The organism is Erysipelothrix sp. HDW6B (genome assembly GCF_011301115.1).
GTDB lineage: Bacteria > Bacillota_I > Bacilli_A > Erysipelotrichales > Erysipelotrichaceae > Erysipelothrix > Erysipelothrix anatis.
Genome location: NZ_CP049860.1, coordinates 1,378,912 through 1,840,284, shown reverse-complemented (window position 1 = coordinate 1,840,284; position 461,373 = coordinate 1,378,912). Strand labels below are relative to the sequence as shown.

At 37.3% G+C, this 461,373-nt stretch carries 441 protein-coding genes, 7 tRNA genes, 3 rRNA genes, 2 other RNA genes, 3 pseudogenes, 3 riboswitches and 1 other annotated feature (2 of these 460 cut by a window edge); of the genes and pseudogenes, 342 read left to right on the top strand and 114 right to left on the bottom strand.

Annotated elements, in window-relative coordinates; translation table 11 throughout:
* Positions 1-905 carry the 3' portion of an LPXTG cell wall anchor domain-containing protein gene (locus tag G7061_RS09045; RefSeq protein ID WP_166120734.1) on the top strand. It extends 3,493 nt beyond the left edge of the window, so the window shows 905 of its 4,398 coding nt (coding positions 3,494-4,398); the start codon falls outside the window, past its left edge; its stop codon occupies positions 903-905.
* Between the two features lie 112 nt (positions 906-1,017).
* On the opposite strand, the gene G7061_RS09040 is transcribed toward G7061_RS09045, so the two are convergent.
* Together G7061_RS09040 and G7061_RS09035 are read right to left on the bottom strand one after the other, a co-directional pair.
* On the bottom strand, positions 1,018-1,434 hold the full coding sequence (locus tag G7061_RS09040) for a DUF2871 domain-containing protein (RefSeq protein WP_159633675.1): 417 nt from the start codon (positions 1,432-1,434) through the stop codon (positions 1,018-1,020).
* The gene (locus G7061_RS09035) at positions 1,431-2,348 is read right to left on the bottom strand and encodes a Gfo/Idh/MocA family protein (RefSeq protein WP_166082239.1); all 918 of its coding nucleotides are present in this window, start codon (positions 2,346-2,348) and stop codon (positions 1,431-1,433) included. Before G7061_RS09035 ends, G7061_RS09040 begins: the two co-directional genes overlap by 4 nt.
* A 106-nt stretch (positions 2,349-2,454) precedes the next feature.
* Here G7061_RS09035 and G7061_RS09030 point away from each other — a divergent pair.
* From G7061_RS09030 to G7061_RS09015, 4 genes are all read left to right on the top strand, one after another.
* Positions 2,455-2,530 (top strand) — tRNA-Arg (locus G7061_RS09030).
* Between the two features lie 170 nt (positions 2,531-2,700).
* Complete coding sequence (locus tag G7061_RS09025) at positions 2,701-3,765, top strand: MucBP domain-containing protein (RefSeq protein WP_166121343.1); 1,065 nt, start codon at positions 2,701-2,703, stop codon at positions 3,763-3,765.
* A 93-nt stretch (positions 3,766-3,858) separates the two neighbouring features.
* Entirely contained in the window at positions 3,859-4,389 is a 531-nt protein-coding gene (locus G7061_RS09020; RefSeq protein ID WP_166082238.1) for a hypothetical protein, read from the top strand.
* A 66-nt stretch (positions 4,390-4,455) separates the two neighbouring features.
* A complete protein-coding gene (locus G7061_RS09015) occupies positions 4,456-5,208 on the top strand; it encodes a helix-turn-helix domain-containing protein (RefSeq protein ID WP_166120731.1) in 753 nt (250 codons plus the stop codon).
* A 21-nt stretch (positions 5,209-5,229) separates the two neighbouring features.
* Here the strand turns inward: G7061_RS09015 and G7061_RS09010 are convergent, their stop codons facing one another.
* Genes G7061_RS09010 through G7061_RS09000 form a run of 3 tightly spaced genes read right to left on the bottom strand, consistent with a single transcriptional unit; the run spans position 5,230 to position 7,905 of the window.
* Positions 5,230-6,216: an ornithine cyclodeaminase family protein gene (locus tag G7061_RS09010; RefSeq protein WP_159639219.1), complete on the bottom strand. Its 987-nt coding sequence runs from the start codon at positions 6,214-6,216 to the stop codon at positions 5,230-5,232.
* A 3-nt stretch (positions 6,217-6,219) separates the two neighbouring features.
* Positions 6,220-7,089: a sulfite exporter TauE/SafE family protein gene (locus tag G7061_RS09005; RefSeq protein WP_159633657.1), complete on the bottom strand. Its 870-nt coding sequence runs from the start codon at positions 7,087-7,089 to the stop codon at positions 6,220-6,222.
* Between the two features lie 9 nt (positions 7,090-7,098).
* Positions 7,099-7,905 carry a TrmB family transcriptional regulator gene (locus G7061_RS09000; protein WP_166120728.1) on the bottom strand — a complete coding sequence of 269 codons (807 nt, stop codon included), beginning with the start codon at positions 7,903-7,905 and terminating at the stop codon, positions 7,099-7,101.
* A gap of 234 nt (positions 7,906-8,139) precedes the next feature.
* On the opposite strand from G7061_RS09000, the gene G7061_RS08995 reads away from it, so the two are divergent.
* The 3 genes from G7061_RS08995 (at position 8,140) to G7061_RS08985 (ending at position 11,470) form a co-directional block, all read left to right on the top strand.
* The gene (locus G7061_RS08995) at positions 8,140-8,601 is read left to right on the top strand and encodes an NUDIX domain-containing protein (RefSeq protein WP_166120725.1); all 462 of its coding nucleotides are present in this window, start codon (positions 8,140-8,142) and stop codon (positions 8,599-8,601) included.
* A 97-nt stretch (positions 8,602-8,698) separates the two neighbouring features.
* Positions 8,699-9,373, top strand: coding sequence for a diacylglycerol kinase family protein (locus tag G7061_RS08990; RefSeq protein WP_166120722.1), 675 nt, complete (start codon positions 8,699-8,701; stop codon positions 9,371-9,373).
* A 207-nt stretch (positions 9,374-9,580) separates the two neighbouring features.
* Positions 9,581-11,470: an LTA synthase family protein gene (locus G7061_RS08985; RefSeq protein ID WP_166120719.1), complete on the top strand. Its 1,890-nt coding sequence runs from the start codon at positions 9,581-9,583 to the stop codon at positions 11,468-11,470.
* 12 nt (positions 11,471-11,482) lie between these two features.
* Here the strand turns inward: G7061_RS08985 and G7061_RS08980 are convergent, their stop codons facing one another.
* Complete coding sequence (locus G7061_RS08980) at positions 11,483-12,460, bottom strand: hypothetical protein (RefSeq protein ID WP_166120716.1); 978 nt, start codon at positions 12,458-12,460, stop codon at positions 11,483-11,485.
* Positions 12,461-12,730: 270 nt separating this feature from the next.
* Between G7061_RS08980 and G7061_RS08975 the strand changes: the two genes are divergently transcribed.
* Complete coding sequence (locus G7061_RS08975; RefSeq protein ID WP_159644670.1) at positions 12,731-14,002, top strand: APC family permease; 1,272 nt, start codon at positions 12,731-12,733, stop codon at positions 14,000-14,002.
* 11 nt (positions 14,003-14,013) lie between these two features.
* Here G7061_RS08975 and G7061_RS08970 read toward each other — a convergent pair whose 3' ends face one another.
* Positions 14,014-14,739, bottom strand: coding sequence for a hypothetical protein (locus tag G7061_RS08970; protein WP_166120713.1), 726 nt, complete (start codon positions 14,737-14,739; stop codon positions 14,014-14,016).
* 182 nt (positions 14,740-14,921) lie between these two features.
* Between G7061_RS08970 and G7061_RS08965 the strand changes: the two genes are divergently transcribed.
* The 3 genes from G7061_RS08965 (at position 14,922) to G7061_RS08955 (ending at position 19,086) form a co-directional block, all read left to right on the top strand.
* Positions 14,922-15,776 carry a DegV family protein gene (locus G7061_RS08965; RefSeq protein WP_159633631.1) on the top strand — a complete coding sequence of 285 codons (855 nt, stop codon included), beginning with the start codon at positions 14,922-14,924 and terminating at the stop codon, positions 15,774-15,776.
* A gap of 109 nt (positions 15,777-15,885) precedes the next feature.
* Positions 15,886-17,442 (top strand): phosphoenolpyruvate carboxykinase (ATP), encoded by a 1,557-nt coding sequence (locus G7061_RS08960; protein ID WP_166120709.1) that lies wholly within the window; start codon positions 15,886-15,888, stop codon positions 17,440-17,442.
* Positions 17,443-17,685: 243 nt separating this feature from the next.
* Positions 17,686-19,086, top strand: a complete 1,401-nt coding sequence (locus G7061_RS08955; RefSeq protein ID WP_201288169.1) for a CitMHS family transporter — start codon at positions 17,686-17,688, stop codon at positions 19,084-19,086.
* Between the two features lie 44 nt (positions 19,087-19,130).
* On the opposite strand, the gene G7061_RS08950 is transcribed toward G7061_RS08955, so the two are convergent.
* From G7061_RS08950 to G7061_RS08945, 3 genes and pseudogenes are all read right to left on the bottom strand, one after another.
* On the bottom strand, positions 19,131-19,685 hold the full coding sequence (locus G7061_RS08950; protein WP_166120706.1) for a biotin transporter BioY: 555 nt from the start codon (positions 19,683-19,685) through the stop codon (positions 19,131-19,133).
* Positions 19,675-19,836: a hypothetical protein gene (locus G7061_RS10895; RefSeq protein WP_240914416.1), complete on the bottom strand. Its 162-nt coding sequence runs from the start codon at positions 19,834-19,836 to the stop codon at positions 19,675-19,677. Before G7061_RS10895 ends, G7061_RS08950 begins: the two co-directional genes overlap by 11 nt.
* 107 nt (positions 19,837-19,943) lie before the next feature.
* Positions 19,944-20,621 (bottom strand): annotated as a pseudogene (locus tag G7061_RS08945) (biotin--[acetyl-CoA-carboxylase] ligase); the annotation flags it as partial.
* Between the two features lie 212 nt (positions 20,622-20,833).
* On the opposite strand from G7061_RS08945, the gene G7061_RS08940 reads away from it, so the two are divergent.
* From G7061_RS08940 to G7061_RS08895, 10 genes are read left to right on the top strand one after another with little or no spacing between them, the layout of a single operon-like run.
* Positions 20,834-21,151: a hypothetical protein gene (locus G7061_RS08940; protein ID WP_159633619.1), complete on the top strand. Its 318-nt coding sequence runs from the start codon at positions 20,834-20,836 to the stop codon at positions 21,149-21,151.
* A gap of 3 nt (positions 21,152-21,154) precedes the next feature.
* Positions 21,155-21,562: a biotin/lipoyl-containing protein gene (locus tag G7061_RS08935; protein ID WP_166120702.1), complete on the top strand. Its 408-nt coding sequence runs from the start codon at positions 21,155-21,157 to the stop codon at positions 21,560-21,562.
* 18 nt (positions 21,563-21,580) lie between these two features.
* On the top strand, positions 21,581-22,693 hold the full coding sequence (locus G7061_RS08930; RefSeq protein ID WP_159633613.1) for a sodium ion-translocating decarboxylase subunit beta: 1,113 nt from the start codon (positions 21,581-21,583) through the stop codon (positions 22,691-22,693).
* 15 nt (positions 22,694-22,708) lie between these two features.
* On the top strand, positions 22,709-22,852 hold the full coding sequence (locus G7061_RS08925) for an OadG-related small transporter subunit (RefSeq protein ID WP_159633610.1): 144 nt from the start codon (positions 22,709-22,711) through the stop codon (positions 22,850-22,852).
* 18 nt (positions 22,853-22,870) lie between these two features.
* Positions 22,871-23,911, top strand: coding sequence for a [citrate (pro-3S)-lyase] ligase (gene citC / locus G7061_RS08920; protein ID WP_159644659.1), 1,041 nt, complete (start codon positions 22,871-22,873; stop codon positions 23,909-23,911).
* Positions 23,898-24,218: a citrate lyase acyl carrier protein gene (gene citD / locus G7061_RS08915; RefSeq protein WP_236261672.1), complete on the top strand. Its 321-nt coding sequence runs from the start codon at positions 23,898-23,900 to the stop codon at positions 24,216-24,218. Before citC ends, citD begins: the two co-directional genes overlap by 14 nt.
* The gene (locus G7061_RS08910) at positions 24,206-25,102 is read left to right on the top strand and encodes an aldolase/citrate lyase family protein (RefSeq protein WP_159633601.1); all 897 of its coding nucleotides are present in this window, start codon (positions 24,206-24,208) and stop codon (positions 25,100-25,102) included. Before citD ends, G7061_RS08910 begins: the two co-directional genes overlap by 13 nt.
* Before the next feature lies 1 nt (position 25,103).
* Positions 25,104-26,645: a citrate lyase subunit alpha gene (gene citF, locus G7061_RS08905; protein WP_159633598.1), complete on the top strand. Its 1,542-nt coding sequence runs from the start codon at positions 25,104-25,106 to the stop codon at positions 26,643-26,645.
* The gene (gene citX, locus G7061_RS08900; RefSeq protein ID WP_159639205.1) at positions 26,638-27,225 is read left to right on the top strand and encodes a citrate lyase holo-[acyl-carrier protein] synthase; all 588 of its coding nucleotides are present in this window, start codon (positions 26,638-26,640) and stop codon (positions 27,223-27,225) included. Before citF ends, citX begins: the two co-directional genes overlap by 8 nt.
* Positions 27,209-28,597 carry an oxaloacetate decarboxylase subunit alpha gene (locus tag G7061_RS08895; protein WP_159639204.1) on the top strand — a complete coding sequence of 463 codons (1,389 nt, stop codon included), beginning with the start codon at positions 27,209-27,211 and terminating at the stop codon, positions 28,595-28,597. Before citX ends, G7061_RS08895 begins: the two co-directional genes overlap by 17 nt.
* 126 nt (positions 28,598-28,723) lie before the next feature.
* Here the strand turns inward: G7061_RS08895 and G7061_RS08890 are convergent, their stop codons facing one another.
* Together G7061_RS08890 and G7061_RS08885 are read right to left on the bottom strand one after the other, a co-directional pair.
* Complete coding sequence (locus G7061_RS08890) at positions 28,724-29,035, bottom strand: DUF4387 domain-containing protein (RefSeq protein ID WP_159633589.1); 312 nt, start codon at positions 29,033-29,035, stop codon at positions 28,724-28,726.
* Positions 29,035-30,396 (bottom strand): acyclic terpene utilization AtuA family protein, encoded by a 1,362-nt coding sequence (locus G7061_RS08885; RefSeq protein ID WP_166120699.1) that lies wholly within the window; start codon positions 30,394-30,396, stop codon positions 29,035-29,037. Before G7061_RS08885 ends, G7061_RS08890 begins: the two co-directional genes overlap by 1 nt.
* A 101-nt stretch (positions 30,397-30,497) precedes the next feature.
* Here G7061_RS08885 and G7061_RS08880 point away from each other — a divergent pair, with 101 nt between their 5' ends.
* Entirely contained in the window at positions 30,498-31,412 is a 915-nt protein-coding gene (locus G7061_RS08880; RefSeq protein ID WP_159639202.1) for a LysR family transcriptional regulator, read from the top strand.
* 34 nt (positions 31,413-31,446) lie between these two features.
* Here G7061_RS08880 and G7061_RS08875 read toward each other — a convergent pair whose 3' ends face one another.
* Together G7061_RS08875 and G7061_RS08870 are read right to left on the bottom strand one after the other, a co-directional pair.
* The gene (locus G7061_RS08875) at positions 31,447-32,253 is read right to left on the bottom strand and encodes a triphosphoribosyl-dephospho-CoA synthase (RefSeq protein WP_159639201.1); all 807 of its coding nucleotides are present in this window, start codon (positions 32,251-32,253) and stop codon (positions 31,447-31,449) included.
* The gene (locus tag G7061_RS08870; protein WP_159633577.1) at positions 32,250-32,945 is read right to left on the bottom strand and encodes a GntR family transcriptional regulator; all 696 of its coding nucleotides are present in this window, start codon (positions 32,943-32,945) and stop codon (positions 32,250-32,252) included. Before G7061_RS08870 ends, G7061_RS08875 begins: the two co-directional genes overlap by 4 nt.
* 247 nt (positions 32,946-33,192) lie before the next feature.
* Between G7061_RS08870 and G7061_RS08865 the strand changes: the two genes are divergently transcribed.
* Positions 33,193-33,492 (top strand): hypothetical protein, encoded by a 300-nt coding sequence (locus G7061_RS08865; RefSeq protein WP_159639200.1) that lies wholly within the window; start codon positions 33,193-33,195, stop codon positions 33,490-33,492.
* Positions 33,493-33,526: 34 nt separating this feature from the next.
* Here G7061_RS08865 and G7061_RS08860 read toward each other — a convergent pair whose 3' ends face one another.
* Positions 33,527-34,285 carry a nucleoside phosphorylase gene (locus G7061_RS08860; protein ID WP_159639199.1) on the bottom strand — a complete coding sequence of 253 codons (759 nt, stop codon included), beginning with the start codon at positions 34,283-34,285 and terminating at the stop codon, positions 33,527-33,529.
* A gap of 4 nt (positions 34,286-34,289) precedes the next feature.
* Positions 34,290-35,501: an MFS transporter gene (locus tag G7061_RS08855; RefSeq protein WP_159639198.1), complete on the bottom strand. Its 1,212-nt coding sequence runs from the start codon at positions 35,499-35,501 to the stop codon at positions 34,290-34,292.
* Positions 35,502-35,670: 169 nt separating this feature from the next.
* On the opposite strand from G7061_RS08855, the gene G7061_RS08850 reads away from it, so the two are divergent.
* The 5 genes from G7061_RS08850 to G7061_RS08830 are packed head-to-tail and all read left to right on the top strand — an operon-like array spanning position 35,671 to position 40,137.
* Complete coding sequence (locus tag G7061_RS08850; RefSeq protein WP_159639197.1) at positions 35,671-36,852, top strand: PucR family transcriptional regulator; 1,182 nt, start codon at positions 35,671-35,673, stop codon at positions 36,850-36,852.
* A 12-nt stretch (positions 36,853-36,864) separates the two neighbouring features.
* Positions 36,865-37,629: an ABC transporter ATP-binding protein gene (locus G7061_RS08845; RefSeq protein WP_166120694.1), complete on the top strand. Its 765-nt coding sequence runs from the start codon at positions 36,865-36,867 to the stop codon at positions 37,627-37,629.
* The gene (locus G7061_RS08840; RefSeq protein WP_166120691.1) at positions 37,616-38,383 is read left to right on the top strand and encodes an ABC transporter permease; all 768 of its coding nucleotides are present in this window, start codon (positions 37,616-37,618) and stop codon (positions 38,381-38,383) included. Before G7061_RS08845 ends, G7061_RS08840 begins: the two co-directional genes overlap by 14 nt.
* A gap of 7 nt (positions 38,384-38,390) precedes the next feature.
* Positions 38,391-39,401, top strand: coding sequence for an ABC transporter substrate-binding protein (locus tag G7061_RS08835; protein WP_159639194.1), 1,011 nt, complete (start codon positions 38,391-38,393; stop codon positions 39,399-39,401).
* Positions 39,394-40,137, top strand: a complete 744-nt coding sequence (locus tag G7061_RS08830) for an ABC transporter permease (RefSeq protein WP_159644645.1) — start codon at positions 39,394-39,396, stop codon at positions 40,135-40,137. Before G7061_RS08835 ends, G7061_RS08830 begins: the two co-directional genes overlap by 8 nt.
* Before the next feature lie 41 nt (positions 40,138-40,178).
* Here G7061_RS08830 and G7061_RS08825 read toward each other — a convergent pair whose 3' ends face one another.
* From G7061_RS08825 to G7061_RS08815, 3 genes are read right to left on the bottom strand one after another with little or no spacing between them, the layout of a single operon-like run.
* The gene (locus G7061_RS08825; protein ID WP_166120688.1) at positions 40,179-40,976 is read right to left on the bottom strand and encodes a MetQ/NlpA family ABC transporter substrate-binding protein; all 798 of its coding nucleotides are present in this window, start codon (positions 40,974-40,976) and stop codon (positions 40,179-40,181) included.
* A 13-nt stretch (positions 40,977-40,989) separates the two neighbouring features.
* On the bottom strand, positions 40,990-41,652 hold the full coding sequence (locus G7061_RS08820; protein ID WP_159633547.1) for a methionine ABC transporter permease: 663 nt from the start codon (positions 41,650-41,652) through the stop codon (positions 40,990-40,992).
* Positions 41,649-42,368: a methionine ABC transporter ATP-binding protein gene (locus G7061_RS08815; protein WP_159644640.1), complete on the bottom strand. Its 720-nt coding sequence runs from the start codon at positions 42,366-42,368 to the stop codon at positions 41,649-41,651. Before G7061_RS08815 ends, G7061_RS08820 begins: the two co-directional genes overlap by 4 nt.
* A gap of 209 nt (positions 42,369-42,577) precedes the next feature.
* Here G7061_RS08815 and G7061_RS08810 point away from each other — a divergent pair, with 209 nt between their 5' ends.
* Positions 42,578-42,985: an OsmC family protein gene (locus G7061_RS08810; RefSeq protein WP_159633541.1), complete on the top strand. Its 408-nt coding sequence runs from the start codon at positions 42,578-42,580 to the stop codon at positions 42,983-42,985.
* A 49-nt stretch (positions 42,986-43,034) separates the two neighbouring features.
* Here G7061_RS08810 and G7061_RS08805 read toward each other — a convergent pair whose 3' ends face one another.
* Positions 43,035-43,799, bottom strand: coding sequence for a protein ligase (locus G7061_RS08805; RefSeq protein ID WP_166120684.1), 765 nt, complete (start codon positions 43,797-43,799; stop codon positions 43,035-43,037).
* A gap of 122 nt (positions 43,800-43,921) precedes the next feature.
* Between G7061_RS08805 and G7061_RS08800 the strand changes: the two genes are divergently transcribed.
* From G7061_RS08800 to G7061_RS08685, 24 genes are all read left to right on the top strand, one after another.
* On the top strand, positions 43,922-44,773 hold the full coding sequence (locus tag G7061_RS08800) for an aldose 1-epimerase family protein (RefSeq protein WP_159639189.1): 852 nt from the start codon (positions 43,922-43,924) through the stop codon (positions 44,771-44,773).
* Positions 44,770-45,165, top strand: coding sequence for an MJ0042-type zinc finger domain-containing protein (locus G7061_RS08795; protein WP_159644635.1), 396 nt, complete (start codon positions 44,770-44,772; stop codon positions 45,163-45,165). Before G7061_RS08800 ends, G7061_RS08795 begins: the two co-directional genes overlap by 4 nt.
* A 159-nt stretch (positions 45,166-45,324) precedes the next feature.
* Positions 45,325-47,934, top strand: coding sequence for a bifunctional acetaldehyde-CoA/alcohol dehydrogenase (gene adhE / locus G7061_RS08790; protein ID WP_159633529.1), 2,610 nt, complete (start codon positions 45,325-45,327; stop codon positions 47,932-47,934).
* Between the two features lie 141 nt (positions 47,935-48,075).
* Complete coding sequence (locus G7061_RS08785; protein ID WP_166120680.1) at positions 48,076-48,861, top strand: GNAT family N-acetyltransferase; 786 nt, start codon at positions 48,076-48,078, stop codon at positions 48,859-48,861.
* A gap of 60 nt (positions 48,862-48,921) precedes the next feature.
* The gene (gene deoD / locus G7061_RS08780) at positions 48,922-49,641 is read left to right on the top strand and encodes a purine-nucleoside phosphorylase (RefSeq protein WP_159639186.1); all 720 of its coding nucleotides are present in this window, start codon (positions 48,922-48,924) and stop codon (positions 49,639-49,641) included.
* Between the two features lie 87 nt (positions 49,642-49,728).
* Positions 49,729-50,013 (top strand): hypothetical protein, encoded by a 285-nt coding sequence (locus G7061_RS08775; protein WP_159639185.1) that lies wholly within the window; start codon positions 49,729-49,731, stop codon positions 50,011-50,013.
* Between the two features lie 178 nt (positions 50,014-50,191).
* The gene (locus tag G7061_RS08770; protein ID WP_166120676.1) at positions 50,192-51,505 is read left to right on the top strand and encodes a hypothetical protein; all 1,314 of its coding nucleotides are present in this window, start codon (positions 50,192-50,194) and stop codon (positions 51,503-51,505) included.
* The gene (locus G7061_RS08765; protein ID WP_166120673.1) at positions 51,480-52,154 is read left to right on the top strand and encodes an ATP-binding cassette domain-containing protein; all 675 of its coding nucleotides are present in this window, start codon (positions 51,480-51,482) and stop codon (positions 52,152-52,154) included. Before G7061_RS08770 ends, G7061_RS08765 begins: the two co-directional genes overlap by 26 nt.
* Positions 52,126-53,031: a hypothetical protein gene (locus G7061_RS08760; protein ID WP_166120670.1), complete on the top strand. Its 906-nt coding sequence runs from the start codon at positions 52,126-52,128 to the stop codon at positions 53,029-53,031. Before G7061_RS08765 ends, G7061_RS08760 begins: the two co-directional genes overlap by 29 nt.
* 130 nt (positions 53,032-53,161) lie before the next feature.
* Complete coding sequence (locus G7061_RS08755) at positions 53,162-53,452, top strand: hypothetical protein (protein WP_166120666.1); 291 nt, start codon at positions 53,162-53,164, stop codon at positions 53,450-53,452.
* A gap of 374 nt (positions 53,453-53,826) precedes the next feature.
* Positions 53,827-54,027: a heavy-metal-associated domain-containing protein gene (locus G7061_RS08750; protein ID WP_159644629.1), complete on the top strand. Its 201-nt coding sequence runs from the start codon at positions 53,827-53,829 to the stop codon at positions 54,025-54,027.
* Positions 54,028-54,050: 23 nt separating this feature from the next.
* Entirely contained in the window at positions 54,051-56,501 is a 2,451-nt protein-coding gene (locus G7061_RS08745; RefSeq protein WP_166120663.1) for a heavy metal translocating P-type ATPase, read from the top strand.
* Between the two features lie 69 nt (positions 56,502-56,570).
* Positions 56,571-56,762 (top strand): copper chaperone, encoded by a 192-nt coding sequence (locus G7061_RS08740; RefSeq protein WP_159633508.1) that lies wholly within the window; start codon positions 56,571-56,573, stop codon positions 56,760-56,762.
* A gap of 43 nt (positions 56,763-56,805) precedes the next feature.
* Positions 56,806-57,213, top strand: coding sequence for a hypothetical protein (locus tag G7061_RS08735; protein WP_159633505.1), 408 nt, complete (start codon positions 56,806-56,808; stop codon positions 57,211-57,213).
* Between the two features lie 157 nt (positions 57,214-57,370).
* Positions 57,371-58,570 carry a phosphoglycerate kinase gene (gene pgk, locus G7061_RS08730; RefSeq protein ID WP_159639178.1) on the top strand — a complete coding sequence of 400 codons (1,200 nt, stop codon included), beginning with the start codon at positions 57,371-57,373 and terminating at the stop codon, positions 58,568-58,570.
* 3 nt (positions 58,571-58,573) lie between these two features.
* Positions 58,574-59,317 (top strand): triose-phosphate isomerase, encoded by a 744-nt coding sequence (gene tpiA, locus G7061_RS08725; RefSeq protein ID WP_159633499.1) that lies wholly within the window; start codon positions 58,574-58,576, stop codon positions 59,315-59,317.
* A gap of 33 nt (positions 59,318-59,350) precedes the next feature.
* Positions 59,351-60,646 (top strand): phosphopyruvate hydratase, encoded by a 1,296-nt coding sequence (gene eno, locus G7061_RS08720; RefSeq protein WP_159633495.1) that lies wholly within the window; start codon positions 59,351-59,353, stop codon positions 60,644-60,646.
* 126 nt (positions 60,647-60,772) lie between these two features.
* On the top strand, positions 60,773-61,144 hold the full coding sequence (locus tag G7061_RS08715; protein ID WP_159639177.1) for a hypothetical protein: 372 nt from the start codon (positions 60,773-60,775) through the stop codon (positions 61,142-61,144).
* Positions 61,145-61,239: 95 nt separating this feature from the next.
* Positions 61,240-62,370: a hypothetical protein gene (locus G7061_RS08710; RefSeq protein WP_159644624.1), complete on the top strand. Its 1,131-nt coding sequence runs from the start codon at positions 61,240-61,242 to the stop codon at positions 62,368-62,370.
* Positions 62,371-62,645: 275 nt separating this feature from the next.
* On the top strand, positions 62,646-63,371 hold the full coding sequence (locus G7061_RS08705; protein WP_159639175.1) for a LytTR family DNA-binding domain-containing protein: 726 nt from the start codon (positions 62,646-62,648) through the stop codon (positions 63,369-63,371).
* The gene (locus tag G7061_RS08700; protein ID WP_166120659.1) at positions 63,368-64,687 is read left to right on the top strand and encodes a sensor histidine kinase; all 1,320 of its coding nucleotides are present in this window, start codon (positions 63,368-63,370) and stop codon (positions 64,685-64,687) included. The genes G7061_RS08705 and G7061_RS08700 overlap by 4 nt, the downstream gene beginning before the upstream one ends.
* A 59-nt stretch (positions 64,688-64,746) precedes the next feature.
* Positions 64,747-64,848: riboswitch (purine riboswitch) on the top strand.
* Positions 64,849-64,912: 64 nt separating this feature from the next.
* Positions 64,913-66,289, top strand: coding sequence for an NCS2 family permease (locus G7061_RS08695; RefSeq protein ID WP_166120655.1), 1,377 nt, complete (start codon positions 64,913-64,915; stop codon positions 66,287-66,289).
* Between the two features lie 13 nt (positions 66,290-66,302).
* Entirely contained in the window at positions 66,303-66,875 is a 573-nt protein-coding gene (locus G7061_RS08690; RefSeq protein WP_159639172.1) for a phosphoribosyltransferase family protein, read from the top strand.
* A 54-nt stretch (positions 66,876-66,929) separates the two neighbouring features.
* Complete coding sequence (locus G7061_RS08685) at positions 66,930-67,535, top strand: SIMPL domain-containing protein (RefSeq protein WP_159639171.1); 606 nt, start codon at positions 66,930-66,932, stop codon at positions 67,533-67,535.
* A gap of 39 nt (positions 67,536-67,574) precedes the next feature.
* On the opposite strand, the gene G7061_RS08680 is transcribed toward G7061_RS08685, so the two are convergent.
* Complete coding sequence (locus G7061_RS08680) at positions 67,575-69,389, bottom strand: ABC transporter ATP-binding protein (RefSeq protein WP_166120652.1); 1,815 nt, start codon at positions 69,387-69,389, stop codon at positions 67,575-67,577.
* A complete protein-coding gene (locus tag G7061_RS08675; protein ID WP_166120648.1) occupies positions 69,382-71,127 on the bottom strand; it encodes an ABC transporter ATP-binding protein in 1,746 nt (581 codons plus the stop codon). Before G7061_RS08675 ends, G7061_RS08680 begins: the two co-directional genes overlap by 8 nt.
* Positions 71,128-71,524: 397 nt before the next feature.
* Between G7061_RS08675 and sdaAB the strand changes: the two genes are divergently transcribed.
* The 5 genes from sdaAB to G7061_RS08650 all read left to right on the top strand — a co-directional run bounded on the left by sdaAB (position 71,525) and on the right by G7061_RS08650 (position 78,153).
* Positions 71,525-72,202, top strand: a complete 678-nt coding sequence (gene sdaAB, locus G7061_RS08670; RefSeq protein ID WP_166120645.1) for an L-serine ammonia-lyase, iron-sulfur-dependent subunit beta — start codon at positions 71,525-71,527, stop codon at positions 72,200-72,202.
* On the top strand, positions 72,202-73,083 hold the full coding sequence (sdaAA, locus tag G7061_RS08665; RefSeq protein ID WP_159639168.1) for an L-serine ammonia-lyase, iron-sulfur-dependent, subunit alpha: 882 nt from the start codon (positions 72,202-72,204) through the stop codon (positions 73,081-73,083). Before sdaAB ends, sdaAA begins: the two co-directional genes overlap by 1 nt.
* Positions 73,084-73,232: 149 nt before the next feature.
* Complete coding sequence (locus G7061_RS08660) at positions 73,233-73,952, top strand: LytTR family DNA-binding domain-containing protein (RefSeq protein ID WP_159633459.1); 720 nt, start codon at positions 73,233-73,235, stop codon at positions 73,950-73,952.
* Between the two features lie 9 nt (positions 73,953-73,961).
* On the top strand, positions 73,962-75,281 hold the full coding sequence (locus tag G7061_RS08655) for a sensor histidine kinase (RefSeq protein WP_166120642.1): 1,320 nt from the start codon (positions 73,962-73,964) through the stop codon (positions 75,279-75,281).
* A 145-nt stretch (positions 75,282-75,426) separates the two neighbouring features.
* Positions 75,427-78,153, top strand: a complete 2,727-nt coding sequence (locus G7061_RS08650) for an InlB B-repeat-containing protein (RefSeq protein ID WP_166120639.1) — start codon at positions 75,427-75,429, stop codon at positions 78,151-78,153.
* A gap of 50 nt (positions 78,154-78,203) precedes the next feature.
* Here G7061_RS08650 and G7061_RS08645 read toward each other — a convergent pair whose 3' ends face one another.
* Both G7061_RS08645 and G7061_RS08640 read right to left on the bottom strand, forming a co-directional pair.
* The gene (locus tag G7061_RS08645) at positions 78,204-79,805 is read right to left on the bottom strand and encodes a hypothetical protein (protein ID WP_166120636.1); all 1,602 of its coding nucleotides are present in this window, start codon (positions 79,803-79,805) and stop codon (positions 78,204-78,206) included.
* The gene (locus G7061_RS08640; RefSeq protein ID WP_159633447.1) at positions 79,798-80,493 is read right to left on the bottom strand and encodes an ABC transporter ATP-binding protein; all 696 of its coding nucleotides are present in this window, start codon (positions 80,491-80,493) and stop codon (positions 79,798-79,800) included. Before G7061_RS08640 ends, G7061_RS08645 begins: the two co-directional genes overlap by 8 nt.
* Before the next feature lie 101 nt (positions 80,494-80,594).
* On the opposite strand from G7061_RS08640, the gene G7061_RS08635 reads away from it, so the two are divergent.
* The 4 genes from G7061_RS08635 (at position 80,595) to G7061_RS08620 (ending at position 83,674) form a co-directional block, all read left to right on the top strand.
* The gene (locus G7061_RS08635; protein ID WP_166120634.1) at positions 80,595-81,392 is read left to right on the top strand and encodes an acyltransferase domain-containing protein; all 798 of its coding nucleotides are present in this window, start codon (positions 80,595-80,597) and stop codon (positions 81,390-81,392) included.
* 40 nt (positions 81,393-81,432) lie between these two features.
* Entirely contained in the window at positions 81,433-81,897 is a 465-nt protein-coding gene (locus G7061_RS08630; RefSeq protein ID WP_166120631.1) for a cupin domain-containing protein, read from the top strand.
* A gap of 141 nt (positions 81,898-82,038) precedes the next feature.
* The gene (locus G7061_RS08625; protein WP_159646870.1) at positions 82,039-82,308 is read left to right on the top strand and encodes an ACT domain-containing protein; all 270 of its coding nucleotides are present in this window, start codon (positions 82,039-82,041) and stop codon (positions 82,306-82,308) included.
* Between the two features lie 7 nt (positions 82,309-82,315).
* Positions 82,316-83,674, top strand: a complete 1,359-nt coding sequence (locus G7061_RS08620; RefSeq protein ID WP_166120628.1) for a PFL family protein — start codon at positions 82,316-82,318, stop codon at positions 83,672-83,674.
* 40 nt (positions 83,675-83,714) lie between these two features.
* Here the strand turns inward: G7061_RS08620 and G7061_RS08615 are convergent, their stop codons facing one another.
* Both G7061_RS08615 and G7061_RS08610 read right to left on the bottom strand, forming a co-directional pair.
* Positions 83,715-84,059 carry a potassium channel family protein gene (locus G7061_RS08615; protein ID WP_159633432.1) on the bottom strand — a complete coding sequence of 115 codons (345 nt, stop codon included), beginning with the start codon at positions 84,057-84,059 and terminating at the stop codon, positions 83,715-83,717.
* 65 nt (positions 84,060-84,124) lie between these two features.
* A tRNA-Lys gene (locus G7061_RS08610) sits at positions 84,125-84,200 on the bottom strand.
* A 208-nt stretch (positions 84,201-84,408) separates the two neighbouring features.
* Here G7061_RS08610 and G7061_RS08605 point away from each other — a divergent pair.
* Positions 84,409-85,248: an effector binding domain-containing protein gene (locus tag G7061_RS08605; RefSeq protein ID WP_159639161.1), complete on the top strand. Its 840-nt coding sequence runs from the start codon at positions 84,409-84,411 to the stop codon at positions 85,246-85,248.
* A gap of 18 nt (positions 85,249-85,266) precedes the next feature.
* Here the strand turns inward: G7061_RS08605 and G7061_RS08600 are convergent, their stop codons facing one another.
* Genes G7061_RS08600 through G7061_RS08575 form a run of 6 tightly spaced genes read right to left on the bottom strand, consistent with a single transcriptional unit; the run spans position 85,267 to position 91,028 of the window.
* Positions 85,267-85,953, bottom strand: a complete 687-nt coding sequence (locus G7061_RS08600; RefSeq protein ID WP_166120625.1) for an HAD family hydrolase — start codon at positions 85,951-85,953, stop codon at positions 85,267-85,269.
* A 43-nt stretch (positions 85,954-85,996) separates the two neighbouring features.
* Entirely contained in the window at positions 85,997-87,244 is a 1,248-nt protein-coding gene (locus G7061_RS08595) for a class II D-tagatose-bisphosphate aldolase non-catalytic subunit (RefSeq protein ID WP_159639159.1), read from the bottom strand.
* Positions 87,245-87,246: 2 nt separating this feature from the next.
* Complete coding sequence (locus G7061_RS08590) at positions 87,247-88,293, bottom strand: PTS fructose transporter subunit IIC (protein ID WP_159639158.1); 1,047 nt, start codon at positions 88,291-88,293, stop codon at positions 87,247-87,249.
* Between the two features lie 20 nt (positions 88,294-88,313).
* The gene (locus tag G7061_RS08585) at positions 88,314-88,643 is read right to left on the bottom strand and encodes a PTS fructose transporter subunit IIB (protein WP_159639157.1); all 330 of its coding nucleotides are present in this window, start codon (positions 88,641-88,643) and stop codon (positions 88,314-88,316) included.
* The gene (locus G7061_RS08580; RefSeq protein WP_159639156.1) at positions 88,643-89,089 is read right to left on the bottom strand and encodes a PTS sugar transporter subunit IIA; all 447 of its coding nucleotides are present in this window, start codon (positions 89,087-89,089) and stop codon (positions 88,643-88,645) included. Before G7061_RS08580 ends, G7061_RS08585 begins: the two co-directional genes overlap by 1 nt.
* Positions 89,082-91,028 carry a PTS sugar transporter subunit IIA gene (locus G7061_RS08575; RefSeq protein ID WP_166120618.1) on the bottom strand — a complete coding sequence of 649 codons (1,947 nt, stop codon included), beginning with the start codon at positions 91,026-91,028 and terminating at the stop codon, positions 89,082-89,084. The genes G7061_RS08580 and G7061_RS08575 overlap by 8 nt, the downstream gene beginning before the upstream one ends.
* 246 nt (positions 91,029-91,274) lie before the next feature.
* Here G7061_RS08575 and G7061_RS08570 point away from each other — a divergent pair, with 246 nt between their 5' ends.
* From G7061_RS08570 to G7061_RS08550, 5 genes are all read left to right on the top strand, one after another.
* Positions 91,275-92,153, top strand: coding sequence for an NAD(P)/FAD-dependent oxidoreductase (locus tag G7061_RS08570; RefSeq protein ID WP_159639154.1), 879 nt, complete (start codon positions 91,275-91,277; stop codon positions 92,151-92,153).
* Positions 92,150-92,911, top strand: a complete 762-nt coding sequence (locus G7061_RS08565; protein ID WP_159646858.1) for an HAD family hydrolase — start codon at positions 92,150-92,152, stop codon at positions 92,909-92,911. Before G7061_RS08570 ends, G7061_RS08565 begins: the two co-directional genes overlap by 4 nt.
* 59 nt (positions 92,912-92,970) lie before the next feature.
* Positions 92,971-93,306, top strand: a complete 336-nt coding sequence (locus G7061_RS08560) for a helix-turn-helix transcriptional regulator (protein ID WP_159639152.1) — start codon at positions 92,971-92,973, stop codon at positions 93,304-93,306.
* A gap of 122 nt (positions 93,307-93,428) precedes the next feature.
* The gene (locus G7061_RS08555; RefSeq protein WP_159633397.1) at positions 93,429-93,803 is read left to right on the top strand and encodes an Inorganic pyrophosphatase; all 375 of its coding nucleotides are present in this window, start codon (positions 93,429-93,431) and stop codon (positions 93,801-93,803) included.
* Between the two features lie 210 nt (positions 93,804-94,013).
* A complete protein-coding gene (locus tag G7061_RS08550; RefSeq protein WP_166120616.1) occupies positions 94,014-96,341 on the top strand; it encodes a MucBP domain-containing protein in 2,328 nt (775 codons plus the stop codon).
* A 119-nt stretch (positions 96,342-96,460) separates the two neighbouring features.
* Here the strand turns inward: G7061_RS08550 and mgtA are convergent, their stop codons facing one another.
* A complete protein-coding gene (gene mgtA, locus G7061_RS08545; RefSeq protein ID WP_166120613.1) occupies positions 96,461-99,142 on the bottom strand; it encodes a magnesium-translocating P-type ATPase in 2,682 nt (893 codons plus the stop codon).
* 200 nt (positions 99,143-99,342) lie between these two features.
* Positions 99,343-99,499, bottom strand: a riboswitch (M-box (ykoK) riboswitch).
* 341 nt (positions 99,500-99,840) lie between these two features.
* Between mgtA and G7061_RS08540 the strand changes: the two genes are divergently transcribed.
* The 5 genes from G7061_RS08540 to G7061_RS08520 all read left to right on the top strand — a co-directional run bounded on the left by G7061_RS08540 (position 99,841) and on the right by G7061_RS08520 (position 106,299).
* Positions 99,841-100,611 (top strand): permease prefix domain 1-containing protein, encoded by a 771-nt coding sequence (locus G7061_RS08540; protein WP_166120610.1) that lies wholly within the window; start codon positions 99,841-99,843, stop codon positions 100,609-100,611.
* A gap of 2 nt (positions 100,612-100,613) precedes the next feature.
* The gene (locus G7061_RS08535) at positions 100,614-101,630 is read left to right on the top strand and encodes a hypothetical protein (RefSeq protein ID WP_166120607.1); all 1,017 of its coding nucleotides are present in this window, start codon (positions 100,614-100,616) and stop codon (positions 101,628-101,630) included.
* A 314-nt stretch (positions 101,631-101,944) separates the two neighbouring features.
* Positions 101,945-102,670 carry a WxL domain-containing protein gene (locus G7061_RS08530; protein ID WP_159639147.1) on the top strand — a complete coding sequence of 242 codons (726 nt, stop codon included), beginning with the start codon at positions 101,945-101,947 and terminating at the stop codon, positions 102,668-102,670.
* A 6-nt stretch (positions 102,671-102,676) separates the two neighbouring features.
* On the top strand, positions 102,677-103,744 hold the full coding sequence (locus G7061_RS08525; RefSeq protein ID WP_166120603.1) for a DUF916 domain-containing protein: 1,068 nt from the start codon (positions 102,677-102,679) through the stop codon (positions 103,742-103,744).
* Entirely contained in the window at positions 103,744-106,299 is a 2,556-nt protein-coding gene (locus G7061_RS08520; protein ID WP_166120600.1) for a WxL domain-containing protein, read from the top strand. The genes G7061_RS08525 and G7061_RS08520 overlap by 1 nt, the downstream gene beginning before the upstream one ends.
* Positions 106,300-106,391: 92 nt before the next feature.
* Here G7061_RS08520 and G7061_RS08515 read toward each other — a convergent pair whose 3' ends face one another.
* Positions 106,392-107,198, bottom strand: coding sequence for an HAD family hydrolase (locus tag G7061_RS08515; RefSeq protein ID WP_166120597.1), 807 nt, complete (start codon positions 107,196-107,198; stop codon positions 106,392-106,394).
* Between the two features lie 81 nt (positions 107,199-107,279).
* Here G7061_RS08515 and G7061_RS08510 point away from each other — a divergent pair, with 81 nt between their 5' ends.
* On the top strand, positions 107,280-108,413 hold the full coding sequence (locus G7061_RS08510; RefSeq protein ID WP_166120594.1) for an IMP dehydrogenase: 1,134 nt from the start codon (positions 107,280-107,282) through the stop codon (positions 108,411-108,413).
* Positions 108,403-109,935 carry a glutamine-hydrolyzing GMP synthase gene (gene guaA / locus G7061_RS08505; protein ID WP_159633367.1) on the top strand — a complete coding sequence of 511 codons (1,533 nt, stop codon included), beginning with the start codon at positions 108,403-108,405 and terminating at the stop codon, positions 109,933-109,935. Before G7061_RS08510 ends, guaA begins: the two co-directional genes overlap by 11 nt.
* Positions 109,936-110,329: 394 nt before the next feature.
* On the opposite strand, the gene groL is transcribed toward guaA, so the two are convergent.
* The 6 genes from groL to G7061_RS08475 form a co-directional block, all read right to left on the bottom strand.
* Complete coding sequence (gene groL / locus G7061_RS08500; RefSeq protein WP_166120589.1) at positions 110,330-111,943, bottom strand: chaperonin GroEL; 1,614 nt, start codon at positions 111,941-111,943, stop codon at positions 110,330-110,332.
* Positions 111,943-112,221 carry a co-chaperone GroES gene (locus G7061_RS08495; RefSeq protein ID WP_166120586.1) on the bottom strand — a complete coding sequence of 93 codons (279 nt, stop codon included), beginning with the start codon at positions 112,219-112,221 and terminating at the stop codon, positions 111,943-111,945. Before G7061_RS08495 ends, groL begins: the two co-directional genes overlap by 1 nt.
* 116 nt (positions 112,222-112,337) lie before the next feature.
* Entirely contained in the window at positions 112,338-113,459 is a 1,122-nt protein-coding gene (locus tag G7061_RS08490; RefSeq protein WP_166120583.1) for a site-specific integrase, read from the bottom strand.
* Positions 113,446-113,640, bottom strand: a complete 195-nt coding sequence (locus tag G7061_RS08485; protein WP_205700093.1) for a helix-turn-helix domain-containing protein — start codon at positions 113,638-113,640, stop codon at positions 113,446-113,448. Before G7061_RS08485 ends, G7061_RS08490 begins: the two co-directional genes overlap by 14 nt.
* Positions 113,641-113,676: 36 nt before the next feature.
* Positions 113,677-113,940 (bottom strand): helix-turn-helix domain-containing protein, encoded by a 264-nt coding sequence (locus tag G7061_RS08480; RefSeq protein ID WP_166120577.1) that lies wholly within the window; start codon positions 113,938-113,940, stop codon positions 113,677-113,679.
* Between the two features lie 567 nt (positions 113,941-114,507).
* Complete coding sequence (locus G7061_RS08475; RefSeq protein WP_166120574.1) at positions 114,508-114,921, bottom strand: sigma-70 family RNA polymerase sigma factor; 414 nt, start codon at positions 114,919-114,921, stop codon at positions 114,508-114,510.
* 440 nt (positions 114,922-115,361) lie between these two features.
* Here G7061_RS08475 and G7061_RS08470 point away from each other — a divergent pair, with 440 nt between their 5' ends.
* Genes G7061_RS08470 through G7061_RS08460 form a run of 3 tightly spaced genes read left to right on the top strand, consistent with a single transcriptional unit; the run spans position 115,362 to position 117,566 of the window.
* Complete coding sequence (locus G7061_RS08470; RefSeq protein ID WP_166120571.1) at positions 115,362-116,288, top strand: LysR family transcriptional regulator; 927 nt, start codon at positions 115,362-115,364, stop codon at positions 116,286-116,288.
* Positions 116,269-116,931: a B3/4 domain-containing protein gene (locus tag G7061_RS08465; RefSeq protein ID WP_166120566.1), complete on the top strand. Its 663-nt coding sequence runs from the start codon at positions 116,269-116,271 to the stop codon at positions 116,929-116,931. Before G7061_RS08470 ends, G7061_RS08465 begins: the two co-directional genes overlap by 20 nt.
* Positions 116,932-116,945: 14 nt before the next feature.
* Positions 116,946-117,566: a flavin reductase family protein gene (locus G7061_RS08460; RefSeq protein ID WP_166120562.1), complete on the top strand. Its 621-nt coding sequence runs from the start codon at positions 116,946-116,948 to the stop codon at positions 117,564-117,566.
* Between the two features lie 99 nt (positions 117,567-117,665).
* On the opposite strand, the gene G7061_RS11025 is transcribed toward G7061_RS08460, so the two are convergent.
* From G7061_RS11025 to G7061_RS08430, 6 genes are read right to left on the bottom strand one after another with little or no spacing between them, the layout of a single operon-like run.
* The gene (locus G7061_RS11025) at positions 117,666-117,923 is read right to left on the bottom strand and encodes a helix-turn-helix domain-containing protein (protein WP_166120559.1); all 258 of its coding nucleotides are present in this window, start codon (positions 117,921-117,923) and stop codon (positions 117,666-117,668) included.
* Positions 117,916-119,619, bottom strand: coding sequence for a VirD4-like conjugal transfer protein, CD1115 family (locus G7061_RS08450; RefSeq protein ID WP_166120556.1), 1,704 nt, complete (start codon positions 119,617-119,619; stop codon positions 117,916-117,918). The genes G7061_RS11025 and G7061_RS08450 overlap by 8 nt, the downstream gene beginning before the upstream one ends.
* Complete coding sequence (locus tag G7061_RS08445; protein WP_166120553.1) at positions 119,619-119,867, bottom strand: hypothetical protein; 249 nt, start codon at positions 119,865-119,867, stop codon at positions 119,619-119,621. The genes G7061_RS08450 and G7061_RS08445 overlap by 1 nt, the downstream gene beginning before the upstream one ends.
* Entirely contained in the window at positions 119,857-121,227 is a 1,371-nt protein-coding gene (locus tag G7061_RS08440) for a DUF3991 and toprim domain-containing protein (RefSeq protein WP_166120549.1), read from the bottom strand. The genes G7061_RS08445 and G7061_RS08440 overlap by 11 nt, the downstream gene beginning before the upstream one ends.
* Before the next feature lie 51 nt (positions 121,228-121,278).
* Positions 121,279-122,751 (bottom strand): MobP3 family relaxase, encoded by a 1,473-nt coding sequence (mobP3, locus tag G7061_RS08435; RefSeq protein ID WP_166120545.1) that lies wholly within the window; start codon positions 122,749-122,751, stop codon positions 121,279-121,281.
* Positions 122,744-123,157 (bottom strand): hypothetical protein, encoded by a 414-nt coding sequence (locus G7061_RS08430; RefSeq protein ID WP_166120541.1) that lies wholly within the window; start codon positions 123,155-123,157, stop codon positions 122,744-122,746. The genes mobP3 and G7061_RS08430 overlap by 8 nt, the downstream gene beginning before the upstream one ends.
* A 125-nt stretch (positions 123,158-123,282) precedes the next feature.
* Between G7061_RS08430 and G7061_RS08425 the strand changes: the two genes are divergently transcribed.
* The 3 genes from G7061_RS08425 (at position 123,283) to G7061_RS08415 (ending at position 126,877) form a co-directional block, all read left to right on the top strand.
* Positions 123,283-123,828, top strand: a complete 546-nt coding sequence (locus tag G7061_RS08425) for a hypothetical protein (protein ID WP_166120537.1) — start codon at positions 123,283-123,285, stop codon at positions 123,826-123,828.
* Between the two features lie 268 nt (positions 123,829-124,096).
* Complete coding sequence (locus G7061_RS08420) at positions 124,097-125,155, top strand: SIR2 family protein (protein WP_166120534.1); 1,059 nt, start codon at positions 124,097-124,099, stop codon at positions 125,153-125,155.
* A gap of 15 nt (positions 125,156-125,170) precedes the next feature.
* Positions 125,171-126,877 (top strand): ATP-binding protein, encoded by a 1,707-nt coding sequence (locus G7061_RS08415; protein WP_166120531.1) that lies wholly within the window; start codon positions 125,171-125,173, stop codon positions 126,875-126,877.
* A gap of 352 nt (positions 126,878-127,229) precedes the next feature.
* Here G7061_RS08415 and G7061_RS08410 read toward each other — a convergent pair whose 3' ends face one another.
* The 16 genes from G7061_RS08410 to G7061_RS08335 all read right to left on the bottom strand — a co-directional run bounded on the left by G7061_RS08410 (position 127,230) and on the right by G7061_RS08335 (position 141,786).
* The gene (locus G7061_RS08410; RefSeq protein WP_166120528.1) at positions 127,230-127,475 is read right to left on the bottom strand and encodes a DUF6103 family protein; all 246 of its coding nucleotides are present in this window, start codon (positions 127,473-127,475) and stop codon (positions 127,230-127,232) included.
* Between the two features lie 9 nt (positions 127,476-127,484).
* Positions 127,485-128,411, bottom strand: a complete 927-nt coding sequence (locus G7061_RS08405) for a DUF4314 domain-containing protein (protein WP_166120525.1) — start codon at positions 128,409-128,411, stop codon at positions 127,485-127,487.
* A gap of 2 nt (positions 128,412-128,413) precedes the next feature.
* Positions 128,414-128,725 carry a hypothetical protein gene (locus G7061_RS08400; protein WP_166120522.1) on the bottom strand — a complete coding sequence of 104 codons (312 nt, stop codon included), beginning with the start codon at positions 128,723-128,725 and terminating at the stop codon, positions 128,414-128,416.
* Between the two features lie 12 nt (positions 128,726-128,737).
* Positions 128,738-129,796, bottom strand: a complete 1,059-nt coding sequence (locus G7061_RS08395) for a M23 family metallopeptidase (protein WP_166120519.1) — start codon at positions 129,794-129,796, stop codon at positions 128,738-128,740.
* Entirely contained in the window at positions 129,796-131,649 is a 1,854-nt protein-coding gene (locus G7061_RS08390; RefSeq protein ID WP_166120516.1) for a VirB4 family type IV secretion system protein, read from the bottom strand. The genes G7061_RS08395 and G7061_RS08390 overlap by 1 nt, the downstream gene beginning before the upstream one ends.
* Positions 131,646-132,203: a hypothetical protein gene (locus G7061_RS08385; RefSeq protein ID WP_166120513.1), complete on the bottom strand. Its 558-nt coding sequence runs from the start codon at positions 132,201-132,203 to the stop codon at positions 131,646-131,648. Before G7061_RS08385 ends, G7061_RS08390 begins: the two co-directional genes overlap by 4 nt.
* On the bottom strand, positions 132,200-132,523 hold the full coding sequence (locus G7061_RS08380; protein ID WP_166120510.1) for a hypothetical protein: 324 nt from the start codon (positions 132,521-132,523) through the stop codon (positions 132,200-132,202). Before G7061_RS08380 ends, G7061_RS08385 begins: the two co-directional genes overlap by 4 nt.
* Positions 132,510-132,794, bottom strand: coding sequence for a hypothetical protein (locus G7061_RS08375; RefSeq protein WP_166120507.1), 285 nt, complete (start codon positions 132,792-132,794; stop codon positions 132,510-132,512). Before G7061_RS08375 ends, G7061_RS08380 begins: the two co-directional genes overlap by 14 nt.
* A 10-nt stretch (positions 132,795-132,804) precedes the next feature.
* Positions 132,805-134,295 (bottom strand): ATP-binding protein, encoded by a 1,491-nt coding sequence (locus G7061_RS08370; protein WP_166120504.1) that lies wholly within the window; start codon positions 134,293-134,295, stop codon positions 132,805-132,807.
* A 110-nt stretch (positions 134,296-134,405) separates the two neighbouring features.
* Positions 134,406-135,260, bottom strand: a complete 855-nt coding sequence (locus G7061_RS08365) for a conjugal transfer protein TrbL family protein (RefSeq protein ID WP_166120501.1) — start codon at positions 135,258-135,260, stop codon at positions 134,406-134,408.
* On the bottom strand, positions 135,260-135,610 hold the full coding sequence (locus G7061_RS08360) for a DUF3852 domain-containing protein (protein WP_166083340.1): 351 nt from the start codon (positions 135,608-135,610) through the stop codon (positions 135,260-135,262). The genes G7061_RS08365 and G7061_RS08360 overlap by 1 nt, the downstream gene beginning before the upstream one ends.
* A complete protein-coding gene (locus G7061_RS08355; protein ID WP_166120498.1) occupies positions 135,603-135,893 on the bottom strand; it encodes an AbrB/MazE/SpoVT family DNA-binding domain-containing protein in 291 nt (96 codons plus the stop codon). The genes G7061_RS08360 and G7061_RS08355 overlap by 8 nt, the downstream gene beginning before the upstream one ends.
* Positions 135,883-136,803 carry a DNA adenine methylase gene (locus tag G7061_RS08350; protein WP_166120494.1) on the bottom strand — a complete coding sequence of 307 codons (921 nt, stop codon included), beginning with the start codon at positions 136,801-136,803 and terminating at the stop codon, positions 135,883-135,885. The genes G7061_RS08355 and G7061_RS08350 overlap by 11 nt, the downstream gene beginning before the upstream one ends.
* Positions 136,800-137,945 carry a hypothetical protein gene (locus tag G7061_RS08345; protein WP_166120491.1) on the bottom strand — a complete coding sequence of 382 codons (1,146 nt, stop codon included), beginning with the start codon at positions 137,943-137,945 and terminating at the stop codon, positions 136,800-136,802. Before G7061_RS08345 ends, G7061_RS08350 begins: the two co-directional genes overlap by 4 nt.
* A complete protein-coding gene (locus G7061_RS08340) occupies positions 137,926-138,294 on the bottom strand; it encodes an LPD28 domain-containing protein (protein WP_166120489.1) in 369 nt (122 codons plus the stop codon). The genes G7061_RS08345 and G7061_RS08340 overlap by 20 nt, the downstream gene beginning before the upstream one ends.
* A gap of 111 nt (positions 138,295-138,405) precedes the next feature.
* A complete protein-coding gene (locus tag G7061_RS08335) occupies positions 138,406-141,786 on the bottom strand; it encodes a SpaA isopeptide-forming pilin-related protein (protein ID WP_166120485.1) in 3,381 nt (1,126 codons plus the stop codon).
* A 386-nt stretch (positions 141,787-142,172) separates the two neighbouring features.
* Here G7061_RS08335 and G7061_RS08330 point away from each other — a divergent pair, with 386 nt between their 5' ends.
* The 8 genes from G7061_RS08330 (at position 142,173) to G7061_RS08295 (ending at position 157,342) form a co-directional block, all read left to right on the top strand.
* Positions 142,173-145,910, top strand: coding sequence for a hypothetical protein (locus tag G7061_RS08330; protein ID WP_166120482.1), 3,738 nt, complete (start codon positions 142,173-142,175; stop codon positions 145,908-145,910).
* A gap of 1,031 nt (positions 145,911-146,941) precedes the next feature.
* Positions 146,942-147,583 (top strand): hypothetical protein, encoded by a 642-nt coding sequence (locus tag G7061_RS08325; RefSeq protein WP_166120478.1) that lies wholly within the window; start codon positions 146,942-146,944, stop codon positions 147,581-147,583.
* 1,142 nt (positions 147,584-148,725) lie between these two features.
* Complete coding sequence (locus tag G7061_RS08320) at positions 148,726-150,426, top strand: AAA family ATPase (RefSeq protein ID WP_166120471.1); 1,701 nt, start codon at positions 148,726-148,728, stop codon at positions 150,424-150,426.
* Positions 150,423-151,475, top strand: a complete 1,053-nt coding sequence (locus G7061_RS08315) for a hypothetical protein (protein WP_166120468.1) — start codon at positions 150,423-150,425, stop codon at positions 151,473-151,475. Before G7061_RS08320 ends, G7061_RS08315 begins: the two co-directional genes overlap by 4 nt.
* Positions 151,472-153,673: an AIPR family protein gene (locus tag G7061_RS08310; protein WP_166120465.1), complete on the top strand. Its 2,202-nt coding sequence runs from the start codon at positions 151,472-151,474 to the stop codon at positions 153,671-153,673. The genes G7061_RS08315 and G7061_RS08310 overlap by 4 nt, the downstream gene beginning before the upstream one ends.
* 916 nt (positions 153,674-154,589) lie before the next feature.
* Positions 154,590-155,678: a Dam family site-specific DNA-(adenine-N6)-methyltransferase gene (locus tag G7061_RS08305; protein WP_166120463.1), complete on the top strand. Its 1,089-nt coding sequence runs from the start codon at positions 154,590-154,592 to the stop codon at positions 155,676-155,678.
* Positions 155,678-156,481 (top strand): site-specific DNA-methyltransferase, encoded by an 804-nt coding sequence (locus tag G7061_RS08300; RefSeq protein ID WP_166120460.1) that lies wholly within the window; start codon positions 155,678-155,680, stop codon positions 156,479-156,481. The genes G7061_RS08305 and G7061_RS08300 overlap by 1 nt, the downstream gene beginning before the upstream one ends.
* A complete protein-coding gene (locus G7061_RS08295; RefSeq protein WP_166120457.1) occupies positions 156,482-157,342 on the top strand; it encodes a type II restriction endonuclease in 861 nt (286 codons plus the stop codon).
* 9 nt (positions 157,343-157,351) lie between these two features.
* Here G7061_RS08295 and G7061_RS08290 read toward each other — a convergent pair whose 3' ends face one another.
* Positions 157,352-157,918: a hypothetical protein gene (locus tag G7061_RS08290; RefSeq protein WP_166120454.1), complete on the bottom strand. Its 567-nt coding sequence runs from the start codon at positions 157,916-157,918 to the stop codon at positions 157,352-157,354.
* A gap of 854 nt (positions 157,919-158,772) precedes the next feature.
* Between G7061_RS08290 and G7061_RS08285 the strand changes: the two genes are divergently transcribed.
* Both G7061_RS08285 and G7061_RS08280 read left to right on the top strand, forming a co-directional pair.
* Complete coding sequence (locus G7061_RS08285; protein WP_166120451.1) at positions 158,773-159,621, top strand: HNH endonuclease signature motif containing protein; 849 nt, start codon at positions 158,773-158,775, stop codon at positions 159,619-159,621.
* Positions 159,622-160,017 (top strand): (deoxy)nucleoside triphosphate pyrophosphohydrolase, encoded by a 396-nt coding sequence (locus G7061_RS08280; RefSeq protein WP_166120448.1) that lies wholly within the window; start codon positions 159,622-159,624, stop codon positions 160,015-160,017.
* A 165-nt stretch (positions 160,018-160,182) separates the two neighbouring features.
* Here the strand turns inward: G7061_RS08280 and G7061_RS08275 are convergent, their stop codons facing one another.
* The 3 genes from G7061_RS08275 to G7061_RS08265 all read right to left on the bottom strand — a co-directional run bounded on the left by G7061_RS08275 (position 160,183) and on the right by G7061_RS08265 (position 161,423).
* A complete protein-coding gene (locus tag G7061_RS08275) occupies positions 160,183-160,389 on the bottom strand; it encodes a hypothetical protein (protein ID WP_166120445.1) in 207 nt (68 codons plus the stop codon).
* A 130-nt stretch (positions 160,390-160,519) separates the two neighbouring features.
* Positions 160,520-160,981 (bottom strand): hypothetical protein, encoded by a 462-nt coding sequence (locus G7061_RS08270; protein ID WP_166120442.1) that lies wholly within the window; start codon positions 160,979-160,981, stop codon positions 160,520-160,522.
* Positions 160,962-161,423, bottom strand: coding sequence for a VanZ family protein (locus tag G7061_RS08265; protein WP_159633198.1), 462 nt, complete (start codon positions 161,421-161,423; stop codon positions 160,962-160,964). Before G7061_RS08265 ends, G7061_RS08270 begins: the two co-directional genes overlap by 20 nt.
* Before the next feature lie 785 nt (positions 161,424-162,208).
* Here G7061_RS08265 and glpK point away from each other — a divergent pair.
* Complete coding sequence (glpK, locus tag G7061_RS08260) at positions 162,209-163,702, top strand: glycerol kinase GlpK (RefSeq protein WP_166120437.1); 1,494 nt, start codon at positions 162,209-162,211, stop codon at positions 163,700-163,702.
* Between the two features lie 44 nt (positions 163,703-163,746).
* Here glpK and G7061_RS08255 read toward each other — a convergent pair whose 3' ends face one another.
* Entirely contained in the window at positions 163,747-164,151 is a 405-nt protein-coding gene (locus tag G7061_RS08255) for a GNAT family N-acetyltransferase (protein ID WP_166120434.1), read from the bottom strand.
* Positions 164,152-164,299: 148 nt separating this feature from the next.
* Between G7061_RS08255 and G7061_RS08250 the strand changes: the two genes are divergently transcribed.
* From G7061_RS08250 to G7061_RS08235, 4 genes are read left to right on the top strand one after another with little or no spacing between them, the layout of a single operon-like run.
* Entirely contained in the window at positions 164,300-165,154 is an 855-nt protein-coding gene (locus tag G7061_RS08250; RefSeq protein ID WP_166120429.1) for a hypothetical protein, read from the top strand.
* 13 nt (positions 165,155-165,167) lie between these two features.
* The gene (locus G7061_RS08245; protein ID WP_166120426.1) at positions 165,168-165,737 is read left to right on the top strand and encodes a DUF1697 domain-containing protein; all 570 of its coding nucleotides are present in this window, start codon (positions 165,168-165,170) and stop codon (positions 165,735-165,737) included.
* On the top strand, positions 165,737-167,086 hold the full coding sequence (locus G7061_RS08240) for an FGGY family carbohydrate kinase (protein WP_166120423.1): 1,350 nt from the start codon (positions 165,737-165,739) through the stop codon (positions 167,084-167,086). Before G7061_RS08245 ends, G7061_RS08240 begins: the two co-directional genes overlap by 1 nt.
* Positions 167,087-167,106: 20 nt before the next feature.
* Positions 167,107-168,510, top strand: coding sequence for an amidase family protein (locus G7061_RS08235; RefSeq protein ID WP_166120420.1), 1,404 nt, complete (start codon positions 167,107-167,109; stop codon positions 168,508-168,510).
* Between the two features lie 17 nt (positions 168,511-168,527).
* Here the strand turns inward: G7061_RS08235 and G7061_RS08230 are convergent, their stop codons facing one another.
* Positions 168,528-168,947 (bottom strand): Rrf2 family transcriptional regulator, encoded by a 420-nt coding sequence (locus G7061_RS08230; protein ID WP_166120415.1) that lies wholly within the window; start codon positions 168,945-168,947, stop codon positions 168,528-168,530.
* 153 nt (positions 168,948-169,100) lie between these two features.
* Here G7061_RS08230 and G7061_RS08225 point away from each other — a divergent pair, with 153 nt between their 5' ends.
* The 4 genes from G7061_RS08225 (at position 169,101) to G7061_RS08210 (ending at position 173,984) form a co-directional block, all read left to right on the top strand.
* On the top strand, positions 169,101-169,733 hold the full coding sequence (locus tag G7061_RS08225; protein ID WP_166120410.1) for an NAD(P)-dependent oxidoreductase: 633 nt from the start codon (positions 169,101-169,103) through the stop codon (positions 169,731-169,733).
* A 130-nt stretch (positions 169,734-169,863) separates the two neighbouring features.
* Positions 169,864-172,659: a cation-transporting P-type ATPase gene (locus tag G7061_RS08220; RefSeq protein ID WP_166120407.1), complete on the top strand. Its 2,796-nt coding sequence runs from the start codon at positions 169,864-169,866 to the stop codon at positions 172,657-172,659.
* Between the two features lie 3 nt (positions 172,660-172,662).
* Positions 172,663-173,310: a TrkA family potassium uptake protein gene (locus G7061_RS08215; protein WP_159641676.1), complete on the top strand. Its 648-nt coding sequence runs from the start codon at positions 172,663-172,665 to the stop codon at positions 173,308-173,310.
* Between the two features lie 11 nt (positions 173,311-173,321).
* Positions 173,322-173,984 carry a TrkA family potassium uptake protein gene (locus G7061_RS08210; RefSeq protein ID WP_166120404.1) on the top strand — a complete coding sequence of 221 codons (663 nt, stop codon included), beginning with the start codon at positions 173,322-173,324 and terminating at the stop codon, positions 173,982-173,984.
* Positions 173,985-174,008: 24 nt separating this feature from the next.
* Here the strand turns inward: G7061_RS08210 and G7061_RS08205 are convergent, their stop codons facing one another.
* Entirely contained in the window at positions 174,009-176,072 is a 2,064-nt protein-coding gene (locus tag G7061_RS08205; protein ID WP_166120401.1) for an InlB B-repeat-containing protein, read from the bottom strand.
* A gap of 423 nt (positions 176,073-176,495) precedes the next feature.
* Here G7061_RS08205 and G7061_RS10835 point away from each other — a divergent pair, with 423 nt between their 5' ends.
* The 3 genes from G7061_RS10835 to G7061_RS08190 all read left to right on the top strand — a co-directional run bounded on the left by G7061_RS10835 (position 176,496) and on the right by G7061_RS08190 (position 180,487).
* The gene (locus G7061_RS10835) at positions 176,496-179,264 is read left to right on the top strand and encodes a carbohydrate binding domain-containing protein (protein WP_205700092.1); all 2,769 of its coding nucleotides are present in this window, start codon (positions 176,496-176,498) and stop codon (positions 179,262-179,264) included.
* 101 nt (positions 179,265-179,365) lie between these two features.
* The gene (locus G7061_RS08195) at positions 179,366-179,818 is read left to right on the top strand and encodes a nucleoside deaminase (RefSeq protein ID WP_159641679.1); all 453 of its coding nucleotides are present in this window, start codon (positions 179,366-179,368) and stop codon (positions 179,816-179,818) included.
* Between the two features lie 18 nt (positions 179,819-179,836).
* Positions 179,837-180,487 (top strand): Type 1 glutamine amidotransferase-like domain-containing protein, encoded by a 651-nt coding sequence (locus tag G7061_RS08190; RefSeq protein ID WP_166120397.1) that lies wholly within the window; start codon positions 179,837-179,839, stop codon positions 180,485-180,487.
* A gap of 31 nt (positions 180,488-180,518) precedes the next feature.
* On the opposite strand, the gene G7061_RS08185 is transcribed toward G7061_RS08190, so the two are convergent.
* On the bottom strand, positions 180,519-181,238 hold the full coding sequence (locus tag G7061_RS08185) for an SIS domain-containing protein (protein WP_166120393.1): 720 nt from the start codon (positions 181,236-181,238) through the stop codon (positions 180,519-180,521).
* The gene (locus G7061_RS08180; protein WP_166120390.1) at positions 181,239-182,420 is read right to left on the bottom strand and encodes a hypothetical protein; all 1,182 of its coding nucleotides are present in this window, start codon (positions 182,418-182,420) and stop codon (positions 181,239-181,241) included.
* Positions 182,421-182,513: 93 nt separating this feature from the next.
* On the opposite strand from G7061_RS08180, the gene G7061_RS08175 reads away from it, so the two are divergent.
* From G7061_RS08175 to G7061_RS08120, 12 genes are all read left to right on the top strand, one after another.
* Complete coding sequence (locus G7061_RS08175; RefSeq protein WP_159641683.1) at positions 182,514-183,218, top strand: GntR family transcriptional regulator; 705 nt, start codon at positions 182,514-182,516, stop codon at positions 183,216-183,218.
* A gap of 166 nt (positions 183,219-183,384) precedes the next feature.
* On the top strand, positions 183,385-183,681 hold the full coding sequence (locus G7061_RS08170) for a hypothetical protein (protein ID WP_166120387.1): 297 nt from the start codon (positions 183,385-183,387) through the stop codon (positions 183,679-183,681).
* Positions 183,682-184,020: 339 nt separating this feature from the next.
* Positions 184,021-185,382: a hypothetical protein gene (locus G7061_RS08165; protein ID WP_166120384.1), complete on the top strand. Its 1,362-nt coding sequence runs from the start codon at positions 184,021-184,023 to the stop codon at positions 185,380-185,382.
* A 97-nt stretch (positions 185,383-185,479) separates the two neighbouring features.
* On the top strand, positions 185,480-186,223 hold the full coding sequence (locus tag G7061_RS08160) for a MurR/RpiR family transcriptional regulator (RefSeq protein WP_159633140.1): 744 nt from the start codon (positions 185,480-185,482) through the stop codon (positions 186,221-186,223).
* Positions 186,224-186,343: 120 nt separating this feature from the next.
* Positions 186,344-187,897, top strand: a complete 1,554-nt coding sequence (locus G7061_RS08155) for a PTS transporter subunit EIIC (RefSeq protein WP_159641687.1) — start codon at positions 186,344-186,346, stop codon at positions 187,895-187,897.
* A complete protein-coding gene (locus G7061_RS08150) occupies positions 187,897-189,234 on the top strand; it encodes a 6-phospho-alpha-glucosidase (protein WP_255466659.1) in 1,338 nt (445 codons plus the stop codon). Before G7061_RS08155 ends, G7061_RS08150 begins: the two co-directional genes overlap by 1 nt.
* Entirely contained in the window at positions 189,231-190,397 is a 1,167-nt protein-coding gene (locus G7061_RS08145) for an NADP-dependent malic enzyme (RefSeq protein ID WP_159641688.1), read from the top strand. The genes G7061_RS08150 and G7061_RS08145 overlap by 4 nt, the downstream gene beginning before the upstream one ends.
* Complete coding sequence (locus tag G7061_RS08140; protein ID WP_166120379.1) at positions 190,397-190,876, top strand: PTS glucose transporter subunit IIA; 480 nt, start codon at positions 190,397-190,399, stop codon at positions 190,874-190,876. The genes G7061_RS08145 and G7061_RS08140 overlap by 1 nt, the downstream gene beginning before the upstream one ends.
* Positions 190,877-191,112: 236 nt before the next feature.
* Entirely contained in the window at positions 191,113-191,502 is a 390-nt protein-coding gene (locus G7061_RS08135; RefSeq protein ID WP_159633128.1) for a RidA family protein, read from the top strand.
* Positions 191,503-191,779: 277 nt separating this feature from the next.
* Positions 191,780-192,085 (top strand): hypothetical protein, encoded by a 306-nt coding sequence (locus G7061_RS08130; protein ID WP_166120376.1) that lies wholly within the window; start codon positions 191,780-191,782, stop codon positions 192,083-192,085.
* Positions 192,086-192,343: 258 nt separating this feature from the next.
* On the top strand, positions 192,344-193,465 hold the full coding sequence (locus G7061_RS08125; RefSeq protein ID WP_166120372.1) for a hypothetical protein: 1,122 nt from the start codon (positions 192,344-192,346) through the stop codon (positions 193,463-193,465).
* 20 nt (positions 193,466-193,485) lie between these two features.
* Positions 193,486-194,157 (top strand): ABC transporter ATP-binding protein, encoded by a 672-nt coding sequence (locus G7061_RS08120; protein ID WP_166083292.1) that lies wholly within the window; start codon positions 193,486-193,488, stop codon positions 194,155-194,157.
* Positions 194,158-194,210: 53 nt separating this feature from the next.
* Here the strand turns inward: G7061_RS08120 and uvsE are convergent, their stop codons facing one another.
* Positions 194,211-195,485, bottom strand: a complete 1,275-nt coding sequence (uvsE, locus tag G7061_RS08115; RefSeq protein ID WP_166120369.1) for a UV DNA damage repair endonuclease UvsE — start codon at positions 195,483-195,485, stop codon at positions 194,211-194,213.
* Positions 195,486-195,693: 208 nt separating this feature from the next.
* Here uvsE and G7061_RS08110 point away from each other — a divergent pair, with 208 nt between their 5' ends.
* The 8 genes from G7061_RS08110 to G7061_RS08075 all read left to right on the top strand — a co-directional run bounded on the left by G7061_RS08110 (position 195,694) and on the right by G7061_RS08075 (position 206,074).
* Positions 195,694-196,416 carry a LytTR family DNA-binding domain-containing protein gene (locus G7061_RS08110; protein ID WP_159633113.1) on the top strand — a complete coding sequence of 241 codons (723 nt, stop codon included), beginning with the start codon at positions 195,694-195,696 and terminating at the stop codon, positions 196,414-196,416.
* The gene (locus G7061_RS08105) at positions 196,413-197,705 is read left to right on the top strand and encodes a GHKL domain-containing protein (protein WP_166120366.1); all 1,293 of its coding nucleotides are present in this window, start codon (positions 196,413-196,415) and stop codon (positions 197,703-197,705) included. Before G7061_RS08110 ends, G7061_RS08105 begins: the two co-directional genes overlap by 4 nt.
* A 100-nt stretch (positions 197,706-197,805) precedes the next feature.
* Positions 197,806-198,363, top strand: coding sequence for an accessory gene regulator B family protein (locus tag G7061_RS08100; protein ID WP_159641695.1), 558 nt, complete (start codon positions 197,806-197,808; stop codon positions 198,361-198,363).
* Positions 198,364-198,626: 263 nt separating this feature from the next.
* Positions 198,627-199,061 carry a VOC family protein gene (locus G7061_RS08095; protein ID WP_159641696.1) on the top strand — a complete coding sequence of 145 codons (435 nt, stop codon included), beginning with the start codon at positions 198,627-198,629 and terminating at the stop codon, positions 199,059-199,061.
* A gap of 268 nt (positions 199,062-199,329) precedes the next feature.
* Positions 199,330-200,868, top strand: a complete 1,539-nt coding sequence (gene abc-f, locus G7061_RS08090) for a ribosomal protection-like ABC-F family protein (protein ID WP_166120363.1) — start codon at positions 199,330-199,332, stop codon at positions 200,866-200,868.
* Positions 200,869-201,040: 172 nt separating this feature from the next.
* Positions 201,041-204,301, top strand: coding sequence for a glycoside hydrolase domain-containing protein (locus G7061_RS08085; RefSeq protein WP_166120360.1), 3,261 nt, complete (start codon positions 201,041-201,043; stop codon positions 204,299-204,301).
* Positions 204,302-204,407: 106 nt separating this feature from the next.
* Entirely contained in the window at positions 204,408-205,205 is a 798-nt protein-coding gene (locus G7061_RS08080) for a GNAT family N-acetyltransferase (protein ID WP_159646478.1), read from the top strand.
* 11 nt (positions 205,206-205,216) lie between these two features.
* Complete coding sequence (locus G7061_RS08075) at positions 205,217-206,074, top strand: hypothetical protein (RefSeq protein ID WP_166120357.1); 858 nt, start codon at positions 205,217-205,219, stop codon at positions 206,072-206,074.
* A gap of 34 nt (positions 206,075-206,108) precedes the next feature.
* Here G7061_RS08075 and G7061_RS08070 read toward each other — a convergent pair whose 3' ends face one another.
* Genes G7061_RS08070 through G7061_RS08060 form a run of 3 tightly spaced genes read right to left on the bottom strand, consistent with a single transcriptional unit; the run spans position 206,109 to position 209,596 of the window.
* Positions 206,109-207,287, bottom strand: a complete 1,179-nt coding sequence (locus tag G7061_RS08070) for a M20 family metallopeptidase (protein WP_166120354.1) — start codon at positions 207,285-207,287, stop codon at positions 206,109-206,111.
* Positions 207,287-208,033 (bottom strand): amino acid ABC transporter ATP-binding protein, encoded by a 747-nt coding sequence (locus G7061_RS08065; RefSeq protein WP_166120351.1) that lies wholly within the window; start codon positions 208,031-208,033, stop codon positions 207,287-207,289. The genes G7061_RS08070 and G7061_RS08065 overlap by 1 nt, the downstream gene beginning before the upstream one ends.
* A 15-nt stretch (positions 208,034-208,048) precedes the next feature.
* Entirely contained in the window at positions 208,049-209,596 is a 1,548-nt protein-coding gene (locus G7061_RS08060; protein ID WP_166120347.1) for an ABC transporter substrate-binding protein/permease, read from the bottom strand.
* Between the two features lie 68 nt (positions 209,597-209,664).
* Positions 209,665-209,831, bottom strand: a riboswitch (Lysine riboswitch).
* Positions 209,832-210,154: 323 nt separating this feature from the next.
* Here G7061_RS08060 and G7061_RS08055 point away from each other — a divergent pair.
* Positions 210,155-211,348: a coenzyme F420-0:L-glutamate ligase gene (locus G7061_RS08055; protein ID WP_159641703.1), complete on the top strand. Its 1,194-nt coding sequence runs from the start codon at positions 210,155-210,157 to the stop codon at positions 211,346-211,348.
* A 182-nt stretch (positions 211,349-211,530) separates the two neighbouring features.
* A complete protein-coding gene (locus G7061_RS08050) occupies positions 211,531-211,845 on the top strand; it encodes an antibiotic biosynthesis monooxygenase (protein WP_166120344.1) in 315 nt (104 codons plus the stop codon).
* Between the two features lie 46 nt (positions 211,846-211,891).
* Here G7061_RS08050 and G7061_RS08045 read toward each other — a convergent pair whose 3' ends face one another.
* Complete coding sequence (locus G7061_RS08045) at positions 211,892-212,095, bottom strand: cold-shock protein (protein ID WP_159633074.1); 204 nt, start codon at positions 212,093-212,095, stop codon at positions 211,892-211,894.
* 660 nt (positions 212,096-212,755) lie between these two features.
* Between G7061_RS08045 and G7061_RS08040 the strand changes: the two genes are divergently transcribed.
* Positions 212,756-213,283 carry a hypothetical protein gene (locus G7061_RS08040; protein WP_166120341.1) on the top strand — a complete coding sequence of 176 codons (528 nt, stop codon included), beginning with the start codon at positions 212,756-212,758 and terminating at the stop codon, positions 213,281-213,283.
* Positions 213,284-213,341: 58 nt separating this feature from the next.
* On the opposite strand, the gene G7061_RS08035 is transcribed toward G7061_RS08040, so the two are convergent.
* The 4 genes from G7061_RS08035 to G7061_RS08020 form a co-directional block, all read right to left on the bottom strand.
* Positions 213,342-213,425: transfer RNA gene (locus G7061_RS08035), tRNA-Leu, on the bottom strand.
* A 117-nt stretch (positions 213,426-213,542) separates the two neighbouring features.
* Positions 213,543-214,394 (bottom strand): hypothetical protein, encoded by an 852-nt coding sequence (locus G7061_RS08030; RefSeq protein ID WP_159641706.1) that lies wholly within the window; start codon positions 214,392-214,394, stop codon positions 213,543-213,545.
* Positions 214,394-214,834 carry a LytTR family DNA-binding domain-containing protein gene (locus G7061_RS08025; RefSeq protein ID WP_159633065.1) on the bottom strand — a complete coding sequence of 147 codons (441 nt, stop codon included), beginning with the start codon at positions 214,832-214,834 and terminating at the stop codon, positions 214,394-214,396. The genes G7061_RS08030 and G7061_RS08025 overlap by 1 nt, the downstream gene beginning before the upstream one ends.
* Before the next feature lie 88 nt (positions 214,835-214,922).
* Positions 214,923-215,756, bottom strand: a complete 834-nt coding sequence (locus tag G7061_RS08020) for a deoxyribonuclease IV (protein ID WP_159641707.1) — start codon at positions 215,754-215,756, stop codon at positions 214,923-214,925.
* A gap of 101 nt (positions 215,757-215,857) precedes the next feature.
* Here G7061_RS08020 and G7061_RS08015 point away from each other — a divergent pair, with 101 nt between their 5' ends.
* From G7061_RS08015 to G7061_RS08005, 3 genes are all read left to right on the top strand, one after another.
* Positions 215,858-216,382: a type 1 glutamine amidotransferase domain-containing protein gene (locus tag G7061_RS08015; protein ID WP_159633059.1), complete on the top strand. Its 525-nt coding sequence runs from the start codon at positions 215,858-215,860 to the stop codon at positions 216,380-216,382.
* Between the two features lie 84 nt (positions 216,383-216,466).
* Positions 216,467-217,300, top strand: coding sequence for a DUF368 domain-containing protein (locus G7061_RS08010; protein ID WP_166120338.1), 834 nt, complete (start codon positions 216,467-216,469; stop codon positions 217,298-217,300).
* A gap of 75 nt (positions 217,301-217,375) precedes the next feature.
* Complete coding sequence (locus G7061_RS08005) at positions 217,376-218,821, top strand: hypothetical protein (RefSeq protein WP_166120335.1); 1,446 nt, start codon at positions 217,376-217,378, stop codon at positions 218,819-218,821.
* A gap of 8 nt (positions 218,822-218,829) precedes the next feature.
* Here the strand turns inward: G7061_RS08005 and G7061_RS08000 are convergent, their stop codons facing one another.
* Together G7061_RS08000 and G7061_RS07995 are read right to left on the bottom strand one after the other, a co-directional pair.
* The gene (locus G7061_RS08000) at positions 218,830-219,723 is read right to left on the bottom strand and encodes an ROK family protein (protein WP_166120330.1); all 894 of its coding nucleotides are present in this window, start codon (positions 219,721-219,723) and stop codon (positions 218,830-218,832) included.
* Complete coding sequence (locus G7061_RS07995) at positions 219,723-220,694, bottom strand: lactonase family protein (RefSeq protein ID WP_205700091.1); 972 nt, start codon at positions 220,692-220,694, stop codon at positions 219,723-219,725. Before G7061_RS07995 ends, G7061_RS08000 begins: the two co-directional genes overlap by 1 nt.
* 183 nt (positions 220,695-220,877) lie before the next feature.
* Between G7061_RS07995 and G7061_RS07990 the strand changes: the two genes are divergently transcribed.
* Both G7061_RS07990 and G7061_RS07985 read left to right on the top strand, forming a co-directional pair.
* Complete coding sequence (locus tag G7061_RS07990; RefSeq protein WP_159633048.1) at positions 220,878-222,263, top strand: 6-phospho-beta-glucosidase; 1,386 nt, start codon at positions 220,878-220,880, stop codon at positions 222,261-222,263.
* Between the two features lie 62 nt (positions 222,264-222,325).
* Positions 222,326-223,117: a Cof-type HAD-IIB family hydrolase gene (locus G7061_RS07985; protein WP_166083275.1), complete on the top strand. Its 792-nt coding sequence runs from the start codon at positions 222,326-222,328 to the stop codon at positions 223,115-223,117.
* Between the two features lies 1 nt (position 223,118).
* Here the strand turns inward: G7061_RS07985 and G7061_RS07980 are convergent, their stop codons facing one another.
* Positions 223,119-223,955: a MurR/RpiR family transcriptional regulator gene (locus G7061_RS07980; RefSeq protein WP_159641713.1), complete on the bottom strand. Its 837-nt coding sequence runs from the start codon at positions 223,953-223,955 to the stop codon at positions 223,119-223,121.
* Between the two features lie 69 nt (positions 223,956-224,024).
* On the opposite strand from G7061_RS07980, the gene G7061_RS07975 reads away from it, so the two are divergent.
* Positions 224,025-224,112 (top strand) — tRNA-Ser (locus G7061_RS07975).
* Positions 224,113-224,187: 75 nt separating this feature from the next.
* Here the strand turns inward: G7061_RS07975 and G7061_RS07970 are convergent.
* The 5 genes and pseudogenes from G7061_RS07970 to G7061_RS07955 form a co-directional block, all read right to left on the bottom strand.
* A pseudogene (locus G7061_RS07970) lies at positions 224,188-224,373 on the bottom strand (tyrosine-type recombinase/integrase); the annotation flags it as partial.
* 52 nt (positions 224,374-224,425) lie between these two features.
* Positions 224,426-224,644 (bottom strand): integrase core domain-containing protein, encoded by a 219-nt coding sequence (locus G7061_RS11020; RefSeq protein WP_166120327.1) that lies wholly within the window; start codon positions 224,642-224,644, stop codon positions 224,426-224,428.
* A gap of 6 nt (positions 224,645-224,650) precedes the next feature.
* Positions 224,651-224,923, bottom strand: coding sequence for a DDE-type integrase/transposase/recombinase (locus G7061_RS11015; RefSeq protein ID WP_370456910.1), 273 nt, complete (start codon positions 224,921-224,923; stop codon positions 224,651-224,653).
* 12 nt (positions 224,924-224,935) lie between these two features.
* Entirely contained in the window at positions 224,936-225,139 is a 204-nt protein-coding gene (locus G7061_RS11010; protein WP_370456909.1) for an IS3 family transposase, read from the bottom strand.
* Between the two features lie 242 nt (positions 225,140-225,381).
* Positions 225,382-225,570, bottom strand: a complete 189-nt coding sequence (locus tag G7061_RS07955) for a transposase (protein ID WP_166117940.1) — start codon at positions 225,568-225,570, stop codon at positions 225,382-225,384.
* A gap of 125 nt (positions 225,571-225,695) precedes the next feature.
* Between G7061_RS07955 and G7061_RS07950 the strand changes: the two genes are divergently transcribed.
* The 12 genes and pseudogenes from G7061_RS07950 to G7061_RS07890 all read left to right on the top strand — a co-directional run bounded on the left by G7061_RS07950 (position 225,696) and on the right by G7061_RS07890 (position 234,853).
* Positions 225,696-226,001: a hypothetical protein gene (locus tag G7061_RS07950; protein ID WP_166120321.1), complete on the top strand. Its 306-nt coding sequence runs from the start codon at positions 225,696-225,698 to the stop codon at positions 225,999-226,001.
* 193 nt (positions 226,002-226,194) lie between these two features.
* A complete protein-coding gene (locus G7061_RS07945; RefSeq protein ID WP_166120317.1) occupies positions 226,195-226,947 on the top strand; it encodes a hypothetical protein in 753 nt (250 codons plus the stop codon).
* A 741-nt stretch (positions 226,948-227,688) separates the two neighbouring features.
* Complete coding sequence (locus tag G7061_RS07940) at positions 227,689-228,150, top strand: DUF1307 domain-containing protein (RefSeq protein ID WP_166120315.1); 462 nt, start codon at positions 227,689-227,691, stop codon at positions 228,148-228,150.
* Between the two features lie 1,220 nt (positions 228,151-229,370).
* Entirely contained in the window at positions 229,371-229,631 is a 261-nt protein-coding gene (locus G7061_RS07930) for a terminase large subunit domain-containing protein (RefSeq protein ID WP_166120312.1), read from the top strand.
* Positions 229,632-229,750: 119 nt separating this feature from the next.
* Positions 229,751-230,050, top strand: a pseudogene (locus G7061_RS07925) (hypothetical protein); the annotation flags it as partial.
* A 388-nt stretch (positions 230,051-230,438) separates the two neighbouring features.
* On the top strand, positions 230,439-230,771 hold the full coding sequence (locus G7061_RS07920) for a hypothetical protein (RefSeq protein WP_166120306.1): 333 nt from the start codon (positions 230,439-230,441) through the stop codon (positions 230,769-230,771).
* 609 nt (positions 230,772-231,380) lie between these two features.
* Positions 231,381-231,788: a DUF2185 domain-containing protein gene (locus G7061_RS07915; RefSeq protein WP_159641898.1), complete on the top strand. Its 408-nt coding sequence runs from the start codon at positions 231,381-231,383 to the stop codon at positions 231,786-231,788.
* A 182-nt stretch (positions 231,789-231,970) separates the two neighbouring features.
* Complete coding sequence (locus G7061_RS07910; RefSeq protein WP_166120302.1) at positions 231,971-232,678, top strand: YveK family protein; 708 nt, start codon at positions 231,971-231,973, stop codon at positions 232,676-232,678.
* 8 nt (positions 232,679-232,686) lie between these two features.
* Positions 232,687-233,409 carry a CpsD/CapB family tyrosine-protein kinase gene (locus tag G7061_RS07905; RefSeq protein WP_166120299.1) on the top strand — a complete coding sequence of 241 codons (723 nt, stop codon included), beginning with the start codon at positions 232,687-232,689 and terminating at the stop codon, positions 233,407-233,409.
* A gap of 2 nt (positions 233,410-233,411) precedes the next feature.
* The gene (locus G7061_RS07900) at positions 233,412-234,167 is read left to right on the top strand and encodes a tyrosine-protein phosphatase (protein ID WP_166083271.1); all 756 of its coding nucleotides are present in this window, start codon (positions 233,412-233,414) and stop codon (positions 234,165-234,167) included.
* A 63-nt stretch (positions 234,168-234,230) separates the two neighbouring features.
* Positions 234,231-234,551, top strand: a complete 321-nt coding sequence (locus tag G7061_RS07895) for a hypothetical protein (RefSeq protein WP_159632997.1) — start codon at positions 234,231-234,233, stop codon at positions 234,549-234,551.
* Between the two features lie 53 nt (positions 234,552-234,604).
* A complete protein-coding gene (locus G7061_RS07890) occupies positions 234,605-234,853 on the top strand; it encodes a hypothetical protein (protein ID WP_159632994.1) in 249 nt (82 codons plus the stop codon).
* Positions 234,854-234,877: 24 nt separating this feature from the next.
* On the opposite strand, the gene G7061_RS07885 is transcribed toward G7061_RS07890, so the two are convergent.
* Positions 234,878-236,626, bottom strand: coding sequence for a M3 family oligoendopeptidase (locus tag G7061_RS07885; RefSeq protein ID WP_166120295.1), 1,749 nt, complete (start codon positions 236,624-236,626; stop codon positions 234,878-234,880).
* Between the two features lie 299 nt (positions 236,627-236,925).
* On the opposite strand from G7061_RS07885, the gene G7061_RS07880 reads away from it, so the two are divergent.
* The 17 genes from G7061_RS07880 to G7061_RS07800 all read left to right on the top strand — a co-directional run bounded on the left by G7061_RS07880 (position 236,926) and on the right by G7061_RS07800 (position 256,198).
* Positions 236,926-237,888, top strand: coding sequence for an ABC transporter substrate-binding protein (locus tag G7061_RS07880; protein WP_159632988.1), 963 nt, complete (start codon positions 236,926-236,928; stop codon positions 237,886-237,888).
* A 200-nt stretch (positions 237,889-238,088) separates the two neighbouring features.
* Complete coding sequence (locus tag G7061_RS07875) at positions 238,089-239,009, top strand: ABC transporter substrate-binding protein (protein ID WP_166120292.1); 921 nt, start codon at positions 238,089-238,091, stop codon at positions 239,007-239,009.
* 309 nt (positions 239,010-239,318) lie between these two features.
* Positions 239,319-240,278, top strand: coding sequence for an ABC transporter substrate-binding protein (locus tag G7061_RS07870; protein ID WP_159632982.1), 960 nt, complete (start codon positions 239,319-239,321; stop codon positions 240,276-240,278).
* Positions 240,278-241,183 (top strand): ABC transporter permease, encoded by a 906-nt coding sequence (locus G7061_RS07865; protein ID WP_159641875.1) that lies wholly within the window; start codon positions 240,278-240,280, stop codon positions 241,181-241,183. Before G7061_RS07870 ends, G7061_RS07865 begins: the two co-directional genes overlap by 1 nt.
* Positions 241,176-241,955 carry an ABC transporter ATP-binding protein gene (locus G7061_RS07860; RefSeq protein WP_159641872.1) on the top strand — a complete coding sequence of 260 codons (780 nt, stop codon included), beginning with the start codon at positions 241,176-241,178 and terminating at the stop codon, positions 241,953-241,955. Before G7061_RS07865 ends, G7061_RS07860 begins: the two co-directional genes overlap by 8 nt.
* Positions 241,956-242,267: 312 nt before the next feature.
* Positions 242,268-243,804, top strand: a 16S ribosomal RNA gene (locus G7061_RS07855).
* A 290-nt stretch (positions 243,805-244,094) separates the two neighbouring features.
* Positions 244,095-247,002: ribosomal RNA gene (locus G7061_RS07850) — 23S ribosomal RNA — on the top strand.
* 65 nt (positions 247,003-247,067) lie between these two features.
* Positions 247,068-247,181 (top strand): 5S ribosomal RNA (gene rrf, locus G7061_RS07845).
* The 16S, 23S and 5S rRNA genes sit together here, the layout of an rRNA operon.
* Before the next feature lie 90 nt (positions 247,182-247,271).
* Positions 247,272-247,697: a tRNA (adenosine(37)-N6)-threonylcarbamoyltransferase complex ATPase subunit type 1 TsaE gene (gene tsaE, locus G7061_RS07840; protein WP_166120289.1), complete on the top strand. Its 426-nt coding sequence runs from the start codon at positions 247,272-247,274 to the stop codon at positions 247,695-247,697.
* A complete protein-coding gene (gene tsaB / locus G7061_RS07835) occupies positions 247,694-248,263 on the top strand; it encodes a tRNA (adenosine(37)-N6)-threonylcarbamoyltransferase complex dimerization subunit type 1 TsaB (protein WP_166120285.1) in 570 nt (189 codons plus the stop codon). The genes tsaE and tsaB overlap by 4 nt, the downstream gene beginning before the upstream one ends.
* A complete protein-coding gene (gene rimI, locus G7061_RS07830) occupies positions 248,260-248,685 on the top strand; it encodes a ribosomal protein S18-alanine N-acetyltransferase (protein ID WP_166120282.1) in 426 nt (141 codons plus the stop codon). The genes tsaB and rimI overlap by 4 nt, the downstream gene beginning before the upstream one ends.
* The gene (gene tsaD, locus G7061_RS07825) at positions 248,682-249,686 is read left to right on the top strand and encodes a tRNA (adenosine(37)-N6)-threonylcarbamoyltransferase complex transferase subunit TsaD (protein ID WP_159641459.1); all 1,005 of its coding nucleotides are present in this window, start codon (positions 248,682-248,684) and stop codon (positions 249,684-249,686) included. The genes rimI and tsaD overlap by 4 nt, the downstream gene beginning before the upstream one ends.
* A 57-nt stretch (positions 249,687-249,743) precedes the next feature.
* Positions 249,744-250,376, top strand: a complete 633-nt coding sequence (locus tag G7061_RS07820) for a redox-sensing transcriptional repressor Rex (RefSeq protein ID WP_159638018.1) — start codon at positions 249,744-249,746, stop codon at positions 250,374-250,376.
* Between the two features lie 13 nt (positions 250,377-250,389).
* A complete protein-coding gene (gene asnS / locus G7061_RS07815) occupies positions 250,390-251,772 on the top strand; it encodes an asparagine--tRNA ligase (RefSeq protein ID WP_159641460.1) in 1,383 nt (460 codons plus the stop codon).
* Positions 251,773-251,785: 13 nt separating this feature from the next.
* Entirely contained in the window at positions 251,786-253,060 is a 1,275-nt protein-coding gene (locus G7061_RS07810; protein WP_159641461.1) for an N-acetylmuramoyl-L-alanine amidase, read from the top strand.
* Between the two features lie 8 nt (positions 253,061-253,068).
* Positions 253,069-254,925: an ABC-F family ATP-binding cassette domain-containing protein gene (locus G7061_RS07805; protein ID WP_166120277.1), complete on the top strand. Its 1,857-nt coding sequence runs from the start codon at positions 253,069-253,071 to the stop codon at positions 254,923-254,925.
* A gap of 64 nt (positions 254,926-254,989) precedes the next feature.
* Entirely contained in the window at positions 254,990-256,198 is a 1,209-nt protein-coding gene (locus G7061_RS07800; RefSeq protein WP_159641463.1) for a diphosphate--fructose-6-phosphate 1-phosphotransferase, read from the top strand.
* Between the two features lie 324 nt (positions 256,199-256,522).
* Here G7061_RS07800 and G7061_RS07795 read toward each other — a convergent pair.
* Positions 256,523-256,612, bottom strand: a tRNA-Ser gene (locus tag G7061_RS07795).
* Positions 256,613-256,717: 105 nt separating this feature from the next.
* Between G7061_RS07795 and G7061_RS07790 the strand changes: the two genes are divergently transcribed.
* The 47 genes from G7061_RS07790 (at position 256,718) to G7061_RS07560 (ending at position 303,655) form a co-directional block, all read left to right on the top strand.
* Positions 256,718-257,038 (top strand): hypothetical protein, encoded by a 321-nt coding sequence (locus G7061_RS07790; RefSeq protein WP_159638007.1) that lies wholly within the window; start codon positions 256,718-256,720, stop codon positions 257,036-257,038.
* The gene (locus tag G7061_RS07785; protein ID WP_159641464.1) at positions 257,028-258,038 is read left to right on the top strand and encodes a V-type ATPase subunit; all 1,011 of its coding nucleotides are present in this window, start codon (positions 257,028-257,030) and stop codon (positions 258,036-258,038) included. Before G7061_RS07790 ends, G7061_RS07785 begins: the two co-directional genes overlap by 11 nt.
* An 11-nt stretch (positions 258,039-258,049) precedes the next feature.
* Positions 258,050-259,840, top strand: coding sequence for a V-type ATP synthase subunit I (locus G7061_RS07780; protein WP_166120272.1), 1,791 nt, complete (start codon positions 258,050-258,052; stop codon positions 259,838-259,840).
* 14 nt (positions 259,841-259,854) lie between these two features.
* Positions 259,855-260,286, top strand: coding sequence for an ATP synthase subunit C (locus G7061_RS07775; RefSeq protein WP_159638001.1), 432 nt, complete (start codon positions 259,855-259,857; stop codon positions 260,284-260,286).
* The gene (locus G7061_RS07770) at positions 260,283-260,591 is read left to right on the top strand and encodes a V-type ATP synthase subunit F (protein WP_159647267.1); all 309 of its coding nucleotides are present in this window, start codon (positions 260,283-260,285) and stop codon (positions 260,589-260,591) included. The genes G7061_RS07775 and G7061_RS07770 overlap by 4 nt, the downstream gene beginning before the upstream one ends.
* Positions 260,592-261,158 (top strand): hypothetical protein, encoded by a 567-nt coding sequence (locus G7061_RS07765; protein WP_159647269.1) that lies wholly within the window; start codon positions 260,592-260,594, stop codon positions 261,156-261,158.
* 11 nt (positions 261,159-261,169) lie between these two features.
* Entirely contained in the window at positions 261,170-262,894 is a 1,725-nt protein-coding gene (locus G7061_RS07760) for a V-type ATP synthase subunit A (protein ID WP_166120268.1), read from the top strand.
* Between the two features lie 10 nt (positions 262,895-262,904).
* Positions 262,905-264,350 carry a V-type ATP synthase subunit B gene (locus G7061_RS07755; protein ID WP_159637993.1) on the top strand — a complete coding sequence of 482 codons (1,446 nt, stop codon included), beginning with the start codon at positions 262,905-262,907 and terminating at the stop codon, positions 264,348-264,350.
* On the top strand, positions 264,350-264,940 hold the full coding sequence (locus G7061_RS07750) for a V-type ATP synthase subunit D (protein ID WP_159637991.1): 591 nt from the start codon (positions 264,350-264,352) through the stop codon (positions 264,938-264,940). The genes G7061_RS07755 and G7061_RS07750 overlap by 1 nt, the downstream gene beginning before the upstream one ends.
* 129 nt (positions 264,941-265,069) lie before the next feature.
* Positions 265,070-266,773, top strand: coding sequence for a phosphoenolpyruvate--protein phosphotransferase (gene ptsP / locus G7061_RS07745; RefSeq protein ID WP_166120265.1), 1,704 nt, complete (start codon positions 265,070-265,072; stop codon positions 266,771-266,773).
* Positions 266,763-267,413, top strand: a complete 651-nt coding sequence (locus G7061_RS07740; protein WP_166083542.1) for an HD domain-containing protein — start codon at positions 266,763-266,765, stop codon at positions 267,411-267,413. Before ptsP ends, G7061_RS07740 begins: the two co-directional genes overlap by 11 nt.
* Positions 267,414-267,415: 2 nt before the next feature.
* Positions 267,416-268,054 carry an alpha/beta fold hydrolase gene (locus G7061_RS07735; RefSeq protein ID WP_166120262.1) on the top strand — a complete coding sequence of 213 codons (639 nt, stop codon included), beginning with the start codon at positions 267,416-267,418 and terminating at the stop codon, positions 268,052-268,054.
* Between the two features lie 107 nt (positions 268,055-268,161).
* Positions 268,162-268,365: a hypothetical protein gene (locus tag G7061_RS07730; protein ID WP_159637983.1), complete on the top strand. Its 204-nt coding sequence runs from the start codon at positions 268,162-268,164 to the stop codon at positions 268,363-268,365.
* A 523-nt stretch (positions 268,366-268,888) separates the two neighbouring features.
* Entirely contained in the window at positions 268,889-269,560 is a 672-nt protein-coding gene (locus G7061_RS07725) for a response regulator transcription factor (protein WP_166120259.1), read from the top strand.
* Positions 269,560-270,930 (top strand): HAMP domain-containing sensor histidine kinase, encoded by a 1,371-nt coding sequence (locus G7061_RS07720; RefSeq protein WP_166120257.1) that lies wholly within the window; start codon positions 269,560-269,562, stop codon positions 270,928-270,930. The genes G7061_RS07725 and G7061_RS07720 overlap by 1 nt, the downstream gene beginning before the upstream one ends.
* Positions 270,931-271,031: 101 nt before the next feature.
* Positions 271,032-272,495, top strand: coding sequence for an ABC transporter permease (locus tag G7061_RS07715; protein WP_166120255.1), 1,464 nt, complete (start codon positions 271,032-271,034; stop codon positions 272,493-272,495).
* A gap of 9 nt (positions 272,496-272,504) precedes the next feature.
* On the top strand, positions 272,505-273,164 hold the full coding sequence (locus G7061_RS07710) for an ABC transporter ATP-binding protein (RefSeq protein WP_159641475.1): 660 nt from the start codon (positions 272,505-272,507) through the stop codon (positions 273,162-273,164).
* A gap of 703 nt (positions 273,165-273,867) precedes the next feature.
* A complete protein-coding gene (locus G7061_RS07705) occupies positions 273,868-274,557 on the top strand; it encodes a winged helix-turn-helix domain-containing protein (RefSeq protein ID WP_159637972.1) in 690 nt (229 codons plus the stop codon).
* A 157-nt stretch (positions 274,558-274,714) separates the two neighbouring features.
* Positions 274,715-275,227, top strand: coding sequence for a DUF177 domain-containing protein (locus G7061_RS07700; protein ID WP_159637970.1), 513 nt, complete (start codon positions 274,715-274,717; stop codon positions 275,225-275,227).
* Between the two features lie 14 nt (positions 275,228-275,241).
* Positions 275,242-275,388 carry a 50S ribosomal protein L32 gene (rpmF, locus tag G7061_RS07695; protein WP_159637968.1) on the top strand — a complete coding sequence of 49 codons (147 nt, stop codon included), beginning with the start codon at positions 275,242-275,244 and terminating at the stop codon, positions 275,386-275,388.
* 63 nt (positions 275,389-275,451) lie between these two features.
* Positions 275,452-276,840, top strand: coding sequence for an LCP family protein (locus G7061_RS07690; protein WP_159641477.1), 1,389 nt, complete (start codon positions 275,452-275,454; stop codon positions 276,838-276,840).
* Entirely contained in the window at positions 276,840-277,553 is a 714-nt protein-coding gene (locus G7061_RS07685) for a CBS domain-containing protein (protein WP_159641478.1), read from the top strand. Before G7061_RS07690 ends, G7061_RS07685 begins: the two co-directional genes overlap by 1 nt.
* A 58-nt stretch (positions 277,554-277,611) precedes the next feature.
* Positions 277,612-278,496 (top strand): UDP-N-acetylmuramate dehydrogenase, encoded by an 885-nt coding sequence (gene murB, locus G7061_RS07680; protein WP_159637962.1) that lies wholly within the window; start codon positions 277,612-277,614, stop codon positions 278,494-278,496.
* A 13-nt stretch (positions 278,497-278,509) separates the two neighbouring features.
* The gene (murJ, locus tag G7061_RS07675) at positions 278,510-280,042 is read left to right on the top strand and encodes a murein biosynthesis integral membrane protein MurJ (RefSeq protein WP_159641479.1); all 1,533 of its coding nucleotides are present in this window, start codon (positions 278,510-278,512) and stop codon (positions 280,040-280,042) included.
* Positions 280,043-280,116: 74 nt separating this feature from the next.
* Entirely contained in the window at positions 280,117-281,235 is a 1,119-nt protein-coding gene (locus tag G7061_RS07670) for a VanZ family protein (protein ID WP_166120252.1), read from the top strand.
* A gap of 138 nt (positions 281,236-281,373) precedes the next feature.
* Positions 281,374-281,805: a division/cell wall cluster transcriptional repressor MraZ gene (gene mraZ / locus G7061_RS07665; protein WP_159637956.1), complete on the top strand. Its 432-nt coding sequence runs from the start codon at positions 281,374-281,376 to the stop codon at positions 281,803-281,805.
* A complete protein-coding gene (gene rsmH, locus G7061_RS07660; RefSeq protein ID WP_159647289.1) occupies positions 281,802-282,713 on the top strand; it encodes a 16S rRNA (cytosine(1402)-N(4))-methyltransferase RsmH in 912 nt (303 codons plus the stop codon). Before mraZ ends, rsmH begins: the two co-directional genes overlap by 4 nt.
* A gap of 2 nt (positions 282,714-282,715) precedes the next feature.
* Positions 282,716-283,015 (top strand): cell division protein FtsL, encoded by a 300-nt coding sequence (locus G7061_RS07655; RefSeq protein WP_159637952.1) that lies wholly within the window; start codon positions 282,716-282,718, stop codon positions 283,013-283,015.
* 2 nt (positions 283,016-283,017) lie between these two features.
* Positions 283,018-285,177: a penicillin-binding protein gene (locus tag G7061_RS07650; protein ID WP_240914414.1), complete on the top strand. Its 2,160-nt coding sequence runs from the start codon at positions 283,018-283,020 to the stop codon at positions 285,175-285,177.
* Positions 285,178-285,214: 37 nt separating this feature from the next.
* Positions 285,215-286,177, top strand: coding sequence for a phospho-N-acetylmuramoyl-pentapeptide-transferase (mraY, locus tag G7061_RS07645; protein WP_159637950.1), 963 nt, complete (start codon positions 285,215-285,217; stop codon positions 286,175-286,177).
* Complete coding sequence (gene murD, locus G7061_RS07640) at positions 286,174-287,457, top strand: UDP-N-acetylmuramoyl-L-alanine--D-glutamate ligase (protein ID WP_159647291.1); 1,284 nt, start codon at positions 286,174-286,176, stop codon at positions 287,455-287,457. The genes mraY and murD overlap by 4 nt, the downstream gene beginning before the upstream one ends.
* Before the next feature lie 56 nt (positions 287,458-287,513).
* The gene (locus G7061_RS07635) at positions 287,514-287,795 is read left to right on the top strand and encodes a post-transcriptional regulator (protein WP_159637946.1); all 282 of its coding nucleotides are present in this window, start codon (positions 287,514-287,516) and stop codon (positions 287,793-287,795) included.
* Positions 287,795-289,492 carry a hypothetical protein gene (locus tag G7061_RS07630; protein WP_159641483.1) on the top strand — a complete coding sequence of 566 codons (1,698 nt, stop codon included), beginning with the start codon at positions 287,795-287,797 and terminating at the stop codon, positions 289,490-289,492. Before G7061_RS07635 ends, G7061_RS07630 begins: the two co-directional genes overlap by 1 nt.
* Positions 289,473-291,017 carry a DHH family phosphoesterase gene (locus tag G7061_RS07625; RefSeq protein ID WP_240914413.1) on the top strand — a complete coding sequence of 515 codons (1,545 nt, stop codon included), beginning with the start codon at positions 289,473-289,475 and terminating at the stop codon, positions 291,015-291,017. Before G7061_RS07630 ends, G7061_RS07625 begins: the two co-directional genes overlap by 20 nt.
* 33 nt (positions 291,018-291,050) lie before the next feature.
* Positions 291,051-292,667: an Ig-like domain-containing protein gene (locus G7061_RS07620; RefSeq protein ID WP_166120250.1), complete on the top strand. Its 1,617-nt coding sequence runs from the start codon at positions 291,051-291,053 to the stop codon at positions 292,665-292,667.
* Between the two features lie 30 nt (positions 292,668-292,697).
* Positions 292,698-293,210: an adenine phosphoribosyltransferase gene (locus tag G7061_RS07615; RefSeq protein WP_159637940.1), complete on the top strand. Its 513-nt coding sequence runs from the start codon at positions 292,698-292,700 to the stop codon at positions 293,208-293,210.
* 47 nt (positions 293,211-293,257) lie between these two features.
* Positions 293,258-295,453, top strand: a complete 2,196-nt coding sequence (locus tag G7061_RS07610; protein WP_159641485.1) for a bifunctional (p)ppGpp synthetase/guanosine-3',5'-bis(diphosphate) 3'-pyrophosphohydrolase — start codon at positions 293,258-293,260, stop codon at positions 295,451-295,453.
* A gap of 258 nt (positions 295,454-295,711) precedes the next feature.
* Positions 295,712-297,004, top strand: coding sequence for a histidine--tRNA ligase (gene hisS / locus G7061_RS07605; RefSeq protein WP_159647297.1), 1,293 nt, complete (start codon positions 295,712-295,714; stop codon positions 297,002-297,004).
* Between the two features lies 1 nt (position 297,005).
* Entirely contained in the window at positions 297,006-298,745 is a 1,740-nt protein-coding gene (gene aspS / locus G7061_RS07600; RefSeq protein WP_166120247.1) for an aspartate--tRNA ligase, read from the top strand.
* Between the two features lie 115 nt (positions 298,746-298,860).
* A complete protein-coding gene (locus G7061_RS07595) occupies positions 298,861-300,081 on the top strand; it encodes an MFS transporter (RefSeq protein WP_166120245.1) in 1,221 nt (406 codons plus the stop codon).
* Position 300,082: 1 nt separating this feature from the next.
* Complete coding sequence (locus G7061_RS07590) at positions 300,083-301,087, top strand: helix-turn-helix domain-containing protein (RefSeq protein WP_166120243.1); 1,005 nt, start codon at positions 300,083-300,085, stop codon at positions 301,085-301,087.
* Between the two features lie 9 nt (positions 301,088-301,096).
* Positions 301,097-301,585, top strand: coding sequence for a hypothetical protein (locus G7061_RS07585; protein ID WP_159647303.1), 489 nt, complete (start codon positions 301,097-301,099; stop codon positions 301,583-301,585).
* Positions 301,586-301,659: 74 nt separating this feature from the next.
* A complete protein-coding gene (locus G7061_RS07580) occupies positions 301,660-301,839 on the top strand; it encodes a hypothetical protein (protein WP_159641491.1) in 180 nt (59 codons plus the stop codon).
* Positions 301,840-301,924: 85 nt separating this feature from the next.
* Positions 301,925-302,040: a sequence feature (ribosomal protein L20 leader region), on the top strand.
* Positions 302,041-302,076: 36 nt separating this feature from the next.
* Positions 302,077-302,610 (top strand): translation initiation factor IF-3, encoded by a 534-nt coding sequence (gene infC / locus G7061_RS07575; RefSeq protein ID WP_201287539.1) that lies wholly within the window; start codon positions 302,077-302,079, stop codon positions 302,608-302,610.
* Positions 302,611-302,633: 23 nt separating this feature from the next.
* Entirely contained in the window at positions 302,634-302,831 is a 198-nt protein-coding gene (gene rpmI / locus G7061_RS07570) for a 50S ribosomal protein L35 (protein ID WP_159637922.1), read from the top strand.
* A 14-nt stretch (positions 302,832-302,845) separates the two neighbouring features.
* Positions 302,846-303,205, top strand: a complete 360-nt coding sequence (gene rplT, locus G7061_RS07565; protein ID WP_159637919.1) for a 50S ribosomal protein L20 — start codon at positions 302,846-302,848, stop codon at positions 303,203-303,205.
* A 9-nt stretch (positions 303,206-303,214) separates the two neighbouring features.
* Positions 303,215-303,655, top strand: coding sequence for a MarR family winged helix-turn-helix transcriptional regulator (locus G7061_RS07560; protein ID WP_159637917.1), 441 nt, complete (start codon positions 303,215-303,217; stop codon positions 303,653-303,655).
* Between the two features lie 16 nt (positions 303,656-303,671).
* On the opposite strand, the gene G7061_RS07555 is transcribed toward G7061_RS07560, so the two are convergent.
* Entirely contained in the window at positions 303,672-304,508 is an 837-nt protein-coding gene (locus G7061_RS07555; protein WP_166120240.1) for a choline kinase family protein, read from the bottom strand.
* 51 nt (positions 304,509-304,559) lie between these two features.
* On the opposite strand from G7061_RS07555, the gene rdgB reads away from it, so the two are divergent.
* The 7 genes from rdgB to G7061_RS07520 are packed head-to-tail and all read left to right on the top strand — an operon-like array spanning position 304,560 to position 308,367.
* Positions 304,560-305,138 (top strand): RdgB/HAM1 family non-canonical purine NTP pyrophosphatase, encoded by a 579-nt coding sequence (gene rdgB / locus G7061_RS07550; protein ID WP_159641493.1) that lies wholly within the window; start codon positions 304,560-304,562, stop codon positions 305,136-305,138.
* Positions 305,139-305,140: 2 nt separating this feature from the next.
* Positions 305,141-305,818 carry a TIGR01906 family membrane protein gene (locus tag G7061_RS07545; RefSeq protein ID WP_236262226.1) on the top strand — a complete coding sequence of 226 codons (678 nt, stop codon included), beginning with the start codon at positions 305,141-305,143 and terminating at the stop codon, positions 305,816-305,818.
* Entirely contained in the window at positions 305,815-306,327 is a 513-nt protein-coding gene (locus G7061_RS07540) for a tRNA (cytidine(34)-2'-O)-methyltransferase (RefSeq protein ID WP_159641494.1), read from the top strand. Before G7061_RS07545 ends, G7061_RS07540 begins: the two co-directional genes overlap by 4 nt.
* Complete coding sequence (locus G7061_RS07535) at positions 306,324-306,836, top strand: hypothetical protein (RefSeq protein ID WP_159641495.1); 513 nt, start codon at positions 306,324-306,326, stop codon at positions 306,834-306,836. Before G7061_RS07540 ends, G7061_RS07535 begins: the two co-directional genes overlap by 4 nt.
* A gap of 38 nt (positions 306,837-306,874) precedes the next feature.
* The gene (locus G7061_RS07530) at positions 306,875-307,015 is read left to right on the top strand and encodes a mechanosensitive ion channel protein MscL (RefSeq protein ID WP_159637907.1); all 141 of its coding nucleotides are present in this window, start codon (positions 306,875-306,877) and stop codon (positions 307,013-307,015) included.
* A gap of 11 nt (positions 307,016-307,026) precedes the next feature.
* Positions 307,027-307,470: a RidA family protein gene (locus tag G7061_RS07525; RefSeq protein ID WP_159641496.1), complete on the top strand. Its 444-nt coding sequence runs from the start codon at positions 307,027-307,029 to the stop codon at positions 307,468-307,470.
* Positions 307,471-307,506: 36 nt separating this feature from the next.
* On the top strand, positions 307,507-308,367 hold the full coding sequence (locus G7061_RS07520; protein ID WP_159641497.1) for a YitT family protein: 861 nt from the start codon (positions 307,507-307,509) through the stop codon (positions 308,365-308,367).
* A 22-nt stretch (positions 308,368-308,389) separates the two neighbouring features.
* On the opposite strand, the gene G7061_RS07515 is transcribed toward G7061_RS07520, so the two are convergent.
* Positions 308,390-309,007 (bottom strand): enhanced serine sensitivity protein SseB C-terminal domain-containing protein, encoded by a 618-nt coding sequence (locus G7061_RS07515; RefSeq protein ID WP_166120238.1) that lies wholly within the window; start codon positions 309,005-309,007, stop codon positions 308,390-308,392.
* A 383-nt stretch (positions 309,008-309,390) separates the two neighbouring features.
* On the opposite strand from G7061_RS07515, the gene metK reads away from it, so the two are divergent.
* A complete protein-coding gene (gene metK / locus G7061_RS07510; RefSeq protein ID WP_166120236.1) occupies positions 309,391-310,485 on the top strand; it encodes a methionine adenosyltransferase in 1,095 nt (364 codons plus the stop codon).
* Between the two features lie 71 nt (positions 310,486-310,556).
* Here metK and G7061_RS07505 read toward each other — a convergent pair whose 3' ends face one another.
* Positions 310,557-311,615 carry a nucleotidyltransferase family protein gene (locus G7061_RS07505; protein ID WP_166120233.1) on the bottom strand — a complete coding sequence of 353 codons (1,059 nt, stop codon included), beginning with the start codon at positions 311,613-311,615 and terminating at the stop codon, positions 310,557-310,559.
* Positions 311,616-311,710: 95 nt separating this feature from the next.
* Between G7061_RS07505 and trmB the strand changes: the two genes are divergently transcribed.
* The 9 genes from trmB to G7061_RS07460 all read left to right on the top strand — a co-directional run bounded on the left by trmB (position 311,711) and on the right by G7061_RS07460 (position 318,993).
* Positions 311,711-312,352, top strand: coding sequence for a tRNA (guanosine(46)-N7)-methyltransferase TrmB (gene trmB, locus G7061_RS07500; RefSeq protein WP_159637895.1), 642 nt, complete (start codon positions 311,711-311,713; stop codon positions 312,350-312,352).
* Entirely contained in the window at positions 312,342-313,409 is a 1,068-nt protein-coding gene (locus G7061_RS07495) for a M42 family metallopeptidase (protein WP_166120231.1), read from the top strand. Before trmB ends, G7061_RS07495 begins: the two co-directional genes overlap by 11 nt.
* Positions 313,402-314,094 carry a hypothetical protein gene (locus tag G7061_RS07490; protein ID WP_159637891.1) on the top strand — a complete coding sequence of 231 codons (693 nt, stop codon included), beginning with the start codon at positions 313,402-313,404 and terminating at the stop codon, positions 314,092-314,094. The genes G7061_RS07495 and G7061_RS07490 overlap by 8 nt, the downstream gene beginning before the upstream one ends.
* 15 nt (positions 314,095-314,109) lie before the next feature.
* A complete protein-coding gene (locus G7061_RS07485; protein ID WP_159647200.1) occupies positions 314,110-314,745 on the top strand; it encodes a hypothetical protein in 636 nt (211 codons plus the stop codon).
* Positions 314,732-316,057, top strand: coding sequence for a UDP-N-acetylmuramate--L-alanine ligase (gene murC, locus G7061_RS07480; RefSeq protein ID WP_166120229.1), 1,326 nt, complete (start codon positions 314,732-314,734; stop codon positions 316,055-316,057). The genes G7061_RS07485 and murC overlap by 14 nt, the downstream gene beginning before the upstream one ends.
* Positions 316,058-316,104: 47 nt before the next feature.
* Positions 316,105-316,548 (top strand): hypothetical protein, encoded by a 444-nt coding sequence (locus tag G7061_RS07475; RefSeq protein WP_159641504.1) that lies wholly within the window; start codon positions 316,105-316,107, stop codon positions 316,546-316,548.
* On the top strand, positions 316,541-317,227 hold the full coding sequence (locus G7061_RS07470) for a hypothetical protein (protein WP_159637883.1): 687 nt from the start codon (positions 316,541-316,543) through the stop codon (positions 317,225-317,227). Before G7061_RS07475 ends, G7061_RS07470 begins: the two co-directional genes overlap by 8 nt.
* A 1-nt stretch (position 317,228) precedes the next feature.
* Positions 317,229-318,224 (top strand): LacI family DNA-binding transcriptional regulator, encoded by a 996-nt coding sequence (locus G7061_RS07465; protein ID WP_159641505.1) that lies wholly within the window; start codon positions 317,229-317,231, stop codon positions 318,222-318,224.
* 262 nt (positions 318,225-318,486) lie between these two features.
* Complete coding sequence (locus G7061_RS07460) at positions 318,487-318,993, top strand: NUDIX domain-containing protein (RefSeq protein ID WP_159647202.1); 507 nt, start codon at positions 318,487-318,489, stop codon at positions 318,991-318,993.
* Here the strand turns inward: G7061_RS07460 and G7061_RS07455 are convergent.
* The 4 genes from G7061_RS07455 to def are packed head-to-tail and all read right to left on the bottom strand — an operon-like array spanning position 318,959 to position 322,839.
* Positions 318,959-319,531, bottom strand: coding sequence for a class I SAM-dependent methyltransferase (locus tag G7061_RS07455; protein WP_255466702.1), 573 nt, complete (start codon positions 319,529-319,531; stop codon positions 318,959-318,961). The two genes, G7061_RS07460 and G7061_RS07455, sit on opposite strands and share 35 nt — an antisense overlap.
* Entirely contained in the window at positions 319,513-320,313 is an 801-nt protein-coding gene (locus tag G7061_RS07450; RefSeq protein ID WP_159637873.1) for a metallophosphoesterase, read from the bottom strand. The genes G7061_RS07455 and G7061_RS07450 overlap by 19 nt, the downstream gene beginning before the upstream one ends.
* Positions 320,303-322,258, bottom strand: a complete 1,956-nt coding sequence (rnjA, locus tag G7061_RS07445) for a ribonuclease J1 (protein WP_166120226.1) — start codon at positions 322,256-322,258, stop codon at positions 320,303-320,305. Before rnjA ends, G7061_RS07450 begins: the two co-directional genes overlap by 11 nt.
* 8 nt (positions 322,259-322,266) lie before the next feature.
* On the bottom strand, positions 322,267-322,839 hold the full coding sequence (gene def, locus G7061_RS07440) for a peptide deformylase (RefSeq protein WP_159637869.1): 573 nt from the start codon (positions 322,837-322,839) through the stop codon (positions 322,267-322,269).
* Positions 322,840-322,976: 137 nt separating this feature from the next.
* Here def and G7061_RS07435 point away from each other — a divergent pair, with 137 nt between their 5' ends.
* The 7 genes from G7061_RS07435 to G7061_RS07405 all read left to right on the top strand — a co-directional run bounded on the left by G7061_RS07435 (position 322,977) and on the right by G7061_RS07405 (position 330,085).
* Entirely contained in the window at positions 322,977-324,209 is a 1,233-nt protein-coding gene (locus G7061_RS07435) for an FtsW/RodA/SpoVE family cell cycle protein (protein WP_159641509.1), read from the top strand.
* Positions 324,206-324,754 carry a 16S rRNA (guanine(966)-N(2))-methyltransferase RsmD gene (gene rsmD, locus G7061_RS07430; protein ID WP_166120224.1) on the top strand — a complete coding sequence of 183 codons (549 nt, stop codon included), beginning with the start codon at positions 324,206-324,208 and terminating at the stop codon, positions 324,752-324,754. The genes G7061_RS07435 and rsmD overlap by 4 nt, the downstream gene beginning before the upstream one ends.
* 193 nt (positions 324,755-324,947) lie before the next feature.
* Positions 324,948-325,757 (top strand): phosphorylcholine transferase LicD, encoded by an 810-nt coding sequence (locus G7061_RS07425; RefSeq protein WP_159637862.1) that lies wholly within the window; start codon positions 324,948-324,950, stop codon positions 325,755-325,757.
* 13 nt (positions 325,758-325,770) lie between these two features.
* Positions 325,771-328,089, top strand: a complete 2,319-nt coding sequence (locus tag G7061_RS07420) for an HAD-IC family P-type ATPase (RefSeq protein WP_159637860.1) — start codon at positions 325,771-325,773, stop codon at positions 328,087-328,089.
* An 87-nt stretch (positions 328,090-328,176) separates the two neighbouring features.
* A complete protein-coding gene (locus G7061_RS10960) occupies positions 328,177-328,359 on the top strand; it encodes a GDCCVxC domain-containing (seleno)protein (RefSeq protein WP_166120222.1) in 183 nt (60 codons plus the stop codon).
* 109 nt (positions 328,360-328,468) lie between these two features.
* A complete protein-coding gene (locus G7061_RS07410; RefSeq protein WP_159647214.1) occupies positions 328,469-328,708 on the top strand; it encodes a hypothetical protein in 240 nt (79 codons plus the stop codon).
* Positions 328,709-328,723: 15 nt separating this feature from the next.
* Positions 328,724-330,085, top strand: coding sequence for a DNA polymerase IV (locus G7061_RS07405; protein ID WP_166120219.1), 1,362 nt, complete (start codon positions 328,724-328,726; stop codon positions 330,083-330,085).
* A gap of 108 nt (positions 330,086-330,193) precedes the next feature.
* Here G7061_RS07405 and G7061_RS07400 read toward each other — a convergent pair whose 3' ends face one another.
* Entirely contained in the window at positions 330,194-330,352 is a 159-nt protein-coding gene (locus G7061_RS07400; protein ID WP_159641514.1) for a hypothetical protein, read from the bottom strand.
* Positions 330,353-330,583: 231 nt separating this feature from the next.
* Between G7061_RS07400 and G7061_RS07395 the strand changes: the two genes are divergently transcribed.
* Positions 330,584-331,162 (top strand): hypothetical protein, encoded by a 579-nt coding sequence (locus G7061_RS07395; protein ID WP_166120215.1) that lies wholly within the window; start codon positions 330,584-330,586, stop codon positions 331,160-331,162.
* 88 nt (positions 331,163-331,250) lie between these two features.
* A complete protein-coding gene (locus G7061_RS11005; protein ID WP_370456880.1) occupies positions 331,251-331,949 on the top strand; it encodes a VanZ family protein in 699 nt (232 codons plus the stop codon).
* A gap of 299 nt (positions 331,950-332,248) precedes the next feature.
* On the opposite strand, the gene G7061_RS07385 is transcribed toward G7061_RS11005, so the two are convergent.
* Positions 332,249-332,322: transfer RNA gene (locus tag G7061_RS07385), tRNA-Trp, on the bottom strand.
* Between the two features lie 79 nt (positions 332,323-332,401).
* On the opposite strand from G7061_RS07385, the gene pyrR reads away from it, so the two are divergent.
* From pyrR to G7061_RS07320, 13 genes are all read left to right on the top strand, one after another.
* Positions 332,402-332,908, top strand: a complete 507-nt coding sequence (pyrR, locus tag G7061_RS07380) for a bifunctional pyr operon transcriptional regulator/uracil phosphoribosyltransferase PyrR (RefSeq protein ID WP_159637848.1) — start codon at positions 332,402-332,404, stop codon at positions 332,906-332,908.
* 50 nt (positions 332,909-332,958) lie between these two features.
* Positions 332,959-334,941: a RecX family transcriptional regulator gene (locus G7061_RS07375; protein WP_159641517.1), complete on the top strand. Its 1,983-nt coding sequence runs from the start codon at positions 332,959-332,961 to the stop codon at positions 334,939-334,941.
* The gene (locus tag G7061_RS07370) at positions 334,928-335,869 is read left to right on the top strand and encodes a 3'-5' exoribonuclease YhaM family protein (protein WP_240914412.1); all 942 of its coding nucleotides are present in this window, start codon (positions 334,928-334,930) and stop codon (positions 335,867-335,869) included. The genes G7061_RS07375 and G7061_RS07370 overlap by 14 nt, the downstream gene beginning before the upstream one ends.
* 141 nt (positions 335,870-336,010) lie before the next feature.
* Positions 336,011-336,811, top strand: coding sequence for a DUF2785 domain-containing protein (locus G7061_RS07365; protein WP_166120207.1), 801 nt, complete (start codon positions 336,011-336,013; stop codon positions 336,809-336,811).
* Between the two features lie 75 nt (positions 336,812-336,886).
* Entirely contained in the window at positions 336,887-337,645 is a 759-nt protein-coding gene (locus tag G7061_RS07360) for a hypothetical protein (protein ID WP_166120204.1), read from the top strand.
* 283 nt (positions 337,646-337,928) lie between these two features.
* Complete coding sequence (gene rpsP / locus G7061_RS07355; protein ID WP_159637840.1) at positions 337,929-338,201, top strand: 30S ribosomal protein S16; 273 nt, start codon at positions 337,929-337,931, stop codon at positions 338,199-338,201.
* 2 nt (positions 338,202-338,203) lie between these two features.
* Entirely contained in the window at positions 338,204-338,452 is a 249-nt protein-coding gene (locus tag G7061_RS07350) for a KH domain-containing protein (RefSeq protein WP_159637838.1), read from the top strand.
* Positions 338,453-338,489: 37 nt separating this feature from the next.
* Positions 338,490-338,987: a ribosome maturation factor RimM gene (gene rimM, locus G7061_RS07345; protein ID WP_159637836.1), complete on the top strand. Its 498-nt coding sequence runs from the start codon at positions 338,490-338,492 to the stop codon at positions 338,985-338,987.
* Positions 338,987-339,715 (top strand): tRNA (guanosine(37)-N1)-methyltransferase TrmD, encoded by a 729-nt coding sequence (trmD, locus tag G7061_RS07340; RefSeq protein ID WP_159641522.1) that lies wholly within the window; start codon positions 338,987-338,989, stop codon positions 339,713-339,715. Before rimM ends, trmD begins: the two co-directional genes overlap by 1 nt.
* An 81-nt stretch (positions 339,716-339,796) precedes the next feature.
* Positions 339,797-340,486 carry a phosphopantothenoylcysteine decarboxylase gene (locus tag G7061_RS07335; RefSeq protein ID WP_166120201.1) on the top strand — a complete coding sequence of 230 codons (690 nt, stop codon included), beginning with the start codon at positions 339,797-339,799 and terminating at the stop codon, positions 340,484-340,486.
* The gene (locus tag G7061_RS07330) at positions 340,468-341,013 is read left to right on the top strand and encodes a flavoprotein (protein ID WP_166120198.1); all 546 of its coding nucleotides are present in this window, start codon (positions 340,468-340,470) and stop codon (positions 341,011-341,013) included. Before G7061_RS07335 ends, G7061_RS07330 begins: the two co-directional genes overlap by 19 nt.
* On the top strand, positions 341,010-341,750 hold the full coding sequence (locus G7061_RS07325; RefSeq protein WP_159641525.1) for a type III pantothenate kinase: 741 nt from the start codon (positions 341,010-341,012) through the stop codon (positions 341,748-341,750). The genes G7061_RS07330 and G7061_RS07325 overlap by 4 nt, the downstream gene beginning before the upstream one ends.
* The gene (locus G7061_RS07320; protein ID WP_166082840.1) at positions 341,737-342,318 is read left to right on the top strand and encodes an ECF transporter S component; all 582 of its coding nucleotides are present in this window, start codon (positions 341,737-341,739) and stop codon (positions 342,316-342,318) included. Before G7061_RS07325 ends, G7061_RS07320 begins: the two co-directional genes overlap by 14 nt.
* 58 nt (positions 342,319-342,376) lie before the next feature.
* On the opposite strand, the gene G7061_RS07315 is transcribed toward G7061_RS07320, so the two are convergent.
* Positions 342,377-343,729 (bottom strand): D-alanyl-D-alanine carboxypeptidase family protein, encoded by a 1,353-nt coding sequence (locus tag G7061_RS07315; protein WP_166120194.1) that lies wholly within the window; start codon positions 343,727-343,729, stop codon positions 342,377-342,379.
* Positions 343,730-343,863: 134 nt separating this feature from the next.
* Here G7061_RS07315 and G7061_RS07310 point away from each other — a divergent pair, with 134 nt between their 5' ends.
* The 11 genes from G7061_RS07310 to G7061_RS07260 all read left to right on the top strand — a co-directional run bounded on the left by G7061_RS07310 (position 343,864) and on the right by G7061_RS07260 (position 360,622).
* On the top strand, positions 343,864-344,250 hold the full coding sequence (locus tag G7061_RS07310) for a hypothetical protein (RefSeq protein WP_159641595.1): 387 nt from the start codon (positions 343,864-343,866) through the stop codon (positions 344,248-344,250).
* Positions 344,251-344,409: 159 nt separating this feature from the next.
* Positions 344,410-345,342 (top strand): 30S ribosomal protein S2, encoded by a 933-nt coding sequence (gene rpsB, locus G7061_RS07305; protein WP_159641596.1) that lies wholly within the window; start codon positions 344,410-344,412, stop codon positions 345,340-345,342.
* A 3-nt stretch (positions 345,343-345,345) separates the two neighbouring features.
* Positions 345,346-346,233, top strand: coding sequence for a translation elongation factor Ts (gene tsf / locus G7061_RS07300; protein WP_159637825.1), 888 nt, complete (start codon positions 345,346-345,348; stop codon positions 346,231-346,233).
* A gap of 46 nt (positions 346,234-346,279) precedes the next feature.
* Positions 346,280-346,990: a UMP kinase gene (pyrH, locus tag G7061_RS07295; RefSeq protein ID WP_159637824.1), complete on the top strand. Its 711-nt coding sequence runs from the start codon at positions 346,280-346,282 to the stop codon at positions 346,988-346,990.
* A 2-nt stretch (positions 346,991-346,992) separates the two neighbouring features.
* Entirely contained in the window at positions 346,993-347,538 is a 546-nt protein-coding gene (gene frr / locus G7061_RS07290; RefSeq protein WP_159637823.1) for a ribosome recycling factor, read from the top strand.
* A 2-nt stretch (positions 347,539-347,540) separates the two neighbouring features.
* A complete protein-coding gene (locus G7061_RS07285) occupies positions 347,541-348,221 on the top strand; it encodes an isoprenyl transferase (RefSeq protein WP_159637822.1) in 681 nt (226 codons plus the stop codon).
* A gap of 1 nt (position 348,222) precedes the next feature.
* Complete coding sequence (locus tag G7061_RS07280) at positions 348,223-348,990, top strand: phosphatidate cytidylyltransferase (RefSeq protein ID WP_166120189.1); 768 nt, start codon at positions 348,223-348,225, stop codon at positions 348,988-348,990.
* A gap of 12 nt (positions 348,991-349,002) precedes the next feature.
* Positions 349,003-350,073, top strand: a complete 1,071-nt coding sequence (locus G7061_RS07275) for an RIP metalloprotease (RefSeq protein ID WP_159641598.1) — start codon at positions 349,003-349,005, stop codon at positions 350,071-350,073.
* A 64-nt stretch (positions 350,074-350,137) separates the two neighbouring features.
* Entirely contained in the window at positions 350,138-350,587 is a 450-nt protein-coding gene (locus tag G7061_RS07270; protein ID WP_159637819.1) for a hypothetical protein, read from the top strand.
* 147 nt (positions 350,588-350,734) lie between these two features.
* Positions 350,735-352,168, top strand: a complete 1,434-nt coding sequence (locus G7061_RS07265) for a 6-phospho-beta-glucosidase (RefSeq protein ID WP_166120184.1) — start codon at positions 350,735-350,737, stop codon at positions 352,166-352,168.
* Positions 352,169-352,672: 504 nt separating this feature from the next.
* Complete coding sequence (locus tag G7061_RS07260) at positions 352,673-360,622, top strand: LPXTG cell wall anchor domain-containing protein (RefSeq protein ID WP_166120181.1); 7,950 nt, start codon at positions 352,673-352,675, stop codon at positions 360,620-360,622.
* Positions 360,623-360,706: 84 nt separating this feature from the next.
* Here G7061_RS07260 and G7061_RS07255 read toward each other — a convergent pair whose 3' ends face one another.
* Complete coding sequence (locus G7061_RS07255) at positions 360,707-361,375, bottom strand: hemolysin III family protein (protein ID WP_236262234.1); 669 nt, start codon at positions 361,373-361,375, stop codon at positions 360,707-360,709.
* 162 nt (positions 361,376-361,537) lie between these two features.
* Between G7061_RS07255 and G7061_RS07250 the strand changes: the two genes are divergently transcribed.
* The 8 genes from G7061_RS07250 to alr all read left to right on the top strand — a co-directional run bounded on the left by G7061_RS07250 (position 361,538) and on the right by alr (position 370,029).
* A complete protein-coding gene (locus tag G7061_RS07250; RefSeq protein ID WP_166120176.1) occupies positions 361,538-363,358 on the top strand; it encodes a dockerin type I domain-containing protein in 1,821 nt (606 codons plus the stop codon).
* A 12-nt stretch (positions 363,359-363,370) separates the two neighbouring features.
* The gene (locus G7061_RS07245) at positions 363,371-364,885 is read left to right on the top strand and encodes a hypothetical protein (protein WP_166117938.1); all 1,515 of its coding nucleotides are present in this window, start codon (positions 363,371-363,373) and stop codon (positions 364,883-364,885) included.
* Positions 364,886-364,988: 103 nt separating this feature from the next.
* Complete coding sequence (locus G7061_RS07240; protein WP_159641603.1) at positions 364,989-365,453, top strand: transporter; 465 nt, start codon at positions 364,989-364,991, stop codon at positions 365,451-365,453.
* 53 nt (positions 365,454-365,506) lie between these two features.
* On the top strand, positions 365,507-365,956 hold the full coding sequence (locus G7061_RS07235) for a DnaD domain-containing protein (protein ID WP_236261711.1): 450 nt from the start codon (positions 365,507-365,509) through the stop codon (positions 365,954-365,956).
* Positions 365,957-365,959: 3 nt separating this feature from the next.
* The gene (gene nth / locus G7061_RS07230; RefSeq protein ID WP_159641604.1) at positions 365,960-366,580 is read left to right on the top strand and encodes an endonuclease III; all 621 of its coding nucleotides are present in this window, start codon (positions 365,960-365,962) and stop codon (positions 366,578-366,580) included.
* Positions 366,577-367,893: a UDP-N-acetylmuramoyl-tripeptide--D-alanyl-D-alanine ligase gene (gene murF / locus G7061_RS07225; RefSeq protein ID WP_166120173.1), complete on the top strand. Its 1,317-nt coding sequence runs from the start codon at positions 366,577-366,579 to the stop codon at positions 367,891-367,893. Before nth ends, murF begins: the two co-directional genes overlap by 4 nt.
* A 1-nt stretch (position 367,894) precedes the next feature.
* Positions 367,895-368,908: a D-alanine--D-alanine ligase family protein gene (locus G7061_RS07220; RefSeq protein WP_166120170.1), complete on the top strand. Its 1,014-nt coding sequence runs from the start codon at positions 367,895-367,897 to the stop codon at positions 368,906-368,908.
* Positions 368,905-370,029, top strand: a complete 1,125-nt coding sequence (alr, locus tag G7061_RS07215; RefSeq protein WP_166120167.1) for an alanine racemase — start codon at positions 368,905-368,907, stop codon at positions 370,027-370,029. Before G7061_RS07220 ends, alr begins: the two co-directional genes overlap by 4 nt.
* A 77-nt stretch (positions 370,030-370,106) precedes the next feature.
* Here alr and G7061_RS07210 read toward each other — a convergent pair whose 3' ends face one another.
* Both G7061_RS07210 and recU read right to left on the bottom strand, forming a co-directional pair.
* Complete coding sequence (locus G7061_RS07210) at positions 370,107-373,181, bottom strand: transglycosylase domain-containing protein (RefSeq protein WP_159641608.1); 3,075 nt, start codon at positions 373,179-373,181, stop codon at positions 370,107-370,109.
* On the bottom strand, positions 373,174-373,761 hold the full coding sequence (recU, locus tag G7061_RS07205) for a Holliday junction resolvase RecU (protein ID WP_159639005.1): 588 nt from the start codon (positions 373,759-373,761) through the stop codon (positions 373,174-373,176). Before recU ends, G7061_RS07210 begins: the two co-directional genes overlap by 8 nt.
* Before the next feature lie 211 nt (positions 373,762-373,972).
* Here recU and G7061_RS07200 point away from each other — a divergent pair, with 211 nt between their 5' ends.
* The 10 genes from G7061_RS07200 to G7061_RS07155 all read left to right on the top strand — a co-directional run bounded on the left by G7061_RS07200 (position 373,973) and on the right by G7061_RS07155 (position 385,159).
* A complete protein-coding gene (locus G7061_RS07200; protein ID WP_159639007.1) occupies positions 373,973-374,293 on the top strand; it encodes a DivIVA domain-containing protein in 321 nt (106 codons plus the stop codon).
* Positions 374,294-374,310: 17 nt separating this feature from the next.
* Positions 374,311-374,647: RNase P RNA component class B (rnpB, locus tag G7061_RS07195), an RNA gene on the top strand.
* Between the two features lie 130 nt (positions 374,648-374,777).
* On the top strand, positions 374,778-375,695 hold the full coding sequence (locus G7061_RS07190) for a RodZ family helix-turn-helix domain-containing protein (protein ID WP_159641609.1): 918 nt from the start codon (positions 374,778-374,780) through the stop codon (positions 375,693-375,695).
* A complete protein-coding gene (pgsA, locus tag G7061_RS07185; protein ID WP_159639011.1) occupies positions 375,692-376,285 on the top strand; it encodes a CDP-diacylglycerol--glycerol-3-phosphate 3-phosphatidyltransferase in 594 nt (197 codons plus the stop codon). The genes G7061_RS07190 and pgsA overlap by 4 nt, the downstream gene beginning before the upstream one ends.
* 43 nt (positions 376,286-376,328) lie before the next feature.
* Positions 376,329-377,348: a recombinase RecA gene (gene recA / locus G7061_RS07180; RefSeq protein WP_159639013.1), complete on the top strand. Its 1,020-nt coding sequence runs from the start codon at positions 376,329-376,331 to the stop codon at positions 377,346-377,348.
* A 264-nt stretch (positions 377,349-377,612) separates the two neighbouring features.
* Positions 377,613-379,169: a ribonuclease Y gene (gene rny, locus G7061_RS07175; protein ID WP_159639015.1), complete on the top strand. Its 1,557-nt coding sequence runs from the start codon at positions 377,613-377,615 to the stop codon at positions 379,167-379,169.
* Positions 379,169-379,933 carry a TIGR00282 family metallophosphoesterase gene (locus G7061_RS07170; protein WP_159641610.1) on the top strand — a complete coding sequence of 255 codons (765 nt, stop codon included), beginning with the start codon at positions 379,169-379,171 and terminating at the stop codon, positions 379,931-379,933. Before rny ends, G7061_RS07170 begins: the two co-directional genes overlap by 1 nt.
* Before the next feature lie 72 nt (positions 379,934-380,005).
* On the top strand, positions 380,006-381,004 hold the full coding sequence (locus G7061_RS07165; RefSeq protein ID WP_166120164.1) for a S66 peptidase family protein: 999 nt from the start codon (positions 380,006-380,008) through the stop codon (positions 381,002-381,004).
* Between the two features lie 127 nt (positions 381,005-381,131).
* A complete protein-coding gene (locus G7061_RS07160; protein ID WP_159641612.1) occupies positions 381,132-382,790 on the top strand; it encodes a ribonuclease J in 1,659 nt (552 codons plus the stop codon).
* Between the two features lie 14 nt (positions 382,791-382,804).
* Positions 382,805-385,159: a DNA translocase FtsK gene (locus tag G7061_RS07155; protein ID WP_166120160.1), complete on the top strand. Its 2,355-nt coding sequence runs from the start codon at positions 382,805-382,807 to the stop codon at positions 385,157-385,159.
* A 62-nt stretch (positions 385,160-385,221) separates the two neighbouring features.
* On the opposite strand, the gene G7061_RS07150 is transcribed toward G7061_RS07155, so the two are convergent.
* Positions 385,222-386,910, bottom strand: a complete 1,689-nt coding sequence (locus G7061_RS07150; protein WP_159641614.1) for a proline--tRNA ligase — start codon at positions 386,908-386,910, stop codon at positions 385,222-385,224.
* A 182-nt stretch (positions 386,911-387,092) separates the two neighbouring features.
* Between G7061_RS07150 and ssrS the strand changes: the two genes are divergently transcribed.
* From ssrS to G7061_RS07110, 8 genes are all read left to right on the top strand, one after another.
* Positions 387,093-387,254: non-coding RNA, 6S RNA (gene ssrS / locus G7061_RS07145), on the top strand.
* Between the two features lie 88 nt (positions 387,255-387,342).
* Positions 387,343-387,573 carry a YneF family protein gene (locus G7061_RS07140; protein ID WP_159646894.1) on the top strand — a complete coding sequence of 77 codons (231 nt, stop codon included), beginning with the start codon at positions 387,343-387,345 and terminating at the stop codon, positions 387,571-387,573.
* Between the two features lie 31 nt (positions 387,574-387,604).
* The gene (locus G7061_RS07135; RefSeq protein ID WP_159641615.1) at positions 387,605-388,318 is read left to right on the top strand and encodes a biosynthetic peptidoglycan transglycosylase; all 714 of its coding nucleotides are present in this window, start codon (positions 387,605-387,607) and stop codon (positions 388,316-388,318) included.
* Between the two features lies 1 nt (position 388,319).
* Complete coding sequence (gene trpS / locus G7061_RS07130; protein ID WP_159641616.1) at positions 388,320-389,309, top strand: tryptophan--tRNA ligase; 990 nt, start codon at positions 388,320-388,322, stop codon at positions 389,307-389,309.
* An 88-nt stretch (positions 389,310-389,397) separates the two neighbouring features.
* Positions 389,398-389,796, top strand: a complete 399-nt coding sequence (gene spx / locus G7061_RS07125; protein ID WP_159639033.1) for a transcriptional regulator Spx — start codon at positions 389,398-389,400, stop codon at positions 389,794-389,796.
* 19 nt (positions 389,797-389,815) lie between these two features.
* Entirely contained in the window at positions 389,816-390,940 is a 1,125-nt protein-coding gene (mnmA, locus tag G7061_RS07120; RefSeq protein ID WP_159641617.1) for a tRNA 2-thiouridine(34) synthase MnmA, read from the top strand.
* Positions 390,921-391,655 (top strand): CPBP family intramembrane glutamic endopeptidase, encoded by a 735-nt coding sequence (locus G7061_RS07115; RefSeq protein ID WP_166120155.1) that lies wholly within the window; start codon positions 390,921-390,923, stop codon positions 391,653-391,655. The genes mnmA and G7061_RS07115 overlap by 20 nt, the downstream gene beginning before the upstream one ends.
* Before the next feature lie 8 nt (positions 391,656-391,663).
* The gene (locus G7061_RS07110; protein WP_166120152.1) at positions 391,664-393,790 is read left to right on the top strand and encodes an ATP-dependent RecD-like DNA helicase; all 2,127 of its coding nucleotides are present in this window, start codon (positions 391,664-391,666) and stop codon (positions 393,788-393,790) included.
* A gap of 32 nt (positions 393,791-393,822) precedes the next feature.
* Here G7061_RS07110 and mscL read toward each other — a convergent pair whose 3' ends face one another.
* Positions 393,823-394,230 carry a large-conductance mechanosensitive channel protein MscL gene (gene mscL, locus G7061_RS07105; protein WP_159641620.1) on the bottom strand — a complete coding sequence of 136 codons (408 nt, stop codon included), beginning with the start codon at positions 394,228-394,230 and terminating at the stop codon, positions 393,823-393,825.
* 155 nt (positions 394,231-394,385) lie between these two features.
* Between mscL and pepD the strand changes: the two genes are divergently transcribed.
* The 52 genes from pepD (at position 394,386) to G7061_RS06845 (ending at position 444,964) form a co-directional block, all read left to right on the top strand.
* Positions 394,386-395,810 carry a beta-Ala-His dipeptidase gene (gene pepD, locus G7061_RS07100; RefSeq protein ID WP_166120148.1) on the top strand — a complete coding sequence of 475 codons (1,425 nt, stop codon included), beginning with the start codon at positions 394,386-394,388 and terminating at the stop codon, positions 395,808-395,810.
* Between the two features lie 92 nt (positions 395,811-395,902).
* Positions 395,903-396,358 (top strand): PTS glucose transporter subunit IIA, encoded by a 456-nt coding sequence (locus tag G7061_RS07095; protein ID WP_159646904.1) that lies wholly within the window; start codon positions 395,903-395,905, stop codon positions 396,356-396,358.
* A 102-nt stretch (positions 396,359-396,460) separates the two neighbouring features.
* Positions 396,461-396,547 (top strand) — tRNA-Leu (locus G7061_RS07090).
* Between the two features lie 69 nt (positions 396,548-396,616).
* A complete protein-coding gene (locus G7061_RS07085; RefSeq protein ID WP_159637293.1) occupies positions 396,617-396,853 on the top strand; it encodes a helix-turn-helix domain-containing protein in 237 nt (78 codons plus the stop codon).
* Between the two features lie 415 nt (positions 396,854-397,268).
* Complete coding sequence (locus G7061_RS07080) at positions 397,269-398,534, top strand: hypothetical protein (RefSeq protein ID WP_166120144.1); 1,266 nt, start codon at positions 397,269-397,271, stop codon at positions 398,532-398,534.
* A 71-nt stretch (positions 398,535-398,605) separates the two neighbouring features.
* Positions 398,606-398,875: a hypothetical protein gene (locus G7061_RS07075; protein ID WP_166120141.1), complete on the top strand. Its 270-nt coding sequence runs from the start codon at positions 398,606-398,608 to the stop codon at positions 398,873-398,875.
* 1 nt (position 398,876) lies between these two features.
* Complete coding sequence (locus G7061_RS07070; RefSeq protein WP_166120136.1) at positions 398,877-399,266, top strand: hypothetical protein; 390 nt, start codon at positions 398,877-398,879, stop codon at positions 399,264-399,266.
* Positions 399,263-399,511 carry a hypothetical protein gene (locus tag G7061_RS07065; RefSeq protein WP_166120133.1) on the top strand — a complete coding sequence of 83 codons (249 nt, stop codon included), beginning with the start codon at positions 399,263-399,265 and terminating at the stop codon, positions 399,509-399,511. The genes G7061_RS07070 and G7061_RS07065 overlap by 4 nt, the downstream gene beginning before the upstream one ends.
* A gap of 2 nt (positions 399,512-399,513) precedes the next feature.
* The gene (locus G7061_RS07060; RefSeq protein WP_166120130.1) at positions 399,514-400,371 is read left to right on the top strand and encodes a ParA family protein; all 858 of its coding nucleotides are present in this window, start codon (positions 399,514-399,516) and stop codon (positions 400,369-400,371) included.
* A 1-nt stretch (position 400,372) separates the two neighbouring features.
* Complete coding sequence (locus G7061_RS07055) at positions 400,373-401,218, top strand: ParB N-terminal domain-containing protein (RefSeq protein WP_166120127.1); 846 nt, start codon at positions 400,373-400,375, stop codon at positions 401,216-401,218.
* Between the two features lie 289 nt (positions 401,219-401,507).
* Positions 401,508-401,783 (top strand): hypothetical protein, encoded by a 276-nt coding sequence (locus G7061_RS07050; RefSeq protein ID WP_166120124.1) that lies wholly within the window; start codon positions 401,508-401,510, stop codon positions 401,781-401,783.
* The gene (locus tag G7061_RS07045; RefSeq protein WP_159741120.1) at positions 401,773-402,072 is read left to right on the top strand and encodes a hypothetical protein; all 300 of its coding nucleotides are present in this window, start codon (positions 401,773-401,775) and stop codon (positions 402,070-402,072) included. The genes G7061_RS07050 and G7061_RS07045 overlap by 11 nt, the downstream gene beginning before the upstream one ends.
* Positions 402,053-402,679 carry a hypothetical protein gene (locus tag G7061_RS07040; protein WP_166120121.1) on the top strand — a complete coding sequence of 209 codons (627 nt, stop codon included), beginning with the start codon at positions 402,053-402,055 and terminating at the stop codon, positions 402,677-402,679. Before G7061_RS07045 ends, G7061_RS07040 begins: the two co-directional genes overlap by 20 nt.
* A 214-nt stretch (positions 402,680-402,893) precedes the next feature.
* On the top strand, positions 402,894-403,967 hold the full coding sequence (locus G7061_RS07035; RefSeq protein WP_166120118.1) for a DUF5011 domain-containing protein: 1,074 nt from the start codon (positions 402,894-402,896) through the stop codon (positions 403,965-403,967).
* A gap of 139 nt (positions 403,968-404,106) precedes the next feature.
* Positions 404,107-408,228 carry a SpaA isopeptide-forming pilin-related protein gene (locus G7061_RS07030; RefSeq protein WP_166120115.1) on the top strand — a complete coding sequence of 1,374 codons (4,122 nt, stop codon included), beginning with the start codon at positions 404,107-404,109 and terminating at the stop codon, positions 408,226-408,228.
* 90 nt (positions 408,229-408,318) lie between these two features.
* Positions 408,319-408,438, top strand: a complete 120-nt coding sequence (locus G7061_RS07025) for an LPXTG cell wall anchor domain-containing protein (RefSeq protein WP_159639450.1) — start codon at positions 408,319-408,321, stop codon at positions 408,436-408,438.
* A 5-nt stretch (positions 408,439-408,443) separates the two neighbouring features.
* The gene (locus G7061_RS07020) at positions 408,444-409,067 is read left to right on the top strand and encodes a hypothetical protein (RefSeq protein ID WP_166120112.1); all 624 of its coding nucleotides are present in this window, start codon (positions 408,444-408,446) and stop codon (positions 409,065-409,067) included.
* 1 nt (position 409,068) lies between these two features.
* Positions 409,069-409,452, top strand: coding sequence for a single-stranded DNA-binding protein (locus G7061_RS07015; protein ID WP_166120109.1), 384 nt, complete (start codon positions 409,069-409,071; stop codon positions 409,450-409,452).
* A 29-nt stretch (positions 409,453-409,481) separates the two neighbouring features.
* Positions 409,482-410,300 (top strand): DUF5011 domain-containing protein, encoded by an 819-nt coding sequence (locus G7061_RS07010; RefSeq protein ID WP_166120106.1) that lies wholly within the window; start codon positions 409,482-409,484, stop codon positions 410,298-410,300.
* A 13-nt stretch (positions 410,301-410,313) separates the two neighbouring features.
* Positions 410,314-410,664: a hypothetical protein gene (locus G7061_RS07005; protein WP_159639446.1), complete on the top strand. Its 351-nt coding sequence runs from the start codon at positions 410,314-410,316 to the stop codon at positions 410,662-410,664.
* Positions 410,665-410,701: 37 nt separating this feature from the next.
* Positions 410,702-412,414 (top strand): hypothetical protein, encoded by a 1,713-nt coding sequence (locus G7061_RS07000; protein WP_166120101.1) that lies wholly within the window; start codon positions 410,702-410,704, stop codon positions 412,412-412,414.
* Positions 412,414-412,764, top strand: a complete 351-nt coding sequence (locus G7061_RS06995) for a hypothetical protein (protein WP_166120098.1) — start codon at positions 412,414-412,416, stop codon at positions 412,762-412,764. The genes G7061_RS07000 and G7061_RS06995 overlap by 1 nt, the downstream gene beginning before the upstream one ends.
* Positions 412,765-412,799: 35 nt before the next feature.
* Complete coding sequence (locus G7061_RS06990) at positions 412,800-413,516, top strand: hypothetical protein (protein WP_166120094.1); 717 nt, start codon at positions 412,800-412,802, stop codon at positions 413,514-413,516.
* On the top strand, positions 413,491-415,335 hold the full coding sequence (locus G7061_RS06985; RefSeq protein ID WP_166120090.1) for a VirB4 family type IV secretion system protein: 1,845 nt from the start codon (positions 413,491-413,493) through the stop codon (positions 415,333-415,335). Before G7061_RS06990 ends, G7061_RS06985 begins: the two co-directional genes overlap by 26 nt.
* Positions 415,335-416,303 (top strand): M23 family metallopeptidase, encoded by a 969-nt coding sequence (locus G7061_RS06980; RefSeq protein ID WP_166120087.1) that lies wholly within the window; start codon positions 415,335-415,337, stop codon positions 416,301-416,303. Before G7061_RS06985 ends, G7061_RS06980 begins: the two co-directional genes overlap by 1 nt.
* A gap of 39 nt (positions 416,304-416,342) precedes the next feature.
* Positions 416,343-417,710, top strand: coding sequence for a hypothetical protein (locus G7061_RS06975; protein ID WP_166120082.1), 1,368 nt, complete (start codon positions 416,343-416,345; stop codon positions 417,708-417,710).
* Between the two features lie 224 nt (positions 417,711-417,934).
* Positions 417,935-418,639, top strand: a complete 705-nt coding sequence (locus tag G7061_RS06970) for a type III toxin-antitoxin system ToxN/AbiQ family toxin (RefSeq protein ID WP_166120079.1) — start codon at positions 417,935-417,937, stop codon at positions 418,637-418,639.
* Between the two features lie 8 nt (positions 418,640-418,647).
* Positions 418,648-418,785: a hypothetical protein gene (locus G7061_RS06965; protein ID WP_166120076.1), complete on the top strand. Its 138-nt coding sequence runs from the start codon at positions 418,648-418,650 to the stop codon at positions 418,783-418,785.
* A complete protein-coding gene (locus tag G7061_RS06960) occupies positions 418,772-420,739 on the top strand; it encodes a zincin-like metallopeptidase domain-containing protein (protein WP_166120073.1) in 1,968 nt (655 codons plus the stop codon). The genes G7061_RS06965 and G7061_RS06960 overlap by 14 nt, the downstream gene beginning before the upstream one ends.
* On the top strand, positions 420,736-420,987 hold the full coding sequence (locus tag G7061_RS06955; protein ID WP_166120068.1) for a hypothetical protein: 252 nt from the start codon (positions 420,736-420,738) through the stop codon (positions 420,985-420,987). The genes G7061_RS06960 and G7061_RS06955 overlap by 4 nt, the downstream gene beginning before the upstream one ends.
* Positions 420,988-421,082: 95 nt before the next feature.
* Complete coding sequence (locus tag G7061_RS06950; protein WP_159740912.1) at positions 421,083-421,280, top strand: hypothetical protein; 198 nt, start codon at positions 421,083-421,085, stop codon at positions 421,278-421,280.
* A gap of 183 nt (positions 421,281-421,463) precedes the next feature.
* On the top strand, positions 421,464-421,922 hold the full coding sequence (locus tag G7061_RS06945; protein ID WP_166120065.1) for a hypothetical protein: 459 nt from the start codon (positions 421,464-421,466) through the stop codon (positions 421,920-421,922).
* A 27-nt stretch (positions 421,923-421,949) separates the two neighbouring features.
* Entirely contained in the window at positions 421,950-424,826 is a 2,877-nt protein-coding gene (locus G7061_RS06940; RefSeq protein WP_166120062.1) for an SEL1-like repeat protein, read from the top strand.
* Positions 424,810-426,999 (top strand): type IV secretory system conjugative DNA transfer family protein, encoded by a 2,190-nt coding sequence (locus G7061_RS06935; protein ID WP_166120058.1) that lies wholly within the window; start codon positions 424,810-424,812, stop codon positions 426,997-426,999. The genes G7061_RS06940 and G7061_RS06935 overlap by 17 nt, the downstream gene beginning before the upstream one ends.
* A gap of 459 nt (positions 427,000-427,458) precedes the next feature.
* Entirely contained in the window at positions 427,459-427,734 is a 276-nt protein-coding gene (locus G7061_RS06930) for a hypothetical protein (RefSeq protein WP_166120055.1), read from the top strand.
* Between the two features lie 131 nt (positions 427,735-427,865).
* Positions 427,866-428,201 carry a hypothetical protein gene (locus tag G7061_RS06925; RefSeq protein ID WP_166120052.1) on the top strand — a complete coding sequence of 112 codons (336 nt, stop codon included), beginning with the start codon at positions 427,866-427,868 and terminating at the stop codon, positions 428,199-428,201.
* Complete coding sequence (locus G7061_RS06920; RefSeq protein ID WP_166120049.1) at positions 428,194-428,637, top strand: hypothetical protein; 444 nt, start codon at positions 428,194-428,196, stop codon at positions 428,635-428,637. The genes G7061_RS06925 and G7061_RS06920 overlap by 8 nt, the downstream gene beginning before the upstream one ends.
* Before the next feature lie 234 nt (positions 428,638-428,871).
* Positions 428,872-429,078, top strand: coding sequence for a DpnD/PcfM family protein (locus G7061_RS06915; RefSeq protein ID WP_166120046.1), 207 nt, complete (start codon positions 428,872-428,874; stop codon positions 429,076-429,078).
* Between the two features lie 496 nt (positions 429,079-429,574).
* A complete protein-coding gene (gene arsD, locus G7061_RS06910) occupies positions 429,575-429,871 on the top strand; it encodes an arsenite efflux transporter metallochaperone ArsD (protein WP_205700090.1) in 297 nt (98 codons plus the stop codon).
* A gap of 1 nt (position 429,872) precedes the next feature.
* A complete protein-coding gene (arsA, locus tag G7061_RS06905; RefSeq protein WP_205700089.1) occupies positions 429,873-431,609 on the top strand; it encodes an arsenical pump-driving ATPase in 1,737 nt (578 codons plus the stop codon).
* Between the two features lie 103 nt (positions 431,610-431,712).
* Positions 431,713-432,750, top strand: coding sequence for an ACR3 family arsenite efflux transporter (arsB, locus tag G7061_RS06900; protein WP_205700088.1), 1,038 nt, complete (start codon positions 431,713-431,715; stop codon positions 432,748-432,750).
* 77 nt (positions 432,751-432,827) lie between these two features.
* A complete protein-coding gene (locus G7061_RS06895; protein WP_166120043.1) occupies positions 432,828-433,235 on the top strand; it encodes an arsenate reductase ArsC in 408 nt (135 codons plus the stop codon).
* 79 nt (positions 433,236-433,314) lie between these two features.
* Positions 433,315-433,617, top strand: a complete 303-nt coding sequence (locus tag G7061_RS06890) for a helix-turn-helix transcriptional regulator (protein ID WP_166120040.1) — start codon at positions 433,315-433,317, stop codon at positions 433,615-433,617.
* A gap of 27 nt (positions 433,618-433,644) precedes the next feature.
* Complete coding sequence (locus tag G7061_RS06885; RefSeq protein ID WP_166120036.1) at positions 433,645-434,991, top strand: MATE family efflux transporter; 1,347 nt, start codon at positions 433,645-433,647, stop codon at positions 434,989-434,991.
* Positions 434,981-437,230: a bifunctional glutamate--cysteine ligase GshA/glutathione synthetase GshB gene (gene gshAB, locus G7061_RS06880; RefSeq protein ID WP_166120032.1), complete on the top strand. Its 2,250-nt coding sequence runs from the start codon at positions 434,981-434,983 to the stop codon at positions 437,228-437,230. The genes G7061_RS06885 and gshAB overlap by 11 nt, the downstream gene beginning before the upstream one ends.
* A 708-nt stretch (positions 437,231-437,938) precedes the next feature.
* Positions 437,939-438,289, top strand: a complete 351-nt coding sequence (locus G7061_RS06875; RefSeq protein ID WP_166120028.1) for a metalloregulator ArsR/SmtB family transcription factor — start codon at positions 437,939-437,941, stop codon at positions 438,287-438,289.
* On the top strand, positions 438,279-440,351 hold the full coding sequence (locus tag G7061_RS06870; RefSeq protein ID WP_166120025.1) for a heavy metal translocating P-type ATPase: 2,073 nt from the start codon (positions 438,279-438,281) through the stop codon (positions 440,349-440,351). The genes G7061_RS06875 and G7061_RS06870 overlap by 11 nt, the downstream gene beginning before the upstream one ends.
* A gap of 335 nt (positions 440,352-440,686) precedes the next feature.
* A complete protein-coding gene (locus G7061_RS06865) occupies positions 440,687-441,118 on the top strand; it encodes a hypothetical protein (RefSeq protein WP_166120020.1) in 432 nt (143 codons plus the stop codon).
* A gap of 59 nt (positions 441,119-441,177) precedes the next feature.
* Entirely contained in the window at positions 441,178-441,624 is a 447-nt protein-coding gene (locus tag G7061_RS06860; protein WP_166120017.1) for a hypothetical protein, read from the top strand.
* 272 nt (positions 441,625-441,896) lie between these two features.
* Entirely contained in the window at positions 441,897-442,448 is a 552-nt protein-coding gene (locus tag G7061_RS06855) for a P-loop NTPase fold protein (RefSeq protein WP_166120011.1), read from the top strand.
* Positions 442,381-443,313 carry a P-loop NTPase fold protein gene (locus G7061_RS06850; RefSeq protein ID WP_166120008.1) on the top strand — a complete coding sequence of 311 codons (933 nt, stop codon included), beginning with the start codon at positions 442,381-442,383 and terminating at the stop codon, positions 443,311-443,313. The genes G7061_RS06855 and G7061_RS06850 overlap by 68 nt, the downstream gene beginning before the upstream one ends.
* 355 nt (positions 443,314-443,668) lie before the next feature.
* Positions 443,669-444,964 (top strand): recombinase family protein, encoded by a 1,296-nt coding sequence (locus G7061_RS06845; RefSeq protein ID WP_159636996.1) that lies wholly within the window; start codon positions 443,669-443,671, stop codon positions 444,962-444,964.
* Between the two features lie 353 nt (positions 444,965-445,317).
* Here G7061_RS06845 and G7061_RS11000 read toward each other — a convergent pair whose 3' ends face one another.
* The 3 genes from G7061_RS11000 to G7061_RS06830 all read right to left on the bottom strand — a co-directional run bounded on the left by G7061_RS11000 (position 445,318) and on the right by G7061_RS06830 (position 447,617).
* A complete protein-coding gene (locus G7061_RS11000; RefSeq protein WP_370456908.1) occupies positions 445,318-445,668 on the bottom strand; it encodes a transposase in 351 nt (116 codons plus the stop codon).
* 551 nt (positions 445,669-446,219) lie between these two features.
* Positions 446,220-446,462, bottom strand: coding sequence for a transposase (locus tag G7061_RS06835; RefSeq protein ID WP_166120004.1), 243 nt, complete (start codon positions 446,460-446,462; stop codon positions 446,220-446,222).
* A gap of 501 nt (positions 446,463-446,963) precedes the next feature.
* Positions 446,964-447,617 (bottom strand): hypothetical protein, encoded by a 654-nt coding sequence (locus G7061_RS06830; RefSeq protein ID WP_159636971.1) that lies wholly within the window; start codon positions 447,615-447,617, stop codon positions 446,964-446,966.
* A 1,384-nt stretch (positions 447,618-449,001) separates the two neighbouring features.
* Here G7061_RS06830 and G7061_RS06825 point away from each other — a divergent pair.
* The gene (locus G7061_RS06825; protein ID WP_166120001.1) at positions 449,002-451,428 is read left to right on the top strand and encodes a MucBP domain-containing protein; all 2,427 of its coding nucleotides are present in this window, start codon (positions 449,002-449,004) and stop codon (positions 451,426-451,428) included.
* Positions 451,429-452,377: 949 nt separating this feature from the next.
* Here the strand turns inward: G7061_RS06825 and G7061_RS06815 are convergent.
* Positions 452,378-452,605, bottom strand: coding sequence for a CsbD family protein (locus G7061_RS06815; RefSeq protein ID WP_159636958.1), 228 nt, complete (start codon positions 452,603-452,605; stop codon positions 452,378-452,380).
* 424 nt (positions 452,606-453,029) lie between these two features.
* Here G7061_RS06815 and G7061_RS06810 point away from each other — a divergent pair, with 424 nt between their 5' ends.
* The 4 genes from G7061_RS06810 (at position 453,030) to G7061_RS06795 (ending at position 457,229) form a co-directional block, all read left to right on the top strand.
* Positions 453,030-454,139 carry an ABC transporter permease gene (locus G7061_RS06810; RefSeq protein ID WP_166119996.1) on the top strand — a complete coding sequence of 370 codons (1,110 nt, stop codon included), beginning with the start codon at positions 453,030-453,032 and terminating at the stop codon, positions 454,137-454,139.
* A gap of 9 nt (positions 454,140-454,148) precedes the next feature.
* On the top strand, positions 454,149-454,835 hold the full coding sequence (locus tag G7061_RS06805; protein ID WP_159636947.1) for an ABC transporter ATP-binding protein: 687 nt from the start codon (positions 454,149-454,151) through the stop codon (positions 454,833-454,835).
* A gap of 11 nt (positions 454,836-454,846) precedes the next feature.
* Positions 454,847-455,299, top strand: a complete 453-nt coding sequence (locus G7061_RS06800) for a hypothetical protein (protein WP_159636932.1) — start codon at positions 454,847-454,849, stop codon at positions 455,297-455,299.
* 637 nt (positions 455,300-455,936) lie between these two features.
* Positions 455,937-457,229, top strand: a complete 1,293-nt coding sequence (locus G7061_RS06795) for a recombinase family protein (protein ID WP_159636926.1) — start codon at positions 455,937-455,939, stop codon at positions 457,227-457,229.
* 253 nt (positions 457,230-457,482) lie between these two features.
* On the opposite strand, the gene G7061_RS10995 is transcribed toward G7061_RS06795, so the two are convergent.
* From G7061_RS10995 to G7061_RS06765, 5 genes are all read right to left on the bottom strand, one after another.
* Positions 457,483-457,680, bottom strand: a complete 198-nt coding sequence (locus tag G7061_RS10995) for a tyrosine-type recombinase/integrase (protein ID WP_370456907.1) — start codon at positions 457,678-457,680, stop codon at positions 457,483-457,485.
* Positions 457,681-458,471: 791 nt separating this feature from the next.
* Complete coding sequence (locus tag G7061_RS06785) at positions 458,472-458,786, bottom strand: hypothetical protein (RefSeq protein ID WP_166082818.1); 315 nt, start codon at positions 458,784-458,786, stop codon at positions 458,472-458,474.
* Positions 458,787-460,302: 1,516 nt separating this feature from the next.
* Positions 460,303-460,485, bottom strand: coding sequence for a hypothetical protein (locus G7061_RS06775; RefSeq protein ID WP_159640304.1), 183 nt, complete (start codon positions 460,483-460,485; stop codon positions 460,303-460,305).
* Positions 460,486-460,586: 101 nt separating this feature from the next.
* On the bottom strand, positions 460,587-460,751 hold the full coding sequence (locus tag G7061_RS06770) for a hypothetical protein (protein ID WP_159640307.1): 165 nt from the start codon (positions 460,749-460,751) through the stop codon (positions 460,587-460,589).
* A gap of 387 nt (positions 460,752-461,138) precedes the next feature.
* Positions 461,139-461,373, bottom strand: the 3' portion of a protein-coding gene (locus G7061_RS06765; protein ID WP_240914436.1) for an IS3 family transposase. The gene runs 614 nt beyond the window's last position; the window shows 235 of its 849 coding nt (coding positions 615-849); its start codon lies beyond the right edge, outside the window; the stop codon is at positions 461,139-461,141.

Sequence of the window (461,373 nt, the reverse complement as noted above, 5' to 3'; positions counted from 1 at the left end):
AACCAGAATTGATTGACAAAAAAGAAGTTGTTGCACTCCTTAACACTGTGGAAGCATTAGATAAAGAACAGTACAATGAAGCATCACAAGCACTTCTAGAGACATTGATTACCGATGCGAAAACAATCATTGCAGATGATGAAGCAACACAAGAAGCGGTTGATGGAATCATCGTACGTCTTCAAACGATTGAATCACAACTTGTTAAGAAAGTTGATAAGTCACTTTTAGTATCGTTAATTGCTTCAATTGGTGATGTTGATGCAACACAATATACAGAAGCTTCTTATGGAGTTTTCAGCACACAACTCGCAAATGCAAATGCCGTATTGGCGAATGAAACAGCAACCCAAGCGGAAATCAATCAAGCGTACGATGCACTTCACAAAGCCTTTACTGGACTTGTAGATGTGAAGACACCACAAGCAGATTCTATTGCACTTTTAAAACAAAAACTTGCAGATGCAAAAGCAATTGAAACTGACAAATATACTCAAGAGACTGTCTTGAATCTTGAAACAGCAATTGAATTTGGTGAGAATGTTGTTAATAACCTGCCTGCGGATGTTGCGGAAGATGCAACTATGTTCCGAGTAGCAGTTCGCACAACAAGTACCCAACAAGATGTCTTAGATGCCATCGAAATGTTAGATAAGGCAGTAGCTGGACTGAAGGAGAAAGACCCAATCGATCCTGTAGATCCGGTCGATCCAGTTGATCCGGTCGATCCAGTAGATCCAACAAATCCAGTCAAACCAACAACACCCGATAAGACAACGGATAAAGATAAACTACCAGCAACAGGTGTTGCAGACAATAATACAATGATGCTGTCATCATTAATTGTCGGTGCCGGACTTGTTACTGTGCTTGTATCAAAACGTAAACGCAAAGAAACAGAATAAAAATTTGAAATAACGTTTTATCCATATTCTAAAATAAAAAGGTTCTAAGCTATCGTAGCTAGAACCTTTTTTATGGGTAGATAATATTGTTAAGCAAACCTATGTGATGATGTTAGGCATCATGGGTGTTGTCACGAAGCATCATAAATAAGTAAACGAGTCCGATTGTTAAAATAATATGCCCAAGTCCTGCCATTCCGGAAATTGCTGCATTCATGCCTTTGGATAACTCGGTGCCAAGAACTTGTGTTGTACCACGCGTTAGCATCATCAAAATTGTTAGATGAAGACCACCATTGTAAAATCCCATAAATTTCTTGAAGTTCTTATGACGGTGAATTTTAAATGTCTTCGCAAGGACTAACACCATCAACATCATAAACATACCCAACATTAAGATGTGCGTATGTAAAATGGAAAGTTGTGTTGTACCTGTAAATGCCATATATTTCGTAAATTCGCGGTAGAATACACCCGCAATTAATCCTAAAGCAAGGTAAATTGTTGCTTGTCGTAAAATCTTTTTCATGCTTTCTCCTTTATTGTTTCATATATATCATGAACGAGTTGGTGGGTGATTAATGCATCATCCAAGGTAAATATGTCGGATTGCTTCCCAGTTTTGACACATTCAATGAAATGGTCAACAATTTGCACAAATCCCCGTTTTTCTAGCGTTGGGACCCAATCCCCAAATCGCTCTGTATGGTGCCCTTGATCTGAATGGATCAGTAACTCATTCATATCCACGCAGCGGTAAAACCCAGTGGGTGACATTACTTCCACAACTTCACTGCGACCACCAGAATGCATGTTAATGGTTGCCATGCCTGTGACATGGTCACCGTGTAATTCAAGGTGTGCGTGGCTTAGAATGCCTGCTTCAGTTACACCACGGATGTGATGGGACACGATGGGCGTGTCCATGAGATAAACCAACGTATCAACAACGTGAATCATCATATCGAAGAGCGCAAATTTTACATCTTGATCTGCATGTTCTCGATGCTTTTGCACAAGAATCATATTCTTTTGTGCGATATCTTTTTGTTGTTGATAGAGTGGTGACATCCGACGGTTGAAACCAGTCATTAGAACACATGATTGCGCTTGGGCAAGGGCGACAAGTTCTCTAACTTCAAGAATATTTTCGCTAATAGGTTTATCCACATAAACATGGATACCATGGTTAAGAAATTTGCGTATCAAATCCCCATGAGTTTGTGTCGGAGTGTGAATAAAAACTGCTTGAATACCGCTCGCTATCATGGCATCAATATCGGTATGTGTGTTACTAAAGTTATACTGACGGGATAAAGCATCAAGCTTTTCTTGGCTGCGTGAATAGAGATGCCATTCGACATCATGATTTCGTGCAGCATAGACAGGAATATAGGCTTTTTGCGCAATATTACCAATCCCGAGGACACCTACTTTTATCATAATATAATCTCCTTGTGAGCTAATCATAGCATATTCGCAAAAATAGGTTAAATTATGTAATTAAAACTTAAATAAATGTGTCAAGCGTGGTATGATAATCGTGCATACGCCCGTGGCGCAACGGATAGCGCGTTTGATTCCGGTTCAAAAGGCTGCAGGTTCGATCCCTGTCGGGCGTGCCAAATTAATGTAGAAGACCAGTGGTCTTTTTTTTTCGTTTTTGTGATCCAAACAAAGTTGTGTTTTCTGATGATTTAAGAAAGTCGTGAATTATTGAAACTTTGTTAATAAATTAGCATAGAATTTCAAAAGTGGTATACTATAGGTAAGCATCAGGAGGGGGAAATTTTTGATGAAAAGAAAAATAAGTACTTTAGTGTGTTCATTGATTCTGGTCTTATCTTTAGGAATAATACCAGTATCCGCAGAGAATGATCCGTTTGAGGGTGAAATCTATGTAATGGAAAATTTAGTAAATATCTATTACGAAGATGGACATGTTGCTGGAATTAGAGCGACACCGCCCTCAGTAGGAAACTGGTCGAATGTCTTATCAAGTGACAGTCCTACATGGGTTGCACATAGCGATGAGTCACTCATTAATGAAGTGACTGAAGGGAATCTATTCCGCATCACTGAGTATACTTACTATGGAAGCTCAATTTGGTATACGGATGGATCGAAAGAGTTGTCGTATGAAACGACGTTGACATATGATCAATTACACCAAAAAGAAATTGATACAGGCAAACGTATCGATCAAGTCCAAACATATTTTGGACCCAAATCAAAGTTAACACTCAACGTTTACCTTGTAGGAGCAGATGGCGCTGAGACACTTCTGACATCCGACGTGTCTTATGGAAAATTTGATACTGAATATATGCAAGAATTTAGCGTTGTTGGTGAAGCTTATGATATAAGCGATTTCATGTCGAAATTTATCCCAGTCACACCAAACGTCAGTTTACGATATGACTATTTAGAAGCAGATCAAGTTTTTGACATTCGTATCAAACTACCTCGTGTATTGGTCAAGTTTGTTGATGAAAATGGTAACAAGATTCGAGATGATGAGATGAAGCAACTAGTAGTGGATGAGATTTTTAAATTCACAGCACCAAACATTGATGGCTACACGCTTGTATCTTCGGAAAATATCGAAGAAGCTTACAGTCCTGTCGATAAAGAATTTACGATTGTTTATAAAAAAGATACTGTTAAACCCGTAGATCCGGTAAAACCCGTAGATCCTGTGACACCAACTGAAGTTGTAAAACCGGTTGAACCAACAACTACACCAGCAACGTTGCCGAACACTGGAATTGATAATAATATGGTTAATGTAGGAATTACTTTTATTGTCGGAGGGCTTGCAGTTCTTTTGTTGAAAAAAAGAAATGCTAAAAGCAACTAGTTAAAAAACTCTCGAAGGAGAGTTTTTTAATTTTGAGATTTCCCGATTATTTTGGATTCATGATATGATAAAAAAAAGAAAGCAGGGAAGCTTATGGGGCAAGATATTCAGAAAATAGAAAACAATGCATTACTGGGGATATTGGTAGGAGTGATCATCATGTCATTACCAATTACGAACTCTACAATTATATTAGTGGGGTCGTTGGGGTTACTATTGTATTCCTTGTACATGCTCAGAAAAACACCGTTGTGGAATCGATACTTTAAGATGGCGCTAAATCTTCTAGTAATTTTAATCGGGTATACAACATTGGGAATGCTAGGTCTTATGTATATAGTTGTTATTATTCGACCAGAAATTATTGCAGTAATTTATGCTGTTATTGGTCTCATCATTTCATTTGCAATGTTCTACTACATTTATCTTGCAGGTGATTATGATTTCGTTGTGCAGACAAAACAAACAGTTGCAATTATCCTTAGCATCATTATCGCAATTAATTTATTGAGTACGCTAAGAATTGGCTTTGGTGGATCATTCCTCGCTATGCTGTCACAAATTGTCTTTAAAATTTTTGTGATACTTAGTATTTATAAGTTATATCAGAAAAATCACGGATAGAAACCACACGTTGCGTTACAAAATGTAGAAAGTTGACTATGCTTTAGATAGAAAGAGGTGGCACATATGTTACTGAACGAATATCTAAAATACTACCGTGAAGTGAATGGCTATACGCAAGAAGAACTCGCCGAGAAATTGATGATCTCACGTCAAGCAATCTCAAAATGGGAACGCGGGGAATCAATGCCAGATATTGAAAACATCATTATGCTTAGTGATTTGTACGATGTTTCAATTGATCAACTATTGCGAGGATCCAAGCACTTGAAGAAGCCTTATCAAATTGGGGAACGTAAATTGGGGCGTCATACGCTCATTGGATTTATACTTGCACTCTTCTTCGGTGCGACAATGACGATACGTCCTTACATCTGGACATTCTTCATCTTCTTTGGTTTCTTTATGTTTCTGACATTAATTGTTGTGAAGGAAGGTCGGATTGTCATCGGTAAGCGGGATATTGTTGCGACCAAGTATCATTCATGGTGGGAGCGCCTAATTGCAATCTTTAAACCTCAGCAATTCAAGAAAACATATGCATTTGATGATATTGATGTCTTTAAAATTAACTATATATCACGACCACGAATCGGAATTGGTGATTGGGGACCCGATAGTTTCAATATTTCGCTCGTAACAAACGATGGTGCGGTGTATACGCACGATGTTACTGCAACGCTATCCAAGGATCTTCCAATTCTGTGCGATTACCTTGGAAAAAAAGGAGTAGCAATTGAAGATAATGACGATATTATAACGATGATTGTAACTGGAAAAAGTATTTATGATGAACAACAAAAAAAATACCGCTCATAGAGTGGTATTTTTACGTTTTGATTATAAATTGATGGAATCACCAGCGTTATGTGCTAGAGCTTTTTCGTAAATGCGACGTGCATTCACAACATCCATAACTGCAGACCCTGTTGATTTAAAGACGGTGATTTGTGAAGCGTCTTTACGTCCAACAACTGTGCCGTTGACAACATCGCCTAATTCACCTGTGATAATTTTGTTGGTGAACATACCTTCTGAAATTGGTTTTATGAAATCGCCAGCTTCGTTCAGAACACCATCAAATGTATCAACATAGACGCCATCAGCATTTAAAATTGCTTCAGCAGGAATTTCTTGCATTTCTGGAGTGTACGATCCAATGCCGTTAACATGCGCACCAGCTTTGAGCCACGAGGCATCAAAGAGTGGACGACGGGTTGTAGTAACACACGTAATGATATCTGATTGACGAACAGCATCTTCTGCTGATGCAGCAGCTTCTGCTTTCACGTGATGCTTTTCAGCAATGTGTGCAGCAAATGCTTCACGACGGGCTTCGTCAAGATCACAGACATAAACCTGTTCGATATCACGAACTGCTAGGACTGCATCAACTTGGCTCTCAGCCTGACCACCAGCACCAAAAATTGTAAAGACTTTACTGTCTTGACGGGCTAATAAATCTGTTGCAGCACCCGCAACGGCACCCGTACGTACTTGTGTTAAATATGTACCATCTAATAAGGCAATAACTTGGCCGGTTTCGTCATCAATTAGGACCATTGTTGAAGGGACACTTGGGATGCCCTTCGCAATATTGTTAGGATAAACTGAGACAATCTTTACACCCAATGCATGTGCATCGGCAGCATAACCAGGCATGTATAGACTTTGCCCTTCGAATGCAGTTACGTCAATGTTAGTCCGTAATGGAATGATAGACCCATTGCGTGAATAAATTGCAAGTGCATCTTTATTAGCTTGAATTGCATCAAGCATTGTATAAACGTCATCGATAATTGCTTTGTTAATAACTTTGATTTCCATGTGTTAAGCCCCCTTACGAACAGATAGAATCATCTGTGTAGCACTGAATAATACAACTGCAACAACGACCCATTGAAGTAATGCGACATCTAAGCTTTGAACAACAAAGACAGCAACGAGAACGCCTAATGAACCAAAGATTGCAGCAAACAGTGTAATTTTACGTGAATAACTGTCAAGTTTAATAAATTGCATTGAACCAATAGGAACTGAGAATGTACATGCACCCATCATGATTGGGAAAGCAACCAGTGGGCTCATTCCTAAGGCATAAACAGTTGCAGAAGTAAGGGCATAAGAACCGATACCAATATTATTGACAGCACCATATACAAATGAAAGAACGCCTAATAAGACAAGTTTGAATCCTGAAAGACCGGTTGCAGTTCCTCCAGCAGGGTAAAGTCCAACTTTACCTGCAACAATTAGGCCACCTGCAATAATGAGTCCTGTTGCAACAAACTTTTTAATTGTATTAACGGGTAATTTAACGACATAACGTGGTGAGATATAGGCACCAAGTACTTGTGCAAAAATAGCGACAAGTAATGTTGTGAGGTCAACTTCAATGACAGATATGTAGGATAAAGCCATAACCGCAACTGGAATAACACATTGTGTATTAAGCGTTCCAGGAAGTTTTTCATCACTAACCCATTTTGATTTCGGATAAATAGCTGCCCCAATTGCAAAGTCAGAAATACCAAAAGTAGATAATAAGAACATAAAGAATTCGGTGATTGCCATTACAATGGGATTTCCCGGTTCCTTCATGACGGAATCTTTATTTTTTGCTAAGTCACGTACTAATGTAATCGCAAAAATTCCATTCACGACAGCGATTAGTACTAAAATTGTTGTTACGATATTCATAATTTCCTCCTATTGGAGTGTGTAAATATCACGAAGTTTCGCAATCTTAGGACCGTATAGTGTGTGTGCGAGTTCACCCATATCATCAATCAGTCTTAAGCAGAAAACATCATGTTTCACATATTCAGTTGAGAACCAAATCATACTCTTGTTTGTGGTATGAATTGCGGTTGCTTGCTGAATATTAGGAATGGTAACATATATCATTTCCGAAGCATCTTTAACGCACGTTAACCACCGCGCATTATTCTCATCCAAGAGATTATCTTCGAAACCGTGTTTATAGACATTTTTAACATCAGTTTGATACGCTTGCGTTTCATCGTATAAAATAACCGCAATCTTAATCGTACCTTCGGCTGCAAGAATCGCTTGCTCAATACGAGGCATTAACTCGGGTTGCCATATTTGAATTAATAACTCGTGCTCAGCTGTGCGAATCATTTCCTCAACACGCAGCAGAATATTATCGTATCCTGATAAATGCCAAATCTGATCGTCGTCTCCAGTTTCACTTATTTTGCCGGTCTCTTTTCGTAACGCTTGAAGGTTGCGTTGGAGATCCAAGGTTGCCATATCTTCTAGGCGGGATACAGGTTCAGCTTTGTAAATGACATTTTTGCCATTATGAGAACTTGTTAGTATGCCACGTTGTAATAGACGTTCAAGTAGGACGTAAATTTTACTGCGTGGAACACCGCTTGACTTGCTAATTTCATAACCGTTTTGCGGCCCTGTCTTTAACAATGAGATATAGATCTTTGCTTCATTTTCTGTGAAACCAAGAGAATTCAAGACTGTAATCAAATTTTCCATGTTCGACTCCTTCAATAACAAATCGATATTTGTCATCTCCACTTCTAGAATATCGTGGAATTTGAGAAAAAGAAGGGTAAATTTCACAGATTTAGATAAAATTGAAGTAAAAATTAAGTATTAGTTACTCGGGGTAACCACGCTTGATAAATTAGTGATACATTTCACATTGTTTCTTCAAGTTGATATTCGAATTGAATCGTACTATGATTATTTCACGAACTGGGAGGGACTATGGATAAATATTTTACAGCACGCGGTGCGACGATGGGACTAATCGTTAGACACCAGCAGGAAACGATAGAACTATTGCTTCAAAAAAGAATGAATACAGGTTTTATGGATAACCATTGGGATTTTGCGGCAGCCGGACATATTGAAGCACACGAATCAGCAACGATGTGTATGCGTCGCGAATTCATGGAAGAAATCGGAATTGATGTCCTAGAGAAAAATATGAAATTTGTCCACCTTACGCATTTATATGACCCAGATCACGATAACACCTATTTTAATTGCTATTTTTGGATTGATACGTTTTCGGGAACCCCACAAATTAAAGAGCCACATAAAATAGCAGAACTTGAATGGTTTAAAATCAACGAACTACCAGAAAGTATGATTCCGTCACGTTATGATGTACTTCAAGCAATCCTCACAAACACTTGCTATTCCGAGCAAGGCTTTCATATATGAAATTTTAACGAGGAATTGTGAAGAAAATTGAAAAAAAGTGAAATAACGGTATACTGTACATAGATATAAACAAGAATGATAAGAATAGGTGATGATTATGACCCCTCGTATTTTCTTTATTGGTAATACAGAATCCGGTAAGGGGATTCCAACGATCAATGATGCTTCATACGCCCACCTCAATATTGTTTCGAAAGAATCCATTCAACAAGATCCAGAAGCCTTGATGGAGCGCATCAAAACTACAGACTTTGATGTCCTAGCGGCTATGGGTGGTGATGGAACCATCAGTGCGGCATTTACAATGGCAGCAGCGTTAAATTTAAAACAACCAATTCTGATGCTTCCCAGTGGTACAACGAATGATATTGCAAAGAACTATTATGAAACCGTCAATATTGAAGAAATACTTACAACAACAGACTTTACAACAACAATTACTACGGACTTAGGTGTTGTTAATGATAAAGTATTTTCGTATGCATTAACCTTTGGTTACTTGTCCAATGTACCCTATACGACTGATCAAAAACTGAAGAATAAATTTGGCTACTTTGCCTATATGTTGCGTGGTTTTTGGGAAATTTGGAAATTAAAGAAATACCGTCTTGACGTTAACGTGGATGATGAAATTGTAAAAGGGAAATTCAGTTTTGTATCCATCACCAATACAAAAAAAATGGCAAACTTTGTCCGTTTTCCTGATTCGACCGATTTAGCAGATGGCTTGTTTGAAGTGATGCTTGTTCGAACACCCAAAACACCGGTTTAACTCGTTAAAGCACTTCATCAAATCAATACTCAGAGTTTTGAAGATGATAGCATCATCTTTAGACGTGCAAAAAAAGTTACAATCAACAGTGAGTCAACGGTCGAATACGGCCTTGATGGCGAATTTGGAGGCAAGACCAAGCATATTCAGTTCGATGTAGAACCAGAACCTATTACGCTTGTTGGCCCCTTGAAATGAGGAAATTAAATGTTAAAAAATAAAAATTGGAAACGATGGCTAGCCTATAGCGCAACAATTATAGTAACTGGAATTGTTATGAGTGTAGTCTTTCAACTCGTAACGACAGCAAGTTTATTTAAATTTGACTATGATCTCGTTTTTGAATCAATTGCATACTCAACACCAGCATATGTGTTTAGTACTTTAGTGTTGTTTATTGTGTTTATACTGCTGGTACTAATCTTTAATAATATTCTTTTTGTAAGTATTGGATATTTAACGGTAACTGGTATTGTTGCTGTTTTAAATTATATTAAATTAAATGTATTAGTCGAACCTATATATCCAGCTGATGTGAGCTATCTTCGTAATACCAAAGATCTTCTCTCAATGATTACGTCACGTCAACTTAAGATGATCATCCTAAGTGTGGTAGTACTTGTGGTTCTTGTTGTTGTGATGGTCTTCTTAAACCGCAAAATCGGTATTTTCAAACCGGTCTACAACAAACACATTCGTGTAGTGACTTTAATCTCAGGACTTGTGATATTAATGTTGGGGTCATCATACATGATGTCCTACAATAAACATGACTCACGTTTTAGAAGTTATGCTTTAAATAATAATTTCTTTCCGGAGTATTCAATTTGGAATCAAATCGATAATTATCAATATTACGGTTTTCTGAATGGATTTGTTGTAAACATACCGGGTGATAATATGTATAAACCGGATTCGTATTCAAAAGAAACTGTCGATAAAATTATGGACCATTATACAAAAGATGCGGATGCAATCAATGCAAGCCGAAGTCGTGAAAATTTTGAAGATATCAATGTTATCACTATTCTTAGTGAATCGATGAGTGATCCTAGTAACTTGGATGGTTTTATACTTGCAGAGGAACCACTTGAATACTTAAAAGATTCATCTGATAAGGTAGCAGTGGGATCGATCATTTCACCAACTTACGGTGGCCAAACACCCAATACCGAGTATGAACTCATAACAGGAATGAGCTATGGATCACTAAGTCCAGCAGTTGCGACCGCATTCCAGTCATTCACATCGACCAATGATCATCTGCCATCAATTTTTAAATCGATTCAATCTGACGTCGAACGCGATACGCTTGCAATCCATAGTTATGGATCACAGTTCTTCAAACGAGTTCCGACATATCGAAACTTTGGAATTGATACAAGCATCTTTGAAAATGATATGCAGCATAAAGGGCTGCTGGTTATGTATGGATATATCTCGGATGAGTCTGCCTACAATGAAGTTCTTGACCATTATCGAACCAATGATAATCCAATGTCGATTCACTTAGTAACGATGCAAAATCACGCACCGTACCCTAACGATTTCCCAGATAGTATTTATGAGGTCGAGAGTGAACTATTATCAGATGGTTATAAAACAGTCGTCAAAAATTATAGTGAAGGAATTCATCGAACAGATGGCTATACGAAAGAATTTGTAACGGCTTTGAATGAAGAAGAAAAACCATATATTCTCTTTTTCTATGGGGATCATCTTCCGGGAATTTACAACAGTATCTTAAACGTCAATACACCTATCAAAAAATATCAAACCAATTACTTTATGGCGACAAACCTTCCCGATGCAAGTTTGGAAGCTTACAACACAGACCTAATCTCTTTGACAAATGCACAGAATTTAATTTATGCAGTTGGAGATGTCAAAATTAGTCCATATCAAGCTTTGGTTCAAGAGGTCAACGAAACATTCATTAGTATTCATAGTACTGGTTATTACTTGTATGGTGATACAAGTCCACGAAGTTATGAGCAATTGACTCCCTATCAACAAAAACTACTGACAGCTTATGAAGTGATTCAGTATGATTTAATTGATGGTTCAGGTTATGCATTGCCCTATCTCAATCAATAAAAAAATGTCTGATTAAAACTCAGACATTTTTTCTTGGCTTAACTGATACACACGTTCACCTAGCGTGCGATAGTGCACTGAAATGGCAGTGTTCTCGATTGAAATATCGAGAGTTTGTTGTTGCTTTACGGCATCTTTTAGTGCAGTCACATCCTCGCGGAAGGGCTGTTGAGTAACGGCTTCAAATTCACGGGCGTGGTACTTTGATTGACGGTAAAACTGTTGCAATGTTGGGTCGGTAATTGCCGCAGGATTATCATCGAAATATTCATCATAGACGACATCATAGATTGACTGATCCTGTTTGTTATAGATGACACCAAGACGGGCATAGAGGCCATCTCCTATAGATTCGGTAACCCCAATATAATATAAATTGGATGGCTTTTCGACGCGAGGTGCGATTTTTTCGGCAACGGGCTCAAACCCACCACGAAGACTGGTTGAAGAACCCGCAGGTGCATTGAACTCACCTACAAGGCTGTTTTGGGTTATCATTTGATACTCAAGAAACGTCATCGCATTGACAATGGTAACAAGCGTCGTATCGGTACGACCATTATCCATTTGCCAATTCGCATACCCGGAGGTACGTTTCGTACGGTTTGCCCATTCAGGCGCATAGTAGTTTTGTGGTGAGATTTCATCAAATTCAACAAGTTGCAAAGCATTGTTTTCGGTGACAACTGTCACAGTTGCAATATAGCCACCGTTGAAGTCGAGGGAATCAAAATAATAATCCCCAGTAACAACACCAATTTCAGGGCGTCCTGACCACATCATACGTTGCCATTTTTCATCACCTGTATAAGCGGTCCCTTCATGCCTTCCATTCGTAGCTCCGGATACAACATCAAACGTATAATCATGATTGTTGCGTGTCATCGTATTGGTTGTTGCGGCTGGTGTTTTGGGTTCTTCGGGGGTGTTAACACTACACCCAGTAATAAACAAAAGACATAGATTTAGTATCATTAATTTTTTGAACATAGGAATTCCTTTCGTTGCTTCGCACTTTCATACTTAAAAAGAAAGTGATTAAGCGGTAACTATTTATATTTAGTTTACGGTATTGAGTCATGTCCAGACAAGTAATGTAACCGCTACAGGTGACGTAAAATAGCGATTTAGACAGTTTGGCTAATTTATCGCTTCGACATTAGCCAATAAAAACGAAAGATTCACGCCTTGTTTCGCGTAAGCTGTTTCTGTAAAATAACTCCATCTACAGGAAAAAAAAGAAATTAAGGAGTATTTATAATGCAAAAGAAACTTGGATTTACGAGCATCGTATTGCTTGGTATTAATTCGATTATTGGTTCTGGCGTCTTTTTCTTTCCACATATAACGAGTAAAGAAATTGGCCTGGGAAGTCTTTGGACATTACTTTTTATCGCGATTGTGGTGATGTCGTTGGCAGCATGTTTTGCTGAAGCAGCCGGTATTTATTCACAAAATGGTGGGCCCTATGTTTATGTCCGTGACGCATTTGGAGAATTTCCAGGATTTGTTGTTGGCTTTAGTAAGTTAGTGGTTCAAATAATAACATGGGCTTCGACAGCATGTGCCTTAAAAGTTGCTTTGGGCGCAATATGGAGTCCAGCACGTACGGAAACAGGTGGTGCACTGATTGTTATCGGGACACTTGTTGGATTGGGTATCGTAAATTATCTCGGAGTTAATTTTACGAAAGTCTTAAATAATGTTGTAACTGTTTCAAAAATTATTCCAATCCTTATATTTATCGTTGTGGGTGTTTTCTTCGTTAAGGGATCTCACTTTGAACTTGTCATGACAGATACGGCATTCAAATGGAGTAAATTTGGTGCAATTAGTTTGATGTGGTTCTATGCGTTTCAAGGATTTGAATCATTAGCAATTGCATCTGAGGATATGGAAAATCCAAAACAAAATCTACCACGTGCAATTATGATTGTCATGTCGGTCATTACCGTATTCTATATTGGCGTTCATGTTCTATCAATCGGAGTATTGGGAAATGATTTAAAGACGGAAACAATGCCTATTCAAGCCGCTCTATACCGTATGATTGGACCTACAGGCCTGATGATTGCTTGTACTGGTACTTTGATTTCAATTGCTGGTATTAACATTGCCAATTCATTCATTACGCCACGATGTATGGTCGCCCTAGCTGAAGATAAGCTTTTACCATCGTGCTTTGCGAAGGAATCACGTTTTGGTACCCCTGGCTTTGCGATTGTTGCCTCAACAATCATTGCAATACCGGTCGCCTTATCTGGTAGTTACCAAATGCTCGTAACGCTCGCCGTAGTTTCAGGCTTTATCCAGTACATTTCGACAGCGATGGCAGTGATTCGATTGCGAAGTACAAAAAAAGACGTTGTACGCCCATTCCGATTACCCTTTGGGATCTTGATTCCGGCATACAGTATTGTGGCGTCAATATGGCTTCTTTTACAAGCACCACCGCTTGAGCTTGTTGCGGGTCTAGCGGGTTTACTTTTAGCTGTGCCTTTTTATCTCGCAATGAAGTATCAGCAGTCATAAAAAAAGCACGATTAACGTGCTGTAGCAAAGAGTTCAGTTTCAATTGAAGTCAAGGCATCCAATTTTTCTTGGACCAATTTATGTTTTGATAGAGTGAGGAGTTTGTAGACAAATTTGCCATTTTTCTCGTTGGAAAATTCAAAATTCCCCAGTTCGCGGATTATCGCAAATTCCTCGCTATTCAACTTACGATCAGCCACGATTACAAGACTGATGGCCTTTGCAACATCTATTGAGTTGGTAGAGTCTAAAAGCGGTTTGAATACCGTTTTATAGAATGCACGATAACTGACAAAGCGGTGCAATAAAAATAAGAAAATAACAAGGAACAACCAGCCCGTTAAAGCAGCCGGAATGATATTAAGGAACATGAGCGCATACAAACCAATCATGACGTAAATGCTTAAACGCAACGAAACATGACTGTACAGAGATTTTTGATGTTGATAATAATCAACAAGTAAAATGTCAGAAATAGTATCTTGTTTCTCATCAACACCCAAGCAATAGGTTACAGTAACATTGGGTTGGGTAAATACGGTTTTATCGACGAGATACTTGCGTTCTAAAGCAGTTTCGCGCTCAACAAGGTATGCCGCAGCTTTGGGAGTTTCTTCCTTTTTAAAAAAGCGAAACCCAAACTTTACTTTATTTAACGTATAGCCTTTCGCGAAGGCTTTATCCAATTTTGATTGGACTTCTTGGGGTGAATTAAGGTGATTGATTAACTGAATCATAAGGATGCCTCATTTCTAGTAAACTCAACTTATCATAATAAAGGATAAGATACTACATTCGTATTTGCATTTTTAGTGTATAAATTTCAAAAGTGTGAAAAACAACATAAAGTATTTGTGAAAATAAGAAAAAAATTTGGTATACTAAGCGTGCTAATATAAATATAGAAAGTATGATGCCCATGAAAAAAATTGCAATCGTTTGCGACTCATCCGTGTCGTTCACCCCTGAAGAAATCAAGCATTTTGATGTAAAAATTGCACCATTAACTGTTATGAATAATAACCATGCATATATTGATGAAGTGACAATTACGAAAGAAGAGGTTAATAACTTACTTCGTAATAAAGAACGTGTGACAACATCCCAACCAAGTATTGGATTTATGATGGAGTTGTTTGAATCGATGGTTGACGAAAATTATGACCATGTTTTCGTCCTAAGTATTGGAACGGCACTGTCCGGATCTTATCCATCATTCCAACAGGCAGTGAATGAAAGTGGACTTCAAAATACCACAGTTATAAATACCCATACGATTACCGGACCTGTACAACAAGCTGTCCGTGGTATTCGAGAATACAACGAACGTGGCGAATCCATTGAAACAATTCAAGCAATGCTCGACAAGATTTTCTCGGACACAATTTCATATGTCTATCCAGAAACACTAGACCAAGTTGTGCTAAGTGGTCGTATGTCCAAGACAGCACAAAAAATTGCATCATTACTTCGTGTAAAACCGATGCTCTATTTAGAAAATAAAGGTGTATCGATAGAAAAACGGAGTATTGGACGTACTGATCGAAAAGCGTTCCAAGCACTTGTTGATGATATGATTACGTATCATGTAAAACCTGAAACGCATGATCTTTATTTACTTGAAAGCGAGGGGATGGCAGTCCTAGAGTCATGCCGTGATTACCTTTTTGAAAAACTAGGAACCTTTAAATACTATATTATCCCCCTTCCGGCAGCGGTTGCAACCCATGCAGGGTTGGGAACTATCGCCATCCAATGGGCACCCAAATATTAATCACCGCAAGGTGATTTTTTTTGTATACATAAAAAAAACATACAAAACCGATTAAAAACAACGAGTGGAAGTAATGCGTGGTAAGATATTTGTATAGGAGGGATCTATCATGTTCCACAAACACGTACATCAAGCGTTTAAGTCTACCGTTGAAACCGCGTTCTATCATAATCACGTAATTCCGGTTAAAACCCGTGAAGCAGCATATCGCATGGCGGAAACTGCACCTGCGACCATTGTTACAGATCTTGTTGTGAATCATACAGAAGCACTCGGACTTCCTAGCAATGCAAAAGTCCTCGTTGATAACAACGGTTCTGTAGTCGGAAGAACTGCACGTGCACGCCATATTATTGACAGTCCCAAAGACATGGCTTTTGTAAAGCTTGTTCAAGATATCATCGAAAGCAATCATCACCGGACATTTTACAGTTCATGTGTTTATGTTGGGTTGGATGCAGATTTTCAAATGAATGCCCATATCATGCTGCCTCAAGGACACGAGAATAATCTCTATAATACAATGATAAACTTTGAAGCAGGTTGTATTGAAAATCCTAAGGGCGAACAATTTATATATGTCGATCCAGAATGGCGTCATCCAGACTATCCCCATGGACTCGTCCTCCTAGATCCTCATGAAGATGTTGCTGTTATTTTAGGTCTAAACTATTTTGGCGAAATCAAGAAAGCAATTCTTTCACTCGCATGGAACGCAGCGAAACGCTACGACTATATCCCATGCCATGGTGGGTTAAAATACATGAAAGATGGCGAGCATGAACAAGTCATGGCTGCTTTTGGACTGTCTGGATCTGGTAAGTCTACAATTACGTTTGCTCAGCCCAAGGCAACAACTGAGGTTAAAGTCTTGCATGATGATGCGTTTATTATTCATGAAGAGACCAAACGGGCGATTGCACTCGAACCATCTTACTTTGATAAGACTGCCGATTATCCGATGGGACACGATGCCATTGAATCATTCATTACAGTTCAAAATAATGGCGTTGTACGTGATGAAACTGGAAAGCTTGTTCTGCAGACGGAAGATGTTCGCAATGGAAATGGTCGCACCATCAAATCGAAATATTGGACAGATAATCGCATCGATGCGATCGACTCACCACTCAAAACAGTTTTTTGGATTATGCGTGATGATGCTTTTCCACCGTGTGTGCGATTGGACGACCCAGTCTTAGCGGCTGTTATGGGAGCAACCATCAGTACAACCCGAAGTAATGCTGAAAATACCGACGAGGTGGGTAAATTGGTCATTGAACCGTATGCGAATCCATTCCGACTCTATCCACTATTGGAAGATTATACACAGTTCAAAGCGTTATTTGAAACAGGTGATGTCACAGGTTATATTTTAAATACAGGATATTTCAATGGTGAAAAAATAAAACCCGAAGATACAATGAAAGTAATTCACGACATTTTAACGGACACTGCAGTGTTTGAGCCATTCGGACCCCTTCCAAAAATGTCATATGCTGTATCCAATTCGTTTACACCACAATTTGCTGATATCGAATATTTAGAGAAGCTCCGTCGTACATTTACCCTGCGCGAGAAATATTTATTGGATGCTGATGAATGGCATTGGCTTCCGAAAGAAACCTATTCCATCATCAAAAACATCCTTCAAGAGATTGACTAATAATCTATTTTTTCACAAGTGTTTTGCAAAAGCTTGCCTAAGCGGAACCTCAAAAAGCCACTCAAACGTGGCTTTTTATGTGAAAATGTGGCTTAATAAGTGAGTAATCCCATAGTGTACCCCAAGTGTATAGGGTGTTTATTGAGTGTTTTTTGGGCTGTTCAAGTATTGTTGTAATCGCTTTCTGGCATTATGATGAATGTACATTCTGATAAAGAATTATCCACAGGGAGGAGAAATATTATGCCTATAGCACTAACAGTGTTGGCGTGGGGAATGATCGCTGTATTCCTATTCTTGATAATGAAGAAAAAATTATCACCATTTACAGCTTTGATCATCGTACCACTTGTATTTGCATTAGCAGGGTCTTTCATGGGACTCTACACGGATCAAATAGTTGAGATTAAAAAACTAGCTGATCCATCAATGGTCACATTCATGGACCAAATTTGGATTCTAGGGGACTTTGTTCTTGATGGAATTAAGAAAACATCAACAACAGGTATCATGTTACTCTTTGCGATTTTCTACTTCGCATTGATGCTCGATGCAGGGATGTTCGATCCAATTACTCGAGTCATGATTAAATTCGCGAATGGAGATCCATTAAAAGTCTTATTCGCTACCGCAGTTGTTGCGGCTACCGTATCACTGAATGGTGATGGAACGACAACAACGTTAATTACATGTACCGCATTTATACCGCTTTATAAGAAGCTGGGTATGAAGATGATGAACTTGGGTGTTCTTGTTATCCTCATGAACACAATTATGAACTTACTACCATGGGGTGGTCCTACAGCCCGTGTTATCTCAGTTCTACCTGAACTAAACGGAATGGACTCAGAAGTCCTTCGTGCAGTTGCACCAGGAATGATTCTAGCTGTTATCTACATGTTAGGTGTTTCAATCTACATGGGATTCCAAGAACGTAAACGTATTGGAATCAAAGTATTATCAGAAACAGAATTACTTGAGCTTACATCAACAGATGATGAAGAAATCTTAAAAATTCGTCGTCCACACTTATTCTGGCCAAACTTAATCCTTACATTAACAATTGTTACATTGCTAATGATGGAAGGAACATTCCCATCAGTATTCTTGTTCCTTGTAGGTACAGTTATTGCATTAATGATGAACTATCCAAACCTTAAAGATCAAAAAACGCGTTTACACGAAAACTCAGGAGACGCAGTTGCTGTTGTTATCTTAGTACTTGGTGCTGGGGTATTTACAGGATTATTTACAGTTTCAGGTATGTCAGATGCATTAGCAATTAGTTTAACAAAAATTATTCCTGCAAGCTTTGGTCGTTTCTGGGGTCTTGTTGTTGCCTTCTTGTCAGCACCAGGTACTTTCTTCCTATCAAACGACGCATTCTACTATGGTGTGCTACCAGTGCTTACAGAAGCAGGTGCAACATACGGATGGACACAAATGGAGTTGGGAGTTGCTTCACTCTTAGGACAAGCATTCCACTTACTCAGTCCACTCGTTGCCTTCATCTACTTACTCTTACAAATGACAGAGTTAGATATGGGTGAATGGCAAAAAGAATCCGCAAAATGGGCATTGGGAATCTTCGTGATTTTCATCCTCGTGGCTGGATTCACAGGTGCTGTACCATTTATTAAATAACAAACTAAAGCTGGTATTTCGCAATACCAGCTTTTTGTAACTATTTACAACGACTCCGATGATGTAGTTTGCGATTGGGTAAAAGGTAAAATCTTGGTTTGGACCAAATAACTAAGTCCCATTGATAAGCAATCAGTCGGTAAGAAGATTAACCAATAGGTGACGAGTAACTTTGAAAGTGGAAGCACCGTTCCGGTATTTAACTTCAGATTGAAATATAAAATAGGAAGTGCCACAGCATAGAGTGAAAGGCTTCCAGCAATGAAGGCAAGCCAACGTTTGCCTTTCGGTAGTTTATGGAATAGTGTGTTGATAATGAAGACCATGGGAATGAATCCAAGAATAAATCCAAATGATGGAGATAAGATAACTTGGAAACCACCACGACCTCCAGCAAAAACAGGAAGTCCGATCAAACCAACTAGGGTATAAGTCAAGATGGCAAAGAGTGCCTGTTTACGCGTTAGGCAGATAGCCGTTAAGCTAACAGCAAATACTTGAAGCGAAAAAGGAACGACAGGGAGTGGAATGACGATATAAGAGCTAATTGATATAAAGCCTGCAAAGAGTGCAGCAAGTGTTAAATCTTTAGTTTTCATTTTTGAAACTTCCTCCAATGCTGACTTCGCCAGCGTTTAAGATATGACGGTTGTGTTCATCATCTTCAACGATGAGATAACCATGATCGTCGATATCAATAGCAGTATAAGACTGGTTCGGATCATTATTAACATGAACGACTTCACCCAAGACAATGCTAGATGCTTTATATTCGTGCAACAATGCATCTCGATTCTGGGGATTCCCTGGTAAATATCATAAAAATTGTTAATGATCGCGCCGACCAATTGATTTCGATCAATGGGCTGGGATACAACAGCATCGAGGGCTGTGTAAATGCTTTGAATCGAATCTGGCAATTGGGAATCTGTATAAACATTAATACCAAGTCCCAAAATTAAATAACGGTAACTGCTCGACTCAAGGATGATTTCACCTTCGGTCAGAATGCCGCATAATTTACGTTTGTTACTATAAATATCATTAAGCCACTTAATATCAACATCAACATCATAAAGTTGCTTGATACTTTGGACAACAGCCACCGCGGCAGCAATCGTTAATAATTGCGTATCTTGCAGGGCTAAGTTTGGTCGTAGGATGAAACTCATGTATACCCCATTTTTAGAAGGGGAATAAAATGAGCGTCCCATGCGGCCGCGGCCATCGGTTTGAAGGTCAGAAACAACAACATAATCTGTTACGTCACTATCTTGTGCAAGCAATTTGGCATACGTATTCGTTGAATCAACCGATTCCAAATACTCAACATCACGAATTAACGCGTCGTGAACATGTGTTAGAATTTGTGATTTCGATAAATTACCGTTTAAATCAATAAGGCGGTAGCCTTGATTGCGAACTGACTCAATTCGGTAGCCTTGAGCCTTAAGTTTTTGGATTTCTTTCCATACATTAGCGCGTGTCATCCCAAATTGGGTAGCAATCGCTTCTCCGCTGATAAAAGAACCCATATTGTTTTCAAGTATTTCTAAAACTGATGGCGTCATAAAAGCCTCCTTATGCATGCTAGAATATCATGCAAATCAGGCATTGTAAACTTAAATAAATAAAATAGTTTACAATAGGTGTTTTTTGAATGTTCAGACACGTAAAAAACACCATAAAATCATATATCCAGAAGTGTATACATTATAATAAGAGTGTAGAAAGAGCAGGTACTGGCATGTTTTGGAGAAAACGTAATAAAGTAGAACCCGTTGAAGATAAAACTGTAGCACCAACGCCAGTTGCCGCACCTCAAATTCCATTGGTTGACTTCACTGAAGCAATCACAGATCAAGAGGAGCACGATACGGTAGCTGTCATTGCTTCTGCAATTTTATCTACAAGCTTTGATGATGCGACAGTTAAAATCAAATCAATTCGTCGTATTGATCAAGACAAAGAAGCTGCAGCATTGATTGCAGCAAGTGTCCTGGCACACGATAAGCCAGAATCAACCTTTAGGTTGGTAAGTATTACTGAGGAAGGGAGCAATTAGAATATGCTTAGAAAATTTAGAGTAAAATTAAACGACAAAGAATACGTTGTTGAAATGGAAGAAATTGGAAATCCAGAAGGTTTATCATTTACACCTGCTGCACCAGTAGCAGCACCTGCACCAGCAGCAGCCGCAGCGCCAGTAGCTGAAGCAGCACCTGCACCAACACCAGCAGCTGCACCAGTAAGTGTTGAAGGCGGAACAGAAGTTATTTCACCAATGCCAGGAAATATCTTATCAATCGCTGTTAAAGTTGGTGACGTTGTTACTGAAAACCAAGTATTACTTGTTCTTGAAGCAATGAAAATGGAAAACAATATTGTTGCACCAAAAGCAGGAACTGTTGCTGCAATTTATGCAGAAAAAGGAACTGCTATTGACGTTGGACAAGTCATGGTCGTCATTAAATAGTAAAGGAAGGAAAGACATATGGATATTTTAATTCAGGGGATAATGCAAATCACATTACCACAGATTATTATGATGGTAATTGGATTAGTACTCATTTATTTAGGAATTGTTAAAGAATACGAACCAACGCTTTTAGTACCAATGGGCTTGGGTGCGATTCTTGTTAACTTCCCGAACTCGGGACTTATTACACAACCAGGAGGGCCAGAAGGTGTTCTAAACATTCTTTTTGCCGCAGGGATCGAAACAGAGTTGTTCCCACTCCTCATCTTTATTGGAATTGGAGCAATGATCGACTTTGGACCATTACTACAAAATCCATCAATGTTACTCTATGGTGCTGCTGCACAATTCGGAATCTTCTTTACGATTGTGGTTGCAGTTATTGCTAACTTTACATTACCACAAGCCGCTACTATTGGAATTATCGGTGCTGCTGATGGACCTACATCAATCTTCGTTGCAAATAAACTTGCACCAGAGCTCTTAGGGCCTATCACTGTTGCCGCATACTCATACATGGCTTTAGTACCAATCATCCAACCTGCCGCAATCAAATTAGTAACAACTAAAAAAGAACGCGCAATTAAGATGAACTATAAAGCATCCGGTGTATCAAAACGTACGAAAATTCTTTTCCCAATCATTATCTCAGTGGTTGCTGGATTTATTTCACCAGTTTCATTACCACTTGTTGGATTCTTAATGTTTGGAAACTTACTTCGTGAATGTGGAGTTCTTGATCGCTTAAGCCTTACAGCACAAAACGAATTAGTAAACCTTGTTTCAATCTTACTTGGTTTCACGATTGCTATGAAGATGACTGCTGGTGAATTCCTTAATGTTCAAACATTACTCATCATTGCATTTGGTCTTGTTGCCTTTATTATGGACACAATCGGTGGTGTTCTCTTTGCAAAATTCATTAACTTGTTCCGTAAAGAAAAAATTAATCCTATGATTGGTGGTGCTGGTATCTCAGCCTTCCCAATGTCAGCACGTGTTGTTCAAAAACTTGCTACAGAGGAAGATCCACAAAACTTCGTACTCAACTACGCTATTGGAGCGAACGTGTCGGGTCAAATTGCATCAGTTGTTGCTGGTGGAATGATCCTCATGTTCTTCGCTTAATAAAGGAGTATCATTATGACATTAAACTTAAATATGGCTGATATTATGCCAGCATTGGAAATTATGGTAATTGGAATGGGTGGTATCTTTGCCGCATTATTAATCATCTATGCAGCAAGTGCCGTCTTACTTAAAGTCTTCCCAGAAGACAAAAAATAATCGAAAGGAGTGCGCCAGATGTCAGAAATTCGTCGAATGCACATCAAACGTTATCGTGATGAATACGAACAATGGGTTTCGTTCTTGAACGATGCCAATATCCGTCATGAGGACAACGTCGATTATACTTATGGAGTTTTTGAAGGGGATACGTTAATTGCGACGGGATCCATCTATCAAAATATTCTAAAATGCATCGCCGTGTGTAAGAAATACACTGGAGGTGGAACCTTGAACCAACTTATCTCATTCTTAATGAATGAGGTGTTGGACAATGGTTACACTAATGTGTACGTTTACACAAAACCAAGCGCTGTTGAATCCTTTAAATATCTTGGATTTAAACAAATTGCCGCTGTTGGTGAAGACCTTGTATTCTTAGAAAAAGCAATGAATGGTTTCGATCGTTATCTTGAACGCATCGAGCCGTATCGAAAAGAAACAGGCGTTAGTGCAGCCATTGTAATGAATGCAAATCCGTTCACCAAAGGTCATCAATACCTTGTTGAATATGCAACGTTACATGCTGATCATGTCTTTGTGTTTGTTTTATCAGAAGATGCGTCCGCATTCCCTGCGCATGTGCGTCGTAATCTTGTTGAAAAAGGAACAGCACACTTTGCAAATGTGACAGTGTTAGATACTGGGAACTATATGGTTTCCAATCAAACTTTCCCTTCATATTTCCTTAAAGAAGACGTCAGTGTCACTGCAGTTCAAGCAGCTTTAGATGCAACCATCTTCAAAAATATCGCGAACGTAATGAATATTACCAAACGCTTTGTTGGTGAAGAGCCGTACTCTGAAGCAACAGCAATCTACAATCAAGCGCTAAAATCTGTTTTAGAACCTGAGATTCGTCTAAGTATCATTCCCCGCAAAGAAATTACGGGCAATGTCATTAGCGCGTCTTTGGTCCGTAAAGCGCTTTTCGAAAATGATTTAGAGCTGGTTCAAAAGCTCGTGCCAACGACCACCTATGACTACTTAATGTCAGAGGAAGGTCAAACACTCATCAGTGAGATTCGAAATGGAGGAACATCAATTGGCAAAATTTGAAATTAAAAATCAAGCGGTAGCCGGTACGCTGGAATCATCAGATTTACAGATTATGATTGACCAAAACGCTGGTAAAGGAATTGAAATTGACCTACAAAGTAGCGTCGAATTCCAATTTGGAAAACAAATTCGTAAAGTTGTCGAGGAAACACTTGCGAATCTTGGAATTACCGATGCAAAAGTATCTATTGTTGATCAAGGAGCATTGGACTGTACCATAAAAGCACGTACCATTGCAGTTGTTCACCGTGCGTCAGGTATTACACAAAATATCGATTGGGAGGCATTAGAATCATGGAACGTTTAAGAAGAACAATGATGTTCATTCCTGCAAGTAATCCAGGAATGCTACGTGATGCAAACTTATACGGGGCTGATTCCATTATGTTCGACCTCGAAGATTCAATTTCACTTAAAGAAAAAGATACATCACGTTTCTTAGTTTACCAAGCAGTAAAAACACTCGATTTTGGAACAACTGAAACCGTTGTTCGTATTAACGACTTAGCACAGGGTGGTCGTGATGATATTCATGCGATGGTTCGTGCAGGAATTGACGTTATTCGTCTTCCAAAAACTGAAACTGCGCAAGATGTTATTGATGTTGAAGCAATTATGCTCGAAGCTGAAAAACAATCCGGTCGTGAAGAAGGATCTACTAAAATCTTTGCTGCAATTGAGGGTCCAATGGGAGTCCTCAACGCGTATGCAATTGCAACTTCAAGTCCACGAATCGTGGGAATCGCAATTGGGGCAGAAGACTATGTTACTTCAATGAAAACACGTCGTTACCCAGAACGTAACAGTGAGGAGCTATTCTTTGCTCGTTCAATGATTGTACATGCTGCACGTGCAGCAGGTGTAGCTGCGGTCGATACGGTCTTCTCAGACGTCAACGATCCCGATACACTTCGCCGTGAGACAGAATTAATTCGTCAACTTGGATTTGACGGAAAATCTGTTATCAACCCACGTCAAATACCTATCGTTAATAGCGTTTACCGTCCTACAGACAAAGAAATTAAAAATGCAAAAGACGTTATTGCAGCAATTGCTGAAGCTGAAGCAAAAGGTTCAGGTGTTATTGCACTAAACGGTAAAATGATTGATAAACCAATCGTAGAACGTGCTGAGCGTGTCATCATGCTTGCACGCGCTGCTGGAATCGATGTAGACGGGGAGGTACGTTAATATGCCAAAAAATAAAGTCGGACGCGAAATTCCTACAGAATACGCAGAAAAATTTGGAATGTTTGTTGATCAATTTGATCGCAAACCAACATACCAACGTAATGCCGCAACTGTAACTGCAGTATTACCTGGGGAATCAAAACTTCGTGAATCCATTAAAGATGTTATTATTGAAACAGGTTTAAAAGATGGTATGACCGTATCATTCCACCACCATTTCCGTGAAGGGGATAAAGTCCTCAACATGGTTATGGAAGAAATTGCAAAACTTGGAATTAAAAACTTAACATTAGCATCAAGTTCTATCGCAAACGTTCACGAACCAATTATTGACCATGTCAAAAATGGTGTGATTACAAATATTACATCAAGTGGACTTCGTGATAAAGTTGGAGCAGCTGTTTCTAACGGACTCATGGAAAACCCAGTTGTGATCCGTTCACACGGTGGTCGTGCACGAGCAATCGAAATGGGCGATATTAAAATTGATGTTGCCTTCCTTGGAGCATCCAGTTCAGATGAATATGGAAACTCAAATGGATCACATGGTAAAGCAGCGTGTGGATCATTAGGATATGCACGCGTTGATGCAGAATTTGCAGAAAAAGTCGTCATTATCACTGATACACTTGTACCATACCCAAATACACCAATTAGTATTCCACAAAACCATGTCGATTACGTTGTTGTCGTTGATTCAATTGGTGATCCAAATGGAATTGCTAAAGGCGCAACACGCTATACAACAGATCCTAAAGAACTTCTTATTGCAGAATATGCAAGCAAAGTTATTCAAGCATCACCATACTTTAAAGAAGGATTCTCATTCCAATCAGGAACAGGTGGATCATCACTTGCAGTTGCACGTTACCTAAAAGACGCAATGATTGAGAAGAACATTAAAGCAGGATTTGCTTTAGGTGGACTTACAGGCCACTTAGCAGAAATGCATGAAGAAGGCTTAATCGATACATTAATTGATACTCAATCATTTGACCGTGGTGCGATTGATTCGATTAAAAACAATGAAAAACACTACGAAATTAGTGCTTCAATGTATGCGAACCCTGGAAATAAAGGTGCTGCTGTCAACATGCTTGATGTGGTTGTACTATCTGCATTAGAAGTTGATACTAAATTCAATGTCAACGTTATGACTGGTTCTGATGGTTTAATCCGTGGTGCTTCAGGTGGACATAGTGATACCGCTGCAGGTTCAAAACTCAGCATTATCCTTTCACCAGTAGTGCGTGGTCGTATCCCAACAATCGTTGATGACGTTAATACAGTTATTACACCAGGACAATCGATTGATGTCGTTGTTACGGAAGTAGGGATTGCAATTAACCCATTACGTCAAGATCTAATCGAACGTTTCAAAAATGTTGATATTCCGCAATTCACCATTGAAGAACTTCGTGATCGTGCTTATGGAATCGTTGGAACACCTGAGCCAATCCAATATGGAGATAAAGTGGTTGCATTAATTGAATACCGTGATGGTAGCTTAATCGATGCAGTGCGCCAAGTTAAACGTGACTAAATATCACATTGATCAGAGTGTAAAAGATGCTTTTGAAGTTGGACCAGTTCCTACGCTTGAGGCAGTTCTTACACATCGTGATCATCGTATTCAGTTCCAACAACAACTTGTGTCGCTTTATCCGGATGCAGTTCTCATTGCATTAAAGGTCAATATGCCAGGTCCTGTTAAAAACAATGAACTGATTCAAACACTTTTAGAACTTGGAATTGAACGGTTGCATGCAGCCTTGAGTGCTGCAGCACTTGAAACGCTTTATACGAAAACTGTGAATGCCATCACAGGGATCGAATATTTCATTGTCGTCAATACATCACAAATTGACTTCGTAAAAAAACTCACAATTCAACTTGAAGATCAAAATGCACTTGGAAGACTCTATGACTTTGATGTTTATAATTCAAATGGATCGCTTTCTCGTGAAGATCTTGGATATGATGGCCGTCGTTGCTTGATTTGTAATGAATCAAGCAAGGCGTGCGGTCGTAACCGAACACATACAGTTAAAGCATTGCACAAGGCAATGCAAGATATATTAATAAAAGAAGGGAGTGTGACGTTTAATGACGAAACACGTTAAAATCACCGATACAATCTTACGTGACGCACACCAAAGTCAAATTGCAACGCGCATGACAATAGAACAAATGATTCCAGTATTGGAAACACTTGACCATGCTGGATTCGAAAGTCTTGAAGTATGGGGTGGTGCAACTTTTGATGCATGTATCCGTTTTTTAGGAGAAGATCCATGGGAGCGACTCCGTACAATCCGCAAACACGTAAAAAATACCAAGCTCCAAATGCTATTGCGTGGTCAAAACCTTCTTGGATACAAACACTATCCAGATGATGTTGTGGATGCTTTCATCCAAAAATCCATTGAAAATGGTATTGATGTCATCCGCGTTTTCGATGCTCTAAACGACTTACGAAATTTAGAACAATCTGTTAAATCAATTATTCAACATGGTGGACATGCACAAATGACAATTTGCTATACAATTAGTGAAGTTCATACAGATGCATACTATGTTCAATTGGTTAAAGATATGGAAGCAATGGGTGCTCATTCAATCTGTATTAAAGATATGGCTGGAATCCTGACTCCAGCTCGTGCTGAAACTTTAGTCCGTCTTATTAAAGAAGTGACAGCATTACCTATTCATGTTCATACACACTCAACAAGTGGTATTGCCGAAATGACATACCTTAAAGCTGTTGAGGCAGGAGCAGATGTTATTGACACAGCAAACTCATCATTTGCTGGAGGGACAAGCCAACCCTCAACAGAATCCATGGTTATTGCGTTACGCGAACTTGGATACGACATTGATGTGAACCTCGAAGACTGCCAAATTGTCGCGGATCACTTCAAAGCTGTAAAAGAAACATTCAAAGAGAGTGGTGTCTTTAATCCTAAGGTTCTCGAAACGGATCCAAATACGCTTATTTATCAAGTTCCAGGAGGTATGTTGTCAAACCTTCTCTCACAACTTAAAGAAGCAAAACAATTGGATAAATATGAAGAAGTGCTTGCGGAAGTTCCAAGAGTGCGTGCAGATATGGGATATCCTCCTTTAGTTACCCCATTATCTCAAATGGTTGGTACACAAGCCGTTATGAACGTCTTGAGTGGTGAGCGCTACAAACTAATACCAAACGAAATTAAAGAATACGTTAAAGGTTACTATGGTAAATCTCCAGCTCCGATTGCTGAAGAGATTGTTGAAAAAATCGTAGGTAAAGATGCAGAAATCGTAACTGTCCGCCCAGCTGACCTCCTACAGCCAGCTATGGCAACATTTGCGAAAGAAGCGGAAGCATTTGCAACGACAACAGAAGATGTCTTGTCTTATGCATTATTCCCACAAATTGCTACTCCTTTCCTTAAGAAAAAACAAGATCCATTCTACGATGTACCAGAACAAATCGTAACGATCGTAATCTAATCACACGCCAATAATGTGTGTTATACATCAAGACCAATGACCTTGATGATACCTTGAACACTGCACTTTTCCCTGCAGTGTTCTTTTTTACGGCAAATAAAAAAGCACCACATTGTGGTGCTTTCGTTATTCAGAAATAATGATATCGAGTAAAGGTGCATACTGCTGCGAGCCATGCATATCACTTTCACCAATGCTTCCCTGTGCCCAAGGACGTGGAATGGTAATTTTCAAGCCCCGCGCTGGGTCAAAGTATTCAAAGGTAATGACATCTTCTGGGCTTAGGTGATACAACGTTGCAAAGGACTCTTTAGTAAGTGCTTGACTGTTTTTAAAGTGATTGTAGTCAGCTTCGCTTTTGAATATTATATCAAAAGTAATTTCAAAAGGACCCGAGTTTTTACTCCGTATAACTTGTGCAAAATCTTTAAGTTTCATTATAAAGTAACCTCCGTAATTCGAGTTGGGAATTGTGCAATTGGATCGGTAATATCCATTAAATGATAAACATTAAAGGCACATACAGGACCGAGTGGAATTTCTAACGGTGTAAAAGGCATTCCAATATTTCCTGATGTCGCGATACGGCCAGGGTAATGGTAATGTAATAATGTAGTACGGACGCGGTTGGTTACGAGTTGTGCTATTTCTTGTGTTGGGCCAGTTACCTCAGCGATGACGCATACTTCATGGGCACTTGGGCCATTATACGATTCGAGAGATTGCATGATACCGTTTCGTCCATACTCGTGCATGATGATAGTACATTGGGAACTTTCATCAGGTAAAGCTTTCGCAACTTCGGTGCGCACATAGTTTAGGACGTCATCGAGTTGACTTAAAAGAATTGGGTCGCGAAGTCCCATTACCGTAATTGAACGGTAACCGACAATTTTCGCACCTTCAAGCTTGATACGATACTGTGAGTCGGGTGCAAACTTGCTTCCCGCAACACGAGCAACGGAATCAGTTACTGCACTAAAGTCACAATCATTGAGTAAAAGCTGACCACCTGGTCCTGGAAGGATGCTGGGACTACTTTTTTCATACATTGTATGTGCTGCAACGGTATGTGGTTTAGCTTGAGAATTTTCATTCATAGGTTCAATCGTAAAGTGGTCATGGTAAAGGGTTCCGATGACACTCTTTCCTGAAGGAACAGCACACAATGCGCCACATTCAATGATTTTACCCATATGCCATGCTAGTGCAGGATCGAAGCCATTCATGATCCCAATCGCTGCAGTAGGTGCTGGATCATATGTACGACCACCGATAATAACATGTGGTGGATTTTCAGATTGAAGAAGATTGATGTAAGGTTCTGCACCCATTTGAGCTGTAATAACCGTTACATCATCAATATCTTCGAACGTTAAATCTGGAACATTTGTCATTGCGCTGACCTTATTATTTTTGAGTGCTTCGCGGACTGTATCTTTCGGAATATCACTATAAACTGCAGCAATTCGAATCTCAAGTTGATGTGCTTTCGCAACGGATTCAGCAAGTTCCATAAACAAATCAACATGCTCATTGGTTCCGTCACCGCCTGCAGATGTAATAATCAGTGGTACCTTTGCTTTAACTGCAGCAGGGATAAGAATTTCCATTTCTTTCTTATATGCGGACGCAGGGCATGTCATTTCACCAAGTGCTAACTTTTGCGGACCACTGTCGGTTGATCCTGCATCCAATACAATTGCATGTGGTTTATAAGTTAAACCACGTTCAAATTCCTTAATCGGAAAACCATACCCCATCATTGGTGTAGGTACTAAAATACGTAAAGAATCCATGTAATGCCTCCTTATTCATAAATATAGTGTACAATGATAATGAGAAATCGTCTAAGACTATTAAACGATAAATGGTATCGCTATTTACGATAGGAGAATGTATGCGAACAAAACAATACGAATACGTTATTGCGCTAGCAGAAACACAATCGTTTTCGCAAGCAGCAAAGAATTTATACATAGCACAATCCTCATTAAGTCAGTATATTCTCAATTTGGAGAAAACATTGAATGTGACGTTATTTGATCGATCTCAAACGCCAATACAGTTGACTCAACACGGAAAAATCTATCTAGAGACTGCTTATGTTATCATGCACCTTGAAGATAAATTAGGGACGCAATTACAGACTGTCGATGCACAGGCGACTTCAATTTTACGGATTGGTACCACACGCTATTGGAGCGGCTTATTATTGCCTCGAATTTTAGGACGTTTTCAAGATAGTTATCCACATATCAAACTTGAAATCAGCGAAACACGCACCTTTGAACTTTCTGATAAATTAGAACACAAGGACGTGGATGTCGCATTCTTTTCACCTCCAGTCGATTTGTCGGGAACGTATGCGAACTATAGTTGTGAGCGTTTGTTGAAAGAAAAGATTGTCCTAGCGATTAACCGTGACTTGAAACGGTACTATGGGATTATGTCCAATGTTGTGGATCGTGAAACTATGAAGCAATTGCCTTACATAAGTTTGAAGCGGGGTCAAAAGATGCGGCATTTTTCAGATCAACAATTTACGGAACTGGGCTTTGCGCCAAATATCGTTCTTGAAACGGAAAACATTGCTACAGCGTACAAACTTGCAGAGTCGGGCATTGGTGCGGCTTTTGTTCCTGCACACATTTATGAGTTTGCACCGAACTTAGATAATATCGTTCATTTTGACTTGGAAACGCCACGATATTGGTCATTGTATGGCTATATTTCGGATTCGCTTGAAAATCAAGAGGCGGCAAACTATTTAATTACGCTTATTAAAATGGAAGTTTTGAAATTGGACAAATAAGAAAACATCGACAGATTAATGTCGATGTTTTCTTTTATGATGATTGTTCTTTATCGTATAGATATAAGAAGATTGAAATGGCAAGTAAATCAGCACTGCCTCCTGGACTTAAATTTCGTTGAACAAACATGCGATTCATGTAACTCAGATGATAGTCGAGATCATGATAATCCATTGCTGCCAATGATTTTCCATAATCAAGTCCTAAGATGCCTCCGCGTTTGACCATATTTGCATCATCGTTGGTTGCGATGAGTTGAAGTAAGGCAAGTTTGAGACGGTGGTCATAGGGAACTGAGTCATCTTGAAGGATTGGAAGTGCAAGGTTAAAGGCATGAGGTATCCCGGCTTCAACCTCACCGCGAATGCCTGTAAAACCGTATTGTTCATACATTTTTTCGCCATGTGTTTGAAAATGGGTCAGTGAACCAAGTTCTGCTTGAACCAATCCAGTTGTCATGGTTTGAATGCTGGTTTGTAAAGTCTCTAAGTCTGGGTAATCAAGATACGCGATTGCTGCAATTAGGATACCAAACATGAAGTTTGCACCTTTGTGTGTGTTAACATTCGCTGTAGCTGTAAACATTTTAGCTTCATTATTGATGCCGGCTTGGCGAATACTTGCGAAGAGTTCAGGTAATGTACCGTGATGCTGTGCTCCTATCTCATAATAAACGTGAAACCCAGGTACTAATGCGAAACAGCTGTCAATAAAGGTAAAGGCATCCATATCAGTATGTGATCCTGGGTGATAAGGATCAACAAGTCCTGGTTTTGGTGTTAAGGTAACTTCTTGAATGAGTGCTTTAAGTGCAAGGGCAACGAGTTGATCTTTACTCATGCGTGTTGTTCAGATTCCATTGCTAAAATAATAAACTCTTCGGATAATGCAAGGTGTTCTGTGATCACAAGTTTCATTTGTTCAACATCACCGTTCTTAAGGCAACGATAGATGAGTCGGTGCTCTGCCAAAGCTCGCTCACGACGTGGTGCAGCTGTGAGTGAAATATCGCGGAAGCGTGTTAGATAGTCACGAAGCCGATTCTGAATGGTTTCAAGACGCGGCATTTCTGAGAATTCATAAATCATCGTATTAAACTCTTTGGACATTTGAATGACACTGTTGACGTCATTAGCTGCTTGAGCGGCGTCGGTGCGATCTAGTAACGCTTCCATACGAGCAAAACGCTCGTCATTCATTAATTGCATGGCATTGGTTGCCGCGAGAATATCCAGTGCTGTACGAATCTGATAAATTTCGCGAACATCGTCTAAATTAAATGTTGTAACTACAATTCCGTAATTTGGAATGTATTGGACAATGTCTTCATCTTGAATCCGTCGTAATGCTTCACGAACAGGTGTTCGGCTTACGTTGAGTGATTCAGCATAGAATTTTTCATTGATACGTTCCCCCATAGGAATGACACCACTAATGATTGCGGTACGAAGTCCTTCGTAAATGATTTGATTGAGCGGTAAATTTTGGCTCAAGTCAACCAAGTCAATAACTCTATCCATGTAATCTTTCATATATTTATCTCCTTATTTGCTTAGTAAGCTCATGGTTATTTCTATTATATGCTATTTTTTAGGCGTAGGTCAAAATAGTGTATACACTGTATACACATCATATTGTCCATATAATCACTAATGAGTGCGTTTACATTGGTGAATTGTACTGGTTTTTCTGATGTTTTTTTTCCATAATTAGAAAAATACATCACCGTCATAGGAAAAAGATACGGTAATTCATATTTGATAACAGGAGATGATATACATGAATTTAGAATTACCGATGCATTACGAATTGATTGAACACCACGAACGAATCAATGGAGGTGATGGCCAACGCTTTTTCAATAACCTTCGTGGACTTATCTTAGGTGTTCCGTCAGCAAATCGGGCACTCAAAGCGATTGGAATTAACACAAGTAGATTGTGGGGTGTAGTTCGAATGGGCTATGGTGCCGCTTATATGAAATTTGGCACTGCTGCTCTAATTGCGGGTGGTGTTGTTGGTGGGGCGTTGGCAGTGGGTGCATTTGCTGCACTGTGGAATATCCGGATGTTCTATTAAAAAAAGCAAGCGTAAGCTTGCTTTTTAAAGGGGATTATTGTGTGTTTGTGCTAACGAATTTTAACGCAGCATTTAAGACAAGTTCTGCTGATTCACGGTGGAGACGGCGATAGTCTTCATCATTGGTCCATTTTTCATTTGTGCGACTGACATGAACGACAAGGCAGTTCGCTACCGGAATGTTGTAAAGGGATCCGAGAAGATATAAAACGGCAGTTTCCATTTCACAGTTGATGATGCCGCGAGGCTCCCAATATTCGATAAGATTAGGTGTTTCAATCCGTGTTTTCAGTGCTGGTGTGCGGCCTTGTCCGAAATAATATGTTTCCGATGTAAGTCCGATTCCAACATGTACAGTCTTGTGATTTGAAGTTAATTCATTGTGTATTTGTGATAGTAGCAATGGGTTTGGAACCGCAGGATAAACTGCAGGTACATAGGCTGATAATAGACCTTCAGAACGAGCCATCCCGCTATTTAAAATAATATCACCAGGATTGATTCCTTCTCGCCATGCACCACAGCCACCACAGCGAATTATCATTTGTGCATCATTCTCAAGGAGTTCTGTAATAGCGATTTCTGTAGAACCAACTCCGATACCTGTTGAACAAACAGAAACGCGACGTCCTTGATATTCGCCAACATACAAGACAAATTCACGACTGGTATCAACAACTGACTCCACGTTCGTAAATAATGATGATATTAACTCAACCCGACCTGGATCGCCAACGATGAGTGTTACTTCTCCTAAATCGCCAGGCTTTAATCCTTTTAAATGTATGCTCATAATGTTACTCCTTTGTATTTATTTTCAATGATAGTACAGTAATTAAAGAAACACAATACAGTCCTGATAAGAAAAGCATTGCAATTGTTAGTGAGTAGTTATCGAGGAAGAATCCAATTGCTACGGATGAGAATCCTCCAACGGCACGGCCAATGTTAAAGATAATGTTATTAGCAGTTGCACGAATACGTGCTGGATAAAGGTTTCCAACGATTGCTCCATAACCTGCATTCATCCCATTTGCAAAGAATCCAACAGCTGCACCACCAATTAGGATACCAAGGTTAGAGGATGCGAATGAGTAGAGATAAACGGCGAGGGCGGATGCAATTAAGAATGAAGCATACGCTTTTTTAGCACCAAGTTTATCCATAATTTGACCAAATACGAGCATTCCTAAGGACATCCCGACAATTGTTGCAATCATCCAAATTGAAGAACCCGAAATACTAATACCAGCTTTTTTCTGTAAAATTGATGGTAACCAGTTCATTAATCCAAAGTAACCCGCAACTTGAGCAGTCGCCATAATCGTTAATTTGATCGTTGTTGCTGCGCGTCCTTCTTTGAATAATTCAGAGATACCAATTTTTTCAGCTTTTTCAGTAGATTGTTGACGTTGCTCTTTCCATGATGCAGACTCATCCATGGTTAGGTAAACATAAATTGCTAAGAAGATTGGCAATGCACCAAAAATAAAGAGACCTTTCCAACCGAAGCTTGGCATAATAATGGCTGCTGCGATGGCTGCAATGATACTACCAACTTGACCTGCGATGGTAACAAAAGAATTCATTCGTCCGCGTTTCTCTGCGGGGAAGGCATCAGCGACTAGTGACATTACGACACCATATTCACCACCACCACCAACACCAACGAGGAATCGTAAGAAGTAAACCATGGTAATATTTGTTGCGAATGCCATCATTCCTGTAGCAATAGAGAAAATTGCAACGGTGATTGCAAAAATCTTGATTCGCCCGTATTTATCAGCGAGTGTCCCGAATATGATACCTCCTACAAGCATCCCGATATTCGTGATTGTGGAAATAAATCCTCCAGCAGCACCATTGATTCCAAAATCAATAATCATGGAACTGAGTGCGAATGATAACATCATTGTGCTCATGCTTTGTAATCCGAGCCCGGCCATCGAGCTGAATAAAGCTTGACGACGATATGACTTGTTATCGTGTGTTTCTGTTACTGTATTCATATTTGTCTCCCTTCGACTTTGAACGCCTTAACTATAACAAACACTCATTGAATAAAATATTGTGGAATCACACATAAATATCGAAAATTATTGTGTTATAATACAATTGTTTGTAAGCGGATACCGCTATATAATGAATGCGGAACGGTAGCGCTCTCAGGAGATTGCAATGATTAGTTTAAAAGAAATATACGATGCACTGAATCGACGATTCGATATTATATCGCTGAATAAGCGTGCAGAATACGCGGAACATGCATCCGTTTCTTCAATAACCGTAATGGAAACGGTAAATGTTGACCAGTGGGTAAAAGGCGGAGAACTCATACTTACAAGTAGCTCAACATTTCCAAAGTCACACGAGGACCTAACATCATTAATTGAGACACTCAAACAAAAGCATGCAACATGTCTTGCGATTAAAGTCATTGAGGAAGATCGCCCGTCTCAGGACGAGCTCGAAGCTCTTACCGAAAATCTAGAATTCCCAATCTTATGGATACCCCACAGTGTTACATACCTTGAGATTATGAATTATGTCAATTCCATGCTCTTTAATATCAAAGAATACAATGATTTTAGAGAACGTGCAGCCTACAATATTATTTTTAACAACGGAACAATAGACAGTCTAATTGTTGACTCATTTAAGTCATATGATGTCGATATTACGAATTTAGACTGCTTGGTTGCTAATTTTAATTTCAAGGCAGACTCAGAAGACAATCGTATTAATGTTCATTTTGATGCATTTTTTAAAACAGTCCAACTTATGTGTTCGGATTTAATTAATACATCGAAGATTGCAGAATATTTGTTTGTTCGCCAGTTGAATAGTTTTATTATCATTTTTCTTGGGAATCGAGAACAACTCCAAGAACTGAAATTAAAGCACTATTCAATCGAAGCATTGGATCAATACAAAGAGAATTTAAATGTGCTGAGTGTAGGACTGAGTAACATAGAGCATATTAAATTTATGCCGCAACTTCTTGATCAAGCCCAATTTACGTTGAGTTTTACAAATCACGATGTTGAAGGTGGTTATATTGAAGCCTATGAAAATGTCGAGTTTTACCACATGATTTACAAGGGCATTGGTTCGGATATGGATACATTCCTAATGTCCACATTACACACTGTGCGCAAAGGTTCGATTCTCTATGACACATTACTGATGTATTTCCGTTGCAATGAAAACCTCCAAGAGACGAGCAAACAACTGTACATCCATATCAACACCTTGAATTATCGTTTAAAGCGAGTTCAAAATGTGACAGGATTAAATTTAAATGTGACACAAAACAAAGTGAAGTTATACTTAGCGGTCATTGCTGAGTACAACCAATAAGGGAGATAGATTATGTCAAGTAAACGTATTGTCAGTGTTCAAAATCTAAATAAAACATTCGTAAACCAAGCGAATGAAACGATCACGGCACTCAAAGATATAAATTTTGAAATCAATAGTCAAGAGTTTGTTTCAATTATCGGTCCATCAGGATGTGGAAAATCTACATTGCTTCGGATTGTATCTCAACTTGAAACATACAATAGTGGTAACATTGAATACTTCACAGATGGTCCAATAGCTGATAACATCGGATTTGTTTTCCAGGAATCTGTGCTATTTCCGTGGAAGTCCGTCTATAAAAATGCAATCTTTCCACTTAAAGTAAAAAAAATGATGACAGATTCTCACCTCAAATATGTTGATCATCTTTTGAAAACGACAGGATTAGAAAAATTTAAAAATGCACTACCCAAAGAACTATCTGGAGGAATGAAGCAGCGAGTTTCAATCGTGCGTTCATTATCCTATAGTCCCCAGTTACTATTAATGGATGAGCCGTTTGGAGCTCTAGATGCAATTACTCGCGATACGCTCAATTTAGAATTGGCACGAATTTCTCGTGAAGAAAAAATGACTGTCGTATTCGTAACCCATGACATTGATGAAGCAGTATTCCTTTCATCGAAAGTCATTGTTATGTCAGCTCGCCCAGGCGAAATTAAAGAAATTGTTGATATAGATCTTCCATCAGATCGTGATTTATCCATTCGTGCTGATGAACGCTTCACTACCTATGCGAAACACCTCAGAGGGCTGCTCAATGAAGACAATTAGAAATACTTTTGATAAGCACCCGTTACTAAATACCATAGCGTCTATCACGGTTTTTATTCTGATCTGGCACCTTTATGTGACACTCGTTCAAGTGCCACACTTCATGCTTCCAGCACCGCTAAGTGTGCTGAAAGAGTTGGTCTATCAGTTTAGTGGAAGTAGTATTTGGCTTCATATTGGCATCACTTTGTATGAGGTTTTGGTCGGATTTATTTTGGGCGTTATTGTTGGAGCGATTATTGCCTATGCAATTTACAAATCAGAAACGCTCAGTGATTATATAAAACCAATTTTGATTTTTCTCCAAGTTGCACCTAAAATTGCGTTAGTACCGCTTTTTGTTGTTTGGTTTGGACTTGGCCTGACGTCTAAAATTATAGTTGTATTTTCGATGGTCGTATTCCCAATTATAATTGGGATTGAATCTGCTTTACGTCAGATTCCGTCATCTTATTATGATTTGTTACACGTCGTTCAGTCGCCAAAGTCAAAAACAATCGTTGATTTAGAAATTCCGTACATTCTACCCGAAGTGTTTGCATCGCTTAAAATTGCAATTGTTCAAGCAATAATCGGTGCAACAGTTGCAGAATGGATGGCAGGACAATATGGTCTTGGTTATATTCAATCCTTTGCATCATCCACATTCAATACACCACTGTTAATCGCAGGAATTGTAGTGACGATTATTCTGGGTGTGATTCTCTATCAGATTATCGAAATACTTGAGCGCAAGTATGTCTTTTGGAAGTAGGTCGATTATGAAACGAATTATTACAATACTCTTACTAACAGTAATGCTCGCAGGTTGTGGGCAAAAAAGTCACACATACACACCAAATCAAGATGGTTTGATAGATGTAAGTGTTCAAATTGACGGTGCAGCAGTTCCGTACTATGCACCAATGTATGTTGCTCAAGAACGCGGTTTTTTTGCCGAGCAAGGTCTTAATGTTTCGTTCTATTATGCTTCAGCGGCAGAAATTGTAAAAAACGTTGGATCTAACAATATAGAATTCGGTTTTCCGAATGCAGATCCAGTTATCATTGGGCGCGCAAATGGCGTTCCTGTAAAAATAGTCCACACAACGTTACAAAATGGACTGGGTTCAGTCATTTTTAAAGATGCATCTGGAATTAAAGTACCGAGTGATCTAAAAGGGAAAACAATCGGGATCACCTCCTATGGTAGTCCTAATTACAGTCAACTAAAAATGTTGCTCGAGACAGAAGGACTTACCATTGATGATGTCACAATCAAGATTATTGGTACTGGTGCTATTGTGAATGCACTTATAACAGATCAAGTGGATGCTATCAGTTTCTCAATGCTACGTACTTATGAGCTCCGCGCAAATGGAGAAGCTGTATCAGAATTTAGATCTAACGAGTTTACAACTACCTACGGAAATGTTGTTATAGTAAGTGACACTTTCTTAGAAACAAATCCTGAGCTAGTTGAGGGCTTCACAAAAGCACTCAACAAATCGCTCGAATATATTACGGATGGCAATCTTGAAGATGCCGTCGACTTATCCATTGATAACTATGCTCAATCAGCTAAAAACTCTCGAGACAAATTCGTGACGATAATGGATGATGCCTATGTTAACGGATTATGGCAAAGTGAGGATACGAAAATCCATGGATTTGGTTACAATAATCGTGAGCGATATCAATTGTTCATCGATGATCTTGCAAAATTTGGTATTATCTCTAAATCATACGATGCATCGGAATTAATCGTTGAAGGAGGTGCTAACCATGAATAAAAAAATTATCAGACCTATGATTCTCACAGCTATCATTCTTGTGATTTGGCAAATTGCAGTTCAAGTTACGAAGGTGCCGAACTATATTATGCCAAGCCCAGTTGAATTGGTTCAGTATATGGGCAATCAGTTTGCAACAGGTTCAATTACGAAACATATTTTAACAACACTGCATGAAGTTATCGTTGGGACATTCTATGGAATTCTTGTTGGGATTGCGTTGGGATATGCAATTGCGAAGTCGAAATTGGTGGACCGATTAGTGACACCTATTATCTTGATTCTGCAAATTGCGCCAAAAATCTCACTCGCACCGCTCTTCCTTTTATGGTTTGGCTTAGGGGCAACGTCTAAAATTGCTTTAGTTATCTTAGTTGTTTCTTTCCCTGTTATGATTGCACAAAGTACAGTCATCAAAAATATTGATAAAAATTATATCGACTATATGACGGTCTTAAACGGAAATGCTTTACAACGATTCATTCATGTAGAACTACCGTATTCATTAACAGCAGTTTTGAGTGGGATCAAAGTTTCTGTGACTCAAGGGATGACAGGAGCAGTCATTGGTGAAATGATGGGGGCTCAAGCTGGTCTTGGGTACCTGTTGGTCTATGGAAGTGAAATGTATGATATTAAAATAATTCTTAGCTCAGTCGTCATTCTGTCTGTCCTTGGACTTATCTTATATTATCTTGCAGAGTATGCTGAAAAGAAAATCATTTATTGGAATTAAAACTAAAAAAAGCTAGCAATTATGCTAGCTTTTAATTTGTTTTAGAATGCAGGTGCAAGTGTTTTTGAGTTTTCTTCGTTTGTTAAGAAATCTTTAACTTCTTTACTTGTCATTGCTTCTTTTAATTTATTGATTTTTTCTGAATCTTTATTATCTTCGCGTGCTACAAGTGAAATTGCATAGTGTGTTGATCCGGATGTTTCAAGAATTAAAGCATCTTGTTTTGGTGTTAATCCAAGTGCCTTGATGTATGTAGGGTAGTTGTATACTAAATCTACTTCATCGTATGCTTGTGTTAATGTGAGCAAATCAACTTCGATGAATTGGTAACTTGTTGCTGCAACATCTTTTAAAGTTGCATCGTGTGTTTTTCCATTCAAATTGATAAGACCAGCAGCTTCGAGCATCATTAATGCACGTGCTTGGTTGACTTGATCGTTAGGAATGGCAATTTTAGCATCTGTTGGTAAATCTTTGATGTCAGATACTGTTTTTGAATAGAACCCAACGATTGCATCATAAATTGGTTGAACGCCAACAAGTGTGCCATTGTTAGCGGCATTAAACATTGTCATGAACGGAACATGTTGGAAGAAGTTCGCGTCAATCTCTTTATTGTTTAGTGCAATGTTAGCTGCAGCATTATCTGATACAGGAACAAGTTCAACAGTATAACCATCTTTCGCGAGAACTTCGCCAGCAATTGTTACGACGGTTGTCATCGGTTCCATGTGTGATGCAACTTTGATAACTTTGTCTTCTTTAGAATCCTTAGCAGTGGTGCCACATGCTGTCAGAACTAATAATGCAAGTGATGAAACTAGTAATTTTTTAAACATATTCTCAATCTCCTCATCGTTTATCTATTTTTCGTGCGATGGTTGTTCCAACAAACTGAATTGCTTGAACAATCACAATCATGACTGCAACTATCGAATAAAGTAAAAGATAATCGAAGCGTTGGTAGCCATAACGCATTGCAAAGTCACCGATACCCCCGCCGCCTACTGCACCCATAACGGTAGAGTAGGAAACGAAACTAATAATTGAAGATGTGAGTCCAAGAACAATTCCGGACCGTGCTTCTACATAAAGGAACTTCGTAATGAGTTGTGGAACGCTTGCGCCCATAGAAAGTGCCGTATCGACAATTTCTTGAGGGACATCTAGTAATGATTGCTCGACGAAACGGGCAAAAATTGCTACGGCAACAAAGGAAAGGGGAATGGATGCAGGAATGGTTCCAAGCGATTTACCTAAAAGAAATCGTGTTACTGGAATCATTGCTACGATGAAAATTAAAAATGGAAAGGAACGGACAACGTTAACATAAAGATTTCCTAACGTGTAAGCAATGCGATTCTCAAGGACACCATCTTTACGTGTTAGATAAATAAGTGTTCCTAAGGGTAATCCAACGAGAATTGCGAAGCATGTGGAAATTCCAATGAGAATTCCAGTTTCGCCTAATGCTTTAAGAATCTCAGCTTGGTATTGAAGGATATGTGCCATCATCGTTGAAGCACCGCCTTAGCATGTGCGACATACGAGGTATCTGTCTCCATTGGTAGATTGTTGACAGTGACAACATCTTTTAGAACGCCACGTTCCATGACTGCAACTCGGTTACAGATTGCTTTTGCAACCTCCAACTGATGCGTAACCACTACTATAGTCGTTCCAAAAACTTCATTAATTGATTTCAAAACATCAAGTAAGTCTGCGGTTGACTTCGGATCCAGTGCAGAAGTGGGTTCATCACAAATCAAGATATTTGGATTTGTCGCCAATGCGCGCGCAATTGCAACGCGTTGTCGTTCGCCTCCAGATAATTGATTGGGATAGTGATCCTTTTTATCAAGCAAATTTACAAACGTTAAAACCTCTTCGACCCGTGCATTGTCGTTCACGTTGCTAAGTGTTAATGGTAGGGCAACATTTTCAGCGACTGAACGGTTTTTGAGAAGGTTGAAGTTTTGAAAAACAACTGAGATTTCTTTCCGTATGGTACGAAGGGCTTTTGCAGTGAGGGTACTCATATCGGTACCATTCACAAACACCGTGCCAGCATCGTGTGTTTCGAGTTGATTCACCAACCGTAACAACGTCGACTTGCCAGCGCCGCTTTCGCCAATTATTCCAAAGATTTCTCCACGGTGCACTTCAAAGCTCACGGAATCGAGAACTGTGAATGCATCATAGGCTTTGGAGACATTTTCAAATCGTATCATTTCTTCACCAACCTTTGACCCGCGTTCATTATAAGCCTTAATGAGAGCGATTGCACGTATTGTGCGGGCATCTGGTTCAAGTTTTTAGATTTAATTTGTGATGCGGTTCGCATGCAATAAAAACCTATCAAAAGCCACTGTTTTAAAGCAAACAAGATAAATATTTCTTATATGTGTGCTAGAATAGGGTAAAGAAAGAGGTGCTTTAAATGAGCGAATTGTATAAAACATTAGCAGTCAACGATTCCAAAATGGAAGACGAAACACGTATTGAAGGAGAATGGAAGATTAAGGTTGCGTCTCCCACTTCAAATCAAGAAGGTGCAAACCCTGAACAATTTATGGGGATGGCATGGGCGACTTGTTTAAATAAAACCGTGCAAGCGCTGATGAAAGCGCGAAGCTGGGATAATGAGAGTCGCGTCCGTGTTGAAGTAACACTCCATCCACAACCAGAAACCAAAGGCCTTTACTTTGCAATGCGTGCATTTGTGGCAGTTGAAGGATTAGAAATGGATAAAGTTGAACAACTTGCAGAGCAAGCACACCGCCGTTGCCCTGTTTCAAAATTAATCCAAGCAAATGAACATGTCTTTGTCGAAGTTGAAACATACTAATTCATAATAAACTAAGAAAAGCGTACCTCGGTACGCTTTTTGTTTGGTGTTATTTGGTTAATACACGATTTTGTCGATGTGTCATGTCCATTGAGGTTTGAAATGCGTCGTGGGTTGTGTCATATCCTGTGATTTCGTAAGTTGAATCGGTCCGGCGTTTCAGTTCATCAATCATTAGTTGCGCGACTTGAGGAACCGTAAGTGTAAGCCCTGTGAGTGATGACAGTGTACCCATGAAGTCTTTATGCACCACTACATCATCATAATCCATGGCTTCATAAAAGCCTTGTACTAAAGAACTACGCTGATCTTGATTACCATTAACACCGATGTAACATACCAATGCCACACTATCCAAACGTTTGCGCTGAGCAGTTCCGCAGAACTTGCGCCCGTTGATACTCATATCAGAATTTCCGGGGCAATATGCGCCAATTATTTCTCCAGTATCAATTACATGGGTAATAGGGGATAAAGCATCGCGGATAAACTGATCCAAATAGCGGTAATTATCATACATATTTGCATTTGACTTCAAAACAAGGGACATATTGAGAACGCCTGAGTCTGAGACAATTGAACGACCTCCAGAATTACGGACAATTACAGATGCATCATGATCATGATAGTAAGCAAGTCCTTTTTCAAATGCTGGTATCTTAGTATCATCTAAGCCCATATTGACACCTTCATGCTGAAAGAGGTGTAAAATAAGTGTCTCTTGATCTACTGTTCGAACTGAATAATCGTCCATTGCTGTTGAATGCATTGCATTTTCGGGTTTCCCCAATTCATTAATGATTAAGCCTTTCATCGTATACCTCCATGTAAATAATCATAGTCCTTAAGATGTGATAGGTAAAGGTATTTGTTCATACAGAATTCAAAGAAATGGGTATGAATTATGCTATAATGCTCCTATGACAGAGGTGAATGATGATACTATTAGAAAATGATATTTTAAAAGTAACGATTAACCCAATGGGAGCAGAGTTACGATCCGTCTACCACAAAATTAAAGAACGCGAATATATGTGGCGTGGCGACGCCAAGTACTGGGGACGCGTTTCTCCGGTTTTGTTTCCTATCGTTGGACGCGTAAAAGATGGCTTTTATGTTTATGATGGTCAAAAGTACGAGCTTTCACAGCATGGATTCTTACGTGACCAACAGTTTGAGGTTATTAGCAATGACGCATCCTCAGTAAGTTTCCAATATGAAAGCAAGGGTTCGAAGTTAGCGGTTTATCCGTTTGAACACGCTGTTGTGATTACGTATAGTTTAATTGCGGACGTGGTAAGTATTACGTGGCAAGTGTTTAATAAAGACACTAAAACAATGTATTATGGTATTGGTGGACATCCTGCATTTGCATTAGATGCTGATGGCGATTATGAGTTCCGATTTGATGCTCAAAAAGATGTGAGCGAACTAACCTTAACCAAAGGACATGTTGATCAAGCAATTCCGATGGAAACACTGAATCCAGTCGCAGTCACATTTGATACATTTAAAAATGATGCAATCATCTATACGAATGTTGATGCGGTTGAGCTTGTTAATAAACGCAATGGTGATACAGTTCGTGCCGATTTCCCAGGCTTCAATTTTGTGGGACTTTGGACTTCCGTTGTTGACGACGCACTCTCACCATTTATCTGCATCGAGCCATGGATCGGTATTACCGATAGAATTGATGCAAGTGGCAAACTTGAGGAAAAATACGCAATCGAAGAATTGGAGGCAAATACGGATAAATCGTATAGCTATTCGTTAAGATTTATATGAGACAAAAATTTATGCAGTTCATGCGCGGTCGATATGGAACGGATAAGTTAAATACACACTTATTGTACTTTTCGTTGGTACTTGCGCTCATAAGTATGATTTTCAACATTAATTGGCTTATCTTTATATGGGTAGGGATTATGGCTTTTGTTTACTATCGAATGTTTTCGAAGCAAACGACCAAACGATTCCAAGAGAATCAGGCGTATCTCTATATATGGCATAAGTGGCGTGCAAAGGTTCGTAAAGTAACACAACGTATCAAAGACTTTCCGAAATACAAATATTTAAAGTGTCCTGAATGTAAAACCGAAATGCGCGTGCCACGAGGTCGGGGAAAAATCGAAGTAAAATGCCCGAAATGTGCAACGAAATTTGATGCAAAATCCTAAACTTACCAAAGTTAGTTAATTATTTCACAATGTAAACGCTTTACACAAAGCGTTTATTTTTTTATATCAAATTATTAATCAAATAGGCTTGCAAACATTCGCCAGGAACCGGAAACAACGATATACTAACAATGTGAAAGAAATAACAAGGAGGACTTTATGACAGACAAAAAGACAGTCATTGACAATGAGGTAAACGAACTCGTTGCAAAAGGACAAAAAGCATTAGAAGAATTCTTAAAGCTCGATCAAGAACAAATCGACTACATCGTTGCGAAAGCAAGTGTTGCAGGTGTTGACCAACACGGTTACCTTGCACAAGTGGCTATTGAGGAAACAGGCCGTGGTGTATTTGAAGATAAAGCAACTAAAAATATGTTTGCATGTGAACACGTTATTAACCATATGCGTCATCTTAAAACCGTAGGTATCATCAGCGATGATGATGTTACAGGTATTACTGAAATTGCCGATCCAGTCGGTGTTATTTGTGGTATTACACCAGTAACAAACCCTACTTCAACTGCAATGTTTAAATCATTAATTTCATTAAAAACCCGTAATCCAATTATCTTTTCATTCCACCCATCTGCACAAAGATGTAGTGTTGAAGCAGCGAAAGTTATTCGTGATGCAGCTGTAGCTGCTGGAGCTCCTAAAGATTGCATCCAATGGATCGAACGTGGATCAAAAGAAAAAACAGACGAACTTATGAACCACGAAGGTGTCGCAACAATCTTAGCAACTGGTGGTAACGCCATGGTTCGTGCAGCATACTCATGTGGTAAACCAGCGTTAGGTGTTGGAGCCGGTAACGTTCCAGCATATATTGAAAAAACAGCGGATATTCCACAAGCTGTTAACGATATTGCACTTTCAAAAGCATTCGATAATGGTATGATCTGTGCATCAGAACAAGCTGTTATTATTGATACGGAAGTTTATGATGAAGCCGTAGAACGATTCAAAAAATACGGTGTTTACTTCATTAACAAGGAAGAAAAGAAAAAAGTTGAAAAATTCATGTTTGGCGTCGCATCAACTGATAAGAACTATGCTGATGCAGTCTTAAATCCAACCGTTGTTGGTAAAGATGCAACATGGATTGCAGAACAAGCAGGTATTAAAGTCCCTTCAAATACAGTTATTATTGCTGCTGAATGTGCTCAAGTTGGACCTAAAGAAGTCTTGACACGTGAAAAATTATCACCAGTTCTTGCAGTTCTAAAATCAAAGAGTACAGAAGAAGGAATCGCATTAGCACGTCAAATGGTTGAATTTAATGGAATGGGTCACTCCGCAGCGATTCATACGAAATCAAAAGAAATCTCAGAACAATTTGGAGAAGCGATTCCAGCAATTCGTATTATCTGGAATGCACCATCAACATTTGGTGGTATCGGAAATGTTTACAACGACTTTATCCCTTCATTAACACTTGGATGTGGATCATATGGTCATAACTCTGTTGGTGATAACGTGGGTGCTGTACACCTCTTAAACATCAAAAAAGTAGGGAGACGAAATAATAATATGCAATGGTTCAAAGTTCCTCAAAAAATCTATTTCGAACGTAACTCAATTCGTTACCTTCAAGAAATGCGTGATGTGCAACGTGTCTTCATCGTAACAGACAAATCCATGGTCGATCTTGGATTTGCTAACCTAATTACAGAACAATTAAACCTCCGTGCAAACCGTGTTGATATTCAACTCTTTGCCGATGTTGAACCAGATCCATCAATCGAAACAGTCCGTAAGGGTGTTGAGATGATGCAAGCATTCCAACCTGATACAATCATTGCTTTAGGTGGTGGATCACCAATGGATGCTGCGAAAGGTATGTGGATCTTCTACGAACACCCAGATACAGACTTCAATGATCTTAAACAAAAATTCATCGATATCCGTAAACGTGCCTTTAAATATCCAGACTTAGGACAAAAAGCACAAATGGTATGTATTCCAACAACATCAGGAACAGGTAGTGAAGTAACACCATTCGCTGTTATCACTGATAAAGTGGCAAACAAAAAATACCCACTTGCAGACTACTCAATGGTTCCAAACGTTGCAATCGTTGACCCAATCTTTACGACAAACCTTCCAGCATCTGTTACTGCAGATACAGGACTTGATGTCTTGACTCATGCTACAGAAGCATTTGTATCAAACTTTGCTAACGACTATACAGATGGCCTCTGCATTCAAGCGGTTAAGATGGTCTTTGAATACCTCGAACGCTGTGTTCATGATGGTAAAAATGACTTAATTGCACGTGAAAAAATGCATAATGCATCAACAATGGCTGGTATGGCGTTTGCTAACGCATTCTTAGGAATGAACCACTCATTGGCTCACAAAATTGGTGGACGTTTCCACGTACCTCATGGACGTATCAACGCAATCTTGATGCCACATGTAATTCGATATAATGGAACACATCCAGAAAAACCATCATTATGGCCAAAATATAATGTTTACCGTGCACACGAACGCTATGCAGAACTTGCACGAATCTTAGGATTAAAAGCAGATACTGTTGAAGAAGGTGTCGAAAGTTATGCTCAAGCATGCCACGACCTCGCAGTTCGTTGTGGTGTCACAATGAATCTTAAAGCACAAGGTGTTGATGAGAAAGAATTCCTCAAATACGAAAAAGAAATTGCTTACCTTGCTTATGAAGATCAATGTTCACCATGTAACCCACGTCTTCCAATGGTTGAAGATATGCGTACAATCTTAAAACAAGCATACTATGGCGAATAGTTGATCAAACATAAAACACGATGATTCTATCATCGTGTTTTTAGTTGGTTTGAATAAATTTTCATTCGTTTTCTGAAAACTGTTGCAACAATCTTTTAACGTGCTATAATCACTGTAATAAATATCAAAAAGGAGGATATTATGAAGAAACTAAACCAAGAAAATGAAGCAGAATTGCGAGCTTTCTTAGCCGTTGAACCTCACTATAATCTCTTCCTCATCGGTGACTTAGATGCTTTTGGATTTGATGATGCGATTCAAACATATTATGGTGATTATAAAGATGGGGAGCTTGTAGGAGTAATATTTCGTTTTCGAGATGATTCAATTCATATCTATGCTACAGAAGTTCAAGACTCACTGATTGCGAAGATTGACACATTATACAAAGGCTTGCCTTTTAAACGCATTATGGTCACGCAGCCAACCATGGACTTACTCGGAAATCATATTTTGCCCTATATCCAAGAACCACGTCCAACAACCATGTCAGTCTATACACCGAATGGCCTTGATGTAGACACACATTTAGTTCAAAAGTTAGATTCGACCTATGCAGCACAAATTGCGCATATCGAAACACTGGCATTTGCGAGTGAAGAAAGTCGCGATGTTGATCGTATTCGCACAGGCATTGAATCAGGAGAGCGCGTTGTCTACGGTTTCATTGAAGATGGCAATGTTGTTACTGTGGCAAGCTATGTTGCCCAAACAGAATTCAGTGCGATGATTGTAGGCGTCGCAACTCTAGATAGTGCACGTAATAAAGGCTATGCAACACAAGTTGTTAAAAAACTAAGTGACGATCTGTACGCAAAAGGGAAACAAGGTGTGCTCTTTTATGATAATCCCAACGCGGCAAGAATTTATGAAAAAATGGGATATGTACCTTTAACACAGTATTATATGAACGATGTGAAACGTTAGTCTTATATCTATTGCCACTTTCATGTATAATAAAAATAGATGATGTCAGGAGGACAATAGATGGCAACACCACATATTAATGCAGAACAAGGACAAATCGCAAAAGTCGTACTTATGCCAGGAGATCCATTACGTGCCAAGTTTATTGCAGAAACATTCTTAAAAGATGTAAAGCAATTTAACGAAGTTCGTAATATGTTTGGATATACAGGAACTTACAATGGGGTAGAAGTATCCGTGATGGGTTCAGGAATGGGACAACCAAGTATTGGTATCTATTCATATGAACTTTATACACAATTTGGCGTTGAAGCAATCATTCGTATTGGTTCAGCAGGTTCATATAAAGAAGGACTTAATGTTTATGATGTAATCATGGCAGACAGTGCATATAGTGAATCTAGTTTTGCGAAGGTCGCTTTCGGTTACGAAGAAGATACGTTGAAACCAAGTGCAAAAGTTAACGAATCATTGCGCGCAAGTGCCGTTAAACTTGGAATTCCAATGCAAGAAGATCGAGTTCACTCAAGTGATGTATTCTACCGTGATTCTGGTGAAACATGGCAAGAACTTCGTGATAACCACGGCGTATCATGTGTTGAAATGGAATCATTCGCATTATTTGCAAATGCACAAAAATTAGGAAAACATGCAGCATGTATCCTAACAATTTCAGATTCATTTGTAACTTCCGAAGTTACTTCAGCTGAAGAACGACAATTGTCATTTACTAAAATGATGGAAATTGCGTTAGATACAGCATCAACCATTACATTCTAAGAGTAGCATAAGCTACTCTTTTTTTTGTTTCGGTGTTGAGTATTGTGTGTGCCTCCTATATTATAGAAATACAAGGAGGTACACCCGATGGACCTATCACCTGCAATAATCGCAAGCATAATTTTAATGATCACAGGTATTTTTCTCGCACTCATCGTGAGTACCTTTACTGCACCTGAACACAGTAGATTCCGCAAAATACAATATGGAGTTTATATTGTAGCTGGATTACTACTTACAAATCTTGGATTGACGATCCTTTTTTGGGATGTATCGAACCGCTTAAAACTTGCTGATATCATGTTTATGATGGTTGGAATGTTTGTGGTAGGCTACAATGTCAGAAGTCTGATGAAATCTTTTAAAAAGTAACCCTTGAATGCCAAATCTTGAAGATAATACTCGTTGTAAACGTAATATAGAATATATGTTTTTTATAATCGTAGAAGTCTTAATATTTTAATAGCAATAGTTTTTAGAACTGGTTTATTTGTTTTCGGATAGACATAAAAAACAAGATGCATCAAAAGAAAAGACGGTGATCGAATCAATGAACCTTATAAAAAAGACTTATAGTTTTAAGAGAACGATTCATGTAGCGCTTTTTACAGTCGCTATCTTTTTTAGTGCCTTTATTTACAACTCTTACACGGGAATGATCCGGAGTCAGAAAATTCTAAATAATTTCAAAGAGACAGCATATTTTTGGGATGCGATGTATGACATCGAGAAACAATCCGATATCGATATGAGTGGCGATTACTCAAATCAGATTGATTTGTTAGTTGCAAAAGAAGGTATTCGTGATATTGAGACAAAGTCATCGATAAATCTTATGAATTATATCGATGATACATGTTTTGCTACGAATGATAGCATTTGTAACGCGTTAATTGTAAGTCGGCTCTTGCGCTATGAAACCCCTGGAGTTGCTTTTGATCAATTGTATGCTTTAGATTTTCAAATTGCACTTGATGAGTTGCGTTACTTAAAAGATCGCCAAAATATTGAAATCATGCAACCCTACTATCCTGAATATAATCCTTTCATCACAACAACCTACAACCACGACGTCGAGCGAATAGAAACAATTATTCATGACTATGGGCGCCCATATGATTATGGGTTATATACTGTTTGGAATTTGTTCATTACGAAAGGAATGCTATTTGTGATAGTAGTAATTCTTTTCCAATCGAGCATGTGGATTATACATGAACTCAAACGAAAAAAATCATCACTACTTATGCTCAACACAGTAAGCACTTCTAAGGTGTATGCGATGCATACCTTCTATGCATTTAAGCAAAGTATGGTAATTTTGGGATCATCGATTGCTGTTTTCTTGATAGGGACAAGCATCGTTGGTCGCTTAGGAAGTTTTGATTATCCTGTCACAAAGTATATGAAAGGAACCTATCCGATTGATAATGTTCCCATATATTTTCAAGAGTATGTCAAAATGTTTAATGTCGATTATACGTTTCAATTCATAACACTGACAGCGTATTTGTTAAGAAGTATTGGGCTCACCGTAATTTTATTCTTGTTTTCATTTGCAGTAATTAATTTGCTGAATTTATGTTTTAAAAATCAGATCAAAAGTATTATGAGTCTGTGCTTGGTCGTGTTCGTGAGTATACAACCACAATTTTTCTCGCTTCTTAATCCGTTTTCATATTTTGATGTTAATAGTATCATTACACAGTCTTATACCATTGTACGAAACTACGATAGCATTCACTATACACTGGGAATTGGATACCTTATTGTCGTTACTTTAGGACTCCATGGTTTATCATATGTGCTGTTTCATAAATTATTTGTTAGGAGGAAACATGGTAATGCACCTACACATTCATGACTTAACTTTCTCGTATCATAAACAAGCAATTTATCATAATGCTAATTTAGAAATTGATCAAGCGGGTATTTACGGACTCATCGCCCCAAATGGTTTTGGTAAGACAACACTTCTAGATATCATTGCTGATAACATTAATACATACGCCGGTTCGATTGATTACGCAACATCACGGTTATCCTATGCCCAGGATATTGATGTTTTGTATGATGACTTAACTGTTTGGGATCATATCGAATTTATACTTGGAGTTCATAAAATTTCAATAAATGATCCATTTTACCAAAAGTATCTGCATCTTCTCGGTATTGAAACGTATAAACACAAAAAGGTCAAAGCATGTTCCTTGGGCATGAAAAAGAAATTATTGCTTTTCTTGGCAATTTTACCCAATCCGGACATTCTCTTACTCGATGAACCGCTCAATGGGTTGGATATTGATAGTGTCATCATTATTCGAGAATTACTAGCATCAATTAATGATGAGCACCGGATGATTGTGATTGTATCTACACATAATCTTCCAGAACTTGAAAAGCTATCGAATTCAGCAATTTTTATACAAAATTCTAAATTATACCTAAAAGAAAATATAGATAATATGGAGGTTACATATCTCGATGAATATCAGAGCAACCTTCCGATTTAGATTCAAAATGATTGTACGCAGTTATGGACGGTATCTTATTATCATTGTTTTTTTGATAAATCTAATGTTTAACTTTCAAGAAGCACATACTGCAAGTCTGAAAAAAAATCGGTACATCGAAATACTTGATACAAACATTGGAACCATACAAAGTCAAAAAAATTATGAGGCAACACAGAACCAAAGACCTTTATTAGAACTTGAATCTGAAATCAGTGATGTTTTGATCAAAGAACGACGTCTTCTAACACAAACAACAGATGAAAATAGCGAACCATTTCTAATTTATGAAACAAAATTAAAATGCTTCACAGTGTATCAGGAGCAGTATGCTTCGGAAGCAACGAAGCTCCAATTTAATCTTGAGACAATGGATGAAGAATTCCAACGCGTTAAATATATAGAAGAAAATCAGCTTGAATTTGTACCTTTGTTCAGTGATGCTACATTTCCGTTAAACTACTATAGGTTCGTACAGAAAATAAGTCAGCCTTTATGGATTTTCATTGGTGTGGGAATTCTAACGATAATGCATGCATCGGATTTATTATTTAATAAACGAACATCCAATTTTACACGACAATATGTAACGTCAATTCATCAATATATAGCATTAGTTGCAGTGAATGTCGCGTTTGTAGTTCTATTTCTATTTCTAAATGCGATTGGCTTCGCACTGAATGGTTATTTTGTTTATGGTATACATAGCTTGATGACGCCAATTATCTTTGGAGTCAATAACTTCCAAACTATTATTGTCGGTTTGATGGTGCAGATTGCGTATATTGTTATGGGTGTCATCGCGATATCGGTCATATTGTATGGGCTAATTTATGGTATTAAATTTATGCTGCAGTTACGTAAGACAAAGCAGTAACATCACCATCAAAACAATTCATCAAAAGTGACAAAAAACACATAATACATTATAATGAATATATCAATACAGAGATGGTGCGTGCATCATATCTTTAAAATGAATGCACCACTTGTCATAGGAGGGAAACATGACAAAAAATGGGAAATTTGTTTTGAAATCGCTTCTCATGAAGGGATTAGCGATTGTTAGTGTTATCAGTGTGGGGCTTTACACTTCACCCTATAGTGTAGTCTTTGCGGAAACAACAAAGAAAGAAAATAGTATCTTTGGAATGTCTTCTGGTCAATTTACGTCAATACTTTTAGTGATCATTGGTTTTGGCCTCCTCATGTATTTACTTGATCGATCAGCGCGTCGAAATGATGAAATCGATCGAAGTGAAGAAGAGATTAGTCGCAGCAAACAGGATGAAATGTAAATTTATGCATGATAAAAGAGCTCTTTGAATTTAATACGTTAAAGCAAAGAGTTTTTTTTTATTACTAGATAATGCGTTAGAAATCCACTTAAGTGGCGTTATTGCCATCTTCATAAAACAGATGTATACGTAAAAAATATTAAAATTTTGTGAATTGTGCAAACTTCTTTTGCATTATAGCGAAGATAGATTATAATTAGAGTATCCTTAAGTAGGGTACGAGACGCGAACACAACCCCCCCGTGTTCGCGTTTTTGTGTGCGCATTTTGATTTTGATTACAAATGTAAACTATTTGAAGTCAAACTCTTGCAATTCCCGAAAAACAATGATAGACTACAAATGTAAACGATATAAAACCAAGGAGGATTTACCATGGAAAAAGAATTTAAAGTAACAGGAATGACATGCGGAGGATGTGTCCGACACGTAACACATGCTGTACAAGATATTGTGGGTGTTGAAACAGTCGATGTTGATCTTACATCAGGAATTGCGAAAGTTAAAGCCGATGCGTCTGTTACCGATGCACAAATCATTGCAGCTATAAATGAAAGTGGTTATTCAGCACAATAATCCACCATCTTGGAGGAAAGACTATGAGTACTAAAACATATGAAATAACAGGGATGACTTGTTCTTCATGCCAGCTACACGTTGAGAAAGCAATTTCGAAGGTTGCGGGTGTTGAGGCGGTCGATGTAAACCTTGTAACCAATAAAGCATCAGTGACCATGAATGATGATGTTTTAGAAGCAACAATTATCAAAGCTGTCGAAGACAGTGGCTATGGAGTTGCTGAAGAAGTATTAACGAAAAGTGTAGACCTAAAAATTACGGATATGACATGTTCATCATGTGTTGCGAACGTGGAAGGTGCGCTGAGTGCGGTTCCAGGAATTGAAAAAGCAACCGTGAATCTACTTATGGAACGTGCTCACATTGAATATGATCCCAATCAAGTGAAGCTTTTCGATATTATTGAAACAATCAAAGGCCAAGGCTATGGTGCGGTTCGCATGGAAGAAGTAATTGAAGATGACGATACGCTCATTAAAGCACAACGTAAAGAACGCCGAGGTGTCATTGTTGGATTAATTTTAGGTGCGATTATGCTCTACATAACAATGGGGCAAATGTTCTCAATAAAATTACCACAACCTGCATTCGTAGATATGATGGAAAATCCATTAAGTTATACCTTATTCCAATGGGCAATCACAATTCCTGTGGTATGGGTTAACCGAGGTTACTTTATTCGTGGATTCAAAACATTAATGAAACGTTCTCCAAATATGGATACCTTGGTAGCTATAGGAACAGGGGCAGCCATTGTCTACAGTTTCTATGGAACCGCACGTATCTTCATGGGTGATGCAAGTTACGCTCATCATCTATACCTAGAAACAGCTGTTGTTATTTTAGCGCTCATTAGTCTTGGTAAATACTTCGAATCAATGAGTAAAGCAAAAACATCATCAGCAATCAAAGCACTTCTAAATTTGAAACCTGCAACAGCGATTCTCTTGCGAGATGGCGTTGAGGTCGAGATTGACAGTGACGAAATTAGTATTGGTGATCACTTAGTCGTGAAACCAGGATCATCGATTCCAATGGATGGAATTGTTATTGAAGGACACAGTAGTGTCGATGAAGCGATGCTAACTGGTGAAAGTATGCCAGTTGATAAAACCGTTGGTGATAACGTTGTAATGGGTACAATGAATATAAATGGACGAATGATCGTTGAGGCAACTGTAAGTAATGAAGATACTGCACTTGCCAAAATTGTCCAACTTGTTGAAAATGCTCAAAACGAAAAAGCACCAATATCGAAAATGGTCGATAAGGTATCGGGTATTTTTGTACCAATCGTTATTGCAATTGCGATCATTTCGGGAGTGTTCTGGTACTTCTATTCCGGTGACGTTGAATTAAGTATGACCGTGTTTGTTACAGTACTTGTCATTGCTTGTCCATGTGCCTTAGGATTAGCAACACCAACTGCAATTATGGTTGGAACGGGTGTCGGTGCACAAAATGGTATCTTCATCAAATCTGCTGAATCATTAGAAGAAGCGTCTCATATTCATACAGTTGTCTTTGATAAGACGGGAACATTAACATACGGTGAACCCGTCGTAACAGATATCGTGTCTCATGACCTTGATGATGTAACCTTGATGACGATTGTAGGATCAATTGAACGCATGTCAGAACATCCTTTAGCGCAAGCCTTAGTCAAAGGTGCTGAAGATCTCAATGTTGTCTATGATGATATTGAAGGATTTGAAGCATTGGTGGGACGTGGTGTGCAAGGATTTTATCAAGGAAAACCACTCTATATCGGAAATGAAAAACTAATGCGTGAGCAGGATAGTGATATGTCTGCATATCAAAATGATGTGAATACATTTGCGAAGTCTGGAAAGACGGCCATGATTGTCTCGTTAGATCATCGTGTTGTCGGTGTCGTTGCCGTTGCGGACACGATTAAAGATGAAGCAATTGAAACAGTTGCAGCGTTGCAAAAAATGGGGCTTGATGTTGTTATGATGACAGGTGACCATAAGGATACGGCGAAAGCAATTGCTGATCAGATTGGTATTTCTCATGTTTTAGCAGAAGTTTTACCCGACGAAAAAGCATCCAATATTAAACGCCTGCAAGAAGGTGGCGAAAAAGTAATGATGGTTGGGGATGGAATCAATGATGCCATCGCGCTTGTTCAAAGTGATGTAGGAATTGCTGTTGGAACGGGAACAGATGTTGCGATTGAATCTGCTAAAGTTGTCTTGATGCGTGATAACATCAAGGACGTTGCAAATGCGATTGCTTTAAGTAAAGCGACAATGCGTAATATTAAACAAAACTTGTTCTGGGCATTTGCTTATAACGTTGTAGGAATTCCATTTGCGATGGGACTCTTCAAACTCCTCTTCAACGGACCATTATTAGATCCAATGATTGCGGGGGCAGCAATGGCATTCTCATCAGTGTCCGTTGTTACAAACGCATTGCGTCTTCGTAAATTTAAAGTGAAGCATTAAGCACATTTCAAAATGCTTTCATTGAAAATTGTGTCGCAAAAACGTACAATGGCACTAAGAGGTGTTTTCATGAAACATATAATTTTTGTAAAAGGATTAACAACTGAAGAAGATCGTGAGAAAGTACAATACGAACTTGAAAATACACGTATTGAGTTTACGATTAGTACAGCAACAAGTAGTGTTACGGTAAGTGGCTCAAACGATGTTATTCACAGTGCCAAACAAGCAATAATTCAAGCAGGCTATGTAATTCAATAGCCTGCTTTTTTTCTGTGATATAATAGATGTAAGAGGTGATTTCATGGAACCATTTGATTTGGCTATCATTGATAAAGCTGCAGAACGTCTCTTTGAAATCGAGACATTGCTTCAAAAACCGGCATACCGCTTAAATGCAATTACCTATACGGTTTCGTCACAGCATGTGAAAGCCAAAAATATTATTAAGATTCTAAAAGTAGAAGTGGAAACATTAATGCCACTGTTGGAAGCCGTCGAGAATGAATTTGAACGGTGTCATTATGCGAATGCGTTGACCTACCAATACGATGCAAGTTATCGCATTCTTCAACGTTTTGATGCAACAACAATCAATCATACTAAGCGGCAAATTTATAAAGCAGTTTATGGGATTGAAGCAGTGTTTGCCCGTCTCTATCGAATCTTGACAATGATTGAACAAGATATTGTCGTCAACCATACCGCTTAGCGGTATTTTTTGTGATGGAATTGAAACTTTTCGCAATCAGTCAAAATATAGGTGACAAATTATAAGACTATTGTGAAAACGAGAACAAGAGATGTTGATATCATTGTTTATCCAGTGTTTATTTGCTATAATAGTCAACGTATATAAGGAGGCAATTATGACAAAAAGAACTGTCACAGATTTGGATGTTGCTGGCAAACGTGTCATTGTACGTGTAGACTTTAACGTTCCGTTAAAAGATGGCGTCATTACAGACGACAACCGTATCAATGGTGCATTACCAACAATCAAATACTTGGTAGAAAATAACGCAAAAGTTATTCTTATGTCACACTTGGGGAAAGTAAACCATAAGGACGCTGAAAAAACAGAAGCTGACAAAGCTAAAAACAACATGGCTCCAGTAGCGACACGCTTACAAGAGTTAATGCCTGAAACAAACGTTACTTTTGTTCCTGTAACACGTGGAATCGAATTAGAAGACGCTGTTGCAGCAATGAACGATGGTGACATTGTATTAATGCAAAACACACGCTATGAAGCAGGTGAAAGCAAAAATGATGATAATCTTGCAACGTATTGGGCAGGATTGGGTGATCTCTTTGTAACAGATGCATTTGGATCTGTACACCGTGCTCACGCATCAACTGTAGGTATTGCAAATCACTTACCTTCAGCACTTGGATTCCTTGTGGAAAAAGAAGTCAAATTCTTAACAGAAGCAATCTACTCACCAAAACGCCCATTTGTAGCGATTTTAGGTGGAGCAAAAGTTAGCGATAAGATCAATGTTATTGAAAACTTGCTTGATGTTGCAGATAAAGTTATCGTTGGTGGTGGAATGGCTTATACATTCTACAAAGCAATGGGACGTGAAATCGGAACATCACTTGTTGAAATGGATCGTATCGACATTGCGAAAGCTGTTATGGAAAAAGCTGGAGATAAATTAATTCTCCCAGTTGACACAGTGGTTGCCGCTGAATTTGCACCCGATGCAACACCAGTTGTTGTATCAGCAGATGCTATTCCAGCAGATATGATGGGGCTCGATATCGGACCGAAATCAATCGAACTATTCAAAAATGAATTACAAGGCGCTAAAACAGTAGTATGGAATGGACCAATGGGAGTCTTCGAATTTGAAGCATTCGCAAATGGAACATTAGAAGTATGTAAAGCAATTACAGAACTTCCAGAAGTCTTAAGTGTTATCGGTGGTGGTGATTCAGCTGCTGCAGCTATTCAATTAGGATTTAAAGACCAAATTACTCACATCTCAACAGGTGGTGGTGCAAGCTTGGAATTTATGGAAGGAAAAGAATTGCCAGGAATCGCTGCAATTCAGGATAAATAAAAAATGAGAAAACCAATTATCTTCGGAAACTGGAAAATGAACAAAACAAATGCACAAGCACAATCATTCTTTGACGGTGTTGATGCATTCGCAACAGACAAAGCTGACTTTGGTGTTGCAGTACCTTTCACAGCATTACATACATCTGTAAATGCTGCGAAAAATATTCACGTTGCAGCTGAAAACGTACACTGGGCACCAAATGGCGCTTACACAGGTGAAGTTTCAGTTGAAATGTTGAAAGAAATCGGAGTCAAATGGGTAGTTTTAGGACACTCAGAACGCCGTCAATACTTCAACGAAACAGATGAAGAAGTCAATAAAAAAGCTGCTGTTGCTATTGAAGCAGGAATGACACCAATCATCTGTGTCGGAGAAACATTGTTCGAATTTGAAGCTGGTAAAACAGAGTCAGTAGTTCGTAAACAAGTTGCGGGTACATTAGCTGGATTAGCTCCAGAAGCTGTATCAAACTTAGTAATCGCTTATGAACCAGTTTGGGCTATTGGAACAGGTAAGAGTGCAACAATTGAAATTGCACAAGATACATGTGCATTAGTTCGTGATGAAGTTCGTAACATCTTCGGTGATGATGTTGCAAGCAAAGTACGTGTACAATACGGTGGATCTGTAAAACCAGATAACATTGCAGAATACATGTCACAAGAAGACATTGATGGTGCTTTAATTGGAGGCGCTTCATTAGAAGTTGACTCATTCAAAGCAATCATTGATGCAATTAAATAATTAGATAATCAATATAGAGGAGGACATATTAATATGCCATTTATTATCGATATCCACGCACGTGAAGTTTTAGACTCACGTGGTAACCCAACAATTGAAGTTGAAGTAGCAACAGATTCAGGTGCTTTCGGACGCGCTATGGTACCATCAGGTGCATCAACAGGTGAACGTGAAGCATTAGAACTTCGTGACGGAGACAAATCACGTTACGACGGAAAAGGTGTTTTAAAAGCAGTTGAAAACGTAAACGAAATTATTGCTGACGCATTAATCGGATTTGACGTAACAGACCAAAACTTACTTGACTTAACAATGATCGAATTAGACGGTACAAAAGATAAGTCAAAACTTGGAGCAAACGCTATCTTAGGTGTATCCATGGCTGCTGCACATGCTGCTGCTGATTTCTACGGAATGCCACTTTACAAATACTTAGGTGGATTCAATGGAAAAGAACTTCCAGTTCCAATGATGAACGTTATCAATGGTGGATCACACGCTGACTCATCAGTTGATTTCCAAGAATTCATGATTATGCCAATTAGCGCAAAAAATATCAAAGAAGCAATCCAAATGGGAGCAGAAACATTCCACGCTCTTAAATCAGTTCTTAAAGCTAAAGGACATGTTACAGCTGTTGGGGACGAAGGTGGATTCGCACCAAACTTAGCATCAAACGAAGAACCATTAGAAGTTATCGTTGAAGCTATCAAAAAAGCTGGATACGTACCAGGAACAGACATCGTCTTAGCAATGGACGTAGCTGCTTCAGAATTCTACGACACAGAAAAAGGTGTTTACGTATTAAGCAAATCAGGTGGAGAAGTATTAACATCTGACCAAATGATCGATATGTACGAAGGATTTATCGAAAAATACCCAATCGTTTCAATCGAAGATGGACTTGGAGAACGTGACTGGGATGGATGGAAACGTCTAACAGACCGTATCGGAGACCGTGTACAAATCGTTGGTGACGACTTATTCGTAACAAACCCAGCTATCCTTGCAGAAGGAATCGAAAAAGGAATTGGAAACTCAATTCTTATCAAAGTTAACCAAATCGGTACTTTAACAGAAACATTTGACGCTATGGAAATGGCTAAACGTGCAGGATATACATCAGTAGTTTCACACCGTTCAGGAGAAACAGAAGATGCAACAATCGCTGACATCGCAGTAGCATTTAACGCAGGTCAAATCAAAACAGGATCAATGTCACGTACAGACCGTTTAGCAAAATACAACCAATTAATCCGCATCGAGGAAGAATTGGGAGCAGCTGCTAAATACTCAGGTGCTAAAACATTCTTCAACATCAAAAAATAATTGATGAACATACAAGACATCCTTCGGGATGTCTTTTTTTTGTGAAGCAAACCAAACACCATGATTGATTTGAAAAAAACTTGCGAGGTGCGTATAATTAGAAAGTCAAAGTACATGGGGGAATTTATGAAATTAAAACTAGATAAGCAGTATCTTACCGAATTGATGCAAACATATGGGACACCAGGCGTCGAATCGCATGCCATTTATGCAGTTCAACAAAAAGCATTCACGGTGACGATGTCACCTAAAATACTAATACTAGAACCAAATGTTATCGTGATTCTCAGTCTACATCCATTTTCACTTAAAGTGAACTCTGTTGAAACATACCGTTTAGACGGAAATACACAAGTTATCGCTAAAAGAGGAATTCTATTCTATAAACTCAAACTTAAAGTAAATGGAAAAAAAGTTTTCAAAGCGAACGTCAATAAGACAGTTATGGGCCTTAATGACATTCAAAAACCAGGAATTCAAGCATTGCTCAAATACTAAGACACGGCTATCCGTGTTTTTTTATGCGAAAATGTACATTCGTTTCTTGAATCGAATAGCCATGATATGATAAACAGGATTTTAAGGAGGTCTTGATGAATAAAAAATTAAAACGATTGTTTGTGGTGGGAGGTGTAATTGTCCTATTAATTGTAATGAATATGATTCTCAATAGAACGGTTAACACTACACTCGAATCACTTAATCAGACGACACAGGATGTGCTCCTTGACTTTGAGCGTCTGAAACAAAGTGAGAAAGCGGATCCAATTTGGGATGGTTATAATTTAAGTAGTGCGCCAATTATTTTTGTCGATAAAGATAGCTGGTTTAATAATGCCTACACATTCAATATGGACGAACTTGAGGGTCTCAATACAATTGGTTCTACCTTAATTACAAATACTGAATCATCTGTATATCGGTTTGCGAGTACAAATCCAGCGACATGGTTTTTAAATCTTCCTTTCGGGAATTTCCCATCGATGAATCAGCATTATCATGTTGGTTCCTATCACGATGTTTATTATACAAAGTATAGCAATCAAGATATTAAACAAGCATTTGATCAACCTGAGTCCTATCCAACGTCATTTTTTATGCATGAATATGCGCATTACAGCATTCAACGAAACTGGCCTGATGCTGCTGATTTCTTACAACCATTATCCGTCGAAGGACAAGCACTTGCACTATTGCAGTATCGTATTTATGATGCCTTGATTTTGGAAATGAATGGAGCGGGTCGTGAAGCGGTCCTTGCACAATTGTTAGCGGATTGGAGTGTAGTTCAAACTGCGCGAAGCACAGACAATCCATCGTACGTATCTGATGAAGGTGTAAAGCTAACGCTTGAAGGTGTTGCGACCTACATTGGGCGTGAAGCTTCCTTGCGAATCGGTCAACCTTTTCATTACCTAACTGCTTCTGATGGAACACCTGCGACCTATGAAATGATTATCAGTGCAATCGGTGATGGACTTATGGACGCATCCTACATTTCTAATAGTGGTCTCTATAATACAGGTGCAGTTTTAGGGGATGCTCTTGATACCGTATTTCCAGAGTGGCAGATGATTCTCAATGGTATGACACTGGAAAATCCTGTTTCAGTCTATGACTTAATATATAGGTTTGTTGATGGCCAACAACTGCAAGGTCAACGTTTGGACGATCTAAAAGCTATTTACAACTATGATTCATTATTATCTGTTTCCCAAAAATAAATCACAATAAAGATAAGCATTTTTTTCGGACATTGAATGACGAAAGCAAATGCTTTTTTTGTTGCTTTGATAATCTGAGGCATTAATCAACCCCTTGGTTTTTTTCTCTCATGTTAAAAAAAATACAAGTTTTTTGAGTTTTGGAACAAAAATTTTCACTTTGAAAACGATGAGGACCAATTTCTATTAGTTAAATATTAATATTTATTTAGTTAAGTGTGTATTTTAGGATATTCGTTAACGGAATAAAGAAATGTTTCAATTTAGGGGGTTCCATGATTACTGTTTTTATATATGAAGATGATGAATACTATCAAGAACGCTATTCGAGAATGCTTGAAGCAATAGCTTTAGAGCAACAAATGTATCTCTCCATCACCGTTTTTGATAGTGCTGACAAACTTATTGAAGTTCTAAAAGCGATGACACATTGTCCAACAGTAATCTATTTAGGTGTTGAGGTGAAAAGTATGAATGGCCTTGAGTTAGGAAATAGATTGCGAGAGCAGGGCGTCAACTCGGAGATTATTTTTATCTCGAATGCTACTGAGTATGTTTTCGATACATTTGAAATCGGTCCGTCTAATTTCCTAATTAAAGATCGATTGACGTGTGATGGGTTTAAGACAGAGTTCTTAAATGCAGTCGAAAAGTATCGACCAAACCGCGAACAAATTTTTGCTTATCAAATAAAAGGAACAACTTATGCGCAACGGATGTCCAAAATTGTATCAATCGAGATTAAGAAACGAATTATTATTCTCAATATAAATGATGGTCAAACAATCGAGTTTTATGGAACAATGTATGAACTCGACCAACAGATTCGAAATACAGTTCTTGTACGGGTTCATCGTTCATATATTGTCAATATTACTTACATCGATAGTTATGATAAGACAACCATTACACTTAAAGATGGTACTGAAATTCCTATAGGAAAATACTATATGACAGTCTTAGAAAATGAATACATTGCGTATGTTGGGAGTCATCGATGATCATCAATCTCGTGTTATTTACTGTCTTAATGTTCAGTGGTCACTTATGGTTAAGGATTGTATCTCATTATTATGTAAGGCGTGCAGTGCCGGAAGTTATTGAAGGTCTCTTACTTATCATCTATGGGGTCGTCTTTGCTTTAATCAATCGTTTTAGTTTTACACATTTAGGTCCGTTTATCATGTTTTTGTATCTTATGTTCATGGCTCGGATACTCTTTATAATACCGACGTTGAATGTTTTGACTATTAGTTTTTTGCCTGTCGTTTCGTTCTATACGATCCGTGGATTTTTAGCAGCAACAACTGCAATGATTTGGCAAAAGACAACATTTTTTGTTTTATCATATCCATTGACGCGATGGACAATCTTTTTAGCATCCTATAGCATTCTCGCAATTTTAACGTATGCTCTTTCGCAAGTACTCGATGTTAATATGAATATCAAAATGTTTCTACGAAATACCATGAAATTAAAGCATATTCTCCGTATCGAACTGATTATGATGGTGTATCTTTTAATAGTGAATGATGGTCGGTTTTTAGACAACGAAATACATTGGTTTAATTTATTATATGCAAGTGCTTCAGTTTTTATTTTTGTGATATTGAGTGTGTCTTGGAATGATGCCATTCGTGGTGCGTCATTATTAGAAAATGCCCGGTACACTGCGAAAGTTGAAAACCAACTGAAGATGCAAGTCCAGCATTATGAATCGTATCAAGATTTACTGGAAGAATATAAGAAATTTAAACATGACTATCGCGCAATGCTTCAAACAATCCAACATTTGATTGCTGAAGAACAAATTGTTGGTGCAAAAAATATCATTCAACAGTCTCATGACTCCTTTCAAGAGACGCAGGCTTTAGAGCCGTATTCTCAGAGTCACTTGCTGGATGCAATCATTAAAGATTTTAAAGTGCGTTGTGATGACTTGGAAATCAACTATCAGTTGGATTTGCAGCTACCAGATACTTTTAAACTCACGGAACTCAACATGTTGCGAGTTCTTACGAATATTATCAATAATGCTATCGAAGCATCGTTACCCATTTCAAATCCTTGTGATCGGTGGATTAAAATTAGAAGCAGGGTGAATCATCGTTGGCTGTCTTTAGAGGTTACAAATCAATACGTGACGGAGCCAATCTATAAGCACGGTCAATACTTGAGTACTAAAGATAGTCCCGATATTCATGGTATTGGCTTGCAAATTGTCCGGGAAATTGTAGAAAAATCTGAAGGAATTCTGAAAATAAAAACCGATCCCGTGTTGCGGCAGTTTCTTGTGAACATCACAATTCCATATTGATTACAATGAATATGGAAATTAAGGGAGCCTGTCGTTGACACACTACATTTACAGTGTTACCATTACGCTATGAAAACTACCATATAATTCTGGAAATAAGGTCCGGAAGTCTCTACTCATGACCCGTAAAGTCGTGTACTATGGCACTAGTTTCAAAGGCGTTTTTACGTACCTTTTGATACTACTGCCTATTGGCAGTTTTTTTGTATTCAAAAGGAGGAGACTATGAAAACATGGTTGAATACGTATTTTAGAATTGAGGAATCAGGGTCAACAATCAAACGGGAATTTGCAGGGGGTCTTACCGCTTTCTTGTCAATGTCTTATGTTATTTTTGTGAATCCGATTATTTTGGGGAATGCAGGTATGCCCGAAGATGCAGTCTTCATGGCAACAATACTCTCATCGGCAATTGCAATGCTCATTATGGGTTTGTATGCACGCTTTCCGTTAGGATTAGCGCCATGCATGTCCATGAATGCTTTCTTTGCATTTAGTGTTGTATTGGGAATGGGGATGGCGTGGGAAGTTGCGTTAGCGGCAGTACTTGTTTCATCTGTCTTGTTTATCATGCTTTCATTCTCAGGAATTCGTGCCAAAATTATTAAAGGTATCCCACTGCCAATTAAACAAGCTGGGAATGTTGGATTGGGATTATTTATCGCATTTGTTAGTTTTAAAAATGCTGGGATTATCGTTCCTGATTCAAGTATGTTTATTACGTTTGGTGGATTCCACAATCCTAACGTTGTCATTGCGATAGTAGGTGTACTTACAGCCGCATTCTTCCTCGTGAAGAAGAATCAATATGCCGTCTTCTTTGGAATGATTGGTGCAGCTGTTTGTGGTCTTCTGATTCGCTTAGGTGTTGATATGGGATGGTTATCGATGGCACCAGAAATTGCGGCAACCTTGCCACAATTGCCAGCAGGAAGTCCGATTGTCGTGCCAGTGGGTCCGATGCAATCGATGATTGATAATACATTGTTTGTTGGATTTAAAAATCTTGGGGAACTTTTAAATCCACAAGCAATCATAGTTGTCTTAACGTTTCTGTTTTTGGATTTCTTTGGTACAGCAACGACATTATCAGCGGCTGCATCACAAATTCCTGATTTGCCTGCGGAAGCATTTGAAAACAATCATCGTATTTATGTTGCGGATGCAGTTGGAACATTTGTCGGAGGGGTTTTAGGGACATCGAATCTCTCTACATACATTGAATCCGTTTCCGGAATCATCAATGGTGCGCGGACAGGGCTTATGGCAGTCGTCACGGCTTGTTTATTCCTATTGTCAGTCTTTATCTATCCATTGCTATCTTTAGTTACTGCGTCAGTCACAACGCCGGCTATGGTCGTTATTGGGATCTTCATGATGCAAAATATTGTGAATATTGATTGGCGAGGTGGTTATGAAGTTATTGTGCCGTCTTTCATCACAATTGTCATGATGCCGTTAACTGGGTCTATTGCATTGGGTCTTACCATGGGATTTGTATCGTATGAACTTTGCATGATTTTTGCAGGAAAACATAAAGAATTAGGTTGGATTATGCATGGGATTACATTAGTTTCCATTGCATATATGATTACACTTTAGAAAGAGGTTAGAAATGGAATTGTTGAAACAACGGATACGCGAGGCGGGAATCGCGCGAACTGAAGAAATATTAGATGTGAGTACGTTTTTTAATGCTCAAGTTGATGCAAGATTGATGCAAGCAATCGGTGATGACTTTGCAGAGCACTTTAAGGACCATGATTTTGATGTTTTTGTGACCGTCGAGAGCTCCGGGATTGCACCATCTGTATTTGCAAGTTTGGCGGCTCAAAAACCACTTGTTATTATTAAGAAGTCTCAAAAAGTTATGGATGATCCACGCTTTGTTCAACAAGCATCCTTCTCGTTTACAAAAGGTAATGCATACCATCTCACAACGCAACTGGAATTTATTAAAGGCAAACGTATTATTTTAATCGATGATTTCTTAGCACAAGGTAGTGTCGTAACCAATGTAGAGACCTTATTACATAAAGCGGACGCAACACTTGTAGCGACCGGAATCTGCATCTCTAAGGATTACCAGCCTGGGTATCAAAAATTATCTGCCGAAGGGAAAGACGTTTACTGCCAAGTGCATGTCACGGCCCTTGAACCGCAAACGAATGCCATCCATATAAAATAGTTATTTCATTATTTTGCATAAAAAGCGTATAATAGCTTTATAAGAGGTGAAAATATGACACGATTATTAGAAGTAGTGGGTCGCGGTTTCTTAAAAGCAGAACCAGACATGATGCGTTTTAACTATGAATTAGTTCAGGATGCACCTTCCTATGGTGAAGCATTTGATAAACTATCACACCAATTTGATGCACTCGTCAAGGCATTTAAGTCTGTTGGCTTCAATGTTTCCTTGATTCAAACATCATCCATAAATGTTTCGATTATCCACGAAACTGATGTTGAAAAGAAAAAATTCCGTGGAAATCAAAGTCTAATCTTTGAAGACCGCATCAATCTAGAGAAAATGTCCAAACTTTTGGACGCACTACGTTCCGAGGATGATTTTAACTTCTCACTATCATACTTTATTAAAGATGCAACGAAATATATCAATGACGCACTTATTCTTGCGATTAACGATGCGCACGATAAATCGAAAGTGATTTCGGACAGTGCCGGCGTTCGCCTAGGGGGGATTACAAATATTTCATACGAAAGCGCCCAACAGAATCGCCCATCACTGATGCGTGCCTATGCGTATGATCATGGTGGATCTGATATTCATGCAACGAATATCACAATCGAGCAATCCGTAACAATGTCTTGGGAAATTAAATAAAGCATAGAAAAACGACCCCATTATTCGGAGTCGTTTTTTTTATGCAATCGTGAATTGACTTTCATACAAGTCGGCGTAAACACCACCCAATTCAAGGAGTGATTCATGATTACCACTTTCAATAATATTTCCGCGATTCATCACGAGAATGATATCGGCATTACGGATTGTTGATAAGCGATGGGCAATCACAAAACTTGTACGATTTTCCATTAGAGCATTCAGTGCAGTTTGGATTTTCTGTTCGGTGATGGTATCAATATTGGAAGTGGCTTCGTCAAGAATCATCACTGCAGGGTTAGCAAGGGCTGCACGCGCAATCGTTAAGAGTTGTTGTTGACCTTGAGATACAATCGAGGCATCACTTGAGATGATGGTATCGTAACCCTGAGGCATCTGCATGATAAAATCATGACTTTGTGCGAGTTTGGCGGCGGCAATAATCTCTTCACGTGAGGCATCTTTTCGTCCATAGGCAATGTTATCGGCGACAGTTCCTTCAAACAACCACGTATCTTGAAGTACCATCCCAAAAAGATTTCGTACATCTGTACGTGTCATTGATTGGGTGTCGACACCATCAAATAAGATTTTACCCCCATTAATATCATAGAAACGCATTAATAAGTTCACAAGGGTTGTTTTACCAGCTCCAGTTGGACCCACAATGGCGACGGTCTGTTTGGCACCAACCTCAAATGATACATCTGTCATAAGTAAATGATCTGGACCGTAACCAAAGGCAACATTTTCAAAAGAAATTGCGCCTTCTGGATGGTCTATTTTCGGTGTGACACCTTCATGTTCTTGTTCGTCGTCTAAAGCTGTAATATCATAAACCCGCTCTAGCGATGCAAGAGCAGCTTGAAATGAGTTAATAATAAAGGACGCTTCTGTAATTGGCTCAGAAACTTGGGATACGTATTGGAGGTAGGCTTGAAGAATCCCGACACTAAGTATTCCACGTAATGCGAAATATCCTCCAATCACAGCACTGGCAATAAATGCTAGTTGGTTTAGGAAGCGAACTGCTGGATAGATTGCGTAGTTTAAAAACATGGCCTTAAGATGTGCTTTTTCGTGACGTTCATTTGAAGCAACCACTGTATCCATTGCATATGCTTGTTTATTGTATGACTTGAGAGTAACATTCCCTGTAAAGTACTCTTCTACCAAGCTATTGAAATCGGCAAGGGTACTGAAATTGTCGAGAAACGATCGTTGGCTCTTCAAGGAAATAATATAAGTCACAAACCCACTAATAACAATAAGAGCGAAAATTAAGAGCGTCAATGAGCTTGCAATTTGAGTCATGACAATCAAACCAATCACAATATTAAAGAATGATGAGATAAATTGATTGAAGCCAACGACAAGAATTTCGGCAACTCGTTCGATATCAACAGAGACACGACTTAAGACTTCTCCTACTTTCACATCGTCATAAAATCGTAGCGGAAGTGTTGTCATTTTATCTGTGATAATTTTTCGAAGATGGGTACCAGCTTGTTCACTGATCGACGCCATGATGCGTTCTTGAATGAAAGAAAACAAGAAGGAGAAAAAAGATGCAAGGACCAACCATAGCAATGGCTGGATAATAACTGCTTCAACACTAGCAATGGATAAGTTATTGGTGCTAATTAGCGTTGCGACAGCATCAATCGAGAGTCCCATAATCCAAGGGATAATTGTATAGGTAATACTACCGAGTAGGGAAACAAGCAAAACTAAGGCGATGTGTCCCTTCCAATTTAATAATAGATTAATGAATAATTTGAAAGCATGCTTCATGTTCGAAGGTTGCTCTTGTTGGGTTACCTTCTGAACTCTAGTTTTTTTGTGCTTAAACATTTAAGGGTTCCTCCATGTCATCAAAAATATGTTGGGACTGAGCAAATTGACGGTAAATATCGCTTGTTTGCATGAGGGATGCGTGTGTTCCGATACCAACTACATGTCCTTTATCCATCACAATAATTTGATCTGCATTCATAATGGTGCTCACGCGTTGTGCAATAATTAAATAGGTTGCTTCGGGCATATCTTCTTTTAAGGCTTTGCGTAGTACCGCATCCGTTTTGTAGTCAAGGGCAGAGAAACTATCATCGAAGACATATAAGTCAGCATCCTTATACAAAGCACGCGCAATACTAATACGCTGTTTTTGTCCTCCAGAGAAGTTCATCCCGCCACGAACAACTTCGGCATCGTATTGTTTCTCAAGGGATTCGATAAAGGATGCAGCTTGTGCTGTTTGTGCGGCCTGACGCATTGCTGTGTTACTTCCATTGGGTTTGTGGAATTTGATGTTCTCTTGAACGGTACCACTAAACAAAAACGACTTTTGGGGAATATAGCTGACAGCATCACGAAGGGCATGTTGCGAAATACTTTGAACATCGCTATCTTGGAAAAGAATTCGTCCGTTTGTAGCGTCGTGGAATCGCATAATTAGTTTCGCAATCGTACTTTTACCTGATCCTGTAGCACCGATAATCGCTGTAGTTTGTCCTTTGGGTACAAAGAAACTGACATCTACCAATGCATCACCATCTTCGCCCTCATATCCAAAGAAGACATGTTCAAAACGAACAATATCATTGCTTCCATGTGTCAAAGGGTGAACTGTTTGTGAATCTAATACTCCTGGTTCAATCGCAAGGAGCGTGTCAACACGACTCAATGCCGCTAACGCACGAGGGATCATAACAATTACCAAGGCTGCCATTATTAGGGTTAAAATGGTGAGCGTTGTGTATTCAATGACGGCTGTAACTTCACCTAGTTGCAAAATACCACTTGGAACTTCAATCAGTCCAAACCAAAGGATTGCTACCATCGATAATCCTAAAAGCGCATACGCGATGGGAGACAAGAAGGCGAATAAACGGTTAATCTTGATCATGTTTTCAGCGTGCTCTTCAAAGGTTTTATCAGTGCGTTGGCGTTCAAATTCGGAGTTGTCAAATGCTCGAATAATTCGTACTCCAACAAAGAATTCACGCAAAACAAGAATCATGCGATCAAGGTAATGTTGGATTGCATTCATGTATGGAACTGCTAATTTTGTAACCAAAATAGCAGCACCAAGGAAGACAAGAATACTGATTAGTGCCACCCATCCTAAAGTTGGTGAAATCATAAAGGACATAATGACACAGACAATACCGATGAGGGGTCCAGGAAGAATCATCTGAAATAACATGACAACAACTTGCTGGATGTTGACAACATCAGAGGTAATTCGAGATACGAGCGATGAAGTACCATAATCTTCAACATCTTTAACGGAGAGTACCTGGACTTTATGGAAGACTTGAAGTCTTAGGTCGGTACCAAATCGTGTAGCAATCACGGACGAGTAATAACTGCATGCGACAGCTGCAATCACGCCAATAATAGCCACAATCAGCATTTCAAATCCTAAACTGTAGATGGTATTAAGATCGTTGGCTAAAATTCCATCATCAACGATATGAGCAACCAAATACGGAATGTAAAGGGTAGCCGTTAATTGGATCAAGAGTAGGATCATTGTTCCAGAAACGAGGGCGAAGTGCTCTCGTAAAAACTTTTTAACTAATTTCATAGGGTCTCCTTCTTCTAAAAAATAAAAAGGACGTCATAGATGCTTCTTCGTATGGCCTACGAAGCATCAATAACGTCCTAGAGTTGTCCGGCGAGAACTCATAGGGAATCTTAGTTGCCAAGCAAAATAAAAAGACGTCTTGAAGTATTTCTTCGTATGGCCTACGAAATACATGTAACGTCCTGGAGTAATCCGGCGAGAACTCAAAGGGATTTTGCTCACTCGATAATAGCACACCCCAATTTTGTTGGCAAGGAGTTTTGTCTAAAAAAGTGCGAGGTGGTCTCTTTGGGGACGATGGTGTGATTTTGAAAGGTTTCACAAAAGTCCGATACGTGCGTAAATATGTATATGTCGTTTTTTGTTTTAATGGTACAATATGACAAGAGGTGAGACCATGTCTAAACAAGATTATACATCAGTTTTTGATATCATTGGTCCAGTGATGACTGGACCCAGCAGCTCCCACACTGCAGGTGCCGCACGGATTGGGAAAATCGCACGTGAAGTATTTGGAAAGACTCCCGAATCCGTAAATGTTTATCTTTACGAGTCATTTGCGAAAACGTACCGTGGTCATGGTACCGATGTTGCGATTGCTGGTGGAATTTTAGGAATGGATGCTGATGATGATCGGCTTCATGAGTCTTTGTTGATTGCTCAAGCTGAAGGTGTTGACATTAAATATATTCCTTTAGCTGAAGCAGTTAGTCATCCCAATACCGCGAAGTTAGTCATGCGTTCGGGTCATCAAAAAATGACAGTTATCGGGGCATCTATTGGAGGCGGGAGTGTCAAAATTGTAAATATTAACGACATTGATGTTGACATTAATGGTGGTATACCTACAATCCTAATCTTTCATCAAGACCTTCCCGGTCTTATTGCACGTGTTGCAACCATCTTATCCGATTTAGAAATTAATATTAGTACGATGAAAGTGGACCGTGATACGAAAGGGAATAATGCTTACATGGTTATAGAATTGGATCAAGAAGAATTACATACGTCGCTAGACGCAATCCGTGAGATACCCTATATTAAAAGTGTTATTTATATTGGGAGGAATTTATAATGTTTGATTCTATCGAAACGCTTATCCACCAAGCAGAATTACAAGGGTCGATTGCGGAAGCGGTCATTTGTGCAGAAATTGAAAATTCAGGCAAATCACGTGAAGCAATTTTGACACTGATGGGGAAACAATTGGATGTCATGTTACGTTCTGTTGAACAAGGAATACAGGGTGTACAATCTAAGACCGGATTAACAGGTGGAGATGCATTAAAACTGCAAACGTATCTCGAAAGCAATGAAACGTTGTGTGGTCCGACCGTAGTTCGTGCAGTTGCAGGCGCTGTAGCCACAAACGAAGTTAATGCGGCAATGGGACGAATCTGTGCAACGCCAACGGCAGGTAGTGCAGGTGTGGCTCCTGGCGTACTTAGTGCATTAATTGAACGGTATCACTTAACCCGTGAACAGCAAATCAACTTTTTGTTTGTTGCAGGGGGCTTTGGCTTAGTTGTTGCAAACAATGCATCCATAGCTGGTGCGACAGGGGGATGCCAAGCTGAAATTGGCAGTGCATCTGCGATGGCATCAGCAGCAACCGTTGAAATATTGGGTGGCTCTCCACGTGAAGCTGAACAGGCATTTGCAATGACCATAAAAAATATGCTGGGCCTCATATGTGATCCAGTTGCCGGATTGGTTGAAGTACCTTGTGTTAAACGTAATGCTTTGGGAGCTGCGCAGGCTCTTGTTTCCGCAGATATGGCTCTAGCTGGGGTACGGAGTGCTATCCCAAGTGATGAAGTCGTAGCGACAATGTATAAAGTTGGGAAAGAATTACCCCGTAAATTCAGAGAAACAGGCGAAGGTGGCCTTGCTGATAGTCCAACAGGTCGTCGCTTCGAAGCAGAAATATTCGGTGAGTCAAATTCTAAATTATAAAATCTAAAACTGTACACAAATATGTACAGTTTTTATTTTTTCTTGACGTAATGTCGAAGTATTTGTATTGTAAGTACAACCATAAATACGTTATAAATAATTGTTATATCGTTAAAATTGCGTTACTATTAATACAAAGAGGTGGGACCATGATAACAATTTTTCTGTGCGATGACGATCCTGAAATTAGAGAGAAATACGCGAAACTCATTCAGTCAATTGCAGAAAAGCACAATCTCTACATTTCAATTACAGCCTTCGAATCGGCGGAGGAACTTTTCTTTATGCTTGATGATATAAAAGTGTTACCCGATATTATTTATCTTGATATTCAAATGGGAGAAATGAACGGACTGGATGCAGCCGCCAAACTTCGAAGTCTTGGTATCCAAGCTGAAATCATTTTCTTATCAAATCTTAAAGAGTATGTGTTTGAATCATTTGATGTCATGCCAGCCAATTACTTACTTAAATATGCAATCACTGACGAGCGCTTTGAATCTGTCTTGATGAAGTCTATCGAGAATGTTAGCATCACACGTGATCAATTGTTTATGTATGAAATCAAGGGGATGTCATACACACTCGTAATTTCGGATATTATCTATATCGAAGTTAAGAAGCGCATTATTGCAATCAAAACACGACAGGAGCAAATCATTGAATTTTACAGTACGATGACAGAGGTGGAGCAGCAAATTCTGGGGAGTCCTTTAGTCCGTGTCCAACGTTCATTTATTGTAAACATGACCTACATAAAAACTTTTGGAAAATCAGAGATTGTTTTATTAGATGGTAGTGTAGTACCGGTTGGTCGTACGTATCAAAATGCGCTTGAAAACAGTTTTGTCGATTTTATCAATCGTTAGGGAGAGACTATGATGCTTTTTATATTTTTACCACTCTTAGTATTCAGTGGCAATTTATGGATTACTAATTTATCCAAAGTTTTTGAGAAACGTTACAACACTCGAAAACTTGAGTATTTATTAATTCTTGTCTATGCCTTGGATTTTATATTTGTTGATCAATTGGATGCTGTGCGGATGAGCACCTTTTATCTTTTAGCCTACTTGCTCCTGATGACTCAGCTCGTTTTTATTGTGTCTCCACTCAATCTTGTAACGATTTCTTTGTTTCCAATCCTCTTTATTTATACCTTACGGGGGTCGTTTGCAGCATTCGCAGCCTTTGTTGCTGGCACAACAACTCACCAAATTCTTCTGACAACATCCTTTCGATGGATTATATTTGTTCTAACCTATGTTATCTTTAACTGGTGTGTTTGGGTTGGTATGAACAATGAGGAAATTGTTCAAAAACAAATAAAACTTTTTAGAAACGTTATGAAGACCAAACATCTCTTACGTATTGAAGTGATTATGCTGTTTTATATTATGATTGTGAACGATGGACGATTCCTTCAAAACAATGTTCTATGGTTTAATACGGTGTACCTATCTTCATGTCTATTCATCCTCGTAATTCTATGTGTTTCATGGAGTGATGCCCTTCGAGGTGCTGATCTATTAGAGAATGCAAGGTATACAGGTAAAATTGAAAACCAGCTAAAAATGCAAATTGAGCATTATGAATCATATCAAGATTTAATGGCCGAATATCAAAAATTTAAGCATGATTACCGTTCTACCTTAACGACCATTAATGCACTTATAGAATCCAATCAACTGGTGAGTGCACAGAATATCATTAATCAAACGAATCATTCCTTTGCAGATACCACCTTGTTGGAACCTTATTCCCAAAGTCATCTTTTGGACGCAATCATTAAAGATGTTGAAAAGCGATGCATTGATAACGATATTAAGTATGATTTAGATCTTCAAATTCCGGAGATGTTTCGACTTTCAGAACTAGATATGTTACGTGTCATCACCAATCTTATTAACAATGCCATTGAGGCCTCATTAAATATCGAAGATCCGACAAAGCGATACATTCAAGTTTCGAACATTATTCATAAAAATTGGTTATCGTTGACCATTTCCAACCGCTACACAATCAAACCGATTTTAAAGTATGGTGTATTTAAAAGTACCAAAGAGGATGCAGATATTCATGGTATTGGACTTCAGATTGTACGCGAAATCATTGAAAAATCAAATGGGATATTTAAAGTTGAAGTTGATGAATCAGCCCATATGTTTAAAGCAACCGTTTTGGTTCAATATGAGTAAAGCACCAAGCGGTGCTTTTTTTTATACCCAGCTAAGCAATCTTGAAAAACTTGAATTCTATGACATCAAACTTGCAGTCTGTGCTGCAAGATGCGAAAAATGGCTAAAACAATATATTCTTAAAATATAAAGGAGTTAACGAAATATGAGGAAAAAGAATATTATTGGATTAATCGTATCAATTACATTGATACTACCTTCATTGCCCATTTTTGCAGAAGAGCACAACACACCTGTTGTTCCTGTACATGAGCAAGAGGTTATAACAGAAACTGTCACAAACAAGGATGATGCGTTGATAAATGACAATACTGAATCAATCGAAGCATCTCTCGACGCACCTGCCGTGGCATCGGATGATGTGATTGAAAACCAAGAGACCGAAGCACTGAATGTTTCGTCAAATGAAAAGGATGATTCAAAAGAAAACGCTGTATCGAAAAAAGAAGAAAAACCCCAAGCTCGTGCTGTAGGTATCGATTCAGAAGCATTACTGACACAAGCATTAAATGAAGCAAGTGGGGATGCGGTGATTGAAATTGTTGGGGGAACAACCATCAACTTAACAAAGCCCCTTTCCATTAACACTTCGAAAGTAACGCGTATACGCATTCAATCTACAAATGACGAACCAGTTACTCTAAATCATGCAAATAACCAACGCCATATTGCAGTTACTGGAACAGGTGTTCTAGACCTTACAATGAATAACGTAATTTTAAGTACGGATGCAAATCATGGTACAAGTAAGGGTGGACTTGAACTTACAAACAACCTAATTGGTAACAAGATTTCAGGACTTGATGTGAGGGATAATCCTGCAGTCGCATCAGGGTGGAATTCCGGTTTCCTCGTCTTTACAAGTAATGGCGGTAGTTTGGATCTTACCAATTCAACATTCATCAATAATGGGATTAATGTTCGGAATGCAGTTTCATCTGCATTTGTAATGATTGACACACAGAATGCGGATGTTAATTTTGATAACGTTCGATTTAGTAATAATAAGAAAATTAATCAAAGCGGTGGAATGATTAGCATTTACGCTAAAAACGGTGCAATCACGATGAATAATGTCGCCATGATTGACAATGAAGCTGCAAGTAACAGTGCTGGTGTCTTCTTCACCGGAAGTGGAACCGCGACTTTAGCAATTACAAACAGTAACTTTGATGGCAATACCAATACTGAGGGAATGGGTGGGGCAATTAATTTACGTCTCAAAGATAGTTCAGCGACATCCATTTCTCATTCAGATATTTTGAACAACCATGCGGATCGTGGTGGGTCGGGAATTAATGTCATGCTTGAATCAAGCAATGGCCTAACACTCGATACAGTCACCGTTGATGGAAATACCGCTTCACGCAATCTGTACGATCCCGAAACAGAAGAGCAATCAGGAACCTCAAGTAGCGGTGGAGGAATCTATGTTGAACAAATGCGCGAGCATGGTTATGTCAACATTCTTAACACAACCATTTCGAATAATATTGCGGGATCTGGAGGCGGATTCTATCTCTATACAGATTATAGTGGTAACACAGAAGTATCCATCACAGATTCAATTATTACTGGAAATATCGCGGATTATCATGCAGGTGCATTAGATTTTAATACTTATGGAAACTCAATGGATGAAGGACTCATTAGCATTAAGAATACTCAAATTACGAAAAATACAGTAACCGGCAATGATCCAGGACCAGGATGGAATCAAGGTGGTTATGGTGGTGCCATCCATTATGGCAACTTTGAAAACAGCCCGGGTGCTTTACAATTGGACGGTGTTACTTTCTCAGAAAATAAATCAGCATATCCTGTTGAGTGGTCATTAAGTACACAGGCAGATGATGCACTCACCACAGTTCATCAAGAAAGCATCTTAAATACGACATATTCAGCATCACAAAATCCATTCATGCCGCAATACGATAATGCATATAACGGTGATGATATCTATTTAGGACACTCTGCAATTGTGTATTTTGATCCGAATCCAGATATGATAGAGGGGCTTGATGCACCAGACTACAGTGAGTCGCTAAATTATGCCTTAACAGTCATGGGTCAAAAAATTCAAGAACCTACGACACCGTCAATCCCCGGATACCGTTTTGTCGGTTGGTTTGATGAAGCCGACAATCAATGGGACTTCGCAACAACACGCATTCAAGAAGTGCATCAATATCTCCATGCAAAATGGGAAAAAATTGAAACATACGTTGTCTCATTTGACTTAAATGGTGGCGATAGCATTCAACCGGAAAGTCAGAACTTGGAAGCTAATGCACTCGTTACAGAACCGGAAGCACCAACCCGTTTGGGATATACCTTTGTAGGTTGGGGTTTAGGTAAGAATGATAGTAACAATCTTTGGAACTTTGCAACCGACGCAGTCGGTCAAGAGTCAGTCGTACTCTATGCTCAATGGAAAGCTATTATTCCTCCTGTTGAGATGCTAACAGTAACCTTTGATTTAAACGGTGGTTTGGGTTCGTTTGAACTCTCACAAGTTGTAACAGCGGGATCAAAAGTATCACGTGTCGTGAATCCAACCAGAGAGGGTTATACATTCCTTGGCTGGAAACTTCAAACAACAGCCCGTCTAAATCAATTCTGGAATTTTGACACCGATCTTGTAGAACGGGACATTGTACTTATTGCTCAATGGGAAGAAAATCCCGAAGTGCCAGAAATACCAGAAGTACCAGAAGTACCAGAAACACCAGAAGTTCCGGAAGCGCCAACAACGAGTGAAACGCTACCTGCAACAGGTGTTGACGCATCGTATGGAGTCTTGTTGGGTTCAATGATTGTATTCGTTGGACTCGCAATTATCATCGAAACAAAACGTCGTTCAGTAAAATAGTCATAAAAAAAGAAAGTCAATTCACGGACTTTCTTTTCATTTGGAATCTGTTAATGCTCACGCAATTTGAATGTTTTGTGGGCAAATAATCGAACGAGAACGGTACTAATGATAATTACAATGATACTAAAAACAGTAATTACGATATCTGCGGAGGCTAATGACGCAACCATGTTGTTACTATAAACAAAGATGATGATTGCAAATTCTGCTATATGATAGGTGATACTTTTAACTTCCATATCACGGTTGTACGGTTGCAAGATGTAATAGAGAAAGAGATGAACCGTTGTATACAACGCTGATAATGACAAGAGACTCACGCAAAGCGGAATGAAGTTGGCAAGTTCAAAACTGAGTAGCCCTACCATATTCCATAAGATGAGTCCAAGTAAGACCGCAATGACTGGAACAAAATTGATAACAATTAAGATTCCAAGACGGGACAGATATTGCTTCCAAATCGTTTCTTTCCGACGGTAAAAAGCATAGTGCAATAAACTGTAATCAGCATTTAAGAAACATGCGCGTGTAATTTTTTTAGTCACATTCAAGAAATAGAAGATGAGCATGAATTGACTGATTAAGCTGCTGTTTGAGCCGATAATGGTTTCAAAAAAATTAGGGCCAAATAAGTAAACCGAACCCATTTTAATAACCACGCCTCCAACAACAAATGCTGTGATAATTCGAAGCATCCAAATAAGCGGCTTGAACCACATTCGACGGTGACGCATAAAGAACGCAATATTGAGGAGTTTGTAGCCTGAATAGCGATGACTCAACTCAGTGGTTTGATTAACGTTTAAGTCATCAATTCTTAGTTCCTCTTGTGTCAATTCTTTAACCTTCTGAGAGGTCTCCGTGCTCAGTGTCATGTTTTGGGTCATGAAACGGTTTACGGCTGATGGATTCGCATTTTGAAGTGTGTAGCGGTAGCATACATATAGGGAGACAATCAAACCGAATGAAATTAAGCCATAAATCCAATTAAGAGATGTCGGAATGAGCAGAAGGGCCATTGGGATTGCTCCAAAAAGCAATGACACCATTAATTCATAACGCATTCGCATTTTCCGGTTATGCCGGTTAAAGTAGTGAATCATCATTGTTTCGCCTAAAAATACTGTATGCAGTGAAATAATCAGAATCAGGAGCATCATCAACAAGCTCATTGCTTGAAGGTCAGGCCAAAGACTGATTCCGGTTAGTATGCTCGCCATGATTCCTAAGAGTAAGCGATCATAGCTACGTTGCTTGAGTGCATAATCATAATAGTCGTCGCTTGGTGTTTTGAAAAGTGTTATTAAGAGCCATTTCGTTTTCGAATCTTCAAGAATTCGAGTGTTAGCAATCGTAAAGAAATTAAATGCTGCGAAATAGACTACAAAGGATAGTGCCGTGTCATTAAAGATGGCAAGTGGCACAGTATTGGCAAGCAGCATAAGAATGGCTAGATAGGCTGCTTTTTTGGCGACACTAATAATGAAGAGCACGACTTGAGCAACTGTTGCAAGTGTTTTCTTTAAGTCATCGTTGTAATAAGCGTATGGGCCAATAACATCTTTCAGGAAAGGAATCTTTCGAAGGTAAAAGATTGCCTGATTCATGAATAGTGTCGCTCGAATATTAGAAAAAACTTTGTTATTCATGATCTTCGCTGAGAATTTCAACAATTTCAGCTTCAAATCCTTCACTGTGGAGCTGACTGTTATCGAGTTGTTTAAGACTTCCTTTATGTAAAATAACAACTTCATCACATATATCTTTCGCAATTTGTAAAATATGGGTGGAGAGAATCATAATACAATCGTGTTTCAATTCCAACAATAAATTCTTGATTTCAATGGATGCAATCACATCAAACGAAGTAAGGGGTTCATCAAGGAAAAGGACTGTTGGTTTTAACATGATGATACTAATCATCTGTAGTTTATTCCGCATACCGAAAGAGTATTCTTTAATGAGTTTATGACGATCATCTGTGCTAAACTGAATTCGATCGAAGTAACCATCAATATCTTCACGCTTTAAACCTTTATCTTTATGAATATCTACAAAAAAACTCAAAAACTCATATCCAGTTAAAAATTCGGGAAGCATTGGCATCGCATAGACATACCCAAAGTCTTGTTCGGATATGGATTGAGTTTCGTCCAAATAGACGCGACCTGAGTCCGCTTGCATTTCCTGGCTGACACAATTAAAAAAAGTAGTCTTACCACTACCATTACGTCCCAGTAGGGCATAGATTTTTCCTTTTTCAAACGTAGCATTCACATTGCGAAGCACATGATTTTGGTCAAAACGTTTGTTTAAATCTTCAATCACAAGTTTCATAAAAAGCTCCTTTGTGTTATATTGTTGATACAATGATACGATAATGCATGAAAGCAGTCAAGAAAATATCTAAAGTATCCAGAAAGTGATGATGAGAATTTATGAATATGAATGAAAGCGTTAAAAGATTGTTAAAGAAAGCGTCCTTTAATCAGGATGTGGAAGCGTTATGGATTGAACAAAATCCGACAACAACAAGTGCTACCAATCTTTTGAATATACTCTATGAGTTGGCTGCCTTAGAAGAAAAATATCGCGTTCATGGCGTACCAGAATATATTTTAATCGATAGTTTATCCGACCTTCGTTATCGTGTTGAACGTTTTAAAGCAACCCATGGCAGTGTAGGGCTTTCCGATCATGATATCCATTGGCTTCAAGATTTTCTTAATTTTAAGATGTTTGATTTAGGATCCCTTCGCTTTCAAATTTTCCCATTTGATTTGACGTATATTGAACGTTCTGGTGATGATGCGTTGCCACTGACAGCAGTTCAAAAAGAACGATTTCAAGCAGGATCAATCTATCTCAATATTCATATCTTAAAGGGTGCTAACTTGTCTGTGGATGCGGTCTTCGATGCTCTTGAACGAGCCCGCGTTTTCTTTCGAAAATACTTTGGTCATCTCAAAATTGAAGGTTTCATCACACGAACATGGCTTATCTATTCTAAAATGGAAATCTGGCTTCCTGAAGAGAGTAATATTGTGCAGTTTGGGAAGTGTTTTGAAATCATTCACGAGGCACCCATTCGCTATCAAATCCTAGAACGCGCTTTCGGTACGCAAGATCTCTCAAAAATTGCAGCAATGCCTAAAAAGACGTACCTTCAGAAGCATGTCTTGGAAAACCTCGATAACATTGGCGTTTCCTTTGGATACATTCCTTTTAAAATCTAATCAATCTTTTGTATAATATAGAGAGACAAAGGAGCCCATTATGAAGCAAAAAGAATACTTTATTGAGCATCTGAAATTACAAAAGCATGTAGAAGGTGGGTGGTATGCGAAGACGTATGCATCGGATATCACAATTAATGACAAATCGATTGCATCTAGTATTTATTTTTTACTTGATGACACCAATTTTTCAGCATATCATAAATTAACTTCTGACGAGATTTGGTACTATCACTATGGATCCAGTTTACATGTATCCATGATTGATCTCGAAGGAACGCTCCATGATATCAAAATTGGACCGAATCTTGAGGAAGGCGAAGTACTTCAATATACGGTTCCTAAAGAGTGGATATTCGCATCGTATGTCGAGACAGGATTCAGTGTGGTTGGATGCATGGTTGCGCCGGGATTTACATACGACGATTTTAAACTGTATTCGTATCCTGAACTCGTAGAACGATACCCCCAACACCAGTCGATGATTCGTAAATTGACACGTTAACGTTAAGCTTGCACAGCAAGCTTTTTTTTATTCAGTTTTTGGATAAGTAAGACCATAAGATTTCAGCAAAAGTTATGTGTTAGTGATTAAAATATCATGAAATATGATACGATAACTGCAAAAGAAAGAAGGCAATCATTCATGAAAGCAATAATTACAGTTGTAGGGACAGACCGCGTTGGTATTATCGGAAGTGTCTGCACTTACTTGGCAGAAGAAAATATCAATATACTCGATATTAGTCAAACAATACAAAGCAATTTTTTTAATATGTTGATGGTTGTGGATATTACCGCAGTGATCGATCATTTTGATACATTACAAAAAACTTTAAAGGCACATGGACACGAGATTGGTGTCGAAATTTCAATGCAACGGGAAGAAATCTTCTCATCGATGCATAGATTGTAGGGTAGAGATGATAAGTACAAAAGAAATTTATGAAACACAAACCATGATTCTTGAGCAAAACCTTGATGTTCGGACCATCACAATGGGTATAAATCTTATGGATTGTGCAGATGAAAGCATCGATGCTTTTAATGAAAAAATTTATGCTAAAATTACACAACGTGCGAAAGACCTTGTTACTGTGTGTGACACGATTGCTCGGGAATATGGAATTCCAATCGTGAACAAACGTATTTCCATTACGCCCATTGCGATTGCGGCATCTGCATGCAAGACGGATTCGTATGTTTCAATTGCGCAAACACTCGACCGTGCGGCTAAAGAAGTTGGTGTTGATTTTATTGGAGGATTCTCAGCACTTGTTGAAAAAGGAATCACACCATCAGATCAGATTCTTATCAATTCAGTTCCTGAGGCACTTGCCGTAACTGATCGTGTTTGTTCAAGTATTAATATTGGCTCAACACGTGCGGGTATCAATATGGATGCATTGCTACAAATGGGAAATCTGATTGTCAAGACGGCAGAGTTGACAGCGGATCGCGACAGTATCGGCTGCGCTAAATTTGTTGTATTCTGTAACTCAGTCGAGGATAACCCTTTTATGGCCGGAGCATATCATGGTGTCGGATTAGCGGATACGGTCATTAATGTCGGTGTTAGTGGACCTGGTGTCGTTAAGAAAGCGCTAGAGAACGAAGATATTTCAAGTTTTGAAAACCTTTGTGAAACAATCAAAAAAACAGCATTTAAGATTACACGTGCTGGACAATTGATTGCTCAAGAAGCATCCCGTCGTTTGGGATATCCATTTGGGACGATTGATTTATCACTTGCGCCAACACCTGCTATTGGTGATAGTATTGGGGAAATTTTCCAGGTTATGGGACTGGAACAACCGGGCGCCCATGGGACAACCCTAGCCCTTGCATTATTAAATGATAATATCAAAAAGGGTGGAGTTATGGCATCATCTCATGTAGGTGGCTTATCTGGTGCCTTCATTCCTGTGAGTGAAGATCATGCGATGATTACTGCAGTCGAAAAAGGCGCATTGACTTTGGATAAATTAGAAGCAATGTCAGCAGTTTGCTCAGTCGGTATCGACATGGCCGCCGTTCCTGGAAAAACGACTGCAAATCAACTCTCTGGAATTATTGGCGATGAATGTGCGATTGGATTTATTAATAATAAAACGACAGCTGTTCGTATTATACCAGTTATCGGTAAAGATGTTGGGGAATCAGTAGTCTTTGGTGGATTACTCGGGCATGCGCCAATCATGCCAATAAACGACTTTAACAATGATGCGTTTGTATTGCGTGGGGGTCATATCCCAGCACCAATTCACAGTTTTAAAAACTAATAAAAATGGACTTCAAACGAAGTCCATTTTGTATAAGTCATTACTCAAGTGAATCCACATTAAACTTTGTGCGTGATAAACATTCGCGTGCGAACAATCCTGCTAATAATCCAACAATACCTACGCCTAAAGTAGCATAAACCATCGTAAATATCTTGCCTAAGGCTGTTACGGGAACGATATCTCCATAACCGATTGTCATTAATGTGACAAAACAGAAGTATAAGGCATCAAGCGGCAACATTCCTTCATATAATGTAAAGAAACCTGTACCTGCTAGAAGAAGTATGAAAACAAGGACAATAATTGCTCGAGTTTCATGTCGCCTTCCGATGTTTGTAATAATTTTCCAAACTTGTTTAAATCCTAAAAATAGTGAAATCATAGGATATCCCCCTTATTGACAGACAAAATAGAAAACTCACCACAGGGGTGAGTCGAATTGTGAATTGGTGTTCCCACTCGGGATCGAACCGAGGACCCACAGATTAAGAGTCTGTTGCTCTGCCGGCTGAGCTATAGGAACACAAATAAACACGGCATCAAACAACTACTTGGTGTCTGTTTATAGTTTTATTATACGCCGATTTCATGAAATCGCAATCGTTACAGACAAACTATTTCGTTTATTTTAAGACAAAGGTCGACTATAATTATGATGGATTTTAAGTTGTGCACAAAATGACAGGTATCAAATCGATTAAAACGCTAGAATGGGTTTAGGAGGTGAAGGGATGCAACTGATAGTACAGAAGATTGTAGATACCATCGAAGCAAATTTGGAATCAATTTCATTGGATGATCTTGCGCAATCATTAAACTATTCTATCTTCTATTTGCAAAGGCTATTTGCACTTGAGACAGGGATAGGACTTAAGACATATATACGATTACGACGCCTAAGTCGTGCGGCGTTTGAACTCAAAGAAAGTGAACAACGCGTTATTGATATCGCATTAAAGTATGGTTATGAGACTCCGGAGTCTTTTACAAAATCCTACAAGCAACAACACAATCAAGCGCCATCAAGAACACGACTGGATAATCAACCACTTCGCATCTATCCAATGTATCGTCATGAACCTTCCAGAAAGCGGGAAAATATGATGAAAGTAAGAATTGAAACACGAGAAGCATTTGTGATTTGTGGTACAAAATATGAAATGAGTATTGAAAACAATGAGAATTTAAAAGTGATTCCTGGGCTATGGGATGAACTGAATGAATCAGGGCGTGATCAAGTTCTCTTTGAAATGAATGATGGAAGCATCAATGGCATTGTAGGTGTATGTGTTCCGAAGGATGAATCAAAGATGGAGTACTGGATTGGTACGGTAACTCAAAATGAAATGTCGGGCTATGATGTGTTGCACGTTCCGGCAGCGCGATTCGCTGTTTTTGAGGCGAAAGGACCCCTTCCAGAAGCTATCCAAACAGCATGGCAAGAAATTATGAATGACTGGATTCCAACCAGCGGCTATCAGATTGACGGGGAATTTGACTTCGAAATGTATCCGAATGAGGACCCTAGCAGCGAAACACATACTGCAGAAATTTGGATTAAATTAAAATAGAGATATCTTCGGATATCTCTATTTTAACGTTTTTAAGAGTGCTAAGAGTTCTAAGTGGTTTGCAACATGGTAATCAGGTTGCGGTTGTTGATGGGATGTTTTGGTGCTTAACCATATTGTACGCCATCCAGCATTATGCGCTCCGATGATATCCTTTTCGTAGTCATCGCCAATATAATACGTCGTCTGATCGGGAAGTTTTGTATGCATACAATCAAAGATTTCACGATTGGGCTTTGCGACACCAAATGCTTCGGATACGATAATGCGATTCTCATCAAACCAACGTCCGAGTTTTAAATTTTTGATTTTTTGTGTTTGATGCGCAGTGTTACCATTGGTAATAATACCTCGAGGAATATTTTGACTTTTGCACCAATCTAAAAGTGCCACAGTGTCCTCGGAAAGAGTTAGTGAATACTGATGCTGTTCATAGGCATGTTGCCATATGGCCGCATCATTATCAGATATTTTAACACCCTCAGCACGAAGTGTTGCTTGAATTCGCAGTAGTCGCATGGTAGTGAAATCAATGAGTTGCTGTTCATGGTGTTCAAAGTAAACAGCGCTAAAATGCTCAAAGTGTTCAAACAAAGTGCCAACATTCGATTGTGTTAAGTCAGGAAAGACATCTCGTATCGCATTTGCAAATGCTGATTCACGAAAATATAAAGTATTATCTAGGTCAAAAATAAGATTTATCATACAAACTCCCAAGAAAGAGACACTTAAAGTGTCTCTTATAAAATTAAATGCGATCAAATAAATTGATAAGATTGAAGGCAACAGCATAGTTGTGAATTGGCTGTTTGATGGATTCGATGACATACCGTTTACCGTCGATGCCACACTGACTTAGATTCTGGTAGAGAACGGTTGTTTCTCGAATAATATCCGGATCGTTAAATGTGTAGTGACCCGCAATATCTAAAATTTCAAGGGATAGTTCAGGGTCTTTTTTGATTGTCTCTACTGTGATGTTTGGATCAATAACCCATTTTTTCCAGCGCTCACTGTCAATAGCTTTCGTAAGCAGTATATCATACAACTGCGAACGATTGGTAATCGCACCTTTGTCATGAAGTAAGGTCTCAACGTTTGTTAAAGTGATCAATGCTCGTGTTTCTTGAGTCCCATATTGTGGTGCAACGTTCACTGCAGAAATCATCGTTGGTCGGTGTAACAATAATGTTTCATCAGAAAGATAGTCGCCGTTGTGTTCTTTTAAACTAACGCCGTAAGAAGCGGCCATTGTAGCTAGGTTTTGTGCATTATTGAAGTTAAAGGTTCCAACTTGCTCAGTCTTTCGCGTTAACGTTCCAGTTTGACCGACAATAAATGAAGGATGTGGTAATCCCTGTGCATCAAGACGCCGGTTCAATTCTTGGATGAATTCTTCATAGCGATCCGTACTTGTGAGCCCACCATTTGTCTCTTCTGTACCAACTTCATACGCAATTTCTGGAAGGTTTCGTTGGCGGCGTTCTGATTCACAATACTCGATAAGTTCAACAGTCATGTCGATAACAGCTTCCAAGGGAATAACTTTCCCAACCTCAAACGGATCTTTAGTAGGGTCAATCATTAATAAATCAAATCCAGCTAGGATGTCTTCAAGGTAAGATTGTTTTGCGATAGCCATAGCTGTTTCTTTTGGGATGTGATTGTTGCGTTCTTCGTCCCGTTGCCACGGTCCACCATGATCTCGACATAAGTAATACGAACCGGTAAATCCAATATCATTCGCAATGTTTTGAATATCTTGAGCAAAGCGATCTTGATTCCATCCATTAACATAGCCTGCTCCAAATTCATCAGAATCAACCTGATTTCGGCTTGCTATAAACATAATTGGAAAGTTACCATCTCGAGCAAGTTCTAAACTTGCAATAATAAGATTAGAAGACATGGGACCAATACCCAACAGTGTTGCACCCTTACCTTGTTTCTCAAGATCTAGCAAACTGGTGAGAAGTGAGTTAAGTTGTACCTTCATAACTATTTCTCCTCAACATCAGGTCGTAGAATATGTAGAATTCCTGCAGTAACACAGGCACCAATTAACATATCTAGAACAAACCATAGCTTATTGGTTGCTGCAGCAATAACAATTAAGCCACCATGAGGCACAAATACTTCGACATTATGAATCATACCCAAGCCGGCCCCAACAGCACTACCGATGATGATTGCAGGGAGGACTGTCTTGATACTCTTAACGGCAAATGGAATAGCACCCTCCGTAATCCCAATAAGTCCCATAAAGAACGCAGATGCACCCAAGTTCTTCTCTTCAGTAGTATATTTCTTTTTAGAAATAAATGTGGAAAGTGCAACACCAAGTGGTGGAATAGCAACAGCGATTCGGAACGCACCGTTAGGTCCGTAGATGCCTTCAGCCATGAGTGCTAAAGTAAATGCTGATGCAGTTTTATTGATTGGTCCACCCATGTCGACAGCGGTCATAGCTCCGATGATGACACCAAGAATAACAGCTTGTGATCCTTCAAGACTTGACAATAAATTCATTAACCATGCCATCAATGAACCAAGTGGTGCAGCAAGAACATACATGTATGCCATACTTACGACAAATGTTGTAAGCATTGGAATAATAAGAATTGGCATAATCGTACGAATTGTATTGTTTACTTTCCAGGTTTTCATCCAACGTGCAAAGTAACCTGCCAAAATCCCAACTAACATTGCACCTAAGAACCCCGTGCTAACATTATTTGCCCCAACAGGATTATTCGCGATGAATCCAGTAATCATACCTGGTATCAATCCAGGTTTACCTGCTAAAGAATATGCGATGTATCCGGATAGTATTGGAATCATCATTGCAAATCCAGCTTCACCTATTTTAAGTAAATTTTGGAAGAATGGGTTTGTAACAACCATTCCTGCATCGGTAGCTTCTCCAGTTGCGAGTGCAGCAGCAAGGAATATCCCGCCGACAACGACCGCTGGCATCATATAGGAAACACCGGTGTTAAATGCCTGCGTTAAATCTTTGAAAATTTTATTAGGTTTCTTTTCCATGATTCTTTCTCCTTTTATGTTTATTTATTTATATTTAATGTTGCTTCAATATCATCAAACACAGCACTGGCGTTTTTGATGACAACAGATGGATCCATATGGAAGACTTTACCGTCTTCTTTTTTCTGATCGAACCGTTCTGGCATTTCGATTCCAATCGAAGTGGCCATAATTACATAATCTGCGGCTTCTATCTCGTCATCAAATAACTCATTATCAATTCCCATACCACCTTGTGTTTCCACCTTGTAGTCATAACCACGTTTTTGTGCTTCTACTTCAATGGCCTCTTGACCCATATAGGTGTGCGCGATACCAACGGTACATGCAACGACTCCAACTATTTTCATTATGAATGCTCCTTTTCTGTAAATAATGTATAAATTTCATGAATAGATGCTGCATCGTGGAGTTTCTGTCTAAAGTCAGCGTGAATTAACATCTTACTGATTTCGGAAATATATTTTAGATGTAATGTATCACTATCTTCAGAAACACCAATGAGGAAAATAAGTCCTACTGCTTCGTCTTTTGAATCATCATCCCATTGGATGGGATTGACAGGGCGAATCATCGCAATAAATGCGTCTGAAACACTCTGAGATTTTCCGTGTGGGATGGCAACTCCTAATCCAACATTGGTTGAGATGCTTGCTTCCCGTTCTAAAACAGCGGTTTTGAACATCTCTGAGTTGGAAAGATAACCCGCGCGATGCGCAAGGTCTATTAAATAATCGATAGCATCATTCTTATTGTTAATGGCGACATCGATTGCAATCAGCTTTTTACTAAACATTGTAATCACCCCTCAATATACTGATAACGTCATTTTCGGTTTGTGCTTGTCGTAATTGACCCAGATAATCTGGATTATTTACGAGTGCATATATTTCTTTAAAAATTGCTTTAACATGTACGACATCACACTGTTTAATGTGAATTAATATAATGATGGTTATGTCTTCTTGATCCCATCGAAATTTACGCTCATTGATCAAAATGGAAAGTCCTGATACATAGACATGGGATGGATCACCGTGAGGAATCGCGACTCCGGTCTTTAAATCGGTTGGACCTTTACGTTCACGCTCCGTAACTGAAAGTGTGTACTGATCATCAACGATCTTTTGATCTGATAAACGATCGAGCATAAACTTTAACGCATCCTCACGTTTACTAAAAGTCGTATTAAGATAGATGCGTGATGGATTAACAAGCTTTGAAATCCATGGCAACACTAAGACATCCGTGTGAGTATCTCGCATAGAACTTCGAATAAAATGTTTATCGTAAAAGTTCAAAATATTTTCCTTGTCATCGTTACTCAATAATGTCGAAACAAGAATGACAGGAATATGGGTGATATCTAACTTAATGGTCGAAATAATAAAATCGATGGTTGATAGATCCAAGGATTGGATGTGGGCACTTGAAGCGATATGAGTAATGCTAAGCGGTGGTAATATTTTTTGAACTTCAAGGCTAAGAATTTGTGAGGCAGAAAGTCCTAAAGGACATACAATCAATATATTTTTGCGTGTCTTTCTGCGTTCAAGAGCTAACTGGAAGTAAATCATCAAGAATCCAATTTCGTCTGAATTGAAGGAAACCTCGAGCTCTTCCTCAATCTGTGGTACAGAAAACCACAAAATATTAAAGACTAAGAAGTAATCACGCTTTAACTGACCTAAAAAAGGGTTAGGATGTGAAATGTTGTTTCTAAGTCTGTTAACCATTGGCTCGAAGTGATTACGGATATTCTCTTTTAATAAGGGATCATCCGTTAAGTCAGTATCAATCAGATTACTAAATGTCATAATGAGCGATTCTATAAGACTTTCAAAGTTGGTCTCTTGCACGGCTGTAAATTTATTGGCCTCAAGATAAAGTGCCAAGTAGGTGATATCTGTATCCTTATAATTAAACATTAGCCGATTTGATAGTGTATCGAGCATAGAATGTGCTACTGACATGGTTTGTGGAATGTCGTCTACAATCTTGGATGTTATGTCATCGGATTGGTGTTCAATATGGTTCTCTTGTCTGAGCTGATAACAAAGAACAATCAATGCATTCATAACATTAGAGATGTAAAGTTCATCGATGACTTGAAGGTTGTTCAAGACGTATTCGTATAAAACATCGTGGACTGAAACATAACACTCGTGTCCGTAGAAATAAGAATAGAAGGCTGCGATTAATGTATCGTCAGAAATCATGCTTGGAATTTTGGCAAGACAATAATCGTTGAACCGTATCATCGATTTTTGAATTAAACTTTGGGTGCCGTCAAGCCGCGTGCCTTTTGAATCACTGACCAGTAACGATGGAGTTGCCAGCAAATGATGCCGTAAAGCATCAATATCATTCATAAGTGATCCGTGACTGATAAACAATGTGTTTGATAAATCCTTGTATGTGACCGTTTCACGCTTTAACGCTAACGACTCAAAAATTTGCAGAAGTCGCTTATCAGAAGTGCTAAAGAGATCATAGACATTCGATTTATGTTTCGTCGGCTGATTCAGGTCATAGGTCGGTATCACTGATATTCCCGTATGATCTCTATTTAAGGTATAGCCAAGTTTGGCTAAATAATCTGCGACGTTATCCAAGTCATTGTAGATTGTCCGATCAGAGACACGATAGAGTGCACTATAATATTTGATGGGTTTCGATTCGTGTTGCTTAAGAATCGCAATCGCAAGCTTTTGTTGACGGTTATTTAACTCCATAATTCACCTCCTTGGTACCGCTTACAACCATAGTATAAACGGACACCAATCTTTCTAAAATGATAAATGTTTGCAACATATTATGAAATATATTGAATGTAAATATCATTACCCTGTTATGGGTAGAAGTCAATGAACGTCAAATTAAAAAAGAAGCTACGATTGGTTTTAAAAAATATGCGTAAGGACTACATAAAAAATCTAGTTTTGGTATTATATAATGTACAGGTTAAAAGGAGTGTCGTTATGATCAAAACAGATGCATTAGTAATTGGAAAAGGACCAGCAGGAATTCAGGCTGCAGTTTATATGAAACGGGGGAATATCGATCCTATCGTTATAGGAAAAGGTATTGGAGCATCAGAGCAGGCTCGTGTTATTGATAACTTTTACGGATTTGAAACAATCGGAGGGCCAGAACTCGTACTACGCGGTATCGCTCAAGCTGAGGCACTCGATATCCCTGTAATATCAGACGAAGTCTTATCAATTACTTATGATACCGAAGGTTTTGTAGTTAAGACGACAACCGAAACATACCTTGCATTAACGGTGCTTATTGCAACTGGATCACACCGAAACATTCCACGCGTCAAGAAAATTAGAAATTATGGGGGTAAAGGGGTTTCCTACTGCGCCGTATGTGATGGCTTCTTTTATCGTAAAAAGACAGTAGCTGTTATAGGAAGTGCAGACTATGCGGCCAGTGAAGCTGCTGAGCTTGTCGAGATTGCAGAGAAAGTGGTCATTCTAACAAATGGTGAACCTGTGACAGGAACATTTGACCCACGATGTGAAATCATTACTGACAAAGTTATTTCAGTTTATGGCGAGGGAAAAGTTCAAGGTGTTGAACTTGAGACAGGACAACTCGAATTGGACGGTATTTTTGTTGCAATCGGATCAGCAAGTTCAACAGACCTCGCAACAAAAATGGGGATTGAAGTCCAAAATGGACGCCTCATTGTAAATGAAGAGATGGAAACAAACATCCCAGGTATTTATGCAGCAGGCGACTGCATTCCTGGAGTACAACAGATCGCCAAAGCAGTTTCAGATGGCTGTATTGCTGGATATGCAATGATCGCAGCCGTAAGAGCAAAACGAAGAGAGGCAAACAAATGACACATATATTTGCAAGTGACTTTGATGGCACATTATACAAAGACCATATTATAAGAGATTCAGATCTTGAAGCCATTGCAGCATTTCGTGAGCAAGGACATAAATTTGGACTTGTGACAGGACGAAGCGTAGATTCTATTTTGGCAGAGGCAGAAAAACATAATATTCCCTACGATTTTGTCATTGGAATTAATGGTGGTGCTGTGTTGACCCATGATCACCAAGAAATTTTTAGTAAAACATTGTCACAAGAAATATCGACCGAGTTGGCTCAGAAAATCGATGATTTTGGAATTGAGTTTTATGGGGTAACAGATGGTTACCGATTGGCACGCGTCTATGGTAATCCTGAAGCGCGTGATTCCTTTGAACCGAATATTCAAACGACACCTGTAGAAGAAATTCTTGAAGTTGGCGCACGTGGATTCTATGTCAATGCAGGTTCTGAAGATCATGCACTTGCACTTTCAATCGAGATAAATGCTCATTTTAAGAATCGTGGTGTTCAATGTTTCCCTAATGTGTCCGCAGTCGATATTGGCGTTGAAGGCGTTACGAAAGCAACTGGTATTCAATCGATTATCGACCATTATGGCTATGATGGAACCGTCTATACTATTGGAGATAGTTATAATGACCTTCCAATGATTAAAGCATTCCATGGGTTTGCAATGGACAATGGTGTGGATGCTGTAAAAAAACATGCACAAGATGTGGTTGAAACTGTTGGTGATGCCCTAAAAAGTGTTACAAGATAGCGCATCATGGATGAGTCTTTGTGAAAATTTTGGTATACTAATATCAAGAAGGTGAAAACATGGAACATAAATTAATGACTGTGGACGAGCGTAAAGCGGTCCAAGAAACCTTACATTCTGAAAAAAACTATACGGATTTATCGATGCTTTTCAAAATGTTTGCAGATGCAACCCGCCTCAAAATATTCACAGTACTCTCCCAAAAAGAAGTGTCCGTCGATGATTTAAAAGAAATTTTAAATATGACCCAATCAGCGGTTTCGCATCAACTCGCATCACTTCGAAAACTCAATTTGGTTAAAGTTACAAAAGTGGGAAAATATTCCTATTATTCGCTAGCGGACGATCACGTAATGGAAATCTTTAAGCAAGCATTGGATCATGTTCAAGAATAAATATACATTCTCAAAATCAATAAATTATTCAGGAACTTGAAACTTTTACATAAACCGAGGAACTATTTACAATTTATGTAACACACGTTATAATGTCATAAGATATAAGAGAGGTAGATTCGATGCAAGAACTATTAAACAATGGCTATTTCTGGCAGAAAATCGACTCACTCGTCTTGTCCACGAATGTCGTTATTTCCCAAGATAAAGGATCACGTCATCCAAAGTACCACAACATGGTGTATCCGGTTGATTATGGTTACTTAACGGATATTGAACCGATTAAGGTTTTTAAAGGAAGTGTCAAACGTTCTACGATAGATGCGGTGATGATCGTTGCAGATATACTCAAACGGGATTTAGAAGTTAAACTCTTATGGGGTTGTACTCCTGAAGAAGAGGAAGAAATATTGCGATTCATCAACCAAACAGACTACCAAAAAGGAATCTTGGTAAGACGTGGTAATGAAATGCCTGAGTGGGCAATAACAGATTAATACAAGACTAACTAGAGGTTAAGCTAGATAGTCAAACAAAGGGGCATTCCAAGCGGAGTGTCCCTTTTTATTGCGCCTCCTTAACAAACCTAACATATATTAAGTTGTTTTGAAATAACGTTAACATTCCCTTAATAGATTGAATAAACATACATAAGTTTGTATCATTACATTCGTGTGTGAAATATTTAGGTGACGAAGAGGAAGAAAATGAGAAAGAAAAAGCACAAGTTTTTTAGTTTTATCGTTTTATCATTATTAATGAGTTTAATGACTGCACAGCCCATCCGTGCAGAAGAAGCACAAACCGTTTCTGAATTATTTCCAAACCCATCGCTTGCACAGTACGTTACAGACCATCCCCAACTCAATGTTGTGAATGGAAAAGTTACACAGGCAAGTCTTGATACTGTTGAATTTATTGATCTGAGATCCAGTGTGACGATAACTTCTTTGGAAGAATTAGCACCGTTTCGAAATGCAACTGAAATTCATCTTCGGGAACAAGCAATAACAACCTTAGAAGGGTTGAGCAACTTCCCAAAATTGACCGACTTATTAGTGAATTTTAGCGCATTGCAAACCTTAGATGGTATTGAAGCAGCAACTAATTTAACAGGATTATATGTTTCAGATAGCAATTTGGAGTCACTTGATGGCCTTCAACATCTAAAAGGATTAAAAGCTCTCACCATCTTTAATCCTTCCCACAAAATTGTTGAACAAGGGACACAAATGCTTGAGTCCATCCGTAATCTACCCATTACAGATTTAAGATTGCATAACATCGGATTAACAGATGCAATGATGGATCCAATATCAAGCCTTAAAGAACTCCGTACGATTCATTTGAATTCGTCATTCTTTAAAGATAAGGCAGATGCTCGCGATCATGTAACAAAAACAACCGATGCACTCGCAAACAAGATAACGAGTTTGAGTCCGCTCACGACACTAACTGCACTTACTGATATCCAACTGAATAATAACCGATTGACTAGTTACGAAGGCATTGAATCATTTACCAGTCTTCAAACATTCTCGGTAAATACGGATCTTGAATACAGTCCTTTACTCAATCATGCTGTTGATTTCAATCGATTTATCTTTGCCGAGCACCCAACAGCAACCAAAGGTATTACAGGTACCATTCGTGATAGCATCGTTAATAGTTCGTATACTTTAGATTATGATGCGCAAACAGAGACGTATTCAGTCTCGTTAAGCAATATTATACCTCCACGAACCATTAATGAAACCAGCGGAAAGGTTTATGAAGGAACCATGCGACCAATGATTGGTAATAATGATTTACCGATCATTGCATTCAATGGTAAATTCGATAAAGAAACCAATCGTATCACTTGGGATGCGTCAGATCTTGAAGGGAAAATCGATACCACACACGTCGAAATTTTCTCGTTTGGAATTTTTGATATGGATCCATTTGAAGGGGAAACAGTTGGACGTACACGTCGTTTCGAAGTCATCGGATATGGACGCATCGAAGCTCGTGACGCAGCGGATGTCACGGTGAATTATCTGGATACCGAAGGGAACACACTGGAAGCATCGCAAGTTTTAAGTGGTTTGGGTAAATTAAACAAAGATTATGTTACCCAAGCGTTAGAATTTGCCAACTTCAATCTAGTGCGCGTTGAAGGACCCAAACAAGGCACCTTCACAATGGAACCAAAAGTTGTTAATTTTATCTATGCTCGAAAAGATGCAGCTCCAGTAGTTGTTAATCATATTGATGTTGCTGGTAATGACTTAATATCAGCAGAGCTGCTTGACGGTACTGGCCAATTGGGGAACCCATACGCCACACAAGCACAAGTCATTGAAAACTATATCTTAACCGTACAACCGGAAAACGCAGCGGGTATCTTCACGGATAGTCTTCAAGTCGTAAATTATATCTATACGCGTCGTGATGCTAAAGATGTAACCGTCCATTATATCGATGTAAATGGAAACCCACTTACCGATGATATCGTACTTTCAGGTACAGGAAAACTTGGTTTATCGTATCAAACAGATAGTAAGCAATTCCCATACTATACACTTACAGAAGTACCTTTGAATCATACAGGTACATTTGAAACTGAAGCACAGACTGTCACTTACGTCTATGCAAAACAACAAGGTACAGTGACGGTGTACCATGTTGATCAAGATGGTAAGTCCTTAACAAGTCCGCAATTCATTACTGCAGATGTTGGTACGGCGTACCAAACTTACCCTAAATCCTTCTCAGGTTATGATTTGATTGCCATGCCTGAGAATGCAAGTGGACTGATGAGTGAAGCATCCCAAAGCGTAACGTATCGATATTTGGGTGCTGAGGTCTTGGGCGTTACGAAGCCACCCAAAGGTAAAGATCCCCTTAAGCCAACAAGCCCTAATGTTTCTGAATCTCATGAAAACGCAACATTACCTGCAACCGGAATGGTATCGTCAACATTAGGTTATTGGGTGTTCGGGTTTGGACTACTCAGTGTTATGATTGCGAAATTCAAACGTAAAGAAGCATAAATAAAAACCGTATGATTTCATCAACGAAACTGATTGAAATGTCTGCATGATTTTTAAACTAACCTATATTTCACATAACTAAAAAACACAGTGATGACAATCACTGTGTTTTATTTTAATTATAGTAATTCGCCATACTTGCGAATGAAGTAATGTTTCGCAATGGTTGCAAGAATCATGTAAGCAAGAATGGTTACTGCGAGCCAAGCAAAGTAGATGCCAGGAACAGGAGCAAGTCCAATTGAAAGACCGAAATTTGTGAATGGAATAACGGTCAAGATTCCAATAGCTGCGAAAGTAAGCAGGGTTAACGAAGCCGAAGCACGACTTTGAATGAATGGAATCTTTGGTGTCCGAATCATGTGGATAACCAATGTTTGTGACCACATTGACTCAATGAACCAACCAGATTGGAATACCGCAATAAACAATGCGATATCTTGAGGGTTTGTTAATTGAGAGAATTGTTGGCCACCAACGACCATTGGCGAAATTACGAAAAACATGAGAAAGAAAGTCGTTATATCAAAGACGGAGCTTGTTGGGCCAATGATTAACATGAAATTCTTAATTGAGGTTGCATCCCATTTTCGTGGAACTTTGAGATAGTCTTCATCAACATTATCCCAAGGAATTGCAATACAAGAAATATCATAAATGAGATTGAGTAAGATTAAGTGTAATGCTTCCATTGGTAGGAAAGGCAAGAAGAAACTTGCGACTAAAACGGAGAAGACATTGCCAAAATTAGAACTTGCGGTCATCTTGATGTACTTAATCATGTTTGCATAGGTTTTACGGCCTTCGATAATTGCATCTTCTAGGACAAGTAAGTCTTTTTCGAGAAGAATGACATCGGATGATTCTTTCGCAATATCAACGGCTGTGTCGACAGAAATACCAATGTCTGCAGCCTTCATCGCAGGAGCATCGTTAATGCCATCACCCATAAAGCCAACAGTGTGGCCAAGATCACGAAGTGTATGAACAATCCGTTGTTTTTGTAGTGGTGATAATTTTGCAAAGAGATCGTAGGTATTCACAGCTTCCTGTAGTTCTACATCACTCATTGCATCAATATCAGATCCTAAGATGACATGATCGTTTTCAAATCCAATTAATTCAGCAATGGATTGTGTGACGACATCGTTATCACCGGTAAGAATCTTTGTTGTGACACCATATTCTGATAATTTTTGAATGGCTTCAGCTGCTGATTCTTTAGGTGGATCAAGAAACGCTAGATAACCCATTAAGACCATTTCACGCTCATCATCAGTACTGAAATCGACTTTTCCATTTGGCTCAGTTTTGCAAGCAATAGCAAGTACTCGCAAGCCTTTTTCATTTAAGCCATGAGCAGTTTTAAGGATGGTTTCAGTCAACGCATCAGTTAAAGGTAGAACCTCATCATTAATCATGACGGATGTTGAGATTTTAATCATTTCTTCAACGGCACCTTTGGTAATCATTTCTTTGTGATTTCGACTATCGGTGACAATAACACTCATGCGACGACGGTTGAAGTCAAATGGGATTTCGTCGAGCTTATTGTATTCGGTATCAAGGTTACGCAATTCTGGACGTGTTTCCTCTAGGTCTTCACGACGTTTAATAACTGCTCGATCCATAAGATTCTTTAGACCCGTTTGATAGTAACTGTTGAGGTAAGCATATTTAAAAATTCGGTCATCTTCGGTTCCCATTGGATCCATGTGATATTGCAACACGACATTATCTTGGGTTAATGTTCCTGTTTTATCAGTGCAAAGGATATCAATGGCACCCAGGTCTTGGATGGCGTTGAGATTTTTAACTATTGTCTTTTTCTTACTCATCGTGACAGCACCTTTGGCAAGGGATGTCGTAACAATCATCGGTAACATTTCTGGTGTAAGACCGACTGCGACGGAGATTGCGAAGAGTAATGCTTCAGTCCAGTTTCCTTTACCAAATCCATTAATGACAAACACGATTGGCACCATGATTAGCATAAATCGAATGAGTAACCAGGATACAGAGTTCACACCTTTTTCGAAGGATGTCTCATCTTTTTTGCCTGAAGCACTGTGGGATACTTCGCCAAACATGGTATCATCGCCCGTTGCGATAACAATACCACGAGCACTACCACTAATAACATTTGATCCCATGAAGACAAGATTTTGTGTTGCAGTTAATTGTGCGTCAAGCGCTTCAAGGTCATGGCTGAATTTTTCGACAGGTTCACTTTCCCCCGTAAGTGCAGCCTGTGAGATAAAGAGGTCTTTGCTCTCAAGAATACGCATATCGGCAGGAATCATATCACCTGCTGAAAGAATAATGAGATCGCCCACAACGACTTCGTGTAATGGAAGTTCTTGGGGTTCGTTTGCTTTACGCGCAACGAGTGTGGTGGTTTCCACAAGCTCGCTTAGTTTTTTGGCTTCATTGGAAGAGCGGTATTCTTGGATAAAACGGAGTAGTCCACTAAGGCTTACCATGACAAGAATGATAATAACTGTCACAGGATCTTCTTCCCCAGGTGAGACCATGGCAATATCTGTAATATATGAGAAGCATGCAAGTCCGATTAAAATAAGTGTAAACGGATTAATGAATGCTTGGATGAATTTCATCCATGTAGGTGTTTCTTTGTGGCTGCTAATAGTGTTATCACCGTATTGTTTGCGGTTTGATTCGACACGAAGTCGGGTCAAACCTTGTGGTGATGATTTGTAATGTGTATAAAGTTTTTCGGATGATGCAGTTGCTGCATCAACGTAACGACGTGTGTCGTTGGTGTAAGTTGTTTCTTTCATAGTAGTCTCCTCGTTTCTATTCAATTGAGGACGACAAAGCGATTACAGATTGGATGCACATGTGGCATCAATCAAGATAAAATTATGTGTGTAAATCCAATCGTCATCATCAATGGCGTCAGTAGTTTCTTGCATATGATGTCACATCCTTTCTGTCTGGCAATATAAAAACCACGCATGCTTGAACAGACGTGGTTAAAAAATCACATAAATCGTTCAAGCTTTAACTCAATAGGGCAATGTTATTACACTAGTTTACGCCTTCGTGACGTATACTGTTGACCAGCGCATAGTGTCTCCACTATTTTGCGGTAGTAATCCGTATCCCTAAAGTAGCCTCACCTACCGTAGTTTTTATTTACTCAATAACCATACTTTGTATTTTTAGGAAATGCAAGGCTTAAAATTATAAAAAGAGTTCATTTCATAATTTTATGAGTAAAAAGAGCCACTGTACAAAGGCTCTCAGACAAATTAAAAATTTCGAAAAAAAAAACTATGCATGTGTGCTAAACCATAAATATACGCACGATTAAGGATGTATCCCCAGTCAAAGATTGACGTACTATGTATATCTAGGTATAATATACATAGATATACATAGTATTGTTTAACAGACTCTCATTGCTGTCATTTTAAGTTTATCGACCATAATACGATCAACGTTCAGGACATAATCACAATAAGGAGATTCGCACATGAATCGATACCACACTTTCTTAGATAAATTGATGAAAGAAATTAAGTATCCATTTGTTAGACGGAAGATACGAAACGAGTACACAGCACATCTTGATGATTCCTATGAGGCATTCCTTGCGCAAGGAATGAATCCGAAGACAGCTGAATCTTATGCGATGGCGGCCATGGGGAATCCTCAAGAAATTGGCCAGATGCTCAATAACGTGCACCATCCGATCTTCAGTTGGTTGTATTTGGCGAGCAAACTCTCTCTGATTGTTACAGTAATGAGTTTCTTACTATTGTTTGGGCCAAGCCTATGGCAACGAATCTCAACATTTCAAGGATATTCATCGATTACTGATGAATTGCAGGCATTGGAACCACTATATTATCAGCAACTCGATCAGCAGGTAATTGTCGGTAATACTGAATTTTCGTTTCAAGATTTTGCATATACTGAAGATGGCATGGTATTAATTAGCGTAAGACACAAAAGTTTAAACAGTCGAAGCCCATTTCTAGGCAATTTATTTACCTATGATTTTGAAACAATTATTGATGGAAACCCTATTGTGCTTACAGGATCGAACTTTACAATTATTTCGGGAATTCCAGATGAAGGACTTTATTATGTTTTCGGCAACAGTCCCACGTATACGAAGACATGGTCATCTCATGTTGTGCTTGTCTACAAGGGAATTGAAGAAGTACCGCAAGAAGTCGCAATAAATTTTAAAACATTGGATGGGTCTACGCGTCAAATTCAAGTTAAAAGGGGGACATAACGATGTCGAAGAAACGTAAAGCGGCGCTATTTGTGATTGTATCAAGCCTACTGATTGGTGTGGCTGTGTACCTTCAGGGGTGGTATCTTTCAAAAGCACGACTACTTAGCGACTTTTGCGAAAGTGCTGGGGTAGCAAACTGTAACATTGAAGGCCCAGTACCTGTTTATGAAAATGAACGTCTGTATATATTTGAAAGTGACACTCATTATATCCCGATGATAGTGGAATCATGGGGTCCGTTCTCCCGATTTTCAATTCAGAACAACCATAACTTGGTCAAAAGTTATGCAAATAATGCAGGTAATCTTGATCTTCGGTGGACACCAAAGCAAACACCGATGGAGGATATGACGCGAGTGAAAGCATACCACGGTCGCGAATGGGTGGTTCGAAACTATGAGGTACTTGTTATCTACCGCCCAGAGAACGCACAATTTGGATTTGGATATGATAACCGTAATGGGAGTGATGGAAAACAACCAACCACCGATGCACTCTATGCGAAGACAAACCCCATGAATACGGTTGGAAATTATGCCTATGAAATTATGCCGCTGATTGAACAAATGTATGACCGTACGTACCGAATTGCAGAGTATGATGCAAATCAAGACGTGCAAAAATACTACTATCCATTCACGTTCCAGCGCTCAGGAACACTAAAGAAAGCAACGGATTTTTCCTATGATGTGTCTATAAATTTTTATGACGATTCGTCGTTATATTTACAAACAGGGCCGCTCATCAAAAATACCAGTGATTTTGAAGTGCAAGTATCGCAAACATTTTTCGATATGCCTGTAGAAACCTATCCCTTACTTTTGGATCTGGAGTTAATGGGTGTAAAGATTGAATTTATGGAACTAGACCAGATGCGGATTCGTTATTACCAATACACAGATGATACAGTTATTGTTGAATATATATCCGACCCTATTGGGTATCAAGAGGTGTTTGTTGCGCCTTATCACGTTTATGAGACAATGAGGTCGTCAATTTTTGTAAATAGGTCGTAAACAAGATAAACAGTTCAATTGCTAATGGATCCATACGTAACAACTTAGGATTATAATAAAGCAAATCTTTAAGTATATGTTGATTCGAAAGCGTTTGCAATATATTGATTTCGATTTCTCCCTAATGATGAATTAAGATCACGATGTCTTGTTGTGATGCAATTTATCATGTGATAAAACAGGAAAATATCACAAAATACACCAATTTCAATATGAAGATTGTTTAGAAGGGTTAACATAACAGAATTATGTGGGCGGATTGTTTGTTATATGAATATAATGATGTTAGTGTTGAATTATATGAGGGGGAAATCATGAAAAAGAATCATACTTTTTTACGTGTGGGCACATTGTCCATGCTTATAGCTGCCATCGCAGCAACACCAATTATTGCGCAGGAAACAGCGGACCCGCAAACATCTGAAGCTACCGCAACTTTTACGGCACCAGATACGGACAAACCAGTTGTTCCAGTAGATCCAACAGATCCTACAAAACCATTAGATCCAATCGATCCAGAGGATGGTAAAGAAACAGGATCTGTAGGTCCGATGACCATTGACTACGTGCCGCACTTCAAATTTAAGCCAACCGCTATTGAAGAGAAAGCACAAACCATTCAATCAATTTCGATGAACCCATACGTTCAGGTATCTGACCGTACGGCTACTGGAAAAGGGTGGACACTTTCAGCACAATTGGGTGATTTTACTAATACGATGCAAACACCTGAAACTACTGATGACCATACACTGAACAGTGCAACAATCACATTGACAAGCGGTGCTGTTTCATCAACAGATGCAACAAACCTAAATAAACCAGTTGGACAAACACCGATTGTATTGACTGCAGGTGGTGGTCAAGTCACAATCATGCAAGCAACAACACACAATGGTATGGGTACCTGGTTGATGAGTTGGTTAGGCGATAGTGCACAAACTGAAAATGCGAAAGTAACACTTAATGCTGACACAAAGGGCGCTCGTGTCGGAGATTATAAATCAGAAATCAACTGGACTTTAAGCCAACAACCTTAGACCAATATGTCTTTTAGTAAACGAAACATTAACGTAACATCACGAACAGTTATTTTTACATTGGTTGCGATGCTTATCACATTGTTTATCGCACCACAGTTTTCTGCTCATGCAGAATCCTATGGTGCGTTTTATGTTGAAGCCAACCTTCCAGAAAATCAATACGATCCCAATGTTGGATATTTTGATTTAATGATGGAACCCAATATGAAACAAACTATTTCTTTTGATGTTATTAACCAAGGGAATCAACCGATGCGTGCGTCCATCAATTTTCAAAATGGAACCACAATATTAAACGCTGAAAAGTCCTACATCCATGAAGAAACACCAGACGTATCGATGAAACACCCGATGACAACAATGGCTGTTCTTAGAACGCAAGAAGTCATTATTCCAGCAAATCAAAGATCCACCATTGCTATTGATGTAACGGCACCCAGTGTTGCATTTGACGGTGTAAGTGTGGGTGGTTTTTCGGTGACTGCGGATACGATTGAAACACAAGCTGACACATCAAAAAAAGCAAAAGGTGAGATTCAAATTGAAAGTCGTACCACATATTTAATTGCACTCCAAATTCGCATGAATGAAACAAAGGTAGAAAAAAACCTTAACTATGTTAAAAGTGGTGCAGAAGTTGTGGATCTCAAACCTCAGTTTGTATCAACACTTCAAAATGATCGTGCGGTTGTAATGAATGATATTAGTATCAATGGTACCGTGACTCCTGAAGGTTCGGACCAACCCATTGCGCGAATTCAGAAACAAGTAGGTGGAATTCTGCCGAATACGCAATTTCCAATTGCCTATCCGGTCCAATCACAAAAACTCGAACCGGGTACCTACATCATTGATTTAGAAATAAAAAGTGGTGAAGAAGTGTGGCATTGGCAAGAAGTTCATACCGTTGAGCCTGATACTGCTGATGCTGTGAATGAAGGATCTGTTATTCCAAAGCAAACCAATTGGATGCTAGTACTCGTCGTGGGACTACTTCTAATCATAGTAATACTTTTGGTGATTATCCTTTATATGCGATATCGCCAACAACGTGAAAGACGGAACGCATAATGCGCCGGAAAAGACTGCAAAAATTGAGTTTAGTAATTGTGCTAATGGCAGTGATGATCATTGGTGGTTTTGTTGTGAATAAACCGTCTACTTCGAATGGTAAGGTTTATGCCGATACCGCCACAACTGCGCTTACAGTTGCGCCAGAGACAACGACTCAAGACGTATCGAGTACCAATGAGGAATCATCTGAAGAACACAAACCAAAAGATGAAACGAACGAATTCATTGACAATGTACCTGAAAGCGAGAGCCCGGTTAAAAACTCAGAACTGCAGGACGAACTCACAACGGCGCAAGAATCAAATAGTCTGCAAGCATCCGATTCGATTGACCCACCAATTATCCATCCACGTGAAGATACAGTGCAACAGGTTCGTGCAACACTGCAAGCGCATGAGAAAATCGTTTCCGACTTTAGCGAGCTAAAACGTCTCATTGAGGCGCAAGGGATTGAAGGGGTCAACCAATACACCACATATTATCTCAGTGCTGATATGCATGCACTGGTGGGTGGCATTAAGGTTCCAAATAACTATTCTTTTATTGTTGACGGAACCAATCCGGAAACGGGAATCCGTCATACATTTAACGAATACAAGTCAGCCTCATACTCCGATACCATCCATTACACTGGAAATGGAAACGGGAATGAGCGGGCCATGACATTTCGAAATATCGCCATCGAAGGCGAAAACTACTACGGAACGTTATCGAGTATTTACCAAAATACCCTGATTACTTACGATAACGTTGAGTATTATGGACCGCAAATCACCCACAACATTAGAGGAACGGTGAAAATTCACAACTCCAACATCTATATTATTAGAGGACGGGCAAGTGCTGCCCATGAAGTTATGGAAGCAACCCATGCTATGTTCACCGGTCAAACTTATTTGATTGTGGATTCGGCACTCAATGAATTTCTGAATGTAACAGGATCAATCACATTTAAAGAAGACAGTACTACCACCATCAGTTCCAATGTATCAATTGTTGATGATACAGGTGTTGATGTCGTTATCGAAAAGGATGCTGTGGTTGACTTTAACCAAAATACGAGCGCCTCGGGTAATCCTAACTACGGAATTCAAGCCAAGACCCTTGACAATGCCGGAACATTGAATTTAAATGCGAATACTTTTGCACTGTCAGGTTTAAGGACATACGATAAACTCTTGAATAAAGGGTCGATAACCATAGATGCCAAAGACATTGTTTATTATGGGATCAACGTGGTCAACAATGTACCCAATTCATTTGTCAATGACGGGGGAAAGATTCATCTCAAAGCAGATAAGATAACCGGATTTAATGTTTACTCTTATACACTCTACAACTATAATGGCGCAAGTTTTATCATTGATGTTGACAATGCGGTTCCTGGATATACTTTTGAAATATATCGAGAAACGGTCTTTGATAACAGTTCCTTTAAAGCGACGATGGGCGATGTGAGTCTCAAACCAACCAATCGAGCGGCATTCCTACATTCACCCATCATCTCGTTCGTAAATTCGAATGTAGATATCAATATTTCGGAAGCCTTATACAGTCATGTCTTCCATGCAACGACGTCATGGGATTATCGAACAACACCTACGCAGCCCAATTATCTTAATTTTATTGACCGCACACGTAGCACTAACTTCGTCTATTCAGGCAGTGCAACGATAGAAACCCAACAAATCAATACCTGGGATACAATTCCAAGCCAAGTGGGATATCCCGATGATACCGTTTTTGGTGCTAATCGTTACATTATGGACACGTATGCCCACTATTCTCTCAAGGCTGCGATTAATACGTCAGGGAATTGGAGTGGTACCAATATTAGTTCAAGTAGCCCTGGAACATTGCCGAATATAAATGGAATTAGTTTAAGAAATAAGGGAACAATTTCGATGGGGAATATGGTTCTTGATACGCCGGTTCAAAAAGAAAATGCAAGTATCTTAGAAATTACGACCAACCCCAACGCGATTGTCCGGTTGGCAACGACACCGGAAGCACTCCTCATCGCGCCAGCTGATGGACACTTACGAGAAACGTTGTCGACACCTATTGATAATGGGACATATGGAATTGCTGCCTATGGTGATTATCTGTATCGATCCAGTTGGGTAACCTATGATGCCGAAGGACCTTTAGAGATTCTAACAGTCCCTACGACTTTATCATTTGGTAATGTCCAATTATCCGAAGATCCAACAGTCTATCCAAGAACAGACATCGCAACAATTCAAATACGTGATGGTCGCAATGTAAAAACAGGATGGCGTTTGAGTGTGCGTGTGACAAAGCCATTGCAAATTGAGGGCAATTTGAAGAGTATTTTGAAAGACGCCTTCTACCTCAACCAACAACCAATTCCTGAAGCATCCCAACAAGCAATGGTGGTTTACGAAACATCAAGCACAACATATGGAAAAGATACAACCATCGAATGGACTGCCAATCAAGGCGTCCAGTTGTTTATCGAGAACTATCAGCGAGTCTATGCGAATACGCCTTATCAAGGCCAGTTAGAATGGATACTCGAAGCCAAATAAGCGAAAAAAAAGCAGACAGACGTCTGCTTTTTTTTTCGGTAAAGGCAAACTGAGTAAAAAAAACGCCCCCGAAGCGGAAGCGTGTGTTATACCTATAAATCAAAAAGTGATTCAATGGCATGGGCAATACCATGGTTCTCTAAATCTGTTGTAACGAACGTAGCGACGTCTTTAACGTGTTCTGGAGCATCACCCATAGCAACACCAATTTCAGCTGCAGAAAGCATGTCTACGTCGTTGTCGGCATCACCAAAAGCAATGACTTCGTGCCAGCTTAAGTTGAGGCGTTCTAACACGACTTCAATGCCACGCATTTTACCAGCGCGACGAGAATAAATATCAAAGGCATCGGTATAAGCTTTCGAAATGCGCGCATCGGAAACAAATGAATGGGCTGATTCAATAAGTGATTCATCACCCATCATAAAAATACCTTTAGGCAATTCCTGTCCTTCAACAAGTAAAGGTGCTTGTGTATAATCTTTTAAAATATAGGCTTTGGGACTTCCTTGAAGATAAACGTCCGTAAAAATTTGATAATCACTGTAAATATGCATTTCCTCATTTAACTTGTAACCAATACCCAAATGATGTTTACGTGCAAATTCAGTCAGTGCGTTGACCTCCTCAATCAACATGGGGACTTCGTGAATAACATGCTTATCAATATCATAAACAGTTGAGCCATTAACTGTGACATAAAAATCAGGATGCATCCGTTCATGGATGTCATCTTGAATAAAATAAAAAGCTCTTCCTGTTGCGATTAAAACTTCAACTCCTGTATCGCGGAGTTTGCGAATTGCGGTGATGGCACTTTCTTCAATCGTCGTTTTCCCGCGTTTTATCAGCGTTCCATCGATATCAAAGATGGCTAATTTAATGTTTTCATGGTTCATACGAACATTTTAGCATATTTCACTAGCATATTGGGTAGGGTTTCTGTATAATAAACTACAAGATTTAAGGAGGTAGAGGAAATGAATGGTAAAGTAATTAAAGAAGCATATACATTTGATGATTTATTGTTGGTACCAGCAAAATCACAAATTGTACCTGCTCAAGTTAAATTACAAACGCGTTTAACTGACAAGATTACATTGAATATTCCGATTGTATCTGCAGCAATGGATACAGTTACGGAAGATGGCATGGCAATCATGTTGGCGAAGCTTGGTGGTATGGGTTTTATTCATAAGAATATGCCTATCGAAGACCAAGCGGCGATGGTACGTGTGGTAAAAGAAACAACTGTAGAAGAAACATTCGAAGATGCAAATGTCGATGGACAAGGACGTTTGCGTGTCGGTGCTGCAGTTGGGGTTGGTGAATCGTCAATAGAACGTGTTCGTGCATTGGTTGCAGCAGGTGTTGATATGGTTGCTGTTGACAGCGCACATGGCCATTCAGAAGGTGTTATCAATACCGTGAAGGCAATCCGAGCAGAATTTAAAGACTTGGATATTGTAGGTGGTAACATTGTTACGGCTCAAGGTGCTACTGACTTAATTTATGCGGGAGCCAATGTTATTAAAGTTGGTGTTGGTCCGGGATCAATCTGTACAACACGTGTTGTTGCAGGTGTTGGTGTTCCCCAACTGACAGCGGTTAATGACGTTTATTCTGTCGCAAAACAATATGGTGTTGGTGTTATTGCTGATGGTGGTATTAAACTATCGGGCGATATTTCCAAAGCCTTAGCAGCTGGCGCAAGTTGTGTCATGCTTGGTGGACTATTAGCAGGAACTGAGGAAACTCCTGGTGATGTCATCGAAGTATTTGGTAAGAAAGTTAAATCTTATGTTGGAATGGGATCATTAAGCGCAATGCAACGCGGCTCAAGTGATCGTTACTTCCAAGGTGGTGTTAAGGAACTTTCAAAACTTGTACCAGAAGGAATTGAAGCAACTGTGCCATTTAAAGGATCCATTACAGACGTTGTGTATCAAATGTTAGGTGGAGTGCGTTCAGGTATGGGCTATTGTGGATGTGAAACAATAGAAGACATGCATTTGAAAGCACAATTTGTTAAAATAACAGGGGCAGGCTTAAAAGAAAGTCACCCACATGACGTAGATAATGTTAAGGAGGCTCCAAACTACAATGGCAAATAAGATTATTGTATTAGATTTTGGATCACAGTATAACCAATTAATCGTGCGCCGTATTCGCGATTTAGGTGTATATAGTGAACTTCTTGATAACGAAATTACTGCAGAAGCAATTCGTGCAGATAAAGATATCGCAGGTATCGTGTTATCAGGAGGACCAAACTCTGTTTATGAAGACGATGCATACCACATCGACCAAGAAATCTTTGAATTAGGATTACCAATTCTTGGTGTATGTTATGGGATGCAGTTAATGGCGCACCAAAATGGTGGCGTTGTTGAATCTCATGACAAACGTGAATATGGTTTAGCGCCTATTAATGTTAAGAAAGAGAATGCAATTACAAAAGGATTACCAGCTACATACAACGTATGGATGAGCCATGGTGATCAAGTTAAAGCAGTACCTGAAGGTTTTGAAGTATATGCTTCATCAGACAATACAGAAATCGTCATGATGGGTAACGAAGCCAAGAAACAATATGGAATCCAATTCCACTCAGAAGTTCGTAACACAGAAAACGGAATTGATATGATCCGTAACTTCGTGTTTGATGTCTGTGATGCTGAAGCGACATGGTCCATGGAACATTATGTTGAAGAACAAACAGCATTAATTCGCGAACAAGTCGGGGATGAACAAGTTATTTGTGCATTATCCGGCGGTGTTGACAGTGCTGTAGTTGCAGCGTTATTACACCATGCAATCGGTGATCAACTCGTATGTATCTTTGTAGACCATGGTTTGTTACGTAAAAATGAAGCAGACCAAGTTGTTGAAGTATTCCGTGATCACTTCAAGATTAACTTAATCAAAGTCGATGCACAAAAACGCTTCTTAGACAAACTTGCAGGTGTTGATGATCCTGAAACAAAACGTAAAATTATCGGAAATGAGTTTATTTATGTCTTCGATGATGAAACGAAAAAACTTAAAGATGCGAAATGGTTAGCACAAGGTACAATCTATGCTGACGTTATCGAATCTGGGACTAAAACTGCACAAACAATCAAATCACACCACAACGTGGGTGGATTACCAGAAGATATGGACTTCAAACTTATTGAACCACTCCGTTCATTATTCAAAGACGAAGTACGCCAATTAGGATTGGTACTTGGTTTACCAGAACACATCGTTCACCGTCAACCATTCCCAGGTCCTGGAATTGCGATCCGTATCATCGGTGATATCACAGAAGAAAAAATCAAAATCGTTCAAGATTCTGACTGGATTCTTCGTGAAGAGATTGCAAAAGCAGGCCTTGATCGCGAAATCTGGCAATACTTCACCGTGCTAACAAGCATGCGTTCAGTAGGTGTCATGGGCGATCAAAGAACCTATGATTATACACTTGCACTTCGTGCTGTCACATCTGTTGACGGTATGAGCGCAGACTGGGCACGTATCCCTTATGATATTCTTCAAATTATCTCAGTACGTATCGTAAATGAGATTAAAGGGATTAACCGAGTAGTGTATGATGTAACCTCAAAACCACCAGCAACGATTGAGTGGGAGTAGTTGCGTAAAGTTTAATGAATACAGAAAAACCGCTTAAATTGGCGGTTTTTTGTATGTCGAAATTGAGAATAGTGAAAAAATAGGGCTAGTGATGTCAAAATGATGTCAAATAATTGAACAATGCATTAAGCACTCCTAAACTTAAGCTAATCCAAAACGATTAGTATTTACTTCATTTGAACAAAAGTGGACTTGATTCTGATTTGGAATGGCTATAACATTCTAGATGATACATTCTTGGAATGCATGTTTATGGTTTGAATTGCTCTAAAGAAAGCATAAAAATCCACCAGTAGGTGGATTTTTACCGTTTCTCAATACAGTTGCTTGAAGTCTGAAAATGACAACAAATAGACATAACGAGAATTTGATTTACAATACTCAATTGTAAATATCAGTAAAGATGTGGAGCAGTCATGTCACCTGTGTTATTTTCCTTAATAGCGGCGACAGCCACTTCTGTTGTCAAGAATAAGGAAGCAATGGATGCTGCATTTAACAGAGCATTACGAGTTACTTTAGTTGGATCCACAATTCCTGCTTCATTAAGATTTGTCCATACTCCGTTTTTAGCATCAAATCCAATATTCACTTCTGAACTGAGTTGTTGTTTAACAATCTCATCTCCATCAAAACCAGCATTTTCGGCTATCTGCCATAACGGCTTCAAAATTGAGTTCATAACTGTTGAGATACCGCGATTTTCATCTTGAGATTCCGAAGTAATTGCTTCATTTAACTCTATATAAGCGCGAGCCAAAGCATAACCGCCTCCTGGGACTGTCCCTTCTAATACAGCTGCTTTCGTGGCGTTCAAGGCATCCTCAATTCTAAGTTTCTTTTCTTTAAGTTCAGATTCCGTAGCAGCACCGACTTTGATAATCGCGACACCATTCGTGAGCTTTGCGAGACGTTTGCTTAATTGATCAATATCACTCGTATTCTTCGTGATTTCTATTTGACTACGTATTTCATTAGTACGTGCTTCGAGGGCATCGCTATCTCCTTTGCCACCGATAATTGTTGTTTCATCATTACTAATTACAATTTTTGATGCGGAACCCAGATTATCAAGAGTAACATCTTTGAAATCCATTCCTAAGTCTTTACTAATGAATGTTGACCCAGTAACAATTGCGATATCTTCCAAAGTTCGCTTTTGATTGTCTCCAAAGCTTGGAGCCTTAGTAGCAACAACATTAAATGTACCTCGGAGTTTATTCATTACAAGTGTCGATACGACGTCTTGGTCAATATCCTCTGCAACAATAAACAATGGTTTACTTTGTTGAACAATTTGCTCTAGGATCGGAAGTATTTCTTGTACGGTTGAAATTTTACGGTCTGTGACAATAATATAAGGGTCTTCAAGATTGATTACCATTTTTTCTCGATCTGTTACCATGTACGGCGAGATATAACCCTTGTCATACTGGAGTCCTTCAACGACTTCTAAAAATGTTTCAGATGTATTGGACTCGTCAACAGTGATAACACCATTTTTACCAACTTTATCCATTGCATCTGCAATAATATTCCCAATTTCATTGTTACCTGCGCTTATTGCTGCAACATTAGCAATATCATTACGGGTTTCAATTTTTTTACTTTGTTTTAAGAGATGATCTGAAATAACTTTTGCGGCTTTTTCAATGCCATATCTCATTAATACTGGATTTGCACCCCGATCGACATGTACAATTCCGTTGTGAATGATAGATTGTGCAAGAATTGTAGCAGTTGTTGTTCCATCACCAGCTACATCATTTGTTTTGTTTGAAACTTCATAAAGAAGTTTTGCTCCCATGTTTTCGAAAGGATTTTCGAGTTCAATTTCTTTTGCAATGGTTACACCATCGTTTGTAATTAGGGGAGAGCCATAACTTTTTTCAAGAACTACATTGCGTCCTTTTGGTCCTAAAGTTACTGCTACAGCATCTGCTAGTTTGTCAATACCTTTTAGTAATAAGTCTCGAGATTCGCTTCCATAACGTACGTCTTTAGCCATTATTTATCCTCCTCTACGATTGCTAATATATCTTTACTCTCAATTATTAGATAATCCTGATTTTGATATTTTATCTCGGTTGTTGAATATTTTTTATAGACGACATGATCACCAACCTTAATTAATGTGGGTGATTCTTTATCTGTAGACTCTCCAACAGCAACAACACGAGCAACTGTAGGTTTATCTTTTGATTCAGGTAGTAGAATACCACTATGAGTAATTGCTTCTTCCTGAATTGCTTCTAACAATATACGGTCATACAATGGTTTAATCATGATCTATTCCTCCTATTCCTGTAATTGACCTATGTAGCACTCTTGTATCATGAGTGCTAACGCCAATATTCTAAAATTGAAAGTAAAATTTGTCAAGTCATCAATTTAAAAATAAATTACTTAATAGTCTCGATCATTATTGGATTAGAATTACTATTAGTTAATGTATCATTGAGTTGATTTGAAGCAATCTGATCTAAGAATGATGCGAGATGGTATTGTTTATTCGGGTATAGGTGTGAATAAGTACGAAGTGTCGTTTCAATCTTTTCATGTCCAAGTCTATCTTGAACAATATTGGGTTGTATGCCTTGTTCGATGAGTAGGGATGCATGAGAATGTCTTAAATCATGTATTCTTATTCGTTTAACATTCGCATTCTTAGCATATTTTTCAAGCTCTCTAGAAAGCCGACTCTTGTTAGTCATAAAGACTTGTTCTTCCATATCGATAAAGTAGTATCGATCAACATAATCTTTTATCATTTGAGTCAGAAACTGAGGTATTGTTACAATTCGTTCTGACTTTTTTGTCTTAGGCTTGGTGAAGATATATTCACCATTTTCATATTGAGCAGAATGTCTTATTTCAATATGACCTCTTTTAAAATCAATATTCTTTAGTCTAACCGCAATCAGCTCACCAACCCGAATTCCTGTATAGAATAGAACATTGAATTGTAATCTTGATGATTCATCGTGTACAACTGCTATAAACTTATCAAATTCCTCTTTTGTCCAGAAGTTCATACTTGAAGGATGTTTAGACCCAATTGCAGTAGTTTTCTTTAATGGATTTCTTTGAAGTTCATAGAAACGTTCTGCATGATTAAAGATAGCTACAAGTTGATTGTTGATGGAACGTGCATACGTATCTTTAAACTGAAATCCTAGAATCGTATTTTGCCACTTGATAATATCAGGTGTTGATATCTTAGTGAGTTTCTTAGATCCGAGATAAGGTTGGATATATTTATTATAAATCACTCGTTTATTCTTAATGGTGTTATAACGGAGTTTATTTGAAATATCACTCAGATAGACTTGGTAGAATTCATTCAATGACATATCGATTTCTACTTCGGTACTTAAGTTGCTGAGATATTCGGTTTCCCATTCTTTAGCTTCACGTTTGGTTAGGAACCCCCGTTTAGCGCGTCGCTTCTCTTTACCGTCAATATCGGTATAACGCAATGTTACAACCCATTTACCAGTTTTCTTATCTTTATACGCTGACATGCTGGCTTACCTCCGTATTATGAATGTAGTAGTTTTCGTAGAAGAATTTACGGGATGTCTTTCCTTGGACAATACGATATCCTTTTTCTTTGAGAGATTGATTCAAGTCGGATATAATGCGATAAGCACTTGACCTACTAATTCCAAAAAGAGTCATAATTTCATCTACCGTTATTAACATAATTAATTCCTCCATTTCATTAAAAAACCAATCGACTCAGTCAACTGGTGGTAGGGTGTGTGGTTCAAGTAATTCTGACAATGTGATGTTAAATGCGCGTGCAATTTTCCCAAGTACATAAATGGTAACGTTACGTTTACCCATTTCTACATCATATAGATACTGTGGGTGTAGTTCTGCTTGTTTTGCAAGTTCTGCACGTGGTAGCTCTCGTTCTGAGCGAAGAAGCACAATCTTTAAACCAATATTAGTTACAAGTTGTTTTTCTTCACCCATCATTTCTTTAGTTGCAAATCCCATAATAATCACCTCCTAGGACAGTTGGTTTTCGCAACACAACACTACCACATGTATTTCAACATATCTATCAGAATATGACTTAATAACACAAGCGAGTGATCCAGTTCAAAAAGGACTGAATCACTCTATCTGTTATCAAATCAAAAGATTTGTTTTAAAAAGTTAAATCGATATATTCGTATCTACGAAGGAATCATCTTCGTAGCATTGTTAGGCGTAGTTTGAAAGAACTACTTCACTGGAGTTTCACCACTCCCAATCAAGGAAGCACCTATTTAGCCTGCGACGGTCTTTTCACGCTCGGACGTCCATAGGTGGAGTATCATTGTCACTATCAAAGTCATGGCATCATAGTTTTTCAAACTATGTGATCATCTAAGTTTCATCGCTCACTAGGTTTCTTAAGGTCGCAGCGCACTGATGAAGGTTGCTCGGTTGATAGATAAAGTCACTAACAATGGCTATAAATTGTCAAAGAACAGTCTCACTAAGTTGAAGTGAGAAGAGGGGGAGAAATAACCCCCTATATAGTGATAAGGAATCTCAGAGCGTTTCTACAACCAAAAATCAGAAATTTATTAAATTCTTTAGTTTTTTCAGTATTTTCTTATGATTCTTACTAATTGTTTGTTGAGATTTACCAATGTACTTGGCATATTCAGTTTGATTAAATCCGTCAAAGTAAAGAGAAATTATCAAGTTCATTTCATCTTCAGTTAATTGTTTAATAGCATTGTGCAAAGCTTCATATTTATCCATTTTGTGTGCCTCATTTCTTGTTGGGTTTTTGTCCTGGATTAGCTTGTATTCAAGTGTGTTTGTTTCATACTCATCGAAAAGATGGTCTAAATAAATCCAAGTCTTTCGAATTAGTTTTGTAAGGTATCGCTCATGTTCTATACTCTTCCAATATTCTTTATAGACTTCCTTACTAACATTAATGGCTTGTTTATTAACGTAGATCACATATTTATTATTCATATTTAGTTCCTCCTATTCCTGTAAACTTTTTTGATTTGAAACAGGTTGGTGCACGAATATGATGTATAAAAAGACCTCCTTAATAGCAAGAAGGCAGATTAAAATGGTAATAAATATTTTTTAAAACAGCCTTCTTTAACGAGGATAGGATTCTCCGATTGTCTATTGATGCTTGATTTTCTTGGAATTACTGTTTGATCATGTATATGAGACGAAATTTCAGAGTATACACGATATGATGTGATGAGATTATTAATACAACCTTTTAACTTGTAAACTAATGATTTACAGAGTACATAAAACGAAAGTACTAATCTTTCTATTAAATGTTTATTTTAGTTAGTGTTGCTTATTTATATAGTAAATTGTATAATGAACATTGATATAAGTGAATGTTAAAACAGTTAACGATTATTTAAGAAAAACTTAAAGGAGGGAAGATGTCTCTTAATAAATGGAGGATATATATTACCGCAGTTGATTTTGGTAGCCTTTCTAAAGCTGCAGAAAAAATGGGGTATACACCATCAGGTGTTAGTCAAATGATAAGTTCACTCGAGGATGAAATTGGGATACCTCTGCTTGTCAGAAGTAGTAGAGGGGTTATTCCGAGTAAGGGTGCTACAGAACTACTACCAACAATTCGTGATTTGCTTAAAGCAGAAGAAAAATTGTCTCAGGTGACTTCAAGCATCAGAGGCATGAAAAAAGGAAGTATTACTATAGGGTCATATCCAAGTATTGCAATACACTGGCTTCCTAAACTAATTAAGGAATTTCAAATTCAATTTCCTGATATTGAATTTAAAATCATGGAGGGATTAAAACAGGAAATTGTCAGCTGGTTGGAAGAGGGTATTACAGATATATCTCTCATGACATTAGGGGAAGGAATAAACTACGATTGGATTCCACTCGCAAAAGATCCAATGATTGCAGTTTTACCTAAAAATCATGAGAAAGCAAAATATACTTCTTATCAATTAAAATGGTATAAAAACGAGCACTTTATTATGCCAGCAATGGGAAGAGATGATGACGTTGTTCGTCTATTAGAAAAGTATCAATTGGACGTCAACATCGCACATTCAACACTCGAGAATATTTCCACACTTGCTATGATTGAACAAGATATGGGAATGAGTATTATGAATGAGTTAATTACAAAAAGATGGGATTGTGATGTTGTAAAATTGCCGTTAGATCCACCGGAATATATTGAATTTGGTATTGCTTTTAAACCGGCTTCTATTGTAACTCCCGTGACTGAAAGATTTGTTAGTTTTGTCAAAGAGAATATTGAATTGGTAAGTGAAAATTATTTAAAGAGAAATGAGGACAATAAAGATGAAAAGAATTCAAATTGATAAAGAATTAAAAGAAATAGTTAATAGCGCTGCCCTGCTCGTGATTGAATATGAAGTAGATGTTGAGAAAAGTAATGAAGAACTTATTTGTTATCTGGAATCAAAAGTTTCAGAACTAAATGAAAAGTATACACTCGCAGATTTGGCTGAGTTAAAGCACATTAAAGATACACGAACTGCCTATCGCTTATTAGGAAAATCACCATCTGCTTACCGTAATGCAGCAGAGGCGATGCTACGCCGTATTGTTAAAGGAAACGGTTTATATCAAATTAATAATGTAGTGGAAGTAAATAACATTATATCTGTGTCTACTGGATATTCTGTTGGATCTTATGATTTGGAATGCTTGGAAGGCGCATTAGTTTGGAAAAAATCTCCTGAAGGAGAGGTTTACAAGGGAATTGGTAAGGCAGATGTTAATATAGAGTTTTTACCAACTTTATATGATGATTTAGGAGCGTTTGGTAATCCAACAAGTGATAGTCGACGCGCCATGATTAATGAAGGAAAAAGAAAGATAATGACTGTCATTTATTCATTTTCTGGAACAGAAGACCTTGAAAATTTGTCAAAAACGTATACAGAACTACTCAATGAATACAGCAATGCAACGAGTTTCAATACTTATATTGTAGAATAGGGGAGAAGTTAATAATGCACCATTTTAAGGCAAGTGAAATATCAGTTAAGCAACAGTATAAGTTAGTGATTGGAGGGGTTGTGCCTCGTCCAATTGCTTGGGTTGCAACATTGGATAAAAGTGAAAAAGTCTATAATGTTGCACCCTATAGCTACTTCAGTGGTGCATCCAATGAATTACCGCTTCTAACAATTGCAGTTTTACGAGTTAACGGTAAAATGAAAGATACCGCTAGAAATATTCTTGACACGAAAGAGGCAGTTGTTCATGTCGTTGATGTTGAAAATGCAGAGGCTATGAATTTCACATGCACGAGTTTGCCTAGAGAAGAAAGTGAACTTAAACTAATTGATGTGGAGCTAGAGGAGAGTAAATCAATCAAAGTTCAGCGCATTAAAGGAACAAAGATTCAATACGAAACCGTTATGTATCAGTATGTTCCAATAAATAACGAACAGGGCGAAATTATTACAGACTTTTTTATTCTTAAAATCGTTGACTTCCATATTGATGAATCAATATACGATCTAGATAGTCAATATATAATAACTGAAAGATTGAGGCCAGTTGCCCGACTAGCAGGAAATCAATATGCAGTTTTGGGTGAAGAGTTTTCACTTAAGAGACCTGATTAATATTTTGCACTTTGTTTTAAATTCTTTTGTTAGTATGATGGGACACGATGACCGTATCCATAGGACAGCAGGAAATTATACCACTCCCTTTACATTCAACTATTTTAAAATTTCGTACAAATTGCTTGATTTTGCTCCATTGGCTCTGTAGCGATGAGTACGAAGAATAAATCTATTAGATTCGAGTTCATTAAGTACTCGTCTGACAGTTCTATCTGAAATGTTTAAGTTCGAAGCAATGGTTCTGATTGAATGGAAACATTGCTTTTTTCGTGCACCATGTCTTTCGAGGTAGAGGTATACAAGTACCCCATTAGAACTAATCTTTGAGTTGAAAATTTCAAGGTGATTATTCAAGTTTTATCTTTCCTTTCCTTTCAGTAACTTGTATTTGAGGAGTTGTGGTGACTGCTTTTAATATTTCAGTTTTTGAGACATACTCAACTTGCTGTTGCGTGTTCTCTTTAATATTGTAAGGTTCCTCAAAAACAATACCCCACTTAGTGAATAGTTCTAACTTTGACCTCATTGGGTTCGATCCAGTTTTCATTACAATAAAGTTACCTTTAGGCATAGATTTCAATTCATCAGGAGTCATAAGCGGTCGCTCTATCATTTGAAGACTTTGAGATGAATCACCTTTACCTTTACTCACTGAACCGCTCATGATAGTTTGATTGCCTAGATTCTTAGATAACACATCTGCAGTTTCAGAGTTTGGTGCAAAGCCACCAAGGATTGAAAGTTGACAGTTATCGACAATAATTTCTGCCCCATTTTTATCGTAGTTCTTTTCAAGTTGCGCTAATGACTGAATAATTGCTACAATGGATAGTTTTCGAGATCGTGATGCACTAAACATCATTTCAATGCTATCAATTCTAGGGATAGTTCCAATCTCATCAAGATAAAACATAACTCTGTTTTTAAGAGTTCCACCCATGTCATCTGCTACTGATAAGATTTCACGATAGAGTTGTTGGATGATTAGGGATATGATGAAATGTTTAGTATTGTCTTCTTCAGGTAGTACTAAGAAGATTGCTGAATTTTGATTGCAGAAGGTTTCAGCATCAATGTCAGTGTCAAAACAAAGCACTTGTTCAAGTTCTGAATCAATAAAGGTATTCAGACGAGCAAGTGCGGTTGATAGGATAGATTGCATAGATTGTTCAGAGGTATTGAGTGACGCGCCTGCAAACCAACGTGCTTTATGATTCTCGGGTAACAAATCAATAAGTAGTTTAAATTCGTTTGATTTATTAGCAGCTGGAGCCATTAAGTCTTGAATGAGTTTAAATACAGAAACAATATGTCGTTTCGATGGTTCTGCATACTCTGCAATTATAAGTATTGTTGCAGTTAGTAATCCTTCTGCAGAGTCATAGAAGAATTGATTTTGACCAAAGTTCATATCTGAACCACTCGAGTAAATGACTGTTTTCGCAATGATCTTTGCATATTTCTCAGCTTTAGCTTTAATAGAGACATCTGCTTTATTTATAAGATACATATCCATATACTTATTAACCAAGTGAAGCATATTGAAATGATGACTTTGTAGTGGTTTTCTTAAATCAATCACGGATATCTTATATCCATAGTATTTTTCTGCAATGGTGGCATAGTTTCGAAACAGATCACCTTTTGTGTCGGTGCATAGGAAAGACATCCCACTAGCACAAGCAAGTTCTAGATTTGGATAGAGGAAGTAACCTGTTTTACCGACTCCTGCTGATCCAATCATAAGGGTGTGAACATCGTTATCATCGACTAAAGCATAAACTTTTCCATATTTCTTCTGATATCCAACAATAACGCCCTGTGAGGGCGATTTGACGCCTTGTTTGCGCCATAGCTCTGGAGTATAAGTGATTAGTCGATATGTCCTTTTAACCTCGTCTAGCGTTGCAAAACAAGCGGTGCCATGTTGTCCTTGTCCTACACGTTTACTTTGTATGCTGTTGAGATTGTAATTTCTGTTGGAAACAAAAGCGATGATAACAAGACCTAAACCAATAAGAGATAGAATGACGATTGCTTCAGTATCCATTATTCTTTAAACTCCATATCATAACTTACTTCTTCTTGTTTAAAATCAACTTCAACAGGTTCAACGTATTCAGTAATGATATTGAGTGCTTCTTCATAACTATTTGATTCAAAGACTCTTGCAGACATTTCAGAAGCTTCTTTGGACATATTATTTTCCTTTAGTGTTCTTGAATCAACACCAACAAGATTGAAGATATTTCCATCTGCTCCAATTAGTGGAGATTTGGGTTTTTGATTATTTGTCATTGATGATTTTCCTTTCATTTAACGATAAAAAAACATGAGTATAGATGCATCGTTTTGCAAGACTCATGAGTGCTTCTATTAATTGATTTTTCTCATCTTCGGTAAGATAAATTTTGGTGATAAATAGTGTTTTGATGGTGTCGAGTTCTTTTGTAAATCCAGCAAGTTTCTTATCATGCTCACAGTATTTCATAAAGGGATCAGATTCATCTTTGAGAAGGTCAACCATGTCATCCATTGAGTGTCGTATTTCAAAATGACGGTATTGTTGCCGAGCCAGCATTAAGGCGTTTCTTCCGCTTTCAAGAAGTACATTTCGATATTTCTCAATTTGTTTTGGAGACGTAAAGTTAACACCGTAGTAAACAACTGAAATGCTATCCATTAGATCCTTAAGCGATTTATCCTTTTCTTTATGAGATAGTTTCACAACTGTCTGAAGTGCATCATCTACAAACTGATAGAAGGGTTCTCTAAGTCCAAGCGTAACGGGTTGGTTATGAATGAATTTAAGGTCCTCATTAAAATCTTTAAATCGTGGGTATTTGATTGATATTTCAATAGCAGAGTTTTCTCGCAATTCATCTTGAAGTTGGGAGGTGATCTCTTGACCTGCACTATCATTATCAAGACAAAGAACAACTTTTTTAATTGATGGTACATCATTTAGTATTCGATGAATTGCTTGTGAGGAGAGTCCGCATAATGCAACGTAAGAGTTCTGTTGCCAATTTTCGTTATTTAAAGTAATGTATGACAGCAAATCAATCGGTGCTTCAAATACAAAGAGTGAATTATTAGATCCGATCCAATTGAATGAATAGCGACCATCAGATCCATCAAGATTTCCTTTAAGGTCTATTTTTGAAAGATGGGTACTATGGCGATGAATATGCTTTACTGTACCATCGATATCTTTGCCAACAAAGATACAGTTGTGATACTTACGATCTTCATAGATAAGCTTTTGGTTGATAAACTCATCAACAATTGAGTTATCAAGAAATCTGAATTGCTTAAGATATATTTCTATAATTCTAGAATTACTATTTTTAGGCGGTGGTTTGAGTAGTATATTTGAATTCAAGTCGTCTACTGTTACATCAGCAAGTTCAAATTTACTAAGAATGAATGATATTGCATCTTCTTTAGAGTAATTAAAAAACGTGGTAAGAAAATCCACAGGAAGTCCACCACGTTTTAGAGAATGTTGATACCATAAGTTATCATTGATTGATACTGAATTATGTTTTTCCCATCGAATACTTTTACCGATTTCCTTAATAGGTTCATTCAGCTTTATTAAAAGTTCTTTGATAGGTATGGTGTTTGCTTTATAAAGGTTTTGCTTTGAGTGCATGTGTTCCTCCGGTTTCTATGTATATTCGTAATATAAGTGATATTATATTGCCTAACTTTTATGTGTATCATTTTCATGTTGACCTAGTGTGATTTTCTGTTTTCTTATTTTAAGAATGAGTCTGTGGTCGACTTGATAATTGTGAACTCGCTTCATCATTGAAGATTCAAAGAGGTTACTGATTTGATAGAGTAATCGTATACTATCGGATGTCATCATAGAGTTGTTTCGGTTAGGTGATACGTATTGAATATCAGACTGAGTGCCTTTTCTTGAATAGGTTTCTATTTCGCGAACATCTTCAGATTCTGGAGGTATTAATAATACGGATTCTTCAAAATTTCTCTGATCTTCCTCTTTCATTTCCTTCACTGGAATAGGGGTATCAATAATAATTTTAGGTATTTGTTCAGTTGTTTGAATTTCTTTAGCTAGTTTGATAATGGTATTCTTAATGGATTTAAACTCATCGAGATCTGAAAGATGGTGGATTTGTTCTTGTTTATTGGTATAGGTACTGAGTATTTCATTTCGTTGTTCATACCACAAGTCTAAAAGCTTCTGTACATGAAGGTTTTTTGAAAGTTCATCAACAATAGCATCAACCAATCTTTTTAAAGGTTTTTGGAGGTAACCATATGATTGTTTCCCTTTCATAGATTTCAGTTCACGATGTAATTGCAGGAGTAAGGAATCAATCTTGGGGTCACTTTCAATATTTTGATTAAGAGAAGTAATATGTTCTTGAATAAGTTCTTTACTTACAAGTTTCAACTGGTCACGATGTTGAGTTTGTTTTTTATAAATATGAAGATGTTCATCTTTGAACATCTCACGGGCAAAGACAAAACGTATTTGATCCATTGATTTTTGATTGAGATATCCTTGTTTTCCATCTTTAGCAAACATAACTAAATGAACATGAGGATGATGAGATTCATCATGAAATGCACCATACCACTCGAAGTTTTCTGTGTCGATTTTCAAATATCTTGCGACATCATTCTGTTTGCTTCGAACAAGTGATTTCCATAAGTTCAAACTGTCATAGCCAAGACGTTTAGCATCATTTCTTTTGAGTGAAATAATTGCTGTCCAAATATTACCAGGGTGTTCTTTTACGACTTCCTTAACATGTTCCAGTACCAAAGGTTCATCGCTTATAGAAAAAAGACCATGATGTCCTTCTTTGACAACGCGTGGTCTTTCAGCAATGTATTGAACGTATTCATCTATATGAGATAGTTCTTCAATCATTGTTTCTTCAACATAAGAAATGAATTCTGATGTAGATGCAATTGACTTCTTAGTTAGGTATTCTTGATAGAGTTCATGTGATTGCATGTTTGGATATTTCTTCAAAAGATTTGTAATTAGATTTTTCTGTTTGGATGTTGATGGCTTATGCCCAAAGGAGTGGATATTTTTAATGACACCATCACGCTTCGCAATGTATTCAATAAATCCTGTACGATTCTTTTTATTGGGCTTCATATATCCAAACTTTATAATGAGCTTAGTCATCATCCACCTTGCTACTTTGATATTTCATTACTTCTTGAAGATTGAGAGTACCAATGGTTGATTTTATATCTTTAATACACTTGACTCTTAGTCTATCTAACGTTACATCATCAATTTCAAAGCTAGCACCAATAATATTCATCATCATACTTGTTTCAACGGTAAGTTTGAACAACACTTTAGCAAGTCTGTCTTCTGTGAGTTGTATTGATGATTTTATAACAGACTCAATAGTTTCGTTAAGAAATGACGTATTGTGTTCAGTGTTGAGATAACTAACATAGAACTTTACTGCTTCTTCAATGAAATCATTTCTTGATTTCACATTAGCAAGGTCTAAGTTATCATCGCAAAGTTTAATAATTTCTGGGAACATCATAGTTCCAGTTTTAATTCTTGGTTTCATATTTAATCCTTTCAAATTTGAACTAATGTTTGTAATTTTCAACACTAGTTTATTATTGATAAAATGTACTATACCTTTTAGGTGTTTTTGCTTATACTTTAATTAATAAATAAAGGAGATGAATAATGAATGATAAGGCTAAATTTATTAGTGATTTAAAAGATTTTATCATGTCTGATGGAAAGGGTGTCTTAATAACTGGAACACATCAATACTCGAAGCACAAAGTAATTATTTCTGTTTTGAACGAAATGTATAAAAATAAAAAAATCTTATTTAGATCTAACTCAATGAATAATCTTTCTAATAGTGATTTTGTTGGTTTTGCAGGTATCAATAAACAACCAAAATCTAATCAATGGTATAAAGTAGGTAATAACTACTATATGTTTGATTCATTTAATAATTCGAGAACCAACGCTTCTCGCTCTAATCAGTTTGATTTTGCAATAGTGTATCCGATTGATGCTATGATAAGAGAAAAAAAATATAATAGAATGTATGATTTGGATTCTCAGTATAATCTAAAAAAAATATTCTATGTGTCGTGGACAGATCGTTCATCTTACGTTTATAATGATATTAATGATTTGTATCAAAATCACTTAATATATGATGTCGAACAAGAAGATCCTGAGTATCACAAGAGAGTGTTAGAAAATGTTGATTAGGTCCCGATACTATAACCCCAGAAGAGTTTTTCGTAATACTTGCATACTAAAGCTAAATTTACAGGTTTAGAAGGAAAAAAAACTAAAAGTTTCAAATGTAAAATCAGAAAATGACGATAAAAAATATGGTTTGTGATTACAAAGAACTGAAAAAGAATAACTGAATTATAATCCAGAACTTATCGTTATTGTATCGATTAGTGATAATTGATTAGCAGATGATTTGATGAATAATATTGTAATGATTTAAAATAGAAAGGATATTTCAATGGATGCTACTGAATTAATTAATGCGCTTCAATCAATTAAGGATAAGTTTTTCACAAACAATAATATGCCTAAACTTGTTGTTGGTTCAGGATTGTCGATTTCTTATGGGATACAGGGAATGGAAGAACTTCAAGAGCATTTAAATTCTAAAATGCCAAAAATACTAATAGACAAACCAGAATGTATTGAAAAATGGGATGTTATTAGTAAAAGATTAGAATCAATGGATTTAGAAAACTCACTTGCTGTACTTGATGCCAGTAAAGATCAGCATTTGCTCACAGCTATTACAGCAGAAACTTCTAAAATATTACTGAACACCATGCAATCTAAGATGGTGGATATTTTTAATAAAGATTCAGGATTTAAAAAAATGATATCATTTCTTAGTAAATCCTGTAGTAGTAATAATAGAGTTTTAGATATTATGACTTCAAACTATGACATGTTAATCGAGTTAGTCGCTGATGGGTTGGGAATACAATGCATAGATGGATTTGAAGGGAATATACTTAGTAAATTTAATGAGAATGTTTTAAAAAACCCAAGCGCAAAGTATAAAACAAATGGGAGTCATCGTTATATAAGACTGTTTAAACCTCATGGATCTTTGAATTGGATCAAAGCTGGCAATGACTATATGAAATATAATGATATTAATTCATTATTGCTTGATATTGACAAGATATGCATTGTTGCTCCTGGAGGAGCAAAATATAGAGCAGGATTGACAGAAAGATGTTTCAGATCTAACCGAGAGATATTTAATGAACTAATAGCTTATGATTTCAAAATACCGTTAATCATTTTTGGATATGGGTTTAATGATGAACATTTCAATGCTCTTTTCATGGACAATCAAACTAGACCATTATTAGTTATTAGTAAAAGTATTTCTCCGGATATTGTAGAGAGACTAAAATTATCTAGTGATAATGTAGCAATATATTTTGATGGAAAATGTGGGTTAAATAAGCTGTTGTATAAATCTCAAATTTATACGGTTAGTGATGATTTATGGAATTTGGACGTTTTTGTTGAAAGAATTATTGCCTAATATAAGGAGGAAATTATGAAGGAAAAACTATCAGATTATTTAGTTAATTCATTTGGAAATGTAATAGGTGTTGATACCAAGAAGATAACGGTTGATATTGAGAAGGAAGAAAACTTAAACCTATTAAAAATTAATGATATAGTGATACTAAAGGGAAGAAATGATGACGAAAAGTTAATTGGATTAATAACAAAAGTAGTAAAGAAGTATCTTGATGAAGAAGATGACGAGATGGACTTTTCTTCAAGTAATCTAGCCATTGTTTCATTAGTAGGAACTTTTTTTCAAATATTCAAAGGAAAAAACAATGTTTTTAAACGGTCAATAAGTAGTTATCCAGAAATTAATAGTAATGTATTTCTTGCTGGTAACAAAGAGTTAAGTATAATTATGAATTCACTAAATGATTCTAATTCAAAGAATCCGCTTTTAATCGGTAAGTATGCGAGTAATGAAGATGTAAATGCTATATTAAATGGAAATAAATTTTTTCAACGTCATGCTGCAATTGTGGGCAGTACAGGAAGTGGAAAATCGTATACTGTTGCAAATATTCTAGAGAAGATAACTAGTCTCCCACATAGTAACGCTATTGTATTTGATCTACATGGTGAGTATAATGAGTTAGATTACGCTGAACAAATCAGAATTGGTTCAGGCGAAAAAGATATGAAGATTCCTCTTTGGTTATTCAATTATGAGGAGATCCATTCATTATTTATAGAGTCTTCTGAAGGAACATCATCTAATCAACGTGCTGTAGTAACAGAATTTATTTTGAGAGAGAAAAAGAAATATATTAAAGAAAAGATGAAAGATATCGATACTAGTATTGTTACTGTTGATACTCCTATTCCATTCAGCTCAAATCTAATGTGTGAGTATTTAGTATCTAGAGATACAGAAATTGAATATGGAGAATTAAATAAAACTGGGGCAAATGCTGGAAAACCAAAAGAAAAACAAGGTCAATATTATGGCAAGTTAACAAACCTTATAAATAGACTTCAAACAAAAATTGATGACAAAAAATACTCGTTTGTTTTTAGTGATGATAACATTCTAGATGTTGGTTATTTGAATGCTTTCGCAAAGAAATTATTTGATAATTCGAGCAAAAGAATTAAAGTAATTGATTTATCAGAAGTACCTTCAGATATTCTACCTATTATTATTGGAATAGTGACAAGAATTATTAATGATGTACAATTTTGGATGACTCCAACAAAAAATAAAACAAGATTACCACTAATTATTGTTTGTGATGAAGCACATATTTATATGATGAATGACACTTCTAAAATGAAAGCTGTTGAAAGAAAATCGTTACAGATATTTGAAAGTATTGCAAAAGAAGGCAGGAAATATGGGATTGGGTTACTAATTGTTTCTCAAAGACCTTCGGAGTTGAATACTACAATTGTTTCACAATGTAACAACATTATGAGTCTTAAAATAACGAACGATAGAGACAAATCCGCTGTCGCTAATTTGTTGACAGATTCACTTGAAGGAATTGTCGACACTCTACCAAATCTGGATATAGGTGAATGCATTGTCGTTGGGGATGCAATTATGCTTCCATCAAAAATAATCTTAAATGAGCCAAAGCAGGCTCCAAAAAGTGCTACAATAGATTTTTGGGATAAATGGGAAGATAATACAGGGACTGTATTTGAAGTTGATGTTGCCATTAAGAACCTTATTAAGCAACAACGATAAAATCGCCGAGCGTTGCGCGGCGAAGTAATTAGGAGCGGAGTACTACCGCTCCTTTAACCTGCTTCGGATTATTCTTTGGTCTGGAATCGTGACGATAGGCGAAATCTCTTGAAATTTACATACTTCGCAAACAGGCTCACAAATCGATGAATTTTACTCGAGTTGGGTACTTGTTCCACTTCGATGAGAAAGAGCCCACAGCTCGCCAACAAACCGGCACAGAATTTGAATTACATCTAATATTGTATCGGTGATAGTGCTTAGACACAAAATACGGTACTAATTGAGGTGAAATTAGTAGTTAAATGAGCGGTACCACGCAAATTTTATGTGGTACCGCTTTTTTGTACTATTATTTCTGTGGTTTTTGAGTGATAGTTTTGTTGAATTTTGGAATAGAAGCTGATGCTTTCTTCTGTTCATTGTTTAGCTTTGACTCTAAATAGTAACGTACTTCACTCGGTACAACATCTTCATAATGTTTTTGGATTGTATCATTCAAAACTGATTTTAAGTCTTTGCTTGATTCTGAACTGTATAGATTGATTGCATTCAATCGTTCATCATCAATTTCAAGTACAAATTTTACTTTTTTCATTATGACCTCCTAATATTGTATTTCGTAATGTAAGTTCTCGTGAACTTCAGATTGATCAATCATTTCTAAAGAATTAAACTGTTCTGTATATTGATTGATATCTTCACGAGAAAGAGAAGTGAAGTGTTCACTGCCATCATTTCCTACAACAATGAAACGTCCCGCAATCAAGTCTTGATCCAACCGTCTATTCGCTGGTAAGTTCATCATCTTACCGTTTTCGTTACAGAGAAGTTCTGCTGAATGACTGAGTGATACAAGTTCTAAATCACCACCGACCATCGCTTGTAGTGATTCAAGATTATTATCGAGTATCGCAACATAGGGTTTAGTTTGTGGTTCAATTACTAGTACTTTGATTTTTGAATAGCTATCCTCATAGTTACTTGTTGTGTAAGTATGAGTATCTAGCAAATCATGAACGTTGGTTGCAAAGCCTTGATATCGTGCGTAATTGTAACCTTCAGATTCGATCACAATTCCATCAAGTTCTTCATCACAATAGACGAGGATACTATGGTTCTGTCCGTACTCGTCTTGATCCATTTCATCAAGATGGTCAATAATGTAATCACGATCTATAGTCGGATTATCCAATAGATCGTGGTAATCACTGTAAGATACTTTAATTGCAGTCTTGATAATGTTCTTGATTGGATCAAGTCTTTCCTTACGGACTAAGGGAGTATTAATTTCAAGATTCACAAATTTCTTTTCATAAGTTTTGGATGGTGATTGGATAACTTGAAATTCATCTTCACCAAAAATAAGACCGAGAGATTGTCCGTTATCCCAAGAGACATGGATGGTTCCCATATCATCCACAAAGCTAATCGTACCTTGAGTTCCAGAGGGCACGGATTGTGGATCATTCATTTCTATGCATTCGATACGCATTCCTGTTTGGTAGCGTTCCTTAAGTTGTTTTGTATTCATAATCAATTCCTTTCATTGTAGTCATTCAGACATTGTTTTAGCTTTGTTTTGAGTGCGTATTCAGAAATCATATCAACCTCGTCAGGATCATAAAGTGTGATAATTCTTTGATCCAATAAGTCATCGATATCAGTTAGTAGCTGACTTTGATTTGATGAAAGCTCGAGAAGCAAATCAAAACTATCGGATTGCGGTTCCGTAATTCTATCTTCATAATTTGAGACAATAGTATCAAAATCAATCTCACCTTCAACATAATCTGTGATCCATTCGAGTGCTTCTTTAAAAATATGTTGTGCTTTTTTATATGGCATAAACAGTTCCTTTCATTTTTTTAAGTGAAGTCTTGGGTTAACATATTGGCGGTTCACAATAACTTCAAAGTGAAGGTGGGCACCAGTACTGTATCCAGTTGAACCAACCTCGCCAATTTGTTGTCCTTGTTTAAGGACTTGATATTCAGTGACATGTATCCGGTTCATATGAGCGTAGACCGTGAATACTCCTCCGCCATGATCAATCACACAAAAGAATCCAAGTCCTTCATCGGTGTATCGGACGACCACAACTTTGCCATCACCTACAGCTAAAAGAGGAGTTCCTTGCGGTCTTCCTAAATCAATACCTGTATGATAATTACTTGTTGTTGAGCCATCTGGTAAGGGTATCGGTTCACGAGGACCAAATTCTGACGTAACATACTGTTTCCAATCGTCCTCTAGTGGACTCCTAAAGACACCACCAATATATGAGGTCTTTTCGGAAATGATATAAGCATTTTCTAGAAGAGTTGCCATTGGAACATAATCATCCAGTCCTTTATTTATACCCGTCAACGCAACGCGGTATATTTCATAGATTGTTTCAGTTTTTGATTCAATGTTAATCTTAAGATAAGAAGATGCATTACGAATTACAGTATCTGTTGATGGTATGGATTTGTGTACTGGAGGTGATTTATCACTTGGTTCATCTGTTATGTAGAAACACTGTAAGTATTCGGAGATATTTAGTGATGTCAAGAATTGATTGTTGTCATAATCGATGGTTGCTCCAAAGAGAATACTCTTGATTAAAGTTGAATCCAATCGTCCTTCAGATATTTCAAGAGTTGCTAGTTCATCATCGATTTTTTGAAATGTTACTTTGTAGTTCTCAATAAGTATTCGATATTCATCAGGTACAGACGGGGAGATTTCATGATTCATAAATACCACATCAATGAGATGGTTGTTATGCTTTGAAGCGCCATCAGCACCACTGACTAGAAATATCATGATTAAGAGAAGCGGTGATACTGCAATAATTGTGAGTGATTTAAGAAGCTTTCGTCCTTTCTTACTTTGAACCAAAGTCAACAGTACTTTAGCAATCTTCGCTCCCATTATCGACCACCCGCTAAACCAAACAATCTTTCTTTATATTCTGGTGCATGAACTTTTAAATTAAAACGTTCATTCCCACATCGATATAAACACACACCCCGTTGCGGATATCGAATGAGTTCATATTCAGATTCTTCAAGTTGCAAAGCATCCATATAAAACTTCTTATCAACACTTCCGGCATTAAACAGGAATTGATGTGTTGGAATAGAGAATAGGGGTTTGGTATATTCTTTAATTTTAGGAAGGTTGAAGTCTTCAAGGTTTTGAGATGCAATGATGATGGAACTTTCTTTTTTGCGAACTCGTTTCATGAAGTTCCGGATATATTCCACAGCGGTCAGATTAGTTAAAAATAAATAGAATTCATCCAGTGCACCTACAGTGGAGCCTTTCGTAAGAAGCTCGTTTGACATATATGATAAGACATTAAATAAGAGCGCATTTTTGAGATTTTGATTTGAATTAAGAAGCCCTTTAACACCGAATGTAACCAGTGAACCATGTGTGATATTTGTATGACCATTAAAGTACTGAGATTCTGAACCCTTACAGATGGAAAATAGCGCAAGACAGATCTCACGAAGGCTTTCTTCCGAATAAAGATGTTTTTGTCCGTTATCGTAGTTTTTAAACTCGGTATCTATTAAATCGTAGAGATTAGAGAGAATCGGATAATCCGTTGATTTAAATCGTGATAAATCTGATTCATCAGTAATCTTGAATGAGTCATACAGTTTTTTAATCATGATCTCAATGGTATCAATATGTGCTTCAGATAAATCCTTATAACTTTTAAAGAAGTCTTTAAGGAAAGAAATATGCTGAGAGAGTTTGTTGGACTTCTTAAAAGCAGCAGGGACACTTTCATCGTATTGCTCTTCAAGAAGCACTTCATCTGACCAAAGCTTGGGTTCTAAAACATTGATAATATGCTGACCATTGGTTAAGTCAATATAGTCACCTTGTAAGTTATGGGTAAGTTCTGCATATTCACTTTCGGGGTCAAGCACAATAACGCGCATTCCTGATTCTAGAAGATTACAGATAATGAGTTTCAGTAAATAAGATTTACCTTGACCCGAATTGCCTAAGATGATGGTATTGGCGTTGGTTTTATCTTCGGAACGTTTGTTGAAATCTACAATGATATTCGAACCATATTTATCGCGACCGAGGTAAAATCCATTTTCATCAGTTTTACCTGAGTAATTAAAAGGGAAGAAATTTGCGACTGATGAAGCGGGTAGGACTCGTTCAAATTCTTCTTTGAATTGATTGCTACCTGATGGAGCAACAGATAAGAATCCTTCTTTTTGTCTTAGTAACAGTTTATCGACATTCATTTTTGAGCGAACCAGTTCAGTGAGTACATCGGTTTGAAGTACCTTTAGAGATTCTAAATCCGATGCAATCATTTCAATGAATACTGCGCAATGAACCAGTGGTTCTCGAGAACGATGCATATTCGCAATCAATACCGTTAAATCTTGAATATCTGCTTGTGCTTCAATCGTATCTTGAACCTGTGTTGAAGACGTGCTTTTCATCTTATTCTTATTGGAAGCGTTAGTGATAATCTTCTTTTCCTCAAGCGGTGTTACGAGTCGAGAATAGATTTTCAGTGTGATGTTCACTTTTTCACCTAAGTAACGAAGGAGCGCTTGTTCTTCAGTTGATGTAGGATATTCTCTTAATGCCCAAACTGAACGATACGTATTACCACAAATGAAATGGTCTGTATAAAACTTAATGATTGAAGGAGATACCATATCAAGAAATGTTTGGGTACGATTTTCATCGGTATGTACTTCTTTCTTTTCAAGAAGAAATTTGAAATTGAATAATTTCATAAGTTTTGCCACCTTTCACCGTCAATATCTTCAAACTTATCCGTGGTAACATTCTGTTCATAATAAACAGCCAACATTGTTTTGAGTTCGCCCTTAGATAAACGACTGATTGAAAAACCAAATTGCTTGAATGCTTTCTCCAAACGATTCAAGGAGTGCTCTGAATCGTTTATTTGAGACTGACGAATACAGATTAAAAAAGACCGGGCGGTTGCGGTCTTGACTTGAATTTCATCAATATACTGAAGGTCGCGTTCAAGTAATTTTCTCACTTGAGGATTTGTTTCTTCAGCAATGCGCCATTTTATATGACTTTTATTAAGACGGAAATTCTCACGACTATTGAGACAGAGTATTTCGACAACTTCGGTTGTTTTTATTAAATTCATAAGAGTAAATATTTTTGCTTCAATATTCTCATCAGACAACACCGATAAGTTATAGGGGGCAATTGCATAATAGGTCAGTTGGTGATTGTTGTAACCAAGAATACTGGATTCTCGGAGTGACTTCAGATTAAGAAGTCGACGAGTAGAACTAGAATGTCGCTTCATTGCATCACCTGTTCATAGCAGTAATCAGTTTCATCAAAGATTATTTCTTGAGGTTCCGCATCACCCTGTTGTAGAGGAATCAGTACGGGTAAGAGTTTATTTTTCAGATATTCTTGATTTGGGCATTGATCCACAAACCCTCCAACTACTGAAGTAAGAATCAGTGTATCAGCAGTATCAGTTATAGTGCAATTGTGTAAACTGTTCTGGGTGATGAAGTTGGCGATATTTTCAGGTGTATCCTCAAAGTAATGTTTCTTGTCATACATACCATCAAAGTTGAAGATATATCCAATGACTTTGTTCTTAATGTTTTCCATGGTTTTCCATCCCTTCTTTTTTCCATGTAAAGGTTTGAGGTTGAGATATAAAAAAACGACATGAGTAAGTGATAAAATCGAGAATACTCATGTCGTCAAATCTTAAGGTGAGCAGTGCATAGACTGCAGTCCCCACTAAGAAGTGAATCATATTTAATTGTGTGTAGATGAATACTGAGATTAAGGTTAAGATTCCAATAATTACAATATCCCTCATATACCAAAACCATAGTATGGGCTTGGATTTCAGGTTATTTGGATACAGATACATAATACCTCCTCTATGTGATTATACTAAGCATTTTTTCGAACACGGTATAGTTATTAACAACTATAATTGCAAGATTTTCTCTAACTCTAGTTAAGCCCTGAAACAATAATTTATAATATAAATAATCAGGATTTGGATGTTTAATCCCTACTAGCCTTCCATCTGAGTTGTAATAAAAGGCTTTATCTATTATCATAACAACTTTGTCAAATTCTTGACCTATTACCTGATGGGTATTGAAATCGTATCCGAATTGATCAGTACTTCCTGATTTATAATTTGACTTTGTATAGTTAATAAAAACATACTTTTTTGTTTTAAATGCTCTAATATAGGTTTGAGCGATTTCATCAGTTTGAGCGAAAACAATTTTTATAGACGAATAATCTGGTAAAATATCGTTATGATTCAGATTAAACATTCTTCTAATAAATGAAGCAAGTTGCCGATTAGTTCTAATCTTATCTGTTAGTTTGTATTCTTCAAAATATTGGAGATTTCTAACTACTCCGGTGACATCATTATTGTTTTCTGTTCTGGAAAGGGTTTGATTTCTGTCATAAGAAAAAACGCATTTAAATATGCTCTTTGTTGCATCAGAAATAAGCTTCTCAAGTTGGCGTTTATAAAATCTATGTGCTTCATCAACGAAAACAAAATCAAATTGCTCAAAATTAGTATCCTCAAATTCCTTTGCAGAAATTATTCTAATGTTACTGCTTTTTCTATTTATAACATGGTGACCATCGCATAACATTCCGCAGTGAATAATACAAATTTTGCAAGTGATTGACAATTCCATAGCTAAATTATAAAGTGTTAAGGTTTTGCCTGTCCCCGGACCACCAGTAATACCGAAATAAATAGTTGAAGAAGAATTGTCAGTGAGATGTAGGATGATAGAGTTGGTAATCTCTTCTTGGTGGGGAGTTAAAAAATAGTCATTTCGTAAGAATTTCAACGGAGTATTTAGTGGAGATACTAGATAATTCGATGCTCTAAATAGTTCGTCTAGATCTCCATTGAAATAATCTTTCATTAGCAGTAAATATTTGACCAGCTCGGAAACGGTTGTTTCTATGAGACGATTATTATCATCTAAGGAATAAAACGTTTGACTGCTTGATATATATGTAAATTGATATAATTCTTTCCTTAAATGACTCAGATAATACTTATTACGCTGAAGTTGATTGCTCAGCTTTTCAATAGTAGTAAATTCACTTTTAAGTTCTATATTAACGATGTTGTTCTCGTTGATTTTTAATAAATCGAACTCTTTTCCTATCTGAGGAATTTCGTAAGAAAAATAGAATCCATCAAAATCATCGTGGCTCAATTTATTATCTAAAAGTATATTAACCAAAGAATGAAAACTATTAACTTCATGTATCTTTGCTTTTTTAATTTCACGCCTATTAGATAATAATTGTTCGTATCTCTCGAAAATGGCTATATTAACTCCAGATTTACTTAAATCGAATAAATTTAGTGAATTCATTTGTTTATCCCCCATCAGAATACTATTAATAATATTTTATCATTTTGTAGTAATTAACTCGAGATTAAATAAATCATTAATTTTACGGAACTAGAAAAGGAGATTTGTAGTTATTTCTTTATAGAAATCGTTTTAACAATATTTAAAGCACTTTGGGTTGCATAAATCGTTCCCATCATATTACCACGTGTTGACGTATCAAGTCCGAATTGATCCGCGATGCGTGGTATTTCATTTGCTGACATCATCAGACCTACTCCAAGGAGTAAGTTATCCTTAAAAACCATTAATCCTGCAACCAAGAAAACCGACTGTAGGAATGTAGTTAGACATAATGCTACAATCTGCTTACACCATCCAATGAATCCATCGGTAAATCCACGAGGCACTGATAGCATGTATAAACTTCCTACAGCTATTTGAGTAAGGAGTATACCACCGCGTTTTAAATTACTAAAGAACACTTTAATGACAGCATACCCTAAAGCGATGAGTAGGAATATTGAAAAGATGGCCGATACAGACAGGGTACCGACAAATCCAATTGATGAGGTTGCTAGTTCACCAATGGTCCCTGTACTATTGGATAATCCTGCAATGCTAACGGATAAGGATGTTTGCATTGAGATTGCAAACTTAAAGAGTTCAATGGGTAAGGTGGTTATCAGTGATGTCGCAATAAAGCCTTTAAGAATATTCAGGAGGGTATTGCTAACATTACCTTGACCATTCTGATAGGCAATGGCAGTTTCAAAGACGGCGAGAATCAGTCCAACTGCAAACATTGCCCAAGCAAGGTAGTTAAAGAATATAACAATTGCTTGAACCCAAACAAAGTCAAAGAGTTCTGCCCCCATATTGTTAATCATGCCGAAGAACTCGCCGAGAAATGAAACAATTTGTGCATGGATCCAATCGGTGATCTGACCAAAGATCTTCTCGGCGATAAAATCCCAAATAAACATTACAGTAACCGCCAGATATAGGTTGGAGCAGTAAGGGTAAAGACAAGACAGACGAAGAGAATTGCTGGGGCAGTCCACTCAAAACGATCATTATTTCGTTTGTAATCAAAATATGAGCTTCCCAGTTTCACAAAGAAGAAGATGGCAAGAATAATACTGAGTGCAGGAAAGATGACATTATTAACGACCTGTCGAATCTGACTTTCTGCATTATTCCATGTTTCTTCAATAACTCCTGATACATTCCCTTGTGCATAGGTAGGGTGTGCAAATATGAAGAACAAAAAAGTGATGAAGAGTAGGGATAGAATCCACTTCATCACTTTAGGATGTGTTAACTTTTTAATCATTGGTTTGGTTCCTTTCTAGTGTTTGTAAGATTATTTTCGCAACCTTAAGCTGCTTTGATTGTGGTAAAGAGTTTAAAGCATTTTGAATGACACTCTCAATGTCTTGGGATGATTGTGCATCATGATCAACAATTCCAACTTTTCTTAAAGTAATGCCTTTGGTATCGGCAATAATCTTAATCACATCACCAGGTTGTAATGATGCAATGTCACGGTGTTCTTTTGGAATTACAACACGTCCTTTATCATCTAAGACTTTAAAGACAGAAATATCAGTTTTCATAAGGTTCCTCCCAGAGTGTTTGTTGATATGGATGTTGGTTTTGATTTAAGGAAATGTCATAATTTGCAATTAGTAGTTCAGGAAAGGTACTACCAGCTTCATAACGTTGTCGTAAGTTGTTTAATCTGCTGACAGGAACAATCATAAAGTCTCGATATAAATCTCGAATATATTCACAGTCGTTGTAGGATAATAAAAACAATCCTTTGCATTGTTTTAAACAATCACGCAGTTGTTTATGATCTTCTTTTGAAAAGTCCGCATCATAAATCTTTTCAGTTTCAAAATAAGGGGGATCACAATAGAAGAAGGTACTATCCGAATCATGAGCTTGAATCAAATCTTCAAAATCTCGGTTCTCAATGACAACGCGCCTTAAACGATGACTGGCTCTCATGATGGTTCGTTTTAAGTTCTGTAAGGTTAAAACTCGACTACCATAAGATTTACCTCGTGAACCGTAACTCCAGATAATGGCTTTATAGAAAAGAACAGCACGTTTCACATCATGCTGTTCTGCTTTAGTGGTTAATAGATTTTTGATTTCTTCATAACGTGGAGGATCAAAGACTTTCTTTGCAATCTTCAACTCATCTTTTACAAATAAGGTATCTTCAAGTTGTCCACTAAGAATTTCAAGAATGATTTTGTATTCATCACGAGAGTTAAGAGGAAGATATCCCATCGTATCAATAAAAGCAAGCGGACGATCTCGAACAACTTGAAATAGATTAACGAGATCCTTTTGATAGTCGTTGTAGACTTCTTGTCGTGAAATTGGTTTTCCAAAGAGTACTGAAGCGCCACCACCGAAAGGTTCGACATACTTGTTGATAATGGATGGAAGTCGTGGGATGATTTCATGAAGCAACGCGCCTTTACCGCCAATCCAAGGTAAGTATGATTTCATAACTTTTCTTCCTTTGTTAGAGAGTTTTCAAAGAAGTGGCTATACTCCTCAGGAACCTCAAGAAATCCGTTTTCTGTTTGAACAATCGTATTGTTATCTATCATAGTTTTACCTACCGCATCATAGTCTATAAAATCATCAATCCATTTTTGGCACTCAACCCAATTATTTCTTGCTAACTCCTTGAGTTTTATAGAGGCATACTCTGCTTGGGTATTAATCTCAGTTTCCACGAGTTTAAAATCATGAAGTGACGCCAGTATCACTTGTAATTGACTCTGGTCATCAACATGGATGTAATCTAAAACTGTATTGAGACATTGAATCTCTTTATAGTGAAGCTTATTAATGTTTGAGATAAAGCTATTGCTCAATTGAATATTAGACTCTAGAAGGATGGGTTTGATATGGTTGAAAAGTTCCCCATCAAGATTCATATTTTCAATAGACAGTGTTAAATCATCGATGGATTCCACATCCAGTCGTAAACATGATTCTTCAAGTTCAGTGTCATCAAGACAAAGTGGCAATCTGATGAATGATTGATTTGTTGGATTGGTGACAGTAACTTGAACTGATGGTTCTTCTAGCCATCGTGAGTGGTATAGCTTTTCATTTTCGGGAATTGAAGGGAGTTTGTCATTAAGAACAAAGAGCCACCCATAATCGGTTTGATGATGTTCAAGATGCTGTTTAGCCCAGTCACCGTCATCAAACCATTCAGGTTCATTATCCGTTCCAATAATTCCATCCGGGACTCCATTAGGATAATGTTGTACAAAGAGTTCTCGAGCAAGGTTATCTGAAACGGTATAATCGTCAAAGTTATTGATGAGACCAAAGTAATGAAGGTACTGAATATGCTGTGTTAGTTCATTCAAAGTGAGTGAGGGGTTTAAAGATACGATTGCGTTTATCTTTTTTTGTTCAAAGTCAGTTAAACTCTCATATAACCTTACAAATGCGTTTAACTCATATGCATTGAGTGTTTGATGATTCCGAGTATTAAGCCAGGGTATGAATTTTTCTTCAAGCAGTTCAATGGTTCGATTCGGAAAGAATTCTTTGAGCTGTGTTAGTGTAAGTGGGAAGTCATACGATCCGATGTCACCATTGTTCATTCTAAACCTGATGTTTGTCATAGTGTTGTTCCTCCTGAGTGGGCTTTAAGAAAGTCTGAATAATATCTTCAGATAATTCTGCATACTGTTTTTGAGTAATGATCATATGTTGAAGTTCGATAAAATCATCATCATGCTCCAACATTAGCCAACCCGACTCATCCAAAGGAAGAGGAACTCTAGATACTAGTGTTCCCCAATGATTGACATGAATGGTTGGTTTAATGGCAGAAGGTTCAAAACCGTCATCGCTTGATTGAATATCGTACTTATATAGACCTGCATTTAATTGATCGTGCTTAATTCTTCCATAAGTGAAAGCGACCAGTTGACCTTTGCAGATTGCCAGTTTTAAGTTGTGATCTTTCATAGTGAACCTCCATTTAAAAAGTTTGGTGGATTGAAGATACCATTGATTTTCAACCATATAAGAACTAGAACGAAAATGCATAATCCAAGAACTGTGAAGAGGGTTTTAACTTTAATCTTCCAATGTTTCATGATTTGATTCCTTTTTCTTCATAATGGTGGATACAATGAGTAGAGAAGAACCGATTCCCAGTAATCCATAAAGTAGTATCGGATTTAAGGTCGATACGCCAGTATTGGGAAGCTTAGGAATTTTCTCGTTTTTAATGACAAGTTTAATTTCATGGTCTAGTTCATTTCCAATAAGTTTAAGTGTACGCTCAGTATTATCAAGACGATAACCTTTGGGTGATTGCGTTTCTTTTAAAATATAAGTGCCTGTAGGTATTAAAAAACGAGCCAATCCTTGCTCGTCTGTTGTTCTTTGGCTAATCGGTTGATTAACTTCATCAAACAAGGTGAACTCTGCACCACTTAATGATTGATTGTTCTTACTATCTACTTTATGAACAATCACTTCAACTAATGAAAAGGTTTGATTCTTATCATTGATATCTTTGTGTTCTGCAATGAGTTCATCACCAAGATAGATTTCTTCAAAGACTACGTAATCACTCTTGGAAAGTGTTGATAAATCAAGTTCAAATTTCATTTCAAGCGTTCCTGATTTTGACTTGGGTGTAAAGTCTAATTCAGAAGATATTTCTTTGTTATCTACTAAAAGAGGGAGTCCTGTCTGTTTATCCATTACCCAACCTTTGACGCGATATGTTTGACCAATAGTTAATTGCTTATAGTACACTACATCTATCAATGATAGATGATTAGGATTCGAAGGGTCTAGTTTCTTAAGACTAACTTGTGTATCAATTGAAGGAATATTAACGGTTTGATCTTGGTTAGTAATATCAGTGTGTGTAGCAACTTGACGTGTTCCATGATACAAATCTTCAAAGACGACCAATTCTTTACCAAGAAGGGTTGAACCATCGAAGGTAAAAGTAATGTCGATGGAACCATCTGGACATTCAGGTATAAAGGATATGTCACTTTCTGCAACAATATCTTGAGTATCTGTTGTTAGTAGTGTTCCTTTCAGTGTGTATTCTTTGCCAACAATCAAATTCTTATATGTGACCCTATCAATGACTGTCATTGATTCTGAGACTTGGGATTCTTTATTTCCTGATTCATAAAAGGCTTGTGTTTTAATTTCAGGTTCTAGCTCATTTAATACAACGACACTTTGAAGTTCATTGGTTTCTTGAACTGTAAATTCTAAAGGTTCAGCTAGTAGGTAGCCAGATGGCGCAGAAACTTCCTTTATAATGTAGCTTTCTCCAATTTCAAGACCTTTAAAGAGTATTGGTTCATCACCTGAAATCCATTCTTGAATGAGTTTTCCTGACACTTTGTGGATAAGTTGTAAGGTTGCGCCAGAAACAGGTTGTCCTGTATTTTCAGAAAGTTTGATGACTTCAATTTGAGTAGGTTGGTTACCAATCGTTTGAGTTGTGGTATATCCAATCACTGGTAAATCGACATACTCTGTGCTTTGGTCAACTGTAAACTCAATAGGAGCTGATTTCAGATAACCTTTAGGTGCTTGTAATTCAACAAGTCTATACGTTCCTACTTTGAGGAATCCACGTGTTAATGCCATACCATTTGAATCTGTCACAAGTTGTGTTTGTGTAACTACTTGATTGGTATCATCTAGGTAATCAAATGAAACGACATTGTTATTTGTATCATGAATTTCAAAAATTGCACCCGATAATGGAGTACCTGTTTCTATATCTGTTTTAAAGATTTGAAGTTTTATTTCGATAGATTTGTTGGGAATGTATTTAACAAGAGTTACTCCATTTTCTAGAATTGAAATAGGATAGATTGTTTTATCAATCCAAAATTCAAACGGTGTTGATTTTTCTTGGATAAAATATTGACCATAACGTAAGTCATTGGTGAAAGCAAAACCATTTTCATCGGTCGTAATTTCCTCTATGAGATTACCATTGATGTCTTTAACTGTGAACACTGCTCCTTGAATTGGTGTTTGTTGATCCTGTTCAACTTTCACAATCTGAATCTTACCTTTTATGACTTGATCCTGAACACCAAGATTCTCAATAACTATCTTGGTATTTTGATCTTGATAGTTAAGGTTGACAGTGTAGACATTTTCATTAACCAAGTAACCTACTGTAGCTTTGGTTTCTTTAATATAATAAGGTCCAAGAGGAAGGGTTCGAGATTCAGCAAGACCATTTACATCTGTCGTTAATATTGCAACAATCTTTGTTAATGCTTTGTCACTATAAACCGTATATTCAGCATTTTGAAGTAGGTCACCAGTTTCGCTGTCTTTCTTCTCAAGAACAATTCTTCCTTTAGCCACTTCATTGCTTACACTTACTTCTGTTCGTTGTCCTGCTTTAATTTCGACCTTTCGAAAGGTTCTATCTACAATGAGTGGTTCAGGCACAGCTACTTCTCTGTAATAGTAAGTACCAGCATCAAGTTCAATGTTATCGGTGAATCCGTTTGTACCGGTTGTATAGCGAGTAGCATTCCCCATGTCTTCATGAAGTGATAATTCAAATGTTGTGTTTGGGACTGGAGCCTTTGTTTCGGCGTTCACTTTACCGATTTGTAATGTTCCTTTATGTTCCACTTCAACATTTACATAAAATGGAATTGGATCAGGATTACCGCCAACAATCACATCTTGCATGTTTGGATGCGAGTAAAGAAGAGGAGAAGATGAAGCGTTGTTTGGGATATTTCCATACTTCTTAAATTCAATTTTTGTTTTCTCTGGTGATGAAGGATTTGCGGTAAGTGACATTTTGTTTCCTGAAATGGAAACATCAAGTCCGCCGTTACCTGAAACACTTGATTGTGATATTGCTCCATTGGTGTCTGTTAATGTGATTGATTCGCCTGTTTTAAGTTTAACGGTAGTGTTATGGAAACTGGCGCGATCATTATGACTGTTTACCTTGTTCCAAACCGTTTGTTTTTCAGATTGGTAATCAAAACCTTCAAATCCCCATGATCCATTAATATCAAGATCGTTTCGGATGGAGGCGATGTACTCCCACAAGACATTTTGGGTTACCACATAGTCCTTGCCAGTTTTGGTTGTGTTGTCGTAACCATGATAGATGATGCGGGAAAAGATTTCGCGCTCATCATGGGTGAAATCAGAAACGGTATACCCGTCACCATCACCTCGTTGTATTTCAGGTTCGATACAGAAGGCAATAACTCCATTCACGTAGATGATGTTTGAGTTATGACCTGACTTTCGTTGCACAGCCCAACCACGGCTGTTGACTGCTTCATAGTATCCAGTGGATATGATCCCCGATGGTTGCGTGGTTATATGAATGCTATTAGCTAATACTGGTGTAGCTTGTATTAAAGTTGTGATAGATAACAACAGTGTCATTATAAATGTTGTAAGTTTTCTATTTAGTTTTTTCATAATGTTTCCTTTCGTGACTTAGTGGATATAAAAAGAAGTCCTGCAATTTGGACTTCCACGAATTTGATTAGTGATCACCATATTTCCTTTCTTGAAATAAAAAATACTCGAAGAGTTTCTTTATATAGTAGTTATTTAGAACTAGACTTCATGTAGGCAAAAAAGAACGCAGTTCAATTGTTGTAAAACATATTGACTCTTGTGAAAATATTAAATATAAAATTTTGAGTTAATCATTAATCTCAGCCATTAATTAGTACTTACGATGCTTGCGCAATTTATTAATTCTTTATTCAACAGATATTAATAATTGAATAGATAGTTTATAATTATCCTAACTGTATTACATTGATCTAAAAGAAACATAGATATAATTGGAGGGTATAATGTCAAAAATAAATGAGATTCAAAAAGCTATTTTAGAACTAGATGGAGGCTCCTATCAAAAACTGCTAGATATGTATCTATTTGAGAGATATTCTTATGATAATATACAACCAAGAGGAATGCAGTTAGGAACCAATAAACCCGTAAAGGGAATTCCAGATTCTTTTGTAGCGCATAGTGATGGTGAGTACTCATTAATAATGTATGGGACTGTACAAGCACAATCATTTAAGAAAATGAAAGAAGATATTTTAAAATGTTTAGATGTTAAACAAACAGGGATTTCAATTGAGTATATTAAAGAAATAATTTGTTGTTTCACGTCTACCAATTTATCGCCAGGTGAACACAAAGAATTAATATCATTGTTCACAGTTGTTAAATTGATAGGAATTGGGGAATTAGCCACAGATTTATGTTTAAAATATCAATATATTGCTAAAACTATGCTTGGAATTGCATTAGATACCGATCAAATACTCCCCGTTTCTGAATTCATCAGACGGCATTATGAATCACCAATATCTACAGAATTAAGTAGAGAATTAATTGGTAGAGATAAAGATTTGGACTTTATTTTAAGTCAACTTAATACTAATGATGTTGTATTGATTAAAGGACAATCTGGAATTGGAAAAACAAATTTCGCTCTAAGAATTGTAGAGATGTTTGCTGAGAAAAATAATTATATATTGAAATGCATTCTTAGCAATGGCCTATCAATATATGAGGATATCTCTGTCCATTTTAAAGATACAAATGATACCATTATTTTAATAGATGATGCAAATGCTTTGATGCACCTTCCCCATATTATTCGATTGACAACTGATTCTGCAAGAAAATCAAAAACAAAAATAGTGCTTACGGTTAGGGATTATGCCTCGGTAATCGTAGAAAATGAAATAGGAAAATTTGCGATTCCATATGTTTATAAATTGAGTGAGTTAGAGAAAGACGATATTAAAAGGATTCTATCCTCGCGATTTCAAATCAACTCTATTGATTTAGTTAATAAGATATTGAATATTGCGGCAGGAAATATCAGGATCGCTATTATGGCTGGAGAAGCGTATAAAAGAAAAGAATACAATAAGATAGATAATGCAATTGATATTTATAAAATGTATTATCTAGATTTTGTTAATAAAATGAACGATATTGATTTGAAAGTTGCAACAATTATTGCATTATATAAAGTGATTCAAATAAAAGAGAATCACATAGGTTATGAACTAGCATCACTATGCGGAATCAGCGAAAATGATTTTAAAGAAGGCTGTTATAAGTTGCATAAACAAGAAATTGTAGATATTTATCAAGACTTAGCAGTTAATTTTTCAAATGAATCTTTGGGTAACTATTTAATGTATTACTCGATTTATGAATCAAAAGAAGTTCCAATTGAAGAAATAATTAGTATTTCGTTTCCGAAACATAAGGAAAGACTAATTTATATGTTTAACACAGTTGCACAATTGTTTCCGACTCAGGAAAATATAAATTATATGTGTAATGTAACTAAAGATATTTGGAATAGTAAATATAAAGATAGCGAGTTACAGGCGGAGTTTATGAAATCATTTCAAGGCTTAATACCTCTCGAAGGACTTCAATATATCAAAAATTCAATTTCTAAACTTTCTAAAGAAAAAATAAATCTTGTTGACTATAATTTTTCAAATGTAAACAATAATGACATTAAATCAGATTTAATTAACATGCTTGGGATTTATAAGCATTCAGGATATCTGAAAGAATCTGCAGAACTTTTGCTACAACATTTAGACTATATCAATGAGGATAATCTAGTTGTTCATGCTTATCAAAGGGAAGATTATGATTCAAAAAGAGAAACTGCTCAAGATATATTTTTATTTATTAAAAATAGCTGGACAATCGATCAAAACTCACATAAAAATGATTATATTAATGAAATTGAGCTCATAGATTTTTTATGGAATTTGTTTGAAGTAAATGAGGATTTAAATGTAGGGACTATTCTGATTTGGCTTTGTGAGATATATTTGCAGTTCAAATTTAGTCACGTTGAATCAGATGGTAATAAAGGTATTATTTTCTCAGAGTTTGGGCTACTTTCTACAAACAATTTATTAAGCCTTAGAAAAAATTGTATTGTCATATTAGGAAATCTATATTCTAATATGAGTTTAAAGTCTCAGGTATTCAAAACACTCTTGAAGTATAAACCAATTCTAAATGAGAGTGGAACAAATAAAGATATAATCATTTCTGATTTTAAAGAATTTAATACTATTATTGATAATGTTATTCTTGGTTTGGAATTTGACGAGTGTGTTATTTACTATCATTATTTTACCGAAGCAAATAGAGTAAATGAAGATACTGATAAATTAAGAAAATTTGAGAAGAATCAGTTATTTATAATATATTTAATACTATCAATGTCATACCATGATGGCTATTTCACCTCTAAGGATATTGGCTACGATGATTTTGAGATTTTCAAAAGAGAAAAAATAAGAGAATTGATTAATCAAAATGACAATAGTGTATTTACAAAAATGATTGCTTTTATGCAAAGTAAGAATAATGCAGAAATCAATTGGGAATTTAGTGGGGGAGTTAGATATTTACTTGAAGAACTTAAACTGAAGAATATTATTTTATCACTAGATTTCTATAAACAAATTCTTTATATAGTAAATGATGGGTATAATAGTAGTTACATTGTGAGTTCTATAGAAAATCAGTTAGGTTTTGAAAAAGCATTAGAATTTTTTGATAACCCATCGATACCCAATAGTCAAATGCTAAAAACCAAATTGATTCTATATAGTCAAAGTCACAAAAAACAAGAAAAATTAATTGAAACATTAGACTACGAACCCAAAGAAATAAAGTACATTGTTTCCATCAATGAACTCTTTGAAATTTGTCATGATAACACAAAAATCATACAAGAATATGTAGACAAGTTAGATAGTTTAAGCAAGAAAAATCCAAACTTTATTAAGGAATTTTTAAGACCGCTACAAGTGGAGGGCGATGAACTTGATAGATTTTTTGTAGAAATTAATAGTGGTCACGATAATAAGAAATTTCAAAGAATTTTTCTTTTTGCTATCATTCATGATGGTAATTTTGATTATAAAAATAGGATTCTATCATTTATTCTAGAAAAAGATGATGAATTTTTAGGTGAATATGTTGATTTAGCACTAAAAAATAATATATCTGATATGTTTGGAAAACTTAGTGTAATTTGGAGCATGCAAAATTATATCAAACTTGCAGATTGTATTTTCGAAAGAATTAGTGCAGCTGATAAAAAGGAAAAAATATTTTTATCTTTTGGAAAGTATAATTCATTTTTGATTGATAGTGATAGCTGTAATAGTTGGATACTATCATATATAGATACTAACAACAATCAAATTAATTTGATGCGGTTATTGTTTAATCTGTTAAGTTCTCTAAATTCAGATAGAAGAAAACTATTTATACTAAAGTATTTATCGCTTAATAAAGATTTCAATCATTTTAATCAAATCTATTTATTACCTATGTCAAAAAGCTGGTCAGGTAGCGAAGTACCAATTATCGAGGAAGAAATTGATTTCATAAAATTTATTAGAGATTCGTTAGATGGTATCGATTATATTGAACATAGAGTTTACTTAGAAGGTATTATTGATAGTAAGAATAAATATCTGAAAAAGGTTTTATATGAAGAATATCTTGAGCACTTATAGGTGTTAATAATGATATATTATACAAGGTATACAGCCACTATTTCATTAATACGAAATGAATCTTAAAGTTGAGTTGATGTCAAAATGATGTCAAAAACTTTGAGAACCAAGAGACAAGGGAGATATATGAGAAAAAAAGCGTCGAAATATCCTTCAAAATGGTAGATTGAGATTGGTGACACGTTTTAAGTCGTAGAGTGGGAGTAGGAAATTTATGTAAAATTCGAAAGTCCGCTATTTAAGCGGACTTTTTGTGTGTCTTTTTTGAAAATATTGAAAAATACGGTTTAGCGATGTCAAAAGGATGTCAAAAAGTAATTTAGTGAATCGAGATCTAAGGAAAATGAGAATTTCCAATTTAGAGAAAGTAATTCAAATTGTTGCTATACTATGAGAATCTCCAGTTTAGCTGAATTTGAGAATGATGGGATTCACAGTAAAACGCTCTATACCATTCAGATCTGTCAGGATCTGTATTGAGATGTTTAGCGAACTCATATTCCTTTGAGTGAACTGGTGACTTAAAATTATTCAAATCAACGTAGCTAAGATGCGATGCATATTTATTTTTTTAAAGATAATTGACATCCGAATGTTTAAAAGATGGATTTGAACCTCATTCTTAACATGTATAAGTAGGGCGGGTCATCATGATTACTAAAAAGACTATGAGTTTCATCTTTAACAACTTGATGCCTCTGTGCGATGTATTGTACGTATTCATGAATATTGAAGAGTTCTTCAAGTAATGATACCTCGATGCGAGTAATAAGCTCGGAGCAAGAACCGATGGTTTGGAATTCATGAGGGTAAAGATTAAGCCCTGGATCAGTCATTTTAGGAAACTTCACAGTAAGTTTTTTAATAAGGTAGCTTTGCTTTTTAGTCACTAGTTTGTAATCAAGAATGTATATTTTACTGTCTGCATCTCGTTTTTCTCGGTTCATTGTTGTTAAAGATCTGTCCATAGTCATAATTCTAGAACTATGTTAAAATGATGTAAGTAAAGTAAATATTGTACGGAGGGAAAAATGTTTACAGATAAAGAAAAGGTAATGATGTTTGATGAGATATCAAGGAATTACTTCGAACGGAATTTTGGTTCCATGACAAAAGCTAATTTCGAACTTTTACTTTTTAAATTCTATTATGAAAAATTAGTTGAAAGTTCAATAGAACCAGATGGAAAAAATTTTTTTAAGTTTTCTGATTACGAAATTAGTAAGGTTTTGGGCATTACGCAAAGTCGAGTAAGAAATCTTAAAGAGCGTAAAGAACTAGTATATCCAACTGATTACGATTGGATTAGTGATTTCACGAATCTTATGCATAACGTTAGGTATGATGATAATTCTTACATGGCCATCGTTAATATACCAGATCCCAATCTATTTATTGAAATTAGAAACTACATTGAAAATATTGGGGGGTACGTTGATTTTCGATTAAACAAGAACATCCTTAAAATTAGGGTAGAATATCTTTTAGAAATCGTTTATTTAATGCACGAAGATATGCAGGATGCGATAATAGAAGAGATAGAAAAAAGCTTTTCAATTCATGATATTAGGATTGATAAAGATTTAAACTTTGTCGAAATGGTTTCTCCGCTTGTAAAACATGGCGTAGAAATCGTCGCCCTACTGGCAAATATCGCTACAATAGTAGGTTAAATAACTACATAGTCACTTCAGATGCATTTTCGATTGATTTTCATTACTAAAAACATCAAATGTATTTTTGAATAAAATCGACAATTTTTTATTCATCTTTCAAATTTGCGAAGGTAGAGCACTTATCAGCCATTACAAGAATTACAAGAGCCCATTAATAAAACGTAGTTATGTGGAGTTTATCTAAGCCTAAAACCAATAGATAGAATGAAGAGGAAGATGAAGCAACTTAGTGAATTTGGTTGTCGTTTGTTCAGTATCCCAGGCACTTTACTATTTCCTTTTCGCAACGGACCATTCTTATTGGATTAATAGCGTGATGTTCAATTACAAAAGTTTACACCTCGGGATAGTTGTTAATTCCTATTACTTTATTCGTAAATAGCGTTATGAAAAATAGATTAAGAGTTTAATCACTCAAAGTAAAAAAATGTGTAGATTATTTTTACATATTTTCGTTCTAAGTATTTGACTGGAAACGAGAGGCTGTAAAAAAAGTAAAATGTGGGAATGGTATCATTTTGTATGAAATATACTTCAATGCACTGTATGATGGTAATTTTAGATTGTCTCTAGTATTAAAAGTAAAATGTAAACTGAGAGTAGAAGCTGGCCAGCAAGATTTCAGAACAATCTTCGAAATTGATTTATCCGCATAGGTAATAACAGCTGATCCAAAAAGTGTTCCAATATTGTAATTAGAACTTCAATTTCAAATTTTACAATTCACCACGATTTCGACGTGTAAGGACAGTTATAAGCAAAATATAACAGTGCGTATTTGAGATGGATGCTACGCCACCAGAGTACGTAGATGGATTTACTCATGATTATGTTATAGACTCAGTTTGTCTAAATAGAACAAAAATCGATCCGGTCAAGAGTTTAACTTTATGAATATTGTGTATTCAATCGATTATATAGAGAATACTTACTCGCTAGTAAATTGAAGTGTTGCAGTGTTTCATATTATTTTTTATGTGGACTTCCGATAAATCATTAAGGGCTGCCATACTTATTTTTAGATAGAATGATTGAACAATACATTCCAATTTGTAAATATTTCATGTATTAGCGCGTTGACGATTAGATACATTACGAGTACATTTTATTATAAATAACGATTAATAGGAGATCTGTTGATGAGAGAAAATGATAGTAGTTTTATAGAACGAGATAAAGTTGAAGAGATTCTGGAAAGAAATGAAAAAATTTTTAACATACCCAACTCTTCTTCGGACTACAGTGGAATATCTTCGCAAGAGTTTAGAAGATTGTACTTTGGTCCTCATATCGAATCAATTAATGTTATAACAGGAAAGAATGGTACAGGAAAAACGACTGCTCTTAAAGCTATCTCTAAAAGCATATATGTTAAGAATATCGATAATACAGGGTACACACTTTCGATGACAGAGGATCGAGTTAATTTCATAAATAATTCGTCTAATTTTTCAGAAGCAAGTATATCAGATGAATTGCCATCACAGTATACAAAAAATCTACTAGCAAACATACTAAAACTATTTGAAATAGAGAGTGATAATTTACAGATTTCAGAGTATTTGAATCCATTGATATTAGGAAAAAAACAGCAACAAGTATATGATTGGATGAAGTCGAAAAGAATGAAAAACATATATTCGTTGATCTCATATTTCCCCTATCTTATTGAAATTGATGAGTTTAGTAGAGCAAAAAGAAGCAATAAATTTGAGGACAGAGGGTCTTCTAATTTCAATCAATATTTTGGCGTCCAATCTGGAAAATATAAAATATTTGATGACTTATGGCGAATTATTTTCGAACAAATGCCAATGAAGGATACCTCAGAGTCTATTTTTGACAATGAACAATATTTTAAGGTGATGTGCCTCATATATGAAGTTCTTGACATATATAGAGAGGATTACTACAATTTTTTTAAGTTACATGGCGAAAAAATGAGTAATAAAAATGATAATATAAATAAGTTTAACGATATTTTACAAAAAATCAAGAAATTCTTACGAGCACGGCAGTATTATTTAAATCCTAGTTACAGTAGTAAAAAAGTTAATAATTTTGATAGTATTATGTCAATTGATATGAACTTTGATGATCGCTTAGAATTCAAAATCTATTTGAGTGAATATTCTTTTAGTGATTATTTATCGAAAGTTGACACTGATGATGTTAGCATTAGAGATTTGCTTTGGTATGATGTTAATCAAGAAGTAAGTAAGGGTTCAATCGGAGAAGTGAAAGCTATTCAATTTTACTTGAGGCTATTTTCCCAAATTCATCTACAAAGAAAATACAATCATCAATTGAAAAAAGTAACGATACTAATTGATGAACCAGACAATAACTTTCATCCAGAATGGTCTAGAAAATTCATATACTCATTGATTTATAGCTTAAATACCATCGGATCGCAACTAGATTTAATGTTTAATGTTTTTGTTACAACGCATTCCCCTTTTATAATCTCTGATTTACCACATGCATATGTCTTTAGGTTGGGCAATAAAAAACAAGAAGAAAATTCTAATGAGTATTCATTTGCAGCTAACATTCATTCACTTTTAAAATCAAATTTCTATTTGGAAAATACAATTGGATATTATGCCGAGTATGTGATTAAAGTGTACGGGTTAGTATCAGCTGTAAGTAGTTTTGAATATTCGCTAGATAACGGTGACAAAGGAATTGCAGAATTTATGAGAAAAATTGACGGAGACATGTGGGAGTCCTTAAATGTGAAAGACTCAAAAATGTACACTCAAAATTTAAGGAATGTATTATTTCCGGTGATAGGAGACGAGATTACACGGTTACTACTAAATGGTGTGTCAAAATGATTAAAATACCATATTATGATGCCGATGTAGTATCTGCATATGATGCAAATGTACGAATACTCCTTACGGAGCACAAAAGGAAACTAAAGTCAGGAATTGAATATAAAACGATACTGGAAAAGTATGATGAACTTCATAAGAAGTTGGTGGAAAAGTTTAAGTTAGATGAAAGTATAGAACCATCGGTATTTACTTATACTCCAGAATCGATGGATAAAATTGAAAGATTTTTATCTACTTATGATGTGAAAAATAAAAATACTAAGCTTGATTGCGAAATATATAACATCTGTGTGTATATTTCAAGTAATAGCGAAGGATTGTATAATGGACTAAAAACGAAATTCAATAAAACAGCAACGAAAACTCTAATACAAGAATGTATAAACAAATCCGATATATATCCAATGTTTTCAATTCTACAAGGACAATTTACAGTCTATGATTTTATCTTATATAATATCAAAACTCGTGTATGCCCTTATTGTAATCGAAACTATACTTTTGCGTATATTTCGGGATCATCTTCTAAAAGAATTGCCTTTGATATTAATCTTGATCATGTATATCCTCAAGGGAATGTTACTGAAAATATTTTAGCGATTTTTTGTATATCAATTTATAATCTTGCCCCTGTTTGTCCAACATGTAATTTTAGAAAGAGTGATAATGCCTTCGGACATTTCAACCCATTCATGGATAGAATTGATGTTGATGTATCCTTTTCATCATCGCGATACTCAAGTTTTGATAGCACTTCTTTTGATGTTATTGCAAAAACTGGAACTAATCATCAAAGAGATAGCCAAATTATAGACATATTGGATTTAAATAGGATTTACAGCGGACATTCTCGTGAGTTCTTAGACCTTTTAGAAAGGTATAGAATATTTGGAACAGCAGATAGAATTAGAGAAATTTCAAACTTAACAACGGTGTCAGTAGATACATTATTAGCACTTATTTATGGAAATAGTGACTATGAAAATGAGAGTTTAGGATATATCAAGAAATTAATTATTGATAAATTGAAAGGAGATTTACAGTGAAAATAAGTTATGTTAAAGAATACTTCGAAGCAATTAAGAAAGAGTATCCATTTTACTTTAATAAATTTAATTCAAATGTAGATGTTGAAGTTTCCGAGGATGATGGGCCAGGTTTCAAAATGTTCTTTTTGAGATCAAACGACCTGACACTCAAAAATGAGATAGAGGAGAAAATATTTGTTTGTGTATTCGACACAAACACAGAAATAGATGAAGATTTTGACATAACGAGTAATGTAATGGAATGGATAAAGAAAAAAACAAAAACATTATCAGTTAATGATCAAACAGTGAATTTTATTATATTTACAAGAGATTATGAATCATATAAAACTATCAATTTATTGCTTGCAAAAAGCACATCAAGAAAACGAACACAAATTAAGCTAGTATACTATCCATTACCAGAATCGAAAGCCGACGAATCAAATTATGTTCGACTAAAAGTTATGAATTCGTATAATCGAATTGAAATTTTCAATAACTACACAGACAATGGAATCGTGGGTGGTTTCGTCTATAATGTTTCATTATTTTCGTTGTTTTCACTATATAAAGAATATGGTCAAAAACTTTTTGAAAAAAACGTAAGAGCAGGACTCAAGAATGAAAATAAAGCAATTACCAGGACATTGGACGATGATGAGGATATTAAAAACTTTTGGTTCTACAACAATGGTGTAACACTAACTGTTTCTAATCATCTTATTTTCTCTAACGACGAAATACTTCTTTCAAAGCCAAGGGTTTTAAATGGTGCACAAACGATTCATACTATTTTTCAAAAGGAATTGATGAACGAACACCATGGTTTAAAGGAGAATGCTCATTATTTGGAAGAAGCTTCTGTCCTTGTTCGAATAATTGAATTAGATACTAGTACTGATTCAACGTCTTTGTCAGAGAGAAAAATAACTAACTACTTAAATAATCAATCTCCAATTAGAGCACAGGACCAAGTATCAAATAGTGAGTTAATGATTTATGTAATTAGTGAAATGAATAGATATTTAGACGATTCGTTGGAGATATACGCTGTTCGTGAGGCAGATGAAGAGAACATTAGGACAACAATGATGTCGTTGAGATATAGTACAATTGTTCGTCTCTACATGGCAGGAATTTCCAACTCTCCTGGAAAATATAAAAGACAAGATTTCAACAAATCTTTCATCGATTTTTCGGAACAGTGGATTGATAGTGATTATTATGTAAATGAAATTAGTGACGATGAAAAAAAAGATCCATTAACATTTGTTCTTATTTCAAATCCTGAATATAAAAAACAAGAAGAATTAAAACTCAGCATTCTTCATTCCTCTATTTGTTTTTTTCTATATAGCTCTTTAGAGGATATTTTAGGAGTCGACCACATTAGTCAAACAGACTATTCTCGTGGTGAATTTTATTATGTAATTTTTATTGCACATTACTTGCAATTTGAGATGTTGCAAAAATATAACTCTATAGAAAAAGCAATTACAAAGATAGCGGACCTTACTCGTGATGAAATTTATGAAGCATTTAATTTTGTTCATGATAAAATTCTAAAGTCCTTTACCTATAGGTCAATTGGAGAAACTAACTTGTATCATGAAGATTTACTGTCGTCTGAATTGATAGCGATTATCTTTTTGAAATGGTCCGAAATGGATTTTGATGATAATCAAATTGCAAGTTACTACAAAAACATATTCAATTCTAATGTGATTACTAAGAAAAATGTTGGCTTTATCGTTGATGATATTATGAAAACTAAAGAGTTGAAAATTGATGAAAACGACAAAAATGTGCTTACAGATTTTAACCGAATTGTAAATGATGTGAATAGAAACTTAGACCTGTATTACGATGAGAAACAAGGGAAGATATTTATTATTTCGTTGACAGTCCAATTGACTTCAGGCAGTACGTCTAGAAAAATAGATAGCAGTGCTGATGATATGAACTTAATTATTGAACGAATAAACAAAGAAGTAGATTTTTCAACTATAGACGTCAAGTTAATTGATTTTATCTATATTTACAATACTGAGATCTCTGATGTAGTAAAAAGATTCAAAAAACTTGAAGAAAAATCAATTCAAGATGATTTGATAAGTAAAGTTCTTTTTGAAAGAAAGTTCATCGGACTGAGCTTAAAAGGTGGTTCGATAGAGGAGATTACTGAAAAGATTGGTGTGTTATTGTTACAATAAGGTGAGTTAACTAAATAATAGCTATTAAACAGTAATTATACATGGTCTTAATATGATTCTTAAGTACAAAAACAACCGCACCACCAAGGTGCGGCTGTTTTTGTATAATTAAAGGGAACTGCTCGATTAAAAGGAACTCCCATATAAACTATTTGCAATTAAGTAAAAAAAGACCAAATCAATATTCTATTGAGTATACCATATCCGAAGCGACAAGTTGGTTGCAAACTGAATATTTCATATCCAACTTTTTCAAGGTATAAAACCAATCATTATTAGAAAATAAAATTAATAATTCGACATAAGACAACTTTTTAATCGATTACCACAACCTTCGTTATAAACCAAGTGTCTGTACTATCGATGTTTTCCTAAACAACAAAAAAAAGGTACTATCCAAATAAGTCCTATCTATCCGTTCAACGAGTGAATAACGAGACAAACAAAGGAAAACTTACGATTGACCTTTTCAAGATGTGTTTCTGCGAGTGCAAACGATAGGATGAACGAGTGGAATGATGAACCACTTTAAATGGTATTTGGAGATTCTTACTATTCTTCCAATTAGTTTGTGACCTAAATATATAGAAGGTAGAGATAAATTGGCAATCTTGAAATTGATTCAATACTCGGGAAGAAATACGAGAGCGCAGCAATAATATCAATCGTTTTTTCTTGTTAAGATGTAGGTAAACCATCTCTTATGCTGTTTATCAGTAATATTACAGTTTAAAGAAATGATTAGGGGTTTAAGCAACAGATCACTTGACAGAATAACATACTAAAATTTACATGATACTAATTAGTTTTAACCTCTCTAAATGTGTTACTTGACATATTATTAAACGATTAGAAAACGAACTAAAAATTGTGCATTAATGTGCACAATGTGCTATTATTGTTTTAGGTGATAAATATGGAATTATTAAAGCAGTTAGGAATAAGAATTAAAGATGTAAGAGAAGAGAAAAATATTTCTCAAACAAGATTATCCGAGTTATCTGGAATTGTAAGAGAGCAAATATCTAGAATAGAAAACGGTCAGATCAACGCTACAGTAGAATCTGTTTTTAAGTTAAGTATGGGTCTGAATACACCCATTCAGGAGCTGTTAAACTTTCCTGATGCGATAATGACTAAAATTATTGAGGCAGAGAGACCAAAGTCAAATTTGAAACCGATTGTTAAATGGGCAGGAGGCAAAACTCAACTACTTCCTGAAATTAAAAAGTTGATGCCCTCGGAATTCGATAGATATTTCGAACCCTTCACAGGAGGAGGTGCACTACTGTTTAGTTTAAAGCCTGAGAATGCTGTTATTAATGATTTTAATTCCGAATTAGTGTCAGCATATCGATGTTTTGAAAGTAAAGAGAGTTTTAATAAATTAATTTCGATTCTTCAGTTTCATGAAGCTAATCATTCTGAAGACTACTATTTAAAGGTTCGTGAGTTAGATAGAAGTGAGGGATTTAATGCATTGTCCAAAGAAGAAATTGCTGGAAGGTTTTTATATTTGAACAAAGCATGCTTCAATGGACTTTACAGAGTTAATTCAAAGGGGTATTTTAATGTTCCTTCTGCAAAACGCGAAAAGGTTAAAATATACGACGAAAATAACTTTAATGGCTTGCTAGAGTATTTCAGCAATAATACGATTGAAATTTTGAATACTGATTTTGAAAATGCCGTTGAAAGTGCTCAAGCAGGTGATTTAGTATATTTTGATCCACCCTACGATACTTATGATGATAAAGACACATTTACTTCATACTCAAAAAACGGATTTGGCAAAGACGAACAACTTAGGTTAGCTAATCTTTTCAAATCTCTAGACAAAAAAGGAGTCAAAGTTATGTTATCGAATCACAATACCCCTTATGTCAACGAACTATATGATGACTTTAATATCAATGTTGTTTTAGCAAAAAGAATGATTAATTCAAAAGCCAATGGTCGCGGTAATGTGGAAGAAGTAATAGTGACTAACTTCTCGGTAGAATGATGGAAAATGTAACTATAAGCAAGAAAAAAAGAAGAATCAATGATAGCAGTTTTGTTTTGGTTCATGGTGATTCTTTTAAAGAAATGAATAAAATTTCTAATAAGAGTATTGATTTAATTTTTGCTGACCCACCTTATTTTTTATCAAATGGAGGAATAAGTGTTCATGCTGGCAAAATGGTTTCGGTGAATAAAGGATCCTGGGATGAGGGCCTAAGCCCTCAAGATAAGTTAAAGTATAATAGACGTTGGATAAAAAAGTGTAGGCAGCTACTTAAAGACGATGGAACTATTTGGATAAGTGGAACAATGCATAATATTTATTCAATCGGTGTAGCATTAGAACTCGAAGGGTTTAGCATTATTAACAATATTACTTGGCGAAAGCTAAATCCTCCGCCAAATATTTCATGTCGTGCTTTCACTCACTCAACAGAGACAGTATTATGGGCACGAAAGCAGTTAACTCCTAAAAAGAAAGGAAAACACGATTTTAACTATTTAGATATGAAAGAGTTAAATGGTGGAAAACAGATGAAGGATGTTTGGGAGTTTGCACTCACTCCTCAAAGAGAAAAGAAATCTGGAAAACACCCGACTCAAAAACCATTAGCATTGTTAGAGAGAATACTACTAGCATCAACAAACGAGGGAGACTTAGTTTTGGATCCGTTTAATGGTAGTGGTACAACAGGGATTGCTTGCTCCATGTTAAATAGGAAATATATTGGGATTGAGCAAGATGAAGCGTTTATTGAATTAACAGTAAAAAGATTTCAATCTTTGAAGGAGGATAACAAATAAATGGAAAGAGATTTTGATGAATGGATTTCAGGGTTTAAAGACTCGATTGCTACATGGGAATACTATGTTGATTTTCCAAAAGTATATAATAACGTTGAAAAAATTAAAGTAGAACTAAACTTACTTAACAGTCTTATTGGTTCTGAAGATATTGAAAATGAATTTAAAGATTTACTATCAAGATATCCGGAGATTATCAAAGTAATTCCGATTTTAATTGCTAAGAGAGAAAAAGAAATTAGAATTATTGATGTGGAAGGTGATTTCAATTTCAATTTTAAGCAAATGAACTACACTGTAGATGAATACTGCTTGTTTATGAGGAATACAGGTATTTTTGATTTGCTTCAAAGGCATATAATTAGAGATTTAACCGACTATGTCAAAGGTGTAGAAGTTGGCATGGATACTAATGGAAGAAAAAACCGAACCGGACATTCAATGGAAGATTTAGTAGAAGGTTATATCCAAAGAGTTGGTTTTATAAAAAATGTCAGTTACTTTAAAGAACTGACAAAAACTAATATTGAAAAAATGTTTGGCTTGGATTTATCTAATATTAGCAACCAAGGGAAATCTGAGAAACGCTTTGATTTTGTTATAAAAACAGATAATTCTATATATGCAATAGAAACAAATTTTTACGGTAGTGGCGGATCTAAACTTAATGAAACAGCACGAAGCTATGAAATGCTTGCGACTCAGAGTGCTACAATTGAGGGTTTGAAATTTGTTTGGATTACGGACGGAAGAGGTTGGTTAACTGCAAGAAATAATTTAAGACAGACGTTTGATATGTTAAAAGATATTTATAATATAGCTGATTTGGAATCTGGCATTCTTAATACTACTTTAATCTAAGCAATAATCTCAAATTAAGCCGTTATCTACCAAATGGGAAAACAACATTGCTCTTCCAGACCAATTCCAGTAGGTAATGTCCTGCTCAATGAAAAGCCACTTTGCTGCTAGGAGGATCACTTCAATAGGATGTTGTACGTTATTACGATCACGAAAGTATCCTATCGGTTCTTGATTGCTGAATGATACATTTTCTCCTTTATATATACTGTTAATAAGAGGTCTGATTATTTCTATATAGATATCTTCATTTAGACCAGAAAAATCAGAAAGAATTGTAGATATATTACTATGGGAGGGATTCTTAAGCATTCGCATTCCCGATTTTGAAGGGAAAATATTTAAACTGTCAGGTGTCTCTACAGACACAATAAAATCGAATCCTTTATTTAATGGTGCTGGTCTTTTGAGTAAGATGTTGTATCCCAAGTAGCTTTCGACCTCGTAAATATATTTACTACTCAAATCTTTTCTTCCAGTTCCAGGAACTTCTTTTTTGAATAAATCAATCATTTCATTTCGAATAGTTGTTCTATCGGATGATTTTAAGTTATATTCTATTTTTCTAATTGGCATAGGAAATCCTACCTTTCTTATTTAATCATGACATATTTAAAAAATAAGACAATCGTTATATAATATACAGATTTTTTTTAAAACTGGAAAAAGTATTTAATTATATAATGATGTAAAATGAATGAATATTTTTTTGTGAAAATGAGTGAGGGTTAAGAGGAAGATGAAAACCCTGATTTCCTAATTCTAGAAAACTAATAAGGTTAAACTATAAAGAGAAATTCGATAGGGATGTACTACAAAAAAGCGTAGGTGTTTAAAAAGAGTATGATTACGGTTTGAACTTAACAGATGGTTGAATAAACCATAGTACACTCTCATACTCGAAATTGATTCCTTACTTTTCTTTTAATGTAGATGGGAATGAGTTATTGTAAAAAATCTACACAGAGAATGAAAAGGATTAATTTATAACATCTAAAAATAATTCAGAACAATGGAAGAGTTCTGCGAAAGAGTATAAACATTTAAGTGCAGGAATGAAATATAAAATCATTACTCTAATTCCATGATAGACGACCGTTGCCGCATTACTACTGAATATAGTGAATCAATCGTATTTGTTAATAACTGAGTTCGTGATTTTTGCGATGAATACCAATCAACACAGAAGAAATAGGTAAATTAGTGTTTATGGAAGAAGTACGTAAACCTCCGTCAAAACTATTATAAGCAGAAAAGGAAAACGGCTATTTAAACGAGATAACTAGATTACTTGTGAAGCAAGCAAGTAATCTATAAATTTAATGATCAGTTTAAACATCTCAAGTTGAGAATGTTCAAATATTGCATGTAATAGTTAGGCTTGCATGTGTATAATAGTCTAATAACTGTATGAGAGGAATCGGATAATAATGATTAAAGTTGGAAATACATACAACAATAAACAATTAATGGAAATCTTTAAGGTTTCCGGACAAGGGGGAATGAGGAAGAGTAATACAACTAACTCGCTTGTACTAATCTCCAACCGTGTTCAAAAGAGAGATCTAAATCCTTATGAGGATAAGTGGATTGGTGATGAACTTCATTACACTGGGATGGGGATGTCGGGTGATCAGAGTATCCAGTTTATGCAAAACAAAACTTTGTATGATTCGAACAACACGGACATTAAGTTGTATTTGTTTGAGGTCTTCGTTCCAAGAGAGTATATTTATTTGGGTCGAGTTAAACTATCAAAACCTCCTTACACAATTAAAGAACGTGACAATGACGGTAATTTACGAAATGTAATTAAGTTTCCATTGAAAGTTCAGAATGAATTACCAGAAATTCATGCTTCCAAAATTATAGAAAATGATAATAAAATTATAAATAAGTTAAAGAAATTAGAGACGGAAGAATTAAGGTTAGAGGCAATAAAGGTTGATGAGATAAATCGTCAAGTAATCGGTCAGGAAAGTAATCGTCCGAAGGCAACTCGAGTATCGACAAATCGTTTTTACCGAGATCCAGCAATTTCAGAGTATGTTAAGAGGATTTCAAATGGTATATGTGCGCTATGCGATAATTTAGCACCGTTTAATGATAAAAATGGGCAACCATACCTCCATTCACATCATATTGAATATCTGTCAAACGGGGGATTAGATGTGATTGAAAACTGTATTGCAGTTTGTCCTAACTGCCATGAAAAGATCCATGTCTTAGAGGACGCTAAAGATAGAAATAAACTTCTAGAAAAAGTACGGTTACGTTAAATGAAGTCTATTGAAGTTGTTGCGGCAGCAATCGTAAAAGATGAACGTATTCTAATTGCAAAACGGGCTTCAGGTGAATTTGAAGGACTTTGGGAATTCCCAGGTGGTAAAATTGAGTTAGGTGAGAGTCAGGAGACAGCGCTGAAAAGAGAAATTGACGAAGAACTGAATTTAATGATTTCAGACCTTAACTACGTAGACACCATTTTTTATGACTACCCAAGTTTTTCACTAGTCATGCATCTCTACAGCTGTACAGCTGACACCGAAAATATAATTAAGCATGTTCACTCTGAACTCTGGTGGATTCATTATCAACAATTGGACTCTGTAGAATGGGTTCCAGCTGATATTGGTCTGTTAAAGTCTGTGGTAGACTATTTAAGTAAAGACTAAAATGCATAACACTAAAAAATTGACCTTAGTATTGTATGCAAATCGTAATGAAAAACGATAATAAGTAGGAGTAACAATACTCCATTCTTATTATCGTTTTTTATCGAATATCAAATCAGATAATACTTTAGGTTTTGGGACTAATCTAAAGTGTGTGATATCTGACTAAACTATTTCGTCATAAAGGCTTTCATCTTTAAATATTAAACGCTCGCGTTTTCCAGTGATGAGATGTACGTTATTTATCAAAAAATTCCAGAGTAATCCGTTTGCTTCTGATGGGCAATATCCATTCTCTTTTAAAAGTAACATTAAAGTAACGTAAGTACTATCAGACATTACGCGGGTGTGTTCGTTGGCTGTGTTGTTCATAATCTTCTCCTAAGGTATTGTTTTGCGATTAAGCTTTTTACTGTAAGTGGAACTGCCCCAAGAAAAACTCAGGACAGTTTTAGTGCGTTTTGTATTGGTTGAAGGTTTATACGTACCTTTCTAAAGAGTTTTAACGTGAGGTATAGCTAATGGTTCCATATCCAACTTTGTTTGTATCAACAGAGCCAGAAGTAACTTGTAGGTAATAGCGTTTACCTGAGTCACCTACCTCCCAAGAAACATCAAAAGGTTTACCAGTACTCCAGTTGTAGTTATCATTTGAGTTTATATGACCAACAAAAAATTTGTCGTACTTTACCGAGAAGGGCCAATTATCACGTCTAAGTTGCATGTTAATATTTGCTTCGCGATAACCTCTTGAAGCAATCCAATGTCTACCGCGAACCCTAATTGTTCCTGGACCGGCATACCACATATCATTCTCATCATAGCCATTGTGGGTATGCCCTGTAAAACTAGCATAGTAAGTACGTCCAGATTCAGATGCATGAATATCATTACTAAAGAATAGTAAAGATGAAATTGTGCATAAGGTGAAAATAAGGCATATTTTAGTGATTTTTGATTTCATAAATTGAGGCTCCTTTTGTGATTTTTGTATAGAACGGGGAAAGTACATATTTCAATAAAAGAATTCCAATGATTCCACCAAGTGTATTCATGATGACATCGTAAATATCTGCAGTTCCCATCGGAGCATAAAGGATGAATCCAAAGACTAACTGAGAACTTTCGAGAGTAACCGAAGTAAGGAGTACAATCCTAAACATTTTTCTTAAACTCAAGGTATCTCGGAATAGTGCAATAAGCATACCAAATGGAATAAAGTAGTAAATACTCAAAAGCCAATTATTGATAACACGTGCGTTAAGATTTACAAGTGGGGATAGTAAATCGAGAGGATACGTGATATGTAAAAAATTGAAGTATCGTTCACTCGTTGAAAACATTTGATTAAAGTCTAAAGGAAAGTATGTTCCTTCTAAGATAACGGAGACGTAAATTATCGCCATCGTTACAACGATCCGATAAGATACTTTTCGTTTTCTAAGAAAGAAAAGTACGAAGGGGATGATGAGCAGCGTAAAGGGATAGATTGATAAAATCTCCCATCCTCTACGATTGGTCAGTAAGGTGCCGATTAAAGTAGTTCTAACAATGATATTAATCCTTCCTTTCTGTGCAGAATTAATGTGGGTAATTCTGAAGTGTGTAAGATTCAATTTACCTGATATAGAAATGCTATTTTTGTGACGGTTGTGAATATTACACTGCGTGTGATTGATACGAGTTATTTTGATCCCTGCCTTTCTGCTTATGTAAAAAATTAAATCAATTTATTAACTGATTGTTAAGACTGTAAATCACTTTTTTTATGTGGTAAAATCGTAGCTGTTTTTAGCAAGATAATTTTGAAGAGAATGGCAATACAGTCACTTATAAGTGGAGATAGAGCAACTTTATAATGATTCATTTTATACAAAATGTTCTTCGGAATTAAGAGTGAAACGTGTCTAAGTGGTAACATGAAAATTTTCACATATTTAAGAATGCGTTTATCAACAAAAAATTGTTTGGGATGGTAAGGAATAATCGTAATCAAACTTTGGAAATATTTAAAATTTAGATAGAGAAGTTTAAGGATAGATTAACTGATTAAAGAATCGGAGCGTATCATTCAATCGAATTTTTAAGTATACTTATTATAGAACTACGATTCCGAAAGTATATCAGAGTACACTGTGTTCGGGTTAAAATACTAAGCTTTATTGATAACGTATTGAGGAGATGTTGAACTATGCAAAAAAAATATATTATTGCGCTGGATCAGGGAACGACAAGTTCACGGGCAATCATGTTTGATCGTGATCAAAATATTATCGCAGCTGCACAAACCGAGTTTACACAATTTTATCCAAAGCCAGGGTGGGTTGAACATGATCCAATGGAGATATGGGCAACACAGTCGGCAGTACTGAATGATGTCGTTGCACGCTCGGGTGTTGCGATTGAAGAAATTGATTCGATTGGAATTACGAATCAGCGGGAAACTACGGTTGTTTGGGATAAAAAGACAGGGCGTCCTGTTTATCACGCTATTGTCTGGCAATGTCGTCGTACATCGGGGATGGCGTCAAAACTTGTGGCCGATGGTCATAAAGAATTCATTCGACATAAAACAGGTCTTGAAGTTGATGCATATTTTTCAGGAACCAAAATTCAGTGGATTCTTGATAATGTTCCAGGTTCGCGTGAACGTGCACAGCGTGGTGAATTACTATTTGGTACCGTTGATAGCTGGTTGGTCTACAACCTTAGTAATAAACAAGTTCATATTACTGATATGACCAATGCTTCACGAACGATGTTGTATGATATTCATAATTTACGTTGGGACCCTGAATTGTGTGCACTTATGAATGTTCCTATGAATATGTTGCCAGAAGTCCGAGGAAGTTCGGAGATTTATGCATATGCAAATATTCAAGGTCATGAAATCCCAATTTCAGGAATCGCTGGAGATCAACAAGCAGCACTCTTTGGTCAAACTGCATTCTATGAAGGAGAAGCAAAGAACACCTATGGAACTGGCTGCTTCTTACTAATGAATACAGGTGAAAAGCCTGTGACTTCCAATAACGGTTTACTTACAACAATCGCTATCGGATTAAATAATCATGTACAGTATGCTTTAGAGGGTTCGATTTTTGTGGGTGGAGCAGTAATCCAGTGGCTTCGTGATGAACTTGGTTTAATTCGTACTTCAGGTGAATCTGAAGTATGTGCTAAAAAGGTTGAAGATAATAATGGGGTTTATCTCGTTCCTGCATTTACTGGTTTGGGTGCACCGCATTGGGATATGTATGCTCGTGGTAGTATCTCGGGACTGACACGGGGTTCAAACCGTGACCATATTATTCGCGCTGCATTGGAATCGATTGCATATCAATCGTATGATGTAATCAAAGCAATGGAGAAGGATAGTGGTGTTAAAATTCAAACACTTCAAGTCGATGGTGGTGCTTCATCGAATGACTTCCTCATGCAATTTCAATCCGATATCTTAGGTGTTGATGTGCGCCGTCCGACTGTATCAGAAACAACGGCTTTAGGGGCCGCGTATCTTGCTGGGCTTGCAACGGGTTTCTTTAAAGATCAAGAGACTATTCGAAAGATGCACAAGTACTCGCAAACATGGCAATCGAACTTGGATGAAGATCGTCGTTTGAGATATTTAAAAGGGTGGCATAAAGCTGTGAGCCGCGCGGTTGACTGGGAAGAACACGAGTAATACAATAAAAAAAGGTTATTCAGGAATCTCTGAATAACCTTTTTTTAGAAGTTATGTTGATTTGGATTAAAAGTCATCACGGTATACGATAAGCCATGTCGGGTAAAGGTTGTGTCCGTTGGAATAAAACCCAAGCGTTCGTAGAATGGTACTTTTTCCAAACGTGCATTTAATACAATTGGTCGTGATTCTGACACAAGAACATGTTGAATTAGGGTTGTTCCATAGCCTTTATTTTGATACTCCGGAAGTGTTGCGAATTTTCGAATTTGGACAAAATCGTTATCTTCAAAAATAGATAGGACACTGACACAGGAATCACCAAGGTAAAATCCAAGATGTTGTGCTGAATCATCACCATTAACTTGAACGAAATCGCGGCTTTCGTTGGGATACATTGCGTGGTGTCGAATCGTATAGACCGTTTCTAAATCTACAGGTTTTATCATAGGTAATTCCTTTCGTCTCGTGGTGGTAGCCTCATTATATAAGCTGTGCTTCGAAAGCTCAATATAATGACTGTAATCTTCGCGCTTGTGTATCGAAAGCGAGACTTTAAATTGTTATAATGAATATACATGAGAGGGGGCGATATTTATGTCCTATCAAAACTATGCAAATTCTAAGTATGTGTTTTTGATTGGTAATGGAATAAATCGTATTGGCGGAAGTCATGATATAAGTTGGCAACAAATTCTTGAAAACTTTGAAGTTAATTCACAGCTAAGTTATGTCGATGGGTATCCATTACCGGAGTTTTTTGAGTTGTTGTCATTATACAATCGAGATGGTGTCGATACCCTCCATCGAACACAATTTGTTGAAGCAATTGATGCGTTGGTCGGAAATGATTACCATAAGGAAGTTTATCAATTCTGCAGTCGACATCACATTGATATTTTAACAACGAACTTCGACCATGCGTTTCAAAAGACCAATAATTTAGTAAAAACTAGCACACGCAAACTGGATAAGAAATTTACTGACTTTTATCCATGGCAAGTTTTTTATACTGAACAAGGCAATAAAAACTCTGATCAAGGAATTCGTCTCTTTCATATCAATGGAGACCAATACTACAAACGGTCATTAAAGCTTACGGTTAAAGATTATGCGGGAAATATAACCTATTTCAATCGCCGTTATAATCCTTTACAAAAAAATTCGAAGTATGCCAATGATGAAACATGGATCAACTGTCTCTTTGATAAAGACGTCATTATTTTTGGTCTTGCATTAGGTGATGAAGAAATTTTTATTCGTAATGTCTTGATCCAACGGGCGCTTTACCGTAAGAAAATGAAGATGAACGGAACTAGCGGCTATTATCTATACTGTACCCAAGATTTCAAAGATGATACAACGTTGGCACAGTATACCTTGTTTTTCAAAGCGGTAGGGATTGCAATGGTTCCTTATGAAACCTATCATGCAATTTATGAAAGAAAGTGAGAAGGTATTATCGATGATTCAATATGTTGCATTTTTAAGAGGGATTAATGTTGGTGGAAAAAATAAGGTGCCAATGAAAGACTTAAAGAAATTGTTTGAGGATTTAGGGTATGTTAATGTTAAAACCTACATCAACAGTGGTAATGTTATCTTTTCAAGTCCTGAGGAAAATCAAGGGATTCTAATAGGAAGTTTGGAGCCTATCTTACTCGAAACATTTAATTTTGAAATTCCTATTACAGTTGTGAGTGTCGAGACATTGCAACGCGTTTCGGATAACGCACCAGAATGGTGGGGAGACGGTAATAAGGAATACTATCATACAGCGGTTTTTGTAATTCCGCCAAAGGATGCATCGGCAATTATGGAAATTATGGGTGCGCATTTAGATGGTAAGGAATATGTAGAGGTCGGTGAGGCAATGATCTATTGGACAGCGGTGGTTGCTTATTTTTCTCAAACAAAGTGGTCTAAAATTGCGAGCACGGATGCACGTAATTTTGTAACGATTCGTACGGCCAATACAGTGCGAAAAATTCTTGCACTTGCAGCCACAATGACTGCTTCTGCAAATGAGGATTAATGATGACAATCAAAAGAATCCTAAGTATTGATATAGGCACGACAAATATAAAAGCAGCTTTTTTTTATGGTAATCGATGCATTGATATACAAACTAGGGAAGTAACAACTTACAGCAATGGTCGCATGCAAACCCAAAACCCGAAAGATATTTTAAAAACGGTTCAAACACTTATTGAAGCAGGTGTTGATATTCATGACATTACGGATGTTGTGATTACGACCGCGATGCATACGTTAATTTATGAAACTGAATTAGATAAGTTTTCCGAAATGATTATTTGGTCGGATAACCGTTCTGAAGCAGTAATTGAAGTTCTTCAAACAACGTCGATACCTTTTTATCAGAAAACAGGAACACCGCTCCATCCGATGTCCCCTCTAACGAAGTTGTATCAAGCGCGTAATGAGTCCGTGTATCGGATTCATGATTTAAAATCATACCTTATGATGCATTTTACAGGTCTTTTCCTAACAGACGTCTCGAGCGCATCTGCATCGGGGTGTTTTAATATTCATACACACTGCTGGGATGGTGAAATTCTAGATATCATTCAACGAAGTACAACACAATTTCCAGAAGTTGTTGCTGTAACGCATCAAGCACGGATGACTAACTCTAAGCAGGGCATTACCATAACGATTGGGTCAACAGATGGCGTAATGGCGTCTCATTTTTTTCGAGAAAAAGCATATCTTGATAAATCTCCCTATGTCATGAGCATTGGTACCAGTATTGGTGTCCGCTACTATGCGCAGCAACCCGTTTTATCCAAGACGGGAAATACGTTTTGTTATATCCTTAATGAAGGGTCCTATCTCTGCGGGAATGCATCAAACAATGGTGGAAACTTGTACCAGTGGGTGAATCAAACCTATTTTAAGAATACCTTATCATTTGAACGGTTAATTGAATTACTCGAACTTGCCCATCCAGATGAAATGGAACTTTACGCTAAACCTTATGCTTTTGGTGAACGTGGTCCTTTTTGGAGGATTCACCAAAGCATGAAGCTTAGTTTTGAATCAAATTCAAGCGAGCAAATTGCACAGGCTATATTTCTTGGAATGCTTGCGAACATTGATTTAATGTTAGAGAGTATTGCATTTGAACGACATATGCCGTTGTTTGTTACTGGGGGATTTTTAAAAAATCAACGTATGGCCCAACGTGTCGCTGATTTGCTAGGGGTGATACTCATTCAAGTAGCAGATGAGAACAGTGTCTGTGAGGCTGCTGTGCGGCTTTTAGACGTCAATTTACCATTGAAAGCAATGACGACAGTCGTGCCGCAATCCTTGGACACTAATCTTGCAAAACAAAAAGCGTATATTGTAAATAACTTATAAAGAACAAAGGAGGCGGTATTATGGATTTAAAAGCATACATTCAAGCACTAGAGGCAAAAACAATCACCCCGAAGCAATTGGTAGCGACATCAATAGAAGCAATCAATGATCATAATGCAACAATGAATGCGGTTGTTCATACACGCTTCGAGAAAGCTTTAGCCGAAGCTGAGAATGATTACAGTCACACAATATTTAAAGGGATTCCCATTCTACTGAAGAGTCTAGGCCATAGCTTAGCGGATGAACCAAGTACGGCGGCATCCAATTTATTTAAAGATGCCACGGCACAGCATACGAACAACTTTGTGCAAAACGTCTTAGATCTTGGTTTTATTGTTATCGGACAAACAAACAGTCCAGAGTTTGGATTTAAAAATATCACAGATTCAAAGTTATATGGTGTTACCCGCAACCCACGAAATCTTGAGACGACTCCAGGTGGATCGAGCGGTGGTGCGGCGGCAGCGTTGGTTGCAGGCTTTACTCCTGTCGTTGCGGCAAGTGATGGTGGTGGTTCAATTCGCATTCCGGCAAGCTATACGGGTTTGGTAGGTCTTAAGCCGACACGAGGCAGTATCCCAACGGGTCCTTATATGCATCGTGGATGGCAAGGTGCATCGATGAACTTCTTTTTGACAAAGACAGTAGGCGATACAGAACTTCTCTTTGAATCTATAAAGCAGAATACAGTTGCTTCACCATTTAATTATGTAGCAGGAAAAGCAATTCCTAAAAAAACTTTAAGAATTGCTTATACTGATGTATCACCTGTCGGTAGTGTTGTTAGTGATGATGCGAAAGCCGCATTAATGCAAACTGTCCAACAGCTTGAGGCATTGGGTCATACATTGGTCTATGAGACTCCTGATTATGACGGTATGAAACTCATGGAAACATACTATATGGTAAATGGTGTTGAAACAGCCGCGATGTTTAAAGATATAGAAACAACGCTTGAGCGTTCGGTGGCAATGCATGAAATTGAACTCATGTCATGGGTTTTGTATCATTATGGTTTACGTGTTCAAGGGTGGCAAATGGTAGATGTCCTAAATTATTGGGATCGAGTGAGTGATATCATGCATCAATTCCACCAAAAATATGATTTATATTTAACACCTACGACGGCTAAAGCTGCACCTTCTATTAATCATGTTTACCATACCGATACATTTGTAAAGCGTATGGAAAGAATTGAATCAGATGAAAATCCGTATCAAGTCGTGTGGGATATGTTTGAAGAGTCCTTATCTTACACACCATTTACGATGCTTGCAAATATTACTGGACAACCTGCATTGAGTATTCCGTTATACCGTAATCAAAACAATGAATATTTTGGGACACAACTGATGGCCGCTAAAGGCAACGAAGCTTTGTTATTTTCAATTGCGAAGACACTAATGAATGAAAAGGACTGAGATAAACTCGGTCCTTTTTAGATTTCTACTTTTTGCACGACATCTTCGAATGTTGTTTTTTTTAATTCATTGATCATGGCGTTTTGAACATCATCAAGGTATCCATCAAGTACCGTGTGAACTTGTTTTCCGACGGGACAGTTAGGATTCGGATTATCATGAAAGGCAAAAAGATCATCTTGGATGCTGTCAACCGCAATGAAAACATCATAAAGTGTGAAGTCAGATAATTCCGGAACGATATGTGCCCCGCCGGCACCACGTTGAACTTCAACGAGTCCCGCTTTTTTCAATTGTCCGAGAACATTTCGGATGATAACAGGATTAACATTGACGCTTTCAGCGATAAAATCACTGGTGATTTTGTGCTCGCCATCGAAAGTATGAATACATATTAACGAATGTAAAGCAATGGTAAAACGACTACTAATTTGCATAATATTACCTCTAATTATCTTTAGTATAGGATACGAACCGTTGTAATGTCAATGATTACAATAATTTGTTGTAACTATTGACATTACAACAAAACAGGTATATTCTTTAGTTGTAAGTGTTGTGATTACAACAAATAACCAGGAGGACTTAAAATGAAAATAGCAGTAATTGGCGCAAGTGGAAAAGCAGGAAGTTTGATTGTTGATGAAGCAATTGCCCGCGGACATGAAGTTACAGCATTCGTCCGTGATGCAAATAAAGTCAAAAATAAAAAAGCGTTCGTATTTGAAAGCGACTTGTTTGATTTAAAACCAGAAGATTTGGAAGGGTATGATAGTGTTGTTGATGCATTCGGTTTCTTTGGAGACGATCAAAGCGTGCATGTTACATCACTTAATCACATCGCAAATCTCGTAGCCACAACACCCACACGTCTTTTAGTTGTTGGTGGTGCGGGAAGTCTTTATGTGGATGAGGAATTAACAACTAAATTGATGGATACAGAAGGATTCCCGGCTGCATACCTACCCATGGCATCGAATATGGGAGAAGCGCTCAAACAACTTCGAATGAGAAGTGATGTAAAATGGACATACTTCTCACCGGCAGCAGATTTTAGAGCCGATGGTGAACGCACTGGATCCTATACTCTAGCCGGCGAAATACTAACATTAAATAGTAAAGGCGACAGTGTGATTAGTTATGCTGATTATGCCATTGCAATGGTCGATGAAATCGAGCAAGCACAACACATTCAAGAACGTATTTCTGTCGTTTCTAAATAAAATTTTTCCCCAAAAAAGAGTATCAAGAATACTCTTTTTTTCTATTTTCAAGTCAAAAGATTAATCTTAATACCGTCTTAATACCGGTGGTGTTAGAATACTTTTATCTTTTGAAAAGAAGGGGAATAAAATGAAGAAATATGACAATGACTCAGTCTACAAAGTTACGCCACAAGATGTCTACGAACACCTTGATGTTGATCGTAATGGATTAAGTACTGATGAAGTAAAAAAACGTCAACACGAATACGGAAAAAATGTACTAAGAGAAGTGAAAGGGGAACCAATGTGGAAGAAATTTCTGCATCACTTTTCCAGCTTGATGGCTATTTTGTTATGGTTCAGTGGGGGAATCGCAATCTTTGCTGATATGCCACAACTGGGTATTTCAATTTGGCTCGTCAATGTCATCAATGGTGTCTTTGGTTTCTGGCAAGAATTCCAAGCAGGGAAAGCTACGGATGCGTTGAAAAAAATGTTGCCTTCATTTGCACGGGTCATTCGTGATGGTGAAGAACAACAAATTCTTACTGAAGAATTAGTTGTGGGTGATATTTTAATTATTGCGGAAGGCGATCGTATCTCCGTTGATGCGCGTCTTGTTGAATGCAGTGATTTGAATGTCGATCAATCAACTTTAACCGGTGAATCGAATCCTGTTCGTCGGAATGCTGATGCTGTTTTAGGTGATGATTTATCACGATTTGAAATTCGCAACTTAATTTTCGCTGGAACTTCAGTCTCAAGCGGAACAGGAAAAGCAATCGTTTATGCAACGGGAATGAATACGGAATTTGGAAAAATTGCGGATCTTACCCAAAATATGAAAGAAGAAAAAAGTCCACTCCAACAAGAACTGGATGTTCTTACCAAACAGATTTCAATTATCGCAACATCCATTGGAATTCTCTTCTTCATTATCTCGGTATTCTTTGTACAGGAAACACTTGCGAAATCATTTATCTTTGCATTAGGAATGATTGTTGCATTTATTCCAGAAGGACTTTTACCTACTGTCACACTTTCTTTAGCAATCGCAGTTAAACGAATGGCTAAAGAGAACGCATTAGTTAAAAAATTATCAGCTGTAGAGACACTGGGTTCGACCTCAGTTATCTGTTCTGATAAAACGGGAACATTAACTCAAAATGAAATGACTGTCAGCAATGTCTGGACATTAGATCATGAATATGATGTCAGTGGTTTAGGATATGCGCCTGAAGGTCAGATTACACTCGATGGTGAAGCAATTAAAGTGTATGACCATGCAAACCTTCAAACAATTCTTCGTGCTGCTGCATTATGTAGTAATGCGAAAGTAGTCGCTCCGAATGAAGACAATGATCGTTATACCGTCTTAGGTGACCCAACAGAAGCATGTTTGGGTGTTGCGGCACAAAAGGGTGGCATTAATCTTGATTCCTTAACCACAGAGGCTTTACGTCTTCGTGAACTTCCTTTTGATTCAACACGTAAACGAATGACAACGATTCATGATTATTCCTACAAGATTCATGGTGATCAACGTATTGCTTTTGTAAAAGGAGCACCTCGTGAAATTCTTGAAATCTCAAATCACGTAGAGCGTAATGGCGAACGTGTAGCAATGGAATCAGCGTTCTTTGATGAAGCAATGGAAGCAAATGATATGTATGCTCGAAATGGATTGCGTGTTTTAGCAGTCGCTTATCGTGCTTTAGATCATGAAACATCTCTTCCCAACACGATGAGTCAATATACACCTGAAATTATTGAAGATGATCTTACATTCTTAGGACTTGTCGTTATGTCAGATCCAGCACGTCCCGAAGTTAGTGATGCCGTAAAAATCTGTCATGATGCAAGCATTCGTATTATAATGATTACAGGAGACTATGGACTTACTGCTGAAAGTATTGCTAAGAAAATCGGAATTGTTAAAACAGAACACCCACGTGTTATTACTGGATCTGAACTTTATAAGTTATCAGATGATGAACTCAAACGTGCATTAGAAGATGAAGTCATCTTCGCTCGTGTAGCACCTGAACAAAAATATCGTGTTGTTGCAACTTTACAAGAATTAGGTCACATCGTTGCGGTAACGGGTGATGGTGTTAACGACGCTCCAGCACTTAAAAAAGCAGATATTGGTGTTGCCATGGGAATTACCGGTACCGATGTTGCGAAAGAAGCAGCCGATGTCATCTTAACCGACGATAACTTCGCATCAATCGTTAAAGCGGTTGAAGAAGGTCGTGCGGTCTATAGTAATATCCGTAAATTCTTAACCTATATTCTTAACAGTAACATGGCAGAAGCCATTCCTTCAGTTGCATTTCTATTATCACGTGGTGCAATTCCATTGCCACTTACAATCATGCAAATTCTTGCAATTGACCTTGGAACCGATATGTTACCAGCACTTGGACTTGGAACCGAACAACCGGAAGAAGGTATTATGAACAAACCGCCACGTAAACGTGGTGAGGCTCTCTTAAACAAAAAGACCTTCATTATCGCATTCTTCTGGTACGGTCTCATCCTTTCAGCCTTTGCAATGTTTGGTTACTTCTTTATTTACTTTATGCACAGCAACTGGCCACAAACAAGTTTACTTGCAAATGGCAACGTGTACCGCCAAGCAACCACAATGGCACTTGCAATGATTGTCTTTGGTCAAATTGGAATGGTACTCAACTGTCGTACAGAAAATCAATCAATCTTCAAACGCGGTATCTTTACCAATAGCAAAGTTCTAATTGGTATCGCTGTTGAAATAATCTTGATTGCATCGTTAATGTACATACCAGCATTACAAAATATCTTTGATACTGCGCCTTTGGGTTGGATGGAATGGATGATCTTAATCCTTGTTCCAATTCCTGCTATTTTATTGGATGAATTACGTAAAAAATATATTCGCAATAACATCGTGAAAGGATAATTGATGATGAAAATTATTATAATTGGATGTGGACGTATGGGAACTGAGCTGATCCACACATTAAGTCAAGACAACAATGATATCGTAGCTATTGATACGAATACGGATGTTTTAAATCGCTTACCCAAGTACAACAACGTTACGTATATGTCAGGTGTTGGCTTTGACAAGGAAGTTCTTGAAAATGCAGACATTAGTCACGCAGATGCTGTAGTATCATGCACGGATAGTGATGAAACCAATGCATTAATTGGTCGCATTGCTCGTAATCTTTATTCGGTACCAAAAGTCATAGCACGTCAGTATAACACTAAAAATGCTGCGATTTATGCGATGCTCGGTGTTCAAACCATTTCGACTACGGAATGGGGGACACGCCGTGTTGTTAAGTTGCTAACCAAAACTGATATGGACAGTATTGCAACAATTGGTAATAGTGATGTTGAAATTATCAAACTTGCGGTTACACCGTTATTAGTTGGTAAAAACATCGAAACCGTCAATAACTTAGGGGTTCAAGTAGTTAGCGTATTACGAAATAATAATGCATTCATTCCAGAGCGCGGTGCTGTACTTGAAGCCAATGACGAACTTTATATTGCAGTTCAAAATAATGATCTAGACACACTCAAAAGTGTTCTAGGTCTTTAGGGGGAAAAACGATGAAAGCGATAATTATCGGTGGTGGCCAAGTTGGGTCATATGTAGCAAAGTTACTCATTCAAAACAATTATGAAGTATCGATTATTGAGAATCGTGAAAAACCATTAGAAAAAATAAGACATGATTTTACAGAAGAAATGTTAGTTCGTGGAACAGGGAGCGATCCTGATACCTTAGAACGTGCCGGGATTAATCAAGCTGATGTCGTGGTGGCGGTCACAGGAGAAGACCAGGTCAATCTTGTTGTCGCAACGATTGCAAAATATGAATATGGGACTAAACGTGTCATTGCTCGGGTTAACAATCCGCGAAATACATGGTTATTCAACCAATCAATGGGTGTGGATGTTGCGGTCAATCAGGCAGATTTAGTATCACGTATCGTTATGGACGAAATTGATATGAAGAGTTTATCAACACTTCTCAAAATAAATAAAGGGAAGAACTCAATTGTTCAAATGGGTATCCAAGCTGGCTCACGTGCGGAAAATAAAATGATTAAAGATCTACAATTGCCAGAAGAAACTGTCTTGATTACGTTAATTCGTGAAGACGATGCAATTGTAATTAACGGTAGTGTCGAACTCAAAGCAGATGATACAGTCATTGCACTTACCAATGAAAAAGGGCAATATGCCCTCAACGATTTATTTTCAAAATAAAAGGACCTTCAAGGTCCTTTTTTATTAATGGTTTTTGGTAGCACGTTTAAAGTATCGTGATGCTACGATTGCAAGTCCTGAAATAACAAGGAGGGATCCAAATACTCGGAATGTGGGATCTTCCATACCGGTATTGGGTAATGTTTCATCAGGTTCTGGTGTTGGAATCTCTGGTATGATTGGATCAACTGGGTCGACTGGATCTATTGGAACAACAGGGTCAATTGGATCAACTGGGTCAACTGGATCAACTGGATCAATTGGATCAATTGGATCAACTGGATCAATTGGATCAACTGGATCAATCGGATCAATCGGATCAACCGGATTGCTCTTAGTCCATTGAGCGTATAAAATGATATCTTCGTTTACTAAAGTTGCAAAGTCATAGGGTGTGTCAAAAGCTGTAGAAGTATACCATCCACCAAAGGTGAAGCCATCTTTTGTTGGTGCTTCAGGAAGCTCAGCTTGCGTGTCGATGGTAATAGTTTGGCTCTCGACATCCGATCCGCCTTGGCTGTCAAAAGTGACTGTAACGGTCTCAACAATATCATTGAGATCAAGGACGAGACGATATCTTGAATCGATAAAGATATTATCATCAGGTAAAAGCCCCCCACCTGATTGTGTTGCCTCATAAGGAATGTCGGTAGCTGCCGTAAAGGTTCCTATTTGTCCTGGGTGGTTAATAAAATCTACTGCATCACCAGCTAAATCGAATTCTTTTTTCATCATTGAATATTGTAGTTCAGTTAAGTAGAGGTTTAGTGATTTAAAATTAAGATCATGTTCTTGATTTTCTGAATCGGTTTCGATGATAGAACCGTCAGGTAAAACATACTCAAGAAGAATCGGTTCTTGGAACGCCTGGAACTCATCATCGCTCACATCAAAGCTAAAATTTGGATAGGTATCGATGGATGACCATGTTTTATGGTAAGTATAGTCCGCATCCAATGAAAGATTGTTGTTTTGATCAAGATAGACGAAGACATTTGGATTCGGCATTGTTACTTGGTACATTTTGCTTCCATTCTTTTCAACAACTACTGGTCTTGCATAAATCGTATTATTAATCTCTCCAGCATTAAGCGTAATGTTCATAGCAACGTTTTGAATCTGCCACTTCATTAAATACGTTTGATCCAATAAACTAAGACTATAATCAAAGTTTAAGTATAAAGGATAGTCACGGTCATTGGCTTCGAAATTCATGGCATTTAGATATCGAACAATCTCATTTTCATAGAAAGCAACGTTATCCTTATTATTCAAATTGGCAGTGACATACCATTCATAATCGATCCAGTCTGATGCGCGTTCGGAAGGTATAATATCCTTGAATGTGAGATACTCGATTTTCTCGAGTTCGCCAAGATAGGCAAGTGAATCGTTTGAAATAGGGTGCTCAGCATCAATACCAATTGTCAAATTTTGGATGTTAGAAAGGTATTGAATGCCTTTGTAGTCGTAAACAGATATATTTTCATAGTTATCGGTTTCTGGATTATAGTAGAAATCTGATGAATCAAATGTATTGATGTCTAAGAGTTCCAAATCACTAATGGGTTCTGATACACCAAAGTTAGATTCAAGAATTTTTAGTAAATCATCTGAAAATTCGTCACGGCTTATTTCAGTACCCCAACGAGCGTACAGAATTGTATCCTCAGTTATACGATCCCAACCAAGATACATTGTTTCAAAATCTGCATCTGTATACCACATGAAAAAGAGAGACCCTTCTTTTGTTGGTTGATATAGGCTGGTATCCACCGTCGAATTTTTTGGGATTTCAATGGAAGACTCAGACATTTGTCCGCCATTCAATTCAAATGTTACAGTTACTGTATCTGCACGACTGTTCTGACTGTCAGTATCATCAAGATGATTTGGTTCAATAACGTCATCTTCGATGATATCTTTTTTTATATCATCTTGCACTTTTTTATCTGCAAGTACTTCGGTACTTGCTTCAGAAATTACAGGTTGTTCTGGCGATTGTTCGTCAGCCATTAGTGTCGTGAAATTTGCACTCGCGAGAATAACCATACACACTGTACTCGCGGAAATTATCAGTTTTTTCATATTCTTCCTCCATCAAATTCCGAACAAACCATGTTTAACTTTTCACATTGTTTGTATCGATGTAGAAATATTAACGCAAAATGAATTATGTGTGCTATTGATGTAATAAATGTTGTATTTAATGTCATGAATAGAACTTGCATATTTTAAATGATGCGATACGGTACTTCCAATATTAAGAAGGCACCAAGAGATAGTGGAGGTAGGAACGTTTTTATTACACACACATTTAAACGTTTCTCTATTCAAATGAGGACACTTTGATCACTTGTGACATAAGACAAAAAGGAATCCAACGCAAAGGTTTTAATATCGAGAATTCTTGAAACAACAATTTAACGTATGCATACAGCAATCATTTGATAGCGGTTTCAACACTAATTTCGATACAATATCGGTGCACAAGCGTGTTAAGGAGGAATTATGAAGTTTAGAAAATTGATGTTATCCCTTATGATTTCATTCATGATGATGGGAACATTTGTACCCGTTGCTGCTGAAGAAAGCACCAACACGTCACAAACAATCTACTATATTGATAATTTACTTGGAAATGATACTAACAATGGAACTGCACCAGATCAAGCATGGCAATCCTTGGAACGTGTGAATGAGCATGTGTTTGAACCAGGTAATCAAATTCTATTTAAACGAGGCGGAAACTGGAAAGGGGGACTTGCACCTCAAGGAAGTGGAACCCAGGGCAATCGTATTGTTATTGGAGCCTTTGGCACAGGAGCATTACCACGAATCGATGGTAACGGCGTCGAAAATACCATTCTCTTAAAAAATCAAGAACATTGGGAAATTGGTCATTTAGAAATAACCAATGAAGATCTAAATGGCTTAGCGCCACAATCACCACGACGTGGCGTTCATCTTTTAAACGTTAATTATGGCGGTGAGAATTTAACGGAGCATAATACAAAAACTACCACAACCTTGAATGACTTCTATATTCATGATTTATACATTCATGACGTCAAAGGTGAAGATAAAAAAGATGCGAAAGGAAGCTCAGGAATTCAGGTTACTGTTAATATTCCGGATATGGTTGATGGAAAAATACATAACAAAGATAGCATTAACCAACGGACAACCTTTGACAATATTGTGATTGAAAATAATATAATCGAAGATGTCCATCGTTCAGGAATTCTATTTTGGACTGACTGGAAAAACAGAGATTTACTCCGACCAGAAGACCCTGCTTTCAATGAAAATTCAGTGACACCATGGACACCAATTACAAATGTTAAAATTCGTGGAAATAAACTTTACAATATAGGAGGCGACGGTATTGCACCGCATATGACGAAAGGTGCGCTTGTAGAGTATAACTTCTTAGACGGTTATAACTTAAAATCAACAGGTTATAATGCAGGTATGTGGGTATGGAACGCAGATGATACATTGTTCCAATACAATGAAGTAACCGGAGGCTTCTCAACACGAGATGGAATGCCATGGGACTTTGATCAAGGCTCTCAAGGCGTCGTTTATCAATACAACTATTCTTACAATAATGATGGTGGTACGTTGCTATTATGTGCTGAAAGCCGTGGCGGTGTTAAAGATGGAACTTTTAGATACAATATTAGTTACAATGATAAGTATCAAACATTTACTGTTTGCCAAGGAAACAATCTTGAAGGCATTAATATCTACAACAATGTCTTTTATATTGATGAAACAATGAATACCGCACCTCTTGTAAATCAAGGGGGAAATGTTCAAGCAAACATTTACAATAATATTTTTGTTAATAATGGACGTGGTGGTTATGCAACAAAAGCACGTTGGGAGTACTCCAATAATATCTTTGCTGGAAGTAATGTTCCGAAACCTAATCAAATTCCAGGTAGCAATCTTGTGGGTGTTGATCCAATGTTTACGGATATAACTTTCCCAGGTACAGTTCTTGATAAAGATATGGAAACCCGTGATATTACCGATTGGTCTGCACTTGATGGATTTAAAATTAATGCTGCATCTCCAGCAGTTAATGCAGGTCGATTTGTAAGCCTTGATATCAACAAACATCCTGGAACAGCAGGAACCGATTTCTTTAAGAACTCCATTCATGATGGAAATGTTGTTTATAACGGGTTACCAGATATTGGAGCTCATGAGTTTTCAGACACTAAGTTTGAGAATGTAACACCATTTATACCGGCAGCAGAAATTGAACCTTCCATTCCGGCGTTCGAAGTAAAGCTTGAGAATGGAACATTTGAAGATACAACGAAGCATACAAATAAAGATCCTTGGAATTTCCAATGGAATGGCGCAATTACTACCAATAATCCATTTGAAGGTAAATATGCAGGTGAAATAAAGGCTGTGAATGGTGGTGCCTCCATCGAACATATTATTGCTGTTGCACCAAACACCGAATATCAAATTGATGCGATGACGATGAGTGGCGATCCAAGTCAAAAATTGACGCTTGGCGTGAAATGGAAAGATAATCAAGGTAAAGAAGATAAGCAGTTTGTTGAAATTAAGCATACTGAATATCAACCAAGTACCATAACATTCACGACACCTGAAGGTGTGAATGCAGTGACTTTGTATTACTATAAAGCATCAGGACCTGCGGTAGCGTCGTATATTGACAATGTATCAATTGAAGCAGTTGTTAAAGTTGATACCACTGAGTTAGCAACATTAATTCAAGAGGTTGATGCGATGAATACATCATTGTATACTCCAGAAAGTATGGCGGTCCTAAAGGCATTAACAGATAATGCACAACAACTGTTGCAAAGTGAGTCATTGACTCAAGATATCATTGATAATCTAATTTCGGAAATACAAAAGGCAATAAATAATTTAGTTGAAATTGATCCAGTTGACCCAATTGATCCAGTTGACCCAGTTGATCCAGTTGACCCAGTTGACCCAGTTGACCCAGTTGACCCAGTTGACCCTGTTGTTCCAATAGATCCAGTCGACCCAGTTGATCCAGTTGACCCAGTCGATCCAGTTGAGCCAGTTGACCCAACTTCTCCAGTTGCTCCGGTAGAACCGAGTGACCCAGAAGTACCAACTACGAGTGAAAGCACAAAAGCGGATACACATACATTACCAAATACGGGTATGAGTAACATACTTCCAATTAGTGCCCTAACACTCTCAAGCCTTGGTGTTGTAATAGCAGTTGTAGCAAGAAGAAAACATAAATCATAATATCAAAAGGGGCTTATCTGCCCCTTTTTTGGTAGTTGAAAACGTCGTTTCAACGCCCGAGCAATGCAAATGTGCTAGAATGAATAAAAAGGAGCCGTAAAATGGATAAACATAAAGCATTTATGATGGAAGCATTAGCGCTTGCAAAGCAGGCAATGCAATGTGGTGATGAACCTTTTGGAGCACTCCTCGTGAAAGACGGAAAGTGCGTTGCCACATCGATGAATCGGATAAAGTCGGTCACAGATCCAACAATGCATGCGGAACTTGCATTGATTAGTGAATTCTGCCGTCAAAACAAAATCACAGATTTATCAGAGTATACACTTTACACGAGCTGTGAGCCGTGTTTCATGTGCTCTGGTGCAATGGTGTGGTCAACATTAGGAACACTTGTATTCAGTGCAGGAAGTCGTGATTTGAATTTTATTTTGGATGAACCACAGGTTAATAGTAGCGAAACAGTCTTTATACATTCACATTATCAACCTGAAGTCATTAAACATGTTCTTCATGAGGAAGGTATCGCAATTCTAGCGTCTTATTTTAAATAGTGAAAGGAAAATACTGTAATGTGTGTACATTATTACTTGGATAGGTATTATGACACGATGCCATCGCACATTCAAAAATCATTGCAGCAAACCATTCTCCACCGTGAGACAATTGCTTTGATGTCAGGAGATCCTCTTTATTATGAAGGCGAAAATCCACCACTTGCAGAACGCGAATGGCTGCTTCAAGCGGGTATTGAGTTTAAAAACTATGTTTTTGTTGATAATAAATTAAGTACTGAAGAAGCACGCAGGGCGGTTAGTCAAGCATCTGTTGTGTTTATTCTTGGTGGTTACAATCTTGAGCAAAAGAAAATGATAGATGACCTTGAACTTGATGATGTGATTCGCAATCACGAAGGTGTAATTATCGGAACCAGTGCTGGTGCCATTAACATGAGTGAAAAATGGGTGTGTTCACCACGAAATAAATATGATGTTAAGGAAGCATCACTTCAAGAGGGCTTAAGATTAAACAAATTATCATTCGAACCTCATTTTGATTTAGAAAATCATGACTACCTTGATATGGATCTGATGCCATTTTCATATGAACTTCCAATTTATGCTCCTACAAAAAATGGCGCAATTAAAGTAGTAAATGGCATTGTGGAGGTACTTGGAGACGTCTATTTATTATCAAACGGACAAATTCAGAGAATCAAATAAAAAAGGGAATTCAAATTCCCTTTTTTATTTTCTAACGTAGATAAGTATCAAACAAAGCGTCATTATAGGCGTCGGCACCGTCTAAGTTTGAACTCTTGAATACGAGTGGAACGATACTTTTACGTACAAGTTCGTCTACAACATTCACAACAAGTGTCTGTGCAATCGTTAAACCGATAATATTACTTAAGGCACCGGTTGGGGTTTCGAATCCTTCGATGTAGAATGCAGCATCGCCTGCGGGTGAAAGATTATCAATAGTAATATCTGCGATTTCAAACATTCGAAGGCCACTCTCATGACGGGATGTGGTGTGACTGGAGTGTTTCATGGATGTAATTGCAATAACATGCATTCCTAAGGCTTTGGCCTCTAAGCACATTTCGACTGGTACATTATTTCTACCAGAATTGGATGTAACAATAATAACATCTCCAGCGCGAGGATTATGAAGTTCAAGTATTGGTTTGGCATAACCAGAGATGCGTTCTATTTGAGTGCTTTTTCCGACGGTACCGTGAAGCATAAGTTCTGGTGGTAAAATTGCTTCAATCGATGCAAGTCCCCCAGCACGCGCATAGAATTCTTCGGCAATCATATGAGAGTGACCACTCCCAAAAGCGAAGACGCGATTTTCGCGAGCAAGTGCATCTGCAATGCATACGCTTGCCGCATCGATTGCATGTGTTTGAGTTGTTGCGAGTTCATTGATAGTTTTGTTTATATAGTCAAGATAAGTGTGTGTTTGCATTTAATGTGCCTCCATAGTATTTTTTATAAAATGTATCATGCGTTCTGCCTCACCACGATCAATTACACTCGCATACGATTCATAGGTTTTTTGGTCAAAGGATTCGCATGAAGTGAAATAGGATAAATATCCGTTAGCAAGTGTCACAATCTTTGTATTGTCTAAGGTGAAAGCGTGTGATAGTTCTGCGGGTATTGAGACGATACGTAAATTCTCGAGCTCGATAATTTGAAGATGTAAGGGAATTACGGAAGGTGGGTTTGATGATAAGAAACTACGTTCTAGTATTAATCCATCTAATTGGGTAAGTATGTGTGGATTTTCGGATTGTTTATACGCTAATTGGAGTTGTTCAATTTGATGGTTGTGATTCGAAGAGGGTGATTTAGTTTTCAAATCACAATAGAAGTCAACGACATCAATATGATTCAGTGTGAAAGGAACAGCTGAGGATCTCAGTTTAATAATCTGTTTCCACAGTATGTGTCCCATTCGCTCGATTTCGGAATATGAGGATTCCTGCCGGGTGAATCGGGTGCTTATATCAGCCGAAGGTCCATTCATAAACAAGAGAATATCTATATCTTTCGCAAGATCAAGACCATAGAGAAGATCTTTACTATACAGTTGATTTTGATTGTTTAATACAGTTGGATGACAAGGGAAAGAAAGCATCATAGTTGTCTTCGTGGATGTTTTAAACTCAATAAACCATAATGAATTGTTGATTGTATTTTGAGGATTGATACGATGTGTCCACAAATTCTCAATAGCCCCTTCAGCAAACGTTGCTTCAAATGGTTCCATCGAAGATAGCGATTTGTCGATAGCATCGAGGACTTGCTGTGTCACAAACTCAAGGTAAGTATGATCTATATCTTGAAAGACATTTTGCATTCCGTAGAGCACTGATGATGTATCTAATGTTCCAACCGGACCTGCATGGGTGTGTGATGCAAAAATAGAGATTGTATATTGATCGGGTAACTTGCGCTTAATATTACGATAAAGATTATCGTCAATACCAATTAGGTCTAGTGATACAAAGATATGTGTATCGATAATGACTACTGTTGCATTTAAAGAATCATGACTACCTAAAGATGGGCGGTGACCCATGTAACCGGATAAAGGTAAAAGTTCATGCGGAACAATGGGATTTACTGCGGAACCTATTCTCATAAAGTACCTCCTAAAATCATCATATACAGTTGTTTTCAACTTGTCAATACAAGTTGACTTGAAGTGTCGAAGTAGGGTTGCTATAATAGATCTATGAAAAACAAATATGAAGTCGTAATAGACTATATTAATCAAAGGATAGATTCAGGTTTCTACAAGGCACATCAAATGATTGACTCAGAGAATGAGCTAGCAGAAATCCTTAATATTTCACGAGTTACAGTTCGGCGGGCGATTGATGAACTTGTAAGTGAGCGGGTTTTATATCGACAACACGGACGCGGTACTTTTGTTCGAAGTATGCCATCATATAAAGAATTTCGTAATGGTGTTGGATTCACACGGGAAGTACTTCGTCGTAACGAAACACCTTCCTCTAAAGATGTTGAGCTGCGTCGTGTTTTTGCAAATGAAGGTATTGCACATCAGTTACAAATTATGGTTGGAGATCCTGTATGGGAGGTTAGACGAACACGTTGTGCCAATGATGTTCCAATTGTCTGTGAACATGTGTACTTTCCAGAAAAACTTGTCGGAAGTCTTGTCGAAGAGGATCTCAGTGGTTCGCTCTATGCGCTACTAGAGTCGAGAGGTATTCAATTCGATTATGCTGATCAGTCACTTCAAGCAATCCTTGCTGACGCATCGTTATCGGAGCAGTTGAACATTGCAGTCGGTGATCCTTTAATCAAAATGGAAGTTATCGCATATATGGAGAATGGGACGCCCTTTAATTCTGGGAGTTCATATTATCAAACATCAAGTTTCAAGCTTTATCAAACTGTTTTTAATTCTTAAAGCACACCGAAAGGAGTGTTTTTTTTATGATTGAACATAGGAATAAACCACTTAATCACAAAAAAGTGCCTCAAAGACATTTTACGAATGTTATACATTGGGAACATGATAATATACGAAAGGAAAAAGTTTAAAAAGAACATATTTGATACTAGAGAGGTGAGTTATGAAAAAAAATGTGATAATAAGTTGCTTGCTATTAACAATGATGACTGGACATATTTCAGCAGATAGTGGTTGGTATAACGAAGGATGGTCGAACATAGATTTTGCTGGCAAAGCGTGCAATTCCAAGACAACCGTCTATAGCCCAAACTACGAATATATACGGACATGGGTAAAAATGGGGAATCGACGACATACCAACACAAAATATTTTCCAAATGAAGGTGATTCGGTTCATACCTGGATTGTTGGACGCTTCGACCAAACATGTGAATATGGTGTCGATGCAGATGATTAGATAATCTGAACGTAGAATGACTTTTTGGGAGAAAATATGAAAAAACATATAGGATTATGGATTAGTAATTTAATAGTTTCAAGTGCAGTTATCACATCAACGTTTGCGCTCATTCATCTTGGAGTGAAGCACTGCACTAGAGACTCTATAGCTCGAAGTTCGTGTTCAATATTTACGTTTATAAATGAACAGAAGCTCCTTTCTCTTTTGATTGTTTTAGTGATAGCATCTGCAGGTTTGTTTTTCTTCAAAGTTTTAGAGTATTGGATTTTTATAACAAAGGATATCTATAAGGTACAACGGCTCGTTGGATACAGTCTCTGTGAACAACGGAGGTACATGGTTCGAAAAATAATCATACATTATCTATCTAGTTTTGCAGGCGCATTTATGGTGTTTATCATCATAGTTCGTCCAGTTGTAAGTACTGTAGTGATTAGCGGAATGGTTGCTATCGTGATAGAAAGTGTTGCTACATTATGGGGAATTACCAAAATTTTGATTGAGATTGATAAGCCAGAAGAGCACGTAAGCTCAGGATCCATGCGATATATATCGAAATCGTTTACTGCTGGATTAAATATCATGCAAGTAATATTAGCCTTAGTGGTAATTGCGTTCTTTGCAACTGTGCTTGAAAATAAACTAAAAGATACAAAAGCATATCAGCAGTACAGTAATAATGAAAACCTACATGCTATACGCTTAATCGAAGATAAAGGTCCTAACAATATGTTCGTTCATAAACTACGTAAGCAGACACCAGAAGAGAATGCATCGTTTCTAAATAATTTTAGAGCAATGCTTATCGAACACGAACAGGATATGTTCACTTTTTATGAACCTGCTGGTACTGCATCGTCAACCCTTAAAGTGAAAGTTGATCATTACTACAGTTCCAGTGAGTATGTAATGAAAGCCAATGAGATTCAAGTCGCTTCAGGAAGAATGATCAAAGATGACGATTTTACAAGCATTAGAGAACCAATCCCAGTTTTGATTGGAGCTGATTTGTCCGACAAATTAGTCATTAATCAAATGTATCAAATGATGGGAAATACGTATCAAGTTGTAGGTATTATGAAAGCAGGAGAAACTGTTTTCGCACCAAGTGACTTTAAATCAACAACGGTAAATAAAAGTATTATTGCACCGTTCAATCCGCGTTTAATTCGTGATGATACGCTTAAGTATCATGAAGCAATCTATAATAATCTTTATGTCAAAAATATGGACATATCGGAACTAGAGTTCAATATTAAAAAGATATCGATGAGCTCGTTAAAACATGAAGCTTTAGATATTAAAGACTCAGTAACGAAGACGCATCAAGCTGCGTTGAAAATTGCATATTTTTGGTTAATGTTAGCGTTGGTTTTCTTAATATTTGTACAATTCACCTTTACGAGCAGTGCAATTATGGATATAGATAAAAAAGCATATCGAAATGCTATTTATCTGAAATTGGGATATCGCGTAAGGTATATCATCTACAAAACAATAATACCAACTATAATCTATTGTTTGGTGGGGTATATCGTTGCAGGTGCACTAATTACTGTCATGGGGATTTACTCGGTTACGTACGCATTTTTAGCGATTTTTGTATGCTTCACAATTATTGGAGCAACGGTTATATGTCTACAAATCAAATACAAGAAGCAATCATTGATTAATGACATGGTCGCACATGAAGACTAACATAAAAATGAATGTAACCGCTATCGAATTTCATTGCATGACTGATGGAGACATAGTATGATTGACACAATAAATACGTAACAAGAAAGGATCTACTATGAATCGGATAATAGAAAAATTTGATACCTTAACTGAAAGTGAACGCCGTGTATGTAATTACATCGTGCAAAATATGCATGAGGTAGAAACCATCAATATTAATGAATTGGCTGATAAATCATTAACCTCAAAAACAGTTGTAATTACAATGTCTCAGAAGCTAGGTTTTTCGGGTTTTTCGGATCTAAAGTACTACATTAAGACCTACAATGCGTCTCAACATGAGCATATTACGACGGAGGCTTTCAACGATTCAGTCATTGCGCTAACAAAAATGACGGGTAACTTAGTGAACTATAGTAATTTACAAAAATCTGCTGAAGCGATACTAAATGCTAAAACGGTTTATATTGCTGCAAGAGGAACATCAAAATCAGTTGCACAGCATCTTAATCATTTATTATTAACTATTGGACTAAAATGTATTATTCTAGATGACTATAATTTGCTATCCATTATCACGCCGACAATTGATCCTCGAGAAGTAATTATTTTAATTTCATTATCAGGAGAAACACGAAAAATAGTAGAAGCAGCTAAAATTGTAAAGTCACGAAATGTTCCTATCATTTCCATTACATCGTTCACACATAATGTTCTTGCTAGAATGTCTGATATTAACCTGTACACTGCATCAGATTCAGTGGCTACAGCAACGAATGATGGAATATCTCGAGTTGGGATGTTTATGATTGTCGAGATGCTCGCAAACGAAATTTTGTATCAGAAAAATCCGACCTAGGTCGCAAGACACGACCTAGGTTTTCTAATGCGTCCAATTCCGTGAGAATTATAGAGTAAGCGGTTACGAAGTTTTGTATTATGGTCTTAGAAACGTGAAATACGTTACAGGAGGAAGAAGATGTTCAAGAAGTATAGTAAGCAAATTCAGACATTTGGTCGATCATTGCTTCTTCCAATTGGAGTTTTAGCTCCGGTTGGAATGATTCTTGGTATTAGTGGTGCGTTCGTACAACCGTACATGATTGATAAATTACCATTTCTCGGAAATGAAGTAATTCAAACAACGCTGAAAAGCACACGCACGATTATGAGTGTTGTCTTTGACAACATTCCGTTACTATTTGCAATGGGGGTTGCATATGGTATGAGTAAACGCGATAAGGGGATCGCGGTCTTTGCATCCGTTGTTGCCTATTTAGTCCTTATCATTACGATGAGCGTATGGCTCACGGTTACTGGAAATTTAGCAGATCCAGAACTTATCTCGCAAATGGGGCAAATCAAAGTGCTCGGTGTTCAAACCATGAACTTGAACACAGCAGGTGGAATCTTTGCCGGATTAATGGCAGCATGGGCTACTGACAAATTCTACAACTTAGAATTACCGATTGCGTTTGCCTTCTTTGGTGGAAAAAAATCCGTTCCAATTATTACATCAGCACTTATGATTGGATTTGGTTTGTTAATTCCATTTGTGTGGCAGTTCTTTGTCCAGATGTTAACGCATCTATCGGTTGTCATTCTTAGTCCACTCGGACCACTCTTTACAGCTGGTGGAGAACGCTTGTTCATTCCATTTGGTTTACACCATATCTGGAATGCAATGTTCCGCTTTACCGAAGCTGGTGGAACATATGTCATTAATGGTACAACCTTTGTTGGTGTTGTTCCTGCGATGCAAGAAATTCTATTCAATCTGGGACCTAACAGCGAATATTGGTCAATGATGCCGAGCCTTACACGTTTTATGGCTCAGCAACAAATGTTGGTTACGTTGTTTGCTTTCCCAGCAATTTCATTGGCGATGTATCATACAGCAAAACCAGAAAATAAGAAATTTGTAAAACCATTACTGATTACTTTATGGATGACAGCGTTGCTTGGAAACGTCACTGAGCCTCTTGAATTCACATTCGTGTTTATAGCTCCATTCTTATATGTAATCTATGCACTCATAATTGGTATAAGTGCAGCAATACTACCACTCTTCAATGTTGCGATAGGTTATATTCGTGGAACTATCTTCGATTTTGCAATCTTTGGATTAATGTATGAAGATACACAATGGATTTACTTTGTTTTAGTGGGATTAGTGATGGCGGTCATCATGTATTTTGTATTCCGTTGGTACATTCTCAAGTTTGATATTAAGACACCAGGACGCGAAGATGAACAAAATCTCGACAATACACTTATCAAAGAAAAAAATTATAAACGAATTGCTGAATTAGTAGTTGAAGGGCTCGGTGGAAGCGGAAATATTGCCCATGTTGATAACTGTATTACTCGACTTCGCATTGATGTTGTAGATACCCAATTAATTAACAATGATATCTTGAAGGAATCTGGAACGACAGGTATTTTCCTTCCTTCAAAAAACCATATACATATTGTATTTGGTCCATTAGTAGAGTTTGTGCGTAATGCAGTAGATGATGAAATTAGAAAGTAGTGATAATCGTGAGACAAGCATATTCAATCACAATAGTAGGGGCAGGGAGTTCCAGAACTCCCGCTCTTGTAGGATCAATAGTGGACTACAAAGAACGTTTTCCACTGAAACAGGTAGTATTCTTCGACATTAACAATGATCGTATGAGTAAAATGGATGATTATATTCGATTGGTGTTGGCACAAGAAATGCCGGATACTGAAGTTATCTTTACTACCGATAAAGCAGTTGCCTATCAACAAGCGGATGCAGTACTCGTACAAATGCGCGCTGGCGATACTCACATGCGTAGTTTGGATGAGAAAATTCCATTACAATTTGGTCTTGTTGGCCAGGAAACATGTGGTCCGGGTGGCTTTGCATATGGAATGCGATCCATCGGTGCTATGGTTGAAATGGTTAATGACATACGAGCTGTTAATGAAGATGCATGGATTTTAAACTATACGAATCCAGCAGCTATTGTTGCTCTCGCTCTCCATAAAATCTTTCCGAACGATAAGCGATTGCTGAACCTTTGTGATCAGCCGTACTCAATGATGCGCTCATATGCAAAAATTCTAGATGTTCCGCAGGAAACTTTACGAGCAACCTATTTTGGGTTGAATCATTTTGGATGGTTTACAGACATCTATGATACTGACGAAAATTCACATTTTGATGTCTTAAAAGCATTCTTAAAAGATAATGAATTCAAACCATACAATGCCGAACAACGATCGGCGTCATGGCTTGAAACATATAAACGAGTCAATAAATACCTTCAATTTTTCCCAGAATATTTACCGAACACTTATCTTCAATATTACTTCTTTCCAGAAGAAATAGTTGCTGAAAGTAATCCAACATATACTCGTGCGGATGAAGCGAAAGATAGTCGTGAAAAAGAAGTATTTGAACTGTGTGCTCAAGCAGTTGGTCGAGATACACTCGGTGATCTTGAAATTTTAACTGGATCTGTTTTCGGTAACTTGATGATTGAGATTGCGGAGTCGATTCTGCATGATCTGAACAACGAGTTCGTGATTATGGTTCCGAATGATGGATTAATTCCAAATTTCCCTCAAGAAGCAATTGTTGAGCTTGCGGGAAGATTAGGCTCTAATGGTCCAGTATGTAAACCTTATGGTGACATTAAACCGTTCTACAAAGGGTTAATGGAAGGGCAATATGCTTACGAATTGTTAACAGTGGAGTCATGGATCGAGCGTGATTATACTAAAGCACTCCAAGCACTAACCTTAAATCGTAGTGTGGTTGATCCGCAAAAAGCCAAAGCCGTTTTAGATGCACTCATGGAAGTCAATAAACCATATTGGACTCTTGAAATTAAATGAGTAGAGCGTTAGATTTACACGATAAACTTCGCGGAAAACTAACTGTTGAGGCAAAGTATGATATACAAACAGCAGATGATTTGGCGTTGGTTTACTCACCAGGAGTAGCAGACCCATGTCTCAAAATTAAAGAAGATGTGGATCAAGCCTATACCTATACATGGAAACAAAATACAGTTGCAGTTATTTCTGATGGTAGTGCAGTTCTCGGGTTAGGAAACATTGGACCCGAAGCCGCATTACCAGTTATGGAAGGAAAAGCTGCTCTTCTCAAGCGTTTTGCGAATATTAACGCAGTTCCAATTGTTCTAGATACTCAAGATACGGAAACGATTATTGAAGTATGCAAAGCGATTGCTCCTGGATTCGGTGGCATCAATCTTGAGGATATTTCCGCGCCTCGCTGTATTGAAATTGAACAAAGGCTAGAAAAAGCACTTAAGATTCCAGTTTTTCATGATGATCAGCATGGAACCGCGATTGTGACGCTTGCAGCACTCATTAATGCGTTAAAACTCGTCAACAAATCTGTAGATTCAATAAAAGTCGTTGTTAGTGGAACCGGTGCTGCAGGGAGTGCAATCATAAGACTCCTAAAGGACTACGGTATAAAAACTATCTATGCATTTGATGTTCACGGAATCGTTGCTTTAAAAACTGCGACCACAGAGCATCAAAAGATGATTGCGACCTTAACAGAAAATCAAAATGATTTGTTTACGATGGACGAAGCGCTGGTGAATGCGGATGTATTTATTGGTGTATCCGCTGGAAACATCATAAAAACATCAATGATTAAAAATATGGCGGAGCACGCAATTGTCTTTGCAATGGCTAATCCAACACCTGAGATTTCCTATGATGATGCGCTTGATGCCGGTGCCATGGTTGTTGGAACAGGGCGCAGTGACTATCCGAATCAAATTAACAATGTTCTCGTATTTCCGGGTCTTTTTAAAGGGCTACTTAAAGTTAAAGCGATTTCTGTTCCGCAATCAGTGCATATTGCAGCAGCCCAAGCAATTGCAGAATGTATTGGTGATATAGAACTAAGTGCAACAAATATCGTGCCTTCAGTGTTTGATCCACGCGTTGTAGATAATGTAGCGGACGCCGTTGCTCGTACGGTCATGACACTCAGAAAAAAAGGAGTGAATATATAATGTTTAAGAAATTATTTGGCAAAAAGGAAGTTGAATTTTTTGCACCCGTCACCGGGAAACTTGTTCCATTAACCGAAGTATCAGATCCTGTTTTCGCATCCTTTGCAATGGGGGATGGATTTGCTGTAATTCCAACGACTCATGAAATCTATGCACCTGTTTCAGGGACTGTTGTTGCTGTATTTCCAACGAAGCATGCGATTGGCATAAAAACACCGGACGGTACAGAAGTGTTAATCCACATTGGAATTGATACAGTGACACTTCAAGGAAATGGGTTTAAAAATTTCGTTGATGTTGGCGATGAGGTCACAGAGAATTCAATGATTGCAACGGTGGAATTAGCGCTGCTTCAAGATAAGAACATTGAGGCAACGACAATGGTCATTGTAACGAATCAACCGACCTCACGGTTTATGGTTGCTGAGAATCATCAAGATGTAAACCAAGGACAACTAATTAACCTTCAAAAAATGTAAAAGGACGGGCTCCACATGCCTGTCCTTTAGTATTATTGTTGCCAAAAAAAATCGAGAATGGTATGATACAGAAAATGCAGAAGGAGTTGCTGATGAAACGTATCAATAAATTATCTTTATCATTTGGAATCAGCAATATGACTGCTGTTTTCTTCGAAAAATCCCACTAAGATGGGATAAGTGCGTCCAAACTAAGCCGAAATTGCACTCAGCAGGATTAGAATAGAGGACAAATAATGAAAAAAATAATAAGAAAAACACCACATAATGTAAATCAACCAGTCGGCAAGTACGCACATATTACGCGTATTCCCGCAGGTCTGGATACCATTGTATTCTCAGGACAAATAGGTGTCCAAGAAGATGGAACACTACCAACTGATTTTAAAAAAGAAATAGAACAGATGTTCTATAATATTCGCGATTTACTCAATCATGAAAGCATTACACCTGAAGACATCACAAAAGTAAATATATGGTCCGTTAAGGAAATAGATTGGGACCATTTCTATGCTACATGGGACGACTTCTTTAGTTATGATTATCCTTCCATGACAATCGCATATATCAGCGCTCTTGGTTTGCCGGAAATTAATATCGAAATAGATATTTGGGCAGCTAAATAGTTATAAAGGCTTAGTTTAATTAGGTTACCCGTGGGTAACCTTTTTTTGTGCGGACGGTTATTTAAGTAACCTTTTATACAAAAAAATATGCCGTTTATTATCAAAATGTCATTCATTTAAAATAAAGTGATACAGTGACGAGGTAATTGCTGGAAAATCATAATTTCATGAACACTTAAAATAGAACAGACGAAAGGAGATTAAAGCTAGGGTTTTATATCTGTTGAAATGACATTATGACTTTCAGTTTTTAGGAAATAGCTCAGGAGATAAATTAATGAATCTTAATAAGTCAATTAAACTAAAGATACTCATGTGGGCAAATCAGTTTATAACCTCGATACTCTTCATTTGCATTATCGAAGTTATTATGTCAAGTTTTGGAGATCACTGCTATCATCAATCGAAAAGTACACCTCCACAGGTATGTACGATGCAAAGTTACATTATGGAACAAGGATTTATCTTGATAAATGTCATTGCGTTGGTAATTACTGGTGTGATAGCTTTGAAGCTCGTCATTAAATACTGGATCTACTATCATGCTGATATTACAAAGGTGCTTAGACTTGTTGGATATTAGACTCTGGAGCAGGTTCAATATCATATCGTTTCTCTTAGTTGGATCACCGTAAGTTCGTACTTAGTAAGTACTTTGGTAATCTGGTTTCATTACGGAAGTTTGAAAATTAACATTCTTGTTGCATTATTTCTGAGTTTTTTGATTATTCATATTTTAACGTACATCAAAGTACTTTTTTGCGTTAGAAAAGAATACATTGAAGTGGCGGCAGGTATAAACAAAGACAGGAATCGATGTATTAAAGTGCTTGAAGGTGTCATGAGTATAATTCAAATTGCAGTTCCTCTGACATTTAGTATGTTTCTCGTTATAAATATGCTAAACGCATATACTGATTTTCAAATGCAGCAGACGTTTAGTAAAAGTAAATCATTAACTTATTTTGAACCAATAGAAAACGATGCATTTAATGAAAGCTTCGAAGGTTATATTGAGAAACTTAATGACACGCAGTTAAATCAGTATAAAACGCGAATAGAACATTTACTCAATCAACATGAGAAGCAACTAGTTCTACTTTTTGAGCAAGTTGATCACAAAAAATTTAATTTGAGAGCGTCCATAGAAAAATATCGATCGATGAGCAAACTGGTTGGTGAGTTCAATGACTTAGAAGTAGTAGCTGGAAGGGGTTTGATTGAAAAAGACTATGAGTTTAAAGATGGAAGAATTCCAGTATTGGTTGGACATAATTTGAGAAATAGTATTTCCTTAAATCAGACATTTGAGAAGGATACGATGCAGTTTGTTGTAGTTGGGATTATGAAACAACATCAAACAATTACATCGCCTCAGTACTTTCTACCAGAATCTATCGATAACGATATTGTGATTCCGTTTCATCCAAAACACATCCAAACAATGGATTTTGAAATAAATCATCACATTTTGAAAAATATAATCATCAATGATTTATCCGATTTTCAAATTAAGCAGGTGCAACAAACGTTGAGTTATTCGCCAATTTCATTTAAAACGATCGATGGACAGGTAGAACTTGTTGAGGCTTTAAAATCGAAACTATCCTTTGCAATGGTTTGGGTATATACGGGTCTATTCACATTGTTTTATGCGCTACTTTGTTACTTTATATCTATCTTTCTTGATTTGGAAATCAACAAATACAAGTATGCGGTTATGCAAACCGTTGGTTACTCAAAAAAACAGATCACGATTCATCTAATCATGAATAAGCTGGTACAACTCATCATGGGTTTATTTCTTGCACAACTCATCACGACAGGTATGGGTGCTGCAACGAAAATAGGCATCCTCACAAATAGCATTATTGCACTAACGATAATTGTTGGGATTTGGTACCTTGCGTGGGGGAAAATTGCGAATCTAGAGATCACTAAAATCATTGCCGGAAAACGATAGCAAGATAGAAAAGGAAGTTTATGAAAATTTATGAAGTTAGACGCTTGGAAAAAGTGTATGGTAAAAACGCTGCTAGAGGAATAGCGTTAGATGGCATTAACCTAACAATAAACAAGGGCGAAATGGTCGCAATCGTAGGAAAATCTGGGTCAGGGAAGAGTACACTTTTGAATCTACTTGCCGGACTTATCCCATTGACACAGGGAAGTATTTTATTTAAACAAGAAAATATGTCTGAATTTAAAGATAAACAAATGGCATCATATCGAAATAAAAACATTGGGTACATCGTACAAAATTTTGGACTTATTTCAACAATGACTGTACTCAAAAATGTCCTATTACCGATGAAACGTAAAAAAGACGTAGCGAAAGCACTTGTTATTCTAAAACAACTCGGAATGGACGAGAAAGCAAACAAATATCCTTATGAGCTCTCAGGCGGTGAGCGTCAGCGTGTTGCGATTGCGCGAGCTCTCATCAATGATCCTGATGTTATCTTGGCTGATGAGCCTACGGGTGCCTTGGATAGTGAGAATGGTGCCAATCTAATGAAAATATTTAAATCGTTAAATCAAAATGGATTAACACTTGTTATTGTGACCCATGATGAAGGAATAGCATCGCAATGTAATCATCGCATTAAGCTCAAAGATGGTAAAGTCATCGAGGATATAGTGGTAAACCAATAAAAAACTCAACAGAGCCGGACCTTAAGATAGATTTGGCTCTGTTGAGTTTTTTATTAGGTAGTCGATGAGACTAAGAAGTAAGATTCGCGTAAGTATGAACTTTGATACTTCACGGCAAGTTTATACAGGAATTTTGTGATAGATTGAATCGTAACCGTTTCCGCTCTTAATCCGTCCAAGTAGGAGAAGAAACGCTTTTGTTCTGTAGAGGAAGCATGATGTTTAAAATATCCCCACGCATGTTCCAAAGCATTGATTTGAGTTCCAATTGTAGTAGGACCTGAAAGTGTTTGATCAACAACACGATAAAATGCTACAGGATTAACGATTTTATTTTCTCTAAACAGTAGACGAAGTTCGTTGTATGCGTGTGTTGAATAAGACATGATTAAATATTTATAGCGACCCCACTCTTGTTCTAGTACTAATTGAGATGGGTTAAAGTATTGATTTACTTTCATAAATGAACGGTTCTTATCTTTGACTTCCAACATAATATCAAGGTCAAATTGTGAATATAAAAGCTCATAGTCATCAATGAATTGATCTAAGTTGATGGTATCAGTATGGGCTCCCGGTCGCTTGTTGTAGGCTTGTTGACTGTAGTGGACTTTCGGTGTTCCATCATTGACTTTCCATGTATCGATGACTTGAGCAACAATTTCATGAGGAGCGAGCGAGTCTAAAGAAGGGTTGATGAGATGATGAAGGTTATCATAAATTAGCGGTACCCCCGTCATTTTCGAGAGATAGAGTATGTCAGCTACCGAATAGAGGCGATCATCATTTTCAATCGCCAAAAACTTTTTAATAGCTTCTGGCAAACGGTGATTGTAAACATCAATGAAACGATTCATCGCAGCTTGTTTATCGCCATAAACACCACCAACATGAAGAATTATTTTATGATTAGGGTTTCCCGATAACAGTTCCATAAGGTGTGTATGATACCACAAATCTTCGATGGAAGCGGCAACTACCGCCTCATTTTGAGCGTTGAGTACTGTATATTGCCCAGGGTGACAGGAAATTCGGATCTGATGCGTTTGTATCTTTGTACGAAGATTGGCGAAATAATCTGAAAACTCATGGGCCCAATCAAGGGTATTTAGGGGTGATGAACCAAAAGGAATAAGTGAAGAAGAAATTCTGAAGAAATAATTCTTTTGCTTAATGTTATAATCGAGCATTGCATTTAAAGTATCCAAATTATCGCGAATTAAATCACGCAATAGTGACTCTGTGAGGTCGTCTTTACGACAGGTTCGGAACCGCGCATGCGTATCGATATTTAAACTCGCATATCCAATTTTGGGTGTGTTTATCATTAGTAGACCTCGTATCTTAATTAATTCAATAATATCGTAAAGATTCACTCCATGCAATGACGGAAAGCCTCAATAATCTAGCACAGTTTATATGCAATCGGCATTCGGTGTGAATACTCAATTTAGATAAAATGTGATACAATAAAACAAACTGTGAAATAATATTCACAATATAGAAACTTAAATAAAATGAATAAAGGAGCGCTCAATGTTTAAAATTGCGATTGTTGATGATAACCTACAATTTAGAGATCAAGTATTTCGGTTAATTTCAGAATCATCCGACACTCTTAATATTGCTACAATTGACACATATGAGTCGTCAGAAGCCTATATTAATCGTTCACCATTAATCATTTATAATTTAGCAATTCTAGATATTGAGATGCCTGGTTTGGATGGCGTATCGCTGGCAAAGCAAATCCAACAAACCGAACACGCAACAAAAATAATTTTTCTAACATCCTATGTTCATTATATGAAAGATGCGTTCGGTCTAAATGTTCATAAATACATCATGAAAGAAGATGTTGCTCAAGAGTTGATTCAAGCTATTGAAGAAATACGAGACGTGTTTGTTAAGTCAAAAAGTAAGAAAATATCACTCAAAACCAACAATAAAGAAATTCAAGTAGATGTGGATGACATTATAATTATCGAATACATCGATCGTCACCCTTATGTCTATACGGAATCACACAAAATTAAAGTGATCAATGCATCTTTAACAGATATATACAAACGTTTGGATTCACGTTTTTTTGTGCGACCAAATAGTGGTACTATAATCAATTTACTTCATGTTGATTCGGTGTCATCTAAGAGCCTAGAAATGCGCTCATTTGATAAAGAAATTAGCATATCACGAGGGCGATATAAAGATATCATTCGCGTTTATACAGAATATCTCATGTTGGGAGATACCCTATGACACTCGACATAATCCTACGTACTGGCATTGAAGTGATGTTATGTTTTGTGGATATTATATTACTTGACTTCTACTGCAGTAAACTCGCAACTAAAAAAGACATTCCAACACCGTTTAAAGCAATTGTAGCAATTCTATCTGCAGGTTTATTATACTTCGCAACGAATACCCTTTACTCGAATGAAGGCACAATTTTTTCACTACTGCTGATGCTCAGTTACGCATTTGTGTTATATGAGGGGAGTAATACCAAAAGAATTTTTGCAGTCTTTGGCTATTATGTGCTAAGTGGAATTGTAACTTTGTTAGTAACATCCCTTGCATCATGGATTTTTAACATATCCTATGCCGAACTCCTACAACAATTTAGTGTTTGGGTTGTCGTAGCACTGATGATCAAGCTAGTGATGTTAATTATCGGTATTATTCTGAGCACGACGCTTTTACCAACGCAGACACGCCGCGAAAATCTAATCGGCATTGCACAGTATCTAGGTGTCTCGTTTATCGTTCTTGTACTCCTCTATGATTATTTATTTATCAATGCACTAACCCATATTGAAAATATCATTATTTTAATGACACTCACTTATGTCGTAAGCTTTGCACTTATTCTCGCGTTGATTACACGATACTTTAAAGAAAAAAATGAGCGCATGCTCATGGAATCAGCGTTATTTGAAGCCAACCAAAAAAATGAGGCGTATATTCAAAGTGTTCAAGACAAAATAGAAACAGCAAAGCTCAAGCATGACTTAAAAAATCATCTGATTACGCTTCAAAGTTTTATAGAAAATGACATGAATGACGAATCCATTCGATATATTAAGACGCTACACGCTTTGCCTGAACTTAAGTCCTATGTTAATACCAACAATCTCACGATTAATGCAGTTTTAAATTCGAAAATATCGTCTTACCCGAACATTCGCTTTAAGGTACGTCATGACGATGGTCGCTTTGCGATTCCGCATGATAAACTAACAATCATTCTAGGGAATGCGATTGATAATGCAATAAATGAAACACTGCTGTGTGCACAAGATCCAAAAGAAATCCAAATTGTAATTAGCGAAAATCATCAGTATATAAAAATCTATATTGCGAACAAGCTATCACATCCAGTCACAATGGTTGATGGGAAACCAATTAACAAATCTGGAAAACGAGTAGGGCTTGGAGTTGATAATATCTTGGATGCTGTAAGATCATTAGATGGAAGAGCAATGTTTACGAGCGAAGGGGATACGTTTCAATTTAAAACTCTCATTCCACTTTCAAATAAATAACAACAAAATTGACAACTTAAGCAATGAAAACGACGATATAAACCAAAAATCTTTAAACAAAGTTCGTTTGGACGTATTATAGATTCGGTGGGGGTATGCCATGGAATACATTTCACGAATGATTAGCAAATCGTTTTGTAAATTAGGCTATATAGAAGCAAGTCAAATTGAAGATTTGCGGTATGGATTAGAGGTCGTAATCTCTAATGCTATTACACTTCTTTCAATTTTAGTATTTGGGATTGCCATCCATAGATTTACCGAGACAATGATTTTCTTCTCGATATTCATTGTTTCACGTAGTCTTCGTGATCGCTATCATGCAAAAACATTTATGTCCTGCTTCATGATGACATTCGGTACGTACTTACTTGCTCTGGTATTATCGTATGTGATTGCAGCAGAAGTCCAAATGTATTGGGGAATATATTTGGTGCTCTTAAATTGTTTAATTGTATACTATACCAATGTATTGGGAAATGACGACCCAGAGAAACACAGTGATAAATTTGATTATTTCTTCTATGTGTTAAACTGTGTACTCTTATTAACTAGTATTCTCGCGCCATCTCAACTAACTGTTTTCTCGAGTGTCGTTACCCTAGTGATTGCTTCTACATCCTATTTCAATGTTGAAATGATAAACGAAAACGCATAATGTTTCGTTATCCGCGGTATTAACATCACGTTCATTTGGCGCTGTTTTAAAACCAAAGGAGGAGAGCAATGAAGTTCTTCATTAATGCGTTGTTGGGTCTCGCAGAGCGATCCACAACTCTTTCTATCTGGGCGTTCTACAGACCAAAAAAGTAGAAACTCTATAATATTAATTCAAAAGGATGGTGTGATTGCCATCCTTTTGCGTTTTCAAGGATGAAACAAAAAAATACCATGTTATAATTTTGTAAAAGGAGGCAAACAATGACACAAGATATCGAAATAAATTTTGTTGTATCAGATAGCTTGAATGCACTGGAAACATATCGAAAGATTTTCGAGGTGGATATCCTCGAAGTAACCAATTTCCCTCAAGGCAGTAATGAAGCAATCTTCACAATCTATGGTATGAAATTTCATATGCTTGATGAAAATGCTGAGTATGGTCTAATAGCACCATCTGGAGAAATTCAAGCGACAATTTGGTTTAATGTAACAGTGCCAAATATCATGCAAACCCATCATAATGCGCTTAGGAATGGATGTGTGGAATTGCAAGCTGTAACACCGATGTTGGATTATGGTGTAAGCAATTCGTTGTTCAAAGACCCGTTTGGGTATCTTTGGATGCTTCACGAGCAACACGAGCACGTTGCCGATGCGATGCGAGATGATATTCTAGCAGAGGTTTTTGAGTGATATTTACATTAATCAGATTTCGTGCTAAACTATAAAAAAATAAGGAGGTGATGACTGTGTCCATCTGTATGATTAAAAATATTAATAACAATAATGATACCATCAAGTACTTTGATGCTTTTAGTCGTACAGTTACTTTTACAACTCTTTCAATAACAAAGGGACGAGTGCGTCCAATTTAATTGAAAGAAGTGTAAGAACAGTCATTATCATGGCCTAGTTTACGCTAGGCTTTTTTCTTACCCTTCTTTAAGAAAGAAGGATAAATATGAAAATAAACTTAAATAATATAACAAAAATCTATGCTGATGAAGCAATTCTTGAGGCGTGTGACCTCGAAGTAAAATTAGGAGATCATATCGCGATTGTCGGTGAAAATGGAAGTGGTAAATCTACACTCCTCAAAATAATAGCAGGTCTTGAAAACTATCAAGAAGGTCAACGTATCGTACCGAAAGATATCAAAGTGGGATATATGAATCAACAATTTCCAAGGTTTGAAGGTACTGCCCATGCGTATGTTATGGATCAATTTGGTGAACTTCTGGAGTTAGAACGAAGAATGCAAATCCTTGAACAGGGATTTGCAACTAGTGATGATCTCGATTTGGATCTTGAAAAGTATGAAAGAGTAACCCATCAATTTGAAGCACAAGGTGGCTATCAAGTGGGTAATGATATTCAACGCATCGCTACAGGTCTTGCAATCAGTAATGTTTTGGAACGGGACTATAATGAGCTTAGTGGAGGACAAAAAACGAGAATAGAGCTCGTCAAATTGTTAGTCTCAAATGTAGATGTACTGTGTTTGGATGAACCAACGAATCACCTTGATTATGATGGAATCCAATGGCTTGAGAATTATTGTAAATTTCTACGTAAAACATTAATCATTGTGTCCCATGATCGCGAGTTTCTGAATCAAGTTGTTGCTGTAATTCATGATATAGAAGATGGGAGTATCGTGACCTACCATGGTAATTATGATAGTTTCCAAATTCAAAAGAAAGAGCGGTTTGCACGTCTCGTCCTCGATTATGAGGCCCAGCAAAAAATAATTCAAAAACTCAAATTAGCGATACGACGATATCGCCAATGGGGTCACGAAAGTGATAATGAAGACTTCTTTAAACGTGCGAAGGCAATTGAAAAACGTCTTGAAAAAATGGAGAAATTACCAAAGCCAGAAGAACTTGAACGAAAATTGAATTTGAGTTTTGATCTAAAAAATCGTAGTGGAAAACAAGTTCTTGTTGCTCAAGCACTTGATGTTGGGTATACACATCCGCTGGGTAATCCGAAGAATTTGAATATTCTTTGGCAAGAGCGAGTTGCACTTTTAGGTGCAAATGGTACTGGAAAGAGCACACTTATAAAAACGATAATGGGTGAAATTCCGGCGTTGGGCGGAACCCTGAAAATTGGCGAAAGTGTATCAATTGGTTACCTGCCACAACAACATGTCTTTGAAGATGATAATGAACGGATTTTAAGCTTTACGCAACGCTCGTTAAGCTTGAGTGAGTTTGATGCCCGACGTATGCTTGCGCAATTCGGGTTTTACCAAAGTGACGTGTATAAACCAATTCGTTACCTTAGCGGTGGCGAAAAAGTACGTATTAAACTGATGGAGATTATGCATCGTAAACATAACTTGATTGTGCTTGATGAGCCGACTAATCACCTCGATATTCAAAGCTGTGAAATCCTTGAAGATGTGCTCATGCAATACCAAGGAACACTCATTGTCGTAAGTCATGATCGTTATTTTTTACGACGACTTAATGTCAAAAATATCGAAATTTAGAAGAGAGCCATGCTCTCTTTTTCTTGTGATTAAAATAACGTTGTACAAATTAACACTTTGTTTACACAAACGAAGAAAGCACTTACATAAATTTTGTGACTCGCTATACTAAGAACTGTAAGAGGAAAAACTGATTACTATTTATTCAATAAAGTGTTAATAGGGAGGACATATGTTGAAAAAAAGAATTCAAAAGTTTTTAGTAGTTTTACTATGCTTAGCAATTTTTCCGTTCGTAACGAATGATCTGCATGCAGAAGTCGTTACAGATTTTGAAACTAAAATAGAAGACTCATCAGTTGGTGAGGGACAATTCCAAGTTAAATATACAGGAGGCTGGTCACAAAGTACCGGTTATCCTGATCGCTTTAGTAATGGTGATGAGCATTGGGTCAATCTTAAACCCGGTGACAAACCTTATTTAGAAGTTAATTTTATTGGGAATAAAATTGATGTTGTCGCAACAAAAGCACCAAATCATGGAATCTATGAAGTACAAGTTGATGATCTAGATTCTGTCCGCTTTGACGCTTATGCGCCAACCAAAATGGACCAACAAGTACTCGGAACCATCGCAGACTTAGATGAAGGTCCTCATACATTAAAACTTACAGTAACAGGGGATAAAAATCCGCAAGCAAGTGCCAACAGCGGTGAGATTGACTTTTTTAGAGTTTATCACAAAGCCATCAATCCAGAATCACTTGATTTAATTCAAAGCAACGAAGTTCTTGATAAAGGTCAAACTGAGATTGTAGATGCTACCGTAAAGCCATTCTATGCTACTAATAAAACAATCGAGTGGGAAAGTTCAAATCCTGAAATTGCAACTGTCGATGCACAAGGTAAAGTGACAGGAGTCGCACCGGGAACAGTAACAATTACAGCAACTATTCCTAACACAGACTTGATCCAATCAGTTACATACGAAATTATTCATGATACACGTACATTCAATGCTTTCGTAGGAGACAGTAACCGTCATTACTTACAAAGTGATTACAACGCAATAAAAAATGGAACGAATAAGTCATACCATGATACAGCATGGCGTAATGATGTACTATCATCATCAATCGTTGTAACTACACGAAGCAGTGCAATTGAAGGTCTTGATGCGACAGTTTCTGACTTTTCAAATGGAACAGATACATTTTCAAACGAAAATATATCTATAAAAGGACTTAAAGAAACAAATGCATATATTGGACGTGGTTTTAATTGGGGAAGTGTACCAACAGGACCAAAAGAAATGGTTCCTGATGTTATTCATACAACATTACCAATGAATGTTGCAGCAGAACGTGTTCAACCGCTTTGGGTTTCAATTGAAATTCCAGAATCCACAAAACCAGGTACGTATACGGGAACCATTCAACTAAATGATGATTCAATGACAGAAACCATTGAATTAGCTTATTCATTTGAAGTTCTGGATTTAGTTGTCCCAGACTTGAATAGTACTGAAGCGTATGATTTTGGAATGGATATCTGGCAATACCCATATACATCAGCACGATACTATGGTATTGAAGCAGACGATTTGTTTGGTCCATATCATATGGAAGTACTCACCAATCAGTTGAAATCATACAAAGAAAGTGGTGGCGATACCATCACTGTTACGATTGTTGAGGATCCATGGAACCAACAGACAACAGATAAATACCCATCCATGATAAAATGGACAAAATCTGTAGACGGAACCATGACATTTGATTATGAGCACTTCGATAAGTATGTCGAATTGGCAATGAGTCTTGGTATCGATAGACATATTAAGAGTTTTTCAATGATTCCTTGGGAAAATAGAATATTCTATTTTGATGAAGCACAAGGCAAAGAAGTTCAAGTAAAACCTGCACCAGGTTCCGAGCTTTGGAATAAGCTTTGGGATGAATTTTTGGTCAGTTATGTCGAACATTTAGATTCTAAAGGGTGGTTTGAAAAGACATATATTGCAATGGACGAACGCCCATTGTCGACAATGCAACCAGTCATCGATATTATCCAAAATCATCCAAATAAAGATGGTAAAACACTAAAAATTCATGGAGCGATGAACTATAACTCTGTCTCAGCAGATATTCTTGATAAGATTGATGATATTTCAATTAATCTTGGCCATACGAATCACGATAGTAACGAACTTCGAGAACTCTCAGAACACCGCCGTAGTTTAGGGCTAACAACAACGATCTATACATGCGTTGGTGACTATCCAAGTAGTTTTGCATTCAGCAATCCTGGTGAGAGTGCATGGACAATGTGGTATGCAGAATCTCATGGTGTGGATGGATTTATGAGATGGGCTTTTGATGCATGGGTTGCGAATCCATTAGAAGACATTAGCCATTGGTATTGGGAAAGTGGTGATCCATTCTTTGTATATCCAAGAGAAAAAGGTCAAGATTCAACTGTACCATATACAACACCACGCTATGAAAAACTTAAAGAAGGAACACGTGATGTTACGAAAGCACGTTACTTAAAGAGTCTTGATCCAACGTTGTCCGAAGAAATTGATACATTAATTCAATCTATTGGTCGCCGTTATGGAAAAGGAAACGGTTATGGTGCGGCTGTCGCTTCAAGTCAAGCTGATAAAGATTTTATTGATGCTGAAGTACAACGCATGCGCGCAGGTATCAATGACATATCTCGAAAATATATTGAACAAGAAAATACAGTTCGTGAAATCATCATTACTGATCTTAAACATTCTGTTGACTTGAAAGATCGCGAGCAAGTTGTTCCAAGTGATTTTGTGAAGGCTGAATATCGCGAAACATTACCAAATGGTACAGTCACAGTTAATGAAGATATTACAGAACGTGTCGTTATGAATTTAGATAGTGTCAAGAATGCTGTTCAAGAAGGAAGTGTTGAAGTTGTTGCAACTGTTGAATATGGGGCATCAAATACAACTAAGACAATTCCAGTAACGCTCTATGACAGCACACGCACATATGCTATTAAAATGAATGATAGTAAAATATCACTTTCAAAAGCGAAACTTCAGGAACTCATTAAGGGCGGTAGTCTTGAGTCATATCTTGCGACAACACTTGCAATTGAAGGTGTAGTAACAAGTGAAGTTACCGGTACTCATACGATGCCTGTGACACTTGATGTCAAAAACCTGTTGTTGGATAATGTGACGGGAGATGTCGCTGTTACAGCGTCTATCCTCTCGCAAGACCTCCAGGTGCTGACAACAAAAGAATTCACTGTAACAGTTATTAATCCAACGGATCCAGTTGATCCAGTCGATCCGGTGGATCCTGTAACCCCAGTTGAACCTACGAATCCAGGTGAGGGAACAGAACTACCAAAAACAGGAATTAGTAATACGTTTATGATGTATGGTAGCATCATACTCCTTGGAGGAATTGGAATCGTCATGATTTCAAAACGCCGAAGAAAATCATAACGTTCAAAGAATCTCGTAAGAGATTCTTTTTTTACAGTATCAAAGAGTTATAAATTATGAAAAAATAGACCGGTATGGTAAAATAAATTAAATGTGAGGTATAAGAATGATTGCAGTAAAACAGTTAAGTGATGTGAATTTTGAATCACTTGTAAAAACCATCAATGAAGCGTTTCAAGATTACCCAGTACCAATGGAATTCACCCAAGAGACCCTCAAAACGAAACTTGAAGGTGTAAATACCAATTTAGATTATTCATTCGGAGTCTATGATGAAGAAGAACTTGTTGGCTTTGTAATCCATGCCTTGAACGGTGCAGTAGCTTACAATGTGATGACTGGAATCGTTTCTCGTTATCGAAAACAAGGATTGTACACGATGATGTTTGAAGCAGCATTGAGTTATTTTAATATGTTTGGAATTGATACATATCAGTTAGAAGTTCTGAAGGATAATACCAATGCCATTAAAACTTATAAGAAAAATGGATTTGAAGTCACAGCGACTTACAATTGCTACAAAGGGAGTGTAAAGACAAAACCTACGACTCCGTATGAATTGAATTTAGACTTTGGGTCGGATGTATCGTCGTTACGTCATCTTGAGAATCATCATCCATCATTTGCTAATTATATTGGAACACCGCAAAATCAAAATATTTACACGATTCAAGAAAATGGTGAAATCGTTGCTTTTATAGCGATGCTCAACAACGGATCCATTCGTCATTTTGGATATTCCCATCCTGACCAATTACAAGCATTACTATTTAATGCATCAAATATGTATGAAACACTAACCATCAACAATATTGAAACGTATGCCGAAGATGTTATTAAGTTGTTGGAATTATTTGGATTTAATGCATATACATATCAATATCAAATGGAATTGACAATCTAAAGGAGTATCCTATGAAAAAAGCATTGAGTATTTTTATTGTTATGATCATGGTCATTACGACAGTTGCGCTTGTTAATCTTGTAGCGGCTCAGAGTCTTGTTAAGAATCCAGAAACGATGTTTCCAACAACTGAAATTGTCGAAAAACTTGAACCAACCAAGCTCATCGAACCAATCTTTCAAAATGTTCCTGTTGAATATCGGGACACAGTCACACAGGTTGTTGAACAGATTTCCAAAGATCCTGAAATTGAGGCGGCTATTAACCAACAAATCGGTGGCGCGTACCAAGACATTTTAAATGGAACCTCTTCTTTTAATGAAAAAGAACTTTTGGATAATATGAGTGCAATCATTGGGAATTATTCGAAAGAAATTGAAGCAGTAACGGGTCAAACGATTACGACTGAAACGATCCGAACAGAAATGGAATCAGTGCTTGTTGGTTATGATGTGAAAACGGTCTATGACACGGTTCTGACTGAAGTAACCAAAAATCTAACGCCTCGCCAACAACAAGTGCTTGAATTAACCCGCTGGTTTAATTCAAACAGTCCACTTCTCATTGGTGTTGCTACCGGTGTTCTGATAGCATTAATGGTGTTACTCTTTGTGTTAGAACGTCATTATTTCTGGATTCCATATATCGTGGGAGCATCAATCGCATCAGCAATTTTGTTGTATCCAACGTATATTGTTGCAACGATGATCACAAAATCAATGATTTCCCGACTAGGAGTTCAAGTTTCATCATCAGTAATTTCTAACACCCCTTATTTGATTACTATTGGCGTGTTAGTGGTTGTTGCGATTGCAGGTATAATTTTTACCAAAACGTCAACATACCAAGATGTTGTATATGAAAATTAAAAGGGAAGGCGAATGACTCGCTTTCCCTTTTTATTTACTGATTTAAGAAATCTAATGCTACGGTTGCTAAAGAAGCACTTGTGACTTCTAAGACTTCGTCATCCCATGCAAATTTCGGATGGTGATGAACCGGCTCGTCGTAGCCCTCACGGTTGATGCCGACATTATAATAGGATGCAGGTACTGCAAGTGTTAAGAATGCAAAGTCCTCAGCACCAAGTGTCGGGAACTCTTTTTCAATAACTTGGTCAGCACCAAAGTACCCACTTAAGCTATCCTGAACTAAAGCCGTCATTTCTTGATTGTTAATTAATGGTGGATATGATGGTAGGAAACTGAATTCATACGTTGCACCGTGTAGTTCACAGGATGCATTTAGAGTTTGTTCCAACATTTCTGACACAATTGCTCGTGTATCTGGATATAATGTTCGAATTGTACCGCCAATCCGGCATACTTCTGGAATTACATTTAAACCATCACCAGCATGTATTTTTGTGAAGGAGATGACAGCAGGTTTAACTGGATCAATGCGGCGTGTAAGGATGTGCTGTGCGTTTTGAATAAACTGAACTGCAATGCTGATTGGATCAATTGTTTGTTCTGGACTCGCCGCATGACCACCACGACCACGAATTACGATTTCAAATTCATCAGGAGCTCCATACATTGCACCATAACGGACTTGGAGTTTTCCATGTTCTACGTCACCCGCGAGATGTAAACCAAATGCAGCATCAACGTTTGGATTTAGAAGAATGCCTTCATCAATCATCGGTTGTGCACCACCATCTGTTTCTTCAGCAGGTTGAAACATGAGTTTAACATTACCATGAATAGAATCTTTCATTTCATTTAGAATCATCGCTGCTCCTAAAAGACCGGCCGTATGACCGTCATGGCCACAAGCATGCATTTTTCCATCAATACCTGAACGATAGGGAACATCTGCCTCTTCATGGATTGGTAAAGCATCCATATCTGCACGAAGTAGTACAGTTTTTCCAGGGTTTGCACCTTGAATAAGTCCAACGACACCGGTACCAAATAATTGATGATTCTCGATTCCTAAAGCATCAAGTGTTTGTTGAACATATTTTTGAGTTTCATATTCTTCGTGTGCAAGTTCGGGGTTTTGGTGGAAGAAGCGACGTGCCTCTTGCATTGCTGGCAAAAATTGATGTGCATATTTTTTGATATTTGAATGTGTCATTATTGAGCTCCTTGGTTTCTATATCTTGCTAAAAAAGCTTGTGTACGTACTTCTTGAGGGTTATTGAAAATTGCTTCAGGGGTTCCGGATTCAAGCACAACGCCATTGTCCATAAAGACAACGTGTGATGAAACATCGCGTGCAAACCCCATTTCATGAGTGACAACGATCATTGTTAGTGATTCATTGGCAAGATCTTTCATTACTTGTAATACTTCACCAACCATCTCAGGATCAAGAGCACTTGTTGGTTCATCAAATAACAATACTTTGGGATTCATCGCGAGTGCACGTGCAATCGCAACCCGTTGTTTTTGTCCTCCTGATAGTTGAATGGCATTTTTATTGGCAAACTGTTCCATACCAACTTTACGAAGTAAATCGAGGGCTGTTGCCTCAGCAGCTTCACGTGTACGGTTTAAGACAACCATTTGTGGCTTAACACAGTTCTCAAGTACTGTTAAATTATTGAAAAGATTGAAGTTTTGAAATACAATCCCGACGCTTGTGTTGAGTTCGCGTCCTTTTAATTGACGAATTGAGGTTCCACCAATGGCGACATCACCATCATCAAAGGATTCCAAATCGTTAATGCATCGTAACAATGTCGATTTTCCTGAACCTGATGAACCAATAATGGATACGACATCACCCCGATTGACATCGAGCGTGACACCTTTTAATACCTCAAGGGATCCAAAACTTTTATGTAGATTTTGAATGGATACCAATGGTGTTTCTGTCATAAGATTACCTGCTTTCTATATATTTTGTCCATCAGTAATTGATGATGGATAGCTACTTGCCTCAGTTTTTGTTTTATCAAGTTTCAATTCGATAAAGCGAAGTAATAGCGTTAAGAATGTAGTTAGAACTAAATAGATTACTGTCGTAATCGTGAATGTTTGGAATACTTGATACGTCGTAGATGCAATTCCATTTGAAACGAAGAAAAGTTCGGTTACTGCAATAACATTAAGAACGGATGTATCTTTAACATTAACGATTAATTCATTACCTAATGCTGGGATTGCATTTCTAATTGCTTGTGGCAAGATAATGTGACGCATTGTCTCCCAGCGCGTAAAGCCAAGGCTTTTAGCTGCTTCAAACTGTCCATCATCAATGGCTTGAATACCACTTCGCATAGTTTCAGCCATATAAGCACCGGTATTGATGCTTACAATGATAATCCCTGCAAGTATGTTACCCATTGGTAAGTTAGACCAACGGAATCCTGTAAACATCATTGAAATTCCATAATAGAAGACTAATGCTTGTACCATCATTGGGGTTCCACGGAAGACGGTAATATAGACTGAGGCAATTGCATTCGTAACTTTTGTGTTTCGTGAAATTGCAACGAGAAGTCCAATAATAAATCCAATCAATGTTGCGGTAAACGAAATCCCAATAGTGGTAAGTGTTCCACGAATTAAAGCTGGATAATTATGCGATAAAATGGTCATTACTTGTTCAAAGAAATTTCCAGTTGAAAAATCTCCTGCATTCACCGCTGTATTCATCAAATCTTTTTGTGTGTCACGGGAAATAAGAGCGAGTGCATCATTAACTTCATTTAGAAGTTGGGTATCATCTTTACGAAGACCAATAGCAACCCCAGCCATTGATTCAGTGACCGTATATCCTTCAGGTCCATCCAACTGGATATACATCAAGTCTTTATTAGTTGCATTAATACGGTCGCCAGTACCACTATCAGCAACAAATCCATCTAATTCTCCAGATTGTAGGGCAACTGTCATTGTTGGAAAATCTTTCATGGCTTGTGCTGCATCAATATTCTCAAGTTGTTCCAATAATTCAGTGTGGAATGTACCGACTTGCGCAGACACACGCGCATTTTCGAAGTCTTTTAAGGTTTTTCCTTGGCTAAAGGGGCCATCCCGTTTGACGACAATACCAAATGCAGTTTCGTCATCAAGATAATAGACATTGCTAAACGCAACTTCTTTTTTACGCTCATCGGTTGGAGACATTCCCGCAATGATTGCATCAATCTCTCCGGTTTGAAGGGAAAGGATCAATCCATCCCAACTCGTCTTACGAATCACCAATTCTTTATCCATTGATGCTGCTACACGTTTTGCAATTTGGACATCATATCCTTCACAAAACTGGTTGCCATCAATCGCAACTGCAGAATCATTTGATTCTGATTGAGTCCAGTTATACGGTGCATAACCACACTCCATACCAACTGTAAATGTTTCCCGATCTGTTGGTTTTACACCACAACCAACTAATACCAGAAGCATTACAGCAAATACTGTTACTATCCTTCTCATAGTAATCCTCCTATCAAATTGAATGATGGTTGGGGGAATAAAAAAACTCTAGCGGTTGGCTAGAGTTTTAGTTTCATAGTGCCAATCCGAATGGATCGAGTGATAGTGATATTTTCACTAACCCCATAGGTTAATTATGTCTAATTAATCTATTCGGCGATGGTTACCTTTCTGAAGCGTCAACGTATACCTACTCGACTTCATACTCTGATGCACCGCTACCTCTATATTCAATTTCATTAACCATACCGTTTAATGTAAAGATAGTCAAGCATAATGATGGTTTTTCAATATTAAGTTGTTTGTTTCAGAGTTTTTCATTGAAAGACCCCTTCTTAATAGACACATTTTTAACCTGAATATAAATAGATATTTTGAAAATGTTATCTTTGAACAATAATTCAGATAAGAAAGCGTATCCAATTCATGAAATTTGTTACATCTTCAAGTCGTTCTTTCATATCAATCCCACACATGATAGAATAGTACAGGAACAAGAACATCTGTTCTCAGTATAAATACTGTTTCTATGAAAAAAGAAAAGGAAGGTATACTAACATGGGAAGAAAAGTTGGTACAGTCTCACGTGGAATTCGTGGTCCAATTATTCGAGAAGGAGATGACTTAGCGTCGATCGTAACACAAAGCATCCTCGAAGCAAGCAAGAGTGATAATTTTGAGGTTCGTGATCGTGACATTATTGCGATGACAGAATCAATTGTAGCGCGTGCTCAAGGTAACTACGCTGATGTAGATGCGATTGCAAAGGATATCCGAACCAAGTTTGGAACAGATACAATTGGAGTAATTTTTCCAATCTTATCACGAAACCGTTTTTCAATGTTACTCAAAGGAGTTGCACAAGGTGTAAAAAAAGTTGTGCTCATGCTCAGTTTTCCATCCGATGAAGTCGGTAACGAATTGGTTACGCTTGATCAATTAGATGAAGCTGGAGTTAATCCTTATAGTGATGTTTTGACACTGGAGCAATATCGCGCATTATTTGGCGAAAACAAACATTCATTTACTGGTGTAGATTATGTTGCATATTACGGTGAAATAATTGAAGCAGAAGGTGCAGAAGTTGAAATTGTATTCTCAAATCGCTGTGAGACAATCTTAAATTATACAAAGCATGTTCTGGCTTGTGACATTCATTCACGTGCACGTACCAAACGTATCTTAAAACGTGAAGGTGCAGAACTCGTTCTTGGTTTAGATGATATATTGACTGAGAGTGTTGATGGAAGTGGATACAATGCTGAGTTTGGTCTTTTAGGGTCAAACAAATCAACAGAAGATTCTGTTAAGTTATTCCCACATAATAGTTTTGGGCTTGTTGAAGACATCCAAAAACGTATGCTTGAAGCAACTGGAAAACATGTGGAAGTCATGGTTTATGGAGATGGTGCATTCAAAGATCCAATGGGTAAAATTTGGGAACTAGCGGATCCTACTGTTGCTCCTGCATATACAAAAGGACTTGAGGGAACACCTAATGAATTGAAACTCAAGTATTTAGCAGATAATGATTTTAAAGATTTAACAGGTGAGGCTCTTAAAGAAGCTATCGAAGCTTCAATCAAAGAAAAAGGCGATGACCTTGTTGGCCAAATGGCTGCGCAGGGAACGACACCACGTCGTATCGTAGACCTCGTTGGGTCACTATGTGATCTCACAAGTGGCTCGGGTGACAAAGGAACCCCGATCGTATTTGTTCAAGGTTATTTCGATAATCTTTCAGACGAGTAACATACAGAAAGCCCTGGATGGGGATCCAGGGCTTTCTAGCATGTGTGTGTAATAAACTGTGCACGTTGAGTGCATTGATATAATATCTCACATGGACAAAAAGGTCAAGCGATTTACCTTGGTGTTTACGGGTTAAAAGATAAAATAATAAAGAGTATAATCAAATAATAGGAGGATCAACGATGTTACATAAATACAAAGAAATTAAACGCTTTGAAGTCACTAAAGATTACAGTCAAATCCATATGACAAATTTTATGGAAAACTCAATTGTTAAAGGATTACCTGGATTTGAATCAATCGAAATGGGACTAAACTCAAGCAATCCAGATTATGATTTAGTTGTTATCTCGTTTACTTGGGAAAGTAAGGAAGCATTTATGAATTTCAAGAAAAGTGATGCGCACTTACAGTCTCATAAAAAAAGAACACCGAATCCCAAAATCTTGAAGTACAGTGCTACGCATTTCGAAGTTACGGATGAATGGAGTCAATAGGTAAGAAATAAAAAGCTCTCACAACTAATTGTGAGAGCTTTTGTCATTATAACGGTCTTACGTTACTTGCTTGAGGACCACGTTGTCCTTCAACGATGTCGAAGCTAACTGCTTGTCCTTCGTTTAAAGTTTTGTATCCTGTTGATTCGATAGCTGAGAAGTGTACGAACACGTCTTGGTTATCTGTATCATTTGTGATGAAACCGAAACCTTTTTCAGCATTAAAGAATTTAACTTTACCTGTTTCCATATATAGTGCCTCCTGTCTAGAATAAGGTTTAAACAGTTTAATAATAGACATTATATAAACGTTGAGTTCTTATTTCTAGTATAATCATAGGATAATACCTATGGTTTGTCAAATGATTTTCCGGTAGGTGACAAGACATAATTTAGGAATACATCATATGTCTAAAATATAGCATGGAAACGTTCAAACGAAATCAATCTTCACAACTATTTTGCAAATTATTGTATATATTTTGGAATGCTATAGAAGTTTGGAAACTACTCCTCGAAGCGTTTGTAGTGTTTTAATCTCATTTGCAGGCGAATGGCCGAAATAATGTAGATGACTGCGAAAACAATACAACTCCAAAAGACGAATGTTGTGAATACAGTATAGAAGTCAGGAAATAGGTGACCGAGTAAATAAAGGCCGCCAATTAACAATAATAGTGTAAATTTAGAGTGTTTATTCATACAAAGTACCTTCCTACTATAATGGTATCATTATTGATTGGAGTTTTTTCTACAACCTAAACACCAAAATGCGCAGGTTAGCCATTTAATAACCGAAGGTGCGATCTAGGCGATAAAATCATCAACCTAATCGTACATATCAAAAAAAGATGGAAGACACTGCTATAATGCAGATATATGGGTGTACTAAGGTATTAGAGGGAAGAGAATGGTAAAAAATATAATAAGAAACTATCGTGACAGCATTATCATTGCTTTTGATATTTCATTCTTCTATATAGTTTTGAGTAGTGTTAAGTACGATGACTCTGCTGCAGTGGTTTTAATGCTCATCTTAAGAGCAGGATTTATCATTTTGAGAAATTCTGCATTACATAATAACCAAGATTCAGATACGTCAAGAAAGCCCTTTGTTACTGCATTTGCAATCGCACTTGATCAAGTCTTATTCTATTTCATTTTGTCGACAGTATTTAGCTTTGAAGATATGAAGATAATCTTTTTAATGTTGTTAAGGGCATGTCTTGATATTCTCTTATTTTCAGACGGAACGACAAAATACAAAGATTTTAGAGGAAACGTCTGGTTTCGGATTATTGTTTTAATATTTCTGGATAGTCTTTTCTTTTTTGTGGTGTTGTACCAGATTTATGATGGGAACGTACTCCCTGTGCTTGGATTACTTATGTTACGCGAAGTGACCACCACTTTGGTGATTTATTGTAAGCTTAATTAATTATTTTCGTGAACTAAATAAAAAGAACCTCGAAATTGGTTCTTTGTTTTAAAATTTATGGTGCGGATGAAGGGACTCGAACCCCCATGCACAAGGCGCTAGATCCTAAGTCTAGTGTGTCTGCCAATTTCACCACATCCGCATGTTTGCTGTATTTAATTCCTTAGTGCCTATAGATAATAACATTCATTTTACAAAAGCGCAATAGGTTTTAACATAAAAGTTAAAATAATTAAAGGCGGATATTTTCCGCCTTTAATTAGATATAATAGATCTTCAAATTACCGAATGAAACGTCTCCATTGAGTGTTAATGTTGGACCCGATTGTGGCATATGATGTGTTGAATCTGATATACCACCAAGGGTTGTTGTGACGTTGTTAATTACATTCACAGTATGAGGAATGTAGAGGACAATTTGTCCAAAATTACAATCGATATTTAGGTGTGATCCATTAGGATTAAATTTTGCTTGATCAAAGTATACGCGTAATGATGCGAAGTTACACTCGACTGATCCGTCTGTAAAGTTCTCTGAGCGAACATAACGTGTGCGGTCAGTGAAGGTTGCTTCCATTCTTATAAAGTCCTGACGTGCGTCATATTGCTTTTCGTGATTGTTTTCTTTGTTGAAGTTTGTGCCTTCTTTGGTTCCGTCAGAACTAAAGGTGAAATTTTGCTTGCTACCATCTCCATTTTCAACGTTTACCTCAACGTCAATGATATCATCATCGTTGAAGTCGCGACGATTATAGTCGGATTTTGGTGCATCATAAGTTTCACTGAAGAACTCAAAGTTGTGCTTTTTTCTTGGGAAAAGGGAATGTAATCCGATACTTAGGAAGATACCACCCCAAATGAGCCACCAGATGTTTCCTCTAAAATAGAAGAGATCATCATTTAAGGCAAAAGCAATGATAAGTGGCATAATAATTCCACCATAATTTAAATCCTTCAAATTGCTAATTGCAAATGCAACCAGCATTGCTGTTACAATAATTCTAAAAATACTGTTTCCTACTTCAAAAAGGTTAAATGCGGATCCAAAAATAACAACCGAAATAACTATGAAGAAGAAACCCCAGTAAAGACTACCGCTTTTTCTTTTCATTATAAGCTCCTTTCGTCCAAATGCTTTTTCACATTTGGGAAGTACATACGTGATACGTACACTATTTTGTGAGAGTCAAAGAACTGAATGGACCGTGCAGAGGTAATGTTTCGTTCAATCGCTGCCACATGATTAATATTCACAATGGCTGATTTAGATATTCTTACAAATGTATTGGGTAATTTATCTTCCAATTCATACAAACGATATCGTGTTCGGTAAGAATCTCGACTCGTATGAGCGAAAACACTCTCTGCCTCAGTTTCAAAGAATAGAACGTCATCTGTGTTGAGTGTTACATCACGATCATCACTAGATACGACGATTGCTTCTGTATGAAACTTTTGAATCCAACTTTGAATCTCAGAAGTCAGCGCATGACATTCGACAATCACGTCATCATCTGCTAATTCTGGATTTTCAATGATTCGAATTTTCATGTCTGCCTCCTCTATGTGTATCGTAGCAAAAAAATGTTAAATAATGTGGTAAATCCGGTAAGATGAAAGATACATGCGTTAAGTTGCATTATTTTCGGTTTTGACGGAGTAATTCAATTTCTTGACGGTAACCATCGTTATCGTCCTGTGGTGTTTCTAAGTAAAATGGCAAATGGCGTAGTTTGGGATGATTTATAATATTTACAAAGGCATCCAAACCAAGTGACCCTTGACCAATTTTTTCATGACGGTCTTTATGCGATTTAAATGGATTTTTGCTATCGTTAATATGTATTGCGTGAAGTTTGTTCAAACCGATAATGCGGTCAAATTCTGCGATAACTCCATCAAGATCGTTGACGAGATCATAACCTGCATCATAGAGGTGACATGTGTCCCAGCAAACGCCGAGTTTTTCTTTGACTTCCACACGGTCAATAATTTCTTTGAGCTCCTCAAATGTGCGTCCAACTTCAGAACCTTTACCTGCCATTGTTTCGAGTAGCACAATTGTTTCTTGGTTTGGATCAAGTACTCGATTGAGCATATCTGAAATCATAACAACTGCGGGCTCAACCCCTTGACCAACATGACTTCCGGGATGGAAGTTATAAAGACTCCCTTTGATAAAACTCATACGATAAATATCATCCCGCATTACTTCCTCAGCATATTCTCGTGTGTGTGGCTTATCGCTGCACGCATTCAAAGTGTAGGGTGCATGTGCCAATATATGTTTAAAATCGTTCGCTTCAATAATGGCATTGAGTTTCGCAACATCATCTAAATCGAGTGGTTTCGCTTTACCACCACGGGGACTACGGGTAAAGAATTGGAATGTATTCGCTCCAATGTTCAAGGCTTCTTTTCCTAAACCTTCATAACCTTTTGAAAATGATAAATGACTTCCTATATAAAACATAAGAACCTCCTAATGATGTATTTATTCTATCATATTCGTCTTGCGAGAGTATGTGAGAATACTATGATATAATAACAAGTGAATATAGAAAGAGGTGTCGCATGGAATTAAATGGAAAACGCGTTCTAACAATCGTAAGCCCAGACTACGATGATTTGGAACTTTGGTATCCGATTATTCGACTTCGTGAAGCAGGTGCTCATGTAGATATTGCAGGTGAGCATGCCGATACAACGTATAAAGGGAAGTATGGCCTATCTGTAGTATCCAACCTATCATTCGATGAAGTTGATATTACTCAGTATGATGGTATTTTGGTGCCTGGAGGTTGGGCTCCCGACTACTTAAGACGTTTAGACTCTGTTCTTGAGTTTATTCGTTACATGGATAAAGAAAAACGCGTCATCGGTCAAATTTGCCATGCAGGCTGGGTTTTATCTTCAGCCGGAATTCTTGAAGGAAAAACGGTAACAAGTACGCCGGGAATTAAACATGATTTAATGTATGCTGGAGCAACATGGGTAGATGAACCAGCAGTTGCGGATGGTCATGTTATATCCGGGCGTCGCCCCCCAGATTTGCATATCTATTTGCCACTTGTAATTGAAGCGCTAAAAAAACAGTAAACTCTCGAAAGAGAGTTTTCTTACGATAATGATAGTCTATGTCAGAGCAATCCACCGTATAATGAATTAGAAATGAGGTGGATTATGACATTCGCAATTACAATTATAAAAGGCGTTCTTATTGGCGTTTCATTTTTAATACCCGGACTGAGTGGCGGAACGATGATGTTAATATTGAATGTTTTCGATGATGCAGTGCATGCTCTTAACGAACTCTTGCATTTTCGTGCATATCGCCTCAAATATTATCTTGTTATGACATTGGGGATTGGTCTGGGTATTCTCGCGTTCGCAGGTGTTATTGATTACCTGCTGATCAATTTTAATACACTCACAATGTCGTTTTTCTTAGGGGTAATTTTAAGTGGTCTCATAGAGATTGATAAACAGATTACAAACAAAGTAAAATCAATCAAAAGTCTCATTCCGTATCTAATAGGCATTCTGTTGACGGCAGGTGTTTACTTCTTACCGTCTCTTACGATTCAGGTAGACGCTAATCTATCGCTTCAAAATTGGCTTCAACTTATCATAATCGGTATTCCAATTTCTGTTGCACTAATCCTTCCAGGACTTTCGACGTCATATTTGTTGTTGGTGTTTGGTTTGTATGAGCGTACCTTACGAGCAATCTCAACCTTGGATTTTATGTTTTTGTTACCCCTCATTATTGGTATTCTTATTGGGGTAGTCTTATTTACAACGCTGATTGATTCAGCACTACAGAATTATCCCAACCTTATCTACAAGATTATTTATGGACTCGTTTTAGGATCAGTCTATGGAATTGTTAAGGAACTTGGTATTCAATCATTACCAGAAGGCATGATAGCCATTGGAGTCGCAATTATCGGTTTTGTATGTGTGATGCGGTTCAAAAAAACTGCGTTGAAACTCGAGGAAGCCTCAGAAATGTAAGCAATTGTAGCAAGCAATTGCTTTTTTCGTGTGAACTCATGTGAGTAAGTGTTAACGCCATTGAAAGATGCTAAGATGAATTCTACAATAAATAATAGAACTGTAAACATGGAGGTTGCATGGATGCAAGACAATAAAAAAGATAGTCGTGAAACTATCGATACCAATACAGAAGATAATATACTGGGGAAGGACTCGCAAGAACTAGCGGATGAGATGAACCTTGAAATGATAGAGGGTGAACACTTTGAACAGGAATCAGAAGATGTATCTAAAGAATCTATAAGCAATTCAAAAGAAAATAATTCTGAAAGAACTTCGTCGAGTCACTCAAATGGTAAGTCGAAAAAGCGCAAGCAAAAACACCAATCAAAACGAAAGCCAAAGGAAGATTCTCAATCCAAAGAGAAAGATAGATTTAAGGACAGTGTTGAAAAAGAATCAAGGAATCGAAAGCAGGAGCAACATACAGAAAAACGGAATATTATTCCGGTTATCCTAAGTTTAATTATAATGACAGTCATCGCTGGTGGTGGCTACATTTTTTGGAATCAATACATGAATGAAAAACAATTAGATTTCTTATCACTTCGAACAATTTCATTGACTGGTTCAAATGGTGCAGGTCACTATGTCGATAATCGTGAAGCAATGATTTTTGATGGACCCGATCCGGTAAAAGAAGTTTTAAAGGCAGTCAAGGTTGAAATTACACCAAATGAAAACTTGAAAAATGGCGATGTTGTTTCGATAAAAATTGCCCCCGATGATTCCCAAATTGAAATATTAAAGGAACACCGCTACAATCTTAAGTTGGGATCACAAACGCTGACTGTCACAGGCTTGACGGACGATAATACCATTGATTTCTTCGAGAATGTCAGTGTTTCCTATATAACAGAAGGTGATTTAATTGCCGTAAACACAACCATCGACCCTATATTTGATAATGTTGATGACACGCAAAATACAATTCTAAAACAGATTAAGGTTAAACCAATTGAGACAAAAAAATATCGAAACGGTGATACTCTTCTATTAGAATTAGATATTCCAAATCAGACTCGAAAGGCACTTCAACAGCAGGATGTGACCTTATTATCTGAAACCAAAACAATTACGATTCAGGGCTTAGTCGAAACACCACGAACCATTGGAGATATTGATACACTTGATATGATGAAACAACAGGCGCAACTTGGTATTGAATCAGATTATAAAACGGGTCAAGAAGATGCTCGAAACTTCAAAGTTGTAAATACTTGCTATACAGATACAATTACAACAAATGAAAATTTTGAAAATTATTCGAATGGATCGTTAGTATTTATATTTGAATTTGAGCAAGATGCCGAGGCAGGTCCTATAAAAAAATACACAAGTTATCACTTTACAAACATCACGTCTTTGAATGGCAAGGTTCAACAAGATTCCGTAGTTATTAAAGGTACGCAAGCAACGCAAGAGAAAAAAGAGTCAGTCGTAGATCCATTACGAAACGTTGGATTCTCATGCAAATAAAAACAACGTCAAATTTCTGACGTTGTTTTTTTCTGATTGGCCAAATAAGCAACACCAAGCAAATGTGCATGTTGTGGATTTTGAAATCGTACAATTTTTGTACTGAGTGGTGGTGTATGGAAATACTGTTGCACGATTTCAAGATAAGCGTACTCAATGCGTTGCACAAGGCATGAGTTATTCGAAACACCACCACCAATTGAGATATGTTGCGGGTTATATGCTATACTCACCTGAAGTAAGGAATGTGCAATATCAGCGATCCACTGGTCAACAACGTGAGCTGCATCGTCGTTTATTTCTGCAGCCTCGATGATTGCCTTAGCAGAAGGCAGTGGACGTTTTGAATATGCATGGTAACGATGATAAAGTGCACTTGCGGAACAACGCGTATAGGTCCATATTGGTTTATCTTCGTTAAAAGATAGCGGCATCATAGAGATGTTGGCAGCATAATTGTCGGTGCCTTTCTGAATCGAATCACCAATCATAAAACAACCACCAACCGCAGTTCCAATAATATAGGTAAATGAACTGCTAGTGTTTTTGAGTGAACCAAAATGAAATTCACCCATTGCAGCTGCATACGCATCATTACATGCAAAAACCGTTAAGCCGGTTCGTTTGGTAATTTCATGCGCGACATTTGTGTCATACAATGATCTCACTCGAGGGGATGCCTTGGAAAGGATGTCGTAGGTATCAGAAACAATACCTGGTAGACAAATCGCGATCTGTTTGACGTCTTGTAGATTCCCCATATTAGCAACTAGGGAATCATAAAAAACTGTGGCATCCGTCAGTGCGAATGTATCTATGATCCAGGATGCTTGCATTGCGTAATTTTCAGTAAGACGCGCAAACTTTATAAATGTGCCACCAATGTCAATGCTAAGTAACATTACTTGGTATTGATAAATAAAACACTAACTGGTTCAGGCGCATGAATGTCTTTCTCAGCTAAAGAAAGGAGTCCTGTTTCGGGGTCGCGGTCAAAGAGTGTGAGATTGTCTGTGTGTAAGTTTGCTACGACTAAGAAACGATCATCCAGACTTAAGTTAAAGTCACGTGGATGTTTTCCCTCTGTTGAAACAGTGTTTAAGAAAGTTAATGTAAAATCTTCATTAACTTTAAAAATAGCGATTGAGTCATGACCGCGATTTGATGCATAAACATAGTTTCCGTCTTTTGAAATACGAATAGCTGCACCGAAGCTTTCAATCGATGTTTCAGGAAGCGTCGAAATTGTTTGTAAATGGATAAGATCAAAATCATCATCTTGCACAACGTCAATGGTACTGTTCAATTCACCAAAGATATAAAGAACAGGCTGTGTTGGATGGAATGCAATATGTCGAGGTCCCATTCCGGTTGCCGTTTTATAGGTCGCGATTTCATTCATTAAACGGTATTTATGAACTGTATCATTTCCTAAATCACAAACAAAGACATCATCGGTTTTAGGATCGTAGTCAATGTAATGAGCATGCGCACCATCTTGGTAACGGATTACTTTATCTTCAATCTTATTGTGAGTTACGGTTATCGAACCGGCATGATAATTCGCTTCGTAAATTGATTTTTCAGTGTCATGATAGCGAACGTAGCACGGTTGGACACCTTCTGTCATTCGTGTGTAGTCTAGAGTTGCATGGGTACCGTCAAAATCCCAAACAGCAATTCCGCCCAAAGAATCTTCTTGATGAACACTGTATAGTTTCCCAGTATTAGCATCAAAATCAAGATAGGTTGGGTTTTGTGCTGGAGCAACCAGGTTTAAATTCTCTAATTTTTTTGTATCTTCATTGAGGTCAATGCTGTAGATACCCTCGCTAATGCGTCGTGTATATGTACCGATTAGTATTTTTTGCATGATTATAATCAATCTCCTTTTTATCATGATACCATAGAATCTATAAAAGCGAATCATGGTAATTATTTTCATAACCAACGTAAAAAAACAATGATATGTGAAAACCTGTGACCATTTATCACAATAAATTGAAAAGTAGAAAATTTGTAGGTACAATATCAGTAAATACAGGAGGACAATTGTATGAGTAAGAAACTTAAAATTGTTACAATCGGTGGTGGCTCAAGTTATACCCCAGAACTTATGGAAGGGTTTATCAACCGTCAGGATAAATTAGATATTAGTGAATTGTGGTTAGTAGACGTTGAGGCAGGACGTGAAAAATTGGAAATCGTTGGAGCAATGGCACAACGAATGGTCAAAGCTGCAGGTCTTGACTGGAAAGTTTTCTTAACAACAGACCGACGCGAAGCATTAAAAGATGCTGATTTTGTCACGACACAATTCCGTGTTGGTCAATTGGAAGCTCGTGTTAAAGATGAACGTATTCCAGGTAAATATGGACTCCTAGGTCAAGAAACAAATGGTGCTGGAGGAATTTTTAAAGCATTCCGTACGATTCCTGTCATTCTTGATATTATCAAAGATATGCGAGAATTAGCTCCCAAAGCATGGTTAATCGATTTCACAAACCCAGCAGGTATTGTTACTGAAGCAGCAATCAAAGTAGGTGGATGGGAACGTACGATTGGATTGTGCAACATTCCAGTCGGTGCAACAAAAATGAACCACGAAGCAATGGGATATGATAAAGACGCAAGTATTCTCTTTGAAAAATTTGCGGGTCTAAACCATTTCCACTGGCATCGTGTGTGGGATAAGGATGGAAGCGAAGTTACATCTGAACTAATTAATGCATTCTATAACCCAGAAAGTGAATACGCAAAGAGCAAGCAAGCAGAAGTTGCAAATATTGCAAATATTAATTATAGCTACGAACAACTTGCAGACTTGGGATTATTGCCATGTCCTTACCACCGTTACTATTATGTAGAACGCGAAATGTTGGCAGAAAATCAACAAAACTATAAAGATCATAAAACACGTGCGGAAACTGTTAAGGCAACCGAAGAAGAACTCTTTGAACTCTACAAGGATCCAAACTTGGATTATAAACCAGAACAACTTACAAAACGCGGTGGTGCTCACTATTCAGACGCTGCATGTGAAATCATTTCATCAATTCATAATGATTCACGTACCGTTATGACCGTAAGTACACAAAACAATGGCACAGTAACTGATTTACCATATGACTGCGTAGTAGAGGTTACATCAGTAATTACATCACACGGTGCAGAACCATTTAACTGGGGATCATTCCCACCTGCAGCACGTGGTCAACTTCAATTGATGAAAGCTATGGAAGAGGTCGTTATTGAAGCAGCTGTTTCAGGTGATTACAATAAAGCACTCCAAGCATTTAATATTAATCCACTTGTACAAAGCGGAATTTATACAAAAGATTTATTGAACGAAATGTTAGTAGCACATAAAGATCACCTTCCACAATTTGCAGATGTTATTGCAAAATTAGAAGCTGAAGGCGTTACATATATTCCTCAATAAGGAAAATTATTACTCGAACAGTAGGAATCTTCCTACTGTTTTTTTTATTAGAAAGGGATATTATGATTAAAGTATTTGTATCAGATTTAGATGGAACACTTTTTGACGAAGATCATCAACTACCAAGCAAAACGCGAAGTCTTATAACAATGTTAAGACAGAACGGCTATCGATTTGGAATTGCTACAGGTAGACCAAGAATGTCAGCAGAAACAGTTATTGAGGACTTAGAAGACCTCGTTGATTTTGCAGTGTTTGAAAATGGTGCAGAGGCATATGATTTCACGAATGGAACGCAAATTTTCCAGTATCCATTAGACAGAGTATCGGCACTAGAGGTCATCCAAAATGCCCGCAAGTTTAACTTGAATCCGACATTAACGGTTAATGATAAAATGTATACCGATGATGGTTCACGATTTGAAGGGTACGATTCGAAAATTCGAAATATCCTTGTCGTTGGTGATGTAACCTTGGCAGTCCAAGAAGCACAGGCAAAAATTCTTGTTAACGGAACACCGGAAGCACTGCAACCTTTGATTGATTATACAAAAGAAGTAGGAAATCCAGCTTACAAAGCCGTTAAAACAGCAACAGATCTTCTCGAATTCATGGATCCGCGTGTGAATAAGACTTTAGGCATCCAGTGGTATTTAGAGAATCATGGTTTGACAATGGAAAATGTCGTCGCTTTTGGTGATAATGATAATGATGTCGAAATGATTGAAGCTGCTCAAATAGGTGTAGCCGTAAAAAACGCAACAGATTCCGTTAAGGCTGTTGCGCGTATGCATTGTGATTCTAATATAGAAAACGGTGTTTACAAATTTATCACACAGTTTTTAGAACAATAGTCTATCGGATTATTGAACTGTCTTCAATACGTGTTTGATTCATTTCATAGTCAAACGAGAAGACAAGTGCATAAATCATGTCTAAGACTAATTGGATTGCTGTTCGAGAAGAAAAAGAAGCCATCTTTGTCATGAGTTCTTCTTGAGGCGCAACATGAATGACTTCATCGGCGAGTGGAACTAAAGGATTATCATTTGGCCCGGTAATTAAAACAATCGGAACGTTTCGATCTTTAAGTGATGTCATGATACGAAGGTTATTGATGCTGGTGCCGTAGTAAGAAATAACGATAGCGAGACTGTCTTTGGGTTGAGTGTGGGTTTTCATAAACTGAAAGCCGACAGCTGACTCGAGGTTACAGTCTTTTTCTATGCGGAATAGTTTATACTGGAAATCCTGACACAAAATTAATGATTGACCTGTTCCATATAGATAGATGTGCGGTGACTGATGAATTGCCATCGCAACACGATTTAGTTGCTGTTGATCAATCGAGTTATAAGTATCCTGCATCGATTGGTAATTCAGGTTTAAGATACTTTCTAGAATTTGGTTTGGAGATTCGTTCTTATCAAAAGGTAAATCATCGCGAACGCGTTGACCACGTGGCGATGTGCTCAATTCTTTGGTTAATCGTACTTTAAAATCAGTGAACCCATCCGTTTGCATCTTCCTACAATAACGCGTAATTGTTGCGGTAGAAGTAAAGGTTCGCTGTGCTAATTGTTGAATACTTAAGGAAATAACTTCGTTGGGGTGGGCTAGTATATACTCTGAAATCTTGATTTCAGTTTCTGATAATCTATCAAAGTCGCGGATTCGGTTTATTAATAACATAATATCCTCCAATTTATTATATTATACATTGTTTTTGCCAGAATATTTATGTATAATGAGAAAGCAGTTGGAGAATTGGCCGAGTGGCTTAAGGCACCATCTTGGAAAGGTGGCGAAGCGCAAGCTTCCGTGAGTTCGAATCTCATGTTCTCCGCCATATGAAATTATACCCACTTAACAGTGGGTTTTTTATTTGTCTGAATGTTGGAAGTACCACAGAAGTACCACAATTTCAAAGGTTATCAATTGTTTCAATGACAGTTTCTTCTTTACTATCCAACAAGTGTGTGTAGACATTTAATGTTGTTTGTATATTTGAATGTCCGAGTCTCTTCGAGACAGAAACAATATTAACACCGTTATTTATTAAATTTGTCGCATGCGAATGTCTGAATCCATGAATGGTTATTCTGGGTAGCTTATGGAGACCTCTAGCAGCAAGTCTACTGTGTTCTAGTCAATGTAAATTGCTACAGTAAGGTTGAGTTGATATAGATTTGATTGGGTGATAACCCATTATTATATGTATGAGGGCGTTGGCTATTATACCAATCTTCCTCAAATTTATCCATAATCTCATCCATCCTTTCTTTTGTAGTAAATGTATAATGGTTCGTACATTCGTGTTTGAGTGTGTTGAAGTATCGCTCCATGACTGCATTGTCATATGGACATCCTGCACGACTCAAGCTTTGCTAGATAACACGTTGCTTACAGAAATCACTAAATAATTTACTTGTGAATTGACTCCCTTGATCGCTATATAAAATTAATCCCTTATCTGGATAATAGCGTAATAATGCTTTATGCAACGTATTAATAGCTAAACGAGAATTAATCGAAGTGCTATTTTGAGAGGCAACCACTCTGTGATCATATACATCAATTATCGTGCAATTATATCGAGGTGTTCCATTCCTCAAGTACAAATAAGTGAAATCAACACACCAAAGACGATTTGGTTTTATTGCATGAAAATTCTATTGAATAAGATTTGGAAACACTTTATGTTGTTTGCCTGTCTTGATTGGTTGCTTTTTACGCCGAATAATTGATGAAATATTAAGTTCCTTCATATATTTTCGTATAGTTGCAAGGGAGTAGGAGTATCCATGATTAGCACAATAAAATGTCATCATTTTAGTTCCCATCGTTCCGTTACTTCTATGGTATGATTCACTAATAAAGCGTTATACTTTAGCTTTTTGCTCACAGTATGGCGCTTTTCTCTGTTTCAGATAATTGCAATATGCGTTCATACTCACTTTAAATTTACGACATAACCAACGAACTCCTAGGTTTTTACCATGTTCTTGAATAAACTGATATTCACTTAATTGATTTCCTTTGTAAAGAATGCCACTGCTTTTTTTAAGAATTCATTTTCCTTTTTAAGTTCTCTAATTTCTAGAATAAGTCTTTTTGATTATTCGAGTGATAATGTGACTTCTTCGATATAAGGGTTGTTTTGGCATTCTTTGCGAAGTTCTCTAAGCCAGTATTGTAGTGTTCCACTTCCAAGATGATACTCTTGAGTAAGACTTTTAATCGTTCTTCCTTCTTTAAGATGTAATCGTATGACTTCATCTTTTGTTTCTTTACTATAATTTTTCATAAGTTGCTCCTTGATTTGATTTTATCATTTCTCAACCAAGGTGTAGCAACTTTAGTTTACTAGAACACTACCCGAATCGAGAAGGTTTTGTTATGATTAGATTATATAAACAGGAGGGCTATTAAATGGCGACAAAAAAATATATTGAACCAATTGCTTTGCATAGTGGCGGAGTCAAAGTTAAGAAGATACTTCATGATCAGGGCATGAGTGATGATGAAGGGAAAAGATACTGTCTCGCATTAGTTGAATATGATGGTACAAACCGCTATGCTATCAGATGGAATGGTAGTGCTAAGGAAACATGGGGGTTCCCAAGTGTTGGGAATACATCAACATGGTTTGTGTTGCCAAGTGAAATAGATATTATCTTATTCATGCGATCGTTGGGATTCTCGAATTCTCAAATATCAAATTCTTTAATTAAATAATCAAGAGAAACGGTTGTAAAGAGATAATATGACCGTCGCGCCCCGCTTTTCGGTGATATTATGTTAGTGTGGCTTTCAAGCTAAAGAAGCCATTTACGCAATGTTTATTTCCCCTTTTATGTCTGCTGACCCTATCGAACTTCGGTAGGGTTTTGTGTATAATGAATGTACATAATGTGTGTGGAGGATATACATGATATTGAAGATTCTTAAAATCGACTGCGAAGATATGAGTCGTAATAATAATGATTACTCAGCCATAGCTGATAGAATTAAAGAACATAAGTCATTCGATTCAAATATGATTCATATATACTCAATGTATATAAAAACAAGTGGCAATTCGATTGGGGCAAGAGATAGAAATGAAGGGAATTATGAAGGTTTAACGATAGTAATGGATGAACTTGAATATGATTTGGTTAAGTGTCGATTTATTATAGTAGATACCCGTAATTGTAATGTGTATTATGATGGAAATCTAACAGATGTTACTTTGATTTTAAAGGACTTTTTTAGTGTAAACTCGAGTCAAATCTCTCATGTAATTGAAAGAGATGATCTTGAAAAGATTAAATCGTTAAAACTAACTACTAAATCAGAGGGGCAAATGGTATTGAATGAACCAGTTAATCCGGAGATGGAGATGATTGATTCAATATTTGAGAGTGAGAGAATCAAGACGAGATCATATGAATTATTCTTTGGTGATGAAGGATCAAGGTTTATACATAGAGATAGATTTAACAATTTGATGGATGATAGTGCTGGTTCTAGAACTATTATTACGGCAAAAGGTTTTGATGCGGAAGGTCGACAAGTAGTTTTGGGGTCTCAAATATCAAAAAAAGTTGAGCTATTGAAAGAATATAGTAGTTGGAATGATAAAGTTACTCTGCCGCTTGAAACTATTTATGAAGAATTAAGAAGAGAAGTGACACTTTGATGATACTCAAGTCTTGTAAAAAAATTGTTCTTATGTACAGGGATAGTTACAAAGTGGTGCAATTTTCAATTTTTCTTGCAACTATCGTAGTATACTTTACAATCTTAAGGTTTGTAGATAAATCAGTAATAGAGAAAAACTATGTTGATGTTTTAAATGGCTTCGGAGTGATGACAGCATTCTTTATTCTTGTTCTTGATAAAATAGATATGTCTGTTATAAAAAAACGAATGAACTTCCTTGTACCAATCGGAAAAAAAGATCAAATTCTGATGTCAAAAAGAATCATTAATACTATTTTTTCATTGATGATTTCGATGTTTATTATTTTAGGAAGCCAATATTTATTGCTGATTTTGGGAGTCAAAAGTTCTTTTCTTCTAATTAATATGTGCTTAATGATTTTTTTTGGTTTCGTCTTTTTAATATCGATTTGGCATTGGATAGATTCAAAACAAAATTAGTAAGCTTCTAGTTAATAATGGAGAAGGACCGAACCTGTGACATTATAGTTTTAACAACATCAAGGCTTTGACTCACTGATCCGAGTTTTGAAATCATTTTTTCTTCTTTCTAGCTCGAACAACTAAAACCCTACTAGTATCTCAGGTAGGGTTTTGCTAAGATTAAATTATTAATCTTAGGAAAGGGAAAGGTTGAAAAATACATCCGGTCGTAAACACAAAAGAATTAATAATAAATTTAAAAATGATGTAAATAATAAAGAAGTAAACAATATGGATGGAAATTACGAAAAAAATACTTGGTCGAAGTAACGAAGAAAGAAAAAACTTATTTAATTGTATAGTTGGTCATTGTACCTTAAAGTTACTATGCACTTCTAGTAAAGAAACAATAATTGTTTGTTCTGGAGAAATTAATGGTGGCAAAAGTAAAAATACAATTGTCGCCCAAGGAAATAAGGTAACACAATTAACTAACGAAAACACTGTCGATATGAAGGAAATGTTGGAACTTGCTGAATTACCTGTTGATGACTTGCCATTATTAATGGAATTAATAAAATCAGACTATACTAGTTTGGAAGGTGTACAATACACCTCTGAAATAAATGGTGAATCAATTGTTTCTGATACGACAATAATTGATTTTAAAAAAGATTCATTGAAAGAACTATATGATGCCGATTTAATTGATACTTCTGATGTAGATTATCTAAGTGTTAAAGAAACGCAAAAATGATTTGAATCTCTTGGATTAACATGCGAAGCGCAGTAACAAAATAAATTAAGACGCATATCGCGTCTTTTTCTTTGGGTAAAGTTAGGAAGGGTTCTGGACATGGAAAAAAATCGCAAAATCATTTTACAATAGTAGAACATGGAAACAGTGCAGAGCCAGTTACATCGACAAATTTCACTGCCTTTGCGAGCGATGTCGATTAAAGGGGAAGGTAACTCCAGGATTCATTGTTCATCATATTGACTGCATAAGACCAAGTAATATAAACAATCCATTTGTAACTTTAAATCATGATAATCTAGAATATCTTTGCTTAGATTATCATAACGAAGAACACATCTGAAAAAATGAAAGAACAGCAAGTGGACTATCATTTGATGATTACGGGAATCTTGTACAGAAATGAGGACATAGGTATGGACTACGAAGCGGTAAGAGAATCACACATAGAAGAGTATCAAAGATTACCGACTCAACATGAATTAATTGAATATGCTTTTAAACAAAATAGAACTAGTTTGAAATAAAAACAAGAGTGGCTAATTGAAATAGAACAGGATATCCCCCCCTTCGAAATGACAAAGTAGAGTCACCCTAAAGACCGTATGCCCTTCGCATTTTAACACACGCCTTGCGCGTTAACCTTCTACTCCAAAAGAGAGGGGAGATATCATGACAACAGCGAGAGAGCCACCTACAAGAGACAAACGCATAAAAAAAAGAAATCAAAAGACTAGGTAAAATCTTTGCAGAATTAGGCCAAGATAAGCACGATGTTGTTGAAGGTTTGATTAGAAGAGCTGAATTTATGCGTGTAACCTTAGAAGATTATGGGGTAGATATCAATGAAAATGGATCTATTGAACAATTTTCGCAGTCGGATTAGTTAGAGCTATACGATAAAGGAAGGCCTGTTGTTGGGTTTATAACACCATGAATAAAAACTACCAATCAATTACCAAACAACTCAGTGATTTGTTGCCTGACAGTGCTCTAAAAGAAACAGTAATGGTATCGTTTGATAGACCACAATGAATCCAATTTTTAAATATTATAATCAGATAAAAAGTGGGGAAGTTACTGTTGGTCGAAAAGTTATAGTTCTCTATTGGTACATTTGTGAAGTATTATGGTTTAATTCAAAGTTTGAATATCGACAAGAGTTGGCTCAATATGCACAAGATTTTATCGAAAAATATTGCAGGCATTCCAAAGGTAAAATGGGCGGAAAGCCTATTATCTTGGAATTGTGGCAGACTGCGATTGTACATGTCGTGTTCGGAATCGATAGAACTGGAACAACAATACGTAAGTGCAGAGTTGTTATGCTTATCATTGGACGTAAAAATGGTATGTCAACATTTGCGGCAGCAATCAGCTTCTATCTTTTGATAGCCGACGACGAGGCAGGTCCTGAAGTTTATGCAGTCGCAACAAAACGTGACCAAGCAAAATCATATGGGAAGAAGCAACGAAGATGATTCGGAAAAGCCCGGTGTTAATGCAGCAAGAAAAGACAAAAGTCTCAGAAGTTGTATCATTTAACAACGAAGGTTCGTTTAAACTACTTGGAAGAGATAGCCAGTAACTTGATGGTCTAAACCCACACGGAGCTTCAATGGATGAAATTGAAGCATGGACAGATCTGAATATGTATGATGTCATTGTTGATTGGGCTTCTGCACGTGATAATTGGCTAGTATTTATGACTTCTACAGCAGGGTTTATACGTGAAGCTGTGTGGGATGATTTCTACAAGGATGCTACGGATCAGATAAATGCATATACAGAATATAAAGAACTTGATGAATCAATTCTATTTGTTGTGTATGAACTCGATTCAAAAGACGAGTGGCAAAATTCGGAAATGTGGTACAAAGCAAATCCAGGTCTAGAGTAAATTAAAAAAATCGACGAATTAGAACGTAAAGTAAATAATGCGATGCGTGACCCCCAAAAAGTTGCAAACCTAGTTGCTAAAGACTTTAATATTCCTGAAAACTCAGCTAGTTCATAGTTGAACTTGGAAGATATACAAGTAAAAGATGAAAATGGAGATGTTATTCGTCGTAGCTTTGTGTTAGCCACACATGAACCAAACAACGAATTGCATTAAAACCACTTTATGTAATTGGCGGTGTTGGTATGTCCATAATAACAGACTTAACGCGTGCAACGGTCTTATTCAAAGTTCCTAATGATCCGAAGATATATGTCAAGCAGATGTACTGGACTCCAGAGTCAGTTATAGAGTATAAGGAGCATAGTTATAAAGTTCCATATAGGATTTGGGAACAACAAAGTTACCTAAGACTTGCGCTGGGAACCAAATTAATTACTTAGATGTTTATGAATGGTTTGTTGAAGTTCGTGAACTTGATGATATTTGGCTTCATAAAATTGGATATGGTGGTTTTTCCTTCGCAGCTTTAAGGGATAAGTTGATTGAGCATTTTGTTGAAGATGTTCCTATAGCGGTTTATCAAGGTGTAAAAACTCTCTCGTCACCGATGCACTCACTAGGAACAGAAATTCGAGATAAAAATATGATTTATGACAGTCCAATTCTTGAGTGGTGTTTAGCAAATGTTGAAGTAAAGCAAGACGAGAATAAAATATAAAGCCAATCAAACCTAAAAATAGAAATCGAAGAATTGATGGATTTGCGTCATTACTTGATGCGTATGTAGTCTTGGTTAACGATTATGATACGTATATGTCAAAAATCCAGAAAGGGAGAGTATGGGATTATTTGATAGATTTAAGAAAGAAAAAGACTGAACAACTCGATTTGAAATGATCCATGATGGTGACTTTGCAAACTTCCAGTTTGTAAATAATATCTATAAATCAGATATTGTAAGAAGTGCTATAAGACCAAAGGCGAGGGCATTAGGAAAGTTAGTTCCTAAGCATGTACAAGAAAAAGACGGAGAAATGTTGTTCTCGTCATATGAAATTTTACCCACTAAACAGTGGGCTTTTTATTTATTTGGATAATAAAATACCATAATAGTTCGACACATTTCGATGGTAGATGACTTAAGATTCAATTGAGAGGACTAAATAAGCAATCGTGACATCAAACTCACGAATCATAATTTCAACATATTCGCATTACAAACTATGGTCATTTAATAAAATGGTGTGAAAAGCTTCGATTTATGAATTGTCCAAAATTGTTGTGTTAAAGTGAATATAGGAAGACAGATTATAAGGGAGGGGAAATCATGTTCAAACGAAATACGCGGAAAAAATTAAATTATACTCGTGATGGTTTCATCAAGCTTGATGTTCGACACCTTATTGACTGGGATGAACCTACAGGCGATGGTTGCATTGTATCGGATATGATTACAAAAGAAGGGTGGAAGGTTGGTTACATGTTTAGAGATGAACCCAACCCCGATTATCCGGACAGTGGGTGGCGTTTTCTAAAAGGTGACGAAAGCAATGAGTATATGAGTCATGCTAGCAATCATCATGTGTTTAAATTGAATACAGTCTGTAATTACGATCAAGATATAATTCCATACTTGACAGCACCGGTTGGTACACACTTAATTCGTACCGAAAATGATTTGTTTATTGTCGATGATGAACAGTCAGGAATTGTCATGAGTCTGCAAGATAGATAACAAGCCACTTTAACTAAAAGTGGTTTTTTTATTGAAACTGTCACCTTAACAAACATAACAAATACTTAAAATAAACCTAAAATAAAACCACTTTCCCATTGTTAATGAGAATAAGTAAGTTATAATAGATACGTTAAACGATGCTGCAAAGCATTAAAATGCGATAGATAATGGAGAAAAGAATGAATGAATTTGAGAAGCAACAAACCCAAGATGTAGAGATTTCGGAACTGGTAAATGCAGTGAAGCCACATAGCTTACTTATAATAATGGTAATGGCGGGTGCTGCAATCCTTAGTCTTCTTTACACCAAGATAGCAATAACACCGATTTACGAAAGTAGTGCAACCATGATTGTCAACAATCGTCAAAGTGAAGGAAATCGTGGTATCACAAATGATGATATTAATTCAGCGAAAGGTCTTGCGAATGTATATGGCGTTATCATTAAAAGTGATTCCGTAATGGCTCCAGTAAATGATAAACTAGATCTTAAAATGACGACTAAGGCACTCAGTGAAGGTGTTAAGGTATCGTCGGTAGATAATACTCAAGTGATGAGAATTTCGGTACGTCATAATAATCCGGAAATGGCCCAAGCGATTGCAGGCGCAATTGTAGAGATTGCGCCCAATAAAATTGTTGAGATGGTAGAAGCGGGTTCTGTTAAAGTAATCTCTAATCCAACAACGCCATCAAAACCTGTTTCTCCAAACACAATGCGAAATGTAATGCTCGCATCAGCCGGAGCAGCAATACTAACAATTGCTGGAATCGTCATACGACATCTTATGGATAAGACATTTAAACGTGTTGATGACCTTGAAAATGCACTAGATTTACCTGTACTTGGAGTAATTCCAGATGTATCGGTTTCGACACGGAAGTAGGAGACACAATGTTCAATAAAACGAAACAACCCCTAAAAATTAAAAATAGAACTGAAATTATTAATGATAAATCACCATTCGCATTTGTCGAGTCATACAAAACATTGCGTTCTGGATTAAGTTTCATGGGTTTTCAAGATGAAGTCAAAACCATTATGATAACCAGTTCAATTCCAGATGAAGGAAAGAGTACAGTAGCCATCAATCTTGCTAAGGTGTTGGTAGAAGCAGAGAAAAAAGTATTGTTGATTGATGCTGACTTAAGAAAACCTGCACTCAGAGAATATTTGCGCGTTAAGAAGACAGGTAATCATGGATTGTCTGCGGTTCTAGCAGGGAAAGTTCAAGCAGAAAACGCAATCTACCTGCACACAATATACCAATTTGATGTTATGCTATCCGGAATTATACCGCCTAACCCATCAGAGCTTCTCGGAGGGGCAAACTTTGCACCAATGTTAGAATCTTTAAAAGAGACTTATGATTTCATTATTATTGATACTCCACCAGTCAATGTAGTAACGGATGCGAGTGTAATGGCTCCTCATATTGATGGTACATTGTTAGTTGTACGACAAAATTTCGCAGAAAGAGATGTCGTGTTAGCTGCAAAGCGCAAGCTCGAGCAAACACATGCGACCCTCTTAGGATCAGTTATGAATTATTACGATGACTCGAAAGTTAAAAGCGGAGCAACGCCATACTCATATAATTACGAATATGGAGAGTAATCATGATTACAGATATCCATACACACATTCTTCATGATATTGATGATGGCCCCGAAAATCTGAATGCAGTTGATGGATTGTTGCGATGCCACCTAGCGCAAGCTACGCATCAACTGGTTGCAACCCCGCACTTTAATCTTGAAAAAGATGACATAAATCATTTTGTGAAGGTTCGCGAAGTACGTTGTGAAGAAGTTCAGTCTTTAATTAAAAAGAAATCCTATCCAATAACCTTAAAATTAGGTGCAGAACTCTATTTCTCACCCCAACTCGCAACTGTACAATTGGATGACTTGGTTATTGAAGGGACAGATTATTTACTCATTGAACTTCCGACCCAAATATATCCATCACGATTAAAGGATACGTTGCGCGATATCATTTCGAACGGATATACGCCAATTTTGGCGCATATTGAGCGTTATCCATACTTATTAGCGTCCTCTGATATCTTGATAGAGCTAATCGAAATGGGCGTTCTCATTCAAATGAATGCAGCAACTTTTGTGGACGCACACCAACAACAACTTGCAAAAATGATGTTAAAAAAAGATCTTGTCCATTTAATCGCGTCAGATGCTCATAACTGTGATCGAAGAGCACCCAATCTTTCCGATTTACAGAAACAATACTTTGGTACAAAACTATTTGAGAATTTACAACGTTGTTACGAAAATGCACAGTTAGTTTTTAAGGGAGAGTGCGTTGTTGTTCATCAACCACGACCATTTCGAAAAATATTCGGTCGATATCTGTAAAAAAGAGCTTAAGTAAAATCTTAAGTTCTTTTTTATGGCATAATACTGCTAAGAGGTGATGACATGGAACACATTGAGCAACGCTTAGTACACATAATTTCAGAAATTGTTGGCAGTCCTGCGCAGGAATATCATTTGGGAAAATTTGAAGGTCTCGCATGGTATTTGAGCAATGCCGAAACACCGGTAGTGAGTTTGAAAAAATACGATAAAACGGTGAATGTCTATGCCATGACATGGTCGCAAAATCAAGAATTAGCAAAAGCCGTAGAAACTACGTTTGGTAAGACTGCGATTGGAAAATCATGTATCCGAATCCGCAAACTTACACCTGACCGTGAACAAGTTCTTAAAAACGTAATTCAATTTGAAATCGGTCGCTAATTTCACACTAATTTCTATGTTATGGTGCTACAATAGAGGTAAGAGGTGATACAATGGACAAAGAAATTCAAATAGAGATTTTAGATAGAGTAAAATATATTGCTGAACATTTCGAGACGTTAACACTCATCGAAATTGCAACCCTATTTGTTGCTGCGGCAACCCTATTTACAGATACAAAGAATCAATTTTACTATTCGTATCTCAAGGTAATGCAACAAACTCTAGCGGCAAAACAAACAAATCGTCAAATGGGTGATGAAGTAAAACAGCTTGAGTATCATATGCGTTTAGATATATAAAAAAATCTGTGGAAATCCACAGATTTATTTTTTTGTAAGTGCAATGAATGTTTCAATACGTTCAGCAACGACTTTCAAGCTGGATTCCCAGAAAGTGACACTGGTAACATCGATTCCAGCCAATGCGGCAACATCTTCACATGAAGCTGTAGTTGTTGCCTTAAGAAGTTCTTGGTATTGCGGAACAAAAGCTGCTCCTTCTTCCTGATACTTCCCAAACAATCCAAGTGCGAATAAACCACCAAATGCATATGGGAAGTTATAGAAGCTCAGTCCACCACTATAGTAATGTCCTTTGTTGATCCACATGTATGGATGCATGTAGTTTTGATCCAACCCATCGCCATAGGTATCCTTTTGTGCCTGAATCATAATTTCTTTTAGATCTTTAGCAAACAGAAACTCAGTTTTGCGACGTTCGAAAACTTCGCTCTCAAATTTGTATCGCGATAGAATATCAACGGTTATTTGTGCTAAGTCAGAAATGGAGTTCTCAATCAAAACCAACTTCTCTTCATCACTTGCTTCGACAAGAGCAGCGTTGAGAACAACATTTTCGCAAAACGTTGATGCTGTTTCAGCGACAGGCATCGTATAATCTGTATTTAAAATTGAAAGGTCCTCAATCAACATTCCATGGTATGCATGTCCTAATTCATGAGCAAGAGTAATGATATCAGACATACTACCGTCAAAATTTGTGAGGATACGACTTTGCTTGATTTGAGGTTGATTTGAACAAAATGCGCCGCCTCGTTTTCCTTCGCGAGGTAAGAAATCAATCCATTTTTCGTCATAGGCACGTTGTGCCATGTCATGAAGGTCTGAAGAAAATGTTCCGAAGCTATCAAGGATCATGGTTCGAGAATCTTCAATGGTATATGTTTTAGGATTCTTTGTTTCGAATGGAGCAAACAGATCATACCACGGTAAGCCGTTTTCATGACCAAACAGTGTTGCTTTGTGGCTAAAGTATTTTCTGAATACAGGTAAGTACGATTCGATTGCCGCTATAAGAGCATCCAGGGTTTCTTTTGACAGACGAGAATCCGCGAGTGTTTTTTCTAACGCTGACTCATAACCACGCATCTCAGAGAGTGTATTGACCTCGCCCTTAATACTATTCAATGCGAAGGCAACCGCATCCTCTATACCTTGATACATTTCGAGTTCCTTCTCATATGCAATTTTACGAGTTGCAGCATCGGGACTGTATGCAAGATTTCGAATTGATGATAATGTATATGTTTTTCCATCAATTTCAGTTGTTATTTGTGAGGTGAGGTGTCCCTGAAGTTTGCTCCAGTTTGAGGATGCGTTCATTTTCATTTTAGCAATGACTTCTTCGACATCGTCATTCAATAAATGCTTACTTTCACTTGCAATTTCACGAAGCATAAATGCGTGTTCTGCAATAAGTGGGCTTGAAGCAATCCAAGATTCAAGTGCATCACCATGATGTGCAATGAATGCTTTAAATTGAGCATAAGGTTTTGACATTTCGGTGACGAGTGGTTGTAACTTACCATATGCGTTATTACTTTCTATATCAGTCGTATTTGTAGACAAGCGTAAAGAAATATAGCTAAATAACGACTGTGCATTTGCACTGGTTTCAGCATCGAGTTTAAGCCAAGCCTCCAAATCCTCCATTGTTTCTAAAGATGCAGCACTTTCTTGCATTGCTTGAATCTGGGATTTAAGACGGTTTACGTCGTTATCGAAAGATTCATTAAAATCTGAATATAATGCGTCTAATGACCAAGTATACATAATTAAGAGTCTCCTTTTACTGTGTAATTATACCACTAGAATGAAACAATTATCACTGATTTATGAAAATAGTATTGAAACAAATGTAAAATAATGTTAATCTTTCACTAGAAAGGTTGGGATCTTATGGTCAACAATCACAATATAACAAACATTAGCTTTTTCTTTTTCTTTAGATAATCGGTTAATTTCGCCAACGAGATTAACCATTTTCTAATGGAAATCGACTTGGCTAACTCACAACGTGTATTTCAAAGCCATGTCGAATGATATGGCTTTTTGTTTGAGAAGGAGGACGTATGAAAAAATACACTGTGATTCTATTAACTATGGTGATGCTCTTGTTTACAACAGCATGTAGTCAAAACACTGCAAAATACAAAATTGGAGTTATTCAATTGGCAGATCATCCTTCACTGGATGCTGCATATGAAGGAATGAAGCAAGAACTTGAAACACAACTTGGAAGTGAAACAGTATCGATTGATTATCAAAATGCGCAAGGTGATTTACTCAATGCCGATTTAATTGTAAATAAATTTGTATCTGATAAAGTTGATCTAATCTATGCTATTGGAACAAATGCAGCACAAGCGGCAATGAACGCGACATCAGGAACAGATATTAAAGTCATCTTCAATGCTGTAACAGATCCTGTAGCAGGAGCTTTAGTACAAACACTGGAAGTTCCAGGAGGAAATGTGAGCGGCGTTAGCGATATGAGTCCACTTGAAAAACAATTGGGAATCATTAATGAAATTACACCCAATGCCAAAAAAGTAGGTGTCCTTTATAACATTGGTGAGATCAACTCCCAAGTTCAAGTCGATTTATTGAAACAGACTGCACCTAAATTGGGTCTAGAAATTGTTGCTAAAGGGATTTCAAATACGATGGATGTCTCTACAGCGGCAACCCAATTAGCGGCCGATGTCGATGTATTCTTTAACATCACTGACAATATGGTTGTAGCAGCAACCGCAACACTGATTGATGTTGCAAATCGATCCAACAAACCTGTATTTGCGAGTGAAGATGGACAGTTTGACCAGGGGATTCTTGCAACAGCCTCGTTAAGCTATATGACATTAGGGAAACAAGCAGGTCTTATGATTTATGATATTTTAGAAAATGGCACAGATATCACAACGCTCCCAGTATATCAATCAAAAGAAACGGTCTTATACGTCAATCAAGATGTGGCGATCCAACTCGGAATTGAACTATCCGAAACTGTGCTCGCAAACATTTCTGAAAGGTAACACTTGTTTTCTGAAATACGATGTGATAAAGTTACATTAACAAAAGAGGTGTCTTATGTACATGAAACGATGGAGCAACAAGCGAATTGAATATTAGGGCTAAGCAGTAGCCCTTTTCGCTTGGGCACACCGATTCTTAGTAAGATCTAAAGACTACGTGGTTTACGCGTAGTCTTTTTTTGTGTATAAGGAGGAAATTTATGAAAAGATTCATGATAGTTTTAGTGGTTTTGACGCTCTTATCAGGGTGCAGCAGCAATTCGGAACAGAAGGACAGGCCAACAATTGCTGTATTGCAATTTGGAGACTTTGCTTCACTAAATGATACGTATCAAGGTATTGAAGAAATATTTGAAGAGCAAGGTGTTAATGTTGTATACAAAAATGCCAACGCAGATACTTCAGTCTTGATGATGAATGCCCAAAGTATACAGCAAGAGGAAGTAGATGCAGTCATTGGAATAACAACCCAATCAGCACAAACGGCAATTAATGTGTTTGAACATGATAATATACCAATCATTTTCAGTGCTGTCAGTAATCCAGAGGCTATCGGTATTACCGACGCAATGGACTTTGTAACAGGTGTTACCGATACAGCACCTTATCTTCAACAATTGCAACTTATCGAAAAACTAACACCCGATGTAAAAAAAGTTGGCATCGTTAACCGTATTGGAGATGTGAATGGAATATATCAGGTGGAACAAATTAAAGCTGCGGCAGCCAGTACACAATTAGAAATTGTGAATAAAGGTGTTAATGACGTTCAAGAACTCGGTGTTGCATTACCAATGCTTACGCAAGAAGTTGATGCCATGTTTGTGATAACAGATGATCTGAATGTTTCTGGTACATCTTTGATCGTCGATCATGCCAATAAAAAATCAATTCCTGTCTATGCTTCCGAAGATGGTCAGTTAGAAGAAGGAATTCTTGCAAGTGTTTCGATTAATTATGTTGAAATCGGAAGACAGACGGCAAAACTCGCACTTCGCGCTCTTAACGAAAAAAAATTAAAGATTGAAACACCAGAACATAAGGTTACTAAAATAAACCAAAAAGTCGCTACAGAATTGGGTATAAAGATTCCTGAAGAGTTTTCAGAATTTACATTCTGATGAATAAATTTTCATATAATTGAGTAAGAGGGTTGTCAACCGAAATAAAATCTGTTAATGTGTGAACAGAAGAAAGGTTGGGAACAACAATATGAAAACTCAAAATATCAATAACGTTACACGTGCCCAACAAATGAGCAACTATTATTATTTTAGATAACCAGTTAATAGCCTTTAGGATATTAACTATTTTGTGTTACTAAAATATCTACGAGGCTCATTGAATCAATAACGGTTATTAAACCCTAACTTTTGAAACACTAAGCCACGTAGCGTGGCTTTTTTGTTATAACGTTAGGAGAAAAGAAAATGAAAAAAATTATAACAGCAGGAATTATTGTATTACTAGTATTAACCGGATGTGCTTCAAAGCCGACATCGGAATTCAAGGTGGGAGTTATCCAGTGGGGTGAACACCCAGCACTCAATGAATCATTAGAAGGAATGAAAGAAGGCTTAATCGAAGCTGGCGTTGCCGATACGATTACAGTCGAAGTTAAAAATGCAAATGAAGATGCTAGCAATGCATCCATGATTGCAAGTCAATTTGTAAATGACAAGGTAGATTTGATCTTTGCGATTGCAACACCATCAGCACAAGTTGCGATGAATGCCGTCGAAGGCACAGATATTCCAGTTGTATTTAGCGCTGTTTCTGACGCTAAAGCTGCAGGATTGGTAGAAAATCCAACCGCACCCGAAGGTTCCATCACAGGTGTTAGTGATTTACCGCCACTCGCACAACAAGTTGCATTGATGCAAGAAATGTTACCGTCAATGAAAAATATCGGAATTCTCTTCAACACCAGTGAGGTAAATGGTCAAAACCAAATTAAAGAAATCAAAGAAATTGCGAAACCGCTCGACCTTGAAGTTGTAGAAAAAGGCGTTAGCAGTCCGAATGAAATAGCTCAAGCAGCAACTCAAGTTGCACTTGACAGTGATGCACTCTTCATTGTTAACGACAATATGATTGCAACAGCAACAGGACTTGTTGTCCAACAAGCACTAAAAGAAAACAAACCAGTCTTCATGGCTGAATCAGGACAGTTTGATCAAGGAATCTTTGCAAGCGACTCAGTAAGCTACAAAAAACTAGGAATTCAAGCAGGTCATATGATTAAGGAAATCTTAGTTGATAACAAACCAATTAAAGAGATTCCAGTACAAACTGCTTCAAGTACAGAGTTGTTTGTAAGTGAAAAAATGGCAGATCAGTTGGGACTTACGATTCCAACGAGTGTCTTAGAAAGAGCGATAGTTCGATAATGTTAGGATTTGTAATAGATGTTTTAATACAGGGGTTACTTTATGGCATCATGTCGATGGGAGTCATGCTGTCCTATAAAATTTTAGATATACCAGATTTAAGTGTTGATGGTACCTACCCATTGGGTGTTGCCATCAGCGCAATCTTAATTATTAATGGTGTAAACCCATGGGTTGCACTCTTGGCATCAATGGCCGGTGGGTTCTTGGCTGGTATTGTAACGGGCGTTTTCCATGTAAAATTTGGAATTTCAGCACTTTTAAGTGGAATATTGGTGATGACAGGACTGTACTCAATTAATATGATGGTGGCAGGTGGAAAATCAAACCTTCCATTATTCAAATACGACAATATTTTTTCAACCACCTGGTTAGAAAATATGGGGGCACCATCATTCATAGTTGATAACTTTCAGATAATCGTCATGATTATTCTCGTAGTCCTTATCAAATTAATGATAGATGCGTTGCTTACGACACGTGTAGGATACTTATTAAAAGTCACAGGTGATAACGAAGGACTTGTTACATCACTTGGACATAATGTGGGCACGGTAAAAATACTTGGCCTTGCACTTGCGAACAGTATTGTAGCCTTAAGTGGTGGTGTCGCAGCTTCAGTAGGTCGTTACTTTGATGTTTCACTCGGAACAGGAATGGTTGTACTTGGACTTTCCTCCGTCATACTAGGAACCACACTTTTTGGAAAATTGAAGTTCAAACAAACCACTAAAGTTATCTTAGGAGCTATTGTATACCGATTCATCATCGCAATTGCACTACGATTCAATATGGATCCTCAACATCTAAAACTAGCAACTGTAGTAATTTTTGTTGGTGCAATTCTACTCAACCAAAGCAAACTATCAAAATACTTAGGGAAAGGAAGCGAAGTAAATGCTTAAACTCAACAATATTAAGAAAAAATTTAATGTAAATAGCATCGCAGAAACAACGCTTTACGAAGACCTAAGTGTTGAAATTGAAGATGGCGAATTTGTCACAATTATTGGTTCAAACGGTAGTGGGAAATCGACATTGTTAAATCTTGTAACGGGCCAAGTGACACCTGATTCAGGAGAAATTTCATTCAATGAAGAAGACCTGTTAAAAGTTAGTGATTTCAAACGATTTAAAAAGATTTCACGTGTATACCAAGATCCAATGTCAGGGACGGCACCATCTTTGACAGTGCTCGAAAACCTATCTTTGGCAGTCGATAAGGGAAACTTGTTCAATCTAAAAAAGGCAATTCGACGTGATAAAGAAGCAGAATTTGTCGCGCAATTAAAGACATTAGATATGGGTTTGGAAGATAAACTTCATGTCCAAGTTGGGCAATTATCGGGTGGCCAACGTCAAGCACTTTCATTACTTATGGCATTGATGAACAATCCGGAAGTATTGTTGTTAGATGAACATACAGCGGCACTAGATCCTAAGAGTTCAGAAGCGATTATGATGCTCACGGATAAGATGATTGCTTCACGTAAAATAACATCGATTATGGTGACGCATAATCTTCAACATGCACTTGATTATGGCGACAGGTTATTGATGTTTCATGGTGGGAAAATTATCTTTGATGTTAAAGGTGAGGCAAAAGAAAAATTAACACGCGAAACGCTTATCAAATTATTTGTGGAACATGAGAATGCATTCGAGGAAACAATTTGAAGAAAAATGTGACGGTCATCCATGATCGTCTTTTTTTATTTATGGAATCAAAATTGTAGGCCTTAATAATTCATACACAAATGAATAATTACATATAATAAGGATAGAAAAAAATGCTGAAATAAAATTACAAAAAATGTGCGAAATATGTGTTGATTCGGTTGACAGGTCCTTATGCCAGTGGTATTATGTACAAGCGTTCAAGGGAACTTGGGTGCGAAATGGTCTTTGAAAACTAAACAGGAAACGTCAATTTCAAAAGAAATACAAGAAATAAACAAAACTCGTCAGAGTATAAAAATGAGAAAGAATCAAATGGAGAGTTTGATCCTGGCTCAGGATGAACGCTGGCGGCGTGCCTAATACATGCAAGTCGAACGAAGAGCGTAAGAAGCTTGCTTCTTACAATCTTAGTGGCGAACGGGTGAGTAATACATAAGCAACCTGCCTCAATGCCTGGGATAACTGATGGAAACGTCAGCTAATACCGGATAGGTTAAGTCAAGACATCTTGATTTAATTAAAGATGGGATACATCACAATGAGATGGGCTTATGGCGCATTAGTTAGTTGGTGAGGTAACGGCTCACCAAGACGATGATGCGTAGCCGACCTGAGAGGGTGACCGGCCACACTGGGACTGAGACACGGCCCAGACTCCTACGGGAGGCAGCAGTAGGGAATTTTCGGCAATGGGGGAAACCCTGACCGAGCAACGCCGCGTGAGTGAAGAAGGCCTTCGGGTTGTAAAGCTCTGTTGTAAGGGAAGAACGATAGTTAGAGGGAATGCTAGCTATATGACGGTACCTTACCAGAAAGCCACGGCTAACTACGTGCCAGCAGCCGCGGTAATACGTAGGTGGCAAGCGTTATCCGGAATTATTGGGCGTAAAGGGAGCGCAGGCGGTTTATTAAGTTTATGGTGAAAGTTCGGGGCTCAACCCCGTGATGCCATAGAAACTGGTAGACTTGAGTACAGGAGAGGTTAGTGGAATTCCATGTGTAGCGGTAAAATGCGTAGATATATGGAGGAACACCAGTGGCGAAGGCGGCTAACTGGCCTGTAACTGACGCTGAGGCTCGAAAGCGTGGGGAGCAAATAGGATTAGATACCCTAGTAGTCCACGCCGTAAACGATGGATACTAAGTGTTGGAGAAATTCAGTGCTGTAGTTAACGCAATAAGTATCCCGCCTGGGGAGTATGCGCGCAAGCGTAAAACTCAAAGGAATTGACGGGGGCCCGCACAAGCGGTGGAGTATGTGGTTTAATTCGAAGCAACGCGAAGAACCTTACCAGGTCTTGACATACCGCGCAAAAGCATAGAGATATGTAATAGTTATGGCGGATACAGGTGGTGCATGGTTGTCGTCAGCTCGTGTCGTGAGATGTTGGGTTAAGTCCCGCAACGAGCGCAACCCTTGTCTTCAGTTACCAGCATTAAGTTGGGGACTCTGGAGAGACTGCCGGTGATAAACCGGAGGAAGGTGGGGATGACGTCAAATCATCATGCCCCTTATGATCTGGGCTACACACGTACTACAATGGCGTATACAGAGGGCAGCGAAGCAGTGATGTGAAGCGAATCTCAGAAAGTACGTCTCAGTTCGGATTGGAGTCTGCAACTCGACTCCATGAAGTCGGAATCGCTAGTAATCGCGAATCAGCATGTCGCGGTGAATACGTTCTCGGGCCTTGTACACACCGCCCGTCAAACCATGAGAGTTGGTAATACCCGAAGCCGGTGGTCTAACCCGAAAGGGAGGAAGCCGTCGAAGGTAGGACCGATGATTGGGGTTAAGTCGTAACAAGGTATCCCTACCGGAAGGTGGGGATGGATCACCTCCTTTCTAAGGAGTAATAACTTAGTAAGAAGCAGAAGTTGACACAAGAGTTTCCTGTTTAGTTTTGAGAGGCTATTAAGCTTTTCAAAAGAATGATCTTTGAAAACTGAATAACAGAAGAGATAGATAGACATAAAGTTATCAACAGAATATCTTTTCGAATAGTTGTATAAACTAGATTTACATCAAGTTAAACAAACAGTAACTAAAAGCAATTAAAAGCAAAGCGAACACACGTTTATCGAAGCGATAAACACAAAAACTGATTTTAAACAATCAGGCGCGAAATTACATGTGATTAAATATGTAAGGGCGTACGGTGGATGCCTAGGCACTAAGAGCCGATGAAGGACGCGACTAACAGCGAAATGCTCCGGGGAGAGGTACGTACTCAACGATCCGGAGGTATCCGAATGGGGGAACCCAGTACTGGTAATGCAGTATTACATATAGATGAATACATAGTCTATAGTGAGGCAACCTTGCGAATTGAAACATCTTAGTAGCAAGAGGAAAAGAAAACAACAGTGATTCCCTGAGTAGTGGCGAGCGAAACGGGAAGAGCCCAAACCATCTTCGAGATGGGGTAGTAGGACCACAATGTGGGATTAATTAAAGCTAGTCGAATGGCATTGAAAGGCCAGTCGTAGAAGGTGCAAACCCTGTAGACGAAAGCTGCGATTACCCTAGTGGAATCCTGAGTACGGCGAGGCACGTGAAACCTTGTCGGAATCAACCGGGACCACCCGGTAAGGCTAAATACTCCTTAGTGACCGATAGTGAACCAGTACCGTGAGGGAAAGGTGAAAAGAACCGCGGAAGCGGAGTGAAATAGATCCTGAAACCGTATGCTTACAAGAAGTCAGAGCCCGTTAAAGGGTGATGGCGTGCCTTTTGTAGAATGAACCGGCGAGTTACTCATAATGTGCAAGGTTAAGTTGGAAAAGACGGAGCCGAAGCGAAAGCGAGTCTTAATAGGGCGCGAAGTACATTGTGGTAGACCCGAAACAGAGTGATCTAGCCATGACCAGGTTGAAGTTTGGGTGAAACCAAATGGAGGACCGAACCGACCATCGTTGAAAAGCTGGCGGATGAGTTGTGGCTAGGGGTGAAATACCAATCGAACTCTGATATAGCTGGTTCTCCCCGAAATAGCTTTAGGGCTAGCGTCATCGTAAGGCCACTGGAGGTAGAGCACTGAATGTATGATGGCCCCATCTCGGGGTACTGAATATAATCAAACTCCGAATGCCAGTGGAGAAGTAGATGGCAGTCAGACTATGGGTGATAAGGTCCGTAGTCAAAAGGGAAACAGCCCAGATCGCCAGTTAAGGTCCCAAAATTCATGCTAAGTGGAAAAGGATGTGGGGATGCACAGACAACTAGGAGGTTGGCTTAGAAGCAGCCACCCTTGAAAGAGTGCGTAACAGCTCACTAGTCGAGTGACCCTGCGCCGAAAATTTACCGGGGCTAAGTATGATACCGAAACTGCGAATTTGTAGTAATACAAGTGGTAGGGGAGCGTTCTATACAGCGTTGAAGATGTACCGTGAGGAGCGTTGGAGCGTATAGAAGTGAGAATGCCGGTGTGAGTAGCGAAATGTCAGTGAGAATCTGACACACCGATTGCCTAAGGTTTCCAGGGGAAGGCTCGTCCGCCCTGGGTAAGTCGGGACCTAAGATGAGGCTGAAAAGCGTAGTCGATGGACAACAGGTTGATATTCCTGTACCCGAGCCATAAGTGAAGGAATGACAGAGAAGGCTAGGTTAAGCCGGCGAATGGAAGAGCCGGTTTAAGCGAAGGAGCCGTATGGTAGGCAAATCCGCCATATAAAGCAAAGGCGTTATGAGGAGTGAACCCGTGAGGAAGTAGCGAAGTAACCGATGCCAGCTCTCAAGAAAAGTTTCTAGCGTTAATTATGGTTTGGCCCGTACCAAAACCGACACAGGTAGGCAAGGAGAGAATCCTGAGGTGAGCGAGAGAACTGTTGCCAAGGAACTCGGCAAAATGACCCCGTAACTTCGGGAGAAGGGGTGCTCTTTTTAGAGAAGAGCCGCAGTGAAGAGGCCCAAGCGACTGTTTAACTAAAACACAGCTCTCTGCAAAGTCGCAAGACGAAGTATAGGGGGTGACGCCTGCCCGGTGCTGGAAGGTTAAGGGGATGTGTTAGACCATGAGTCGAAGCATTGAACTGAAGCCCCAGTGAACGGCGGCCGTAACTATAACGGTCCTAAGGTAGCGAAATTCCTTGTCGGGTAAGTTCCGACCCGCACGAAAGGCGTAACGATTTGGGCGCTGTCTCGGCAGCAGACTCGGTGAAATCTTAGTACCGGTAAAGATGCCGGTTACCCGCAACTAGACGGAAAGACCCCATGGAGCTTTACTGTAGCTTGATATTGATCTTTGAATTTACATGTACAGGATAGGTGGGAGACTATGAAGCATGAACGCTAGTTTATGTGGAGTCGCCATTGGGATACCACTCTTGTAAGTTTGAAGATCTAACCGCGACCCGTAATCCGGGTCCGGGAGAGTGTCAGGTGGGCAGTTTGACTGGGGCGGTCGCCTCCTAAAGAGTAACGGAGGCGCCCAAAGGTACCCTCAGATTGGTTGGAAATCAATCGACGAGCGTAAAGGCAGAAGGGTGCTTGACTGCGAGACCTACAAGTCGAGCAGGGACGAAAGTCGGGCTTAGTGATCCGGCGGTACCACGTGGAAGGGCCGTCGCTTAACGGATAAAAGCTACCCTGGGGATAACAGGCTGATCTCGCCCAAGAGTTCACATCGACGGCGAGGTTTGGCACCTCGATGTCGGCTCATCGCATCCTGGAGCTGAATTCGGTTCCAAGGGTTGGGCTGTCCGCCCATTAAAGCGGTACGCGAGCTGGGTTCAGAACGTCGTGAGACAGTTCGGTCCCTATCTGTTGTGGGCGTAGGAAATTTGAGGAGCGCTGTCCCTAGTACGAGAGGACCGGGATGGACATACCGCTGGTGTACCAGTTGTCCTGCCAAGGGCATGGCTGGGTAGCTAAGTATGGACTGGATAAGCGCTGAAAGCATCTAAGCACGAAGCCAACTCCAAGATGAGATTTCCCATACGTAAGTAGTAAGACCCCTGAGAGACGATCAGGTTGATAGGTCAGAGGTGGAAGCATAGTGATATGTGTAGCTGACTGATACTAATAGGTCGAGGTTTTAATCACAATAACGACTATTTGAAAAGATACAAAGTCTTCTGTTATTCAGTTTTGAGAGATTACTCTCATGATCTGGTGATTCTAGCAAAGTGGTCACACCTGTTCCCATCTCGAACACAGAAGTTAAGCACTTTAGCGGCGACAATATCTAGCCCAGCGTTAGTGAAGATAGCTCATTGCCAGGTAATTCGACATCCATTTGGATGTCTTTTTTTATGGGTTTGAATGCACTACTGAACTTGTGATTATGGTATAATATTTAACATGGTGATATTATGAAAAATATAAAAGAATATAAAACAAATTCCGTCGATGAAACAATTCAGTGCGGAAAAACATTAACAGAAGCATTTACAAAAGGAGCGTTGATTGCTCTTGCTGGTGATTTAGGAGTAGGGAAAACTGCATTCACAAAAGGAATTGCATTAGGACTTGATATTACTGAAGCAGTAACGAGTCCGACTTTCACGCTTCTCAAAGAATACGAAGGACGTCTAAATTTAAAACATATTGATGCCTATCGATTGGAAGGTATCGACTCTGACTCTTTGGGTCTATTCGATCTTATTGATGAGGGGAATGTAGTGGTATTGGAATGGAGCAATTTTTTAGAAGACCTTGATTTTGCACCAGATTATATTGTGACAATTGACTATGTTACGGAAAATGAGCGTTTGATTAGAATTGAGGAACTTTCATGAATACATTAATTATTGATACATCACATACTTTGTTAGCTGTAGGATTGGTTATTGACGAGGTGTTAGTTTACAATTACCAAGAACAAGTTAATAAGTCTCACTCTGAGCAATTACTTCCAATTGTAGATGCAGCATTAAAAGCACATGGTATTAATCCACTTGAGATTAATAATGTAGTTTTAACTGTTGGACCAGGTAGCTATACTGGTCTCAGAATAGGAATGACTTTTGTGAAGACCTTTGCAATTGCGAATCCAAATTTAAACGTCTATACCGTGAATACACTTGCAAGTCTAGTCGGTAATAAGTCTGGGTTTGCATTTATTGATGCCCGATCCAAGCGAACATTTGGTGCCTATGTGGATAATGGTGTTGTTCGTGATCAACGTGTCTATATGATTGACGAAGTAACTCAAATAAATGCGGAGTTGTATGGAGACATAGACTTAATTGAAAATGACAAAGAAAAACGTTACGGTTCAATTTTGGAGAACATTGTTTCCATTAAGCAATTGTGGAAACCTGTAGCATCAATTGATACACTTGTTCCTGATTATCTCAAATGATACGCAGAGCAACACAGCGAGATTTAATTCAAATCGTTGGTATTGATGAAAAGGCACTTAACAATCACTGGTCGCTCCAGACCTATCATGATGCAATAAATAATGACAATTATTGGTTTTTTATTTCTGAAGAGAAAGCACTAATCAATGGTTTCGTAATTGTACTTAATCTTGATACGGAGGCGGAGATATTGCAAGTTGCAGTTTTACCGCAGCAACAACGTCAAGGTATTGGTACTTTACTGCTAAACCACGTTGAACAAGAAATGCAGTATCGAGGTTCAATGTTTCTTGAAGTGGCTTCAAATAATGTCAGTGCGCGTGCACTGTACTCACATTTAGGTTTTGAAGATATCGCTGTTCGTCACAATTATTATGATGATGGTACGGCTGCACATATCTTAAGGAAGGATTTAAAATGAAAATATTAGCAATTGAATCAAGTTGTGATGAAACTTCAGCAGCTGTCGTTGAAAATGGTCAAGACGTATTAAGCAACGTTGTCTCAACACAAATAGATATACATAAACAATTTGGTGGTGTGTTTCCAGAAGTTGCATCCCGTCTACATGTTGAAAAAATAAACTTTGTAATAAAAGAGTCACTGGAAAAAGCTGATGTAACATTTGACGATATCGATGCTATTGCCGTTACTGAAGGTCCTGGTCTAGTAGGGTCATTGCATGTAGGCGTTACCGCTGCAAAATCGCTCGCATGGGCATTGGATAAACCGCTCATTCCTGTTCATCACATTGCCGGACATATTTATGCAAATAAACTTTCTGGTACTTTGGATTTTCCGTTATTATCACTCGTTGTTTCTGGTGGTCATACTGAATTAATTTATATGGAAAGTGATTATCATTTTGAAATTATTGGAAAAACTCAGGATGATGCAGTTGGCGAAGCCTATGATAAAGTAGCGCGTCTTCTTGGACTTTCATATCCGGGTGGTCCTGTTATCGATAAGATGGCTCAACAGGGTAAGGCAAACTATATCTTGCCCAAAGTAAAAACAGAAAATCCATTAGACTTTTCTTTTAGTGGTCTTAAATCTGCAGTTCGCCAGTTGACCTTACGGGAAGAACGCAATGAACGTCCTGTTATTGTGGAAGATGTTGCATATGCATTTCAACATGCTGCGGTAAATGAACTAGTGTCACGAGTAAAATTAGCACTCGCATCGTATGATGTGAAAACACTTGCATTAGCAGGCGGTGTTGCTGCGAACTCTGAGGTTCGAAAACAAATGAATGAATTAAAAGATACTTATCCGGAACTTAACATTCTTCAACCACCTTTGTGGGCATGTATGGATCAAGCAGCAATGATAGGACTTGCTGCATTTACAGCATTTGAAAAAGGTGCGCGTGCAACTTGTGAATTAACAGCACAATCTAACAAACAACTCCAATCTTATTAATATTTTCACATTCTATCACTACTGACTTTGTGATATGATTTACACGGTGGTGATAACATGATTAATCAAATCAATTCAAATAATGTACCAAAAGCAACAATGCAGCGTTATCCAATATATCTTAAAGCGCTTCGAAAACTCTATAATATGGGTGTAGAACGTATTTTATCTCGAGAGTTGTCGTTGTTTGTTGATATCGAATCAACAACCATTCGACGTGACTTTTCCTTTATTGGATCTCTTGGAAAACAAGGATATGGCTATGACGTGAAGACGCTTATTGACACCTTTGATAACCTATTAGGGGTTAGCTTTGATGAGGAATTAATTCTTGTTGGAGCGGGGAATCTTGGGCGTGCAATCTTGAACTATAACCGATGGAATCATGTTGTCGGTGAAATTTCATGTGCATTTGATATTGACCCAAACAAATTAGGTGAAGTATCGGATATTCCGATTTACCATATGAGTGAACTCGAAGAGCGGATTCCAAAAGGATGCCGCATTGCAATAGTAACTGTATCTAAAAATGTTCAAGAGACTATTGATCGTCTTGTAGATTTAGGAATCGTCGGGATTGTTGACTTTTCAAGTGAGCATATTCAAGTTCCTAAAGATGTTGTCGTAAAAACTGTTGATGTTGTTTCGACAATTCAGGAGCTAATCTTCCAAACAAATAATATTCGATAATAAGAGGTGTAGAATGATATCGTATTTAACAATTAGAGAAATATATGACTTAATGTCTTATGGATCAGACATCGAGATAGATGCCATTGAGTATGTGCAACTTCAAGGATGGATTCGTACCAATCGTAAAGGTAAAAATGTTGGTTTTATCGAATTGAATGATGGAACTTACTTTAAAAATGCCCAATGTGTTTATGCTGCTGAGATTTCCAACTATGATGAAATCGGTAAATACGGAACTGGAACTGCGATTACAGTTACAGGAAAGTTTAAGCGTACACCAGATGGTCGTCAGCCTTTTGAAATTGACGTAACTGAAGTAATTTTAGAAGGGGCTGCATCGTCAGACTACCCAATGCAAAAGAAACGTCATAGCTATGAATATTTACGAGAAATTGCGCACTTACGCACTCGTACTAATACCTTTATGGCTGTCTTTAGAGTACGTTCAGTATTATCCATGGCAATTCATGAATTCTTCCAAAACCAGGGATTCGTGTATGTTCATTCGCCAATTATTACTGGAAATGACGCTGAGGGTGCGGGAGAAGCTTTTGTAGTTACAACCCGTCACGATGATAAATATGAAGAAGACTTCTTTGGTAAAAAAGCGAGTCTAACAGTTTCAGGACAATTGCATGGTGAAGCATTTGCGCTTGCATTCCGCGACATCTATACATTTGGACCAACATTTAGAGCAGAAAAATCAAATACTGCACGTCATGCGAGTGAATTCTGGATGATTGAACCAGAGATTGCGTTTGCGGATCTAGAAGATAACATGAACCTAATTGAAGATCTTGTAAAATATACGATTGAGTATGTTTTAGAAAATGCTCCAGAGGAGATGAAATTCTTCAATGAACGTATTGATACAACGATTCTTGAGCGTCTCAATGGAATCGTAAATAGTGAATTTAAACGTATGCCATATACGGAAGCAATCGAAATCCTTGAAAAAGTAAATGACCGTTTCGAGTATAAAGTTGAATGGGGAAGTGACCTTCAGTCAGAACATGAACGCTACTTGAGTGAAGAAGTTGTTAAGGGTCCTGTATTCTTAACAGACTATCCGAAAGACATTAAATCATTCTACATGCGATTGAATGATGATGGAAAAACGGTAGCAGCATGTGACTTACTGGTCCCTTATGTTGGGGAGTTAGTTGGTGGATCACAACGTGAAGAACGTTTGGATCTTCTTGAAGAGCGCATGGACGAGTTAAACATTCCAAAAGAACACTTACAGTGGTACTTAGATTTACGCCGTTATGGTGGCGTTAAACATGCAGGATTTGGAATCGGATTTGACCGTTTCCTAATGTACATTACCGGTATGCAAAACATTCGTGATGTTGTGCCATTCCCACGTACACCAAGAAATTTAGAATATTAAGCGTGAGGTTTCTATGGACTATAGATCAAACTATGTTCCGAAGACTAAAAAAGTGAACTACAAACTTGTAGTTCCTTTTCTGTTTGTATTGGCATTACTGATTGTTTATGGGATTAATGCATTGCGCCCTACACCTGTAGAGAATCAAGAACAATTCGCATTCTGCCGTATGACACCAGAAGAGTCACGGAGTGTGATTAAAAAGAATTTAACCGATAATGTGATTGAGTTCTCCGATTATGGCGTCTACGGGCAATCTTTGGGCTTATATGGAGCAGATTATCAAGTGACTACTGCAGACCCATTCAATGGACGTACAGTCTTCCTAACTAACCTTTGCACGGGTACAGAACAAGTGTTCCTTATGGGTGCGGAGTTGGATGCGAAGATTCCAATGAACGCACTGGATCCCGGATTCTACATTATCGAAGTCAGTGTTGGGTTTGAACGTTCACGTCTTATTGCAGATGAAAAAATGGATGAAGTCTTTCATGCTACATCTCGTAGTGGAGAAGCACGAGAAGTACGCTTAATCGCAAACAAAAATTTATTTAATACAAATGAAGAAACAATTATGGATCAACACTATGCATTTTTAGATGTGAAAAATACGCAAATAGATGCGAATACTTATGACGTAGTACTTGACCCAAGTGGTCTTTATGACGATATGGGCATGATTCTACATGGTAGTGAGTTTAAGGATTTTGTTGAGTCAAAAGAAATGTACCGTATGGCGGAAGCTATTGAAGCACATCTGACCAGTGCCGGCTACAAAGTGAAAATTGTTCGTGAGAAAGATAAACCTCGCGATACTAATGATGTGAATGGCCGTCTCCATGCTGGTTATTTAGCGGATGCAAAATATTATGTGAACTTAACAATGTTGCAGCAACCATATCCTAAGGAAACAGGAGCATCAATTATATATTCAAGTCATGCAACAAGCCGTATGGCATCGACGATTGCGAAACAGCTTGAAGCACAAACTACACTCGAATTGTTTGACTATGGTTCTAATGAAGGAATCGTGCAAACATCCAAGGTAGAAGGTTATGATAATAACGCTAAAATTCGTGAAGCAGGCGGTCGTTTTACGGGTGCAGGTGTACTCGAAGAATTTAAAGAATGGAATATTTTTGCCAAAGACAGTAATCGTGGAATGCAAGGAACTGTTATTGAATTTGGCTACATCGAAGACACAAAGGCCTACACAACTTGGTTTGCAGAGTTTGATCAAATTGCGAAGGCTGTCGCGGATGGTATTGCCATTGAATTAGCAAGTTAGGTGAAAGTATGATCGTACAAGTTAGAAATGCTACAAAATCTTTTGGTTCGCAAGATCTATTTAAAGATCTCAATATGCTGATCAAAGAAAATGAAAAAGTAGCACTTATTGGTGCAAACGGTGTTGGTAAATCAACACTTTTTCACGTGTTGTCGGGAGAAATTACGTTGGATGAAGGGGATGTCTTTTGGAAGTCAGGTGTGCGCACAGGATTTCTCGAACAAATTCATGTAACCCAGGATAGTATTCTCGTTAAGGATTATTTTGATGAGGTCTTCCAAGATGTTTTCGAACTTCAAAACCGTCTGAATGAACTGGAACTGATCCTTCAGGAGGATCCAAGCGAGAAAAACTTAAAACAATTTGATCGGGTTCAACATGAATTCTTGCGTCGGGGCGGATATACCTACGAGACGGAAATCCATACAATTCTGACACAGTTTAATTTCTCAGTTGAAGATCTCAATCGTTCGTTAAGCACATTTTCAGGTGGTCAAGTAACGCGTTTGGCGTTTATCAGACTTCTTTTAAGTAAACCAGATATTCTCTTTTTAGATGAGCCAACAAACCATTTGGACATATCAACGATTGAATGGTTAGAAGGTTACTTGAATAAATACGATGGTGCAGTGGTTGTGGTATCTCATGACCGCTTGTTCCTTGATCGTGTATGTAATGTTGTTGTTGAAATCGATGATTATCAAGCGACACGATTTGAGTCGAACTATTCTGGATATCTCAAACAAAAAGAAGTCATGATTGAACGTCATAATGTTAAATATGAGAATCAACAACGCGAAATTGAGCGGCTTGAAAAATTAATTGAAAAGTTCCGATACAAACGAAGTAAAGCTGCATTTGCGCAGTCAAAAATTAAATATCTAGACCGCATGGATAAACTCGAAAAGAAAACTGAGTCGAAACGTGAATTTAAAGCAGATTTCAAAGCGCGTTTACGTGGCGGAAAAGATGTCTTGACTGCTAATGAACTTCAAGTTGGTTATGATAAACCGTTGTTAGAGTTTAGTGGTATCTTTAACCGTGGTAAACGGTATGCCATTATTGGTGATAATGGAACTGGTAAATCAACGCTGCTTAAAACTATTTCAGGTCGTATGGAACCATTAAGTGGAGAGGTTCTTTTGGGACATCAAATTGAAATGGGATACTTTGACCAACAATTGTTGGAGTTTAACATGAATAAAACGGTCCTTGAGGAGGTCTGGGATGGATTTCCGGAACTTGATCATACTGAAATTCGTACAGCTTTAGGACGATTCTTGTTTAAAGGAGAAGAAGTGTTTAAATCTGTGGGTGTTTTATCAGGGGGCGAGCGGGTTCGTTTGGCCCTAGTTAAGCTCATGTTGAAACAGGATAATCTTTTAATTCTTGATGAGCCGACAAACCACTTAGATATCCAAGGGAAAGAAGCATTAGAAAAGGCTTTAAGTGATTATGATGGGACGATGATTTTTGTATCCCATGACCGTTACTTTATCGAGAAGATGGCAACGGACACATATGTCATTAAAGATGGTGCGATAACACACACTGAAAAGAAAGTGACTGAAATTCTTGCGGAGTCGAAACAACAAGTTGATGAGCAAAAAGAAATCAATAAGCTTTCATATCAGAATATTAAAAAAATGAAGAATCGTATTAAAAAAATCGAGGAAGAACTTGTTGAGTTATCTGAAGATTTAGAAGTGCATCGCGAATTGCGTTTTGATCCCGACTATTATCACGACTTTGAAAAAATGGATGAACTTAATGCAGTAATTGACGGTATTCATAATGAAATCAAACACCTCGAAATCGAGTGGGCAGAGATTGCTGAGGCTTTAGAAGAGAGTAACAACGGATAGGGCTTGGTTAATTAGATTTTATTGTGTATAATGAGAATGGAAAAAAAAGGAGTAGGTATACTATATGGCTAAATGTTTAGTGGCTCAATCAGGTGGGCCAACATCAGTTATTAACGCAACCGTTGCGGGTGTCGTTAAAGCAAACCAATTAAACCCAGTCTATGACACAGTCTTAGGTGGTCTTCATGGAATCGAAGGAATTCTTGATGAACTATTTGTGGATCTTACACACATGAGTGAGGACGAAAACCGTGTGTTACGTCAATCACCTTCAAGTGCTTTAGGTTCATGCCGTTACAAATTAAAACGTGAAAACAAAGCAGATTTCGAAAAACTCTTCGCAATCCTTGAAAAACACGATATCCGTACAATGTTCTATACAGGTGGTAACGACTCAATGGATACAGTTGCTGCTCTTGATGAATATGCAAAAGCAAACGGAATCGAAGGTTTCCAATTTGTTGGATGCCCTAAAACAGTTGACAATGACTTAATGGTCATGGATCATGCTCCTGGATTTGCTTCAGCAGCTAAATTCATTGCAACAACAGCTTACCAAACATGGATGGACTCAACAGTCTATACGCGTCAAGATGTTTTCATTCTTGAAACAATGGGTCGCGATGCAGGTTGGTTAGCAGCGAGTGCATGTGTTTCAGGTATCGTTGATATGGTCGTTCTTCCAGAAGTACCATTCGATAAAGAAGCATTCTTAGCAACTGTTAAGAAACATGTTGATGCAAAAAACAAATGCTACATCGTTGTCAGTGAAGGGGTACGTTACGAAGACGGAACATACCTTGCAGCTGGAGAATCAAAAAATGATACATTCGGACATGCTGTTTTAGGTGGTTCAGGTCACGCATTACGTGAAATGATCCTTGAAGCAGGTGTATCAGAACGTGCTAAAGTTCAAGACTTAAGCAACGCACAACGTTCACATGCAAGTGAGCAATCAAAAGTTGACGTTGAAGAATCATTCAAACTTGGAATGTCAGCACACATGCGTTCAATCGATCCATCATTTACAGGACAAACTGTATATGTTAAACGTATTGAAGGCGAAACATACGACGTAGAATTCTTAGCAACTGCATCAAGCAATATTGCAAACCACGTACGTCACTTCCCAACAGAGTGGATCTTACCAGAATATGCTGGAATCACTCAAGAAGCTCATGATTACTTTGCACCACTCTTAGTAGGTCAACCAGAAATCATGCGTGATGAAAAAGGATTACCACGCCAAGTAAAACCTTACTACATGCGTTAATAAACCTTAAAGCCATTGCTTGTGAGCAATGGCTTTTTCTTTTGACAAAAAATTATGCATGATGAAAGCGTTTAGATGCACGATAACCGCTATATAAGTTGACTATATCGCATACAAGTGGTTTAATTTAGATGTACACGAAAAACACAATTCAATATTGATTTTTTGTGAAACGAGTTCTCAAAGTTACAAATTCAAGTTTTTGAATGGGAAGGGAATTTGTAAGAAATCTTGAGGTGCTTGACGGGTTTTATAACTTGTATACCAATTCAAAGTCTTCTTAGACACAAAAAAACCCACTCTTAAGTGGGTGAATTGTTTAATTGGCGGAGAAAGAGGGATTTGAACCCTCGCGAGCTATGAACTCCTATCGGTTTTCGAGACCGACCCCTTCAGCCTCTTGGGTATTTCTCCAACGTGATGATTATAGCAAAAATAATTATCAAATGGAATAATATTCTTGAAATTCAAAAAACTTAGGAGTATTATTGATTTTGTCTTTTTAAGGAGGGACAGTTTATGGATGATTACATTTTACAGATTCTTAAAGCGAATTCAGTAGCTAAAGACCAAGTGAAAGACACACTTGACTCTCATGCAGATGGGCTAGAAGCAATCAAAGAAATGAAACAAAAAATTGATCAAGAATTGGAAACATATTTAGCAACAGAAACTGAGTCTATCTTAAACGAAACAGATTCATACCGTGCATCGATGAAACCCAAATACGATCAAGAATATCAAGAGCGTGTCTCAAACCTTGTTGATCGATTTAATGGTGCCAAATCCGAATGGTACTCAAAGCTGTATGAAAGGATAACCCTTCCAGATGGCAAGTGATTATGCAATGGCTGCGAAGGCACGTTCTTTGTTTTCTCAACATTTAACGGCTGAGCAATATCGTATAATGACAAACTATAAAGATGTCCCAAGTATTGCAGCATATCTAAAAAATGATACGCGCTATGCACAGGTATTGGATGGCATCAACGAATCGTCGATTCACCGTGAGGTTTTGGAACAAAAAGTTCGTATCATGGGACAGGTTGAGTTTGTTAAGTTAATGCATTACGTGAAAGTTAATCGGGTAAATTTCTTTTCCTACTATACAAAGCGTCGTGAGATTGAACAAATTTTATTTGTTTTACACTCGATTGAATCGGGTGTTGATCATCATGTGAATTACTACATTGATGATATTAATGAAATGTTGTCGTTTGACGTACATAAGTTAGCAGAGTTAAAAAGCTTCTCTGCATTGCATGATTTTTTAGAACTTACAGATTATCGAGGTGTCTTGACGGGACTTCTTGATGAAAATGTTGATATTGGGAAATGTGAATATGAACTGAATGCTTATTACCAAGATTTCTTTAAGAAACTAATTCAAAAAGAACCAAGTAATAAAGATATTCAAGATGCCTTCAATCTTGAAATTGAATTGAAAACAATTGGCTATGTGTACCGTCTCAAAAAGTATTATGATACGCCTGCCGAAGATATCCTTGCAATGATCCATTATGAACCATACCTCATCCCTGTTGCGCGTATGGAAAAATGGATTCGTACCATGAATGCAGAAGAGTTCTTAGATGCTTTTCATAAGTCACCTTATGGTAAATACGTCGAAGCACCAGAAGAAGTCAATATTGAATTGCATCTCAACAATATTCGTAAGTTAATTGCGCAACACTATTTGCGGTTTACAACGAATACGAATTTAACCATGCTTTCATATATGACATTACTAAGCTTTGAAATTGATAATATAATTGATGTCATTGAAGGTGTTCGATATCAAATGAATTCCGAGGAAATTATGAAGTTGCTTACGAAGTAGGAGGTGTTTCTGTGGCAATTGAAAAGATGCGTTTGGTGTTAACCGTGACGACGCCAGACAATGTCTTGAATATGATAAGTGCGATAAAAGAGTATGAGCATTTCCATCCCGAATTGTCGACGGATGTTATGACTAACGATGATGGTGGTGAGCCGTATGTGGCAGATCATATCTATGAAGCTTATTTATCAAGGATTGAGCATTTAATACACGAATATGATATTCATATCAAACCAACATATGTAATAGATATGGATTTAGAAACTGTTGAAAAAAATATTGCAGCTGCGGAGGCGGTATGTGATAAGAACGTGGCGATTGCAACGACTATTTCAACATTACACAAAGATGATAAGATTGCGTTGGAGAACTTGCAGTCCTATCCACTTGATGAATTGGATGAAGGTTTCATTACATTTAAATTTGGACGGATGCCGCTTAATTCGTTTCAAAAGTTAACCTTGTATCATAGCGAAGAGTTTGTGTTTACAGAATTACATCGTAATAAGCACAATGCGTGGATTATCTATGTATGTCTTAAATCAAAAGAAGAGCATTTTGCTGAGTTCTTTGAGTCAATGTATTTTGAACCTATAACGATTCCAGAATCACGTGAGAAAACACTTGCATTTGATTTTGCAGGGCTTCTTAACGAAACCTATGGCTACGTTAAAGAACAAGCAGAACGTGAAGCTTTCTATAAATATATTTCGGTTTACAACGGTCAAACAACAATGACTGGTTTTGTATCTGAAGGAAACTTGGAAGCGTTTGATCAATTATTCGATGATCGGGTTAAAACGTATGACTTCCCACCAGAAATCCAAAAAGAAATTCTGGCGCCAACAGCATTAAAGAATAATTGGTTCTCATACCCTTTTGAAATGCTTGTTGAAATGTATGGACTTCCAAAATATGGAGAATATGATCCAACGCGTTACTTTGCGATTACGTACTCCCTATTATTCGGAATGATGTTTGGAGATGTTGGACAAGGACTCGTAATTGTCTTGGTCGGATATTTGCTTGCTAAGAAAAAAGATATGATGTTAGGACGCATTATGTTCCGCTTGGGATTCTTCTCAATGTTCTTTGGAATAATTTATGGTTCAGTGTTTGGAAATGAAGAATTGCTGACGCCGTTCTTAAAACCCTTGGGTCTTCCGATTCATGTTGCGAGTCCAGACTTTACAAGTAACCTCTTGATTTCTACAGTTGGAATCGGAGTTGTCCTAATTCTTGGATCGATATTGATAAATATTATTGTGTCGTTGAAGCACAAACGCTATACTCGAGCTTTATTCTCGCAAAATGGACTTGCAGGACTAATGTTCTATGGGTTTATGATGGCTTGGATAGTAACAATGACATTGGGATATTCAATTATGAACCCCCTCACAATTATTGTGTTTATTGTTATTCCACTCTTATCAATACTCTTCCACGAACCTTTATCAAATCTAATTGCAAAAATGAAGGTTACGCCGCAAGAGGGTTGGGGTGGTTATATAGTGGAAGGCTTCTTTGAATTGTTTGAAGTTTTACTTGGATTTGTGACCAATACATTGTCGTTCTTACGTGTCGGTGGGTTTATCCTTAGTCACGCAGGGATGATGAGTGTCGTTATGGTTTTAAAAGATATGTCAGGTGGTGCAGGATTTATCGTCTTTATTATCGGTAACATCATTGTCATCGGGCTTGAGGGTCTAATCGTAGGGATCCAGACATTACGTCTACAATACTACGAAATGTTTAGTCGTTATTATGATGGTGGCGGTAAGCCGTTTAAGTCAGTTAACTAAGGAGGAATATGACGATGTTAAGTTTATTAGAAATTATTTTACCACTAGTGTTAATCGCGGTAATTACGTTACCACTCATTCCAGTATTTAGAGGAAAAGTTGATGTTCGTAATGCAAAATTTAGAGTTTATATGCAAGTATCAATGTTCTTTGTTGCATTGATTGGAACAGTATTAATTACTGGCGCTACCTATGCTGCGGAAGAAGTTGCAACAGGGTTCCAAGGAAGTTTTGGACAAGGTATGGGATTCATTGCTGCTTCTATTGCTGTTAGTGCTTCAGTATTGGGTGCGGGTTATGCCGTAGGTCAAGCTGCTCCTGCTGCTATCGGTGCGATCTCAGAAAACTCAGAAAACTTTGGTAAAGCAATGATCTTCGTTGCGCTTGCTGAAGGGGTTGCTATTTACGGACTTCTAATCGCTATCCAAATTATTGCTAAATTATGAAAATGTTTCTTATCAGCGACAATATTGATACTCAAATGGGATTACGTCTTGCGGGTATTGAAGGAATCGTTGTTCATGAAGCAGATGAACTTAAGGAAGCCATTCAAGACGTCTTGCAAGATGACACCATTGGTGTCTTATTGTTAACAACAAAACTTTTCGACTTGGATCGTGAGCATATATTAGATTTGAAATTGACTCTGAAACAACCATTAATTGTTGAAATCAGTGACCGTCACAAGTCCCATGAAGTTCAAGCAATGATTGATGAGACAATTTCTAAAATCGTTGGAAAGGTGGTTTAAATGGAGAATATTAAAGCAAAAGTTACTCAAGATATCGTTGATTCGATTATTGAAGATGTAAAGCGTGAAACAAATGACATTAATTCTCATTTTGATAAACGCCTACAACAAGAAGTGGATGAATACCGAGAAAAAAAAGAAAGTATTATTAATACAAAACTCGAAACACTGCGCGACAAAGCCGATCGTGAACGATTTAAACTCGAATCAGAAATGCGCTTTGAAGTTGCGAAAGCATTGCGTGAGAAACGCAATGCATTACTGGCACAGTTTGAGAAAGAACTCAAAGATGATCTTGCTCGATTCATACAAAGCGACGGGTATGTTGCGTATTTAAACGGAACCCTTGACTACTTAGAATCGCGTATTGATTTAACGCGTGCCAAAATTTTAGTTCGTAAACAAGATTATGAACTCTTAAATCGTAAAGTTCATGCAGAATATGCTGATTTAAAAATGGGTGGACTGATGTGTGAATTTGAAAATAGTATTCTTGATTTCTCATTAGAAACGCGGTTTAAAAATGCAATGACAGAATTTATCAATGAAAGTAAAGTAAACATTTAGGAGGCGTCAATATGAGTACAGTATATTGGATAAATGGTCCAATTATTAAAAGTCGTGATGTTGACAACTTCGTAATGTCAGAAATGGTTTACGTTGGTGATAGTCACATTATGGGTGAGGTCATCGGAATTGATTCTGAGTACGTCACCATCCAAGTTTATGAATCAACAACATCAATGCGTGTGGGTGAAAGCATTACGCATACTGGGAAACCGTTGAGTGTTGAACTTGGTCCAGGTTTATTAGGAAATATTTATGATGGGATTGGCCGTCCATTAAAAGGTTTATCAGAAAAATACGGATCTTATTTGGAAGTGGGTCAAAGTATGCGAACACTTCCAGACTCAAAAAAATGGAATGTTACATACAAAGTTGCGAAAGGCGATTTTGTTAAACGTGGCCAAGTTTATGCGATTTTCCAAGAAACAGGTTCCATAGAACACCGTTTAATGGCAACACATGAAGGAATTGTTTCCATTGACCCTGTTGATGGTCCATACGGGCTTGATGACGTTGTCTTACACTATGAAGATGGAACAACACTCTCAATGTCCGTACATTGGCCAATTCGCCACGAACGTCCTGTGACAAGCCGTATCGATGCTAAAGAGCCACTTATTACGGGGCAACGTGTTATTGATACGTTGTTCCCAATTGTTAAAGGTGGAAGTGCCGCAATTCCTGGTGGCTTCGGTGCTGGAAAAACAATGCTCCAGCATCAACTTGCAAAATGGTGTGATGCAGACATCATTGTTTATATTGGTTGTGGTGAACGTGGTAACGAAATGGCGCAAGTTCTTGAAGAGTTCTCCGAATTGGTGGACCCTAAGACAGGACGTACAATGCTTGAACGGACTATCTTAATTGCGAATACATCAAACATGCCTGTTGCTGCACGTGAAGCGTCAATTTATACCGGAATCACATTTGCTGAGTACTATCGGGATATGGGGTATCATGTTGCCTTAATGGCAGACTCAACGTCTCGTTGGGCCGAAGCTTTACGTGAACTCTCAGGTCGATTGGAAGAAATGCCTGCGGAGGAAGGATTCCCAGCATATCTTGCATCACGATTAGCGCAATTCTATGAACGAAGTTCTTTTGTAAACACATTAAATGGGGATATTGGTTCAATTAGTATTGTTGGTGCAATTTCACCTCAAGGTGCCGACTTTTCTGAACCGGTAACTCAAAACACCCAACGATTTATTGGAAGTTTCTGGGCATTGGATAAATCATTGGCGTATATTCGCCATTTCCCATCCATTAACTACACCCAAAGCTATTCCGAATATTTAGTCCAATTACAAGATTGGTATACCGTAAACATAGCTGAAGATTATTTGGATCTTCGCCAAATGGTTTTATCCGTTCTTAATGAAGAAACAAGTTTAATGGAAATTGTTAAATTGATTGGGCAAGATGTTCTTGCAGACCGTCAAAAACTCGTCTTGGAAATTGCACGAGTCATTCGTGTTGGATATCTTCAACAAAATGCTTTCCATAAGTTTGATAGTTCAGTATCGTTGCAAAAACAATATGAAATGCTCAAATTAATTAAGTATGTTTTTGATCAAAGTCAAAAATTACTGGATCAAAAGAAAACGATGAATGCGATTATCGAAACACGTATCTTTGAAGAAATAATTGGTCTAAAGTATGTAATCGATGAGGATTTATCACAGTTTAAAGCTTATTATGACAAAGTTGATGCAGCACTTGCATCGATAGAATAGGAGGACATTCATGAGTATCTATTTTAAAGGATTATCAAGTATCAATGGTCCTCTTGTTGCAATAGAGGGTGTTGAAACAGCATCATACGATGAACTTGTTGAGTTAATTGATGAAAATGACCACACACGTCTAGGACGTATCATTGAAATTCAGGGAGACCGTGCCCTCATCCAAGTCTTTGAAAGTACCGAAGGACTCTCAAAAAATAATGTTGTTTCAAAATTAACGGGCCGTCCGATTGAGATTGGGTTATCTGAAGAAATTCTTGGTCGTTCTTTCAACGGATCTGGTGCTCCGATTGATGGGCTTGGTCCGGTCTTTATCGACAAACATGCTGATATTAATGGCCGTGTTATCAACCCAGTCGCACGAACATATCCTCGTAACTTCATCAATACTGGAATCAGTGCGATAGACGGACTTAATACCTTGATTCGTGGTCAAAAATTACCAATCTTCTCGGGAAGTGGTTTATCCCATAATGAACTTGCGGCACAAATTGTGCGTCAAGCGAAATTACATGGGGATTCTGGTGAAGACTTTGCGATTGTCTTTGCGGCAATGGGTGTTAAGCATGATGTTGCGGCTTTCTTTAAACAAACATTTTTGGATCATGGGGTTATGGATCACGTTACGATGTTCCTCAACCTCGCCAATGATCCAATTATTGAAAGAATTCTCACGCCACGTTTTGCATTAACGGCTGCTGAATACCTAGCATTTGAAAAGAACAAACATATCCTTGTTGTTATGACTGATATTACTTCGTATTGTGAGGCACTTCGTGAATATAGTTCCTCTAAAGAAGAAGTTCCAGGTCGTAAAGGATATCCAGGATACCTCTACTCCGACCTTGCATCGATGTATGAACGTGCTGGATGTATCGAAGGAAGTACTGGATCTTTAACACAAATTCCAATTCTCACGATGCCAAATGATGATATTTCACATCCAATTCCAGACTGTACGGGATACATTACTGAGGGTCAAATTGTATTGGATCGAGGCATGACCCAACAAGGTATCTACCCACCAATTAATGTGTTACCATCATTATCACGCTTGATGAAGGATGGTATCGGTGAAGGATTGACGCGAAAAGACCATTCCAGTGTTTCCGCACAATTGTTTGCAGCCTATGCGAAAGTAATTGATGTTCGTAACCTTGCGTCTGTCATTGGGCTGGATGAACTTTCACGACATGATCAACGCTATCTTGGGTTTGGTCGACTCTTCGAACATTTCTTTGTAGGTCAAGGTGGAAATAGTAACCGACCAATCACCGAAACTTTAGATATTGGTTGGCATCTTTTATCACTGTTGCCAAAATACGACTTAGATCGTCTTGATGCAGAGACACTTGAAGCGTTCTACAATAATCAAGAAGCCATCAACTATTTCAAGGTTAATAGCCCAACTGTGATTGATGATAGCCTTCTTGAAGGCAATAACTAGTGTTAATTACCAAAGGTAACTTACTCGCAAGCAAAGAATCACTTCGATTAGCGAATTTGGGCTATGAGCTAATGGATCGAAAACGTATCATTCTCATGCAAGAACTTTCAAAAATGATGGATGATGTTAAAGATTTACGTGAAGTGATTGATAATGCATACGAAGAAGCATATATTGCACTTCAAAAAGCCAACGTAAGTTATGGGGTTATTGATCGCATTGCGCAATTAATGCCTGTCGAAGAAGATATAAAAATCGTCTATCGTTCGGTAATGGGAATTGAAATTCCCAAAGTATCACTGGAAGATAAACCATTAGAAATCCCATTTTCTCTTGGAATTACCAATTCAAAATTAGATGATGTCTACCTAAAAATGCGGGCCGTAAAATATTACACCGTGAAATTAGCAGAACTTGATAATGGCATGTATCGATTGGCTAAAGCCATCGAAAAGAGTCGTAAACGAGCGAATGCTCTGGATCGTGTTGTTATTCCGAATCTTGAGCGAGACATTAAAACAATTTCAGAAGCCCTTGAAGAAAAAGAGCGTGAGGAGTTCCTGCGCATGAAGATGGTAAAAAAACTCTAGCAGCACAATTTGTGCTGCTTTTTACATTTAAGAATAAATTCTCAAATATACACGTTTAAAAGACTTTGATAAGCACCTGTAAAAGTGATAGAATGAAGAAGATGTAATAAGGAAAAAGGAGATTAGTTTATGATTAAAGGAATTGCTGCATCAGCAGGAGTATCAGTATCAAAAGTATTCAAATTACAACACCCAGAATTTGTAATTGAACGTCGTGATGCAATCGTTGAGGAAGAATTAGCGAAATTGCACAATGCAATCGCTGCAACACAAAAAGACATTGAAATGATTAAAGCAAAAGCGGTAGGACGCCTTGCTGACGAAGAACTTGCTATTTTTGATGCTCACTTAATGGTTTCACAAGACCCAGAATTTGTTGGCCAAATCGAAGAAATGATCAAAAATGACGCAGTAAACGCTGAATTTGCGGTTGAACAAGTATCAAACATGTTTATTGGTATGTTTGAAAGCATGGAAGATGAATACTTCCGTGAACGTGCAGCTGACATCAAAGACGTTACCTTCCGTATTAAAGTTCACGCACTTGGACTTGTGATTCCTGATTTATCAGCAATCAATGAAGAAGTCGTAATCGTAGCTGAAGATTTAACACCTTCAGACACTGCTCAATTGAACCGTGAATTTGTAAAAGGATTCGCAACTGAAATTGGTGGGCGTACTTCTCACTCAGCAATCATGGCACGTAGTCTTGAAATTCCAGCAGTTGTTGGAGCAGGTTCATTACTCGATAAATGCGAACATGGTGATGAAATTATCTTAGATGCAATCGCGGGAACAATTATCTTCAAACCTACAGACGCCCAAAAAACTGAGTATGCTGAAAAAGCACAAGCATTCGCAGATCATAAAGCAAGTTTACTTGCACTTAAAGATGCAGAAACAGTTACAACAGATGGACATCACGTTGAACTTGCTGGTAACATCGGAACACCAAAAGACGTTGAAGGTGTTATCAACAATGGTGGAGAAGGTGTTGGATTATATCGTACAGAATTCTTATACATGGATGCATCAGAACTTCCAAACGAAGAAGATCAATTCCAAGCGTATAAAGCAGTTCTTGAAAATATGGCCCCAGGTCGTGTTGTCGTTCGTACGCTCGACATTGGTGGTGACAAAGAGTTATCATATCTAAAATTCCCACACGAAATGAACCCGTTCTTAGGATACCGTGCGATTCGTCTATGTCTAGACCGTCCAGATATCTTCCGTGTTCAATTACGTGCACTCTTACGCGCAAGTGTATTCGGAAAATTAAGCATCATGTTCCCAATGATTGCGACAATTCAAGAATTCCGTCAAGCAAAAGCACTTGTTGAAGATGAAAAGAAAAACTTATCAAAAGAAGGTATTGCATTCAGTGATGATATTGAATTAGGAATGATGGTTGAAATTCCTGCAGCAGCAATGTTAGCAGACCAATTTGCTAAAGAAGCTGACTTCTTCAGTATTGGTACTAATGACTTAATTCAATACTCAATGGCTGCAGACCGTATGAACGAAAAAGTTTCATACCTTTACCAACCATATAGCCCATCAATTCTACGCCTCATCAAACTTACCATTGATGGTGGACACAAAGAAGGAAAATGGGTCGGAATGTGTGGAGAGATGGCTGGAGACGAGCGTGCAATTCCATTGTTACTAGGACTTGGACTTGACGAATTCTCAATGTCAGCCTCATCAATTCTTGAAGCACGTCGTATTATCCGTGACTTAAGCTTTGCTGAAATGCAAGATTTAGCTACTAAAGCATTAGATATGCCAACAACTGAAGATGTTCTTGAGTTATTGGCTGCAAATGTTAAGTAAGCACGAGCAATCAGTTTTATCAAATATTGACACTCACATTTTTGATTACTTTCAAAATGAAACGAGCGGTCATGATTACTATCATATTAAGCGTGTTGTGGATATCACTTCACGCTTAATTGCTTTAGAGGACGAAGCCCGGTATTTGGCACTTCTGATTGCGTATTTTCATGATGTTTTTGATGACAAAGTTAATCCGACAGATGACTTGGACAGCTCGTTACGCGAGTTGTTTATATCATGGAATCTTGACTTTGATGGACTAGAATCCGAAATAATTGCCGGTGTCGCACAAATTGGTTACAAGGGTGGACATGGCGTTGTAAATAAAACGTATGCGGCTCAGTATGTGAGTGATGCGGATATGATTGACTCAATGGGGGCGATCGGCATTGCACGAACCTTCTATTATGCAGGATCCAAAGGAACACCGATTTACGATCCTTCGCTCAAAGGTGTCACAATCGAGAGTTATGATGACTATCGCAATGTGCAACGTAATGCTATTGATCACTTTGATGAAAAACTATTAAAGCTCATTGACTGGATTAAGACGCCTGAGGGTAAGCGTATGGCACAAGAACGTCATGATGTCATGCAGGCATTTAAAGATCAGTTCTACAAAGAAATGGATATTTAATCATGGCAAGGGATGAAAACACAATGGTTTTTGTACATGGCTTAGGTCAAGATGCGACTGCATGGAATGATGTCCTAAAAGTAATGCCTGATACACTTACACTTCGAGTTCCAAGTTTATTGAAGTCTACTGGTACGCAACAACTCACATATCAAACACTTTATAAAAGTTTTGAGACTATGTGCTTAGAATACAAAGCACCAATCCAGTTATGTGGACTTTCGCTAGGGGCAATTCTATCTCTAAATTATGCTATCGATCATCCAGAACGCGTTAAATCACTGGTTTTGATTGCACCACAATATCGTATCCCTAAGTTCCTCTTTACAATACAAAATGGAGTTTTTCGGATTCTTCCTCAAAAATTTTTTAAAAATATGGGGTTTTCAAAGAATGATACGCTATCATTAATGAAATCAATGACACACTTAGATTTCACATCGCGTTTGGATGCAGTTCATATGAATACATGGGTTCTATGTGGTACCAAAGACCGAGCGAATCGCAAAGCGGCAGAGTCATTAACCACTTTGCTTTCGAATGCAACCTTTAAACAGGTGAGTGATGCAGGACATGAAGTCAATAAAGATAACCCGTTAGCGCTTGCTGCAATACTCAATAGTATTGTGTGTGGTGAATAATCAATACAAGTTTCACATAAAAATTCACGGAATATTCAATTCTGTCACGTGAATAACGATGATAAACCCCTCAAAATCTGTTAAGATAATATAAAGGGGGTATTACTATGAAACAATCAACAAAATTTGGATTAGGAATTGCTTTTGCAACCGGTTTAACAGTAGCTGCGGGTTCATTCGCATACTACCAGTTACGAGACTCAGAAGCAGCTCAAAACAAACGTAAAGCCAAAGAAGCCCTTGATTATCTTCAAGAAAAATATGGTGAAGAAATCATGGAAGGCAAACGTATCGAAATTTTAGAAGACTAAGCAAAAGGGAAACCTTTTGTTTTTTCTTTTCTTAATAAGAGTCACATATTCTAACATTATCTTATGGTATTTTCACCGTAATGTCTTGCTATACTTACACATGTAAGAACTCCTTCTTACGACTCAATAATAAGATCTTCTCCTATAATTCATTCCCTGTGAATTTAATGTATCTTATTATTCCATATTCTTTCCCCTTAAGAGAAAAACGAGGCACATAATCGCCTCTTCTTTTTATTTCAAATGTAATCACACATTCTAACACGAACCTGTGAAAGTTTATCCGTATTTGAGGGCTATACTTACAAATGTAAGAACTCCTTCTTACGACCCTAATAAGATCTTCTCCTACAATTCATTCCCCTATGAATTACAATGTATCTTATTAATCCATATTCTTTCCCTTAAAAGAAATGAGGCACATAATCGCCTCTTTTTTTTGTTTGATATGAAGTTGTCGTGAAGAAATTGGAGAACTGGGTGATGCTATGAAGTGCTATGCTATAATCAAAATGGTGATATTATGGAAACAATACTTGTAATTGAAGATGAATTTGAAATTCGGCGCTCACTCGTTAAGAACCTTGAAAAAGAGGGGTTTTTAGTTTATGCGACGGGTTATGCGGAGGAAGGATTTGACCTTCTTAGAAAACATCCAATAGATCTCATTTTATTAGATATGATGCTACCTCAAATGCAAGGGGATGTTTTTTTGGAAACATTGCGCCAGCAGAATCAAACGATTCCAATAATTGTTATAAGTGCTTTGAGCGATGAGCAAATTCAATACAAAGCATTTGATCATGATATTGACGATTATGTCGTCAAACCATTTTCGATGAATATTCTCACATATAAAATTAAAGCAGTCCTCCGGCGGATTCCAAAAGATACAGCACACGAAGATATGATTAATTATGCAGGCTTAGTGTTATCAATTGATAATTATGAAGTACGTTATCACCAAACTGCTATTATTCTGACAGCTAAAGAATTTGAGATTTTGCAGCTTTTGATGTTAAATATTGGACGTGTGTTTACCCGTGAGGAAATTTTAACACTGGTTTGGGGTTATGACTATTTTGGCGATGCTCGTAATATTGATGTGCACGTCAAGAATCTTCGTAAAAAACTTCCAATTCAATGTATTGCAACAATTAAGGGCGTTGGTTACCGTTTGGAGGTGAAATCATAATGAAGTATTTTAAAAACCTCAAACTCTTTCCGAAAACATTTGCACTAACTTTAATTACAATCTTAACAACAATCATGGTCTTTGCGTTTGGCTTCAAATTTATGTATACATCGTATATTAATAGTTTTCTTGATAAGCAATTTAACAGTTCCGTCTCACAAGTACAGAATATGCTCGAAACTTCATCAATGGATAATCTTATTTTGAATAATAAGCTAATTGAATTTGAGCGTAGTGCGGGAGTGTATATTGTCGTTACAGATGCATATCGCAATGTTGTGTATCCGTATACTGGTGGGATTTATCTGCCAGCTTTGGAAACAGCACCGACCCAAATTATTTCTAGTGATGTGAATATCTCTGCAAGTGTTGTGGGCACCACATCAACGGCACGAATTAAAGAGTTTCAATTTCTTAATGCGGGAAATGTGTATACAGCCCGGATTGCCTCGAATACGGGTATTGATAATGAAATGTTTTCGTCAATATTTTTTAGTGTGATGCCGTACATGGTTATTGTTGGTCTCATTGTTTCGGCACTCATATCTTACATTTATGCGCGGTATACCGCTCATAAAATTATTCACTTGAATCACATTATGGAAAAAATGGAGTCGTTTCAATATGTCGCTTTAGATGCACCGGTTCGTGGTGATGAAATCGCAACCTTGGAAAATCAGATTGATCACTTATACAAACGTCTGATGCATGAGATGGATACTATACAAAAATTTGAAAAGGATCGCGATATCTTTATGAAAGGAAGTATTCATGAGCTTAAGACACCACTTATGGTCATGAGTTTGTATATTGAAGAGTTAATGCATGATGAAGAACTCCCGTCAAATTACCAGGAGATAATTTACGAACTAAATCATAAATTAGTGCACATGAATGCTTTGATTAACGAAACGCTAAAGGTTAGTCGCTTAGAATCAATTCGAGATATACCGATTCTAAATGTTAATGAGCCATTAGAGACGGTACAGGCCTTGTATCATCCTATGTTGGTTGATAATCGCCAACAACTTGATCTAGAGATTACGTCTTCAACGGTACCAATGAGTGAATTAGATTTTAGTCGTGTCACTTCGAACTTAATTGGAAATGCGATTCGCTATGGAACCGTTGATTCTACGATAAAAATGATACTTTCTGATACTGTGCTCAGTGTTTCAAATGTCTATGAAGGGGCATGGGATGATAGTGTCAATCTTTGCGCACCGTTCACGAGCATGGGACAACATGATGACAGTCATGGACTGGGCCTCTATGTTGTATCGATGATTCTCAACAAATACAACTATTCCTATAATTATCTATACGATTCACGTGAACATTGTTTTACCTTTACCATATTTTTAAAATAGAGCCTTCGGGCTCTTTTTTTTATCTTTACACTAACTTCATCTTGACCCCATGAGTACTCCATATCTTATTGTTATGATGGGTTCGAAAGCGAGGAATATACATGAATATTTATCAGCGGGCACTCACGAGTATCTCGAAACGAAAGGGAAAAACACTCATCTTATTTATGGTTGTTTTTCTTCTTGGAAATTTAATTGCGGGTGCGGCGGCGGTCTACAATGCAACACAGCAATTAGAAACATCGATGAAAGAGCAATTGGGTGCAAAAGCACGCATTGATCTGGACTTTATGAATTTGAAACAGAATGATGTCATCATGCCATTAACTGCAGACCAAGCGGATGCGATTGGTGCGCTTCCTGAGGTAAAATCGGTTTCGTACCAATTAAATACGCATATGGGTTCAGAAAAGCTAAAGCGCTATACTCAAGAAAAGCAAGATGAGACAACCAATGGCATCATGATTTCTGGAAGTGCCAGTCTTGCGGATTTTGCGAATTTTAGTTTAGTGGGAAGTAGACATGAACTCCCAGATGCATTTATGAATGGAAAGCAAAAAATTATCGAAGGAAGGTATCCCAAAGCAAGTGACACCGAACGTGAAATTCTTATTTCCAAGAAACTTGCATCACAAAATGCGCTCGAATTGGGATCTGAAATTACATTGGATCATAGCCTAGTAGAATTTGATCCGAAAGCACAAGACATCAACGTTAAACAGAAGGAATCGTTTACCTTTAAAGTTGTAGGAATATTTGACACGACAGACTCAGCGTCAAGTAATGACCCGATGGCATCTTTTATGGAAGAAGGACAACACAACACCCTGTACACGAACTATGAGTTTCTAGCGGCCTTAGACCTAGCGGATGCTAAAGTCATGGCAACATTTGAAAAAGGTTTTTGTAACAGTGTTGAAACATGTCGTACCATGGTAACGCCCACGTATGAATTAACGTCACCCGATGTTATTGATCAGTTTGTTGAAAAGGCAAACCAACTGCTTAATAGTAAGCAATTTAAAATCGAAACGACTAAAGACAGTTTTGATGCCGTTGCTGGATCGCTAATGAACATGAAGGAAATGTCGAACACGATTTTACTATTTGGAGTTGGAGGATCTGTTTTGGTATTATCATTAGTTCTTATCTTGTTTATGCGTGATCGCAAACATGAGTTTGGTATCTATCAAGCTTTAGGGGAGACAAAACTAAAATCAATGTTCCAAGTACTTCTAGAAGTTGTCTTGATATCGGTACTAGCAGTAAGTTTAGCGCTCTTTACTGGATTGAAACTGGCAGGCGGCTTATCACAGTCGATGATTCAAAATCAATTAAAACAACAAGAAACACTACCGGAAGGAAACTTTGTCATGAGTATTGGAGGGTCGGAAAACCAACTTACCGATATTACTGAGGAAGAAATTGCAAAAAACTTTAAAGTTGAAATTAGTCAAGAATATGTTGTGGTCTTTTATAGCATCATGCTTGGAACAACACTTGCTGCAACCATGGTTTCATCGATATATATTTTAAGACTTAAACCAAGAGAAATTTTACTATAGGAGGTATTTATGTTAGAAATCGAAAATGTTTCATTTAGCTATCAGGATGGTACACAACGCAAAAATGTCTTGGATGATATCAGTGCAAATTTTGAAAGGGGTGTTTTCTATACTATTTTAGGTGAATCGGGATCTGGAAAGACTACATTACTTTCAATGTTGAGTGCTTTAGATATCCCGGAAAAGGGACGAATTCTGTGCGATGGTCGTGACATTCAAAAGACAGGACTTCAGAAGTATCGGCGCAATGAGATTGGTATTGTCTTTCAGAATTTTCATTTGATCCCGTATATGTCAGGCTTACAAAATGTATTGGTAGCGATGTCTATTACCGACAATGAAGTAGGTGGAACACAACGAGCCCTTGAAATTCTAGAAGATTTAGGAATTACTGAACGTATGGCGAAACGTCCAGTAACGCAATTATCTGGGGGTGAACAACAACGTGTTGCGATTGCGCGTGCTCTTGCAACGGATATCGATATTATGCTCGCAGATGAGCCAACAGGTAATCTCGATAAGAAAACCCAACAGGAAATTATTAACGTCTTCAAAACATTGGCGCATGAATATAATAAATGTGTTATTGTCGTTACACACTCTAATGATGTATCACGAGGTAGTGACAAAGTGTATCGAATGGAAGCGGGCAGACTGGTGGAAGGATAAGTCACATTTTCTTCCATAGTTCTATCGTATTCTCATCACAAAGATACAATATACTAACAGTGTAAGATAATTCTTACATATGTTAGTTCTCCAAATAATTCATTCCCCTATGAATTATCAGATATTACATATTCTTCTCCCTTAAAAAAAACGAGGCTCATAATTGCCTCTTTTTTTTTTCGCAGAAACAGTCACATTTTCTTCCATAGTTCTATCGTATTCTCATCACAAAGGTACAGTATACTAACAGTGTAAGATAATTCTTACATATGTTAGTTCTCCAAATAATTCATTCCCCTATGAATTATCAGATATTACATATTCTTCTCCCTTAAAAAAAACGAGGCTCATAATCACCTCTTTTTTTTTCGCAGAAACAGTCACATTTTCTTCCATAGTTCTATCGTATTCTCATCACAAAGGTACAGTATACTAACAGTGTAAGATAATTCTTACATATGTTAGTTCTCCAAATAATTCATTCCCCTGTGAATTAGCAGATATTACATATTCTTTCCCTTAAGAAAAAGAGGCCCATAATCGCCTCTTTTTTGTTATGTTAAAAAAATGAAACATCTGTATTATCCATGAAAATATAAAAAACTCATAATTATTAAATTTTGATTAACTTGTTCAAAAATTAATTTAAATTATCTTCAAAAATGACATACAATTTATATATAGAAAATCAGGGGGGTATTCTATGATTACAATTATAAGTGAGGACGTCTTTAAAAGCCATGAGCTTCGAGACGCTTTAACGGGCATAAAATCCATTGTTGATGTGGTAACGCCATTAGAGGCATTGACACAAAACTATGGAGATATTTGCTTTGTTATGGATGCGCATATGGAACGATTCAACTGGATTGATTATTATGAGATTTTGAAATTTCAAAATAAGAACTCTGCGATTGTATTGTTACATGATGATGGTGATGAAACGGAACTAGAAATCATTCAACGTGATATTCGATTCCATACACATCGCGATGCTAACATTGATCTGATTAAAGCCTATGTACTGAAAGCTGTAACAGAATGTGATTCATTGAAAAAGACACGTAACTCTGGCTACGAGCCAATTCGTTATTTGGATAATGATTTAGAAATAAATAACCTGACGAATACAATACAACGGGGTAAACAAATGGTTTCATTAACCGCGATTGAAAAAGAAATTCTCTTGTTGCTCATCGACGCGAAAGAGAATATTGTAACACGTCAAGAAGTTATGGAAACACTCTATCCAGAAAAACGCGATGATGAGAGTGTGAACCACCGTTTCGTTGATGTTCACATTAAAAACATTCGTGACAAACTCGGCCGTGATTCAATTCGAACCGTCCGTGGTCGTGGCTATTTCATCAACTTAAATGCAATTTTAGGATAATTCTCTGTTCAAAATACATTGAAACTAATTTAAAAAAAGAACAGATTACAATAAATAAATTAATAATCAGAAGAAAGCACCAAATCAGTCACAATTCGTTTGACAAGATAGGTGCTTTTCTCTATAATTAAGTAGCGTTAAAAAAGTAGGTGAGAGTATGATTTTTGTTAGAAATGATTTGGACAAGCTAACGTCACAACGTATCGATCTGGATGAGGCTGTGGAATTAGACCCAACACGACTTAAAGAAAACCCTCGTCTCTTAGGTTTACGTGATATCTTCGCAGTAGGTCATGGTTATTATGACAGCCACTCTTCAAGACTGATTTTAGATCTTCGGGTTGAGGGGATCATGACAGTGCCTTGTGCGATAACGTTACGTCCATTTGATATTGAATTTTCAGTACGTGTGGATGATATGTTTAGTTTTGATCCATTAGGACCAGAAGACGAAGGTATAGAAGAAGTTGAAGGGGAAACACTTGATTTGTCTCCATACTTTATGGATGCAATCTTTGCTGAAGTTCCACTGAAAGCAGTTCACCCGGATTTGGAAACATATCCTGAAGGTGATGGCTGGGTAGTGATGACTGAAGAAGATTATATAAACGAAAAAAGTCAAGAAATTGATCCTAGACTCGCGAAATTGAAAGATTTCAAGTTTGATTAAACGGAGGTGAAAACATGGCAGTTCCAAAAAGACGTACTTCTAAGGCTCGTAAAAACAGCCGTCGTACACATTACAAATTACCTAGAGTAACTCTAGCTAAAGACCCACAAACAGGTGAGTGGAAAGTACCTCATCGTGTTGACCGTAAAGAGGTTAAATAATAAAAATAGTCTTGGATAACAAGACTTTTTTTATGTGATTTTGTGGGAAAAGGAAGTGACAGGATGAAAAACAAAACGGTAAAACCTTATGCAACAATCTTCATCGTCATAGCGAGTGCCATCTTAGTGATGTCACTTTTAAGTATGCGATTCTTACCGATGCAGTATCGATTGATACTAATCTTTGCGTGTGGGGCACTTTCAATGTTAGTTTTACTCTTAACAAAAAAATCAATATGGCGATATACATTAGGTGTTTCTATGTTGATTATTGCTTTTGGTTTTGTGTTGGGACAACAATTTGTCGATAATCTATCCGATGCTAAAGACTACGAAGTCTTGGAATTTGTGGTAGTACGTCGCAATGACGTTGTTGATGCAGATACAATAAATAAAGTTGGCTATTACGGTCATTTTTCTAAAGAGACGTTAGCGGACGTTAAAAAAAATAATGAACAAGTTGCTAAAGCAGAATTAATACATTATGGTGATACCAACCAATTAGTCGATGATCTTAAGTCAGAGAAAATTGATGGTATTTTATCTCAAAGCAACGTTTTACAAGATATAATGTTCTTTGAAACAGATTTCGAATCATGGGCTCATGTATCTGAAAAAATTGTCTTTCAAGTAGCACGTCCTGAGATTGTGAAACCTGTAGATGTTACGAAGGAGCCTTTCACAGTATTAATAAGTGGTGTTGATCTCTATGGTGATGTAGTAACCCGATCACGAAGTGACATGAATATGATTGTTGCAGTAAATCCAACAACCCAATCATTGCTGAGTGTAAGTCTACCACGTGATACTTATATACCGCTAGGGTGCGAAGATGGATCACTCGATAAACTTACACACGCAGGGCTTTATGGAATCTCGTGTACTGTTAAAACTGTCGAGAATCTTATGGACCAGCCGATTAATTATTTTGTCCGGATAAACTTTACAGGATTAGTAGATATAATTGATATTCTGGGTGGTGTAGAGGTTTACTCAGATAATGAGTTTACGACAGATTCAGGAATGCATATCAAAAAAGGCATGAATACTCTGGATGGTACGCAAGCATTAGAATTTGCACGTGAGCGTTATAATATCGAATCAGGTGATCTTGCTCGGGTAGCGAATCATCAAGCCTTACTAAAAGGAATTATTACGAAGATTTCGTCATCTGAACAAATGATGAAAATTCCACAATTGAGTCGATACTTCAAGGATATGGTCGATACCAACTTAACAGAGGACGACATATCAAAATTACTGTCACAACACCTATCTCAAAACAACAGTTGGACCATCCATGAGGCAATACTTGGCGGAACCGGTGATATGCAAGAGGTTTATTCCTTACCATCGGATTACAAGTATTATGTTTACTGGCCAAATGCTGAAAGTTTGCAAGAAATTCGACGTCAAATTGATGATATAATGACAGTGAGTGAGGAATCATAATGGATACCAAAAATTCTGAAAAATTTATTGATGCATTTGTAACGATTGAAATGTTCTTGAAAGACTACTTGGGTAGCCCCAATGTTGGGTTTTCGCAAATGGTTCATATGGCCGCACCGAAACACCCGGTGATTGGAACCTATAAAAACGAGCTGACTGAGTTTGGCCAGCTTCGTAATGCTATTGTTCATAATCGTGCAGGGAAAAATGAAGCAATTGCTGAGCCTCATGATTCTGTAATTTCGACAATGGAATTGATTATCCAAGCTTTAGAATCGCCTCGTCGTATTCGCGATGTCTTTCCGATGAATCGTGTGTTTGTTGCAGAAGGAACCGAATCGTTCTCGAAAATTTTAAAAATTCAACGTGAGCAAAATTATTCGGCTGTACCTGTTTATCGAGATAACCGATATGTTGGCTTATTACACACACGCCTTTATCAAATGTTCTTAGAACAAAATGCTGACGCTACGTTAGACCTTAAACAATATACTGTGAACGATATTCTCAAGTACTATGAAAAGGACTCACGAGTAATTTTTGTAAGTGGTGAGACTACACTGTATGATGTGTTAAAGATATTTAATCGGATGCATGAAAAGGGACAATCTATGATTGCAATGATTATTACCGAACAAGGATTTGTGAACGAAAAACCGATTGGAATTATTACGGTAGCAGATGTGCCGAAAATTCTATCAGAACTTGAATAATGACCCCTAAAAATGATAGACTTTAGGTTGATGACTACACGTTAAAAAAGGAGTTTGTATGACTGAATACTTCGTAATGAGAGATGCGTCTTTGAAACGCTTCAATACACTAAGATTAGATGTTAAAGCTGATACGATTGTAATGCCACACACGATTAATGGATTCGTGCAAGCATTGCGAGCATTTAAAGATAAAAAAATTGTAATTATTGGAAATGGATCAAATATGATGTTTGATCAAGATTATTTTGATGACAGCACGGTATTTATTATCACATCGATGATAAACGATATCGAACTCAATGATGGAGAAATCGTCGTTGAAGCTGGGACACGTCTCAATCGTCTCGCATGGTTTTCATGTGAACAATCCATTGGTGGCTATGAATTCTGCGAAGATATTCCTGGTACCATGGGTGGTGCATTGATTATGAATGCCGGACAATGGCAGTATGCTATTGGCCAATATGTAAACTGGATTGAAGTGTATAACTATGAGACAGATCAGGTTGAACGTATTGTGCCAGATGAAGCATTCTTTGCTTATCGCTATTCACGACTCACACAAATGCCCGTCTTCATGTTGCGTGCTGGACTAAGTGCTCCTGAAGGCGATTATAACGAATCCCTTGAGAAGATGCTTTACTACCGCCATGAACGTTACGTTAAACAACCGCGTAATTTTGCAAATGCGGGAAGTGTGTTTAAACGTCCAAAAGACAAAGATGGAAACTCACTCTTCGTATGGAAATTATTCGATGGTGTCAATCTTCGTGGCTTCACATCTGGGGGAGCAATGGTATCGGAAAAACACCCAGGATTTATTGTTAACACAGGAAACGCAACGGTTGCGGATATGAAAGCTGTTATCAATGAATGCATGACACGCGTTAAAGATACGTATGATGTCCAACTTGAATTAGAATGGCGCGTAATCCGCTAAGGAAGTAGAAACTATGAAAAAAATGACCGTTGTCGTTATGTTCATAACCATACTTTCAAAAGTATTGGGATTTATACGAGACATAACGCTTAGTTCTAACTTTGGATTTGGTGCAGTTTCAGATTCATTCACACTTGCTATTACCATTCCAAATAGTGTTCTTTCAATCATTGGAGCAGTCTTGGTAACGGGAATTATCCCGATGCTAACACGAATTCTTAATGAAGACGAAGATCGCGCAAACCGATTCACAAGTAATATATTAAATATCATGTTGCTATTCTGTATGGTCATGATGGTCTTGATGTTTGTATTACCAGAATTTGTAATTTTCTTGTTTGCTTCAAATTTAAGTCATGAAGCGATGTTGTACGCAGTACCGTTTTTACGAGTTATTGCCTTTGGAATCTTCTCGATTGCCATAGTCCAACTCGGAAGTGGATATCTAAACGTCAAGAAAAACTTTATTATCCCTGCGTTGGTGACAATTCCATCAAATATGATTGTTATCGTCGCAATTATTATTGCAAATAAAAGCGGGAATACGCTCTTACTTGCATATGGACAACTTGCTGCTTTAATTTTCCAAGCTGCAGTCATATTCATTTATATGAAAAAGATGGGCTTCGATTACCGTGCAGTAATTGACTTAAATGATAAAGATTTACGCTTAATGGTTACATTAGCATTGCCGTTACTCTTATCAGCTGTCTTGGGTCAATTAAATGATATTATTATGAAAAACTTTGCGACAGTCCTTGTGCCGGTCGGTGGATACAGTTATATGTCTTATGCTACAAAACTTATTGGGTTTGTATCAGGGATCTTCATTACTGCAATTCTTAATGTATCCTATCCAACGATTGCTCAAAATGTTGTAAACAATGATAATAAACGTCTTAACAAGTCAATCAATGATGCAATCCTAATGATTTTCGTGTTTGTAACACCAGCTGTTGTTGGATTTATTACATTAGCACGTCCTATCATTGAATTTGTCTTCTTGAGTGGTGAAGTAACTGCAGCCGATGTAAGTATCATCGTCCCAATCTTTGTTGCTGATGCACTTGTGCTTCTTGCAATGGGTATGCGAGAATTACTCTTTAGAATTCACTATGCATATCATGACATGAAGTCACCGGTACGCAATACGGTCTTTGTGACGATTGTCTTTATAATTGGACTTATCATTTTCCCATTCTTATTTGGAAAATTAGGACATCCACTCGCAGGACTTTCGTTCTCCTATTCTGTGGCTGCACTGATTGCAGTTGTTCCACTCTTCAAGAGTGCTAAGAAACTGATAGGGAAAACATACTTCAAATATATCGTCAAAGACATGACGAAAATTCTGTTGTCTGCTCTAATGATGGGGGTATTCCTCTTGTTAGTAAGAGGGCCATTACTAAGTGTGATGCCAGGTCGAATCGGAACATTGGTTGCGATTGCAGGTGCAGGAATTGTTTACGTTGTTGCATTAATTGCACTCCGTACTCGTTTTGCACTCTCACTGCTATCAAGTGTTCTCTTTAAAGAAACCAATTAATACACGAATTTAAGACTCAAGAACTTTCCTTGAGTCTTTTCTTTTGCTAGTATTAATAGGAAAAGGGGAACGCTATGCAATCATTTATTTATCCGGTTAAAACCGCTCTGTTTATTTTTCCGGTTTTGGCATTTCTATTTACAATGCCGTACACAATTTACCAATACCGTAAATATGGTGTCATTCCATTATTTCGAACATTTGTCATTTTTTCATTTCTCTACTATATGATGAATGCTTACTTTATGGTAATTCTTCCGTTACCAGCACGAGAATCTGTACACACTACATATCGAGAGATGATGCAACTCGTGCCGTTTCAGTTTATTACTGATATACGTAATGAAGCAGGCTTGGTATTATCCAATCCATCAACATACATCAGTGCACTCAAACAACCTGTTGTGACTCAAGTGCTCTTCAATATTATCCTGACCATACCTTTTGGTGTATATTTACGTTACTTCTTCAAACGCTCATTGCTCCAAACTTTTATGATGTCCTTTGCGCTTGCATTATTCTTTGAGTTAAGCCAACTTTCTGGATTGTTCTTTATTTATCCAGGTCCGTATCGTCTTTTCGACGTTGATGATTTAATGCTCAACACATTCGGAGGGATTATTGGTTATGCGATTGCCCCACTCTTTATGAGTGTGCTGCCTAACCAAGATAAAATGCTTGAACGGCATCAAGATTATACAAATCATGTTACCATTTGGAAACGATTTACGGGATTCGTTGTAGATCTTATCGTGATTAATGTTTTGGTGATGCTGGTCACAATTGGCCTTTATGCCATCGAAAGACCAATTAATGAAGCAGTACTTCAGGGTATTGTCTTTGTGCTTTACTTTGTACTAGTGCCTTATCTTACAAAGGGGTATACTGTTGGAAGTAAGATATTGAAGACCCGCTTCAATTCTCATGAACTCTCCTTCAAAGTATTCCGCTATCTATGGCGCGCATTGTTAGTTTTCTTTGTACTGTATAGTCCAGGGATTATCGTTAATGTGTTGACTGAATCATTACTGTTTTTCGAAGAGCCGATGATTATCATGGGTGGGGGTGCAATCATTGCGGGTATCATTCTATTTGGCGTGATTTACTGGATTCAGTTATTAATCCGTCGTCCCTATGTTCTTTTCTTCGAAAAGATGAGTGGGGTTATCTTAGACTCAAATTATCACAAGTAACCGCCAAACTTCTTAAATTTTTCTACAAGAGTTGTGAAAACAGCTCTTTTTTTTATGTTTCCGTACACTATGGTGAACGTTTATGATAATATAGTGGTAGAAAGTGGTGAAAAGTGGTAGAAAGTGGGGTGTTGCGTCATGTTCATGGGCGAGTACCAACATACAATCGATAGCAAGGGACGTATCATCGTACCTGCTAAGTTCCGTGATGAACTCGGTGAAACAATGATTGTTACCCGATGGCTTGACGGCTGTTTGGCTATCTACACACAAGATCAATGGCTTAAAGTTTATGAAAACTTGAAACGCCTTCCTTCAACAAAACGTGAGGCGCGTATGTATACGCACATGATTATGTCGAAGGCCGCTGAATGTGATATCGATGGACAAGGGCGTATCCGTATCCCCAGTCATCTCGTTAAAGAAGCGACACTAGAGAAAAACTGTGTGCTTGTCGGTGTGAGTGATCACGTTGAAATATGGGATAAAGACAAGTGGGATAACTACTATGCACTTGCTAGTGAGAATTTTGAAGAGATCGCTGAATCTCTAACGGAGTTTTTTGAATGAAACATATACCAGTAATGCTTAAAGAAACAATCGAACTCTTAAATGTAAAACCTGATGGTGTCTACATAGACGCAACATTGGGAGCAGGAGGACATAGCTTCGAAATTGTGAAGCAATTGACGACTGGACGTTTAATTGGATTTGATAAAGATTATGATGCGTTAGAGCGAACGAAAAAGCGTCTCGAAGCATATTCTGATAAAGTAACATTTGTGCAAGGGAGCTATACACAACTTGCAGAAACATTAAAAACGTTAAATATTGAAGCAGTTGATGGTGTTCTCTTTGATTTAGGAGTATCGTCACCGCAGTTTGATGATCCAGAGCGCGGCTTTAGTTATCGCTATGATGCACGGCTTGATATGCGAATGGACCAAACACAAGCACTGAGCGCCTATGAAGTTGTCAATGAGTACAGTGACACTGAGCTCATCCGAATTTTCAAAGAGAATGCAGAAGAACGGTATGCGGCTCGTATTGTTAAAAACATTATGAGTAATAGACCGGTCACAACGACATTTGAATTAGTCGAATGCATCCGTGCAGCATATCCTGCAAAAGACTTAAAAAAAGGACATCCTGCAAAGAAAGTATTTCAAGCCTTACGAATTGAAGTAAACAACGAATTTGAAGAAGCACAAAGTGCTATCGAACAAGCAATAAACGCAGTTAACGTTGGGGGACGTGTTGTGGTTATTACTTTCCATTCATTGGAAGATCGTATTGTTAAAAATATCTTTAACAAATACGGAAAACCAACTAAAGTCAACCCACGTATACCAGTTATTGAAGAAGAAGTATTAGATTACAAATTGGTATCGAAAGCTATAAAAGCATCGACTTCTGAACTAGAGACAAACAATCGTGCACATAGTGCGATCTTAAGAGGAATCGAAAGGGTAAAATAGACATGGCAAAACATATAATCGTTAAGAAAACTAGAAAAGTACGTTGGAGTGGATTGATTGGATCAATCTTCGCACTTTCATTATGCTTCGCATTTGTAACTCAAATCTTTGTGAAGACAACAAACCAACACCTTGCAAACAACATTCAAAAAATTGAAGCTGAAATCATGAATGTTCAAACTGCCAATGAATCCGTAACTGTTAGCATCCAACAATTACGTGACGCAACACGCATCGTCGGTATCGCAAATGAAGCAGGACTTCAAGCGAGCAAGAATACAGTAACGATTAAGGGTGAATAGTTTTGAAACGTTCTGTTAATTTTAAAGTATTGATGATCACATTAGGCATGGCGCTCACCTTTACAGTAGTGGGTGCCAATGTTTTTATTGTGTCTGTGTTTGGGTACCATCTCAACTCGGGGACTAATATTGGTAATGAGATTAAAGGAATACACAAAGTTGATCAAAAATTATTGGCCGAACGTGGTCGAATTTTAGATCGAAATGGTGTTGTGCTTGCGCAGGATGTTATAGCGTATACTTTATCAGCAAATATCGACACAGAACGTGTCGCTGCTAATGGGGATATTGCACACATTAATGATAAAGAAGCTGCAGCTGAAATTATTGGCGGCATTATTGGACAAGATCCAGCCACGACGTTAGCGCATTTAAATACTGATGCGAAACAAGTGGAGTTTGGATATGAAGGAAAATATATTACATCGTCGATGAAGGCACAGCTTGAAGAGAGCGGTCTTAAAGGATTAGGATTTACACAAGTACGTACCCGCGAGTATCCTAATACGGATGGAACATCGAAACTTATCGGAAATACGTATTATGACGATGAAGATGACAAGCTAAAAGGTGCTATGGGAATCGAACAACTCTATGATAATGAGTTGAGTGGAACCAATGGTTATGAGAAATATCAGCAAGATCGAGATGGTTATAAACTCTACAGTACTATTGACGATCGTAAAGAACCGAAGAACGGTCAAGACGTACAATTAACATTAGATGCCAATATTCAACGCCAGTTGGATGAATCACTACGCGGTATCACAGAAGATCCGGGTGTTAAAGCAACTGCTGCATGGGGTCTTGTGATGGAAGCTAAAACAGGTCGTATTTTGGCTTGGGGTGAATATCCAGGATTTGATCCAAATAAAGAGGGCAATGTTTATGAGGATCGTGTTGGAACATGGACTTATGAGCCAGGATCAACAATGAAGACCTTCACCGTTGCGAGTGCCATTGAAGAAGGTGTATGGGATGATGCTGCAGTCTATGACACTGGACCTTTCCATGTTGGTGAAGACGCTAACGGAAATCCAATTCGTTTATCGTCGCCTGAAAATGCTACAAATACAATTACGAATGCTAACGAAAGTGATAGTGGGATGTACCGATATGATTATGGTTATGCTGTATCATCAAACGTTATGATAGCGGAAATGTTATCAAATCAACTTAAATACGACGTTTATCAAAACTATTTAACCAAACTTCGTTTCTTTCAGCCAATTGAAATAGACCGTGTCCAAACCTCTGAAGGGTATTTCAATCCAGACGACATGTCACCGGCGTCAAAATTGTCGCGAGGCTATGGACATGCTCTTACGGTGAACTCGGCACAAATTGCGCAAGCTTATACGACGGTGATGACAGATGGAAGTTTAATTAAACCGTATATCATAGATTCATTTACCGATCCAGTAACAAAAGAAAAGGTGCAAATTGGAAAAACACAAAACTTAGGTCGTGTTTATTCGCCAGAAACGGCGGCACACATGCGTGATTTGATGCGCCAAGTTGTTACAACGGGATCAGCGCGTCGTTTTGATAGTGCTGATGTTGAAGTTATTGCGAAAACCGGAACCGCTCAATATGTTGAAAATGGAGTCTACTCGAAAGAAGATTATATCTTCTCAAGTGTTCAAGGATTCCCTTACAACGACCCAGAGGTCATTGTGTATACTTCATATGCTGCGAAATATGGTCATGATGTTGACTATTCTGCTGTGCATGTCAATAAAATTGTGAAAGCGGCCGTTAATGCGATGAATGTGAGTCAAGCAAACGGAAATTCCGTGATTGAGGCAGTTAAACCAACAGCATTAGAAAACTATACGAATACTAATGCAGTAACTGCAGAGGAAAGTGTTAAGTCACATGGACTCACACCGATTCGTGCTGGAAATGGATCACATGTTATTAAACAATTCCCGTTGCCAGAAACGAATATGATTGCGAATGAACGGGTTATCTTATATACCGGGGGAAGTGAAATTGTCATGCCAGATATGACGGGATGGTCTCATAAAGAAGTTACATCATTCATGTCGATGACTGGTTATGTCATTTCAATTGAAGGTTCTGGATATGTCGCATCACAAAGTGTCGCAGCGGGTACTGTACTGAGCGCCGACACAACAATCAGTGTCAAATTGTCATAAATTTGGTATAATAGTACAGATTTAAGGAGAATTGTATATGGAAATCGCATTGTTAGGCCTTGTTGCCTCAGCAATACTTACGATCTTAGCATATCCTCGTTTCATTGCTTTTTTAGAAACACGAGGGTCAAAACAAACTGTGAGTGAGTATGCACTAGACGCATTTAAGAATAAGAAAAAAACACCAACATTTGGAGGTGCATTGTTTGTTATTGTACCAATTGTTGTAGCATTAATCCTCAATGGATTCAATGTTAATCGTGATTTATGGTTGTTGGTCCTAGTCTTTGGAAGCTACGCTTTTATTGGTTTTGTGGATGATTACAAAATCGTGACTGAAGGAAAAAACGATGGTATTTCACCTCGTACAAAAATGCTTTCACAGCTTGTTTTATCAGTTGTTTTCTACGTAATATATATTCAAACAGGTGGCGATAATTTACTCGCGATTCCGTTTGTTAAACAACCGATAGATTTAGGAATTGGTTACTTGTTCTTGATTATGTTTATGTTTGCTGGAGCATCCAATGCTGTAAACTTAACAGATGGTATGGATGGCTTAGCTGGTGGAACAACCTTGATTGCACTGATTCCGTTTGCGTATCTTGCGATTAAATTAGGTCGTAACAGTGTACTTCTTTTTATACTATCCTTAATTGGTGCCTTAATTGGCTTCTTAGTATTTAACCGTAAACCTGCAAAAATATTTATGGGTGACGTTGGATCGTTGGCATTGGGAGCAGCACTTGCTGCGATTTCAGTGCTATTAGGTGCTGAGCTTATCTTTGCAGTTGTTGGTGGTGTTTTCGTTTTTGAAACAGTATGTGTTATTATTCAACGTACTTCATGGAAAATTCGTAAAAAACGTGTTTTCCGTTATACACCAATTCACTATAGTTTTACATTAAATGGTTGGGAAGAAACAGATGTTGTAAATCTATTTTATGCAATCGGACTTGTGTGTATGGTGATTGGATCAGTCTTGATTGCTCTCACATGAATGCATTAGTTATCGGTGGTGCACGTTCGGGTTTAGCTGTGGCTAAACTTTTGAACGCTAAGGGGTATGATGTTACGCTCACCACGAACCAAGATTTCCGAGAGCGTGAGGCAATAGAGCGTCTAGGCATTCATGTGTCACTCAATGACCGCGATTTAAATTTAGTAAAGCCGTATGATGTGGTCGTCAAGAATCCTGGAATTCCCAATAATCACCCCTTAGTCTGCAAATTTGAATCAGTAGTTAACGAGATTGAAGTAGCAACATGGTTTGCGCCTCATTACACGTACTACGCCGTATCGGGAACGAATGGTAAAACAACGACCGTATCGTTATTAAATGAAATGCTCGTATCAAAAAATAACAATGCGTTGCTTGCTGGAAATGTGGGTTATGCATTAAGTGAAGCAGTCTTCCAAGATGGGGATGCAGTGCGTGATGTTGCATTAGAAATTTCTGCTTTTCAAATGGAAGGAACGCCTTCATTTACTCCAGATGTTTATGGGATATTAAACTTAAGTCCTGATCACTTGGATCGTTATGACGGTGATGCTGAGGCATATTATGCTGAAAAGGTACGAATTTTACCAAATGTTAAATGTTTTGTGAAGAACATGGATGACGCAAATATCGTACGCTTAACGCAAAACTATCAAGGGGAAACAATAACCCTTTCGCTTAAAAATCAAAATACAGATATTTATCGTGATGGAACGCATATTATGTATCGGGATATGATACTGTTTGACATCTCGTCGCTAAAAATTGTGGGCGAACATAACGTTTATAACGCCACAATGGCAGCATATATGGCCTATCGGGCTGGTGTCCCGGTGGATACTATCCAAAATGTGATTGCATCGTTTACTGGCGTTGAACATCGTATAGAGTATGTAGCGACGGTGAATGGTGTTCGCTATTATAATGACTCGAAAGCGACAAATCCTGAATCAACAGAAGTCGCGCTAAAAGCATTTGATAAGAATATCATCTTACTTGCTGGTGGATTTGACAAACGAATATCATTTGAGGGGCTTCGCCCTTACTCAAATCGTATCAAATCCATATATGTTTTTGGCGAAAGTGCGGAACAGATTAAATCAGTTTTCCCAAATGCAGTTGTGGTCAAAACAATGCTCGATGGTACCAAAAATGCCATAAACACAGCGGTTAGTGGTGATGTAGTCCTTTTATCTCCAGCTTGTGCAAGTTATGATCAATTTGATAACTACGAGCAGCGGGGAACAATCTTTAAAGAATACATAAAAACTCTTGAATAAGAGTTTTTTATTTATGCATTTTCGTGTATGATGATAGGTATGAATGGGGTGAAGCAATGAACGAGAATTCTCAACAATTTAGATTGTTACTAACATTAAAATTGCGACAACTCCATAACGGAGGGCTTGAGGGAATTTCCTATGACGATTTGTATCGTATGTTTACGACGCATATTTGGAAAAACCAAAAACCGACACGCCTAAGTGATTTGGCAGATCAAGTTCTTAATATTAAAGATGAAGATATTATACGTTGGCTCGCTGTAGAATCAAAAATCCAAGGCTACAAATCAACACTCGATGATTTCAAAGCGTTGTTGGATACTGAGGAGCTCTAATGAAAACAAGAAAAGATTATCGACTCGCGTTTATTGGACTCATCCTAACGCTTGGGATGGTTTTTTTTACTTTGGCTATTTCCAGTTCAATTCATACGGGAATAGGTTTTGGACGTGATATCTCAACAATTGTGAAGACAAGTGATGTGCCATCTTTGAATTCATTTTTGGACAGTCAAACAACACAAAATCGTGAATGGGAACGGAAACAGATATCGGATGATACGTTTATTATTACAATTTCAGGCGTTGAAAGTGCGGAAGATTTTCGTAAGGCAATGATATCCAGTGTTGATGATGTAGAGGTATTGCGTTTGGATACCTTTGGCTCGACAACGAAACTTCGAAACAATCAAAGTTTCGTCAGTTTGTATATTATCGCAATCGTTGCTTTAACGTATATATTCTTAATTGTAAAATTCCGCTTTGTCGGAATTTTAAGTGCGACACAAATTAGTGTTTCTATTCTTGCAGGTCTTCTATTTATGGATATCATGGGTTATCCGTTTACCAAATCACTCTGGTATACGATTGTTCTTGTTTACCTAATTGCGATGATTCAAACGCATGTCTTTAATAGAACACACAATGGTAAGACCATAGAATCGGTTAATCAATCCAAGTTAAGTATGAGACGCGCAGAGATTATGGCATCCAGCTTTGCTGTGATTGCTTTACTTATGTATACATTTTATGGTTATGGTTTTACCATTAATGCATCCTATGTCTTAGTCTTTACATTTACATATTTTATGGTTGATATCCTGATTTCACAGTGGGCTTTCAACCGAATTAAAAGTCATCTTGAACCAGAAGATCTAATCTTTACTGAACAAGACTTCTTCGGTAAACCGAGCCAACCCCGTCGTGCATTCTATAACATTTTGATTCTGGTAACAGGAATTGTTATTATCATGGGTCTTTTCTCCATCAACAATACCCCACGGTTCCACAAGAGTAAGGATTTTGCGAAACAGAATGTTTTAATTGTACCGCACGGTAGTTCACGCACTTACCTAGAAATAGAAGCTATTTTAAATTCAATTGGAATGTTCGAAAATCAAATTGATTATCAAGTAAGTGAACAAGGCTACATTTGGATTTATTTCGATGAAAATGTAAATACGATTGATTTACAAATTGCACGCGAATCGATTGCAAAGAAAACTGGATTTGAGAGTTCCTACTACTCAACCGAGCCTATTCCATTTCCGTTGGTGCGACCAGAATTCTACCTTACCTACGTTTTAATGAGTGTGGTCGCGATGTTAATGTTACGACTTGTTTACGTTAAAACACCGACCGTTATGGCAGGGATGATCAGTCTTTTATCATTTATCTTCTATGTCCTCTTCTCAATGATTTTCAGTGTTCGTTGGAATCGTGAAATGATTTTTGTCACATGGGCAATACCGTTTATCGTATCCAACATCTATTCCAACGAATTGATGCTCGAAAACAATTTAGATTTTGACAATTTCGTAAATAAATTTGTAACAACAGCATTTATGCTCGGAAGTATCCTTGCATCGATTATATCGGTGATACTGATTGTTATACCATTAACGACAGGTATAGAAATTAGTAAAAATTTCTTCTTTGTGGTCGTATCAATTTTAGTTGCAATTGTTACATATTATGGCCTCTGTCTTCTAAAAAGAAAGGTATTTAAATCTTATGATGACTTCACATCTTAAACATTATGAACCGTTAGTTCAAAAACTCTTTGAAGCACTCGAACTGAGTGATGCACAAGAGTTAGCATTGATTCACCCTGAAACAAAAAAAGTAGAAAATCCAGCAATAGCGCATATTGCGGATTTTTTAAAGTCTGCCGATAAACTGATAATCTGTGGAGATTATGATTGTGACGGTATCGCATCCACGAGTTTGACAGTACTTTTGGCTCGCAAACTTGGTTTAGATCCTGGTTACTATATCCCAGACCGATTTAAGGAAGGCTATGGTGTTAATGTCAATACGATTGATGCCGCCCATAAAAAAGGATATACGGATGTCTTAATAATTGATAATGGTGTTAAAGCGCACGTTGAAATTGAACGGGCACAATCCTATGGAATGCGGGTTGCTGTTGTAGATCACCATATCATTGAAGAGCCACTGCCAATCGAAGCGTTCTTGCATCCGGACGTTTGTGAACCCTATGCTGCATCGATGTGTGCAACAGGTTTAATATATTGTGTTGCAGAGACGATGGGACTTGCTGATGATTACATGCTTTCTCTTGCAGCACTCGCAACGGTTGCGGATGTGATGCCACTATGGGGGAAAAATCGTGAAATCGTGCGTCGTGGCACAAAAGCACTTAATGAAAACCAGTTTAAACAATTTGATAAAATCGTTAAACGAAACCAATATACACATTATTCTGCCAAATTATTAGCATTTCAGCTTGTGCCGAAAATCAACAGTGTCGGTCGAATGGCAGATGTTGCGAATGTTAATACTGTGGTTCAGTATTTTACAACCGCAGATGATGCAATCATTAATTCATATTCAAAACAACTACTTAAATTGAATGATTTCCGAAAAGAGAAAGGGAAACAACTTCAAGCCGTTGCTATGGAGAAAGTGACCGATGATGCCATTCAGATTATTACTGATGCTTCATTTCATGAAGGTCTTCTAGGTATTGTTGCTAATCAAGTTGCATCTGTAACACAAAAGCCAACATTAGTTTTGACAGAATATGAAACAACGTTTAAAGGGAGTGGGCGTTCAATGACTCACTCATTGCAGGATATCTTCTCCAGTATTAATCGTGACTATTTTGAAGCGATGGGTGGACACGACTTTGCATTTGGGATGACAATAAAAAAAGAATTTTACGCTCAATTTGTCACTGACGTAAGGGCGGTCGTCGATACATTGCCACCATTTGTACAAACAGATACAGCTATCGTTTCAGTAGACCCTGAAGATGTTACACATAAAGCAATGCGTCAGTTAACTGATTTTGAACCGTATGGCGAGGCGTTCAAGCTACCAAAAGTTAAGATTCCATTACCAACTGTTTATGGACTTGTTAATCTCAATGGTTATGGATTTAAATTTACATTCAGTGATTATCCGATTCAAGAAGCAGTATTTTTCACGAAACAATATACACGCAACCAACTTGTGGGAAGAACCTATATGATTGGTGAATTAGACTTAAGCAACACACGCAAATTATCAATATTAATCGAAGATATAATTTAAGTGTGTTATGATAAATAAAAAGGAGGAACGCCTATGAAACGTCTAAGATTACGCAATACATTGGGGATATTTTTAATTGTGTCACTGATAGTTCCCACTGTCGTTCCACATACACTCAAAGTTCATGCTGAGGTATCAGACGACACAGCGGCGACAGATCCTAAAGAAAATCTCACAGATCCGATTATCGTAAACGAAACGCAATTAACATTGGAACAGTTTCAAGCGACAACCATAACCTACTCAATTGTTGATAATAAAGAAGCTCAAGTCACGTTTTCGACCGCAGATGCCAATATCGCTACAATCGATAGTAAAGGGTTTGTCAGTGCAAAAAATCCGGGAACGACAACAGTATCGATTTACGCCGTTATAGAAGGTGAACGATATCAAAAAGACATTCTAGTTACCGTTAAACCTGTTGGTGGTTCGGTAACCTTTGCACACAATGAAATCTCATTGAACCGAGGTTCAAGTTATGCACTAGAATATACGCTTTCCGATCCAAACTTAAACCAAAGTGCAATTGTATGGAGTAGTACCAATTCGGCTGTTGCTACGGTAGAAAATGGAACTGTAACGGGTCATAGTATTGGAGAGACAATCATATCTGCTTCAATCGGTGATCAAGTTGCATCGGTAAAAGTAAATGTTGTTGTACCGCTAGAAAGTATTACATTTAATCCAGAATCACTTTCAATCATTGAAGGAAATAGCAAAGATTTACCAGGTCTCATTTATGTTCCTTATGATACGAGTACAAAACGTCACGTCGAATATAGCGTTAAAGATCCAAGCATTGTCCAGATTGAAGAATCGATGATTGTTGGTCTAAATGTTGGAAAAACTACGATCACAGCCACTGTTAACGGAATTTCTACAGTGTTAGCGGTAGAAGTAACGCCCAAACAAACTGAAACAGGTGCTGAAATGATTACACTTTCTGAACTTGGGGTGACAAATGATACAATAACTGTCGGACTTCAGAAGAACCAAATAAGTGATAAGATGAAACAATCACTGACTATTTCTGAAGATATCATTGTGAAAGCAATCGCAGGAAAGCAAAAAATTGTCGTCCAACTTCCAAGTCAGTACTTTGAGAAAAATATGTCGCGTATTGATGCAATCAAGGTTCCGGAAGGATCGTTAGCGACGCTTTCAGATACACCACTAATTGTTGAACTTCAAGCCAGCGAACAAAAACGAACGGTTGCAGAATATATTTTTTCAAAACCTCTAACCAAAGATTACAATATGCGTTTTGCAATTGATCCGCTTTCCGATACATCACCTTTAAGAGAACACGTTCATGGCAAAGCATTTGATATTCGTTTTCCTAAGAATTTGGATGTAAGTGGTGTCAAAGTTACATTTCCGGCTAAAATCTTTGAGTCCAGTGATAGTCAAATTCATTTTGTATATACAGTTAGTGGGTCAGAGTTAGGAAGTAATCCGCAAACTGTCACTACTGCTGATAAAAAAGTAACGATAGCTCCGCTTGATTCCCGTCTCGTGTTGTCGTTCAATAAAGCATCAAAAACGTCCGATATGACGGTTATTTGGATTCTTGGAAGTATTGTACTTTTATTAGGTGCAGGCTTCGGTGTATTTTATTTTAATCGTTATCAAAAACAGAAAAAAATATGATATAATGGCTATTGCACTATGGAGGACATTATGGATTTAAAAAACTATATTGCTACAATCGAAGATTTTCCCAAACCAGGTATTAAATTCAGAGATATTACGCCATTAATGGCTAATGGTGAAGCATTTGCCGAAGCAACGCGACGTTTCACAGAATTTGCGAAGAAAGTCGGTGCTGACGTTATTGTTGGACCCGAATCACGCGGTTTTATCTTTGGATGCCCTGTTGCCTATAACTTAGAAGTCGGATTTATTCCAGTCCGTAAGCCAGGTAAATTACCACGAGAAACAGTAAGCTATGCTTATGATTTAGAATATGGATCAAATGAACTTCATATTCATAAAGATGGCATAAAACCAGGACAAAAGGTCCTCATCATTGATGATCTCTTAGCAACTGGTGGAACCATCGAAGCAAGCGTTGCTCTTGTGCGTGAATTAGGTGGTGAAGTCGTCGGGTGTGGGTTCTTAATTGAACTTGAAGAACTCGAAGGCCGTAAAAAATTAGAAGGCATTGAAGTCTTTGCAATGATGCAATATTAATAACGAAGTGTGAACTTCGTTTTTTTCCAAATTAAGGAGGGGTAACCATGAGTCAATTCAAAGAAGTATCATTCGAAACAATGATGGATGAAGTTGGGAAATACATTACAAACCCAGAAAACATCGATCTAATCGAACGTGCGTACGCATATGCCAAAGAACATCATGAAGGTCAATATCGTAAAAGTGGGGAACCTTACCTTGTCCATTTAGTCCATGTTGGATATATTTTAGCTGACATGGGAATGTCTCCGACAACCATTGCGGCGGGTTTGCTCCATGATGTTGTTGAAGATACAGATGTCACCAAAGAAGAACTAACTGAAGCTTTCTCTGAAGAGATTGCGACGCTTGTCGAAAGTGTCACTAAAATTGGAAATATTGAATTTAAAGATGAGCGCGAGTACCTAGCTGCAAATCACCGTAAAATCTTTATCGCGATGGCGAAAGATGTTCGTGTTATCTTTATCAAACTGGTGGATCGCCTCCATAATATGCGAACCTTACAATATCAAAAACCAGAAAAACAACAAAAAATTGCTGCGGAAACACTCGATGTTTATGCTCCAATTGCCCATAGACTTGGGCTTGGAGAAATCAAGAACGAACTTGAAGATTTAAGTTTTAGCTATCTTCATCGAGACAAGTACTATGAAATTGCGCGTCTTGTCGATTCTCGAAAAGCGGAGCGTGATGCATCGGTCACAAGCATGATTGAAGAAATTGCTGAACTCTTGCTTGAAAATAATATTAAGTTTAATGTGTTTGGGCGTTCAAAACATCTCTACAGTATTTATAAAAAAATGAATCAAAAACATAAACGATTTGATGAGATTTTGGATTTGCTTGCAATTCGTATCATTACTGAAACAGAACTCAACTGTTATGAAATCTTAGGGCATATTCATGCAACGTATCGTCCGATTCCAGGGCGCTTGAAAGATTATATTGCAATGCCAAAGATGAATATGTACCAATCACTTCATACCACCATTGTTGGTGATGAAGGCAATATTTTTGAAGTTCAAATTCGTACGAAACGAATGGATGAAATTGCTGAACGCGGGGTTGCGGCCCACTGGCGATATAAAGAGGGATCCACAAATACGGAAACTAACCAACGCGAAATTGAAGATCGTCTCTCATGGTTTAGAGATTTTAATACCATCACAGAAGGGGTCGATCAAAACGCAGAGGACTACATGAACTTGTTACAAAAGGATATTTTTGAAGCAAATGTGTATGTTATGACACCAAAGGGTCGCGTGATTGATTTACCCAATGGTGCCACACCGATTGATTTTGCATACCGTGTTCATACAGAGGTAGGACATCAGACAGTCGGAGCGATTGTTAATGGGACACTCGTGCCACTAAATACGCCCCTAAAAACGGGTGATGTCGTTCAGTTGAAAACCAATAAGCAGTCAACACCAAGTGAAGACTGGCTTAAAGTTGTAAAAACAACACATGCTCGGAATAAAATCCGAAGTTACATTCAAAAGAAACAACAAGATGATAAAACCCAATACATCAGTAAAGGCGAAACGATGTTCAAAGAAGAATGTAAGCGCCGTGGTGTTGATGAGAAAGAGTTGCGTCATTCTAAAAAATTTGAAGCTGCATACAAAGAATTTTCGGTGGCGTCGTACGATGATTTGATGTTTGCCATTGCGACGAAATCATTATCATTACCTGCATTGTTTGAGCGTCTTGATATTAAAATTCAACAAGAGTCTAGTAAGCTTGACCGTGCTGTAAGTCGAAACGCCCTACAATCTAGCAAACAATCAAATGGAAAAACTGGGGTTCGTGTCCCTGGAATTGACTCTATGATGATTAGTTTAAGTCAATGTTGTAATCCTGTTTATGGTGATGAAATCATTGGCTATGTTTCCAAAGGAAGCGGCGTTAAGGTACACCGTACGGATTGCCCCAATATTGTGAATGAGACATCACGCTTGATTGATGTTTATTGGGAAGATGAACATAGTGGTAAAGAATACGAGGCAGTACTAAAAATTCTGTCGACTGATCGAAGTTTCTTATTGACGGACTTAGTTACGATTGTATCGCAACTTAAAGTAAAACTTAATGCCGTTAATTCTGAAGTTGACCCCGATGCCATCCATGTTAATACAACCATGCGTGTCGTTGTCAAAGATGCCGATCATTTACGTAATTTAATCGTCAACCTGCGTAAAGTTGATAGCGTATTACGTGTTGACCGGATAACATTGTGATTGCCTTTTCAATCATACTATGTTAAAGTGATATCAATATTCGAAGAACATGATTAAGTTGTTGAAAGTAGCAAAGAGAAGTGCTGGTTGGTGAGAAGCACATGTACGTGAGGCAATGGGACACATGGGAGAAATAACCCTGAAATGAGTAGGGGTTGTCGTATACCTGCGTTAAAGGTTTGAGTAAACAAACAAAGGTGGTACCACGTCGCAGACGTCCTTGGTAGCACCTTTTTATATATTCGAGGAGGAACAGACATGAGTCAAAAATATATTGCACCCCGTGGTACACAAGATGTATACGGTGCTGAAGCCCGAAAATGGCAAAAACTTGAAAAGATTGCACGTGAGATTTGTGATCGTTACCATATCCAAGAAATGCGTACACCTATGTATGAACATACTGAAGTATTTAAACGTGAAAATGATGCAAGTGATGTCGTCAACAAAGAAATGTACACATTTGTAATCAAGAATCGTGATGGTGAGAGTCCTTCACTAACACTTCGTCCTGAAGGAACTGCAGGTGTTGCCCGTGCTTTTGTACAACACAAATTGTATGCAACTGGTGGAAGCTATCAAAAATATTTCTATATCGCGCCAAACTTCCGTTATGAACGGCCACAAAAAGGACGTATGCGAATTCACCACCAATTTGGAGTTGAATTAATTGGCCCGATTAGCCCAATGGTTGATGTAGAGGCAATTTCAGTAGGATTATCATTCTTACATGAAGTTGGATTGAAGAAATTCAAACTCCTCGTTAATACAATCGGAGATGCAGAAAGTCAAGAAAATTATAAAGTTGCGCTACGTGAGCATTTTAAACCGCATCTTTCGACAATGTGTGGAGATTGCAACCGTCGTTACGAGCAAAACCCACTCCGTATGCTTGATTGCAAAGTAGATCACGATCACGTTGCAGTTCAAACAGCCCCAACAAACTATGCTTATTTAAATGAGATGTCTCGTGAATACTTCGAATCCCTCAAGACACTACTTGATGCGCAGGGTATCGCGTATGAAATAGATAGTCGATTGGTTCGTGGTTTGGATTACTATCACCATACTGTTTTTGAAGTAGTTTCCACAGATGAAAAAGCAGGTGCTCAATCAACCATTTTTGGTGGTGGACGTTATAACCACCTCATTGACTACTTTGGTGGTCCGGAAACCGGTGCTGTTGGGCTCGGAATTGGACTTGAACGCTTGCTTATTTTAGCAGAAGACTCCGGGATTGAGTTCGATACTGAGGACGGTGTTGATGTCTTTGGTATGCCGATGGGAGCTGCATCCAATAATGCGGTCTTTGCGATGATTCAATCATTGCGTCAAGCAGGCTATGTCTGCGACATGGATGTAGAAAATAAATCATTTAAAGCACAATTTAAATTGGTTGATCGTAATAATGCGAAAATCGCATTATTATGCGGGGATGATGAACTTGAAAAAGGGGAATTCACACTTAAAAATATTGAAACACAGGAACAAATTCGTGTCAGTGCGAACGAAGTTGTAACACATGTAAAAGCATGGTTAGGAGAAAAATAGTATGAATAGAACACATCATAATGGAACATTACGAATGGAACATGTCGGTCAAGAAGTATCACTAGTAGGATGGGTAGCAAAACGTCGAAATTTTGGCTCCATCAACTTTATTGATCTTCGTGACCGCAGTGGAATTGTCCAACTTGTAGTCAATCATGACGAGTACCCAATTGTTGAAGGGATAAAAAATGAATATGTCTTAGCGGTAACGGGAATTGTTCGTGAACGTCAAGATAAGAACCCTAAAATCGCAACAGGTGATGTAGAAATTGAAATCTCAAACGTTGAAATTATCAATAAAGCAGCACAAACACCGATGATAATTGCTGATGAAACAGATGCACTTGAAGAAACACGTTTGAAGTACCGTTATTTAGATTTACGTCGTCCAATCATGCAACAACGCCTTGTGACCCGTGCGAAAATCGTGGGTGAAATGCGTCGTACACTAGAGGAACAAGATTTCATTGATATTGAAACACCAATGTTAACGAAATCGACACCTGAAGGTGCCCGTGAATATCTCGTACCGTCCCGTGTGCATCCCGGAGAATTTTATGCGCTTGCTCAATCACCACAGATCTTCAAACAATTATTAATGATCGGTGGGTTTGAACGTTATTACCAAGTAGCGCGTTGTTTCCGTGATGAAGACTTACGTGCTGATCGCCAATTGGACTTTACACAAGTCGATATTGAAGCATCCTTCTTGTCAGAAAATCAATTCCAAGAAATTGTCGAAGGAGTTGTAGATAATGTTATGGTAAACGTTTTAGGGGAAGCCAAACCAGATATTCCCAAAATTAAGTTTGTTGATGCAATGAATGACTATGGAAGTGATAAACCGGATTTACGTTTTGATATGAAACTAAAAGACTTTGGTGAAATCTTTGCTGCATCCGAATTTAAAGTATTTAGTGATACTTTAATGACAGGTGGAACATTGAAGGGATTGGTTCTTAAAGGACAAGCAGATGCCATCACCCGTAAAGTAACGGATAAATATACAGACTTAGTTAAAAAATATGGTCTTAAAGGACTTGTTGTCTTAAAAGTAGAAGCAGACACATTGAGTGGATCTGCTGCGAAATTTATTAGTGAGCAAGAACGCGAAGCCATGATTGAAGCGTTCAATCTAGAAGTTGGTGACGTTGTCTTCATCGGAAGTGGTGAGTGGGAACTTACTGCTACAGCGATTGGAGCTTTACGCCTTGCTTTAGGTAAAGACTTCGATCTTGTACCATTGAATACATTTGCATATTGCTGGGTTGTTGACTTCCCGATGTTTGCAGAAGAAGATGGGGTATTAGTTGCACGACACCATCCATTTACAGCACCTAAAGCTGAAGATGTGGCATTGCTAGATGAAAAGCCTCTAGAAGTAATTGCTCAAGCATATGACCTCGTATTAAATGGTTTTGAGGTAGCAGGTGGATCAATGCGTATCTTCCAACAAGAACTTCAACAAAAACTTTTCCAAATGATCGGATTTACTGACGAAGAAATTCAACGTCGTTTCGGATTCTTTGTGGATGCATTCCAATATGGAACACCACCACACGGAGGAATTGCGTTTGGACTTGACCGATTCGCAATGGCATTAACACATTCGGATACAATTCGTGATGTTATTGCATTCCCTAAAAATGCATCAGCACGATGCCCGCTTACAAATGCACCAAGCCCTGCGATTGAAAAACAACTGAACGAATTACATCTTGAAATCGTTCGTGAAGACTAAGTGGAAAGAGACCTGAGTTCAGGTCTTTTTCTTTGTCTATAAAATTAGATGATTATCTAACGATGTGTTGACATCAATCTAACGATAGTTTACAATATCGTTAGAGGTGAATCTAATGATAAAATCATATATAGTTCTAAAGAAGTATCCAGACTTCATTAAAGTTTGGATTGCCGGCGTTATTAATACGTTCGGTGATAGTTTTGATGCACTAGCAATGTCCTGGCTAGTCTACGAGATTACAGGATCAAAATTTTGGTTTGCGCTAAACTTTACTATTAATGCAATTCCGAATCTTATTATTCAACCATTTTTAGGCGTATATATCGAACGATTGTCGAAACGTTGGGTTATGGTTGCAACAGATGTTGGGCGTGGCGTTTTGGTGCTTACACTCATTATGATTACCAACTTAGGTTATACAAATGGGTATCTTATACTTGTATTCACATTCTTAATGACTTGCATGGAATCGTTGCGACAGCCAGCAGCAACATCCTTGATGCCGCATATCGTTGGCGTGGAGCATTTTGAATCAGCAACATCACTTCGTCAAATGTCTGCGACATTGTCGGCACTCGTAGGAACATCCCTTGCAGGGATTGTTATTGCAATGTTTGGAAGTATTACAGCATTGTGGGTTGATGGGATTTCATTCTTTATGAGTGCACTTATCCTCATACGGTTAAAAACAGATGCAAGAAATCGCTCAATCGAAAAACAATCCTATAGTGAGTCACTCAAAGAAGGGTGGGAAACATTCATTCATCATCCTTATCTTGTTAAGTTGACAGTTGTGATTTTCTTAATGCAAGTATTTTTGACAGGGATTAATATTATCATGACCCCAATCACAATAGAAGTTATCTTTGGTGGTCCAAAGACGCTCGCATTCTTAAATATTCTCTTCCTTTTAGGCACACTGTTCGGGTCATTCATTTACCCAACACTTGCTCAAAAATACAATCCATACACGTTGTTTATTGTGTCGGGTTTAGTTGGATGTAGTGGACTTTTATTAATGGGAACTGTTGGGTATGTTTCCTTTATGACCGCCATGATGGGTATTAGTATAACAGTTTTAAGTGTTGGATTCGGTATCCTTAATCCAACGATAAATGTATCCCTTATGAAATCAGTTGATAAAGATCAACTTGCACGTGTCAGTGCGTTGTTAAATGCAGCAGTTTATGGTTCGATGCCGTTAGGATCACTCATAACAACACTATTAATGACTCAAATTCCATTGCCCTTGATAGCAATGACCTATGGTATACTGTTGATATCAATACTCTTGCGATTTAAAAATGATCGCTTGATGCAAAGGATGGCCTAACATGGAAATATCAATCAAACCACTTGGAACTGTAACCCAAGAATTACTTCGGTATTTGACATTACGTTACGAACACAAAGTACCCCTAAACTTGGATACATTAGATCAGCGTTTTAGCACCAAACAGGATGTTGCACTCACATTATCGGAAGCTTTTGTTGAGCGTCATCGTTTTATTGAAGCCTACGGAATAGTAGTAAACAATGACTATGACTTAATGTTCAAACCTCTTAATGTCAATAATCACTATTCACTCGCGGAACTTTTTGGTTTGGTTAAACACTTTGGTAGTGATAAAATGATTGACATCATCAATGAGGCATTGAACACGACGTTTGAAAGTATGTACACAATTTCTCAATTCATCATCGAATCAGATTCCATTCAAGTTGAAGATAAATATCGTCTGAATCTATTGATGCATGATCGAGAGATTGTTGAGGTTGTCTATGCAAGAACAATGGATCATTATACAACGCTAATCGCACAGCTCGATCAACAACTTCCTGCAGTAAATACTGCGTTTGAGAAAACCATCGATAAGCAAAAAATGATTGATGTTGTCGCAAGATTCTTTCCGCAAATAAAAAAAATTCCGACAGTTTTACTCACACCAAGTTTTCTATTTCATGATCGGTTGACGATCAATCACACACCTGCTCAAAATGAAGTCCAAATCGTTGTTTCGGACATTATGCTGGAGTTAGAACAATTGGAAACAAATCTTGAAGCTACCGAAAAGAGGTTCCAAGACGGATTGAAAGTTTTAGGGGAGACCACAAAATTTGAAATTTTGAAACGCTGCTTAGAAGAAACAAAGTATGGTGCGCAATTGGCTGAAGAACTGAATATCAGTGGTGCAACTGTGAGTCATCATATGCAAGCACTGTTGAACCTGAGTTATGTAACAGTTGAAATCATAAATAAAAGAGCATACTACCAAACAAATATTGAAAAAGTGAGAGAAGATTTAGCACTCTTCGACCAGATTTTTACACAGAATTAGGGGTGAATCATGATGCATACACTAGATACACTAATCAAATATGACGTTTTTAAAACCGTGACTGCTGAATCACTTGATGTTGATTTTTTTGCAATCAGTTTTACAGATGGAATGTGCTCTTGTTGTCATGACGTGTTTGATTTACCTGATGATTCGTGGCGACATGGAAAATCTCGCAAATCATCTGATAATCCAACGTGGATTCTCTTTAATAATGCAGATAATCTTGTTGGGGAAGTAACAACAGAAATGTACATCAATGATTATACATTCATAAAATACTCTGAAAACCTTCAAAATACGTTGCAGTTACAAAATTTCATAGTGCTTCTTGAAGATGTACTGAATGAAAATTATAAAATCGATGTTGAAGCTACAGGAATCTCGATAGAGTTTGTAGAACGTGCTGACCGCCTCTATAGGGATAACCTGTATCTTGAAGTGAAAGAGTACAACGAGCAATTCCGAAAGGGATTGAAGACTGCTTATTTTACTTGAATCAAAACCGTTGCATGAATTTAGTTAGACAGAATGAGTTGTAATTTGTTACACTAATCGAGTAAGGAGATATTATGGACAAGAATCTAGAAAAAACAGTTGAGAAAATCGAAAGTGGATTTGAAACGATTTTACGTTTTATCGAGAAATACGGAGATACATTAACAGATGATCAACGAAAAGTATTCCTTGATAAAGTAGTTCAGATTGATGAAATGCTTGAAAAACTTGAAGCAACACAAGATGAACAATAAAAGCTTAAGACAGCTTTACTATGCAACAAATTAAATAAGATAAAACCTTGACGAAAGCCACTAGGGATGCTATACTTTACGAGCAATAAGAAAGTAGAAGCACTCTTCTCACCTGATGACTGACGTCATAGGTAAAGGCTTAGGTTCTAAATTATAACCTTTGAGTGTGTTCTTATAATATGTACACACTTTTTTATTGTTTCAACACCAGAGGAGGTGAGTTTTATCAGTAGAAGAATGGGACAAGACAATCGCAAGCCAGCTCAAGATGATATGGTGAACGATGCAATTCGTTTTAAAGAATTGTTAGTTATCGGACCAAACGGAGAACAACTTGGTATTTTGATGCGCCGCGAAGCTTTGGAAAAAGCATCTGAGCTAAATCTTGACTTAGTTGTTGTTGCACCAAATGGTAATCCGCCAGTAGCGAAAATTCTCGATCACGGGCGTTACCGCTATGAGCAACAAAAGAAGGCCAAAGAAGCGAAACGTAATCAACACGTTACTCAAATTAAACCATTGCGTCTTTCTCCAGTTATTGACCAACATGACTTTGATACAAAATTGAAGCATGCTCGTAAATGGCTTGCAGAGGGCACAAAAGTTAAACTTGATATGCGATTTAGAGGTCGTATGATGACACGTATCGATGTTGGTCGCAAGACAATGAATCGTTTCATCGAGGAGACAAAAGACTTGGGTAGTGTCGAAAAAATGCCTAAACTCGAAGGTAACACAATGTCAGTAGTTATCTCTCCAAATAAAAACTAAGAATATTGAAGGAGGGCTTCAGAATGCCTAAAATGAAAACAAAGCGTACTTTAGCAAAACGTGTAAAACGTACAGGTACGGGAAAATTAAAACGCCAACAAGCATACGTTTCTCACTTTAAACGTCACAAAACAACAAAACAAAACCGTCAATTACGTGGGGCTGTTCTTGTTTCTAAGAGCGACTACAAACGTATTAAACACTTGTTACAAGGTTTCTAAGGAGGACGAATTAAATGCCAAGATCAACAAATTCAGTGGCGTCACGTGCACGCCGTAAAAAGGTTTTAAAATTAGCTAAAGGGTACTATGGTTCAAAACATACGTTATACCGTACAGCGAATGAACAAGTTATGCGTTCACTACGTTACGCTTACCGTGACCGTAAACAACTTAAACGTGAAATGCGTAAACTTTGGATTACACGTATTAATGCAGCAGCACGTCAAAATGACATGAGCTACAGCACTTTAATGCATGGACTTCGTTTAGCAAACATCGATATTAACCGTAAAATGTTATCAGAAATTGCTATTCACGATCCAAAAGGATTTGCTACATTAGTAACAAAAGCTCAAAAAGCTTTAGAAGCGTAAATCTAGCATATGACAGCTGATGCTCGAAAGGTATTGAATGAATTGCTGGTCGATATTTTTAATCAAATTTTGATTATTGAAGAACGCTACCATCGTGTTCATGGCGTAAAACTATCCATGACTGAAGTTCATACGCTTGAAGGCATACAAAATAGTGATACTAAAATGATGAGTGATGTTGCAGCGCGCCTTAGGATTACCCAAGGAACGCTGACAACAACAATCAATCGTTTAACTCACAAAGGATATGTGTATAGAGAACAAGACGTAAACGATAGACGTATCTATCGTCTCGGATTGACTGAAAAAGGGAAAGAAGTTATGGATATCCATAACCACTTCCACGAAGAAATGGTAGATAGATTACTTTTACATATTGATGATAGTAGTAATCTTATTGATTCTGTTAGTCAGATCAACTCCTTCTTTAAAGACTTGTACGATATCTAAAAAAAAACTCCCGAAATCATTGGGAGCTTTTTTTATGTTCCGTGATGCATTCGAGAAGACGAGTATACTTTAGTTCCGCAATGTCATTATATATTGCGTCATGGTGCTGTGCATACATCATTTGAGCCCACTCACACCAAATCAAGTGATGTGAAACCTCAAAATGCCATAACTTGCTCATCATTGTGTCGTTGGGCTGGTAACCAAAGTAAGCCTCATAAAAAATTTGACGTGATTGTTTATCTTGAATATCATTTTCAGTTAGAAAGGACATGATATCAAAGTATGGGTCATTATCCATCGCATACTCGTAGTCAATTAAGTAATGACGTTGTTTTGAAAAGAGTAAGTTACCCTCTACAAGGTCATTGTGGCAAAGTCTGATGTTTGAAGCCATTGCTTGGGTTTCTTCGAGTAAGTATCGATAAGGAATGGTATTATACTTTTGATAAGTATTCCGAGTTTGGAAGAGATCGTATTTTGTAATTAAATCAAAACGAATTCCAGATTTAAGATTTGCATCATGCAAGGTCTTGATGAGGACTGCGGCATCAGCCAAATGATCATCCTTATATGTATGGGTGTTTGGAACATAGTCACTTATTTTAACGCCTGTATTTGGATTATAGGCATAAAGTGGTGTATCGAGGTTGAGCGGTTCGATAAGTGCGAGTACATGTGCCTCATGATGATAGTCAAACAACCCTGCATTCTCGGGCTTTGGCATTCGTACAACAAATTCTCCTTTATTCGTAAGGACATGATAATTCGCATTCGTCAGTCCAGAAGGAATGTAATCCTCGGACAATACCTCTAAATTGTATTGAGTTTTTAAAGTTTGGTACGTTTTCATAGTGAAATTATATCATAAATGGTATAATTTCATATGTTTAGGAGTGAAAGTATGAAAATTATCGTAGCAAGTAATAATCAAGGAAAATTAAAAGAATTTAAGTCTATACTTGAACCACTGGGATATACTGTTGTAACTGCAAAAGAACAGGGTATATCAATGGATTCAGTCGAAGAAACAGGTGCAACATTTGTTGAAAATAGTATAATTAAAGCCGCATTTGTCCATGAGCAAACAGGACTCCCAACAATTGCGGATGATTCGGGTCTCACTATTTCGGCGCTACCTGATATTCTTGGTGTTTACTCAGCACGCTTTATGGGCGAGGATACACCCTATGTCGATAAAAATAATGAAATTTTGAAGCGCCTCAAAGATGAATCACAACGTGATGCGTACTTTACAAGTGCAATCGTTATGATTGATGAGCAGGGAATTCATGCTTTTGAAGGACGAATTGATGGCTCAATAGCCGAGGCAATCATGGGCGAGGGTGGATTTGGATATGATCCGATTTTTGTTCCGAACGGCATGACCGTATCTTTTGGAATGCTTGATGCTGATGTCAAAAACAAGATATCACACCGTGCACTCGCGCTCCAAAAATTTATTGACTTCATGGAGGCGTGAACATGAAAAAAATGCTTTATATACTTGCAGCATCTTTATTTCTCATTTCAATGATGCTTACTGCAATTTTTGCACTATCCTTCCAAAAAAGTTACTATGCGAAAATGTATCATAAACTCGATACGGCTCAAACGATTCGCATAAGTGAAGCAGAGTTGAATGAAGCTACTGATGTGCTTATTGATTACATAAAAGATGATCGTCAAACGCTTGATTTGAGTGTGAGTGTTGATGGGCGTGATGTTCAAATGTTCAACCAAAAAGAAAAAGACCATATGGTTGATGTTAAAGCGTTATACTTAGGCGCGGTTCACTTCCGTAATATCGCAATGATTTTTGTTGCATTTATGGTTCTGGTGAGTCTAGGGTCGGGTGACTACCTTAACTTTGTCTTATCCCGTGACATATGGAAAGCCTCGTTATTAATCCTGGGAAGTGTTGTTGGTATCGTGGGACTTTATGCACTCATTGATTTCCAAGCGTTCTGGATTTCATTCCATCAGCTCGTTTTCACAAACGATCTATGGTTGCTGAACCCAAACGTTGATCGTTTAATTATGATGGTTCCAGAGCCTTTCTTTATGGGGCTTGTATATCGTATTATTTTTGCAATCGGCGCTATTGTTGCAGGAGCGATTGCAGTTTTATTTGGTTTAGAAAGAACGGTGAAACGTTTATGATTCATGTTGTATTGTATGAACCCGAAATTCCGCAAAATACCGGAAATATTATGAGAACGTGTGCTGCCGCTGGAGCAACACTACATTTAATTGAACCTTTAGGTTTCATTCTTGATGAAAAACGTGTTAAAAGAAGTGTTATGGACTATTCTGAAGACCTTGAGGTGATTCGTCATGTCGATTGGCAGGCGTTTGTTGATCAAACGAAAGGTCCTATGTTCTTCTTGACACGTTATGGTGAATACACACATTCAGATTTTGATTATGCAAGTATCGACCAAGATATTTATCTTGTTTTCGGAAAAGAGAGCACCGGAATTCCCAAAGATATTCTCAAAGCAAACTATGACCATTGCTTCCGTATACCAATGGCACCTTCAGCGCGCAGTATGAATCTATCGAATACAGTCGCAATTTGTGTATTCGAAGTATTGCGTCAAAAAGAATATGACGGATTATCGCGTGTTGAGGTTCAAAAAGGCAAAGATTTTCTTAAGGATTATCAATGATCCGCGACTATAAAAAGCTGTACATTGCAATTCTCATGACATTTTTTGCGGCAATGGTGGCAATGTTTCTAGAAGTGCTCTTATTGAGTATTGCTGTCATCAATACACATACTGTCGATGGTGCCATGGAACTACTGAATGTGAGTGGTAGTTGGATTATTGCTGTTGTGAGAAACGTGATGCAGTATTCGCATAGCCCGACAATTCTTCTAGAACGTCTGAATGCAACGATTCCCGTTACGGTCTACATTTTTATCATACTGTGGTTTGTTACATTCTTTAGAACTAAATTTTGGCTAAAACACACTCTCATTATGTTTGCGGGAGGGATTGCGTATTCCGTAATTTTAATTGGACTTACCATTGCAATGAATACCAATAGTATTGAGCAAGGATTCCAAATTATGCATACAATTGCTTGGTTTGACGCAGTCCTGGCGTTTGTAATGATTTGTACATGTTTAGTCATGCCGGTGTTGATACTAGGCGACTATGTTGAAGTTCTCTAGCATTTTACCTATAATGAAAACAATAGAGGTGATGAGTTATGATTGAAGATTTTAATGGATTTGTAAGTGTTGTACTTTTGCTCGTGATAGTTGTTGGAAGTATTACGGGATTTGTACGTATGAATGCAAGTTTAGACCGTCAAGAAAAATCCGATGAATACTATCGTGATCTCCTATAGAGGTAAATCAAATGAAGCGTAGACAAATTATAGTTAAAAATGGTCCGAAAGCAGTTGGACCGTATTCAGCAGCGATTCAAGTCGATCATACTGTTTATGTCTCGGGACAGCTCGGTATTGACCTTGAAGCGAATCTTGTGGGCGATGATATTGTCACACAAACACGTAAGGCCATTGAAAACTTAGAGAATACTTTGAGGAGTGCGGGACTCGAACTCAAAGACATTGTCAAAACTACGGTATACCTCAGTGATATGGATAACTTTGAACTTATGAATCAAACGTATGCAATTTACTTTGCACATCCTTATCCTGCACGCACTGCTTTCGAAGTGGCGCGTTTGCCCAAAAATGCGCTCGTTGAAATTGAAGCAATCGCAGTGGCATCAGAGTTACCTGATTTTGAAGATGAAAAGAAAACTCAAAAATGTAAAGGAAAATATTGTATCGACTAGCAACGAGACAATCGACACGATTAACAGAGATAGATTATGGAATACTTTAGAAAAATAGAACCAAAGCAATATATCGGAGTAATACTAGGAGCGATGTTGTCGGCTACTGCCATAACATCCTTTGTAAGGCCTGCTGACTTAGTGCCAGCAGGAGTTGGTGGTGTTACCATCCTTCTTATCAAAGAAATGAACCGTTTGTTTGGGTTAACGCTCTCGTACGGATTCTTGTTCCTAATTATTAATGTTATCTTGCTTTCGTTTGTGATTAAAAAACTCGGGAAACGTTTTTTAATTTTGTCGTTTATGCATGTCTTTTTGACAAGTATTTTTGTAGAAATTTTACCAGCGTTTAAGTTAACATATGATCCCATTCTCCTTGCAGTATTTGGTGGTGTTGTGAATGGGGTGGGTTCCTCGATTGCACTGAGAATGAATGGTTCGGCAGGTGGAACAGATTTTATAGCTATTTACTTCTCGATGGTTAAGAATAAGCCAATGTGGGATAAAATTATGTTCTTCAATGTCTGTGTGCTACTTTACTCTGGGTGGATGTACGATTGGAGCCTGGCGTTATATTCAATTATTTACCAAGTCGCATCCACGAAGATTATTGAAACATACCACAACAGGTATAAGCTAAGCAGTATGCGCATAATTACAGTTGAACCGGATGCAGTCTGTACTGCTGTTCTGAGCGTCACGCGTCATGGAATTACCCAATTAAATGGTATGGGTGTTTATAAACATCAATACCGTGCAATGTTATATATGGTTGTGAATGAATTCGAGATTAAATCAATTGTCAATCAAGTCGTTGCAGCAGACCCTAAAGCCTTCATCGAGGTGTCTTCGGTTGAACGGATTGAAGGAAACTACCGACAGAAACCACTGGATTAAAAAAAGTAGCCTCGGCTACTTTTTATTTGGTATAAAATGGTTTCGTAATGTTTGCAATGGCGTGTCCGAGTTCAGAATTACGCGGATACAAATCTACCGGAAGAGGAGCGTTGATGTCAGCCAAGAGCGTTTCAGCAATCTCTCGTAGCGCAGTCTCTTCCTCAACACCATCGATAATAACTACGAATTCGCTACGTCTACCGGTTTGGAGGATTCCAAGCGATGCGGCTGTAATATCACCATATGTATCCAGTCGATCTTTTAATGTAAAGATAACCATGAGTGCAGTATTATCGGCTGGTTTAATCGAAACCTCCGGATTTTCATCGAAAATGAGTTCAAGCATTGAGTTATCCAGTGAAATTGCTTCATGCATGGGATTAATTACAATTTCATAATTTGGTTTTAACGTGAGGTCACGTAGAAATTGAACGTGAATGGGTGAATCAATTACACCCATTTCTTCTGCATAGCGATCGTTTGAAAAAACAGGAATGATGGTGATGCCATCATCGGTTGCGATGGAGAAATCTTGAATTATATAGATATGAGTATCACGCAATGCAGCTTCGAACGCTGCCTCGGCTTTCTGAGAATAGTCATTAACTAATTGTTGAAGTGCTGTATCAAGTTGTGTCATATGTCGTACTTCCTTTTCTATACTATAACACGGATAAAATAAAGAAACGGAAATATAATTAAAATGGGTAAAAAAGAAATTATAGAAGAATACAGATTTTGGTCTTTGATACATGCACTTGATTGTACTCACTGGAAACGTCAAAGCGACAATTTGTTTGTGAAATGATTGCTAGTGTACTTGCAATCATCAAAAAGATATCATATAATTGGTTAGCGATTATCAAGAGTTGAGGTAGAGAGTTAGCTCGTTGACCTCATACCAACCTACACAATGTAAGGTGGTACAGCTAACAACGATGAGCTATCATTATTTAATAATGAGCCTTAGTGTTGTTGCTAGGACTTTTTTTTATGTCGTTAGAAAAAGAGGCTAGTATTAGAATGGAATACGTATATTTTACATCAGAAAGTGTGACAGATGGTCACCCTGATAAAATCTGTGATCAAATCGCAGATGCAATTTTAGATGCAGCATTGAAAGAAGATGCGAACTCAAAAATGGCAGTTGAGGCTACCATTAAAGATGATTTTATTCTTGTTTATGGTGAGGCAAATACACAAGCAACAGTAGATTATGCTGCAATTGCGAAGCAAGTTCTCGCTGATATCGGGTACAAAGAAACCTACGATGTCTTAGTGAAAGTTAACAAGCAGTCATCACAAATTAATCATGCGGTTGTGAGTGATGAAAGTGTTGGCGCTGGTGACCAAGGGATTATGTTTGGATATGCAACGAATGAAACTGAAAGCTATATGCCACTACCAATTGCTTTGGCACATGCGCTATCCCAACGTCTTAGTGAGGCTAAAGCAACGATTGATTGGTTATTACCTGATGGAAAAACACAAGTTACCGTTGCGTACGATGGCAACAAGCCAGTGTATGTCCATACTGTCTTAGTCAGTGCGTCGCACCAAGCTGGTATACCATTGGAAACAATTCAAGAAACAATCATGAATGATGTTATCTTACCAACAATCGATGCTCACTGGATTACAGATGAAACGCGTTTTATTATCAATCCAAGTGGCGAGTTCAGTATTGCCGGACCATTTAGTGATTCAGGCACGACAGGCCGTAAAATTGTTGTTGATACATACGGTGGTGTTGGTCGCATTGGCGGTGGATGCTTTAGTTCAAAAGACCCATCAAAAGTTGACCGTTCGGCTGCATATTTCTCCCGTTATGTTGCGAAGTCGGTGGTAGCAGCTGGATTAGCAGACAAAATTGAAATTCAATTAAGTTATGCAATTGGCTTATCCGATCCATTGTCAATTCATATTGATACATTTGGCACCGCGAAACGTCCAGAAGCAGAAATTTTGGAAATCATTAACGCCAACTTCGATTTCAAAGTTGGAAATATTATTAAGGAACTTGATTTATTACGTCCAATTTACCGCGAAAGTGCAAACTTTGGCCATTTTGGTCGTGATGGTTTCCCATGGGAATCAATTAAACCATTAAAATTCTAAAATAAAAAACGAATCTGGAACGCTCCGTCAATCATAAGTTGAGGAACATGTTCTGGATTCGTTTTTGTATCTTATTCAGTCCGTATTAAACCAGACTTTTCCATTTGTATCAACCAATCTCGATAGTCTTTAGGATATGGCATACTGTATGCAAGTGTCGCGCGCATTTCTAAATTATTGTCGTCATAATACTTATAGGCCGTTACAGCATTGGTTGCTTCCCGTTGAGCTTTCAAATACGCTTGCCCAGGTTTCGTCATACCAAGAATGCGAGTATTTGATGGCAAAATCACATCGGAACGTTTAATGCCAAGTAAAATCATCATTAAAGTGCGTTGGATGCGAGATCGTGTGTAGCGTTTTGAGACGCAAGCTTCAATAAGTTCCGTGATGGGAAGGTGAACATTTTTCTTTAAGAGATTTTCGATGCCTTCGTCGACAAGATGAATCGATTGTAACCACGATGTATCGTTTTGAAGTATGATTGCGCGTATTTGTAAATCATAGGCTTCAAGGCGATGCAACGTGCAGTGATCAAGATCTAAAGGGGTCGTGTGTGCAACTGGTTTGTGACCATAGTGATTACGAATTGCGGTTGCGGAGGCGATGTCCGAGTCAATGTCTGTTCCATGATAATTGTTTGTGCGTTGGATTGTACGCGTAGCGATGCCAAGCATTTCAGCGACACGAATGTATTGAAAACCAAGAATATCATTAGCATTGCGAGAGGTTCCCATTTGTCGAGCATAGCTTTGACCTACGTCTGGATCATAATGAAATTGTGATTTGATATGCTCTATATTATTGGATTCCGAGCCGAAGACAATGGTGTCAGCGCCCATACGATGTAAAAGTGTCACAGCCGCTTCTGCAAAAAAGTCAGCGCTTTGTAAAACGAATGGTGTGGGAAGTTCAATCACGATATCAACACCATGATTTAATGCTGCTTCAGTGCGTTCCCATTTATTAATAAATGCGGGTTCTCCACGCTGGACAAAATTGCCTGACATGACCGCAATTAAAACATCACAATTTGTGATTTCGCGGGCCTTCTTGATATGATAAATGTGGCCATTATGAAGTGGGTTATATTCCACGACAATGCCTGTTACACTGTATTTTTTTGTCATAATTGTATTTTATCACATAATGATGAAAATAATGTAAAAAATACGATATTCATAATGTAAGCATGATACAATAGGAACATAAAGAGGTATAAGACATGAGATTACGTAAAAAAGACTGGAGTTCGGAGGTTTTCGAACAATTTTCTGATTATTTAATAAGCGATTTTGAAGCCATTAAAGGCAACTGGAAAGAAACCCTAAAGACCGATAAACTCCATGTGGAAATTGGTGCAGGAAAAGGGGATTATTGGCATCAAATGTCAGCCCTATATCCTGAACGCGGGATAGTAGCAATGGAACGCGATTTTACAGCAAGTTCTATCGCACTCAAAAAGTTAGAAAGCAACCCGGGTGAACGAAAACGTTTCATCTATGGTGATGCCGAAAAACTCTCAGAGATGTTTGGACCGAAAGAGGTTGATGTGGTTCATTTAAACTTCAGTGATCCTTGGAAAAAGAATCGACATGAAAAACGCCGTTTAACCTACAAGACAAAATTAGATGATTACTATGACGTACTCACTGATACAGGAGAAATTTGGATGAAAACAGATAATGTTGGACTCTTCAATTATTCCTTGGTAAGCGTTGGCAGTCACAAATTTGAATTAGTGGATGTCCACGTTGATTTCCGAACAACTGATGATAACGATCCTTTCACGGAATATGAACGTAAGTTCCATGAAATGGGGCAACCAATATTTAGAGCAATTTGGAGGAAAAAAGATGTTAAGTAAACAACAATTACAATGGTTCGAAACATTGACACAATTAGATGGTGTCAGTGGACATGAACATCAAGTTGCTGCATACTTGCGCAAAGAATATGAAAAGCTTGGTGTTGACGAGATTATCCAGGATAATCTTGGAAGTATTATGGCAGTACGTAAAAGTAAGAATCCCAATGCCAAACGTGTCATGGTTTTAGGACATATGGATGAAGTTGGATTTCTTGTCAAAGAAGTTACAAAAACAGGTGTTTTAAAGATTCATCCGGTTGGTGGATGGTTTAATCAGACGTTACTAGCACACCGTGTTCGCGTTACAACGCGTAAAGGTGATATCTATCCTGGATCAATCGGTAGCATTCCACCACATATGTTGAGTCCTGAAGATCGTGCAAAACCTATCGATATTCCACAAATGCTTGTGGATGTGGGGGCAACGGATGCTGACGATATCAAAAACATGGGAATTCAACCTGGAGACATGATTGTTGTTGATGGTGGATTTGAGATTCTCAATGGTGGGAAACGTCTTCTTGCCAAAGCATTTGATAACCGTTATGGCTGTGTCATGGGACTTGATTTACTGGATGCACTCAAAGACCAAGAATTAGATTATGATCTCTATGTTGGTGCAAGTGTTCAAGAAGAAGTCGGACTTCGCGGTGCCCAGACGATTACACAACTTATTAAGCCAGATCTTGCAATTATTCTTGATTGCTCACCAGCAATCGATACAATGGATTCAGAAGCGCTTGGAAAACTAGGAGCTGGAATTCTCTTGCGAATGGCAGATGGTAGCATGATTGCAACCAAAGATCTAATTTACAAACTACAAGACATTTGTGTTGAACATGATATTAAACATCAATTCTACTATTCTCCAGGTGGAACTGATGCAGGAATCGTCCACAAATCCAATGAAGGAATCAAAACAATTACATGTTGTGTGGTTGCTCGCAATATACATACGTCAGGAAGTATTCTTGATACGGATGACTATACTGCAGCAAAAGAAGCAATTGTTCGATTCATGGATAGCAATGTTTGGAGTGATGTGATTGTTTAAACGAATCATCGCGAGTGCCCTAGTGTTAGTTATTCTTGCTGGGTGTAGTTCGCCAAAACCTTATGAGGCGGTTGTACAGGATGCCTTATCCAGACCTCTTGTTCAATCACCAAATAAAAACAAACAGTATCTGAAGTATTATGTCTTACCAGATACTGGCGTCAAAGAAACCACACAACTCTCAACCATGATGACTGTGATGTCAGAGCCCGTCATGATGACTTTAGATGTATCAGAGATTATCGGGCGTAAGTACTATGATTCAGCAGTTCTCGAAACGAAATTGAATGCAGATACCGTTGAGTATACCCAATCAGGGACCTATTTAGACCGTAATGATGTTGAACGTCAGTTTATCTTTACAGTCTTACCAAGCGGTAACAAAAAGACAATAATCTTAGAAAATGGTATCGTGACCCTAGTCGGAATCGTATCACCATCAAATCTAGCTTATGTAGCCGATTCTATGTTTGTAACAATGCGAAGCACGGAAGTGAATGAAGACGAAGTTGTTGCATACTACTCAAACAAAGAAATCATTGACTATAAAGCCGTTCATGAAAATTTCTTTGATCACAAAGTGCCTGAGGAAGGAAGCTTGATTGAAATCTACAATCAACTTCACCCAGATAATCCGATCGAAGTTCCAAAGACTGAACAACCAGCGGAAACGCCAAAAGAGTAGGGGGAACGATTAAAAATGTTTAAAAAACTAACATCACTTCTCTTCAAAGAAGAGGAAATTGTGATTGAGGAAGAGATTGAAAAGCATGATAAAAAAGAAGAGGAATCACTTGTTATTCCAAATCTAAAGCCAATGGTCGCAAAACCAAAGGAAACGAAAGTAGAGCCTGCTTCCGTAGTCTCAACACCTGCGCCGACATTTAAAGACTCACAAAAAGAAGAAATTCACAACAGTGCAGAGTCTACTCAAGAAACACGTAAATCGATGATGATTGATGTGGATATTGATACGCATCCTGAAGTGAAAGAATCCAAAGTAAAAACAGAGGAAAAAACTTCTGCACGTCGTGAGGTAAAATATCAACGTAAGGAAATTATCAGTCCAATTTTTGGTGGTTCTGATAATGGTGCGGAACCACTTTCGAATGCAAAACCACACTATCAAGATGCAAAATCACGTGCACCTAAAACAAGTGTGATTAGTCCAATGTTTGGACAAATTGAAGTAACAGAACCTGTACATGAACAAATTTCAGAAGATGTCATGGATATGGATGTCACTGAATTATTAGCACCAGAGCGTACAGAGGAAGAAGTCCAAGTATCACTCTATGACTATCTTGAGGAGCTTGATAAACATGAATCAAAATAAATTATTTTTTGTTGGAATTAAAGGGACTGGGATGGCATCGTTAGCCAAAATCATGCGTAATCTCGATTATGATGTAGCAGGTTCAGACATTTCACGTCATTTCTTTACCGAGGATTCCCTTCGCGCATTGGAAATCCCAATTTTGGACTTTGATGCTAACAATATTAAAGACGGCATGACTGTTATTGTTGGGAATGCGTTTGGTGATGACCACGAAGAAGTGGTTGCTGCACAGTCAAACGATACAGTTACCGTTTATCGTTATCACGATTATCTCGGTGATTTGGTCTCGAAGTTTCGAACCGTTACTGTCAGTGGATCACATGGGAAAACAACGACGACAACACTGTTAAAGGATATGCTTGATTATTCAAAAAATACTGGCTATCTAATTGGTGATGGACGTGGTGATTTATCAAACCAAGATGATTACTTTGCGGTTGAGGCCTGTGAGTTCCGTCGTCATTTCTTAGCGTATCGTCCAAAGGTAGCAATCATGACCAATTTTGAAATTGATCATGTAGACTATTTTAAATCTGAAAAAGATTACCTATCGGCGTATGAAGAATTTGCTGAAAACGTCGAAGAGCTTATTATTGTATGGGGTGATGATCCACATTATCGCGATTTAGATTTCAAAGATAAGACTGTATGGACCTATGGATTCTCAGATTCTAATAACCTTCAAGCCCGAAATATAGAACGAACCACAACACATAGCATTTTCGATGTCTATCATAATGATACATTCGTAAAGCGTTTTGATTTACCACTTGTGGGCGATCATATGATTCTTAATGCGCTAGCAGTAATTGGTGTAGGTCTTTATGAAGGAATTGCTGTTGATGCCATTGAAAAGGGAATTCAGAATTTTAAAGGCGCAAAACGCCGATTTGTAATTGAAGAAGGCAAAGAAAATATTTATATCGATGATTATGCGCACCACCCAACTGAAATTAAAGTTACGTTGGAAGCTGCACATACGCGTTATCCAGACCGTCGCTTGGTTGCGATTTTCAAACCACACCGAACAGGTCGCGTTTACTACTTTGCTGATGCATTTGCCGATGCGCTTAATTTAGCGGATCATGTTGCGCTGATGCCATTTACAAGTATTGATGACCAAGAAGAAGGTATCGATATTGATATAACATACCTTCAAGATCGTATCAATGGAAGCATCGTTGTTGATGAAGGATCAGAAGAATCGTTAGATCAACTTCAGAAATACGGTCCTGCTGTTTATGTATTTATGAGCAGCAAAGATATTTATGATTTCAAAGATGCGTTGAAACGCCGTTTCAATGATTGAAACATTTTTCATAAAGACGTATAATAATAACTATAAGAGGTGAAAAGATGGATAAATTACTATTGAGTTTACACGACGTATCACTTGTACTATTACCAACAATTGGAGTGGTTTGCTTAGTCTTGCTTGCGATGATTCTTTATCGAATCTATAAAATCGTACAAGAACTTCCAAAGACAGTCACAAAAATCGACGGGGTAATAGATGCTACACAAAGATCAGTAGACAAATTGGATGCACCACTTACTACCTTAAACAACGTTTCGAATACAGTAGACCTTGTAAATGATTCTGCTGTAGGATTTGCAAGTAAGGCAGTTAATATGTCAATCAAGCATTCCGATGCAATCGTTGAATGGTTCCGAAACAACCAACAACAACGAACCCATCGAAAAGAAGAAAAAGAAGTACGAAAAGAAGCACGTGAACATGCAGAAGCAGAAGCCCGAAAAGCTGAAGAGAAAGTAGAGGATTTTGGAATTTATGACTAAATATGATGATATACTCAACGAACTCGTCTATAAAATAGACGATGTGGTGTACGATTTCTATAGTAAAAGTAATGAACTCATTGCAACCAAAGCCAATCAAGATCGCCTCTTCACATTCCGTGATAAAACAATCAATACCATAAATGATATGAATGTTCGCTCACTGGAAATGATTTCTGGATTTAGAAGTGAAAGTCTTGTACGTGAACGAACTGAAAATCTTTATGACAAGAATATTCAACTTATCCAATCTGCGTATGATGTCATTGAAGCATCACCAAACAAAAGTGAATTCTTAGAAGATGTTCAAAATTTTGCAAGTGGTGTCTATACTCAAGCTAAAGATATGATGAAGCGTGTCGAAGATTCAGGTACAATCGATCGCATTACTGATTCTGCACAAGTAGGGTTCAAAAAAGTACAAGATAGTTGGGATGAATTTGCAACAAATCCAACTGTTGTTAAGAATGTAGAAACACTGAAAGAAAAAACGAAGGAAGCTGTCGATTATGGTGCTAAAGTCATCCAAGATACATCTAAATTCGTTGCTGATAAAGTGTCTGAAACAAAAGAAAAACCATCAGATCCATCCTCAATTTACGTATCATCAACTGATGAACTACGTGATGTCATTGAAGATGTGACTGAACACACAACTGAACAGAAGGATGATAATTAATATGAAACGCGTCACTATATACGACGTAGCAAAAGAAGCGGGAGTATCCCTTGCTACAGTTTCACGGGTTATAAACGGACTTGAAATTGTTCGTGAAGAAACACGTGTTAAAGTCGAATCCGCTATTGATAAGCTTGGCTACAAGCCCAATGCTATCGCTCAAGGTTTAGCACTTCAAAAAACAACAACAATTGCGTTACTTGTTCCAGAAGCGAGCTTTGCATATACTGGCCAAATCATTAACGGTTTGATCGATGTAGCGAAAATTTACAAGTATAGCATTATGTTACACACGATGACAGAAGGAATTGTTGATATCAAAGATGTTATTGATGATGTTATTAAGTCCCGTGTCGACGGTGTTATTATTTATAACGACAAATTAATGGATAATGAATTGGAAGAGTTAAGTAAATATCAATTCCCAATCGTTATTATTGGAAATAAGATGTCAGATAAACAAATTTCATCAGTATATGTTGATATTGAAAAAGCAGTTTATGAACTCACAATGAACCAACTTGCTAAGAATAAAGACCGTAAAGTTGGTATTATCCAAGATCGCAAGAATGACTTTACAACAAATCAAATGATTCAAGGTGTACGTCGTGCTTACGCTGAAATGGGACGTGATTCAGAAGGGTATATCGAAATTCCATCGGAATACCGTCGTTCGTATGATTATTTCTTAGATCACATCGAGGATATGGACTACGACTTCTTAATTGCTAACCGTGACTCACAAGCCATCTCGGCCATGAATGCTGCACATGAACGTGGAATGTCAATTCCGGATGATTTAGAAATTGTCTGCTTAATTGACTCGAAATACAATTCAATGGTACGTCCTCGTCTCTCAAGCTTTGCAATCCCTGCATATGACTTGGGTGCGGTATCAATGCGCGTCCTTACCAAAATGCTTAATGACGATGAGGTGGAAGATAAAGAAATTGAACTCAGTTACCTTTATACACCACGTCAATCAACACGAAACTAAAGAGAGCAATCTCTTTTTTTCTTATCTTCACAAATACTTAATATTTTAATGAAAGGTATGAATAATGTGATTTATATAGAAAATTAAATATTTGTGTTTATCTATTGACAGAAACTATCGAAAGAGGTAATATTATACATGGTCAGAGATGGCCAATCGTTTATCGACAAATAATCTTTACCCCCCCACCCAAGATATTTGTTCGATAGACAACTTCATTGAAAGGCGCAGCAGCGTCTTTTTTATTTTAGGGGGCACAAAAATGCTATTACATGAATTTTATGACACATTATATCCAAATACTGGATTTACAACCATTCGCAAGACCACCAGAGCTATTGTTCTGAACGAGCACAATGAGGTCGGAATGATGCATGTTAAAGGAAATGATATCTTTGGACCACGTGATCATTATGAGACGCCAGGGGGTGGTGTAGAAGGTTCTGAGACTCTTGTTGAAGCGATCAAACGAGAAGTCCTTGAAGAGGTAGGTTATGAGTGCGAGGTTGAATCGTATCTGGGTTCAGTGATTAATCGTTACAATTTACTGGAAGTGATTACCATGCATCATTTCTTTGTCGTTCGAACTACAAAAAAAGCATCGATTGCGTGGACCGATGCTGAGAAAGAATGGTTTGATGGAGTGGTTTGGAAAACGCCTGAGGCATGGCGCGAGATTCTAAATGAACCCCGGGAAATGGTTAATGAATTAGTCCATGACCGGGAGCGTTTCATTATTGACTATTACTTAAATCAATTAAATAGGTAACGGGACTCAATGGCGTCTCGTATTCAAGAACTTCGTATGGCTTGTTTAAAGCTTCTACGAAGTTTTTTACTGCAAGATACTCGTCATATCCGCCGTCATGTTTGAGATAGCAGGATACGACGATAAATCTATCAACATAAGGAAGAATGCGATGTAATGAAGCAATAGTAGTTGCGGCAGTTGTAATGATTTCTTTGTTACTAGATGGTAAATATCCGAGATTATAGATGGCGCCGGTTATAGGTGCGATTAGGGCGTAGTCTACAAGGTCGTGACTCTGATTTAGATAAGTAATGTTGTGATACTCTTTAGTGCGCTCTTGGGCGCTTCTGATGGCCTCTGCTTGGATATCGATTGCTGTGACATGTTTTGCATGTTGCGCTAAGAACAAAGTGTCGTGACCGTTGCCAGCTGTCATATCGACAACGTTGCTCGTTTCATCAAGAAACTTCTGCATAAAAAGATGGGCTAGTTGTTTATGGTTCATAAGTATCGTCCTTTCAAAAAAAGAACCCTCATTTACTGAGGGTTTTGTAATCTAATAATAACAACATCTGGATTTGTAAACAATCTAAATTCTGGTTTGCTTGTGCCTACACCAGAACTTTGAATCATAATGGTTTCATCATATTGTTTGCGTTTCTCATTGTACTTACTGGATGGGAATAGGGCTCCAATGAGTGGCAGCCTTATTTTTCCATTCATAGATTTCCCAGTAATCATGACATCCATGGTCTGATCTCGTAAACTGTCGTAGACATCCGGATTGTGTGCAATAGTAATAACAAAGCCACCATCAACAACGGTTGGATAGGTAATACTTGCATTTGTGTTCAAGCCAACAAGTTGAATTGATTCATTCGTTTGCTTATGAATTGGGGTCACACTGTTGTCGAGAATGCGAAACCCAGAAGTTTGAAGGGTTTGACGTGCTGTGTCGTTTGAACTTGGAATATCGCCACTACCAAGAACCGCATATTTTCCAAGTTTGTCTGGAATACTTGTGAGTAAGTCACGGATGGCAACTTCATCACTTGCGGTTGTTGTTTCGTCGAATAAGTTACCAGAGAAGACAACGATATCCGGTTGATATATTTTTAAATGATCAACAGCTTTATTTAAGTTTGAGATATTTCCATTCACATCCGAAATAACACCAATTGATGCATTATGGAATGAAGGTGGAATCTTTTCGGATACTACAGTTTCGAAGCGAAGCGATACCCGACTTAATGAAAACACAGTCATTTCTAAATAAACTCCAACAAGTAATGAAAATATAATAAGTAAGGAAATTATTTGTTTTTTCTTACGCTTCATGAGTTTCTACTGAAGTTTCAGGTTGCTTTACAACGTCAGTTTTCGTCGGTTGTTTTGCTTTCGCTTGAGCGGGTTTCTTTACTTGTTGATTGGGATTTTTCTTAGGCTTTGGTTGTTGTTTCGCTGGACTGTTTTGTTTTTGATCCTTTGATTCAGCTTTGGGTTTATTGTTCTGACCTTGCTTGTTTTGTTTTGGCTTTTGAGTTTTCCCTTGTTTTTGCTTGGCATTTTTCTGTGGTGCTGATGCATCCACAGTTTGCCTTTGGTTTAGAATAACAGGAATTACAAGCGGATTACGTTGGGTGTGCTTGTACAAGAATGGTTCTAGTGAACCGCGAATTGTATTTTTAATTTCACCAAATGTAACTTTCTTTTGCATACGCTTTTTGAGTGCTTCGTACACAACTTGTTCTGCTTCTTTGAGAAGTGTTTGATTTTCTTTAATGAAGACGAAACCACGACTTACGATACTTGGTTTAGCCAATATCTTGTTTTGTCGGGAATCAATCGTAACCACGACACTTACCAATCCACTATCAGATAAGATTTTACGGTCTTTAATAACTGCTGTAGAAAGTCCACTAGAGTCGTTACCGTCTACGTAGATGTCATCCGCTTGAATACGAACGTCTGTTTGGAAGACTTCGCCACTTCGAATTGCGAGTACATCACCGTTAGAACAGATAAAGATGTTTTCAGGTTTAACCCCTGTTTCGATAGCTGTTTCTTTGTGTGTTTTTAACATTTTGTATTCCCCATGCATTGGCATGAAGTATTTTGGTTTAATAAGTTGTAACATCAAGGTCTGCTCATCTTTGGAGGCGTGACCTGTAGTGTGAAGTGAATTAAGTGGTGAATTAGTAAGGACGTTTGCTCCAGCACGACTGAGGCGGTTCACGACTTGTGACACACTTGGCCCATTTCCAGGGATTGGACTTGATGAAAAGATCACAGTATCTCCAGGAATAATGCTTACTTGTCGGTGTGTTCCGTTTGCGATACGGCTAAGCGCAGCAAGGGGCTCACCTTGAGATCCTGTACAGAGTACAAGAACTTTATCAGCAGGCAATTTATTGAGTTGGTTAGCATTGATGAAGTTTTTATCTGATGCTTTAATATGACCTAGTTTTCGAGCAATAGTGATTACGTTTTCCATGCTTCGTCCAAATACGGCGATTTTTCGATCTTGTGCGATTGCTGCTTCAATGATTTGTTGGACGCGGTAAACGTTGGAGGCAAAGGTAGCAATGATAATACGACCTTCAACCTTTTTAAAGATGCGATTAATCTCTTTCGCAACATCCCGTTCACTGATTGAGAATCCACTCACTTGAGCATTGGTCGAATCACTCATAAGAAGCGTGACACCGATTTCTCCCATGTAAGACATAATTTGATAATCTGGATTTTCACCAACAGGTGTTAAGTCGAACTTAAAGTCACCGGTTGATACGATTCTTCCGTTTGGTGTATTTACAAGAACACCTAAAGCATCAGGAATCGAGTGAACGACATTAAAGAAACCAATTACAAAATGTTTTGTTGTAACTTTTGATTCAGAACTAATTTCTTGAATTTTGTGCTTTGTTTTAATTTTACGTTCTTCAAGTTTACGTTCGATTTGTGCTTTCGCAAAACGTGGTGCGTAAATCATTGGAATGGTTACGCGTTGTAGAAGAAATGGAATTCCTCCGATGTGGTCTTCGTGACCGTGAGTAATGATTAATGCTTTAATTTTGTGTTGGTTTTTTACAAGATGTGAAAAGTCGGGGATGACATAGTCAACGCCAAGCAAATCATCCTCTGGGAACATGACACCGGCATCAATGATGATAATCTCATCATCGTGCTCAATGACGTACATATTTTTACCAACTTCGCCTAAACCACCTAAAGCATATACAAGGGTATCGGTTTTGCGAATTGAATTGTTATTTTCTGCCATAATAGCTCCTATTCTATAATCTTGAGTTTATCATCGTGTGCCCATGGATCTTGTTTATTAATATGATCGTAGAATAACACACCGTTTAAATGATCAATTTCATGTTGTAAAACAATTGCCAAAAAGTCTTTTGCGACAATTGTAACGTTTTCGCCTCTCAGATAATCATACGCTTCAACTTTGATGCGCTGACTTCTTGGTACGAGGCCTTCATATACTTTTTGAATGGATAGACATCCTTCACCATATGATAATGCTGCTTTACGAACCGCATGGGAAACAATCCGTGGATTGATTAACGCATACTCGATTTCAAAGTAATTACCGTCTTTGTCTTCATCTTCGATGACGATGACTGTCATTTGCTTTGAAATACCAATTTGAGGTGCCGCAATACCATTTGCTGGTTGTAGATTATACTTTTCTGCAAGTTCATCGACGCGTGAATCACGCACATATTTCAGCATTGATTCGATAGTTTCAATATCCTCTGATTGCAAAGGAAAAGATACCGGTTTTGCTTTTTGACGCAAAACGGGATTTGGGTCTTGGACGATTGTGTCCATATTTATTTTATGCATATTAAAAATTCCTCTATTCAAAATATGAGTTCTTTATGATTGTTTGACATAAACTCGTTAGGTATAGTTTAGCGTATTTTTAACATTTTTGAAAGGCTTTCGCATATTTTTCAAGGAAGTTATGCTATGATAATCGTATGAAAAAGAACAGATTCTCACTTAAAATGCCTGCGGGCTATAACCGTGCGATTCATGCAGCAGTCTTAATTCTAAATCTCTTCGGAGTTTTAATGGTTATTTCAGCGAGTATGTCCACGGATGCAACAAACGGTTCCTTATTATTCGCGGGTGCGAAGGAACTGGGTTTTGTCGTTATCTCTTATGTATTAATGATTTTTACAGCTCGTAATTTTTCGTTTAAATTGGTAACAAAGTATCAACGAATTATTAGCCTTTGCGTGATCGCAGTCTTGTTATCGGTACTTGTCTTTCCGCCTGTTAATGGGGCACGGGCTTGGCTTCGTTTTGGACCAATAACGATTCAACCAGCCGAGTTTGCGAAGATTTGGGTAATTATTCTTGTAGCAATTAACTTGGGGGACAAGCAACGTCATCGAGTGGCTAAGACATGGGATTTGGTCAAAGAACCCTTAATCTTTATTCTTATTTTCAGTGCTATTATTATTGCACTTCAAAGAGACCTTGGGTCTGCAGTCGTACTTCTTGGAATCGGTTATATGTGTTTCTTGGTGCCTTCCAATCGAAAACTTGATAAGTTTCAAAAATATATGACGATTTTCCTCTTGGTAGGTATCGTCTTAGTGGTATTTTTAGGGACCGAAACGGGTTTGCATTTGGTTGAAAGCATTCTTAATAAAATTGGAGCACATGACTATATGCTTGGACGTTTTAAATCATCCGCCGATCCTTTAGGAGAGCGATATGGTGATTCATACCAGTTATTCATGAGTCTTGTAGCAATGATTCAAGGTTTGGATGCAGGTTTATTTGGAAAAGGGTATGGAAACAGTCTTAATAAACTCGGATACTTACCCGAGGCGCAGACAGACTTTGTACTCGCAATAGTTGTTGAAGAGCTTGGTATTTTTGGAATTCTTATCGTTTTAGTAGGTTACGGTGTGATTCTCTACAATACATTCAAGTATGCACTTTATGTTAAGCTCGAACGGGATAAAATTATCTTAGTGGGTGTGGCTTCATACCTAATGATTCACTTTGTTTTTAATGTTGGAGGGGTGACGGGTCTTGTGCCGTTGACTGGAGTTCCGCTACTTTTTGTATCTGCGGGTGGTTCAAGCAAAATGGCCATTATGATTGCAATTGGTTTGGTTCAACATGTCATCAGTAACTACAATGTAGAGCAAAAAGTATTAGCGCAAAAGAAACGAATGGAGCAACAAGGCTTATGAGAATCGTAGCTGGAACCCACGGATCTCGTGTCCTCAAGACTTTGTCAGGACAGACGACACGACCAACAACAGATAAAGTAAGAGGTGCTATCTTCAGTAAAATTGGACCATACTTTGATGGTGGTACATTTCTTGATGTGTTTGGAGGGAGTGGTGCCATGGCATTGGAGGCAATCAGTCGAGGAATGCATGCCGCAACGATTATTGAAAAAGATAGCCGAGCACTCAAAGTGATTCAAGATAATGTTAAGACACTGAATGTGACACAACAAGTGACAGTACAAAAGGGAGATGCCCTGACTGTAACAAAGCGATTATCTGGAACGTTCGATGTGATTTTTATGGATCCTCCATACGCATATACCGAATTACCGAGTGTTTTTCTAAATTTGATTGAGGGCAATCTATTGCATACGGATAGTATCGTGATTGTTGAAATGGATAGTCGCGCAGATTTAAGCGATCAAATTGGCGATTGGCACTGTTATGACACGAAATCGTATGGCATTTCAAAAGTAAAATTCTATGAACATGCACCACAATAATGTGGTGTTTTTATCAAAAGAAGTATGGAAAATTGCAAATAAACCATAATTTTATGTTTTTTAGGTATGTAAAATCATGGGATTGAACACTGTGAGCATTCTTTTAAGACAATAAGTATGATAAAATGACATTATTGTTAGTTGCGAATCAACTAAGATAACATATAATGTACAAAGACTGGAAACGGGTACCATGGAAAAATATATATTAAAAGTTCGCGAAGATGGATCTGAAATTACCCTTCGTGACGTACAAATGAAAACATTAGAAATACTTTTAGAATTTGACCGTATTTGTAAGAAACACAATCTTGAATACGCATTAGGATACGGAACGGCACTGGGTGCGGTCCGTCATAAAGGGTTTATTCCTTGGGATGATGATGTTGATGTCATGATGACCTATGATACATATCACAAATTATTGGAAATATTACCAGATGAAATTCAAGAACCTTACTATTATCACTGCCTGGAAAAAGATGATGCATATAATGTCTTAATTCCTGAAATGAAATTCCGTATGGGCGGAACTTATGTTAAAGAACAAAACTCATTACTGATGAATAAATGTGAAGGTGATGGTCTATTTATTGACGTATTTGCGGTTGATAAGGTATCGGAGAGTAAATTTAAGTACTTATCAAGCCTTTGCTTTTCGATTGCATGTATGCCGATGTTTGTCTTCTTGGATAATATAGGAATCCAAGCAGCGCCACTTAAACGATGGTTCAACAATCGTGCGAAACGTTATGCTGCGAAACATAAAGATTCGAAATATACAGCGCTTAATCTAACATGGACATTCTTTCCAAAATTAGAAGACCAACGCGTGCCAAACGAAGTAATGTGGCCAACGATAGACATGGAATTTGAAGGACATATGTTACCAATGCCTCCTGGATACCACGAGTATCTAGTATCGCTATTTGGGGAGTCCTACATGCAATTTCCACCAGAAAAACAACAGAAACCGAAACATATTGATGATATAGAAATTTAGTGAGATGGTAGCGATGAATAAAAAGATTACAGGATTAACGTATCACGAAGTTGATCAGCAAGTCAGTCGCGGGAATGTCAATGTTATACCAAAAACAAAGTCTAAATCGAATGCTCAAATAATAATGGGCCATACATTTAACTTGTTTAACTTGTATAATGTTGTGATTGCTGCTGCACTGGTATTTGTTGGTGAGTATTTAAGTGTTTTCTTTCTTAACGTCATTATTATGAATATTGCGATTCGATCTTTTCAAGAAATACGGTCAAAGCGCATCGTTGAGAATTTGAATATATTAATTGCTCAAGACACTAAGGTAATACGTGAAGGCAATATCGAAAATATACCAAGTGAAGCACTTGTTTTAGGTGATGTGGTTCTTTATCGAGTGGGAGACCAAGTTTCTGCGGATGCAGTTGTCATTGAAGGAACTGCTGAGATGAATGAATCCAACTTAACTGGAGAATCAGTCCCTGTTATGAAAAATAGTGGGGAAGTTCTTCTGTCCGGAAGTTTTGTAACAAGTGGCACCGTATATGCCCGTACTACACACGTTGGACTCGATAGTTTTGCCCAAAAAATAACGAATGAAGCACGTAATTATACGCCAATTGAGTCTGAGCTCATGGAGACATTTTTACGGATTACCAGATGGTGTACTCGAATTGTACTGCCAATCGGAATTATTCTAGTTGTTCAAGCGATGGTATTCCGTCATCAAGATTTGCGAATGACTGTACTATCAACATCGACAGTCCTTCTTGGATTATTACCAAAAGGTCTTATTCTTTTAACAAGTTTATCATTTGGTGTTTCTGTTTTTAGACTTGCTCAAAAACGAACCCTAGTACAAGAAATCTATAGTATTGAAGTGTTATCCAAAGTAGATGTGCTGTGTATCGATAAAACGGGAACATTAACAGCTGGAGAAATGACAGTTCAAGATGTTATTTATTTAGAAGAACAAACGAAAGCATTACCAATGATAAGTACCTATGTGGGTAACTCAACGGATTCTGATTCTACAACATTAGCGATGAAATCGTTCTTCTCTGGTGAATGTGATATTCATCCGATTCATGTCTCGCCATTCTCATCTGCTCGTAAATGGGGTTCGATGACATATGAAGGTCATGGGACAGTATTCCTTGGTGCACCTGAATTTTTAATTGATAATTATGAATTACCAGAACAAGCAATTCAGTATCAAAGTGAGGGTGCGCGTGTTCTTCTCGTTGCGCGAACACCTGATGAACTGCATGATATTGTTCGTCCTGATGATTTAATTCCGACAGCATTGATTGCGATTGCAGACCCTGTTCGTTTGGATGTATATGACTCATTGGATTTCTTCAAAAACAATGAAGTCAACGTTAAAGTTATTTCTGGCGACAATATCAATACGCTTATGGCGGTTGCTACGAAAACAGGAATTCAAAATGGCGATAAAGCAATTGATGTAAGTCAGATTGAATCGGATGCAGAACTGGAAGCAGCTGTACTTAATTACAATGTTATTGGCCGCGCTTCACCCTATCAAAAACAAAAAATGGTTAAAATGCTGCAACAAAATGGCCAACGTGTTGCTATGGTTGGTGATGGTGTGAATGATGTCTTAGCACTTCGTTCTGCCGACTGTTCGATAGCTATGGGTGCTGGATCAAGTGCAGCACGTCAAGCTGCACAAATCATCTTATTGGATAATGAATTTACAACAATGGTAGACGTTGTTATGGAAGGTCGTTTAGTCACCAATAATATATCCAGGTCAGCATCGATGTATTACCTTGGAACGTTGCTAACCTTCTTATTAGCTCTTGTGGCAGTGTTTATGAATACACCTTATCCATTCACACCGCTCCAAGTCTCAATCATGAGCATGTTTGTCGAGGGGATGCCATCATCGTTCGTAACCTTTGAATCAAACTACGCGAAACCGAAAGAGGCTATTATTCCAAGTATTATGAAAAATATCTTTCCGAATGCTGCAGCAACTGCTGTCGTATTCGTGTTGATTCTATTCCAACCAATGCCTTTACCAGTTCGTCAGACAATGATGTATTTCGTAACGATATTCTTATCACTGGTCATGGTTGTGAAGCTATTCCAACCAATGAATTGGAAACGAATTGGTGTGATTTTCTTATCGGCAACAAGTTTGATTACGGTTTGTTATTTCTTGTATAAACCAATGCATCTTGCACGTTTGAATTCACACGAAACAGTCTTAACTGTAATGTTTGCATTTATTGGTCTTGCGACTCTATTTGTACTCACTAAAATAATTGATCGAATCGTGAATCGATACGCATCTTCAAGCAATGTAAAATAAGACACAATGAAGTGTCTTTTTTTATTGTGTTTACAAGCGTAAATATAAAGTGATAAGATAATAAAAGGTAAAAGGAGTTTAATATATATGATTATGGAATCAACTTTAACGTGTCCATACTGCGGCTTTAAAAGTACTGAAATTATGCCTGAGGATATGTGTCAATTCTTTTATAAATGCAGTCAATGTGAAACTGTTATTAAAGCACAACCCGGTGATTGCTGTGTATTTTGTTCTTATGGAACAGTGAAATGTCCATCCATGCAATAGAAAAAAGAACCCATACGGTTCTTTTTTTTCAGCTAAAGAAGCTTTTGAAATAATAGTAGACGTCTAAAAATGTCCGATACTATTGTTATACTTTAAATAGGTGATAAAGATGGAATATTACAAGAAAAACATTGAAGTTATTTCAATCATAAAAAAAGACGGTACCTATGTTCCGTTAAGTATATCAACGGGAAATAACCATTATGATATTGATCGTATTATTGAAGTACGGCAAGCCAACTCCCAAGTTGGAGGGTCTGGTTTGATGTATCGTATTATAATTCAAGAACATGAGCGTCGAATATTTGTAAAACAAAACCGTTGGTGGATTGAAAGCACTAAACCATAGCAGGAGGAAGAAGTGATGGAAAAAGAACGAATTATTTTTCATATTGACATAAATCATTGTTTTGCGCAAATTGAAGAGATGTTGAATCCAAAGCTTCGTGACGTTCCTATGTGTGTTGGAGGTGACGAGGAAACTCGAAGTGGGATTGTTCTTGCGCGAAATCTGAAAGCGAAGGAATTTGGCGTAAAAACAGCTGAAACGCTCCGAGATGCGTATCGAAAATGCCCGCAATTAAAAGTTGTTCCTGCACAGTATCAAGAGTATATTTACTATACAACGAAAGTAAAAGAAATCTATAAAGAGTATACGGATCTTGTGGAATCTTATGGTTTGGATGAAGCATGGATAGATGTTACTGATTCATACCATTTATTTGGCAAACCGTACGATCTTGCGTATGAAATGCAACGTCGAGTTTTAGATGAATATGGACTGACTGTTTCAGTTGGTGTGAGTTGGAATAAAGTTTTTGCAAAATTAGGGAGTGACTTAATCAAACCATCAGGAATGGTAATAATAACCAAGTATAACTTTAAGGAAATTGTATGGCCATTACCTGTGGGTGATTTACTATTTATTGGAAATAAAACCGTGCCCAAGCTTCATGAAATTGGTATATATACTATCGGAGATTTAGCTCAAACACAGCGTGATGTGTTGTATCAACGATTTGGACTTAAGGGATTAGAGATGTGGCATTATGCAAATGGTGATGATGCGGGGACGGTTGAAGCAAATGGGTATGTTGCCCCGCCAAAGAGTATTGGGAATAGTACGACGCCACCTCATGACATTAATTCCTTACGTGAAGCTGAAATCATCTTACAGCGCCTTTGCGAGAGTGTGGCATCTCGACTGCGTGATGAAAAGATGAAAGGACTTGTAATCGCGATTGCGCCAAGAGATGTTAATTTGAAGAGTTTTACACGCCAACGTAAAGTAATGCAACCAACCAATGTTTCGTCGGAAATATTGCGTATTGCTATGGACTTGTTGGAGGAAAATTATGATTTTTCAGTGTTGCCTTTACGATCAATTGGTGTCTATGTCAGCAAGCTGATTGATGATACGTCAATTCCACAACAAATAAACTTGTTTGAAACAGTGGATAATGATGCAACGCGATCTTTGACAGTTGACAAGACGATTGACGCTTTGAGGGATAAATTTGGCTTTCATGTTGTGAAACGAGCATCGTCGCTTCTTAATAAAGATATCGAAAATTTTGATGCTAAAAACAGCAACTCTGTCTTTCCAGGAAGAAAAAAAGATTACAACTTAGACACTGATGATTTGCATAATAAAATACTACGTAAAAAGGAGAAGTATGATCAGAAAAGCCGTGTAGATTTTATGAGAGGAAAAGGAGAGTACTAACAACTTCAATGCTTGAATGGACATATAAAAAAACAGAAACACCACATGCGGAAAAAGCGGTTTTCTGTTTTACATTTTATTTAGAACGTTCGGCTAACGGTGGGTGGCTTAAGATATGGGTCGGCGAGCAACAAACGCACCAATCCCGATTCCTAATAAGATACTCACTATACCATACTCTATAAAGTTACTTCCAATAATTCCAAGAATAATGCAAACACCGAAAATTGTTGCATCATGTTCGTATTGTTTCTTTTTCTTATTCATCAAGCAATCTCCATTTCTTACCCCATTATATGAAATAAAACGCGATATTGGCATATCAAATTGTATTTCAATTGTCCTTATTTTCATAAGTCGTGTGACACATTGTGAAGTGAAATAAGGTCCATCTTTCCATAAATGTATCGGATTAAGCAAGAAAAGATGCGAAGTAATCATAAAAACTTGTGTAAACAGTGGTATTCCCATATATTGAACATAAATGGAGGTATTTTTATGAAAACAATCAATGAAGATCGAATTAAGTATTATAGCTACTTGTTGTACAGTTTAATTGTCGCGTGGATTTTATCGTTTGGTGATATTCTTGGTGCTAAAAATTTATGGGTAAATCTAACTGTTTCGGTTTTGATTCTTATAAGTTTTGGGGTAACCGTTTATGCGCTCTCTAAACTTAAAACACTTGGAATTGGGAATGAAAATTTAGATGCATCGTTTAAATACTATAAATATGCAGTTTACACATTTGGTGGTTTATTTATTATTACGTTTCTCATTATTGCAGCACCTTTCGCAATGATTTTCGTCGCCATCTTAGCATTTGTCGCTGCGATTTTTCTCATTGTTGCGAATTATTTTCTTTTCTGCGGTGGTGATCCGGCATTTGGGGAAAAATTCAAAAAACTTTATATCGTTACCGTTACGGTAGGTATTGTTATTTCGATCGTCGCTCAATTAAATCCGAGTTTTACAGTATTAGCAACGATAATCCAAAATCTTGCCCAAATTTTAGTATTCATAAGTATCTACAAAGCGCTGAAGGGATTTCAATTAACCGCTAACAATAGTCTGTAGTGGTTGCTATGGTGTTTTGAAGCGTGGCTGACCATAAGATGAGTTTATATATTGACTTGCTGAATCGTTCAGGACGTAAGTCATATTTATGGATAAATTTGATGACAATTTAAAATGTGAGATATCGTGCTTCCTCGAAACATGGTCTACACGGATACACATCATAAATTTTGTTGAAATGGAAAATGGAGGCAGAATGAACACTTTCTATTTTGGATCTATTGCTCAATCCAATAAACTTGTGGAGCTGAGTAGCGGAATAGTTATTTACGCCCTTATATATTTGATACTGTTTGTTGTTAAAGTCAGAAAAATGCCTGCAAAAGAAGGCTTTATCTGGTCATTAAAGTTTCTTTATATATGCGCTTTACTAGAAGTGACTATCTATCCGATACCCCTGACACCTGAAATGGTGCAATACAATTTCTCGAAACCGATCGGGAGTTCGATTAATTATAACCCGTTCGTAGTTTTTAGTTTGATCGGCGATGGGCATAGACTGTACCTTAAACACTATCTATTGAATATACTTTTGACTATTCCTGCAGGGTTCTTCATTGCGAGTGGAAAGAAACATATTTCGTTTTGTAGGACGGTTCTCTGGGTATCGATGTTGTCTATGTCAATTGAGCTTGTACAACTATTGATGAGAGTATACCTCGGATCATCAAGAGATATCGATATTCTCGATGTGTTTTTAAACATTATTGGTGGTATTCTTGGTTATATGCTATTCAAAATTTATCGCAAAATTAGAGTATATCTTACACAAACCAGGAGAAAATGACTTTGAATACATTGATTCAGAAGAATAGAAGTTTTGATTTATTGTCTTTTTCGTGTAAAGTCACGTCACGAAGTTTAACTCTTTTGAAGGGTATAATATTGCAAAAATATAGCCATTATGCAAAGTCTTCCTACTCTTACAACAAACTGTTGTAACCCAAATTGATCATTGTCAAATCAATCTCCCCGGGACACGAGGGATTGCGATGAGTTAGGTGAGAAAATAGTTGAGATTTCTGGGCGGTTTCGGATAAATGAAAGCAATAAAAAACGCACTATACAGTGCGTATTATTTATGTATGGCAGGGGTAGCAGGACTCGAACCCACATTAACGGTTTTGGAGACCGTTGCTCTACCATTGAACTATACCCCTATCGATTGCTCACAAATAATATCATAGTCTTATACCAATTACAACCTGTTTTTGATATAATATTTCAAGAGGTGCAAAGATGAAAATAATAATGGACGAAAGTGCTATCAATCGCTCACTGATTCGGATGACACACGAAATCATAGAACGGAATAAAGGACTCGATAAAGTCGTTTTATTAGGAATTGAAACGCGTGGTGCCACGCTTGCATTCCGGATCGCAAAGCTCATGGAAAAAATAGAAAAAGTTAGTGTCCCAGTTGCATCGCTGGACATTAGTTATTGGCGCGATGATCTCAAATCAAAAGATCAAGCATTCCGATTACCAATCAGTGTACAAGACCGCGTTGTCGTTATTGTTGATGACGTGCTATTTAAAGGAAGAACCGTGCGTGCGGCAATGGATGGCATTGTCTATAACGGACGGCCACAACAAATTCAATTAGCTGTGCTTGTTGATCGCGGACATCGCGAATTACCAATTCGTGCAGATATCGTCGGAAAAAATATACCAACCGCTCTCGAAGAAAAAGTTAAAGTTAAACTTCGCGAAGTTGATGGGGAAGAAAGCGTTACAGTTCAATAGAAGCCCATAACGGGCTTTTCTATTCATAATCTAACTTTAGGAGGTACGTTATGAGAATAGGACTCTTTACAGATACCTATACACCAGATATAAATGGTGTCGTAACATCGATTGTTACATTAAAAGATGCACTTGAACGAGAAGGCCATACTGTATTTATAATTACAAACCAGCCATCTATTGCGTCAACAAGTTATGAAAATAATGTTTTAAGATTGCCAGGGGTTGAACTCAAGTTCTTATATGGTTATGTTCTCAGCAGTCCAATTCATATTCAGGCACAAGCTGTCATTGAAGAAATGGAATTGGATGTCATTCATGTTCACTCGGAATTCGGAGTAGGGATGTTTGCACGCATTATTGCGCGAAATCTACGTTTACCCCTTGTTTCGACATATCATACAACATATGAAGACTATACCCACTATGTTAACTTGTTGGGCTTGAAGTCTGTGGATCATTTGTCTCGGATTGCCGTTGCAAAAATGAGTCGTATGTTTACCAAAACAGCACAAATTATTATCGCACCATCAGAGAAAACTAAAAAAATGCTCTTGGGTTATGACATCAAAAAAGAAATTGCTGTTATTCCAACAGGACTCGACTTGGAACGTTTTGATAAACGTGATGATGAAGCTGTTAAAGCCATTCGCAGTACGTATGCGCTTCAAGGGATTCCGTTGTTTGTTTACATTGGGCGTCTCGCTAAAGAAAAAAGCATCGATGTTGTTATACGTAGCTTTAAGGAATTAGTTGTTCGAGAAGGCTGTGATGCTCGTTTAATGATAGTTGGAGCCGGTCCTTCCGATGATGATTTAAAAGAACAAGCTAAAGACTTAGGAATTCAAGATAACGTAATTTTTGTTGGACGTGTGCCATCAGAAGAGGTTGTCAACTACTATCATGTTGCTGATGCCTTCATTTCTGCATCATTGACGGAAACACAAGGATTAACCTATATTGAGGCACTTGCGTGTGGTCTGTGTGTCTTTGCGAGACCGGATCGTCCTTTAGACGGTATTATCGTCGATGACGAAACCGGATACCTGTTTGAAGATGCCACAACATTTGCTGATAAAGCAGAAGCGTTTATCAAAGCATCTGAGCAAGAGCATGAGCGAATCCGTACGAATGCACTTATGAAAGCAAGTACGTTTGATAGTAAACTCTTTGCTGATAATATGCTTGCAGTTTACCGACGTGCAGGCGATATGTACCATGGGCGTTATAATGTCGTTGGAGTCGAAGAACGTAGTGATGGTCAAAGTGAAATTACAATTGAATCTAAAGGAAATACAGAAACACTACTTATTGATGAATTCATTCAAGAACGCCGTGAAATTAAAGAAGGTGATACATTGTCACGTCTCGAAATAAATGAAATGGAAGATGATCAACAAATATACGAAGCCTACCAAATTGCGCTTCAACGGATTGGACTTCGGGATTATACCTCCTATGAAATGGCGGATTATCTACGCTCTAAGTTTGATCTAAATGAAACACAGATTGAGATTGTTGTTGATTTGCTCGTTAAACGACGCTTTATCGATGATGAACGATATTTCCGTGATAAAATTGATTACCACCGTGAACAAAATCGTGGAAATTATCGAATCTTTGAAGATTTACAGCGCCGCGGTTTTGCGAGTGATAAAATAACAGAAGCGCTTGAAAGCGAAGACCAAGATCTTTATATAGAACGTGGTATCGAACGTGCAAATGCATATTTGAATACCTTAAAAGACGGATCGCAGCGTCAACGTGTTGATAAGGCAAGCCAACATCTGTTGCGTCAAGGTTATGACTACAACGTCATTAAAGAAATTATGAATCGCATTGATGATTTCTATGGTGAGGACGAAGAAATAAGTAGTCTGCGTCTTGTTATAGACAAAGCATGGGCACGATACTCAAAACGTTACGATACGGAGCGCGAAATTAAGAATCATGTTGTGAAACATGCACTATCAAAAGGATATGATTATGACCTTGTATCCCGAGTAATGGAGGAAAGAAATGATGAAAATTAAAGAATTACAAAATGGACAAAAGTTCGAAGGTCCACTATTAGTAGGACGGTTTGTACGTGGAGTAACCCAAAGTGGCGCGCCATATTTGTCAATTACCTTCCAAGATAACTCGGGTGAAATTGAAGGGAAAGTATGGGATTTGAAACCTGAAATTGAAGCAATGGTCCAAGTCGGACTTATTCTAGAAGTTAAAGGTGATGTGAATCAATACCGTCAAGCATTACAGATGCGTGTCCATACTCTCGAATTTAAAGATCAAACACAATATGCGTTGGACGACTACGTGAGTGCAAGTACCTATGACTTATCATTCTTAAAAGCAGAGATTGAAACGTTTGTAGATGCAATCGAAGATCCGATCATTAAGGAACTTGTGGTTGCAAACCTAGAAGCAGTAGGCGATCAGTTCTATCAATATCCTGCCGCAACACGTAATCATCATGATTTTGTGGGTGGACTCGCTACACACGTGTATGGGATGGCTAAAGCGGCGAATGCGATTTGCGACCTTTATCCAATCTATAACCGAGATTTGCTTGTAGCAGGTGTTATCTTGCATGATATGGGTAAAATTGAAGAGTATACAGCACCAATGCTCAGTGAATATTCTGTCGCGGGTCGACTTCTTGGTCATATATCAATCATGCATGCAAATTTTACAGCAATTGCCGAGCGTATTGGTCACGCTGATAAAGAACAAACATTGATTTTACGTCATATGATTTTGTCACACCATGGTCAAATGGAGTACGGTTCACCGGTGATGCCGATGATTAAAGAAGCAGAAATGCTTAATATTATTGATAATCTCGATGCGCGAACCAACATGTTTGAAAAATTCTACGATGATCTTCCAGAGGGAGAATTCAGTCCCCGAATGTTCGCACTAGACAATCGCAATTTCTACAAAGCAAAAGGGATTAAATAATTTCAGAACACTTATTGTTAAACGATAAGTGTTCTTTTTTAGGTAATCGACAGAAGATTGTCCTAAACGTGCAAAAGTTTCGCAAACATGCTTTATGTTTTTAGAGATTTGTATTATGGTTATAGCATAAAGGGAGAGACTATGACTATCATAAATAAAATCAATAGTGCCATTCAAAATGACACACCCATTTCAGATGAAATTATCACATTGATGTTAACTGAAATTGGATCAGTAGATCCGGTTTTGCGTGATAATACAATCTATTTGGGTTTTTGTAATTTGTTTGAAACAGAACGCCTTAATCTTGCGCAAAAAAACTTGATCTTGAATAATGTACTCACCGAAAACAAGCTATTTCTAAATATTGATGGGCCAACCTCGGATAGTGTCTTCGCACGGAGTTTTACATCATTACTTATGGTGATATTATTGGAAGACCATTATAAGAACCCATGGATTGCATCCAAGGATGAAAAAGCGTTAGTGATGGATGCTGTACGATATTTTAGAGTCGAAAATGACAATCGGGGCTTTATCGAAGAAAAAGGGTGGGCACATGCATTTGCTCATGGTGCAGATCTAATTGCAAGCGCATCGCGATCTGTTTACTTTCAAGAAATTGAAGTCGTTCAGTGTTTGGAAGCAACACGCCGTGCATTGGTGGATGTAGGTGGGTTCCTATATGGAGAAGAGGGACGACTTGCAAAGGCCAGCACAAACATGAGAGTGTACGGAAAATTAAATGATGCCGTATTTGCGGAATGGTTAGGGAACAATTCGCGTCATCTTGATGATTTGCAACAGTATGAAGTCTGTTGGAAAAATTATTTACTCGCATTGAATTTTACATTGATGAATGAAAATGTTTTGGGTGAAAAAACGGAACGTGCAATTAGAATGTCTTTAAATTTATTTTATAAACGATATCGATCATTTTAAGCGTCTCTTTTCGAGCGCATATGAAATCAGCGAAAGACATAACTAATCAATTGAAAAAAGTAGGGGTACTACGCAATGATTGATGCTATTTTAGCTACCAATGATTATTCTAAAATTACCACATTTTTACTTGCAAATTCTAACCTACCGGGAAGAATGGCAAATTTAACACTCGCCAATCAAGTTGCCGACTATTATATGAATAACGACTATAATTTTGCTTACTTGAGTGCACTGACATTGAATCACAAGGATGCTAATGCACCAGAGGTTTTTGTTGTAATGTGCAAATTAATTACATTGGGGAGTATTTTTGAAAGACTGAGCAGCGGTGATAAAGTTGTAGTGTTGGATGTGTTGTCAGAGTCAGCAAACGGTTCATGGCGTATTAAAGAAGCGGTGGCCATGGCATTTCAGAGGATAGGAATGTGCAATGAGGCACTGCTTATAGATACATTCAATGCATATTTGAAGACAGGTACTTTTTCACAGAAAAGAGCGGTCGTCGCGACGTTGGCTGATTATCAATTGTTAGAAAGCCAAGTATTGTGTGACTATTCATTGGTCGTTTCGAATTGTCTATTAGCGGAAATATGCACATTAGAACCAAGTCTTTATAAAGATGAGGACTTCAAAGTTTTAGAAAAAGGCCTTGCGTATGCAATCAGTGTCTTTGTAGCAGTAAATCCTAAACAGGGATTTGAGTTATTATCGAAGTATGCTCAAAGTGATAATAAAGTTATAAAGAAAATTATCAAATCGAACTTGGGGAAAAAAAGACTAGTGTCAAAGTATCCTGAGGAAACGGAATCAGTAATGAAATTGCTGGGTTAAACTGCATGGGACTAACGAAATGATCCTAGGACGACAAGCTTGGCTCAAGAAGCCTTCGTAAGTAACGAATGGATTCATTACGTTTGTATGTTGCCTTCAATTCCATCGTCTGGAACAGTTGATACTAAATATTTAGAAGCAACGAATCTTATGGGGAGTTATTAAATCAAATTAGATTAAATAGACGTGTCACATTTTTTCAAACTGTTAAGTAAAAAGACTTGACACCTCTAATGGCGAATGCTATACTCATAAAGTAAATTACATTTAGGAGGCTTTTATAATGGCAGTTAAATTACGTTTAAGAAGAATGGGATCAAAACAAAAACCTTTCTACCGTATCGTTGCAGCTGATTCACGTGCACCACGTGATGGACGTTTCATCGAAATCGTAGGATACTATGACCCAACACAATCACCAGCAGAAGTTAAAGTTGACGAAGCTTTAGCAATGAAATGGTTATCAGTCGGTGCTCAACCTTCAGATACAGTTCGTAGCATTCTTTCAAAAGAAGGTATCATGACTCGTTTTCATGAATCAAAATTAGCGAAATAATTATGAGACCGGTTGAAGATATTCTATATGATTTAGTGTTGCCATTAGTGGAAGACGAAAAGAGTTTGAGTGTCAAAAGGTTACCGAGTTTGGATGAGAATGAGATTATTCTTGCAATCTATGCTGAAAGTTCAGATATTGCACGTTTAATCGGCCGTCAAGGCGTCATGGCCCATGCAATTCGACAAACAATGTCAATTGGTTCACGCGTCCTTGATCAAAGAATTTCAATTAAATTTGAATCATATTAGGGATGTACTTAAGTACATCCCTTTTTTGGAGGTAAATATGTCATTAATAAGTATTGGTATTGTCCAAAAGCCACACGGAGTCCGTGGAGAATTAAAAATTTTTCCTAAAACTGACTTTATTAAAGAACGATTTAAAAAAGGACAAGTCGTTCAATTTCAATTAAACGGTAAAACAACAGAGCTTGTGATTGAAACAACGCGCATGCATAAAGGATCAGTTCTCATTAAATTTGAAGGACTTAATTCCTTGAATGATGTTGAATTTTTTCACAAAGGCGAACTCTTTGTACCGCGTGATGAAATGCATGAATTGCCCGAAGATGAATACTATTTTGTCGACTTAGTAGGGTGTGGTGTGTATCGCGATAATGAACACATCGGCACTGTTACTGAAATTGTTGAAACTCCTGCGCACCCAGTCATGCGTATTGAAGGGGAAGAGCGCGATATTTTAGTTCCGTTTGTAGAACGTTTTATTGCTTCAGTTGATATTAGTGAAAAACGCATTGATATCAATTGGATGGAGGGATTGTAATGAAGATTAGTGTTATTACGCTTTTTCCAGATATGTTTACTGGTTTCAAAACATCATCAATTATCAATAAAGCGATTCTAAAAGGAATCGTCGAGTATGAAGTTGTCGATATGCGTTCATTTACAGAAGACCGTCACAATCGGGTCGATGATTATCCCTATGGTGGTGGTGCTGGTCTTGTTTTAATGTGCCAACCTGTTATCGATGCAATTAAAGCAACACGCACAGAAAAATCATTAGTAATTATGATGACGCCACAAGGTAAGACGTTGAAACAATCCTTAGCGTATGATTTAAGCAAACATGAGCATCTTGTACTTGTTTGTGGCCACTATGAAGGTTTTGATGAACGGATTCGAATGTATGTGGATATGGAAATGTCGATTGGTGATTATGTATTAACGGGTGGAGAAGCCGCTGCAATGGTAATCTCAGATGCCGTTATTCGCCTCGTTGACGGCGTTATCACACAAGAGTCTCATGAAGATGACTCCTTCAGTGATGGATTGCTAGAATATCCACATTACACCCGTCCTCGTGTCTATGATGGCCATGAAGTACCGGATGTACTTGTTAGTGGGCACCATGAGAACGTCAAACGATTCCGTCTCAAAGAGTCTTTACGAAAAACACAACGTGTTCGTCCTGATTTATTAGAAAATCGTGAATTTTCAAAGTTAGAACAAACATTGATGGAAGAAATTGCACAAGAAAATCAGGGGGAGTAAACAATCGTTTACTCTTTTTGTTAATTCGTTGACACACATGAAGTGAAAAGCGATAATTAACCATACGAAAGAGGTGACAGGATGAAACGAATTCTAATAACTGCTGGAGCAACATCGGAGCCCATTGATGCAGTACGATCAATCACAAATAATGCGACAGGTAAATTAGGAAGTTATATTGCCGATTTTGCTGTGACGCAAGGGATTGAAGTTCATTATGTTTCAGGAGCCAATGCATGCCAACCCTCTCAACCAGTCAAGCATTACGTGACGACAGGTGTTGATTCAGTATTGGGAGTGTTAGATCAGTTGATGTCGCGCTATCACTATGATGCCATTATTCATTCGATGGCAATTAGTGATTATCGTGTTGCGGCAACAGCTCAGTATCAAGGAAGTAATCTAACTGAAATTGTTGCTAAAGATGCCCATCAAAAGCTTCCGTCATCCAATGATCACCTTGCCATTTTGCTCGAACCATCACCCAAGGTAATTGGTTATATTAAGAAAAAACAGCCAGAGACCCATCTCTTAGGATTTAAACTATTAAGTCAGGTGTCAGTTGATACATTAGTTCGCGTTGCCCAAAACTTAATGATCAAAAATGATTGTAGTTTTGTGGTTGCAAACGATGCAACAGATATTTCAGGGGACCGGCATCGCGGCTACATTGTAGACGAAAAAGGAATTATGAAACAGTACGAAACAAAAGAAACCCTAGCACAAGGGATTCTCCAGGAGGTTCAAAATTTATGGATAAAAAAACAGTGATTTTAGGTGTCAGTGGAAGTATTGCGGCATACAAAGCAGCAGATATTGTGAATCGTTTAAACAATAGTAATGTTGATGTTCATGTCATGATGACACAGGCAGCCCAAGCTTTTATAACGCCGTTAACATTGCAGACATTATCGAAAAATCCAGTTCACTTTAATGTACTGGAAGAAAAAATTGCGACCGAAATTGCTCACATAGATATTACCAAAAAAGCGGATTTATTGATTATTGCACCAGCCGCCGCCAATATAATTGGGAAATTGGCAAACGGTATCGCTGATGATATGCTTAGCACTTCTGTTTTAGCACTTGATACCAAGGTGAAGAAAATAATAGCGCCGGCCATGAATCAAAATATGTACGGAAACCCCGTTGTTCAAAAAAACTTGCAACAACTTAAAGTGCTAGGATGGCTTGAAATTGATCCACGAACATCTTTATTGGCGTGTGGTGATGTGGGTAAAGGTGCGTTAGCAGATGTAGATGTGATTGTGCAAACAGTCCTCGAGAATTTACAATGATGAATCGTCTTGTCATTAGTATTGGTAATACCCATACCCGATGGGGATTTATGCATAATGGAATCCTAAAACAATTTAAAATTGCGAACGTAGAGACGGTCGAAACAGTGAATCGAGCGATTACGGATTCAACTACGAATTTTTTGACTCGATTTGACTCAATCAAAATAGCATCAGTAGTTCCCTCACGCACAGACCACCAAATTCATTTGTTGGAAATGTTTTATCTAAGTGCTGTTGACCAGGTTAGACTTAATGATTTACAAAAGGTCGATTTCACCGCGTATGAAGGTCTTGGGATTGATCGAGCTCTCATTGTTCATGAGGTTTATCGGACAACTGAAGATGCAGCAATGGTCATCGATTTTGGTACAGCGATGACTGTCAACGTTGTTGATAAAACAGGAGTCTTTGTTGGCGGAACCATAGTTCCTGGACATCAAGCGATGCTCAATGCTATGCATATTAGTACAGCGGCATTACCGGAATTGCTTCCGGAATGTACACCCCATGATTGGCTTGGTGATACGACACAGTCAGCGATGCAATCAGGAACTGCTTTTATGATTGCAAGTTATGTAAATTCACTCATTACGACAATGGCTACACGCTTCATGCCGTTAAGCGTAGTTGCAACGGGTGGTGGTTATAAATCTATACATTCGTTAGTGACTGCGAATATCGAAGTTATTGATGATTTAATTCTAAGGAGTTTATTGAATTATGATGCAGAATAAAACGAAGAATCTAACGACTCTTGCATTACTGAGTGCATTACTTGTGATGTTAGCATTGACACCCCTAGGGTTTCTACAAGTAGGACCTGTCCGTTTGACCTTTATCCATCTTCCTGTAATTGTGGGCGGGATTTTACTCGGAACAAAAGGTGGGATGACTATGGGATTCATCTTTGGACTTGCGAGTCTTTGGACCAATACGATGGCACCTTCTCTTTTGTCCTTTATGTTTTCACCATTTATTCCACTTCCAGGAACGACTCAAGGATCGTTATGGGCGATAATTATATGTTTTGGACCACGAATAGTATTAGGGTTCTTATCAGGGTATCTTTATGACAAAGGCTTCAAAGGATTTAAGTTGGGCGTTTGCGTTACACTGATACATACAGCATTAGTCTTTGGTGGCATGTTGCTTTTCTTTGCCCCTGTCCTCCAAGAAGTACTGCATGTATCCGTTTCTGGGTTATTTATGTTTTTAGGAACGCTTCTTTTAACAAACGCCATACCCGAAGCTTTTACAGCCGGCTTTATAACAAAATACAGTGTTCCTCGAGATCACAAATAAAAAACATGGCGAGTCCATGTTTTTTTACTTTCTTTAGTCGGATCATAGGAATGCATGTTTAATGGTTTTGGTTTCGACGTTGCATTTCCATTTGTTGACGGCGGAGCATTCGCCGCTTGCGAAGTCTCACACGATTTATTTCGCGAATCGTGATTATAAGTGCACCGAGTATCAAAAAGACAATGAATACTACTTGCCCTATGGATTTCATAAAATCCATAAAGACTTTGGTACCCTTGACGTTGATGTCTAAAGGTGCTAATACTTGTGTTTCAAAAACTGTTTTGGTGTTGTAGGATACTTTAATCTTTGCCATATCCGTATTTTGCGAGACTGGTGCGATGAAATTAGGTTGCGTTGCGGTAACATCAATGGCGACATCCTGTGGAGCTATTCCGTTTGGCAAATAGGTCACAATGTCGTAGTCGAGCATTACCGGAAAGGGTGAACTCGCATGCAATATAGGAATTTCTTGTAGGATGGTATTGCGAGTTACAAGCGTTGTTCGTTTAAAATCGTCAAAGACACGTGAGTAAACGTTGATGGCATCAATTACGTTTGTGAAGAGTAAGTCTTCATTAGGTGCATTTGTGCTAATAAAAATTAAGTGGGAGTCTCCACGTTTTGCGACACTTGAAAGTGAGCGTTCAGCCATCTCCGTGTAACCAGACTTAGCGCCATATAAATCGGTAAACCCTTTGTCGTGAGCTGCTTCTAAAGATCGATTAACAAGTTCGATACCATTAGGAGCTGTCGGGGTAGGTGATGTTGTGTATGTGACCGTACTATAAATCTTTGCGAAAGTCTTATTTTTCATTGCATATTGGACTAGTAATGCAAGGTCGTAGGGTGTTGAAAGATGATCATCTTCATCGAGGCCACTTGTATTTAAAAAATTGGAGTCTTTCATGCCGATTTTTGCGGCAGTTGCGTTCATATGTTGGGCAAGGCCTTCGGGGTCCTGGGTAAGGCGCATTGAGATTGCACGTGTCGCATCAGCACCAGACGGTAATATAATAGCGTAGAGTATGTCTTCAATTGTTACGGTATCGCCGCCTTCGAATCCGGCAACAGATGCAATACTCGTTAAATCATCAACAACCTCTGCAGGAATTGTATAGGTTTCCTTGAGTGATACATTTTGAGACTCAAGCATTTCTAGTGCGGTAATTAAAGTAAGTACTTTGGTAATGGAAGCAGGATGAATTTTTGAATATCCATTCTTTTGTGTGAGAACCTGGCCGCTTTCCATATCCATTAAAAGATAATTAGAGCTGTACATCATGATGTTTTGTACAGAGATAAGGTCTTCTTGTGTTTGATAGGCAGTTGTAGGTGATTGTGCATAAGCAGTCGTTGGTGTAGAAAAACATAAGACACCTACAAGTAGTAAAGTAAATATTCGTTTCATGGACAATTTCCTTTCTTAAATAATATACCATAAAAACAGAATCGGTATTGTGTAAAAAAGGTGGAATTGCATCAAACTGCATCTGAATCCAAAGAATCTTTGAATTATGATAGAATATAAAAGTGGAGGTTTTTATGAAACGACTAATTATTGGTGATGGCGTAGCCATCCAAAACGAAATGAAAAAACAAGGCTATGATGCGCCTTACATTGATCTCAGAGGAAGCCATCACGAGGTGGAAAACTTAATGGATCTCTATGAGACGCTAAAGCCAGAATTAATTACAAAGGTTCGAGACGCTATAATTGCGGAAAGTCCTGATGAAATTATTGTTGTTGGGAAACTTGAGGGTTACCTATGGCTGGGAACAATTATTACACGTTTTTTTGGACAGTTTAATTCATGGAATAACCAACGCGAAAATGACTATGGCGTTACAACGATTATTATTGATCAAAAGCCTGTAAAACTGTATGCAGTATCGCAATTAGAAGACTACGAATCAATCAAAAAGGTGTAAAGGATAAAACCTTGAACTCCCCATATTAATATGTTAAAATAATAAACGGTGCAAAGACACCTATATTCACACATCATGGATTGACGGACTCCGTGCTCAAATATGAGTCGTCTCGTCTTGGAAGTGATGGAGGACTAACGGAAAGGTAGGAATTTAGTTATGTCAGTTGTGACAATGCGCAAATTATTAGAAAGTGGGGTTCATTACGGACATCAAACACGTCGTTGGAACCCAAAAATGAAGCCGTATATCTATGCAGCTAAAAACCGTATTTACATCATTGACTTGAACAAAACTCAAGACAAATTAGATGTAGCATACGCAGCAATGAAAGAAATTGCTGAAAAAAATGGAAAATTATTGATTGTTGGTACTAAAAAACAAGCACAAACAATCGTTGTAGAGGAAGCATTACGTAGTGGTTCATTCTTTATTAACCAACGTTGGTTAGGTGGAACATTAACAAACTTCCGTACAATCCAAAAAAGTATCCGTCGTCTTGTAGAAATCGAAGAGATGGAAGCAAGTGGATCAATCCAAGTTTATACTAAAAAAGAAATTGCTTTATTACTTAAAGAAAAAGACCGTTTAGAAAACTTCTTAGGCGGAATTAAAGAAATGAAGAAACTTCCAGATGCAGTATTCGTTGTTGACCCACTCGAAGATGCAAACGCAGTTGCTGAAGCACGTAAATTAGGAATCCCAGTATTCGGTATCGTTGATACAAACTGTGATCCAGATACAGTTGACTTCGCAATTCCTGGAAATGACGATGCAATTCGTTCAATCCGTACAATTGTTGGTGCTATGGCTGATGCTATGGTTGAACCAAAAGGTGGCGTATTACAAGTTGCATACCAAGACCAAGATCAAGAAGACATTACAATGGAAGATGTTATCGTTAACGTAGAACAACAAGCTGCAGAAAACGATCGCCGTCGTCGTCAACGTATGGACGAACGTCGTAAACGTGATGACCGTCGTCGTCAACAACGTTTTACACCACGTAATGACAACCGTGAAGGTGCTCCACAACAACAACGTGAAGCGCGTACAGAAGAGAAAAAATCAACAGAAAAAAGTGAGGCGTAAACTATGATTACAGCAAGTTTAGTAAAAGAACTTCGTGAACGTACTGGTGCCGGAATGATGGATTGCAAGAAAGCTCTTGAAGCGACAGATGGAAACATCGAAGCTGCAATCGATTGGTTACGTGAAAAAGGTATGGCAAGCGCCGCTAAAAAATCAGGACGTATCGCTGCAGAAGGAACAAGTACAGTTTTATCATCAGGAAATACAGCTGTAATTCTTGAAGTTAACTCAGAAACAGACTTTGTTGCTAAAAACGAACAATTCGTAGAATTAGTTAAAGACTTAGCAGAAGTTTTCCTTGCAAACAAACCTGCAGATTTAGATGCTGCTTTAGCACTAGATCTTAAAGGACAATCAGTAAATGATGCAATCATTTCAGCTACAGCAACAATCGGAGAAAAAATTACACTTCGTCGTGTTGCAGTTGTAGAAAAAGAAGATAACCAAGTATTCGGTGAATACATCCATATGGGTGGTAAAATTTCAGCAGTTACTGTTTTAAACGGTGACAATGCTGAATTAGCACGTGATATTGCAATGCAAGTTGCGTCAATGAGCCCTCAATATGTTTCACAAAAAGAAATCCCAAGCGAAATCGTAGATCACGAAACAGCTATCCAAGTGGAGATCGTTAAAAACGATGCTGAATTAGCTTCAAAACCTGAACAAGTTGTTCAAGGAATTATTAAAGGACGCGTAAGCAAACAAATGCAAGATATCTCATTAGTAGACCAAATCTACTTCAAAGATGGAAAAGCTAAAGTTTCACAAATCCTTAAAGATGCTGGAACTGATGTTGTAACATTTGTACGTTACGCTGTTGGTGAAGGAATCGAAAAACGTGAAGAAGATTTTGCAGCTGAAGTTGCAAAAGCATCACAAGTTAAATAAAAATAAGGACACTCTTTAGTGTCCTTTTTGAAAGGGCGTAAATCTCATGTACAAACGGGTATTATTAAAACTGAGTGGAGAGGCACTTGCATCCGATTCGGGTATTTTCAGTCGTGAAGTTCTCGAAGATGTAGCAGCTCAAATTAAAACAGTTGTTGAAGATGGTATCGAAGTTGCAATCGTCGTTGGCGGTGGAAACTTTGTACGCGGTCGTATGGCCGATGAGTTAGGGATTGATCGTACTCAGGTAGACTCAATGGGGATGCTTGGTACGGTCATCAACGCACTTGCTATTCAAGGTGCACTTGAAGCGCAAGGAGTACCAACTCGTGTTCAAACAGCAATTGATATGATTAAAGTTGCAGAGCCATATATTCCACGTCGTGCAGTGCGTCATCTCGAAAAGGGACGCGTAGTAGTATTTGGGGCAGGTACAGGATCTGCATTCTTCTCTACTGATACAACAGCAGCATTACGAGCATCTGAGATTAAAGCAGATGTCATCCTAATGGCTAAAAATGGCGTTGATGGTGTTTATGATTCAGACCCTCGTGTGAATCCGAATGCCAAACGGTATGAGTCATTATCATACAAAGAGGTGTTACAGCAAGAACTAGCGGTAATGGATTCAACTGCAACATCAATGTGTATGGATAATGATATTGATCTCATAGTGTTTAATATGAATGAAAAAAATAATATAATTAAAGCTGCAAGAGGCGAAGCAACCGCAACACGTGTTGCTAGGGAGGTATAATCATGCAAGCAATTATCACAGATGGTCGCATGTTAATGCAAGATGCGATTGAATCATACGAAGGTCGTTTAGGAACACTTCGTACAGGACGTGCAAACGTATCAATTCTTCACGGAATTATGGTCGATTACTATGGATCACCAACACCAATCGAGCAAATCGCATCATTATCAATCGTTGAAGGACGTCAAATTGTTGTTAAACCTTTTGACCCATCAAGCATGAAAGATATGGAACGCGCAATCAATGAATCAACATTGAACTTACCAGTTCAAAATGATGGATCTGTATTACGTATTAACGTACCTCAACTCACAGAAGATGCACGTCGTGAAGTTTCAAAATCAGTTGGAACATTCGCAGAAGACGCAAAAGTTGTAGTCCGTAATGTTCGTCGTGATTTGAATGATGAAGTAAAAAAAGCAGATGATCTTCCAGAAGATCAAGAACGTGCGTTACTTGAAGATGTTCAAAAGCTAACAGACGAATTCATCAAGAAAATTGATGAAATTGCGAAAGCAAAATCAGCGGAGATTATGTCACTCTAATTATGGAGAGTCTAAAACATGTTGCCATCATCATGGATGGCAACGGCCGTTGGGCTCAAAAACAACGTAAGGAACGTACAGTTGGACACTACTTTGGTAGTGAAAATGTTCGGGAGATTGCCTTAAAAGCGTTGGATTTGGGCATTGAAGCCATAACACTTTATGCATTTTCTACAGAAAATTGGAAACGCCCACAAAAAGAGATTGACTACTTGATGAAGTTACCAGCAGTCTTTTTTGAGCGCTTTCTCAAAGAACTTAACGAAAAAGGGATTCAAATTCGCACAATTGGCGATTTATCAATGATGCCCGAAAAGACTCGAAAAGTAATGGAGAACGCTGTCGAAAAAACAAAAGACAATAAGGCTTTAGTCCTTAATTTTGCACTTAATTATGGATCACGTGATGAAATTGTCCGCGCAACACGTAAAATTATCCAAGACGGACTGACAGAAATTACTGAAGAAGTCTTTGAAAGTTATCTTGATACTGCAACTATGCCGGCAGTTGATCTACTAATACGCACAGGTGGCGATAAACGCCTCTCAAACTATTTATTATGGCAATTAGCTTATGCGGAATTGATTTTTGTTGATGAAGAGTGGCCGCAATTTGGCCCTGAACAATTTGAATCATGCATTGAAGCGTATCATAAACGCCAAAGACGATTTGGAGGACTTTAGTATGAAAGAGCGTTTGATTACAGGAATTGCACTAATTGTTGTTTTCGGAACGGCAATTTTGATGGGTAATCAAGCTCTTTTTTTATTACTGCTTGCAGTAGTTACAATTGGAGCTTATGAAATCTATCGTCTCAAAAAGGACGAGATGAAACCCATAATCTTACCGTTATTAATTGTTTCAACAATTTTAGGTGGGTTGTTAGGACCCGAGTATCTCAGTGTATTTATCATGGGATGGATTATGACCCTATTTCTGCTTACCGTGGTGTTTGACTGGTTTAATTTTAGTCATGTTAATTATATCTTCGTCATGGTAATGATGCTTGTGGCAGCAATCCAAGCCGTTAAAGTGGTGTTATCCTTTAACACGATTACATTCTTGTTCATCTTGTTAGCAACGTATGTAACAGATGCAGTAGCATATTTTGGCGGTCGTCATTTTGGGAAACATAAACTTATTGAACGTATTTCACCAAAGAAAACAATTGAAGGGGCAGTTATTGGATATGTAGCTTCTGCGACAATTGCATTAATCTTTGGCCATATCTTTGTTATTGAGTATGTTCCCGCAATCGTCGTATATTTAAGTGCCATTCTGAATCCAATAATGGGTCAATTTGGTGATTTAGCATTTAGTTTAATTAAGAGATATTTTGATGTTAAAGATTTTGGATATATTTTCCCTGGTCATGGAGGAATCTTAGACCGTGTGGATAGTGTTATCTTTGCGCTCTTTACATTCAATATCCTCTTACAGATTTTTGTCTAGGAGGCTGTCAATATGAGTATCATAATGTCAATTATTTACTTCGCACTCGTTCTAAGTATACTCGTGTTTGTGCATGAGTTAGGACATCTCATTGCCGCAAAAATGTTTGGTGTGTATTGCCAAGAATTTGCTATTGGAATGGGACCAAAAGTGTTTTCAATTAAGAAACCACACTGGGAAACAACTTACAGTATTCGAGCATTGCCGCTTGGTGGATTTGTTTCGATGGCAGGTGAACCGGGTGAGGGTGATATGGGAGTTCCAGTTGAGCGTTCCATGGTCGGAATCGCGCGTTGGAAGCGTCTTATTATCATGCTTGCAGGAATCTTTATGAATCTTGTGTTGGCAGTTGTTGTTTATGCAGGAATGTTTAGTATGAATGGCGTTGTTGAAGTACCAAAACCTATCGTTGCAGCAGTTGTTGATGGTATGCCAGCGGATAAAGCGGGAATGCAGGCAAATGATGTCATGACTGAGATTACGTTTGCAGATGGTAGTGTTGTGCATCCTAAAACATTTGCTGACTTACAAACAGGAATGGCAATGTACAAAGATAAACCAATGACAATCAAACTAGATCGTAACGGTACAACTGAAACAGTCACAGTTACTCCTGAACCATCAAAAGAAAATAAAGATATGTACGTGATTGGAATTCAAGCTCCTGCAGCAACATTACGTAATGTAAATCTTTTTGAGGCTGTACCACTTGCATTTGCGGAAGTAGGAAGTGTTATTGCTCAAATGATTTTTATCCTAAACCGTGTTTTCAGAGGGATAGGACTTGATAGTTTAGGTGGTCCAATTGCAATATTTGGTGCAACGTCTCAAGTAAATACCTATGGTGCTGTTTATTTCTTTAATCTAGTAGCACTTTTATCTGTTAACCTGGCAGTTGTAAACTTGTTACCAATTCCAATTATGGATGGTGGACGTGTTGTTATTACCTTAATTGAAATGATAATTCGCCGACCAATTCCAGAAAAACTGGAAAATGCTCTTATGATTGCAGGTGTAGCGCTTGTATTGATTTTCTTTGTTTATATCTCATTTCAAGATATCATGCGTGTAATTCCAAACTAGACAAAAAAAAGGCGGCAGCCTTTTTTTTCCTATCTATGATATAATGATACAAAAGGAGTAAGTTATGGCTTATACAGTAAATAAAATTGAATCAAAACCACAATGGTTTGCCGTCATGGATTTTACCATACCAGACTTTTCTCGCGACACAGATGTTCGTGCGATGTACTCAATGCGTTCAGAATTGGCGCGTCTGGGTATAGAACTTGCATCACCAGAATATAACTATATGATCGGGTATGACTCTGATGATCGTATCGAAGTTGTGGATGTAAAATTATTTGTAGCTATCGAAGCACCAACAGATAAAGAAACTACACTGACATTCATTGAAAAAAATGATACACGTGAGGTAATTCGTATCGAGACCGATTCATTCGAGGATGTCCATACAGGCCTTGCGGAATGGATGCACGACAATGATTATATTGGCGATGGCGACGTTCGTCGCGTGCTGGTTAAGGATGCAACACGCCTTGTTTTTGATAGCCCAGTTAAAAATTCTGACGAATAGTAAATTGACATTAATTAAAATTTTGACATCAAACACTGTTTGATGTTTTTTAGTGCTCTTTGAAACTTTAGATTTTTCAGTAGGACATCACAATGCTACATCATTCATTTGTTATAATGTTTATAAACAATAATAGGAGGACTAAGTATGGTATTTCCAAAAGGTTTTTTGTGGGGTGGGGCAACTGCTGCCAACCAATGTGAAGGGGGTTATAACAAAGGCGGACGTGGACTTTCAAATGTGGATTTAATCCCTCACGGACCGGAACGCTGGGATGTTGCGATAGGAACACGAAAAATGCTCGAGTTCGAAGAAGGATACTACTATCCTGCAAAACAAGCCATCAATATGTATGAGCATTTTAAAGAGGATATTGCAATGTTTGCGGATATGGGGTTTAAAACATATCGTTTATCCATTGCATGGTCGCGGATCTTCCCCAATGGAGATGAATTGGTTCCCAATGAGGAAGGTCTCAAGTTCTATGAAGACGTGTTTAATGAGTGTCATCGCTATGGTATTGAGCCATTGGTCACAATTACACACTTTGACGTACCGATTTATTTGACCAAACAATACGGTTCGTGGCGTAGTCGCGAAATGATTACATTTTATGAACGTCTTGTACGTGCCCTATTTACAAGATTCAAAGGTCTTGTGACATATTGGCTAACCTTCAATGAAGTCAATATGATTCTTCATGCGCCATTCATGGCTGCAGGTCTCGTAATTGAACCGCATGAGGATGCAAATCAAGTGAAGTATCAAGCAATTCATCACGAGCTTGTAGCAAGTGCACTGGCTACGAAGATTGCGCATGAAATAGATCCTAATAATAAAGTGGGTTGCATGTTAGCTGCAGGGGCGAATTACCCCAACACTCCACATCCGGATGACGTCTTTGAGGCATTGGAACGTGATCGTGAAGGGTATTTCTTCATTGATGTACAATCACGTGGTTATTATCCGTCATATGCATTGAAAAAAATGGAACAACTCGGTGTAACTTTGGATGTGGATCCTGAAGACGTGAAGTTATTGCGTGAACATACGGTTGATTTTATTTCATTCTCCTATTATTCGTCACGTGTTGCGGCCGCAATACCTTCTGACCAAGCATCCACGGATGCGAATGCGTTTGCATCGTTAAGAAATCCATATCTCGAGGTCTCAGAGTGGGGTTGGCAAATTGATCCTAAAGGATTTCGCACAACGATGAATCAGTTGTTTGATCGTTATCAAAAACCGTTATTTGTTGTTGAGAATGGCCTCGGAGCGGTTGATACATTCACAGATTCTAAAGAAATCCATGATACATACCGTATCGATTACCTTCAAGCCCATATTAAGGCAATGCATGATGCGATCCATATTGATGGTGTTGAACTATGGGGTTATACATCATGGGGATGTATTGACCTCGTAAGTGCATCGACAGGAGAAATGTCCAAGCGTTATGGTTACATCCATGTGGATTATGATGACGCTGGAAAAGGGACCGGAAAGCGAACTCCTAAACAATCGTATTATTGGTATAAAGATGTTATTGCATCAAATGGTGCGATGTTCGATAAAGACTGACTTAAACGCAGGTTAATGCCTGCGTTTTTTTTATGCAAAGGTTTTGGTAGATAGCGAAATTTAAGATATTTACACTTCGTTCACATTGTCGATATTGTGAAAAAATACAAAATTATCACAGGATGGGTCAAATAATAACAATCACACATTAAACTAACAATTCACTAATAAGGCGAAGATAATTCAAACTTAGTGACTGTGAACGTAAGTGATAACGATAGAGCCGTTCTAAAGCCTTGAGATAACATGGATTTAATATAAGAGCATGATGGTAATTTGAAAATTAACAATATAAAGATTGTTAGGATTATGTTTTGAACAAGAAGTTCAAAAGAAAAATTCGGTGCCGCATAATGAAAGATATAATTAATATATGTATGTACTATGTCTTTTATAAAGATACATCAGTGAAGTACTATGCACAAAAAAACTATCTTCTACTCTATAGGGGGGTATCGAGGTAGTGTGTCGCAGTTTACCTGTTGACATCAAAAAGGAGGAAATATGTTTAAGTCAAAGAAAAGACTTGGACGCGTTTTTAGTGTCGTAGCATTAGCGTTTGTGCTCACACTGTCTAGCTTAACAGTTAGTGCAGCAACCGAAACCAAACCTAAGACAAATGATGAACTCGTTCAAGCAATTATCAATGACAAAGATACAAAAGTGTCATTGACGAATACTTCAGAGGGGTATAAAGCTGAAGTAACAATGGATTTTCATATTAAAGATGCGGATTGGGTTACCATTCAAAGCCTAACAGATCCTTTGGAGCTGAAGTTTCCAGATTCAATGAAACTCGCACCCAAGCAAGATTTAAAATTCGCGAATACTGATAAAAACTTTAAAGATAACGTGTACCAGTCTTTAGAAGATACCCGCATTAAAACAGAAGACAATACGATAGCAATCGATTTTAAAGAACTAACGCAACGTCCACAAGACTTTAGACTTGTTTACGAACTTGATATTGTTGCAGATAGTGCACTGATTGATGCCATCGATCTCAAGGTCTTTCCGGTAGTTGCACCACTTATCAAAGATACTGTAGCGTTTATTAATAAAGTAGAAGATGAGCGTGTGGCAGCACTTAAAACAGCAGAAGATACAGAATCAGAAGCTGCAACGAATAACACTTCAGAAGTTGGAAATTCGGATACAGATAAGCCAGAAACGGTAAAACCCGATACTGAAACACCAAATGGTGATACTGAAACATCAGAAGAAACCAATGAAACTGTAAAAACACAGGTATCTGGAGATATCAACATTGAACTCGTTGGTAATCCACAAGCACGTGTTAAACATGCAAATAAAGAGATTAATGATTCGTACCCTATCGCGATGACTAACTACTCAGAAACAGCCACTAACTATTCGATTGATTTATTTACCGACGAGAACCCAACACACCTAGGCGTATCCTATGTCGTGAAACTCGATGATCAATCCCTTGCTCTTATCACTGAAGAGAATAAAGCGAATGCCCTAGATTTCCAATATAAGAAAAATGGCGTTCAAGTTCCGTTTAAATATGAATATGCTTTCCCAGAAGTAATCAAATTTTATGATCAAACAGGGGATAGCATCTTAGCAAGTTCGAAACTTTCCGATTACAGCACTTCTTCATTTAAACGTGTTGCTCCAGGAACCAATGAGGGTCCCTTTAAACTAGATGTTGAAGAAATCAAGATTGATTCAAATGTTGAAGGCGCAGCCGTTCAATATAAGTTCCAAGACTTTATTTCAACACAAATTAGCAACTATATTAATGAAGAACTTCAAGCAGGGAAGTCATTGACTGAAATCAAAGCGGCTTTAAAACAAGGTGTCGTTGTAACAGATGATCAATATAAAGTTAACGATTACCAATACCAACAAAATACCAAAGCAAGTTTTGAAAAGCTTAATGTGTATCCGCTTGAAATCAAGAATATCTTAAATTCCCAAAAAGATATTAAGAAAGACCTACCAGTTACACCAGTTGGTGGTGTCGATAACACTCTTGAAGCCAAATCATTTGAACAAGTTCCTAACGGCTTTGAATTGATTTGGGAAGGTGTTGCTAATACTAACCGTAAATCAACATTAAATACTTTAGACTTATCATTTGATGCACCAACCGTTGTAAAAACATCAGGTTTAGCGAATTGGAATATCAAAACAGTCGTCAACGTATCGTACTATGATGTTCTTAATGATGGAACATTGGTTCCTAATACAACTTTAGTGCCAGAACGTATCGAAAAAATTAATGCTGCAACTGATAAAATTGAACCTATTTCAATTGATACACATGGTCAAAATGTCGCAATCAAATATGATGTGACACAGACATTCATCAACAACGATCTCAACCTTGAAATCGAAGGAAATCAAGTGGGTCGTTTGAGTGCCGCTCTGAACAAAAATCAATTTAATAAATCGGTTGAGAATAAAAAAGAGTTCCCACGTTCCATTGTAATTAATGGCGTTAAAGGAGCTGAAGGTGCACCAACAAGCTTACATTGGGATGTTGTCTTCAATAACAACAAATTAATTCGTCAACCAAATGATGGATTCAATTTCTATCTTGATGCAAGTAAAGTTAAAGCATATCGTTTCAATGGATCGGGTGACAGTTATAGTGAAATTAATGTTGCCTACAACCAAATGAAAATTAAAACCACAATCTTTGTTGACGGTAAAGAAATAAGTAAAGATGGCCGTTTCACAGTCGAATGGAATGCTGATTTCACAGAAGCAAAAATTCGATTAAAACCTGGTCTTGCAGAACCACTCAATAAAGAAGTGAAATTCCAATTTAAATACGAAATTGATGTTGTTGAACCGTATGTTGAAGGTAAAGCAATTCGTGATGAATTACTAACATCATCAAAGCTTAAATTTGAAGGAAATGCCAATGTTAAGTCGTTTACCAATGGTATTGAAATTGAACCAACAAAACCTACAGAAGAAGAATTAAAAGCACAACAAGCACTTAACTACCTTGTACTATTAGACAAGCGTCCAGTGATGATTGACTACCGTACAAAGGAAGTAATTTGGGGTGTTGCGATTAATACCGTAACTGCAAATCGTATTGGTTTAGAAGGTTTTACCTATTCAGATACTTTCAAATCCCCAGGTATGTTCTTTGAACCAATGGATGAAAACAACCCAATCTTAATGTTTAAGATTGATCCAACCAAACAACCTCAAACATCACATGGTGAATATTCCAAATTTATTTCAGAAGTTAAGAAAATAATGGATAATGCCGATATCTACTCTGATGAAATTGCAAATGCAATTGTTGGGGCAGGTGGGTTGCTAGGCCAGAAACTTGATGATGAAGCGGAAGATTCAAAAACTTATGGTGACATTGTCAGTTATGTAAATCCAAGTGAAATTGCATACCTCAAAGATGATGCATCGACATTAACCAATGAAAAATTCGCGTTGAGTCAACCTAAAGAATATCCAGGTTATGTCGATAAACTTAAAGGTAAAGTTGTGAATGGTGAACCTGGTGATCCATTTGTTTCGACACCTACAAAATCAGAACTCTTGAAGGGTGTTGATTTGCGCCTTGACTTTATCGATTCCAATAAAGCAATCGGTCCTGCCGGTGGCGAAGATGACAATGCTTACTATATTCTTTATAAAACTAAATTATCTAGTGATACGCCAATGGAAAGTGTTAAAAATGCAGGAGCATTAACATTTGCAACATGGGTCATTGGTGAAGGAAACACAATCAGTTGGACGGGTGGCGACATTGAAGCATCGAAAGATCTTGGTGAAGTTGCGAAGTATAACACCGTTCCTAAAAAAGAAGGAACCGTCAAAGTCATTAACGATGCGGCAACAAACCGTCAACGTCTTGCAGCAAACTGGAATATCACATTTAACTATGATGTTGATACACGACGTGTTGCTGAAGTACCAATGGTTGTCGTTGATACCATCGATAAAAACCGTGACATAGGTGGTTTCACGTTAGGAAATAAACACCTCGTTCCTCAAGAAATTGAAGCAATTACACTCGCAAAATTCGAAGTTGATAAGGATGGAAATCTAAAACCAACGAATGAAACAGTAGAGGTAACTAAAGCATCAGGCGAGCTTACTGTTGATGAAACTGCAGATAAAATTACATATACGATTAAGAAACATCTCGATCCTAAGTACGTATACCGTTTCGAAATTAACACACTCATTGAGAGTCATGAAGCTGTAATTCCAGTTGCAACAGAAGAAGTATCGAATACTGTGGCGACTGGAGAGTTCGAAAACACCGTAACGTATACTCGTGGACACGAACCAAACCAAGTCGATTTACCAGAACCTGGTGTAGCAACAGCTAAAGCAAACTTAGGAAATCGCAATCGTGTTCAAAAAACAGGATCACTTGTCTCGGGTACATATCCGGGATCACGTCAACAAGTTCAATGGACATTGACCTTGAATGAAACGTATGAAAATATGTCAAATATCGTGATTAAGGATACTCTTGAAAGCAAACATACATTCAAATTTATTAAAGACCACAACGACTTGGAACAAAGTGGAACTGGAAATGCAGTCTTAGATCGCTTCTCAATTCAAGAACTTGTCGGATCAAGCTGGAGAACAATTCCAAGTGACAAATATGTTCTAACGAATCCTGATGGAGATGCAAACAAACCATTGGATAACTGGACAACGGGAGAAAGTGGATTCATTCTTCGTTTTACCGAAGCAATGTCTAACCCAATCCGTATTCAATATGCAACCTTTGGTCATGTTGTTGATAACAAAGAAATTCCATTAAAAAACCACGCTGACTTGTCATATACAACAGATGCAGCACAAGCAATTGACCACAAAGTAACAGCCGCAGTTAACTTTAAAGTTAATGACGAAGCTGGTGGTTATGAAGATGAACGTTTTGATATTGGTCTGACAATGCGCTATAACGATAACCAACCAGCCTTAACAACTGACTTGGATAAAGGAGAGCGTATTACTGGAAACAATGTTGAACAATCAATTATTGTACTTTACCGTTACCAAAATAAATTCGTCGAAAACAACCATGTTTACCGTATTGGTCAACCAGACGCAAATGGTTACCTAGAATTCAAGAATATTGAAAAAGGAAACTATATCGTTAAACAATTTAATGTAGCAGATGGTTATTCTGTACCGAACTCATTAGGTTATGTTGAATCTGGACGAAATACTACAAAAGATAAATCTGTAGAAATCAATGCGAGCCAACTTGCATCTGGAAATCTTGTAACACTTGATGTTAAAGATCCAAGTAAACGCATGTTTGACTTCTTTAAAGCAGATCCTGTTGTAACAAAAGTTGATTACGCAATCTACAATACAACACCAGTCTTCGAAGTGAAAACCGATGGAAAACTCGTAACGGCTACAGGAGCAGATGCAACTGAAAAATTGAGCGATATTAATCTAGATATTACCAATGAAGCTAAACAAAAAGCAGCATTTAGAAGTAGTGATCAAGGGACCTTTAAAGTGGGAACAGTTAATCCAGAAGACGATCGAATCGACTTTGGTAAATTTGTAATTACACAACCAACGCAAACCCTAAATGGTTACCTTCGAAATACAGAAACGGTTAACCATACACTGGCACGAAATCCAAATGGTACAGTTGATGCAACAACAATCAATGCAACGTTCAATAACTATAAGACAAGTGCAACGATGAAAGTTGTTCATCGTGGAACCGAAAATCTTATTGCAAATAGTGCTTACACACTTGAGCAGTACGACGGAACAGCATGGGTCCCTTATGAAGCAGCATCTACCGGAAAAGGTGATGCCAATGCATATACACTTACAAATGGAAAACTAACGGTTCACAATCTTGATGCCGGCCGTTACCGTTTCAATCAAACTGCAGTTGGTGATGGATATCTAATTAATCCAGAACCTTTAGAATTCTATGTATACGGTCCAACACAAGAAACAGCAACTGATGCATACGAAGGAAAACCTGAAGTCATGCAACTTACATTCGACAACATTAAAGCGTCTGTAAACTTCTCAAATGTCATTGGTACGGAGACAATCTCTGGATCCACATTTGATATTAAAGATGCAAGCGACACGGTTGTTGATACCTTCACAATTACGGATAAAGATGCAGGTTACACACGCAATCTCGCTCCTGGAACGTATTCATTAGTCCAAACAGGAACAAGTGATAATCGTCCACTTAATGCTTCACCAATGACTTTCGAAATTGAAAGTGATGAAGGAATCTTTGAAGGTGAAACAGAAGCAAGTACCCGTACCATTGTGTTCGAAAACCATCTCGGAAGTTTCGAGTTTGCGACACATACACCATCACTCGCAACATTTGATATTGAGAGCTATGCTCTAGATTACAATGCAACAGCAGTTGCAACACCAAGCCAAGTCAATCTTGGATATGGCAATTACGAAGTGAAAGATGTCCAAATTAACAATGCATGGATTCACGTACCAACCGATTACACATTTGTAGTTCCACAAAGCTATACGGATCCAGCTACCTTGAAACAAACAGTTCATGTTTATGGTACACAAGTAAATATGGATTATGTAAACCGTGATGGGGATGTCTTAACTGATACAACACCGCTTACTGGTGGTACATTCTCCTTAACTGAAGAAACATCAAATACACTTGTTGCAAGCGTTAATGAAAGCAATCCAATCCGCAACATTGGACCTGGAACCTATGCTTTCGCACAAACAAATGCGCCACAAGGTTATGGACTCAACACCGCAATTCTTGCGAACATCGTTGTACCACAAACCTTAAGTCAAAATGATGTTGTGATCGATACAGTTAACCACACAATTGAAAACTATAACTTAGAACCAATTACTTACTACAACTATCGTGGAAAAGTTGTGTTAACGAAAACCTCAGCAGAAACAAATTCTCCGCTTGCAGGTGTCGTTTTCAATCTCTATCACGAAGGTGTAAAACTTGATGGTGAGTATGTTACAGATACTGATGGTAAAATTACGATTGACCGTCTAGCACCAGGTAACTACTACTTTGAAGAGATTAAAGGGGATGGCAATCACATTGCGAACGCAAGTAAAACACCATTTACGATTGCAGCTTCCAATGAAAATGCTTATGCACCACAAACAGTAGCAGTTTCTAACTACTACGCTGATGTCGTGTTTAAGAATACAAACCCAGACCATGATGTTATCTATACGGATGGTACATTCACACTCTTATCAAATGAAAATGGTACATGGACACCCGTTAATGGTTTCATTGACTTTAAAGTTACACCACAGACAGATACGTTCAAAATCTTTGGTGTCAAAGCAGGTTCATACAAACTCGTACAAACAAAAGCACCGACACATACTGTCCGCAATACATTTGAATACTTGTTTGATATTCCAGACTATACACCTGAAGAAATAGAGGGTCGCTTGACATTAGAACTTGATGATTACATTAACTATCAAGCAACATTAAAAGTTGATCTTATCGATCCAAACGGTGCGTTTACGAATAACGTTGATGCAACATTTAACGATGCGTCAGGCCGTAAAGATCCAATGCTCCAAGTAGGTTCAGTCCTCACACGCACTGGATTGGGATCAGGAAACTATAGCATCACAACAAATAAAGCCGATCAAGCAATTGTTGTTGATGAAACATTAGATGTTGTAGTTCCAGAATCTGCATTGAACGACGAAGGCTTAGCACTTACTAAAACACTTCGCGTTACTTATGCTCGAAACACATTGAAACTCGTTGATGGTCGTACCTCAAATGCTTTAGGCTCAGGTATCTTCACAATTAACGATGTTGAATACAAAGTAAGCACAGCGGGTGTTATCAAACTTGATGCACTCACACCAGGAACATACTCATATGTTCAAACACAAGCAGCTGATGGCTATGTATTAAATACACTTAACCAAGGTAGCTTTGAGGTTTTCGGTAAATTGAGTGACTTTGAACCACAATTTGTAAACCGTGAAGGTTTCCCATATGTTGACCTTCAAACAACTACATTCAATAATTACCGCGTTAATGTCATTATTAATAAGGTTGATGATAAAGATCGCCCACTTCAAGGTGTTGAATTTACATTAACTCATGACGCAGACAACACTGTAGTAACTACAAACGCACAAGGTCAAGCAATAATTAATGACCGTGCTCCTGGAGCTTATGTATTGAAAGAAACAAAAGCACTTCCAGGCTATGAGGGAATTACGGATGCTCGTGAATTCATTATTGAATCTGAGTACGCTGGCGAACCTCAAGATATTATCTTTAAAGTAACAAATAAAGAAATTATTGATCCTGTTAAACCAGTTGACCCAACCTTACCTTCAACAGGTATGGCTGCAAGTACACCATGGTTTGCATTCGGAATCGTCGCACTTGGTGGCATCTTCATTGTCGCTTCGCGTCGTCGTAAGCATCAATAGCATTTAAAGACTCCTTCTTAGGAGTCTTTTTGTGTGTGAAGACATAAAAAAAGCATCCGTTAAGATGCTTTTTTAGATGTGTGATTAAATCATAAAGAATACGATTGCGATGAAATGTGATATTGAAGCTGCATTAATGAATAAATGCCAAATAAAGTGATAGTATTTTTTATCTTTTTGTAGATAGAAATATGTACCCACGGAATAAAAGACACCACCCAGCACAATTAAGCCAATAAACATAGCGCTTGTATTTTGGATGAGTTGCGGAATTAATAATACCGCTGCCCAGCCCATTACAAGATAAATTGCAACTGATAATTTAGGCATTGAGCGTTTTGCAACAGTTTTCTGCAATATCCCAATTAAAACCATTAGCCATTGAATTACAACGACTGTGACGCCAAGCCATCCATCAATGACGGTTAATGCAATTGGTGTATAAGTCCCAGCAATAGCTACAAAAATAAAGCTGTGATCCAGTATTCTAAATATATATTTATGTTTAGTATCATTCGCCATTGAATGGTAAAGTGTCGAGCCCATAAACATTAAAAATAAAGAAATAATAAATATCGCATCGCCAATGACTAAGAGCCATCCACCTTGCTGAAATGCCCGTACTGATACATATGGGAAAACCAAAAGCAGCAAGCCAGCCATCACACCATGTGATACAGCATTCGCAACTTCTTCACCAAATGTGAGTCGCTTATAATCTTTCATCGAACGATCCATTGTTTTAGTTGTCATAGTGTCATCTCCGTTCTTTAAAAGTGTACCATAAATCCTAAATGTTTGTATATCAAAGTATGCAGAAAGATTATGAAGCCTGTATGAACATATTCTCCATTAAGAAACTTGTATAATCAAGATACACTCTATATAATTAAAGTAATCGCTTAGGGGGTAATTATGAAAAATTCACACAAAAAAAACCTTAAAAAAAGCCTGAAAATATTTTTAGCGCTGACCATTATGGTATCAATGGGATCTTGGTCTTTATTTGCACTTGATGGTCCAAGTGATGAAGACAAAGGGACGGTTGAAAAAGATAATGCAATTGAGCCCCCGGTCCAAAGCCAAGATGCACTCGAGAATTCTATGCTCGAAGTAATTGAATTGGAACCAATGGCTCTTGAAGAACCGAAGGAAGCATGGGGTGGTGATACCGAAGGGGTCGAAGGCGCAATGCAAGCTCGGGTTGCATCAACATACGCGAAATCGGGGTTTATTCAGTTCAATCTAGCCATTGATAAAAATATCAATCTCTATGATACTGCAACGGATTCAAGCCCGTATCGCTACTTGTCTGGACACGTTGCATACTCAGGCGTTGTGCCATTTTATGATGCGACAGACGACCGTTATAAAATAACAATTAGTGGCATCGAAGGATGGGTTCCTAAATCTGCCTTCAAAGAGTTTAAAGTATCGGAAGCTAAAGGAGCCAACTATTACTCTGTTCGTAATGGGAATTTATACAATAATATCAGTATGGGTGCTGCAACTAGCAACTATGGTACAATTCTCAACGGACCTGCGCCATCTTATCTAAAGGAAGATGTACGTTACTTCTCAGCAGATGGTCACTACTTCTACACTAATGTTAATGATTTGATTTTGGATTATCGCTCTGGAGGGAACTACAGCGCAGTTAACAAATCAACGCCATTCTATAATTACTACCAGTTTTTATCATTCCGTTCAGAATCATCGATAACTGCGGATCAACTCAATGCATTTCTTAGAGATCGTAAAGGATTCACGAGTGCACCTACAAACTGGGATTCAATGACAAGTACTCAATCTAAATTATATGGATCAGAATCTGCGTTCGTTGACTTGGGTCGAAAATACGGAACAAACCCACTGATGAACTTTGGAGTATCAATTAATGAGACTGGTTGGGGCCGCAGTTGGCTTGCCGTAGATCGTAATAATGTATTTGGACATAATGCAACAGATAGTAGTCCTTGGTTAGCAAACAGCTACGATAGTGTGCCCACAGCCGTTGATATTCACTACACAATGTTCTTAAACTGGTTATATATGGATTTCGGTGAATCAAGTTTCTACTACGGTGGGTATCTTGGAGATAAACAAACCGGTATTAACGTCAAATACTCAAGTGATCCTTTCTGGGGGCAAAAAGCAGCTGCATTCTCCTATGAAATAGATCGTAACTATGGAAACCAAGATTATGGTCGATACTCAATCGGAGAATCAACGGCACAAGTTGTTCCTATTCGAAAAGAGCCAAGCACAGGCTCACAACAAGTTATGAAAACAGAAATCGTTGGGCAAAAAGTCATGATTCTAGATACAGTCCAAGGAGAAAGTGTGAACGGAAATGCGACATGGTACAAGATTGCTGCAGATTCGTTACTCAATAGTGATCGCGATCGGTTAGCATGGATAACAGGTGGTGCAAACCGTACTGCAACCTATGACCGTAGTAATAACTACCTCTACATTCACTCAAGCAATGTACGCAAAGTATTTGATGGTAAAGGATCGCCAGTTACACCTGAACCGGAATTTCCAAGAGGGGATATAAATGGCGACGGAAAAGTTTCGGTTGTTGATTTTGCGATGATGAAGAGTCACCTTGAAGGTGTTCGGACTCTAACAGGAGATCAATTAAAGCGAGCTGACCTAAATAATGATGGAAAAGTAACTGTCATTGACTTTGCAATGCTTAAAAGTCATTTGGAAGGCATACGACCACTTTAGGAGGAGATTTTTATGAAGAATTTTAAAAAAATAATGGCACTTTCTTTAGTGTTTTTAATGATGTCTGTGTTACCAATATTTGCACTTTCCGGATCTGCGTACGTAAGTGGACCTGGGTCAGTGAATGTGGGGCAATCAATCACTGTAAGTGTAACGGTCAATGCTGATGTAGATGCATCATTTGATCTTGTTGTTAGCGCAAGCGGAGCTGCAAGCGGTTCTACAAATTGGGCACCAGGATCACGAGGAGAAAGTAGAAGTTTTACTTTCCCAACACATGCAGCAGGGACTGCTACTATTTCTGTATCGGGTGAAGGTGCTGACTGGGTCAATTTTAATACCTTCTCTGTTTCGGGAGGAACCTCAGTTAATGTGGTTAACCCAAACACTGGTGGCGGAAACACTGGGGGTGGAAACACTGGTGGTGGAAACACTGGTGGTGGAAACACTGGTGGTGGAAACACAGGTGGCGGAAACACAGGTGGATCATCAAACAATGGTGGTTCATCAATTCCAGATGAAGATAAAACACCAGAACAGCTAGCTGAAGAAAAAGCTGCGGAAGAAGCAAAAGCAAAAGAAGATGCGCAAAAGAATCCATTGATTAGTTCATTCAACATCATTTCTAATAATGAAAAGAAATTTGGTGAGACGCTAAGCGATATTCCAACAGCAGTTGATACATGGGAATATGAATATAAGTTACCGAAACGAATTGATAGTGTACTTTTAGACGTTAAGAGTGTCAGTGAAACAACGACGCTTACATTTGATAAAGAACAAAAATTTGCGGAAGGTGAAAAAACTAAAGAAGTTGTGATTCGTGCGGTTGATGGCGAAATCACTCAAGAGTATAAATTAAAGCTGACACTCGACGATAGCGAACCTGTTAAAGTCAATGTTGGCGATAAGACTGCTACACTCTATGATGATGAAGCACTTGATAAATTGATGACAGAGTATGGGTTTACAAGAGAAGTAATCGATCAAAATGGAACGGCATCATTTGCATATCAGAAAGATGCGATGAAACTACAACTCTTAACCGATGAAAAGCAAAATGCACAATGGCTAGCATTGGATAAAACAAATGCTGCGAAAACTGTAGTGTATCCGGTACTTCAAGATGAAGGAAAAATGTATATCTTGACGGCTCCAAATCCAGAAATGGCGAAGCAAACGTATGGTGGCGTCGCAGTGACCCCAACGGATTTAGATTTCAAAAAATTCGAAGGTGTTGACAGCTCGTTGAAATTTGAAAAACAAGTGTCGGTTTGGAATTTAGAAGGTGAATCAGGCATGATCGTGAACGGTATGCAAACTACGGACTCTGAACCACGACTTTACCATATCGATAACACACAAAAACTAACACCTGCATTCGTTGCATTTGATGTAGCGTCATCAAAAACGACAAAAGTTTGGGCAATTACCGCAACAGTTGTGGCAGTTGCACTTGCAGCAGGATTTGGTGCTTATTTATACGTAAATCGCGCACCCAAAAAACGTAAAGATGTAAACATTTAAAAATAGAAACTCGAGTGAAAATCTCGAGTTTTTTTATGCGAAAATTATCGGAAGATACGCTATCGGTGGCCAAATATGGTAGAATAATACAAGAGGTGCGTGCATGAATAAAATTATCAAATCATTTCTTAAATCACTGCTTTTAGTAGCACTCGCAATCCTATTATTTTGGATAGGATATGTAGGCTTCATTGGTGGTCCTGCGCGTGCATATGAACGCGAAGATCGACTAATGGTAGAAGCAATGATGGAATCTAAAGGATTTACAGAAGCAACAATTATTGATCGATTTTCATATGACGAAGTGTATTACATAACAGAAATAAATGACGATAGTGGAAATTTCATTTTTTGGTTTAACAAAGATCTAACAAAGACAGGACAACATGATGTTGTGACTACAGAGCCAGTCCATGCGCTCGCAACCAATTTTGGAATGCGTCCCGAGGATGTATCCTTCGGAGTCTATCAAGATAAACTTGTATATGTGCTCAAAAATAAACACTTTGAAAAATTTGTAGATATAGAATCGCACAATGTTGTATATGATCGAGGGAGTGGTGTTTAAAAATGTGGTGGAATAAATCATACATCAATCGAAGAGATTGGATATTAGAAAATATGAGTACACTAAAAGTAACACCGAACCAGGTGGTAGTGCTACTCTTAATTGATTTCTTGAATGAACAAAATATTGCCATATCGCTTGAAGTACTTGCCGAACAATCAGGGATGAGTGTCCAAGCAGTAGATGAAGTAATGCATGACTTAATGCGTCAGAAAATGCTTGCAATCAAAGTCGAAAATGAGTCCATTCGTTTTATCATGGATGGATTATTTCAAGATGGCGTTGCCTATGAATACGTCAATCAGTCTATCTTTGAAGTGTTTGAGAGCGAATTTGGAAGGCTTTTATCACAACCAGAATTAGTGATGCTGAACAATTGGATGAAACAGTATACTGAAGCAGATATTCTTGATGCCTTGCGTAATGCCATGGTATATAAGAAAGTATCGATGAACTATATAAATACAATTTTGGCAAATAAACAAAAAGAAAAGCAAGGGTAGATCATGGATGTAAATATGATACTGGATATTCTCGAGGCTGAATTTCCAGAAAAGCAAGGAGAATTGGATTATAAGAATCCATTCGAACTTTTGATTGCTGTAGCTTTATCGGCGCAAACAACCGATGCTGCTGTAAATAAAGTAACGCCGGGTCTGTTTGAAAGATACCCAACCCCACAAGCACTTGCTAAAGCAAATCCAGAGGATGTGGAAGCATTAATATCCAAAATAGGGTTGTATCGAAATAAAACCAAATTTATTATTGCGTGTTCACAAATGCTTGTGGAAGATTTTAATGGAGAAGTGCCACAAAATCGTAAAGCGTTAATGACACTTCCGGGCGTTGGACGTAAAACGGCAAACGTTGTTTTATCGGAAGGGTTTGGATTGCCCGCAATTGCAGTTGATACACATATTGAAAGAGTTGCCAAGCGATTGAAACTTGCGAAGCCGGATGATTCGGTTCTTAAAGTCGAAGAAAAACTGATGCGTAAGATTCCACGTGAACGATGGGCACGAGCGCATTTACTATTACTACTCTTCGGAAGGTATTACTCAACAGCACGCAATCACCAAGATGCATTTGAGATTCTTGAAGCGTTAAAGGAGAAACATAACTTATGAAACAATTAAATCTGAACACAATTGGTCAATGGGCAAGTGGAATCGTTGATGGAAACGGAGCGGTCGACGGGATTAACGTAGATACACGTTTTGTTAAAGAAGGAGACTTATTTGTCTGTTTACGAGGCGAACGCGTTGATGGCCATACATTTGCACAGACTGCAATCGATAATGGTGCAACTGCATTGCTTGTCGACCATAAAATAGACACGCTTGATGTTCCGCAAATTATTGTTGAGGATACACTTGTTGCGCTTCAAAAAATTGCAAAGGGATATCGCAATACATTAAGTGCATACTTTATTGGAATTACAGGAAGTAATGGAAAAACGTCAACAAAAGATATTCTTTTCAGTATCCTTGCACCACTAGGAAAAACAATAGCAACTTATAAGAACCAAAATACAGAAATAGGAACTTATCTCAATCTATTCCGTATGGATGAAGACACACAATATGGTATCTTTGAAATGGGACTGGACTTTCCCAATGATGTTGCGGTTATGACAGAAATTGTGAGACCGCATGCCGCAATGGTTACAAGTTTAGCACCAACGCATATCGTAAATTTTGATGATATTCATCATATTGCCCGTGAAAAGTTTGCAATTTTCAATCATGTTCAAGACAAAGGTATGGCATTCTACCAAGGTGATTTTCTAGAGTACCGCCAACTAGATCAGGGATTCCATACATTTGGTTATAATGCTGATAATGAATTCATTGTAGATAACGTGATTGCTGATTCAACGGGAATTTCTTTTACTGTTAATCAAGAGGCGTATACTTGCAATCTGCTAGGTGGACACCAAGCAAGTAACTGTGCAGGTGTGATTGCTATGTTAAGCAAGATCGGAATTAGCAAAGAAGCAATCCAACATGGGTTAAATAATGTCGCATTAACGTCACTACGAACAGAACTTGTGAACCATGCAGCATCATTGGTGCTTCTGGATGCGTACAAGTCAAATCCAATCAGTGCAATCTATGCGCTAGAACTTCTAAATAATTATGCGTATTCGGGTGATCGTATTGCTGTTTTAAGTGATATGGTAGAATTAGGCGATGACAGTATTAAGTATCATGAAGAAGTACTTGAGTACATTAACACACTCAATCTACAACACGTATTCCTATTGGGACCGGATTTCAAAGCAGCATTAAACAATGTAACACTGAATACACCGTACACGACATTTGAAACATTTGACACACTTTACAATACGGTTGCACCGCAATTCGATAAAGAGCAAATGATTCTAATCAAAGGATCACGATTCTATGCGCTAGAACGCTTAATGAAAGAGGCATAATATGAAAAAACAAGTAGCAGTAATTTTTGGATCACCCAATGCAGAACACGATATTTCTGTTGCATCTGCAGCATCAGCAATTGAGCATTTCCCTCATGATTTGTATGATTTAATTCCAATCTTTATTAGTAAAGAAGGTCGTTGGTTTACAGGCGATTACTCATTAGAAATGCTTCAGACAAATAAACTTGAAGGGCATCATGAATTACTCTTACAATTCAACCCAGAACGTCCTGGTTTTGTTTTCAAAGAGTCAAATGTAGTTTTACCGATTGATGCAGCATTCCTTATGCTTCATGGACGAATGGGTGAAGGTGGAGAAATTCAAGGATTGTTGAATATTGCGAGAATTCCATATGCTGGATGTGAGGTATTATCGTCAGCATTATGCATGGATAAAGCGTATACCCATATGATTGCTGAATTGAATGATATTCCTATGGCAGATTATCGTTTACTTCTCAAAGGAGAGGCCTATGATATTTCAGACATTGAGTATCCTGTTATCGTAAAACCAAGCCGTGAAGGATCGTCTTTTGGCGTGACATTAGCCAAAGATGAAGCTGCACTACATGCAGCATTGGAATTTGCATTTAGCTTTGATTCACGTGTACTTATTGAAGAATACATTAAGGGTACAGAATGTGGTATGGGAATTTTAAAAACTAAAAAAGACTATATTGTGAGTGATGTGGACCAGGTTAACGTCGCAGGTGAAGTATTTGATTTCCAAGAGAAATATCATCCTCATGCAACTGAAACGTTACCAGTTTCAACATTCCCAGAGTCGGTACGCAAACAAATTCAAGCGTATGGTGAAAGAGTATTCGAATTATTAGATTGCAAAACATTTGCGCGTATTGATTTCTTTGTGACAGAGGATCATAAAATTTTCTTCAACGAAATTAATACAATACCTGGATTTACGGCGAATTCACGTTATCCAAAAATGATGGACCGTCAAGGTGTCAACTATACATCATTAATTGCTAAAATGGTGGAAGACGTTTTATGATTGAAAGCGTAACAGTTTATGTCGATGAAGCGGCAGTTGTACACAATACCAAGCTTTTACGTAAAACATTGAATCCGAATACGAAGATAATTTCTGTAATTAAGGCAAATGGATATGGCCTTGGAATGGTGCAGTTAGCGTTGTTAAGTGAAAAGATGAATATCGATATCCTTGCAGTCTTAGACGTCGCACAAGCGATTGAATTGCGTGAGGGTGGCGTAACGGCACCAATTCTCTTAATGGGTGCGACATTAGTTTCGAATTTTGAACTACTAATCAAGTATGATCTAATACAAGTGCTCATTGACTATGATTATGCCCAGAAGTTAAGTGACTTTGGTTTGGAGCATGATGAAGTTGTAAAAACACATCTCAAAGTGAATACAGGATTAAACCGTCTTGGGATGCGTGATTACGACGAAATTGAAGCTACTTACAATTTACCTGGAATTGAAGTCCAAGGAATCTACAGTCATTTTGTAGAAGCGCAAGCCTACGAAGTTGATGCTGTTGAGTTTTCAAAAGCACAGATCAGTGAATTCAAAAGTGTTCTTAAACGACTTGAAGAGCAAGGAATTAACCCTGGATTAACTCATATGCAAAACAGCCCATCGGTACTTCATTTTGGAGATTTGGGGTTTGATGCAGTTCGATGCGGAATGGTAATGTTTGGCTTGTTCCATCCATCTCAGAAGGCCTATGCAGATCAAGAAGGGTACAAAGATGTCGTCCGTCTTGAAAGTCGCATTGCGATGATTCGTAATATCCGTAAAGGTGAATTTGTTGGTTACGGTCGCTCATTTTACGCTGATCGCGATATCCGACTTGCAACAATTTCTGCCGGATACTGTGATGGCGTCATGAAACAATTATCATTAAATGGTGGTGGTGTGTACATCAATGGCACATGGTGCCCAATCTTAGGTGATATTGCGATGTCTCAATTTATGGTTGATGTTACACATGTTGCCTGTGAACCAGAAGATGTAGTCATGATTTTTGGTGGACCACAGCAAACAATCTATGACTATATAGCGATTACGAGACAATCAATTAATGAATTAGTGAGTCATCTTCGCTATAACATTCCGCGTGTTTATGAAAATAAAATATTTGACTAAAGAGTATGAAACATACTCTTTTTTTTAGATGAGTCAATAAAAAAAGCACCAACATAGTAAGTTGGTGCTTTTGTTTGTTATTCAAGAACAAGAGTTACTGGGTTTTTTCCAACGACGGATGTTCGAATAGATTGTGTGGTTGTACCGTTGACGGTATAACCAATAATGCGTTTCTTATCTTGACCGGATGCATTCACAATGTTCAAATACTGAGAATTTGGATCATTGAGCAATGTCTCTACGGTAATGCCGGACTCGAATTGATTATCGCTAACATCAACTTTTAAGGTCAATGCCGCAAGTTCTTTCGAAGTATACTGTTTACCTGCAACATTTGGTGAGACGCTTATTACTTCACCATATGCCATATCGTTTCGTACGACAAAGTTTGGTTGCAGTGTTACTCCTTTTGGTTCAGCCCAACCACGCATGATGCCATAAGACTGGCCAACAAAGTTCGGGAAGGCTTCGCTAGGAATTTGAGAAGCGTCTACCGGCTTACAAATTTGATTTGATTTCCGTGATGTTGCTTTTTCAAATGTGTAGTATGAGCAAACTTCAAGTTGTTTTGTTCCTGGCGGAACAGAAGCAGCAACGGTGAAGGTATTTGATTCACTCATTTGCTCTGCAATAGGATTTCCGTCTGCTCGGATTTCTGTTTTGTATCTGACTGCACCATAAATCCAGGATTCATCGAAGACACGTTTTCCAGTAACACTACCACCGTGTGGGTGAGGCATTACTAAGCTTGCATCCGCTTCTTTGAGTTTTGAAGCATCAGGGTAAGCTGTCATATCAATATTGAATGTGAATTGCTGTCCAATAGATGTTGCCGTAAATGTAGCGTCTGAAAGTGGACTTAGATCCTGAGGTTTTGCTTCAGCAAGTTTTGCGAAGTCTTTCAGAATGTATCCGGTTGAAATTAGGTCTTTATTCATATCAGGTAATGGTGACTGATATGGGAAAGGTCCTTTAATATGTGTAATCTGAGTTACATCAGAAGGCATTGATACATCTGTTGGAACTCCGAATGAATCTTCAAGTAAGGACAGAATGTAACTGTTTAGTTTTCCAGGTACATTACGCTCTTGCTCTGATGGTGAGAAATAAGGTTGACTAATCTGTCCGCGATCAGCAGATGGGAATCCAACCCACGTTGAGATTGAGAAATCCCCGGTAGCGGTCATCATGAGACGTGATTCTTGTGCCGCTTTAGGGTAACCAAGTTCATCCGCCATAATCGGGTCATATTGGTTAGTTCCTGTTTTACCGTAAACTGGGTAGTTTCTGCGTGTTACGTTTGTATAGTCTGTACTTCCACTGTCGATAACATATTTCATGTTTCGGGTTGCCATGTATGCAGCTCCAGGTTGGATAACCTGTGTTGGAGTGTATTCTGGCACGTATGGTGCACTACCATCTTCAAATTCGATGCGAACGACAGTATGTGGTTTGATATATTTTCCATCATTGTAAAGCATAGCATTTGCAGCGGCCATTTCAGCAGGTGTTGCATAGAGAGGGTCATTACCCATCGCAACTCCCCAACCAAAGCCGTTGTTTGTTTCATCAATCGTTAATCCGATATTTGTGAAGTATTGGCGGTATGCGTCGTAACCGATTTTGTCGGCGACGGTCATAAATGTTTTAACAGCCGGAACGTTACGTGAATCGGAGATAGCACGGTCTAATGTGATTTCTCCTTCGTAGCGGTTGTCGTAGTTTGTAACAACAAATCCACCACCAGTATCGTATGGATCATCGGTAATGATGTGGTCCGTTGACCAACCTAAGTAGTTGTATGCTGGCGCATAACTGACAACAGGTTTCAATGTAGAAGCAGGACGAACACGAGCGTACTTAGTATTCGTTGCACGGTTTGTGATTCGTTGACCGTTATAATCATAACCACCAACAGTTCCGACAATCTCACCAGTTTTATTGTTGACGACTGCGGATCCAACTTGGATACCAGAATCTTCGTCAAATGTTAATTCATCAATTTCGCGAGCTTGAACGCGGTCAAGACCAGCTTGGACATCAAGGTCAAGTGCTGTATAAACTTTCATTGGCACTTTTCCAGGATCTTTTCCTGTTAATTCAATAACCTCTTCGACAACAGCGTCAGCGTAGGATTGATAAGGGTGTGCATTTCCTTGTTGCGCTTTACGTTCGACCAATAAGTCCTCGACACGGACAGCAGATGCAATTGCATGCTCTTCGTCACTAATATAACCATGTTGAAGCATTAAATCGAGAACTTGTTGTGTTCGTTCGTTCGCTTTTTGAATGTTCATATATGGAGAATAAGCATAAGGAGCATTGATAACACCAGCCATCATTGCGGCTTCAACTGTGTTTAACTCACTTGCTGATTTTCCAAAATATGCTTTGGAACTGTTTTCGATACCAACGGTATTGTTTCCAACTCCAAAATCAATTTGGTTGAGATACAGTTCTAAGATAAGTTTTTTACTTAGGACACCACCACCATCAATTTTTTGTGATAGGTAGATTTCCTGAATTTTACGGCTAATACCAGAGCTTCCGACATCAGGGCCTTTGACATCTTCACCATCTGAACCATCAGACATAAACTCTGTTTGTTTAATTAATTGCATCGTGAAGGTTGATCCACCTTCTGAGAAGTCTAACTTCCCACTCGTTACAGTTTTCTTTAAGTTATTGAGTGCTGCACGTGTGAAACGCGGAACATCAAACCCGTTGTGGGTAAAGAAACGAGAATCTTCGATTGCAATAAAGGCATCAATAACAGAATTGGAGAGGTCATCATAACCAATGTTGTCTCGCAATTTGTATCCTGTTTCAAAGAAGGATTGGTCATTGGATGCGTAGAATGTTGAACTCGATGTTGGGATGAAATCCTCATGAGCCAGTGGTGTTGTTTTATTAATCTGAATTCCGGCATAAATACCGACAGTTGCAACACCGAGAACACCAAGTGATGTTAAAACGATTAATACCCAAGCGGTAATGCGTTGTGCTTTAAGTTTACCGGCTACGGGTTCTTTTCTTTTTTTCTTTTTCATTGGACCTTTTGATTGTTTCTTTTTTGAATTATCAGCTGAAGGCGCTGTGTTTCCATCTGAAACACGTCGGAATTCAACTGTTTTCTCATTGTTATCACTCATAAGATACTCCTTTTTGGTAGACCTCTGCGATTACAGGGATGTAATTGCAAGGTATTTGGTAGGACGCGGTCACACTATGACCGTGTTGTTTGATCCATTTATATGGAATTGAACGTTGCGTTGTATCCTTTATAAATGGCAGTAAGTCTTTGGCAAAGATCAGGTAAGTTTCGTCATACTCGCTAAAACGTATAATTAAGAAGGCAATTGCACCTTGTCGATGAACCGCAGTCAAATGGTCAATTTGATGCTGGTGCAGCGCTGCAAGTGGAAAAACAGTTTTGTTCCGTGTTTCTTTAGCCTCGAAATCTAAAGCATAGCTGTTCCAAACCCCTTGGTAATCAGTGGTCGAAGCCTGTCTAAAATATGCTTCGGTTATTTTAGCTTTATTTCGCGAAGGATAGTCAACATTAACAATCTGGATCGGAGTCGGCTTTTTATGGACCACCGCAATCTCTCGAATGAGATACTGTTCATTGGTTCTGTTGAGGTCTTCTTCTAAACTCATACCACGCCGGCTAGTAACACCAGAAGTGGTTGTTCTTTGGTAGACTTTTTTGCTACCAGGATAATTTATCATAGAATCACCATAGTTATTATACTATAATTCCATATTTTTACATACTTTTGAAATGTGGGAAGTTACGGAAGGGGGAAGTACGCCTGTAAAATATGAAAGATTTGTGTATTTTCATGAAATTGCGGTAAAGAAAACTGCGGGAAACGAAATGCACGCAATCGTGCTTGAAGTCATAGACCCTTTTTGAGATAATACTTGTGAGGTGAATACGATGACACAGAAACTAACACAAGATATGATTTTAAACAAAGAATTCCATGTCGATTTCAAAGGATACAGTGCGCTTGAAGTTGATCAATTTTTAGATGATGTTTTAAATGATTATGCAATGTTTGAAACACTTCTTAAAGAACAACACGAGCGTTTAATGAAATATGAAGAATCATTAGCGCAGCAACGTAAGATGTTACTAGAGTATGAAGGCAAATCACGCGCACAAGGCGACATAACTCCAAACCAATACAGTCACGTTGATGTTCTAAAAAGAATTTCAAAATTAGAGGCTGCAGTCTTCGAAAACCAAGATAAATAGTGTATAATACTCACGTACATGAAAGATAATCGCTGCATTCGTTAGAATGTAGAGGAAAGTCCATGCTCGCACAGTCTGCGATGACTGTAGTGTTTGTGTCTGATGAAACCATAAGTCAGAGCATAGAGGCATCTATGACGGCAGATCAATATCCTAAGGCTTCGGCTATGGATGGCGACTTGAAAGTGCCACAGTGACGGAGTCTATTGTGAAAACAGTAGAGTGGAACGCGGTAAACCCCATAAGCGAGAAACCCAAAATTGGTAGGGGAACTCTAACATACAAATTGAAGTATCACGGAGACGTCTTCGGACGTAGATAAATGATTATCGTAACAGAACATGGCTTAATGATTGTATATGCATTAAAGGAGCGTAAGCTCCTTTTTTTATCCATGTGAACGCATTGTAAAAGTTTGTTTAGATTGTTATAATCGGTATGTATGAAAACAAATAAGTAAAAATATAAGGAAGGTGGGTTAAAGTTGGAAAGAATCGGATCCATTTTAAAAGAAAAACGAATTGAAAAAGGATTGTCACTTGAAGATATGAGTAAAACGACAAAACTTTCGACAATTCAATTGGAAGCGATTGAAGAGGGAAACATTCAGTTTTTTAAAGAAGACCTCTCATACCTCAGCTATTTTGTTCGTTATTATGCAAATGCCTTAGGGGTTAGCTATGATGAACTGCGTGGTGAATTGGATGATACCATTCATGCGTATACTGATTCCATTACGGTATCACAAATACAAAAACAAGATGAAATTACAACGAATATAAGAAATAAAGTGAACCCGAATGCAAACGTTAAAGTGCACCGGGCTAAAAAATCACGACGATTTGATTTTGGTACGGTCGGTCTTGTTGTACTTGGGGTTGCAATTGTAACCTTGTTTGGTTATTTAGCAATCACATATGTTGTACCGATGTTCGGAAGTTCCGATCCCATCGAAAAACCTGTAATTACTGTTCCTAAAGTCGAAGAGGAAGAGAAACCTGCAGAAGGCAGTGGTAATACTGGAACTGAAACAACTCCAGAAACCAAGCCAAATACAACGGTGACTGTCAATCGTACATCCCCAACAGAATATACAATTGCGGGCTGGGAACAAGGGAAAGATGTCACCCTTGATTTCACATTCAACGCAACGTCTTGGATGCAGTTTGAAGAAGATGGCAAGATTATGACAAGCCCAGCAAGTGGAACATACCCACAAGGCCAGACGGCAAAAGTTACCGTTAAACCAAGTAAGAACAAAAAAATTGAAGTCCAATACGGAGCATTCAAAGGAAATACAATCAAGGTTAATGGCGTAGATTTGGAAATTGATCCAAGCATCGCGCCTGCAGATGTCGTGTTGTTAACCTTTACGTTTATTGAAGGAGCAACGCAATCATGAATTTAGCAAATAAATTGACTGTTTTTAGAATTATTTTAATACCGATTATTTTACTCATTGAACTTTTCCCATATAGCCAATTTGGAATTAGTATTCCATACTATACAATTGATCACGTTTCAATTTCACTCAAAAGTATCATAGTCCTCATTGTCTTTATTGTAGCGTCACTTACCGACTTTGTAGACGGTTATTTAGCGCGAAGCCGTAACATGGTGACAACATTTGGAAAATTCTTAGACCCAATTGCAGACAAGTTATTGGTGAATACATTGTTCATTCTATTTGCATACCAAGGAGTTGTTCCTGTTGTTGCAGTTATTGTAATGATTTGGCGTGATACTATCGTGGATGCAGTCCGGATGTTATTATCTCAAAAAGGTATGGTAATGGCAGCTGGGTATTTAGGTAAAGTAAAAACTGTAGCGCAGATGCTTGCAATTATTTTTGTTTTACTCAACAACTTACCATTTGAATTGTTTGGAGTACCGTTCTCATCCATACTTGTATGGTTTGCAACAATCATGTCACTACTCAGTGGTGCATCCTATGTAATTCAAGCACGTTCATATTTAACAGAATCAATGTAGGATTTCAAAGTAAACTCGTGTATTTAAACTAGAGGAGATCACCATGGAAAATGATAAAAGAGATAAGATTTTAGACGAAACACTGAAACAAATTGAAAAACAATTTGGTAAAGGATCCATCATGAAACTCGGCGAACGTAGTGCCGTTGATATTGATGCAATCAGTTCGGGTTCCTTAGCATTAGATGCTGCACTCGGAATTGGTGGTTATCCGAAAGGCCGTATTATTGAAATTTATGGTCCTGAATCAAGTGGTAAGACAACGCTGGCACTTCATGCAATTGCAGAAGTCCAGAAGACCGGTGGGAAAGCTGCATTTATTGATGCCGAGAATGCCATTGATCCTGTTTATGCACAAAATTTAGGCGTAAATATTGATGAGTTAATCCTATCTCAACCGGATTCGGGTGAGCAAGGGTTAGAAATCGTGGATGTGTTAGTACGTAGTGGTGCCGTTGATCTTATTGTTGTGGATAGTGTTGCTGCTCTAGTTCCTCAAGCTGAGCTTGATGGTGAAATGTCAGATGCACATGTTGGTTTACAAGCACGGATGATGTCAAAAGCGATGCGTAAACTTGCAGGTGGTATGAACCGTGGAAACTGTACAGCGATTTTCATTAACCAATTACGTGAAAAAGTGGGAGTTATGTTTGGAAGTCCCGAAACAACACCAGGTGGTCGCGCGCTTAAGTTTTACTCATCGGTCCGCTTAGATATTCGTCGATCTGAACAAATTAAGCAAGGTACAGATATCGTTGGGAATAAAGCGAACATTAAAGTTGTAAAAAACAAGGTAGCACCGCCATTTAAAGCGGTACAAGTTGAAATCATTTATGGTAAGGGTATTAGTTATACTGGTGAAGTTATTGATTTAGGTGTTGAACACAACATTATCAATAAAAGCGGATCATGGTATTCTTATAATGACCAAAAAATTGGACAAGGTCGTGAAGCAGTACGTACATACCTTGACGATAATCCAGAAATTAAAAAAGAGGTTGGAGCCTTGGTTCGCGATAAAGTGTTGCCACCAAAAGAACAATCTACTGAAAAAGAGTCATAGACTCTTTTTTTTGTTTCATCGTAAGCAAGATTATAGAGAGTGTACCTTCGGAGTTTAAATTTCGGGCCCATAAGTGAATTCATGTTGAACGTAAAAATCGGAAAATGATACGGTTTTCATTGTGGTGAAGATGGAAACTGTAAAAGACGAGGCAATTCAGTATGGGTGGTTTGATTTCTAGTTGTGAAACGCTCCAAAATAAAGTATTATATATATGTTAGTTATCTAACAATTTAATTATTTTAAAGAAGGTAGGGGCAAATAATGGACAATGTAACATTATTCTCCATCATTACCGGTTTGATTGTATTTGTTGTTATGGGGATTGCGATGGTCGTCATCAACAAATTAGGAATTAGTCGCTCTAAAAAAGAAGCGAATTCAATTATCAATGACGCAAAAGAAAGAGCAGAAACATTAACTCGTCAAGCACATTTAGAAGCGAAAACGAATGCCTATGAAGTTAAATTAAATGCTGAACGAGAAGCGCAAAAATTACGACAAGAATTACAAGAATTTGAAAGTCGTCTCGAACGCCGTGACGAAAATTTAAATATGCGCGACAAGAATATTGTCACTCGTGATAATGAGCTACTTGATATGAAACGCGATTTAGAATCTAAATCTGCCAAATTGGACAAGATGGAAGAAGCATTAAATGAACGTACGGAAGTACAACTTAGAGAGCTTGAGCGCGTCGCATCGATGCCTGCTTCAGAAGCTAAAACAGAATTATTTGAAATTGTAGAAAAACAAATGGAACATGAAGTATTGTCATATATCCGTGATCAAGAGGAGGAAGCTCGTTCACGAGCTGATGACATCGCACGTAATATTATATCTCTTGCTATTTCACGCTATGCACAAGAAGAAACAACACAACGTACTTCTACAACAATTACATTACCAAACGAAGAAATGAAAGGCCGTATTATAGGTCGTGAAGGTCGAAATATTCGTGCCTTTGAAAACGCTACAGGTGTTGATTTATTGATTGATGATACACCGGAAGTTATTACATTATCATGTTTTGATCCAATTCGCCGTGAAGTTGCGCGAATGGCTCTTGAAACATTACTCAGTGATGGTCGTATTCAACCAGGACGCATTGAAGAAGCGGTTGATAAAGCACGAAAAGAACTGAATACAATTATTTCAAAAACAGGTCAAGATACACTCTTTGAACTTGGTATTAGTAAAATGGATAAAGAAATTGTGAATGTCTTAGGACGTCTCAAATACCGTTATTCATATGGTCAAAACGCACTTGCACATAGTATTGAGGTTGCTAATTTAGCCGGCATGATGGCGGCGGAGTTAGGGCTTAACCAAAAACTTGCGAAACGTGCTGGATTACTCCATGACATCGGGAAAGGTCTCGATTTTGAAATGGAAGGATCCCACGTTGAGCTTGGTGTAAGACTTGCGAAGAAATATAACGAACACCCAATCGTTGTGAATGCAATTGCATCTCACCACGGTGATGTTGATGCAACGAGCGCAATCTCTGTTCTTGTAGCAGCTGCTGACACATTAAGTGCAGCACGACCAGGAGCACGATTCGAATCATTTGAAAGTTATATTCAACGACTCGAAGATCTTGAAGCAATTGCTTCAACGCATGAAGGTGTTCAACGTTCGTTCGCAATTCAAGCAGGTCGTGAACTTCGTGTACTTGTAGTACCAGAAGAAGTTGATGATCTTGGAACAGTTAAGATGGCACGCGAAATTCGCGAGTCAATCGAAGAGAATCTAACATACCCAGGACAAATTAAAGTAACGGTTATTCGCGAACTCCGTGCCTTGGAGCTTGCAAAATAATGCGTATCTTGTTTGTTGGAGATATTGTAGGAGCAAGTGGTCGACAAATTGTTGTTGACCACTTACCTATGTTAAAACAGCAATACGACATTGATTTCACAATCGCGAATGGTGAAAACAGTGCACATGGTAAGGGGATTACAAAGAAAATTTATAATCAACTCATCAATGCAGGTATTGAATGTATTACAATGGGAAATCATACGTTTGCGAAACGTGAAATCTTTGATGATTATGAGTCCTGTCCAGAACTGCTGGTTCCTGCGAATATAGATCCGGTTGATTTTGGAAACTACTACAAAGTATATACAGTAAAAGAAAAACGCATTTGTGTTGTTAATCTCTATGGAGAAGCATTCATGAATCGTGTTGGTGGAAGTCCGTATCCTTTTATGGACGATGTTCTTGAAAATGTTAAAGCTGATTATTATTTTGTTGATTTTCATGCAGAGTCAACAAGTGAAAAGATGCTTTTTGCAAATGTATATAGTGAAGACATCAACGCTTGTGTTGGGACTCACACGCATGTTCAAACTGCCGATGAACGTTTAATTGGCCGTGTGGCATATATAACCGACGTCGGTATGTGTGGCGCTCGTGATAGCATTATTGGTCGTGATGTTGAAGAACTCTACCACAATGTTATCTTGGGTGAAAAAACCCGTTATACTGTCGCAAGCGGCGATTCGTTCTTGAATGCGGTGGTCATTGATATCGACGATACCACCATGGAATCAAAATCAATTCAACGCATTGCCATTTAAGCATCTTCGGATGCTTTTTTTATTGGTGTTCGATGGTAAATTACGTATAATAAGAAAAACGGAGGAATACTCATGCAATATAATCAACGATTCACACTAAATCCTGGAGACACCATTGGATTCTTCTCACCATCTTCGCCAATCACAGCAACCGTTCCAACGCGTTATGAAACTGCAAAGCAGTATTTGGGTTCTAAGGGGTTTAAAATCAAAGAAGGTAAATTGACAGGAAAACAGGATTTCTACCGCTCTGGAACGATACAAGAGCGTGTAGCTGAATTTAATGCGCTTTTAAGAGATCCAGAAGTTCGCTGTATAATGTCAACGATTGGCGGTTTTAACTCCAACGCCATGCTTCCATATATTGACTACGACGCCTTTCGCGCTGATCCGAAGATAGTTATTGGGTATTCCGATGTCACTGCCATACTATTTGCATTGTATGCACAAACGGGAATTCCTACATTTTACGGTCCAGCAGTCGTTCCCTCTTTTGGCGAGGTAGAGCCATTTAAGGGACTAACATATCATTATTTTGAGCAGGTGTTGATGCATAGTGAATTACCCATTGCGTTGGTTAAACCCGAAGTGTGGACCGATGAGCGAAAGCCCTGGCACCTTCCTTATAATCAAAAAACAGAAAACAGTAATGCATGGACGATTATTAATCCAGGGAGTGCCCGTGGACGTCTTATAGCTGGAAATCTGAATACGATGCAAGGGATTTTTGGAACTCAATATATGCCAGAGATTAAACATGGTGATATATTGTTGATTGAGGATTCTATGAAAGATGCCATGACCGTAGAACGTTCATTTGCGTTATTGAAAAACGCTGGTGTATTTGAGCGTATTGGTGGTTTAATGTACGGAAAACATGAACTGTTCGATGATCAAGGAACGGGACGGAAGCCAATTGATATCCTTTGTGAAGTCATCGGAGACATTCCCAATATTCCGATAATTGATGGTGTTGACTGTAGTCATACGCATCCCATGTTTACACTCCCGATTGGTGCTGTAGTAGAAATTGATACTGAAAAAGAAATCCTTGAAATCATATCTTATTAAGATAAAAAAAATAAAATACCCGTTCATGTCGGGTATTTTTTAATGAACTTAAGCTGTTAGTAGTGTATAATAGAAATAACGAATTCACACTTAATACATAAGAATGTTTAAAAAGGAGATTTTTTTTATGGACAAAATTAAATTCCTCGCACTAGGAGGACTTGACGAAGAAGGAAAAAACCTAAATATCGTTGAGATAAATGACGACATGTATATTGTCGATGCAGGATTGAAATATCCAAAAAGTGATCAATTAGGAGTCGAAGAAGTAATTCCTGATTTATCCTATATCAAAAAGAATAAGAACCGTGTTCGTGCTATTTTCATTACGCACGGTCATGATGATGTGGTCGGTGCATTACCATACTTACTAAAAGAAGTGAAAGCACCAGTATATACAACCCCATTGGTTGCGAATATCATTGAAGACGATTTACGCGCACGTAAAGTTAAAAACGTAAAGATTTTCAGAATTAAACGTGATAGCAAATTTAAAGTTGGAAGCCGTCAAATGATTTCATTTGGTGTTACCCATTCAATTCCAGATTCATTTGGATTAGCCATTGCTTCTGATCAAGGGTATATTGTGTTTGCAAGTGAATTCATTATCGACTTCAATATTCAAAATAAAGGATTTACAACTGAGCTTGCGAATATCTCAGATATTGGGAAAAAAGGCGTTTTCTTACTTGCTGCCGAATCTGGATATGCAAAACATGAAGGATTTACATCCCCACATCACCGTACGAGTCGACGTTTAGAACGCGTATTTGAAAATACCGATAACCGTATCATTGTAACGTTGTATGAACAAAATATTTTCCGTTTCATTGAAACAATCGAAATGGCTCAAAAATTTGGCCGTAAAGTGTTTATTTACGGAGATGCGCAAAGACGCTTGATTACACATATCGAAAAACTAAATTACTATAAAATGCCAGAAAATATTGAAATTGATGCTAAAGAATTCGACAATACTGACGAAAATGTTGTGATTATCGTGTCAGATGTCGGCCCAAATGTATTCCGTAAAATGGCGAAAATCGCGATGGGCGAAGATTTAAAAATTGAAGTCCGTGATACAGACAGTGTCATTGTTGCGTCACCAGAAATTCCTGGAACCGAACAAGAAGCAGGGTTGATGATTAATGAACTCTACAAAGATGGCGTTCAAGTCACAACAATGAGTTACAAAGAAGTTCTTGCGATGCATGCATCCGTTGAAGATATCAAAATGATGATTTCATTATTGAAACCGAAATATTTTGTACCTGTAAAAGGGGAATATCAACACTTAGTTGCGAACGCAAGTATTGCGGTAGAAATGGGCATCAGCGCTGGAAACATTGTGATTCTTGATAATGGTCAAGTAGCTACTTTTGAAGAAGGTCGTTTAAAATCAACTAAAGAAGTAATCAAACTTGAAGATGTTCTCATTGATGGTAAAGACCATTTAGATACATCAGGGCTTGTTCTTCGCGATCGTCAAATTCTTGCGACCGATGGAACAATCATTGTAGGTGTTGTCATCAACAATAAAACTAAAGAAGTTCTTGGAGGTCCAGACATTCAATCACGCGGTGTTATCTACCTTAAAGATGCAGACAATGTGATGAGTGAAGTTGGAACAATTCTTGAAAATACCATTGCCAAATTTAAAGAGGAACGACGTTATACCAATGTCGATGCTCGTAACGAAGCGCGTGATTTAATCGCAAAGTATATCTTTAAGCAAACTGGAAAACGACCAATGATTCTTCCAGTTATTATTGAAATCAACGTTTAAAAAGGAGGACCATTGTGGCGGCTAAGAAAAAAAGAAAAACAAAAGCAAGTATAGCGAGACAAAATGAATTGATTCGCTTTCTCGTATCAATCGCGACAATCGGATTCTCGGTTATCGGATATTTCCGATATGGAATAGTTGGTGAAATCATCGATAACACGATGCGCGTCGTCGTAGGACAATATACGTTCCCATACTACATTCTCATTACTGGAATTGCATTCGTTGCGATGGTGAAACCCAAACAGTTTTCCCGATCCATAAGCTTTTGGTTAGGGATTAGTTTACTAATGGTATCTTTGATATTAACCGTATCACTATCCTTCAATCAAGATTTGGTTGGCTGGCCAATAATCGTGGACTACTTTACGAGTGTTCCGAAGATTTTTATGAATTATAATCAACCTGCATATGGTGGGATTATTGGTGCTATCTTATATGGTGGTTTGTCATTTCTTGTTGCGCGGGAAGGTGTCATTGTAATTATCTTTGTCTTTTCAATCTCTGCGTTAGCGTTACTCTTTTCACCGCAACAAATTGTGGATACGGCAAGCAAAGGGACAGAAAAAACAAGTTCATTCTTTGGACGTCGTAAAGAAAAACGAGAAGCGAAGCAACTTGAAAAAGAAGCTGAAAAAGCCGCAACCGTTGAAGATATGATCGCGAAGAATTATGATGAACCAGATGTTCGAGCTGGTTTCATGTCGTTAGAAGATGCTTCAAGCCAACAACCGAGTCAACATACTGGAAGTTCATTGTTTGTAACGTTAGATGATGACATGCAACACGAACCGATAGGTAATGAAGATTCTGTAAAGGTATTAGATACGCCTACTTCAGAGACACGTGAAATTGTCGATTCTGTAACATTACCGTCTTCTGATGCAACCACGTTACGTGAAAATGTCAAAAATGATAGCGATCAAAGACCCTTAAGCTATGATAATTATCGATTACCGCCGGTCACGTTGCTAGAAACGGCGAAAGCTAACAATCGCTCTAACGCAAATGCAACAAGCGCTAAGAATAAAGCTGACCGCTTAATCAATGTTCTGAAACAGTTTGGCATTGAAGCGACGCTTATCGATATTCATATCGGACCCGCAGTTACAAAATTTGAACTCAAACCAGACAGCAACGTAAAAATATCGAAGATTTCATCAATCCAAGATAATTTGATGATGGAACTCGCGGTCAAAACCTTACGCATTGAAGCGCCAATCCCTGGAAAAAGTGCAGTTGGAATTGAAATTCCAAATGTTGAAATGATTCCAGTGAAAATGAAGGAAGTTATTAACCAATCGCCTAATTTTGCGGATAAAGACAACATCAACGTCGCACTCGGAAAAGATTTAATGGGGAAACCGATTACTGTTGCCTTGAATAAAATGCCGCACCTTTTGGTTGCTGGAGCAACGGGTAGTGGTAAGTCAGTATGTATGAATTCCATTATTACTTCAATAATTCTTAATAAAAAACCTGACGAACTTAAGTTGCTGTTAGTGGACCCTAAAAAAGTAGAATTTACACCCTACATGGATATCCCACATTTAATTGGTCCGGTTATATCAGACCCAATGCAAGCATCGATGGCTTTAAAGGTTATCGTTGATGAAATGGAAGAGCGTTATGATACATTCTCTAAAGTGGGTGTCCGGAATATTGGATCTTACAACGAAAAGGTAAAATTACACCCCGAAGAAAATCGACCATTCATGCCTTGGATTGTTGTTATTATCGATGAGTTAGCAGATTTAATGGCAGTTGCTGGAAAAGATGTTGAAACAAGTATTCAACGAATTACGCAACTTGCGCGTGCTGCGGGTATACATCTCATTGTTGCAACACAAAGACCATCGGTGGATGTTGTAACGGGAGTTATTAAAGCAAATATTCCGTCACGCATTGCCTTTGCGGTTTCAAGTTCGATTGATTCAAGAACTATTCTTGATACAGTCGGCGCTGAGAAATTATTAGGTTATGGGGATATGTTATACATTCCTATGGGCGAACCTAACCCAGTACGAGTTCAGGGTGTATATGTAAGTGATGATGAAGTACGTCGAATCGCTGAGAAAGCAAGCATGCAAGCAAAACCACAATATGACGATGCATTTATCCGTCTTGATGGTGTTGAAGGAAATAATGGATTTGTTCAATCAAATGAAGATCCATTGTATGAAGAAGCTTATGAATTTGTTGTTAAAGAACAACGGGCTTCAACATCCTTGCTACAGCGTCGCTTTAAAGTAGGTTATAACCGTGCAGCAAACCTTATTGATGCCCTTGAACAAAATGGTATCATTGGCCCTGCAAATGGAAGTAAGCCACGCGATGTTTACAAACAAGCGTCTATAGAAACAGAATAACTCACCAAATAGGTGAGTTATTTTTTGTATATGTAAAAAAACTGACCGTAGTCAGTTTGATTTTATTTTAAGAATGATTGAATTGTAGCGAGAACTTCGTCACGATCAAGTTTAATCGCTTCGTCTTTATTACGCTCTTTAAATTCAACTTGATTGTTTTCAACATCACGACCAATCGTAATTCGTAATGGGATACCAATTAATTCCATGTCATTAAATTTGACACCAGGACGTTGGTTGCGATCATCAAGAAGAACCTCAATTCCTGCTTGTGTTAACTCGTTGTAAAGGTCAGTTGCATAAGCCATATGTTCATCACTCTTGCTATTGATGACAACAATTGAGACATGATATGGTGCTAAATTGATTGGCCAAATGATTCCGTTATCGTCATGACTTTGTTCAACGATAGCTGCTAAAGTACGACCCAGTCCGATTCCATATGAACCCATATATACGTCTTGAAGTTTATTGTTTTGATCAAGATATTCTAGATTCATTGCTTTTGAGTACTTAGTTCCTAATTTAAAAGTATTTCCAACTTCAATTCCTTTTGAAAAGGTAAGAACACCAGTACCATCAGGGTTTGGATCGCCTTCTTTAACATTAGATACGTCAACAATATGTGTTGCTTCGAAATCTGAGTGATTAGCATTGATGAAGTGGAAGTCATTTTCGTTAGCTCCGACAGTGAAGTTACGTAAGCCTTCAATTTCTTTATCAACAATAATATCAATATCGAGACCGATAGGACCTGCAAATCCAACATTAGCATTTGTAATACGTTGGACATTTTCAAAATCAGCAAGTTCAACTTCAGTTGCACCATAGATTTTGGAGAGCTTTGTTTCGTTTACATCACGGTCCCCTAAAACGCAAACAGCGACGAATTTATCGTCAAGACGGTAAATAAGTGTTTTAACGAATGTTTTGACATCTTGATTTAAAAATGCTGATACTTCTTCGATTGTTTTTGCATTGGGTGTGTGCACTTTTTCAAGAGATTTTAAATCATCGGTACTTACGATGCGTGATACGTTCTCAGCAACTTCTAAGTTGCTTGCAAATCCTGTATCTTCACCAAGGACTAGGATATCTTCTCCAATTTCAGTAACTGCTTGGAACTCCTCTGAGAGAAGACCGCCCATAATTCCAGTATCCGCACGTACAATACGATAATCTAAGCCAACACGATCAAAAATACGTTTATAAGCTTCAAACATTGCATCGTAAGAATCGTTTGCGTCTTCCAATGTTGCATCGAATGTATAGGCATCTTTCATCACAAATTCACGAACACGAATGAGTCCAAAACGAGGACGGGCTTCATCACGGAATTTAGTTTGGAATTGGTATAAACTAAAAGGCATATCTTTGTATGATTTAATTTTCATCTGTGCTGCTTGAGCAAAGAGTTCTTCATGTGTTGGTCCTAAAACGAACGGTTTTTGGTAGCGATCTTTCAATGTAAACATGCTTGAACCAATGATATCACGACGTCCTGAAGCAATATAGACATCTTCCGGGATAAGGGTTGGCATGGTCATTTCCATGGCATCAATGCCATTCATTTCTTCACGAATGATAGTTTCAATTTTATCTTTTACACGAAGTCCTAGCGGCATATACATATACACACCTGATGAGCTTTTTTTGATAAAGCCGGCACGTACAAGTAGGTTACCACTTGTTGAATCTTCGTCTTTTACATCCTCGCGTAGGGTGTAAAAGAAACTTTTACTTAATTTCATAGTTCACCTCGAATTGTTTCTTTTATAGTATAGCATGAAACGTATTCCTATCCTATATTAAAAGTGCTATTTAAGTGCGTTTAGGCCGATAATAATGTGTATTGTACACAACAATTAGTAGTAGGATATCAGGTGGATAGCGGTTACAAATCTTGTGGTTTGGTCAAATTGTGATATAATATAAATGCCTAGAAGGAACTAATATTTTTCCGACACTTTGATATAAGGGAGTTCGGATGTACTTACGGCAGCGTGAAAACTAGCTACGTGTTAGAATCCCAAACCAAGAGACAGAACACCCACCTGTAAGAAACAGGGGACAATATCAACCTTCTGGGTTTTTTTGTGTTTAAGAGGGAGTCTGGGGTTGTTTTTACCCACTAAACAGTATAGAATATAGATATAAATTAGTTTAATAAGGATGGTGAAACCATGTTAAGTATTCTTGAAGCGAACACAACTCTCATCAGTATTGGATGGGTGTTACTTGGAGCAGTTATTGGAGGAATCGCAACTTTCTTCATAACAAAACATATGTTTGAAAAACAAATTAAAGAAAATCCACCAATCAACGAAAAAATGATTCGTGCAATGTATATGCAGATGGGGCGTAAGCCTTCAGAAGCGCAGATTCGTCAAATTATGAAATCGATGGGTCAATAGAAAACACAGGCGACTGTGTTTTTTCATTAAAATGAAGAAGAAAATACTCAAAGGTTTATTGGTGGTTGCCCTCGCTGTCTTAGCAGTTACGGGATGGATTGTATACCAAGGTTACGAAGAATATACGCGAGCGATAGCGGAGCGTCCTGTTACGCAAATGTTTGCGGATGAAATGGCAGAGGATGATTTTGTCTATGCCGATCAATTACCTGAAATGTTAAAGGCGAGTGTTATCGCAACTGAGGATGCCCGCTTCATGACACGCTGGACAACGTTGGATTATATCGCACTCTCGCGAGCAACGTTACGAAATATCCAGAATCTTAGTTATGTTGAAGGTGGTAGTACAATCCCACAACAAATCGCAAAGAATTTTTATTTTGGCGATGAAATGACGCTTCGACGCAAAGTGGCCGAATATTTTGTTGCGCGTGATATGCTAAAAACATTTAGTAAAGAAGAGATTCTAGCGATTTACATTAATATGAATTACTATGGCGATGGTTATGATGGTCTGGAAGCAGCAACACATGGCTATTTTGGTGTCGATCCGATTGATTTAACGGATGCCCAGGCAACAATACTTGCAGGTATCCCGCAAGCGCCGTCGCATTATCAACTGAGTACAAATTATGAAGGTGCGAAAGCACGACAGCGACACGTACTTAATCGACTTGTTAAAACGAAAGTCATTACTGAAGCACGTGCTCAAGAAATTTACGATACCGATATTTACGGAGGTTAACATGAAAAAAAGAATGATTAGTGGAATTAAACCCACCGGACAATTAACGTTAGGAAACTACATTGGCGCTTTGAGACCTTTTGTCCAATCTCAGGAAGAGTACGATGTGAATGTGTTTATAGCAAACTTGCATTGTATTACAATGCCGATTGATCCCCAAGAACTTGAGACAAACCTCAAGGACGCCTTGTTGTTTTATTTAGCAAGTGGATTGGACCCTGAGAAATGTACCATCTTTTTACAAAGTGATGTGAAAGAGATTGCTCAATTAGGTTTTATTATGTCTTGTGTAACGCCAATGGGTGAGTTAAATCGAATGACTCAATATAAAGACAAAAAAGATACAGGGATGTCACTCAGTGGTGGCTTCTATACATATCCGACACTAATGACCGCTGATATTGTTATTCATCAAGCTGATTTAGTACCAGTAGGTGAGGACCAAAAACAACATGTAGAGCTTGCACGTAATACTGCAGAACGATTCAACAATCGCTTTGGTGATACTTTTGTGATTCCAGAACCTGTCATTGCGAAAGTTGGAAGCAAAATAATGTCACTTCAAGATCCAACGAAAAAAATGAGCAAGTCAGACACTGAGGGCGAAAAAGGCGTTATTTATCTTCGTGATGATCTTAAATCAGCACGTAAAAAAATTATGTCTGCAGTAACCGATTCACTTGGTGTTGTGAAGTATGATGTTGAGAATCAACCTGGAGTGTCTAATTTGCTTACCATTTATGCAGCACTAGAGAATATATCAATTCCTGAAGCAGAAGCGCAGTTTAAAGACTCACAATATGGAGGATTCAAAAAAGCGGTTGCCGATCGGGTTGTTGCAGAGTTGGAAATGCTTCAAACAGGCTATGAGAAATTTAACCAAGGAGAATACCTTGCTGAAGTCCTTGAGAAGGGTGCAGAAGCAATGCGTCCAACAGCGAAAAAGACGCTTGAAGACGTCCAACGTAAAATGGGTTTAGATTGGTTGTAACATAATATCACACACCAATCTAACGCAAAAAACACTATGAAATAAAGGCTTTACACGTTATAATGATAAGTAAAAGAGGAGGTCTCTTATGATTGTACTATACTCATCTCCCGGATGTGCGTCGTGCCGCAAAGTGCGACAATGGCTTAAAGAACGTAATCTCAAGTTCATTGAGAAAAACATTTTCACATCTATGTTGAGTGAAAAAGAAATTAAACATCTTTTGATGCGTAGCGAAAATGGAACTGAGGATATTATTTCCAAGCGCTCAAAAGTTATGCAAGAATCACAAATCGATCTTGATGCATTATCAATTAATGAATTAATCGTTTTCATACAAAGACATCCTTCAATTCTTAAAAGACCAATCGTTATGAATGAAAAAACTTTCTTGGTAGGTTATGATGAAGAGGAAATTGATGCATTTTTGCCGTCTGAAATGAGACAGTCGCATCGTATTTCTATGGAAACAGCATCTGAATTATAAGCAATAGAAAGTTGGTATTATGAAAGTATTAGTAGGTTTATCAGGGGGCGTCGATAGCGCAGTCGCTGCTCACTTATTGAAGTCGCAAGGACATGATGTTACTTGCGCTTTTATGCGTAACTGGGATTCGTTTGCCAATAATGATATTATGGGTAACCCAACAATTATGGACGACATGTGTACACAGGAAGTCGACTATGCAGATGCGAAACGTGTTGCTGACCACTTAGGTCTACCATTGCTTCGTGTCGATTATGTCAAAGAATACTGGGACAATGTCTTTTCCTTCTTTCTAGCAGAAACAGAACGAGGACATACCCCTAATCCAGATATTCTTTGTAACCGATATGTAAAATTTGATTCATTCTATGATTTTATGGATAAAAATGGCTTTGATATGCTTGCTACAGGCCATTACGCAGTGACTAAAGATGGTAAAATGTTTAGAGCAGAAGATCAAAACAAAGATCAAACATATTTCTTGAGCCGTGTGAAACCAGAAGTTTTACCACGTGTTATGTTTCCATTAGGGGAACTTAATAAAGAAGAAGTTCGTAAAATTGCTTTAGAATTAGATTTACCGGTGGCTACCAAAAAAGATTCAACTGGAATCTGTTTTATTGGTGAACGTGAATACCGTGATTTCTTAAAAAACTATCTCAAAGATTCTGAAGGATCAATTGTTGAAGTTGATTCAGGGAAGGAAATTGGACGTCATCAAGGCGTCATGTTTTATACCATTGGACAACGACACGGATTGAATATTAATACATCAGTTGGACCATTCTTCGTAGTTGGGAAAGACCTTTCGACGAACACGATTTATGTTGGTAAAGGATCAGACCATCCAATGCTCTTTGCCTCAAAAGCAGAGATTGCTGAGATGAACTGGTTCTCAGACAGACCTAAAGAAACAATGGATGCAACGGCGAAGTTCCGTTACCGCCAAAAAGACTTAAAAGTTCGTATTACATGGCTTGATGACACGCGCATTGAAGTTACAATGTTAGAAGATGTAAAGTCAGTAACATTAGGACAAGAAGCTGTCTTTTATCTTGGAGATGAAGTGCTCGGTGGTGGTCGCATTGATCGAGTATTTGATATTCATGGTAAAGAAGTTAAGTATGATTCACGTCTCGCTTAATCAATCAAATAAGAATGCTATATTTACGCTTAAGGAGACTTTAGGTGTATTGGCACATTACTTTGTGGGTATGCAATTTGCATATCCACTTTTAGGAATGTGGGTATCCCTGGACATACTTAAAATCAAGGCATCGTATTCAGGAATAATGGTCGTTTCGCTAGGTGTAGGATTCTTTGGAATGCTTTATATCGTTCGAAAGACATTGCGCTTATTAATTCGAGATTTTAAAAAACGATGGCGATATTTATGCAAGCAAATGGCGATAGGAGCAGTAATTCTTGGCATCGTAAATTTATTCATGAATTGGATAATTCTGTTGATATGGGGTAATGGTGCTATAGCGGCAAATCAAGAACTCGTATATATGAAGATTTTGAATAGTCCAATCAGTGCATTTTTTTCGATCGTATGTGTAACGCCATTTGTCGAAGAAATTGTGTTTCGGGGTGTTTTGTATCAAAAATTTGGTTTTGAGAGTTCGCAACGTATTGGAGTCATAATCTCTTCATTACTATTTGGAATGTTTCATGCCTGGCCCGGTGATAGCATGGGTATTTCGTTGCTTTTACCGATATATTTATTTCAATATACTGTTATGGGATTTCTACTCGCAAAATATGTTGCGAAAACAGAGACAATTTTCACCTCAATCGGTATACATTTTTTGAATAACTTGATAGGCTATATAGGAATAATACTAATGATAGGATGAGGGTAAATATGGAACAAACTGTTAAAGGCGTCGTAGATTCAGCGATATTTGTAAATGAGCAATCTGGATTTGGTATCTTTAGAATTGTTCTTTTTAATACCAATCAAAAACCCTTAACGATCAAAGGACCTATCAGTGCTTTGGAGCTTGAGTCATTCTATGAATTCACAGGTACTTATCGAGAGGATCCTCGCTTTGGGATGCAGTTTGCCGTAAGTGCATACCAGAAAATGATGCCACAAGATCGTGATTTCATCATTCGTTATTTAAGTGGTCCAAATTTTCCAGGAGTTGGTCAAAAATCTGCAGAAGCACTTGTAGATAAATATGGGGCAACAATTTTAGATGATATAAGAAATAATCCTGACTTTATAATTGAATGCAAAGGCATTACACAAGGTAAAGCTGAGATGATTATGGAAAAAGTTCGCTACCAAGATCCAATTGAAGATGCTGTAGCTTTTTTGATAGCGAATGGACTTGGTAATAAGCAAATCATTAAAATTACTAAGGCGTATGGTGAGGAATCTGTACCGTTGATAAAAAGTAATCCGTACCGTCTGGTTTATGATATTGATGGCATTGGATTTAAAACAGCAGATAAAGTAGCGATGTCATTAGGTTACGACATGGATGACCCAAATAGAATTGAAGCACTCATGCTTGATCGCTATAAAACGCTAGCATTTGGGCAAGGTGACAGTTACATTTTCCGAGAACAACTTACAGAGAGTATACGTCCATCGGAGTTGGAACGTGCAGAAATCGCGATTGACGCATTAATAGAACATGGTGAACTTGTTGAAGATGAAAACCGTCTCTATCATTATACCCAATATGAAAGTGAGACATATGTCTCAGATTTCTTAAAAGAATTCAATTATCCAGCGGATGAGTTTTTACTTGATGATATTGATGAAAAAATTGATGCTGTGGCGCAAGATTTGCGAATTGATTTTGATGATGTCCAACTACATGCTATTAAGGAATTTATGGCATCAAATATGATGATTTTAACAGGGGGGCCGGGTACTGGTAAAAGTACGTTATTATCCGGGATAGTCACCTTACTTCAAAAAAATATGCCGTGGCTTCAGATAACGTTGTGTGCTCCAACAGGACGAGCTGCAAAACGTATGGAAGCATTAACAAATGTACAGGCGTCTACAGTTCACTCGGCACTTCGTTGGGATTTGGAGTCAAATCAATTTGGTATGCATGAGGATAATCCTCTTGAGGCAGACATCTTAATTGTTGACGAGTTTTCGATGGTTGACATTTGGTTGTTTGCGAACCTATTAAAAGCAAGTGGTCGTGTTAAAAAGTTTCTGTTTGTAGGTGATCAAAATCAGTTGCCTTCGGTAGGAAGTGGATTTGTACTGGGTGACTTGATTGCATCCAAAGCTATTTCAACCATTGAATTGGAACGTAATTACCGTCAAGAATCGGGCTCTGAAGTCATTGACCTTGCGGTGAATATGAATCAAGGGATTTTTGAAGTGGCATCGTATCATCGTGATGTGAAGTTCTTTGATGCTCGCTATGGTAGCGTTAAGGATATCGTTCTTAAACTGGTGGATCAAGCCTTATCCAAAGGGTATAGCTTGCAGGATATCCAAGTACTGGCTCCAATGTATGACGGTATTGCTGGGATTGATAACTTAAACCATTTTCTTCAAAAAATGTGTAACCCAGAGAGTATTTCTAAACCGCAACATATGGTAGGAACTCGAATATTCAGAGAAGGAGACAAAATTCTTCAACTCAAAAATCAACCAGACGACTTTGTTTTTAATGGTGACATAGGGACCTTAGTCGAAGTAGACTCCAAGTATATGGTCGTTGATTTTGATGGCAATTTTGTTGAGTATGAGCCTTCGAATTTTATAAACATTACGCATGCTTATGCAATGAGTGTTCATAAAGCACAGGGGAGTGAGTACCCAATTGTAATCCTTGTTGCAGTATCAGATTTTTATCGAATGTTGTCGCGTCGTTTGTATTATACTGGTGCAACACGTTCATCGAAATCACTAATTTTAGTGGGGGAATATGATGCATTCAGAAGAGCTGTTGATAATCATCATGAATCCAAACGGCAGACTTATCTTGAAGAACGCATGCGATCCAAATAAAAAGAGTTACACAATGGTGCAACTCTTTTTTACTATTTTTTTGATTTTAACTCTTCAAGAATACCTTGGAGAAGTATGACTTCCTCGCTTGGTGCTGCTGGTGCTTCTTCAACAACTTCAGCTTCTTGTTTTTTCGAGAACTTATTGATTGCCTTAATTGCAACAAAGATACTCATGGCAATGATTAAGAAATCTATCGTAGTCTGAATGAATGACCCGTAGTTTAATGTCAGTGGGTTCGTTTCATCAGGTCTTAAAAGGATGTTCAATGAATCAAACGATCCACCACCTGTTACGACACCAACTAAAGGCATAATAATATCATTAACTAAAGAGGTAACAATTTTCCCGAATGCGCCCCCAATAACAACCCCAATTGCCATGTCGAGAACATTTCCCTTCATCGCAAACTCTTTAAATTCTGCTAGAAATTTTTTCATGTAATCCTCCTCCTTATAATTACTTGAAATTTCAAATACTAACTTAATACTAACAAATATAGAGGCGATACACAAAGGATATGAAATAAAAATTAAATGCGATTCAGAGTCCAAATATATGATATGATAATCACATTAGAAAGAAGGATATTACAATGAATGAATCAACAATTATGAACTACTTTAAAGCGATAAGCGCTATTCCTCGTGCTTCTTTCAACGAAAAAGGCATGCATGATTATCTCGTAAATTTTGCCAATGAACGTGGCCTCAAAGTTATTTCTGACGCAATGTGGAACGTTATTATTTTTAAACCGGCATCAACAGGTTACGAAAACGCACCATCCGTCATGCTTCAAGGTCATACTGATATGGTCGCAGAAAAAGACAGCAGCAGTGATCACAACTTTGATACTGATGGATTAGAGCTTTATGAAGAAGATGGGTTTCTCAAAGCGAAAGGCACAACATTAGGAGCTGATAATGGTGTTGCTGTTGCTTATATGTTGGCACTTCTTGATGATAAGCATGCAAAACACCCCGCATTGGAATGTGTATTTACAGTCCAAGAAGAGACAGGATTAACAGGTGCTGAGAAAATCGATGTGTCGATGCTCGAATCACGTTTAGTGATTGGTCTTGACTCATCAGGTGAATCAGAGATTTATGTATCCTCATGTGGTGGTGCACGTGCAGTTTTAAATCGTGACGTTACATTTGAAAATAAGACAATGAAAACAGTAACAGTAGCAATCACTGGACTCTTTGGTGGGCACTCTGGTGGCGAAATTGATAAAGAACGTGGAAATGCTAATAAAATTGCAGGGATACTCATGTATCGTGCTGCGCAATTGATGGATGTTCGTGTTGTAGCTTTTGCAGGTGGCGATAAGATGAATGCCATCACACGAGAAGCGACATTTACACTTGCCGTGGAAGATATCCAAGCATTTAAGGATTTCTATGAGACTGCAACAAATGAATTTAAACTTCAATATGCTGCAAGTGATGCTGGCTTAGCATTTTCTTTAACAGAAGGTGAAACAGAAAAAGTATTAGATATCGATGCATCTCGCGCAGTTATTACATCATTATTCATGCTTCCATATGGTGTTATCCAAATGAGCAAAGATATCGAAGGGCTCGTTATTACATCAAGCAATATTGGTAAGGTAACACTAACTGACACAACTTATGAAGTCCAAATGTCTATTCGCGCAACACAAGCATTTGTGAAGGACACTGTTCTAGCTCAAGTTGATTGGATTGGTCGACAATGTGGCATGCAATCGGAATTTTCTGCGAAGTATCCCGGATGGATGTACGATCCACAATCAAAATTCCGTGAACATACTGAGAGAGCTTACCGTGAACTCCGTGGCGAAGCAATGAAACACGAAGCAACGCATGGTGGTATGGAACTCGGGATTTGGAGTGACAAACTTCCGGGATCAGATATTGTTAGCTTTGGTCCAATTATGTATGATATTCATACACCTTTGGAAAGACTTGATATTGGCTCATTTGAGCGCACATATGAGTTTTTAGTCGTTCTGTTAGAAGGACTCAATAATTATTAATCACAAAGCCCCCAGAGTTGTCTGAGGGCTTTTCAGTATCAATATACCGAACTTGTAGAATGTGGTATTATAAGTAATATGGAGGAAGAATCATGACCAGTAAATTAAAGTTTAATTCATTTGGAAGTGGTACTATTTTGGGATTGGAAGACGTGCCAGATGAAGTGTTTGCAAATCAAATCATGGGTGAGGGCTACGCTATCGATCTTACTTTGGGAGAAATCTATGCTCCCATTGATGGTGAGGTAAATATGCTTTTTCCTACAGGACATGCCATTGGTTTCATTTGTGATGATGGTTCTGAATTTATTATTCACTTGGGAATTGATACTGTTTCATTGAATGGTAAGGGATTCGAAACGCTTGTTGATATTGGTGATTATGTTAAGCAGGGCCAGTTGATTTCGAAATTGGATTTGAATTTCATCAATGAAAAAGGGTATAGCACAATTAGCCCAATAGTTTTTACGACAGGCCAGAAAATCAAGCTAATTGCAGAGGGAAAACACGTTAAATACGGAGAATCAGACATATTTAAATTTGTCTAATCGTATTTTTCTCTACCAATAGAAAATTGTGCTAATTTTATTAACTTTAATCCTAAATTCTATTGATTTATCGGGCTAATTGGATTATTATAGTTAAGCAATGCCCGAGTGGTGAAATCGGTAGACGCACTGGACTCAAAATCCAGCGAGGTAAAACTCATGACGGTTCGAGTCCGTCCTCGGGCACCATCATGCATATTATGAGACTTAGTATATTTTATACTAAGTCTCTTTTTTGTTGTTCTGGAGGTGATAAAAATGACATTAAAGCCACTCATTAGTGTAATTGGTGAATATGTAGCAGATGAGTTAGATAAGAACAATCTCACTCAACGACAGTTCGCCAAAATTTCTGGAGTTTCCCAGGCAACGCTAGTGAAAATTATCAGGGGCGACAGCAAAGACGGGATCAGCACAAAGAGTATTGACCTGTTACTGAAGAATACAAACACTTCAATGAGTGAATTGTTAAATAAATATGGTGAGTACAAATAAAAAAAGAGCCCGAAGGCTCCTGAACTGCTGAGTTCAATTTTATATCTTACAAAAGTATTGGCGTACTTAAGTAAGACTCACAATAAGTCCTTGCTGCTTTAAACAGAAGTTACAAATTGTTCTTTTAAACAAGCACTTTTTAGCGTACTTGCTTTCGATTATAGTATACGACATTATTTGTCGCAAATCAAATTAAACATACAAAAAAAACAAGTTAGTTTACTTACTTGTGGTTATATTGTAGAAAGCATTTACTCAAAGTCAATAAGTACTTTAAGAAGGTTCTTATCTTAAAAGACTCTAAGGTATTCAAGACATTATATTTATAAATATGCTAACGCATATTATGTCGCGAACAGAAGGGGTGTCCATCCTTTTTGTTAGAAAGTTTTAATTAATTTACTGGAGGAAATCAATGAGTTATACAAATCATAAATTTGAATCGAATGACTGGTATCATTTTGGTTTTGACGTTTGGTACAAAGTTGAGAATGTTCGAAATCTAAAAACAGAAATAGCAAGAATGCATGCTTCCAATAAGCGTTATCTTATGAAGAGTAAACATGATGGTATGTTAATTGATGATCTAGTTGATTCTTACCTGAAAACTTCAGATGTTAAAAACATCAATTGCATGAAATATAAAAAAACAACAACGAACAAGAAACATCAAAAACGTTATGGATCTTACTTCTTAATTCACTTGGGGAAAAATTATGGACTAAACCTGCAGGTTAAAATCCTTCATGAATTTATCAAGCAAGTTTGCTACGGCGAAGAGAACTTACCATACTTTGCAACTACTTCAAAGAATGGTAACCATACATACATTCACTTATGGATATGTGATCGTGAGTATATCAAAGACGAAGCGCGTGTATACGAAAGTGATTACTGGCAAAAAGATGGTAAGCGTTGTAAAGCAAATATACCTGGTGCCGTACTATTACACGAAAAGGGTGATATCCAACTCGATAAAGACGGAAATCCAAAAATGTTAAATGGGTGGCGCCAAACAAAGACAAGAATATTCGCAGAGAGTTGGAAAACTTCGGCAAAGCGATGGAGAGATGCATTTGTAGCCGTATTCTATTGTGTCTTAAGACGTACTGAACCTATGTTGAAATTCAAACTTAAGCCGATGAGTTATGACGTTGAATTAGCAATCGTGGAAAGCGATATTGAAGCGATAAAATCAAAACACCCCGAAATGAGTGATGCAATGGCCAGAAAACAATTGGAATTTGAACGTTATCAAAATGACAAACAATCCAAACAGGATAGAGAGTTCATAAAAGTGAATAGAAGCGCTGCAGAATGGAAAAACATCAAGTATCGAGAAATCGCATCACTTCAATACTTTATCAAACATGTCATCCATGAATTGATGAGTGATGATATTGATAACTGGAAGAACCATGAGCCAGATTCATGGAATGGTCGTAGATATATCGACTTTGATAATCCGCCTACTGCACTAAGTAACTCTTTAAGAGATTTATTTAAAAAATACAATCAGATATTTAACAAATGGGAGTACACATCAATAGATGGCGAACCAAGAAAAATAATGTTTGCACCGAATGAAGAAGTTATTCCAAATATTCGAGAGTTACGAGACAAATTCAAACACCAGATTAATTCAATTCTAAAAAAATATAAACCAGCATTAGCGTACTAATTAATCTACATTTGAGAATGATTCATAATTTACCGAAACGTACAAAATCTATAGATACAAAAGGAGCATTGATGAATATATATCAAATAACAAAACAGAGTCAACTCCAACAGTTAAACCTCCAGGAGTTGGATGCACTAAATGAAGCGGTTTTTGATGAACGAGAATTGCTATGGGAAAACACATGGATAAATGGTGAATTTACTGAACTTACAGAGGATCAACGAGAGCGAGAAAAACATCTCGTTAAACTCGACCAGATGATCATAATTGAACTTAACCGAAGAAATGTAGTAATCAAATTAGAGGTGAGCAAATTTGCTCACAGCAAAGGGGAGTAAAATGAGAAATCTTACAACCATGATTTACACTAGACCAGACGTAACTGATATTTCTAATACACTATCATCACTTAACATAATTTTCTTCTTATTATTGGGCATTATAGCTTTTGTGATGTTAGTAAAACTGCAAAAATTAGTACGAAACAAGCAGAGCGTACTCATGAATATATTTAGTAGGTTTCGCAAAAAAAGTAAACAAGGCTTTATTTTTAACGAATTAGAATTAGAGAAAATCGAAAAGGATGTAACTATACTAAAGAGAATACTTATCAGTAAAGAGACTGCATATACACCAATATATCAAGTAACCATCTATGATAAAGACTATGACTTATTGGTTAGAACAATGGTTAAAATTGGAATGTTAAAGTCAAAGGAGTACAAATGAGCGATATAGAAAAATGTAAACGTTGTGGATGTGACTGGTATCATCCCTGTGAGGGTGGCTGTTATTGGGTAGATGGTGAGTTATGCAGTTCATGTGCAACAGAAGATGAACTAAAAATGTATGAAGAGATTAAACAAGCACATATTGACTATTTCTCTTCAGTTATTGGACTAGATCGAAAAAATGAAAGTAAATTGAATGAAAATATATCAGTGAGCAAACTTGCTCACAACAAAGGAGAATAATAATGAGTAAAGTTATCGCACTACTAAACATGAAAGGTGGAGTTGGAAAAACAACTTCCAGCATTAACATTGCAACTGGGTTTGCGAACAAAGGATACAATGTTTTATTGATAGATTTTGACCCACAAGCGAACTCTACAGATATCTTACTGGACATTAAACAAGAAGAAGTATTTATAAATAATGAAGTAACTGAAGCAATCAATTCTATGGACTCAGACAAACTCGAGGAGATCCTAAAGCATCTCAACAAATATAACTATTCAGAAACGTTTATCGACCAAATGCTCTTCGATGCAGAACTCACAAAGACTTATCAAACAACAGTACCTAACTTGCACATCATCCCATCTCGACTTGAACTAGCAAAAGCAGAGAAAGAAATTCGTAATGGTGATACTGCAGTTCATAACAGACTCAAGCGAGTGGTTAAAAAAATACGAGGAGATTATGATTATATCTTCATTGATTGTCCACCTATCATAAATGTACTTACTACAAACGTCCTGAACATTGCGGATGAAATCATCGCTCCAATTAAGATTGACCGAGGAGCAGAAAAAGGACTCATAATGACTATCCAGCAACTCATTGGAATCGCAACAAGTTATGATCTGGACATTCTTATCCGACCACTCTTTACAATGGTAACTAACAATAATCAAAGTAAGGAAAGACTTCAGGTACTTAATACTTTTAACAACGATATCGTTAAACCAATTGTACCTAAAATTCGTTTTCAAGATAAACCAGTCAACAAAGCATCGTTTGAAAACGAACTAATCATCAACAATAACAAAGCAAATGTAGGTCAAGACTACAGAAATGTAGTTGATTACTTAGATAAGGAGTGGAACTAATATGACAATCCTAAATGAACTGGATAATGAAGCAACAAAACAACATCAATTATCCAAAATCATGAATATCGAGATTGAAGATATTGAACGAAACCCTTTAAATTCAGCACCTATGAATTATTTGGACGAATTAGAGGAACTTGTAAAGAAAAATGGAATAATTAATCCGATTGTTGTATATAAGGTTGCTAATCATCAATACAGATTGATCGCTGGAGAAAGACGATTCACGATTGCTAAGCGGTTAAACTATGAAACGCTACCAGGTCTTATCATTGATGCACCTAGAGACCAGATAGAAGAAGAAATGTTAATTCGATTGCATAACGTTCAGAGACCTGATGACACGGAAACATTGCGCGAAAAGATCACAGGCTTTAAATCGCTATGTGATATGAAGCGAGAGCGCGGTGATGAAGACGTGCAGGGCGTTAGAACTACCGAATGGATTAGCAAACAATTAGGGGGTCTATCGGCTCGAACAATACAAGAATATCTGACTGGTAAGTATTCAGAATCATACGTTGAAGAACTTGTTAGTGAACTTGACGGAACTCAAGATAGCAAACAAGAGAAGGTGCAAAAACCTAAATCACTAAAGTCGATTACAAAAGCAATGGAAAAATTGAGACGTGATCTAGAAGCGTTGAATTTACAAGAAAATGATTATGAGTACAAAGAGCTACTCTCATTTGAATACGAAAGCAGTGAGATGTTTGCCTATTTCGGAAGAAACGGTGCAGACATATCAAGGGCAAAGAAAAAGTTTAGTGATGAGCGCAGTCGTATTGAATTATTGAGATCAAAAGAAGAACAATTGTCACTAAATGACGAAATTGAAATGTAACTGAGCAAATTTGCTCACTGAAAGGAAAAGACTATGAACCCAAACATTTTTGACTTAATCATTGACACAGTAGTGTCAGTAATAAACTTTCTATTCAATTGTTTTATAACAGTGATGGATCTATCGTCGACAATATATAGAGCCATATTTAATAACCAAGTACCACAATCTACTGTTGGAGAATTGCTCTACCTGGTTGTTGGCGTAGTGTTTCAGGTTGCGGTACTTTGTTTGTTAATTGCTGGAGTATTCATAGTCTTCTCTTACATTGTTAAAGGAGGGATGAAAATTGCAGAAAGAATACGACAACGAAACTAAAGATATACTTCAAAAAATAAAGGGCAGCAAGTTATATGTGCCGACTGTTGGAGTTGTTGTTGCATTTATTGCTTACGGATTATCCGTATTAATACCAGGAACACCAGGACTAATCCTTTTAGCTATTGGAATATTCGTGTTTGTATATTGTATGGTCTACACTGTGGGACGTTCACTGATTCAATCATCAAAAAACGTTAAGGATGCTTATGAGGAAGCGCGAGGTAAGAAGCGAGATGCCAAATAAGAATAAAAGATATCTACTTAGAAAACTGGGTAATCGAGAATCAGTTGAGCTAAGCCGTTCTGAGATATATCGAATTGTGGAACATGAATCGGGGAGTGTTGATGTCATTGTTCAACAATTGTTACTTACTGAACTTAACAAGCGCAAAGAAGAGCTTGCAGGCGTGATAGACTTTAACTATATGTATATGCATCAAGTTCTTACAGATAATGAACTAACAACAACTGAACTTGCATATTTGCTTACAGTTTTATTTGGGGGAAATAAGGATGAGAGAGTTTATAGATAAAAATGCGTTATTTGAAATTGTGATGGATGTGAGAGATGGATTGATAACAAACAAACAAGGCTTAAAGAAGATATTTAATCTGCTGTTATCTCTACACGGACGAGTTGGAGTTGTGGATGGAGAAGTCATATATAATCCCGATAGATATGCATATCTATCTTATGTTGAAAAATCATCATCTATCATAAAAATGCCAGAAGGTGATGGATCAGGGATTAGTCGCTCTATGCGTATGGCGATGCTTGAAGATGCTCAAGAATGGGAAATTAGAGTGGGTGAGCAAATTTGCTCACAGATCAATGAAGCACTTCAGTCCTATCCGCGTGAGGATAGAATGTTACTGCTCGAACAAAGCATCAATGGAATGTCTGTTAGTGCTATTGCTGAAAAGTATGCAGTTAGTAAATCAAGTGTACACCGTAAAGTTAAGCAACTACGCGGAGGGATAATTAAATCATTTAACTTGGTTCCAAGAGACCAAGAAGAGTTGTACCTTAGATCGATATCTGAATATCTTGAAAAATCGAAGAGCTCAGGTTTTAGAAAAAGGTGTCAAGAGAAAATTGAATTATCCTTTGAAATCATAGAGTGGGAGAAAACACTGTAATATCCACTATTCAGTGCATACTGAAGGTAAATTCTAAAATCACATAAAGTGTGTCAAACACGGTTGACACTTTATGAACATATATAATGGTATAATATACTCATAGAGTTACATTAGATACTTCTAGTGACTGTGTGAGCAAACTTGCTCACTTTTTTATTTCATGAACAAATATGATAAACTAAAAATAACTTAAATATATCGGGAGGGTTATATGGAAGCGTTAAAAAAATGGATTAGTACAAAGAACGGGAAAATAATTACTGGAGTCGTTGTCGTAACATTGATAATTGGTGTAATTACAATTGCAGCACTCTTACAAAATAAATCAATTAAATACACACTTGAATCTAGAGGAGTGGACGAACCCGCTATTGTTCTTGAGTATGGTGTTTCGGTTAAAACTGAAGACATTTCCGCACGATATGTAATCAAAGCAAATGGTGAAGACGTTGATAATACGAATTTCACGATAACAATGGATCCAGTTAAGACAGATAAAGTTACATACAAAATGACTGAAGAACAGCAATCAGCTTATGCAACGATTGATAAGAAAGCTACTTACAAATGGCATTTAGAATCTATGAAAGCAACAGATAGTAAGCCAACAAAATATGACATCAAGGCATTTAATGGTTCAGAGTTAATCGCGCAGACGTCATTTGATGTAATTGTGGTTGATACTGTAGCACCAACGATTGATCCAATCGAAGACATTGAAACTGAAATCGGTACTCCAATCGAATTTACAAACAAATTCAAGGCTAAAGACCCTGTGGACGGCGACATCGAAGTTAAAGTCGAAGGTGACGTTGATTATTCAGTTGCTGGTACAACTGAACTCAATGCAGTTGCAATCGATAAGCATGGGAATAAAACCGAGCTTGCATTCAATGTGATCGTCAAAGATAAAGAAGCAGAAGAATCACTTCCAGAAACCGGAAATGATGGAAACACTTCATCAAATAATGGTGGGGCGTCAAACGGCGGTGGCTCAAGCAATGGTGGTGGATCAACAAGTAACGGAAATTCATCAAACAATGGTGGCAATTCAAACAATGGTGGTGGTAATACAACTCAACCAGAAAAACCAAAACCGATTGAACCAACGTCTCCTACATACCAACCTGGAGAACATGTTGGAGATGGTCTATACTTTTATAACGATTACGGTGTTTATGAAGGGTGTAATGCAGTAATGTATCAAGAGAAAAAGAATCATATCAGAGAGTGGGATTCAAACTTCTGTGATTCTGATGGAAAGATGTTTTATACAAAACGATAAGAGCGAGAAATCGCTCTTTTTTATTGGAAAGGAGTAAAGCCATGTGTGTATGTCGAAAGGGTAGAAGCCCTTAAAGTAATGTGTCAATAAACTTTAGATGCCTTTAAGGCATCTTTTCTTTTATCAATAGGAGGAAAATATGAAAAAGAAACTAAGTAAGTTGAGTTTATCATTATTAATGATATTTAGTAGTTTTGCAGTATTTGCACAACCGCTAAGCGCTGATAACACAGAGGTCTATTCAAATGAAGACCATAGTATCGTTGTTGAAACGACAAGAACCCACTCAAAAGATGGGGTTGAGCTTGAGTTTTCAACGAATACTGATGAAAAAAATGTAATTGATGATATTCAATACAATCAAGAAAGCATAAAGAGTGGCGACTACAGATACTCTTATGTTGTTGGAAATAATGGTGACTACAAGTTCACTGTAAAATACACGCAGACATTATTGTTGGAAGAAGCTAGCAAAGAACCTAAAGAAGTACTACGAGAGTCACAGTTTGAATTCACAGTTAAAGTAAGTGAGATTGTGGAATCTAAAGTTGATGAAACAGTCGGACAAGGTATATCTTCCGAAGTTCAAAAGACGAATACACCAGAAGCTGTTATTGTTCCTCTAAATGAAGAAAAAGTAACACCCTCAGATTGGGGACTTCCAAATATTGAAAATGCCCCATATGTACAAGAGGGTCATACGATTAAAGAGGTATCTAATCAACCATTAGGGCGTAACTATATTGAAACATTGCCGGATAACTACCGAGTTCATTACATCAGCGAAACAGGACAATGGGTTGTGTATGAAGATGCACATTATTCATATTCTATAACTCAATCAACACGCGCTAAACGTTCACTTGGAAATCAAGTAACTACAGGTGCAAGTTTATCAAGAGGAACATCATTCTATTGGGCTGCGGATCCATCATTCTACTTTACAGATATAGAATTTAAAGAAATATTTGTAAATGGTGAATTGGGTCAATGTTTAGAACCAAGTGTCTTAAATGTTTCTACAGGTAATGCTCAAACATTCGATTTAGAGAGTGCGGGCGCTATTCGGGTTATGGATGGTCGTTTGACATTTACTTTAACCCCTGTACAACATAGAAGAATTGTACTTATTTCAAACTACGGTACTGATACATGGACTAAACAAGCAATGGTGTATGAGGCTATAGGGTGGATATTTAGTGACTATGGAACAGGTGGAAGACCAGATATTGAAGGTACAAACTATCGCATAGCCAATCACGCTACTAAACCATCATGGGACGGACAAATTCGGCAAGCAAAAGTTGGAGATATTATTGATTTAAGTGATCCAATTCTAACTGACTTTGAACTTGTAAAATGGGATGGAATGGACTTAATTGAGTCAAACGGTTCAGTTTTAAAGTTAAGGGTTAGAGAAAAATATGGATATGTCGAACTTGATAAGAAAAAATCAATTGGTGAAGGAACACCGTTTGTAGCAACTGACGGTTCAAGTCAAAAAGTAGCTGTTGGTAGATTAAATGACCCAGTTGATACATTTATCGAGTTTGAAGCACCACTTGTTGATATCCTTGTTACTAAAAAGGACACAAATGGTAATCCAGTAGCTGGAGGTGTCATCGAATATTCATACTCATCAGATTTAACAGGTCAAGTATGGAGTAAGACTACGGATGCAAACGGACAGTTTACAACATCTGATTGGGAACCTGGACTCACAATGTACTATCGTGAAAAATCAATGCCTGCACCTATCATTATTGATACGACTATTAAGTCACATCTAATCAAAGATGAAGGCAACACCATTGATATTGTTAATAGCATTGCTAAAGGACGTATTGAAGCCACTAAGGTGGATCAACATGGTAAAGCTGTAGCAGGTGCTAAGTTTAATCTTGTGGGTTCAAATGGAACAACAATTACTAACAAAGTATCTGATGCGCAAGGGAAAATGATTTTCGATAATCTTGATCTTGGCACATACTACTTAGAAGAAACAGAAGTACCTGATGGACTTGTCCTTGATAAGACACGTCATGAAATAAAGATTGAATACGCTAACCAAACAACACCTATTGTTGTCGTTGGTAAGACAATCGAAAACAAATATCAACTTACTGATGTAACATTTACGAAAGAAGAAGATACACTAGATAGTTTCTTCCCAGAAAATCATGGTAAAAAACTTGAAGGCGTTGAGCTAGGCTTATACGCTCGAAGTGACGTATATCAAGGTGAAACACTTATTTGGAATGCAGGCGATCTTGTTGGTAAACGCGTAACAAACAGTGCGGGACAAGTCACGTGGCATAATGTAACGCAAGGTGAGTATCGCGTACAAGAATTAAAAGCGATTGAAGGGTATCAATTATTTGATGGATATTGGGATGTTGATGTACTTTATGATGGAAACAACCCGACTGTATCGGTAACTAAAGTCGGACAAACAATAACGAACTCAGCAATCTATGGAAGTGTTGAACTTGTTAAAACAAATGGGACAGGGACTGCTCGATTAGAAGGAGCGGAATTTGGACTTTACAGAAGTAGTGATGACAAGTTACTAGGAACGTATACTTCAGATGAAGATGGACGCATTAACGTTGATGGTCTTCGCTATTCAACGAATAACGGATACTACTTCAAAGAACTTAAAGCACCATACGGGTACTGGATCAATGAAAGCAAAATCTACTTTGATATCACAAGCCAAGGAGAAACAAAATATCTTATTGCACCAAACGCATTAATTGAAGTTCATATTGAAGCACATAAGGTCAATGAAGATGGATTACCACTCGAAGGTGTTGGCTTTAAGATTAGAAATACACAAAGTGGTGAGTTTGTAACTTTACGATACGCTGATGGTAAAGAAATCATTAATGAAGACATCTGGTTTAGTGATGCGAATGGTGACATATTCACACGTGGTCGATTAACTGCTGGTGAGTATGAATTTGTTGAAGTTGCACCATTACCTGGATATCAACCAATTGCACCAATTAAGTTTACAGTTGACGATCAACAAATATATATCGACTTAGGTGATTTAATTGGACTTTCCTTAGATACAGGTGAAATCGTTAACGAATGGAATCGCGGTAACATCGAGATTCTAAAACTTGATAAAGATACGAAAGCACCACTTCAAGGATGGGGCTTTAATCTATATGATGCGAATGACGTTCTACTTGGATACTATGAGACCGGACAAGACGGAAAAATTGTAATTGAGAATGCTCGATACGGATTCTACACCGTTGAAGAAATCAAAGTAAATGGTGATTATGGAATCGACCCAGAGAACAACAAACAACAAATCTTCGTTGAAGAACATGGCAAGACCTACACAGTCACATTCGAGAATAAACATGCAGATATTAAAACTAAAGCATCCTTTGTTGAACGTGACAAAGAAACGCCTAACATAGTAACAATTACCGACAAAGTGTCTTACACCGACTTATGGATTGGTAAAGAATACTTAGTCGAAGGTTTCTTAATGATTAAAGAAACAAATGAACCACTGTTAATTAATGGAGAGCTTGTTGCAGCTTCAAAAACGTTCACTCCAACGACTAAAGATGGTTTTGTGGAACTTGACTTTACATTCGACCAAAACGCGCTCAACGGTCAAACAATCGTTGTATTTGAGACCTTGAAACGAGATGGTATCGAAGTTGTAGTTCACCACGATATTAATGATATTGACCAGACTGTTGAAAATCTAACAGTTCAAATCAATAAAAAAGACCGACTCACAAAAGAACGTCTCATGAAAGCAGAATTCACAATGTATGATGCTGAAGGAAATGTGATCGATGTGAAGTGGACTGACGAAAATGGTATTGCTGAATTTACCATCTTTGAAGGAGAAACAGTTGAAATCAAAGAAACTAATGCACCAGAAGGATACTTACTCAGTGATGAAGTGATTCGATTAACAGGCGAAAAAGGAATTGATGGAAACTTATACACTATCGAGTACTATAATGACATGATGCCAGTCATTAGCTTACCAGCAACGGGTATTGGCTCAAGTCCTCTACTACTCGTTGGATTACTTTTACTTCTTGTTGGAGCATTCGTAATCTATCGTTCTCATAAATTAAATATAAACTTCAGCACGTATGGTATTTCAATGAATGAAAATCAGGATCACGTTGATACTGCAGAAGAAGCAGTAAGCGAAACGAAAGCCATGACAAGCAGTTCAATCAACTTAAAAAATAATCATACGAATATGCGGGAATAATTAGGAGTGAGCAAGTTGCTCACTCTTTTACGGTTATAGAATACCTGTGAGCAAACTTGCTCACTTAACTAAACAGAAGGAGGAACAGTTATGTTCTTAGTAAATTTAACAACAGCGGATACAGTCGGAATTGGAGCATCGGTCATTGCATTAGTTGCTTTTGGTATATTTTTATACCGAAGAAAAAAGAATAAAAATGATGATGAGTAGCGATTATGAATGTACTATATATAAAAGATGGCGTCAGACACTACGATACAGAGATTATTAATGAATCTTTGCGAATAAGTCGTACACTCCTAATATCTAACAAAAATATATATCAATCAAACGAAAAAACACTCGTCACTAATTTGATGCCACAAGATCGCTTTCTTGATGATGTATCAATCTATGTAATGAACCATCAAACAAGTATGATTTTAGATTTGTGGAATGCAGAAACACTTAGAAAAATAGGGCAAGACGTAGACAGTCTTGTCCTTTCTTTGCTTGGTACCTTCATAAACAACGTGGAAGGTAGACGCCACTTGCTTGTGGATTGTTTCAATGAGTTAAGTGATAGTGTAAAAAAACGTATTTTAGAAATAGCAAAGTATTCACATAAATACAACGTGATGACCTTTATTAGTGTTGCTGAAGACGTACCCATTGATTCACTACTAATGGACGTTGATGTTTTATATATGTCGCAGGCTAAAGGTGTTGCCAATAAGACGGCGCTCAATATTTTAGATCCTGAAGACGAAATCAAACTTGATGGATTGAAAAGCACGCAACTGTTACTTAAGCGTAAATTGATGCCTGCTGATGTAATCAATATAGGAAAGGAGAATTAATATGAACGAAGTTAGACTCATAGGACGACTCTCTAAAGAACCAAAATTAAGTAAAACTGCTGATAACATTTCAGTATGTTTTTTCAACTTAGCTGTAGATCGTCCAGGTGCTAAAAATGTAACTGATTTTATTGATGCAATGGCTTTTGATAAAGTCGCAGAAAGCATTGGGAATTATAAACACAAGGGTGATGAAGTACTTGTTTATGGAGAAATACGCACATACACAAAAGAAGGCAAAAACGAACAAGGATTAGTCACTACTAAAGTTACGTTCTTAAGAAACAAGCAAACAGCAACAAGTACAGATGAAGTTGATATTCCAAAACCTGACACGAAACAAAAGGAATCAATTGCAGATAAAGTTGTAGGTTTCTTCAAATAATGAAACACGCTGGGAGATTATTTGCTATATTGAGTATTTTAGTGTTCTTGACTGCGTGTCAGTCGGAGCAATTAGATATCCAACTAAAAAAAGATAGATATGAAGTCGGCGAGCTATCGACTGCTTGTGATGCGGTGGCGACAGTAAACAATGTAGCAGTCTCCGAAATCGACACAAACAATAAAACACTCATTGCGGGTGGTAAAAAGATATCCTGCTCTGGAAGTGAGTTAAATTCACTGGGTGAGAAAATACTTATTTTTACGGGTGAGAAAGCATCGAAAGAATTTGTAATCACACTTGAAGACACCACACCACCTACAATTCATTTTGATGGAAAAGAAATTGCTGTTGAAGTGAACAATGAGTTCTTTAACATTCATGATCTGATTAAGGTAACCGATAATTTTGATAAGAATGTAAAACTTAGTGTTGATGGAGCGGTAGACATAAACAGCCCAGGAGATTATGCACTCAGTTTAATCGCGAGTGATGTATCAGGGAATCAAACAAAAAAGGATGTTGTTGTTCATGTTACTGAACGAGAGAAGGAAATCATCACAGTTATCGAAGAAAGACCAATTTATGTTGATGGGTCATCTAGTGGTTCATCAAGCTCAAACAATGGTTCAAGTAATCAACAAAATGGCGAGACCCCCTCAATCAACAAGGAAAATAAGCCCGCAGGAAGAGAATTCTTGTTCAGTGATGGTTACAACATGCAAACTGCTCCAAGTGCTTGTGAGAGTGCATTAATTGATGCTCATAGGCAGGGTTGGGGTGGACGTTGTGAACGCATCGGTGAAGGTGCAAATATTAAAGGTTCAAGACTTGTCATATTTGACTAAAGGAGAAAATTATATGAACACATTAAAAAAGAAATTATCGAGTGTATTTAAATACGTTACACTTTCGTCTGTATTACTATTTGCTGGAGTGTCTAAAGTATTTGCTGAAGATGGTCCTGGAGTAAACGAAGAAGAGCTGAAAAACCTTGTTAATGGCTACGTTGATCCTATTAAAAATGTGCTTATTTGGGTGGTACCAGTATGTGCTGCAATAGGTGCTGCAATTTTAGGGGTTAAACACTTCTTTAAGACCGAACAAGAACAAGAGGACTTTGACCTCATTAGTAAACTTATTAAATTAGGTATAGTTGCCAGCCTTATCCAAAGTATTGTAATTGTCTTCAAAATCTTCGGAGTATCATAGTGAGCAAATTTGCTCACTTGATGAAAGGAGTTGAATTATGGATATAATTACAGATATTATCCGTACATTTCTGTGGGCGTTAGCTTATGCAATCTTCATGATAGGTGATGCAATCTATGATGTAACGATGAAAGTTGCGACACTGAATGTTGGTGATCTCGATATCGTTTGGAACTACTGGAGTTTACTTTGTGTTTTAATCGCTGGTATATCAATGATTCGCATGTTAATGATGGGGATTAAGATTTCTCTTGACGAAGAATACAGAGAGAAAATGGATATTTTCAAAATAGCAGGTCGAATTCTCATGGTAAGTATGGCAATCGCATTGATGCCTATTGGTGTCCGATTTATGACGAATGCAGGTGAAACCTTTGTTAGAAATATTGGACTAATTACTGGTGAGGAAGCAGATACAGTTCCATCCACTTTAGTTATCTCTTCTGTTATGGGTGATGCGTTTAAAGTTGAGAATGAAAGTGGTGGGTATGAGATTCCAAAAACGTACAAGCTCAGTGATATATCAATTAACCACAAGGAAACAGGAAAAAAAGAGTACACCTACTTCAACGAGATCGGAGATATATTTATACTTATTATCATGGGCGGTATTTCAGTTGTTGGTTTAGTATTAATTGGTATCGAAATCGCTGAACGATATTTCAAACTGGGAATTAAAATACTGATAAGTCCTATCCCGATTTCAGGACTAATCAATCCAGAAGATCAAAGTTTTCAAAAATGGTACAGACTTGTAATTGCAGATGTCGTTCTTAACGGTCTTCAGTTACTGAGTCTGTTTTTCATTCTTACAGTAGCATCATCTGATTCTATCCGAACACAAGGAGTATGGGTCACACTATTAATGTTAATTGGAGGTCTCTTTGCAGTACTGAAGGGAGTCCCAGAGTTAGCTCCAGTTATAGGTGGGGACACATCCACACAAGGAGCATTACAACAGATGGCTGCAATTCGACAAGCGACCAATGGGATGGGCAGTTTTGTTGGTGGCGCGGTTGGTGGCGCACTTGGTGCAGTTGGCGGAGCTATGGCAACCGCTGGAGCAGGTGCAACTTATTCACTTGGACGATCATTGGGTGGAAAAAGTATGTCCGATATTCATTCCAACAACTCATCGAGAAGTAATGGAACGAACAGCTCAAACAATGAGTTTAAGAGTGGCGGTCAAGACGTTCGTAACTCAGATAGAGAAAATGTACAAACATCATCGAGTATGCATCTTAACAATGAAGAACTCAATCAAAGTGATAGTAATCTAAATGCTTCGATGCAACAGGGAGTAAATGCAGACATGCAGGGGAACGATTTTAGCAATAGGGATAAATCACACCAATCATTCTCAGGTGCGTCTGAACCAAGGCGCTATGATTCAACCGAAGGTGCTTCGACATCTTCAGGATACAATGCTGAAGACTTATCGAACAAAAAGGGTCGGTTTGCAGGTGATTTCACTCATGGAATGAAAACAAACAACGAACCGTTTGATAAACAGAAAATCAGAGAAAACAATCCGAATAGTCTTGCTAAGTCTGGCTCTTTTGCATCTAATTTTGTAGATCGAGCATATAGCGGCAAAGGCGGAAGGTTTGGAAAGATTGCAAGTACTGCAGGGCGTCATGCATACCAAAGTTCTGTAAATAGACTTAACCAAACCTTACCTGCACGTGCATCAATGATGTACCTTCAAGCCATGAATGGAACACCAGGTATCAAGGAGGGTAATGAGTGATGAGATTTTATAACCCAGAGAACTTTAAACAAGGGCAATTGTTGATTAACCGATACTACCCAAAAGAACTTGCAATTCTTATTGGTTCTATTATTACAAGTGTTGTTTTAACTGTTGTTATTGGGGTCTTCGCGATGAGTATAGGCAATAAATTGTTACTGGCACTAATGTTCATATTTGCTTTGATTCCTGTTGGAGCAGGCTTTGTGTTACTAAACCCTCTTGAGGGTTATCACAATGCATACCAATACTTCAAATTAAAGATTGCGTACAAAGGGATGCAAAAGAAGTATATGTGGGAAGGGGTTCAGTATGATGATTCCGATGAATATATTGATGAATATGAGTGAGCAAATTTGCTCACTCTTAGAAAGGGGTTGGAACAATGGGATTAAAAATTGCATGGGAACGTAAACCCAAGACACATAAAAGAGTTATCAAAGACGCAAAAAAACTGAAAAAGAATGTTGCATCGACTTTAAGTTGGATGCACATTGAAGAGATTCAAGAACACCAAATAGTACTAAAAAGTGGAAATAAAAAACGATATGTCAGGGGAATTAAGATACACCCAATAAATATCTTTATTGAAGATCCATACGAACAAATGATGAGAGTTGCTCGATTGAGAAATGTATATAATCGAATTAAGTTCAAACTATATCACTCGTTTGTATTTAATCCTATAAACATGGATAAAGAACTTGCGTATCTTTCACAGCGCTTAGACACAGAAACCAATCCGTCTATACGAGAATTGATACAGGATGATATAGAAAAATCGATCATGTTCATCCGAGACTTTAATGAACTGGAGTTTTTTATAACAATCCAATCGACAACAGAAAAAGAAGCACAAATCATGATGGACGATTTAGTGTATGAGTTTGAACGTGCTGGTTTCCAAATAGATACACTAAACATCATTGACTATGAAAACTACTCTGCATACATTTTTGAAAACCAAATGATTAATGATTATTTGTTCGGTCATGGTGCATTTCAAATCTTAGCGGAAATGAATGTTGAGGACGAAGAATCTAACATTAATGACACGATTAGTGAGGAGGTATCAGATGGCGAACATATATCAGAAAAGTAGACTTGCACCAACAAATCTTGTTGTGAAGGATGACTACTACATAATGGGTGATCGTTATATAAGAAATATTCTTGTAACTGGGTTGCCTGGAGAATTTGGATTAGGAATGTTGTCTCTTTACGCGAGTAATCAAAACACAAAGCTATTCATGGTGACACAACGTCATAAAGCAAATATATCGAAAGCACTTCGTAAGGAACTGCGTTCTAAACGAAAACGGTATTCAGAATCGCGTGACGACACGGTTAGAGAGCGTCTAAGGCTCGAAATAGAGTCGTTGCAAATCTTTATACAGGAAACCACTCAGAACCGTGACAAGTCTCATAACGTTGTAATGGTGTACTCAGTAAGTGCTTCAAACAAGAAAGACCTGGATGCAGAGGTTGAAGAATTTAGAGACCAATTAATGGGGGAAGGGTTTAGAACCGTAGTTATTCATACGCTTCAGCTTGAACTCATGAAATTCACTACGCCGATATTTTCGGATACTTCAATCCCTGAAGTAATTAAAGACAATTATGGTGTTGTAACACCAAGTACAAGTATTGCTGGAATGTTTCCATATACGTTTCAAACGTTGAAAGACCCACGAGGGTTTGTGTATGGTCGTGAATTAAACCAATCTGGAATTGTATTGTTGAACCCTTTATTGTACGTGCAGGACAATAAGAAAGCGGTACATGAAAAACGACTGAACAACAACATTGTCATCTTAGGAGAATCTGGTTCAGGTAAAACAACAGATTCCGGTCTCTTTGTGCGTTTTGGTATTCGTGAAAAACTAGGTATCGTTTGGATAGACCCAGAGAATAAAAACTTCTATCTAACAAAGAAACATGACGGACAGTTCATTAACTGGGGAACTCGAAATTCCAGAATTAATCCGTGGGACTTAAAACCGCTATCTTCAGAAGAAGGCGAGGATATTAACCCTTATGATACAGAACTTTCAATCTACAACTCAATAAACGAATTCAAGATCATGTTATCTCTGTACAAAAAAGGGATACCAGAAGATGTGCTGGATAAGGTTGATGATGTTGCATTATTGATGTATGAGAAAAAAGGCTTCAGTTACGATAAGAGTTTTAGAGACAGTAGAAATGAAGACTTCCCAATCCAGCAAGATTTTGACGAGGCGATCAGTGAAATTATTGAAGCATATTCGAGGGACAATACACGTCTTAAAGACATTGAATTACTGCGTGACCTACAACGTAAAACGCAGTCAATGCTAACTACTGACAAATTCTATTTCAATGGATACACAACCATTGATAGAAATATGGTCAAAGAAGGTGGCATCCTTTCGTTTGGAACAAAAAACTTATTTGAAAAATCATTAGAATTAAGAAATGCTTTAAACTATATGATGTTTAGATTCACCTGGTCTATTTGTTTAGATGAAAGCATCTTGAGCATGTTTGTTCTTGATGAAGCCCATCTAATGTTGTTAGAAGGTAGAGCAGCTGAAGAAGTAGCAACACTGTATCGTAGATCGCGTAAATATAACAGTCTATCGGTACTTGCAACGCAAGAACCACTCGATCTCAACAGTGACGTCTTAGTTGGTGGTGTACAGATGCGAGTACATGGTAAGGCAATTCTAAATAACTCAGCGTACAAAGTACTGAAACGAATGAGTAAAGATGCTGTAGGGGCAATCCGTGAGCTTATGGAACTAAACGATACTGAAGCAGACCGTATCAAGAACTTTGGTTTAGGTGATGGTCTATTGTGTTATGGGGAACGTAGAATTCTGATGACAACTTTAGCAACTGAAAAGGAACTTCGGGAGATTAAACGAGGAGAGTCATAATGAAGAAAAAAGCACTCGGCGCTCTTGCGTCATTAGTAGTAACACTTCTCATGTTCTCGTTACCAATTCTTGCAGTTGGTGCAATTGTTGCGGTACCAGTACAAGCTGTATCTGACTTCTTCAATGGTATTCAGGAATTTGTGTTTGGTGATGGTTCGTCAAGTGCAGATGAACTTGTCATGCTTATTCAAATGACAACCAGTAATAAAGAAAATCAAACAAAAATTAAAGAAACGTATTCAGGAAAACTTACAAAAAATGCTGTTACAGTTCCTGAGCATTGGGCAGTGGTTGTACAGTTGCTTTCAGGTATAGAATTTGAAGCAATGACATCCAGTGAAATAGAGCGAATTGTAGATTTAGCGCTAGTTGGAACATACAATAAAGAAACTAAGGAAACTACATATGAACTTGCAGAAATTGAAGTTTTCACAAACAACATAAAAAAGATCAGTCCTTATAACGCTAAGTTGGAAAAAATTCCGAGTTCTGTACTTGCTGAATTGATTACTAAGGTTGGCAGTATCGACTCAGGAAGCAACTTACCTCAAGAAATAATTGACAAATACAAAGGAAAATTATTGTATCCATTCTCATCCTATTACCCTGTCGGTGATAGCATTGGGACGTACTATCCTAATGGCAAACCTGAGACCCACAATGGATTAGATCTTAAAGCACCTTGCGGTACACCTGTTTATGCAATGGATGATGGCGTTGTAACTACTGTTGAATCTAATAACCATTGGCGGGGTAACTATATTATTTGGACGAATGAAGAGATGGAGTTTAGATATCTACACTTGCGCGACCCAATCACATTGAGACCAGGAGAAATGGTTACAAAAGGTCAATATATTGGCAGTGTTGGAAATACTGGATACTCATTTGGTTGCCACTTGCATTTAGAGGTTCACGTGGAGGGTGTTGTTATTGATCCGTTAACAGTTTTAGAAACTAACGAATAGATCTCGAATAATGTATAATAAGTGCTATGAGGTGACTTAATGGACCATAAAATATATGTTGGTAAAATACTCGAGTTTGAAAAAGAATACAGATTTGAGTATATGGATGGACTTCTTTCTGTATTTGAAAATATAGGAGTCGAAACACAGGAAAAATTGAATTCTACAAAAAACTTCGAATTATTAGATGGGCAGACTGATAGAGATGAATTCCTGAAGTTTGTTGATGTGTCTAAAATTTCCAATTCTATTGAAAAAGGAAAACTGATAGAGAAATATAAGGTAGGAGCTGTAATCTATTCTAAAGAAAAAATATTAGAACAGCATGAATTTGATGCTGTCAAATTCATTGGTGGTTCACTGGACTCATTTGGAGATCCAGTTCTTGAATCATTTGAGAGTTCTCTAACAAATTATAATGAAATCGATAGGTTTGGAAGAGAAGGTGTTGTTGATATAAAAACAAAACCATACTCAGAAACAGACATCAATTTTACGTTGCCTTCATCTGATGGAGATATCACTTGCATTTTGGGAATCAATAGACACGCCTTAATACACAAGAATGTTTTCGAAGAATGGAATAGATATTTTATATATCGGAAAGAATCGACATTTACAGCATTGGATATACAAGGAATATTTAGTAATGTTTATAGTTTTGTGAGAATAATTACGATGTCGAAAAATATCGGATTTGATAAGATATTATTATGTAAAAAAAATGAGGAAGGATTGTTGGAAAGAAAAGCCATTCTGTTTGTTCCTGGACTGTGGAAAAAAGATTATAAGAAATGTAACAACTTAAAAATCGATGACTTTCGAGATGAAATAAACTCGATTGGCAAATTATTTGAAATATCCGAAGAGTTAGATAGATTGCACATGTTTATGCAACTTGATAGCAATTATCGATCGTTTAGTGTAAATGAGGTACTCAATGCAATCATAAATTTTGAACAATTAACATCAAAATTTGAAATTGAAAGTGGAGTAATTAAACCCGAGATTGAACAAGCGATTGAGAAAATAACCAAAGAGTATTCCGGAGAAGGAATGAGTAAATATAGATCGCTAGTACATCATATTAAATATTTTAAGCCGCGTACTTCTGACGCGATAGCAAGAAAATTTATTGAGAAGCATCCATTAATTGAAGAACAACTATATTTGATAACAATGATTCCTGAAGATGAACGTTCCTTAACCAATCTATCAAAATTCTTCGAGTATATTAGAGATTTTAGAAATAAGATAGTTCACAGTGGAGAATATGGTGAGTTTTCTGATAAATTAGGGTTAGCGACAAGGGCTATAATATATCTCAACTACACGATTATCTATCGAGAAGCAGGTTATAGTGAGAGTCAAACAGTAAAACTAGTTAACAAATATATGATGTTGTAATAATTTGGAAAAGATGTATAATATTTATATTAAAGGTGACCGTCCACCTGGGAAGTTCAGAAGATGGCAAGTAGACACGAAGCGACATGATCGTATAGGTGTGATGTAATCATGAGAATGATTAAGGACTATGTCCTGGTAGGCATTAACAAATCTATCAAACAAAGAAGACACTCATTACGGGTGTCTTTTTTTGTGAGCAAATTTGCTCAGTAGGAGGAACAATGTGGCTGAAAATAGATGAAGACTATCTTCAATACATGAAAACACATGGAGATAATCGTATACCGAATCAAGACTATGGTTCAGGGAAGTATAAGCCTTTCTTTAAACTCTTCAGTATCGGGTCAGTTCACTATATTACGCAGATAAATCATGCGCAACCTCGACATAGAAATATGAATGAGATGGATGATTTTTTCAAACTCAAGCAAGGTAATGAAATAGTAGGCGTTGTAAATTTAAATTATATGTTTCCAGTTTTGGATAAACACCTTATTACAATGAATGAACATGATATAAGAACAGTATTAAGTATTAATAAAACAGATGTTCAAGTGAATAATTATATGGAACGTCTCAAAGCTGAAGAACTTGAAATAAAAAGTAAGTCCATTGGGTTACATGCTGAAATTCTATATGAGAGACAAAAAGGTAATCGCTTGGATGCGAAACTTTTTAATAGATGTCTAGATTATGGTGACTTGGAAACTAAAACGCTGCAGTATGAACTCGATCAACAATTTACTAAAAAACAAACCTTTGTCATAGCTACACAAGGTTTGTTTTTTGTTGATGTAGATGATGAAAGATATACGGTGACATATGGTGATATGGAGTCTATTCCACTATTAAAGGAAGTCCATGAAAACGGACTGGAGTTGGCTAAGGATATTGAAATTACACAAACAAATACTAAGAGTATGTAGGAGGAAGTATGAAAAAAGATAATAAAGTAGATTTTGAACTTAATATTTTTGACCTTGTAAGTGAAGCAGAATACAACACACTAAACAACGATAAAACCGCGCGCGAAGTGATTTTGAATTATGGGGGTGAAAATGATGACGAATAGTGGTGTAACTAAACAAAACGAAAAACTAAACATATCACAACAAAAACTTGTGGATACAATTTTGGAAAGTCTTGATAAAAATGTTATACCCTGGAATCAACCTTGGAAACAAGGTGTCGGTGGGCATCCACACAATGCAGTAACAACTACAAAATATCGTGGTTCTAATCAAATTATACTTAGCATGATATCTGCAGTAAGAGGATTGAGAGATCCAAGATGGGTTACATTCAACCAAGCGAAAGAAAAAGGATGGAGAATTAAAAAAGGTGCTAAGAGCGCAAAACTTTGTTATCCACTGCTTTATAACAAACGTTTGAGAAAAGTTCTCATTGCCGAAGATTTTAATGATCTAAGTCAAGAACAGGCTAATCAATTAAAATCTGAGAGTCAATTGAGATTGAAGTATTTTGATGTTTTTAATGCTGAAGAGGTAATTGGGATACCAAAGATTAAAGTCGATGAGATGCAATCTGTAGATTTCTCAAACGACATTGCTGAAAAGATTACCAATAATATTAGGGATTACATGCACATAAATATTTCAAACAATGGAGACCAAGCTTTCTACAGGTTGTCTAATGATGCTATCACGATGCCTGAGATAAATAGTTTTGATTCTGAACGTGAATATTATGGAACGTTGTTTCATGAACTGAGTCACGCAACAGGGAGTCCTCAACGTTTGAATCGTGATTTGTCTGGTTCTTTTGGAAGTGCTTCATATTCTGAAGAGGAATTAGTTGCAGAGTTTTCATCGGTGTTTTTATCTCAGGATGTTGGCTTTATCAAGTATGATGAAACACTCGATAATAATGTGGCATATATTCAATCATGGGCTAATGCAATTCGTAAGGATCCATTAATTATTAGTCGTGCCATCAATAATGCGAGTAAAGCCTACAATTATCTCTATACTGCAGGTAAGGTCAAAGAATACGAAAATGAACTAGCAACGAAAGAAGTTGTCGAACAAAAAGTATACAAGGAAGTTCCTCTTGACGTTATAAGACGAGATGTACTAATCTCAGAATACGCAGAGACCGTACTAGGGCTATCCTTAACATCAAAAGGTCGTGGAATCATAAGTACTCAAGAACACGATTCACTGATGATTTACACGCACAGAAATGACTTCTATAGGTTTTCAACAGCAGTGGGTGGTAACATCATTGACTTTGTAATGCACATGGAAGATATTCCATTCCCTGATGCATTGAATCGCGTACGTGAATACTATCATGAATTTTCGCCTGAAGTTCAGGAGTATAAGGCTTATGAAAAACGTGAAATTAACATGATTGACGGAATTGAATTACCTGAACCTGCAGATAATAATAAAAAAGTAATTAATTATCTAACAAAAACGAGATGCATACCAGTAGGTCTTGTGAATGACTTTATTGAAAAAGGGATGCTTTATCAGGATAAACTTGATAACTGTGTATTTGTTGGTCGATTAGATGGAGTGCCATTATATGCAAGTAAAAGAGCAGCTAAGAAATCAAGTCACTTCAAGGGTGAAGTTGGTTCTTCTATCACCGAAGTTGGTGTGTTTTATAATAATGGTGGTAATACATTAATCTTAACTGAAGGAGTGATTGATGCAATGTCGATCATGACTCTAAAATCAAATAACAAAAATTTTGATTATTTAGCAGTCAATGGTATAGCGAAAGGTAAGGAAGTATTTAACTTCCATATGGTAAAACGTCCTGAAGCGCAATCATACGAAAGGGTTGTGATCGCATTTGACAACGATGAACGAGGTGAACAAGCAACAAATAAACTTATTGACTACATCAATGAAAATTATCCAGAGATTGAAGTGTATCATTCGTATCCAAATCTAAAGGATTGGAATGAAGAACTCGTAAACATGTCAAAAAAGCATGATGGCTTAGACCTCGATAAAAATGTAACAAAAGCAAACGCGGTGGGTATGAGCCTATGAGAAAGATACCAGGGTTTATCATGAACAGAGTAGAAAAATATCCTTACTCAAATGGTGATACAGACAACGCGCTGACATACATCACTTTACTATGTTCTGATGGGATTATTGAAACGTATGCAACAGGCGAAGTTGTAGAAGAAATTGTTAATCAATACCATAAAGGATCACGAATCGAATGTCAGATAATCAGCACTAAAGAAATAATATTTGGAAAAAAGGTAAGCGCACGAATTGTGGCAACATAAAATTTTGTCCGACCCACGCTTTACGGTTGTCCCCGTGAAGCGTGACGGCGTAGCCGAAAACCAGTCGCCGAAGGCGAAAAAATCAGGAGCGAATTATGACCGAATTAGTTGAAAATAAAAACACATTTTTTGATAAAGCAGTGATTAGATTATTGAATTCAAATTGGGACGGGACTCTCGAAAGTGCAAAACGTATTCTTCAATTTGATGGCGCAGTACTCAACTCTGTTATAGCAGAAGCGATATTACTGTATGGTAAAACAAGCTGTGAGCAAATTTGCTCACAAGTATAGGACTGCCTTTTGGCTATCCTTTTTTTATGTCCATTTTACTTTGTAATTGGACGAGCATAAGGGTATTGTCGTACAAGCGTGTACGACAATACTAGAGAACAAGTGGGCAATGCCCACTTTTTAAGTGCATATACATTGTGATACAAAAGACTGAATATATGTACGACATGAAAGGAAGGCATTATGAACAAACTCGAACGCGAGAAAAGAAACTATAGAATACAAAAGAGATACCTGGAACAGTTAGAAAAGATTATCTCATACAAGAAGAACCTTCCAGAGTACATTGAGTCGGGTGTCGAAATTAATGAACGCCACATAATCGAGGAAGCTATTGAAAATTATTATGTGCAGGTTTTCGGTGATGATGTTATGTCACACGTAATTCCACAAATGACAACACAACTATCAAATAACCTGGATCTAAAATTCAATAATTTTTTTGAAAATATGGGGCAGTTCTTAAACGCACTATTATTGACAGAAAGTGTAAACAAAGAAATGTTGGGACTATTACTGCAGATTAAAAAATTCAACATTGATAATGCAATTGATGATCCAAAGGGGTTTGAAAATGCAATATCTGAGAATGAACAACTTTATCACATTCTTGAAAATTACATTATTAAAAAATCAGAATGACACTGCATGGATAGAAGGGGGTAAAATATGGCTTCACCAGATTTAGTAAATATGATGGCTTTCATAAAGAACGGAAGTTCTTATCCTAAGTCGCTAGATCCTAAAGGAAAAAAAGGGATTGTCTCAACTGAGTCATTAGTTGGATATTCAAGATATACTTCACGAGAAAATGCTAACGATAATCAAAAACAAGAAATGGATTATAGCCCAGGTGGCTATTATAAATATTCAACAGAACGAACGGGTGCAACTAAAACGTACACACATGAAGGTTGGATTGAATCAAAACAAGAAATGACACAGTTTAGAAATTATGTTGCGAAAAATTTTCAGGACGAAGATAAAATCGCATGGTTGCCAGTGCAATCATTTAAGGATTATGCAACTGCTTCTCAATATGGATTATTTAATGCTGAAGACTATGCGCAAATTACAAAGAACACTTTGAACAAATTCTTCAAGCATGTTGGTTTAGAACCAACAAATATGATCTGGTGGATGAACTATCATAACAATAAAAATCATCCGCATGTACACCTGGTATTTCTTGAAAAAAACGTCACACGTGAAAAAGGAACTTTTACACTGGGTGAACTTAAAGAATTCAAACGATATATGCTCACTGAAATGAAAGAACGGGAACGTTTAATATTAGGGACGGACATGGCTTTCAAACAAAATATGAAATTGCTTCAATCAAGTAAACAACTTTTACAAAGCAAAAGCATTACGATTGTTTCATCGAAACAAGATAAACAGATTGAGGATAGCATCCAAAAATTATTTGATAAATTACCTTCAAGTGGAAGACTGCAGTATGGTTCAAGCAACATGATTCCGTATAGGGAAGAAATTGACGATATAGTTACAATGGTATTAGAACACGAATATGTTAAAGAAGATTTTGAAAACTTAATGCAAAATTTTAGCGATCTCGATTTAGTCTATGAAGAACATCTCAATGAGAAAGTTACGAATATGCAGGATAGTGAAAAATCAAAAATTAGAAAAGTGATTGCTAACAATATTCTTTCTAACTTCAAAAGTTATAAATCAAATTCCACAGGCACTTTTGAAAGTAATGAACAACTAGATTGTTATCAGGGAATTGATGAACACGAACCGGAAGAAATCTTAAGTGACTCATTTGATGATGAACTCAATGATGTTTCTATGATTGATGACGATAATCCTTCAGGTGACCATATCTCTATAAATGAGGATAATAAAATGCCCCATATAAACTGGAGTCCGAAATATAAAGATGCGTTGGCTCTTTTGTATAAAAATAAAAGGACTGATTACGATCTTGAAAAAGCGGAAATACTTCTTACTCAGGAAGCGGATGAATTAAATGTTCTTGCAATTAATGATTTGGCAAAAGTTTACGGAAATCGAGAAGATGCTCAATCTTTAGAATTTAGTAATGAGAAATATACTGAAGCACTTCAAGGCTTTGAGTCTATACTTTCTTCGACTGAAGAAGAAACTGGTTGGATGATTGAGTATCTAAATTATCGAATTGGTAAATATTATATGTATGGTAATGGTACAGAAATCGACTATCTCAAAGCAAGAGCTCATCTTTCGATTGCATCATCAAATAAGTTCGCACTCTATAGTTTAGGGACACTATATGAACGTGGATACGGAGGAGACGTTGATATTGATACAGCTAAAACTCTATATCAAAAATCATCTGGCTTGGGTAACCCGTATGCAACGTACTCACTAGCAAAACATATTGAAAATGAAGATATCGAAAGTTCAAAGCGACTATACGAAATTGCGCTTCATGGTTTTAAGGAATATTTAAAAGATACTGAAGATGATGCTCTTCAGTATAAAATAGCTCGGATTATCTTGGATGAAAAGACAGTTGGGGTTGACAAAAAAGAGGGGCTAGATTACTTAATCAAATCTACTGAACTAGGAAATATCCACGCAAAACGATTTTTCATAAAATACGTTGAGAAAAACAATCTTTCAAATCTTGAACATCTTGCAACAAAGTATAAAAATGAATTACTGCAGGCGAAAGATGAAAACATACTTAACTACGAAGGGAGTCGATTGCTGAAGAGTGTCGAACGTGAAGATATTTATTTAGGAATTAGTTATCTAAGTTCGATTGAGGATTATCAATCCGATAAAAACATCACTTACAAATTGTATAAGGGATATACTTCAGCACAGGAGTTGGGACAAGCGTTGCGCTATTTAGAATTATCTGCAGAACTTGGAAATGTATATGGAGCTTACAAGTATGCAGAGCTGATGAAAGACAGTAACCCTGAAGTTTCGAGTGTTTACTATTTAAAGTCTTTTGAATTAATGGAACAAGAAATAAAACTGAAAAACAATGTGCCTTTCTTTAAATTTAGAATCGCTCAAATGTATGAAAAGGGACTAGGTGTTGATAAGGATAAAAAACTTGCGAAGAATATGTATAAAAGTCTCGCTCATGAAGGACATGACTACGCAACTACCAAATACATCTACATGAATCTGAAAGATAAAAACTACTTTGAATACTTAACAATGCAAAAGTTCCTCATGGAACGAGTTAAAAAAGGGGATCATGAATCTGCTAAAACAATGGCATTCATGTATTTAGATAAAGATAGTCCTGTCTTCAGCAAAGAACGTGGAGTGGAAATGCTTCAGCAAGTCTATAATGAGACACTTGATTTGAAAGTTAAAGAGTCAATTGATTACTATTCAAATGACTATACAAAATCAAACACAAACAACTTTAGTAACGCGAAAAGCTCAATCAATTCTGCGTTAGCTGCTATTAAGCGTTCGGATGCTGAAGTCAAAAGAATTGTGAGACAAGGACTTGATGATTACCTGGAAACAGAAAAAGAAAGAGAGCAACAGAAATATGGTAAAATTCTTTAAAAAATTAATTGTATTTGGAGTATCGTGCTTAACGATACTCTTTTTCTTATCCAATGTTCAGTACTGGAATACAGAAATATTACCCATGCTAGAACATACAAATAATAAACCATCTATGTGGTTCACATTGGATATTACTCGAGTCTGGCGTAGTGATGTATTGAGTGCAATTGCTTTAATACTCATCGGATTGTCATTCTTAACATTACTTCTAAATTCGATCAGTGATAACATTAAAATTGGGAAAAGAAGTAAATATGACAAAAAAAGTTATGCAAGATTACTTACGAAATTTGAGCGAAGACGTGGTACTACATTAATTAAGTATGCTCGAAATGGAGAAACTACTGAAGTAGTCGAGACGGGCATCTTAAAACAATGGTATCGTTTAAAAACTGTTATTGCACATCATGTGAACAAATATGTAACACACTTTCTACTTCCAGCGACTAAACGGTGGAATGAAATTAAGTTTGATGATAATGGTAATGAGATAATAGTTGGTGGTATCCCTGTCATGGCTATGCGGAAGTATTGGCTGATTGGAAATTTTGATAAAGTATGGTATCTGACAGGAGATCAACATTCACTCTTTGTTGGCTCGACTGGTCGAGGAAAGACCTTTACCTATGTTTTATTAATGGTCTACAGTTATATTTATGCGGGTGAAAGTATAGTCGTTCATGATCCTAAACGAGAGATTGATGCTTTAACGCGAAGAGCACTTGAAATTGCTGGATATAAAGTTATTGTGATTGATTTTGTAGATCCAAAAAGTTCTGATGGATGGAACCCTTTAGACGTTGCATACAAAGAATGGAAGAAAGCAATTGATAAAGAAATGGAAACATGGGAAATTGTAACAGTCAAAAATAAAAGAACAAATACTGAAGAGAGTTTTTACCAAAAAAACATCTTACATCCGGAAACAGTAAAAGGAAATCAAATTGTCCCTGAAGGAATGCGAATGGTTCGTATACCTGAAGCAGAAAAGTATAAACAAGGTTACAAATATTCCAACGTTAGTGATGCTGTTGAGCTTGTGATGGCAGTATCGCATGCATTAACCTGGGAAGAAGATGCAAAAGACCCATTTTGGCATATGGGTGCAGGTGATATGTTTGCAGGTGGTGCGCTTTTTGCAATGGAAGAGGGGATTGATGAACATGTCAATGCTAAGACAGCACGATATCTCATCGAACTGGGAGATGATGCAGATTCATCAGGAATGCCGTTACTCAAGAAATACCTCAATAAGTATCGTGACGTTGATTCTGAGTCCGTGAGAAAACTTGCTATTTATCTCAATGCGGATGGTAACGTTAAGCCATCACTGAAGTCTGTATTTATGAATAAAGTATCGCTATTAACGGCTAATGACAATATCATGAATATGACATCAAATACTACTTTTGATATGGAGCAAATTTTCAAAGAGAAGACTGCAATATTCCTGAAGACACATGATGAACGTTCAACGTACTATCCGTTAGTAACGTTATTTCTAAAACAACTGTATGAAGTTGCTATCAAAGATACACGAGATAATCCAGCAGAGCAACGGCTTGATATTCCAATGAACTGGATAATTGATGAAATGGGTCTATTACCAGAGATCATGGATATCGAAGCATTATATGGTGCAGCGCGTTCTCGTGGTGTTAGAATCAATGCATTCATTCAGTCATTCGAGCAACTTGAGGATAAGTATGAGCCTAAAATTGCGAAAATCATTGAAGATAACTCAACGAATGTAATTTATTTAGGTTCTCAAACTGAATCAACGAGAAAGCGATTTAGTGAGCTATCAGGAAATGAGTTGGTGTATAGTAAAAAGAAAAAAGACTTCATTGAACGTCCTGTTGTTACAGCAGAGCGCCTTAAGTCATTTGAGAAAGGTCGTTCACTTGTTAATACTATTGAGTGGAACCCATTTATTTCAAAGTTACCACCCTTTAATTTATACTCATTCTATGAGGAACCAGTCTGGGATACTAAACCTGTTTCTAAACGACCTGCAGAATATTTCAATATTCAACTTGAGTGGAAAAAAAGAAGTATTGAAGAAAACACTGGTCGGAAGAAAAGTGCAGAACATAAAGGATCCAAGGAATTCAATATTCTTGAAGAAGGCAGTAATAATAAAACTATTTCAAAATTCATTAGTAAGTAAGAAGCCCTGGAAATCTCCAGGGCTTTTTTTTATTGCTCAAAGGATGTGCGACAAGCGCACTTCCCTAATTATGAACACGTTGTGTTCTAAAACCACATGCTTAACTTTGCCACCCGTAACTTACCACTTTCCATTCTCGATGCAAAATTCGTAAATTTTTTAGAAAACGAAAGTACTTGTTTTCTAAAAATTTTACTCACGCGCTCATTGCAAATGGATCCATTCACTACGTTCATACTTCACCCGCACTCGTGCGACTTCCGTTCCATTCTCCATGAGTTTTGCATCAATCTTTCCAAGTGGTGCGTATTGGGTGGCAAAGGGATAGAGCCTAGCCTAGAAAATGGAGCAATGATATATATGGGTTTAGACCATACTTTAAGTGTTAGAAGTAAAATTGATAATTCGCAAGTAGATAGGCTTGCCGTATTTAGAAAGTTCAATGCCCTTCAAGGGTATATGGAACGTGTACATGATGTGCAGAATACTGTAGATGAAATAATACCAATCACAACTATCGAAAATCTTCATGAAATTGCGACTAAGATTTTAGATAGTAAATCGGATGAAGTAAGTTTTGAACTTCTACCACCTACTGCAGGTTTCTTTTATGGTTCGACAGATTGTGATGAATATTACTATGAAGATATTCAACTTTTGCAAAACGTAACCAGACTAATTCTTGATAAATATAGTGCAGAATTGTATGACATTATTTACTGGTGTGGGTGGTAAGTAAGCCAGTGTTGGAGCAAAAGTTTTATGAAACCATGATTTGGACAATGAATGAGATTTTACAGGAACTAAAAAAAATGAACATGCTATCTGAAGAACTCAAAAATGATAAAAAAAGGTAAGGCATCAAAATGAGAATAATCAATGACTTTGTAGGCATGATTGATAATAAAGAAGTAAATAATCAATCAATCTACAGAACTGTTGAATGGTTAAACGAACTTCATCATGAAATGACAAATGATGAAAAACCACTACCTGAGCATATACTTAGTGAACTTTACGACTTAATTGATTGGTGGTTTTACATGTATGAAAATTCCAATCTTCAAGTCTTAGAGAACACGACTTACATATCGAGTAATAACTGCAAGTATTTGCAGTTATCACTCGAATTGGGAAGTGAAATTTTTGATGATATTAACCAGACTATTAAAGAATATATTAGGAGCGAAGAACATGAGTAAAAAATACATTGATGAGTTTGTTAAGTTACCAGTGAGCAAAATGGCTCAAAAGATTACAGATATGACTTATCTGCATGAAAATACTGAAGTACCGAAAGCACACTACCAAAAATTGCTTCAGCAAGAAGTGCTTGAAATGATGGCTCAAGATAGCACTATGGAATGTATATTGCTCAACGCAATACTTGGGCAACTTCAAGCACTTCAAAAAGAAAGCCCTAAGTTATTCATGAAAGCAATGCTTTGCATGGATAAGGGTATAAAAGTTGAGAATATGAATACTCGTATATATGATAGTTTGGAAAGAACATTCCTAGATTATCAAAACTCTGAAGAACTTCTAAATCGAGATATATCAACTACATATGATGAGCACTATGAAAATCATGCTCATACATGCGAAATTAAAATATCAGATAATGAGCATATGTCATGATTGAACAATTCATTCAATACTTGAATGACAACTGCACAACCCTTTCATCTAGTCAGATGAAAGGGAGTGCAATTGAGTACATGAGAGCAACGTTCGCGGACGCATCTGTGATTTCGATTAGTTGTCGTTGTCCTGCATTGCCAAATTATTATAGGTTTAATGTAAATGTTGAGGAATGTGCATTTTGTGTTTTTCAAAATCGAAATACCCTTGAATATGAGATTGGAGAGATTTATGAGTAGATATGAAGTTACGGTAATCATTCAAGAAACATTAGAAAAAGTAATCAAAGCGAATGTTGAGTGTCGCGACAGTGATGACGCGAAAGAAAGAGCCTATAATGAAGTACGTGGTAAGTATAAGGAGTGTGAAATTGTGCTTTGTGATACCGATTTTACTGGTGTAGATATTATCATTGAACATGTTGAAAAAACTAAGTGAGCAAGCTTGCTCACTTTCTCAGTGTCATAGAATAGTGTCGCGCGGGGCACCATGTATAAAATTTGTATGAGACTACACCATGAAGATCGCTCACTTAGTTCGCTTATAACGGTCTGTTCGACACGTTATACTTCACGATGAAGTCTCTGATTTTATACAAGACGCCCATCAGATAACTATAATGAAAAGGATTTGTCTCTTAAACAGAAACTACAATTAAATTTACTATTAAAGGTATAAACAAGACGAACAAAATCTTGGAATGATACCCAAATTTAGGTTACATTTTATAGAAAATATATTCTATTAAAACTGATGATGGTAGAAAAGTCATATATGTTCACAGCTTTACATAATACTTACCATAACTTACAAAGAACTGTTTGGGTTTACTAGATTTGCTTTTCAAAAATACTAAAACTATATTGACATTCTTCGATATTGACAAATGTCTATATAGAGAGTATTCTATGTATATCAAGAAAAGGAGATTATTATGAAAATTGAAATTTACGAACCAGCGATGTGCTGTTCAACAGGAGTATGCGGAGCTAATGTGGATAAGGAATTACTGAGAATCTCCACAATTGTAGATAAATTGCAGGGGAAAGGAATCGATATTGAGCGTTTCAATCTATCTTCCACTCCTAGTGCATTTGTAAATAATGCAGAGGTGGCTCGTTTACTAGTCGGAGGAAAACAAATTTTACCAATCACGTTAATTAATGGAAAAGTAGTTAAAACTGCTGGTTATCCAACTGATTTAGAAATTAATGAGTTAATTGGTGAGTAAGATGATAGAAAAATTTGACCCTTCCTATATTAAGTCGAAATATACATTTTTTACTGGAAAAGGAGGTGTTGGTAAAACAACAATTGCTTGCTCAACTGCCATTAATTTAGCTAAGAATGGAGAGAACGTCTTACTAATCAGTACAGACCCTGCATCAAACTTACAGGATGTGTTTGGAATCAATCTTTCTTCTAAACCAACGAAATCAGAAATATACAAAAATCTTCACATTGTTAACTTAGATCCCGAACAGGCAGCAGAAGATTATAGAGCATCAGTAATAACACCGTATATTAATCTGTTACCAAGCGATGTAATTTCTGATATGGAAGAACAATTATCTGGATCTTGTACAACAGAAATTGCTGCATTTAATGAGTTCACTGAATTTCTCACAAATGAAGAAATTAACAAAAAATTCGATAAGATTATTTTCGATACTGCACCAACTGGTCATACTTTGAGAATGCTTGAATTGCCGTCAGCATGGAATTCTTTCATTGATGAAAGCACTCATGGAGCTTCTTGTTTGGGACAATTGTCAGGTCTTGATGAAAATAGAGAAAAATATAGTAAATCAGTTGATGTTTTAAAAAACGAAAGTGAAACTACTCTAGTATTGGTTACTCGCCCTGAGGAAACTCCAATGGTAGAAGCGGAAAGATCATCGAAAGAACTTAGAGATATCGATATTACGAATCAAATTTTAATTATCAATGGTGTTATGCAAACGAATAACGATGATTTGGAAAAAAGTATTTTATTAAAACAACAACGCGTTTTGGATAACGTTTCTACATACCTTAAAGAAATGAAATCATTCTTTTTACCATTAAAATCCTCTAGTATATATGAATCAAAAGATTTGGAAAACTTCTATACATCACAAGAAAGTAAACAGTCAATTGAACTGACTCAGTTAAATGATGTATACAGTCTTAATGATTTGATAGATGATTTAGATAGAAGCAATAAAAAAATTATCTTCACAATGGGTAAAGGAGGCGTAGGTAAGACAACAATAGCCTCATCTATTGCTCTTGAATTATCAAAAAGAGGAAAAAAAGTAGTGTTAACTACTACAGATCCGGCTAATCATCTGAAGTATGTAATCAAAGAACATGAAAATTTATCAATAGTCGAAATTGATGAAAATAATGTTCTTGAAAAGTACAAAAATGAAGTTTTAAATACTGCGAAGAATGAGCTAGGAAACGCTGATTTGGACTACATCGAGGAAGATCTTAGATCGCCATGTACTCAAGAAATTGCAGTATTTAGAGAATTTGCAGAGATTGTTGATAGATCTAATGATGAAATCATTGTTATAGATACTGCACCTACAGGACATACATTACTTCTCCTAGAATCAGCGGAAAGTTATGATAAAGAAATGAAAAATGTTAGTGAGCACTCTAGAAATTCAATTTCCAGGTTGCTTCCTAAATTGAAAGATAAATTACATACTGAAGTTATAATTGTATCACTAGCTGAAGCAACACCATACTATGAAGCTAATAGACTGGAAAAAGACTTAAAGCGTGCAGGTATATTTACAAATTGGTGGCTTATAAATGCGTCGATTGCGAGATATAGTAATTTATCAACTTTCATGCAAACGAAACAAAATAATGAAAGACGATGGGTAAATAAAGTCTTAGAAGTTAATAGAAGAAAAGTTGCAGTTACGGACTGGCAACAAGCGGATATTAACGAAGGTAATTTAAGTAAACTATGAGTGACTGAACGATCTCATAGAAGTTGCACAACTCGCATTTGAATATCGAAAATTAATGATAGGAGGAGTCCAAATAGGTTTTTCTAATTTGGATATAGATAAAATGAAACGTAACAAAATGAGTTTTTTTGAAAGGCATCTTTCGTTATGGGTGTTGATATGTATGGTAATTGGAGTTAGTATAGGTAAATTTTTGCCCGGAATTCCGTCTTTCTTAAATAAATTTGAATATGCTAAAGTGTCAATTCCCATGGCAATACTCATTTGGATAATGGTTTATCCTATGATGATGAAAGTCGATTTTACAAGCATAAAACAAATTAAGAAAAATCCTAAAGGACTGTACGTAACATGGATCGTTAACTGGTTAATAAAACCATTCACGATGTATGCAATTTCATATTTCTTTTTCTTTATTGTTTTTAAAGCATTAATACCTGCAGAGTTAGCGAGTGATTACCTAGCTGGGGCAGTCCTTCTTGGTGCCGCTCCGTGTACTGCCATGGTCTTCGTATGGAGTTATCTTACAGACGGTGATGCTAGCTATACTGTAGCTCAAGTTGCGACTAATGATTTAATTATACTTTTTGCCTTTGTTCCGATTGTAGCATTGCTCTTAGGTGTTGGAAACGTTGGCGTACCGTTGAATACACTGATACTATCAGTGGTATTATTTGTTGTCGTTCCACTGATTGCTGGTGTTTTGACGAGACACTATGTAGTTAAGAAAAAAGGGCAAGACTATTTTAATACAGTCTTTATTAAAAAGTTTGACTCGTCAACAATGATAGGTCTTTTATTGACATTGACCTTTATTTTCAGTTTCCAAGGGGAGGTAATACTTGCAAATCCACTGCATATTTTATTGATAGCCGTTCCACTTACGATTCAAACGTTCTTGATATTCTTCATCGCATATGGAGCGTCTAAACAGCTAAAACTTCCGCATTGTATTGCCGCGCCTGCTGGGATGATTGGCGCCTCTAATTTCTTTGAACTTTCCGTTGCAGTTGCTATTGCATTGTTTGGTGCTCAGTCACCTGTAGCGTTGGCTACAATAGTCGGGGTGTTAACAGAGGTTCCAATTATGTTGATTCTGGTTAAAATTGCCAACAACACGAAACATTACTTCCCTGAGTAATCCCACTAAATTAAGCTATTAGATACGAAAAAAATTGATATAATATAGATATCGATGAAGGTTTAAAAGGAGAAAATATGAAACCAAAAGTAGCATTTATCTGCGTGCACAATTCATGCAGAAGCCAGATGGCAGAGGCTGTCGGAAAGATTTTAGCATCAGAAACATTTGAATCTTATTCAGCGGGTACTGAAACAAAGCCTCAGATTAACCAAGATGCAGTTTCATTAATAAAGGAAAAATACAATATTGATATGAATTCAACACAGCAATCCAAGTTAATTGCTGAGATTCCGACAGTCGATATAGTCATAACAATGGGATGCAACGTCGATTGTCCTTACTTGCCGAGTAAGCATCGTGAAGATTGGGGACTCGATGATCCATCAGGTAAAGGTAAAGAAACATTTGAGAATACGCTCAAGTTAGTTGAAGAAAAAATCATCGATTTGAAGCAACGAATTGAAAGTGGCAAGATACTTTAAGGGATGCATTAGCATCTCTTTAAGTTTAAATAACCTACTCGGTAGGCATATGTATAGTTAATATGGAGGGAAAAGTATAATGAAAAATGCAGACTACGCATTGCTTTTCAAGGCAATGTCCGATGAAACACGTTTAAGAATCATCAATATGTTATCTAAAGAGAATTTATGTGCATGTCACATTCTTGAAGCGTTCAATATAACCCAACCAACGCTTTCATACCACATGAAAATACTCGTTGATTCAGGAATTGTTGAAAGTAAAAAAGACGGAAACTGGACACGTTACTATCTTAACAAGGCCTCAATTAGAGAAATTCAAAAACTTACTTCAGATTTGTTATCTGTTGACCCAATCACAAGAGAATTAGATGCTTGTTAATGTGCTGATTTGGCTAGGATGGTGAAAATGAAAAAAAATAATATCGATATATTGACTGGTGATATCCGAACTGCAATTGTAGGACTATCCCTACCTATTGTTATATCCAATTTAATCCAAACTGCTTTGGGAATAATTGACATGATATGGGTTGGAAAGCTTGGTAGTGGAGCCGTAAGTGCGATTGGAACTGCCAGTTTTTATATTAATCTAGCCACAGCTTTGACAACGATAGTTGTGGTTGGAACGGGTGTGAAGATTGCCCATTCAATTGGTACAAAAGATACAGAAGAAGTGAAATCATATATTAAAAATGGTGTCTTGGCCTCGTTACTAATATCAATTATCTATGTTTTTGTAGTCTTCATACTTTCTGAACAATTAATTTCGTATTTTGGAATTAATGATATTCGGATTGAATCTATGGCTAAAGACTATTTAATAGCTTCACTCTATGGAGTGCCACTTCTTTTTCTTACGACAGTAATGACCACTGTCTTCACAAGCTTTGGGGAGACCAAAGTTACATTTAAAGCCAACTCCATAGGGCTTATTTTGAATATTTTGCTTGATCCACTCATGATTTTTGGAGTTGGTATTTTTCCAGCAATGGGAATTGTTGGAGCGGCATGGGCTACAAATATATCCCGCCTCATTATATTGATGATTCTTATTCTAAGTTCGAATCAAATTATAAAAGAAAGTATAGTTTCAAAATTTGATCTAAGTAAGAGTATCGAAGTGTTTAAGATGGGGTTTCCAGTTACAATTCAAAGAGTTTTGTTTATTTACATATCGATGGTGATGGCAAAAATTATTGTATCATTTGGAGCAGAAGCAATTGCTGTGCAAAAAATTGGCGTCCAAATTGAGTCGATTAGCTATGTAACGATTGGTGGGCTTCAAGGAGCAATGACAACTTTTGTGGGTCAAAACTATGGAAGAAAATCCAAAGACAGGGTTATTGAAGGGTATAACTTTGCATTTAATTTCGTTGTGGTTTTTGGTTTACTCATCTCACTTATTTTTATAGTTTTTCCTAGACAGATATTCTCGATTTTTATAAGAGAACAACAAATTATTGATTTAGGGGTTGGTTACATGACCGCGATTGGTATTTCGCAAGTGTTCATGTGTCTAGAACTTTTAACTGTTGGAGCGTTTAATGGTATTGGAAAAACGTATGTACCTCCTATAGTTTCTATAGCTCTGACAATTCTTAGAATCCCAATGGCTTTATATCTATCTAGAATATATGGATTAAACGGTGTTTGGTGGAGTATAAGTATTAGCAGTATTTTGAAAGGAATTATCTTAGTAGCTTGGTTTAAACTGGTGCTTTCAGATAAAAAGGGAAAATTGTATGTCAATTAATAGATGGAACGCATTTAAAGGTCAATTTGGATTAGAAATGGAGAGTTTGCGTATAGATAGCAACGGAAGACTTTCATCAACAGATCATACTAAATATTTTAAAGAGGATAATCCTTTCATTTCGAGAGACTTCTCGGAGTCACAAATCGAAATGATTACCCCACCATGCTCTACAGTTAACGAGGCATTGGATTTCCTTGTAAATATTAAGAATGTTGTACTCACTTCAATCGGGGATGAATTGTTATGGCCACAAAGTAATCCACCAATTCTTCCAGATGAATCTGAGATACTTATTGCCAACTATTCGGACTCAGACAAGAAGGATTATCGGGAGTATTTGGCTCTTAAATATGGTAGGAAGAAATCAGTTTTATCAGGTATTCATTTTAATCTATCATTTTCAGATAGTTATATAAACGATTTGAATAGTAATAACTGTGAATCCAGAATTGAATTCCAAAATCGTTTATATCTGCAGGTTGCGAAGTACTTTATGAAGTATCGATGGTTATTTATTCGTTTAACTGCTGCGGGTCCCGTATTCCACTCATCGTTCTCAGATCGATGTGTTCAGTTAGTCGGGCACGATTACAAAGAGAACTGTATCTCTGAAGGTATGCAATCACTAAGGAATAGTCTTTGTGGATACCGAAATAATGAGTTTTTAACATATGATTATTCAAGTTTATCGAATTATAAGAAAAGCATATCTGCTCACATTGATAATGGTGTGCTTATAAATGAGAGTGAAGTTTATGAGGCGGTCCGAATTAAGACTGACGATGATGGAAATGCCAAGTATTTAGAATTAAGATTTATTGACCTCAATCCAGAGTTAGAGCACGGTGTCAATTTGGAAGATCTAAAGTTCTTACACATGATGTTTGTCTATTTTTCTACATTAGAGGATTTCGAGTTTGACGAATCATCTCAAATAGAAGCGGAGTTTAAATCAATCATTGCAAATGATGGTACTTCGTGGAAGCAAAATGATAAATCTAGCATTTATGACTTAGACGACGAGGCGAATGATCTTATTAAGAATCTTGAAAACGTACTGGCAGAATCAGATATTGAATATTATGACTACTCAGCAATCATTAAGAATATCGAATATAGACTTACCCCAGGCTTCGGCTACGCGGATAAAATTCTAAAAGGTGTATCAACAAGCGATTACATTACTTATCACTTGGATAAAGCAAAGGAAGCGAAGAAGCGTGCACTAATGAATCCATATAATTTTTATGGCTATGAATCACTAGAGCTCTCAACTAAAATTCTATTGAAATCTGCGATTAAAATGGGTGTTCAGTTTAAAATTTTGGATGAGAGGGAAAACTTCATATTTCTTGAAAATCGAACAACAGGTCAATCTCATTTTGTTAAGCAAGCCACCAAAACGAATCTAGATAGATATGGCAGCGTATTAGCGATGGAAAATAAAAATGTCACGAAGTACATTCTTAGTAAAGTCGGAATCAATGTTCCAGAAGGATATGCTTTTACATCAATAAAAGATGCATTATCTGCGTTCGAAGACAGTAGAAATGATAGGTTAACAGTAATTAAACCAAATAATACGAATTTTGGAATCGGAATTACAATCCTAAAAGAACCTTATTCTCGAGAAGAATACACGAAAGCGATTGAATTTGCTTTCGAGCATGACGATACAGTCTTGGTAGAGGAATTTCATAGTGGCAAAGAGTACCGCTTTCTTGTAATTGATGGCGAGGTTATTGGTGTATTAAATAGAGAAGCCGCTAATGTAATTGGAAATGGTAAGTCAACGATTGGTGAACTCATTGAAAGTAAAAACTTAGATCCATTGCGAGGACGAGGATATGTTACGCCTTTAGAAGTAATTGATACGGATGTTATATTGATTGACTATTTGAGAAAACAAGGACTCACCTTGGACTCTATTCCAGCAGAAAAAGAAAGAATTTATTTACGAGAAAATTCCAATATTAGCACTGGTGGAGACAGCATAGACTTTACGGATGATGTACATATTTCATATAAGAATAAAGCAATTAGAGCAGTTAGTGCGATAGGTGCTAATATTTGCGGAGTGGATATGATAATTCAAGATATAAAGTCTCCAGCTGATGATGAGAATCATACAATTATTGAATTGAACTTTAACCCAGCAATTCATATACATTGTTATCCATATATTGGAAAAAACAGATATGCTGGAGATAGAATTCTGCAAGCATTGTTTAAGTAGTGAGCGGTATAAGTCTTAAGTGAGCAGTGTTATAGCACTGCTTTTTTTATCAAACTATATTCGAAAAATAACTTTAATGTACTGATAGTTGTTGAGACTTAGGAGATGATTGATTATGAAACTGCGATTCTGACGATCAGTTATCTAAAAATATAAGCCTATATAGGGTGGATTATAAATAGGAGATAGTAAATAATTACGAAACAAACAATTTTGCAAAGGGCATAGAAAATAGTGACGATAATCAGTCTTCAGGTGTATCAAGTAGGACTATTCAGCACTTGGTAAATAACAAAAAATACAGGAAACCTATGAAAATGCTAGTGCGGCGATATACTGCACATTCTCTAAGCAATTTACTGCGATGGCTTCTTGTGAGCTCTGCCGTTTTGAAATAAGAGATGTCACTGTCGTATATCTTTAAAAGAAAATGTAAAAATAACAGAAGAGAAATTTCGACTTTTAGACCGACAAAGAATATGTGGGATATTATCTGTAAAATAAAAACATAAATGGTTAGTATATCAACTAATTAAATTTTTTAAATCAACTTTCATGTTAAATAAATATTAATAGTAGAAATAAAGTAGTGAATTGTATTGAATCAAAGTACATCTATGATACCTACACCTTAAAATTCATTCAATCAAATGTACATTTGATTGAATTTGTGATATCATTCAAGTGTTAATTTGAATGAGGTGAACTATGAAAGATATTTGCGAAATAAAAGTTGTTCATGAAAAGCAAGTGGAAGAGGCAAGTGTTTATATCAAAAGTATAAATATTGAATCTAGACTGAATATGTACAAAGCACTTGCAGATGAGAATCGATTAAAGATACTATTTGCACTCAGTATTCAGGAAAGACTTTGCGTTTGCGATCTGGCTAACGTAATTGAGGCAACAAATGCTACAACATCTCATCATCTACAGACTTTAAAAAAATTGGGTGTACTAAAGTCAGAAAGAGACGGGAAATTAGCGTACTATTCATTGGCTAATAAAACAATTTGCGATTTTTTGAATTATGAGGTGAAGATGTTCTATGAAAAATAAGTACAAAATTGAAGGAATGAGTTGTGCATCGTGTGCATTGAAATTTGAAGAAAATGTAAAGCAACTTGATGGGGTTGAATTTGCAAACGTAAATTTTGGAGCGGGAATAATTGAAGTGACAGGTGAAACCTCAATCGAAGAGATAACGAAAGCGGGTGCTTTTGAAAAATTGGTCATTAAGAATTATCGAGATCAATCACAAACAACGAATAAGCCATTGTTACTTGATAATTGGAATGTAGTATTATCTATTGTTTTTTTTGTTTTAGCTCTCTTTACAAATAGAACTAATCATAGTGTAAGTGTAATTCTATTTTTAAGTTCAATCATTTTTGGTGGTTTTACTCTGTTTATTGAAGGTTTTAAAGACTTATTTAAGTTCAATTTTACTATGCAGACATTAATGACTATTGCAATCATAGGCGCAACTGTGATTGGAGAGTGGGCTGAAGGGGCTGTTGTAGTTTTACTCTTTTCTTTGAGTGAAGCTCTTGAGAAATACTCGATGGATAAAGCCAGAAAATCAATTACATCGCTTATGAATGTAGTTCCGAAAACAGCGGTTGTAATTAGAGATGACCAAGAAATCGATGTCGATGTTTCTAGTTTAGTTGTAGGGGATATAATCATCGTTAAACCAGGACAGCAAATACCGATGGATGGTGAAGTAGTTTTTGGTGAATCCACAATTAATCAGGCGGCAATTACGGGAGAATCTTTACCGGTCGCAAAAGTAAAGGGAGACCATGTCTTTGCAGGTACTTTGAATGAAGAAGGCTATTTAAAAATTATTGTTAGTCATCTAGTAGAGGATAATACTATTTCTAAAATTATTAATTTAGTTGAAAATGCACAAAACGAAAAAGCACCTGCACAAAAATTTGTTGATGCATTTGCTAGATACTATACTCCATCTATATTGATACTATCAGTTATCGTGATAATAGTTCCACCATTCTTTTTAGTGGTTGATTGGAGTGTATCTCTGTATCAAGGTCTATCTTTATTAGTCGTTGGTTGTCCATGTTCTTTAGTTATATCGACACCGGTCTCAATAGTGTCTGCAATTTCTAATGCTGCTAAGCAAGGCGTTCTTATTAAAGGCGGAATTCACCTAGAAGAACTTGGAAATGTTAATGCAATTGCTTTTGATAAGACGGGTACATTAACAAGAGGTATCCCGGAAGTAACAGATATATATGGTAATGAAGTGTATTTAAGTTACATTGCCGCATTAGAAAAGCACTCACAACATCCTCTTGCGAATGCTGTGATTAGTATGGCAGAGCATAAGGGTATTAATTTTTTGGACTTAGAGATTTTGAATTTTACATCTTTAACTGGAAAAGGAATTCAGGGAGATATTGATCATTTAACGTATTATGTTGGAAGTCCAAAAATGTTTTTTCAGCAATTGAAAAAGCAAGATGAGATGAATGAAAGAATCAATTTATGGCAAGGAGAAGGGAAAACAGTCATTGTTTTTGGAACATTTGAAAATGTCTTGACGATAATTGCAATCGCAGATCAGCCGAGAGAAAGCAGTTATCAAGTTATTGAAAAACTGGAAGATATTGGAATAATGAAAACTGTCATGTTAACAGGAGATAATCAGATAACCGCAGAGGCAATTGCAAACAATCTTGGTATAGATGTTGTTATGGGAGATCTGCTTCCTGAGCAAAAACTTGAAGCTGTACAATCGCTTAAAAATGAATATTCAAGTGTTGCTATGGTTGGCGATGGAGTGAATGATGCACCGGCATTAGCCCTTTCTAATGTTGGTATAACTCTTGGAGGTGCAGGGACTGATACTGCTATAGAAACTGCAGACATAGTTCTGATGGGTGACGATCTATCCAAATTGCCATTTACTATTAAATTGAGCAGAATGACAAGTAAAGTAATCAAACAGAATATTAGCTTTTCGCTACTTATTAAGTTAATCGCCGTACTTTTGATAATTCCTGGTTGGCTGACTCTCTGGCTAGCAATTGTGGCTGATATGGGAGCGACCTTATTAGTAACTTTAAATGGTATGAGATTGACAAGAATTAAATAATTTTAATGTCTAATAGGAAAAATCAACTCAGTTTTATCGGGTTGATTTTTTATACAATTCCAGCAAGCATTTAGATACTATATTTAAGTATCTTAAATCAATGTTTACTAGTGAATATCATCATGTACTTCTAATGTAATTATTATGCAAGAACCAATGTATAAAATAGTTATCACTATACGACCGGGTAGTAACATACATTTAGATAAGTATATAGTATCTGAAGAATAGAAAGGTATGTATCAACTAAAACACAACTAATTTACAACTGTTTCTTCACTAAAATTGTTATTTAGTATATAATATCTTTATTAGAAAGAAGGGGAGTAATTATTGTGGAAAATGATTTACTAGTCGTCTATAAATTTGGAAGTAGATTCAATGGAGATCTAAGTCCTAAAGAAGGTATCAATATTTATGATTTACATGCAAGGGAGCATCAAGGAAAAGTTTTGTTTACAATAAACAAAGCACCAGATGCGAAGTATAGAGACCGTGTTAAAAAGATTATTTTAATGACCAAAGATGGTAGTTTTGCAATTCGAGCTGATGTTGACTTTGCTGGCAAAGGAAATATAATAAATCCACCCAAAGAGTACTCAATCCCATCTATTTGGGATAATGAAGAGCGAACACAAATGGGATGGTTCGCATTGTCAAAATTAGAACGTATTGTGATTAATAGAGGAGACTATTTATCTGTTAACGGGAAAGATTTGATTGATAGTATGAGTGGAAACGCATATATGTCCTATGTAGCGATATAGTATTTTTAGGTAATATTGAAAATTGAAAGTAAAAGATACTCTGGGAGGGGTGTGAGATTATGAATGATAACTACACTTTAAAACTAAATAGATATCTTGATCTATTTGAGTTGGAATATGATAAAGCTGTAGAAGTTTTACAAAAGAAATACGGCGAAGCAACTGAAGATTACTTTAATGAAGTTTCTTACAACAATTTTATATCGGGTAAAAATAAGAGTCCGAATAAAGGTCAGACTAGCCGTACAGATGAGGGATTATTCTGTCATCATGTTGATGAAAATATATATAAAAGCATTTCAGAACCTAACCTTGCAAAAATCCAAAGAATACCATTCTCTTCTCAAAGCAAAAGTAAATTAGTATACTGCGACCTTTTCGAACATGCGATTCTACATGCTATTATTTCGAAAGAAACTGATGGAAACTTTGGGAAACAGGGACCAGAGGCACATCTCTTTAGAAAACTGAAGCAATGGTATCTTAACCTGAAATATCCGCGATAAGGATGGTGGAATACTTGTTATATAAAATCATATTTAAATGAACATGAGGCAGAAATACTATTGATTAGGATTGCCAGAGTTGCAAATGGATTAAATTAATATGTGTCAAGCTACGGAATAAGTCTTTGGTATAGAACTAAAGTATTCTCAATAGAGAAATTTGTAAACAAGTTCAGTTTGACAACAGTCGTTGTTTAAATCTTTGTAAATATACTCTATTATTTGTGGAACAATATAAGACTGCTAAATTAAGTCTAGATGCGGAGGTTAATATGATTGATTTTAATTACTATGGTAGGGAAAATTTTTCGGAAGTTTTTATTGAAAGGCTAACAAGCGGTAAGAATTTAACAATTAATGCTTCTAGCCACATACTCTTAAATGGAAAATGGGGGTCAGGTAAAACTATGTTGGTTGAAGAACTGATGAAGAAGATTAATCTTGATCAGGGCTATCAGACCAAAGCATTAATTTTGAATGCATGGGAAATGGACTACTTAGAAGATCCCAATGTCGCGATATTTAAAACTCTATATGATAGTGGTTATTTAAATATTAAACAACTAGATGATGACATTCATGGTCATATTAAAAAGATCAAAAAAGACTATTTAGGGATCAAGAAAGGAATTATTGACACGACTAATGAGTTTGTCTCTTCTAAACTAGGGGTAGAACCACTAAGTTATGGAATCCACGGGAGTGATTTTTTCTACTTCTACTATAGGGAAGTTAAGAGAAAAAGAAGGGTGGAAAATGTTTGTAGAAAAACTTTTGATGTCCTATTTTATAGAAGGAAATCAAAGACTTGTCTTGTTTATTGATGAATTAGATCGAGCACGCCCTGATTTTGTCGTAAAGATTTTTGAGTCTATGCATCATTTGCAATTTACTGTTCCAATTACTTTTGTTTATTGTGCTGATAAGGTTGCAATAGTAGAGATGATAAAAGGCTATTACGGATTCGAAACCAAAGGGCAAGAGTACTTAGAAAAAATGATTGACCTAGAAGTGCAACTCCCAGAGTTGACGATTGAAAGCGTTATGGATTATTTAGGAAATAAGGGACATACTAACAGAAAAGTAGCCTACTACTTAGATTACAAATCAATTTGTAGTTTTGCGGTTGAACATAATTTTAATTTTCGTACTTATAATGAGTTGGTAAAGCTGTTAGAAGATGACTACATTGATAGTATAACCAGCAAGTTGGAAGCTCCTCATAGATTATATACTAAGAACAGTTATCATCCTCTATTCTTCAAAGATTCCGGTAATCGTTTAAGTACTGCGAATATCAACGATCAAGATCTAATTCCGATGATAATTATCTTGAAAATTATTAACTTGACGTACAATTCATTCTATTTAGGATTTGAATATGAATGGAGTAAGGATTTCTCGTCGAGAAAAAAATTAGTTCAGTTGTATTTGAAAGAATCTGGCAGTTTTTACGAAACGTATACTAGTGGAGTTCAGTATATGGACACGAAAATCGGAGATAATCAGAATATAGACTTAATGATTGATGAATACATTAAAAGCTTAGATTATGATGCAAATAAATTGAGAGAATCGACTATAATCAATGAAATGCTTAACTTAACGATAAATGAGCGGATCATATATAACCTATTCGAAATAATTTTTGTAAAAAAGAGAGAGGTGTTCTCACACTATATAAAATAGTTAATTATAATGATTCATTTCAAATAAATGGCATTGAAGTATAACAGTGTACCACTTGGGGAGATTCGGATCATTGGTTATTAAGGATTCATGAAGACGTATATTAATACACGGCATATGCGTTCAGTTGATATAAAAATTTCAAAAGTTACAACAAGACAAGATTAGTAGTAGACCATTTCGTTTAATCAATGAATTTTTAATAAAGTTTCTTGTTGGGTCATTTTAATTTGCTAATCAATTATTAAGCAGCGGTGAATAATTGCTAATATAAAGTTTTATTTCAATGTGCTACAATTATAGAGCTAGCGTTTTAAGGGGGTACTCCGTTATCTGAAAATAAAGGAGTATAGAAATGAGTGTAATTAAGGAAATAGCTGTGTACTGTAGAGTGTCAAGTGAAGATCAAGCGGAGTATGGTTATAATCTTAGAGAACAAGAAAGACGAATTGAACAATATCTTCAAGTTTATGAAGAAGAGTTTCAAGAGCCGGTTATCAAGTACATTGATGATGGTTATTCTGCTCGAACTTTGAATCGCAAAGAAATGAAAGTTTTGATATCTGATATTCAACAAGGTAAAATCTGTAAAGTTGTAGTACACAATTTAGACAGGCTCACTAGGAGTGTGACAGACTTGATGTTTATGCTGGAGTTGTTCAACGACTATGATGTGCAATTATTCAGTCTAAAAGAAAAGATTGATACTAAGACTGCAATTGGTAGGTTTTTTGTGTCAATGATTATTTTGGTTGCACAGTGGGAAACAGAGGCCATAAGTGAAAGAACTATTAGAGGTATGGATCAGTCAGCCTATGAAGGTAACTGGGTGCATGGAAGGGCTCCATTTGGATATGATTTGATCAATAAGAGACTGGAAATTAATCCAAGGGAATCTGCAATAGTCAAAGAAGCTTACTATCTATACTTTTATGAATTTAAAAGCAGGGGAGAAATCAGACATATTTTCAATAATGCGCATAGGATGGAAAAGTTCATGTGGACTTATGACAGAATTAAGCACTTATTGAACAACAAAATTTACAAGGGAACATATGAGAATGCTCGTATCTCAATTGATAACCATTCGCCTGCGATACTCGAGGCGAGTTACTTCGATGACGTACAACATGCTCTTGCACTTAGGAATAAAAGAAGCCAGTATCCGTACATATTCAAAGGGAAGTGTAAAGATAGCAGAACAGGGGAATTATTAGCTGTTAAGCCAACAAAAAAGAGCGCGGGTTACTACCTGTACTATAAAAATAATAACGGACAGTATATCAATGAATCAAACTTAATTAACGATCTTACGGTTCAGATGAACAAGCACATAAAGGATATTGTGATGAATTCTATAGAATCTAAAGTGAACACATTGAAAAGAGTTGATTCAAACAAAAATTTATTAGACTATCTATTGGATAAAGGGCTGGTTAGCATCGACTACTATAGTAGTCAGTGTAAGCTGCTCTATAACAATCAATCTAAGCACGAGATCGAAATTACTAAACTTTCAAACAGTGTGTGGAAATGGGAAAACATGTCAACGACACAACGTCAAATATTTGTTCGTAAAAATGTTTTTGATATTGTGATTGATATGCACACTCTTCGAGTAAAGGATATCAAGTTTAAAACAAACAAATAAATTTGCAAAATCACTTGATTGTTTTTCCAATCATGATATAATTTATATAGAATAAATATGTGTCCTAATGACATGTATGATAACTCAAAGTTCGCTTAGGCGGAGGTTGGGCACCAATATGAAACAAACCCACTATTTAGTGGGTTTTTATTTTGTTTTTTATCTGTGGGGATACAATGAAGATACATTTCGACTAATGTTCGAAAATTTTATTCAGTGCTGCAACAGCTTGATTCTGCGATTCTTCAAAAACATGAGTATAGACTTTTAGTGTCATTTCCACAGTTGAATGGCCCAATCTTCGAGAAACTACATTAATTGGTACTCCATTTTGTTCTAGTCAAGCAAAGTTGCTACACTAGGGTTGAATTGATATAGATTTGATTGGGTGATAATCCATTATTATAAGTATGTGTACGTTTTGAGTTATACCATTTCTGTTCAAAATCATTCATAATCGAATCCATCCTTTCTTTTGTAGTAAATGAATTATGGTTCGTACATTCGTGTTTGAGAGTGTTGAAGTATCGCTCCATTACTGCGTTGTCATACGGGCATCCAGCGCGACTCATGCTTTGCTGGATAAAACGTTGCTTACAGAAATCACTAAATGATTTACTTGTGAATTGACTCCCTTGATCGCTATGCAGAATTAATCCCTTATCTGGATAATAGTTTAATAAGGCTTTATGTAACGTATCAATGGCTAAACGTGCATTAATTTAAGCTCCATTTTGAGAGGCAACCACTCTGCGATCATACACATCAATTATCGTGCAATTATATCGAGGTGTTCCATTCATCAAGTACAGATAAGTAAAATCAACACACCAAACTCGATTTGGTTTTGTTGCATGAAAATTTTGTTGGATAAGGTTTGGAAATACCTTGTGCTGCTTGCCTGTCTTGAATAACTGCTTTTTACGGCGAATAATTGATGATATATTTAATTCTTTCATGTATTTTCGTATTGATGGAAGGGAGTAGGAGTATCCATGGTTCGCACAATAATACGACATCATTTTAACTCCCATTGTTCCGTTACTTCTATGAAATGATTCACTAATAAAGCGTTGTACTTTAGCTTTTTGCTCGTAGTATGGCGTTTTTCTCTGTTTTAGATAGTTGTAGTATGCATTCGTACTTACTTTAAATTTTCGGCATAACCAACGAACTCCAAAGTTTTTACCATGTTCTTTAATAAACTGATACTCACTTAATCGGTTTCCTTTGCAAAGAATGCAGCTGCTTTTTTTTAGAATTCATTTTCCTTTTTAAGTTCTCTTATTTCTAAAATAAGCCTTTTTGATTCTTCAAATGATAATGTAACTTCTTCTATATAAGGGTTGTTTTGGCATTCTTTGCGAAGTTCTCTAAGCCAGTATTGTAGTGTTCCACTTCCAAGATGATACTCTTGAGTAAGACTTTTTATCGTACGTCCTTCTTTGAGATGTAGTCGTGTGATTTCATCTTTTGTTTCTCTACTATAATTATTCATAAGTTGCTCCTTTATTTGATTTTATCATTTCTCAACCAAGGTGTAGCAATTTCAGTTTACTAGAACAAACTTAATTGAAGTAATAAAACGAGCCGTTCTTGGAAATATAGATTATACTTCTAGAAGTATAATATTATTAACTATGAATACTATGATAAGAGCTATAAAAAGCCTCGCATAGAAAATGCGTGGCTTGGCTCAATTCTTTAGACATTGAATGACCGACGCCAGAAATTAAAGAGACAAAATCGTACTTAAGACACTTATAATTTAATTTTTGTAAAATCTATTATTCGCCGTTGCAAACATTAGTATTAGGCCAGGAATATAGTATTCCATATGTCGTAATAAATTTTCAAAATTAAAAATCAACATATAATAATGACCGTTTGCTTTAGCGACTATTGTAAACCAACCCCAAAATGGCCACGTAAAAATCAAAAGTCCAAACACAAAGAATACTTTTCTGTAGAATAACTTATCCATAATGTTTCCTCTCTTCTACCAATTTGTTGATTTAATAGTATAGTCACCGTATATTCGCTTAGTGTAGTGATTTGTTGTTGTTTCTGAGAAACCTATATTTATTAATTCACCTACAGTGATTGAAGCGGTATCGTTCACAGAAATCCCCACAATTCCCGTAAAGCTTACGCGTGCTCCAACAGCTGGCCAGTTGTTCCCTCCTGGACCAGTAGGGCTTACATCAATTCCTTCTGAAACTACTTGATACGCAGAATCTCCTATCACATACATATTGTAATACATAAATCTATTAAACTGATAGTAAGGATTAGTTCCGCCCTTCTCTAAAGCTACCTCATTTACAAATGTTCCCGAAGGCAAATTTACTTCATATTTATGACGATATGTACTAATACTTCTCGTCATTAAACTATTATTTGTTTCATTTTTATCGAAAATCCAAGACACAACTTCTATGTTTGATTTATCTAGAATAGTGAATTTTTTTTCGCTGTCGTTGACTGATGCACTTAGAAAATAATCTGATTCAGGGAACTGTGTTTCTATAATAATATCCTGTGAGACATTAAAACTAATATTTTTTTCTTCAGCAATAATGGGAACCATTGAACTCAAGATCATAATACATGCTAATGCAGAAGCGCTTAGTAGTTTCAAAAACTTTTTCATATCATTCTCCTTTAACCTTTCGGTATATAAATCTTAACAAGTATCATAGTTATTCTCCATTCTTCATGGCTAACTTGTATATATTTACGTTTAAACAGTTAATATTCAAATCTTGTAAAACTATTAGTAATTGTTCGTAAGTATTTGTTTGCTGCGAAATTTTTCCAAAGCTAATTATTCAAAAGACTATCTTTTGTAGGAGGAAATATAGATTTACAGAGTTGAACCGAGGTCAATAAATAGATAAGAATCAGTAAACTAATTGGGTGGAATGAGTATGAGATACCATATTCTTTTGTAAGTGCAGTTTAGGTTTTGCATCTTTTATCGAGATTAAGAGTGTACTGTTAAATTCTCCGTCATATTTTTGACGCTTGCTCGAAGCGGTATCCTTTTTTAAGTGCCTACTAATTTGTGACAGACTAAACAATTTCGTGCTTGACTTTATGGGGCACACCCATATGAAAACGGATGGAAGTAAGTATCCAAAAGGAACAGTGCCTGGAGTCACAAAACCATTAATCGTCGATAAACAGGGTAATATTGAAATACCAATTAAATAACTTCCTGAAGCTGTGGTGTTGGGTGGAACAGTAAAGAGTAGTTTAGGTTCGGTCATATACGTTTACGAATAAAAATGAAGAAATCTTGTAGAGACACATACAATTAATACTGTTTCAATTACGACAAGAAAACGGCCGCACTAGTATAGAGTTCTGCTTTTCATAACAAGAGTATTGTAGTATGTTTAGTAGATGTTCTATTTGAAGTATAAATATTTTATACGAATTAACGGATTGCTACTAATGCACTGTATAGTGTCGCGCAAATTATAAATTTTTGAATCTAAGATTGACCTGTAGTTAGTTAGAAATTATTAAATTAGTGACGGTCCTAACTATCCATAGTGCAATAATAAATTACTTTGAATGTGCATAGTAAACTATCAAATTTTCTGCATGGTTAATGAAGTTGAGCTTAAAAACTACAATAAACTAAGTACATCATATTCTTAACAAAACCTTCTTATAATTATGTGTAGATAAAACATCATAAATAATGTAATATTAAATTATATTACTAATGTAAGTCTAAAGAAATATATAATTCGTCTATATTGTAGGTGATGTATTAATCATCTATTGATTGAGTCCGAGAATACTACGTAGTTATTCAAAAGAGATTTAGTATTCTAAGTAAGAGCTAAAAGATATACTCTTCGAATTACAAGTAGAGATAATTCTGGACCGTAATGTTAATTGAATGAAAGGAGACGCCATAAGTAAAATGACATTTTAAGTTAATCTTAACTAAATGTATTTTCAAAAATCTATTTAAATTTATAAAAGAGCATTACTAAGATTATTGTAAAAAAGGAGAGAATATGAGAAAAAGAAGTTTAAAGAATATAAAAATATTATTTGCAGTTTTAACATCACTTGTGTTAACAACTGTTCAACCAATTTCTGTTAGAGCGCAAGAGTCAAATTTAAGTAAACCGAACTATTTAGTCCCAGATGAGAACTATTATAAAAACAGTGAGATTACTAAAGGGGACTTGGATGCGGTTATAGATGAAAATGTATCGAAATTGATTGAATCTGCTAATAATGGAAAAATAAGTTTTACAGAAGGTATGACTTACAATGAATTTTTTTTAGCAAATAATATTGCTGTCGAAGATAGGTACTCCGGATATATGGGCGTTTATAATCGTTCTGGAAGTCTTATTAATTCCAATCCAACAAAATATGGGGACTTAACTTATCAAGGTCTTTCACTACCCACTCAATCAATCGTTGGGGCTCCCAATATTATCGCAGGTGAAACATTTTCTTCAGTTCTTTCTGTAGGTGAAAAACAATTAATGGATGGAGCTATAGATTCTGAATCAATTGGAAATTATGGATCTGATACGTACTTTCCGAATTTAGTCGGATATGGTGCAGATGGTATGGTTAACGACTATATGCTCACAAGTGAAAATAATATAATTATACCAACTAGATACAACACTAATAGAAGTGACATCATCTTGACAATGAGAAGTGCGCCATCTTACGGATTACGTGGTGCACAAACTTTTTTACGAGTGACCAATGATGGGGTAATTGTAGGGTCTGACGCTGAAAATCCAAAGTATTACATTAATACAAATTCAAATTTGCATATAACCCCGTATGGATATTCGCAACTTGGATTTTTAGGGAAAATGTACATTTCAGGTGCAATTTCAACAGCAAATAGTCAACTTAAGGATTTAGGTGTTAATGACTTTTCTAAAAAATTGAATGAATACTTGAGAGAAATTCAAAATAATAGTGGAGCTTCAAATGTGCCAGCGGGAGTTGGGGGCCAAGTTCAACTGACTGGGTTTTATAGAGATTCATCTATCGATAATTCCTATGGAACAGATCAATTAAGTAGAGAGAATGATTCAGTCAAGGAATCGCTGGTAGAATATTTTATGTATACTTCAGGTGATACAATTAAAGGTGCGGATAATCCTTTATTTAAAAACGTTCCTTCGGAATATTTAGATTACATTAATGTTGGTTCAGGTAATGTAACTAAGTTACTAAGTCCCAATGTATCTACGTTTAAAATTGATACGACAAGACCATATTTCACGGAATTTGGCAATCTTAACGAAACAATAGAGATTGATTATAACTCAATGGTGAATTTTGATAGTCTTCTTGGTACAGAAAGTTTCATAATTGTTGATGATGGGGTAGACACAAATGGCCAAAAAATAGATGTGGATCTATCAAGAGTAAAGGTATTTGTTAATAGTAATGAAGATGCACTTTCAATTGAAGAGCTAAGAGATGAGTTACTGAAACCACAATATATAGGCGAAGAAGTACAACTGACATACACCTATGCAGCTGCGGATTCATCAAATGAGATTATTGGAAAATTGCCAAATCAAATTCAGGATGATCAAGGAGCTTATGCGGTTCCTATGATTCGAAAAGTGAATGTAAATGGAGTTAAAGTTACTACAAAATATATCAATGAGTCTAATGTAGAAATATTACAGTCAACAGAGAATATGTTCTTAGCAGGTAGTCAATATTCTACAAATGGACCCAACGAAATTACATTCGATGGAAAAGTTTATGAAGTAGTGGGTGTACCAAGCAATGCAACCGGAACTGCAGGAACCGATGAAATTATAGTAATATATGTTTATAGAGAAAGAAAAGCAGATACATTGCGGGGTAAAGTAACAGTAAACTATTTAGATAATCTTGGTAATGTAATTTCAGAAATTGATATGTTTTCAGATTCTGTAGGTAAGTACTATTCGATCAAACCAAAAGAAATTATTGGGTATACATTTAAAAAGTATGAAGGAATCCTAAGTGGAACTTATCAAAATGGAGAAGTCGTGGTTAATTTCATTTATGAAAAAAATGCTGAGCAAACAACTTATGGAGGTGTTTTGGTTAGCTATGTTGATCAAAATGGACAAGATCTAATTCAAGGTCACAAATTAACAGGTGAAATTGGAAGTCAGTACTCGACGGAGGAAAAATATATTCAGGGATACGACTTAATTGAAAAACCTGCGAATTCATCTGGACTATTTACAGATAAAGATATTTTTGTGAGGTACATATATAAACCAATAGTTCCTAAAGAACCTGACACTCCTACAAATCCACAGCAACCGAAAGCTGATGTATTGCCAAAAACAGGGGTATCAAATAATTTAAATTTACTTTCATATGTAATAATATCGTCAGGTCTAATTCTAATCGTCATAAATAGGTTATTAAAAAAGAGTGAAATAGATAAATAAAATTTCCTATTAAAATATAAGGATAGACTACATTTTATAAAGCAGTTGACTCGAAGTTGTTCAAAGTAAAATGTCAACCGCGCCACCATGGCGCGGTTTTTTCATATAATAGAAATATCTTTCATATTTTGCATGAGCAATTAAATAAGAAAATTAATGATCAAGTTGAAATTTATTGAGTATAGGATATTCGATGTAACAAGTTGGACGTGAAGTTATTATTTAGTATCCAACTGTTTCGAAGTATAAAAGCAATCATAATAAGAAAAGGAAAATGGATATTCGACATAGTACTATCATTTGATTGATAATATCAATTCTCGATATAATACCAAGGTCCGTTTTGTCGATGTTTGTCTAAACAATTATAAAAGATATCATCCTCATAAACCTTGCGTATCCACACAACAGGTGTATAGCTGGAAAATCAAGGAAAACTATTGTTTGGACCTCTTAAGTTATGTTTCATGAGACGAGGAGAAAAGAAGCAAATCGAATCACTTTCAATAGAATTTTGGGAATCAAACTGTGCTAATAATTGATATGATATCCAATAATATAGATACCCTGAATATAATTGGCATCTCGAAATTGTTTCAATAACTGGAAAGAAACATGAAAGTGCAGCAATAATATCAATCGTAGATCGCTGTTCCAAAATGAATCGGTAGATAAAGACCGAGTATCGATTTGACAACCACATAGTATCATAAATACTGATCTCTTTTTGGGTGGCGAACGAAAGATCAAATCCGAGAGTCTGAATATTTATTTCAAAAGGAAAGTCACTCTACAGCATTTGAAATCAATTTATTGATTACATTTCCCTTAAAATCAATTCAATGTTTCGGAAATATTTGGCTTCAAAACTGCATTTCAGATAAATCTTTTAAAATTGGTTAATGTTGAGAATGTTGAGTTTGTGAAAAGAAAAATAGCTCTTTTCGAGCTATTTATTAAATTTATCTTTGATGTCTTCAACTACGTTGTCTGTTGTTTCTTTTAGATCGTCAACAATGTCTTCAGACTTTTCTTTGATGTCGTGAGCGACTTCTTTAGCTTTTCCAATTGCTTGGTCAATAATTCCTTCGGCTTTGGTTTTGTCATCACCTGTTACATCACCAACAATTTCTTTAGCTTTACCTAATACTTTGTCGCCAGTTCCTTTATCTGCCATTTGAATACCTCACTTTCTAATAGAATTATAACATGTCACCAAATACATTTAAACTGATGTAATCATAAATGTAAGGAGATATGTTATTATAATTTATAAGATTCAACCAAATGGTACATAAAATATGACTGATTAGTTGGTTTAAAGCAAACTGTACTATGTTCGCAGAGTTGAAGATATGTTCCGTATTGTTGAAAAGATAGCAAATTGCTACAATATAGTTTATATATGTGCTATAAATTAATTATAAAGTAGTCGCTAAAAATATTTATATAATATTATAGCCAGTATCGAAATATCTATGTTTTTGATTGGAATACGCATGTTTAAAAGAAACTAATTCTTTATAGATACTGATTTTTACTTTAGGAATAGATCTATGATCATTCGACAAAATAACAATCTAATTCAGGGGAGAAAAGAGATGTATATTGCAATAAAAGAAATTAAGAAAGAGAAAGTTCGTTTTGGAATGATTATTTCTGTAATAGTCTTAATATCGTTCCTTGTATTCTTTTTGTCCAGTTTAGCGTATGGATTATCGCAGTTAAATCGAACTGCAATTGATCACTGGGATGTTGATGGTGTAATAATTACTGAATCCTCGAACAAGAACCTGTACTCGTCACAAATCAATCTTTTCGAAATAGAAAATTTAAAGAATGAAAATGTGGAGTACCTAACTGTTAGCACATCAAATGCGAAAATTAATGAATCACAAACGTTATCTCTTACATTTATGGGATATGAAGATGTGAATTCTGGGATTATTCCTAAAGTTATAGATGGTGAAATTAATTCGGAAAAAGATGAAGTAGTGATTACCAATAACATAAAGGAAAAATATTCTGTATCAGTTGGAGATAAACTAGTCCTCTCGAATACCGAAAGAGTATTCAATATTAGTGGTTTCACAGAAAACTCGAATTTTAACACTATGCCAGTTGTTTATGGTCATGTTGATGACGTTTCAAGCGTAATCCTCAATTATGATACGTCTTTAAGCAAGTCAGACGCAAATGCAAGTGCTACTGAAAATATGCCGCAACGTATCAACGCAGTTATGATAAAGGATCGGTCAATATTGAATGAGGCCGATATTCCAAGTGGTTTAATGTTTGTTGATACTGAATCGTTAGTCGAGTCTCTACCCGGATATTTGCCACAATTACTCACTTTTGGTCTGATGATAATTTCATTGTCTGTCATTGCAGCAGTGATAGTAGGGATATTTATTTTCATATTAACAATGCAAAAAAAATCAATTTTTGCAGTTCTAAAGATTCAAGGATATCAAAATGGAACAATTATTAGTTCTATAATTTTTCAAATTATATTGTTGACTACTACAGGTCTTCTAATTGGTTTTATTTTTAACTTGATAGCGGTTGAATCTCTATCAGGAGTAGTTCCTGTATTGATCAATTATCAAATTATAACCTACGTATCCGCTGCAATTATAGCTATGTCACTTTTAGGTGCAGTATTTTCAGCCTATTCTGTCCTAAAAATCGATCCATTGGATTCTTTATAGGAGAACTGTATGCTTAAATTATTAAATATTAGTAAAAAATATGATGATGGAAGAACCAATATTTTAGCTTTGAACAATGTGACTCTAAGCCTTCCAAAAGGAACATTTGCAGCAATTGTAGGTCCAAGTGGTTCAGGTAAATCTACTTTACTGACAATCATGGGAGCCCTACAAAGACCAACAGAAGGAACTATTGAATTAGATGGCGTAGATATTTACGATGTTTCAGAAAAAGAGAGATCCAAAATAAGGTTTGAAAAGCTTGGTTTTGTACTACAAGCATCAAATCTTGTCCCTTTCCTGACAGTTGAGGAACAATTTTTTTTCAAGTTAAGTAAAAGTAAAAGAGGTGATTCAGAACTATATGAAACCTTGTTGAATGATCTTAATATTAGTCATCTAAAAAGAAAATATCCGGAAGAATTATCTGGAGGGGAAAGACAGCGTGTTGCGATTGCTCTGAGTTTAATTCTAAAACCAGAAATTATTCTCGCTGATGAACCTACAGCTAGTCTAGATACAGAAAAAGCATTCGATGTTGTAAGAATTCTTAAAGATATGACGAGAACACTAAATACGACTGTCGTTATGGTTACGCATGATAGAAGGTTATTGAGTGATTGCGACATAATTTTCGAGATTACTGACGGAAATCTTGAGGTAAAGATGAACAAAAAAAGTGATGACACAATGTAGGATGGTAAACTATGAATAGCAGAATTGTTTCAAAAATAAATAGAGTTAGAAAGCATTCGGAAATTAATCTCAAACTAGAGTTATTTCTTGCATCATTATATTTATTCATAAATCTGATTATATTTTTAGTGTCTAATCAAGAGCACAAAATTTTAAACTATATGGGGTTGTCGTTTGTCTCATATTTATTGGTTCATGGAATAAAAGTTGTAATAAAAGGTCTGTTTGAGCTAATATTTAGTAGCTACTGGGCATCAAGAGAAATTACTTATAGAATCCCTACAATAATGAAGTATATCCTATACTGTGTTTTAGTGATGATCGTAGTGGTGACAACAGTTTACTTTATTATCATTCAAGAAATAACTATACCGGGTTACTATTTAACTCCAATAATATTGATTGAGGCACTTCAAGTTATGATAGACACCATAATTGAAACAAAACAGATTGTTACGAAATAGAAAAGAAAATCAATAAATGTATTAAACAATATAGTGATTGAATCTAGTTTGCGTATCCGTGGTTAATAAATATACCAGAGAGTTTACTATACTCATAATTATTATTAATATATACTGAATAGATATTTTACTACATCTGTAATAGTAAAGAAATTTGCGTTATCCCCTTAGGGGTAGATCTAACAAGTAATGTAAAAGCTATTGCTATAAGTCATTTAAAATCATGATAGTGCGAATGTTATGCATCTTTATAAACTTAAGAAATGATGTCATTTGACTACGATTATTGTCTATAGTGTTTTAGTATGGTATAAATAATGTATAGACTTGAACCCCCCCTCAAGTTTATATTGAGTAAATGCATAATTTAACGATATGCCTTTTACTTAAGTAAGACCTCTATTTTTCGGAGGTCTTTTTCTTTTGATGAATGATATGAATACTCTTATATTTGAAATTTTCATCACCAGATTTTTCATTGTCATCCACCTATATATAGGTGTAGTTTTATCTGGAAATTTATTCAAATTTTTGTGCCTCTTATGACAGTTGAAAAAATATTGATTCTTTGTGCTACAATTATTGGGCTAGCGTTTTATGGGGGTACTCCGTTATCTAAAAGTAGAGGAGTATAGATATGGATGTAATTAAAGAAATAGCAGTGTATTGTAGAGTGTCAAGTGAAGACCAAGCAGAGTATGGATATAATTTAAGAGAGCAAGAAAGAAGAATCGAACAATATCTTCAAGTTTACGAAGATGAATTTCAAGAAAATGTTGTGAAGTATATCGACGATGGTTATTCTGCAAGAACTCTAAAAAGAAGAGAAATGAAAGTTCTGATCAATGATATTCAACAAGGCAAAATAGGTAAAGTTGTCATACATAATCTAGATAGGCTGACTCGTAGTGTCACAGACTTGATGTATCTTTTGGAGTTGTTCAATGAATTTGATGTACAGTTGTATAGTCTGAAAGAAAAAATAGATACAACAAGTGCAATTGGTCGTTTCTTTGTATCGATGATTATACTAGTTGCTCAGTGGGAAACTGAAGCGATAAGTGAACGTACAATCAGAGGCATGGATCAATCAGCGTATGAAGGAAATTGGGTTCACGGAAAAGCTCCTTACGGATATGATATTATCGATAAGAAATTGGTGATAAATGAGAGGGAGGCAGCTATTGTAAAAGAGGCCCATTATCTATATTATTATGAGTTCAAAAATAGAAGTGAAATTAAACACTTGTTCAACAACAAACATCGGAAAGAAGCCTTTGTGTGGACAGATGACAGAATTAGGGTATTATTAAACAATGTAATCTACAAAGGAACATATCAAAATAGTAGAATAGTAATCGAAGAGCATTCGCCAGTCATTATTGAGCCAAAATTATTTGACGATGTACAGCTCGCTCTTTCCTTACGAAATAAAAGGAGTCAGTATCCGTATCTATTCAAAGGTAAATGTTATGATTTTAAGTCTGGTGAAATGCTTACAGTAAAACCAACAAAGAAAGATATGGGTTACTATTTATACTACAAAACGATGGACGGTAAATACATCAATGAAGATATTATCGCTGAAGCAGTTGTGAATGACATAGATCAATATATGAATACTTGTATACTTGATGCAATTAAAGTTAAAGTGAGCACACTTAAAAGACTTGATAGTAGTAGGAGGCTTTTAGATTCGCTACTAGACTCTGGTTTCATCAATATTGATTACTATAGGGAAGAATGTAAGCAAATTTATGATAAACAAAGTAACCATGAAGTCATCATTAAGTCAATCAAAACTAATATCAAAAGTTGGATAACTATGTCTACCCTACAGAGACAACTGTTTGTTAGGAAAAATGTAGATAAAATAGTAATAGATATGCATTCACTAAAAGTCATCAAAATAAAGTTCAACAAACTATGAAAGTTTAAGATTAACCCTTGATTGTATTTACAATCATGTTATAATATGAATAGTTAAAATATCTCTGTCAAAAGATAGCATGAAAATTCCGACACTAATTAAGTGCAAAGTTCGCTTAGGCGACGATCGGGGCACCAAGACAACAATAAAACCCACTGTATAGTGGGTTTTTTAGTGTCTGAAAATATTAGAGTACATGAATAGTACATGAATAGTACAAAAAAAATTATAGACTATTTAATTTATCGAACATTTATTTCTTTCTTTTCGGAAATAGGTGACCGTATGTTTCGTTAACTTCATGTACAGAATGTCCTAATCGTTCAGATATATCTTTGGCTTCCCAACCGATATCAATCAATGTAGATACATGTGTATGTCTTAAATCGTGCCAAGTAAAATAAAGTACCTCAGCATCAAATAAGTTTTCTTTCTCTTGAAGGCGCTTAATGAGCTCAGTTTGAGTTATTCCGTATTAAGAGGCAAAGTATCTATATTTTCTATTATCAAGAGTGTTCTTAGACATTCTTTTTTTTGGAATCCTATTAACGCATAACTCGACTTCATATAAGGATATTTATTTATTAAATTTTCAATTTCAAGAACACACGAATCAGGAACATCAATAACTCGTACATGATCGTTTTTTGTAGTTATTAGAATTTTATTTTTATAGTCATAGTTATTTTTTACTGACAGCGTCTTATTATCTCTATTATAATCACTTATACTTAGTCCTTATAATTCACCAAATCTTAACTCGCACCAATAAAGAATGCTAAAAATTGCTCTGTCTGTCGCATCTAAGACGTTAGCGATAAAAATTTCATACTGTTCTTTTGTCAGTAAGGTTATAACTTTTTCTCTTCGAAATCGCGACGGTTAGCAAATGGAGTCAAATTAAATGGATTGCTATCTAAATACCCATCTGAGTTTGTGACTATTGAACACGATCCATTAGTTAACATAAAATGGTTAGAATCATATCTTAATTCGCTCACCGGCAACGAAAGAAATTTATTCGATAAACGAGTGCAAGAATATGTAATCAACGGCACAGGCGATTTAAATGAGTTTGAAATGATATATGCAACAATCATGAATGACTTAATAAGCGCTTATGATGATGCAGGAATTAAAAACGAAAGTATTAAATCGTACATGAGAGGAGAATGAGACTTTTGTAATTGAAAATATAAACACTCTTATCATCCGCAAAACGGTGTTAAGAGTGTTCCGAAACTATTTAAGTAAGGAGTTACCTTTTGCATATTCTTTTAATGCTGAATACCTATCACATAGATCGGCAATAATCGAAACTGCTTTGTTGTTACTTTCAAGGCAATCATAAGCAACATCATCAATTGATTTAAGCAAAAAATCGACAAACTCATTTCCTACGATCGTACCGTAGTATAAGCGACTTGTGTTAAAACGTAGCACAGACAACTCGTATGATCTAAATGATTTGTCGTTGGAGCTTTGCGACATTTTTTCTAAATCATCAATTACAGCATTATATTCTTTCAAAACTTGGACATTATTCTCGTTCATCATTACATCTCCTTTCAGTGTAAACACTATCGTCAGCAGAAAGACTAATCAATTAAAAATAATTTTAACCAAAAAGAAATCAAGATGCTGTAGTAAAAAACACCCTTACAGCCAGTATATAAAGGCTGTAAAGAGTGCCTGTGAAATAATGAAATTGAACTGTACTAAACTAATTTGAAGAGTAATCTAATTAACCCCAGGACATAGAAAACCAAAATACTAAAAATAGGGATTGAGAGGAGAGTTTTTACAATCAGATTCAAAGCTGGAGATTTAACTACTGGGTCTAAGTAAGTGGTTAAATCATGGCAAATCAATATCACAACGATTGTAGTAGATGAAATCGATAGCAGGAATAATAACCCTGTTAAAAAATTTACATGAATGTATGCAGATGCAAATAGCAAAAAATGAAGAATAAATGTAAGAATCGATAACGTGAATTTGTTGATTGACTGTCTAACCATCTAACTACCACCTTAGTCTATGGATAAACAATAGCAAATAAGTAAGGTGAATGGAAGGAGTCAAAATAGTTAAAACTATCAAAAAGTAAAAACACTCAAACGTCTACTTTAGTAAGAATGTAATGAGTGTTATCTAAATGGAAATAACATGTAGGTTATCTGCTAGATATCTTTCCTCAGTATTTCGAGGAGGACTTCATAAATACGTTGTAACTCCTTCCCTTCTGTCGATCCAGAAGTCAAAGGTATCGCAACTCCTGCATTAAAATCAATCGAAGCTGTATCTGAATACGTTCTAGATGTGGTGCTGTAGGAAAATCTGAAGGCGATAGGCGATTCAGGTATGTAGTGTCGATCCAAATGAATTATCTTCGATTGGGCTCGGTCCTAAAGTTAAACCGATTAAGGTTTGTTCAATTGAGACGTTGTTTAGTCCGTTGATGCTATCACTAAAATATTTATAATCACATTCAAAACTATCTATTACACATCCAGTGGGACCAGAGTTTTTGATAATCAAGCCATATAGCATAGTCCCAGGATTGTAGATATAAGGATAAATAGTTATATAAGGTCTCGTGCTTTCTTCGATCATACGGTTGTTTGCGACATTTATGAACGAAATTATCTGAAAAATAAAAATCCAATTCATTATTTTTTCGAACGACTGAAAACAATATCATGATACCCATAGCTTGGATAACGATGATGACAGTCGCTAATACAAAAACTTAGAATTTTGCGATTGGTTTCATAGATGTTATGAGTGTCTTTTCTTCTAAGCCATTTATAGTAACCCGAACGATTGATGTTCATGATTGATAGAATAAATGTAACAGGGTATTGATTTGATAGATTGTACGCTATTTCATATTCCAGTCTTTTGAAGTAACGAACACCTTGTTTGCACCAACTCCTTTCACTAAATAACCTTTTTTTTTACCGTTCAATCTCTATGTCACGTCTCAATATTTCTAATTCCAATCGTTCGGTTTCTGTAAGTGATTTACTCGAGTGTAAAGCGGCGAATTGATTGCCCGTTTTCTTCTGATTTAATAGGCCGTCATCACTTTTTCAAGAAATCGATAAATCCAACCCTTGACAGTCCCCAAGGGAATATCTTCTTTATTTGCGATTTGATGCATGCTATAGTGCATTTCACAATATAAAGATATTACATGTGCTCGATCCTCATAACTCAATTTCCTATTTTTACCACCTTTGGCTCTGCCCATAAGAAAACCTCCTTTAGAATTTAATTATTACACAAAAAAAGTAAACATGGTTTTTTCCATGTCTACTTTTAGTTTACAACTTCACACCTAAGAGGGTCTTTTTATTTAGTTATAGTCTTGTTTGATTTTAAATATTTTTTTATCCCTAGCAATACATATATGATAAGAATCAGAACAAATATTTTAATTAAAAAAATTATATACGGATCTAAAAAACGAAAAATTTTAACAAAAAAATCATCTATATAAAATAATCCTACTTCCATACAAGACCTCCTTTCTTATATTATACTTCTTTTTGTATCATATGAATATTAATTTCTCTTAGGTTTCTTTTTTTAATAATTTGTTGAAAAATCCTTTTGGTTTCTCTTCTTCTTTTGTTACTGCATAATTCCTGATTTGTTCAATATCACCAAACGATAATTGTTGATTCTCAGGTGTAAAACCACTTGTTCTATTTGAAAGGTCAGGATTCCTTAGAGACTTTTCAATGTATCGCGGGGATGCAGTTCCTTTAATAATTGCTTTTCTAAGATCGTTTAAATAAACTGGACAGTAATTAGGAAATTAATTGATTAAATTCAAGTTCTTTTTCGTCAGGGGACAGCCAATCGTTGTACGAATGAGGTTGTTCTAGTCAAGAAAAGTTGCTACATTAGGGTTGAAATGATATAGATTTGATTGGGTGATAATCCATTATTATAAGTATGTGTACGTTTTGAGTTATACCATTTCTGTTCAAAATCATTCATAATCGAATCCATCCTTTCTTTTGTAGTAAATGAATTATGGTTCGTACATTCGTGTTTGAGTGTGTTGAAGTATCGCTCCATGACTGCATTGTCATATGGACATCCTGCGCAACTCATGCTTTCTTGGATAAAA

Bases quoted from the DNA above. Each gene is read 5' to 3' on its own strand.
- G7061_RS07365 (WP_166120207.1), top strand. From the start codon at position 336,011: ATGACTATCATAAATAAAATCAATAGTGCCATTCAAAATGACACACCC.
- G7061_RS08800 (WP_159639189.1), top strand. From the start codon at position 43,922: ATGATACTATTAGAAAATGATATTTTAAAAGTAACGATTAACCCAATG.
- G7061_RS07460 (WP_159647202.1), top strand. From the start codon at position 318,487: ATGCTATTACATGAATTTTATGACACATTATATCCAAATACTGGATTT.
- G7061_RS08640 (WP_159633447.1), bottom strand. From the start codon at position 80,493: ATGAAACTTGTGATTGAAGATTTAAACAAACGTTTTGACCAAAATCAT.
- G7061_RS07170 (WP_159641610.1), top strand. From the start codon at position 379,169: ATGCGTATCTTGTTTGTTGGAGATATTGTAGGAGCAAGTGGTCGACAA.
- G7061_RS07260 (WP_166120181.1), top strand. From the start codon at position 352,673: ATGTTTAAGTCAAAGAAAAGACTTGGACGCGTTTTTAGTGTCGTAGCA.
- G7061_RS07790 (WP_159638007.1), top strand. From the start codon at position 256,718: ATGGATGATTACATTTTACAGATTCTTAAAGCGAATTCAGTAGCTAAA.
- G7061_RS09025 (WP_166121343.1), top strand. From the start codon at position 2,701: ATGAAAAGAAAAATAAGTACTTTAGTGTGTTCATTGATTCTGGTCTTA.
- G7061_RS08770 (WP_166120676.1), top strand. From the start codon at position 50,192: ATGAACCTTATAAAAAAGACTTATAGTTTTAAGAGAACGATTCATGTA.
- G7061_RS08620 (WP_166120628.1), top strand. From the start codon at position 82,316: ATGATAAGTACAAAAGAAATTTATGAAACACAAACCATGATTCTTGAG.
- G7061_RS08235 (WP_166120420.1), top strand. From the start codon at position 167,107: ATGGATTTAAAAGCATACATTCAAGCACTAGAGGCAAAAACAATCACC.
- aspS (WP_166120247.1), top strand. From the start codon at position 297,006: ATGAATAGAACACATCATAATGGAACATTACGAATGGAACATGTCGGT.
- G7061_RS07880 (WP_159632988.1), top strand. From the start codon at position 236,926: ATGAAAAAATACACTGTGATTCTATTAACTATGGTGATGCTCTTGTTT.
- G7061_RS07250 (WP_166120176.1), top strand. From the start codon at position 361,538: ATGAAAAATTCACACAAAAAAAACCTTAAAAAAAGCCTGAAAATATTT.
- G7061_RS07730 (WP_159637983.1), top strand. From the start codon at position 268,162: ATGAAACAATCAACAAAATTTGGATTAGGAATTGCTTTTGCAACCGGT.
- G7061_RS07020 (WP_166120112.1), top strand. From the start codon at position 408,444: ATGAATGTACTATATATAAAAGATGGCGTCAGACACTACGATACAGAG.
- G7061_RS10960 (WP_166120222.1), top strand. From the start codon at position 328,177: ATGATTATGGAATCAACTTTAACGTGTCCATACTGCGGCTTTAAAAGT.
- G7061_RS07160 (WP_159641612.1), top strand. From the start codon at position 381,132: ATGGACAAAATTAAATTCCTCGCACTAGGAGGACTTGACGAAGAAGGA.
- G7061_RS08745 (WP_166120663.1), top strand. From the start codon at position 54,051: ATGAGTACTAAAACATATGAAATAACAGGGATGACTTGTTCTTCATGC.
- gshAB (WP_166120032.1), top strand. From the start codon at position 434,981: ATGTCAATTAATAGATGGAACGCATTTAAAGGTCAATTTGGATTAGAA.
- G7061_RS09015 (WP_166120731.1), top strand. From the start codon at position 4,456: ATGTTACTGAACGAATATCTAAAATACTACCGTGAAGTGAATGGCTAT.
- spx (WP_159639033.1), top strand. From the start codon at position 389,398: ATGATTGTACTATACTCATCTCCCGGATGTGCGTCGTGCCGCAAAGTG.
- G7061_RS06810 (WP_166119996.1), top strand. From the start codon at position 453,030: ATGTATATTGCAATAAAAGAAATTAAGAAAGAGAAAGTTCGTTTTGGA.
- G7061_RS06805 (WP_159636947.1), top strand. From the start codon at position 454,149: ATGCTTAAATTATTAAATATTAGTAAAAAATATGATGATGGAAGAACC.
- G7061_RS08525 (WP_166120603.1), top strand. From the start codon at position 102,677: ATGTCTTTTAGTAAACGAAACATTAACGTAACATCACGAACAGTTATT.
- G7061_RS07515 (WP_166120238.1), bottom strand. From the start codon at position 309,007: ATGACACAACTTGATACAGCACTTCAACAATTAGTTAATGACTATTCT.
- G7061_RS08815 (WP_159644640.1), bottom strand. From the start codon at position 42,368: ATGATACGATTTGAAAATGTCTCCAAAGCCTATGATGCATTCACAGTT.
- sdaAB (WP_166120645.1), top strand. From the start codon at position 71,525: ATGTCTAAACAAGATTATACATCAGTTTTTGATATCATTGGTCCAGTG.
- G7061_RS07420 (WP_159637860.1), top strand. From the start codon at position 325,771: ATGAATAAAAAGATTACAGGATTAACGTATCACGAAGTTGATCAGCAA.
- G7061_RS08690 (WP_159639172.1), top strand. From the start codon at position 66,303: ATGGAATTGTTGAAACAACGGATACGCGAGGCGGGAATCGCGCGAACT.
- G7061_RS08895 (WP_159639204.1), top strand. From the start codon at position 27,209: ATGACGAAACACGTTAAAATCACCGATACAATCTTACGTGACGCACAC.
- G7061_RS08000 (WP_166120330.1), bottom strand. From the start codon at position 219,723: ATGTTACTTAGCATTGACATTGGTGGCACATTTATAAAGTTTGCGCGT.
- G7061_RS06795 (WP_159636926.1), top strand. From the start codon at position 455,937: ATGGATGTAATTAAAGAAATAGCAGTGTATTGTAGAGTGTCAAGTGAA.
- G7061_RS08760 (WP_166120670.1), top strand. From the start codon at position 52,126: ATGAATATCAGAGCAACCTTCCGATTTAGATTCAAAATGATTGTACGC.
- G7061_RS08010 (WP_166120338.1), top strand. From the start codon at position 216,467: ATGACATTCGCAATTACAATTATAAAAGGCGTTCTTATTGGCGTTTCA.
- G7061_RS08215 (WP_159641676.1), top strand. From the start codon at position 172,663: ATGATGAAAATTATTATAATTGGATGTGGACGTATGGGAACTGAGCTG.
- G7061_RS08255 (WP_166120434.1), bottom strand. From the start codon at position 164,151: ATGATAAAACCTGTAGATTTAGAAACGGTCTATACGATTCGACACCAC.
- G7061_RS07635 (WP_159637946.1), top strand. From the start codon at position 287,514: ATGAACGAGAATTCTCAACAATTTAGATTGTTACTAACATTAAAATTG.
- G7061_RS06920 (WP_166120049.1), top strand. From the start codon at position 428,194: ATGAGTAAAAAATACATTGATGAGTTTGTTAAGTTACCAGTGAGCAAA.
- G7061_RS08490 (WP_166120583.1), bottom strand. From the start codon at position 113,459: ATGTCAGCGTATAAAGATAAGAAAACTGGTAAATGGGTTGTAACATTG.
- G7061_RS07915 (WP_159641898.1), top strand. From the start codon at position 231,381: ATGTTCAAACGAAATACGCGGAAAAAATTAAATTATACTCGTGATGGT.
- G7061_RS07085 (WP_159637293.1), top strand. From the start codon at position 396,617: ATGACATTAAAGCCACTCATTAGTGTAATTGGTGAATATGTAGCAGAT.
- G7061_RS07275 (WP_159641598.1), top strand. From the start codon at position 349,003: ATGAGTATCATAATGTCAATTATTTACTTCGCACTCGTTCTAAGTATA.
- G7061_RS08700 (WP_166120659.1), top strand. From the start codon at position 63,368: ATGATCATCAATCTCGTGTTATTTACTGTCTTAATGTTCAGTGGTCAC.
- G7061_RS08160 (WP_159633140.1), top strand. From the start codon at position 185,480: ATGAATCGGATAATAGAAAAATTTGATACCTTAACTGAAAGTGAACGC.
- G7061_RS07950 (WP_166120321.1), top strand. From the start codon at position 225,696: ATGGCGACAAAAAAATATATTGAACCAATTGCTTTGCATAGTGGCGGA.
- G7061_RS08585 (WP_159639157.1), bottom strand. From the start codon at position 88,643: ATGAAAATAGTTGGAGTCGTTGCATGTACCGTTGGTATCGCGCACACC.
- G7061_RS08070 (WP_166120354.1), bottom strand. From the start codon at position 207,287: ATGACACATTCAAATATCAAAAAATATGCACATCAATTTTTGCCAGCA.
- G7061_RS07335 (WP_166120201.1), top strand. From the start codon at position 339,797: ATGAAACGAATTCTAATAACTGCTGGAGCAACATCGGAGCCCATTGAT.
- G7061_RS08385 (WP_166120513.1), bottom strand. From the start codon at position 132,203: ATGAAGCGACATTCTAGTTCTACTCGTCGACTTCTTAATCTGAAGTCA.
- trmB (WP_159637895.1), top strand. From the start codon at position 311,711: ATGAGATTACGTAAAAAAGACTGGAGTTCGGAGGTTTTCGAACAATTT.
- G7061_RS07060 (WP_166120130.1), top strand. From the start codon at position 399,514: ATGAGTAAAGTTATCGCACTACTAAACATGAAAGGTGGAGTTGGAAAA.
- G7061_RS07560 (WP_159637917.1), top strand. From the start codon at position 303,215: ATGACAGCTGATGCTCGAAAGGTATTGAATGAATTGCTGGTCGATATT.
- G7061_RS08930 (WP_159633613.1), top strand. From the start codon at position 21,581: ATGGATATTTTAATTCAGGGGATAATGCAAATCACATTACCACAGATT.
- G7061_RS08415 (WP_166120531.1), top strand. From the start codon at position 125,171: ATGAAGGAAAAACTATCAGATTATTTAGTTAATTCATTTGGAAATGTA.
- G7061_RS08165 (WP_166120384.1), top strand. From the start codon at position 184,021: ATGGTTCGAAAAATAATCATACATTATCTATCTAGTTTTGCAGGCGCA.
- G7061_RS07625 (WP_240914413.1), top strand. From the start codon at position 289,473: ATGATGACTTCACATCTTAAACATTATGAACCGTTAGTTCAAAAACTC.
- G7061_RS08085 (WP_166120360.1), top strand. From the start codon at position 201,041: ATGTTGAAAAAAAGAATTCAAAAGTTTTTAGTAGTTTTACTATGCTTA.
- G7061_RS06960 (WP_166120073.1), top strand. From the start codon at position 418,772: ATGATGACGAATAGTGGTGTAACTAAACAAAACGAAAAACTAAACATA.
- G7061_RS07055 (WP_166120127.1), top strand. From the start codon at position 400,373: ATGACAATCCTAAATGAACTGGATAATGAAGCAACAAAACAACATCAA.
- G7061_RS07630 (WP_159641483.1), top strand. From the start codon at position 287,795: ATGAAAACAAGAAAAGATTATCGACTCGCGTTTATTGGACTCATCCTA.
- G7061_RS07955 (WP_166117940.1), bottom strand. From the start codon at position 225,570: ATGAAAAATTATAGTAAAGAAACAAAAGATGAAGTCATACGATTACAT.
- mscL (WP_159641620.1), bottom strand. From the start codon at position 394,230: ATGAAAAAATTTCTAGCAGAATTTAAAGAGTTTGCGATGAAGGGAAAT.
- murB (WP_159637962.1), top strand. From the start codon at position 277,612: ATGACTGAATACTTCGTAATGAGAGATGCGTCTTTGAAACGCTTCAAT.
- G7061_RS07885 (WP_166120295.1), bottom strand. From the start codon at position 236,626: ATGTATACTTGGTCATTAGACGCATTATATTCAGATTTTAATGAATCT.
- G7061_RS07265 (WP_166120184.1), top strand. From the start codon at position 350,735: ATGGTATTTCCAAAAGGTTTTTTGTGGGGTGGGGCAACTGCTGCCAAC.
- arsB (WP_205700088.1), top strand. From the start codon at position 431,713: ATGAAACGTAACAAAATGAGTTTTTTTGAAAGGCATCTTTCGTTATGG.
- G7061_RS08630 (WP_166120631.1), top strand. From the start codon at position 81,433: ATGAAGCAAAAAGAATACTTTATTGAGCATCTGAAATTACAAAAGCAT.
- G7061_RS08250 (WP_166120429.1), top strand. From the start codon at position 164,300: ATGTCCTATCAAAACTATGCAAATTCTAAGTATGTGTTTTTGATTGGT.
- G7061_RS06945 (WP_166120065.1), top strand. From the start codon at position 421,464: ATGAACAAACTCGAACGCGAGAAAAGAAACTATAGAATACAAAAGAGA.
- G7061_RS08935 (WP_166120702.1), top strand. From the start codon at position 21,155: ATGCTTAGAAAATTTAGAGTAAAATTAAACGACAAAGAATACGTTGTT.
- G7061_RS08995 (WP_166120725.1), top strand. From the start codon at position 8,140: ATGGATAAATATTTTACAGCACGCGGTGCGACGATGGGACTAATCGTT.
- G7061_RS07220 (WP_166120170.1), top strand. From the start codon at position 367,895: ATGAAAAAACAAGTAGCAGTAATTTTTGGATCACCCAATGCAGAACAC.
- G7061_RS08580 (WP_159639156.1), bottom strand. From the start codon at position 89,089: ATGTTTAGTAAAAAGCTGATTGCAATCGATGTCGCCATTAACAATAAG.
- G7061_RS07395 (WP_166120215.1), top strand. From the start codon at position 330,584: ATGAAAACAATCAATGAAGATCGAATTAAGTATTATAGCTACTTGTTG.
- G7061_RS09040 (WP_159633675.1), bottom strand. From the start codon at position 1,434: ATGAAAAAGATTTTACGACAAGCAACAATTTACCTTGCTTTAGGATTA.
- G7061_RS08715 (WP_159639177.1), top strand. From the start codon at position 60,773: ATGAAATTAAAACTAGATAAGCAGTATCTTACCGAATTGATGCAAACA.
- G7061_RS08225 (WP_166120410.1), top strand. From the start codon at position 169,101: ATGAAAATAGCAGTAATTGGCGCAAGTGGAAAAGCAGGAAGTTTGATT.
- G7061_RS09000 (WP_166120728.1), bottom strand. From the start codon at position 7,905: ATGGAAAATTTGATTACAGTCTTGAATTCTCTTGGTTTCACAGAAAAT.
- G7061_RS08105 (WP_166120366.1), top strand. From the start codon at position 196,413: ATGACACTCGACATAATCCTACGTACTGGCATTGAAGTGATGTTATGT.
- rplT (WP_159637919.1), top strand. From the start codon at position 302,846: ATGCCAAGATCAACAAATTCAGTGGCGTCACGTGCACGCCGTAAAAAG.
- G7061_RS08270 (WP_166120442.1), bottom strand. From the start codon at position 160,981: ATGAAATCAAAAATCACTAAAATATGCCTTATTTTCACCTTATGCACA.
- G7061_RS08265 (WP_159633198.1), bottom strand. From the start codon at position 161,423: ATGGCGATAATTTACGTCTCCGTTATCTTAGAAGGAACATACTTTCCT.
- G7061_RS08050 (WP_166120344.1), top strand. From the start codon at position 211,531: ATGTTACATAAATACAAAGAAATTAAACGCTTTGAAGTCACTAAAGAT.
- deoD (WP_159639186.1), top strand. From the start codon at position 48,922: ATGGCAACACCACATATTAATGCAGAACAAGGACAAATCGCAAAAGTC.
- rnjA (WP_166120226.1), bottom strand. From the start codon at position 322,258: ATGGCAGAAAATAACAATTCAATTCGCAAAACCGATACCCTTGTATAT.
- G7061_RS06975 (WP_166120082.1), top strand. From the start codon at position 416,343: ATGGACCATAAAATATATGTTGGTAAAATACTCGAGTTTGAAAAAGAA.
- G7061_RS08465 (WP_166120566.1), top strand. From the start codon at position 116,269: ATGAAAAGAATTCAAATTGATAAAGAATTAAAAGAAATAGTTAATAGC.
- G7061_RS07400 (WP_159641514.1), bottom strand. From the start codon at position 330,352: ATGAATAAGAAAAAGAAACAATACGAACATGATGCAACAATTTTCGGT.
- G7061_RS07110 (WP_166120152.1), top strand. From the start codon at position 391,664: ATGGAACAAACTGTTAAAGGCGTCGTAGATTCAGCGATATTTGTAAAT.
- G7061_RS08155 (WP_159641687.1), top strand. From the start codon at position 186,344: ATGTTCAAGAAGTATAGTAAGCAAATTCAGACATTTGGTCGATCATTG.
- G7061_RS08555 (WP_159633397.1), top strand. From the start codon at position 93,429: ATGCAAGAACTATTAAACAATGGCTATTTCTGGCAGAAAATCGACTCA.
- murD (WP_159647291.1), top strand. From the start codon at position 286,174: ATGAATGCATTAGTTATCGGTGGTGCACGTTCGGGTTTAGCTGTGGCT.
- G7061_RS07785 (WP_159641464.1), top strand. From the start codon at position 257,028: ATGGCAAGTGATTATGCAATGGCTGCGAAGGCACGTTCTTTGTTTTCT.
- G7061_RS08110 (WP_159633113.1), top strand. From the start codon at position 195,694: ATGTTTAAAATTGCGATTGTTGATGATAACCTACAATTTAGAGATCAA.
- G7061_RS07135 (WP_159641615.1), top strand. From the start codon at position 387,605: ATGAAGAAGAAAATACTCAAAGGTTTATTGGTGGTTGCCCTCGCTGTC.
- G7061_RS07995 (WP_205700091.1), bottom strand. From the start codon at position 220,694: ATGCAAAAAATACTAATCGGTACATATACACGACGCATTAGCGAGGGT.
- G7061_RS08975 (WP_159644670.1), top strand. From the start codon at position 12,731: ATGCAAAAGAAACTTGGATTTACGAGCATCGTATTGCTTGGTATTAAT.
- trmD (WP_159641522.1), top strand. From the start codon at position 338,987: ATGAAGATTAGTGTTATTACGCTTTTTCCAGATATGTTTACTGGTTTC.
- G7061_RS07910 (WP_166120302.1), top strand. From the start codon at position 231,971: ATGAATGAATTTGAGAAGCAACAAACCCAAGATGTAGAGATTTCGGAA.
- G7061_RS08210 (WP_166120404.1), top strand. From the start codon at position 173,322: ATGAAAGCGATAATTATCGGTGGTGGCCAAGTTGGGTCATATGTAGCA.
- G7061_RS08925 (WP_159633610.1), top strand. From the start codon at position 22,709: ATGACATTAAACTTAAATATGGCTGATATTATGCCAGCATTGGAAATT.
- G7061_RS07870 (WP_159632982.1), top strand. From the start codon at position 239,319: ATGAAAAAAATTATAACAGCAGGAATTATTGTATTACTAGTATTAACC.
- G7061_RS07035 (WP_166120118.1), top strand. From the start codon at position 402,894: ATGGAAGCGTTAAAAAAATGGATTAGTACAAAGAACGGGAAAATAATT.
- pepD (WP_166120148.1), top strand. From the start codon at position 394,386: ATGAATGAATCAACAATTATGAACTACTTTAAAGCGATAAGCGCTATT.
- G7061_RS07775 (WP_159638001.1), top strand. From the start codon at position 259,855: ATGTTAAGTTTATTAGAAATTATTTTACCACTAGTGTTAATCGCGGTA.
- G7061_RS06935 (WP_166120058.1), top strand. From the start codon at position 424,810: ATGGTAAAATTCTTTAAAAAATTAATTGTATTTGGAGTATCGTGCTTA.
- G7061_RS08795 (WP_159644635.1), top strand. From the start codon at position 44,770: ATGAGACAAAAATTTATGCAGTTCATGCGCGGTCGATATGGAACGGAT.
- rpsP (WP_159637840.1), top strand. From the start codon at position 337,929: ATGGCAGTTAAATTACGTTTAAGAAGAATGGGATCAAAACAAAAACCT.
- G7061_RS08735 (WP_159633505.1), top strand. From the start codon at position 56,806: ATGGAACCATTTGATTTGGCTATCATTGATAAAGCTGCAGAACGTCTC.
- G7061_RS07945 (WP_166120317.1), top strand. From the start codon at position 226,195: ATGATATTGAAGATTCTTAAAATCGACTGCGAAGATATGAGTCGTAAT.
- G7061_RS08550 (WP_166120616.1), top strand. From the start codon at position 94,014: ATGAGAAAGAAAAAGCACAAGTTTTTTAGTTTTATCGTTTTATCATTA.
- G7061_RS06800 (WP_159636932.1), top strand. From the start codon at position 454,847: ATGAATAGCAGAATTGTTTCAAAAATAAATAGAGTTAGAAAGCATTCG.
- G7061_RS08755 (WP_166120666.1), top strand. From the start codon at position 53,162: ATGACAAAAAATGGGAAATTTGTTTTGAAATCGCTTCTCATGAAGGGA.
- G7061_RS08705 (WP_159639175.1), top strand. From the start codon at position 62,646: ATGATTACTGTTTTTATATATGAAGATGATGAATACTATCAAGAACGC.
- tsaD (WP_159641459.1), top strand. From the start codon at position 248,682: ATGAAAATATTAGCAATTGAATCAAGTTGTGATGAAACTTCAGCAGCT.
- rsmD (WP_166120224.1), top strand. From the start codon at position 324,206: ATGAGAATCGTAGCTGGAACCCACGGATCTCGTGTCCTCAAGACTTTG.
- G7061_RS07525 (WP_159641496.1), top strand. From the start codon at position 307,027: ATGAAGCGTAGACAAATTATAGTTAAAAATGGTCCGAAAGCAGTTGGA.
- G7061_RS06885 (WP_166120036.1), top strand. From the start codon at position 433,645: ATGAAAAAAAATAATATCGATATATTGACTGGTGATATCCGAACTGCA.
- G7061_RS06970 (WP_166120079.1), top strand. From the start codon at position 417,935: ATGTGGCTGAAAATAGATGAAGACTATCTTCAATACATGAAAACACAT.
- abc-f (WP_166120363.1), top strand. From the start codon at position 199,330: ATGAAAATAAACTTAAATAATATAACAAAAATCTATGCTGATGAAGCA.
- G7061_RS07310 (WP_159641595.1), top strand. From the start codon at position 343,864: ATGAAACGACTAATTATTGGTGATGGCGTAGCCATCCAAAACGAAATG.
- G7061_RS07165 (WP_166120164.1), top strand. From the start codon at position 380,006: ATGCAATATAATCAACGATTCACACTAAATCCTGGAGACACCATTGGA.
- pgk (WP_159639178.1), top strand. From the start codon at position 57,371: ATGACAAAAAGAACTGTCACAGATTTGGATGTTGCTGGCAAACGTGTC.
- G7061_RS07015 (WP_166120109.1), top strand. From the start codon at position 409,069: ATGAACGAAGTTAGACTCATAGGACGACTCTCTAAAGAACCAAAATTA.
- G7061_RS08820 (WP_159633547.1), bottom strand. From the start codon at position 41,652: ATGATGGCACATATCCTTCAATACCAAGCTGAGATTCTTAAAGCATTA.
- G7061_RS07615 (WP_159637940.1), top strand. From the start codon at position 292,698: ATGGATTTAAAAAACTATATTGCTACAATCGAAGATTTTCCCAAACCA.
- G7061_RS08540 (WP_166120610.1), top strand. From the start codon at position 99,841: ATGAATCGATACCACACTTTCTTAGATAAATTGATGAAAGAAATTAAG.
- G7061_RS07200 (WP_159639007.1), top strand. From the start codon at position 373,973: ATGACACAGAAACTAACACAAGATATGATTTTAAACAAAGAATTCCAT.
- G7061_RS08520 (WP_166120600.1), top strand. From the start codon at position 103,744: ATGCGCCGGAAAAGACTGCAAAAATTGAGTTTAGTAATTGTGCTAATG.
- G7061_RS07540 (WP_159641494.1), top strand. From the start codon at position 305,815: ATGATTCATGTTGTATTGTATGAACCCGAAATTCCGCAAAATACCGGA.
- G7061_RS08045 (WP_159633074.1), bottom strand. From the start codon at position 212,095: ATGGAAACAGGTAAAGTTAAATTCTTTAATGCTGAAAAAGGTTTCGGT.
- G7061_RS08245 (WP_166120426.1), top strand. From the start codon at position 165,168: ATGATTCAATATGTTGCATTTTTAAGAGGGATTAATGTTGGTGGAAAA.
- G7061_RS07350 (WP_159637838.1), top strand. From the start codon at position 338,204: ATGAGACCGGTTGAAGATATTCTATATGATTTAGTGTTGCCATTAGTG.
- G7061_RS08190 (WP_166120397.1), top strand. From the start codon at position 179,837: ATGTGTGTACATTATTACTTGGATAGGTATTATGACACGATGCCATCG.
- G7061_RS07685 (WP_159641478.1), top strand. From the start codon at position 276,840: ATGGATACCAAAAATTCTGAAAAATTTATTGATGCATTTGTAACGATT.
- G7061_RS06895 (WP_166120043.1), top strand. From the start codon at position 432,828: ATGAAACCAAAAGTAGCATTTATCTGCGTGCACAATTCATGCAGAAGC.
- uvsE (WP_166120369.1), bottom strand. From the start codon at position 195,485: ATGATAAACACACCCAAAATTGGATATGCGAGTTTAAATATCGATACG.
- G7061_RS08910 (WP_159633601.1), top strand. From the start codon at position 24,206: ATGGAACGTTTAAGAAGAACAATGATGTTCATTCCTGCAAGTAATCCA.
- G7061_RS07080 (WP_166120144.1), top strand. From the start codon at position 397,269: ATGAGTTATACAAATCATAAATTTGAATCGAATGACTGGTATCATTTT.
- G7061_RS07280 (WP_166120189.1), top strand. From the start codon at position 348,223: ATGAAAGAGCGTTTGATTACAGGAATTGCACTAATTGTTGTTTTCGGA.
- sdaAA (WP_159639168.1), top strand. From the start codon at position 72,202: ATGTTTGATTCTATCGAAACGCTTATCCACCAAGCAGAATTACAAGGG.
- G7061_RS07270 (WP_159637819.1), top strand. From the start codon at position 350,138: ATGGCTTATACAGTAAATAAAATTGAATCAAAACCACAATGGTTTGCC.
- G7061_RS07315 (WP_166120194.1), bottom strand. From the start codon at position 343,729: ATGAAACGAATATTTACTTTACTACTTGTAGGTGTCTTATGTTTTTCT.
- G7061_RS07470 (WP_159637883.1), top strand. From the start codon at position 316,541: ATGACTAAATATGATGATATACTCAACGAACTCGTCTATAAAATAGAC.
- G7061_RS06985 (WP_166120090.1), top strand. From the start codon at position 413,491: ATGGCGAACATATATCAGAAAAGTAGACTTGCACCAACAAATCTTGTT.
- G7061_RS08685 (WP_159639171.1), top strand. From the start codon at position 66,930: ATGACACGATTATTAGAAGTAGTGGGTCGCGGTTTCTTAAAAGCAGAA.
- G7061_RS08410 (WP_166120528.1), bottom strand. From the start codon at position 127,475: ATGAAAAAAGTAAAATTTGTACTTGAAATTGATGATGAACGATTGAAT.
- G7061_RS07900 (WP_166083271.1), top strand. From the start codon at position 233,412: ATGATTACAGATATCCATACACACATTCTTCATGATATTGATGATGGC.
- G7061_RS08750 (WP_159644629.1), top strand. From the start codon at position 53,827: ATGGAAAAAGAATTTAAAGTAACAGGAATGACATGCGGAGGATGTGTC.
- G7061_RS07755 (WP_159637993.1), top strand. From the start codon at position 262,905: ATGAGTATCTATTTTAAAGGATTATCAAGTATCAATGGTCCTCTTGTT.
- G7061_RS08405 (WP_166120525.1), bottom strand. From the start codon at position 128,411: ATGAATACAAAACAACTTAAGGAACGCTACCAAACAGGAATGCGTATC.
- G7061_RS08855 (WP_159639198.1), bottom strand. From the start codon at position 35,501: ATGAATACAGTAACAGAAACACACGATAACAAGTCATATCGTCGTCAA.
- mraY (WP_159637950.1), top strand. From the start codon at position 285,215: ATGGAAATCGCATTGTTAGGCCTTGTTGCCTCAGCAATACTTACGATC.
- G7061_RS07360 (WP_166120204.1), top strand. From the start codon at position 336,887: ATGATTGATGCTATTTTAGCTACCAATGATTATTCTAAAATTACCACA.
- G7061_RS07150 (WP_159641614.1), bottom strand. From the start codon at position 386,910: ATGAAATTAAGTAAAAGTTTCTTTTACACCCTACGCGAGGATGTAAAA.
- G7061_RS08740 (WP_159633508.1), top strand. From the start codon at position 56,571: ATGAAACATATAATTTTTGTAAAAGGATTAACAACTGAAGAAGATCGT.
- G7061_RS07030 (WP_166120115.1), top strand. From the start codon at position 404,107: ATGAAAAAGAAACTAAGTAAGTTGAGTTTATCATTATTAATGATATTT.
- G7061_RS07700 (WP_159637970.1), top strand. From the start codon at position 274,715: ATGATTTTTGTTAGAAATGATTTGGACAAGCTAACGTCACAACGTATC.
- infC (WP_201287539.1), top strand. From the start codon at position 302,077: ATGGGACAAGACAATCGCAAGCCAGCTCAAGATGATATGGTGAACGAT.
- G7061_RS08175 (WP_159641683.1), top strand. From the start codon at position 182,514: ATGAAAAACAAATATGAAGTCGTAATAGACTATATTAATCAAAGGATA.
- G7061_RS08495 (WP_166120586.1), bottom strand. From the start codon at position 112,221: ATGATTAAACCATTGTATGACCGTATATTGTTAGAAGCAATTCAGGAA.
- G7061_RS08575 (WP_166120618.1), bottom strand. From the start codon at position 91,028: ATGGAGTTAAATAACCGTCAACAAAAGCTTGCGATTGCGATTCTTAAG.
- G7061_RS08170 (WP_166120387.1), top strand. From the start codon at position 183,385: ATGAAAAAAAATGTGATAATAAGTTGCTTGCTATTAACAATGATGACT.
- G7061_RS08280 (WP_166120448.1), top strand. From the start codon at position 159,622: ATGAAGTCTATTGAAGTTGTTGCGGCAGCAATCGTAAAAGATGAACGT.
- G7061_RS08940 (WP_159633619.1), top strand. From the start codon at position 20,834: ATGTTTTGGAGAAAACGTAATAAAGTAGAACCCGTTGAAGATAAAACT.
- G7061_RS07890 (WP_159632994.1), top strand. From the start codon at position 234,605: ATGGACAAAGAAATTCAAATAGAGATTTTAGATAGAGTAAAATATATT.
- G7061_RS08075 (WP_166120357.1), top strand. From the start codon at position 205,217: ATGAAAAAAGCATTGAGTATTTTTATTGTTATGATCATGGTCATTACG.
- G7061_RS07000 (WP_166120101.1), top strand. From the start codon at position 410,702: ATGGATATAATTACAGATATTATCCGTACATTTCTGTGGGCGTTAGCT.
- G7061_RS07865 (WP_159641875.1), top strand. From the start codon at position 240,278: ATGTTAGGATTTGTAATAGATGTTTTAATACAGGGGTTACTTTATGGC.
- G7061_RS08565 (WP_159646858.1), top strand. From the start codon at position 92,150: ATGACACATATATTTGCAAGTGACTTTGATGGCACATTATACAAAGAC.
- G7061_RS10835 (WP_205700092.1), top strand. From the start codon at position 176,496: ATGAAGTTTAGAAAATTGATGTTATCCCTTATGATTTCATTCATGATG.
- G7061_RS08835 (WP_159639194.1), top strand. From the start codon at position 38,391: ATGAAACGAATTATTACAATACTCTTACTAACAGTAATGCTCGCAGGT.
- G7061_RS07485 (WP_159647200.1), top strand. From the start codon at position 314,110: ATGTTTAAAAAACTAACATCACTTCTCTTCAAAGAAGAGGAAATTGTG.
- G7061_RS08765 (WP_166120673.1), top strand. From the start codon at position 51,480: ATGGTAATGCACCTACACATTCATGACTTAACTTTCTCGTATCATAAA.
- G7061_RS08080 (WP_159646478.1), top strand. From the start codon at position 204,408: ATGATTGCAGTAAAACAGTTAAGTGATGTGAATTTTGAATCACTTGTA.
- rdgB (WP_159641493.1), top strand. From the start codon at position 304,560: ATGAAAATTATCGTAGCAAGTAATAATCAAGGAAAATTAAAAGAATTT.
- pyrH (WP_159637824.1), top strand. From the start codon at position 346,280: ATGTACAAACGGGTATTATTAAAACTGAGTGGAGAGGCACTTGCATCC.
- G7061_RS07690 (WP_159641477.1), top strand. From the start codon at position 275,452: ATGAAAAACAAAACGGTAAAACCTTATGCAACAATCTTCATCGTCATA.
- G7061_RS07875 (WP_166120292.1), top strand. From the start codon at position 238,089: ATGAAAAGATTCATGATAGTTTTAGTGGTTTTGACGCTCTTATCAGGG.
- G7061_RS08290 (WP_166120454.1), bottom strand. From the start codon at position 157,918: ATGCCAATTAGAAAAATAGAATATAACTTAAAATCATCCGATAGAACA.
- G7061_RS07465 (WP_159641505.1), top strand. From the start codon at position 317,229: ATGAAACGCGTCACTATATACGACGTAGCAAAAGAAGCGGGAGTATCC.
- G7061_RS08475 (WP_166120574.1), bottom strand. From the start codon at position 114,921: ATGAATAATAAATATGTGATCTACGTTAATAAACAAGCCATTAATGTT.
- G7061_RS07740 (WP_166083542.1), top strand. From the start codon at position 266,763: ATGTTAAGTAAGCACGAGCAATCAGTTTTATCAAATATTGACACTCAC.
- pyrR (WP_159637848.1), top strand. From the start codon at position 332,402: ATGAAAATAATAATGGACGAAAGTGCTATCAATCGCTCACTGATTCGG.
- G7061_RS08360 (WP_166083340.1), bottom strand. From the start codon at position 135,610: ATGATTAAAAAGTTAACACATCCTAAAGTGATGAAGTGGATTCTATCC.
- G7061_RS07065 (WP_166120133.1), top strand. From the start codon at position 399,263: ATGAGCGATATAGAAAAATGTAAACGTTGTGGATGTGACTGGTATCAT.
- G7061_RS07320 (WP_166082840.1), top strand. From the start codon at position 341,737: ATGATGCAGAATAAAACGAAGAATCTAACGACTCTTGCATTACTGAGT.
- G7061_RS08960 (WP_166120709.1), top strand. From the start codon at position 15,886: ATGTTCCACAAACACGTACATCAAGCGTTTAAGTCTACCGTTGAAACC.
- rpmI (WP_159637922.1), top strand. From the start codon at position 302,634: ATGCCTAAAATGAAAACAAAGCGTACTTTAGCAAAACGTGTAAAACGT.
- G7061_RS07765 (WP_159647269.1), top strand. From the start codon at position 260,592: ATGGAGAATATTAAAGCAAAAGTTACTCAAGATATCGTTGATTCGATT.
- G7061_RS08065 (WP_166120351.1), bottom strand. From the start codon at position 208,033: ATGACAGAAACACCATTGGTATCCATTCAAAATCTACATAAAAGTTTT.
- G7061_RS08325 (WP_166120478.1), top strand. From the start codon at position 146,942: ATGTTTACAGATAAAGAAAAGGTAATGATGTTTGATGAGATATCAAGG.
- G7061_RS08675 (WP_166120648.1), bottom strand. From the start codon at position 71,127: ATGAAATTAGTTAAAAAGTTTTTACGAGAGCACTTCGCCCTCGTTTCT.
- mobP3 (WP_166120545.1), bottom strand. From the start codon at position 122,751: ATGACTAAGCTCATTATAAAGTTTGGATATATGAAGCCCAATAAAAAG.
- G7061_RS07040 (WP_166120121.1), top strand. From the start codon at position 402,053: ATGAGAGAGTTTATAGATAAAAATGCGTTATTTGAAATTGTGATGGAT.
- G7061_RS07985 (WP_166083275.1), top strand. From the start codon at position 222,326: ATGATTAAAGTATTTGTATCAGATTTAGATGGAACACTTTTTGACGAA.
- G7061_RS06890 (WP_166120040.1), top strand. From the start codon at position 433,315: ATGAAAAATGCAGACTACGCATTGCTTTTCAAGGCAATGTCCGATGAA.
- rsmH (WP_159647289.1), top strand. From the start codon at position 281,802: ATGAAACATATACCAGTAATGCTTAAAGAAACAATCGAACTCTTAAAT.
- G7061_RS08990 (WP_166120722.1), top strand. From the start codon at position 8,699: ATGACCCCTCGTATTTTCTTTATTGGTAATACAGAATCCGGTAAGGGG.
- G7061_RS06815 (WP_159636958.1), bottom strand. From the start codon at position 452,605: ATGGCAGATAAAGGAACTGGCGACAAAGTATTAGGTAAAGCTAAAGAA.
- G7061_RS08805 (WP_166120684.1), bottom strand. From the start codon at position 43,799: ATGAAAGGCTTAATCATTAATGAATTGGGGAAACCCGAAAATGCAATG.
- G7061_RS08830 (WP_159644645.1), top strand. From the start codon at position 39,394: ATGAATAAAAAAATTATCAGACCTATGATTCTCACAGCTATCATTCTT.
- G7061_RS08515 (WP_166120597.1), bottom strand. From the start codon at position 107,198: ATGAACCATGAAAACATTAAATTAGCCATCTTTGATATCGATGGAACG.
- G7061_RS08285 (WP_166120451.1), top strand. From the start codon at position 158,773: ATGATTAAAGTTGGAAATACATACAACAATAAACAATTAATGGAAATC.
- G7061_RS08615 (WP_159633432.1), bottom strand. From the start codon at position 84,059: ATGATTTCACTATTTTTAGGATTTAAACAAGTTTGGAAAATTATTACA.
- G7061_RS08560 (WP_159639152.1), top strand. From the start codon at position 92,971: ATGGAACATAAATTAATGACTGTGGACGAGCGTAAAGCGGTCCAAGAA.
- nth (WP_159641604.1), top strand. From the start codon at position 365,960: ATGGATGTAAATATGATACTGGATATTCTCGAGGCTGAATTTCCAGAA.
- G7061_RS08100 (WP_159641695.1), top strand. From the start codon at position 197,806: ATGGAATACATTTCACGAATGATTAGCAAATCGTTTTGTAAATTAGGC.
- rpmF (WP_159637968.1), top strand. From the start codon at position 275,242: ATGGCAGTTCCAAAAAGACGTACTTCTAAGGCTCGTAAAAACAGCCGT.
- G7061_RS07545 (WP_236262226.1), top strand. From the start codon at position 305,141: ATGAAAAAAATGCTTTATATACTTGCAGCATCTTTATTTCTCATTTCA.
- G7061_RS08595 (WP_159639159.1), bottom strand. From the start codon at position 87,244: ATGAAGGTACAACTTAACTCACTTCTCACCAGTTTGCTAGATCTTGAG.
- G7061_RS08025 (WP_159633065.1), bottom strand. From the start codon at position 214,834: ATGAAAATTCGAATCATTGAAAATCCAGAATTAGCAGATGATGACGTG.
- G7061_RS08530 (WP_159639147.1), top strand. From the start codon at position 101,945: ATGAAAAAGAATCATACTTTTTTACGTGTGGGCACATTGTCCATGCTT.
- G7061_RS06835 (WP_166120004.1), bottom strand. From the start codon at position 446,462: ATGAATAATTATAGTAGAGAAACAAAAGATGAAATCACACGACTACAT.
- recU (WP_159639005.1), bottom strand. From the start codon at position 373,761: ATGATAAATTATCCTGGTAGCAAAAAAGTCTACCAAAGAACAACCACT.
- G7061_RS08680 (WP_166120652.1), bottom strand. From the start codon at position 69,389: ATGTTTAAGCACAAAAAAACTAGAGTTCAGAAGGTAACCCAACAAGAG.
- G7061_RS08655 (WP_166120642.1), top strand. From the start codon at position 73,962: ATGATGCTTTTTATATTTTTACCACTCTTAGTATTCAGTGGCAATTTA.
- rimM (WP_159637836.1), top strand. From the start codon at position 338,490: ATGTCATTAATAAGTATTGGTATTGTCCAAAAGCCACACGGAGTCCGT.
- G7061_RS06860 (WP_166120017.1), top strand. From the start codon at position 441,178: ATGAATGATAACTACACTTTAAAACTAAATAGATATCTTGATCTATTT.
- G7061_RS07930 (WP_166120312.1), top strand. From the start codon at position 229,371: ATGGGCGGAAAGCCTATTATCTTGGAATTGTGGCAGACTGCGATTGTA.
- murJ (WP_159641479.1), top strand. From the start codon at position 278,510: ATGAAAAAAATGACCGTTGTCGTTATGTTCATAACCATACTTTCAAAA.
- adhE (WP_159633529.1), top strand. From the start codon at position 45,325: ATGACAGACAAAAAGACAGTCATTGACAATGAGGTAAACGAACTCGTT.
- metK (WP_166120236.1), top strand. From the start codon at position 309,391: ATGGAATACGTATATTTTACATCAGAAAGTGTGACAGATGGTCACCCT.
- G7061_RS07980 (WP_159641713.1), bottom strand. From the start codon at position 223,955: ATGTTATTAATAAACCGAATCCGCGACTTTGATAGATTATCAGAAACT.
- G7061_RS07895 (WP_159632997.1), top strand. From the start codon at position 234,231: ATGGAACACATTGAGCAACGCTTAGTACACATAATTTCAGAAATTGTT.
- G7061_RS07210 (WP_159641608.1), bottom strand. From the start codon at position 373,181: ATGAGTGATAACAATGAGAAAACAGTTGAATTCCGACGTGTTTCAGAT.
- citF (WP_159633598.1), top strand. From the start codon at position 25,104: ATGCCAAAAAATAAAGTCGGACGCGAAATTCCTACAGAATACGCAGAA.
- G7061_RS07800 (WP_159641463.1), top strand. From the start codon at position 254,990: ATGGCTAAATGTTTAGTGGCTCAATCAGGTGGGCCAACATCAGTTATT.
- G7061_RS06875 (WP_166120028.1), top strand. From the start codon at position 437,939: ATGAAAGATATTTGCGAAATAAAAGTTGTTCATGAAAAGCAAGTGGAA.
- G7061_RS08955 (WP_201288169.1), top strand. From the start codon at position 17,686: ATGCCTATAGCACTAACAGTGTTGGCGTGGGGAATGATCGCTGTATTC.
- G7061_RS08660 (WP_159633459.1), top strand. From the start codon at position 73,233: ATGATAACAATTTTTCTGTGCGATGACGATCCTGAAATTAGAGAGAAA.
- G7061_RS08180 (WP_166120390.1), bottom strand. From the start codon at position 182,420: ATGAGAATAGGTTCCGCAGTAAATCCCATTGTTCCGCATGAACTTTTA.
- G7061_RS06845 (WP_159636996.1), top strand. From the start codon at position 443,669: ATGAGTGTAATTAAGGAAATAGCTGTGTACTGTAGAGTGTCAAGTGAA.
- G7061_RS08650 (WP_166120639.1), top strand. From the start codon at position 75,427: ATGAGGAAAAAGAATATTATTGGATTAATCGTATCAATTACATTGATA.
- G7061_RS08625 (WP_159646870.1), top strand. From the start codon at position 82,039: ATGAAAGCAATAATTACAGTTGTAGGGACAGACCGCGTTGGTATTATC.
- pgsA (WP_159639011.1), top strand. From the start codon at position 375,692: ATGAATTTAGCAAATAAATTGACTGTTTTTAGAATTATTTTAATACCG.
- G7061_RS08445 (WP_166120553.1), bottom strand. From the start codon at position 119,867: ATGACAAATAATCAAAAACCCAAATCTCCACTAATTGGAGCAGATGGA.
- G7061_RS08570 (WP_159639154.1), top strand. From the start codon at position 91,275: ATGATCAAAACAGATGCATTAGTAATTGGAAAAGGACCAGCAGGAATT.
- G7061_RS07475 (WP_159641504.1), top strand. From the start codon at position 316,105: ATGGATAAATTACTATTGAGTTTACACGACGTATCACTTGTACTATTA.
- G7061_RS06990 (WP_166120094.1), top strand. From the start codon at position 412,800: ATGGGATTAAAAATTGCATGGGAACGTAAACCCAAGACACATAAAAGA.
- G7061_RS08315 (WP_166120468.1), top strand. From the start codon at position 150,423: ATGATTAAAATACCATATTATGATGCCGATGTAGTATCTGCATATGAT.
- G7061_RS07705 (WP_159637972.1), top strand. From the start codon at position 273,868: ATGATTACAATTATAAGTGAGGACGTCTTTAAAAGCCATGAGCTTCGA.
- G7061_RS08370 (WP_166120504.1), bottom strand. From the start codon at position 134,295: ATGAATTCACTAAATTTATTCGATTTAAGTAAATCTGGAGTTAATATA.
- G7061_RS08890 (WP_159633589.1), bottom strand. From the start codon at position 29,035: ATGAAACTTAAAGATTTTGCACAAGTTATACGGAGTAAAAACTCGGGT.
- tsf (WP_159637825.1), top strand. From the start codon at position 345,346: ATGATTACAGCAAGTTTAGTAAAAGAACTTCGTGAACGTACTGGTGCC.
- G7061_RS07245 (WP_166117938.1), top strand. From the start codon at position 363,371: ATGAAGAATTTTAAAAAAATAATGGCACTTTCTTTAGTGTTTTTAATG.
- G7061_RS07670 (WP_166120252.1), top strand. From the start codon at position 280,117: ATGCAATCATTTATTTATCCGGTTAAAACCGCTCTGTTTATTTTTCCG.
- G7061_RS08125 (WP_166120372.1), top strand. From the start codon at position 192,344: ATGAGTATAATTCAAATTGCAGTTCCTCTGACATTTAGTATGTTTCTC.
- G7061_RS08845 (WP_166120694.1), top strand. From the start codon at position 36,865: ATGTCAAGTAAACGTATTGTCAGTGTTCAAAATCTAAATAAAACATTC.
- G7061_RS08860 (WP_159639199.1), bottom strand. From the start codon at position 34,285: ATGAGCATACATTTAAAAGGATTAAAGCCTGGCGATTTAGGAGAAGTA.
- G7061_RS08355 (WP_166120498.1), bottom strand. From the start codon at position 135,893: ATGAAAACTGATATTTCTGTCTTTAAAGTCTTAGATGATAAAGGACGT.
- G7061_RS06855 (WP_166120011.1), top strand. From the start codon at position 441,897: ATGATTGATTTTAATTACTATGGTAGGGAAAATTTTTCGGAAGTTTTT.
- G7061_RS06965 (WP_166120076.1), top strand. From the start codon at position 418,648: ATGAAAAAAGATAATAAAGTAGATTTTGAACTTAATATTTTTGACCTT.
- G7061_RS08950 (WP_166120706.1), bottom strand. From the start codon at position 19,685: ATGAAAACTAAAGATTTAACACTTGCTGCACTCTTTGCAGGCTTTATA.
- G7061_RS06785 (WP_166082818.1), bottom strand. From the start codon at position 458,786: ATGATGAACGAGAATAATGTCCAAGTTTTGAAAGAATATAATGCTGTA.
- G7061_RS09005 (WP_159633657.1), bottom strand. From the start codon at position 7,089: ATGAATATCGTAACAACAATTTTAGTACTAATCGCTGTCGTGAATGGA.
- G7061_RS07005 (WP_159639446.1), top strand. From the start codon at position 410,314: ATGAACACATTAAAAAAGAAATTATCGAGTGTATTTAAATACGTTACA.
- G7061_RS07435 (WP_159641509.1), top strand. From the start codon at position 322,977: ATGAAAAAGAACAGATTCTCACTTAAAATGCCTGCGGGCTATAACCGT.
- G7061_RS07410 (WP_159647214.1), top strand. From the start codon at position 328,469: ATGGAATATTACAAGAAAAACATTGAAGTTATTTCAATCATAAAAAAA.
- G7061_RS07715 (WP_166120255.1), top strand. From the start codon at position 271,032: ATGAATATTTATCAGCGGGCACTCACGAGTATCTCGAAACGAAAGGGA.
- G7061_RS08985 (WP_166120719.1), top strand. From the start codon at position 9,581: ATGTTAAAAAATAAAAATTGGAAACGATGGCTAGCCTATAGCGCAACA.
- G7061_RS07590 (WP_166120243.1), top strand. From the start codon at position 300,083: ATGGAAATATCAATCAAACCACTTGGAACTGTAACCCAAGAATTACTT.
- G7061_RS08230 (WP_166120415.1), bottom strand. From the start codon at position 168,947: ATGCAAATTAGTAGTCGTTTTACCATTGCTTTACATTCGTTAATATGT.
- frr (WP_159637823.1), top strand. From the start codon at position 346,993: ATGCAAGCAATTATCACAGATGGTCGCATGTTAATGCAAGATGCGATT.
- G7061_RS08810 (WP_159633541.1), top strand. From the start codon at position 42,578: ATGAGCGAATTGTATAAAACATTAGCAGTCAACGATTCCAAAATGGAA.
- G7061_RS07495 (WP_166120231.1), top strand. From the start codon at position 312,342: ATGTTAAGTAAACAACAATTACAATGGTTCGAAACATTGACACAATTA.
- G7061_RS07860 (WP_159641872.1), top strand. From the start codon at position 241,176: ATGCTTAAACTCAACAATATTAAGAAAAAATTTAATGTAAATAGCATC.
- G7061_RS08340 (WP_166120489.1), bottom strand. From the start codon at position 138,294: ATGAAAGATCACAACTTAAAACTGGCAATCTGCAAAGGTCAACTGGTC.
- rny (WP_159639015.1), top strand. From the start codon at position 377,613: ATGGACAATGTAACATTATTCTCCATCATTACCGGTTTGATTGTATTT.
- G7061_RS08485 (WP_205700093.1), bottom strand. From the start codon at position 113,640: ATGTTAATAACGGTAGATGAAATTATGACTCTTTTTGGAATTAGTAGG.
- G7061_RS08195 (WP_159641679.1), top strand. From the start codon at position 179,366: ATGGATAAACATAAAGCATTTATGATGGAAGCATTAGCGCTTGCAAAG.
- G7061_RS11005 (WP_370456880.1), top strand. From the start codon at position 331,251: ATGGATAAATTTGATGACAATTTAAAATGTGAGATATCGTGCTTCCTC.
- G7061_RS07555 (WP_166120240.1), bottom strand. From the start codon at position 304,508: ATGAAAACGTACCAAACTTTAAAAACTCAATACAATTTAGAGGTATTG.
- G7061_RS06830 (WP_159636971.1), bottom strand. From the start codon at position 447,617: ATGAAAAAGTTTTTGAAACTACTAAGCGCTTCTGCATTAGCATGTATT.
- G7061_RS06770 (WP_159640307.1), bottom strand. From the start codon at position 460,751: ATGGAAGTAGGATTATTTTATATAGATGATTTTTTTGTTAAAATTTTT.
- def (WP_159637869.1), bottom strand. From the start codon at position 322,839: ATGCATAAAATAAATATGGACACAATCGTCCAAGACCCAAATCCCGTT.
- G7061_RS07235 (WP_236261711.1), top strand. From the start codon at position 365,507: ATGAGTACACTAAAAGTAACACCGAACCAGGTGGTAGTGCTACTCTTA.
- G7061_RS08840 (WP_166120691.1), top strand. From the start codon at position 37,616: ATGAAGACAATTAGAAATACTTTTGATAAGCACCCGTTACTAAATACC.
- G7061_RS06930 (WP_166120055.1), top strand. From the start codon at position 427,459: ATGGAACGTGTACATGATGTGCAGAATACTGTAGATGAAATAATACCA.
- mnmA (WP_159641617.1), top strand. From the start codon at position 389,816: ATGAAAGTATTAGTAGGTTTATCAGGGGGCGTCGATAGCGCAGTCGCT.
- G7061_RS08965 (WP_159633631.1), top strand. From the start codon at position 14,922: ATGAAAAAAATTGCAATCGTTTGCGACTCATCCGTGTCGTTCACCCCT.
- G7061_RS08030 (WP_159641706.1), bottom strand. From the start codon at position 214,394: ATGAAAAGAAAAAGCGGTAGTCTTTACTGGGGTTTCTTCTTCATAGTT.
- G7061_RS07990 (WP_159633048.1), top strand. From the start codon at position 220,878: ATGAGTAAGAAACTTAAAATTGTTACAATCGGTGGTGGCTCAAGTTAT.
- G7061_RS08885 (WP_166120699.1), bottom strand. From the start codon at position 30,396: ATGGATTCTTTACGTATTTTAGTACCTACACCAATGATGGGGTATGGT.
- mgtA (WP_166120613.1), bottom strand. From the start codon at position 99,142: ATGAAAGAAACAACTTACACCAACGACACACGTCGTTACGTTGATGCA.
- G7061_RS08095 (WP_159641696.1), top strand. From the start codon at position 198,627: ATGACACAAGATATCGAAATAAATTTTGTTGTATCAGATAGCTTGAAT.
- G7061_RS08850 (WP_159639197.1), top strand. From the start codon at position 35,671: ATGATTAGTTTAAAAGAAATATACGATGCACTGAATCGACGATTCGAT.
- G7061_RS08345 (WP_166120491.1), bottom strand. From the start codon at position 137,945: ATGACAAACATCAGGTTTAGAATGAACAATGGTGACATCGGATCGTAT.
- G7061_RS08400 (WP_166120522.1), bottom strand. From the start codon at position 128,725: ATGCCATATAAAAAAGCACAACATATTTTTAAAGAAGCACTCGAATGG.
- G7061_RS07735 (WP_166120262.1), top strand. From the start codon at position 267,416: ATGGCAAGGGATGAAAACACAATGGTTTTTGTACATGGCTTAGGTCAA.
- G7061_RS07285 (WP_159637822.1), top strand. From the start codon at position 347,541: ATGGAGAGTCTAAAACATGTTGCCATCATCATGGATGGCAACGGCCGT.
- G7061_RS07095 (WP_159646904.1), top strand. From the start codon at position 395,903: ATGACCAGTAAATTAAAGTTTAATTCATTTGGAAGTGGTACTATTTTG.
- asnS (WP_159641460.1), top strand. From the start codon at position 250,390: ATGATATCGTATTTAACAATTAGAGAAATATATGACTTAATGTCTTAT.
- G7061_RS08390 (WP_166120516.1), bottom strand. From the start codon at position 131,649: ATGAAATTATTCAATTTCAAATTTCTTCTTGAAAAGAAAGAAGTACAT.
- G7061_RS07810 (WP_159641461.1), top strand. From the start codon at position 251,786: ATGGACTATAGATCAAACTATGTTCCGAAGACTAAAAAAGTGAACTAC.
- G7061_RS07585 (WP_159647303.1), top strand. From the start codon at position 301,097: ATGATGCATACACTAGATACACTAATCAAATATGACGTTTTTAAAACC.
- G7061_RS07115 (WP_166120155.1), top strand. From the start codon at position 390,921: ATGATTCACGTCTCGCTTAATCAATCAAATAAGAATGCTATATTTACG.
- arsA (WP_205700089.1), top strand. From the start codon at position 429,873: ATGATAGAAAAATTTGACCCTTCCTATATTAAGTCGAAATATACATTT.
- G7061_RS08710 (WP_159644624.1), top strand. From the start codon at position 61,240: ATGAATAAAAAATTAAAACGATTGTTTGTGGTGGGAGGTGTAATTGTC.
- G7061_RS08350 (WP_166120494.1), bottom strand. From the start codon at position 136,803: ATGAAATCATACTTACCTTGGATTGGCGGTAAAGGCGCGTTGCTTCAT.
- G7061_RS08040 (WP_166120341.1), top strand. From the start codon at position 212,756: ATGGTAAAAAATATAATAAGAAACTATCGTGACAGCATTATCATTGCT.
- G7061_RS07720 (WP_166120257.1), top strand. From the start codon at position 269,560: ATGAAGTATTTTAAAAACCTCAAACTCTTTCCGAAAACATTTGCACTA.
- G7061_RS06980 (WP_166120087.1), top strand. From the start codon at position 415,335: ATGAAGAAAAAAGCACTCGGCGCTCTTGCGTCATTAGTAGTAACACTT.
- ptsP (WP_166120265.1), top strand. From the start codon at position 265,070: ATGATTAAAGGAATTGCTGCATCAGCAGGAGTATCAGTATCAAAAGTA.
- G7061_RS08695 (WP_166120655.1), top strand. From the start codon at position 64,913: ATGAAAACATGGTTGAATACGTATTTTAGAATTGAGGAATCAGGGTCA.
- murC (WP_166120229.1), top strand. From the start codon at position 314,732: ATGAATCAAAATAAATTATTTTTTGTTGGAATTAAAGGGACTGGGATG.
- G7061_RS08365 (WP_166120501.1), bottom strand. From the start codon at position 135,260: ATGTTTATTTGGGATTTTATCGCCGAGAAGATCTTTGGTCAGATCACC.
- G7061_RS08980 (WP_166120716.1), bottom strand. From the start codon at position 12,460: ATGTTCAAAAAATTAATGATACTAAATCTATGTCTTTTGTTTATTACT.
- G7061_RS07760 (WP_166120268.1), top strand. From the start codon at position 261,170: ATGAGTACAGTATATTGGATAAATGGTCCAATTATTAAAAGTCGTGAT.
- G7061_RS08480 (WP_166120577.1), bottom strand. From the start codon at position 113,940: ATGGGATTTGCAACTAAAGAAATGATGGGTGAAGAAAAACAACTTGTA.
- G7061_RS07530 (WP_159637907.1), top strand. From the start codon at position 306,875: ATGATTGAAGATTTTAATGGATTTGTAAGTGTTGTACTTTTGCTCGTG.
- G7061_RS07375 (WP_159641517.1), top strand. From the start codon at position 332,959: ATGAGAATAGGACTCTTTACAGATACCTATACACCAGATATAAATGGT.
- trpS (WP_159641616.1), top strand. From the start codon at position 388,320: ATGAAAAAAAGAATGATTAGTGGAATTAAACCCACCGGACAATTAACG.
- G7061_RS08015 (WP_159633059.1), top strand. From the start codon at position 215,858: ATGGAATTAAATGGAAAACGCGTTCTAACAATCGTAAGCCCAGACTAC.
- G7061_RS06850 (WP_166120008.1), top strand. From the start codon at position 442,381: ATGTTTGTAGAAAAACTTTTGATGTCCTATTTTATAGAAGGAAATCAA.
- G7061_RS08450 (WP_166120556.1), bottom strand. From the start codon at position 119,619: ATGGATACTGAAGCAATCGTCATTCTATCTCTTATTGGTTTAGGTCTT.
- G7061_RS07535 (WP_159641495.1), top strand. From the start codon at position 306,324: ATGATCCGCGACTATAAAAAGCTGTACATTGCAATTCTCATGACATTT.
- G7061_RS06775 (WP_159640304.1), bottom strand. From the start codon at position 460,485: ATGGGCAGAGCCAAAGGTGGTAAAAATAGGAAATTGAGTTATGAGGAT.
- alr (WP_166120167.1), top strand. From the start codon at position 368,905: ATGATTGAAAGCGTAACAGTTTATGTCGATGAAGCGGCAGTTGTACAC.
- G7061_RS07240 (WP_159641603.1), top strand. From the start codon at position 364,989: ATGAATAAAATTATCAAATCATTTCTTAAATCACTGCTTTTAGTAGCA.
- G7061_RS07710 (WP_159641475.1), top strand. From the start codon at position 272,505: ATGTTAGAAATCGAAAATGTTTCATTTAGCTATCAGGATGGTACACAA.
- rpsB (WP_159641596.1), top strand. From the start codon at position 344,410: ATGTCAGTTGTGACAATGCGCAAATTATTAGAAAGTGGGGTTCATTAC.
- mraZ (WP_159637956.1), top strand. From the start codon at position 281,374: ATGTTCATGGGCGAGTACCAACATACAATCGATAGCAAGGGACGTATC.
- G7061_RS07580 (WP_159641491.1), top strand. From the start codon at position 301,660: ATGGACAAGAATCTAGAAAAAACAGTTGAGAAAATCGAAAGTGGATTT.
- G7061_RS09020 (WP_166082238.1), top strand. From the start codon at position 3,859: ATGGGGCAAGATATTCAGAAAATAGAAAACAATGCATTACTGGGGATA.
- citC (WP_159644659.1), top strand. From the start codon at position 22,871: ATGTCAGAAATTCGTCGAATGCACATCAAACGTTATCGTGATGAATAC.
- glpK (WP_166120437.1), top strand. From the start codon at position 162,209: ATGCAAAAAAAATATATTATTGCGCTGGATCAGGGAACGACAAGTTCA.
- G7061_RS08870 (WP_159633577.1), bottom strand. From the start codon at position 32,945: ATGAAAGATTACATGGATAGAGTTATTGACTTGGTTGACTTGAGCCAA.
- G7061_RS07595 (WP_166120245.1), top strand. From the start codon at position 298,861: ATGATAAAATCATATATAGTTCTAAAGAAGTATCCAGACTTCATTAAA.
- G7061_RS08145 (WP_159641688.1), top strand. From the start codon at position 189,231: ATGAGTAGAGCGTTAGATTTACACGATAAACTTCGCGGAAAACTAACT.
- G7061_RS08135 (WP_159633128.1), top strand. From the start codon at position 191,113: ATGAAAAAAATAATAAGAAAAACACCACATAATGTAAATCAACCAGTC.
- G7061_RS08825 (WP_166120688.1), bottom strand. From the start codon at position 40,976: ATGTTTAAAAAATTACTAGTTTCATCACTTGCATTATTAGTTCTGACA.
- G7061_RS08305 (WP_166120463.1), top strand. From the start codon at position 154,590: ATGGAATTATTAAAGCAGTTAGGAATAAGAATTAAAGATGTAAGAGAA.
- arsD (WP_205700090.1), top strand. From the start codon at position 429,575: ATGAAAATTGAAATTTACGAACCAGCGATGTGCTGTTCAACAGGAGTA.
- G7061_RS07940 (WP_166120315.1), top strand. From the start codon at position 227,689: ATGGAAATTACGAAAAAAATACTTGGTCGAAGTAACGAAGAAAGAAAA.
- G7061_RS08395 (WP_166120519.1), bottom strand. From the start codon at position 129,796: ATGGGAGCGAAGATTGCTAAAGTACTGTTGACTTTGGTTCAAAGTAAG.
- G7061_RS07450 (WP_159637873.1), bottom strand. From the start codon at position 320,313: ATGAAGCGTAAGAAAAAACAAATAATTTCCTTACTTATTATATTTTCA.
- G7061_RS08785 (WP_166120680.1), top strand. From the start codon at position 48,076: ATGAAGAAACTAAACCAAGAAAATGAAGCAGAATTGCGAGCTTTCTTA.
- G7061_RS08420 (WP_166120534.1), top strand. From the start codon at position 124,097: ATGGATGCTACTGAATTAATTAATGCGCTTCAATCAATTAAGGATAAG.
- G7061_RS08425 (WP_166120537.1), top strand. From the start codon at position 123,283: ATGAATGATAAGGCTAAATTTATTAGTGATTTAAAAGATTTTATCATG.
- G7061_RS07655 (WP_159637952.1), top strand. From the start codon at position 282,716: ATGGCAAAACATATAATCGTTAAGAAAACTAGAAAAGTACGTTGGAGT.
- guaA (WP_159633367.1), top strand. From the start codon at position 108,403: ATGGCAAATAAGATTATTGTATTAGATTTTGGATCACAGTATAACCAA.
- G7061_RS07325 (WP_159641525.1), top strand. From the start codon at position 341,010: ATGATGAATCGTCTTGTCATTAGTATTGGTAATACCCATACCCGATGG.
- G7061_RS07520 (WP_159641497.1), top strand. From the start codon at position 307,507: ATGGAATACTTTAGAAAAATAGAACCAAAGCAATATATCGGAGTAATA.
- G7061_RS08140 (WP_166120379.1), top strand. From the start codon at position 190,397: ATGTTTAAGAAATTATTTGGCAAAAAGGAAGTTGAATTTTTTGCACCC.
- G7061_RS07045 (WP_159741120.1), top strand. From the start codon at position 401,773: ATGCCAAATAAGAATAAAAGATATCTACTTAGAAAACTGGGTAATCGA.
- G7061_RS08005 (WP_166120335.1), top strand. From the start codon at position 217,376: ATGAATTCTACAATAAATAATAGAACTGTAAACATGGAGGTTGCATGG.
- G7061_RS08300 (WP_166120460.1), top strand. From the start codon at position 155,678: ATGGAAAATGTAACTATAAGCAAGAAAAAAAGAAGAATCAATGATAGC.
- G7061_RS08600 (WP_166120625.1), bottom strand. From the start codon at position 85,953: ATGATAAATCTTATTTTTGACCTAGATAATACTTTATATTTTCGTGAA.
- murF (WP_166120173.1), top strand. From the start codon at position 366,577: ATGAAACAATTAAATCTGAACACAATTGGTCAATGGGCAAGTGGAATC.
- G7061_RS08320 (WP_166120471.1), top strand. From the start codon at position 148,726: ATGAGAGAAAATGATAGTAGTTTTATAGAACGAGATAAAGTTGAAGAG.
- G7061_RS08120 (WP_166083292.1), top strand. From the start codon at position 193,486: ATGAAAATTTATGAAGTTAGACGCTTGGAAAAAGTGTATGGTAAAAAC.
- G7061_RS08875 (WP_159639201.1), bottom strand. From the start codon at position 32,253: ATGAGTAAAGATCAACTCGTTGCCCTTGCACTTAAAGCACTCATTCAA.
- G7061_RS07620 (WP_166120250.1), top strand. From the start codon at position 291,051: ATGAAACGTCTAAGATTACGCAATACATTGGGGATATTTTTAATTGTG.
- G7061_RS08330 (WP_166120482.1), top strand. From the start codon at position 142,173: ATGTCAAAAATAAATGAGATTCAAAAAGCTATTTTAGAACTAGATGGA.
- G7061_RS06995 (WP_166120098.1), top strand. From the start codon at position 412,414: ATGAGATTTTATAACCCAGAGAACTTTAAACAAGGGCAATTGTTGATT.
- G7061_RS07770 (WP_159647267.1), top strand. From the start codon at position 260,283: ATGAAAATGTTTCTTATCAGCGACAATATTGATACTCAAATGGGATTA.
- G7061_RS06925 (WP_166120052.1), top strand. From the start codon at position 427,866: ATGAGAATAATCAATGACTTTGTAGGCATGATTGATAATAAAGAAGTA.
- G7061_RS08055 (WP_159641703.1), top strand. From the start codon at position 210,155: ATGGGAAGAAAAGTTGGTACAGTCTCACGTGGAATTCGTGGTCCAATT.
- G7061_RS07070 (WP_166120136.1), top strand. From the start codon at position 398,877: ATGAGAAATCTTACAACCATGATTTACACTAGACCAGACGTAACTGAT.
- G7061_RS07370 (WP_240914412.1), top strand. From the start codon at position 334,928: ATGATGAAAATTAAAGAATTACAAAATGGACAAAAGTTCGAAGGTCCA.
- G7061_RS08635 (WP_166120634.1), top strand. From the start codon at position 80,595: ATGAATATGAATGAAAGCGTTAAAAGATTGTTAAAGAAAGCGTCCTTT.
- G7061_RS08590 (WP_159639158.1), bottom strand. From the start codon at position 88,293: ATGGAAAAGAAACCTAATAAAATTTTCAAAGATTTAACGCAGGCATTT.
- G7061_RS08880 (WP_159639202.1), top strand. From the start codon at position 30,498: ATGCGAACAAAACAATACGAATACGTTATTGCGCTAGCAGAAACACAA.
- tsaE (WP_166120289.1), top strand. From the start codon at position 247,272: ATGAAAAATATAAAAGAATATAAAACAAATTCCGTCGATGAAACAATT.
- G7061_RS08970 (WP_166120713.1), bottom strand. From the start codon at position 14,739: ATGATTCAGTTAATCAATCACCTTAATTCACCCCAAGAAGTCCAATCA.
- G7061_RS08335 (WP_166120485.1), bottom strand. From the start codon at position 141,786: ATGAAAAAACTAAATAGAAAACTTACAACATTTATAATGACACTGTTG.
- G7061_RS08775 (WP_159639185.1), top strand. From the start codon at position 49,729: ATGGACCTATCACCTGCAATAATCGCAAGCATAATTTTAATGATCACA.
- G7061_RS07405 (WP_166120219.1), top strand. From the start codon at position 328,724: ATGGAAAAAGAACGAATTATTTTTCATATTGACATAAATCATTGTTTT.
- G7061_RS08185 (WP_166120393.1), bottom strand. From the start codon at position 181,238: ATGCAAACACACACTTATCTTGACTATATAAACAAAACTATCAATGAA.
- G7061_RS08130 (WP_166120376.1), top strand. From the start codon at position 191,780: ATGAATCTTAATAAGTCAATTAAACTAAAGATACTCATGTGGGCAAAT.
- rimI (WP_166120282.1), top strand. From the start codon at position 248,260: ATGATACGCAGAGCAACACAGCGAGATTTAATTCAAATCGTTGGTATT.
- eno (WP_159633495.1), top strand. From the start codon at position 59,351: ATGCCATTTATTATCGATATCCACGCACGTGAAGTTTTAGACTCACGT.
- recA (WP_159639013.1), top strand. From the start codon at position 376,329: ATGGAAAATGATAAAAGAGATAAGATTTTAGACGAAACACTGAAACAA.
- G7061_RS07025 (WP_159639450.1), top strand. From the start codon at position 408,319: ATGTTCTTAGTAAATTTAACAACAGCGGATACAGTCGGAATTGGAGCA.
- G7061_RS07505 (WP_166120233.1), bottom strand. From the start codon at position 311,615: ATGACAAAAAAATACAGTGTAACAGGCATTGTCGTGGAATATAACCCA.
- G7061_RS08275 (WP_166120445.1), bottom strand. From the start codon at position 160,389: ATGAACAACACAGCCAACGAACACACCCGCGTAATGTCTGATAGTACT.
- G7061_RS08460 (WP_166120562.1), top strand. From the start codon at position 116,946: ATGCACCATTTTAAGGCAAGTGAAATATCAGTTAAGCAACAGTATAAG.
- G7061_RS08470 (WP_166120571.1), top strand. From the start codon at position 115,362: ATGTCTCTTAATAAATGGAGGATATATATTACCGCAGTTGATTTTGGT.
- G7061_RS07140 (WP_159646894.1), top strand. From the start codon at position 387,343: ATGTTAAGTATTCTTGAAGCGAACACAACTCTCATCAGTATTGGATGG.
- G7061_RS08295 (WP_166120457.1), top strand. From the start codon at position 156,482: ATGGAAAGAGATTTTGATGAATGGATTTCAGGGTTTAAAGACTCGATT.
- G7061_RS07725 (WP_166120259.1), top strand. From the start codon at position 268,889: ATGGAAACAATACTTGTAATTGAAGATGAATTTGAAATTCGGCGCTCA.
- G7061_RS08205 (WP_166120401.1), bottom strand. From the start codon at position 176,072: ATGAAAAAACTGATAATTTCCGCGAGTACAGTGTGTATGGTTATTCTC.
- G7061_RS08020 (WP_159641707.1), bottom strand. From the start codon at position 215,756: ATGTTTTATATAGGAAGTCATTTATCATTTTCAAAAGGTTATGAAGGT.
- G7061_RS08535 (WP_166120607.1), top strand. From the start codon at position 100,614: ATGTCGAAGAAACGTAAAGCGGCGCTATTTGTGATTGTATCAAGCCTA.
- G7061_RS08375 (WP_166120507.1), bottom strand. From the start codon at position 132,794: ATGTATCTGTATCCAAATAACCTGAAATCCAAGCCCATACTATGGTTT.
- tpiA (WP_159633499.1), top strand. From the start codon at position 58,574: ATGAGAAAACCAATTATCTTCGGAAACTGGAAAATGAACAAAACAAAT.
- G7061_RS08865 (WP_159639200.1), top strand. From the start codon at position 33,193: ATGAATTTAGAATTACCGATGCATTACGAATTGATTGAACACCACGAA.
- G7061_RS06825 (WP_166120001.1), top strand. From the start codon at position 449,002: ATGAGAAAAAGAAGTTTAAAGAATATAAAAATATTATTTGCAGTTTTA.
- G7061_RS07330 (WP_166120198.1), top strand. From the start codon at position 340,468: ATGGATAAAAAAACAGTGATTTTAGGTGTCAGTGGAAGTATTGCGGCA.
- G7061_RS08240 (WP_166120423.1), top strand. From the start codon at position 165,737: ATGATGACAATCAAAAGAATCCTAAGTATTGATATAGGCACGACAAAT.
- groL (WP_166120589.1), bottom strand. From the start codon at position 111,943: ATGGCTAAAGACGTACGTTATGGAAGCGAATCTCGAGACTTATTACTA.
- hisS (WP_159647297.1), top strand. From the start codon at position 295,712: ATGAGTCAAAAATATATTGCACCCCGTGGTACACAAGATGTATACGGT.
- tsaB (WP_166120285.1), top strand. From the start codon at position 247,694: ATGAATACATTAATTATTGATACATCACATACTTTGTTAGCTGTAGGA.
- G7061_RS08220 (WP_166120407.1), top strand. From the start codon at position 169,864: ATGAAGAAATATGACAATGACTCAGTCTACAAAGTTACGCCACAAGAT.
- G7061_RS08510 (WP_166120594.1), top strand. From the start codon at position 107,280: ATGAATGGTAAAGTAATTAAAGAAGCATATACATTTGATGATTTATTG.
- G7061_RS06950 (WP_159740912.1), top strand. From the start codon at position 421,083: ATGACCGAATTAGTTGAAAATAAAAACACATTTTTTGATAAAGCAGTG.
- G7061_RS08380 (WP_166120510.1), bottom strand. From the start codon at position 132,523: ATGGAAAACATTAAGAACAAAGTCATTGGATATATCTTCAACTTTGAT.
- G7061_RS06870 (WP_166120025.1), top strand. From the start codon at position 438,279: ATGAAAAATAAGTACAAAATTGAAGGAATGAGTTGTGCATCGTGTGCA.
- G7061_RS07075 (WP_166120141.1), top strand. From the start codon at position 398,606: ATGAATATATATCAAATAACAAAACAGAGTCAACTCCAACAGTTAAAC.
- G7061_RS07425 (WP_159637862.1), top strand. From the start codon at position 324,948: ATGGAAAAATATATATTAAAAGTTCGCGAAGATGGATCTGAAATTACC.
- G7061_RS07820 (WP_159638018.1), top strand. From the start codon at position 249,744: ATGATTAATCAAATCAATTCAAATAATGTACCAAAAGCAACAATGCAG.
- G7061_RS06940 (WP_166120062.1), top strand. From the start codon at position 421,950: ATGGCTTCACCAGATTTAGTAAATATGATGGCTTTCATAAAGAACGGA.
- G7061_RS08605 (WP_159639161.1), top strand. From the start codon at position 84,409: ATGCAACTGATAGTACAGAAGATTGTAGATACCATCGAAGCAAATTTG.
- G7061_RS08430 (WP_166120541.1), bottom strand. From the start codon at position 123,157: ATGAAACCAAGAATTAAAACTGGAACTATGATGTTCCCAGAAATTATT.
- G7061_RS06955 (WP_166120068.1), top strand. From the start codon at position 420,736: ATGAGAAAGATACCAGGGTTTATCATGAACAGAGTAGAAAAATATCCT.
- G7061_RS08440 (WP_166120549.1), bottom strand. From the start codon at position 121,227: ATGCACTCAAAGCAAAACCTTTATAAAGCAAACACCATACCTATCAAA.
- G7061_RS08645 (WP_166120636.1), bottom strand. From the start codon at position 79,805: ATGAATAACAAAGTTTTTTCTAATATTCGAGCGACACTATTCATGAAT.
- G7061_RS07905 (WP_166120299.1), top strand. From the start codon at position 232,687: ATGTTCAATAAAACGAAACAACCCCTAAAAATTAAAAATAGAACTGAA.
- G7061_RS06915 (WP_166120046.1), top strand. From the start codon at position 428,872: ATGAGTAGATATGAAGTTACGGTAATCATTCAAGAAACATTAGAAAAA.
- G7061_RS09035 (WP_166082239.1), bottom strand. From the start codon at position 2,348: ATGATAAAAGTAGGTGTCCTCGGGATTGGTAATATTGCGCAAAAAGCC.
- G7061_RS07610 (WP_159641485.1), top strand. From the start codon at position 293,258: ATGAGTCAATTCAAAGAAGTATCATTCGAAACAATGATGGATGAAGTT.
- G7061_RS09010 (WP_159639219.1), bottom strand. From the start codon at position 6,216: ATGGAAATCAAAGTTATTAACAAAGCAATTATCGATGACGTTTATACA.
- G7061_RS08060 (WP_166120347.1), bottom strand. From the start codon at position 209,596: ATGAGAAGGATAGTAACAGTATTTGCTGTAATGCTTCTGGTATTAGTT.
- G7061_RS07805 (WP_166120277.1), top strand. From the start codon at position 253,069: ATGATCGTACAAGTTAGAAATGCTACAAAATCTTTTGGTTCGCAAGAT.
- G7061_RS07255 (WP_236262234.1), bottom strand. From the start codon at position 361,375: ATGACAACTAAAACAATGGATCGTTCGATGAAAGATTATAAGCGACTC.